Here is a 458,272-nt window from a genome sequence, read left to right on the forward strand (position 1 = left end):
ATGTACCTAACCTGACTATCGGGCCGATGGTACTGAAATCGCTACGCAAATATGGGATTACCGCCCCTATTGATGTGCATCTGATGGTGAAGCCGGTTGACCGTATTATCCCGGACTTCGCTGCCGCTGGCGCCAGCATCATTACTTTTCACCCGGAAGCCTCCGAACACGTCGATCGCACCTTACAGCTGATCAAAGAGAATGGCTGTAAAGCGGGCCTGGTGTTCAACCCGGCCACGCCGCTGAGCTACCTGGACTACGTTATGGATAAGCTGGATGTGATCCTGCTGATGTCCGTTAACCCCGGTTTTGGCGGGCAATCTTTCATTCCGCAAACGCTGGAAAAACTGCGTGAAGTCCGCCGTCGTATTGATGAGTCTGGCTATGACATTCGCCTGGAAGTTGATGGCGGCGTGAAGGTGAACAATATCGGCGAAATCGCCGCAGCGGGTGCGGATATGTTTGTCGCAGGTTCCGCGATTTTCGACCAACCTGACTACAAAAAAGTCATTGATGAAATGCGCCATGAACTGGCGAAGGTAAGTCATGGATAAATTTCAGGATATTCGGGGCGTAGCTTTTGACCTCGACGGTACGCTGGTTGATAGCGCGCCGGGATTAGCCGCCGCAGTGGATATGGCGCTGTACGCGCTGGAATTACCCACTGCAGGCGAAGAACGTGTGATTACCTGGATTGGTAATGGCGCAGATGTATTGATGGAGCGTGCACTCACCTGGGCTCGCCTTGAGCGCGCTACGCTGCGTAAAACGACGGGCAAACCGCCTATCGATGACGACATTCCTGCCGTTGAGCAGGTGCGTATTTTACGTAAGCTGTTTGACCGCTATTACGGTGATGTTGCCGAAGAAGGGACGTTCTTATTTCCCCACGTTGCCGATACGCTGGGCGCGCTGTATGCGAAAGGCCTGCCGTTAGGTCTGGTGACCAACAAGCCGACACCGTTTGTGGCACCGCTGCTTAACGCACTGGATATCGCCAAGTATTTTAGTGTGGTCATCGGCGGTGACGACGTGAAAAATAAAAAACCGCATCCCGATCCGCTGCTGTTAGTGGCCTCACGTATGGGGATTGCGCCTGAAAAATTGCTCTTTGTGGGTGATTCGCGCAATGATATTCAGGCGGCAAAAGCCGCTGGCTGTCCTTCGGTTGGTCTTACGTATGGGTATAACTACGGTGAAGGGATCGACCTCAGCCAGCCGGATGTAATATATGACAGCATTAATGACCTTCTGCCCGCACTCGGGCTTCCGCATAGCGAAAATCAGGAATTGAAAAATGACTAAGCCCATCGTTTTTAGTGGCGCACAGCCCTCAGGTGAATTGACCATTGGCAACTATATGGGTGCGCTGCGTCAATGGGTAAACATGCAGGATGATTACCACTGCATCTACTGTATCGTGGACCAGCATGCTATCACCGTCCGCCAGGACGCGCAGAAGCTGCGTAATGCTACGCTGAATACGCTGGCGCTGTATCTGGCGTGTGGTATCGATCCTGAGAAAAGCACCATTTTCGTTCAGTCCCACGTGCCGGAACATGCACAGTTAGGCTGGGCGCTGAACTGCTACACCTATTTTGGTGAACTGAGCCGCATGACCCAGTTCAAAGATAAATCTTCCCGTTACGCTGAAAACATCAATGCCGGTCTGTTCGACTACCCGGTACTGATGGCAGCCGATATTCTGCTGTACCAGACCAATCTGGTACCGGTAGGGGAAGATCAGAAACAGCACCTGGAACTGAGCCGTGACATCGCCCAGCGTTTTAACGCACTGTATGGTGACATCTTCAAAGTGCCTGAGCCGTTTATTCCGAAATCCGGTGCGCGCGTGATGTCCCTGCTGGAGCCGACGAAGAAAATGTCTAAGTCGGATGACAACCGCAACAACGTGATCGGCCTGTTGGAAGATCCGAAATCTGTGGTGAAGAAAATCAAACGCGCCATGACGGATTCCGATGAGCCGCCAGTTGTTCGTTACGATGTGCAGAATAAAGCGGGTGTTGCCAACTTGCTGGATATTCTCTCTGCCGTAACGGGTAAGAGCATCCCGGAACTGGAGCAGCACTTTGAAGGCAAGATGTATGGCCACCTGAAGGGTGAAGTTGCCGATGCCGTTTCCGGTATGTTGACTGAGCTTCAGGAACGTTACCACCGTTTCCGTAACGATGAAGCCTTCTTGCAGCAAGTGATGAAAGATGGTGCAGAAAAAGCCAGTGCGCGCGCAGCAGAAACACTGAAAGCGGTGTATGAAGCAATTGGATTTGTTGCGAAGCCGTAATGTAACGTACGGCTAAAATAAAAGCCGGATTATCTCCCATACTGTTTAATATTATAACGGCATGGGAGATAACCCGGCTTTATATATTTATACGGAATATAAATAATTACAGCGCAGTGTCACCGCAGCCGCCAATGATTTTAGAAATAGAAATGGCTGGGTGCAGAAAATAATCGTAATCACAGGTCTTGTTTTTGTTCTGAACGCTACCGGTGCAGGCAGTCAATGTGGAGAGAGCCAGCAGTACTGCAGCAGCTTTAAGCATGTTTTTCATTTAATAATCCCTATCAATCAATAAAATATCAGTATGCCAATTCCATATGCTTCGAAAAACACGTAGTGAATTAAGCTTGCTATATATAACGTGACCAGGAAGTTATTACTTGTTCTTTTAACTTAATAGTAGATTTAAGAATTTTTAAAAAATAATAATTGATGATGATTAAAGATGAAGGATAATGACTGGAAGGGTAATCAAAAAACGGCGCTATGCAGAAAACATAGCGCCTGAATATTAATGGTTTGAGAACCAGTTCAGCTTATCGCGCAGGCCAACCACGCGACCAACAATGATCAGCGCCGGGCTTTCCACCTGTAGCGCCAGTTCACCGAGTTGCGTCAGTACACCATTGACAACGCGCTGTTTCACGGAGGTCCCGTTTTCGACCAGCGCAACCGGCATGTCTGCTGGCATCCCAAACGCGATCAATTTTTCCTGGATAGTGGCCGCCTGATTCAGCCCCATATAGAACACCAGCGTCTGTTTTTCTGCTGCCAGGTTTTCCCAGTCCAGCTCGCCGCCGGTCTTCAGGTGTCCGGTGACCAGGCGTACGCTCTGGGCGTAATCTCGATGCGTCAGCGGAATGCCGGAATAGGCAGAACAGCCGGACGCCGCGGTAATACCGGGAACAACAGAGAACGGGATACCTTCGTGGCACAGGGTTTCCAGCTCTTCGCCACCGCGACCAAAGATGAACGGGTCGCCGCCTTTCAGGCGCACTACGCGTTTGCCCTGTTTCGCCTGGTTCAGCAGGATCTGGTTGATCTCTTCCTGCGGTACGCAGTGATAACCCGCACGCTTGCCGACGAAAATACGATCGGCATCGCGACGAACAAGGTTCATGATGTCATCGGAAACCAGGCGGTCATACACCACGACATCGGCCTGCTGGATCTGTTGTAGCCCTTTCAGCGTCAGCAGCCCGGCATCGCCTGGACCGGCACCAACCAGCACTACTTCGCCACGATGGTCCAGCGGTTCGCTGAGCATCTGCTCGGTCGTTTCTTCTATTGCCTGCCGATCGTCGTTTGCCAGAGACTGCGCCAGCCTGTCGTTAACAAACAGCTTTTCCCAGAAGCGGCGACGTTCACCCATACTGGCGAACTGCTTTTTCACCCGGGAACGCAGCTGTCCTGCATACTGCGCGACCTGGCCCAGATGCTGTGGCAACACGGATTCGAGCCTTTCACGCAGCAGTCGCGCCAGAACAGGAGAGGTGCCGCCAGAGGAGACCGCCACCATCAGTGGTGAACGGTCAATAATGGAGGGCATGATGAAACTGGCCGCTTTTGGGGCGTCGACCACGTTACAGAAGATGCGACGTGATTCAGCGGCGTTGCTGACGCGAAGGTTGACGGCATCGTCATCGGTGGCGGCGATCGCCAGCCAGCAGGAGTCGAGCAGGGCTTCGTCAAACGGCCCCTCAACCAGCGTCAGCATGCCTTCATTTGCCCATACGGTGAACTGTGGAATAAACGCTAGCGCATTAACCGTTAAACGGGCGCCTGCTTCCAGCAGTAACCGCGCTTTGCGTTCTGCGACATCACCACCGCCGACGATCAAGCAGTCGCGGTCACGTAGTTGACAAAATATAGGCAAATGATCCACGACATTACCCCTTAATTATTGGCAGCAGCCTCAGTTTGGTTGATTTTTGCCGGAACGGGACGCTCCGATTTTGGCGTAGCATACCAATAACCCAACCCCATGAATACGACACCGGACAAAGTATTACCGAGTGTCACCCACAGCAGGTTATGGCCAATTCCGGACAAGGTATAGGCATCGCTGTGATGACCGAACCAGGAGAGCGCAAATAGCGTCATGTTGGCAACGGAGTGTTCATAGCCAGAAGCGATAAACGCCAGCAGGCACCACCAGATGGCGAGGAACTTCGCCGCACCTTCAGTACGGATCGCCATCCAGATTGCCAGGCAAACCAACCAGTTACACAACGCACCTTTAAAGAACAGTACGCTGGCAGGGGCTGTGGTTTTCGCCAGGGCAACGCTATGTACGATGCTGGTATCGACCGGCAGCAGGCTACCGCCACCCCAGCTGTACAGCAGGGCGACGAACACGGAACCGAGCAGATTTCCCAGCCAGGTTTGCGGCAGAATGGCCCACATCTGACCGTGGCTGATAGTGCCCGCTTTGACGCCAAGCGTCAGGAACATGGTGTGCCCGGTAAACAGCTCTGAACCGGCAATAATCACCAGCGTTAAGGCAATACCAAAGGTTGCACCCATCACCAGCGGACGTACGGATGGATCAAGCAGATTGCCGAGAGTGAAAATAAGAATGATGCCGAGACCGACATAAGCGCCCGCCATGGCGGAACTGACCCAGAAACCGAATGGGTTGTTGGCCGACAGGCGTGCAATGCGCGCAGCGTTAGCCGCACACTTATTGATAGTGTCTGTAAACATGTGTTTGATTATCCTTGAAGAAAAAAAAGTAAAATAAAATCGTAACCGTAGGCCGGATAAGGCAGTTATGCCGCCATCCGGCAATGTGCCTGATGGCGCTACGCTTATCAGGCCTACTAAAAAGGCCTACCAATACGTCTAAAAAGGGAGGCATTGCGCCTCCCAATAATTTACTAACCGCGCAACTGCACCATGCCGTCTTTCACCCGGGCTTCGTAGTGCGCCACGGAATGACTTTCGTCCTCCATGCACAGACCGTCGCTGAGGCGGAAGCGCTGTTTTTTCAGCGGGCTGGCAACCCATAGCTCGCCCTGGTGCTCAGCAATAATCCCGCGTGAAAGTACGCTGGACTGGAAGAACGGGTCGATGTTGCTGATCGCAAACACCTGGTCGCTGTGATAAGGACGGAAAATCGCGACTTGCTCTTTACCTAACAGGGCGCAGACGCCTGTTGCAGGCAGAATGTCATCGATTTTGCAGATGTTTTTCCACTGGCTCATGCGTTTTCCTCCACCAGAGTGACCGGGATACGCTCATACGGCGTGGCCGGGCGATGTTGTTCACGTTCAGGCACAACCTGGACATTCGGATCGCGTTTATCGCTGTTGATAAAGTGCTTGAAGCGAACCTGCGCGGACGGCGTGTTGACGGTTTCTGTCCACTCGCATACGACGGCTTCACGCAGACGCGCCATCTCTTCTTCCAGATGCTCGTTCAGGCCCAGCTTGTCGTCGATGATGACAGACTTCAGATACTCGATGCCGCCTTCCAGGTTATCTAACCACGGTGCGGTACGGGTCAGTTTGTCCGCAGTACGGATGTAGAACATCATGAAGCGGTCAAGGTATTTCATCAGCGTTTCACGGTCGAGATCCGCTGCCAGTAGATCCGCATGGCGTGGTTTCATCCCGCCGTTACCACAGACGTACAGGTTCCAGCCTTTTTCAGTAGCGATGATACCCACGTCTTTACCTTGGGCTTCTGCGCACTCACGGGTACAGCCAGAGACGCCAAACTTCATTTTGTGCGGGGTACGAATGCCCTTGTAGCGGTTTTCAAGCTCAACGCCGAAGCCTACGCTATCGCCGACACCATAACGGCACCAGGTGCTACCCACGCAGGTTTTCGCCATACGCAGCGCTTTAGCATACGCATGACCGGTTTCGAAGCCCGCTTCAATCAACTGACGCCAGATTTCCGGCAGGTCATCTTTTTGCGCGCCGAACAGACCAATACGCTGAGAACCGGTGATCTTGGTGTACAGATTGAACTCACGAGCGATACGGCCCACGGCAACCAGACCTTCCGGGGTAATTTCGCCACCGGCAGAGCGTGGGATAACGGAGTAGGTACCGTCTTTCTGGATGTTGGCCAGGAAGTTGTCGTTGGTATCCTGCAGCGGCGTGTGCTGCGGCTTGAGGATGTATTCATTCCAGCAGGAGGCCAGCAGGGAACCGACGGTTGGTTTACATACTTCGCAGCCGTAACCTTTACCGTGTTTCGCCAGCAATTCCTCGAAGGTTTTAATGCCTTCCACGCGGATGAGATGGAACAGTTCCTGACGTGAGTACGGGAAGTGATCGCACAGGTTGTTGTTGACTTCGATGCCCTGTTTCGCCAGTTCGGCATTCAGCACCTGGGTAACCAGCGGAATACAACCACCGCAGCCAGTACCGGCTTTGGTTTCGGCTTTCAGCGCTGCAACGGTGTGGCAGCCTTTGTTAATGGCGGCAACCAGCATGCCTTTGGTGACGTCGAAGCAGGAACAAATCTGCGCGCTGTCCGGCAGTTTATCCACGCCGATGGACGGCTTACCGCTGCCTGAGTGTGCTGGCAGGATCAGTGAGTCCGGGTTTTCCGGCAGTTCGATGGCGTTCAGCACCAGCTGCAGCAGGTTGCCGTAATCGCTGGTGTCACCCACCAGAACCGCGCCCAGCAGCGTTTTGTTATCTTCGCTGACGATCAGGCGTTTGTAGACTTCTTTACTTTCGTCGAGGTAAACGTAGCTACGGGCGCCCGGTGTACGCGCATGTGCGTCGCCGATACCGCCGACATCTACGCCCAGCAGTTTCAGCTTGGCGCTCAGGTCTGCGCCTTCGAACGCGTTTTTGCTACCGAGAATATGGTCAACGGCGACCTGCGCCATTTTGTACCCCGGTGCGACCAGGCCATAAACGCGGTCGTTCCAGCTGGCGCATTCGCCGATAGCGTAGATATCCGGGTCAGAGGTCTGGCAGGCGTCGTTGATCACGATACCACCACGCTGTGCCACATCAAGGCCGCACTGGGTTGCCAGTTTGTCGCGCGGGCGAATACCGGTGGAGAAGACAATGAAGTCGACTTCCAGTTCGCTGCCGTCGGCAAAGCGCATGGTTTTACGCGCTTCAGTGCCTTGCTGGACGATCTCTTTGGTATTTTTGCTGGTGTGCACACGCACGCCCATGCTTTCAATTTTGCGACGTAACTGCTCGCCACCCATCTGATCCAGCTGTTCAGCCATCAGCATCGGGGCGAATTCAATCACGTGGGTTTCAACGCCTAAGCTTTTCAGGGCACCTGCGGCTTCCAGACCCAGCAGGCCACCACCGACAACGGCGCCGCGTTTACTGCGACGAGCGCAAGACTCAATGGCGTTGAGGTCTTCAATGGTACGGTAAACGAAACAGTCCTGCGTTTCCGAACCTTTAATTGGCGGGATCCACGGGTAGGAGCCGGTTGCCATGATCAGTTTATCGTAATAAACCGTACGACCAGCGCTGGAGTGGATCACCTTCTCCTGGCGGTTGATGGTAATCGCGCGTTCGCCGACTAATACCTTCACGCCGTGCTTCTCGTAGAAGCCTTCACGCACCAGAGACAGCTCTTCAGCAGTGTGGTGAGAGAAGTAAGAAGACAGGTGTACGCGGTCGTATGCTTTGCGGGGTTCTTCACAGAAGACGGTAATATCAAACTTGTCCGCATCGGATTTATCAAGAAGATCCTCAATAAAGCGATGGCCGACCATACCATTACCGATAATAGCGAGTCTGACTTTGCTCATTTTTGCCTCGATTTCTTTTCTATTACTGCCTACCTTAACGATTCAGCAACCCCGCTTATTGATACAAATCAATTTCGCCCTTATATACTCCTTAAGAGGTATATAACTGATTTGTCAGCGTTTTTATAAGTCACGGAATTGACAGGCTTTTCATGTTTGTATGATTAGCGTACAAATTAAGGGGTTTTAGTGTGAATAGGTCAGGATCCTAAGGGTTAGAAAGGGGAGTGATAAATGCCGGATAATCAGAGCCGCTATCCGGCATTCAGGTTTACTGCACAGCCGGTGCGTTATGCTGGCGATGACGCGTGACAAACCCAAGGATAAAGCACATCACGAATACCACGGCATACAGGCCATTCGCGGTTTGTAGTGCGGCCAGAGGACCGCTGTGGGCAACGATCGGACCGGTCACCACGAAGGTTAACATGGTCCCAATGGTGCCGCAGGTCAGGACGAAGTTAACCAGCTTCGGTGAGGCCACTTTAGTCTGCTGGGAGCCGAGGGTGATAATGGTGGTATAGATGGCGCTGGAGAAGAAGCCCAGCGTCAGGATGAACCACGGCATGTGCTCTGGCGTACCGGTGATGAAGAGATACATCAATACGGTTGCCAGTCCTGCCAGCACGGTCAGGATACGCTGCAAATCAAAGAAGCGCAGGATAAAGCTAAACGCCCACATACCCACCATGTAGGACATCCAGAAATCGCTGACCAGTTTACCTGCATCGTTCAGGCTCATGCCGAGGCTTTTGGCGTATTCCGGCACCCAGGAGATAAAACCCAACTGACCGAGGATGTAGCACAGCGCGGCGATGGACAAAAACAGCACACCGATGCCCCACTTCTCTTTCGCCACCGGTGTTTCCGGTTGCTGCGCGTGTTTACCCAGCGCCGGGAACTCACAGCCAAAGGTCAGCAGGAAAATGGCGACGTACACCAGGCCGATACAGGCGTAGACCCAGTACCATTCGATGCTACGCGCCAGCAGGTACGCGGCAACCATCGGGAAAATCATGCCCGCCATGCTGAAGAAGGAATCTGTAAACAGCAGGCGAGATCCACGCTGGCGACCTTCATACATCTGGGTGACCAGGAAAGTACCAATCGACATGGTGATCCCGCTGACGACCCCCAGCACAAACATGGCGGCGGAGAACAGCGCCAGGCTATGCGTGAGCATCAGTCCGGCGACAGCCAGCAGCATCAGAATAAAGCCAAAACGTAGTTGCGTTTTCAACGGGACAATTTCCATCAACCACGCATTCAGAAAAATAGAGATCAGAATACCGGCATTCAGAAAGGTGAAGGTGTTACTCATACTGGAAACGGGCAAATGGAAATAGTCTGCGATGTTTCCCATCACCATCCCGGTGACAATAACCAACGCGCCTGTCAGGGCGTAGGAGAGAAAGCTGATCCATGTGAGCTTGATACGATTGCTGTTAGTCATGACTGGCCTGTATAGAAGTGTAAGGCGCATTGAAGGCGCCGTGAGCGGGCGGATTTTAGGCGTTTTGTTGATGTATTTAAATATTTTTTAGCAACTGCTGTTTCTATTACATATTTCAATGTGATCATGATCACATTGATGCGCGTTGCAAAGTATTTACATTTGTTTCAGATTCGTAAAATTAAGTAAAGGGATGGCCTTGTCATGGAAGGCTCTTTAGAATCAATTCACTTGCTTCATTTCTGCTCTTGTAAAGGAATTCTCATGCTCAAATCGACTCTGGCGGCTGTTGCAGCTGTTCTCGCTCTTTCTGCCCTCTCTCCCGCAGCACTGGCAGCGAAAGGTGACCCACGTGTACTGCTGACGACCTCTGCTGGTAACATTGAGCTGGAGCTGAACAGCCAAAAGGCCCCGGTTTCAGTGCAAAACTTTGTCGATTATGTAAATAGTGGTTTCTATAACAACACCACGTTTCACCGTGTGATCCCTGGGTTTATGGTACAGGGCGGCGGTTTTACCGAGCAGATGCAGCAGAAGAAACCTAACCCGCCTATCAAAAATGAAGCCGATAACGGGCTGCGCAATACCCGTGGCACCATTGCCATGGCGCGGACCGCAGACAAAGACAGCGCGACCAGCCAGTTCTTTATCAACATTGCGGACAACGCTTTCCTCGATCACGGCCAGCGTGACTTCGGCTATGCCGTTTTTGGTAAAGTGGTGAAGGGGATGGATGTCGCGGATAAGATAGCTCAGGTACCGACCCACGACGTCGGCCCTTACCAGAACGTTCCGTCCAAACCGATTGTTATCCTGTCTGCGAAAGTCCTGCCGTAATCGTATTTTTGCGCGGGCGGTTCCTGCCCGCGTTCTCTCCCTTCTCTGCGTAACCCGAAATTGCTGCTTATACTTGTGGCAAGTGCTGGCTCATTCAGGGAGGTCACGTGAAAAAACTCACCGATAAACAAAAGTCCTGTCTTTGGGAGCAACTGCGAAACGGCAATTTCCAGGCTAGCCGACGTCTGGAAGGCGTGGAGATTCCACGGGTTACGCTGAGCGCTGAAGATGCCCTGGCGCGCCTTGAAGAATTGAGGAGGCACTATGAGCGATAAATTCGGTGATGGGCGAGATCCCTATTTGTATCCGGGCCTGAACGTGATGCGTAATCGTCTCGGGGTCCATCAGGCCCAGCGTCTGGCGCAGGCGGCCTACGAATTGACGGCGCTGCGGGCGGCGACGATTGGGCTGGGCCCGCTAAAACGCGGTCTGCCGCATCTGTGCGCTATTCATCGCCAGCTCTATCAGGATATTTTTGACTGGGCGGGCCATCTACGCGAGGTCGATATTTACCAGGGCGATACCCGCTTCTGCCACTTTGCTTACATCGAGAAAGAGGGTAACGCGCTGATGCAGGACCTGGAAGACGAGTCCTGGCTGGTGGGGCTGTCGGCGGATAAGTTTATCGACCGACTTGCGCATTATTATTGCGAAATTAATGTGCTACACCCATTTCGTATTGGCAGCGGTCTGGCCCAACGTATTTTCTTCGAACAGTTAGCGGTTCATGCCGGGTATATGCTCAGTTGGGAGGGTATCCCGGTCGAAGAGTGGAATCAGGCCAACCAGAGTGGTGCGATGGGCGACCTGTCGGCGCTGCGGGCGATATTTCGTAAAGTGGTAAGCGAAGCCCGAGAAACTGGGTAGAATAGCGCGGTTTTTCTGTACCGGAGCCGCCATGATCCTGCTTATCGATAACTACGATTCTTTTACCTGGAACCTGTATCAATATTTCTGCGAACTGGGCGCAGAGGTCCTTGTCAGGCGCAACGACGAGCTGACGCTGGCGCAAATTGATGCGTTAAGTCCGCAAAAAATCGTTATTTCCCCCGGTCCCTGCACGCCGGATGATGCCGGGATTTCGCTGGATGTCATCCGTCACTATGCGGGAATAACCCCGATGCTGGGCGTCTGTCTGGGCCACCAGGCGATGGCGCAGGCGTTTGGTGCCAGCGTCGTGCGGGCGGCGAAAGTCATGCACGGTAAGACCTCCCCGATTACGCATACCGGGCAGGGCGTTTTTCAGGGGCTGGCGAACCCGCTAACGGTGACGCGCTACCACTCTCTGGTGGTTGCACCTGAGACGCTGCCGGCCTGCTTTGAGGTAACGGCCTGGAGTGAAACGCAGGAGATTATGGGCATTCGCCACCGCGAGTGGGATTTGGAAGGCGTGCAGTTTCACCCGGAGAGTATCCTCAGTGAGCAGGGGCATCAGCTGCTGGCTAATTTCCTCAATCGGTGATTTGTAGTTGCTATTCAGTGACTTTTTATTCATATTTTGTGATTATAATTTCACTAGCATTTCTGCTTAACTGGGTGGTAATGACATGGCAACTGAACAAACTGCAATTACGCGCGCGACATTCGATGAAGTGATTCTGCCGATTTATGCACCGGCAGAGTTTATTCCGGTCAAAGGGAAAGGAAGTCGAGTCTGGGATCAACAGGGTAAAGAGTATGTTGATTTCGCGGGTGGTATTGCAGTTACCGCGTTAGGGCATTGCCATCCGGCCCTGGTCGAAACGTTAAAAACGCAGGGCGAAACCCTGTGGCACACCAGTAACGTTTTCACCAATGAGCCTGCACTGCGCTTAGGCCGCAAAATCATTGATGCGACCTTTGCTGAACGCGTGCTGTTCATGAACTCTGGCACTGAAGCCAACGAAACCGCCTTTAAGCTGGCACGCCATTATGCCTGCGTCCGCCATAGTCCGTTCAAAACCAAAATTATCGCCTTCCATAATGCGTTTCATGGCCGCTCGCTGTTTACCGTTTCCGTCGGTGGGCAGCCAAAATATTCTGACGGCTTTGGGCCAAAACCGGCGGACATTATCCATGTACCGTTTAACGACCTGCATGCGGTAAAAGCGGTGATGGACGATCACACCTGCGCGGTGGTGGTCGAGCCAATTCAGGGCGAAGGGGGTGTTATGGCCGCCACGCCGGAATTCCTGCAGGGCCTGCGCGAACTGTGCGATCAGCATCAGGCATTGCTGGTGTTTGATGAAGTGCAGTGTGGTATGGGGCGTACCGGCGACCTGTTTGCCTATATGCACTACGGCGTGACGCCGGATATCCTGACCAGCGCCAAAGCCCTCGGCGGCGGTTTCCCGGTGAGCGCGATGTTGACCACTCAGGAAATCGCTTCTGCGTTCCATGTCGGTTCGCACGGTTCAACCTACGGCGGTAACCCGCTGGCCTGTGCGGTTGCAGAGACGGCGTTCGATATTATCAACACGCCGGACGTGCTGGACGGTATTCAGGTCAAACGTCAGGCATTTGTTGCGCATTTACAGAAAATAGATGCTCAGTATGACATTTTTAGCGATATTCGCGGTATGGGACTGCTGATTGGCGCGGAGCTGAAACCGCAGTTCAAAGGTCGGGCGCGTGATTTCCTCTACGCCGCTGCTCATGAAGGCGTTATGGTACTGAACGCGGGGCCGGATGTGATGCGTTTTGCGCCATCGCTGGTGGTGGAAGAGGCGGATATCGATGAAGGGATGCAGCGCTTTGCGCAAGCGGTGGCGAAGGTGGTGGGCTGATTGGTTGATTGCCGGATGGCGGCGTAAACGCCTTATCCGGCCTACAGGGTAAGGTGTGATTCGTAGGCCGGATAAGCGTAGCGCATCCGGCAGTCGATCTTAACCTTTCATATCCCGCAACCGGCGGCTCAGCCAGATACCGTGGTGCGGGCGTTGACGCCATGCCACCGACGAAATGGTGTGCATGGTATTCAGATGCCCCAGTATACGTTGCAGATGCTGCTCCAGGGTACTTAATGGACCGTGGGACAGCATCTCCGACGACTCGAGAATATTCACATCACCGGAGCTCCCCGGCCCGTCATATTCCAGCCGCTGCTGACAACGCTGAATCGCAATTTCACAGGACTGCAGATACCGCTGCGCCAAATCCGGCGTCAACATGGTGTGTTCCCGGGCCAGCGTGGTCATCGCATTAATATGTTCGACGATGAACTGGCTGTGCGTGACCCACAGTTTCATATCGGCCAGGTAATGTGAGTTAAATCCTGGCTCCTGCATCGCCTGGTTCAGTGAGTTAAACAGCGTGTTATGCGCCTGGTTGACCCGCATACGCTGATACGCCAGCGGTGTGGCCTGTGGATCGTTGCTGAGGATCAGGCGAATAGCTTCCTGGTCAGCTTCCAGAGCGTCGTGGGCGTTTTTGCGCAGCAGGCCGCTTTGCCACTGTGGCCACAGCCAGAGCGTGCCGCCAAAGGCAATCAAACAGCCCAGCACCGTATCGACAAAGCGCGGCACAATAAACTGTTCTCCGTTCAGCGTCAGCAACTGCAGGGTATACACCGCCGTAACCGTAAACCCGACGGTGGCCCAGCCGTAGTTTTTGCGCATGATCAGATAGCTGACGAGGGTGATGACCAGCATGGCAGCCAGCGTAAACCCTTCCGGAATATGAAAGTGCAGCGTGACGCCGGCAATCACCAGCCCGACAAGCGTACCCAGCGAACGATGCAGAATGCGTACCCGCGTGGCACCGTAGCCATTTTGCGTGACGAACAGGACCGTCATCAGGATCCAATAAGGTTTGGGCAGGTGTAAGGCGCTGCCCATCAGGCTGGCGATGCTCAGCATGACGCTGATACGCCCGGCATTACGCAACGCGGGAGATTTCAGCGACAGATAGTTTTTCAGGGCCGGGAGTAACGGCAGGCGGCGCTGTTTGTCGGCCATTAAATCTCGGGCATACAGCGGACGCTGGGTGCGTAGCACGCGGGCAATGCGGCTAAAGTGCCAGTAGCAAAACTGCCCGACCGGGTTTTCCGGGTGCTGGTTGGCAATTTTCTCCAGCGTGCCAATCTGTTTTTCCATCGAAAAGCGTGTTGGTAAGCGGTGATACAGAATGTCATCTGCCAGTACGCGTAACCGGTCGGCGACGGTGCGCGCATTCCAGCGAATCACCTGTTCTGCATGACTGCGTTCGACCAGCTTCTGCACCTCTTCTGGTTGATGCAGGCTGACGGAAATATGCTCCTGCAAATCCAGCGCCTCCTGAAAGGCCCGTAGCAGGCGTTTGTACTCGTTGTTGTGATGCGCCGACAGCATATGCATTTGCTGATAGCACTGGGTGATCAGATCCACCGCTTTTTGCTGGCGAACCAGCAGCGGGGGCAGCGCTTTTTCGGGATCGACGTGCTGGGTTAGCAGGCTGTATTTCGCTTCACAGTAATCGGCCAGTTCGCGATATAACAGGCTGAGCGATTCGCGCAGCGGCTGCTCACGCCACAGCCAGAACCAGAACCAGTTGAACGCGCCGTACCACAAAGTTCCCAGCGCATAGATCAGCAGCGGTTCCCAGACCGGCATGTTGCCAGCCAGGCTTAGCGTGAAAATTGCCGCAATCAGTGAGGCGGGCAGCAGTCGTGCATGCAGCGGGCTTAACTCGGCGGTCACGCCGAGAACCAGCGTCAGGCCGGTAAGGATCAGCGGGAGCGCAATGCTTTCTGCCAGCAATAGCTGCATGATCAGGCTACATCCGGCAAACAGTGACGCGCCAATAACTAAGCGTTTAAAAAATCGCTTATGCGGGGTATCAAGACCGGCAATGTTGCAGCAGGCGGGGACGAGGGAGAATAGCAGTCCCAGATGAAGCTGACCGATGATAAGACCGACAGCCACGGGTAAACACAGCACCAGCGTTTGTCGTAGTGCGTAGTTGATCTCGGGGTGATAAATCAGTCTTCGCCACATCGGTGCAAACAAAAATGGCGCATTACCAGGTAACGCGCCATTTCGACGAGGTTAACGCGTGCCGTAGACGACGATGGTCTTACCGTGCGCGGAGATCAGGTTCTGATCTTCCAGCATTTTCAGGATACGACCAACGGTTTCACGGGAGCAGCCAACGATCTGGCCAATTTCCTGACGGGTGATTTTGATCTGCATGCCGTCCGGGTGGGTCATCGCGTCAGGTTGTTTCGCCAGGTTCAACAGGGTCTGGGCGATACGACCGGTGACATCCAGGAAGGCCAGGTTGCCTACTTTTTCGGACGTTACCTGCAGGCGACGAGCCATCTGAGAAGACAGGCGCATCAGAATATCCGGGTTAACCTGGATTAATTGACGAAATTTTTTGTATGAAATTTCAGCAACTTCACATGCGGTTTTGGCACGTACCCAGGCGCTACGTTCCTGGCCTTCTTCAAACAGGCCTAATTCACCAATGAAATCGCCCTGATTCAGATAAGAGAGGATCATTTCTTTCCCTTCTTCATCTTTGATCAGCACTGCCACTGAGCCTTTAACGATGTAATACAACGTTTCCGCTTTTTCACCCTGGTGAATCAGCGTGCTCTTCGATGGGTACTTATGAATATGGCAATGAGACAAGAACCATTCGAGAGTCGGGTCTGTTTGCGGTTTGCCAAGCACCATGCGCGGTTATCCTCTGTTATAAGCTGTCTCCAGAGTCAGAACACGACGCTGCCTCTGGGGTTGCAAAAATATGCTTCCCGCTACCTGGGAAAGGGGCTGCTAAAAAGTGAACTGCAGCCTGTAATGTGATGTCCTCTGCATACATGCAGTACGTCAATGTATTACTGTAGCATCCTGACTGTTTTAGCATAGCTTTCGCCGTGTGTCTCCTGGTGTCTCGCTTCAGCATGACTCAGGTCGCCTTCCGTTGCGAGAATTGTTATGTACGCGTAATCTGTCAGGAAAATTGAAACATTGGAGTTACGAAATATGCAAGCGCGTGTAAAGTGGGTTGAGGGGTTAACCTTCCTCGGTGAGTCCGCCTCAGGCCACCAAATCTTGATGGACGGTAACTCCGGTGATAAAGCGCCGAGCCCGATGGAAATGGTACTCATGGCTGCGGGTGGCTGTAGCGCCATTGATGTGGTGTCGATCCTGCAAAAGGGTCGTCAGGATGTGACCAACTGCGAAGTGAAGCTCACTTCCGAGCGTCGTGAAGAAGCGCCGCGTCTGTTTACCCATATTAATCTGCATTTCATCGTTACCGGCAACGATCTGAAAGACGCTTCGGTGTCTCGCGCCGTCGATCTCTCCGCGGAAAAATACTGCTCCGTGGCGCTGATGCTGGAAAAAGCGGTGAATATTACCCATTCCTATGAAGTGATTGCCGCGTAATCCCTGATGCCGGATGGATGATGTTGATTTGTAGGCCCGATAAGCGTAACGCCATCGGGCACTTCCCACGCTTTACTCGATTTTTTTGCCTTCCATCAGTCGCTGGACCAGCGGCAGCATAATCAATTCCATCGCCAGCCCCATCTTGCCGCCCGGCACCACTAATGTATTGATATGGGAAATGAATGAGCCCTGCAGCATCGCCAGCAGCCACGGGAAGTCGATGCCTTCCAGATTACGAAAATGAATCACTACAAAGCTTTCATCCAGTGACGGAATGCTTTTGGCGGCAAAAGGATTGGAGGTGTCGACGGTCGGTACACGCTGGAAGTTAATATGCGTACGGGAAAACTGCGGGGTGATGTAATTAATGTAGTCGTCCATTGAACGTACCACCGAATCCATTACCGCCTCGCGGGAGTGACCGCGCTCGCTGGTGTCGCGGGTCAGCTTCTGGATCCACTCCAGATTGACGATCGGTACCACGCCGACCAGCAGATCAACATGCCGCGCCACGTTTTGCTGCGGCGTCACCACGCCACCGTGCAGGCCTTCATAGAATAAGACGTCTGTGGGTTCAGGCAGCGGCTGCCACGGGGTAAACGTTCCCGGAACCTGATTCCACGGTACGGCTTCATCGTAGGTGTGCAGATATTTTCGTGACTGGCCTTTGCCGGTCTGGCCGTATTCGCTGAAGGTTTGTTCCAGCAGGCCGAAGTCGTTGGCTTCGGGGCCGAAGTAACTGATGTGTCGCCCGGCGTCGCGCGCTTTGCGGATCGCCATGTCCATCTCCGGACGGGTATAGCGGTGAAAACTGTCGCCTTCCACCTCGGCGGCGCGCAGATTTAACTGGGCGAAAATTTTACGAAACGCGAGGCTGGTGGTGGTGGTCCCCGCGCCGCTGGATCCTGTTACCGCAATCACCGGATGTTTGGCAGACATAATAACTCCATGGATAGGTTAGTTTTTATTATAGTCAGCCGCCGGCTGCGGGTTATTCGCGAAACTGTTTTCGCGGCATAATGTTGACCGTTTCATGCAGTTCTGACCATACCAGTACAGCTTCGCCAGATTGTAACTGGCGTCGGACGTCGGCGACTTTTTGTTCGAGCGAACGTTCATGTTCACCATAATCGGTGCCTTCGCGCAAGACAAAGCTTTCAATCAGATTGTCCAGCGCTTCAGGGGATAAGTCCTGCCAGGGGATCTGCATGATTATGCCTCCAGATACGTTGTCAGCCAGTCGGGGATACGGGATTCCAGCCACATCTCAGGATGGCGCAGCGTGCCGCTAATAAACCCGACGTGTCCACCGTGCTCGGTTAACTGATATTCCACCTGTGAGGGCAGATTTTCCGGTTTGGGGATCACGTGGTGATCCATAAAAGGATCGTCCTTGGCGTGAATAATCAGCGTCGGTTTGGCGATCAGGTTGAGTAGTGGCATGGCGCTACACTGACGATAATAGTCTATCGCATCGGCAAAACCGTGGATTTTGGCGGTGATCAGATCGTCAAAGTCACGAATGCGGCGCAGGGACTTCAGCTGTGCCAGGCTTACCGGCAGCGAGCCAGGATAAGCTTCGAGCTTACGCGAGGCATTGGCTTTTAACAGATTAAGCAGATAGCGCTGGTAAACGCGGGAGAACCCTTTTTCCATATGATAACTACAGGCTTCCAGCACGAAGGGGGCGGAGACAATAACCGCGGCATCAATCGGGATAGCGTTCCCTTCTTTGGCCAACAGGCAGGCCAGCATGTTGCCACCGAGCGAGTAGCCGACCGCTGCGGTTGGCACGCGGCCGAACTCGCGCTCCAGCCAGCGTAAAAACCAGGTACCGTCCTCGGTCTCACCGGAGTGATAAATGCGGTTCAGGCGATTCGGCTCGCCGCTGCAGCCGCGAAAATGCATCACCACGCCTAACCAGCCGCGTTTTTGCGCCGCCTCAATCAGACCGTGGGCGTACGGGCTGTTCAGGCTACCTTCCAGACCGTGAAAAACCACCAGACGCGGTTTGTGCTTCGCCTGATGCGGATCTTCACTCCATGCCAGATCGACAAAGTCGCCGTCGGGTAATTCCAGACGCTGCCAGTGGGCGTCGAACTTCACCTTACGGCGAATTAAACGCGGCAGCATGGTCTGCAGATGGCGATTACTGATCCCGCGCATCGGGCGGAATTCTCGCGAATCATCGGCAGGGAGATTCATTTCTGTTGGAGTGATTTCAACCATAACACCAGAGCAATTAATCATCGAAAACAGCAACTATACCGCGCACAGAGCCTGCGGGTTAGCCAATATGTGATTTTGTACTTATTCAGCCAGCAGGTTACGTGAGAAAAGATGAAAATCCACACCCGGTTTACGTCGCCACAGGCGGGCTTTCCGCGTGCCGGTGGCCATGCTTTCACCGGTATCTTCAAACATATCTGAGGCCTCAAAGCGGCGGATCAGGCTTTTGCGCTGAATCGGCTGGCCGAGGATAACCTCTGTGGCTTCCTGTAGCTGACCATGGGTAAAGGTATCCGGCAAACAATAAACGGGCAGTAAAGAATACTTCGTTTTTTGCCGCAGCCGGTTCAGGGCGGCATCAATGATCGCCTGGTGGTCGAAGGCCAGCGGATAGTCGGCAAGCTTATCAACCGGGACCCAGCGGGCATCGCTGACGCTGGCAATATGCGGTTCGCAGTCCACCCAGGCTATCAGCGCAAACCAGGTGACCGTCAGGCTCCAGCCACGCGGGTCACGATCTGGCCCGGAAAATGTGTCCAGCTGTTCCAGCCACGAAGGTGAAACGCCAGTTTTTTCAGTGAGTTTACGCAGCGCTGTGGCGCGAGTGGAATCATCGTGTGCCATATCAATAAAGCCGCCTGGTAATCCCCAACGTCCTTTCTGCGGCTGGTTTGCCCGTTCGACCAGCAGCACGCACAGCGCCTGTTGATGCACGGTAAACAACACGCTATCCACCGTTACCAGTGGGGAGGGAAAGCGGCGGGCATCGTACTGATTCAGGTAGTCGGCTTCGGTGGTCATAAGATACTCACGATGATGTGCAACGCTGCCAAGTGTACCAGCCCGGTATCGGTGGGCAAGGTGCGTTTTTTTTCCATTGATTATCAGTTGATTAGCGCACGTTCAAAAATACTTTATTTTATGCTTGCTTAATAATTGTCTTAGAGACATTATTAATTGTGTCGAAGGGACACAATTTAAAGGGGAAGCGAGATGAGCGTAAAATTAACCTTAACGCTGGATGACCAGGCTTACGCTATTGTCAGCGGTATTTTCCCTGATGGGGCCGTCTGGTTGAAAGTCACCGACGCGTTGCCATGCTTCGCTCACCAGATGCGCATTCGTGCCACGGCGATGCGCGATATGAACGACTTTATGCTATTGGCGCAGTTGGTCGACGCGGTGCGCCATCAGACCGATGTACGGGTCAGCCATCTTGAACTTCCCTGGCTGCCGTGGGCGCGCCAGGACCGACATATGGTTGCGGGCGACAGCTTTGCGCTGAAGGTTTTTGCCCGTCAGCTCAATACGTTGCAGTTCGACAAGGTGAAGGTACTTGATCCACACAGCGACGCGGCGGCAGCGGCTATCGATAATTTCATCACTCTTCCCCAGGAGGTCTGTCTGCTGCAAAGCGCGACCTTGCAGCGCCAGTTCCAGCAAAATGCGCTGATGCTGGTGGCTCCTGATGCCGGAGCATTAAAGAAAATTGATGCTGTCGCCAGAGCCGCAGGGACTGCTGAGTACGCCATTTTGAGCAAAAAACGCGATGTCGCCAGCGGCAACCTGACGGGTTTCGCGTTGGTTGCCGGGGATGTTAAAGACCGGGATGTGCTGATTGTCGACGACCTGTGCGACGCTGGCGGCACCTTCATTGGCTCTGCCCAGGTTTTACGCGATGCCGGCGCGCGCAGCGTCAGCCTGTACGTCACCCACGGGATCTTTTCTAAGGGCGTTGAGCACCTGTTTGCCAACGGCATTGACGCCGTTTACACCACCACATCGTTAGCGTCCTCTACGCTGGCCCATCCGCAGCTTGAACTTATCGACATTGACGCGATTTACCGCGCCTGAGGGAGACACCTGTTATGAAAATGAATCCAATCTTGGCTATTGATGGCTACAAAGTGTCTCACCGCGTGCAGTATCCGCAGGGCACCAGCCGGGTCTATTCCAACTTTACCCCGCGCAGCGATCGCTTTTTCTCGTCGCCGTTGCCGGATGGCAAGCTGGTGTTCTTCGGTCTGCAGGGCTTTTTGCAGTGGTTTTTGGTTGATTTGTTTAACGAGGCGTTCTTTGCCCGACCGCAGGAAGAGGTGGTCAGTGAATACAAGCAGGTGATGGACGGGTATCTGGGAAAAGATGCCGTGCCGGTTGATCACATTCGTGCGCTGCACCAACTGGGCTATCTGCCGTTGCACATTAAAGCACTGGATGAAGGCAGCAAAGTCCCGATGGCGGTGCCGGTATTAACCATCATCAATACTCAACCTGAGTTTTTCTGGCTGGTGAATTACCTCGAGACGGTACTGTCGGCGGAGCTGTGGAAAGCGTCAACCAATGCCACCATCGCACACCACTACCGCAAAATCTGTGCGCATTGGGCAGAAAAAACCTGTAGCGATATGACGCACCTTGACTTCCAGTGCCATGACTTTTCGTTTCGCGGTATGTCAGGATTGCAGGACACCATGCAGGCGGGCGGCGGGCATCTGCTGAGCTTTAAAGGCACTGACAGTATTCCGTCGCTGCTGTATGCCCGTGATTACTACACCGACGGCGAGGCGTATTTCATCGGCGCCAGCATTCCAGCCACCGAGCACAGCGTGATGTGCATGGGCGAGCGCGAACACGAGATCGAAACCTTCCGTCGTCTGATTGCCGATCTGTACCCGCAGGGATTTGTGTCGATAGTCTCCGATACCTGGGACTACTGGCAGGTGCTGACGGAGTATACCCGGGAACTGAAGCACATCATTCTGGCGCGTGAGGGGCGGGTGGTGTTCCGCCCGGACAGCGGTAACCCGGTCGATATTCTGTGTGGCACTGGGTTAGATGACGATAACCGTGCCGAACGTACGCCAGAGGAAAAAGGTTCCGTGGAGGTGCTGTGGGAGATTTTTGGCGGTACGGTAAACGCCAAAGGGTATAAGGTGCTCGACCCGCATGTAGGGCTGATTTATGGCGACTCCATTACGCTGGAGCGGGCGAATGAAATCTTGCGTCGCCTCGAGGCTAAAGGCTTTGCCAGCTCAAACGTGGTGTTCGGGGTGGGATCGTTTACCTATCAGTACAACACGCGAGATACCTTTGGCTTTGCGATGAAAGCGACCTGGGGAGAAGTGAACGGTAAAGGCCGGACCATCTTTAAGGAGCCGAAAACCGACAATGGTCTGAAACGCTCTGCCCGCGGGCTGCTGCGCGTTGCACGTGATGAGCAGGGCGAGTTACGACTGCATGATGAACAACGTTGGCAACAGGAGCAGGAAGGCGAGCTGAAAACCCGCTTCCTCGACGGTAAGCTTTATCACCGTCAACATTTCGACGATATCCGCCAGCGCCTGGCGGCGCAAAAATAATTTCCTGCAAGCGGGTAGCGATACCCGCTTTACTTACCCCGCTTAAATTGATCCTCATCACAAATCGTTACTTCAATTATTACTCTCAAGCTAATGATTCACGCCTACGCTTAATTGATGACTTTCTCACCAGAGCGCACACTCATTCCAGTGTTAAGCAATCAAAAATGATTCGCTGAATCAGGAGGTTAATAATGTTATCTGGGCAAACGCCAGCTCGAGTCTGGAACACCCGCCGCACAGAAAAACAGCGGCGTCTGGCTTCCGTTCCGGTGCAGGGCAAGGTTCTGCCGACCGCAGACCTGACCGCGATGCTGGAATTACTTATCGCGCCGGGTGACCGCGTGGTATTAGAAGGGAATAACCAAAAGCAGGCAGATTTCTTATCTCGCATGCTGGCTGAAGTTAACCCGCAAAAAGTGCACGACCTGCACATGATTATGCCCAGCGTCGGACGCAGCGAGCATCTGGATATCTTCGAAAAAGGTATCGCTCGCAAGCTGGACTTCTCTTTCTCCGGTACCCAAAGCCTGCGTATTTCGCAGCTACTGGAAGATGGTCAGCTGGAAATTGGCGCCATCCACACCTACATCGAACTTTACTCCCGTCTGTATGTTGACCTGTCACCAAACGTGGCGCTGATTGCCGGTTTTAAAGCCGACCGCAAAGGTAACCTCTACACCGGGGCGAGTACCGAAGATACCCCGGCGCTGGTTGAAGCCGCCGCATTCCATGACGGTATCGTCATCGCGCAGGTTAACGAACTGGTCGACGATGAATGCGACCTGCCGCGCGTTGATATTCCGGGCTCATGGATTGATTACGTGGTCGTCGCCGATAAGCCGTTCTTCATTGAACCGCTGTTCACCCGTGACCCGCGCCTGATCAAACAAGAACATATCCTGATGGCGATGATGGCCATTAAAGGTATCTACGCAGAGCACCAGGTCCAGTCGCTCAACCACGGTATCGGCTTTAACACTGCGGCAATCGAGCTGCTGTTGCCGACCTACGGCGAACAGCTGGGTCTGAAAGGCAAAATCTGTAAACACTGGACGCTGAACCCACATCCAACGCTGATTCCTGCTATCGAAAGCGGCTGGGTTGAAAGCGTGCACTGCTTCGGCGGTGAATTAGGGATGGAAGAGTACATCCGTGCCCGCCCAGATGTGTTCTTCACCGGTGCCGATGGTTCAATGCGTTCTAACCGTGCTTTCTGTCAGTTGGCGGGTCAGTACGCGGTCGATATGTTTATCGGTTCCACTTTGCAGGTTGATGGCTATGCCAACTCCTCAACGGTCACCCGTGGACGCCTGTCTGGTTTCGGCGGCGCACCAAATATGGGCCATGACCCGCACGGCCGTCGTCATGCAACACCTGCATGGCTGAATATGATTACCGAACCTGACCCAATGCTGCGCGGTAAAAAACTGGTTGTTCAGATGGTTGAAACCTTCCAGGCCGGTGTGAAACCGACCTTCGTCGAGAAACTTGATGCGGTTGAAGTCGCCAAAACCTCCGGGATGCCGCTGGCACCGGTGATGATTTATGGCGATGACGTTACACACGTTCTGACCGAAGAAGGGATCGCTTACCTCTACCGTGCAAAAGATCTTGAAGAGCGCCGGGCGATGGTGGCTGCGGTTGCCGGGATCACCGACATCGGTCTGGGCGTTGATGCGAAACGCGTCGCTGAGCTGCGTCAGAGTGGCAAGGTGGTGTATCCAGAAGATATGGGCATTCGTCGTACCGACGCGACCCGTTCTCTGCTGGCCGCCGGTAGCGTGTCCGATCTCGTTGAATGGTCTGGCGGTCTTTACAACCCACCTGCGAAATTCCGGAGCTGGTAATGAAACTTCTGTCCCCGATTCAGGTTGAAGGCGGTGCCGAATGGCTGGCGCGAACCGCCACGCAGTGTCTGATTGACGAAGCGCGACTCAGCCCGAAACCCGGTCTGGTGGACAGTCGGGGGAATGGCGCGCATCACGACTTGTCGCTTGCGTTAATGGAGCGCTCTGCGCACAGCCTGACCTCTACATTTCAGTCGTTAGCGCAACAAAGCTGGCAGCGTCCAGCGGATATTGCGCTCAGACAAACCATAGGGCGACTCGGTCGCGAAGGCGAGCAACAGATGATGGCGGCCACGGACGGTGTGAACACCCACCGTGGCGCGATTTGGGCACTGGGATTGTTGGTGAGCGCGGTGGCAATGCACGGTGGCACCGCGAGTGCACAGCAGGTCGCGGCGACTGCCGCCGAGCTGGCAAAACTGCCGGATGCCGCCGCACCCAAAGTGTTCAGCAAAGGGCTGCGTGCGACGCACCGTTATCAGGTGCCGGGTGCACGTGAAGAGGCACAGCAGGCTTTTCCGCATGTGATGCAACGTGCGCTGCCGCAACTGCGTTTAAGCCGGTTTAACGGCAGCAGTGAAACGCACGCCAGGCTCGACGCGCTGATGGCGATCATGACCTCGCTGACCGATACCTGCGTGCTGTCTCGCGCAGGCATGGAAGGGCTGGATGCCATGCAGGACGGCGCCCGTGCGGTGCTGAATGCTGGCGGCAGCGCTCATCCAGCAGGTCAGGCGGCATTGGCCGAACTCGATAGCCATATGCTGGCGCTGAACGCCTCGCCGGGCGGGGCAGCAGATTTACTCGCCGCCACCTTGTTCATCGACCGCATCGATTCGCCCTATACACGAAGTATTAAGAGGATGTTATGGAACACATTACGTTAACCGTACCGGCAAGCCGCACCTTAAGCGGTAAAGCGCTGGCAGGCGTCGTGGGCTCCGGGGATATGGAGGTGTTATTCACCGCCGACCAGAGCCAGACGTTAACCATTGATATCACCACTTCTGTCGATAACAGCCGTAGTCGCTGGGAAGCGTTGTTGAACCGTCTGCAAACGGTCAGCAGCCTGCCTGCAGGAAAACTGACGATCCACGACTTTGGCGCAACCCCAGGTGTTGCACGTATTCGTATCGAACAGGTATTTGAAGAGGTGAGCCATGCGTGATGACAGCAGTTTTATCGAATTAAAAGCACGTCAGCGTGCCCACGCGCTGCTTGATGAAGGCAGCTACCGCGAACTGCTCGACCCGTTTGATGGCGTGATGTCGCCTTGGCTTGGCGCGCAGGGCATCGTTCCGCAGTCGGATGACGGCATGGTCGTTGCTAAAGGCACCATCAACGGCAAACCGGCAGTGGTGGTGGCGATTGAAGGCGCATTCCAGGGTGGCAGCATGGGTGAAGTGTCCGGTGCCAAAATGGCAGCGGCGCTGGAGTTGGCGGCGGAAGATAACCGCAACGGCATCCCAACTCAGGCTGTCCTGAGCCTGGAAACCGGTGGCGTGCGTTTGCAGGAGGCCAACCTTGGCCTGGCGGCGATTGCCGATATTCATGCGGCGATTGTTGACCTGCGTCGTTACACCCCGGTAGTCGGCATTGTCGCCGGTACCGTGGGCTGCTTTGGCGGGATGTCTATCGCTGCGGCACTGTGTAGCTACCTGATTGTGACCCGTGAAGCGCGTCTGGGGCTAAATGGCCCGCAGGTTATCGAGCAGGAAGCGGGGATTGAAGAGTATGACTCCCGTGACCGTCCGTTTATCTGGAGCATGACCGGTGGTGAAATTCGCTACCAAAGCGGGCTGGTGGAAGCGCTGGTCGGCGATGGCGTGAACGCCGTGAAAGCGGCAATGAACGACGCGCTGGCAAAAGGCGTACCGGCAAAACACCGCACCGATAACTACGACTGGTATCTCGACCGTTTAACGAATTTCGACACCCGTAAACAGGCCGATACCGAACAGATTCATGCGCTTTTCGCCCGGGAGGTGAAATGATGAGTAACTCAATAAGCCGTGGCGAATTATGGCTGGAAACCCTCGTACCGAACGCTAAACGTATTGCCGGGCTGTGCCCGTCCGTACAGGCCGCTGATGGTGAACTGAACGGTGAAACGGTGCGCTTTATTGCCGTTGTTCCGGATGCCAATAACCATTACCCACGTGCTGCTGGCGGTGAAGTCGGTCTGCTGGAAGGATGGACACTGGCGAAAGTGGTGAGCGAAACCATCGCAGCCGACGCCAATAACGCGGTGAAACGTCCGATTGTGGCGGTGATTGATGTGCCAAGCCAGGCATACGGCCGTCGTGAAGAAGGCTTCGGTATTCACCAGGCGCTGGCCGGTGCTGCGGCGGCGTATGCCAATGCGCGTCTGGCGGGCCACCCGGTCATTGGCCTGATTGTCGGTAAAGCCATGTCCGGTGCCTTCCTGGCACACGGTTACCAGGCAAACCGTCTGATTGCGTTCAACGACAAAGGTGTGCTGATTCATGCGATGGGTAAAGAATCTGCCGCGCGTATCACGCTGCGTTCCGTTGAGGCGCTGGAAAAACTGGCGGCAACCATTCCGCCAATGGCGTACGACATCAGCAACTACGCCACGCTGGGGCTGCTGGAAAATCTGCTGGATATCAGCAACCCAGATGCGCCATCTGCAAACGATCTGACGCAGGTTAAAAACACCCTGCAGCAGGCCATCAATGACGCTCGTCAGGATCCAACGCTGAAAAGCCGTCTGGGCGCTGACAATCGCCGCAGCTCTGCCCTCGTACGCGAACGTATGCGAGCAAGCTGGTAAGTAAAAAGAGACCTGCCAGATATAAGGCTCCGTGGGCGCTTTCGTGCGCTCATGCGGGCCGCTGCATCTGAAAAATTATAATCATCGCGACAGTGCTAACTTTTTAAATTACAGGTGAAATATGACTTACGTAATTGTTCATGCTCTTGCTCCGATTTTCGTCATCATGCTACTAGGATTCTGGGCCGGGAAGGCCAAAATGGTGGACAACAAAAACGTCTCCCTGCTCAATATCTTCGTGATGGACTTTGCATTACCCGCTGCGCTGTTTAGCGCGACGGTACAAACCCCATGGGCCGGTATTGTTGCGCAGTCGCCGCTGATTGTGGTGCTGACGTTGGCAATGTGGATTACCTATGCTGTCATCTACTTTATGGCGACCAAAGTCTTCAAAAAATCTCCGCAGGATGCCGCCGTGCTGACGTTGACCGTCGCGCTGCCAAACTACGCGGCGCTTGGCTTGCCGATTCTTGGTAGCGTGCTCGGTGAAGCGTCATCAACGTCACTTTCGGTTGCCGTGTCTATTGCCTGCGGTTCCGTGCTGATGACGCCGTTCTGCCTGCTGATTCTGGAGCGTGAAAAAGCGCTGGCAGCAGGTGGAAATACCGGCTCCACACTGTCAATGCTGCCGGTATTGATGTGGCGCTCTATCAAGAAACCTATCGTGATGGGCCCGCTGTTGGGGGTTATTCTCTCGGCGATCGGCATCAAAATGCCGGAACTGGTACTGGCGGCCATTAAACCGCTGGGCCTGTCTGCAACCGCCGCCGCGCTGTTCCTGACCGGGGTTATCTTGTCTGCCCGTAAACTGCAGATCAATACCGTGGTCATTACGTCGACTATTACCAAGCTGCTGATTCAGCCTGCAATTGCCTGGGGCATCGTGCTTATCTTCGGTCTGCATGGCTCCGTAGCCATTACCGCTATTCTGATGATTGCGCTGTCTGCCGGTTTCTTCGGTGTGGTGTTCGGTAACCGCTTTGGCGTGCAGTCACCGGATGCAGAAGCCGTGCTGCTGTTGAGCTCAGTCCTGTGTATCCTGTCGCTGCCGCTGTTTATCTCGCTGACTTCAGGAATGTAAATCATGACCTCAACATTACGCCCACACGATCTTATCTGGCTGAATGCGCGTGACGCGCTGGAAGGGACCACGGAATCCTGGGTGGATGACGTTTGGCATACCGGCCTGCCGGTGGTTGTGCGGCGTGATGTTGACGAGGTGGGGCGTATCCCCGTCGGTGTGCGCGGCATGAAGCGCGATCAGCGGGCGGCGGGTTGGGTTAACCCTGATGCCGTCACCCGCGTCTGTACCCCGGAGTCGCTGGTTGGCCCGCAGGCGATGCTGCGTTCACCGTTTATCTCTCAGCCACCGGTTCAGGTGGCTTTGTTGCTGTCACAGCAAGCGTGGCAGTGGACATGGGGTATTACCGGCAGCACCGGTTATGCGCTGGCGACCGGGATCCCGGTGATTCATGCCAGTAGCGATTTGGATTTGCTGATCCGTGCCCCGCAGGCGCTATCACGCGAGGTGCTGGAAAAATGGCAGCAACAGCTCACGGACGGCCTGTGCCGCGCGGACACTCAGGTAGAAACGCCGTATGGCGCGTTTGCCCTAAACGAATGGCTGCGCGACGGCAGGGCACTGTTAAAAACATCACAGGGGCCGCGGTTGGTGAGCGACCCGTGGAGCAGGGAGGAGTAAATGAAAATTCTGTTCACCTTTCCGGGACAGGGAACCCAGCATCCAGAGATGCTGCATAACCTGCCGGGAACGGAATTGGCGCTGGCACGTGAAGTGCTGGGTGCAGAAGCGGATACGCTGGATTCCCCTGACGCATTGCAACACACCCGAGCGGTACAGTTAGCGCTGTTGATTGCCGGGGTTGCCTGGGCGCGCGAGCTGGAACGTCGCGGCGTTTCACCAGACATTGTGAGCGGGCTGTCGATTGGTGCATATCCGGCAGCGGTGGTGGCCGGGGCGCTCGACTTTACCGACGCGCTTAAATTGGTGGCGTTGCGCGGTGATTTGATGGAGCAGGCCTATCCACATGGCTACGGCCTGACGGCGATCATGGGGCTGACGTTATCGCAGGTGGAATCGCTGGTGGCGGGTAGCGGAACGTATATCGCCAACCTCAATGCCGAAACGCAGATTGTGATTGCCGGGACTGATGAGGCAATGGCTGGAGTGGCAAAACGGGCGTTGGAGAAAGGGGCGAGCAAAGCACATCGTCTGGCGGTTAGCGTACCGTCACACTGCGAACTCCTGGCAGAACCTGCGCAAAAATTGGCAGAGGCGTTTAGCCAGGTGACACTTTCTCGTCCTCGCTACGCTTATCTCAGCGGCAGCACTGGACGCGTGCTGTGGCAGCCGGAGCGCATTGCTGACGATTTGGCGATGAATATGGCGCGCACCGTGCGCTGGCAGGAGGCGGTTGTCTCCGCCAATGAGCGTGAAGCCCGGCTGGCGATTGAAATGCCACCCGGCGGTGTGCTGACCTGCCTGACGCGTCAGGCGGCGTGGGAAGGGGAGTCAATTTCGCTGGAACGCAGCGGCGTGGATGTTGCTGTACATTTGGCGAAACGGCTGCGTGCATAGTGGTATTGCCTGATGGTGCTGCGCTTATCGGGCCTACAAAATCGGTAGGCCGGATAAAACGCGTTAGCGTTGCCATCCGGCAATCAGGCTCCGCTCTTCAAACTCCGCGCATACATCCGCCCTTCGGCAGCTAACGCCAGCAAACTCGGGTCGCGCTCGCGGTTGCGGGCAAAGACAATCGCGATAAGCTGCTGCATTTGATAGGGCTCGGACAGCTTTTGCAGCTTCACGGTATTCTCATACATCTTCTTCATTCGCCCTGGCATCAAACAGAATCCAACCCCTGCCTGCACCAGACTGAGCATCGAGAAAATATCGTTCACGCGAGTGACGATTGAAGGCTCAAACCCGGCGACATGAAACGCTTCCTGGAAGCCCGCATAGGTGGCAAAGCCTTCCGCCAACGAGACGAACTTCTCATTGCGATAATTGCGAAGATCCGCTGTTTTGCTGGGATCCAGCGCTGCCGTGATCGGTGCAGCAAGGTAGATGTCATCGTGGAACAGCGGCAACACTTCCAGACTGTTACGGTCGATCTCGCTTTCAGAGATCGAGATCAGAATCGCATCCAGGGTACCGCTCTCCAGCATATTCAGCAGGGCTTCGTTTGATCCCATAGTCAGATCCATTTCCAGATCCGGACGACGTAGCTTCATACCCATAATCAGGCGTGGCACTGTTTCCAGCGTTAACGAGTAGAGCGTGCCGACACGCAGACGGCCCTGACCGACGCCCGCCGTTTTGCGCGTCTCTTCCAGCCCACGCTCCATTAACTGGGTCACTTCCTGACAGTACTCCAGCAGCGTCCACGCAGCCGGTTGCGCAATCAGGTTACGCCCTTTGTGTACAAACAGCGGACAACGAACGTTCTCCTCCAGCGTATGCAGCGCCCGATGCACGCTCACGCCGCTGATATCCAGCGCCTCGGCGGTACGGGCGATGTTGCCCTTCTCCATAAAGGTCATGAAGATGGTCAGTTTACGGAAGGTAATATCGTCGGTGATTGATAAGTTCATCGTCCGCCTTTTGTGGTTAGTCGTTCTGCAGCATCTGCTCAAGTTGCTCTTGCGCGTCCAGCCAGGCCATTTCACACTCTTCCAGCCCCGATTTAGCGCTGGCTTGCTGTTGTAAACATGCGGTCAGTTCGGCCTTGCGGCTTTGGTCGTACAGCTCGCTGTCACCGAGTTTTTCTTCCGCTTGTGCCAGCTGTGCCTGCAGCTTCTCCATCTCTTTTTCGAGACGGGTAATCTCTTTACGCAGCGGCTGGGTCAGGGTGCGCAGTTCGGCTTCACGGCGCTTCTGGTCTTTACGTGCCTGGGCGCTGTTGACGCTCTCTTTTGCCGGTTCATCGCTCTGACTTTCCTGCTTTTGTACGTCGCTCAGCCACTGTTGATAATCTTCCAGATCACCGTCGAACGGCTCAACTTTTTTATCATGAACCAGATAGAGATCGTCGGTGGTGGAGCGAATCAGATGACGGTCGTGCGACACCACCACCAGTGCGCCTTCAAAATCGATCAACGCTTCGGTCAGTGCCTGGCGCATGTCGAGATCCAGGTGGTTAGTCGGTTCATCGAGCAGCAGCAGGTTCGGACGCTGCCAAACGATAAGCGCCAGTACCAGTCGTGCCTTTTCACCCCCCGAGAAGCGAGCGGTCTGTTCGGTGACTTTATCGCCCTGGAAGCCGAAGCCGCCGAGGTAATCACGCAGCTTCTGTTCTAACTCCTGTGGCGCCATGCGGGCCAGATGCTGAATGGGCGATTCATCCGCGCGTAAAAACTCCAGCTGATGCTGGGCGAAGTAACCGAGCTTAATACCTTTCGCCAGACCGATTTCACCGCTAATAGGTGCCAGTTCTCCTGCCAACAGTTTAATCAGTGTGGATTTACCCGCGCCGTTACGGCCTAACAGGCCGATGCGTGACCCTGGCACCAGGTTCAGCTTGATGGAGTCGAGAATAATGTTCTCGCCATAACCTGCGCTGACCTTCTCCATTTTCAGCAGTGGGTTAGGCAGGCTTTCGGGTATGCGGAAGCTGAAGTGGAACGGGTTATCAACATGGGCTGGGGCAATCAGCTCCATGCGTTCCAGCATCTTGATACGGCTCTGCGCCTGTTTGGCTTTGGTGGCCTGCGCCCGGAAGCGGTCGATATAGCTTTGCAGATGCGCCACGCGCTCCTGCTGGCTTTCGTACATCGCCTGTTGCTGTGCGAGGCGAGTGGAACGCTGTACTTCAAACGCGCTGTAGTTCCCGGTGTACTCGAACAGGGTTTGCTGTTCGATATGAATAATCTTATCCACCACCGGATCGAGGAAGTCACGGTCGTGGGAGATCAGGATCAGCGTACCCTGATAGCTTTTCAGCCATCTTTCCAGCCAGATTACGGCGTCGAGATCGAGGTGGTTGGTCGGTTCATCAAGCAGCAGCAAGTCAGAACGGCAAATCAGCGCCTGAGCCAGGTTAAGACGCATACGCCAGCCACCGGAGAAATCGCTGACCGGGCGTTCAAGTTGTTCGTTAGAAAAACCGAGGCCGTGCAGCAGGCTGGCGGCACGCGAGCGCACGGTCCAGGCGTCGATGGCGTCCAGTTTGCCGTGCACGGTGGCAATCGCATGCCCGTCGTTACGTTCGTTGGCCTCGTTCAACTGTGCTTCCAGTTGACGATACTCGCGGTCGCCGTCAATGACGTATTCCAGCGCAGGCTGAGCAAGCGCGGGCGTTTCCTGATTTACCCAGGCGAGCTGCCAGTTACCTGGGTATGTAAACCCGCCAGCGTCGGCGCTGATTTCATTTTTCAGCAATGCCAGCAGGGTAGATTTACCGCAGCCATTCTTACCCACCAGGCCCACTTTCTGACCTGGATTAATGGTGGCCGTGGCATTTTCCAGCAGGACGCGCACGCCGCGACGAATTTGTAACGAGGAGAAAACAATCATAAGGCGCCGTATGTTCAGACTATGTTAATTTATCATTATGATAATGTAATGTGTGGGCGGTTTGCCGCACCGAGGCGCAATGGTAGCCCAAAACGCCGAAAATAGACAAAGACATAACCGGGAGGGGGATGATGTTCCAGCCAGCGAAAGTTTTGCTGCTGTATGCCCATCCGGAATCTCAGGACTCGGTCGCGAACCGGGTGCTGCTTAAACCGGCCATGCAGCTCAGTAACGTTACCGTGCACGATCTTTATGCGCACTATCCTGATTTTTTTATCGACATCCCGCATGAGCAGGCGCTGCTGCGTGACCATGATGTGATTGTTTTTCAGCATCCGCTGTATACCTATAGCTGTCCAGCGCTGCTCAAAGAGTGGTTTGACCGTGTGCTGAGTCGTGGGTTTGCCAGTGGGCTGGGAGGAAATCAGCTGGCGGGAAAGTACTGGCGGAGCGTCATCACCACCGGTGAACCCGAAAGTGCGTACCGTTATGACGCGCTGAACCGCTATCCAATGAGCGATGTGCTGCGCCCCTTTGAGCTGACAGCCGGTATGTGTCGAATGCACTGGATGAGCCCCATCATCGTTTACTGGGCCAGACGGCAAACGAAGCAGGAACTGGACAGCCATGCCAAAGCGTATGGTGAATGGCTGGCAAATCCAATCCCTGCGGGAGGCCGCTGATGGAAGGTTCTGATTTATTGACTGCGGGAGTGCTGTTCCTCTTCGCGGCGGTAGCGGCGGTGCCGCTGGCGTCAAAACTGGGTATCGGCCCGGTGTTAGGGTATTTGCTGGCAGGGATGGCGATTGGGCCGTGGGGATTAGGATTCATCAGCGATGTGGATGAAATTCTCCATTTCGCCGAGCTGGGCGTGGTCTTTCTGATGTTCATTATTGGGCTGGAGCTTAACCCGGCCAAACTGTGGCAACTGCGGCGCTCTATCTTTGGCGTCGGAGCCGCGCAGGTGATGCTCAGCGCGGTGATTTTGGCCGGGCTGCTGATGCTGACCCACTTCTCCTGGCAAGCAGCCGTGGTGGGGGGGATTGGTCTGGCGATGTCGTCCACTGCGATGGCGCTCCAGTTGATGCGAGAAAAGGGGATGAACCGCAGCGAATCCGGACAGCTGGGCTTTTCGGTACTGCTGTTTCAGGATCTGGCGGTGATCCCGGCATTGGCGCTGGTGCCGTTATTGGCGGGCTCTGCCGATGAGCATTTTGACTGGATCAAAGTGGGCATGAAGGTGCTGGCTTTTGCTGGCATGTTGATTGGTGGACGCTATTTGCTGCGCCCCGTTTTCCGCTTTATTGCGGATTCCGGCGTGCGGGAAGTGTTTACTGCCGCCACGCTGTTGTTGGTGCTCGGTTCTGCTTTATTCATGGACGCGCTGGGGCTGTCGATGGCGCTGGGGACGTTTATCGCCGGCGTGTTGCTGGCGGAAAGCGAATACCGACACGAGCTGGAAACGGCTATCGATCCCTTCAAGGGGCTGCTGTTGGGGCTGTTCTTTATTTCTGTGGGGATGTCGCTCAATCTTGGCGTGCTGTATACCCATATCCTGTGGGTGGCGGTAAGCGTTATTGTGCTGGTGGTGGTTAAAGCGCTGGTACTGTATGTGCTGGCGCGCCTGAATGGCATGAGAAGTTCGGAACGGATGCAGTTTGCCGGGGTATTAAGCCAGGGGGGCGAGTTCGCGTTCGTACTGTTTTCAACCGCGTCCTCGCAACGACTGTTTCAGGGCGATCAAATGGCGCTGCTGCTGGTGGCCGTCACGCTATCGATGATGACCACGCCGCTATTGATGAAGCTGATTGATAAATGGCTCTCCCGCCAGATTAACGGCCCGGATGAAGAAGATGAAAAACCCTGGGTGGAAGACGATAAGCCGCAGGTGATTGTGGTGGGATTTGGCCGCTTTGGTCAGGTAATTGGGCGTTTGCTGATGGCGAACAAAATGCGTATTACCGTGCTGGAGCGGGATATCAGCGCGGTGAACCTGATGCGTAAATACGGTTATAAGGTGTATTACGGCGATGCCACGCAGGTGGAATTGTTACGTTCTGCTGGTGCAGAAGCGGCACAATCGATCGTCATTACCTGTAACGAACCCGAAGATACGATGAAGTTAGTGGAATTGTGCCAACAGCATTTTCCACATTTGCATATTCTTGCGCGCGCGCGCGGACGTGTAGAGGCGCATGAGTTAATACAGGCTGGTGTGACACAGTTTTCCCGCGAAACCTTCTCCAGCGCACTGGAGTTGGGGCGAAAAACGCTGGTGTCATTGGGGATGCACCCGCATCAGGCGCAGCGTGCCCAGCTGCATTTTCGTCGGCTGGACATGAGCATGTTGCGGGAGTTGATCCCTATCCACACAGATACGGTACAAATCTCTCGAGCCCGAGAAGCCAGGCGCGAACTGGAAGAGATTTTCCAGCGTGAAATGCAGCGAGAGCGACGTCAGCCGGACGGCTGGGATGAATTTGAGTAGAGGATAACCATGGCAATTCGTAAACGTTTTATTGCAGGTGCAAAATGCCCATCCTGCCAGGCGCAGGATTCACTGGCGATGTGGCGCGAAAATAATATCGATATTGTTGAGTGTGTTAAGTGTGGTCACCAGATGCGGGAAGCGGATAAAGAAGCCCGCGAGCACGTTCGCAAAGAAGAGCAAGTGATAGGGATTTTTCATCCGGACTAGCGATATGCCGCAGCTTTTTTTAAGCTAGAGGGTACACAGGTGCAGAATTCCGCTACAATCTGCGCCACTATTCTTTCCATGCTCAGGAGATATCATGAAAGTAGCAAAGGACCTGGTGGTCAGCCTGGCCTATCAGGTACGTACAGAAGACGGTGTGTTGGTTGATGAGTCTCCGGTGAGTGCACCGCTGGACTACCTGCATGGTCACGGTTCCCTGATTTCTGGCCTGGAAACAGCGCTGGACGGTCACGAAGTTGGCGATAAATTTGATGTTGCTGTTGGCGCAAACGACGCTTACGGTCAGTATGATGAAAACCTGGTGCAGCGCGTGCCGAAAGACGTCTTCATGGGCGTTGACGAACTGCAGGTTGGCATGCGTTTCCTGGCGGAAACTGACCAGGGTCCAGTACCGGTAGAAATTACCGAAGTGGAAGATGACCACGTCGTGGTTGACGGTAACCACATGCTGGCTGGCCAGAATCTGAAATTCAACGTAGAAGTTATCGCTATCCGTGAAGCAACCGAAGAAGAACTGGCTCACGGCCACGTTCACGGTGCAAACGGCCATGACCACGATCACGAACATGGTCACGATGGTTGCTGCGGCGGTCACGGCCATGACCACGATCATGGTCATGAGCACGGCGGCGAAGGCTGCTGCGGTGGCGGCGGTAAAGGCAAAGGCGGCGGCTGCGGTTGCCACTAATCGGTATGATTGCCTGATGGCGCTACGCTTATCAGGCCTACCGTAGGACGGATAAGACGTTTACGTCGTCATCCGGCACAAAAAAAGCGGGGAAACCCCGCTTTTTTTACGTCTTAATAATGCGGTGGTGGCGTCTCTTCAGACTGCGACGCAATATGGGATGGCTGCGTTGCTTTAAGCTTCTCCGTCAATAGACGCAGATGATCGCGCAGTTTAGCCATTTCCAGTTCGTGAGCGGTGACCGTCACGTTGAGTTCTTCAATGGTGATTTCCTGAAATGCCAGGCGACTTTCCAGCTCAGCCAGGCGGGTTTCCATCGTTGTATCCTGCATGATTCACCTCTTCTGTTATTTCCGGCAGATCGCGGACTGCGGCGAATTTTACTCAACTTTGTCTGTTTGCACAGCACTCATTCCTTCGCAACGAAACTAATTTAAACAAAAAGAGTCTGAAAAGTGGTGATAATAGGGCGTGCCCGTATGTTGATTTGTTCTGCAACGCTTTATAGTACATTTTTGTGTTAGTTAACCCTGGGGTGAGATGCCCCGGCCCTGGAGAGATGGATGAAATCACTGTTTAAAGTAACGCTGCTGGCGACCACGATGGCCGTAGCTCTACATGCCCCGATCACCTTCGCCGCCGATGCTGCGAAACCAGCCGCTACTGCTGACAGCAAAGCCGCATTCAAAAATGACGACCAAAAATCTGCTTACGCGCTGGGCGCGTCTCTGGGTCGTTACATGGAAAATTCCCTGAAAGAACAGGAAAAACTGGGCATCAAACTGGATAAAGACCAGCTGATCGCTGGTGTTCAGGACGCGTTTGCTGATAAGAGCAAGCTGTCCGACCAGGAAATCGAGCAAACCCTGCAGGCGTTCGAAGCGCGCGTGAAGTCTTCCGCTCAGGCGAAAATGGAAAAAGACGCGGCTGATAACGAAGCCAAAGGTAAAGTGTACCGCGAGAAGTTTGCTAAAGAGAAAGGCGTTAAAACCTCTTCTACTGGCCTGGTCTACAAAGTAGAGAAAGCAGGTACTGGTGAAGCACCGAAAGACAGCGATACCGTTGTAGTGAACTACAAAGGCACACTGATCGATGGTAAAGAGTTTGATAACTCTTACACGCGTGGTGAGCCGCTCTCTTTCCGTCTTGACGGTGTTATCCCAGGATGGACCGAAGGTCTGAAAAACATCAAGAAAGGCGGTAAAATCCAGCTGGTTATTCCACCGGATCTGGCATATGGCAAAACCGGCGTTCCGGGTATCCCGGCAAACTCCACGTTGGTGTTTGATGTTGAGCTGCTGGACATCAAACCGGCCCCGAAAGCCGACGCTAAACCAGATGCTGCCCCGGCTGAAAAAGCTGCAGACAGCAGCAAAAAATAAGTTACCTAAAACCGCCGCCCACAGGGCGGCGGTTTTTTATTATCGACAGGATATAATTAATACTGGAAAGCGCCTCGTGCGCTGTATTACTTTAGATGCCCCTAATAGTGATGAGCCTGCCCTGACAACATAACGACAGGCTCCTGAAAAGGAGTGCTTTTTTTCATGTCCAGGTCGCTTTTAACCAACGAAACCAGTGAGCTAGATTTGCTGGATCAACGTCCTTTCGATCAAACCGACTTCGATATCCTTAAATCCTACGAAGCGGTAGTGGACGGGTTGGCGATGCTCATTGGTTCCCATTGTGAAATCGTATTGCACTCTTTGCAGGATTTGAAATGCTCGGCTATTCGCATTGCTAACGGTGAACATACGGGTCGTAAAATTGGCTCACCGATTACCGATCTGGCGTTGCGCATGCTGCATGATATGACGGGTGCGGATAGCAGCGTGTCGAAGTGTTACTTCACACGTGCGAAAAGCGGTGTCTTGATGAAGTCGGTGACGATTGCCATTCGCAACCGTGAGCATCGCGTAATTGGTCTGCTGTGTATCAATATGAACCTTGATGTTCCTTTCTCGCAGATAATGAATACCTTTATTCCACCGGAAACCCCAGAAGTGGGTTCTGCCGTGAACTTCGCCTCATCAGTGGAAGATCTGGTTACCCAGACGCTGGAGTTCACGATTGAAGAAGTGAATGCCGATCGTAACGTCTCCAACAATGCGAAGAATCGTCAGATTGTCCTGAACTTGTATGAGAAAGGTATCTTCGATATCAAAGATGCTATTAACCAAGTTGCTGACCGCCTGAACATCTCCAAGCACACGGTTTATCTTTATATTCGCCAGTTCAAGAGCGGTGATTTCCAGGGGCAAGACAAGTAATGCGCTTTGCTATCGTCGTGACTGGACCTGCTTATGGTACGCAGCAGGCGAGCAGCGCATTGCAATTTGCTCACGCATTGATTGAAGAAGGTCATGAGTTAAGCCGTGTCTTTTTCTATCGTGAAGGCGTGTATAACGCCAATCTGCTGACGTCGCCCGCCAGTGATGAATTTGATCTGGTTCGCGCCTGGCAACAGCTTAATCAACAGCATGGCGTAGAGCTAAATATCTGCGTGGCAGCGGCGCTACGCCGCGGCGTTGTTGATGAAACTGAAGCAGAGAGGTTGGCGTTGGCTGGGGCTAATTTACAAGCGGGTTTTAACCTTAGTGGGCTGGGTTCGCTCGCTGAGGCATCCCTGACGTGCGATCGCGTGGTGCAGTTCTAATGAATCGAATCGCTTTTGTATTTTCCACCGTGCCTCACGGGAGCGCATCGGGCCGTGAAGGTCTGGATGCACTACTGGCGACATCAGCACTAACAGAAGATCTCGGCGTCTTTTTTATCGGGGACGGCGTCTTCCAAATCCTGCCAGAGCAAAAACCTGATCTCATTCTGGCACGGGACTATATTGCGACCTTCAAATTGTTGGGGCTGTACGATATAGAACAATGTTGGCTGTGCGCTGCCTCATTGCGCGAACGTGGCCTTGATACGGACATGAAATTCGTTGTCGATGCGACGGTACTTGAACCTGAAGAACTGCGCCGTGAACTGGGCAACTATGACGTCATTATGAGGTTCTAAACGCGCATGCTGCATACTCTACATCGCTCACCGTGGCTGACTGACTTCTCCTCCCTGCTGCGTCTTGTTGGCGCAGACGATGAGCTTTTATTGCTTCAGGACGGCGTGACTGCAGCCATAGAAGGCAGCCGTTTCCTTGAAACGCTGCAAAATGCCTCCATTAAGGTTTATGTACTGGAAGAAGACATTAAGGCTCGCGGGTTGGGTGGTCAAATTTCAGACAGTGTCGTCAGGGTTAGCTATACTGACTTCGTCAGACTTACGGTGAAGCATCCCAACCAGATTGCCTGGTAATTGCGGGATCGTTGTATATTTCTTGACACCTTTTCGACACCGACCTAAAATTCTGCGTCCTCATATTGTATGAGGTCGTTTTATTACGTGTTTACGAAGCAAAAGCTAAAACCAGGAGCTATTTAATGGCAACAGTTAACCAGCTGGTACGCAAACCACGCGCACGCAAAGTTGCAAAGAGCAACGTGCCTGCGCTGGAAGCCTGCCCGCAGAAACGTGGTGTATGTACCCGTGTATATACCACCACTCCTAAAAAACCAAACTCCGCACTGCGTAAAGTATGCCGTGTGCGTTTGACTAACGGTTTTGAAGTGACTTCCTACATCGGTGGTGAAGGTCACAACCTGCAGGAACACTCCGTGATCCTGATCCGTGGCGGTCGTGTAAAAGACCTTCCGGGTGTTCGTTACCACACCGTTCGTGGTGCGCTTGACTGCTCCGGCGTTAAAGACCGTAAGCAATCACGTTCCAAGTATGGCGTGAAACGTCCTAAGGCTTAATGGTTCTCCGTTAAGTAAGGCCAAACGTTTTATATTAATGTCAAACTAAACTCTTAGAGTTTTGGACAATCCTGAATTAACAACGGAGTATTCCCATGCCACGTCGTCGCGTCATTGGTCAGCGTAAAATTCTGCCGGATCCTAAGTTCGGATCAGAGCTGCTGGCTAAATTTGTAAACATCCTGATGGTAGATGGTAAAAAATCTACTGCAGAAACCATCGTATACAGCGCCCTGGAGACCCTGGCTCAGCGCTCTGGTAAAGATGGCCTGGAAGCCTTTGAAGTAGCCCTCGAAAACGTGCGCCCGACTGTCGAAGTTAAGTCTCGCCGCGTTGGTGGTTCTACTTATCAGGTACCAGTTGAAGTCCGTCCGGTTCGTCGTAATGCTCTGGCAATGCGTTGGATCGTTGAAGCTGCTCGTAAACGCGGTGATAAATCCATGGCTCTGCGCCTGGCGAACGAACTTTCTGATGCTGCAGAAAACAAAGGTACTGCAGTTAAGAAACGTGAAGACGTTCACCGTATGGCAGAAGCCAACAAGGCGTTCGCACACTACCGTTGGTAATCCCTTCGGAGTAATAGTCACCAGGCGGGCGCTTCCTGTAAGCAGCCCGCTTTGGGCTACTTAAATTGAACGCCTAAAAGATAAACGAGGAATCAAATGGCTCGTACAACACCCATCGCGCGCTACCGTAACATCGGTATCAGTGCGCACATCGACGCCGGTAAAACCACTACTACCGAACGTATTCTGTTCTACACCGGTGTAAACCATAAAATCGGTGAAGTTCATGACGGCGCAGCCACCATGGACTGGATGGAACAGGAGCAGGAGCGTGGTATTACTATCACCTCCGCAGCGACTACTGCATTCTGGTCTGGTATGGCCAAGCAGTATGAACCGCATCGCGTAAACATCATCGACACCCCGGGGCACGTTGACTTCACAATCGAAGTAGAACGTTCCATGCGTGTGCTTGATGGTGCAGTAATGGTTTACTGCGCAGTTGGTGGTGTTCAGCCGCAGTCTGAAACCGTATGGCGTCAGGCTAACAAATATAAAGTTCCACGCATTGCGTTCGTTAACAAAATGGACCGTATGGGTGCGAACTTCCTGAAAGTTGTTGGTCAGATCAAAACCCGTCTGGGCGCGAACCCTGTTCCGCTGCAGTTGGCTATTGGTGCTGAAGAACATTTCACCGGTGTTGTTGACCTGGTGAAAATGAAAGCCATCAACTGGAACGAAGAAGACGCAGGCGTAACCTTCACTTATGAAGATATTCCGGCAGACATGCAGGAACTGGCTGAAGAATGGCACCAGAACCTGATCGAGTCCGCTGCAGAAGCTTCAGAAGAGCTGATGGAGAAATACCTCGGTGGTGAAGAACTGACTGAAGAAGAGATCAAGACTGCTCTGCGTCAGCGCGTTCTGAACAACGAAATCATCCTGGTAACCTGTGGTTCTGCGTTCAAGAACAAAGGTGTTCAGGCGATGCTGGATGCGGTAATTGATTACCTGCCATCCCCAATCGACGTACCTGCGATCAACGGTATTCTGGACGACGGTAAAGATACTCCGGCTGAGCGTCACGCTAGCGATGAAGAGCCGTTTGCTGCTCTGGCATTCAAAATCGCTACCGACCCGTTCGTGGGTAACCTGACCTTCTTCCGCGTGTACTCTGGCGTGGTTAACTCCGGTGATACTGTTTACAACCCAGTGAAATCGGCTCGTGAACGTTTTGGTCGTATCGTACAGATGCACGCCAACAAGCGTGAAGAGATCAAAGAAGTTCGCGCGGGCGATATCGCGGCTGCGATCGGTCTGAAAGATGTGACAACTGGTGACACCATTTGTGATCCAGACCACGTGATCATTCTGGAGCGTATGGAATTCCCTGAGCCGGTAATCTCCATCGCGGTAGAACCGAAAACCAAAGCTGACCAGGAAAAAATGGGTCTGGCTCTGGGCCGTCTGGCTAAAGAAGACCCGTCTTTCCGCGTATGGACTGACGAAGAATCTAACCAGACCATTATCGCCGGTATGGGTGAGCTGCACCTCGACATCATCGTTGACCGCATGAAGCGTGAATTCAACGTTGAAGCGAACGTCGGTAAACCTCAGGTTGCTTACCGTGAAGCGATTCGCGCGAAAGTTACCGATATCGAAGGTAAACACGCTAAGCAGTCTGGTGGTCGCGGTCAGTACGGTCATGTTGTTATCGACATGTACCCGCTGGAGCCGGGTTCAAACCCGAAAGGCTACGAGTTCATCAACGACATCAAAGGTGGTGTAATTCCTGGCGAATACATCCCGGCCGTTGATAAAGGCATCCAGGAACAGCTGAAATCTGGCCCGCTGGCTGGCTATCCGGTTGTTGATCTGGGCGTGCGTCTGCACTTCGGTTCTTACCATGACGTTGACTCCTCTGAGCTGGCGTTTAAACTGGCTGCTTCTATCGCCTTCAAAGATGGCTTTAAGAAAGCGAAACCTGTTCTGCTTGAGCCGATCATGAAGGTTGAAGTAGAAACGCCGGAAGAGAACACTGGTGACGTCATCGGTGACCTTAGCCGTCGTCGTGGTCAGTTGAAAGGTCAGGAATCTAACGCTACTGGTGTTCAGATTCATGCTGAAGTTCCGCTGTCTGAAATGTTCGGATATGCAACTCAGCTGCGTTCTCTGACCAAAGGTCGTGCATCTTACTCTATGGAATTCCTGAAGTATGATGATGCGCCGAACAACGTTGCTCAGGCCGTAATCGAAGCCCGCGGTAAATAAGCCGCAGGTTAAAAACCAAAATCCCGTGCTCTCTCTATAAGGGGAGAGCACTATAGTAAGGAATATAGCCGTGTCTAAAGAAAAATTTGAACGTACAAAACCGCACGTTAACGTCGGCACCATCGGCCACGTTGACCACGGTAAAACTACTCTGACCGCTGCAATCACCACCGTACTGGCTAAAACCTACGGCGGTTCTGCTCGTGCATTCGATCAGATCGATAACGCACCGGAAGAAAAAGCACGTGGTATCACCATCAACACTTCTCACGTTGAATATGACACCCCGTCTCGCCACTACGCACACGTAGACTGCCCGGGCCACGCCGACTATGTTAAAAACATGATCACCGGTGCTGCGCAGATGGACGGCGCGATCCTGGTTGTTGCTGCGACTGACGGCCCGATGCCGCAGACTCGTGAGCACATCCTGCTGGGTCGTCAGGTTGGCGTTCCGTACATCATCGTGTTCCTGAACAAATGCGACATGGTTGATGACGAAGAGCTGCTGGAACTGGTAGAAATGGAAGTTCGTGAACTTCTGTCTCAGTACGATTTCCCGGGCGACGATACTCCGATCGTTCGTGGTTCTGCTCTGAAAGCGCTGGAAGGCGAAGCTGAGTGGGAAGCTAAAATCGTTGAACTGGCTGGCTACCTGGATTCTTACATCCCGGAACCAGAGCGTGCGATTGACAAGCCGTTCCTGCTGCCTATCGAAGACGTATTCTCCATCTCCGGCCGTGGTACTGTTGTTACCGGTCGTGTAGAGCGCGGTATCGTTAAAGTTGGCGAAGAAGTTGAAATCGTTGGTATCAAAGAGACTGCTAAGTCTACCTGTACTGGCGTTGAAATGTTCCGCAAACTGCTGGACGAAGGCCGTGCTGGTGAGAACGTTGGTGTTCTGCTGCGTGGTATCAAACGTGAAGAAATCGAACGTGGTCAGGTACTGGCTAAGCCGGGCTCTATCAAGCCGCACACCAAGTTCGAATCTGAAGTTTATATCCTGTCCAAAGACGAAGGCGGCCGTCATACTCCGTTCTTCAAAGGCTACCGTCCGCAGTTCTACTTCCGTACTACTGACGTGACGGGTACCATCGAACTGCCGGAAGGCGTAGAGATGGTAATGCCGGGCGACAACATCAAAATGGTTGTTACCCTGATCCACCCGATCGCGATGGACGACGGTCTGCGTTTCGCAATCCGTGAAGGCGGCCGTACTGTTGGTGCGGGCGTTGTTGCTAAAGTTCTGAGCTAATTACTCGTTAATTAGTTTTGAATTGAAAAGGGCGCTTAGGCGCCCTTTTTGCTGCCTGATATTTGACACCTGTAATATTTATTCGCATTTTTCGCAAGCCGCGTCGGCATACAAACAGTATTGTGCTATTGTAATCATAACTATTCTCATTTACACTTTGCGCATAAATTGAACGGGAGCGATCATGTACGTTTGTTTGTGTAATGCGATAAGTGATAAAAAAATTCGTCAGGCTGTTCGCCAGTTTCATCCGCAATCTTTTCAACAATTACGAAAATTTATTCCTGTTGGAAATCAATGTGGTAAATGCATTCGCGCTGCGCGTGAAGTGATGCAAGATGAATTAACACAAATGCCAGAATTTAAAGAGATCGCCTAAGTCACACTCTTTTTTTTGACATCCCTGTAGCCCCATCTACGCTCTAAGAGTGGAAGCGGAGGGACTATAAAATGAAAGGTGATGTTAAAATCATAAGTTATCTCAATAAACTATTGGGAAATGAGCTTGTCGCGATCAACCAGTATTTTCTTCATGCCCGAATGTTTAAAAACTGGGGGCTGACTCGGCTCAATGATGTTGAGTACCATGAATCTATTGATGAGATGAAACACGCCGATAAATACATCGAGCGTATTTTGTTTTTAGAAGGGCTCCCAAATTTACAGGACTTGGGTAAGTTGGGGATTGGCGAAGACGTTGAGGAGATGCTTCAGTCAGATCTTCGACTTGAGCTGGATGGCGCAAAAGATTTACGTGAAGCCATTGCCTATGCCGATAGCGTTCATGACTATGTCAGTCGGGATATGATGATAGAGATCCTCACCGACGAAGAAGGGCATATCGACTGGCTCGAAACGGAGCTGGATCTGATTGGAAAACTGGGATTGCAAAATTACCTGCAGTCGCAAATTAAAGTCAGTGACTAAAAGCCCCGTACCAGATTTACCCCGCCAATAATAAAACCCGCAGCCGCCAGATAGGGTCCAAAAGGCAGCGGGTTTTTTAGTCCTTTTTTTCCGTATCTTACATAATCAGCTCCCATCATGCAGCACGCTAAACAAGCCGCAAGGAAGACCAATAGTGGTAATGATTCCCACCGATGCCAGGCACCCAATGCGGCGAGGAATTTTACATCACCATAGCCTAATCCCTCATACCGCCGCACCAGGCGATAGCTCCAGTAGATCAGCGAAAATGCGCTATAGCCTGCTATGGCTCCCCAAAGTGCGTCGGATAACAGTGCCGGTTTACAGCACTGGTAGTAAATAAGACCGCACCAGAGCAGAGGGCAGGTCAACTTGTCGGGTAATAACCCGGTACGTAAATCCTGGGCCCAAAGTAGCCCGCATAATGAAATGTAGAAAAACAGAAAGGGGAGGTCGGCGTACATGCGCGAATCCTTTGTGGAAATAGATGCCACCTTCAAGAAATCGTGCTGACCATACAAGGCTTGATTGCTCATTCTGTTGGCTTCCTTCCGGAGAAATTACGATGAACAAAAACCTCTGCATTCAGAGCGGAATCGGGCTCGCATTACTGGTTGAGTGATTAATATCTACACGGCACTTGCGTAAGGCTGAGATTTACGTATAATGCGCGGGCTTGTCTAATATTGACAGCGGTTCGATATGAGCCACCGGTACTGCGAAAGCGATACCAGACAATGTTCCCAATCGGGGAACTCTGTAAGAACGGTTACACTCTCCCATCAATCGTAATGGGTTTGAGGAGTAACTATTTCGTCTATAAAATAATTGGAGCTCTGGTCTCATGCAGAACCAAAGAATCCGTATCCGTTTGAAAGCGTTTGATCATCGTCTGATCGATCAATCAACCGCGGAAATCGTCGAGACTGCCAAGCGCACTGGTGCGCAGGTTCGTGGTCCGATCCCGCTGCCGACCCGCAAAGAGCGCTTTACCGTTCTGATCTCTCCGCACGTTAACAAAGACGCGCGTGATCAGTACGAAATTCGCACTCACAAGCGTCTGGTTGACATCGTTGAGCCAACTGAAAAAACCGTTGATGCTCTGATGCGTCTGGACCTGGCTGCCGGTGTAGACGTGCAGATCAGCCTGGGTTAATCAGGTCATCGAGCGATTGAGAGGTTGATACAATGATTGGTTTAGTCGGTAAAAAAGTGGGTATGACCCGCATCTTCACTGAAGATGGCGTATCTATCCCAGTAACCGTTATCGAAGTTGAAGCAAACCGCGTTACTCAGATCAAAGATCTGGCTAACGATGGCTATCGCGCTGTTCAGGTTACCACTGGTGCTAAAAAAGCTAACCGTGTAACCAAGCCGGAAGCTGGTCACTTTGCTAAAGCTGGCGTAGAAGCTGGCCGCGGCCTGTGGGAGTTCCGTCTGGCAGATGGTGAAGAATACACCGTTGGTCAGAACATTAGCGTTGAACTGTTTGCTGACGTTAAAAAAGTTGACGTAACCGGTACCTCTAAAGGTAAAGGTTTCGCTGGTACCGTTAAGCGCTGGAACTTCCGTACCCAGGACGCGACTCACGGTAACTCCTTGTCTCACCGCGTTCCGGGTTCTATCGGTCAGAACCAGACTCCGGGCAAAGTGTTCAAAGGCAAGAAAATGGCAGGTCAGATGGGTAACGAGCGTGTCACCGTTCAGAGCCTTGACGTAGTACGCGTTGACGCTGAGCGCAACCTGCTGCTGGTTAAAGGTGGTGTTCCGGGTGCGACCGGTTGCGACCTGATCGTTAAACCAGCTGTGAAGGCGTAAGGGGATAGCAATGGAATTAGTATTGAAAGACGCGCAGAGCGCGCTGACTGTTTCCGAAACTACCTTCGGTCGTGATTTCAACGAAGCGCTGGTTCACCAGGTTGTTGTTGCTTATGCAGCTGGTGCTCGTCAGGGTACTCGTGCTCAGAAGACTCGTGCTGAAGTAACTGGTTCAGGCAAAAAGCCGTGGCGCCAGAAAGGTACCGGCCGTGCGCGTTCAGGTTCTATCAAGAGCCCGATCTGGCGTTCCGGTGGCGTAACCTTCGCTGCTCGCCCGCAGGACCACAGTCAAAAAGTTAACAAAAAGATGTACCGCGGCGCGCTGAAAAGCATTCTGTCCGAACTGGTACGTCAGGATCGTCTGATCGTTGTCGAATCATTCTCTGTAGAAGCGCCTAAAACTAAGCTGCTGGCACAGAAACTGAAAGACATGGCTCTGGAAGATGTGCTGATCATCACCGGTGAGCTGGACGAAAACCTGTTCCTGGCTGCGCGCAACCTGCACAAGGTTGACGTACGCGATGCAACTGGTATCGACCCGGTTAGCCTGATCGCCTTCGACAAAGTCGTAATGACTGCTGATGCTGTTAAGCAAGTTGAGGAGATGCTGGCATGATTCGTGAAGAACGTTTGCTGAAGGTGCTGCGCGCACCGCACGTTTCTGAAAAAGCGTCTGCTGCGATGGAAAAAACCAATACCATCGTTCTCAAAGTTGCTAAAGACGCGACCAAAGCAGAAATCAAAGCTGCTGTGCAGAAACTGTTTGAAGTCGAAGTCGAAGTCGTTAACACCCTGGTTGTTAAAGGGAAAGTTAAACGTCACGGACAGCGTATCGGTCGTCGTAGCGACTGGAAAAAAGCTTACGTCACCCTGAAGGAAGGCCAGAATCTGGACTTCGTCGGCGGCGCTGAGTAAGTCGGAGGAGTAATACAATGGCAGTTGTTAAATGTAAACCGACATCTCCGGGTCGTCGCCACGTTGTTAAAGTGGTCAACCCAGAGCTGCACAAGGGCAAACCTTTTGCTCCGCTGGTTGAAAAAAACAGCAAATCCGGTGGTCGTAACAACAATGGCCGTATCACCACTCGTCACATCGGTGGTGGTCACAAGCAGGCTTATCGTATCGTTGACTTCAAACGCAACAAAGACGGTATCCCGGCAATTGTTGAACGTCTTGAGTACGATCCGAACCGTTCCGCGAACATCGCGCTGGTTCTGTACAAAGACGGCGAACGTCGTTACATCCTGGCCCCTAAAGGCCTGAAAGCTGGCGACCAGGTTCAATCTGGCGTTGATGCTGCAATCAAAGCAGGTAACACCCTGCCGATGCGCAATATCCCGGTTGGTTCTACCGTTCATAACGTAGAAATGAAACCAGGTAAAGGCGGTCAGCTGGCACGTTCCGCTGGTACTTACGTTCAGATCGTTGCTCGTGATGGTGCTTATGTCACCCTGCGTCTGCGTTCTGGTGAAATGCGTAAAGTCGAAGCAGACTGCCGTGCAACTCTGGGCGAAGTTGGCAATGCTGAGCATATGCTGCGCGTTCTGGGTAAAGCAGGTGCTGCACGCTGGCGTGGTGTTCGTCCTACCGTTCGCGGTACTGCGATGAACCCAGTCGATCACCCACATGGTGGTGGTGAAGGTCGTAACTTTGGTAAGCACCCGGTAACTCCGTGGGGCGTTCAGACCAAAGGTAAGAAGACCCGCAGCAACAAGCGTACTGATAAATTCATCGTACGTCGCCGTAGCAAATAATTTTAGAGGATAAGCCATGCCACGTTCTCTCAAGAAAGGTCCTTTTATTGACCTGCACTTGCTGAAGAAGGTAGAGAAAGCGGTGGAAAGCGGAGACAAGAAGCCCCTGCGCACTTGGTCCCGTCGTTCAACGATCTTTCCTAACATGATCGGTTTGACCATCGCTGTCCATAATGGTCGTCAGCACGTTCCGGTATTTGTTTCCGACGAAATGGTCGGTCACAAACTGGGTGAATTCGCACCGACTCGTACTTATCGCGGCCATGCTGCTGATAAAAAAGCGAAGAAGAAATAAGGTAGGAGGAAGAGATGGAAACTTTAGCTCAACATCGCCATGCTCGTTCTTCTGCTCAGAAGGTTCGCCTTGTTGCAGACCTGATTCGCGGTAAGAAAGTGTCGCAGGCTCTGGATATTCTGACCTACACCAATAAGAAAGCGGCTGTACTGGTTAAGAAAGTCCTGGAATCTGCCATTGCTAACGCTGAACACAACGATGGCGCTGACATTGACGATCTGAAAGTTACGAAAATTTTCGTAGACGAAGGCCCTAGCATGAAGCGCATTATGCCGCGTGCAAAAGGTCGTGCAGATCGCATCCTGAAGCGCACCAGCCACATTACTGTGGTTGTGTCCGATCGCTGAGACTCTGGAGACTAGCAATGGGTCAGAAAGTACATCCTAATGGTATTCGCCTGGGTATTGTAAAACCATGGAACTCAACCTGGTTTGCGAACACCAAAGAATTCGCTGACAACCTGGACAGCGATTTTAAAGTACGTCAGTACCTGACTAAGGAACTGGCTAAAGCGTCTGTATCTCGTATCGTTATCGAGCGTCCGGCTAAGAGCATCCGTGTGACCATTCACACCGCTCGCCCGGGTATCGTTATCGGTAAGAAAGGCGAAGACGTAGAAAAACTGCGCAAAGTCGTAGCTGATATTGCTGGCGTTCCTGCCCAGATCAATATCGCCGAAGTGCGTAAGCCTGAACTGGACGCAAAATTAGTTGCTGACAGCATCACTTCTCAGCTGGAACGTCGTGTTATGTTCCGTCGTGCTATGAAGCGTGCTGTACAGAACGCAATGCGTCTGGGCGCTAAAGGTATTAAAGTTGAAGTTAGCGGCCGTCTGGGCGGCGCGGAAATCGCACGTACCGAATGGTACCGCGAAGGTCGCGTACCGCTGCACACTCTGCGTGCTGACATCGACTACAACACCTCTGAAGCGCACACCACTTACGGTGTAATCGGCGTTAAGGTATGGATCTTCAAAGGCGAGATCCTGGGTGGTATGGCTGCTGTTGAACAACCGGAACCGGCTGCTCAACCTAAAAAGCAGCAGCGTAAAGGCCGTAAATAAGGAGCGTCGCTGATGTTACAACCAAAGCGTACAAAATTCCGTAAAATGCACAAAGGCCGTAACCGCGGTCTGGCGCAGGGTACGGATGTTAGCTTCGGCAGCTTCGGTCTGAAAGCTGTTGGCCGTGGTCGTCTGACTGCCCGTCAGATCGAAGCAGCACGTCGTGCTATGACCCGTGCAGTTAAGCGTCAAGGTAAGATCTGGATCCGTGTATTCCCGGACAAACCGATCACTGAAAAGCCGCTGGCAGTGCGTATGGGTAAAGGTAAAGGTAACGTGGAGTATTGGGTTGCCTTGATTCAGCCGGGTAAAGTCCTGTATGAAATGGACGGTGTACCGGAAGAGCTGGCCCGTGAAGCATTCAAGCTGGCAGCAGCGAAACTGCCGATTAAAACCACCTTTGTAACTAAGACGGTGATGTAATGAAAGCAAAAGAGCTGCGTGAGAAGAGTGTTGAAGAGCTGAACACCGAGCTGCTGAATCTGCTGCGTGAGCAGTTCAACCTGCGTATGCAGGCTGCAAGTGGCCAGCTGCAACAGTCTCACCTGTTGAAGCAAGTGCGTCGTGATGTCGCACGCGTTAAGACTTTACTGACTGAGAAGGCGGGTGCGTAATGACCGATAAAATCCGTACTCTGCAAGGTCGCGTTGTTAGCGACAAAATGGAGAAATCCATTGTTGTTGCTATCGAACGTTTTGTGAAACACCCGATCTACGGTAAATTCATCAAGCGTACGACCAAACTGCACGTACATGACGAGAACAACGAATGCGGTACTGGTGACGTGGTTGAAATCCGCGAATGCCGTCCGCTGTCCAAGACTAAGTCCTGGACGCTGGTTCGCGTTGTAGAGAAAGCTATTCTGTAATAGAGTATGCATTCTCAACGAATAAACGGCTCAGCGATGAGCCGTTTATTTTTTCTACCCATATCGTTGAAGCGGTGTTATAATGCCGCGCCCCCGATATGGGGCTTTTTAACGACCTGATTTTCGGGTCTCAGTAGTAGTTGACATTAGCGGAGCACTAAAATGATCCAAGAACAGACTATGCTGAACGTCGCCGACAACTCCGGTGCACGTCGCGTAATGTGTATCAAGGTTCTGGGTGGCTCGCACCGTCGCTACGCAGGCGTAGGCGACATCATCAAGATCACCATCAAGGAAGCAATTCCGCGTGGTAAGGTCAAAAAAGGTGATGTGCTGAAGGCGGTAGTGGTGCGCACCAAGAAGGGTGTTCGTCGCCCGGACGGTTCTGTCATTCGCTTCGATGGTAATGCATGCGTTATTTTAAACAATAACAGTGAGCAACCTATCGGTACGCGTATTTTTGGGCCGGTAACTCGTGAACTTCGTAACGAGAAGTTCATGAAAATTATCTCTCTGGCACCAGAAGTACTCTAAGGAGCGAATCATGGCAGCGAAGATCCGTCGTGATGACGAAGTTATCGTGTTAACCGGTAAAGATAAAGGTAAACGCGGTAAAGTAAAAAATGTCCTGTCTTCCGGCAAGGTCATTGTTGAAGGTATCAACCTGGTTAAGAAACATCAGAAGCCGGTTCCGGCCCTGAACCAACCAGGCGGCATTGTAGAGAAAGAAGCAGCTATTCAGATCTCTAACCTTGCTATCTTCAACGCGGCAACCGGCAAGGCTGACCGTGTAGGCTTTAGATTCGAAGATGGCAAAAAAGTCCGTTTCTTCAAGTCTAACAGCGAAACTATCAAGTAATTTGGAGTAGTACGATGGCGAAACTGCATGATTACTACAAAGACGAAGTAGTCGCTAAACTCATGACTGAGTTTAACTACAATTCTGTCATGCAAGTCCCTCGGGTCGAGAAGATCACCCTGAACATGGGTGTTGGTGAAGCGATCGCTGACAAGAAACTGCTGGATAACGCAGCAGCTGATCTGACAGCAATCTCCGGTCAAAAGCCGTTGATCACCAAAGCACGCAAATCTGTTGCAGGCTTCAAAATCCGTCAGGGCTATCCGATCGGCTGTAAAGTAACTCTGCGTGGCGAACGCATGTGGGAGTTCTTTGAGCGCCTGATCACTATTGCTGTTCCACGTATCCGTGACTTCCGTGGCTTGTCCGCTAAGTCTTTCGACGGTCGTGGTAACTACAGCATGGGTGTCCGTGAGCAGATCATCTTCCCAGAAATCGACTACGATAAAGTCGACCGCGTGCGTGGTTTGGATATTACCATTACCACTACTGCGAAATCTGATGAAGAAGGCCGTGCTCTGCTGGCTGCCTTTGACTTCCCGTTCCGCAAGTAAGGTAGGGTTACTGAATGGCTAAGCAATCAATGAAAGCACGCGAAGTAAAGCGCGTAGCTTTAGCTGATAAGTACTTCGCAAAACGCGCTGAACTGAAGGCTATTATCTCTGATGTGAACGCGACCGACGAAGATCGTTGGAACGCAGTTCTGAAGCTGCAGTCTCTGCCGCGTGATTCCAGCCCGTCTCGTCAGCGTAACCGCTGCCGTCAAACAGGTCGTCCGCATGGCTATGTGGGCAAGTTCGGGTTGAGCCGTATTAAGCTTCGTGAAGCCGCTATGCGCGGTGAAGTACCGGGCTTGAAAAAGGCTAGCTGGTAATTACCAATTGAATCACGGGAGTAAAGACAGATGAGCATGCAAGATCCGATCGCGGATATGCTGACCCGTATCCGTAACGGTCAGGCCGCGAATAAAGCTGCGGTCACCATGCCTTCCTCCAAGCTGAAAGTGGCAATTGCCAACGTGCTGAAGGAAGAAGGTTTTATTGAAGATTTTAAAGTTGAAGGCGACACCAAGCCGGAACTGGAACTTACTCTTAAGTATTTCCAGGGTAAAGCTGTTGTAGAAAGCATTCAGCGTGTCAGTCGCCCAGGTCTGCGCATTTATAAGCGTAAAGACGAGCTGCCAAAAGTTATGGCTGGCATGGGTATCGCAGTTGTTTCTACCTCTAAAGGTGTTATGACTGATCGTGCAGCGCGCCAAGCTGGTCTTGGTGGCGAAATTATCTGCTACGTAGCCTAATCGGAGGAAAAAATGTCTCGTGTTGCTAAAGCACCGGTCGTTATTCCTGCCGGCGTTGATGTAAAAATCAGCGGTCAGGTTATTACGATCAAAGGTAAGAACGGCGAGCTGACTCGTACTCTCAACGATGCTGTTGAAGTTAATCATGCAGATAATGCACTGACCTTCGGTCCGCGTGATGGTTACGTAGATGGTTGGGCTCAGGCTGGTACCGCGCGTGCCCTGCTGAACTCAATGGTTGTCGGTGTTACCGAAGGCTTCACTAAGAAGCTGCAGCTGGTTGGTGTAGGTTACCGCGCAGCGGTCAAAGGGAATGTAGTAAACCTGGCTTTAGGTTTCTCTCATCCTGTTGATCATGAGCTGCCGGCAGGTATTACTGCAGAATGTCCGACCCAGACTGAAATCGTGCTGAAAGGCGCTGATAAACAGCTGATCGGTCAGGTTGCAGCAGATCTGCGCGCCTACCGTCGTCCTGAGCCATATAAAGGCAAGGGTGTTCGTTACGCCGACGAAGTCGTGCGTACCAAAGAGGCTAAGAAGAAGTAAGGTAACACTATGGATAAGAAATCTGCTCGTATCCGTCGTGCGACCCGCGCACGCCGCAAGCTCCAGGAGCTGGGTGCAACTCGCCTGGTGGTACATCGTACCCCGCGTCATATTTACGCACAGGTAATTGCACCGAACGGTTCTGAAGTTCTGGTAGCTGCTTCTACTGTAGAAAAAGCTATCGCTGAACAATTGAAGTACACCGGTAACAAAGACGCTGCTGCAGCTGTAGGTAAAGCTGTTGCTGAACGCGCTCTGGAAAAAGGCATCAAAGATGTATCCTTTGACCGTTCCGGGTTCCAATATCATGGTCGTGTCCAGGCACTGGCAGATGCTGCCCGTGAAGCTGGCCTTCAGTTCTAAGGTAGAGGTGTAAGATGGCTCACATCGAAAAACAAGCTGGCGAACTGCAGGAAAAGCTGATCGCGGTTAACCGCGTATCTAAAACCGTTAAAGGTGGTCGTATTTTCTCCTTCACAGCTCTGACTGTAGTTGGCGATGGTAACGGTCGCGTTGGTTTTGGTTACGGTAAAGCGCGTGAAGTTCCAGCAGCGATCCAGAAAGCGATGGAAAAAGCCCGTCGCAATATGATTAACGTCGCGCTGAACCACGGCACCCTGCAGCACCCGGTTAAGGGTACTCACACGGGTTCTCGTGTCTTCATGCAGCCGGCTTCCGAAGGTACCGGTATCATCGCCGGTGGTGCAATGCGCGCCGTTCTGGAAGTCGCTGGAGTTCGTAACGTTCTGGCTAAAGCGTATGGTTCCACCAACCCGATTAACGTGGTTCGTGCAACTATCGATGGTTTGGAAAATATGAAATCTCCGGAAATGGTCGCTGCCAAGCGTGGTAAATCCGTTGAAGAAATTCTGGGGAAATAAACCATGGCAAAGACTATTAAAATTACTCAAACCCGCAGTGCAATCGGTCGTCTGCCGAAACACAAGGCAACGCTGCTTGGCCTGGGTCTGCGTCGTATTGGTCACACCGTAGAACGCGAGGATACTCCTGCTGTTCGTGGTATGGTCAACGCGGTTTCCTTCATGGTTAAAGTTGAGGAGTAAGAGATGCGTTTAAATACTCTGTCTCCGGCCGAAGGCTCTAAAAAAGCGGCTCGCCGCCTGGGTCGTGGTATCGGTTCTGGCCTCGGTAAAACCGGTGGTCGTGGTCACAAAGGTCAGAAGTCTCGTTCTGGCGGTGGCGTACGTCGCGGGTTCGAAGGTGGTCAGATGCCTCTGTACCGTCGTCTGCCGAAATTCGGCTTCACTTCACGTAAATCAGCGATCACAGCCGAAGTTCGTCTGTCTGACCTGGCTAAAGTTGAAGGCGGTGTTGTAGACCTGAATACGCTGAAAGCAGCAAACATTATCGGTATCCAGATCGAGTTCGCGAAAGTGATCCTGGCTGGTGAAGTCACTACTCCGGTAACTGTTCGTGGCCTGCGTGTTACTAAAGGCGCTCGTGCTGCTATCGAAGCTGCTGGCGGTAAAATCGAGGAATAAGTAGCAGATGGCTAAACAACCGGGATTAGATTTTCAAAGTGCCAAAGGTGGCTTAGGCGAGCTGAAACGCAGACTGCTGTTTGTTATCGGCGCGCTGATTGTGTTCCGTATTGGCTCTTTCATTCCGATCCCTGGTATTGATGCCGCTGTACTTGCCAAACTGCTTGAGCAACAGCGAGGCACTATCATTGAAATGTTCAACATGTTCTCTGGTGGTGCTCTCAGCCGTGCTTCTATCTTTGCTCTGGGGATCATGCCGTATATTTCGGCGTCGATCATTATCCAGTTGCTGACGGTGGTTCATCCAACGTTGGCGGAAATTAAGAAAGAAGGGGAGTCTGGTCGTCGTAAGATCAGCCAGTACACCCGCTACGGTACTCTGGTGCTGGCGATATTCCAGTCGATCGGTATTGCTACCGGTCTGCCGAATATGCCTGGTATGCAAGGCCTGGTGATGAATCCAGGTTTTGCATTCTATTTCACCGCTGTTGTAAGTCTGGTTACAGGGACAATGTTCCTGATGTGGTTGGGTGAACAGATTACTGAACGTGGTATCGGCAACGGTATCTCAATCATTATCTTCGCCGGTATCGTCGCGGGACTCCCGCCAGCCATTGCCCATACTATCGAGCAAGCGCGTCAAGGCGACCTGCACTTCCTCGTGTTGCTGTTGGTTGCAGTATTAGTATTTGCAGTGACGTTCTTTGTTGTATTTGTTGAACGTGGTCAACGCCGCATTGTGGTAAACTACGCGAAACGTCAGCAAGGTCGTCGTGTCTATGCTGCACAGAGCACACATTTACCGCTGAAAGTGAATATGGCCGGGGTTATCCCAGCAATCTTCGCTTCCAGTATTATTCTGTTCCCGGCGACCATCGCGTCATGGTTCGGGGGCGGTACTGGTTGGAACTGGCTGACAACAATTTCGCTGTATTTGCAGCCTGGGCAACCGCTTTATGTGTTACTCTATGCGTCTGCAATCATCTTCTTCTGTTTCTTTTACACGGCGTTGGTTTTCAACCCGCGTGAAACAGCAGATAACCTGAAGAAGTCCGGTGCATTTGTACCAGGAATTCGTCCGGGAGAGCAAACGGCGAAGTATATCGATAAAGTAATGACCCGCCTGACCTTGGTTGGTGCGCTTTACATTACCTTTATCTGCCTGATCCCGGAGTTCATGCGTGATGCAATGAAAGTACCGTTCTACTTCGGTGGAACCTCACTGCTTATCGTTGTTGTCGTGATTATGGACTTTATGGCTCAAGTGCAAACTCTGATGATGTCAAGTCAGTATGAGTCTGCATTGAAGAAGGCGAATCTGAAAGGCTACGGCCGTTAACAGTCGCCCGAGAAGTTACGGAGAGTAAAAATGAAAGTTCGTGCTTCCGTCAAGAAATTATGCCGTAACTGCAAAATCGTTAAGCGTGATGGTGTCATCCGTGTGATTTGCAGTGCCGAGCCAAAGCATAAACAGCGCCAAGGCTGATTTATTCGCATATTTTTCTTGCAAAGTTGGGTTGAGCTGGCTAGATTAGCCAGCCAATCTTTTGTATGTCTGTGCGTTTCCATTTGAGTATCCTGAAAACGGGCTTTTCAGCATGGTGCGTACATATTAAATAGTAGGAGTGCATAGTGGCCCGTATAGCAGGCATTAACATTCCTGATCAGAAACATGCTGTGATCGCATTAACTTCGATCTACGGCGTCGGCAAGACCCGTTCTAAGGCCATTCTGGCTGCAGCGGGTATCGCTGAAGATGTTAAGATCAGTGAGCTGTCTGAAGAACAAATCGACACGCTGCGTGACGAAGTTGCCAAATTTGTCGTTGAAGGTGATCTGCGCCGTGAAGTTAGCATGAGCATCAAGCGCCTTATGGACCTTGGTTGCTATCGCGGTTTGCGTCATCGTCGTGGTCTCCCGGTTCGCGGTCAGCGTACCAAGACCAACGCACGTACCCGTAAGGGTCCGCGCAAACCGATCAAGAAATAATCGGGGTGATTGAATAATGGCAAAGGCACCAATTCGTGCACGTAAACGTGTAAGAAAACAAGTCTCTGACGGCGTGGCTCATATCCATGCTTCTTTTAACAACACCATCGTTACCATTACTGATCGTCAGGGTAACGCGCTGGGTTGGGCAACAGCCGGTGGTTCCGGTTTCCGTGGTTCTCGCAAATCCACTCCGTTTGCAGCTCAGGTTGCAGCAGAGCGTTGCGCTGAAGCCGTAAAAGAATACGGTATCAAGAATCTGGAAGTTATGGTCAAAGGACCGGGTCCAGGTCGCGAATCTACTGTTCGTGCTCTGAACGCCGCTGGTTTCCGCATCACTAATATTACTGATGTGACTCCGATCCCTCATAACGGTTGTCGTCCGCCGAAAAAACGTCGCGTATAACGCCTCGTTTCTAGGATTGTTGGAGAAAGAAAATGGCAAGATATTTGGGTCCTAAGCTCAAGCTGAGCCGTCGTGAGGGCACTGACTTATTCCTTAAGTCTGGCGTTCGCGCGATCGATACCAAGTGTAAAATTGAACAAGCTCCTGGCCAGCACGGTGCGCGTAAACCGCGTCTGTCTGACTATGGTGTGCAGTTGCGTGAAAAGCAAAAAGTTCGCCGTATCTACGGTGTGCTGGAGCGTCAGTTCCGTAACTACTACAAAGAAGCAGCACGTCTGAAAGGCAACACCGGTGAAAACCTGTTGGGTCTGCTGGAAGGTCGTCTGGACAACGTTGTATACCGTATGGGCTTCGGTGCCACTCGTGCAGAAGCACGTCAGCTGGTCAGCCATAAAGCAATTATGGTAAACGGTCGTGTTGTTAACATCGCTTCTTATCAGGTTAGTCCGAATGACGTTGTTAGCATTCGTGAGAAAGCGAAGAAGCAGTCTCGCGTGAAAGCCGCTCTGGAGCTGGCTGAGCAGCGTGAAAAGCCAACCTGGCTGGAAGTTGATGCTGGCAAGATGGAAGGTACGTTCAAGCGTAAGCCGGAGCGTTCTGATCTGTCTGCGGACATTAACGAACACCTGATCGTCGAGCTTTACTCCAAGTAAAGCTTAGTACCAAAGAGAGGACACAATGCAGGGTTCTGTGACAGAGTTTCTAAAACCGCGCCTGGTAGATATCGAGCAACTGAGTTCGACGCACGCCAAGGTGACCCTTGAGCCTTTAGAGCGTGGCTTTGGCCATACTTTGGGTAACGCACTGCGCCGTATTCTGCTCTCATCGATGCCGGGTTGTGCGGTGACCGAGGTTGAGATTGATGGTGTACTACATGAGTACAGCACCAAAGAAGGCGTTCAGGAAGATATCCTGGAAATCCTGCTCAACCTGAAAGGGCTGGCGGTGAGAGTTCAGGGTAAAGATGACGTTATTCTTACCTTGAATAAATCTGGCATTGGCCCTGTGACTGCAGCCGATATCACCCATGATGGTGATGTCGAAATCGTCAAGCCACAGCACGTGATCTGCCACCTGACCGATGAGAACGCATCTATTAGCATGCGTATCAAAGTTCAGCGCGGTCGTGGTTATGTGCCGGCTTCTACCCGAATTCATTCGGAAGAAGATGAGCGCCCAATCGGCCGTCTGCTGGTCGACGCCTGCTACAGCCCTGTAGAGCGTATTGCCTACAATGTTGAAGCTGCGCGTGTAGAACAGCGTACCGACCTGGACAAGCTGGTCATCGAAATGGAAACCAACGGCACAATCGATCCTGAAGAGGCGATTCGTCGTGCGGCAACCATTCTGGCAGAACAACTTGAAGCTTTCGTTGATTTACGTGATGTACGTCAGCCGGAAGTTAAAGAAGAGAAACCAGAGTTCGATCCGATCCTGCTGCGCCCTGTTGACGATCTGGAATTGACTGTCCGCTCTGCTAACTGCCTCAAAGCAGAAGCTATCCACTATATCGGTGATCTGGTACAGCGTACTGAGGTTGAGCTTCTTAAGACGCCTAACCTTGGTAAAAAATCTCTTACTGAGATTAAAGACGTGCTGGCTTCCCGTGGACTGTCTCTGGGCATGCGCCTGGAAAACTGGCCACCGGCAAGCATCGCTGACGAGTAACCGGATCACAGGTTAAGGTTTTACTGAGAAGGATAAGGTCATGCGCCATCGTAAGAGTGGTCGTCAACTGAACCGCAACAGCAGCCATCGCCAGGCTATGTTCCGCAATATGGCAGGTTCACTGGTTCGTCATGAGATCATCAAGACGACCCTGCCTAAAGCGAAAGAGCTGCGCCGCGTAGTTGAGCCGCTGATTACTCTTGCCAAGACTGATAGCGTAGCTAATCGTCGTCTGGCATTCGCCCGTACTCGTGATAACGAGATCGTGGCAAAACTGTTTAACGAGCTGGGCCCGCGTTTCGCGAGCCGCGCCGGTGGTTACACTCGCATTCTGAAGTGTGGCTTCCGTGCAGGCGACAATGCGCCGATGGCATACATCGAGCTGGTTGATCGCTCTGAATCGCAAGCAGAAGCTGCTGCAGAGTAATCTGTAGTAACGTAAAAAAACCCGCCCCGGCGGGTTTTTTTATATCCGAAGCACCCCAACCTATCTATACGAACTGTACTTTTTTTGTTCACCCCCTGGAGCACTGTATGTGGTTACTGGACCAGTGGGCAGAGCGCCATATTAATGACGCGCAGGCCAAAGGCGAGTTTGATGATTTACCGGGTTCCGGTGAGCCGCTTGCTCTGGATGATGATTCTCATATTCCACCGGAACTGCGAGCCGGCTACAGGTTATTAAAAAATTCGGGTTGCCTTTCTCCCGAACTTGAGCTGCGCAGAGAAGCAATTCGTCTGCTTGATATCCTTGCAGGAATTCGTAAAGATGAGGTTCAGTATGAGGAGGTAAGTCGACGTCTTTCGCTCCTTGAACTTAAACTTCGACAGGCTGGACTCAGCACCGAGTTTTTGCGTGGGGAATATGCAGAAAAACTTCTGCATCGGATTAGTGATGATTAGCGGAGGTACCATGTATCGTATTGGCGAATTAGCTAAACTGGCTGAAGTCACGCCAGATACCATCCGCTACTATGAAAAGCAGCAAATGATGGAGCATGAAGTACGCACTGAAGGTGGATTTCGACTCTATACCGAAAGCGATCTTCAACGTCTTAAATTTATTCGTTATGCCCGACAGCTTGGTTTTACTCTGGAGTCGATCCGCGAGTTACTCTCGATCCGTATCGATCCTGAGCACCATACTTGCCAGGAGTCTAAGGGAATTGTTCAGGAAAGATTAAAAGAGGTTGAAGCCCGAATTGCTGAGCTTCAGACAATGCAGCGCTCGCTACAGCGATTGAACGATGCATGCTGCGGCATGGCGCATAGCAGCGTTTACTGCTCTATTCTCGAGGCACTTGAGCAAGGCGCTAGCGGAACAAAATCAGGCTGTTGATTTATTGAACGGTCAGGTCTACACTCGCGGCGTAAATTATTACACACTGGAGAGATTATGAGTCATTATCAGCACACCAAAGGGCAGATAAAGGACAACGCCATTGAAGCACTATTACATGACCCGCTATTCAGACAGCGGGTTGAGAAAAATAAGAAAGGAAAAGGAAGTTATCAGCGTAAAGGTAAACAAGGAAATCGGGGTAACTGGGAGGCCAGTGGCAAGAAAGTGAATCACTTTTTTACCACTGGCCTTCTTGTTTCAGTGAGTGCTTAAGAACGGTTATTTTGTTCTTTCAGCAGGTCACGTATTTCACTCAGCAACACCTCTTCTTTTGATGGGGCTGGCGGTGCTGTTGGCTCTTCAGCCTTTTTGCGATTCAGTCTGTTGATTAACTTGATGGCCATAAAGATAGCAAAGGCAACAATAATGAAATCAAACACATTCTGAATAAACACACCGTAGTGCATCACGACCGCCGGGATATCTCCCTGCGCGTCGCGTAACGTTAAGGCAAACTGTTTAAAATCAATCCCACCAATTAACAAGCCCAGTGGTGGCATGATGATGTCGGCAACCAGTGACGAAACAATCTTACCGAATGCCGCACCAATAATGACACCCACTGCTAAATCTACAACATTCCCGCGCATCGCGAATTCGCGAAATTCTTTAATAATGCTCATTTTATTCTCCCTATGCAGCTGACGTTTATAAGTCTAACAAATGTTAAGACAATTTCCATTTATGTATTGCTGACAGGGGGATTTATTAGACCATGAAAAATAAGGGGAAATAAAAAGGGCGCTGTACTAGCACCCTCATAATTACAGAAAGAAGGGACTTGGCTGGAATAAACGTTCGACATCGGTAATAAATTTTTTATCGGTCAGGAACATAATGACGTGATCACCCTGCTCAATACGCAAGTTGTCATTAGCGATCATTACGTCATTACCCCGAACAACGGCGCCAATGATTGTTCCTGGCGGCAGCTTAATCTCGTCAATTGCACGGCCGACAACCCGGGATGTAGTTTCATCTCCGTGCGCGACAGCTTCGATGGCTTCTGCCACACCACGGCGCAACGAAGAAACGCCGACGATATCTGCTTTACGGACGTGGCTGAGCAATGCAGAGATCGTTGCTTGCTGTGGTGAAATGGCAATATCAATCACGCTGCCCTGCACCAGATCAACGTACGCCTTACGTTGAATCAGCACCATTACTTTCTTGGCGCCCATACGTTTAGCCAGCATTGCCGACATGATGTTAGCTTCGTCATCGTTAGTGACGGCAATAAACAGATCAACCTGATCAATATGCTCTTCGGCGAGCAGTTCTTGATCCGAAGCATCGCCAAAAAAGACGATCGTATTTTGTAACTTTTCAGCAAGCTCTGAAGCTCGTTGCTGATCGCGCTCGATCAACTTAACGCTGTAATCCTTTTCCAGCCGCCGAGCGAGTCCGGCACCGATATTACCGCCGCCTACAAGCATGATGCGCTTGTAGGGTTTTTCCAGACGCTGCAGTTCGCTCATCACTGCGCGAATATGTTGTGACGCTGCAATAAAGAATACTTCGTCACCCGCTTCCACGATGGTAGAGCCCTGCGGGCGAATAGGTCTGTCATGGCGGAAAATTGCCGCAACGCGGGTATCGATATGCGGCATATGCTCGCGCATAGTCGACAGTGCGTTACCGATCAGTGGACCGCCATAATAGGCTTTAACCACTGCGAGACTGACTTTACCTTCGGCAAAATTCACCACCTGCAGGGCACCAGGATATTCAATCAGCCGGTAGATGCTGTCGATAACCAGTTGCTCTGGGGCAATGAGGTGATCGATAGGTACCGCTTCGGAGTGGAAGAGTTTATCGGCATCGCGCACATAATCCGGTGACCGAATACGTGCGATACGATTAGGCGTATTGAAGAGCGAATAAGCGACCTGACAGGCGACCATATTGGTCTCATCAGAGCTGGTCACGGCGACCAGCATATCGGCGTCGTCGGCGCCAGCTTCGCGCAGTACGCGGGGATGAGAGCCATGCCCCTGCACAACGCGGAGGTCGAACTTGTCCTGCAGGCTGCGCAAGCGTTCACCGTTGGTATCGACTACCGTGATATCGTTGTTCTCGCCGACCAGGTTTTCAGCCAACGTACCACCAACTTGCCCTGCGCCCAGAATGATAATTTTCATCAGTCGCGACCCGTTATCTCATCACTTTTTGATTAGCTTAGCGTAAAAGAAGCCATCACCTTCTTCTGCACTCGGTAAATTCTGGCGGCCTGGTTGCTCAGGTGTGCCGGTTTCGCTTAATACCGCGTTTGGCGTACGCGTCAGGAAGGCCGCAATCTGCTGCTGGTTCTCTTCAGGCAGAATAGAACATGTTGCATAAACCAGCGTGCCGCCCGGCTTCAGATGCGCCCAAGTCGCATTCAGGATCTCTGCTTGTAGTTGGGCAAGCTCGGTGATATCCCGATCACGGCGCAGCCATTTAATATCCGGATGGCGACGAATGACCCCAGTGGCTGAGCATGGAGCATCCAGCAGAATACGATCGAACTGCTGTTCCCCACACCATTGTTGTGGAAAACGACCATCGCCCTGCTTGACGGTAGCCTTCATGCCCAAACGCTTCAGGTTGTCGTAGACGCGAGACAGACGTTTTTCGTCTACGTCGACCGCCATTACATTTGCATTCGGAGCAACCTCCAGAATATGTGTCGTCTTTCCACCTGGCGCTGCACATAAATCGAGGATCTGTTCACCGTTCTTCGGCTGCAGATAGCTTACGCATCCTTGAGCGGAAGCGTCCTGGACGGTTACCCATCCCTGCTCGAAGCCGGGCAATGCCAGAACTGACACTGGGGTTTCCAGACGCACAGCATCCGGGTAATCCGGGTGTGGGAAGCCGGTAAGACCACTTTCCGCCAGCAATGCTAGCCACGCGTCGCGCGAGTGGTGGTTACGGTTAACGCGTAGCCACATTGGCGGACGCTGGTTATTAGCCGCAAGAATGGTTTCCCACTGCTGTGGATAAGCATTCTTAATGCGTTTTACTAACCAGGATGGGTGTAAGAAGCGCAGTTCGCTTTGTGCAAACTCGGTTAACAGTTCGTCCTGGCGGCGCTGAAACTGGCGTAGTACGCCGTTAATCAGGCCTTTCAACTGCTGGCGTTTGATCACGACCGCGCCTTCCACTGTTTCAGCTAATGCAGCATGAGGAGGGATACGGGTATGCAGTAGTTGGTAGAAACCGACCATGATCAGGTAGTGGACCGTGCGCTGTTTACCCGTCATCGGGCGTTCCATCAGCTGTTTGATCATCCACTCAAGTTGGGAGAGGGTGCGCAATACGCCGAAGCAAAGTTCCTGTAACAGCGCCTTATCTTTATCGGCAACTTTCTGCTGCATGGCAGGTAGCACATTGCTTAGCGACTGCCCCTTTTCGACAACCTGTTCGACGGCCTGCGCCGCCATACTGCGTAAATTTAGATTTTTTTTCATAACCGCAAAAATAAAAATGCCCGGAGATGCCGGGCTTTAAGAGATGAACCGTCAGAGCAGACGGTTTCCAGGAACGAACCATTCCCGGCGTGAATTCAACAGGTCCTGCGCGCTCATGGCTTTTTTACCGGCTGGCTGCAAAGAGATGAGATTCAGGATGCCATCGCCTGTCGCAATCTGAATACCCTGGCGGGTTGCTTCCAGAATCGTTCCTGGTTCGGCACCTGCAGGTTTATCAATCACCGTGGCCTGCCAGATTTTGACCGGCTGCTCATCAATGACGATGTAACTCATCGGCCATGGATTAAAGGCGCGAATGCAGCGCTCCAGCTGAACGGCACTAAGCGTCCAGTCCATGCGGGCTTCTTCTTTACTTAGCTTCTCGGCATAGCTCACCAGCGATTCATCCTGGACTTCAGGTTTCGCGGTGCCCGTTGCCAACAGGTGCAGTGTGTGCAGCAGTCCCTGTGGGCCGAGTTCGGCTAACTTATTGTAGAGGCTGGCGCTGGTGTCTTCAGTGGTGATTGGGCAAGAGAGTTTGTGTAGCATATCGCCGGTATCCAGACCGACATCCATCTGCATGATGGTGACGCCGGTTTCGGTATCGCCAGCCCACAGTGAACGTTGGATGGGTGCCGCGCCGCGCCAGCGAGGAAGCAGGGAACCATGGACGTTGATGCATCCCAAGCGCGGCATGTCCAGCACGGCTTTTGGCAGAATAAGGCCATATGCCACTACCACCATTACATCTGCGTGCAGGTCAGCAACTAACTGCTGGTTTTCCTGAGGACGAAGAGAGACGGGCTGAAAAACCGGTAACCCTTTTTCTTCGGCCAGCACTTTTACCGGGCTGGGCATCAGCTTTTTACCACGTCCTGCTGGGCGATCCGGTTGGGTAAATACGCCGACGACGTTATGTCCAGAAGACAGCAGCGCGTCGAGATGACGCGCTGCAAAGTCAGGTGTACCCGCAAAAATAATACGTAGTGAGTCTGACACGTTGATTCTTGTCCTTAAGGTCGGGCGTTCAGGCGGTCAAGTTTTTCAACTTTCTGACGAATGCGTTGTTGTTTCAACGGCGACAGATAATCAATAAACAATTTACCGACCAGGTGATCCATTTCGTGTTGAATGCAGATCGCTAACAGGCCATCGGCTTCCAGTTCAAAGGGGTTACCCTCACGATCGAGTGCGCGAATTTTTACTTTCTCAGCGCGCGGTACTAATGCTCGCTGTTCGGGAATAGACAGGCAACCTTCTTCAATGCCGGTTTCACCGTCTTTTTCCAGTAGCTCAGGGTTGATCAACACCAGGCGCTCATCGCGATTTTCAGAGATATCAATAACAATGATGCGCTGATGAATATCAACCTGCGTTGCCGCCAGGCCAATACCTTCTTCGGCGTACATCGTCTCGAACATATCATCGACGATACGCTGAATTTCTGCATTCACTTCTTCAACCGGTTTTGCGATTTTGCGAAGGCGCTCGTCCGGGATATGTAACACTTGCAAAACTGACATAGTTATCCAGAGTTGTGTTCAGGAGTTGGAAAGATTATTACCTCTATTCTAGACAAAACCCCTTCTGATTGACAGCATCAGTGACCAATCGCAAAGATTGCTATGACTGCTTGTGGCAGGGGGAAAAGGGATGACCCACACAGAGATTTGGTTACGTTTAGCACGAGTATGTGAACTTTATGGTGATGAGATGGTGCGCATTGCTCACTGGCTTATTGCTCAACCGTGTATTAACAAAACGATACTCCAGTATGCAGGATTCTCTCCCCGCCAGGCCGCACGTTTTTTAAGCTTTTCCGACATTGAATTGGAAAAAACGCTGCGCTGGCTGGAGTTACCGCATCACCATGTCGTTTTTGCCGATAGCGAACGTTATCCGCCACAGCTTCGCGCCACTGAAGATTACCCGGGACTCCTCTTTATTGTTGGCGATCCCGATTGTTTACACTCTTTTCAGGTCGCTGTTGTGGGGAGCCGGCAACATTCCTGGTATGGAGAACGCTGGGGGCGATTATTCTGTGAGAAGCTTGCCGCTTGCGGTGTGACAATCACCAGCGGGCTGGCACGGGGGATCGATGGCGTCGCGCACAACGCGGCGGTAAATATGAATAGAACCAGTATCGCCGTGCTGGGGAACGGCCTGGAAACCATTCATCCACGGCGACACGCGCATCTTGCCGAACGTCTGATTGAGGCCGGAGGCGCGCTGGTGTCTGAGTTCCCTTTGGATATGCTTCCTCTACCGCGCAATTTTCCGCGACGAAATCGTATTATCAGTGGCTTAAGCAAAGGCGTACTGGTGATTGAGGCCGCTCAGCGTAGCGGTTCGCTGGTGACTGCGCGTTGTGCCCTGGAGCAAGGACGGGACGTTTTTGCGTTACCAGGGCCAATAGGGAACCCAGGTTGTGAGGGGCCACATTGGCTCATTAAGCAAGGAGCGACGTTGGTTACGGCTCCAGAAGATATTCTGGAGAATTTGCAATACGGTTTACATTGGGTGCCAGATGAACCTGAAAATTCAATTTATTCACCAGATCACGAAGAGGTGGCATTGCCATTTCCTGAGCTCCTGGCTAACGTAGGAGATGAGGTAACACCTGTTGACGTCGTCGCTGAACGTGCCGGCCAACCTGTGCCAGAGGTAGTGGCTCAGCTACTCGAACTGGAGTTAGCAGGATGGATCGCAGCTGTACCCGGCGGCTATGTCCGATTGAGGAGGGCATGCCATGTTCGACGTACTAATGTATTTGTTTGAGACATATATCCATAACGAAGCGGAGCTGCGTGTGGATCAGGACAAACTGGAACGGGATCTTACCGACGCTGGTTTTGATCGTGAAGACATCTACAACGCGTTACTGTGGCTGGAAAAACTGGCTGATTATCAGGATGGCCTTGCCGAACCTATGCAGCTTGCATCTGACCCTCTGTCTATTCGTATTTATACGGCGGAAGAGTGCGATCGCCTGGATGCGAGTTGTCGGGGGTTCTTATTATTCCTGGAGCAGATCCAGGTGCTAAACCTCGAAACGCGAGAAATGGTGATTGAGCGTGTACTCGCGCTGGATACAGCAGAATTCGATCTGGAAGACCTGAAGTGGGTGATCCTGATGGTTTTATTCAACATTCCCGGTTGTGAAAATGCGTATCAGCAAATGGAAGAATTACTCTTTGAAGTGAATGAAGGTATGCTGCATTAATCAATCTTCATTCAGTATGAGTTGTTATGGCTAAATCAGCACTGTTTGCGGTGCGTAAAAACGAGCCCTGCCCACAATGCGGGGCTGAACTGGTTATTCGCTCTGGGAAACATGGCCCGTTTCTCGGTTGTTCACAGTATCCGGAATGCGACTATGTCCGTCCGCTAAAATCCTCTGCGGACGGACATATTGTCAAAGTTCTGGAGGGTAAGTTTTGTCCTGAGTGCGGTGCTGAGCTGGTGCTGAGGCAGGGACGATTCGGTATGTTTATTGGGTGTAGCGATTACCCGGCATGTGACCATACTGAACTTATCGACAAACCAGATGAAACGGCGATTGTTTGCCCTCAATGCCGGACAGGCCAGTTGGTCCAGCGGCGTTCCCGTTATGGCAAAACTTTTTACTCCTGCGATCGCTATCCTGAGTGTCAGTTTGTCATCAACTTCAAACCTCTGGCTGGAGAGTGTCCTGAGTGTCACTATCCACTTCTCATCGAAAAGAAAACCGCACAGGGTGTGAAACACTTTTGTGCCAGTAAACAATGTGGAAAGCCGGTCTCGGCGGAATAAAAAAGTGAATAATAACCTGCCCACAGATCCCATCGCTGCTGCGATAGCGGTTCTGAAACAAGATAAAGTCATCGCTTATCCAACAGAAGCTGTTTTCGGCGTCGGCTGTGACCCAGATAGCGAAACGGCTGTTACTCGTCTGTTGGAACTAAAACAACGACCAATTGATAAAGGCTTGATTTTAATTGCGGCAAATTTTGACCAACTCAAGCCGTATATTGATGACAGCATGCTCACTGATGCCCAACGTGATGCTATTTTCGCGTGCTGGCCAGGTCCCGTTACCTTTGTGTTTCCGGCAGCGATAACGACACCACGTTGGTTAACCGGCCGTTTTGATTCGCTGGCCGTGCGCGTCACGGATCATCCGCTGGTGGTTGCGTTGTGCCAGGCTTATGGTAAACCGTTAGTTTCTACCAGTGCTAATTTGAGTGGTCTACCCCCTTGCAGAACGGTAGAGGAAGTACGCGTGCAGTTTGGTATAGATTTCCCCGTTGTCGAAGGTGATACCGGGGGGCGTTTAAATCCTTCGGAAATCCGTGATGCCTTGACGGGTGAACAATTTCGACAGGGGTAATATGAAAGAAGCCTATGCTGTTTTTGGCAATCCAATCGCGCACAGCAAATCGCCTTTTATTCATCAGCAATTTGCAGAGCAGCTGAATATCGATCACACCTATGGACGGGTGCTGGCGCCAATCAATAATTTTGTGAATACGCTGAACACCTTCTTTGCAGAGGGCGGTAAAGGGGCGAATATTACGGTTCCTTTTAAAGAAGAGGCATTTGCGCGGGCTGATGAATTAACAGAACGGGCATCGCTTGCCGGGGCGGTTAACACGCTTAAGCGTTTGGAAGATGGACGCTTACTTGGGGATAACACCGATGGTATTGGTTTATTAAGCGATCTTGAACGTTTAGCTTTTATTCGTCCCGGATCGCGTATTTTACTTATTGGGGCTGGTGGGGCATCCCGCGGGGTATTGCTCCCTCTTCTTTCTATGGATTGTGCGGTGGCCATCGTAAACCGTACCGCTTCGCGTGCAGAAGAACTGGCTCAGATCTTTTCCCATACCGGTAGCATTCAGGCCGTGGGATTTGATGAGCTTGAGAATAACACCTTCGATCTCATTATTAATGCGACCTCCAGTGGGATTAGTGGGGATGTTCCGGCTATCCCTGCATCACTGATCAACGCTTCTGTTTATTGCTACGACATGTTTTATCAGAAAGGGAATACGCCGTTCTTGTCCTGGTGCGCATTACAGGGAGCAAAACATTGTGCTGATGGGTTGGGAATGTTGGTAGGGCAGGCAGCGCATGCCGTTTTACTCTGGCATGGCGTATTGCCGAAGACGGAACCCGTCATTAAACAGCTGCAACTGGAACTGTCCGAGTGAACCAGGCTATCCAGTTTCCCGATAGAGAAGAATGGAAGTCAGATATAGATGCTGTCGTTTTCCCGGCGATGGTTCAGGGTATGCAGCTAACATGCGCCATCAACGGAGAGGTATTGGCGCGTCGCTTTGGCGGCAACACGCCTGAACAGTGGATGGAAATTTTTCGGGAGCATCGCTGGGATCTGGAAGATGAAGCCGAAGCATTGATCCAGGCTCAGCAAGAAGATGCTCACGGTTGGGTTTGGTTATCCTGACTCAAATACTCGTCTTTCCATTTCACATAGTTGTTAGCTGAATACTGCAGGCCCGCTTTTTCTTCATCGCTGAGTGGGCGGATCTGTTTAACCGGGCTGCCCAGGTACAGATACCCGCTCTCCAGGCGTTTGTTTTGCGGAACCAAACTTCCCGCGCCAATCATTACGTCATCTTCTACTACGACACCGTCCAGCAGGATCGATCCCATACCGACCAAAACGCGGTTGCCAATGACGCAGCCGTGCAGCATGACTTTATGGCCCACGGTGACATCCTCACCCACGATCAGTGGATTGCCTTGCGGGTTAGATGCTGATTTATGCGTGACATGTAACACGCTACCGTCCTGAATGTTTGTGCGGGCGCCGATTTGTACGTAGTTCACGTCACCACGGATCGCGACCAGAGGCCAGATCCCAACATTATCAGCCAGACGAACATCACCAATGATGACGCTGCTGGTGTCGATCATCACGCGTTTCCCGATCTGCGGGAAAAGATCCTTATAAGGACGCAGTACATCAGACATGTTTACCTCAATAAAATAGAGCAGTAATGAAGACTTTGGTTTGATTATCGAGACTGTGCAAGCGATTTAGTTATCAAAAATCAGGCATATTGTGCAGGAATGTAGCGAAAGGGGTAAAAAACAGCCACTCAGCAAAAAAGATCTAAAAAACACTTGTGCTAAAAAATGGGATCCCTATAATGCGCCTCCATCGACACGGCGGATGTGAATCACTTCACACAAACAGCCGGTTCGGTTGAAGAGAAAAACCTGAAAATAAACGGTTGACTCTGAAAGAGGAAAGCGTAATATACGCCACCTCGCAACAGTGAGCGAAAGCCGTGTTGCACTGCTCTTTAACAATTTATCAGACAATCTGTGTGGGCACTCGAAGATACGGATTCTTAACGTCGCAAGACGAAAAATGAATACCAAGTCTCTGAGTGAACATACGTAATTCATTACGAAGTTTAATTCACGAGCATCAAACTTAAATTGAAGAGTTTGATCATGGCTCAGATTGAACGCTGGCGGCAGGCCTAACACATGCAAGTCGAACGGTAGCACAGAGGAGCTTGCTCCTTGGGTGACGAGTGGCGGACGGGTGAGTAATGTCTGGGAAACTGCCCGATGGAGGGGGATAACTACTGGAAACGGTAGCTAATACCGCATAACGTCGCAAGACCAAAGAGGGGGACCTTCGGGCCTCTTGCCATCGGATGTGCCCAGATGGGATTAGCTAGTAGGTGGGGTAACGGCTCACCTAGGCGACGATCCCTAGCTGGTCTGAGAGGATGACCAGCCACACTGGAACTGAGACACGGTCCAGACTCCTACGGGAGGCAGCAGTGGGGAATATTGCACAATGGGCGCAAGCCTGATGCAGCCATGCCGCGTGTATGAAGAAGGCCTTCGGGTTGTAAAGTACTTTCAGCGAGGAGGAAGGGGATGTGGTTAATAACCGCATTCATTGACGTTACTCGCAGAAGAAGCACCGGCTAACTCCGTGCCAGCAGCCGCGGTAATACGGAGGGTGCAAGCGTTAATCGGAATTACTGGGCGTAAAGCGCACGCAGGCGGTCTGTCAAGTCGGATGTGAAATCCCCGGGCTCAACCTGGGAACTGCATCCGAAACTGGCAGGCTAGAGTCTTGTAGAGGGGGGTAGAATTCCAGGTGTAGCGGTGAAATGCGTAGAGATCTGGAGGAATACCGGTGGCGAAGGCGGCCCCCTGGACAAAGACTGACGCTCAGGTGCGAAAGCGTGGGGAGCAAACAGGATTAGATACCCTGGTAGTCCACGCCGTAAACGATGTCGACTTGGAGGTTGTTCCCTTGAGGAGTGGCTTCCGGAGCTAACGCGTTAAGTCGACCGCCTGGGGAGTACGGCCGCAAGGTTAAAACTCAAATGAATTGACGGGGGCCCGCACAAGCGGTGGAGCATGTGGTTTAATTCGATGCAACGCGAAGAACCTTACCTACTCTTGACATCCACGGAATTTAGCAGAGATGCTTTAGTGCCTTCGGGAACCGTGAGACAGGTGCTGCATGGCTGTCGTCAGCTCGTGTTGTGAAATGTTGGGTTAAGTCCCGCAACGAGCGCAACCCTTATCCTTTGTTGCCAGCGGTTCGGCCGGGAACTCAAAGGAGACTGCCAGTGATAAACTGGAGGAAGGTGGGGATGACGTCAAGTCATCATGGCCCTTACGAGTAGGGCTACACACGTGCTACAATGGCATATACAAAGAGAAGCGACCTCGCGAGAGCAAGCGGACCTCATAAAGTATGTCGTAGTCCGGATTGGAGTCTGCAACTCGACTCCATGAAGTCGGAATCGCTAGTAATCGTAGATCAGAATGCTACGGTGAATACGTTCCCGGGCCTTGTACACACCGCCCGTCACACCATGGGAGTGGGTTGCAAAAGAAGTAGGTAGCTTAACCTTCGGGAGGGCGCTTACCACTTTGTGATTCATGACTGGGGTGAAGTCGTAACAAGGTAACCGTAGGGGAACCTGCGGTTGGATCACCTCCTTACCTTAAAGAAACGTTCTTTGCAGTGTCCACACAGATTGTCTGATGAAAAATTAGCAGTAAAAATCTCTGCAGGCTTGTAGCTCAGGTGGTTAGAGCGCACCCCTGATAAGGGTGAGGTCGGTGGTTCAAGTCCACTCAGGCCTACCAAATTTGCCCTGATACTGTGTTGTGAAACGACTCGCATACTTCAGTATGCTTCGTCATTCCACGCCTTGTCTCAGGACAAATTATCGGTACAGAGATGAAGTATTACGATGGGGTTATAGCTCAGCTGGGAGAGCGCCTGCCTTGCACGCAGGAGGTCTGCGGTTCGATCCCGCATAGCTCCACCATCCTTTACTGCAAAAACACAAGAAAACTTCAGAGTGTACCTGAAAAGGTTCACTGCGAAGTTTTGCTCTTTAAAAATCTGGATCAAGCTGAAAATTGAAACGACACACTGTGTCTGTTCTCCGTAATAAGAACAGATAAGCGGTGTGTTCGAGTCTCTCAAATTTTCGCAACACGATGTGTTTTACGAAACATCTTCGGGTTGTGAGGTTAAGCGACTAAGCGTACACGGTGGATGCCCTGGCAGTCAGAGGCGATGAAGGACGTGCTAATCTGCGATAAGCGTCGGTAAGGTGATATGAACCGTTATAGCCGGCGATTTCCGAATGGGGAAACCCAGTGTGTTTCGACACACTATCATTACGTGAATACATAGCGTAATGAAGCGAACCGGGGGAACTGAAACATCTAAGTACCCCGAGGAAAAGAAATCAACCGAGATTCCCCCAGTAGCGGCGAGCGAACGGGGAGCAGCCCAGAGTCTGAATCAGCATGTGTGGTAGTGGAACGGTCTGGAAAGTCCGACGGTACAGGGTGATAGTCCCGTACACAAAATCGCATGTGTTGTGAACTCGAAGAGTAGGGCGGGACACGTGGTATCCTGTCTGAATATGGGGGGACCATCCTCCAAGGCTAAATACTCCTGACTGACCGATAGTGAACCAGTACCGTGAGGGAAAGGCGAAAAGAACCCCGGCGAGGGGAGTGAAAAAGAACCTGAAACCGTGTACGTACAAGCAGTGGGAGCCCTGATTTATCAGGGTGACTGCGTACCTTTTGTATAATGGGTCAGCGACTTATATTCTGTAGCAAGGTTAACCGTATAGGGGAGCCGAAGGGAAACCGAGTCTTAACTGGGCGTTAAGTTGCAGGGTATAGACCCGAAACCCGGTGATCTAGCCATGGGCAGGTTGAAGGTTGGGTAACACTAACTGGAGGACCGAACCGACTAATGTTGAAAAATTAGCGGATGACTTGTGGCTGGGGGTGAAAGGCCAATCAAACCGGGAGATAGCTGGTTCTCCCCGAAAGCTATTTAGGTAGCGCCTCGTGAACTCATCTTCGGGGGTAGAGCACTGTTTCGGCTAGGGGGTCATCCCGACTTACCAACCCGATGCAAACTACGAATACCGAAGAATGTTATCACGGGAGACACACGGCGGGTGCTAACGTCCGTCGTGAAGAGGGAAACAACCCAGACCGCCAGCTAAGGTCCCAAAGTCACAGTTAAGTGGGAAACGATGTGGGAAGGCACAGACAGCCAGGATGTTGGCTTAGAAGCAGCCATCATTTAAAGAAAGCGTAATAGCTCACTGGTCGAGTCGGCCTGCGCGGAAGATGTAACGGGGCTAAACTGTGCACCGAAGCTGCGGCAGCGACACTATGTGTTGTTGGGTAGGGGAGCGTTCTGTAAGCCGTTGAAGGTGTCCTGTGAGGGGTGCTGGAGGTATCAGAAGTGCGAATGCTGACATAAGTAACGATAATGCGGGTGAAAAACCCGCACGCCGGAAGACCAAGGGTTCCTGTCCAACGTTAATCGGGGCAGGGTGAGTCGACCCCTAAGGCGAGGCCGAAAGGCGTAGTCGATGGGAAACAGGTTAATATTCCTGTACTTGGTGTTACTGCGAAGGGGGGACGGAGAAGGCTATGTTAGCCGGGCGACGGTTGTCCCGGTTTAAGCATGTAGGCGGGAAGTTTAGGTAAATCCGGACTTCTGTATAACGCTGAGGTGTGATGACGAGGCACTACGGTGCTGAAGTAACAAATGCCCTGCTTCCAGGAAAAGCCTCTAAGCATCAGGTAACACGAAATCGTACCCCAAACCGACACAGGTGGTCAGGTAGAGAATACCAAGGCGCTTGAGAGAACTCGGGTGAAGGAACTAGGCAAAATGGTGCCGTAACTTCGGGAGAAGGCACGCTGATGGTAGGTGAAGCGACTTGCTCGTGGAGCTGAAATCAGTCGAAGATACCAGCTGGCTGCAACTGTTTATTAAAAACACAGCACTGTGCAAACACGAAAGTGGACGTATACGGTGTGACGCCTGCCCGGTGCCGGAAGGTTAATTGATGGGGTTATCCGTAAGGAGAAGCTCTTGATCGAAGCCCCGGTAAACGGCGGCCGTAACTATAACGGTCCTAAGGTAGCGAAATTCCTTGTCGGGTAAGTTCCGACCTGCACGAATGGCGTAATGATGGCCAGGCTGTCTCCACCCGAGACTCAGTGAAATTGAACTCGCTGTGAAGATGCAGTGTACCCGCGGCAAGACGGAAAGACCCCGTGAACCTTTACTATAGCTTGACACTGAACACTGGTCCTTGATGTGTAGGATAGGTGGGAGGCTTTGAAGTGTGGACGCCAGTCTGCATGGAGCCAACCTTGAAATACCACCCTTTAATGGCTGGTGTTCTAACGTAGACCCGTAATCCGGGTTGCGGACAGTGTCTGGTGGGTAGTTTGACTGGGGCGGTCTCCTCCTAAAGAGTAACGGAGGAGCACGAAGGTTAGCTAATCCTGGTCGGACATCAGGAGGTTAGTGCAAAGGCATAAGCTAGCTTGACTGCGAGAGTGACGGCTCGAGCAGGTGCGAAAGCAGGTCTTAGTGATCCGGTGGTTCTGAATGGAAGGGCCATCGCTCAACGGATAAAAGGTACTCCGGGGATAACAGGCTGATACCGCCCAAGAGTTCATATCGACGGCGGTGTTTGGCACCTCGATGTCGGCTCATCACATCCTGGGGCTGAAGTAGGTCCCAAGGGTATGGCTGTTCGCCATTTAAAGTGGTACGCGAGCTGGGTTTAGAACGTCGTGAGACAGTTCGGTCCCTATCTGCCGTGGGCGCTGGAGAATTGAGGGGGGCTGCTCCTAGTACGAGAGGACCGGAGTGGACGCATCACTGGTGTTCGGGTTGTCATGCCAATGGCATTGCCCGGTAGCTAAATGCGGAAGAGATAAGTGCTGAAAGCATCTAAGCACGAAACTTGCCCCGAGATGAGTTCTCCCTGACTCCTTGAGAGTCCTGAAGGAACGTTGAAGACTACGACGTTGATAGGTCGGGTGTGTAAGTGTAGCGATACATTGAGCTAACCGATACTAATGAACCGTGAGGCTTAACCTTACAACGCCAAAGATGTTTTGGCGAAAGAGACATCAAATTCAGCTTGATACAGATAAAATCAGAACGCAAAAGCGGTCTGATAACAGAATTTGCCTGGCGGCTGTAGCGCGGTGGTCCCACCTGACCCCATGCCGAACTCAGAAGTGAAACGCCGTAGCGCCGATGGTAGTGTGGGGTCTCCCCATGCGAGAGTAGGGAACTGCCAGGCATCAAATTTAGTGTGCTGATATGGCTCAGTTGGTAGAGCGCACCCTTGGTAAGGGTGAGGTCCCCAGTTCGACTCTGGGTATCAGCACCAGTTTTTAGGTTAATGTTCGGCACGTAGAAAAGAATTTGTCTGGCGGCTGTAGCGCGGTGGTCCCACCTGACCCCATGCCGAACTCAGAAGTGAAACGCCGTAGCGCCGATGGTAGTGTGGGGTCTCCCCATGCGAGAGTAGGGAACTGCCAGACATCAAATAAGTGAAAAGGCCATCCGAAAGGATGGCCTTTTTGCGTTATGTGTACTCAGAAAAGGCCAGATGACGGTGTCAACGCCCTATCCGACCTTTAGGATTGGTACCATTATTGGTCTGATAAATGTAGTGCCGTTATATGCAAGTGGATGATAATATTAATGTATTACCTGCGATAAAAACGCTCGCGTACGTTCAGAACGTGGATTGGCAAAAAACTCATCCGGGGGTGCCTGTTCCACTATTTCACCTAGATCCATAAAAATCACTCTGTCGGCTACCGTGCGTGCAAAGCCCATTTCATGGGTGACACACAACATCGTCATTCCTGATTGCGCCAGGCCAATCATAGTATCCAGTACTTCTTTCACCATTTCAGGATCCAGCGCCGAGGTGGGTTCGTCAAACAACATAATTTTGGGTTTCATACACAGCGAGCGCGCAATAGCCACACGCTGCTGCTGTCCTCCGGAGATTTGTCCCGGGAATTTATGCGCATGTTCCGCAATACGAACCCGTTCAAGATAGTGCATGGCCAGAACCTCAGCCTCTTTCTTTGGCATCTTGTGGACCCAAATAGGGGCCAATGTGCAGTTTTGCAAGACCGTCAAATGCGGAAAGAGATTAAAGTGCTGAAAGACCATACCGACTTCTTGCCTGACACGCTCAATATTGCGGATGTCTTCGTTGAGTTCAATCCCATCCACCACAATGCGTCCTTGCTGATGCTCTTCCAGATGATTAATACAGCGGATGGTTGTCGATTTACCAGAGCCAGAAGGCCCACATAATACGATGCGCTCCCCCTGTTTTACCTTCAGGTTAATATTCTTAAGAACATGAAACTGCCCATACCACTTGTTGACGTTTTCCAGCGTAATCATCGCGTCGGTAGACGGCATTAATAATTGGCTCATAAATTCCTCAGTGCGGTGTACGCCCGGTGTTAAAACGTTTTTCCAGATGTTGGCTGTAACGAGACATGCTGAAACAGAAAATCCAGTAAATCAGTGCGGCAAAAACGTAGCCTTCTGTCGACATCCCCAGCCAGGCGGGATCGACGGTTGCTTGTTGTACGCTACTAAAAAGATCAAACAGACCTATGATGATGACCAGGCTGGTATCTTTGAACAGCGCGATAATCGTGTTGACCAGGCCGGGAATAACCAACTTAAGCGCTTGGGGAAGAATAACCAGTCCCTGCGTCTTCCAGTATCCTAGTGCCAGTGACTCGGCGGCTTCATACTGCCCCTTTGGCAAGGCTTGTAATCCTCCGCGCACCACCTCCGCGACATAGGCAGACTGGAAAAGGATCACCCCAACCAGCGCGCGAATTAGTTTGTCGATGCTGGTACCTTCCGACATAAACAATGGCAGCATCACTGAGGACATAAACAGCACGGTGATCAACGGTACTCCACGCCAGAACTCAATGAAAATAACGGATAAAATCCGCACGACGGGCATATGAGAACGACGACCTAATGCCAGTAAAATTCCCCATGGAAGTGCACCGGCAATACCGACGGAGGCGATAATCAAGGTTAGCGTTAATCCTCCCCACTGCCGGGTTTCGACACGTTCGAGACCGAAAAAACCACCGTACATCAGCCACCAGACCACAATGGGGTAAACCACTGCCCAGACGGCGATATAGCGACCACGGTGGGACATGGTTTTCCAGAACATCGGGGCGATAGAAAGCAGACCGATAACCAGGGCCAGATTTACTCGCCAACGTTGATCGTGTGGATAGAGTCCATACATAAATTGGCCAAAGCGTTCATGGATGAACACCCAGCAGGCTCCTGCTTTCGTACAATCTGCCCGGGTAGATCCTACCCAGTTCGCCTGTAGAAATGCCCAGTTCAATAGAGGGGGAATAAACGCCCACATTAACCACACGCACAACAGCGTGAGCAGGCTATTTGACCAACTAGAGAACAGGTTCTTGCGTACCCACAAAATAACGCGTCCTGCGTGATTACTGTTCTGGCGCGTGGGGTGAGACAGCAGTGCTTTTGTCATCATGGCTCCTTAGCGCTCAATCAGTGCTATCCGACGGTTATAAATATTCATCAACAGAGAAATGCTCAGGCTGATGATCAGATACACCGACATGGTAATGGCAATGGTTTCAATGGCCTGTCCTGTTTGGTTAAGTACGGTCCCTGCAAACAGTGAAACCATATCCGGGTAGCCGATGGCTGCAGCCAGAGAGGAGTTTTTTACGATATTCAGGTACTGACTGGTCAGTGGGGGAATGATGACGCGCAGCGCCTGCGGGATAATAACCTGGCGAAGGGTTACCGGATTTGGCAGCCCCAGTGAGCGTGCGGCCTCGTGCTGACCATAAGGCACGGCCTGAATGCCCGCGCGAATAATTTCTGCAATAAATGCGGAGGTATACACCGAAAGTGCCAGCGTCAGCGCAGCCAGTTCTGGGATAAGCACCATGCCGCCACGGAAGTTAAAGCCGCGTAGTTCAGGCACATCCCAGTGTAGCGCTGTGCCAAAAATCCACTGTGAAAGCATCGGTAAAAAAGCGAACAGCGCCAGGGCCGTAGGCCAGGTCCGTCGTAACTGACCTGTTTTAGTCTGATGCATTTTATTAAAGCGAAATAACCCAATAGAGATGATGGCAGCAATCAGGGCGGCAGCGCAAAAGGCAGCAAGACCCTCTGCCATTTGTGGTGCCGGAATATAGAGCCCGCGGTTGCTCAGGAATGCGATATCCAATGCGTTAACAGCCTGGCGTGGGCCAGGTAAATTACGTAACACAGCAAAATACCAGAAGAAGATTTGCAGCAGCGGGGGAATATTGCGGAACGTTTCGATATAAATCGTTGAGAGCTTGCGCAGTAACCAGTTATCCGACAACCGCGCCAGTCCGAGAAAAAAACCGAGAAATGACGCGAAAACAATGCACAGCGCGGAGACTAACAGTGTATTAAGCAGACCGACCAGAAAGACGCGGCCATAGGTATCGCCCTGCTCGTAATCAATCAGATGCTGAACAATGCCAAATCCGGCACTGCGATCGAGAAAAGAAAACCCCGAGGTAATACCGCGGCTGCTCAGGTTATTAATCGTGTTATGAATGAGGTAGACCGCAATGCTGACGACCGCAATGACGGCGAGTATTTGAAATAACCAGGCGCGGACCGCAGGGTTAGAAAAGGAGAATGATCCTTTTACGCTTGAGCGGCGATGGGGCATAAGAAAACCTCGGTAACTGTGACTCTGGGCTGAGCGCCGCAGCTGCGGCGCCCGTTACATCGCTACGGATTAACGCACCGGCGGTGCGTATTGGATGCCGCCGTTATTCCAGAGGTTGTTCTGTCCGCGTTTGATCTTCAGCGGGCTTTCCGATCCCACGTTACGTTCAAAGATCTCCGCGTAATTTCCTACCTGCTTAATAATATGGTAAGCCCATTTGTTATCGAGCTTCAGATCTTTGCCGTAGTCACCTTCTTTGCCTAGCAGGTGAGCCATATCCGGTGTTGCCGGGTTAGCTGCTTTTTCATCAACGTTTTTCGAGTTAACACCCATCTCTTCAGCGTTCAGCATGGCGAACAGGGTCCAGCGAACAATGGAAAACCACTCGTCATCTCCACGGCGGACGACAGGTCCCAGCGGCTCTTTGGAGATAACTTCAGGCAGGACGATCCATTCTGCAGGATTGCTTAGCTTGATTCGCAGGGCATACAGCTGAGACTGGTCGGAGGCAAGCGTATCGCAGCGACCAGATTCCAGTGCCTTGGCGGATTCGTCCGATCGGTCAAAGGTGACGGGGGTGTACTTCATGTTGTTGGCCTTAAAGTAATCGGCCACGTTCAGTTCGGTATCTGTACCTGCCTGAATACACACCGTTGCGCCATCCAGTTCTTTAGCGCTCTTCAGACCAGCTTTATTGTGGGTGAGAAAACCAATGCCATCGTAATACGTTACACCAGTAAAGGACATGCCCATACCAGCATCACGAGAAGAGGTCCAGGTGGTGTTACGTGAGAGAAGATCGACTTCGCCGGACTGTAACGCTGTGAAGCGTTCTTTGGCGGTGAGTGGGGTATATTTTACTTTTGTATCATCACCGAATACGGCAGAGGCAACACCGCGGCAAACATCGACATCAATACCCGAAAATTTACCGTTCGCATCGGCGTAAGAAAAACCAGGCAAACCATCACTGATACCACATTGTACAAATCCTTTTTTCTTTACGGCATCAAGCGTTGCGCCGGCATGTGCCTGATTTGCAATCGCAAGCATCACGCCGGCCGCAGCCAGGCTGGCTATTATCATCTTTTTCATAGAGCATCCTGTGTGGAGGAATTATTGTTATGGAGACGTTTTGAAAACGTCTTTTACCTGTCTGTGGCTTTGGCCATACTCTTCTAAGCAAAGGTAGTGCCAGTTTTTTGCGACCGAATATTCGACGCAATATGCAGAGTGTAGACAGGAAAAAATAAATGCAGCGCCCTGAAGTGGTGCAAAATTGAAACGTAAGCCACATTTCGGCGCAAAAAATTTAAAATTCAGACAGGACGCAGGATAACGATTTCGGGCGGTAATATTGATGACGTGAGAATAACGATAGGAGGACATGTTGTTACGAAGAATACAAAAAATGCTAATTTCACATCGCGGATATGTGAGTGGAATCTATAATAATCTTATTCTATGATTGATGTCTTACACCAACCTTTTGTCTTATATGATAATTATCATTCTGATTAAAAGCGCGGCAGGTACCGCGCTTTTAAGAGGATTCATTTGGTTAGGGCAACGATCCCAAGTGTTAGGCCGGCAATGGCAGCAGCACCACCGGCGATTGCACCTGCTGTTTCCCAGTTATCCTGCGTGGTGCCTTTCATACAGGTATTGGTATGAACCAGGCGGCCCTGATCGTCATAGACAGGTACGCAAGGAGAATCGTGTGCACAGCCTGCCAGTAATGCTGTCAGCAATGCAACGGAAATTAATCTTTTCATGGTGTTACCTCTAAAATAAACGTTTCGCTAATAAAGCAAAGACAAACGCAAAGCCATCTGCGAAATCGAAAGCTATTTTACCACCTCTTAAAAAAAGACTGACATGAGGAATAATCTCAATTCGTGTGGTTTGTAAACATAATGAATAAAGCACATAGCAATAAATGCTTTTTTTCTGAGGGGTGGGAAAAAATAAATGGCTATCTTATTAATAAATAAAGATCTCAATATCCGGTAAAAAGGCGTCCGTAGACGCCTTTATTTTACAAATTAATCATTGTGTCGACTAAAACGTCGTCTAACGACAACAAAGAAGACAGGAACGAAGAAGATAGCGAGCAATGTGGCGGTGAGCATTCCCCCCATCACACCGGTACCAACCGCATTTTGTGCGCCACTACCTGCGCCGCGACTGATTACCAACGGCATAACCCCCAGAATAAAGGCCAGCGAAGTCATCAGGATTGGGCGAAGACGCATTCGGGAGGCTTCCAGCGTCGCTTCAATCAAGCCTTTACCCTCTTTATCCATCAGGTCTTTGGCAAATTCCACAATCAGTATGGCGTTTTTGGCAGAGAGACCGATGGTGGTAAGCAGGCCGACCTGGAAGTACACATCGTTATTCATTCCGCGTAGCGACGCGGCCAGTAGCGCGCCCACAACACCCAGTGGAACCACGAGCATGACGGAGAAGGGGATCGACCAACTCTCATACAATGCGGCAAGGCAAAGGAAGACAACGATTAACGAGATGGCATACAACGCAGGTGCCTGGTTACCTGACAGGCGTTCCTGGTAAGACATACCGGTCCAGTCATGACCGATACCGGTTGGCAGTTTTTCTGCCAGGCTTTCCATCATCGCCATGGCTTCACCGGTACTTCTACCCGGTGCGGCTTCTCCCAGTAGCTCCATTGATGGCATACCGTTGTAACGTTCCAGCCGCGGTGAACCATAGACCCATTGAGAAGAGCTAAATGTTGAGAATGGCACCATTTCGCCATTGGCGCTGCGGACATACAGATTATTGATGTCTTCCGGCAACATACGGAATTTTGCATCAGCCTGGACGTACACTTTTTTCACGCGGCCGCGGTCAATGAAGTCATTGACGTAGTAGCCGCCCAGTGCAGCGGAAATGGTTTCGTTAATATCAGATAGCGAAACACCCAGCGCCTGCGCTTTTTCCTGATCGACATCCAGCTTGAACTGTGCGGTATCTTCCAGGCCATTAGGGCGTACACGAACCAGCAGGTCCGGGTGTTGGGCGACCATCCCCATCAACTGATTACGTGCCTGGGTTAACGCCGTGTGTCCCAGTCCTCCCTGGTCAATCAGCTCAAAGTCAAAGCCAGTTGCCGTGCCCAATTCAACAATGGCGGGCATGTTGAAGGGGAATACCAGGCCATCACGAATCTGGCTAAAGGCGCGGGTCGCACGGGCAATAATCGATTCAACGTTATTTTCCGTTCCGCTACGCTCTTCCCAGGGCTTGAGGCTGACAAACGCCATCCCTGAGTTTTGCCCTTGTCCGCTGAAGCTAAAGCCGTTAACCGTAAAGACGCTTTCAACGTTGGCTTTCTCCGTGTTCAGGTAGTAGTGGGTGACCTGATCCAGCACCTTTTGGGTACGTTCTTGTGTTGCGCCAGCCGGAAGTTGAATCATGGTCAGGAATACACCCTGATCTTCTTCCGGCAGGAAGGAGGTGGGTAGGCGCATAAACAGCACCGCCATTCCCACAACGATGATCAGATAGACGACCAGATAACGTCCAGTTTTACGAATAATGCCACTGACGCTATTGGTATAGTGGTTGACGCTGTGATCGAATTTGGCATTAAACCAGCCGAAGAAGCCGCTCTTTTTCTCGTGGTGCTCTGCTGACACCGGTTTGAGCAATGTGGCACAGAGCGCAGGGGTCAAAATCAATGCGACCAGTACCGAAAGTGCCATGGCAGAAACGATGGTGATTGAGAACTGGCGGTAAATTGCCCCGGTGGAACCACCAAAGAAGGCCATCGGGATAAACACCGCAGACAGCACCATGGCGATACCCACCAACGCCCCCTGAATCTGCGACATGGATTTCTCCGTCGCCTCTTTGGGGGGGAGATTTTCTTCTATCATCACGCGTTCAACGTTCTCGACCACCACTATCGCATCATCGACCAACAGGCCGATGGCGAGTACCATCCCGAACATCGTCAGGGTGTTTATCGAGTAGCCAAACGCTGCCAGTACGGCAAAGGTACCCAGTAATACGACGGGCACGGCGATGGTTGGAATGAGCGTGGCGCGGATGTTTTGCAGAAACAGGTACATCACGAGGAACACCAACACGATCGCTTCGAACAGTGTTTTCACTACCTCATGAATAGAGATGGTGACGAACGGCGTGGTGTCATATGGGTAAACAACCTTCATTCCCTGCGGGAAGAACGGTTGCAGTTCGACTAGTTTAGCTTTAATTGCGTTGGCGGTATCCAGCGCGTTAGCACCGGTAGCCAGCTTGATACCAAGGCCGGATGCCGGTTTACCGTTAATACGGGCAACGACGTTGTAGTTTTCTCCACCTAACTCAATGCGCGCCACATCCTTCAAGTGAACAACAGAGCCATCACTGTTCACGCGTAATGTCACTTTGCCGAACTCTTGTGGATCTTTCAGGCGTGTTTGCGCAATTATCGAAGCGTTAAGCTGCTGATTAGGTAATGCAGGTGTCCCGCCTAACTGGCCTGCGGCTATCTGATCGTTTTGCACCTTCAACTGATTAATGACATCAACCGGTGTGAGCTGGTATTTGTTCAATAAATTCGCATCCAGCCAGATACGCATGGCGTATTGTGCACCAAACAGCTGCACGTCGCCCACGCCGTTTAAACGACTGATGGAGTCTTTAATGTTTGAGGCGACATAGTCCGAGATGTCATCTTGCGTGGTCTGTGGATTGTCAGAAACAAAGCCCGCGACCATCAAAAAGCTGCTGCTTGATTTCTCAACGCCGATACCCTGCTGCTGGACTTCCTGTGGCAGTAATGGGGTCGCGAGCTGCAGTTTGTTTTGTACCTGTACCTGAGCAATATCAGGATCGGTGCCGGACTGGAACGTCAGCGTGATAGTCACGCTGCCAGCTGAGTCGCTGGTGGATGACATATACATCAGGTTATCGATACCGTTCATGTTTTGTTCGATAACCTGTGTGACCGTGTCCTGCACGGTTTGCGCATCCGCACCTGGGTAGGTTGCGGAAATCGCAACGGCAGGAGGGGCAATAGTAGGATATTGCGCCACGGGCAGCTGCATGATTGCCAGCGCACCCGCCATCATCAAAATGATGGCCAGTACCCAGGCAAAGATAGGACGCCTAATAAAAAAGTTTGCCATGTCCTGTTACCTTATTGCGCCGCAGTCGCTGCAGGGACATCGGTGGTGGCTTTAACCTGCACGCCAGGGCGCGCTTTCTGTAAACCACTTACGATGACTTTGTCACCCGACTGTAAGCCTTCGCTAATCAGCCACTTGTCGCCAATAGCTTGCACGGCGACGACTGGACGAGTTTCAGCCTGGCTCTTGTCGTTAACGACCATCACGGTGGCATCGCCGCGCGGCGTACGCGTCACGCCCTGCTGTGGAACGAGGATGGCATTGGGTTGAACGCCTTCATCAACACGTGCGCGCACAAACATACCGGGTAGCAGAGTGTGCTGCGGGTTAGGGAATACGGCTCGGAGAGTGATTGACCCAGTGCTTTCATCAACCGTCACGTCAGAAAATTGCAACGTGCCTTTCAGCGGGTATGACTGGCCATTTTCCATCACCAGTTCGACGGTGCTGCTGGTGTTGTCTTTATGCAGACTGCCTTGTGCAATAGACTGTTTGAGGCGCATAAAGTCGTTACTGGACTGCGTCACATCGACGTAAATCGGATCGAGCTGTTGCACGGTAGCGAGCGCTGTAGCCTGACCATTAGTGACCAGCGCGCCCTCGGTGACGCTAGATTTACCGATGCGTCCGCTAATCGGTGATGTCACTTTGGTGTAGGCAAGGTTAATACGCGCGCTTTCGACAGCCGCTTTGGCGGCAATAACGGAGGCATCGGCCTGACGTGCGTCAGCAATGGCCTGATCGTATTCTTGCTGGCTGATATATTTTGTTCCGACCAGTGGAACATAGCGTTTTACCGTTAAGTGCGCGATTGCTGCCGCGGCTTCGCTTTTTGCCAGTTCACCTTTAGCGCTGTCATAGTCAGCCTGATAGGTCGCGGGATCGATCTGGTAAAGCGACTGGCCAGCTTCAACATCACTGCCTTCGGTGAAATTCCGTTTAAGTACAATCCCGCTGACCTGAGGGCGTACTTCTGCAATGCGAAATGCGCTTGTACGCCCCGGTAATTCGGTCGTCACGGCTAAGGGGGCTGACTCAACAACATGGACTGTCACCTGTGGCTCGGTGGGATGTGCCTGTGTTTCTCCTTGATCGTTACAGCCGGCGAGTAATGCAGCGGAGATGATGATGAATGAGGGCAGGAGCGAGAACCTGGCAGTTTTCGTCATTTCTATTCCTTAAAGAACCGAAGGCTCGTTATTTACCGGAGTAATGGCAGGTGATAACGCGCACAAATAAAAAATAATAGTTAGCTATCCTACAAATAATTAGCTTGCGATGTAAGCAATACTTATTTTGCGGCGTAATCCACGGCACATAAAAACAAAAAAAGAAGAAACAACTGCCCTTTCATTAAGCGAAGATTAGTCATGTTATGACTTGCATTAACACATATAGAAATAGGTATTGCATTGGTGAATGTATTTTTTCATTTTATTCACATTGTTTATTTGTGCTGAGTGTATGTAATGAAATGTTTTAGAACTCGTCTAAATAAAGGCTAAGTGATACATTAATTCCGTACAGTAAATATTAGATAAGAAAGTTTATCATTCCCTACTCTGTCTCAGGCATTCGAACCATGGCGAGAAAAACGAAAGCTGATGCCCTCAAAACGCGCCAGCACCTGATTGAAACGGCGATTGTACAGTTTGCGGCACGGGGTGTCGGCAATACAACGCTTAATGACATAGCGGATGCCGCTAACGTGACGCGAGGTGCAATCTATTGGCATTTCGACAATAAGAGTCAACTGTTTAATGAGCTTTGGCTGCAGCAACCTCCCTTGCGCGATCTTATTCAGGACCAACTCATCGGACGTTGGGGTGACAATCCGCTACAGAGGCTACGGGAGAAATTAGTCGTGGGTTTGCAATATATTGCAAAAATCCCCCGCCAGCAGGCATTAATGCAAATTTTATATCATAAATGTGAATTCCATAACGATATGATATCGGAACAGGATATTCGCGATAAAATAGGCCTTTGCCATCAAAGAATACGTGATTCATTACAGAAATGTATGGATGAAAATCTTATCGCCACCAGTCTGGATTTAGACGTTATCCTGATTATTTTACACGGAAGCTTTAGTGGGATAATAAAAAACTGGTTAATGAATCCAGTCAGTTATGATCTTTATGAACAGGCGCCAGTATTAGTCGATAACGTATTAAAAATGCTAAGTCCCGATGGCTGTGTGATGCAATTTGTTGAGCGTGAAAATCAGGTAGGGTAGATTCGGCTGATCGCAGTCAGCCGCCATGGCATGACGGCTGGAAACGCGCGTTAGCGGATGGGTTATTCAAGGTCGATGCAGTTGACCAGCTTGAGGGGATTCACCGAGTTCATATTCCGGCACTTATCATGCTCTGTTGTCATTAACTCAATCCACTGTATGAGTAGGGCATCAAAAAGAAAAACAAAGACAGCAAAAACAACCAGCCACCAATACTTGCGAATCATTACCAAATCCTGTGTATTCATACCCAAGCGTGCAGGGAATATACACGAAATCTCTATGCTGAAAAGCAGACTTACAATGCTTTTACTTTGTTGAAATTACGTTGTTCTTTTCAGCTAATCGGCTCTTTTTAGACAGGTTTTTTGTCTTTCGCTTTTTGACCTTTGCAAGGTCATTTTCTGAAAAGTGGGAGCTAATGCTCAGTCTTCTAAGCCCCATTTTTACGTATTCATCATTGACTTCGATACCGATAAATCTGCGATTCAACGCCACTGCCGTCGCGCCCGTGGTGAAGCTTCCTGCGAACGGATCTAACACAATCTCACCCGGGTTGGAGGACGCGAGAATAATGCGTTCTAACAGCGCCTGAGGTTTTTGGGTCGGATGGTTTTCGTACTCATCCATCAGATAGCGTACGCGGGGAAAATCCCAGACGTTACCGGGCACCTTTTGATGATTGTACGGCTGAGGTGGGTTCTTTCGGTAATCGATTAGCGCGCGCTTGGCGCCCGTTTTAGCCTCAACCAGAACGTCATCACGATTAAAGGTATAGCTTTTCGAGTCTTTGACCATCATCAAGATAGGCTCATACATTGAGCCAAAGAAGTTTTTGGCCTGGACTCCCGAGCTATCATAGGACCACACGATGCGGCTTTTGATGGTGAAAAGCTGGCGACATTTGAGGTCGATATACGGCATGTTCTCCGTACTGTTCATGATGTACATGGTACCCTGCGGCGTGAGTATTCGATGGCATTCATCAATACACTCAAACAACCATGCCAGAAAGGTCTCTTCGTCCCAGGATTCTACGAGCCCGTCAAAATCTTTGCCGATGTTATAAGGTGGGTCAGCAAAAATGAGGTCGACGCTTGTAGACGGCAGTTTTTTCAGTTCGGTCAGCGCATCACCGTGGATTATCTTTTTCGATTCATCGCCAAAATAGACGGGTTCACATCCTGCGTTCATCGTCAAAGCCTCCTTATGATGCTTATAAAAAAGGCGCTTCCCCATGCCGAGTAGCGCCTTTTAAAACAAACATTTAACTGATTAGTATCAGTTCATGCCGTATTTTTTCAGTTTTTTACGCAGCGTACCACGGTTGATGCCCATCATCAGGGCAGCACGGGTCTGGTTACCGCGGGTGTATTGCATCACCATGTCCAACAGGGGCTGTTCTACTTCAGCCAGTACCAGCTCATAGAGATCATTAACATCCTGACCATTCAGTTGAGCAAAATAGTTCTTCAGTGCCTGTTTAACCGAGTCACGCAGGGGTTTTTGAGTTACCTGATCCTGAGAGTTAACGGTAGAAACGGTCAGTACGTCAGAATTTACGCGTTGTTCGAACATAGTTCTGTCAGCTCTTTATTTCTGTTTACGCAAAATTTTCGAAGTATGCCTCCAACGCCGCCAGCTGTTCGCTGGAATCTTCAATGGCGTTGAATGTGCGCCGAAACTGGTCATTTGGAGCGTGTTCCTGGAGATACCAGGATACGTGTTTACGCGCAATTCGGTACCCTTTTGCCTGACCATAAAAGTCGTGCAGTTCCCGAACGTGCGCACAAAGCAAGCGCTTCACCTCTGCCAGAGGCAGGGGGGGTAGCAGCTCCCCAGTGTCCAGATAATGCTGGATTTCCCGAAAGATCCAGGGTCTTCCCTGAGCTGCACGGCCTATCATCAGGGCATCAGCCCCCGTATAGTCGAACACAGCTCTGGCTTTATGCGGGTCAGTAATGTCGCCATTCGCGATAATCGGAATGGAAACTTTCTGCTTAACTGCCCGAATACTGTCGTACTCAGCATCTCCATTGAACAAACAGGCGCGGGTGCGTCCATGAATGGTCAGAGCCTGAATGCCACAGTCTTCAGCCAGTTGGGCAATCTCTACGCAGTTACGGTGTTCCGGAGCCCAGCCGGTGCGAATCTTGAGAGTGACAGGAACGTCCACTGCATTGATGACCTCGGTTAGTATCGATTTCACTAAATCCGGGTACTGCAAGAGGGCTGAACCTGCAAGCTTGCGATTCACTTTTTTAGCCGGACACCCCATATTGATATCAATAATTTGGGCGCCGCTTTCCACGTTAATACGTGCGGCATCGGCCATTTCAACAGGGTCGCTACCGGCAATTTGCACCGTGCGAATTCCTGGTTCATCAACGTGCACCATCCGTAAACGAGACTTATCACTTTCCCAAACCTGCGGGTTAGAAGACATCATCTCGGATACCGTCAATCCTGCTCCCATCTCATAGCACAGCGTCCTGAATGGTCTGTCAGTGATGCCAGCCATAGGTGCTGCGATCAGGCGATTTCTGAGCTGATATTGTCCGATACGCATGAGTTAAGAAATGACCATACTGTGACTGCAAGGCGGCGTATATTACGCATTTTTTGCACGAGATGAAAGGCCAAACTTTGACCAATCCACTGAGGTGGATCAATGAATTGCCGTAAATGTGAACGGATGAAAATAATTAATTATATAAATCATTGGATTATAAAAGTGTGTCTGTTTTATATACGCATATAATTTTGCGTAACTTCTCATTTTTTCTTCATCGCCTGGAGATACTGGCAAGATAATCTGCTGAATTAATCAGCAAATTATCGGGGCATTGTGTGATCGTCACCTCATTTTAGTACAGGATCTCGGTGTTGCCTGATTGGCTGTCCTCAACCTCGCGACCATTCAGTGGTTGCAGTGGACGGTTGTTCATATGTCCTACGATGTACCTGAAATTTTCAAGCTGTTCGGTTGAGAGGGACATTGGCGTTTTCAGGACAATCCAGATAACGTTTTCACTACATGGCGGAATCGTCAATGAGCCACTGTAGCGCCAGTAGGCTTTATTGTCGGGCAAAAGTTGGTTGATGTTGACCGGTGAGAAGATGGGCATGTTGCTACCTTCCATGGTTGGAAAGGATTCCCACAAGTTTTGAATGGCTTGATTCGGTTCGTCAACATCAAACATGACAGCCACAATAACGGTATCACCTTGCTGATTTTTGTGGAGCAGCTGGAGCTCCATCGCGTAGTTTTTCCCCTCGATGGTGTGTTCACTCGGTGCGTGAAAATCCAATTGCTTTAAATAGTAAAGCTGATTGTCAATGTTGAGGGTATCAGGGGTATAGCTGTTCATCGTCGCCTGAAGCGTATGATTGATGCTCTGGAACCTTACTGGGCTATCGGTGTACTGCATGGTGAGTATAGGGAGCCCAAGTTTGCTGGTATCGCTGGGCTGAATATTGATAGGGGATTGATTTACCCCGGTCTGGCAACTTTTATACTCGTTGTTGATTTCCCCCCAATGTTCAGGGGAGGTATCTCCGATGCTATATCCCCATGACGATGCCTGCACTGAAAAGGACATGATGCATGCCAGCAGCAGCGTTGTTCTAACACGGATTAGATACATATATTCACCCGGTAAATGTCTGTGTTTAAAAACAAATAAAATCAAATGACTATGTTGAGTATTTTAGCGTTGGGGTGGGGGATTACTGGCTGGTGTATTGTCTGAAAATGGCGCAGCCAGAGAACCACGCCGTAAAGATTTTTTTTGACCGGTAATGCGGCACCACTCTTCTTTTTCGAGCACCAGATAGAGTGTAAAGAGATCGGCGTAGTCTTCGCAGACGCCTTCTGAGCGGGTTCTGAGGATTACTCCACGATCACGCGGCCATTGAGCGGTTGTTCTGGCCGGTTGTTGATGAGCGTGGCCGGTCCATCGGTATAGTGAATGGTTAGTGTTTATTTGTTTTTAACTTCAATGAGTTAAACAAATATTCTAGCGCAGGGACGTTGTGCGGGATGTACAAAAAACGGGAAAGACGTGGCCTGCGAAGAGGCCACGAGGGGAGTTTATTTTTTCCTGCCAGTAATGCGGCACCACTCTTCTTTCTCGATCACCGGATCGAGCGTAAAGAGATCGGCGTAGGCTTCGCAGACGCTGTCCGCTTGGCTGGCAAGAATACCGGAAAGGCCCAGTAAGCCGCCCTCAACTGGCAACACGCTGATTAACGGTGCCAGTTCACGCAATGGGCCAGCAAGGATGTTGGCAACCACCACGTCGGCTTTCATGGCTTCTGGCTGATCCTGTGGCAGGTACAGTTCCAGGCGGTCAGAAACGCCATTACGCTGTGCATTATCGCGGCTTGCCTGAATGGCTTGCGGATCGATGTCTACACCAATGGCTTTTGCTGCACCCAATTTGAGCGCTGCAATAGCCAGAATGCCGGAACCGCAACCAAAGTCGATTACCGTCTTTCCGTTCAGGTCGAGGCCATCCAGCCATTGCAGACACAAAGAGGTGGTTGGGTGGGTGCCGGTACCAAACGCCAGACCTGGATCCAGCATCACGTTGACGGCGTTCTCATCCGGCACATCGCGCCAGCTTGGGCAAATCCACAGACGTTCGCCAAAGCGCATTGGGTGGAAGTTATCCATCCATTCGCGCTCCCAGTCTTTATCTTCCAGTTGTTCAATTTTATGCACAAACCCCGCACCGAGCAGCGGATGCTGTTCCAGAAGGGCAACCACTTCTTTCATGTCGGTTTCTGCATCGAACAGACCCGTTACATCGGTGTCACCCCAAAGACGGGTTTCGCCCGGCAGTGGTTCAAACACCGGCGTATCATGCGTGTCCTGGAAGGTGATAGAAACGGCACCCGCTTCCATCAGCGCATCGCTCAACTCTTCTGCATTAGCACCGGTGGTGTTCAGTTTCAGTTGGATCCATGGCATGGCAAAACTCTTTATTTATCAGTAGTCAATATGGCGGCTTGCGGGGCGGCAGAACCAAAACGGTTTCCGACCAGGAAAGCCAGCAAACTTAGCAGCAACGAGGGCACAATTGGATGGAAGCCCAGGTACTGAATGTTAAAGGTAGCGAGTATGGCATACAGCACACCGCCGACAATCATGGCGCTCAGTGCGCCCGCTGCGTTCGCTCGCTCCCAGTACAGGCCCAGCACCAGCGGCCACAGGAATACCGCTTCCAGCCCGCCAAACGCCAGCAGGTTGAGCCAGATGATCATCTCTGGTGGTTTCCACGCGGCCAGCAACAACAACGCCCCCAATAACAGGGTGATCACCGCCGACATGCGCTTCAGGCGGGTTTCATTTTTCAGCTGTTCCGGGCGCAGATTCAGGTAGAGATCTTTAATGATCGTAGCGGAACTTTGCAGCAATTGGGCGTTGATCGTCGACATGATCGCCGCCATCGGTGCGGCAAGGAAGATCCCCGCAGCAATCGGTGGTAGGACTTTTACCATCAAGGTGGGGATAACCAGATCCGGTACCGTCAGGTCAGGGAGCACCGCGCGTCCTAATGCACCCGCCAGGTGCATACCAAACATCAGGATCGCCACCACAATAGTGCCGATAATCATCCCACGATGGACCGCTTTACTGTCCTTATAAGAGATACAGCGCACGGCGGTATGCGGCAGGCCAATCACGCCAAAGCACACCAGAACCCAGAACGAAGTCATAAAGGTTGGGGACAGAATGTCATCAGCGCCTTGTGGGGTCACCAGTTTCGGATCGATCGTTTGCAGCGTCTCCACCGCGTTGCTGAGGCCGCCCGCTGCGTGGACCACACCCACAAGCAGAACAATGGTCCCAACTAGCATCACCATACCCTGCATGGTGTCATTGAGCACGCTGGCACGAAATCCACCGAATGCGGTGTATAACGCAATACTGATACCAAAGATCAGCAGACCTGTTTCGTATGGAATACCCGCAGCGGTTTCCAGCAAACGTGCGCCGCCGATGAATTGCACTGTCATCGCGCCAACGAAAGCTACCAACAGGCTGAGGCTCGCCAGCCAGACCAGCAAACGGCTCTGATAGCGGGCAAACAGCATATCGTTAAGGGTGACGGCGTTGTAGCGTCGCGCCAGAATCGCAAATTTCTTGCCAAGAATACCCAGCGACAACCAGACGGCCGGCAGTTGTATCATCGCCAACAGCACCCATCCCAGCCCGTATTTATACGCGGCCCCCGGGCCACCAATAAATGAGCTTGCGCTGATGTACGTCGCGGTCAGCGTCATGGCTAAAACGACCCCGCCCATTGAGCGGCTGCCGAGGAAATATTCATTCAGGAACGTGCCGGTTGTTCTCTTTCTCATCGCGTACACAGAGAGACCAAACACCACTACCAGATAGGCGACAAGCGGCAAAATCACTTCAAGCTGCATCGTCATCCTCCAGAGGAATATCGCGATAGATAAATTTCACCATCGCCCAACACAGAACAATGAAAACCAGCGGGGTTAGCAAGCAGGCCATTTCGAACCAGTGTGGTAAGCCAGTAAAGCCCAGCGTGGAGTCTGGTAAGTAAGCGGCTACTAACCATGTGGCAAGATAGAAAAGGGTCAGCCACAGCGCCCAGCGCGCCTCTTTATGGGCCTGAACAAAACGAGCGTCCATTTTTTGTCCCTTGTGGATAAAGAAAGCGGGGATTGTACCTTATGGGACGTGCCGGAGGGGAGAAAAACAAAAGGCCGGAGGATCCGGCCTTTGCAGTTAATGCGTACTTACTTTTCCTGAAGTCCGAGTTTCTTCTCCAGGTAGTGGATATTGGAACCACCACGCTGGAAGTGCTCGTCATTCATGATGCGGATCTGCAGATCGACGTTGGTTTTGATCCCGTCGATGATCAGTTCCTGCAAGGCGTTTTTCATGCGGGCAATCGCCACGTCACGGTTTTCGCCATAACAAATAAGTTTGCCGATCATGGAGTCATAGTAAGGCGGTACGGTGTAACCCGCGTAAATATGAGACTCCCAGCGTACACCAAAACCACCCGGCGCGTGGAAACGCGTGATTTTACCCGGGCTTGGCAGGAAGGTGTTCGGGTCTTCGGCGTTGATACGGCATTCTACCGCATGGCCTTTAACCACAACTTCATCCTGCGTAATGGACAGCGGCTGACCCGCAGCGATACGCAGCTGCTCTTTGATCAGATCAACGCCGGTGATCATTTCGGTAACTGGATGCTCTACCTGGATACGGGTGTTCATTTCAATGAAATAGAACTCGCCGTTTTCGAACAGGAACTCGAAAGTACCCGCTCCACGGTAGCCGATATCCACACAGGCTTTGGAGCAACGTTCGCCGATGTAACGACGCAGTTCCGGGGTAATGCCCGGTGCTGGTGCTTCTTCGACCACTTTCTGGTGACGGCGCTGCATGGAGCAGTCACGTTCTGCCAGATAGATTGCGTTACCCTGACCGTCAGCCAACACCTGAATTTCGATGTGGCGTGGGTTCTCCAGGTATTTTTCCATGTAAACCATGTCATTGTTGAAAGCGGCTTTCGCTTCAGCTTTGGTCATGGAAATGGATTGAGCCAGTTCAGCATCGCCGCGTACAACACGCATACCGCGACCGCCGCCACCGCCGGAGGCTTTGATGATGACCGGATAGCCGATGCGCTTGGCATGGGCGCGGTTTGCGTCCATATCGTCGCCCAGTGGGCCGTCAGAACCTGGAACGGTCGGTACACCTGCTTTCTTCATGGCAGTAATTGCAGACACTTTGTCGCCCATCAGGCGGATGGTGTCGGCTTTCGGGCCGATGAAGATAAAGCCAGAGCGTTCTACCTGCTCAGCAAAGTTGGCGTTTTCAGACAGGAAGCCGTAACCCGGGTGAATAGCGACCGCGCCAGTGATTTCAGCGGCGCTGATGATTGCCGGGATATTCAGATAGCTTTTAACAGACGGAGCCGGGCCAATACAGACCGTTTCATCTGCCAGTAATACGTGTTTTAGATCGCGATCCGCGCTTGAGTGTACAGCGACGGTCTTGATGCCCAGTTCTTTACAGGCACGAAGAATACGCAGGGCAATCTCGCCACGGTTGGCGATAACGATTTTATCCAACATGTTCGCCTCGTTACTCGATGACGACCAGCGGCTCGTCAAATTCTACCGGTTGACCACTTTCTACCAGAATCGCTTTTACCACGCCGGATTTATCGGCTTCGATCTGGTTCATCATTTTCATGGCTTCAACGATGCAAAGGGTATCGCCCGCATTCACTTTCTGGCCCACTTCGATAAACGGTTTAGCGTCAGGGCCCGGGGTGCGGTAGAAAGTACCAACCATCGGGGAACGTACGATGTGACCACTGATTTCCGCTGCAGCAGGGGCTTCCATGCTTGGCGCTGCAGTTTGCGCAACAGCGTTAGACAGAGCAGGTTGTTGCATCATTGGTGCAGCATAAGCCTGTTGCATCATCGGGAAACCTGCATTTGGCGCTGCGCGGCTGATGCGTACAGACTCTTCGCCTTCAGAAATTTCCAGTTCGGAGATGCCTGATTCTTCAACCAGCTCGATCAGTTTTTTAATCTTACGAATATCCATGAGTGGGTTCCGTACTCTTTGTTTAGTGAAATTGTGACAGGCGTTTTATCGCCGTCTGTATAGCATTTGAATAACTGTTGGTGACAAGATGTCACCCCTCTCTGGCGTTGCACTGCGTGCTGCAGCCATTAAACGAGATATCAAAACTTACCAGTCATTGTGTGGCTATCTTCTGCCATTTTCGGGTAAAAGACAAAATATACCTTCAATACCCGATTGTCACCCTTTCCGCGCTGTAAAAACGCCTCCAGGGAAAGCAAGGTCGCACATTATAACCATTTCGTAGCAATTGGCAGCTAAATACTGGTCTTATCAGGGAAGATAATCAACCGCCTGCATGTAAAGAACGTGGGTTCGTCTGTGTTTTGCAACGCACTGCACATATCCCGAAACTACCGCCACCACTGGCGGAACTTCTTATAACGGCAGGCTAAAAGCACGACGGCGAGCGCGGCATAAATGATTGGTTGCGGGGATAAAATCTTCACCGACCACAGGTAATGCACGGGGGCCAGGATCGCCACAAGATAGACGAAGTTGTGTAAAAGTTGCCAGCGTTTTCCCAGTTTCCGCTGCGCAGCCTGGGTGGAGGTGAGTGTGAGGGCAAATAACAGAGTCCAACTGATAATTCCCAGCATCAGATAAGGCCGTGTCGTTAGCTCTCGACCCAACAGACTCAGGTTGTTAATGCCCAGCTCCAGCAGCGCATAACTGGTTAAATGCAAGGTGGCCCAGGCAAAACACCAGAGTCCTAACAGGCGGCGAGTGCGTATTAAGAGTGGCTGCTTAGCGTAGCGCGCCAGCGGCGAGACCAGCAAGGTTGCCAACAAGAATTTCAGAGCCGTCCTACCGGTAAAGTGTTGAATGTCCTTGACCGGATCGGCGCTTAAGACGCCATTATTAATGGCCCAAAAGAGCCAGACAAAAGGTAAAAAGCCGGCAAGATGCAGGCAAACTTTCAGCCAGGTGATGTGTTTTGCCGTCAGACGCACTTAAAAATTCTCCCTCAAGTTAAGGCCGTGATACAGCGAAGCGACCTCATCGGCATAGCCGTTAAACAGCAGCGTAGGTTGACGCTGTACGTCGAGGATACCGCCTGCGCCAATAAAACGTTCTGTGGCTTGTGACCAGCGGGGGTGATCGACGCCGGGGTTAACATTGGCATAAAACCCATATTCATTAGGCGCCGCCATATTCCAGGTGGTCGGCGGGCGATCGCGCGTCAGCTTAATGCTGACTATCGACTTAATTCCTTTAAAACCGTATTTCCACGGTACGGTTAATCGAATAGGGGCGCCATTCTGCGGGGGAAGCGCTTTGCCATAAACGCCCACGGTGAGCAGAGTGAGCGGGTGCATGGCTTCATCAAGGCGTAAACCTTCAACGTAGGGGTATTTCAGCCCTCCGCCAATAAAGCGATCTTTCTGCCCCGGCATATCATCCGGTGCGTAGAGCGTTTCGAACGCCACATATTTCGCATTGCTGGTGGGTTCAACCAGTGCCAGCAGCTTATGTAAAGGAAAGCCAATCCACGGCACGACCATGGACCAGGCTTCTACACAGCGCATGCGATAAATGCGTTCCTCCAGCGGGAAGCGGGTGGTCAACGCATCGTGATCGAGGGTTAATGGCTTTGCCACTTCGCCACTAATTTTCAGCGTCCACGGATTGGTTTTTAAACTGCCCGCGTTGGCCGCCGGGTCTGCTTTATCGAGACCGAACTCATAGAAGTTGTTGTAGCCGGTGACTTTATCTTCCGGCGTTAACGGTAATGTATTTTGCCAGGCGGCAGGTTTCGTGAAATCAAGCGGTTTTCCGGCGGGTGCGGGTGGTCGGTCATTACCTTTAAACCAACTTAGCAGATCGGCCTGGGCGTTGGGAGATAGGGAAAGGGCTGTCGCACTGATACCCAGCGCTTTCAATACCTGGCGACGTTGCAGCATAAAAACAGATTCTGCCGTTACGTCGGTTTCCGTCAGTTTTTTGGATTTCATATCATCCTCCGTCATGCGTTTTGCTAAGCATGACGGAGGCAAAGGCTTATCGCGAATTTATCACGAAAAATTGCAGATTAGGCGATTTTCACCAGCGTGCGGCCCTGCACCTGATTATTAATGATGGCGTCAGCAAGCTTCGGCGCGTCGGCGAGCGTAATTTCAGTTGCGGCCTGAGCGTAGAAAGATTCCGGCAGGTCAGTGACCAGACGTTGCCAGGCCTGAGCACGGCGCGCGGCTGGCGTCATAACGGAATCAACACCTTGTAGGCGCACATTGCGCAAAATGAATGGCATCACCGTGGTGGGCAGTGCAAAACCACCTGCCAGACCACAGGCAGCAACGCAGCCACCATAGTTCATCTGTGCGAGGACTTTTGCCAGTACTTTGTCGCCAACGGTATCAATGGCGCCAGCCCACAGCTGTTTTTCCAGCGGGCGAGTTTCAGCAAATTCATCACGACCGAGGATTCGGTTGGCGCCCAGACTACGCAGATAGTCGTGCGTGCTTTCGCGACCCGATACTGCTGCAACCTGATACCCCAGCTTGTGCAGTAACGCAACGGCAGTGCTACCCACGCCGCCGCTGGCACCGGTGACAACAATCTCACCGTCTTGCGGGCGAATACCGGCATCTTCAAGCGCCATCACACACAGCATGGCGGTAAAACCGGCAGTGCCGATGATCATCGCGTTGCGGCTACTCAGTCCATTTGGTAGCGCAACCAGCCAGTCACCTTTTACACGAGCCCGTTCGGACAGTCCGCCCCAATGGTTTTCGCCCACGCCCCAACCGGTCAGCAACACCTCCTGACCAGCGTGAAAACGGGGATCTTCACTGTGGCGAACGGTACCGGCGAAATCGATACCAGGAATCATCGGAAAATTACGGATAATTTTTCCCTTGCCGGTGATGGCCAGGGCATCTTTATAGTTCAGGCTCGACCAGTGAACATCCACCGTCACATCGCCTTCCGGTAGCTGATTTTCGTCGAGGGGTTGAACGGATGCGAGGGTTTTACCGTCCTGCTGTTCTAAGATCAAAGCCTGCATAACCTGTCCTCAATTCATATAGTGGATTGGAAAATGAATGATGAAGACTATACTCGTTAATCAAAACATGATGCCGATTCTGCGCAATAAATTGCCAGATATACCTGATTTGGTAGTATGCCCACACTATTTATGTAAATTGACGGATTTCGCGTTCATTTTTGCATTTTCGTGTCGCTTTTCCATTTTCATGCCTAATTCATAACTGTCGGAGTTAACACAAGGATGCGATTAACGACGAAATTTTCAGCTTTTGTGACTTTGCTCACAGGGTTAACGATCTTCGTGACGCTGATCGGCTGCTCGCTGAGTTTCTACAATGCGATCCAATATAAGTTCACTAGTCGTGTCCAGGCCGTCGCGACGGCGATCGACACGCACCTGGTCTCTAAAGATTTTGTCACCTTAACGCCGCAAATAGACGAGCTGATGGTGTCGGTTGATATCGTTCGCGTTGAGCTGCTGCAGGGGGAAAGCAAGGTTTATAGCCATTCCCGCACCAGCAGTTATCGCCCGGCGGGAACAAACAATCTGTACCGTGAGATCACTGTCCCTTTGCTCAAGCATCCGGGAATGTCGCTGCGCCTGGTGTATCAGGATCCGATGGGCAATTATTTCCATTCGCTGATGACCACCGCACCGCTCACGCTATCGATTGGTTTTATTATCCTGATGTTATTTTTGTCGGTGCGCTGGCTACAGCGCCAGCTTTCCGGGCAGGAACTGTTGGAGATTCGTTCCACGCGGATCCTTAACGGTGAACGTGGGCCGAACGTGCGGGGAACCGTGTATGAATGGCCGGCGCGCACCAGCAGTGCGCTCGATATGCTGCTCACCGAAATTCAAAGCGCTCGCGAGCAGCGCAGCAGGCTGGATACGCTTATCCGATCGTATGTGGCGCAGGATACAAAAACCGGGCTCAGCAATCGTCTGTTTTTTGACAATCAACTGGCGACGCTGCTGGAAGATCAGGAGAAAGTGGGCGCCCACGGCGTGGTAATGATGGTGCGTTTGCCGGACTTTACGCTTTTGCGCGACAGCTGGGGGGGGGATCTTGCGGAAGAACAAATCTCGGCGCTGGTCAATTTATTATCGACCTTTATTGCGCGTTATCCTGGGGCGCTGTTGGCGCGTTACCACCGTAGCGATTTTGCCATCCTGCTGCCGCACCGCACCTTGAAAGAGGCGGAAAGCATCGCTGGGCAGTTGTTAAAAGCGGTCGATGCCCTTCCGACTAATAAAAAAATTGATCGTGCCGATATGATTCATATTGGCATTTGCGTCTGTCGCAGCGGCCAGTCCGCTGAACAGGTGATGGAGCACGCTGAAGCGGCAACCCGGAACTCGGTATTACAGGGTGGGAACAGTTGGTCAGTTTATGATGACTCGCTGCCGGAAAAAGGTCGGGGTAATGTACGCTGGCGCACGCTCATTGAGCAGATGCTCAGTCGGGGCGGTCCAAGGCTCTATCAGAAACCCGCGGTCACCCATGAAGGACGAGTACACCATCGGGAATTAATGTGCCGCATTTTTGATGGCAGTGAAGAGGTTATCTCGGCGGAATATATGCCGATGGTGCTGCAATTTGGCCTGGCGGAAGAATATGACCGTTTGCAGATTAGCCGTCTGATCTTGTTATTGGGATATTGGCCGCAGGAAAGTTTGGCGATCCAGACGACGGTTGAGTCACTTATTCGACCGCGTTTTCAGCGTTGGCTGCGTGATACCTTGATGCAGTGCGAAAAATCGCTGCGAAAACGCATAATTATTGAACTTGCTGAGGCAGATGTTTGTCAACACATCAGCCGGTTACAGCCCGTTATTCGTTTGATGGATGCGCTGGGTGTTCGCATTGCCGTGACGCAGGCGGGGTTGACGCTGGTGAGTACCAGTTGGATTAAAGAACTCAATGTCGAGCTCTTGAAGCTTCATCCAAGTCTGGTGAGAAACATTGATAAACGTACGGAGAACCAGCTGTTGGTTCAGAGCCTGGTGGAGGCCTGCTCAGGCACGCCAACGCAGGTGTATGCCACTGGCGTTCGTTCGCGTAGTGAGTGGCGTACGCTGACAGAACGTGGAGTCGCGGGTGGGCAAGGGGATTTTTTTGCCGCATCACAGCCACTTGACACAAACGTGAAAAAATATTCGCAAAGATACTCGGTTTAACCTGCCGTTTAATTTGTTTTCACGTAGAATAATGCGCGTTGTGCCTTCTGGGGGTGTGCTTGTCTGCTCGCCAGAATGTAACAGCAAACATGCAGGTGAATGACCTTTGACAGGTTGCAAACAAAAGCGAGGAGTGCTGCTGATTTTTTCAGCCCTGATGGACTCAGGCCGGTTTTGTAACAAAGGAAACGAACTGCACTAATTTTCACCGTAGCAGATGATTTTTCCGCCTTGTCGCTGCTGCGTGTGGTTGGTAAAGTAAGCGGATTTTGTTTTCCGCCCCAGCTTTCAGGATTATCCCTTAGTATGTTGAAAAAATTTCGTGGCATGTTTTCCAATGACCTGTCCATTGACCTGGGTACCGCGAATACCCTTATTTATGTAAAAGGACAAGGCATCGTATTGAATGAGCCTTCTGTTGTGGCCATTCGACAGGATCGTGCCGGTTCGCCGAAAAGCGTGGCAGCAGTAGGTCATGATGCGAAGCAGATGCTGGGTCGTACGCCGGGCAACATTGCTGCAATTCGCCCAATGAAAGACGGCGTTATCGCTGACTTCTTCGTGACTGAAAAAATGCTTCAGCACTTTATCAAACAAGTGCACAGCAATAGCTTTATGCGCCCAAGCCCGCGCGTGCTGGTGTGTGTTCCGGTTGGCGCAACTCAGGTTGAACGTCGTGCCATTCGTGAGTCTGCTCAGGGTGCCGGTGCGCGTGAAGTATTCCTGATTGAAGAGCCGATGGCGGCAGCGATCGGTGCAGGTCTGCCTGTTTCCGAAGCAACCGGTTCTATGGTTGTGGATATCGGTGGTGGTACCACTGAAGTTGCCGTTATCTCCCTGAACGGCGTCGTTTACTCCTCCTCCGTACGTATCGGTGGTGACCGTTTCGATGAAGCCATCATTAATTATGTGCGTCGTAACTATGGTTCCCTGATCGGCGAAGCGACCGCTGAACGTATCAAACATGAAATCGGATCGGCTTATCCGGGCGACGAAGTGCTTGAGATCGAAGTTCGCGGCCGTAACCTGGCTGAAGGCGTTCCACGTGGCTTTACCCTGAACTCTAACGAGATTCTGGAAGCGCTGCAGGAACCGCTGACCGGTATCGTCAGCGCGGTCATGGTTGCCCTGGAACAATGTCCGCCAGAACTGGCGTCTGACATCTCCGAGCGCGGTATGGTGTTAACCGGCGGTGGTGCACTGCTGCGTAACCTTGACCGTCTGTTAATGGAAGAGACCGGTATTCCAGTCGTTGTTGCTGAAGATCCGCTGACCTGTGTGGCGCGCGGCGGCGGCAAGGCGCTGGAAATGATCGATATGCACGGCGGCGACCTGTTCAGCGAAGAGTAATCGGATACCGGCAGGGTTAACATCCGATTGCCCTGCCGAATCTGATACGAGAATACGCAAACTTATGAAGCCAATTTTTAGCCGTGGCCCGTCGCTACAGATTCGCCTTATTCTGGCGGTGCTGGTGGCGCTCGGCGTTATTATTGCCGACAGCCGCCTGGGTATGTTTAGTCAAATCCGAACATACATGGATACCGCCGTCAGTCCTTTCTACTTTATTTCTAATGGTCCCCGTGAATTACTCGATGGCGTGTCGCAAACGCTGGCCTCGCGTGACCAACTTGAACTTGAAAACCGGGCGCTGCGTCAGGAACTGCTGCTGAAAAACAGTGAACTGCTGATGCTGGGGCAATATAAACAGGAGAACGCGCGCTTGCGCGAGCTGCTGGGATCGCCGCTGCGCCAGGATGAACAAAAGATGGTGACTCAGGTCATCTCAACGGTTAATGACCCTTACAGCGATCAGGTAGTTATCGACAAGGGTAGCGTGAACGGTGTCTATGAAGGGCAGCCGGTCATCAGCGACAAAGGCGTTGTGGGCCAGGTTGTTGCCGTGGCGAAACTGACCAGTCGCGTGCTGCTGATTTGTGATGCCACCCATGCGCTGCCAATCCAGGTATTGCGTAACGATATCCGCGTGATTGCTGCCGGTAACGGTTGTACGGACGATCTGCAACTCGAGCATCTGCCGGCTAATACCGACATTCGCGTTGGCGACGTGCTGGTAACCTCCGGTCTGGGCGGCCGCTTCCCTGAAGGCTATCCGGTTGCCGTGGTCTCTTCCGTTAAACTGGACACTCAGCGTGCTTACACCGTGATTCAGGCGCGTCCGACGGCAGGGTTACAGCGTCTGCGTTATCTGCTGCTGTTGTGGGGGGCGGATCGTAATGGTGCCAATCCGATGACGCCGGAAGAAGTGCATCGCGTAGCCAATGAGCGTCTGATGCAAATGATGCCGCAGGTTCTGCCTGCACCGGACGCGATGGGCCCGCCTGCGCCCGTTCCTGCACCAGCGACTGGCGTGACGCCAACGCCTGCAACGACAACGCCGCCAGCACCTTCTCCGCGTAAGCCGGGAGGGCAGTAAGTGGCAAGCTATCGTAGTCAGGGGCGTTGGGTTATTTGGCTCTCGTTCCTTATCGCACTTTTACTGCAAGTCATGCCCTGGCCGGACGACATTCTTGTTTACCGGCCAAACTGGGTGCTGCTCATCTTGTTGTATTGGATCCTGGCGCTGCCGCATCGCGTAAATGTGGGCACAGGATTTGTGGTGGGTGCCATACTGGATCTCATTAGCGGCTCCACACTTGGCGTGCGGGCTTTGTCGATGAGTATCATTGCCTACCTGGTTGCGCTGAAATTCCAGCTATTCCGTAACCTGGCGCTCTGGCAACAGGCGCTGGTGGTTATGTTGTTATCACTGGTCGTGGACATTATTGTTTTCTGGGCCGAGTTTTTAGTGATCAACGTCTCTTTCAGACCTGAAGTGTTCTGGAGTAGTGTAGTAAATGGTGTGCTTTGGCCATGGCTATTTTTACTGATGCGTAAAGTCCGCCAGCAGTTTGCGGTGCAATAAGGTTGATATGAATACTCTGTATCTGGCTTCAGGTTCCCCACGCCGTCAGGAATTATTGACCCAACTTGGCGTCACCTTTGAACGGCTGGTTCCAGGGATTGAGGAACAGCGTCATCCGCAAGAGAGCGCGCAGCAGTATGTTGTTCGCCTGGCGCGTGAGAAGGCGCAGGCTGGTGTTGCGCTGGCTGCGCGAGATTTACCGGTGCTGGGGGCTGATACCATTGTCATCCTGAATGGCGAAGTGCTGGAAAAACCGCACGACGCCGCGCATGCGGCCGCAATGCTGCATAAGCTGTCAGGCAAAACACATCAGGTGATGACGGCGGTGGCATTAGCCGATCGTCAGCACAGTCTGGACTGCCTGGTGGTTACGGACGTCACGTTCAGAGCACTAACAGATGAGGACATCGCGGGCTATGTTGCCAGCGGTGAACCGATGGATAAAGCAGGTGCATACGGTATTCAAGGGTTGGGTGGTTGTTTTGTCAGGAAGATAAATGGCAGCTATCACGCCGTGGTCGGCTTACCGCTGGTAGAAACGTATGAGTTGCTGAGCAATTTTAACGCACTGCGTGAAAAAAGGGATAAACATGACGGCTGAATTGTTGGTAAACGTAACGCCCTCGGAAACACGCGTGGCGTACATTGATGGCGGTATTCTGCAGGAAATTCATATTGAACGTGAGGCGCGACGCGGAATCGTAGGCAATATCTACAAAGGTCGTGTAAGTCGTGTACTTCCGGGTATGCAGGCGGCTTTTGTAGATATTGGGCTGGATAAAGCCGCTTTTCTTCACGCTTCAGACATCATGCCGCACACCGAATGCGTGGCGGGTGAAGAACAGAAGCAGTTCACCGTGCGCGACATCTCCGAACTGGTTCGTCAGGGCCAGGACCTGATGGTACAGGTGGTCAAAGATCCGCTGGGCACCAAGGGCGCTCGCCTGACGACAGACATCACGCTGCCTTCCCGTTACCTGGTCTTTATGCCTGGTGCTTCGCACGTTGGGGTTTCCCAGCGTATCGAAAGCGAAACCGAGCGTGAACGCCTGAAAAAAGTGGTGGCGGATTACTGCGATGAGCAGGGTGGATTTATTATTCGCACGGCTGCAGAAGGCGTGTGCGAGGACGATCTGGCCTCAGATGCGGCGTATCTCAAGCGTGTCTGGACCAAAGTCATGGAGCGCAAAAAGCGCCCGCAAACCCGTTACCAAATGTACGGCGAGCTGGCGCTGGCGCAGCGCGTGTTGCGTGATTTTGCTGATGCTCAGCTCGACAGGATCCGCGTGGACTCCCGTCTGACCTACGAAGCGTTACTGGAGTTTACAGCAGAATACATCCCTGAGATGACCAGCAAGCTGGAACATTACAGTGGACGACAGCCCATTTTCGACCTCTTTGATGTGGAAAATGAAATTCAGCGTGCGCTGGAACGCAAGGTTGAGCTGAAATCCGGTGGCTATTTGATTATCGATCAAACCGAAGCCATGACCACCGTGGATATCAATACCGGTGCGTTCGTTGGGCATCGTAATCTCGATGACACCATCTTTAATACCAATATTGAAGCTACGCAGGCGATTGCGCGTCAGCTGCGTCTGCGTAACCTGGGCGGCATTATCATTATCGATTTTATCGACATGAGTAATGAGGATCACCGCCGCCGGGTGCTGCACTCTCTGGAGCAGGCGCTGAGTAAAGATCGCGTTAAAACCAGCATTAACGGCTTTTCACAGCTGGGGCTGGTGGAGATGACGCGTAAGCGCACGCGTGAAAGCGTCGAGCATGTGCTATGCAACGAGTGCCCGACCTGCCACGGACGCGGTACGGTCAAAACGGTCGAAACCGTATGCTATGAAATTATGCGGGAGATCGTGCGTGTCCATCATGCTTACGACTCCGATCGTTTCCTGGTCTATGCTTCTCCGGCCGTGGCGGAAGCCCTGAAAGGTGAAGAGTCACACGCGCTGGCGGAAGTGGAAATTTTTGTCGGTAAGCAGGTTAAAGTACAAATTGAACCGCTCTATAACCAGGAGCAGTTCGACGTCGTTATGATGTAGTTAACCACCTGATGGCGATACCTTGTAGGCCGGATAAGGCGTTCACGCCGCCATCCGGCAAAACGATTTTGTGAGTCACATTTTTTGGCAGACAAGGAGAGATGCGTGAGGCGATTGCCGGGGATTTTACTGCTCACTGGAGCCGCGCTCGTCGTCATCGCAGCGCTACTGGTCAGTGGCCTGCGCCTTGCGTTGCCGCATCTCGATAGCTGGCGGCCTGCGATCCTCAGTAAAATTGAGTCGGCCACCGGTATGACCGTTTCTGCCAGCCAGCTCTCCGCCAACTGGCAGAATTTTGGCCCCACCCTTGAAGCCCGCGATATCCACACTCAGCTTAGCGACGGCGGCGAATTCTCGGTCAAACGCGTCACGCTGGCGCTGGATGTCTGGCAAAGCTTGCTGCACATGCGCTGGCAGTTTCGCGATCTCACCTTCTGGCAACTGCATTTACGCACTAATACGCCTATCCAGCGCAGCAACAATGACGATGGAGTCGAACCCGGCCGCGTTAGCGATCTGTTTTTACGCCAGTTCGATCACTTCGATCTCCGCGACAGCCAAATCAGTTTCTTGACCCTCTCTGGTCAGCGTGCAGAACTGGCGATCCCGCAGCTTACCTGGCTGAACGGAAAAAACAGACACCGCGCCGAAGGCCAGGTCAGCCTCTCCAGCCTGACCGGGCAGCACGGTATCATGCAGGTACGGATGGATCTGCGTGATGATGAAGGGCTGCTGAACAATGGCCGGGTCTGGCTACAGGCCGATGACATCGACGTCAAACCGTGGCTGGGGAAATGGATGCAGGATAACGTCGCGCTGCAAACGGCACGCTTTAGCCTGGAAGGGTGGATGACGCTCAGCAAAGGCGAAATTTCCAGTGGCGATGTCTGGCTGAAGAAAGGCGGGGCAAGCTGGAAAGGTGACAACAACACGCACACGCTGTCCGTTGATAACCTGACCGCGCATATTAGCCGCGAGCAGCCCGGCTGGGTGTTCGCGATCCCGGATACGCGCATTACGATGGATAACAAGCCCTGGCCGAGTGGCGCGCTCACCCTGGCCTGGATCCCCGAGCAGGAAGTGGGGGGCGAGAATAACAAACGCAGCGATGAGCTGCGCATTCGAGCCAGTAACCTCGAGCTGGCTGGCCTGGAAGGGTTGCGCCCCATGGCGGCAAAGCTCTCTCCGGCGTTAGGTGACATCTGGCGCGCCACGCAGCCGAGCGGCAAGATAGATACGCTGGCGCTGGATATCCCGTTACAGGCGACAGAAAAAACGCGCTTCCAGTCCTCGTGGACCGATCTGGCCTGGAAGCAGTGGAAGCTGTTACCGGGCGCCGAGCATTTCTCCGGTACGCTTGCCGGTAGCGTAGAAAATGGTGCGCTCACCGTTTCGATGAAGCAGGCGAAAATGCCGTATGAAACCGTCTTCCGCGCGCCGCTGGAAATCGAAGACGGGGTGGCGACGCTAAGTTGGCTGAAGAATGACAAAGGTTTTCAGCTGGATGGGCGAAATATTGATGTTAAAGCGAAAGCCGTCCATGCGCGCGGCGGCTTTCGCTATCTGCAGCCGACAGGTGATGAGCCGTGGCTGGGCATTCTGGCGGGTATCAGCACCGACGATGGTTCTCAGGCCTGGCGTTATTTCCCGGAAAACCTGATGGGTAAAGACCTGGTCGACTACCTGAGCGGTGCGATTCAGGGCGGTGAGGCGGATAACGCCACGTTGGTGTACGGCGGTAACCCGCGCCTGTTCCCGTATCCACATAACGAAGGTCAGTTCCAGGTACTGGTGCCGCTGCGCAATGCTAAGTTTGCTTTCCAGCCTGACTGGCCAGCGCTTACCAATCTCAACATTGAGCTGAACTTCATGAATAACGGTCTGTGGATGAAGACCGACGGCGTCAATTTAGGTGGGGTGAGAGCCAGCAACCTGACAGCTGATATTCCCGACTACGCGAAAGAAAAGCTGCTAATTGATGCCGACATTAATGGTCCGGGCAAGGCAGTTGGACCGTATTTTGATGAGACGCCGTTGAAGGATTCACTGGGCGCCACGCTGGAGCAGCTCCAGATTGACGGCGATGTGAATGCTCGCTTACATCTGGATATCCCCTTTGATGGCTCGCTGGTGACGGCCAAAGGTGATGTTAACCTGCGTAATAACAGCCTGTTTATTAAGCCACTCGACAGTACATTAAAGAACCTGAACGGCAAATTTAGCTTTATCAACGGCTCACTTCAAAGCGAGCCGATGACGGCCAACTGGTTTAATCAGCCGCTGAACGTCGACTTTTCCACCACCGAGGGTGCTAAAGCCTATCAGGTTGCGGTAAATCTGAACGGTGACTGGCAGCCTACCCGCATGGGCATCCTGCCAACGCAGGTGAACGAGGCCTTAGGCGGCAGCGTAGCGTGGAATGGCAAAGTGGGTATCGATCTTCCTTACCATGCCGGGGCGACCTACAGCATTGAGCTTAAAGGTGACCTGAAGAATGTAAGCAGTCACTTACCTGCGCCGCTGAATAAAGCGGCCGGCGAGTCTCTGCCATTAAACGTGAAGGCCGACGGCAACCTGCGCAGCTTCGATTTGACGGGCAACGCGGGGCCTAAAAATCACTTTAACAGCCACTGGCTGTTGAATCAGAAACTGACCCTTGATCGTGCTATCTGGGCTTCTGAAAGCCGCACTGTGCCTGACCTGCCCGAGCAGCAAGGTATTGAGCTCAATTTGCCGCCAATGGATGGTGCGCAATGGTTGGCACTGTTTAACAAAGGCGCGGCGGACAGCGTGGGCACCAATGCGGACTTCCCGCAGCGTATAACGGTGCGCACGCCGTCGCTATCGTTGGGCGGTCAGCAGTGGAATAATCTCAGTATTGTATCTGAGCCTTCACTGAATGGCAGTAAAGTGCAGGCGCAGGGGCGTGAGATCAACGCGACGTTGGCGATGCGCAATAACGCACCATGGCTGGCAAACGTGAAGTATCTCTATTACAACCCGAGCGCCGCGAAACCCGCACCGAACGCCACTCCGGCCTCACCGTTTTCCGCGATCAATAACGTCAGCTTCCGTGGCTGGCCTGACGTTCAACTGCGCTGCGAAGAGTGCTGGATGTGGGGGCAGAAATACGGGCGCATCGATGCTGACGTCGCGATTAAGGGTGATACGTTGACCCTGGATAACGGACTGCTGGATACGGGCTTTGCCAGACTGACCCTCGACGGTGAATGGGTTAACGCGCCGGGTAATGTGCGTACGTCGCTTAAAGGAAAACTGAACGGTAATAAAATTGATTCTGCGGCCGGTTTCTTTGGTGTATCGACCCCGATCCGCAACTCCTCATTCAACGTCGAGTACGATTTGCACTGGCGTAACCCGCCCTGGGATCCGGATGAAGCGTCGCTGAATGGTATTTTGCGGACCCGTCTGGGCAAAGGTGAGATTACTGAACTCAGCACCGGGCATGCGGGGCAGTTGCTGCGCCTACTGAGCTTTGATGCGTTGCTGCGTAAACTGCGTTTCGATTTTAGCGATACGTTTAACGAAGGCTTTTATTTTGACTCCATTCGCAGTACGGCGTGGATCAAAGATGGCGTGATGCATACCGACGATACGCTGGTGGATGGTCTGGAAGCCGATATCGCCATGAAAGGCTCGGTCAATCTGGTGCGCCGTGAGCTGAATATGGAAGCCGTGGTCGCGCCGGAAATTTCTGCCACCGTGGGGGTTGCCGCCGCATTTGCCGTTAACCCGATTGTCGGCGCGGCGGTGTTTGCCGCCAGTAAAGTTCTGGGGCCGCTGTGGAGCAAAGTCTCGATTCTGCGCTATCGCATTACTGGTCCGGTCGATAAACCGCAGATTAACGAAGTTCTGCGCCAGCCGCGTAAAGAAAGCCAGCAATGATTTGACGGGGGCGAGTAATTGCCCCAATCTCAGTAAATATGATCTTCTTACCGCTGTTTTACGGCGGCAACTAATGAGTAGCAAAACGATGAGTCTGAACCTGGTAAGTGAACAATTGCTAGCGGCGAATGGCCTGAAACATCAGGACCTGTTTGCCATTCTGGGCCAACTGGCCGAACGCCGTCTTGATTACGGCGATCTCTATTTTCAGTCGAGCTATCACGAATCCTGGGTTTTAGAAGACCGCATCATTAAAGATGGTTCTTACAATATCGATCAGGGCGTTGGTGTGCGTGCCATCAGCGGCGAAAAAACCGGGTTTGCCTATGCGGACCAGATAAGTCTGCTGGCGCTGGAGCAAAGTGCTCTTGCTGCCCGTACTATTGTGCGCGACAACGGTGATGGCAAAGTGAAAACGCTGGGTGCAGTAGAGCATCAGGCGCTTTATACCTCACTTGATCCGTTGCAGAGCATGAGCCGTGAAGAGAAGCTGGATATTCTGCGTCGCGTTGATAAGGTCGCGCGTGCCGCCGACAAACGTGTGCAGGAAGTGACCGCTAGCTTGACCGGCGTTTATGAGCTGATTCTGGTTGCGGCGACTGACGGTACGTTGGCGGCTGATGTTCGTCCTCTGGTGCGCCTGTCCGTTAGCGTGCAGGTTGAAGATGACGGTAAGCGTGAACGTGGCGCTAGCGGCGGTGGTGGTCGTTTTGGCTATGACTATTTCCTCGCCTCCCTTGACGGCGAAGTCCGTGCCGATGCATGGGCGAAAGAAGCCGTGCGCATGGCGCTGGTGAATCTCTCCGCGGTAGCCGCGCCAGCAGGCGCACTGCCGGTCGTGCTGGGTGCAGGCTGGCCGGGCGTGCTGCTGCACGAAGCGGTCGGTCATGGCCTTGAAGGTGACTTCAATCGTCGTGGGACATCAGTCTTTAGCGGCCACATGGGTGAGCTGGTGGCATCTGAGCTGTGCACCATCGTGGATGACGGCACGATGGCGGATCGCCGTGGTTCAGTGGCTATTGATGATGAAGGTACGCCTGGCCAGTACAATGTCCTGATTGAAAACGGTATTCTGAAAGGCTATATGCAGGACAAGCTGAACGCGCGTCTGATGGGTGTAGCGCCGACCGGCAACGGACGTCGTGAATCTTACGCACATTTGCCAATGCCGCGCATGACCAATACCTATATGCTGCCGGGTAAATCTACGCCGCAGGAAATTATTGAGTCCGTTGAATACGGTATTTATGCTCCGAACTTCGGCGGCGGTCAGGTGGACATCACGTCCGGGAAGTTTGTGTTCTCAACGTCTGAAGCGTATCTGATTGAAAACGGTAAAGTGACCAAGCCTGTGAAAGGTGCGACGCTGATCGGCTCCGGCATCGAAGCGATGCAGCAGGTTTCGATGGTGGGTAATGACCTTAAACTGGATAACGGCGTCGGCGTTTGCGGTAAAGAAGGGCAGAGTCTGCCAGTGGGCGTGGGTCAGCCGACGTTGAAGGTAGATAGCCTTACCGTAGGCGGTACCGCGTAACTGTACATGCCGGATGGCAACGCTTCGCGTTTTATCCGGCCTACATATCTGCACCGACCGTAGGCCCGGTAAGCGAAGCGCCACCGGGCATTTTTATTTATCTTTACCCCTGCCGTACATCCCCTGAAACAACTGCGCCACATCGACAAAATAATCTGTGAGAGAGTTAATCACGACCTGCACCTTGAGCGGCAGCTTGTCTTTTTCCGTATACAGCGCGTAAACCGGACGCGGATCTGACTGGTAGCGGGGCAGCAGGATCTCCAATTCACCACGATTGATCTCATTGATCACCCACATCAGTGGGACATAGGCAATCCCCGCGCCTGCGGCCAGCCAACGCACCAGCGTCATGGGATCGTTGGTTACGAAGCGTCCCTGCGGGATCAGTCGGGTTGAAATCCCTTCCGGGGCAATAAGCTCAAATTCATTATCTGGACGCACGCTGTATTCCAGCCATGAATGGTTGCTGAGATCGGCGGGCTTTTCCGGGATGCCAAACTGGGCGAGATAGCTTTTAGCGGCACAGACCACCATTGGCATCGTCCCCAGACGACGTGAAAAAAGACTGGAGTCCTGGAGAGCGCCCACACGGATAACCACGTCCAGACCGTCAGCAATTAAGTCCGGGGCCGGGATGCCGGTGACCAGATTGACCGCCAGTCCGGGGTACTCTTTCAGCATTTTCGCGGTCAGTCCGGCGAGGACATTTTGTGCCATGGTTGAAGAACAGCCGATCCGCAGTGTACCGATCGGCGTGTTGTTAAACGCATAGAGCTGCTCATGAACGTCCTGCACTTCGTGCAGCATGCGACGGCAGCCCTGATAATAAATTTTTCCGGCCTCTGTCAACCCAATGCTGCGTGTACTGCGGTTTAGCAGCTTAACCTGCAGTTCATCTTCCAGTTTTGATACCGTCTGGCTTATTGATGAAACGCTCATTTGCAGTTGTCTGGCAGCGGCGGTGAAGGAGCCAAACTCGACGACTTTGGCGAACACCGACATACGTTTTAATCGTTCCATTGTTCACTCTGGCTTAAAAGTGATTTAGATCACATAATATAGATAACAGCATAACAGTTACGTTAATATATTATTATTCAAATAACAGCTATGTCGCTCTCGCCTGGCTCATCCTTGCCCTTCTCTGCGGTGACATACGCTCAATAAACGATCGCCTGCACTCTCTTAAGCTACCAAGGTCAACATGAGTCTGTTTCCCGTTATCGTGGTGTTTGGTCTTTCCTTCCCACCGATTTTTTTCGAGTTACTTTTGTCACTGGCGATTTTCTGGCTGGTGCGCCGGGTGCTGGTTCCAACTGGCATCTATGATTTTGTCTGGCATCCGGCCCTGTTTAACACCGCGCTGTATTGCTGTCTGTTCTATCTAATAACGCGCCTGTTCGTTTGAGGTTGAAGTGAAAACACTAACAAGAAAACTCTCCCGTACGGCCATGACTCTCGTACTGGTCATTCTGGCTTTTATCGCTATTTTCCGCGCATGGGTCTATTACACCGAGTCGCCGTGGACGCGTGATGCGCGTTTTAGTGCCGAGGTTGTTGCTATCGCCCCGGACGTCGCGGGCCTGATTACTCACGTTAACGTGCATGATAACCAGCTGGTGAAAAAGGATCAGGTCCTGTTCACCATCGACCAACCGCGCTATAAAAAAGCCCTCGAACAAGCCGAAGCGGACGTCGCCTATTATCAAGTCCTGGCGCAGGAAAAACGCCAGGAAGCGGGGCGTCGTAACCGTCTTGGCGTTCAGGCCATGTCCCGCGAAGAGATTGACCAGTCGAATAACGTGCTGCAAACCGTATTACATCAGCTGGCGAAGGCGCAGGCGACCCGTGATCTGGCAAAACTCGATCTTGAACGTACGGTTATCCGTGCGCCAGCCGACGGCTGGGTGACGAATCTTAACGTCTATTCCGGTGAGTTTATTACCCGTGGTTCGACGGCGGTGGCGCTGGTCAAACAGCACTCTTTCTACGTGCTGGCTTATATGGAAGAGACCAAGCTGGAAGGTGTGCGTCCGGGGTACCGCGCTGAAATTACGCCGCTTGGCAGCAACAAGGTTTTGAAAGGTACCGTTGATAGCGTGGCGGCGGGCGTGACGAATGCCAGCAGTACGCAGGATGCGAAAGGCATGGCGACCATTGACTCCAACCTTGAATGGGTGCGACTGGCTCAGCGTGTGCCAGTACGCGTCCGTCTTGATGACCAGCAGGGAACGTTGTGGCCAGCCGGGACCACGGCGACTGTGGTCATTACCGGGAAGCAGGATCGCGATGCCAGCCAGGAGTCCTTCTTCCGTAAAATGGCGCACCGTCTGCGCGAGTTTGGTTAATTGCGATGGGCATTTTCTCCATTGCCAATCAGCATATCCGCTTTGCGTTAAAACTGGCATGCGCCATTGTGCTGGCGCTGTTCGTTGGCTTTCATTTTCAGCTTGAGACCCCGCGCTGGGCGGTGTTGACCGCAGCGATTGTGGCAGCAGGCCCCGCTTTTGCGGCGGGCGGAGAACCTTATTCGGGTGCGATCCGCTATCGTGGGATGCTGCGTATTATCGGGACGTTTATCGGCTGTATTGCGGCACTGGTGATTATCATCAGCATGATCCGTGCGCCGCTGCTGATGATCCTCGTGTGCTGTGTCTGGGCCGGTTTTTGTACCTGGATCTCTTCGCTGGTGAAGATCGAGAACTCCTATGCCTGGGGGCTTTCGGGTTATACGGCGCTGATTATCGTCATTACTATCCAGGCTGAGCCTCTGCTGACACCGCAATTTGCCCTCGAGCGCTGCAGCGAGATTGTGATCGGTATTGTCTGCGCAATTGTTGCTGATCTGCTCTTTTCTCCCCGCTCGGTGAAACAAGAAATTGACGTTGAACTGGACAGCCTTCTGGTGGCGCAGTATCGGCTTATGCAACTGTGTATTAAGCATGGTGACAGTGAAGAAGTGGACAAAGCCTGGGGCGATTTAGTTCGTCGGACTGCGGCGCTGGAAGGCATGCGCAGTAACCTGAATATGGAGTCCTCACGCTGGGGGCGCGCCAACCGCAGGCTCAAAGCGCTGAACACGCTGTCACTGACGTTGATTACCCAATCCTGTGAAACCTATCTTATCCAGAACACGCGTCCGGAACTGATTACGGATACCTTCCGTGAGCTGTTCGATACGCCGGTAGAAACCGTGCAGGATGTGCATAAACAACTGAAGCGCATGCGCCGGGTGATGGTCTGGACCGGCGAGCGCGAAACGCCGGTGACCCTTTATAGTTGGGCCAGTGCGGCAACCCGTTACCTGCTGCTGAAACGTGGGGTGGTTAGCAACACGAAAATCAGCGCTACGGAAGAAGAGATCCTGCAGGGTGAGCCGGTGGTGAAAGTGGAATCCGCCGAACGCCACCATGCGATGGTCAACTTCTGGCGCACCACGCTGTCCTGCGTGCTGGGCACCTTGTTCTGGCTGTGGACTGGCTGGACGTCAGGTAGCGGCGCAATGGTGATGATTGCGGTGGTGACCTCACTGGCGATGCGTTTACCCAACCCGCGGATGGTGGCAATCGACTTTATTTACGGCACGCTGGCGGCGTTACCGCTGGGTGCGCTCTACTTTCTGGTTATCATCCCCAATACGCAGCAAAGTATGTTGTTACTGTGCCTGAGCCTGGCAGTGCTGGGGTTCTTTCTGGGCATCGAGGTTCAGAAGCGACGTCTGGGCTCAATGGGCGCGCTGGCCAGTACCATTAACATCATCGTGCTGGATAACCCGATGACCTTCCACTTTAGTCAGTTCCTCGACAGTGCGCTTGGGCAGATTGTCGGATGCGTGTTGGCGTTTCTGGTGATCTTACTGGTGCGTGATAACTCGCGTGACAGAACTGGTCGCGTGCTGCTTAATCAGTTCGTGTCGGCGGCGGTTTCAGCGATGACCACCAATGTGGTTCGCCGCAAAGAAAACCATCTCCCGGCGCTTTACCAGCAGCTCTTTTTGCTGATGAACAAATTCCCCGGTGACCTGGCGAAGTTTCGTCTGGCGCTGACGATGATCATCGCACACCAGCGTCTGCGCGATGCACCAGTACCGGTAAACGAGGATTTATCCGCCTTTCACCGTCAGCTGCGACGTACTGCCGATCACATCATATCCGCAGGGAACGACGACAAACGCCGACGCTACTTTAGCCAATTGCTGGAGGAGCTTGATGTCTATCAGGAGAAGTTAACCCTCTGGCAAGCGCCGCCTCAGGTGACGGAGCCGGTGAAGCGACTCACCGGTATGCTCCACAAATACCAGCATGCACTGACCAGCAGTTAAGACTGATAAACCGACGCCAGAAGCGTCGGTTTTTTTATGGCTATACTTACCTGATGTGTGGGAATCCCTGCATAGAGAGAGCCTGTAGAGCGACTGGCGTTGGGATGGTAGCTATAGATGAACATCTATACATTTGATTTTGACGAGATTGAAGAACAGGGTGATTTCTACCGCGAGTTTACGCGGGCATTCGGCCTTGCTCGGGAAAAGGTAAGCGATCTCGATTCGCTGTGGGAGGTGGTGATGGGCGACGTTCTACCTCTGCCGCTGGAGATTGAGTTTGTCCATTTACCGGACAAACAACGCCGACGCTACGGAGCGCTGATTTTGCTGTTTGATGAAGCAGAAGAAGAGCTGGAAGGGCAATTACGCTTTAACGTCCGTCATTCAATGTAAGGCATAAAAAAGCCCCCGACAGGCGGGGGCAAGTCGTCTCGGACCAGACGACGAGGGTTTATTTGTACAGTTCAGCGGTTGCGTGCCAATGTGCGCCTTCACGCAGTTCGGTCACGCGGTAGCTGCTGGCGCCTGCTTTTTCAGCTTTGGCGACGATTTCCTGACGCATATCCATCGGTGAGCTGCCAATCTGAGAAACAGAGATGGTACCCATGGATTGCAAATTCTGTGCTTCTTGTGTGTTCACCTGATTAACCGCCGCACTGGCGCCAAAAGAGAGAACGGAAAGAAGGCTTAAGGTTGCAACAGTCGTTTTGATTTTCATGATATTTACCTCGTCGAATTCTTTTATTGGGGTCTTCGTTTCGTGACCCTCATCACAAAATCAAGTATACACTAATCACTCGATAAATTAATACCACGCTAATGGTTTCTGCTGTAATTAAGTGTTAAGAACTGTGGTTTTAATAACTTATTGGAATTAAAAACGCATAATTGAACTCATTATTTTAAAAAAATACAGTAAATTCATGGTGATATTTAATTTCGCAATTTGTGCGTTTATAATTCGAGGTATTCACTGTGTGAATGTTTTTGGATAGTGAAACGCACTATTTGTTAAATGGCAGGCAGAGGAAAAGAGTGGTCAGGAGTCAGAAAGAAAGGTTTTTCCCCGCCACGCGATGCGACGGGGAGGGGATCACAGCTCTTGTTCGAACAGTTCCAGAATAGCTTCGTACAGATCTTTTACCGAGAACCCCATCGCCGGAGTGGTGAAGATAGTATCGTCGCCCGCAATAGTGCCGAGGATACCTTCTGCTTTACCCAGTGAATCCAGCATACGTGCGATCAACTGTGCGGCGCCTGGGCTGGTATGAATGACCACCACGGCATCGTTGTAATCAATGTCCAGCACCAGATTTTTCAGTGGGCTGGAGGTTGTCGGTACCCCCAACTCTGCCGGAAGGCAGTACACCATTTCCATTTTGGCATTGCGGGTACGCACGGCGCCAAACTTGGTCAGCATGCGTGAAACCTTGGACTGGTTGATATTATCAAAGCCCTGATCCTGCAATGCGAGGACGATTTCGCCCTGAGAGCTGAATTTCTCTTCCTTGAGAAGCGCTTTAAACGCCTTTACTAATTCTTCTTGTTTTGCCGAGCTTCGCATAAGTCACCCGTAATATGGCGGTAGAAACAACATTATTGTGCATACAGATGAATTTTTATGCAAACGGTCTGCCTCATTCAAGGCTGAAATAATGTTATGAAAGAGCGGAATTTTATCAAATTTCGTTATCAAGAAACATGCCTATGTCACGGCATGCAAATAAGCTTAAAAGTAAATCAATTGTTATCAAATTGATGTTGTTTTGGGAGGGCAGTTAGGTATATTGTCAGCACCTGTTGGAAAGTTGCTCTACTGTGCGAGTCGTATTGAATTACGTAACTTAGCTTTTAATTTACGTAAGTTAAATGCATAAAAGCCAAATTTGCGTAACTACGCATTCTTGACGCGTGGTTGTTGTGTTCATCGGATTTGTGAATTATGGTCGCCGCCGCGGAGCAACAGACACTTTGCTTATCAATATAATAAGGAGTTTAGGATGAAAGTTGCAGTCCTCGGCGCTGCTGGTGGAATCGGTCAGGCGCTAGCATTACTGTTAAAAACCCAACTGCCTTCAGGTTCAGAACTCTCCCTGTACGACATCGCTCCAGTAACGCCTGGTGTGGCCGTTGATTTGAGCCATATCCCTACTGCTGTGAAAATCAAAGGTTTCAGCGGCGAAGATGCGACCCCGGCACTGGAAGGTGCTGACGTGGTACTGATCTCAGCAGGCGTCGCGCGTAAACCGGGTATGGACCGTTCCGACCTGTTTAACGTCAACGCAGGTATCGTGAAGAATCTGGTTCAGCAGGTTGCGACCACCTGCCCGAAAGCATGCATCGGTATCATCACTAACCCGGTGAACACCACCGTTGCAATCGCTGCAGAAGTGCTGAAAAAAGCAGGCGTTTACGACAAGAACAAACTGTTTGGCGTGACCACGCTGGACATCATCCGCTCCAACACCTTTGTGGCGGAACTGAAAGGCAAGCAGCCGACCGACGTTGAAGTTCCGGTTATCGGCGGACACTCTGGCGTGACTATTCTGCCACTGCTGTCACAGATCCCTGGCGTAAGCTTCACCGAGCAAGAAGCTGCTGAGCTGACCAAACGTATCCAGAATGCGGGTACTGAAGTCGTCGAGGCTAAAGCCGGTGGCGGTTCCGCAACCCTGTCTATGGGCCAGGCCGCAGCACGTTTCGGTCTGTCGCTGGTTCGCGCACTGAACGGCGAAAAAGGCGTGGTGGAATGTGCATACGTTGAAGGTGACGGCCAGTACGCTCGCTTCTTCTCTCAGCCGCTGCTGCTGGGCAAAAACGGCGTAGAAGAGCGTCAGTCTATCGGCAAGCTGAGCGCGTTTGAACAGAGCTCGCTGGAAGGCATGCTGGACACGCTGAAGAAAGATATCACCCTGGGCGAAGAGTTCGTTAAGTAACGCGACAAGGGGCCGGATGCAAATACCTTATCCGGCCTACGGTCAGCGTGTATTTGTAGGCCTGATAAGCGTAGCGCCATCAGGCATTACGTGCTAAGTCCCTACGATATCGCCTAATAAAAACCGGAGCTAATTCAAATTGCTCCGGTTTTTTATGGTTATGGTAAGTGGGAGGCGTGATGTTAATTGGTGGCCGGGTATTCCTGAATGGTGACCTGCAACGTTAACTGTTTATCATCACGCATCACGACGACGGAGATCACTGAGCCTGGGCGAATTTCCGCTACCTGATCCATGGTCTCCAGCGCAGAGACGGCCGGTTTATTATTGACCGAGATAATCAGATCGTTAACCTGAATGCCTGCTTGTGCCGCCGGGCCATCCGGGGAGACTTCGTTAACCACTATCCCCTGAATTTGATCCATTCCGCCGCCCTGCGCGTGCAGTGGCGCAATCTCGCGACCGCTAATCCCGATATACCCGCGAATGACGCGACCATCACGAATCAGCTTATCCATAATCTTGGTTGCTAACTGGAACGGAATAGCAAAGCCGATCCCTTCCGGCGTTTCGCCATCGTTGCTCTTATCAAACGACAGGGTGTTAATGCCCATCAGCTCACCCAGCGAGTTGACCAGCGCACCGCCGGAGTTGCCGTGGTTGATAGAGGCGTCCGTTTGCAGAAAGTTTTGCCGTCCCGTGGGGTTCAGGCCAATGCGACCGGTAGCACTGATGATCCCCTGAGTAATGGTTTGCCCGAGGTTGTACGGGTTCCCGATAGCAAGAACGACGTCGCCAATGTGCGGTATCCGTTTGTTGTTGATAGGGATTGTGGGCAGCCCACCAGAGGCGTTGATTTTCAGCACCGCCAGGTCAGTCAGGGTATCGGAGCCGACCAGCAGCGCTTCAAACACGCGTCCATCCTGCAGAGCGACGATGATTTGGTCGGCATCATTAATCACGTGTTTGTTGGTGATGATATAGCCGCGCTGATCCATGATAACGCCGGAGCCGAGCGTGCGGATCTCTAGCTGGTTATGCGTCGTGCTGTTCATACTGCGGTTATACACGTTAACAACGGCGGGGGCGGCACGACGAACCGCCGGGTTATAGCTGGCAGGCGTTTCATCAGCACTGTCAAACTGGGGTGCTGTAAGCGTATTAATTTTGCGCAGAGAGGGCATCGCGGCCAGCAGAATGGCGCCGACGATTAAACCAATCGCGACCGAACGTAAAAGCTTCACAAACATGATAGCGGCGTCATTAAAAAGGGGAACGGCAGCAGCATATCACGAGTTTACCGGACATCACACGGTGGGCTGATGTCCGGTCTACCAGCTTAACGCAGGAGCAGATAAATATTCTCGTTACCGCGTACCACCTGCAACGCGATGATCGACGGTTTCGCTTCCAGCACCTTGCGCATTTCGGCAATAGAGTTCACGCGATCGCGGTTTACACCGATGATAACGTCATCTTTGTGCAGACCGGCTTGCGCGGCTGGGCTGCTTTTTTCGACGTTATCAATCTTGATGCCTTTAGTGCCGTCTTTTAACTGACCGTCGCTAAGCGTTGCACCTTGTAACGCCGGGGCGATCATTTCCGCACTGGCGGACGACGACGTGCTGGTATCCAGCGTGACCTCCACCTCCAGCGGCTTACCGTTACGTAGCAGACCCAGTTTAACCTTGGTGCCCGGTTCAGTGGTGGCAATACGCGAACGTAACTCGGCAAAACTGTTCAGCGGCTTGCCGTTGAGGCTGGTAATGACGTCACCGGATTTCACGCCCGCCTTCGCGGAGCCGGAGTTCGGCAGCACTTCGCTAACAAACGCGCCGCGTTGTACATCCAGCTTGAACGCTTTGGCGATGTCGGCGGTCATTTCCGTCCCTTTAATACCCAACAGGCCGCGTTTGATTTCGCCAAACTGCATTAACTGCTGCGCCAGCGTGCGCGCCATGTTGCTGGGAATGGCAAAGCCAATGCCGATACTGCCGCCGCCCGGTGCCAGAATGGCGGTGTTAATACCGATCAATTCACCATTCAGATTAAGCAGCGCGCCACCGGAGTTACCCCTGTTAATGGACGCATCGGTCTGAATAAAGTTTTCCAGACCTTCCAGATTCAGGCCGCTGCGACCCAATGCCGAGACGATGCCGGAGGTTGCCGTTTGCCCCAGCCCGAACGGGTTACCGACGGCGACGGCAAAATCACCCACGCGGAGTTTGTCGGAGTCGGCGATGGCAATTTGTGTCAGGTTGCTAGGGTGCTGGATTTGCAGCAGGGCGATATCGCTCTGATCGTCGCTACCAATCAGCTTGGCGTCAAACTCGCGACCGTCGTTGAGCTGGATACTGATCTTCTGTGCCTGATTAATAACGTGGTTATTGGTTAGCACGTAGCCTTTGGCGGCGTCGATGATGACTCCTGAACCCAGGCCTTCGAACGGTTGTGACGGCTGATCGGGTAGGTCATCGCCAAAAAATTTTTTGAATTCTTCCGGGACTTTCTGCCCCTGCGCGGCGGTACCTTCGACCCTCACGCTCACGACCGCAGGTAACACTTTCTCCAGCATTGGTGCGAGGCTGGGGAGTGCGGCTTGACCGGGAACCTGGCCGGGTATCGACGCAATGGCCTGAAACGGCGCCGAGAGAGTTAACCCGACACTTAACGCTAATGCACTCAACAGCTGGGTTTGTTTTTTCATTGATCCTGCTCTCGTACCTTGAGTAAACGGAAGATGATTCAAAACAGTTTGATGTTATTGAATTTTCGGTTTGGTCACAATGCGGCTAACGACTAAATAATAGCTGGGACGGGAAGAGAAGCGGAGGGCGCAATTGCTGCGCCCAATAAATTTCTTAACGATGTGCAGTTAGTCGCGCTTTGCGCCACTACGCAGCAGGCCGGAGGCCCCTTCGGAATAGTCGCGTGGCATCTGAACCGGTGCCTGATCGTTGCCTGCTTCAGACTCTGCCAGACGGTTACGGAACGGGTTGGATTCTGGCGACATACCCGGCAGCAGGTTGCTGGAACTTTTTGCCATATGTTGGTAGATCTGACGATAGTCGTCGGCCATGTTATCCAGTAGCTCAGCGCTGCGGGCAAAGTGGCTTACCAGCTCTTCACGATACTCTTCCAGCTCAGCTTTGTTTTTTTCCAGTTCGTACTGCAATGCCTGCTGTTGGCGTAATTTACGATTACCAAAACGCATGGCTACGGCACCAATAATGATACCGACGACTAACCCAATTAGCGCATATTCCCAGGTCATGAACATCTCCCGTTGTCTTGTGTTTCCGTAGGGTGTTGGCTTTAGGCTCCATGCCTGCGCCTGATTATGCCACTATAACCGCTAATCCCGTAGAAGTGGAATCCCGACTTTATATCGCGTAGTGTAGAACGGCCTTTTTTTCGTCAACCGTGAGCGACGGCACATCGATTCTCAAGGAATAACAATAACATCATGCAAAGCTTTTCCCCGACATCGCGTTACCTGCAGGCCCTCAACGACGGCAGTCATCAACCCGACAACGTACAGCAAGAGGCAGTGAATCGACTGGATATTATTTTCCAGGAACTGACTGCCCCAGCCCGTCCTGCGTTGCAGGAAAGTGGGCTGATTGCTCGCTTTAGCAAATTTTTGGGTAAACGTGAACCGACGGAGAGCACGCCGGTGCGTGGTCTGTATATGTGGGGGGGCGTGGGGCGCGGGAAAACCTGGCTGATGGACCTTTTCTACCATAGCCTGCCGGGCACGCGTAAACAGCGTTTGCACTTTCACCGCTTTATGCTGCGCGTACATGAAGAGTTGACCGCCCTGCAAGGGCAAAGCGACCCGCTGGAAGTGATTGCCGACCGCTTTAAGGCAGAAACCGACGTGCTGTGCTTTGATGAGTTTTTTGTCTCGGATATCACCGATGCGATGCTGCTCGGTGGATTAATGAAAGCGCTGTTCGCCCGCGGCATCACGCTCGTGGCGACATCCAATATTCCGCCTGATGACCTGTACCGCAATGGTCTGCAACGTGCCCGCTTTCTTCCGGCGATTGAGGCTATTAAACAGTACTGCGACATCATGAATGTGGATGCCGGAGTTGATTACCGTCTGCGTACGTTAACCCAGGCGCATTTATGGTTATCGCCGCTGAATGATGAAACCCAACGGCAGATGGATAAGCTGTGGCTGGCGTTAGCGGGAAGCAAAAGTGAACATGCACCGACGCTTGAGATAAATCATCGCCCGATGCAGACACTGGCCGTCGAAAACCAAACGCTGGCCGTCTCGTTTACTACCCTGTGCGTCGATGCCCGCAGTCAGCACGACTATATTGCGCTATCGCGCCTGTTTCACACCGTGTTGCTCTCTGACGTCCCAGTGATGACGTCGTTGATGGAGAGCGAAGCACGCCGCTTTATCGCGCTGGTAGATGAGTTCTACGAACGTCACGTCAAGCTGGTGGTGAGTGCGGCAGTTCCTTTATATGAGATCTACCGGGGAGAGCGCCTAAAGTTTGAATTCCAGCGCTGTTTGTCGCGTTTGCAGGAGATGCAAAGCGAAGAGTATCTGAAGCGCGAACATTTAGCCGGTTAAACCCACCGCAAATCACATAAAGGGGTCGATCTTTGACCCTGACTTCTCTATAATCTTGCGACCCCACGTTACGAGAGAGTTTTTTTCCCAAAACTTTCTATGTGCCGGCATAGGCTATTCGAAGGGGTAGGTTTGCTGGACAATGTCGTGTGAACCTCAACTGACAAAACGTTTGGGTGTTCACCAACGTGTAACTAATTTATTTGGGTAAGCTTTTAATGAAAACTTTTACAGCTAAACCAGAAACCGTAAAACGCGACTGGTATGTTGTTGACGCGACCGGTAAAACTCTGGGCCGTCTGGCTTCCGAACTGGCTCTGCGCCTGCGCGGTAAGCACAAAGCGGAATACACTCCGCACGTAGATACCGGTGATTACATCATCGTTCTGAACGCTGACAAAGTTGCGGTAACTGGCAACAAGCGTACTGACAAAATGTACTACCGTCACAGTGGCTACGTCGGTGGTCTTAAAGAAGCGACCTTTGAAGAGATGATTGCTCGCCATCCTGAGCGTGTGATTGAAATCGCGGTTAAAGGCATGCTGCCAAAAGGCCCGCTGGGTCGTGCAATGTACCGTAAACTGAAAGTTTACGCGGGCAATGAGCACAACCACGCGGCACAGCAACCGCAAGTTCTTGACATCTAATCGGGATTATAGGCAATGGCTGAAAATCAATACTACGGCACTGGTCGCCGCAAAAGTTCTGCAGCTCGCGTTTTCATCAAACCGGGCAGTGGTAAAATCGTTATCAATCAACGTTCTCTGGAACAGTACTTCGGTCGTGAAACTGCCCGCATGGTAGTTCGTCAGCCGCTGGAACTGGTCGACATGATTGGTAAACTGGACCTGTACATCACCGTTAAAGGTGGTGGTATTTCTGGTCAAGCTGGTGCGATCCGTCACGGTATCACCCGCGCACTGATGGAATATGACGAGTCACTGCGTGGCGAACTGCGTAAAGCAGGCTTCGTTACTCGTGATGCTCGTGAAGTTGAACGTAAGAAAGTCGGCCTGCGTAAAGCACGTCGTCGTCCTCAGTTCTCCAAGCGTTAATTGGTTTCTGCTTCGGCAGATTGCAATTTGCGAAAAAACCCGCCTCGGCGGGTTTTTTTATGGATTTTTACCCGCGAATAAGCACGGTAATCTGCTGATTGCCACCTCTTTTTTCCCATTTCCAGAATCGACTCACCACAAAGGTCACAAAATCTGGTAAACTATCATCCAATTTTCTGCCCAAATGTGCGGTATTGTTCATTTTTTGTTTGTATTTTGAACAGCAATGGCTTTCCGAATCTGGGTGACATCACTTCTGGCTGGCCACCTGGTGGCTGGTAGCAGTAAAATTCTTAATATACCTGGAGGTTTTCATGGCTGTCGCTGCCAACAAACGTTCGGTAATGACGCTGTTTTCTGGTCCTACTGACATCTATAGCCATCAGGTCCGCATTGTACTGGCGGAGAAAGGTGTTAGTTTCGAGATTGAGCATGTGGAGAAAGACAATCCACCTCAGGATCTGATCGACCTCAACCCGAATCAGAGCGTACCGACACTGGTGGATCGTGAGCTGACCCTATGGGAATCTCGCATCATTATGGAATACCTGGATGAGCGTTTCCCGCATCCGCCGCTGATGCCGGTTTACCCGGTTGCGCGTGGTGAAAGCCGCCTGTACATGCAGCGTATTGAAAAAGACTGGTATACGCTGATGAACGTCATCGTAAACGGTTCTGCTTCTGAAGCGGACGTCGCGCGTAAGCGACTGCGCGAAGAGCTGCTGGCAATTGCGCCAGTGTTTAGTCAGAAACCGTATTTCCTGAGCGATGAGTTCAGCCTGGTAGACTGCTACCTGGCGCCGCTGCTGTGGCGTTTACCGCAGCTGGGTATTGAATTCAGCGGTGCTGGTTCGAAAGAGCTGAAAGGGTATATGACCCGCGTATTTGAACGTGACTCTTTCCTGGCTTCTCTGACTGAGCCTGAACGTGAAATGCGTCTGGGCCGGGGTTAATCTGTATGGATTTGCCACAGCTATCACCGCGCCGTCCGTATCTGCTGCGCGCATTCTATGAGTGGTTGTTAGACAACCAGCTTACGCCGCACCTGGTGGTGGATGTGACGCTTCCGGATGTGCAGGTTCCTATGGAATATGCGCGTGACGGGCAAATTGTTCTGAATATTGCTCCACGTGCAGTGGGCAACCTGGAACTGGCAAACGACGAAGTGCGTTTTAACGCGCGCTTTGGCGGTATACCGCGTCAGGTTTCCGTGCCGCTGGCTGCTGTTCTGGCTATCTATGCCCGTGAAAACGGTGCAGGTACCATGTTCGAGCCAGAAGCGGCCTACGACGAAGATGTCGCCAGCTTAAATGATGACGACAACGACACGTCCGGCTTTGAAAGCGAAACGGTCATGTCCGTCATTGATGGCGATAAGCCCGATCACGGTGATGACAACGACCCGGATGATACGCCGCCACCTCCGCGTGGTGGGCGTCCGGCGCTACGCGTAGTGAAGTAAAATCAAACAGGCCCTTGCGGGCCTGTTTTGCTTTCTGTGCCAGCCATCAATAAAACAGCACAATCGTGGCTATCATATTCACCACAAATCCTACCGCCATTGGGATCGCCGTGCGTTTAACCACCTCAAAAGGCGATACACCCGCAATACCGGAAGTTACTACAATGACCGCAGTAATGGGTGAAACCGCGCGGGCCAGGGTAGTGGCAAAGTGCATTGGCATAATCATTACCACCGCCGGAATATGCAGCCCTGCGGCGATGTCCGGGATCAGGCTGGCGAAAGACATAAACGGCGCGTTACCGGAACCCATGACAATGGCGCAGGCGGCGATGACCACCGCCATGATGATCATCACGCCGATACCGCCAAGCCCGGAATGTTCCGCCCCCCTAATCACCGCGTCGACAGTGCCGATGGTGGTTAAGCCTTTGGCAAAGATCTCACCGGCGACGACCAGCGTAACGACGTTGGCAAACTGGGTGCCCATGCCATCAAAAAACGCCTGCACATCATCCATGGTTTCGCGCAGATTATGGGTGCGAAAGAATTCGACAAGCATGGTGACTGTCATGCTCATCAGCATCACCACCACCAGATTCAGCTCTGTTTTCATGAGTCCACTATGTGCAAGGAACAGCGAGCCTAGCATCAGGATCAGTGGCATCACCGGTAAAATGGCGTAATAGAGCGGCGGAACATCTTCCAGCACCTTTTGTTCGGTAAAGCCGATGTTTTCTGGTGCCGCTTTTTTATCAAACTGGCGCTGCACAAAAAAGTGCGCAATAGCAACGGCGATAATCACGCACGAGGCCACGGGTAACTGGTAGTGGAAGAAGTAGGTGGCGATTTTCATTCCCGCTACCTGAGCGGCAAAAATCGAGTTTGTTTCCAGAATACCCCATTCAATCGACATTGACGTGGCAATGACCGCCACTGCCGACAAACGGCTTACGCCAAGGCTGACCAGCGTCGGGAAGAGGGTGACCATCAGCAACATCCCTAACCCGGAGGCGCTGGTAATGAACTGCGCCATGATCTGACCGATCACATAGGTGGCGGCAAGCACGATATACGGTGATCGGATAAGCTTTAGCGGACGGCTCAGCAGGCTCACCATCGCCCGACTGGCTCCCATCCTGTCCATATAGCGGGCATAGCCACCGACGGCCATAATCGACAGCCCCAGGCCTGCTGCACGACTGGAGAGCATGCGCAGAATTTCGTTATAAATATCAACCAGCAGGTAGCCGCTGCTTTTTTCGGGTGCAACCAGCGCACCGTACCCCAGCCAGACGCCGCAGATCATTAGGAAGATCCCAGCAGCCGCAAGGACCACCTGGGGTTTGTAGTTTTTGAGGATCAGGTAACCCATCGTTAATAAAACGATGACAGAAAGTATGATGCCGAACATTTTTTCACTCCATGCAGGAAAGAAGATAAATCCGGTAATAGCGCTGTTATAAAAGCGGATGTTATATTTTTTTTACCGTTTTTTATGGAGTGAATATCGTATTTTTAAAATCGAGATTAAATTATTTTTCGTTTTAAAATAGTAGGTTATGATAATTTTTCACGATCATATTCGCAGATTTCATAAATTCGATGTCATACTCAGAAATTAAAATTCATCATATTGTTTTTGAGTGAAAATATATTTGTATTTCATATGTTATCAATAAGCGGGCTAACCCGATTGACCTCCATTTCACCCCGCTTTCGATCCTGTGTTACGATGAACCCGCTGTTGTTTTTCACCAATGACTTAGCTGAATGGACCCTATGAACGCATTTGATTCGCAAGCTGAAGACTCTCCATCCACCATTGGCCGTAGTTTACGTAACCGCCCGCTGGCGCGTAAAAAGCTGTCTGAAATGGTTGAAGAAGAACTGGAACAGATGATTCGTCGTCGGGAGTTTGGCGAGGGTGAACAGTTGCCGTCCGAGCGGGAGCTGATGGCCTTCTTTAACGTCGGTCGTCCCTCGGTACGAGAAGCCCTGGCGGCGTTAAAACGTAAAGGCCTGGTGCAAATCAACAACGGCGAACGTGCCCGCGTTTCGCGTCCATCTGCGGACACCATCATTGGTGAACTGTCGGGGATGGCGAAAGATTTTCTCTCGCATCCCGGCGGCATCGCCCACTTTGAACAGTTGCGACTGTTCTTTGAGTCAAGCCTGGTGCGTTACGCCGCAGAGCATGCAACCGACGAGCAAATTGACAGATTGGCGAAAGCGCTGGAGATTAACAGCCAGTCGCTGGATGACAACGCGCTGTTCATTCGTTCGGACGTGGATTTTCACCGTGTGCTGGCGGAGATCCCTGGTAATCCTATCTTTATGGCGATCCATGTCGCGCTGCTGGACTGGCTGATCGCCGCACGTCCGACCGTCGCTGACCGCGAATTATACGAGCACAATAGCGTAAGTTATCAACAGCATATTGCTATTGTCGACGCCATTCGTCAGCACGATCCTGATGAAGCAGACCGCGCATTACAAGACCATCTCAACAGCGTTTCCGCTACCTGGCACGCCTTCGGTAAAAATAAAAAATTGCGTAAATAATCCCGATCCTGACGATCGTTTAAACACAGAGGCGACTTGCAGGATGAAGTGTTTAGTGAGGCAGATCGCAATATAAGCGTTCTGTATTGTATTGCTGCTTATTTGATCTGGTATAACAGGTATAAAGGTACGCAGTTAGACAACACTAATCATCGACAGAGGTAGTTATGGCAAGAGATTTAAGAGGCGTAATGCCAGCGTTGTTAACCCCATTCGACAACCAACAGCGACTGGACATTGAGAGCCTACGTCGTCTGGTACGTTTCAACATTGGGCAGGGTGTTGATGGCCTGTACGTCGGTGGCTCAACGGGTGAAGCGTTTGTCCAGAACCGGGCTGAAAGAGAGCAGGTACTGGAGATCGTGGCGGAAGAAGCGAAGGGTAAAGTCACGCTTATCGCACATGTGGGCACGGTGAGCACCGAAGAGAGCCAGCAGTTGGCGAGCGCAGCCCATCGCTACGGCTTTGATGCTGTCTCTGCCGTCACGCCGTTTTACTATCCGTTCAGTTTTGAAGAGCACTGCGATCACTACCGTGCAATTATTGATTCCTCTGATGGCTTGCCAATGGTGGTCTATAACATCCCGGCGCTGAGCGGCGTAAAACTGACGCTGGATCAGATCAACACGCTGGTCACGTTGCCGGGTGTTGGCGCGTTGAAGCAGACCTCTGGCGATCTCTATCAAATGGAGCAGATCCGTCGCGCCCATCCGGATCTGGTGCTGTACAACGGCTATGACGAAATTTTCGCGTCAGGCCTGCTGGCTGGGGCAGACGGTGGTATCGGCAGTACCTACAACATTATGGGCTGGCGCTATCAGGGAATCGTGAAAGCACTCAAAGAAGGCGACATCCAGACGGCACAAAAGCTGCAAACCGAGTGCAATAAGGTTATCGATTTACTGATTAAAGTCGGCGTGTTCCGTGGACTGAAAACGGTTCTGCACTATATGGACGTGGTTTCCGTCCCACTGTGCCGTAAGCCGTTTGCCCCTGTTGACGAAAAGTACCTGCCAGAACTGAAAGCGCTGGCTGACCAACTGCTGGCAGAAAAGGCGTAACAGCGGATTGCCGGGGGCTCTTTGCTTGCCCGGCCTACACAGGCAGACCGTAGGCCGGATGAGACACAGTCGCCCACCAGTACAACAATGAAAATCGTCGGGAGAGTCACATGAGTACTTCTACCCAGAGCATTCCGTGGTACCGCCATCTCAACCGGGCACAATGGCGTGCGTTCTCTGCCGCTTGGCTGGGATATTTGCTGGATGGTTTTGATTTTGTCTTAATTGCCCTTGTGCTGACGGAAGTACAAGGTGAATTCGGGTTGACGACGGTGCAGGCTGCCAGCCTGATCTCGGCCGCCTTTATTTCTCGTTGGTTTGGCGGGCTGATGCTGGGGGCGATGGGCGATCGCTACGGGCGTCGCCTGGCGATGGTCACCAGCATTATTCTGTTCTCGCTAGGGACGCTGGCTTGCGGTTTTGCACCGGGCTACACCACCATGTTTATCGCCCGCCTGGTCATCGGCATGGGGATGGCAGGTGAGTATGGTTCAAGTGCGACCTATGTGATTGAAAGCTGGCCTAAACAGTTGCGCAATAAAGCCAGTGGTTTCCTGATTTCTGGCTTCTCCGTGGGGGCCGTGATCGCCGCTCAGGTCTACAGTCTGGTGGTACCGGTGTGGGGGTGGCGCGCGCTGTTTTTCATCGGCATTGTACCGATTATCTTCGCCCTCTGGCTGCGTAAAAATATTCCGGAAGCCGAAGACTGGAAGGAAAAACACGAAGGCAAAGCGCCGGTGCGCACGATGGTGGATACCCTCTATCGGGGTGAACATCGGGTCATTAATATTCTGATGACGCTCGCCGCCGCAACCGCGCTGTGGTTCTGTTTTGCCGGTAACCTGCAAAACGCGGCTATCGTGGCGATCCTCGGTCTGGTCTGCGCGTTTATCTTCATTAGCTTTATGGTGCAAAGCAGCGGTAAACGCTGGCCGACGGGCGTAATGCTGATGGTAGTGGTGCTGTTCGCCTTCCTCTACTCGTGGCCAATTCAGGCGCTGCTGCCGACCTACCTGAAAACTGAATTGATGTATGACCCGTCGACGGTCGCCAGGGTGCTGTTCTTCAGCGGCTTTGGGGCGGCGGTAGGCTGTTGTGTCGGTGGTTTTCTGGGTGATTGGCTGGGTACGCGCAAAGCCTATGTCTACAGCCTGCTGGCCTCACAGTTGCTGATTATTCCCGTGTTTGCGATTGGCGGTGCCAACGTCTGGGTACTGGGTCTGCTGCTGTTTTTCCAGCAAATGCTCGGGCAGGGGATCTCCGGGATCTTACCCAAACTGATCGGCGGTTATTTCGATACTGACCAACGTGCGGCGGGTCTGGGCTTTACCTACAACGTGGGTGCGCTGGGTGGGGCACTGGCGCCGATCATCGGTGCGCTGATTGCACAGCGTCTGGATCTGGGTACGGCGCTGGGATCGCTGTCGTTTAGCCTGACTTTCGTGGTGATCCTGCTGATTGGCCTTGATATGCCGTCCCGCGTGCAGCGCTGGCTGCGCCCGGAAGCGCTGCGTACCCATGATGCCATTGATGGTAAACCGTTTAGCGGAGCCGTGCCGTTTGGTAGCGATAAAAGCGCGCTGGTGAAATCAAAAAGTTAATCCGATTGCCCGGTCCTGCACCGGGCTATTTTGGTAAGGGAGTAAGTATGTCGTTACTTGAGCTACTGACGCTGAAAAAGGTCGTGCTATGACAACGCTGGCGATTGATATTGGCGGCACCAAACTGGCCGCTGCACGGGTAGACCGTGATTTACAGATCCGCGAACGCCGTGAACTGCCGACACCTGCCAGCAAAACGCCGGATGCCCTGCGGGCCGCGTTACAGACGCTCATTGAGCCGCTGCAGGCGCAAGCAGAGCGCGTTGCCATTGCCTCCACCGGTATTATCCGCGAGGGCACACTACTGGCGATTAATCCGCTCAATCTTGGCGGGCTGATGCACTTCCCGCTGGTACAAACCTTAAGAGAGTTGACCGGCTTGCCGACCATGGCGGTCAATGATGCGCAGGCGGCGGCCTGGGCGGAATACCACGTAATGGCTGACGAGATAAGCGATATGGTATTTATCACCGTGTCGACCGGTGTGGGCGGCGGCGTGGTCAGCAACGGCAAGTTACTCACCGGGGCTGGTGGTCTGGCGGGGCATTTAGGGCATACGTTGGCAGACCCTAATGGACCAGTCTGTGGCTGCGGTCGTACCGGCTGCGTGGAGGCTATTGCATCTGGTCGCGGAATTGCCGCTGCCGCACAGGGCGACCTTGCCGGTTGCGATGCCAGAACGGTGTTTACGTGTGCGGTGCAAGGGCATGAACAGGCCGCGCGGTTGATTGCACATTCTGCACAGGTGCTGGCGCGACTGATTGCCGACGTCAAAGCGTCTACCGACTGCCAGTGCGTAGTTGTGGGTGGCAGCGTTGGGCTGGCGCAAGGATATCTGACGCAGGTCCGCACGCTGCTGGCGCAGGAACCCTCGGTGTATCACGTCCCACTGCGCACAGCACATTACCGACATGACGCCGGGTTGCTGGGCGCAGCATTGTTAGCACAAGGAGAGTTATCATGATATTAGGCGAGTTACAGTCGCTATCCGCTGCGGGATTACCCCCTGTTCTGCTTGATGCGCTGACCCTTGCGCTGGCGGTAGACGTGCAGAATAACGCGCCGGGACACTATGTACTGAAAGGCGACGATCTGTTTATGAACGTGATGCAGTTCGCCACGCAACCGCCACAAGAAAAAAAGGCGGAGCTGCATGAATGTTATATTGATATCCAATTGCTGCTGGCAGGTGAAGAGCGTATTTTTTTCGGTTTGGCAGGTTCCGCACGTCAGTGCGAAGACGTGCATGTTGAAGAGGATTATCAACTGTGCAGCGAGATTGCCGATGAACAAGTTGTTACCCTGAAACCGGGGATGTTCGCGGTGTTTATGCCTGGCGAGCCACATAAACCGGGCTGCGTGGTGAGTGCACCTGGAGAAATTAAGAAGGTGGTGGTGAAGATCCGAGCCAGCTTGCTACACGCCTGATAGGAATGCACCAACATGGTAATTGCCGCAGCTGCGTGTCTGCGGCAATTATTCAAAAGACAATCTACCGCTTAAATGTCACTGTTTCTGGCTGCGACAGATGCAACGTTGTTTGACTCGGTACGGTCTCGGCGATGACCCGCCCGTGGCGAATGGAATAACGGGCAGGTGTTTGGCGACGAACCGCGTCAAACCCATTTTCTGCCGGTAAAATTACCAGGTTAGCGGAATTTCCAACGCTCAGGCCGTAGTCTTGCAAGTGCAGGGTTTTTGCGCTGTGAGTGGTTATCAGGTTCAGCCCATCATTAATCTGCCCGTATCCCATCAGTTGGCACACGTGTAATCCCATATGCAGCACCTGCAGCATATTCGCGGTGCCCAGCGGATACCACGGATCAAAGACATCATCATGGCCAAAGCAGACGTTGATCTCTGCCTCCAGCATCTCTTTGACGCGGGTGACACCGCGACGCTTGGGATAGGTGTCAAAACGTCCCTGCAGGTGAATGTTCACCAGAGGATTCGCAACAAAGTTAATACCTGACATTTTCAGCAGACGGAAAAGACGGGAAGCATACGCGCCGTTGTAGGAATGCATCGCTGTGGTATGGCTGGCAGTAACGCGCCCGCCCATTCCGTCGCGATGCGCCAGTGCTGCAACGGTTTCAACAAAGCGTGATTGTTCATCATCAATTTCGTCACAGTGCACATCGATAAGGCGGTCGTACTTCTGGGCCAGGGCGAAAATTTTATGCAGCGACTCCACGCCATATTCACGCGTAAATTCAAAGTGGGGAATCGCACCAATCACGTCGGCGCCCAGGCGTACCGCTTCCTCTAACAGTGCCTCACCGTTGGGGTAAGATAGAATCCCCTCTTGTGGGAATGCCACAATTTGCAGCTCCACCCACGGTGCGACCTCTTGCTTCACTTCCAGCATCGCTTTCAGTGCCGTTAGTGTGGGATCGGAAACGTCAACGTGCGTACGAACATACTGGATGCCGTTGGCCATCTGCCATTTCAGGGTTTGCATGGCACGCGTCTTCACGTCTTCGTGAGTCAGCATCGCTTTACGTTCAGCCCAGCGCTCAATACCCTCAAACAGCGTACCCGACTGATTCCAGTTTGGCTCGCCTGCCGTTTGCGTGGTGTCCAGATGGATATGCGGCTCGACGAATGGCGGGATGGCGAGTCCACCTTCAGCGTCCAGGACCTCACCTTGCGGTAAAGATGCGGCTTCCTGGGATTCAATACGGCTAAAACGCCCGTTTTCAATTGTAAGTTGCCATAACCCTTCGCGTCCCTGTAAACGTGCCTGACGAATGGTGAGGGTATTAGTCTGCATGGCTGACCTCCGTGGACTGAGCAAGACTGCGATTAAAAAGTGGATTCAGCAGGATATAGCTGACTACACCGCCGAGTACGGCGTTGACGGGCACAATACCGGGAATATAGTGGCCGGCAGCGATGCCCAGTGCAACGGACAGAATGGCTATCCAATTCACCGGCGTAAATTGTGCGTTGTTGAAATCGGCGTATCGGCGGTGGTTTAACAGATAGTCGGCAATAATCACCCCGCCAATCGGAGGGATCGCGGCCGACAGAAATGTCAGCCAGCCGACAAAGTTATTGTACAGCCACAGCGCGCACAGCGTGCCAATAATACCGTTAACCACCGACAATGTACGGCTGGAAAAACCGGTAATATTGGCAAAGCCCAGACCCGACGCATACAGCGCGTTGTCGTTGGTTGTCCAGATATTCAGGCCGAGAACGACAATCGCTGGTAGCAGGAGCCCCTGGGCAATCATCACGTCGGAGATGTCCGCCTGTCCTACAGCGGCAGCGCCAGCAGCACCGAAGATAAACATCAGGGAGTTGCCGAGGAAAAAAGCCACCATGGCAATCAGCACCGCAGCTTTGGCATTACGGCCAAAGCGGACGAAGTCGGCCGTCAAGGTACCTGCGCTGACAAACGATCCTACCACCAGCGCCAGCGCGGTTGAAAAATTCAGCGGCGTCTGTGGCACAATCGTTTTTAAATGATCTAAGCCGCCCACGTCGGATACTGCCAGCCAGACGGAGTAACTACCAAGAATAACGATAGCGGGTACGGCGATAATCGATAAAACCGTCAGCGCCGAAATGCCAAAAAAGATGGTCATGGTCATCAACAGGCCAGATACAGCAATCAGGATATTAACGTCGATTCCCGTCGCTTTGCTGACTGGGATAGCAAACATCGCCACACCAACACCAAACCAGCCCACCTGCGTGCCGCCTAACAGCATTGAGGGAAGCCATGAACCTTTTACGCCAAATGAGTAACGCGCCAGGAGATGGGTAGAGAGTCCGGTTTTTGCGCCGATGAAACCCAGAAAGGCAGTGTAAATACCGAGGAGAAGATTACCGAAGAGAACTGCCAGGAAGAAATCATTATAGGAAAGACCGGTACCGAGTGTGCCCCCGGTCCACATACTGGCGGAAAAAAACGTTAATCCCAACATTACAAATGTCAGTGGAACTACGCCTTTCCGCGCGGCCAGAGGGACGGGGCCCTGGCTATAATTGTTATCTTGCGACACAACACCTCCATGAATTTTGCCCAAAAAATCCGCCGCATAATATACACTTTTCAGAAGAATGCAAACGTTTACGTACTGGATTTTTAAGCTGGTTGGTCGCGAATTTATGCTATGTAGCAACTACGTATTTTGAGAAGAGAAGACGGATATCCGGCATCTCATCCATATGTGCGGACGAGATGCCAGAAAAGATGTGTTTATACTTCCAGGTAACTCAGGATCCCGTCAGCGGCTTTACGGCCTTCGGCAATTGCCGTCACCACCAGATCCGAACCGCGCACGCTGTCGCCATTGGCTCAGTCGCTCCGTGAATGATCTCATTGAGACGCTAATCGAGTTTGTGAACGGGCAAGTTCATCCGCCAGTAATTTCTCGTCAGGCAACTGCATTTTGTATTCGCTGGTAAGCACTTTATGAGGTAAACCGGTTAGGGCATAGTGAGCTTCGCCAGCACCTTTTTCCGCGCACAGGATTAAGCCTACGGGCGGATTCTCTCCAGGCATTGTCCAGTGCTCTTGGGCATAATTCAGGTACATATTCATTTGCCCTGCATCGGCGTAGCTGAATTTCCCTACCTTGAGGTCAACGATGAGCAGGCAGCGTAAGCGTCGGTGGAAGAACAGCAGATCGATGCGAAACCAACTATCGTCAATGCGTAAGCGACGCTGGCGACCCACAAAGGAAAAATCATCACCGAGTTCCAGCATAAAATCCATCAGGTGGTTTATCAGCGCTTCTTCAAGGTCAGATTCAGAATATTCGTCCTTTAAATCTAGGAATTCAAGAATGAACGGGTCACGTATTGCTTGTTCTGGCGTAACGTCAGCGACGGTGGGGGCGACCTGCTGTAACATGGCGGTTTTGTCGTGGGACAATAATGTTCTTTCGTAAAATTGGGTGGTGATTTGCCTGTCGAGTTGCCGTACTGACCAGCCGTTACGTAGCGTCTCTTTCTCGTAAAAGATGCGGGCATCAGGATTTTTAACCGATAGCAGGCGGACATAGGCTGACCAGGGAAGCGGGAAAATTTTGGCGAGTTGTGCCAGACGGGAAGATTCACCAGACACTGTCTGCTGAATTTCAATATTTTGAAAATAAAGATAAAACGCTCGTATTTGTCGCAAGTTTCCCGTGGAAAACCCACGTTTGTACCGCTGGTTTAAATCGACGGACAAACGTTCAATCAGTTGAGTACCGTAAGCCGCTCGCGCTTCACCGCCTTGTTCAAATTCGACAATTCGATGGCCAATCTCCCAATAGGTTGCCGTCATAATTGCGTTGATGCTGCGGACCGTTTCTGTCCTGGCGTTATCCAATAAATGGATTATTCCGTCATGGATTTGCTGATAATCCTCAGCATGGTGTGTCGAGGTGAGTGTATTCATGTCTTCCCTGGCGTGATAGTTGCGAAATGAAAATATATCGTTATCAATACGCTCGAGGTCTAATGCCGTCAATCCATGACGATTGCATTACATGGACCTGCATCAGCATTTGCGAGTCGCTTTCCAGGAATGACGTGAATGTGTGAGGCAGAAGAAAACTGGCCCCCATCCAGCAATGTGAATTTTGGCAGGGGGCCAGCAGAGAGGCTTTTTATACTTCCAGGTAATTCAGGATCCCGTCAGCGGCTTTACGGCCTTCGGCAATCGCCGTCACCACCAGATCCGAACCGCGCACGATGTCGCCACCGGCGAAGATTTTCGGGTTGCTGGTCTGGAACGCGTTGTCGCTGCGTTCCGGGGCGATAATGCGGCCCTGTGAATCCAGCTCGACGCTGTGCTTTGCCAGCCATTCCATGCTGTGCGGACGGAAACCGAATGCCATCACCACGGCATCGGCGGGTACCACGTGTTCAGAACCGGGCACGATCTCCGCACGGCGGCGGCCTTGTGCGTCCGGTGCACCCATTTCAGTATGCGCCATTTTTACACCGCACACTTTGCCGTTGGCGTTAATTTCCACGCCCAGCGGCTGCACGTTGAACTGGAATTCTACACCTTCTTCACGCGCGTTTTTTACTTCGCGTTTCGAGCCAGGCATGTTTTCTTCGTCGCGACGATAGGCGCAAATCACGTGTGACGCGTTCTGACGAACGGAAGTACGTACGCAGTCCATCGCAGTATCACCGCCGCCCAGCACCACCACGCGTTTGCCTTCCATACTGATGTACGGCTCGTCGCTGCTTTCGCCAAAGCCCATCAACTGCTTGGTATTGGCAATCAGGAATGGCAGGGCATCGAATACGCCATCGGCATCTTCGTTTTCCAGCCCACCGCGCATCGACTGATAGGTTCCGACGCCGAGAAACACAGCGTCATAATCTTTCAGTAGATCGTCGAGCTGCACGTCACGACCCACTTCTACATTGAGTTTGAACTCAATGCCCATACCGGTGAAGATTTCACGACGACGGGTCATCACCTCTTTTTCCAGCTTGAAGGCTGGAATACCGAAGGTCAGCAGGCCGCCAATCTCCGGATGACGGTCAAACACCACCGCCTTTACGCCGTTACGGGTGAGTACGTCGGCACAGGCCAGCCCTGCCGGACCGGCACCGATAATGGCGACGCGTTTATCGGTCTGGCGTACGCCGGTCATATCCGGGCGCCAGCCCATTTCAAACGCTTTATCGTTGATATAGCGCTCAATGTTGCCGATGGTTACCGCGCCGAACTCATCGTTCAGCGTGCAAGAACCCTCACACAGACGGTCCTGCGGACACACGCGACCGCAGACTTCCGGTAGCGTGTTGGTCTGGTGTGACAGCTCGGCTGCTTCAAAAATACGTCCTTCGTTAGCCAGCTTCAGCCAGTTCGGGATGTAGTTGTGCACCGGGCATTTCCACTCGCAGTACGGGTTGCCGCAGGACAGGCAGCGGTCTGCCTGCGCCTTAGCCTGGCCTTCGGAAAACGGCTCGTAGATTTCGATAAACTCGATCTTGCGGATCTTCAGCGGTTTCTTCGGCGGATCAACGCGCTGCAGGTCGATAAATTGGTATACGTTCTGGCTCATTGCTGCTACCCCTTACTGCGCCTGCACGCGCAGCTCAGCTGCGCTACGACTACGGTGACCCAACAGTGCTTTCACATCACTGGACTTCGGTTTAACCAGCGCGAATTTCGCCGAGAATGCCGGCCAGTTGGCTAGGATCTCTTCTCCGCGTGACGAACCAGTATGCTGTACATGCTCGGTGATCAGTCCACGCAAATGCTCTTCGTGGATAGCCAGCGAGTCCACGCTCAGGACTTCGACCAGTTCCGGATTCACGCGTTTGCGGAATTCGCCGTCTTCGTCCAGCACGTAGGCGAACCCGCCCGTCATGCCTGCGCCGAAGTTGACGCCCGTTTTACCGAGAATACAGACGATGCCGCCGGTCATGTATTCACAGCCGTTGTCACCGATGCCTTCGACCACGGTGATGGCACCTGAGTTACGTACCCCAAAGCGTTCACCCGCGCGACCTGCGGCAAACAGACGACCGCCGGTTGCGCCGTACAGGCAGGTGTTGCCGATGATGCTCGCTTCATGGCTGCGGAAGGCAGAACCGACCGGAGGACGTACCGCCAGCAGGCCGCCCGACATGCCTTTACCGACATAGTCGTTGGCATCGCCGGTCAGATACAGCTCCACGCCGCCCGCGTTCCACACGCCAAAGCTCTGGCCTGCGGTACCGCTGAAATGCGCCTTGATCGGGTCGGAAGCCAACCCCTGATCGCCGTGCGTCTGAGCGATATAGCCCGACAGTGATGCGCCGACAGAACGGTCGGTGTTGCGGATGTCGAACCAGAAAGTTTTACTCTGGCGCTCATCAACAAATGGTTTGGCCTGTTGCAGCAACTGCGCGTTGAGCACGCCGTTGTCGAACGGTGGGTTGTTCTCAGTACAGTACACCGCTTTGCCTGGGTGAGGTTGTGCGGTTTCCAGCAGGTGAGACAGCTCCAGTTTCTGTTGCTTGGCGGTATACCCGTCCAGCTCTTTGAGCAGATCGGTACGGCCAATCAGATCCACCAGGCGTGTTACGCCAAGCGATGCCATCAGCTCGCGGGTTTCACGGGCGACAAACTCAAAGTAGTTGGTCACTTTGAACGGCAGACCGTGGTAGTGGTTCTTACGCAGTTTTTCGTCCTGGGTTGCTACACCGGTTGCACAGTTGTTCAGGTGGCAAATACGCAGGTATTTACAGCCCAGCGCGACCATCGGCCCGGTACCAAAGCCGAAGCTTTCCGCGCCGAGAATGGCTGCTTTGATGATGTCGACGCCGGTTTTCAGACCGCCATCAACTTGTAAACGGATCTTATGGCGCAGACCGTTAGCCACCAGTGCCTGCTGAGTTTCTACCAGCCCCAGTTCCCACGGACAACCTGCGTATTTCACCGAAGAGAGCGGGCTGGCACCGGTGCCGCCGTCGTAACCGGCAATGGTTATCAGATCCGCGTAGGCTTTTGCCACGCCGGTGGCGATGGTGCCGACGCCCGGTTCGGAAACCAGCTTCACAGAGATCATCGCCTTCGGGTTAACCTGTTTTAAGTCGAAAATCAGCTGCGCCAGGTCCTCGATAGAGTAGATATCGTGGTGTGGCGGCGGGGAGATCAGCGTCACGCCCGGCACCGAATAACGCAGTTTGGCGATGTACGGAGTAACTTTATCTCCCGGTAACTGACCGCCTTCGCCGGGCTTCGCGCCTTGTGCGACCTTAATCTGAATGACGTCAGCGTTGACCAGATACGCCGGGGTTACACCGAAGCGACCAGAAGCCACCTGCTTGATGCGTGACACCTTGTTGGTGCCATAGCGTGCTGGGTCCTCACCGCCTTCGCCGGAGTTGGAATTGCCGCCGATGCTGTTCATCGCTTCGGCCAGCGCTTCGTGCGCTTCCGGGCTTAACGCGCCGATGGACATGGCTGCGGTATCAAAACGTTTAAACAACTCGGTTGCGGGTTCGACGTCGTCAATACTTACTGCTTCATTGCCAGGTGCGATAGCCAGCAGATCGCGCAGCGTTGCTGCCGGACGCTCGTTAACCAACTTAGCGTATTGCTGGTAGTCGCTGTATTCGCCGCTTTGTACTGCCTGTTGCAGGGTGCGTACTACGTCCGGGTTGTAGGCGTGGTATTCGCCACCGTGAACGTACTTCAGCAGGCCGCCCTGGCTAATCGGTTTGCGCGCCAGCCAGGCATGTTTGGAGAGGTTCAGCAGATCCTGCTGGAAGTCGGCAAAGCCTGCGCCGTTGATGCGACTGACCACGCCCTGGAAGCACAGTGCCACCACGTCGTCATGCAGACCGACGGCTTCAAACAGCTTCGAACAGCGGTAGGAGGCGATGGTCGAAATGCCCATTTTGGACATGATTTTGTACAGACCTTTGTTGATGCCGTTACGGTAGTTCAGCATCACGGTCCGGTAATCTTTGGCAATAGCGTGAGTGTCAATCAGACGCCCCAGCGTTTCATAGGCCAGATACGGATAGATTGCTGTGGCACCAAAGCCGAGGAGTACCGCGAAGTGATGTGGATCGCGGGTACTGGCAGTTTCGACGATGATGTTAGCGTCGCAGCGCAGGTTTTGTTCCACCAGACGCGTTTGCACCGCACCAACTGCCATCGGTGCCGGGACCGGCAGGCGATTTTTGGCGATGTTACGGTCAGAGAGCACCAGCAATACCGTGCCGTTACGCACCATCTGTTCGGCTTTATCGCACAGCGCCTTGACGGTCTCTTCCAGCGTGGTTTCACTCACGTCGAAGGTGATATCGAGCCGGTCAGCGCGATAATGTTCCTCTTTCATGGTGGTGAGCTGGGTGAAATCAGAGTACAGCAAGATCGGCGATTTAAAGCTCAGGCGATGCGCCTGGCCTTCGGCTTCACAGAAGACGTTCATCTCACGACCAATGCTGGTGGCCAGCGACATCACGTGCGCTTCACGCAGCGGATCGATTGGCGGGTTGGTCACCTGCGCGAACTGTTGACGGAAGTAGTCATAAATGATGCGCGGCTGGCTGGAAAGCACGGCAAACGGGGTGTCATCGCCCATTGAACCGACCGCTTCCTGGCCGTTTTCACCCAACACGCGAATCACGGAATCCAGTTCTTCGGCGCTGTAGTTAAACTGTTTTTGGTAGCTGGCAAGGGTGTCGTCGTCCAGCTCACGGCTGCCGACTTGATCGTCAGCCAGGTCTTCAAACGGTACCAGACGGCGGACGTTCTTTTCCATCCACTCTTTGTACGGATGGCGACTTTTCAGGTCATCATCGGTTTCCGCCGAGTGCAGAATGCGACCCGAGCGGGTGTCGATCACCATCAGTTCGCCGGGACCGACGCGGCCTTTCTCGACGACTTCATCGGGCTGATAATCCCAGATACCCACTTCGGAGGCGCAGGTGATGAGCTTGTCTTTGGTGATGACGTAGCGCGCCGGGCGCAGGCCGTTACGGTCAAGGTTACAGGCGGCAAAGCGACCGTCAGACATGACAATGCCTGCCGGGCCGTCCCACGGCTCCATGTGCATGGAGTTAAAGTCAAAGAATGCGCGCAGCTCCGGGTCCATATCTGGGTTGTTCTGCCAGGCTGGTGGCACCAGCAGGCGCATCGCGCGGATGATGTCCATCCCGCCTGCCAGCAGCAGTTCGAGCATGTTATCCATTGAGCTGGAGTCGGAGCCGGTTTCGTTGACGAACGGCGCGGCATCGTGGAGATCCGGGATCAGCGGGGTCTGGAACTTATAAGTACGGGCGCGCGCCCACTGGCGGTTACCGGTAATGGTATTGATTTCGCCGTTGTGCGCCAGGTAGCGGAACGGTTGGGCCAGCGGCCAGCGCGGTACGGTGTTGGTGGAAAAGCGCTGGTGGAACAGGCAGATGGCCGATTCCAGACGCAGGTCCGCGAGGTCCAGGTAAAAGCGCGGCAGATCCGCCGGCATACACAGACCTTTATAGATATTGACCAGATTGGACAAGCTACAGACGTAGAAGTCTTTATCGTCCTGTAAACGTTTCTCGATGCGGCGACGCGCGATGAACAGACGGCGCTCCATATCGCGTGGACGCCAGCCCGCAGGGGCGTTAACAAAAATTTGCTCAATACGGGGCAGGGAGGAGAGGGCAATTTCACCGAGAACACCGTCGTTGGTCGGCACGTCGCGCCAGCCCACAATCGACAGGGTTTCCTGCTGTAACTCTTCTTCAACGATGCGACGAGACGCCGCCGCCAGTTCAGCGTCTTTATTTAAAAAGATCATGCCGACCGCGTAGTTTTTGGCTAAACGCCAGCCGCGCTCTTGCGCAACAATGCGGAAAAAGCGATCGGGTTTTTGTAATAACAGGCCACAGCCGTCGCCGGTTTTACCGTCCGCGAGGATGGCTCCACGGTGCTGCATACGGGCCAGTGCGTGTATGGCGGTACGCACTACCTTGTGGCTAGGTTCGCCTTCTATGTGGGCGATCAGGCCGAAACCACAGTTATCCTTCTCAAGGGATTTATCGTACAACATATCAGTGAACCTCCCCAGGCTCTGCGGGACGCCTCTCCGATACCGTTTGCGCACAGGCACACCAAGAGCATGGCGACGGGGGTTGCGCGTTATACGCTCACCTCGCATTCGCCCTCTTTAATCCTTTTCGCATAGGTCAAACAAGTTTGAGGACTTGCTTCAGAGGGAATCTCAATTACTGCATAAATATGATGAGCAGGCTGCTCATCCAGAAAGCTTCCAGCGGATTTCCACGTTATCGGGAATCCACACACAGGTCAAATGGCAATCTTATTTATGCAAAAATGTGCTATAGGTCGATTAACGATATGAATATATTGAAATTAATGGCATTTTTACATTGATTTAACGCACAGTGGATGGCGAGGGAAGTGTGATCTGTCTCACTGTCAGAAAGGTCCGTTATCGCTTGTCCTCCCTTTGTTTATCGCGATGTTTGGCATTTTATGCTGGTTTATAGAGTTTACGCGTCTTAAAGATACTGTTTTTATCCGTTGGCCGTCGGAAGATAAAAAAAATCATCGGATATAAGGAAAAGTAATCACATTTTGATTGAATGAAATTTCATTTATTTTGCTTGAATATGCAATGAATAAAAGCACGCCGGGGCGATTGATCCAGGTCATCGCCGACGGGGGCTAAAAATGGCAGGCTTTGGCCTCTTTTCAAGGCGCGGTCTATCAGATTATGCAGTTACAGAAATTAGTCAATATGTTTGGTGGGGATCTTTCTCGTCGTTATGGGCAAAAGGTTCATAAACTCACGCTGCACGGCGGGTTTAGCTGCCCAAATCGCGATGGCACCATTGGACGTGGCGGGTGCACCTTCTGTAATGTCGCCTCCTTTGCCGATGAGGCACAGCAGCATCATTCGATTGCTGAGCAGCTCGAACATCAGGCTCAACTGGTGAATCGCGCCAAGCGCTACCTGGCCTATTTTCAGGCTTATACCAGCACGTTTGCCGAAGTGCAGGTGCTGCGTTCGATGTACCAGCAGGCGGTCACTCAGGCCAATATTGTCGGGCTGTGCGTCGGGACACGCCCTGACTGCGTGCCAGAGGCGGTGCTCGATCTGCTGTGCGAATATAAAGATCAGGGCTACGAGGTGTGGTTGGAACTGGGGCTGCAAACGGCCCATGATAAAACGCTGCACCGTATTAACCGTGGGCATGACTTTGCCTGCTATCAACGCACCACGCAGTTGGCGCGTGAGCGTGGGTTGAAAGTGTGCTCACATCTGATTGTCGGCCTGCCGGGAGAAGGGCAAGCGGAATGTCTGCAAACGCTGGCGCGCGTGGTGGAGACCGGCGTTGATGGCATTAAGCTGCATCCGCTGCATATCGTGAAGGGCAGCATTATGGCGAAGGCCTGGGAAGCAGGGCGTCTGAGCGGTATTGAGCTGGCCGATTACACCGTGACGGCGGGCGAGATGATTCGCCATACGCCGCCAGAGGTTATTTATCATCGTATTTCTGCCAGCGCCCGTCGCCCGACGTTACTGGCGCCGCTGTGGTGTGAAAATCGCTGGACCGGGATGGTCGAACTGGACCGTTATCTCAATGAGCATGGTGTACAAGGCTCCGCTCTTGGAACGCCGTGGGCTCAGCCGGGGAGCTAACCCTCTGTAGGCCGGATAAGGCAAAGCCGACCTCCGGCAATCTGCGCCTGCTTGCCTGATGGCGCTTCGCTTATCAGGTCTACGATGACCTCTCCTCAGTCATTTCACCGATAGCCTCCGCATTTATTGCACAATCTCAAACGTCACGCCGAGAATTGAGTATTATTGTGCCAAGTTGTCGTGAAGGAACCCTCTATGAAGCAAATTCGAATGCTGGCGCAGTATTATGTCGACCTGATGATGAAATTAGGTCTGGTGCGCTTTTCGCTGCTATTGGCGCTGGCTCTGGTGGTGTTGGCCATAGTGGTGCAAATGGCCGTCACCATGGTGCTGCATGGCCAGGTAGAAAGTATTGATGTAATACGTTCCATCTTTTTTGGCCTGTTAATTACCCCCTGGGCGGTCTATTTCCTGTCAGTGGTCGTGGAGCAACTGGAGGAGTCCCGGCAACGCCTGTCACGACTGGTGCAGAAGCTGGAAGAGATGCGCGAACGCGATCTCAAGCTTAACGTGCAGTTAAAGGACAATATTGCGCAGCTTAACCAGGAGATTGTCGAACGTGAAAAGGCGGAAGCGGAGCGCCAGGAAACGTTTGAACAACTCAAAGTCGAAATTAAAGAGCGTGAAGAAGCGCAGATCCAACTGGAACAACAATCCTCTTTTCTGCGTTCTTTTCTCGATGCTTCACCGGATCTGGTTTTTTATCGCAATGAAGATAAAGAGTTCTCCGGCTGTAACCGCGCCATGGAATTGCTGACAGGCAAGAGCGAAAAGCAGCTGGTGAATTTAAAACCGATTGAAGTTTACTCGCCAGAAGCGGCTGAAAAAGTTATCGAAACCGACGAGAAAGTGTTCCGCCATAATGTCTCGTTGACCTATGAACAATGGCTGGATTACCCGGACGGACGTAAAGCCTGCTTTGAAATTCGTAAAGTGCCTTATTACGACCGCGTCGGTAAACGACACGGCCTGATGGGCTTTGGCCGCGATATTACCGAGCGCAAGCGCTACCAGGATGCACTTGAACGTGCCAGCCGTGACAAGACGACCTTTATTTCCACCATCAGCCACGAACTGCGTACGCCGCTGAACGGTATTGTCGGTTTGAGTCGGATCCTGCTGGATACGGATCTGACCGCTGAGCAGGAAAAATACCTGAAAACTATCCATGTTTCTGCCGTTACGCTTGGGAATATTTTCAACGATATTATCGACATGGATAAGATGGAGCGGCGTAAAGTTCAGCTCGATAACCAGCCGATAGATTTCACCAGTTTTATGGCAGATCTGGAAAACCTCTCCGGCCTGCAGGCGCAGCAAAAAGGGCTGCGCTTTGTACTTGATCCGACCTTGCCGCTGCCGCATAAGGTCATTACCGACGGGACGCGTCTGCGTCAAATCCTGTGGAATCTGATCAGCAACGCCGTGAAGTTTACCCAGAAAGGGCAGGTCACCGTGCGGGCGCGCTATGACAAAGGCAACATGCTGCATTTTGAAGTGGAAGATTCTGGTATCGGTATTCCGCAGGATGAGCAGGATAAAATCTTCGCCATGTATTATCAGGTGAAGGACAGCAATGGCGGTAAACCGGCCACCGGGACCGGGATTGGTCTGGCAGTGTCTCGTCGTCTGGCGAAAAACATGGGCGGCGATATTACGGTTTCCAGCCAGCCGGGGAAAGGTTCCGTCTTTACCCTTACCGTTCATGCCCCAGCCGTTGCGGAAGAGATTGAAGACGCCTTTGAAGAAGACGACATGCCGTTGCCTGCCCTGAATGTGCTGCTGGTTGAGGACATTGAACTGAACGTGATTGTCGCCCGTTCGGTGCTGGAAAAACTGGGTAACAGCGTGGACGTCGCCATGACCGGGAAAGCCGCGCTGGAAATGTTCAAACCGGGTGAGTACGACCTGGTGCTGTTGGATATTCAGTTGCCGGATATGACGGGTCTGGATATCTCCAGAGAGTTAACGCAAAAGTACACGCGGGAAGATCTGCCGCCGCTGGTGGCGCTCACCGCTAACGTTCTGAAAGACAAAAAAGAATATCTGGAAGCGGGTATGGATGACGTGCTGAGCAAGCCGCTGTCGGTACCGGCGTTAACCGCCATGATTAAAAAATACTGGGATACCCGAAACAAAGAGGAGAGCACTGTGACATCTGAAGAAAGCAGTAAATCGCAAGCGCTGTTAGATATTCCCATGTTGGAACAATACCTCGAGCTGGTGGGACCGAAGTTAATTACCGACGGATTGGCGGTATTTGAGAAGATGATGCCGGGTTATTTAAGTGTGCTGGAGTCCAACCTGACCGCGCGTGATAAAAAAGGCGTTGTTGAGGAAGGCCATAAAATCAAAGGTGCCGCGGGGTCAGTGGGACTGCGCCATCTGCAACAGCTGGGTCAGCAAATTCAATCCCCGGACCTTCCTGCCTGGGAGGACAACGTGGGGGAATGGATTGAAGAGATGAAGCAGGAGTGGCAGCACGACGTGGCGGTATTAAGAGCCTGGGTGGCGAGTGTTGAAAAAAAATGACCCCGGCTTAGCCGGGGTGCGCGAATACTGCGCCAACACCAGGGAAATCGTGGCTGCGCCGTAAATTATTATCATTGTTTACAAGGGCGCAGCCCTAATTTTCAGGCCGCACGCAGTTAAGATAGCAAATCTTAAATAATTTGTTACATGAATCAGTTAAATGTGTGAAGCGTAGCATTTTAATAAGAATTATTAATATGCTACAGCCAGTTGCGAAAGGAGTATCACGATGAAGAAAATTGGCGTAGTGCTCGGTGGATGCGGCGTGTATGACGGCTCGGAGATCCATGAAGCCGTGTTAACGCTGCTGGCTATTGCCCGCAACGGGGCTCAGGCCATCTGCTTTGCGCCGGATAAACAACAAGCAGATGTGATTAATCATCTGACGGGCGAACCCATGCAGGAGACCCGCAATGTCCTGATTGAGGCTGCACGTATAACCCGTGGTGATATTCGCCCGCTTGCCCAGGCGGTCTCTGCTGAACTGGATGCGCTGATTGTCCCTGGTGGATTCGGTGCAGCGAAGAACCTGAGCAATTTCGCCAGCCAGGGAAGCGAATGCCGGGTGGATAGCGACTTAGCCGCGCTGGCAGTCGCCATGCATCAATCCGGTAAGCCGTTGGGGTTCATGTGTATTGCCCCAGCGATGCTGCCTAAAATATTCGATTTTCCGCTGCGTCTGACGATTGGCACCGATATCGATACTGCGGAAGTGCTGGAGGATATGGGGGCAGAGCATGTGCCGTGTCCGGTCGATGATATTGTGGTTGATGAAGACCACAAAATCGTCACCACGCCGGCTTATATGCTGGCACAGGATATTGCCCAGGCGGCGAGCGGTATCGACAAGCTGGTCTCGCGTGTGCTGGTGCTGACTGAATGAAAAAAGGGGTGACCGCCAGTTTGCGGCGACTCTTTCTGCGGGCGGTCATTGTCCTCGCCGTGTTCTGGGGCGGGGGCATCGCCCTCTTCAGCGTGCTGCCCGTGCCCTTTTCAGCGGTGATGGCTGAACGACAAATTAGCGCCTGGTTGCACGGTGATTTCGGCTATGTGGCGCATTCTGACTGGGTCAGTATGGATGAGATCTCACCGTGGATGGGGCTGGCGGTTATTGCCGCAGAAGACCAAAAATTTCCGCAGCACTGGGGATTTGATGTCTCTGCGATAGAAAAGGCGCTAGCGCATAATGAGCGCAATGAAAGCCGCATTCGTGGAGCATCGACGCTCTCGCAGCAGACAGCAAAAAATCTCTTTCTGTGGGATGGACGCAGTTGGGTGCGTAAAGGTCTTGAGGCCGGACTCACACTGGGCATGGAAACAGTGTGGAGTAAGAAACGTATTCTGACGGTTTATCTGAATATCGCCGAGTTTGGCGACGGTGTATTCGGCGTAGAAGCGGCAGCACAACGTTATTTCCATAAACCGGCCAGCCGCCTGAGTCAGTCTGAAGCAGCGCTGCTGGCGGCGGTGCTGCCAAATCCTCTGCGTTTTAAGGCGAATGCCCCGTCAGGCTATGTACGTAACCGGCAGGCATGGATCATGCGGCAAATGCGCCAGTTAGGCGGTGAGTCGTTTATGCGGGAAAATAAGCTGTATTAGTCGATGCTGACGCTGTTTTTGTAGGCCTGATAAGCGCAGCGCATCAGGCAGAATACGACACAACGACATTGCCGGATGTGGCGTAAACGCCTTATCCGACCTACTCGCTACGTGCTGAAATGGTAGCTCTGTACTGACTAATCCTCGTCAAATCCCGAATTAAACAGCGCAATCACCGCTGCCAGGGCTTCTACTTCCTGTGGGCCAGAGGCTTCAACCTCTATCTGGCGACCTTTGGCGGAATCCAGCATCAGCAGGGCGATGACGCTGTTCGCTTCCGCCTCTGTACCTTCATCGTTACGCAACAGCACTTCCGCCTCAAAACCTTGCATTAATTCAAACAGCTTCATCGCAGGCCGGGCGTGCATGCCCAGCTTATTGGTGATTTCGACAGTCTGTTTTACGGTCATGATTTGCGTTTTTCCAGGGTGCGATGGCGTGACTGCACGTTTTTACCGCGAGAGCGGAAGTAGTCAGCCAGTTGCTCTGCAATATACACCGATCGGTGTTTCCCGCCGGTACAGCCGATGGCTACGGTGAGGTAGCTGCGGTTGTTAGTCTCCAGCATGGGTAACCATAGCTCAAGATAGCTGCGAGTCTGGTAGATAAAATTGTGTACTTCTGTGTGGCGGTCGAGAAACGCGGCAACGGGCCTGTCCAGACCGGTCATCGGACGCAGTTTAGGGTCCCAGTGTGGGTTTGGCAGGAAGCGCACGTCAAAGACGTAATCCGCATCAATCGGGATGCCGTGCTTGAAGCCAAAGGACTCGAATACCATGGTCAGTTCACGTTCACGTTTGCCCAGCAGTCGGGTACGCAACATTTCTGCCAGCTCGTGCACGGACATTTCAGAGGTATCGACGATCAGGTCCGCGCGAGAACGCAGTGGCTCCAGTAAGTCACTTTCCTTATCGATAGCACTTTCCAGTGACAGATTTTTGCTGGAGAGTGGGTGCAGTCGACGGGTATCACTGTAGCGACGGATCAGCGTGTTACGATCAGCATCGAGGAACAGCAGCTGCGGCGAGAAACCTTCAGGCAGGTTATTCATTGCCTGCTCGAAAATTTCTGGTGACTCAGGCATATTGCGCACATCAATGCTGACGGCCGCAGATATTTGGCTATCGGCCAGGGTGCGGGCCAGATCGGGCAACAGCACTACGGGAAGGTTATCCACGCAGTAAAAACCCATATCTTCCAGCGCTCGCAGGGCAACAGATTTGCCTGACCCTGAACGACCGCTGACGATCATCAGTACCATGTACTGTTTCTCCTCACAACGACAAAAAAGGGTGCCATTGGGTTGTTATGCTTCATCCTGTACACCTTCGGTGTCCGTGATGATTTGATACAGCTCCTGATCGCTCTGCGCGGAACGCAGGCGGCGACAGATGGTTTTATCCGCCAGACGTTTTGCAACCAGTGACAAGGTGTGCAAATGCGTCTTGGTTTGGTCTGCGGGAACCAGCAGGGCGAACAACAGATCGACCGGTTGATTATCAATGGCGTCGAATGCGATAGGCGTTTCGAGCTGCACAAACACGCCGACCGCGCGCATCGTGTCTTCTTCCAGCTTTCCGTGCGGAATGGCAATACCATTGCCGATGCCGGTACTGCCCATTTTTTCACGCGTCAGAATGGCTTCAAATACCACCTGAGAAGGCAAGCTGAGCTGCTTTGCTGCCAGTTCGCTGATGATTTCCAGAGCGCGTTTTTTGCTTTGGCAGTGAACACCAGAGCGCGTACATTCCTGGTTAAGAACAGTACTCAGTTGTAGAGTCGTATCGTTATTTGTCATAATTTCACCTAAGCGCTAACTGTACAAATGGCCCGTTGTGCTGCACAACAGGCCGTCCTGCACCCGCTAACTGCCCGGACAAGTTAGTGCTGTTTCAGTTTATCTTTATGTTTTGTTAACTGCCGAGCCAGTTTATCAATTAAACCGTCAATGGCGGCGTACATATCCTGACCTTCCGCGCTGGCATGAATTTCGCCACCGTTCACATGCAGTGTTGCATCCGAGATGTGTGTCACCTTCTCCACCTTCAACACAATATAGACCTGATTAATCCGGTCGAAATATTGCTCAAGTTTGGCGAACTTTGTGTTCACAAAGTCACGCAGTGCTTCAGTGATTTCGACGTTGTTTCCAGTGATGTTGAGCTGCATAGTGTCTTCCTTATCGGTTGGGTCAGACCAGCTGTTTGCGCTGGTTAGACGGCGGAATGGATAAAGACTCTCGGTACTTCGCAACGGTGCGGCGTGCCACCATGATACCCTGTTCTGACAGCATAGAGGTTAACTTGCTGTCACTCAGCGGTTTCGCAGGGTTCTCCGCAGCAATTAATTTCTTCACCAGTGCGCGTATCGCTGTAGAAGAGGCTTCGCCCCCGCCCTCAGTGTTGACGTGGCTGGAAAAGAAATACTTGAGTTCAAAAATGCCGCGTGGACTGTGCAGATACTTTTGCGTGGTCACTCGGGAAATGGTTGATTCGTGCATCTCGACGGCTTGGGCGATATCCGCCAGCACCATCGGCTTCATAAATTCTTCGCCTTTCTCAAAGAAGGCTTGCTGTTGCTCAACGATACATCGACTGACGCGCAACAGCGTGTCGTTACGGCTTTCCAGACTTTTAATCAGCCACTTTGCATCCTGGAGATTGGTGCGAATAAACTGGCTGTCGGCATCGTTGCGCGCGCCATTGCACATGGCGGCATAGTGCTGATTAATCTGTAGACGCGGAATGCTGTCGCTGTTCAGTTCGACGACCCAACGATCGTTATGTTTGCGCACCAGTACATCTGGGATCACGTACTCTGGCTCACCGGTTTGGATCGACTGCCCGGGTCTCGGATCCAGCGACTGGATCAGGTTGACGGCTTCTTTCAGCACATCTTCTTTCAACCGGGTAACGCGCATGAGCGAGCGGAAATCGTGATTGGCTAACAGATCGAGGTGATCGCTGATGATCAGGCGGGCTTCTTCCAGCCATGCTGTGGCTTTGTCAAACTGCGACAGTTGAATCAACAGGCAGTCGCGGAGATCTTTCGCCGCCACGCCAACTGGATCAAAACGTTGAACGCGTTTTAGCACGGCTTCGACTTCATCGAGACCAATGTCGTCATCACCCATGCTCTCGAGAATATCATCCAGAGAAACGGTGAGATATCCGGTGTCATCAACCGCATCGACAATTGACGTCGCAATGGCGCGATCGGTATCCGAGAACGGGGTCAATCCCACTTGCCACATCAGGTAATCTTGTAATGATTGCGTGGTTTCACCCTGATAAACAGGCAGTTCGTCGTCGATGTAATCCCCACTGGTGCCCGACGGTGTGCCTGCGGTGTAAATTTCATCCCAACTGGCATCCAGCGGCAGTTCTTCCGGCATCTCTTTTTGTTCGAGAGCATCTGCGGTATCGAGGGAATCGCTGTCCTGTTTTTCCTGGGTATCAATTTCGTCGTGAAGATCGGTTTGCTCGAGCAGTGGGTTACTTTCCAGCGCTTGCTGAAGTTCTTGCTGAAGTTCCAGCGTAGACAACTGCAACAGACGGATAGCCTGTTGTAGCTGAGGCGTCATTGCCAGTTGTTGGCTAAGCCTGAGTTGCAAACCTTGCTTCATGTTCAGAGTGGTTTTCTCCTGCAGTAACGTGACGTCTTCTACCCTATCAGAGTCTGAAGTCTTCCCCAAGGTATACGCGCTTAACGTGTTCGTCTTGCAGTATTTCGGTTGGCGTGCCGTGTGCTATCAGATGTCCCTGACTCACAATATAGGCGCGTTCACAGACCGCCAGCGTTTCACGCACGTTATGGTCGGTGATCAGCACGCCCAGTCCGCTGTCGCGCAGGTGTTCAATGATACGTTTGATATCAATAACGGAGATCGGGTCAACGCCCGCAAATGGTTCATCCAGCAGGATAAATTTCGGATTTGCAGCCAATGCACGAGCGATTTCCACACGGCGACGTTCCCCCCCGGATAGCGACTGTCCCAGGCTGTCCCGCAGGTGTTCGATATGGAACTCTTCCATCAATTCGTTAGCACGATCTTCGCGCTGTTCGCTGGAGAGATCGTCACGAATTTGCAGTACCGCCATCAGGTTATCAAACACGCTCAGACGACGAAAAATAGAGGCTTCCTGCGGTAAATAACCGATGCCGCGACGGGCGCGTGCATGCAGCGGCAGCAGGCTGATGTCTTCGTCATCGATGATGATGTTGCCCGCATCGCGCGGCACAATGCCCACCACCATGTAAAAGGTCGTTGTTTTGCCCGCACCGTTAGGGCCGAGCAGACCGACGATCTCCCCGGAGTTGACGGTCAGACTGACGTCTTCCACCACACGGCGGCCTTTATAGGCTTTTGCAAGGTTCTTTGCAGTTAATGTTGCCATAACGAATCAGTTACCTTTTTTCTCTGCCGGAGCTTTGGTTTTGTTTTTATCCTGCAGCTGTGACGGCACCAGAACGGTAGTGACGCGTTTGCCTTTATCGCTGAAGGCCTGCATTTTCTGCTCTTTTACCAGATAGGTAATTTTGTCGCCGGTGATGTTGCTGTCCACCTGCTCCAGATAGGCTTTACCCGTCAGCACAACGAAATCTTTTGCCAGTTCATAGTGCATCTGTAAGGCATGGCCGTTAACGGGTTTACCGTTATCCTGCATCTGGTAAAACGTTGCCGGATTGCCGTAGCCATCGATCACTTCTTTACCGTCTTCACCGCCCGGACGGGTCACGACAACCTTATCGGCATTAATTTTGATGGTGCCCTGCGTCACGATAACATTACCGGTAAATGTCACCACGTTACCCTGCATATCCAGGGACTGCTGATCCGATTCAATGTGAATCGGCTGCTCGGTATCGCCGGTGACGGCAAATGCCGGAATGCTGGCGGCCAGAAGGGAGCTGGCAAGCACAAGATTAAGGCTGAGTTTGTTTGTTTTGGATTTCATATGAGGTTCTAACCTTTTCAATCAGCTCGGCGTTCTTGCTGCGTAAATTGCCGCGCATCTTCAGTCCGCTGGAGTTAAATGTTGTTCCATACAACGTGACCAGATCGTTTGAGGTGACATCTTGCGTCACCAGGTTAATCTGCGCGTTATCGGTCGTAATTCTGCGTAGTTGAGAGTCTGCCACCAGGGCGTTGACTTCAACATGGCCATACAGATACAGCATCCGATCCTCAGTCAATTTGGCTTTATCAGCCTTGATAGACCAGGTCGGCACTTTATCCTTATCAAACGTGGTTAATACCGGTTGAGTAAACCACGAAACAGCCTGATCGGAATAATATTCAACGTGTTGAGCGATAAGTCGATAGCTCAGTGCGCCTTCCGGGCTATACACGACGCTGTCGGTATGTTCGCTCTTATAGGTCGGCTCGTTGTTATTGATTACCACCTGAGTGGTGTCGTCTTTGTCTGCCAGGTTAATACCGATCAGCACAAGGACGGCCAGCGACAGTAGAATGATAACCCAACGTCTGGTTTTGCTCATATCGATTGACCTTTGGCCTCGTCCAGTTTGCCCTGCGCCAGGAGTAATAAATCGCAGACCTCACGTACCGCGCCGCGCCCTCCATCAATGCGCGTGACATAGTCGGCACGGGGGATCAGCAGCGGGTGGGCATCCGCTACCGCCACGCTTAATCCGACTTTCGCCATCACCGGCCAGTCGATCAGATCGTCGCCGACGTATGCCACCTGTTCCGGCGCGATCGCCAGCTTGTTGAGCAGATCGTCGAAGGCGACCAGTTTGTCCGACTGTCCCTGGTACAGATGGGTAATCCCCAACGTGTTACAGCGGTCTTCTACAAGTTTAGCCTTTCGTCCGGTAATAATAGCAACCTCGATACCGGAAGTGAGCGCACAACGAATTCCGTAGCCATCACGGACGTTAAACGCCTTGAGCTCTTCGCCGTTGTTGCCCATATAAATCAGGCCATCAGACAGTACGCCATCCACATCAAGGATCAGCAGACGAATATTCTCTGCCCTGGTGATGACTTCAGCGCTGACGGGTCCATAACAGGTCGCAAGCGACGCACCTGCGTTACTCATTTCTTTTATCCTTGCGTTTCTACTCTACTTTTTACACTACGCCTGCACGCAGGAGATCATGCATATGTAACACACCGAGTAAACGGTCGCCATCAGCAACCATCACCGAGGTAATATGGCGGGATTGCATTAAATTCAGGGCGTCCACGGCAAGAATGCCCGGACGCACGCGAATGCCCCCGGGGGTCATCACGTCGGCAATCCCCAACTGACGAACGTCAACGCCCATATCAAAGACGCGGCGTAAGTCACCATCCGTGAAGATGCCGTCGATCTTCATGGTGTCATCGCAAATGACGGTCATGCCGAGATTTTTACGCGTAATCTCAAGTAACGCATCGCGCAGGCTGGCGTTTTTATTCACATGCGGGATCTCGTCGCCCGTATGCATAATATCGTTAACGCGCAGCAAAAGCTTACGCCCCAGTGCGCCACCGGGGTGCGACAACGCAAAATCTTCCGCAGTAAAGCCGCGGGCTTTCAATAATGCCACGGCGAGCGCATCGCCCATCACCAGCGTCGCGGTTGTGCTGCTGGTCGGCGCCAGACCTAATGGGCAGGCTTCCTTGGGTACTTTAACACACAGATGCACATCTGCTGCACGCGCCATGCTGCTTTCCGGACGACCGGTCATGCAGATAAGCGGGACGTGAAGGCGTTTGAGCACCGGAATTAATGCGGCAATCTCATTGGATTCACCGGAATTAGAAATGGCGATCACCACGTCCTGCGGCGATACCATGCCCAGATCGCCGTGTGCGGCTTCACCAGGATGTACGAAAAAGGACGGCGTACCGGTACTGGCAAACGTGGCGGCCATTTTGCGCCCGATATGCCCGGATTTCCCCATTCCCATCACCACAACTTTACCCGCGCAGTTGACGATTTTCTCACAGGCGAGGGTAAAGTTCAGGTCGATGTACTGATCAAGCTCCGCCAGGCCTTCACGTTCAATAGCCAGGACTTCCTTGCCTGCTTGCTGAAAGTCAAAACCCGGTTGCAACTCTAAGTGCGACATAATGCGTTTCCAGTTATCCAACGAGAAGTGGCGATACCCAATACAGCATCGCCAGCCATATGATAAAACCGCCGGTCAGCAGCGCACCCGCGCCGCGACCAATCTGGCGCGGACGTCGCCAGCAGAGTAATGCAAAAATAACACTTACCAGTAGCATCACACTGTAGTCACGGACGAAGGCCATCGGATTGACCTCGCCCGGTGTGATCAGTGCGGGGAGTCCGAGAACGATAACAATATTAAAAATGTTGGCCCCGATGATGTTGCCGACAGCAATATCATTTTCACCCTTACGCAGGCCCGCGATAGCCGTTGCCAGCTCTGGCAGGCTGGTGCCAATCGCCACCACCGTTAATCCGATGGTGAGTTCGCTCATGGCAAAGTAATTCGCCAGTACGGTGGCGTTATCGACCACCATTCGCGTTGCCATTGGCATAATAATCAGCGCAATGCCCAGCCACAGAAAGGCGACAGGTAGTCCTCCTTCGCGCGGCAGTTCTGCCACTTGCTCCCGGGTCAGGCTGTCATTGCCTTCCCGTTCCGCCAACCGCGCGATTTTAACAATGAATAGCAGCCATAGCACGGCCAGAAGCAGAAGAAAAAAACCATCGCTGCGGCTTAGTTCCCCGTCGTACAGCACGGATGCGGCCAGAATACTGACCAGCAACATTAGCGGTAATTCGCGACGCAGAACATCAGAATGCACGGTAAAAGGGTGAATCAGCGCTGACAGGCCTAAAATCAGGAGAATATTGGTGATGTTTGAGCCGAGCGCGGTGCCGACGGCTAAATCGAGCTGCCCATTCATAGAGGCGGCAACGGAGACAATAATTTCAGGTAACGATGTGCCTATGCTGACGACGGTCATCCCAATGATGATGGGGGGAATGCCGAAGGTGCGGCATAAAATAGAGGCGGCAAATACCAGACGGTCGGCACCGTAGACCACCAGAAGTAAACCAATTATTAACAGCGCCGTCGCTAAAAGCATCTAAAGTCCTTTCTTCAGGTATACTCGCCGGTCCACGTGAAGGATCTTCTGGAAGCCGTAACGAAGTCTTAATTTTGACTTTATGCGGCTAAAAAGTAAAACAAATGCCAGCTTTCGCTAACCAGAGCGGGTAATAATCTGTAAATATGTTGGGTTCATGGCTAAATTGAGCGCCAAACTCTTCGATCAACGAGGCAATAGTAAAGGATGAATCAATGGGTCAGTCTGTGGCGAATCTAGTCGATATGCACGATGTCAGCTTTTCCCGAGGCGACCGCTGCATTTTTGATAATATTTCCCTGACGGTGCCGCGCGGCAAGATAACGGCGATCATGGGGCCATCAGGCATCGGCAAAACGACGCTGTTGCGTCTGATTGGCGGACAAATTCCCCCGGATAAGGGTGAGATCCTGTTTGATGGCGAGAACGTCCCGGCCATGTCTCGTTCGCGGTTATACACCGTGCGTAAACGTATGAGTATGCTGTTTCAATCGGGTGCGCTGTTTACCGATATGAACGTGTTCGACAACGTTGCCTATCCGCTACGTGAGCATACGACGCTACCCGCGCCGTTGCTGAAAAGCACGGTGATGATGAAGCTTGAGGCCGTTGGCCTGCGCGGTGCAGCAAAATTAATGCCTTCTGAATTATCTGGTGGGATGGCGCGACGTGCCGCACTTGCACGCGCCATTGCGCTGGAACCAGACCTGATCATGTTTGATGAGCCGTTTGTCGGTCAGGACCCCATCACCATGGGCGTGCTGGTGAAGCTGATCTCTGAACTGAACAGCACGCTGGGTGTCACCTGTGTGGTGGTGTCTCATGATGTGCCGGAGGTTCTGAGTATTGCGGATTACGCCTATATAATGGCGGATAAAAAAATTGTGGCCTACGGTAGTGCTCAGGCACTGCAAGAAAATGCCGATCCGCGTGTACGTCAGTTCCTCGATGGCATTGCTGATGGGCCGGTTCCGTTCCGCTACCCGGCGGGTGATTACCACTCCGATTTACTTAAAACAGGGAGTTAAGCCATCCATGTTGTTAAATGCGCTGGCCTCACTCGGACATCGAGGGATTAAAACCCTCAGGACGTTCGGGCGTGCCGGATTAATGTTGTTCAATGCGGTAGTCGGCAAGCCGGAGTTTCGCAAACATGCGCCGCTTCTGATCCGTCAACTCTATAATGTCGGCGTCTTATCGATGCTGATTATTATCGTTTCTGGCGTGTTCATCGGTATGGTGTTGGGGCTGCAGGGATACCTGGTTCTGACGACCTACAGTGCGGAAACCAGTCTTGGTATGCTGGTGGCGCTTTCGCTGCTGCGTGAACTGGGACCGGTTGTGGCGGCGCTGCTGTTCGCCGGGCGAGCCGGGTCGGCCTTAACCGCAGAAATTGGTCTGATGCGGGCAACCGAACAGCTTTCCAGTATGGAAATGATGGCGGTTGATCCCCTGCGTCGGGTGATATCCCCACGCTTTTGGGCGGGGGTGATTTCACTGCCGCTGCTGACGATTATTTTTGTCGCGGTAGGTATCTGGGGCGGTTCACTGGTCGGCGTAAGCTGGAAAGGTATTGATGCAGGCTTTTTCTGGTCTGCGATGCAAAATGCCGTCGACTGGCGCCTGGACCTGGTCAACTGTTTAATTAAGAGCGTGGTGTTCGCCATTACGGTCACATGGATTGCATTGTTCAATGGTTATGATGCAATCCCGACCTCTGCCGGGATTAGCCGGGCAACGACACGTACCGTTGTGCACGCCTCTCTTGCCGTTCTGGGGCTGGATTTTGTGCTGACCGCACTGATGTTTGGGAATTGAGTTCATGCAAACGAAAAAAAATGAAATTTGGGTCGGGTTATTCCTGTTGGTTGCGCTGCTGGCGGCGCTGTTCGTCTGCCTGAAAGCAGCTAACGTCACTTCTATGCGTACTGAGCCGACCTACACGATTTATGCGACCTTTGATAACATTGGCGGCTTGAGAGAACGCTCTCCGGTGCGGATTGGCGGGGTAGTTGTTGGACGCGTGTCGGACATTTCGTTGGATCCGAAATCGTACCTGCCGCGTGTGACGCTGGAGATTGAATCGCGCTTTAACCAGATTCCAGATACCAGTTCGCTGAGTATCCGCACTTCCGGTCTGCTGGGTGAGCAATATCTGGCATTGAACGTCGGTTTTGAGGATCCTGAACTGGGAACCGCTATTCTCAAGGATGGTGATACGATCCAGGACACCAAATCGGCGATGGTGCTGGAAGATATGATTGGTCAGTTCCTTTACAACAGTAACAGTAAAGGCGATGACAATAAGAATTCTGGCGATGCGCCGACTGCGGCTCAGGGTAATAATGAAGCCACCACGCCTGCGGGCGCGACGAAATAATCTCAGGAGAATCGACATATGTTTAAACGATTGATGATGGTGGCTATGCTGGTCATTGCTCCACTTAGCGCAGCAACGGCAGCGGATCAAGCCAACCCTTACAAACAGATGGATGAGGCGGCGCAGAAAACCTTCGACCGTCTGAAGAACGAACAGCCGAAAATCCGTTCTAACCCGGATTACCTGCGTGATATCGTCGATCAGGAGCTGTTGCCGTACGTGCAGGTGAAATATGCCGGCGCGCTGGTGCTGGGTCGTTATTACAAAGAAGCGACGCCTGCACAACGTGACGCGTATTTTGCTGCGTTTCGTGAGTACCTGAAACAGGCCTACGGCCAGGCGCTGGCGATGTACCATGGCCAGACTTATCAGATTGCCCCGGAACAACCGCTGGGTGACGCGACCATCGTGCCGATCCGTGTCACCATTATCGATCCGAATGGCCGTCCTCCGGTACGTCTGGATTTCCAGTGGCGTAAAAACTCCCAGACCGGTCACTGGCAGGCGTATGACATGATCGCCGAAGGCGTCAGCATGATCACCACCAAACAAAATGAGTGGAGTGACCTGCTGCGGACCAAAGGTATTGATGGCCTGACGGCGCAACTGAAATCTATTTCTCAGCAGAAAATCACCCTGGAAGAGAAAAAATAATGACGCAGTCACTCGCCTGGGCGCGTGAAGGTGACAAGTTGTTGCTGGTGGGGGAACTGGATCAGGACGTGTTAAACCCATTATGGGATGCGCGTGTTGAAGCGATGAAAGGGGTTACCTGCATCGATCTGAGCCAGGTTTCCCGGGTTGATACCGGTGGACTGGCACTGCTGGTCCATCTTATTGACCAGGGCAAGAGGCAGGGGAACCGTGTTGTACTCAGCGGTGTGAACGATAAGGTTTATACGCTGGCAAAGCTTTACAATCTGCCTGACGATGTCCTTCCGCGTTAATTTTTTGTAGGCCGGATAAGGTCTTGTGCCGCCATCCGGCAAACCCCCTGAGGGGGTAGCAGCCACCAAAGCCTTGTCTGATTTATCGGCGAGGCTTTTTGCTTATTTATGACAGCGCAACTTTGCTCTAAGATGTTGGGCTGTTTTCACTATCTGACGAATGAAGAGCCCATGGAAAATAATGAAATTCAGAGCGTGCTGATGAACGCACTCTCCCTCCAGGAAGTCCACGTCTCTGGCGATGGCAGTCACTTTCAGGTTATTGCCGTGGGTGAGATGTTTGACGGCATGAGCCGGGTCAAGAAGCAGCAATCGGTCTATGGCCCATTGATGGAGTACATTGCGGACAACCGCATTCATGCCGTGTCGATCAAAGCATTTACCCCAGCGGAATGGGCACGCGATCGCAAACTTAACGGTTTTTGAGCTACGGGTGATGCGCCGGTAGCGAATATGAATTCTTAACAGAGAACAGAATAATGGATAAGTTTCGTGTACAGGGGCCGACTAAGCTCCAGGGCGAAGTCACAATTTCAGGCGCTAAAAACGCCGCACTGCCAATCCTGTTTGCGGCATTGCTGGCAGAAGAACCTGTCGAAATCCAAAACGTCCCGAAACTGAAGGACGTTGATACCTCGATGAAGCTGCTGAGTCAGCTGGGCGCAAAGGTTGAACGTAACGGTTCCGTGCACATTGATGCTCGCGACGTTAACGTCTTCTGCGCGCCATACGACCTGGTAAAAACCATGCGTGCGTCTATCTGGGCGCTGGGGCCGCTGGTGGCTCGCTTTGGTCAGGGCCAGGTATCACTGCCGGGCGGCTGCACAATTGGCGCGCGTCCGGTTGACCTGCACATTACCGGTCTGGAGCAGTTAGGGGCGACCATCAAGCTGGAAGAAGGCTATGTGAAGGCGTCCGTTGATGGCCGTCTGAAAGGCGCGCACATCGTGATGGATAAAGTGAGCGTCGGCGCGACGGTCACTATCATGTGTGCGGCTACGCTTGCCGAAGGTACGACCATCATCGAGAACGCCGCGCGCGAGCCGGAAATCGTTGATACCGCGAACTTCCTGATTGCACTGGGTGCGAAGATCACCGGTCAGGGCACCGATCGTATCACCATCGAGGGCGTTGAGCGTCTCGGTGGCGGCGTGTATCGCGTTCTGCCAGACCGTATTGAAACCGGGACGTTCCTGGTGGCAGCGGCGATTTCTCGCGGCAAAATCATCTGCCATAACGCACAACCGGACACGCTGGATGCCGTTCTGGCGAAACTGCGTGATGCAGGTGCGGATATTGAAGTCGGGGCAGACTGGATTAGCCTCGACATGCACGGCAAGCGTCCGAAAGCGGTCAATGTGCGCACTGCTCCGCATCCGGCGTTCCCGACTGACATGCAGGCACAGTTCACGCTGCTGAATCTGGTGGCAGAAGGCACCGGCTTCATCACGGAGACCGTGTTTGAAAACCGCTTCATGCACGTGCCTGAACTTAGCCGTATGGGCGCTCACGCAGAGATTGAAAGCAATACCGTGATTTGTCACGGCGTTGAAACGCTCTCCGGCGCGCAGGTGATGGCAACGGATCTGCGTGCATCAGCAAGCCTGGTACTGGCAGGCTGTATTGCAGAAGGCACCACGGTAGTTGATCGCATTTATCACATCGATCGTGGCTATGAGCGCATCGAAGATAAGCTGCGTGCGCTGGGCGCAAATATCGAGCGCGTGAAAGGCGAGTAATAGCCAACGTGTCTAGTGACCCCTTGGTTTTTGCTCAGGGGTCACTGTTCAGCACTTCACTCGAGGGGCATTTTCTCTTTACGCACTCTCATCATCCGTGTTCTGTCGATGAATTCATGCGTCTTTGCGTCGTGATATCGTGACGGCCAAATTACCCAGGGTTCCGTGCCTAGCGCTTTCGCGATAATGACTTCTCCTTTTGGCCATGGACGAGTTAACGCATTTGCCAGCGTTGATGAACTCAACCCATTTCTCCGCGACTCTGCGGCCATTGAGGTCCCTTTCTTGCGCAGTCCTGCGATGATATCAGCTGGATGCCAGTCAATGAGTTTGCTTTCCATACGTCCCTTTCTCCTTTGGTTCACCACTTATGGTTTAACAATTAGCCAGTAGTGACACTATACTCGCGGAGAACGAATGTTCTAAAATGTTCGAGTAAAGGATTTATATATTCAGAATAAACCAAGATTTTTTCTAGTGTTATGTAAAATCGTTGTGTTTATTGGAATTTACTGGAATATAAAAAATCCCGTGCAGTGCACGGGATGATGTTATACGAAGAAAGGTGAGGAAAGGATTAACGGTCGCGCTGTACGGCGATATGTGCCAGGCCAATCAGGGCTTCTTTCCATTGCGTTTCAGGGAGTACCTGAAGCGCGGCGATGGCCTTGTCGGCCTCTTCTTCTGCACGCTGGCGGGTCCATTCCAGCGAGCCGCAGGCGTTCATGGCCTCCAGAACCGGCTCCAGAAGATGACGCCCGTTTCCTTGCTCGATAGCCTGACGAATCATTTGCGCCTGTTCTGGGGTACCGTGGCGCATCGCATGCAGCAGCGGCAGCGTCGGTTTCCCTTCGTTGAGATCGTCGCCCACGTTTTTACCCAGTTGCTCGCCGTCTGCGCTGTAATCGAGTAAGTCGTCGATTAACTGGAAAGCTGTGCCAAGATAGCGGCCATAATCCTGCAAGCCTTTCTCTTGTTCTTCGCTGCAGCCGGCAAGAATACCAGAGCACTGTGCCGCCGCTTCAAACAGGCGCGCTGTCTTGCTGTAGATGACGCGCATGTAGTTTTCTTCGGTAATGTCAGGGTCGTTGACGTTCATCAATTGCAGAACTTCACCCTCAGCAATGACGTTCACTGCCTTAGACATCACTTCCAGCACTTTCAGTGAGCCAAGGCTGGTCATCATCTGAAAGGCGCGGGTATAGATAAAATCGCCGACCAGTACGCTGGCTGCATTACCAAACGCTGCGTTTGCCGTTGCTTTCCCACGGCGCATGTCGGATTCATCCACCACATCGTCATGAAGCAGGGTTGCGGTGTGGATAAACTCGATTAGGGCCGCGATCGTAACGTGGGCGTTTTCCTGATAGCCAACGGCGCGAGCAGCAAGTACGGCGATCATTGGGCGAATGCGTTTTCCGCCGCCGCTGATGATGTAGTACCCCAACTGATTGATCAACTGGACGTCGGAATTGAGCTGTTCAAGGATTGTCGCATTGACACCCGCCATATCTTGCGCGGTTAACTCATTGATTTTTTCTAAATTCATCGCAAAAGCCGGGCTTCTCGCCCCGATTACCTCACTGTATGGCAAGGTAACTACGGGTTTAGGGTTAGAAATATATGCTGATTGTACTGAAAAAACGCCACAGATAAACGTTACCATACACGTTGTGTTTTTTTTCTGCATGTATTGACGGTAGCACTTGTCAAAGGCTCGCGTTTTGCGTAATATTCGCGCCCTATTGTGAATATTTATAGCGCACTCTGAATCATCAAAAAGGTGTGCGCGGAAGCGGAGTTTTTTATGTACGCGGTTTTCCAAAGTGGTGGTAAACAACACCGAGTAAGCGAAGGTCAGACCGTTCGCCTGGAAAAGCTGGACATCGCAACTGGCGAATCTGTTGAATTCGCAGAAGTTCTGATGATCGCAAACGGTGAAGAAGTCAAAATCGGCGTTCCTTTCGTTGATGGCGGCGTTATCAAAGCTGAAGTTGTTGCTCACGGTCGTGGCGAGAAAGTTAAAATTGTTAAGTTTCGTCGTCGTAAACACTACCGTAAGCAGCAGGGCCATCGTCAGTGGTTCACTGATGTGAAAATCACTGGCATCAGCGCTTAAGTTAAGAGGAGCAGATTAAATGGCACATAAAAAGGCTGGCGGCTCGACTCGTAACGGTCGCGATTCAGAAGCTAAACGTCTGGGCGTAAAACGCTTTGGCGGCGAAACAGTTCTGGCAGGTAGCATCATCGTTCGTCAACGTGGTACTCAGTTCCACGCTGGCTCTAACGTAGGCTGCGGCAAAGACCACACTCTGTTTGCTAAAGCAGACGGTAAAGTGAAATTCGAAGTGAAAGGCCCGAAAAACCGTCGTTTCATCAGCATTGTTGCTGAATAAGTTTTTCGCGTCCCGGTAACGGATGAAAGCCCCGCAACGTGTTGCGGGGCTTTTTACATTCGATGGCCGGTAAATATGCTCGTCTCGCCGTGACAACCCGGAAACGAGCTCTTGCAGGGAATACGGCATGAAGCAGCAGGCAGGTATTGGTATTCTTTTAGCGCTGACGACGGCAGTCTGTTGGGGCGCTTTACCAATAGCGATGAAGCAAGTGCTGGAGGTGATGGAGCCTCCTACGGTAGTGTTCTACCGTTTTTTAATGGCAAGTATTGGCCTTGGGGCGATTCTTGCGGTTAAAAAAAAGCTCCCGCCATTGCGTATTTTTCGCAAAGCGCGTTGGTTGGTACTGTTGGCAATCGCCACCGGTGGGCTGTTTGGTAACTTCATTCTGTTTAGTTCATCTTTGCAATATTTGAGCCCAACGACTTCGCAGGTTATCGGACAATTGTCACCGGTTGGCATGATGGTCGCCAGCGTCTTTATCCTGAAGGAAAAGATGCGCGGTACGCAGATTATTGGCGCCATAATGCTGCTGAGTGGACTGGTGATGTTTTTTAATACCAGTCTGATCGAGATTTTTACCAAACTCACTGATTACACCTGGGGTGTGATCTTTGGTGTGGGTGCGGCGACGGTCTGGGTGAGCTATGGGGTTGCGCAAAAGGTGTTATTGCGTCGCCTGGCATCACAGCAGATCCTGTTTTTACTGTACACTTTATGTACGCTCGCGTTGTTGCCGCTGGCTAAACCCGGTGTGATAACGCAGCTCAGCGACTGGCAGCTGGCTTGCCTGATATTCTGCGGCCTGAATACGCTGGTAGGATACGGCGCACTTGCGGAAGCAATGGCGCGCTGGCAGGCGGCTCAGGTGAGCGCCATTATTACGCTCACACCGCTGTTTACGTTATTATTTTCAGATTTATTATCACTGGCCTGGCCCGATTTCTTCGCCAGACCGATGCTAAACCTTTTAGGTTATCTCGGTGCGTTTATCGTGGTTGCGGGCGCGATGTATTCCGCCATTGGTCATCGTATTTGGGGCGGTTTACGTAAGCATGAAACGGTGGTTTCGCAACCCCGCTCAGGCGAATGATTTACGGAGAGTAAAATGAAGTTTGTTGATGAAGCATCGATTCTGGTCGTTGCAGGTGATGGTGGTAATGGTTGCGTCAGCTTCCGCCGCGAAAAGTACATCCCGAGAGGCGGTCCGGACGGCGGTGATGGTGGTGATGGTGGTGACGTCTGGCTGGAAGCCGACGAAAACCTGAACACGCTGATCGATTACCGCTTCGAAAAATCGTTCCGTGCGGAACGTGGTCAGAATGGCGCGAGCCGTGATTGCACCGGTAAGCGTGGTAAAGACGTTACGATTAAAGTGCCTGTCGGTACGCGTGTGATCGATCAGGGCACGGGCGAAACCATGGGCGACATGACCAAGCACGGTCAGCGTCTGATGGTCGCTAAAGGCGGCTGGCACGGTCTGGGTAACACCCGTTTCAAATCCTCGGTCAACCGTACTCCACGTCAGAAAACAATGGGTACGCCGGGCGATAAACGCGATCTGATGCTGGAGCTGATGCTGTTAGCGGATGTCGGTATGCTGGGTATGCCAAACGCCGGTAAATCAACGTTTATCCGTGCGGTCTCTGCAGCGAAACCGAAAGTGGCGGATTATCCGTTCACCACGCTGGTGCCGAGTCTGGGCGTTGTGCGTATGGACAACGAAAAGAGCTTTGTGGTTGCTGACATCCCGGGTCTGATTGAAGGCGCTGCGGAAGGCGCGGGTCTGGGGATCCGATTCCTGAAGCACCTGGAGCGTTGCCGCGTCCTGCTGCACCTCATCGATATCGATCCGATTGACGGTTCAGATCCGGTAGAAAACGCCCGTATTATTATTGGCGAACTGGAGAAATACAGTCAGGATCTGGCCTCCAAGCCGCGTTGGTTAGTGTTCAACAAAATTGATTTGATGGACAAAGACGAAGCGGAAGAGAAAGCGAAAGCGATCGCTGAAGCGCTGGGCTGGGAAGGTAAATATTACCTGATCTCTGCTGCCAGTCAGCTGGGCGTGAAGGATCTTTGCTGGGATGTGATGACGTTTATCATTGAGAACCCAATTGTTCAGGCTGAAGAAGCGAAGCAGCCAGAGAAAGTGGAGTTCATGTGGGACGATTATCACCGTCAGCAGCTCGCTGAAGTCGAAGACGAAGCGGAAGATGACTGGGATGAAGATTGGGACGAAGACGACGAAGAAGGCGTTGAGTTCATCTACAAGCGTTAATCCTGGTGCCGGATGGCGACGCGATTGCGTCTTATCCGGCCAACAATATCAACGGGCCGCAAATGCGGCCCGTTTTGTTATGTGCGCTGTAGGTCGGATACGCGCAAGCGCTATCCGACAGCATCACCGTCAGTTGTTCTGATAAATATCTTTGTACAACCGGCTTTCAAAGCGTACCAGCGGGATACGGCGGTTACGCTGGTCAGCGGGTTCTACCGCATAGCCAGACAGATACTGTACAAACGCCATGCGTTGCCCGCTTGCCGTGGTAATGAATCCTGCTAGGTTATACACCCCCTGTAACGAGCCGGTCTTCGCGGAGACTTTGCCATCCACGCCAGCCTGATGCAGACCCGCACGGTATTGCAGAGAGCCGTCATGGCCTGCCAGCGGCAGCATCGTAATAAAGTTCAGCTCGTTGTCATGCTGTGCGATGTACTGCAGCACCTGCATCATGGTGGCAGGCGCAATCAGGTTGTGGCGAGAGAGGCCGGATCCGTCGGCAATGATCGTGTTACCAATATCGACACCCGCCTGCTGGCGCAGGATCTGGCGTACGGCATCGGAACCTGCGCGCCAGGTGCCAGGGACATTAAATCGCGCGTGGCCGATCATACGAAAAACGGTGTCAGCAATCATGTTGTCCGACTTTTTCAGCATAATCTTAAGCAGGTCATGTAAAGGTGCTGACTGCTTGCTGGCGACAACGGTACCCGGCTCGTTGACTTGCGTCTGGCGCAGCAGCGTACCGCTGTAGGCGATACCCGCTTGTTTCAGCTCATCTTTAATAATTGCCCCGGCATAGCTGGCGCCGTCCTGAATGGCAAACGCCAGCGGCAGTGGGTCGGTGCGCTGGGGCAGACAACCGGTTAGCGTGAAGCGGTTTAAATCGCCAGGAACGACATCCAGTTCACAATATTGCGCTTCTGCAGAACCACGTGCGAGGGTGCGAACCTGGCTGAACATGGTTACCGGGTAGTATGATGCCACGCGAATAAAGGCGAGATCGTTAGGTTTTTGCGCACTGTAAAGCGACACCGAGAAGCAGTTACGATCAACAATCGCTGCCGCAGGCGGTGCGCTAAAACACTGCGTCATGTCGTTCCAGGGCCAGCCAGGTGCTTTATCATGACTGGCGAAAATGGACGTGTCGATGAGGACATTTCCGGCAATTTGCGTCACGCCTGATTTTTTCAGGGTTGCTACCATATTGCGAATATCCTGACGTTTTAGCGTCGGATCGGCACCAAATCGCGCCACCAAGTCACCTTTCAATACCCCGCCTTCCACGCGACCTTTGGTTTCTAGCGTAGTAGTAAAACGGAAGTCCGGCCCAAGCTGGATCAAGGCCGCCAGGGCGGTGATGACTTTTTGGGTGCTGGCGGGTAGGGCCATTTGTTGGCTATGGTAATCAATAGCAGGCGTCGGAGCCCCAACCTTCTGTACCATAAGGGCGAGGTTGGCCCCGGCAGGGAGCTGGTTGATATACTCGTCAACATTCGCAGCCTGAACGCTGAACGCCGCAATACTGGCAGTCAATCCGATGGTAAATCTGGGAAATCGCATAATCTCGCGCTAACAACCTGGAAACAGGCCGTCATACTACGGCGCAACGCCCCAAAAAGTAAACGATGACCCATAGGGAACTCCAGGGTAAAATGATCATCAAATAGAGAATTGTAGCTGACCTGGGTCCTCGGGCCCGGGTCGGTATTTTTTTGCTTCTGACTCTGGCATCGCGTTTGCCAGGGTGGGCTTAGCAGCCGGGGTGAGGACAACCGCCCCCTACAGGAATGTTCAAGAGGTATAACAAATGCAAGCTATCCCGATGACCTTACGTGGTGCTGAAAAACTGCGTGAAGAGCTGGATTTTCTGAAATCTGTGCGCCGCCCTGAAATCATTGCCGCGATCGCCGATGCGCGTGAACACGGTGACTTGAAAGAGAACGCGGAGTACCACGCGGCCCGTGAACAGCAGGGATTCTGCGAAGGACGCATTAAAGATATCGAAGCTAAGCTGTCTAACGCGCAGGTTATCGACGTCACTAAAATGCCGAACAATGGCCGTGTCGTTTTCGGTGCAACGGTGACCGTTCTGAATCTTGATAACGATGAAGAACAGACCTGGCGCATCGTAGGTGATGACGAAGCCGATTTTAAACAGAACCTGATTTCAGTTAACTCGCCTATTGCTCGTGGCCTGATTGGCAAAGAGCAGGATGACGTGGTGGTTATCAAAACGCCGGGCGGTGAAGTGGAATATGAAGTGGTGAAAGTAGAATACCTGTAATTCGCATCTTGGTTAAGATGTTGATACATTGTAAAGAAAGGAAAAAGGCCGCATAGCGGCCTTTTATCAACGAAGAGAGCGTGGCATTTTGCTCTCCTGCTAGCGGAAATTCCCGCGTTTTACACAAACTACGTGTTCAACTTTGGGATATTCTTAGCGTGGCAGCGAGATTTTACGTTCTTTAGTCGGGCGATACAGTACCAGCGTTTTGCCGATGACCTGTACGTTACAGGCGCCGGTTTCGCGTACGATAGCTTCCACGATCAAGGTTTTGTTATCGCGATCTTCCGAGGCGATTTTCACCTTGATAAGTTCATGGTGCTCTAGCGCTTGTTCAATCTCGGCCAGTACCCCTTCGGTCAAACCATTATTGCCAAGCATGACTACAGGCTTGAGCGGATGTGCCAGACCTTTCAGGTGCTGTTTTTGTTTAGTACTCAGATTCATCGTATATTTTTGCTTAGGTTGGGATTGAAAACGGGTCATTCTACCGCCATCTCCCATATATCACCAAATAGCAGTGTAGAAATTTACACCATTGGTTACGATGAACTGCCCGATGGGAAAGTAAAATGACAGGTAAAAAGCGTTCTGCCAGCTCAAGCCGCTGGCTTCAGGAACACTTTAGCGATAAATATGTTCAGCAGGCACAGAAAAAGGGGTTACGTTCCCGTGCCTGGTTTAAACTTGATGAAATACAGCAAAGTGACAAAATTTTTAAACCGGGGATGACGATAGTTGACCTCGGCGCTGCACCCGGTGGCTGGTCGCAATACGCGGTTACGCAGATCGGAAACAGCGGCCGCATTATCGCTTGCGATCTTTTACCTATGGATCCAATCGTTGGTGTGGACTTCCTTCAGGGCGACTTTCGTGATGAATTAGTCCTGAAAGCGTTACTTGAGCGCGTAGGTGACAGTAAAGTACAAGTTGTCATGTCCGATATGGCACCAAATATGTGTGGAACACCGGCGGTGGACATTCCCCGGGCCATGTATTTGGTAGAGCTGGCGCTTGGAATGGCTCGTGATGTATTAGCGCCAGGTGGTAGTTTTGTAGTTAAGGTGTTCCAGGGCGAAGGCTTCGATGAGTATCTAAGAGAGATTCGCTCCCTGTTTACGAAGGTCAAAGTTCGTAAGCCGGACTCTTCCCGCGCTCGTTCGCGTGAAGTGTACATTGTAGCGACCGGGCGTAAACCATAACCGGCAGATTTTAAACGAAAGTTTGAAAGACGCTGGATATAGAGTATCCTGACGCTGTTTTTAACACAGTTGTAATAAGAGGTTAATCCCTTGAGTGACATGGCGAAAAACCTAATACTCTGGCTGGTCATTGCCGTTGTGCTGATGTCAGTATTCCAGAGCTTTGGGCCCAGCGAGTCTAATGGCCGTAAGGTGGATTACTCTACCTTCCTGCAAGAGGTCAATCAGGACCAGGTTCGTGAAGCGCGTATCAACGGACGTGAGATTAACGTTACCAAGAAAGACAGTAACCGTTACACGACCTACATCCCGGTTAACGATCCGAAGCTGCTTGATAACCTGCTGACCAAAAACGTCAAGGTTGTTGGCGAGCCGCCTGAAGAGCCGAGCCTGCTGGCTTCTATCTTCATTTCCTGGTTCCCAATGCTGCTGCTGATTGGTGTCTGGATCTTCTTCATGCGTCAAATGCAGGGCGGGGGTGGCAAAGGCGCCATGTCGTTCGGTAAGAGTAAAGCGCGCATGCTGACGGAAGATCAGATCAAAACCACTTTTGCCGACGTTGCAGGTTGTGACGAAGCGAAAGAAGAGGTGGCTGAGCTGGTTGAGTACCTGCGCGAACCGAGCCGTTTCCAGAAGCTGGGCGGTAAGATCCCGAAAGGCGTCCTGATGGTCGGCCCTCCGGGTACCGGTAAAACCCTGTTGGCAAAAGCCATCGCGGGTGAAGCGAAGGTTCCATTCTTCACAATTTCCGGTTCTGACTTCGTAGAAATGTTCGTTGGTGTGGGCGCATCTCGTGTGCGTGACATGTTCGAACAGGCCAAGAAAGCAGCACCGTGCATCATCTTTATCGATGAAATCGACGCCGTCGGCCGCCAACGTGGCGCGGGTCTGGGCGGTGGTCACGATGAACGTGAGCAGACGCTGAACCAGATGCTGGTTGAGATGGATGGCTTCGAAGGTAACGAAGGTATCATCGTTATCGCGGCAACTAACCGTCCGGACGTTCTTGACCCTGCGCTGTTGCGTCCAGGTCGCTTTGACCGTCAGGTGGTTGTAGGTCTGCCGGACGTTCGTGGTCGTGAGCAGATTCTGAAAGTGCATATGCGTCGCGTACCGCTGTCTCCGGACATCGATGCGGCAATTATTGCCCGCGGTACGCCTGGTTTCTCCGGTGCAGACCTGGCGAACCTGGTGAACGAAGCAGCGTTGTTCGCTGCCCGTGGTAACAAGCGCGTTGTATCGATGGTTGAGTTCGAGAAAGCGAAAGACAAAATCATGATGGGTGCGGAACGTCGCTCCATGGTGATGACGGAAGCGCAGAAAGAATCTACCGCGTACCACGAAGCAGGCCACGCGATTATCGGTCGCCTGGTACCGGAACACGATCCGGTGCACAAAGTAACGATTATTCCACGCGGTCGTGCGTTGGGTGTGACCTTCTTCCTGCCGGAAGGCGATGCAATCAGCGCTAGCCGTCAGAAACTGGAAAGTCAGATCTCTACGCTGTACGGCGGTCGTTTGGCTGAAGAGATTATCTACGGTGCTGAACATGTTTCTACCGGCGCGTCGAACGACATTAAAGTCGCGACTAACCTGGCACGTAATATGGTGACGCAGTGGGGCTTCTCTGAAAAGCTGGGTCCGTTGCTGTACGCGGAAGAAGAAGGCGAAGTGTTCCTCGGTCGTTCTGTTGCTAAAGCAAAACATATGTCCGATGAAACCGCGCGCATTATCGATCAGGAAGTTAAATTGCTGATTGAACGTAACTACGAGCGTGCTCGTCGTCTTCTGAACGATAACCTGGACATTCTGCACTCGATGAAAGATGCACTCATGAAATATGAGACCATCGATGCACCGCAGATTGACGATCTGATGGCTCGCCGTGATGTGCGTCCGCCAGCAGGTTGGGAAGAGTCAGGTACGTCTAACAACTCTGGCAATAATGGCACCCCAAGTGCGCCGCGTCCGGTTGATGAACCGACCTCGCCGAATCCGGGTAACATGTCAGAGCAGTTAGGTGACAAATAAGTTATCGTTGCTGATGACCGTGCTTTAATTGAAAACCCTGGGGCTTGCTCCGGGGTTTTTTTATTTATCAACTTATACCCAATGAATTTCGAGTTGCATCAAGGCGGCGACGCAGGGAATCCCCAGGAGCGTACATCAGTACGTGACTGGGGTGAGCGAGGACAAACCGGCTATGCCGGTTTGAACAGCGCTTGCGCTGGCCCCGAAGGGGTGAGGCCGAAGGCCGAATAAAGCTAACGCAGATGCAGCTTGAAAGACGATGGGTATATACCAGGGATAACACTATGAAACTCTTTGCTCAGGGTTCTTCGCTGGATCTCAGCCATCCCCACGTCATGGGGATTTTAAACGTCACGCCGGACTCTTTTTCCGATGGCGGCGCGCACAACACCTTGGTTGAGGCGGTGAAACACGCCAATCTGATGATTAACGCCGGGGCGACTATCATTGATGTGGGTGGCGAATCCACGCGGCCGGGGGCGGCAGACGTCAGCGTAGAAGAAGAACTGGAACGGGTGATCCCGGTCGTTGAGGCCATTGCCCAACGCTTTGAGGTGTGGATCTCGGTGGATACCTCAAAACCGGAGGTGATTCGTGAATGTGCCCGAGTTGGTGCGCATATCATTAATGATATTCGCTCCCTGACAGAACCAGGCGCACTGGAAGCTGCGGCGGAAACTGGATTACCCGTGTGTCTGATGCATATGCAGGGGCAGCCGAAGACCATGCAGGAAGCGCCAAAGTACGAAGATGTTTTTGCTGAGGTAAATCGCTACTTTGTTGAGCAAATAGCACGTTGTGAAAGGGCTGGGATCGCAAAAGATAAATTGTTGCTCGACCCGGGATTCGGTTTCGGTAAAAATCTTACCCACAACTACACATTACTGGCACGCCTGGCGGAGTTTCATCATTTTAATCTGCCGCTGCTGGTCGGGATGTCACGAAAATCAATGATTGGTCAGTTACTGAACGTGGGGCCATCTGAACGTTTGAGCGGAAGCCTGGCATGTGCGGTGATTGCTGCCATGCAGGGCGCGCAGATTATTCGTGTCCATGACGTCAAAGAAACCGTAGAAGCGATGCGTGTGGTGGAAGCCACATTGTCTGCAAAGGAAAAAAAACGCTATGAGTAATCGTAAATATTTTGGCACTGACGGTATCCGCGGTCGCGTTGGCGATACCCCAATTACGCCTGATTTTGTGCTTAAACTGGGCTGGGCGGCAGGAAAAGTGCTGGCACGTCATGGTTCACGTAAAATTATTATCGGTAAAGATACGCGTATTTCTGGCTATATGCTGGAGTCAGCGCTGGAGGCTGGTTTGGCCGCAGCGGGCCTGTCTGCTTCATTCACCGGGCCAATGCCAACCCCCGCGGTTGCGTATCTGACGCGCGCTTTCCGCGCCGAAGCAGGGATTGTCATCTCTGCCTCGCACAACCCGTTTTATGATAACGGAATTAAGTTCTTCTCCATCGACGGGACTAAATTGCCTGACTCCGTTGAAGAAGCTATCGAAGCCGAGATGGAAAAGCCGCTCACCTGTGTGGACTCTGCTGAACTGGGGAAAGCCAGCCGTATTGTCGATGCTGCGGGCCGCTATATCGAATTTTGCAAAGGTACGTTCCCGAACGAGCTGAGCCTGAACGAGCTAAAAATCGTGGTGGATTGTGCGAACGGCGCGACGTATCACATTGCGCCAAATGTACTCCGTGAACTGGGCGCAAATGTCATTGCGATTGGCTGTGAGCCGGATGGCGTCAACATCAATGAAGAAGTGGGTGCGACCGACGTTCGTGCGCTGCAGGCGCGCGTGATTGCAGAAAAAGCCGATCTGGGTATTGCGCTGGATGGTGATGGCGACCGCGTGATCATGGTGGACCACGAAGGTAATAAGGTCGATGGCGATCAGATCATGTATATCATTGCCCGTGAAGCGTTACGTCAGGGGCAACTGCGTGGTGGTGCTGTCGGTACGCTGATGAGCAACATGGGTCTCGAGCTGGCGCTGAAGCAGCTGGGTATTCCCTTTGCTCGGGCGAAAGTGGGTGACCGCTACGTGCTGGAAAAAATGCAGGAAAAAGGCTGGCGCATCGGGGCTGAAAACTCAGGGCACGTGATCCTGCTGGATAAAACCACCACCGGTGACGGTATTGTGGCGGGTCTGCAGGTGCTGGCAGCAATGGTACGTAACCATATGAGTTTGCACGACCTGTGCAGCGGTATGAAAATGTTCCCACAACTGCTGGTTAACGTTCGCTTTACCGCCGGTAGCGGCGATCCGCTGGAACATGAAACCGTGAAAGCGGTGATGGCGGACGTTGAAGCGGCGTTGGGTAACCGAGGTCGTGTTCTGCTGCGTAAATCAGGTACTGAGCCGTTAATCCGTGTGATGGTTGAAGGCGAAGATGAAGCGCAGGTTACTGAGTTCGCGCACCGTATTGCAGATGCGGTGAAAGCCGTATAACTCCTGAAGTTTGAGAGCCGGAGTCCGAGACTCCGGCTTTTTTTTATCCTACTGAAAGTGCCTGTTTGCGTCGATGCTGCCAGAAGTAGCCCCCGGCCATCATCAGCACAAGAGCAGCCAGCCACGGCAGGACCGCCAGCAAATGCCCTGAACGGGCAAATGTCAGGGCAATCATCAGCAACCACCCTCCCAGCATTGGAATTGCGGTACGTTTAACAATATCCACTGGTGATACGCCTGCGATCCCGGCAATGGCAATGATCACGCCAGCGATCGGCGATAACGTCCGGCCAATACCCGCCGAAATCTGAATAGGTAGCATCATCACGGCGATGTCGCTGCCGATATGGCGGCTGATATCCGGCACCATGGGGGCGAAGGAGAAGAACGCGGCATTCCCCGACCCCATCAACGCAGAAATCGCAAAGGTGATCAGCGTCATCAGCAGGATTATCGAGGCGGCACTGAGACCAAATTCACCGGAGAGTGAGAGCAGCGCGTCGACTGCACCAATGGCTTTTAGCCCGGCTGAAAAAACTTCACCCGCGATAATCAACGTTACGACGGTGGCAAACACGCTGCCCATGCTGTCGAAAACTTTTTGCACGCCAGCCATCACTTCACGTGCCTTGCGATGACGCCAATACTCGCAAATCAGCGTAATGGCCAGGCTAATCAGAACGGCGGTATCCAGCGTAATTTTGAGCGAGCTAAACAGTAAATCACTGCACAGTAGCATCAATACCAACGGTAGCATCGGCAGAAACAGCCAGGCGATCGGGGCGTGGGTTTCTTCTGTGGCGGTCAACGTTTGCATCTTCTGGGTTACATCGCCGCCGCTTTCCCGGCGATCGAAAAAGCGTTGGACGACAATATGGAGCAGGGCGATGAAAAGAATGACCGGCACGACGATGGGAAGCTGATCGTGAACAAAATAGTTCACCACTTCGATACCCGCTGTTTTGGCGGCAAGAACCGAGTTACCGGAACCGGGTCCGAATTCAACCGCACAGGTACTGGCGATAACGGCGGCAACGGCGGCACGGCTGCAGCCAAGACGGGTGAGCAGCGGGTAAAGCGTTGCCATCAGCAGCAAACCCAACCCCGTGGCGCTGCTGATAAACAGCGACAAAAATTGCCCCAGCAGCAACGCCAGCCCCAGCAGGAGATACGGTGAGTTCAGACGCTGTAATGGACGCGAAGTCACCCGAACCAGCACCTGACTGGCGCCAATGGCTGACATATAGGTGGCAAAGCCGCCAATCAACATAATTTGCAGACCCAGGCCACCCAGGCGCACGCTCAGGGTATCGCGGATAAACTCAAACGCATCAAAGGGGCCAAACCCGGTGCTTTTCTTCACCAGGCTACTGAGCGTGGTCATTCCGCTAAAATGGGCGATGAGTAGCAATACAATCCCGGTGAGCAGCAGCACGGACTGGGGATGGTACTTTTTCAGGATCAGCCGTCCGGCAAAGACAATGGCGACTAGCGCCAGCAATAAAGACATTCTTTCATCCTCACTCAAAGTTGCCGTTGACCAAACACTCTCCATCGCGCAGTAACAGCCTACCCGCGGCGAACAGATGCGCCAGCGACAGGTCATCATTGAGGACGCAAATATCGGCGCGTTCTCCGGCACAAAGCTTGCCGCCGGAAATTCCCAGCGAGCATGCAACGTTTGCCGTCATCATGGCCACGGCCTGTGCGATCGGAATGCCCGCATCAATCAGGCGAGGGAGCAGTGCAAGGTTACCGCCTACCGGCGCGGCCGTGAGTCCTTCAACCATACCCTGAGCATTAAAGCGCGGCACGCTGCCATTGCCATCTGAGCTGATGGTGATGCGATCGGCTGGAACCTGAGCCTCCAGCGCGTGGAGAATGGCCTGTTCCTGGGGCATAAAACGGCTACCGCCAGACGTCACGTCAATATGGCCGCCGCGATGGGCGAAAGCGATCGCCTGGTTGAACAGGGCTTCGGTTCTGGCCACGTGAGTCGGTGAAATATGGTGGATCGGAATACCGGCATCGCAAAGCGCGATAAGTTGCGACATGCCTTCCGGCAGGTTGCCCAGGTGCACATGCAGCAGCCCTTTTTTCCCCGCCAGCAGTGAGGCCACGCGGATATCGCTGACGATTCTCAACAGCTCCTGGAAAGAGGGATATGAACCCCGATGATCGGCGAGGGCGATTTTAACGCCGAGAATGGCCGGGATAAAGGTTATGTCATCGCGAATGGATTGCGTAATCGTCGGGCTGGGTACCGCGTAAGCCCCAGTGTGCATAAACGCGCGCACGCCCTCCAGATTCAGTGACTGCATTTTGGCGTACAGATCTTTGGGCGAGCGAGAAATGGCATCGGTGCCCAGCACGCCGACGACCGTCGTAATGCCAGCTTGAAGCAGATCGCGCAGTTTTACGGCAGGCGTTCGGCTGGCAAATCCTGCTTCACCACCGCCGCCGGTCAGATGGACATGCTGGTCGATAATCCCCGGAATTACCCATTTACCCCGGCAATCGATGACCTCGTTGACGCCATCGAAACGTGAAATATCGTTGCCTACCGCCACAATACGATCGGCATATATGAGCAGAGAGCAGAGGCCTAAATCCTCCGGGGAAAAGACACGGGCATTAGTCAGTAAAGTAAACATATTAGTCCTGTCAAACGTCAAGGGGAGGGAGACTCGGCAGGTGAAACAGAATATTGTTGTTATGCGGTCCACACTAAAGCCATTACTATAACTGTGACTATTTCCGATTTGTTATCGGAGGATACGGATATGGAATGGTGGAGAATGCGACGTGGATAGTAAGTGGTTAGATGATTTCCTGGCTTTAAGTCAGCATGGGAATTACTCCCAGGCCGCCATACAGCGGCATATTACTCAGCCTGCGCTAAGTCGGCGTATTAAAGCGCTGGAAGAGACGTTAGGCGTCCCGCTATTTGATCGTACCACGACACCCGTTACGTTAACCCGTTATGGTGAACGGTTTGAACCCTATGCCCGGCATGTCCTCAGTACGCTGACGGAGGCGCGTCATGAGCTGGCCGCCATGATGCCGGCTACGGAAAATACGCTGGTGATGGTCAGTCTTCACACGCTGTCGGTGAATATCCTGCCTGACATGATCAATTACCTGCGCCAAAGCGAACCGCAATTAAGTTTTACGGTAAACGCCAGCATCCAGGGAATTGATAATCACTTTAACGCGCTGATAAACCGGCAAATTGATTTTCTGGTAACCTACGATTTGCCGTCTTCGCAGCCGGGGCTGGAGATTGTCGGGGGGCTAAAACGCTCATTGTGGCGATATGAGCGGTTCATCCCGGTGATTTCAGCCCAACTGGCGGACAAGCTTGATTCTCCAGATGCTCCGATTCCCTGGCTTTGCTACAGCGACTATACCTTTGTCAGACGCATTATCGATCCGCTAGAGCAACAGGTTCACCCACGACTGAAAAAGGTCTTTGAGAGTGGGTTAAGCGAAACAATCCGGGAAATGGTGCTGCGCCATATGGGAATGGCATGGTTGCCCGAGTCGATGGTGGCTGAAGAATTAGTGAATAATGAAATTATCCACTGTTGGCCAGATAATTCAGATCTGATAGGTGAAATCCCGGTCGTTGTTTGGGCAAACCTTGACGATCAGCGACCCGTGATGCAGCGATGCTGGGATAAATTGCTGCGTTTTTGATTGATGTGGCGATTTTTTCTTCAGTTGATACAATACACTTAAATTGCCCTTGCGAAGGTTATTCGCATTGGTTAGTATTCACACCCGCTTCAGTGGGAAACAGTTAAACATTCCCGCTTTAATGGTCGAAGCATTGGTACGCGGCAACTCCGCAAGGAACAGGTTGATTATGCACGAAGCTCTTTTAGTAGTTTTCCTTATTGTAGCAATTGGCCTGGTAGGCTTGATCATGCTGCAGCAAGGCAAAGGCGCTGATATGGGAGCCTCTTTTGGCGCAGGCGCTTCTGGTACACTGTTTGGTTCAAGTGGTTCTGGTAACTTCATGACCCGAATGACAGCTGTATTGGGAACCTTGTTCTTCATTATCAGTCTGGTGCTGGGTAACATGAACAGCAATAAGACCAATAAAGGAAGTGAGTGGGAAAATCTGAGTGCACCGGCGAAAACCGAGCAAACTCAGCCAGCTGCTCCGGCTCAGCCGACCAGCGATATCCCGCGCTAATAGTAGTATCTGTGCTGAGGTGGTGGAATTGGTAGACACGCTACCTTGAGGTGGTAGTGCCCTAACGGGCTTGTGGGTTCGAGTCCCATCCTCAGTACCAATATTCCGAAAGAAAGACGCTGAAAAGCGTCTTTTTTTTCGTCTGTATGTTGTGATCCGTAGGTGTGCGTAGTAGCACGTAGGCCTGATAAGCGATAGCGCCATCAGGCATGTCCTGCAAATTGTCGGATGGCGGCTACACGCCTTAAATTCCGCGCATAAAAAAGCCGCTTGCGCGGCTTTTGTCATTTCTGTTGGCGATTACTTCGCTTTGTTTTCCAGATTCTCTACCTGCGGCAGACCGGTGGCGGAAGAGGCGGTCAGCAGGCCCGACTGGGCGTAGCCGAACAGCTTCTCGCGGGTATCGGTAATATCCAGGTTACGCATAGTCAGCTGACCGATACGATCGTCCGGTGAGAAGACGGAATCCCCTTTCTCCATGGTCAGACGTTCTGGCTTGTAGGTCAGGTTGTCGGAGACGGTATTCATAATGGAATAGTCGTTACCGCGACGCAGCTCCAGCGTAACTTCGCCGGTGATTTGGCTCGCAACCCAACGTTGCAGACCGTCACGCAGCATTAGCGCCTGGGAGTCAAACCAGCGACCCTGGTACAGCAGACGACCCAGTTGGCGGCCGTGAGCGTGATACTGCTCAATGGTATCTTCATTGTGAATACCGGTCAGCAGACGCTCGTAAGCGATATGCAGCAGCGCCATCCCCGGGGCTTCGTAAATACCACGGCTTTTCGCCTCGATAATACGGTTTTCAATTTGATCGCTCATGCCCAGACCATGACGGCCGCCAATGCGGTTGGCTTCCATCATCATCTCAACATCGTCGCTAAAGGTTTTGCCGTTCAGCGCAACTGGATGTCCCTGCTCAAAACGTACGGTTACTTCTTCCGCCGGGATCTTCACGTTTTCATCCCAGAACTTGACGCCCATAATTGGGTTAACGATCTTCAGGCTGGAGTTAAGGAATTCCAGATCTTTCGCTTCGTGCGTAGCGCCGAGCATGTTGGAGTCAGTGGAATACGCTTTTTCGACAGACATTTTGTAGTCGAAACCGCAGGCGATCATAAATTCAGACATCTCATGGCGACCGCCGAGTTCGTCAATGAAGTCAGTGTCCAGCCATGGTTTGTAAATCTGCAGTTCGGCATTGGTCAGCAGACCGTAACGATAGAAACGCTCAATATCGTTGCCTTTATAGGTACTGCCGTCACCCCAGATATTCACACCGTCATCTTTCATGGCGGCCACCAACATGGTGCCGGTCACCGCGCGGCCTAGTGGCGTGGTGTTGAAATAGGTCAGTCCGCCGGTGGTATTATGGAATGCACCACATTGAATCGCTGCGATCCCTTCGGCAACCAGTTGCTTGCGGCAATCAACCAGGCGAGCGTTCTCAGCACCATATTCCATTGCACGGCGAGGGATGGCGTCATAGTCATCCTCATCCGGTTGTCCCAAATTCGCAGTATATGCATATGGGACAGCCCCTTTTTGTCGCATCCACAGCAGTGCAGCACTGGTGTCCAGGCCGCCAGAAAAAGCGATACCAATACGTTGACCTACCGGGAGATGCTTGAGAATCGTCGTCATAAAATAAAACCCTGCTTGATAGACTGGTGAAGAGGTCGGTTTTTTATGTTAAGTGCATTTTTATGCAAAATAAATGAGTTTTCATTTAATCACCTTTTAACGGTGACAGGAAGAGTTTAGTGATAATTTCGTTAAATAACGGCGTTGAAGGCAGATTTATCTTTGTTGTACTTTGCTAAATTTGCGCAGGCTGGCATTCATTCATTTGCATAGTAGTAACAAGGTTGACATAAGGGATAGAAAATCAATATACTGTGCGCAGATTTTACGTCCCGTCCTCGGTACCAAATCCCAGCAGTATTTGCATTTTTTACCCAAAGCGAGTAAAATTTGCCACGTTTCAGGCGCGGGGTGGAGCAGCCTGGTAGCTCGTCGGGCTCATAACCCGAAGGTCGTCGGTTCAAATCCGGCCCCCGCAACCACTTTCCCTTAGAGTTCTTTTTCAAATATACTGTGAAGACTTAGGCCTTCGTAGCTGGATTTGAAAAAAAATTCTTTCGGAAGGTTCTCCGAACCGCAGGTGCGGTTATAGGGTTCAGTTATCTAAAGCCCCGATTTATCGGGGTTTTTTGTTATCTGATTACAGAATAACTGGGCTTTAGGCCCTTTTTTTATGTCTTGGGGGTGGGCTTGTCCACATTAGAGCAAAAATTAACAGAGATGATTAAAGCACCAGTTGAAGCCTTGGGCTACGAGCTGGTCGGCATCGAATTTATTCGTGGTCGCACATCCACACTGCGCATCTATATTGATAGTGAAGATGGCATCAATGTTGATGATTGTGCTGATGTGAGCCACCAGGTTAGCGCCGTGATGGACGTTGAAGATCCGATCACCGTTGCTTATAACCTGGAAGTCTCCTCACCGGGTCTCGACCGTCCTATGTTCACGGCTGAACACTACGTGCGTTTCCTGGGTGAAGAAGTCACGCTGGTTCTTCGTATGGCGGTACAAAATCGCCGTAAATGGCAGGGCGTTATCAAAGCGGTGGATGGTGAGATGATCACTGTCACAGTCGACGGTAAAGATGAAGTGTTCGCGCTGAGTAATATCCAGAAGGCGAACCTGGTTCCCCACTTTTAACAGTCTGGATTGAGGTGAAAAGCCCGCGATGAACAAAGAAATTTTGGCTGTTGTTGAAGCCGTATCCAATGAAAAATCGCTGCCACGCGAGAAAATTTTTGAAGCGCTAGAAAGTGCGCTGGCCACAGCAACAAAGAAAAAATACGAACAAGAGATCGACGTTCGCGTAGAAATCGATCGTAAAAGCGGTGATTTCGATACCTTCCGCCGTTGGGTAATTGTGGAAGAAGTCACTCAGCCAACCAAAGAAATTACTCTGGAAGCCGCACGTTACGAAGACGAGAGTCTGAACGTGGGTGAATACGTTGAAGACCAGATTGAATCAGTCACCTTTGACCGTATCACCACCCAGACGGCGAAACAGGTTATCGTACAGAAAGTACGTGAAGCTGAACGTGCGATGGTTGTTGATCAATTCCGCGAGCACGAAGGTGAGATCGTCACCGGTGTGGTGAAGAAAGTTAACCGTGACAACATTGCGCTGGACCTCGGCAGTAATGCTGAAGCCGTGATCCTGCGTGAAGACATGCTGCCGCGTGAAAACTTCCGCCCGGGTGACCGTATCCGTGGTGTTCTGTACTCCGTTCGCCCGGAAGCACGCGGCGCGCAACTGTTTGTGACGCGTTCCAAACCGGAAATGCTGATTGAACTGTTCCGCATTGAAGTGCCAGAAATTGGCGAAGAAGTGATTGAAATTAAAGCGGCGGCTCGCGATCCGGGTTCTCGTGCGAAAATCGCGGTGAAAACCAACGATAAGCGTATCGATCCGGTGGGTGCTTGCGTAGGTATGCGCGGTGCACGCGTTCAGGCGGTTTCTACCGAACTGGGCGGCGAACGTATCGATATCGTCCTGTGGGATGATAACCCGGCACAGTTCGTGATCAACGCAATGGCGCCTGCAGACGTCGCGTCTATCGTGGTGGATGAAGATAAACACACCATGGATATCGCGGTTGAAGCCGGTAACCTGGCTCAGGCGATTGGACGTAATGGTCAGAACGTCCGCCTGGCTTCACAATTGAGCGGTTGGGAACTCAACGTAATGACCGTTGATGACCTGCAGGCTAAGCATCAGGCTGAAGCGCATGCTGCTATTGATACCTTCACCAAATATCTCGATATCGATGAAGATTTCGCGACGGTTCTGGTAGAAGAAGGTTTTGCTACGCTGGAAGAGTTGGCCTACGTGCCAATGAAAGAGCTTCTGGCAATCGACGGCCTGGATGAAGCAACCGTTGAAGCGCTGCGCGAGCGTGCTAAAAACGCACTGACCACTCTGGCACTGGCCCAGGAAGAAAGCCTCGGTGATAACAAACCGGCTGACGATCTGCTGAATCTGGAAGGATTAGATCGTGATATGGCCTTCAAACTGGCTGCCCGTGGTGTTTGTACGCTGGAAGATCTCGCTGAACAGGGCATTGATGATCTGGCTGATATCGAAGGGTTGACCGACGAAAAAGCCGGTGAGCTGATTATGGCTGCCCGTAATATTTGCTGGTTCGGCGACGAAGCGTAATAAACTGTAGCAGGAAGGAACAGTATGACAGATGTAACCGTAAAAACGCTGGCTGCAGAGATACAGACCTCCGTGGATCGCCTGGTACAGCAATTTGCTGATGCAGGTATCCCGAAGTCTGCTGACGACTCTGTGTCCGCACAAGAGAAACAAACCTTACTGGCGCACCTGAACCGTGAGAACGGCTCTGCACCAGATAAGTTGACATTGCAGCGTAAAACGCGCAGTACTCTCAATATTCCTGGTACCGGTGGAAAAAGTAAATCGGTACAAATCGAAGTCCGCAAGACACGCACCTTTGTGAAACGCGATCCGCAAGAGGCAGAACGCCTTGCCGCGGAAGAGCAGGCGCAGCGTGAAGCGGAAGAGCAAGCCCGTCGTGAGGCAGAAGAAACTGCTAAACGCGAGGCGCAACAAAAAGCCGAACGTGAGGCCGCAGAACAAGCTAAACGTGAAGCCGCTGATAAAGCGAAACGTGAAGCTGCGGAAAAAGACAAAGTGAGCAATCAACAGACCGACGATATGACTAAAACCGCCCAGGCCGAAAAAGCCCGCCGTGAAAATGAAGCCGCAGAACTGAAGCGTAAAGCGGAAGAAGAAGCGCGTCGCAAGCTTGAAGAAGAAGCTCGCCGTGTGGCTGAAGAAGCCCGTCGTATGGCGGAAGAAAATGCCGGTGTTTGGGCAGAGCAAGAGAAAGCAAAAGGTGAAGAGGATAAGACCGATTATCACGTCACCACTTCTCAGCATGCTCGCCAGGCAGAAGACGAAAACGATCGCGAAGTAGAAGGCGGCCGTGGCCGTACGCGTACTGCGACGAAAGCTGCTCGTCCTCAGAAGAAAGGCAATAAGCACGCTGAATCTAAAGCCGATCGCGAAGAAGCACGTGCTGCTGGTCGCGGTGGTAAAGGCGGCAAGCGTAAAGGTTCTTCCCTGCAGCAAGGCTTCCAGAAGCCAGCTCAGGCCGTTAACCGTGACGTAGTGATTGGCGAAACCATCACCGTTGGCGACTTAGCGAACAAGATGGCGGTTAAAGGTTCTCAGGTCATCAAAGCGATGATGAAGCTGGGTGCGATGGCCACCATCAACCAGGTCATCGATCAGGAAACCGCACAGTTGGTTGCTGAAGAGATGGGCCACAAAGTTATCCTGCGTCGTGAAAACGAGCTGGAAGAAGCGGTAATGAGCGACCGTGACACTGGCGCAGCGGCTGAACCGCGTGCACCGGTTGTGACTATCATGGGTCACGTTGACCACGGTAAAACCTCTCTGCTGGACTACATTCGTTCAACGAAAGTCGCCTCTGGCGAAGCGGGCGGCATTACCCAGCACATTGGTGCATACCACGTTGAAACTGACAACGGTATGATCACCTTCCTGGATACCCCGGGGCACGCCGCGTTTACCTCTATGCGTGCTCGTGGTGCACAGGCAACAGATATCGTTGTTCTGGTTGTTGCAGCAGATGATGGCGTGATGCCTCAGACCATTGAAGCTATCCAGCATGCGAAAGCAGCGCAGGTGCCGATGGTTGTTGCAGTCAACAAAATCGATAAGCCAGAAGCCGATATGGATCGCGTTAAGAACGAACTGTCTCAGTACGGCGTTATGCCGGAAGAGTGGGGCGGCGAATCTCAGTTCATCCCTGTTTCTGCGAAAGCAGGTACCGGTATTGATGACCTGTTGAACGCTATCCTGCTGCAGGCTGAAGTTCTGGAGCTGAAAGCGATTCGTAAAGGTATGGCAAGCGGTGCGGTAATCGAATCCTTCCTGGACAAAGGTCGTGGCCCAGTTGCTACCGTCCTGGTTCGTGAAGGTACCCTGAATAAGGGCGATATCGTACTGTGTGGCTTCGAGTATGGCCGCGTTCGTGCAATGCGTAACGAACTGGGTCAGGAAGTCCTGGAAGCAGGTCCGTCTATTCCAGTTGAAATCCTGGGTCTGTCCGGCGTTCCGGCTGCGGGTGACGAAGTTACCGTCGTACGTGACGAGAAAAAAGCGCGTGAAGTTGCACTGTATCGTCAGGGCAAATTCCGTGAAGTTAAACTGGCTCGCCAGCAGAAATCTAAACTCGAGAACATGTTCGCCAACATGACCGAAGGCGAAGTTCACGAAGTGAACGTTGTCCTGAAAGCTGACGTTCAGGGTTCTGTCGAAGCGATCTCCGACTCCTTGCTGAAACTGTCTACCGACGAAGTGAAAGTGAAGATCATCGGTTCCGGCGTAGGTGGTATCACCGAAACCGACGCCACGCTGGCTGCGGCATCCAACGCGATTCTGGTTGGCTTCAACGTTCGTGCTGATGCCTCTGCACGTAAAGTGATTGAATCTGAAAGCCTGGATCTGCGTTACTACTCCGTCATCTATCACCTGATCGACGAAGTGAAAGCTGCGATGAGCGGCATGCTGTCTCCGGAACTGAAACAGCAGATCATCGGTCTGGCTGAAGTACGTGACGTGTTCAAATCACCGAAATTTGGCGCCATCGCAGGTTGTATGGTTACCGAAGGTACGATTAAACGTCACAACCCAATCCGCGTTCTGCGTGACAACGTGGTTATCTATGAAGGCGAGCTGGAATCCCTGCGCCGCTTCAAAGATGACGTTAACGAAGTCCGTAACGGCATGGAATGTGGTATCGGCGTTAAGAACTACAACGACGTTCGCGTTGGCGATATGATCGAAGTGTTCGAAATCATCGAGATCAAACGTACCATCGCATAATTTTCGTCGTCTTTTGGGCTGCCGCTGTGTTGGTAGTTCAAGGCATAGAAGCTTATTTGAGGTAGGCCGGGTAAGCGAAGCGCCACCCGGCAATGAAATTTAAAAAGGGGCTTATGGCCCCTTTTTTGTCTTTATTCTGGAGAATTTATTATGGCGAAAGAATTTGGTCGCCCGCAGCGCGTGGCCCAGGAGATGCAAAAAGAGATCGCACTCATCCTGCAACGCGAAATCAAAGATCCGCGCGTCGGCGTGATGACTACCGTGTCCGGCGTTGAGATGTCTCGTGACCTGGCGTATGCCAAAGTGTTCGTGACGTTCCTGAATGACCAGGACGAAGCTGCCGTGAAGAACGGTATTAAAGCCTTGCAGGAAGCCTCTGGCTTCATCCGCTCTCTGCTGGGTAAAGCCATGCGCCTGCGTATCGTGCCGGAACTGACTTTCTTCTACGACAACTCGTTGGTCGAAGGGATGCGCATGTCTAACCTGGTGACCAGCGTGGTGAAGCATGACGATGAACGTCGTGTGAATCCTGCGGACGACAGCAAGGAGGACTAATGAGTCGTCCTCGTCGTCGTGGTCGCGACATTCATGGCGTCCTGTTGCTGGATAAGCCGCAAGGCATGTCCAGCAATGACGTGCTGCAAAAAGTAAAACGCCTCTACAATGCTAACCGTGCCGGTCATACCGGTGCGCTGGATCCGCTGGCGACAGGCATGCTGCCTATCTGCCTGGGAGAGGCGACCAAGTTTTCGCAGTACCTGCTGGACTCTGACAAACGCTATCGCGTGGTGGCCCGCCTGGGACAGCGTACTGATACCTCTGATGCCGATGGGCAAATTGTGCAGGAGCGTCCGGTGACGTTTACCCCGGAACAGCTTGCCAGCGCGCTGGAGACGTTTCGCGGTGACATCCAACAGATCCCGTCGATGTACTCAGCGCTGAAGTATCAGGGTAAAAAGCTGTACGAGTACGCGCGTCAGGGTATTGAGGTCCCGCGTGAATCCAGACCGATTACCGTGTACGAACTGCTGTTTATTCGCCACGAAGGTAATGAACTGGAGCTGGAAGTCCATTGCTCCAAAGGCACGTACATTCGCACGATTGTTGACGATCTGGGCGAGAAGCTCGGATGCGGCGCGCACGTGACGTATCTGCGTCGTCTGACGGTCAGCAAGTATCCGGTAGACCGTATGGTCACGCTGGAACATTTGCACAGCCTAGTTGAACAGGCTGAACAGCAGAACATTCCGGCGGCAGAATTACTTGATCCGCTGCTGATGCCAATGGACAGTCCGGCATCGGACTATCCCATTGTTAATCTGCCTTTAACATCATCGGTTTACTTTAAAAATGGTAATCCGGTACGTACGTCGGGCGTGCCGCAGGAAGGGCTGGTTCGCGTGACGGAAGGCGATGATGGCAAATTTATCGGCATGGGGGAGATCGACGATGAAGGTCGTGTCGCCCCTCGTCGACTGGTGGTTGAGTATCCTGCATAGCGCTCTCTGTCTTGCGATAAGAAGGCGCTGCGAGTAGAATACCGCCGCTTAACGTCGCGTAAATTATTTAACAGTTCGCGCGGCGTGTACACAAAATCATTCGAGCTGCATCAAGGCGGCAAGTCTGAGAATCCTCAGGAGCTTACTGAAGTAAGTGACTGAGGTGAGCGGACGCAGCCAACGCAGAGGCAGTTTGAAGGATGAAGTGTATACACTGGGATCGCTGAATTAGAGATCGGCGTCCTTACATTCTTAACACTTTGGAGTTTTAAAATGTCTCTAAGTACTGAAGCTACAGCTAAAATTGTTTCTGAGTTTGGTCGTGATGCAAACGACACCGGTTCTACCGATGTTCAGGTTGCTCTGTTAACTGCACAGATTAACCACCTGCAGGGTCACTTCTCTGAACACAAAAAAGATCACCACAGCCGTCGTGGTCTGCTGCGTATGGTTTCTCAGCGTCGTAAACTGCTCGACTACCTGAAGCGTAAAGATGTTGCACGTTACACTGCGCTGATCGAGCGTCTGGGTCTGCGTCGCTAAGTCTTTCGAGTTTCAGAAAGAGGGGGCCTTCATGGCCCCTTTTTTCCAGCAGATGGCAGCAATTCGCTGGAAACTAATGTATTGTTGCTATGAATGATCTTCCGTCGCAGAGGTTCGCGCGGCTAATGAGAGGCTTTACCCAATACGCGTGGGTTAGGGTTGTCATTAGTCGCGAGGATGCGCAGAAGGTCGGGTATTAACGATGGCGTGTATAAATACGCCGTTAAAAAAAGAGAAAGGATATTATTTTGCTTAATCCGATCGTTCGTAAATTCCAGTACGGCCAACATACCGTAACGCTGGAAACCGGCATGATGGCACGTCAGGCTACTGCTGCTGTTATGGTTAGCATGGATGACACCGCGGTATTTGTGACCGTTGTTGGTCAGAAAAAGACCAAGCCAGGCCAGGATTTCTTCCCGCTGACCGTTAACTATCAGGAGCGTACCTACGCTGCTGGCCGTATCCCGGGTAGCTTCTTCCGTCGTGAAGGCCGTCCGAGTGAAGGCGAAACCCTGATCGCGCGTCTGATTGACCGCCCGGTTCGTCCGCTGTTCCCGGAAGGTTTCATCAACGAAGTTCAGGTTATTGCGACCGTTGTCTCCGTTAACCCGCAGGTTAACCCAGATATCGTGGCAATGATCGGCGCATCCGCTGCGCTGTCCCTGTCTGGGCTGCCGTTCAACGGCCCGATCGGTTCTGCTCGTGTTGGTTATATCAATGACCAGTATGTACTGAACCCGACTCAAGACGAACTGAAAGAAAGCAAGCTGGACCTGGTTGTTGCCGGTACTGAAGCTGCCGTACTGATGGTTGAATCCGAAGCTGAACTGCTGAGCGAAGACCAGATGCTGGGCGCTGTCGTATTCGGTCACGAACAGCAGCAGATTGTTATCAAAGAAATCAACGAGCTGGTTAAAGTCGCTGGCAAGCCGCGTTGGGACTGGCAGCCAGAAGCTGTCAACGAAGCGCTGAATGCACGCGTTGCCGCGCTGGCAGAAACGCGTTTGAGCGATGCTTACCGTATCACCGACAAACAAGAGCGTTATGCTCAGGTTGACGTGATCAAATCTGAAACCATCGCTCAACTGGTTGCAGAAGACGAAACCCTGGACGCTAACGAACTGGGTGAAATCCTGCACGCTATCGAGAAAAACGTCGTTCGTAGCCGCGTACTGGCAGGCGAGCCGCGCATCGATGGCCGCGAAAAAGACATGATCCGTGGTCTGGACGTGCGTACTGGCGTACTGCCGCGTACTCACGGTTCCGCACTGTTCACCCGTGGCGAAACTCAGGCGCTGGTTACTGCGACCCTGGGCACCACCCGTGATGCGCAGAACCTCGACGAACTGATGGGCGAGCGTACTGACAACTTCCTGTTCCACTACAACTTCCCTCCGTACTGCGTAGGCGAAACCGGTATGGTCGGTTCTCCGAAGCGTCGTGAGATTGGTCACGGCCGTCTGGCGAAACGCGGCGTGCTGGCAGTGATGCCGGAACTGGACAAATTCCCGTACACCGTACGTGTTGTGTCTGAAATCACCGAATCCAACGGTTCTTCTTCCATGGCTTCCGTGTGCGGTGCTTCTCTGGCACTGATGGACGCAGGCGTGCCGATCAAAGCCGCTGTTGCGGGTATCGCGATGGGTCTGGTGAAAGAAGGCGATAACTTTGTGGTTCTGTCTGACATTCTGGGTGACGAAGATCACCTGGGCGACATGGACTTTAAAGTGGCGGGTTCCCGCGATGGTATCTCTGCACTGCAGATGGATATCAAAATCGAAGGTATCACCAAAGAGATCATGCAGGTTGCTCTGAACCAGGCTAAAGGTGCGCGTCTGCACATCCTGGGCGTGATGGAACAGGCGATCAATGCGCCGCGCGGCGACATCTCTCAGTTCGCTCCGCGTATCCACACCATTAAGATCAGCCCGGACAAAATCAAAGACGTTATCGGTAAAGGCGGTTCTGTTATCCGTGCTCTGACCGAAGAAACCGGCACCACCATCGAAATCGAAGATGATGGTACTGTGAAGATCGCGGCGACCGACGGTGAAAAAGCGAAATATGCTATCCGTCGTATCGAAGAGATTACTGCAGAAATCGAAGTTGGCCGTATCTACAATGGTAAAGTGACCCGTATCGTTGACTTTGGCGCATTCGTTGCCATCGGTGGCGGTAAAGAAGGTCTGGTACACATCTCTCAGATCGCTGACAAGCGCGTAGAGAAAGTGACCGATTACCTGCAGATGGGTCAGGAAGTACCGGTTAAAGTTCTGGAAGTTGATCGCCAGGGCCGCGTACGTCTGAGCATTAAAGAAGCAACTGAGCAGTCTCAGCCAGCAGCTGCGCCGGAAGCACCGGCAAGCCTCGGCGAGTAAGGTTGCCATTGCCCTCCGCGTGAGCGGGGGGCCTTTAACCCGGCAGGAAGCCTTGTTAGCAACCGGGGAACAGGACGTTCATTCAATCGTTGTCTTCGGGAGTGGGAAATGAAGCCTTTTTTGCGCTGGTGTTTCGTTGCGACAGCACTCACGCTGGCTGGATGCAGTAATTCCGCCTGGCGTAAGAGTGAAGTCCTCGCAGTACCACTGCAACCGACTTTACAGCAGGAAGTGATTCTGGCACGTATGGAACAAATTCTTGCCAGTCGGGCTTTAACCGATGACGAACGCGCACAGCTTTTATATGAGCGCGGAGTGTTGTATGATAGTCTCGGTCTGAGGGCACTAGCGCGAAATGATTTTTCACAAGCGTTGGCAATCCGACCAGATATGCCTGAAGTATTCAATTACTTAGGTATATATTTAACGCAGGCAGGCAATTTTGATGCTGCCTATGAAGCGTTTGATTCTGTACTTGAGCTTGATCCAACTTACAACTACGCGCACTTAAATCGCGGTATCGCATTGTATTACGGCGGTCGCGACAAGTTAGCGCAAGATGATCTGCTAGCGTTTTATCAAGACGATCCCAATGATCCATTCCGCAGTCTGTGGCTGTATCTCGCCGAGCAGAAGCTCGATGAGAAGCAGGCTAAAGAAGCGTTAATACAACGCTTCGAGAAATCGGATAAAGAGCAATGGGGATGGAACATTGTCGAGTTCTACCTGGGCAACATTAGCGAAGCAACGCTGATGGAGCGCCTGAAGGCGGACGCAACGGATAACACCTCGCTCGCTGAGCATCTCAGTGAAACCAACTTCTATTTAGGTAAGTACTACCTAAGTCTGGGGGATTTGGACAACGCTACGGCATTGTTCAAACTGGCGGTGGCTAACAACGTTCATAACTTTGTTGAGCACCGATACGCATTGTTGGAATTATCGCTCCTGGGCCAGGACCAAGATGACCTGGCAGAATCGGACCAGCAATAGCTGACGTACACATCAGCCCGTAATCTTTTTTGATTGCCATCACCTTCACCGGTGAGGGCGTTGTTGTTCGTTAATACACCTACTTTGAGCCGGTTCACACTTTTCAATGAAAATTGCAGATCAATTTCATGATGAGTTATGTAGACTGGCCGCCATTAATTTTGAGGCACACGTACTACATGGCTGAATTCGAAACCACTTTTGCAGATCTGGGCCTGAAGGCTCCTATCCTTGAAGCCCTTACCGATCTGGGTTACGAAAAACCATCTCCAATCCAGGCAGAGTGCATTCCGCATCTGCTGGGCGGTCGCGATGTTCTGGGTATGGCCCAGACCGGTAGCGGCAAAACTGCAGCGTTCTCCTTACCGCTGCTCAACAATCTTGATCCTGAGCTGAAGGCACCTCAGATTCTGGTGCTGGCACCGACCCGCGAACTGGCGGTTCAGGTTGCAGAAGCCATGACGGATTTCTCTAAACATATGCACGGCGTGAACGTGGTAGCCCTTTACGGCGGCCAGCGTTATGACGTGCAGTTACGTGCCCTGCGTCAGGGCCCGCAGATCGTCGTCGGTACGCCGGGTCGTCTGCTGGATCACCTGAAGCGCGGTACCCTGAACCTCTCTAAACTGAGCGGTTTAGTGCTGGACGAAGCCGATGAAATGCTGCGTATGGGCTTCATCGAAGACGTTGAAACGATTATGGCGCAGATCCCGGAAGGTCATCAGACCGCTCTGTTCTCTGCAACCATGCCGGAAGCGATTCGCCGTATTACCCGCCGCTTTATGAAAGAGCCGCAGGAAGTACGCATTCAGTCCAGCGTCACCACGCGTCCTGACATCAGCCAGAGCTACTGGACTGTCTGGGGCATGCGTAAAAATGAAGCGCTGGTGCGTTTCCTGGAAGCAGAAGATTTTGATGCGGCGATTATCTTCGTTCGTACCAAAAATGCGACCCTGGAAGTGGCAGAAGCGCTGGAGCGTAGCGGCTATAGCAGCGCTGCACTGAACGGCGACATGAACCAGTCCCTGCGTGAGCAGACTCTGGAACGTCTGAAAGACGGCCGTCTGGATATTTTGATTGCAACCGACGTTGCGGCCCGTGGCCTGGACGTTGAGCGTATCAGCCTGGTTGTTAACTATGACATCCCGATGGACTCCGAGTCTTACGTTCACCGTATCGGCCGTACCGGTCGTGCGGGTCGTGCTGGCCGTGCGCTGCTGTTCGTTGAGAACCGTGAGCGTCGTCTGCTGCGTAACATCGAACGCACCATGAAGCTGACCATTCCGGAAGTTGAACTGCCGAACGCAGATCTGCTGGGCAAACGCCGTCTGGAAAAATTCGCCGCGAAAGTACAGCAGCAGCTGGAAAGCAGCGATCTGGATCAGTACCGTGCTCTGCTGGCGAAAATGCAGCCGGAAGAAGAGCTGGATATCGAAACGCTGGCCGCAGCACTGCTGAAAATGGCACAGGGTGAACGTCCGCTGATCGTGCCACCAGATGCACCGATGCGTCCTAAGCGCGAATTCCGCGACCGTGATGAACGTGCTCCACGTGGCGATCGTAATGATCGTAACGATCGTGGCCCGCGTGGTGACCGTCCGGAACGCGGTGGTGAAGACCGTCCGCGTCGTGAACGTCGTGACGTTGGCGATATGCAGCTGTACCGCATTGAAGTGGGTCGTGATGACGGTGTTGAAGTACGTCATATCGTTGGCGCGATCGCTAACGAAGGTGACATCAGCAGCCGTTACATCGGTAACATCAAGCTGTTCGGTACGCACTCCACCATCGAACTGCCGAAAGGTATGCCGGGCGACGTGCTGCAGCACTTTACCCGTACTCGCATCCTGAACAAGCCGATGAACATGCAGCTGGTTGGCGATGCAGTACCGCACACTGGTGGTGAGCGTCGTGGCGGCGGCGGTGGTCGTTTCAGCGGCGAACGTCGTGAAGGTGGTCGTGGCGAAAACCGTGGTAACAGCACTGAGCGTCGTGAAGGTGGCCGTGGTGATGGTCGTCGTTTCAGTGGCGAACGTCGTGAAGGCAGCCGTGCTCCACGTCGTGACGATGCTTCCGCTCCGCGTCGTGATGACTCCGCAGGTCGTCGTCGTTTCGGCGGTGACGCATAAGCCTCTTGGCTTCATAGCTGTAAAGTAAAATATACAGCCCCGATCTTAACGGTCGGGGCTTTTTTTATTTCTTTTGTACTCATGTACTGGTACAGTGCAGCGCATTGAACTGTATTAGCTAATTTTAACCCTAAATAATTCGAGTTGTAGGAAGGCGGCAAACGAGGACATTCCAGGAGCTTGCTCAAGTAAGTGACTGGGATGGCGGAGTGCAGCCAAGGCATCTACAGCTTGAAGTATGACGGGTAAATACACTGGAGATCAGGCTAAATGGCAACACTAACCACCACCCAAACGTCACCATCGCTGCTTGGCGGCGTGGTGATTATCGGCGGCACCATTATTGGCGCGGGGATGTTTTCTCTGCCCGTGGTCATGTCCGGGGCGTGGTTCTTCTGGTCAATGGCGGCACTGATCTTTACCTGGTTCTGCATGCTGCATTCCGGGCTGATGATCCTCGAGGCTAACCTCAATTATCGTATTGGTTCGAGCTTCGATACCATCACCAAAGATCTGCTAGGCAAAGGCTGGAACGTTGTCAACGGCATCTCGATTGCGTTCGTACTGTATATCCTGACCTATGCGTATATCTCGGCGAGCGGCTCGATTCTGCACCATACCTTTGCCGAGATGTCGCTGAACGTCCCGGCGCGAGCGGCAGGGTTTGGCTTCGCGCTACTGGTGGCGTTTGTGGTGTGGTTGAGTACCAAAGCGGTGAGCCGCATGACGGCCATCGTGCTGGGTGCGAAGGTGATCACCTTCTTCCTGACCTTCGGCAGCCTGATGGGACATGTATCCCCAACCACGCTGTTTAACGTCGCGGAAAGCAATGCGTCGTACACACCGTATCTGCTGATGACGCTACCGTTCTGTCTGGCATCCTTTGGTTATCACGGTAACGTACCGAGTCTGATGAAGTATTACGGTAAAGATCCGAAGACCATCGTGAAGTGCCTGGTGTACGGCACGTTGCTGGCGCTGGTGCTATACACCGTATGGTTGCTGGGGACGATGGGCAATATTCCACGCCCAGAATTCATTGGCATTGCTAAGCAGGGCGGTAACATTGATGTACTGGTACAGGCGCTGAGTGGGGTGCTGAACAGCCGCAGTCTGGACCTGCTGCTGGTGGTGTTCTCCAACTTTGCCGTGGCGAGTTCGTTCCTTGGCGTGACGCTGGGCCTGTTCGACTATCTGGCGGATCTGTTTGGTTTTGATGACTCAGCAATGGGGCGTTTGAAAACCGCTTTACTGACCTTTGTCCCACCGATTGTCGGTGGCCTGCTGTGGCCGAACGGCTTCCTGTACGCCATTGGCTATGCAGGGCTCGCAGCCACTATTTGGGCGGCCATTGTGCCGGCGCTGCTGGCACGTAAATCCCGCAAGCGGTTTGGTAGCCCGAAATTCCGCGTCTGGGGCGGCAAGCCGATGATTGCGCTGATTCTGGTGTTCGGTGTCGGCAACGCGGTTATCCATATCCTGTCGAGCGTTAATTTGTTGCCGGTGTATCAGTAAGTAGCGTGCCGGATGGCGGCTACGCCTTATCCGGCCTACTCGAACCCGTAGGCCCGGTAAGCGTAGCGCCACCGGGCAACCCAAACCTACCCAACCAACTCCTCTTTCACCTGCATCGCCAACTCAAACGAATGCAGGCGTGCCTGATGGTCAAAAATCTGCCCGTTAACCATAATCTCATCGGCCTGGGTTTCACGTAGGATTGACTCCAGCCCGTGACGCACTTTCGCTTTGTCCCCCACCAGCGACATGCTTAATGCCTGCTGTACGCCATATTGCTCGGATGCGGACCACAGCTGATGCATATTCTCCACCGGCGGTGGGAGTTGTCCGGTTTCACCCCGACGCAGTTTCATAAACGCCTGCTGCATAGAGGTGAAGAGAAACTCAGCGTCGCGATTGCTGTCGGCAGCGATGATGTTGATGCACACCATCGCATACGGTGTTGCCAGACGCGTGGAGGGTTTGAACTGAGTGCGATAAAGATGCAGCGCCTGGTGCAGCATATTCGGGGCGAAGTGGGAGGCGAAGGCAAACGGCAGGCCAAGCTGAGCGGCCAGCTGTGCGCTATACAGACTGGAGCCTAACAGCCAGACCGGGATTTGCTCTCCGTAGCCGGGAACCGGACGCACGTGGGGATTCGGGTCACGTGCGTCAAACCAGTCCACCAGTTCTGTTACGTCGCGGGGAAAGTTATCGATATCACCACTCATATGGCGGCGCAGCGCGCGCATGGTTGGTTGATCGCTGCCCGGCGCTCGACCCAGACCGAGGTCAATACGTCCCGGATACAGCGTATTCAGCGTGCCGAACTGTTCGGCAATCACTAGCGGGGAATGGTTGGGTAACATCACGCCGCCAGAACCCAGATGCAGGGTTGTGGTATTGGCCGCCAGATAACCGATGAGCACCGAGGTTGCCGCACTGGCGATGCCGGTCATATTGTGATGTTCAGCCAGCCAGTAGCGATGGTAGCCGCGCTTTTCCGCCAGTTGGGCGAGATCACGAGAGTGCGAGAAGGCCTGCTTTGCGTTGGATCCTTCAGGGATCGGCGCCAGATCGAGCACCGAGAACGGAATGGTTTTGTCAGTCATAACGGCTCACTTTGTTACCGGTTAATCTTTTAATATTGCATTAAAGACTAGCGATTGTTGTTAACAAAGTGAGCTATTAATCACATCTGCAGTTCCAGGCCTGCCAGTCGTTTCCAGTAGCCGTTGCAGTCACTGTGGGTGGCAAGCGGTAACGGGGCACCACCATTCTCGTTGGCACGGAAGGCATCCAGCATGGCGAATGTCTCGGTTCCCAACGGGGACAGGCGCACAATATCAACCAGCCCCTGCATGGACGCCAGCTCATTACCGAGGTTGTAGACGTAGCCGCTCATGGTCTGAATACCGTTGAGGACAAACACTTGCTGATTCTCCTGCGACAGGACATCACGCCCGTTGGGATACTTGATGCAGCAGGTTTCGCACTCGTCTTTAGGCTTATCTTCGGAGCGTGCGGTGAAGCAGCGGGCAGAGTAGGCCAGCGGCAAATGCCCGTAGCTCAGTACTTCGGTTTCAAACTGGTCGCGAATACCCAGTTCGTCACACTGGTTAAGCAGGTTCACCAGCCAATCACGTGACAGCTCAACCGGCATACACCAGCGCACCATGCCCTGCTTGAGCAGAATACGCAGCGTTACGGCGTTGTAGCAGTTGAGTGCGTGCCCGGCCACGAACGGCAGCTTACGTTCGGCGCACATATTGACCACGCCGAGATCGCTGGCTTCCAGCAGGAAGTCACCGTTTTCTACATAGCGTTTCAACTCACCCAACTCAGATGACGCCTGCACCAGTGCCAGCGTGGACAGGACCACCTGCTTACCGCTCCCGGCGAGGGACTTCGCCATGTCGATCCAGTCACCCACTTTGGTCGCCCGGCGCTTGCTGCACACTGCTTCGCCAAGATAGATAACGTCGGCATGGCTGGTGGCTGCCTGCTGATAAAAGTCTTCCAGCGTCTCTTTCGACCAGTAGTAGAGCACCGGTCCTAAGGAATATTTCATTGCTTTTCTCACTGCCATTTACGGTGATACGCGCCAAGTGTGGTCTGCGTGCCTTCGGACATAGAGCCGAGCGTTTCCATCCAGGCGCTTTGCGGAACGAAGTTTTGCGGATCTGCTTTGCAGCGGTCGATCGCCTGACGCCACACTTTCGCCACCTGGCTGACATAGGCCGGGCTACGCTGACGCCCCTCGATTTTCACCGAGGCAATATTGGCGGCCAGCAGGTCAGGTAGCAGTTCTAAGGTATTGAGGCTGGTGGGCTCCTCCAGCGCATGATAGCGCTCGCCATCCACCAAATAACGCCCTTTACACAGCGTGGGATATCCGGCGTTTTCACCATCCTGGTAACGGTCAATCAGCACTTCGTTCAGGCGAGATTCCAGCCCCTGCGCGGTCTGCTGCCAGCGTACAAAGCGGGCAGGGGAACACGCGCCGACGGTATTGGGGGATTCGCCCGTCAGATAAGACGAAAGATAGCAGCGGCCTTCCGCCATAATGCACAGGCTGCCGAAGGCAAACACTTCCAAAGGAACCGGTGTTACGCGCGCGAGTTGTTTCACCTGATGAATCGACAGCACGCGCGGCAGCACCACACGCGCGACGTCAAAGTTACGGTGATAGAAATTTACCGCTTCTTCATTGGTTGCCGATGCCTGAACAGAGACATGGCGCTCAATATGCGGGTAGCGTTCTGCGGCATACTCAAGCATGGCGAGATCGGCGAGGATCAGTGCATCCGCGCCCAGTTGTGCCGCCATATCCACGGCACGCTGCCAGCGAGCGTACCCATCCGGGTGGGCAAAGGTGTTAATCGCGATGTGCAGCTTACGGCGATGTTGATGGACGAAACTCACCGCTTCCTGCAATTTTTTCTCGGTAAAATTAAGGCCGGCGAAATGACGGGCGTTGGTATCATCTTTTAGCCCGATGTACACAGCATCAGCGCCGTTCTCGATGGCCGCCTTAAGCGCCGGGAGATTTCCGGCAGGGCACAGCAGCTCCATAATTTATCCTGAAAGTTACGCCGCCTGGGCGCAAAAATGTTAACGAAGAGGGATTTTAGTTAACCTTGCTGAGACAATTTTTGATTTGAGGCAGTTAAAGTCGTATTGGTATCACCAATAAAGAGGTAACAATTTCGTATCGAATTGTTGATTTATGCCGCTATGTCGTTTATTTGATATGGCAAAATAGCCGGACTATAGAAACAGGGAGTAAAGCTCGTGTTGGATAAACTGCGTTCACGCTTAGTACATTTTGGTCCTTCTCTGATGAGTGTACCGGTTAAACTGACGCCCTTTACGCTCAAGCGCCAGGTACTGGAACAGGTTCTGAGCTGGCAATTTCGCCAGGCGCTGGCCGACGGGGAACTGGAGTTTCTCGACGGTCGCTGGTTGAGCATAAATGTTCGTGATATTGGCCTCAGATGGTATACCTCTGTTGAGAACGACAAACTTATCGTCAGTCAGAACGCAGACGCTGATGTGAGTTTTAGCGCAGACGCCAGCGATTTATTGATGATTGCGGCGCGTAAGCAGGATCCGGATACGCTTTTCTTCCAGCGTCGCCTGGTGATTGAAGGCGATACAGAATTAGGGCTACATGTGAAAAATCTGATGGACGCCATTGAACTGGAGCAGATGCCGAAAGCATTACGCGTTATGCTGCTGCAACTGGCGGACTTTGTTGAGGCGGGTATGAAACATTCGCCAGAAACCAAACAGACCTCGGTAGGTGAACCATGCTGATTCGAGTTGAAATTCCCATTGATGCCCCAGGTATTGATGCGCTGCTGCGTCGTTCCTTTGAAAGCGATGCGGAAGCGAAGTTAGTGCACGACCTGCGTGAAGACGGTTTTCTGACGCTGGGCCTGGTTGCCACCGACGACGAAGGTCAGGTGGTCGGCTACGTCGCGTTCAGTCCTGTTGATGTGCAAGGTGAAGATCTGCAATGGGTCGGTATGGCTCCGCTAGCGGTAGATGAAAACTACCGTGGGCAGGGCCTGGCACGTCAGCTGGTCTATGAGGGACTGGATTCACTGAACGAGTTTGGGTACGCCGCGGTGGTCACGCTGGGCGATCCGGCACTGTACAGTCGCTTTGGCTTTGAGCTGGCAGCCCACCACGATCTACACTGCCGCTGGCCGGGAACCGAAAGCGCGTTCCAGGTGCATCGCCTGGCAGAAGATGCGCTGGAGGGCGTGTCTGGTCTGGTGGAATACCACGACCACTTCAATCGCTTTTAAGCACCGGGGCTTGTAGGCTATTCAGCAATGCCTCAAGCCCTTCACCTTCTACAAGGCGTTCTTTCTGACGCTTTGTGAGCTGTTTGACTCGATATTCCAGACGCAGGGCCAGCGAACGATCGCCGACCTGCGCGGCAAATGCCAGAGTTAACTCTCGCTTCCCACGCAAGGCTTTCGCGCCTTTTCCGCTTTGATGTTGCTTATAGCGGCGCTGCACATCGGTGGTTATACCGGTGTACAGGGCGTTGTCTGCGGTACGGATCAGGTACAGATACCAGGGTGTCATTGTCACCATCGACGTGATAATTTTCAGGCCTATAGTATAAAAGAGAACAGAAATGGAAACACTGACTGCGGTGACGCGCTGGCTGGCAAAGCAGCACGTCGTGACCTGGTGTGTGCATCATGACGGTGAACTGTGGTGCGCCAATGCGTTTTATCTGTTTGATGCGCAGAAGGTTGCCTTCTATGTGCTCACCGAAGATAAAACTCGCCATGCCCAGATGTCCGGCCCATGCGCGTCCGTTGCCGGGACGGTAAACGGTCAACCCAAAACGGTCGCGCTGATCCGTGGCGTCCAGTTTAAAGGCGAAATCAGGCGTCTGGAGGGGCAGGAGAGCGACGACGCGCGTAAAGCGTATAATCGTCGCTTCCCCGTCGCCAGAATGCTGTCTGCACCCGTGTGGGAGATTCGTCTTGATGAAATCAAGTTCACTGACAACACGCTGGGCTTTGGTAAAAAGCTGCTCTGGCTACGTGATCTATAGTTAGAGGAATGATTGAAGGGAAAGGATAAGCGATGAGCCAGGTGTTAATAACCGGAGCCACGGGTCTGGTGGGCGGACATTTATTGCGGATGCTACTGAACGAGCCCCGGGTCCATGCGATTACGGCTCCAACGCGCCGCCCGCTCGCCGATACGGTTGGCGTCTTTAACCCTCACGATCCGCAGTTGACCGATGCGCTGGCACAGGTCACCGATCCAGTCGACATCGTTTTTTGCTGTCTGGGAACCACCCGACGTGAAGCGGGCAGTAAAGAGGCCTTTATCCACGCTGATTATACGCTGGTGGTAGATACCGCCCTGACGGGGCGTCGTCTGGGGGCTCAGCATATGCTGGTAGTGAGTTCGATGGGGGCCAATGCGCACTCGCCATTTTTCTACAATCGGGTTAAAGGTGAGATGGAGGAGGCGCTGATTGCGCAGAAATGGCCCCGGCTGACGATTGTACGGCCTTCGATGTTGCTGGGTGACAGGGAACAACAGCGAGCGAATGAAAAGCTCTTTGCGCCATTATTCAAGTTGCTACCGGGGAACTGGAAATCTATTGAGGCACGTGATGTCGCACGGGCAATGCTGGTGGAGGCACTTGCGCCAGGACATGAAGGGGTTTCGATCCTGACCTCGTCCGAGCTGCGCGAAAGGGCTAAATAAAATGCCGGATGGCGCTGACGCTTATTCGGCCTACAAACGATGAAGTCCTGTAGGCCGGATAAGACGCCCGGGCGTCGCCATCCGGCATCTGTAGCAGTATTACTTAATAAATGTAAACGCGGTCGTGACGCGTTTCACGCCGCTGACCCGGCTGGCGATATCCGCCGCAGCCTTCGCTTCACGGTCGGTAACCAGACCCAACAGGAAGACTTCCCCGTTCTCGGTGGTCACTTTAACGTTGGATGATTTTACCTGATCGCTGGTGAGCAACTGGGAGCGCACTTTGGTGGTGATCCAGGTATCGTTGGAGGCTTCACCCAGACCGATTGGCTGACCCTGACGGACCTCGTTAAACACTTCCGTCGTCCCTTCTACGCCCACCGCAATCTGTTTTGCACGCGCAGACAACTCGCTGTTAGGAGACTGCCCCACCAGTAGCACTTTACCCTGATAGGCGCTGACGTTGATGCGCGCTTCTTTCTTGATCTGGGCATCTTTTGATAACGCGGTACTGACGCGTAATTCCAGGGTTCCATCATCTACCTGGGTGCCGACGCTGCGAGGGTCAGTTGCGGCTTTCGTTCCGACAGCTGCCGTTCCGACAACGGCGGCAGCGACACAGCCTTGCAACAGCAGCGCAGAAAGAACCACTGCGAGCGGCGAAAATGCCTTCATGTGTACTCCTTAATCATCCTGGTGAGGGAAAAGCGTGTTATCGATAAGATCGCAAAGGCAGTTCACCGTCAGCATATGCATTTCCTGAATGCGTGCGCTGTGGTGTGAGGGAATGCGGATTTCGACATCCTGCGGCCCTAATAATCCGGCCAGCTCTCCCCCGTCATAACCGGTCAGAGCGACGATCGTCATGTCGCGGGTGACGGCAGCTTCAACGGCTTTAACGATATCGCGACTGTTGCCACGCGTAGAAATTGCCAACAGAACATCACCTGCATGTCCCAGCGCACGGACTTGTTTTGCATAAACTTCGTCGTGCAGGCGATCGTTGGCAATCGCAGTTAAGACCACATTATCAGTATTTAGTGCAATAGCAGGTAAACTGGGCCGTTCTGTTTCAAAACGGTTGATCATACTGGCAGCAAAATGCTGTGCGTTGGCAGCGGATGTCCCATTACCACAACAGAGAATTTTGTTGCCATTGAGCAGGGATTGAACCAGCGTCATGGCTGCACGGGAAATCGCATCCGGGAGCGCTTCAGCCGCAGCAATCTGAGTTTGAATGCTTTCTGTAAAGCAGACTTTAATTCTGTCTAACACGCTAATCCTTAAATCTTCAATTATGAGTGGTCATTAAAGGCATCCTTTAACCACTCAACATCATTTCCGGTGAAGGCTAACACATCGAACCGACAATCCACAGTATCAAAACTCCCATTGTGGCGCGCAAGCCACAAGCGGGCGGTGTGTAATAATTTCTGTTGTTTGCTGCGGGTCACACTCGCCGCCGCCCCGCCAAAAAGAGCGGAACGACGAAAACGGACTTCAACAAAGACGGTGGTCTTGCCTTCACGCATTATCAGGTCGATTTCGCCGCCGCGTTCGCGCACGTTGGCGGCGATAAAACGCAGTCCTTTGCCCTCCAGCCAGCAACGCGCGGTGGCTTCCCACGCGTCACCGGTCTGTTTACTCGTTAACTGGCGGGGACGACCTGTCCTTGCTGGTATTTGAGCCATGATAACTTCCTGTTAATCACACAATCCGGCGTGGCGGTTAATGCGCCAGTGTTGCCGTTAATTTCAAAGCCCTGCACCTGACGCATTTGCGTGAAGTGGTTAGCCAGCGACCACGCATCGACCCCCATGGCGTACATGCGTGCCAGCGAGTAATCGTTGCGCACGGCACTAAGCGCCTGCTGCATGAGCGGTTCGTTGCCGCCGGCCAGCATCGGAATTTCACTGTACTGCAAGCCTTCCATTTCCAGGCGGAAGTCAGGACCGGCAGTACCCTGCGCGCTACGGGAGCTGGCATACAGCGTGGCACCGCTCTGGCTGCCGTTACGCATGGCGATCATCGGCTTAATAAAGGCGATCTCTTCCGGCGTGGCCAGAATATACACGGCGTCAACACGACCGCTGCCACCGGTGATTTGCGCATCGGTCGGCGGAGCCGGGATGGTGAGTCCACCAATCGTGACGCCAGGCTGTGCTGGCGCAGAGGAGACGACCGGGCTGCCCGTCAGGGCAATCCCTGCACCACCGTTGACGCCCATTCTCAGTTCTGCTGTAGAGCCGAATTTCTGTTGCAACACCACGCCGCCGCCAAGTTTTTGCCATTCCTGTGCAAAGGCGTTGGCCACGCGATCGCCTAACGCGCTACGCGGCGTTAACAGCAGCGGGGTTTGTTTTCCCTGATCGCGGATGTGACGTGCGGCATCGCGCGCTTCATCTTCCGGTGACAGCGCGAAGTAGCACACATTCGCCAGGTTCTGCACGGCTTCAGGCTGATTAAGCGCCAGTACGTTCAGCGGTGTGCTGCTCTTCATCAGTTCTTCAACATTGTTCTTCAACAGAGGGCCGACAACAATGCTGGCACCATCCTGCTGCACCTGGGCCAGGATCTGATTCAGCGGCTGTGACGAGGTGTCATAAATTTTCAGCTCTGCGGAAGGATTCGCCGGGGCGCTGGCCGTCGTTGGCTGAGTTGGTGCTGTTTGCGGCGCGCTAACCGGTGTGGCTGGCTGTGCTGGCGCATCGTTGGTCAGATCGCTCACCGAGGCCTGGGAAGGGCTGGCCACGCCGTCGACGGACTGCGGTTGTGCAACGGGCGTGGTGGCGTCCGTGACGGCTGCAGGGGCTGCGGCGACAGGGGTTGATACTGGTTGCGTGCCATTGTTTTTCGCTGCTTCAAAACCCTGCTGAATAGTGCGACCAAAAACAGCGGCCTGACCGTTCAGCGGCAGTAGTAGGGCTATCTTGCTGGTGGACGCTGGCTTATAGCTCTGGACGTTAACCAACTGCGTGGGCAGTAATTTTGCCCCCGGGTTTTGCGGATAGCGTTTTTGCCAGTCGGCAATGCCGGCCTTCATCATGTCGGCATCGCTACGGTTATCAAACCAGACGCGCTGGAGATCCAGCCAGCCTTGCAGAACATTTTCATCAGCGTTGATGACCAGCGCCTGCGCCTGCTCTGGTGTCATTGACGAGAGTGTCTGCCAGGTCGCATCGATGTTTTTCTGCTTATCGTTGGCGGCCAACAGCGGCTCTTGAGCGATTAGCGCACGCAGCAGCGTTAACGATGGACGCCCCTGGCTGGCATCAATTTGTGCCTGCCAGTAACGCGCCTGTTGGTTCTGATCGAAATCGGCTGGTTTTAGCTTCTCCAGCAGGGCCTGCGCGCCCGCGACATCTTTCTGCGCAAGTTTGATCTCAACGGCCAGCAGGGATTGTTCACGACGCTGGGCATCGTTCAGGTTCTGCGGCAATTGGTTGAACAGATCGACAGCCTGCTGGCTCTTACCTTCTTTCAGCAGTGCACGAATGGCGAGTAATTGCCAGTTGGTCTTGCTATCATCTGAGCTTTGCTGCATCTGTTGCAGATAAAAGCCGGAATCAGCTTGTGCTGTGCCCTGCATATGGGCTGCACTCTGGTCTGGCGCCTGGGTGCCACAACCGGCGAAAATCAATGCTGCCAGAATGACTGGCAGAGCGCGCGCGGCTTTCATACGAGAAAATGTTGAGGGTACCATACTGTATCCAGTGATATTTTTTACGCAATGCTCAATATTAAATCGGCAATACGGACGACACAATGAAACAACACGAATCGGCGGATAATTCTCAAGGCCAACTCTTTATTGTACCTACTCCTATCGGAAATTTGGCTGATATTACCCAACGAGCGCTCGAAGTTTTACAAGCCGTTGATTTAATTGCCGCTGAAGACACCCGTCATACCGGATTATTATTACAACACTTCGCGATTAGCGCCCGTATGTTTGCGTTACACGATCACAATGAGCAACAAAAAGCCCAAATGCTGGTGGCGAAGCTCAAGGAGGGCCAGAACATCGCGCTGGTTTCCGATGCCGGAACGCCGCTGATTAACGATCCTGGCTATCACCTGGTGCGTACCTGTCGTGAGGCGGGTATTCGAGTTGTGCCGCTACCGGGTCCTTGCGCGGCCATCGCCGCATTAAGTGCTGCAGGCCTGCCATCAGACCGTTTTTGCTACGAAGGCTTTTTGCCCGCCAAATCCAAAGGCCGTCGCGATGCAATGAAGGCCATTGAAGCGGAACCTCGTACACTGATTTTTTATGAGTCCACCCACCGTCTGCTCGACAGCCTGGAAGACATGGTCGCCGTATGGGGAGAGTCGCGTTATGTGGTGCTGGCGCGCGAGCTGACTAAAACCTGGGAAACCATTCACGGCGCCCCGGTCGGCGAATTGCTGGCGTGGGTAAAAGAAGATGAAAACCGCCGTAAAGGCGAAATGGTGCTGATTGTTGAGGGCCATAAAGCGCAGGACGACGATCTCCCGGCCGATGCCTTGCGGACGCTGGCGCTGTTACAGGCAGAACTGCCGCTGAAAAAGGCCGCCGCACTGGCTGCCGAAATCCACGGCGTGAAAAAGAATGCGCTGTATAAGTACGCCCTGGAACAGCAGGGAGAGTAAGCGTGAGTGGCTACCAACCTCCCTTTGCCATCACCCCATTGATACTCAATCAGGTCATTGAGATTGGTGAGCTTATGGGATATTGGGCGGTTGTGGCTGGCAGGGCATCTCCTCTTTTGCGCAAAGAGAACCGCATCCGTACTATTCAGGCCTCTTTAGCGATTGAGCATAATTCGTTGAGTGCAGATCAGGTCACTGCCCTGATGGATGGCAAGCGAATACTGGCTCCGGCAAAAGATATACAGGAAGTCAGGAATGCGATTCTGGCATATGAAAAAATGTCAGAATGGAAGAGTCATCAGTTATCCGATCTTCTCCGGGCCCATGAGATTCTTATGATGGGACTGGTCGATAACCCCGGGCGGTTGCGCTCCGGGAATGTCGGTGTTTACAGAGAAAAAAAGCTCATCCATATGGCCCCCCCGGCATCACAAATTTCGCGTTTGATAGATGAGCTACTGGGCTGGTTAAAAACAACCGAGCTCCATCCCCTGATAGCCGGGGCTATTTTCCATTATGAGTTTGAGTTTATTCATCCTTTTGCCGATGGTAATGGTCGGATGGGACGGCTGTGGCAGACATTGATTCTGAGTGAATGGCGAGCAGAACTGGCGTGGCTACCGGTGGAAACGCTGATCCACTTCCAGCAGGAGCGTTATTACCAAGTGTTAGGGCTGTGCGATCGGCAAAGTAGTTGCACGCCATTTATAGAATTTATTCTGGAAAATATTATCTCTGCTTTGCAAGACGGGTTGGGAAAATCATCAGCCCTGTCGGAAGACATGTCGGAAGAAATGTCGGAAGAAATGTCGCCTGATTTACTGGATATAGAAAAACGCATACTGCATATTTTGTCGCGTCAGCCTGCACGAACTGCCAAAAGCCTTGCCGATGAGTGTGAAATCTCAGCCCGAACCATTGAACGCTATCTGAAAGCGTTGCAGCAGAAAGGCAAACTGCAACGCGTTGGTGCGAAGAAGGGAGGTTTCTGGCGGGTTTGTACGCTGTGATTTATTTGATGCAAGCGCTATCTGAAGTTAATCAGACCGCGCTTTTGAATCATTCACTAAAAAGAGATGAATGTTATGATAATTCGCGGGCAGGCATTAATCTGTTTGCCGATCCGCAGACATTAATTTTACTGCGTACCACTTCTTTCATGGCATCCATACCGACACGCATGTAGTAACGGGGATCGTTACCCTGTGGATTTTCTGCAAACCAGGCTTTGACCGCATCGGCAAAGGCGATTTTCAGTTCGGTGGCGACGTTGACCTTACACACCCCCAGCTCAATGGTGCGGCGGACATATTCATCAGGTACATCGCTTGCGCCATGCAATACCAGTGGGATATCGACCACTTCACGAATTTCTGCCAGACGCTGGAAATCAATTTTCGGGGTTTTGGTATAGAGACCGTGCGCGGTGCCGATAGCGACGGCGAGACTGTCTACACCAGTACGTTCGACAAAACGTTTTGCTTCCTGAGGATCTGTCAGGAAAGCGCTTTCTGCATCCACGCTCATGTCATCTTCAACGCCACCCAGACGACCCAATTCAGCTTCAACGCTGCAATCTTTGGCGTGGCAAAAATCCACAACGGATTTCACCAGCTTCACGTTTTCTTCGAACGGGAAGTGGCTGCCGTCAATCATCGCGCTACGCACTCCAGCGTTCACCTTACGACGGATATCGTCCAGCGATTCGTGATGGTCAAGATGCAGTGCCAGAGGCATGTCATAGGTTGCGGAGTAGGCGTTGCATAGCGCGTAGATCTCTTCTAACGCAATATGCTTAAAGGTGCCTGGTGTTCCGGCGAGGATCACCGGCGATCGCATTTCATTACAGACTTCGAGGATAGCCTGGATCGTTTCGGCATTGTGGATGTTAAACGCAGGTACGGCATAGCCCTTTGCCTGGGCATCCTGCAGGAGGTATTTCGTAGAAATAATGCTCATGATGCGATCCTTTTAGCCGTTCCAGGAATGAATAACAACGCCCTGAACGACGCGGTTGACTGTACCGCTGGCAGAAGGCGTATCCGGTGTATTGCCGATACTGATGGATTGCGTCAGTGCGAACACCTGGGCATACATCAGGAAGCAGAAAGCGAGCTCCATATCGATAAAAGTGCGTAAAGGTGGCAATAGAATATGTGGACCGGCTTCAATAATGGCATCGGTCTCTGCGGCAATGGCCACAACGCGCAGTGCCTGTTGATCACGACGTAACTCTGCCAGCAGATCGAGATCGTACTGACGTGTATAGGGATGGCTGGAGACAAACACCACGACCAGTGTTTCGTTATCGACCAGTGATTTAGGACCATGGCGAAAACCGGTTGGTGAGTCATAGAATGCGGCCAGTTTACCCGCCGTGAGTTCCAAAACTTTCAACGCTGATTCACGTGCGGCACCTTGTAATCCACCGCTGCCGAGGTAAACGATCCGTTTCCACGGTTCGTTACCAAACACGCCGTGGCTAAAATCGCCCAGTGACATCAGGATCGCCTGACAGCGATCGGCCACGTCGCGGAATGTCTGGCTGTTGATTTTCTCTGGAACAAATACCGCCAGACAACTGGCCATCATAGTGGTGATACTGCTGGTCATCGCGAAACCGCGATCGTGCGTTTCTGCAGGCATGAGTAGTGCAAACGCGTTATCGCTATCGGCCGCGTTTTGGTACAGGCTGCCCGCTTCGTTACAGGTGATTGAGAGGTGATAGCATTCAGGGACAAACTGATTCGCCAGCTCAACTGCTGCAACACTTTCCGGGCTGTTACCCGACCGTGCAAAAGAGACCAACAGCAGCGGATGCGCTGGTGCCAAATAATCCATTGGATTGGTGACCAGATCGGTTGTCGGGATGGCGCTGATGTTCTTTCCGGTGTGGCTGGCGAGCCATGGGGCAATAATGTCACCGATAAACGCGGAGGTTCCCGCTCCCGTCAGTACGATCCGCAGATCGCTTTTACGCAACAAGGGTGCGAGAAAACTGTCGATGGAGGATCGGATTTTTTCGATATTGCTGAGTGAGCGGATCCAACTGGCGGGCTGCTGGCGAATTTCTTCTTCTGTCCAGGTGCCCGTTATCGCGCGAACAGGGGTGTAGGTTTCTGGCATAACTCAGTCCTTAGTCGTGTGAATTCCACATCAGACGCTGGCAAACTTGTCGCTATCTTTCGTTTCGTTTCACTTGTACATGTAATCAGTTGAATTAAATGTATAGAAAAGAAATTGAAAGTTCAAATGAATAAAAGGAAATAAAACGAAAATTGTGATCGTGCAAGAGTATGGTTTTATTATCTTATTGATATATAAGATTTAAATTTGGAATCGTAGCGTATGGCGTTTGTTACTTCGAAAGGAAAAGAAAGGCCTTGCGGTGTTTAAGCGAAGGCCAATAGCATACACAGTGAAAGGTCTAGAGTGGGAACGTGCGGCCCTGGATCCAGATTTGTTGTAAATGCAGAGCGCTATCAAGGGCAATAATGCTGGCACGCTTGCCCGTTTTTAATGATCCTAGCTGGTGATCAATACCTAACAAGCGAGCAGGATGCAGTGAAGCCATATGGATAGCATCTTCTGGCGTACTTCCGGTGAATTCGACCATATTGCGAACGGCCGCATCAACGGACAGTGTACTGCCGGCCAGACCGCCAGAAGCGGTCCGTACGATACCGCCGCGCATGTCTACCGTTTCGCCACACAGCGTATAGCGCCCATCGGGCATACCGGCGGCCTGCATTGCATCGGTGATTAGCACTATCCGATCTTTTGCACAATTGCAGCACAGCGTCATGGCTGCCGGGTGGACGTGGTGTCCGTCGGCAATAAGCTCCAGCCATGCGCGCGGATCGGTTAACCCCGCGCCGACCATACCGGGTTCCCGATGATGCAGCCCTGTCATGCCGTTGTAGCAGTGCACTAACCCATTTGCACCGGCGTCAAAGGCGGCTCGGGTTTGTTCCCAGGTTGCAGCACTATGACCCAGCATCACCCTGACATCCTGTTGCCTGAGGTGCCGAATAGCCTGCAATGAGCCTGGTTTCTCTGGTGCCAGCGCCACCACGCGCAAAGTTTGCCGGGAAATTGCAATCAGCTCATCCAGCTCGTTAAGTTCCAGCTCCCGAAATAACTCAGGCGGGTGCGCGCCTTTATTCTGTGGCGTGAAATACGGTCCCTCCAGATAGCTGCCCAGCACTTGCGCACCGGGGCCACCTGAATGATAGCGATGGGCAATTCGTTGCAGTGCCCCGTGAATATCCTGCAATGGGGCGGTGACGGTAGTGGGCAGCCAGCTGGCTACCCCTTCACGTGCTTTGTGCATCGCCAGCTTGTCGAGTGAGTCTGCCGCTTCATCCATAACATCGACGCCACCCCCTCCGTGGACATGGGTGTCGATGTAAGCAGGGCACAGCAGGTCGGCATCACGCCCCATCACGCCAGAGGGGATAGGCTCAATCGTCGTGATAGTGCCTTCTTCTATACGTAATTGATGATCGTCCAACCAGCCCTGTTCAGTCAGCAGACGTCTGGCGCGCAGCAGTTGTGTCATATCCCTTCCTCAACGGGGTGTTCCTCGCGACACCGTCCCAGCTCATCGACCAGGCTGGTCAGGCCGCGATGCCCGCACTCCAGTGCTTGTAGACGAAATTCTTCGCTGCTCAAGCCTTCACGCTCCAGCACCATCTCCAGCAGAAGCTGCAGATTGGTACCGGTGATCACTTCACTTCCTTGTTTTTGCATCGCCAGGGTAGACGCGACACGAAACGGAGTGCCACCCAGCAGGTCAGTCAGAAAAATGATATTTTCCTTAGCGTCCAGTTCACTCACCGCTTGTTCAAGTTGCGAAGTGAGCAAGGCGGTGGTTGAGGTTTCTGGAAAGTCGATGGCGATAAACTGAGACTGTTCCCCCAGAATCTGTTTCATCGCCTTTTCCATTCCGCTGGCAAACCCGCCATGACCCGTCAAAATAATACCTAACATCTACAGCCCCTTGTATTTACAGGAAATGACAGAATTTGCCGACTACGCCGAGCACCACAGTAATGGCGATAAGACGCAGAGGACTCCAGCCACGACGAACCAACCAGAACATGGTTAATGTGTAGACCAGTGGCAGGAAAGCCGGCATCAGTTTGTCAATAACATCCGTCTGCAGTTTTACCACCGCATCACCTGCGGTAATTTCCAACGTGGTGTTAAGGCGAACGTAAGTTGCAACCAGGGCGCCAATCACCGTCATCCCAACGATGGATGCCGCATGCCCAACCTTCTTGGTATTGGCCTTAATCAGTGGGATGGCCGCGACGCCCATCCGATACGCGTAGTGTGCCAGGCCAAAACGCAAACCAAGATGGACAACGTTGAACATAACAATAAACACGACTGCGCCAAGAATAGACCCCTGTAGCGCCAGGCTGGCTCCGATCCCTCCGCAAATGGGCAGCAGCGTTAACCAGAACATCGCATCCCCGATGCCCCCGAGCGGTGCGCCTACGGCAATCTTGGTACTTTGAATACTGTTCACGTCCTGCTTGGAGCGTTCCATCGCGAGGATGATGCCAATAACAAACGTCACCAGAAACGGATGGGTATTAAAGAACCCCATATGGCCTTTCATTGAACGCGCAAGATCGCGTTTATTGGTGTGAATCTTTTTCAGTGCGGGCAACAGACCGTACAGCCATCCTGATGCCTGCATACGTTCGTAGTTAAAAGATGCCTGTAGCAGCATGGAACGCCAGGCTACGCGGTTGATGTCTTTTTTTGTCAGCTCCGCCCCAATGTTCTGATCTTCATAGATGTTTTCATTGGTGCCGGTAAGCAGCGTATCTTCGGTATCGGAAACGTTCGGCAGAGCCGTTTGGTTAGATTCCATCTTCGAATTCCTCTTTTTGTGCTACCGGGGCTGTAGGTTCAGGTGATTTACGCAGAAAATCGATCAGCGCCATTGCCAGTGCGGCGGCGGCGATAGCCAGTACCGGGAGCTTGAGCCAGGCAGCGGCAACAAAACCCAGAATAAAATAGGGGATATAGACGTTCTTCATCATGATTTTCAGCAGTACGGCAAAACCGATTGCTGGCATGATGCCGCCGGCGACGCCGAGGCCGTCAATCAGGCGTGTGGGTAGCACATCAATGGCGGTTTTGGCATGTTCCGCGCCAAAGTAAATCGGCAGGAAGGCGCATAAGAAGTAGAACGTCCCCAATGCCAGTAATGCCAGATAGTTCACCCGCTCAATTCCGGCTGTATCGGCATTCGCTGCCATCCGATCGCAGCGAGCCATAACACCCGACATCACGGAGAACAGGAAGGTAATCCCCATTTGAACCGCTACGGCGAATGGCACAGCCACACCAACGGCAACCTCTGGTTTTACGCCGGTCGTAATAGCAAATGTTGTTCCGACAATGGTCCCGATGATGACGTTTGGTGGCTGAGCACCCGCCAGTGGGGCCAGGCCCATCCACACCAGTTCCAGCGTACCACCGGTTAAAATACCGGTATGCAGATCGCCCAGTATCAGCCCGACCAGCGGTCCAAGAACCACCGGGCGGTGCATATGCGTTAACCCGTTGAACATATCCAGGCCTGCGATAAAGGCGAGAATACCCAACGCAAAAGCCTGCAACAGACTAATTTCCATTGTGAATTCCTCAGAGAAGTTTGAAGAGGTCCTGGGCGGGTTCGGTTGGTACGCCCTGAACGAAGCATTCCACGTCGGCGGCTTTCAGCCCGTTAAATGCCGTAATATCTGTAGCGTCTACAGAAACGGTTTTGGCGATTTGCTGCTTGCCGTTGGCGTAGTGCATATTGCCAACGTTGATGCGGTTAACCGGAACGCCGCCTTCAACCAGCCGTAAGAAGTCTGCGGGGGTTCTGCAGACCAGCAGAATTTTCTGACGATCGGCAGCACGGTGGATATTGTCGATCACTTTTTGCAGTGACCAGAAGCGCACGGCAATCCCTTCCGCGAGCACCATTTCCATCAGGTTTTGCTGAACCTGATCTTCAGCGACCTCATCATTGGCAACCAGAACCAGATTTGCCCCCGCAAATCCGACCCACTGCACACCGACCTGACCGTGAATTAAACGTTCATCAATGCGACTTAATACAATGTTTGGCATAGTGTTTTTCTCTTTCTTTTTATGCGTTATGGGATGATGCGCCCTGGCAGGCACGGTGGTATTGCTGCAGTATGTCCTGAATATGGTTAATGATGAGTTCTCGTGGTGTGGCGTTGAGATCTCCCTCGCGCACTTTTACGTACTGCAACGGTAAATATTGGCTGATGAGCGGCAGCGGAATTGGCTCGTCTGCCAGGTTGCGTACCAGTCGGTCGAAGGCGTCATCAATCTGGCTGTCTGGCCAATAGTAACGAACCCGATCGGAGTAACTGTAACCTCGTGCCAGTCGACGTGCGTTGCCATCTCCGTGGTAATGGCTCTGCCAATATTCCGGGCGATCGAGCATCACGCTTTCCAGAACATGGCGTAGACCTGAGCAGGCCTTTGCTGGCAGTAATTCTTCTTCAATAGCGGCCAGTGAGAACAACGCTTCACGCAGGGCGAAGGTCAGGGCTGGGCCAACTTTCAGGATCGCAAAGTGATCTTTGACCAACTGGCGCAGTGACTGTGGTGTTTGATAATCGGTGGAATGCGCTTCAAAGACCAATGTGTCGTAGGCTTCTACCATCTTGCTTAAAGCAACGGCTTTTTGCGGCTGATAATCAATAATATGTGTGTGGTCAAATTCAACGCCGGGTTGCACCACCAGCGCGATAATGCGTGGCCAGATGGCGTCCAGACCCTGTTTTTCAAACGCATGATGATGAGCTTCCAGCGTGGCACGTGCCGCGTCAGGTGTAGTAACTTCCAGCTCCGTTAACGTTTCGTGGGCACCGCCGGGAACCGGAACCTCCGTGCCGATCACGTAAACCAGATCGGACTCGCCAAAATGTGCCTTACAGGTTTCTTCGGCAACCTTCGCCAGGCGTGCCGCGCGTTCAGCGACGATGGCATCCGTTAATGGAACAGGATCGCCCTGGCAGGACATGCTGCAATCCAGGTGGATTTTTTTAAATCCTGCAGCCACGTAGCTTTTAATGAGGTCGTCAGCATTGGCCATTGCCTGCTCTGCGGGTAGGTTTTGCCAACGGTTTGGTCCGAGATGGTCCCCACCCAGAATTAGCATTTCCTGAGGAAAGTCAAAAGATTCTGCCAGGCGACAGACAAAACTGCGAAAATCGGCTGGCGTCATACCGGTATAGCCGCCAAACTGGTCAACCTGATTGGACGTTGCTTCTATCAGCAACGGTGTATGGTTTGCATGGGCGTAGCGTATTGCTGATTCCAGTACCAATGGATGCGCGGAACAAACGGCATAAATCCCGTTTGCTTTCCCCCGTTTATGCTGCTCCACCATTTTAGTTAGATGTTTCACTTTCCTCTCCAGGTCAGATTACTGCGACATCAATCTTTCGTTTTGTTTCATTTGATACTGATCCAAGTTGCCATAAAAATAAAACGAAAGATTATTGTTTTCCGATCTGTTTCACAAAAGAAACATAATGAAAGGTTTCAGCGGCGATTCTATCGCTATCTGAGCCGGTTGTAGTGCTTGCAATCCGGTAAAAGAAAGGCGTTAATAGGCAAAACGAAATGAAACGAAAGAATTAACTAAAGGATCTCTTATGAGCAATACCGATTCTGCAAGTAAGCGGGTAACAGGTACCAGCGAGCGGCGCGAGCAGATTATCCAGCGGTTGCGACAGCAAGGAAGCGTGCAGGTGAACGATCTTTCTGTTTTATTTGGCGTCTCTACGGTGACGATCCGCAACGATCTGGCGTTTCTGGAAAAGCAGGGTATTGCCGTTCGTGCCTATGGTGGGGCGCTGATCTGTGACAGCAATACGCCGGGCGTGGAGCCTTCTGTTGAAGATAAGAGCTCGCTGAATACGGCGGTTAAACGCAGTATCGCCAAGGCTGCCGCTGAAATGATCAAACCAGGGCATCGCGTGATCCTGGATTCCGGCACTACGACCTATGAAATTGCCCGTCTGATGCGCCAGCATACCGATGTGATTGCGATGACCAATGGGATGAATGTCGCCAGTGCCTTGTTGGAAGCTGAAGGTGTCGAGCTGCTGATGACCGGTGGACATCTGCGTCGTCAGTCGCTGTCTTTTTATGGCGATCAGGCCGAGCAGTCTCTGCAAAATTACCACTTCGACATGCTGTTTCTTGGTGTTGATGCTATTGATTTAGAACGCGGTGTGAGTACGCACAATGAAGACGAAGCCCGGCTTAACCGTCGGATGTGCGAAGTGGCTGAGCGGATTATCGTGGTGACTGATTCCAGCAAATTCAATCGCTCCAGCCTGCATAAAATCATTGATACACAACGTATTCATACCATCATTGTGGATGAAGGTATTCCAGCGGAATGTCTACAAGAATTACACCGTAGCGGCGTCGAAGTGATCATTGTTCAGTGATGGCAGGGACAAATTCAGCAGTAGTGATGCCTATTCAGTTACAGACACAGGGCTGCTAATCGTTGAAATGCCGGATAGCAGCGCTAAAGCGCCTTATCCGGCCTACGGGACAGGGCGCTTATAGGCCGGAAAAATGCTCAGCCAGAGAAAATCAGGTCACCGGTGCCGGGTTAAACACCGCCAGCTGGTTGTGCAGTCCCCACTGATCCGAGAAGGTTTTCTTACGTCCGCTCGCCACGTCGAGAATGAACTCGAACAGCTTCAGACCGACATCTTCAATGGTTTCCTCACCGGTAGCGATGGTTCCGGCATTGATATCCATCAGATCAAACCAACGGTTGGCCAGTTCGGTGCGTGTTGCCATTTTAATCACTGGAACTGCCATCAGACCGTACGGTGTACCGCGACCGGTGGTGAACACCTGCACGGTGATCCCGGACGCGACCTGCTGCGTGCCGCATACAAAGTCGCTGGCAGGCGTTGCCGCGTAAATCAGGCCGCGTTTGGTCGGACGCTGGCCCGGCGATAACACTTCCACAATGGCGCTCTTACCCGATTTGGCAATCGAGCCCAGCGCTTTTTCGACCACGTTAGCCAGACCGCCTTTCTTGTTGCCCGGAGAGGGGTTAGCGCTGCGGTCGGTTTGTCCCAAATCCAGGTAGTTATCGTACCAGGCCATCTCTTCGAGCAGGCGCTTGCCCACTTCTTCATTGATGGCGCGCGGCGTTAACAGGTGGATGGCGTCACGCACTTCAGTCACTTCCGAAAACATCACGGTGGCACCGCAGCGCACCAACAGATCGGACGCGTAGCCCACTGCCGGGTTAGCGGTGACGCCAGAAAACGCATCGCTGCCGCCGCACTGCATGCCGACCACCAGTTCAGAGGCCGGGCAGGTTTCTCGCTGACGCTGGTTGAGTTTTACCAGATGGCGCTCGGCAACCTGCAAAATGTCTTCCACCATCGATTTAAAGCCCACGTGTTTTTCATCCTGCAGGCTGACAATGCTGGCGCTGTCTACCGGGATGCTTTTCACATCGTGCGTGCCTTCTAACAGGCGTTCCGGCTGGAGTTTTTCGCAGCCGAGTCCGATAACCATCACTTCGCCACCGAAGTTGGGGTTCAGGGCAATGTTATGGATGGTACGAATTGGCACGATAGCGGCCGGTGCATTGATGGCTACACCGCAACCGTACAGATGGTTCAGCCCCACCACGCCGTCAACGTTCGGGTATTTGGGCAGCAGATCGCGCTCAATGATTTTCACCACATAATCCACCACGCCCGCCACGCAGTGTACGCTGGTGGAGATGCCGAGCAGGTTCTTGGTGCCCACGCTGCCGTCGGCATTACGGTAGCCTTCGAAGGTGTAGCCTTCAAGAGGAGGAAGCGGCTCCGGCACTTTGGTTGCCAGCGGCAGCGTCTCCAGCGGCGGGGCTTTGGGCAGCTCAACCATTGACTCATCAATCCAGCTACCGCGTGCGATGTCGCGAACGGCGTAACCGATCACTTCACCATAGCGCACGATTTCGCCGTGAACAGCAATATCCGTTAGTGCCACTTTATGACCCTGGGGAATATGTTCAATCAGCGCCAGTCCGTCCGGGAAACGTGTCCCGGCTTTCAGACCATTGTCATTGACAATAATCGCCACATTATCAGTGTCGTGTACTTTAATATAAAACGCCGTGGGCGATTCTTGTCTAATTTCGATGTCGGCCATTGTCCAGTATTCTCCAGCCAGGTGGTGATAATAGATATATATCGAATCTAATTATAAGTAATAAAGACTCAGTGTCGTGGAATAAGAATGTCAGGAGTTTTAATTTAAGAATGTGAGCGAGATCACTTAAACTTAGAAACGCCGCGCCACCAAGGGTATCAATACGTAAATGTGTGCATCAGCGCCCATGGTTATGTGCATATGCATAAAATAATATTTTAATATTATGCTTTTAATGAGCGTTTGCACAATGATTAACGACGCTGCGCTGATTATACTGAATCACGGTTTAATAGCGACTGATAAATAAAAGCGTATTTTATCTTACGGTAATTTATCAGCGTAAACATCCTTCAAAATAATAATAAAAATCTTTTTGTACCTGAGGTAAATAGAATGATACTGGATACGGTTGTAGAGAAAAGGAAAGGTACGCACACCCGATATTTAATACTGCTGATAATATTTATTGTCACTGCCGTAAACTATGCAGACCGCGCGACGTTGTCTATTGCCGGTACTGAAGTGGCCAAAGAGTTGCAGCTCAGCGCCATATCAATGGGTTACATTTTCTCCGCCTTCGGCTGGGCCTATTTGCTGATGCAAATTCCCGGCGGCTGGCTGCTCGACAAGTTTGGTTCGAAGAAAGTCTATACCTACAGTCTTTTCTTCTGGTCGCTGTTTACCTTCCTGCAGGGTTTTGTCGATATGTTCCCGCTGGCCTGGGCGGGGATCTCCATGTTTATCATGCGGTTTATGCTGGGCTTCTCGGAAGCGCCTTCCTTCCCGGCTAACGCCCGTATTGTTGCGGCCTGGTTCCCGACCAAAGAGCGTGGCACGGCCTCTGCGATTTTTAACTCCGCGCAGTATTTCTCACTGGCGCTGTTTTCACCGTTGCTGGGCTGGCTGACCTTCGCCTGGGGCTGGGAACACGTCTTTACCGTGATGGGCGTGATTGGCTTTGTGCTGACCGGACTGTGGGTAAAACTGATCCATAACCCTACCGATCACCCACGGATGTCGCAGGAAGAGCTGAAGTTTATCTCGGATAACGGCGCGGTAGTGGATATGGACCACAAGAAGCCGGGTGGTGCTGCGGCGAGCGGTCCGAAACTGCATTACATCAAGCAACTGCTGACAAACCGCATGATGCTGGGGGTGTTCTTTGGACAGTATTTTATCAACACCATCACCTGGTTCTTCCTGACCTGGTTCCCTATCTACCTGGTGCAGGAAAAAGGTATGTCGATCCTGAAAGTCGGCCTGGTCGCGTCTATTCCGGCACTGTGTGGATTTGCCGGTGGTGTACTGGGCGGCGTGTTCTCAGATTATCTGATTAAACGCGGCGCCAGCATCACCCTGGCGCGTAAGCTGCCGATCGTGCTCGGAATGCTGCTCGCCTCAACCATTATCCTGTGCAATTACACGGATAATACCACCTTCGTAGTGGCGCTGATGGCGCTGGCGTTCTTCGGTAAAGGTTTTGGCGCGCTGGGTTGGCCGGTGATTTCCGATACCGCCCCGAAAGAGATTGTGGGTCTGTGCGGTGGCGTATTTAACGTATTTGGTAACGTGGCTTCTATCGTAACCCCGCTGGTGATTGGTTACCTGGTGAGCGAGCTGCACTCATTTAATGCTGCGCTGGTATTTGTAGGGTGCTCGGCGCTGATGGCGATGGTTTGCTACCTGTTTATTGTCGGTGACATTAAACGTATGGAATTGCAGAAATAAACAAAGGTATAGGCGATGAATAACACGATTTTCCCAAACAAATTTAAAGCGGCACTTGCGGCGCATCAGGTTCAGATTGGCTGCTGGTCCGCGCTGGCAAGCCCGATCAGTACCGAAGTATTAGGCCTGGCCGGTTTTGACTGGCTGGTGCTGGACGGTGAACATGCGCCAAACGATATCTCGACGTTTATCCCACAACTGATGGCGCTGAAAGGCAGTTCCAGCGCGCCGGTTGTACGTGTGCCGACCAACGAGCCGGTGATCATCAAGCGTCTGCTGGATATTGGTTTCTATAACTTCCTGATTCCGTTTGTTGAGACCGAAGAAGATGCGGTGAACGCCGTGGCATCTACCCGCTATCCGCCGGAAGGTATTCGCGGCGTATCGGTTTCTCACCGCGCCAATATGTTTGGCACCGTGCCGGACTACTTCGCACAGTCGAACAAAAACATCACCATCATCGTGCAGATCGAAAGTCAGCAGGGTGTTGATAACGTGGATGCGATTGCCGCAACCGAAGGCGTGGACGGTATTTTCGTCGGCCCAAGCGACCTGGCCGCCGCGTTAGGCCACTTGGGCAATGCCTCCCATCCGGAAGTGCAAAAGGCGATTCAGCACATCTTTGCGGTCGCGAAAAAGCACGGTAAGCCAAGCGGCATTCTGGCACCGGTTGATGCAGATGCCCGTCGCTATCTGGACTGGGGCGCGACGTTTGTTGCCGTCGGTAGCGATCTCGGCGTGTTCCGTTCAGCGACGCAAAAACTGGCTGATTCTTTTAAGAAATAACCACCATCGACAGTATAGAGAGATAAAGACATGACAATGAAAGTAGGTTTTATTGGCCTCGGTATTATGGGTAAACCAATGAGTAAAAACCTCCTCAAGGCAGGTTACTCGCTGGTGGTTGCTGACCGTAACCCAGAAGCGATTGCGGAAGTCATCGCCGCAGGCGCAGAAACCGCTACCACGGCGAAAGCCATTGCTGAACAGTGCGATGTGATTATCACCATGCTGCCGAATTCCCCACACGTAAAAGAAGTGGCGTTGGGCGAAGGCGGTATCATCGAAGGCGCGAAGCCGGGCACCGTTCTGATCGACATGAGTTCAATCGCCCCGTTAGCCAGTCGTGAAATCAGCGATGCGCTGAAAGCGAAAGGCGTGGATATGCTGGATGCACCGGTGAGTGGCGGCGAACCGAAGGCGATTGATGGCACGTTGTCGGTGATGGTCGGTGGTGATAAAGCGATTTTCGACAAGTACTACGATCTGCTGAAAGCGATGGCGGGTTCTGTGGTGCATACCGGCGACATTGGCGCGGGTAACGTCACTAAGCTGGCAAACCAGGTGATCGTGGCGCTGAATATTGCGGCGATGTCTGAAGCGCTGACCCTGGCGACCAAAGCGGGTGTGAACCCGGATCTGGTGTATCAGGCTATTCGCGGCGGACTGGCGGGCAGCACCGTGCTGGATGCCAAAGCGCCGATGGTGATGGACCGTAACTTTAAACCGGGTTTCCGTATTGACCTGCACATCAAAGATCTGGCGAATGCGCTGGATACCTCACACGGCGTGGGTGCACAGCTGCCGCTGACTGCAGCGGTAATGGAAATGATGCAGGCGCTGCGCGCTGATGGGCTGGGAACGGCTGACCACAGTGCGTTGGCATGCTACTACGAAAAACTGGCGAAAGTGGAAGTCACTCGCTAACAAGAAGGGCGCGACTGCGCGCCCTGTAATTCTTGCCTCGCGCGGCACTGTCAGGCTACATAACTATGAAAATCGTAATTGCCCCAGACTCTTATAAAGAAAGCCTTTCTGCCACCGAGGTAGCGCAGGCGATAGAAAAAGGATTTCGGGAAATTTTTCCCGATGCGCACTATGTTTCTGTTCCGGTCGCCGATGGCGGCGAAGGGACCGTTGAAGCGATGATTGCCGCCACGCAGGGAACGGAACATTTCGCGTGGGTAACGGGACCGTTGGGCGAAAAAGTGAATGCCAGCTGGGGCATGTCCGGAGACGGTAACACCGCGTTTATCGAAATGGCGGCAGCCAGTGGGCTGGCGCTGGTCCCTCCAGAAAAACGCAACCCCTTAGTCACCACGTCGCGTGGTACCGGGGAGTTGATTCTCAAGGCGCTGGAAAGCGGCGCGCAAAATATCATTATTGGTATTGGCGGCAGTGCGACCAACGACGGTGGTGCGGGTATGGTACAGGCGCTGGGGGCAAAACTCTGTGACGCCAACGGTACTGACATTGGCTATGGCGGCGGTTGCCTGAATAGCCTGAATACCATTGATATCTCGGGTCTGGATCCGCGCTTAAAAACCTGTTCGATTCGTGTTGCCTGTGATGTGACGAATCCATTGACCGGCGAAAACGGTGCATCCCGCATTTTTGGTCCGCAGAAGGGCGCGACTGAAGAACGCATTATCGAGCTGGATCGTAATTTGTCTCACTTTGCCGACATCATAAAAAAATCGTTGCGCGTTGATGTGAAAAATGTGCCCGGAGCCGGAGCCGCTGGCGGTATGGGGGCGGCATTAATGGCATTTTTAGGTGCAGAACTGCGTAGCGGGATAGAGATTGTGACCCAGGCGCTGAATCTGGAAGAGCATATTCACGACTGTACGCTGGTGGTTACCGGTGAAGGACGCCTCGACAGCCAGAGTATTCACGGCAAAGTGCCTGTCGGCGTGGCAAGTGTGGCGAAGAAATACCACAAGCCGGTGATTGGTATTGCGGGCAGCCTGACACGCGATGTGGGCGTGGTGCATCAATATGGTATCGATGCCGTGTTTAGCGTATTGACCAGCATAGGTACGCTGGAAGAGGCCTTCCGGGGAGCATTTGATAATATTTATCGGTCATCCAGAAACATCGCCGCTACGCTGGCGATAGGAATGCGCAGTGCGGGGTGACATTGGCCCGCAAACCCTCTATACTTCGCGCCGAAGCTGACCAGACAGTCGCCGCTTCGTCGTCGTCCTCTTCGGGGGAGACGGGCGGAGGGGAGGAAAGTCCGGGCTCCATAGGGCAGGGTGCCAGGTAACGCCTGGGGGGGAAACCCACGACCAGTGCAACAGAGAGCAAACCGCCGATGGCCCACGCAAGTGGGATCAGGTAAGGGTGAAAGGGTGCGGTAAGAGCGCACCGCGCGGCTGGTAACAGTCCGTGGCACGGTAAACTCCACCCGGAGCAAGGCCAAATAGGGGTTCACAAGGTACGGCCCGTACTGAACCCGGGTAGGCTGCTTGAGCCAGTGAGCGATTGCTGGCCTAGATGAATGACTGTCCACGACAGAACCCGGCTTATCGGTCAGCTTCACTCTTTATAGAACCCCGCTTCGGCGGGGTTTTTGCTTTACGGCAGGCAACAAGATGAATGACTGTCCACGACGCTATGCTCAAAAGAACGCGGCTTATCGGTCAGCTTCACTCTTTATAGAACCCCGCTTCGGCGGGGTTTTTGCTTTACGGCAGGCAACAAGATGAATGGCTGTCCACGACGCTATGCTCAAAAGAACGCGGCTTATCGGTCAGCGTCAACTATTAAGGAAATCCTCTTCAGAAATGGCGAGGGTTTTTGCTTTTATGGCGTGTTTTTTATGCCTACTGGTCCCGATTTTTTTGTAGGCCGGATAAGGTGCTTGCACCGCCATCCGGCAAATTTGCGGTAAATCTCATTTTTATTTTCCCGTTATTTATTCGAAAACGTCTTTTTCAGCGGCAAAGGGGTTGCTGAAAATTTCCAGTTTTGTGACAGCTAACACAAAACGCTTATCGATACGTTTCGCTATAGAAAAAACACACGCAATCGATCGAAATCACAAAATTACTTGCTGTGAAAACATCAAAAACCAGCGTTAATTTATTGTTGCATTTGATAATTTATTGTTTGTTTTGTTTTGAATAATGATAAATGCAATGTTTCTTTACAAACAAATAAGGCAAAATAGTGTGATGCATGGCGTTATTTAACCACGATAATAATTAAATTATAATTTTATTTGATAAATTGCTCATTAAATTTAAACGTTATCCCGACCGATAATTACTCTGTAATTGCTTGAATTATCATCTTTCAACCGTCGGTTAAATAACCGTTAACGTGCATGTGTTATCGCCATAAATTTTCGTTATCCCCCCATCTTTTTTTGATTAAAGTCAGGTTAAAGTGAGATCGTTTTTCTTCATTGCATTGATAAATAACGATTTTATTGGTTTATAATAATCTTACAAAATGTAAGTGAAGGGGATTTGTGAGTGGTCGCACATATCCGTGAACGTTTAATTTGGTACACTTCCTGCCGTCAACAAAGTAATTAGAGCAGGCCGATATGAATACTATTTCTCTCCCTAAAACACAGCACTTAGTGGTCTTTCAGGAAGTCATTAGAAGTGGTTCTATCGGCTCAGCTGCAAAAGAATTAGGTTTAACTCAACCCGCAGTAAGCAAAATCATTAATGATGTTGAGGCTTATTTTGGTATTGAGTTGGTGGTGCGTAAAAATACAGGCGTCACATTGACCCAAGCCGGTCAGGTGATGCTCTCATGGTCTGAATCTATTACCCGTGAAATGAAAAACATGGTTGATGAGATGAATAGCATGACGAGCAATGCGGTTGTTGATGTGTCGTTCGGTTTCCCCTCACTGATCGCCTTTACCATCATGTCCGGCATGATTAAGAAGTTTAAAGAGGTGTTCCCGAACGCGCAGGTTTCCATGTATGAAGCCCAGCTTTCCTCTTTCTTACCAGCGGTTCGTGATGGGCGTCTGGACTTTGCAATCGGCACGTTAAGCGATGAGATGAAATTGCACGACCTGCATGTGGAGCCGCTGTTCGAGTCAGAGTTTGTTCTGGTTGCCAGTAAGTCCCGAACACGCACCGGCATCACTACGCTGAGCGCATTGCAAAATGAACAGTGGGTGTTGCCGCAAACGAATATGGGTTACTACAGCGAGCTTCTTACTACGTTACAAAAAAATGGCATCAGCAGTGAAAACATCGTTAAAACAGACTCGGTCGTCACAATTTATAATCTTGTTCTCAATGCTGATTTCTTAACAGTAATTCCCTGCGATATGACCACTCCATTTGGTTCAAACCAGTTTATTACTATTCCGGTAGAAGAGGCCTTACCGGTCGCGCGTTACGCCGCCGTCTGGTCTAAAAATTATCGAATTAAAAAAGCAGCATCAATTTTGGTGGAATTAGCCAAAGAATATTCATCATATAATTGCCAGCGACGAAAGCAATTAATTGAAGTTGATTAAAGATTAAACTCGATTTAATACGGAATTAATGCCATCGGTCTATATCAGACGTTGGTCACGGCTATCTATTTACTTTAATACCCAGGTAAGAGGTTCTAATGCACATTACATACGATCTCCCAGTTGCAATTGAAGATATCCTCGAAGCGAAAAAAAGACTGGCGGGGAAAATTTATAAAACGGGAATGCCTCGCTCTAACTATTTTAGTGAACGTTGCAAAGGGGAAATTTTCCTTAAGTTTGAGAACATGCAGCGTACTGGTTCATTTAAAATTCGCGGCGCCTTTAACAAGCTCAGTTCTTTAACTGAAGCGGAAAGATGTAAAGGCGTGGTGGCCTGCTCTGCAGGTAACCATGCGCAAGGGGTTTCCCTCTCTTGTGCGATGCTCGGTATTGACGGCAAAGTGGTGATGCCAAAAGGCGCACCGAAGTCTAAAGTGGCTGCTACCTGCGACTACTCCGCAGAAGTTGTGCTGCACGGTGACAACTTCAACGACACGATCGCTAAAGTGAGTGAGATTGTTGAAACTGAAGGCCGCATCTTTATTCCGCCTTATGATGATCCGAAAGTGATTGCCGGCCAGGGGACTATCGGTCTGGAAATTCTGGAAGATCTGTATGATGTCGATAACGTGATTGTGCCAATTGGTGGCGGCGGACTGATTGCCGGTATTGCGATAGCCATTAAATCCATCAACCCGACCATAAAAATTATTGGCGTACAGTCTGAAAACGTTCACGGCATGGCGGCTTCTTTCCACGCTGGAGAAATAACCACACACCGAACGACCGGCACCCTGGCGGATGGTTGTGACGTCTCCCGCCCGGGTACTTTGACCTATGAAATCGTTCGTGAGTTAGTGGATGACATTGTCCTGGTCAGCGAAGATGAAATTCGCAACAGTATGGTGGCATTAATTCAGCGAAATAAAGTTGTGACAGAAGGCGCAGGTGCGCTGGCATGTGCTGCATTATTAAGCGGGAAATTAGATAGCTACATCCAGAATAGAAAAACAGTCAGCATTATTTCTGGCGGTAATATCGACCTTTCTCGTGTATCCCAAATTACTGGTTTAGTTGACGCTTAATATATTTCGTTGAGGATAGGATATGAGTACTACTGATAGCATTGTATCCAGCCAGACAAAACAATCGTCCTGGCGCAAATCGGACACCACCTGGACACTGGGTTTATTTGGTACAGCCATCGGCGCCGGGGTGTTGTTCTTCCCTATCCGCGCAGGCTTTGGCGGGCTGATCCCCATTCTGTTAATGCTGGTGTTAGCGTACCCCATCGCGTTCTATTGCCACCGTGCACTGGCGCGCCTGTGTCTTTCCGGTTCTAACCCTTCCGGCAACATCACAGAAACGGTTGAAGAGCATTTTGGTAAAACGGGCGGCGTGGTCATCACGTTCCTCTACTTCTTTGCGATTTGCCCACTGCTGTGGATTTATGGCGTCACCATTACCAACACCTTTATGACCTTCTGGGAAAACCAGTTGCAGATGCCAGCGCTTAATCGTGGCTTCGTCGCGCTGTTCCTGCTGCTGTTGATGGCATTCGTCATCTACTTCGGTAAAGATCTGATGGTTAAAGTGATGAGCTTCCTGGTATGGCCATTCATTGCCAGCCTGGTACTTATCTCTCTGTCCCTGATCCCTTACTGGAACTCAGCGGTTATCCAGCAGGTGGATCTCAGCAATATAGCGTTGACCGGGCATGACGGTATTCTGGTCACCGTATGGCTGGGTATTTCCATCATGGTGTTCTCCTTCAACTTCTCGCCAATTGTTTCCTCTTTCGTGGTGTCTAAACGCGAAGAGTATGAAAAAGATTATGGCCGCGAATTTACCGAGCAGAAATGTTCCAAGATCATCTCCCGCGCCAGTATGCTGATGGTTGCAGTGGTCATGTTCTTCGCCTTTAGCTGCCTGTTCACGCTGTCTCCGGCAAATATGGCCGAAGCCAAAGCGCAGAACATTCCGGTACTGTCATACCTGGCGAACCACTTTGCTTCACTGTCCGGCACCAAGTCGACCTTCGCGACCGTTCTGGAATACGGTGCTTCTATCATCGCACTGGTCGCTATCTTCAAATCTTTCTTCGGCCACTATCTGGGCACGCTGGAAGGTCTGAACGGTCTGGTCCTGAAGTTTGGTTATAAAGGTGATAAGAACAAAGTCTCTGTTGGCAAACTTAACACCATCAGCATGATCTTCATCATGGGTTCCACCTGGGTTGTGGCTTACGCCAACCCGAACATCCTGGACCTGATTGAAGCGATGGGCGCGCCAATTATCGCCTCACTGCTCTGCTTGCTGCCGATGTATGCCATCCGTAAAGCGCCGTCTCTGGCGAAATACCGTGGCCGTCTGGATAACGTGTTTGTTACTGCGATTGGTCTGCTGACTATCCTGAACATCGTCTACAAACTGTTTTAATCCTTAAGCTCAGGATGAGCGGAGTAGTGAAATGAATGAGTTTCCGGTAGTACTGGTTATTAATTGTGGTTCATCTTCCATTAAATTCTCAGTGCTGGATGCAGCCAACTGTGATGTTTTAATGGCGGGAATTGCAGACGGTATTAACTCTGAAAATGCGTTCATAGCAATTAATGGTGGGGAGCCGGCTAAGCTGGCTCACCACAGCTACGAAGACGCATTAAAGGCTATTGCCGCTGAACTGGAACAACGTAATTTAATGGATAGCGTGGCCTTAATTGGCCACCGCATTGCCCACGGTGGAAGTATCTTTACGGAATCAGCGATAATTACAGATGACGTTATCGACAATATTCGTCGGGTATCTCCTTTAGCACCATTACATAATTATGCGAACCTGAGCGGGATTGAATCCGCACAGCATCTTTTCCCGGGTGTACAGCAGGTGGCGGTATTTGATACCAGCTTCCACCAGACGATGGCACCTGAAGCCTATCTGTACGGTTTACCGTGGAAATATTACGAGGAGCTGGGTGTTCGTCGTTATGGCTTCCACGGCACGTCGCACCGCTATGTTTCTCAGCGAGCGCACGAGCTTCTCGACCTCCAGGATGATGATTCTGGCCTGGTTGTCGCGCACCTGGGTAACGGCGCGTCCATCTGTGCGGTCCGTAACGGACAAAGCGTGGATACCTCAATGGGTATGACGCCGCTGGAAGGACTGATGATGGGCACGCGTAGCGGTGATGTGGACTTTGGCGCAATGGCGTGGATCGCCAGTGAAACCAATCAGACGCTGAGCGACCTTGAGCGTGTCGTCAATAAAGAGTCTGGCCTGCTGGGTATTTCCGGTTTGTCCTCTGACTTACGTACGCTGGAAAAAGCCTGGCACGAAGGACACGAGCGTGCGCAGCTGGCGATTAAAACCTTTGTGCATCGTATTGCACGCCATATCGCCGGACATGCTGCATCGTTACATCGTCTTGATGGGATTATTTTCACCGGCGGCATTGGTGAAAACTCAGTCTTAATTCGCCGTCTGGTGATTGAACATCTGGCCGTATTAGGTGTGAATATCGACAGCGAAATGAATAGTCTGCCAAATTCTCATGGCGAGAGAATTATCTCTGCTAATGATGCTCGAGTTATTTGTGCAGTTATTCCGACGAATGAAGAGAAAATGATTGCTCGTGATGCCATTCATTTAGGCAGAATTAACACACCAGTAGAATTTGCATAATTAATTTTCTGTAGAGAGATTATTTTTCATGAAGGTAAATATCGATACCAGCGATATGCTGTATGCCGACGCGTGGCTTGGCTTTAAAGGTACGGACTGGAAAGAAGAAATTAATGTCCGTGATTTTATTCAGCATAACTACACGCCTTATGAAGGGGATGAATCTTTCCTCGCCGAAGCGACGCCGGCAACCACCGCATTGTGGGAAAAAGTCATGGCGGGCATCCGTATTGAAAACTCGACGCATGCGCCGGTAGATTTCGATACCAATATTGCCACTACGATCACCGCGCACGATGCCGGTTATATTGAACAAGAACTGGAAAAGATCGTCGGTCTGCAAACGGATAAGCCGCTGAAGCGTGCGCTGCATCCGTTCGGCGGCATCAACATGATCAAAAGCTCTTTTGATGCTTACGGTCGTGAAATGGATGCTGATTTTGAGTACCAGTATACCGAACTGCGTAAAACCCATAACCAGGGCGTGTTCGACGCGTATTCCCCGGATATGCTGCGCTGCCGTAAGTCCGGCGTATTAACCGGTCTGCCGGATGGCTATGGCCGTGGTCGTATCATTGGCGATTACCGCCGTGTTGCGTTGTACGGTATTCGCTACCTGGTGCGTGAACGCGAGCAGCAGTTTGCCGATCTCCAGTCAAATCTGGAGTGGGGGCAGAATCTGGAGGCGACGATTCGCCTGCGTGAAGAGCTGTCTGAGCACCGTCGTGCGCTGCTGCAAATGCAGGAAATGGCGGCGAAGTACGGTTGCGATATTTCCCGTCCGGCGCGTAACGCACAGGAAGCCGTACAGTGGGTGTATTTTGCTTATCTGGCCGCGGTGAAATCGCAGAACGGCGGCGCGATGTCGCTGGGCCGTACTGCATCGTTCCTCGACATTTACATTGAGCGCGACTTCAAAGCCGGTATCTTAAACGAGCAGCAGGCGCAGGAGTTGATCGACCACTTCATCATGAAGATCCGCATGGTGCGCTTCCTGCGTACCCCGGAATTCGACACCCTGTTCTCCGGCGATCCTATCTGGGCGACCGAAGTTATTGGTGGGATGGGGCTGGACGGCCGCACGCTGGTCACCAAAAACTCGTTCCGCTACCTGCATACGCTGCACACCATGGGACCGGCACCTGAGCCGAACCTGACGGTGCTGTGGTCTGAAGGCTTACCGATTGCCTTCAAAAAATATGCCGCACAAGTGTCTATCGTCACGTCGTCTTTACAGTATGAAAACGACGATCTGATGCGCGCTGACTTTGAAAGCGATGACTATGCCATTGCCTGCTGCGTCAGCCCGATGGTCATCGGCAAACAAATGCAGTTCTTTGGTGCGCGTGCCAACCTCGCCAAAACATTGCTGTACGCAATCAACGGCGGTGTGGATGAGAAGCTGAAAATCCAGGTCGGGCCGAAAACTGCGCCGCTGATGGATGACGTGCTGGATTACGACACGGTGATGGAGAGCCTGGACCACTTTATGGACTGGCTGGCCGTGCAGTACATCAGTGCGCTGAACATCATTCACTATATGCACGACAAGTACAGCTACGAAGCCTCGCTGATGGCGCTGCACGATCGTGATGTTTATCGCACCATGGCATGCGGTATGGCGGGTCTGTCCGTTGCTGCGGACTCCCTGTCGGCTATCAAGTACGCTCGCGTCAAACCGATCCGTGATGAAAACGGCCTGGCGGTCGACTTCGAAATTGAAGGTGACTATCCGCAGTACGGTAACAACGATGAGCGCGTAGACAGCATTGCCTGCGACCTGGTTGAACGCTTTATGAAGAAAATTAAAGTGTTGCCAACCTATCGCAACGCGGTGCCGACGCAGTCCATTCTGACCATCACCTCTAACGTGGTGTACGGCCAGAAAACCGGGAATACCCCGGACGGGCGTCGCGCAGGTACGCCGTTTGCGCCAGGTGCGAACCCGATGCACGGCCGCGATCGCAAAGGTGCCGTCGCCTCGTTGACCTCGGTGGCTAAACTGCCGTTTACCTATGCCAAAGATGGTATCTCGTACACCTTCTCGATTGTGCCGGCTGCACTGGGCAAAGAAGATAGCGTGCGTAAAACCAACCTGGTCGGTCTGCTGGACGGTTATTTCCATCATGAAGCGCATGTCGAAGGCGGTCAGCACCTGAACGTCAACGTCATGAACCGCGAAATGCTGATGGATGCTATTGAGCACCCGGAAAACTATCCGAACCTGACGATCCGCGTGTCTGGCTATGCGGTGCGCTTTAACGCGCTAACCCGCGAACAGCAGCAGGACGTTATTTCACGCACTTTCACCCAGGCGCTTTAACGCCGGAGGGTTTATGAGAAAAGTTATTGCAACCGACTGTGCGCCAGGGGCGATTGGGCCTTACGTACAGGGCGTGGATCTGGGCAGCATGGTGTTGACCTCAGGTCAAATCCCGGTATGTCCGCAGACCGGTGAAGTTGCCGAACACGTGACCGATCAGGCGCGTCAGAGTCTGGAAAACGTGAAAGCGATCGTTGAGTCCGCCGGTTTGAAAGTGAACGATATCGTGAAGACCACCGTTTTCGTGGCCGATCTGAACGACTTCGCCACCATTAATCAGGTGTATCAGCAGTTCTTTGATGAGCACGAGGCTATCTATCCGGCACGCAGCTGTGTGCAGGTTGCTCGCTTGCCGAAGGATGTGAAGCTGGAGATTGAAGCCATCGCCGTACGCGGCGACACGGTGTAACTCCCCGCGGGGCGATCGTCAGGATCGCCCCGATCCCGTTAATGAGTGTGAAACCTGGTCTTCACTGAACGGCAATCCGAGGGTGTGGATATGATTAGCGCATTCGATATTTTTAAGATTGGCATTGGACCTTCCAGCTCCCATACCGTGGGGCCAATGAACGCAGGTAAAAGCTTTATCGACCAACTGGTCAGTAGCGGAGAATTGCACCAGACCACGCGCATTGTGGTCGATCTTTATGGTTCACTCTCCCTGACCGGAAAAGGTCATGCGACCGATGTCGCCATCATGATGGGCCTCGCAGGTAACAGTCCGCAAAACGTGCAGATTGATACCATTGCGGGTTTTACCCAGGATGTGGCCCGTACCGGACGTCTCCCGGTGGCAGAGGGCACGCATATCGTTGATTTCCCTCCTGCTGAGAACATTCTCTTCCATAGTGAAACGCTCCCGCGCCATGAAAATGGTATGCGCATCACCGCGTGGAACAGCAACGAGACGCTATTAAGCAAAACCTATTACTCCGTTGGCGGTGGTTTTATCGTTGAGGAGGATCACTTTGGTCAGGCGCACGACGTTGAAGCGCATGTGCCGTACAATTTCCATTCTGCCAGCGAGCTGCTGAAACTGTGTGAGCGAAACGGGCTTTCCGTTTCCGGCCTGATGATGCAAAACGAGCTGGCGATGCGCAGTAAAGATGAGATTGACGCGGGTTTTGCGGCAATCTGGGATGTCATGCACGCAGGTATCGAGCGCGGTATGAACACCGAAGGCGTCCTGCCCGGTCCGCTTAACGTTCCGCGTCGCGCCGTGGCATTACGTCGGTTGCTGGTTTCCAGCGACAATCTGTCCAGTGACCCAATGAACGTCATCGACTGGATTAACATGTTCGCACTGGCCGTGAGCGAAGAGAACGCCGCCGGGTGCCGGGTTGTTACCGCCCCGACAAACGGTGCGTGTGGCATTATCCCCGCCGTGCTGGCCTATTACGACAAGTTCCGCCGCCCGGTGAATGCGAACTCCATCGCCCGTTATTTACTGGCTGCGGGGGCGATAGGCGCGCTGTATAAGATGAATGCGTCTATCTCTGGGGCCGAAGTGGGCTGCCAGGGTGAGATTGGTGTGGCCTGTTCCATGGCTGCCGCCGGACTGACAGAACTGCTTGGCGGGAGCCCGGCGCAGGTCTGTATTGCCGCTGAAATCGCCATGGAGCATAACCTGGGGTTAACCTGCGATCCGGTCGCCGGACAGGTGCAAATTCCGTGCATTGAACGTAATGCGATCAACGCAGTAAAAGCGGTTAACGCCGCGCGTATGGCGCTGCGCCGCACGTCAGAACCTCGGGTGTCGCTCGATAAAGTTATCGAGACGATGTATGAAACTGGCAAAGACATGAACGATAAATACCGCGAAACCTCGCGCGGCGGTCTGGCGATCAAAGTAGTGTGTATGTGAGTTAATCAAAATAGCATGACCAAAAAGGTGCACAGAAGTGCACCTTTTTTTGTTGTGATCTGCTTCAAAAACAGAAATCGATCCCACCTTTGATGTTTTCAAGAGAAAATCTTTCTTTACCTGTAGGGATTATAGGGTTTTGTTTGTGAAGTTTTTCTCTGACCCTGAGCGTATGATTTTCTTCATTCTAAGAGCTCACCTGCATCTTATGAATTGCGTATCGCCTTGACGCAATACGAAAAAAATAAAAAAACCTCTACCTACACATTAAGCGGGAAATTATGGAAACGGCTACGAATAACAGCGTAATACTCGACGCATCCGCTCCGGCGCGCCGGGCGGGAATGACCGAAAGTGAATGGCAGGAAGCCATTAAATTCGACAGCATGGACACCGGTTGGGTCATTATGAGTATCGGTATGGCGATTGGCGCGGGGATTGTTTTTCTTCCCGTCCAGGTGGGTCTGATGGGGTTGTGGGTATTCCTGCTGTCCTCGATTATCGGCTATCCCGCGATGTATTTGTTCCAGCGTCTGTTCATCAACACGCTGGCTGAGTCTCCTGAGTGCAAAGATTACCCAAGCGTCATTAGCGGTTATTTAGGCAAAAACTGGGGCATCCTGTTAGGGGCGTTGTATTTTGTGATGTTGGTTATCTGGATGTTTGTTTATTCCACCGCCATCACTAACGACAGCGCTTCGTATCTGCATACATTTGGCGTGACCGAAGGGTTACTGTCCGACAGCCCGTTCTATGGCCTGGTGCTGATTTGCATCCTGGTGGCTATCTCGTCACGCGGTGAAAAATTACTGTTTAAAATCTCCACCGGCATGGTGTTGACCAAGCTGCTGGTCGTTGCCGCCCTTGGCGTGTCGATGGTCGGGATGTGGCATTTGCATAACGCTGGCTCGCTGCCGCCGATGGGGCTGCTGATCAAGAATGCGATTATTACGCTGCCCTTTACGCTGACCTCGATTCTGTTTATTCAAACCTTAAGCCCGATGGTTATCTCGTACCGTTCTCGCGCAAAATCCATTGAGGTCGCGCGTCATAAAGCGCTGCGCGCCATGAACATCGCGTTTGGCATACTGTTTGTCACCGTCTTCTTCTACGCCGTCTCTTTCACCCTGGCAATGGGCCATGATGAAGCGGTGAAAGCCTACGAGCAGAACATTTCCGCCCTGGCGATTGCCGCACAGTTTATTAGCGGTGACGGCGCGGGTTGGGTGAAAATCGTCAGCGTTATTCTGAACATCTTTGCCGTGATGACCGCCTTCTTCGGTGTGTACTTAGGCTTCCGTGAAGCGACTCAAGGCATTGTGATGAATGTGCTGCGTCGCTACATGCCTGCTGAGAAGATCAACGAAATCTTCGTTCAGCGCGGCATCATGGTCTTCGCTATTTTACTGGCCTGGAGTGCAATTGTGCTCAATGCGCCGGTACTGAGCTTCACCTCTATTTGTAGCCCAATCTTCGGCATGGTGGGCTGTTTGATCCCGGCCTGGCTGGTCTACAAAGTTCCTGCACTGCACAAATATAAAGGCGCTTCCCTGTACCTGATCATCATCACAGGCCTGCTGTTGTGCGTTTCTCCGTTCCTGGCATTTTCTTGAGTTATCTGAGTGAAGGTCGTTGCTATGTTTGAGACTACATTGAATCCATTATGGGACTGTTTTATCCGCGCGGTGCAGGAAGAAGTCAAACCTGCCCTGGGCTGCACCGAACCTATCTCTCTGGCTTTGGCAGCGGCAGTCGCATCCGCTGAGCTGAACGGCGCGGTTGAACGCATTGATGCGTGGGTCTCACCCAACCTGATGAAAAACGGCATGGGCGTGACCGTACCGGGCACCGGAATGGTAGGGTTGCCCGTCGCCGCTGCGCTGGGTGCGCTGGGTGGCAATGCCCACGCGGGTTTAGAAGTGCTGAAGGATGCGTCCGCAGAGGCCATAGCCGACGCCAAAGCCATGCTGGCTGCCGGAAACGTGGCGGTGATGCTGCAGCAACCTTGCGAAGATATTCTCTTCTCACGCGCTAAGGTGTACAGCCGTGACGGGTGGGCGTGCGTCACGATTGTTGGCGGTCATACCAACATTGTGCACATCGAAACCCATAATGGTGTGGTGTTCAGTAAAGAAGAACAGACGCAGGATGAAGAGCTGGATTCGCCGCTGGCGGTGTTATCCCACACCTCGCTGGAAGAGATTCTGGCGTTTGTGAATGCGGTGCCGTTTGAGTCCATCCGCTTTATTCTGCAGGCGGCAAAACTAAACGGGGCGCTGTCTCAGGAAGGGTTACGCGGGACATGGGGATTACATATCGGTGCTACGCTGGAGAAGCAGTGTGCCCGTGGCATGCTGGCAAACGATCTTTCAACCGCCATTCTGATCCGTACCAGTGCGGCGTCGGATGCGAGAATGGGTGGCGCGACGCTGCCGGCGATGAGTAACTCCGGTTCCGGGAACCAGGGGATCACCGCCACGGTTCCGGTGATGGTGGTGGCCGAGCACTTCGGTGCGGATGATGAAAAACTGGCGCGTGCGCTGATGTTGTCACACCTGAGTGCAATCTATATCCATCATCAGCTTCCTCGCTTGTCGGCTCTGTGTGCGGCAACGACGGCGGCGATGGGCGCGGCGGCGGGGATGGCATGGCTGGTGGATGGGCGCTATAACACCATCGCTATGGCGATCAGTAGCATGATTGGCGATGTGAGTGGGATGATTTGCGATGGCGCGTCAAACAGCTGTGCGATGAAAGTGTCTACCAGCGCGTCGGCGGCATGGAAGGCGGTACTCATGGCGCTGGACGATACGGCAGTGACCGGTAACGAAGGGATTGTGGCGCATAATGTCGAGCAATCTATTGCGAATCTGTGTGCGCTGGCATGTCGTTCGATGCAGGAAACCGACAAGCAGATCATTGAGATCATGGCCAGCAAAGCGCATTAATCTGTAGGCCGGGTAAGGCGTAACCGCCACCCGGCGTCAGTCTGAGCCGCCTTATCAGGCGGCGTCTTCTTCTTCCTGCCTTTGCTCGGCATCGGCAACAATCGCTTCCAGTTCCGTCAGCATATCTTCATAGCCAAAGGTTTTGGTCTGGACGACCGTGTCCTGAATTTTGGCTTTGACCGCCGGCTTACGCTTTTTTGACGCTTTCTTGCTCATTGTCGTACTCCCTTGTTTTTCCTGACTATACGGGCAAATCTATCAGCAAAGCGCGCAAAGGCGTATCGGCAACTAATGTTATGTTAGCTTCGTCACGAATAAATGCGCCGTCACCACAGGTCAGCGCTTCTTTTTCTGCTCCAGCCGTTAGCGCATGGAACGTGCCGTGGATCGACTGCAGATAGGCGCGGGGGCCGTGTAATTGAAAACTCAGTGATTCACCTTGCTTCAATTCGACATGGTGTATCCACACCTGCTGGCGAAGATGCAGGCTGCCTTGTTCTCCGTCCGGGGAGGCGATCAGTTGATACTTGCCGGTCGCCAGCGTGGCTTTCTGTACACAGGCATTTTCCCGCTGCGGGCAGGCGTCCAGCCATAATTGCATGCGGGTTAATGGCTTATCCTTGTTAAGGTTGTGCTCGCTGTAGCTAATCCCAGGCTGCGTGGCGAGCAGTAAAACCTCACCGGCTTTTGCCCGGACATGGTTGCCTTCGCTGTCGCGATATTCCGCTTCCCCTTCAAGGATCAGGTTGACGATATCCACCTTCGGATAGGTACGCGGCTGGAAAGAGGCCCCCGGTGCCAGAACTTCCTGGTTCAGAACACGCAGCGAGGCGTAACCCAGCAGCTTAGGATCAAAATAGTGTCCAAAGGAGAAGGTATAACGGGCTTGCAGCCAGCCGTAGTCTGCCTGTCCGCACTGTTTTGCTGTTCGGGTAGTAATCATCTTTCTTGACCTCTCTTTACTTCCTTTTATGTTAAATGGCTGGACGCTGTATTGTTAGCCAGATATTCTGCCCGGTATGTTCAAATTTCCTGAATGAGAACGACATGGCCAAAGAAAGGGCATTAACGCTTGAAGCGTTACGCGTAATGGATGCAATCGACAGACGTGGCAGCTTTGCCGCTGCGGCGGACGAACTGGGGCGCGTTCCTTCCGCTCTCAGCTATACCATGCAAAAGCTGGAAGAAGAGCTGGATGTGGTGTTGTTTGACCGCTCAGGCCATCGCACAAAATTTACTAACGTTGGACGCATGCTACTGGAACGTGGACGCGTGCTGCTCGAGGCGGCTGATAAGCTGACCACCGATGCCGAAGCGCTGGCCCGCGGCTGGGAAACGCATCTGACGATCGTCACCGAAGCGCTGGTACCCACGGCAGCGTTCTTTCCGCTCATCGACCGGCTCGCCGTGAAGGCCAATACTCAGCTTTCAGTGATCACTGAGGTGCTGGCTGGGGCATGGGAACGCCTGGAGCAGGGAAGGGCGGATATCGTGATCGCCCCGGATATGCATTTTCGTTCATCGTCAGAAATTAATTCCCGCAAGCTGTATACGCTGATGAACGTCTACGTGGCTGCGCCGGATCATCCTATCCATCAGGAGCCGGAGCCGTTGTCGGAAGTGACCCGAGTGAAATACCGGGGCATTGCGGTGGCGGATACCGCCCGTGAGCGCCCGGTGCTGACCGTCCAGTTACTGGATAAACAGCCGCGCCTGACGGTGAGTTCAATCGAAGATAAGCGCCAGGCGCTGTTGGCCGGGCTGGGTGTGGCGACCATGCCGTATCCGCTGGTGGAAGAGGATATTGCCGCAGGTCGTTTGCGCGTGGTGAGCCCGGAGTCCACCAACGAAATTGATATCATCATGGCCTGGCGACGGGACAGTATGGGTGAGGCCAAATCCTGGTGTCTGCGGGAAATTCCGAAGCTGTTTGCGGGGAAATAAGGTGGGGTTAAGCCGGATGCGGTGCAAGCACCTTATCCGGCCTACAAAACGGAGTAGGTTGTAGGCCTGATAAGCGCAGCGCCATCAGGCATCTCTACGTGCTACGTCAGGACAGTTGTTTAGGGTCTGCACCGAAGCGGTTGCTACCCGGCGTGCCGTTCTGACAGTTGAAAATAATGATAACTAACCAGCCAATAATGGGGATCAACAGGATCAGCAGCCACCATGCAGAACGGTCGGTGTCATGCAAACGACGGAACTGCACTGCCCACCACGGTATAAATACCAGCACACCATAAATCGTCGTTAATACGCCTTCTCCCCCGGCGCGTTGCCAGCCAAGCATGTTGTCCAGGATGCTGAGTACGAAAGAAAAGATGATGTTGACCAGAACAAACATCCAGTACTCTTTGCGCCGAGCCCGGCCGCCAAAACCAAAATAGTTCTTAAGAACGTTTAGATACCAATCCATTTGCGCCTCATTTTGCGTTCAATCACTTGTTTTTAAAGTAATCAAATTAAGAATAGCTGCGAATGAAATGGTGGTAAATATTTGTCGTATTAATTATTTGGTCCCCTGATGGGTAATACTTATCAGTGAACGCCTCAGTTTCAGAAAGTATCAACCTGTGTTGGCGGAAGTAATGAATATACGCTCTCAGAGAAAGGGTTCCGTTCACCTTATGTTCATCGCTTCTCTTAAGTATTGGTTCATGTGAACGTGTAAAGGGCGTTCTCCGCCACGCCCTTTACAATCCCGGCTCCCGGCGGGAAAATTGCCACTTCGTGGTTCCCTCCGCTTTTTCCTTCAGGCTTTCGGGCCGGGCGCGATGTAACGTCCCTGTAAAGCGCGCCCTGAACCCGCATCCCTGCGGGTTCTCCCGGCCTTACGGAAACACGTCGGCAATTTTCAGCCGGACCAGCCACGCCTGACTACCGGTATTTTTATTTGAATATATCTGAACAGCATAAGAGATTTAACTGAAAGTCAGAGAGTTGAAGCGATGACCCATGTCCGGCTGAAAATCGATGAGTCGTTGACGGCTGACCGGGTCTGCCCGCAGGGATGCGGGCAGAGGGGACGGCCTGCAAGGATGCAGGCTCGGCCCCGACCCGACAGGCAGACGGCATAAGACGAATAACAAAATTGCCGGGAGCAATTTTGAACAGCGCTTGCGCTGGCCCCGAAGGGTGAGCCCCAGGGATGGGGCGAATAAATCGCGTAGCGACGATTTTCCCGCCGGGAGCCTGGGTTGCAAGGGAGGCGGCGGTGAGCCTCCCTTGCACGTTCACGGGTAACGGCGTTTCAGAGAAATGACACAGCTGAGGTGAACGGAACCCTGAGCAAAAATCACATGTTCGCCATACATGCTTAACTAATCGGCATTACCCCAAAGGGACCAGTGTAAATCATGCGAAACGGCTGTCTCGTCCATGTGGCTCGTTGAGATCCTGCCATGGCCCGATTGAAATAATACCGGTCGGATTGATGTTTTTGTGGCTACGGAAGTAGTGATGACGGATATGGTCAAAATTGATGGTCTCCGCAATGCCCGGCATCTGGTAAATATCGCGCAGGAAACCGTACAGATTCAGGTAGTCACTGATGCGGTGCTTATCGCACTTGAAGTGGGTAACATACACCGGATCAAAGCGTACCAGCGTGGTCCACAGGCGAATATCTGCCTCGGTCAACTGGTCACCGGTCAGATAGCGATGCTGACCCAGAATCTGCTCCAGTCGCGCCAGTGAGTGAAACACTTTATCAACCGCCTCATCATATGCCTCCTGACTGGTGGCAAAACCGGCTTTATAGACGCCATTATTGACGTTGTCATAAATCCAGCTGTTCAGCTCGTCAATTTTACTTTGCAGGGCAGGCGGGTAGTAATCACCGGCTTTGGCGCCCAGTGCATCAAACGCCGTGTTAAACATGCGGATGATCTCCGCCGATTCATTACTGACGATGGTGTGATTCTTTTTATCCCACAGCACCGGTACGGTGACGCGGCCGCTGTACTGCGGGTCGGCGTGCAAATAGAGCTGATAGAGAAACTCGTGCTGGTAGAGCGTATCTCCCGTGGCGGCCGGGAAATTATCATCAAACGTCCAGCCGTTCTCTAGCATCAGCGGATGCACAACGGAAACGGAGATAAATGGCTCCAGACCTTTGAGCGTGCGTAGAATCAGCGTGCGATGCGCCCACGGACAGGCGAGGGAAACGTACAGGTGGTAACGGTCTTTTTCGGCGGCAAAACCGCCTGTGCCGGTCGGGCCAGGTTCGCCATCCGCGGTGAGCCAGTTACGGAAAGCCGATGCAGAACGTTGAAATTTTCCCCCGGTAGATTTTGTGTCATACCAGGTGTCATGCCAGACGCCGTCAATAAGTTGTCCCATGGTTTTGCCTCCTCAGATAGCAAAAGCGAGGAGATGTCTCCTCGCTTTTTGATGCGTTTAGTATAGCTTGCTTACCACTTTTTATTCAGTACGCGGTCAATGCTGAATGCGCCTGGACCGGTGATAGCCAGCAGCAGGAAACCGCCTGCGATGGTTAAGTTTTTCATGAACATCAGCGAGTTCATCCCTTCCGCAAAGTTGCTGTGGAAGATGAACGCGGTCAGCACCGTGAAGCCTGCGGTAAACAGCGCGGTAGTACGGGTCAGGAAGCCGAACAGAATGGCCAGGCCGCCGCCGAACTCAAGCAGAATAACCAGCGGTAACATGAACCCCGGAACGCCCATGGCTTCCATATATTGTTGGGTACCCGCATATCCGCTGATTTTTCCCCAGCCTGCAGAAATAAACAGGATTGGCATCAGAATGCGTGCTACCAGTACACCAACATCTTCTAATTTTTTCATCGTACTCTCCAGGAAACCACTCAGGCGGCTGATTTTGTTTTTTGTTGCATTAACGCTGTATAGGGCGTTGTTGCTGTCGATGGAGAGAATCATAAACGTGACGAATGACAATTGTTAGCAAGGAAAACTGTCAGTATTTTTCAAAAATTTTGAGTGAAGGGGGGTGATAGAATGAAGTAGGCCTTGCTATCAGGCCTACGTGGGGAGAACAGAAGAGATTAACCGCGCAGTTGCTGCTGTCTGATGGTCGCTTTGACCAGTCGCCAGGCGCTCCAGACGCTAAAGCCGCGTTTGGCCCAACGGACGAGCATATTTGGGTGGCGAATAGTACGAACGGCTATGATGCTGCTGCCAACCAGTATCCACGAGCGCAGGTTCAACAGCGTGTTCCAGCCGCGATCGTATGCAGCAGTGACCTCCAGCCAGTCGCGGCGGGTGGCGGTCAGATCCAGCCGTTGCTGCTGGATCTGACTAAGCAGCAGCGCCTTACGTTTTTCGCGTTCGACTTTACTGCTCATTATGCATCATCCTCCAGGGCCTGCCTGTCGTTAGCAAGTTCATGGCGGGTATGACGTAACAGCGTTGACTTACGGGCTTTACGTAGCGTCCATATCCCGCCAATGAGCGCCAGAAGCAACAGCACAACGGTGGTGGCTATCATCGCGTTGAGACGGTACTGAGGGTCAATGGCCCAGATGATAAGCACCATCAGGCTCATCAGGCCAAATGCTGCGAACAGCATGGTTAGCCCCAGCATCAGCAGCAGCTGAAAGAGGTTGGCTTTTTCCTCTTCCAGTTCAACAACGGCCAGACGTAACCGGGTCTCAACTATCTCGACGAGGATCGTGATGATCCGTTGTCCGATACCCAGTACGTTTTTGCCTGGACCTTGTGCGTGATCGGAGTCCGCCATTGTTAGCGGCGCGACAGCAGTACGCCAAGCACCACGCCGACCGCAGCGCCAATACCGACGCCTGTCCATGGATTTTCGCGTACGTAGTTGTCGGCTTTTGCCGCGGCTTCGCGAGTTTGCTTAGCAATCACATCGCTGGTTTCACCTAGGCGATTGCGGCTCTCTTTCAGCGCGCGTTCTGCTTTACTGCGAATTTTACTCAACTCTTCTTTCGACTTATCGCCAGAGGAGCTCAGTACCTCTTCAAGCGTATCCGCAAGGGATTTCAGCTCAGCGCGCAGGTGTTCCGTAGCATTATCTTTTGACATAGTTTTCTCCAGGTGAGTGGGTCGTTACCGTACTTAGTAATCGCGTGACTCGAGTTCTTTCAGTTCAGTCTGAGCTTCGGCAAGCTTGCGCTCGCGTTTGGTGATTTTATCTGTATCGCCTTTTTGTTTCGCCTCGGCGAGATCACGTTTACGCTCGGCGATCTCATCTTTCTGTTCTGCAATTTTTTTCTGATGCTCGGCACGTAGCTTGCTGTCAGAACAATTGGCCCGGACTTCGCTCAGGGCCTTGTTCAGGCCGTTGATACGACTCTGATTGTTGTGCTTTTCGGCATAGCTAATCTCCCGCTGAATATCGTGTTCTTTTTCCTGACAGAGGGTGTTGGCGTAGCTGCTGGCACTGAGAGCGAAAAGGGTAACAGCCAAAGCGATGCGGTATTTCATACTTGAACCTTCCATTGTGATTCGACCCGGTAACGCGAGGGTCGTTGCTCCAGATAAAAAAGCGTGGGCCATAAACCCAGCTTATTAATCATAGGCACTAAACGGCGAAATCACCAAAGTGGGTGAAATAATTCAGATTCCTGGAAGTTAACCAAAACGGTGTGGGTTATCACGCAAACGTGATAACCACTGCACCGCCTGATTATCATCATCCTGTTGGGCGATGACGAAGCCGTGCGGTAACGTTCTGTCGAGAACGACCTTCGCGGCTGCGCTTTGCGCGCTGGAATCAAAGGTGATCAGCAGCGCATCATTTTGCGGGGTAATGCTTTTAAAGCGAATGCCGTTGGCATCCAGATGATGCCAGATAGAAAAACCATCTGGCATGCTGGCGCCCTGGTTAACGGCGCGAATGGCTAGCGTCGACTCCTGCTGACGAATGGCAGACCAGGTCAGGATAAGCGCGCCTAAAAACAGGATAAAGGTGGTTGTCCAGGCCAATCGTCGGAGCGTTATGCGTGGTAGCAGCATAATTTATCCCCGGTTCCCGTATTTCTTTTTCCATAAAACAACCAGTGAACCGGCGAGGCCAAACACCAGTAAAACAACGGGAAGCAGCATCAGGCACGACATTAACTGATCTTCGTACTTGAGGAACACCGGCGTTTTGCCCAGCAGATAACCGAGTGACGTCAGGATCAAGACCCACAGCAGTCCGCTCATCCAGTTGAAGAACTGAAAGCGCGCATTGTTCAGGCCGGAGAGTCCTGCAATGGTCGGCAGCAGCGTTCTGACGAAGGCAATGAATCGCCCGACCAGCAACGCAGACAGGCCATGTTTATGGAACAGATGGTGCGCGCGCTGATGATAATGCGCGGGAAGATGAGAAAGCCAGTTTTGCACGATGCGGGTATTCCCCAGCCATCGTCCCTGGATGTAGCTGACCCAACAGCCGAGGCTGGCCGCGGTGGTGAGGAGCAGCACCGTTTGTGGAAAGCCCATTGCGCCTTTAGCAATAAGCACGCCGACCAGCACCAGTAAGCTGTCACCAGGTAAAAAGGCCGCAGGAAGCAGCCCGTTTTCCAGAAACAAAATGGTAAACAGGACAAAATACAGCATGCCAATCATCGACGGATTGGCCAGAGTTTCAAAATCCTGAGCCCACAAGGCATTCAGTAATTGAGTCAGTAGTTCCATTCAGTATTCCTGGAGAAATCGGTTGTCGTCATGCCGGTTTTCTGGAGTTTGTAACGCCGCAATATTATTGATCTTTTTTTGCATGTATCGCGGTCTGACACAAATTCACGGCCTGAACTGTTCCCTGTTAAGTTGCAAAGTAAGCAAGCACTGATACACAAAAATTCAAAACGCATGTAATTGTAACAAAGGTCAACGTAGTCCGTTATAGAAATTACGGTCGCTGAACCGTGATTTTGCTTATCGCAAAGGAGGGTGGCGAGAGGATTTACACAGGCTGACACTTTATACCTAATGCTTACCGAGCGTCAGAAACAGGCGCCCTGGCGCGCCTGTGAATATGAGAACGCTTATTTTGCCCCGTTAGCGGCCGTATCCAGATGAACCACCGGATTATCGGTAAAAAGATAACGGTCGGCGTTGAACTCAAAATCATCGCTGGTTTCGTTAAACAGCATCTGTTTGGTGTTCTCAAGGTGCTGCCACATCGCCAGTTTGGCAGCATGGGGATCTTTACGGATTAATGCCCGTAGGATCTGGTCATGGTCATCGCACCAGTTATCTACCGTGCGCAGGTCGATGTGATCGTGCAATTTCTTCCAGTACGGGTTGTGAACACGCTGAGTCCACATTTTTTCAACAATCGCCGCCAGTGCGGTATTTTGCGTTGCCAGCGCCACTTGCACATGGAACTGGAGATCCCACTCGGAGTCACGGAAGCTTTTTTCGTTGCGCGACTTCTCCTGGATTTCCATCAGTTTCATGATGTCCTGTTTAGTCACCTGGGTGGCGGCAAACTCGGCAATATTGCTCTCTATAAGCTGGCGTGCCTGCAGCAGTTCAAATGGACCGTAGCTGGCAAACTCAAGATTGGCATCTGGCGCGACGTAGTGTTTTGGCTGGTTAGAGATGACGTGGATCCCGGATCCTTTACGCACCTCAACGTAGCCCTCAACCTCGAGCATGATAATGGCTTCACGGACCACGGTACGGCTGACGTTCTTTTCATCGGCGATAAAGCGCTCGGCGGGAAGTTTTTCACCCACCAGGTAAACACCCTGCTCAATGCGCGCCTTCAGATCGGCAGCAAGTTGTTGGTACAAACGTCGTGGTTCGGTGATTTCCATATGCGCTCCAGGCATGATACGGCAGACTCTATTTGTTATACCACTTTTGCGAATTTGGCTCCACTTGTGACGATAAAAAAGCCGCCAGAACGCTGGCGGCTTTGAACGTATTTCGTTGGTGATTGAGTCAGGTCAACTTTGTGGTGCGGGATCGCCGGTTTGCGGTCCCGAGTCGACCTCGCTGGCCGGTTTGTTTTGCAGCACCGTCCAGATGACTAACGCACCGAGCAGGTCGAATACTGCCAGTACCGCAAACAGTGGGCTAAAGCCGATAGTGTCAGCCAGGGCGCCCACGACCAGCGCAAACAGGGTACTTGCCAGCCAGGCAGACATCCCGGTCAGACCGTTCGCTGTAGCCACTTCATTACGACCAAAGACGTCAGAAGAGAGGGTGATCAACGCACCGGACAGGGCCTGGTGAGCAAAGCCCCCGACGCACAGCAGCGCGATGGCAATATACGGGCTGGTAAACAGACCAATCATGCCCGGGCCAATCATCAGGAATGCGCCCATGGTGACGACCATTTTACGTGACACAATCAGGTTGACGCCGAACCAGCGCTGGAACAGCGGCGGCAGATACCCACCAACGATACAGCCGAGGTCAGCAAACAGCATGGGCATCCAGGCGAACATGGCAATTTCTTTCAGGTTAAAGCCGTAAACTTTAAACATGAACAGCGGGATCCAGGCGTTAAAGGTACCCCAGGCCGGCTCTGCCAGGAAACGCGGCAGTGCAATGCCCCAGAACTGGCGGTTACGCAGGATCTGCGCGACGGACATTTTCTTCGCCGTGCCGTTTTTATGCTGTGATTCCTGGCCGTTGAGAATGTAATCACGTTCTTCGTCGGACAGTTTTTTCTGATCGCGTGGGTGTTTGTAAAACACAAGCCAGCACATGGCCCAGATGAAGCTCAGGACACCAGAGATAATGAACGCCATCTGCCAGCTGTGCATCACGATGGCCCAGACTACCAGCGGCGGTGCAATCATCGCGCCAATAGAGGAACCGACGTTAAAGTAACCGACGGCAATGGAGCGCTCTTTGGCCGGGAACCACTCCGAGCTGGCTTTCAGGCCCGCTGGGATCATCGCCGCTTCAGCTGCACCGACCGCGCCTCGCGCCAGCGCCAGTCCACCCCAGCTTCCAGCCAGTGCAGTCGCGCCACAGAAGACGGCCCACAGAACGGCGAACATCGCGTAACCTATTTTTGTTCCCAGCACGTCCAGAACGTAGCCAGCAACGGGTTGCATAACGGTGTAAGCAGCAGAGTACGCTGCGATGATATAGGAATACTGTTGAGTGGAGATGTGTAACTCTTCCATCAGCGTTGGCGCAGCTGCCGCCACAGTGTTACGCGTCAGGTAACCCAGCACGGTGCCAAGCGTCACCAGTGCGATCATATACCAACGTAACCCTTTAATTTTACGCATGTAAAACCTCATCGTTTTGTTATTTCCGCGAACGAGCGGTCATCTTCCTGTGTAGGGCGGAGGATGTTCTTTTTACGAAAGGGGTGACCGAAAAAAACCGGTACTCCCCGAACTTTGCCATTTCAAGAATCGTGCTAATTCGGTTTCCGTACCGGTCAATCCGATGGTGGACCATCGGTAATTTGCATTCCGTCGGCTTATGTATTGCGACGGCAAAAAGATAACTTGTCATACAGCTTTAAAAGGTGAGTGCCATCACAAAAGTGTGAATCTTCGTGTGGTCATTATTTCGATTCAGCAAAGCCAGTGCTGGCGCTGGCTGGCGTAAGATTTACCTCTTTGAGAGTAATTTTTTTGTCGCCATTTGTTGATCTAACTCACGAAAATATCTTCAGTCTGTGGAAATTGGTGTGATAACTTTGTCAGCATCAAAACATAAGCAATCTGACGCACTCGCTGAGAGGAAGACGATAATGACCCCGTTTATGACTGAAGATTTTCTGCTGGATACCGAATTTGCCCGCCGTCTGTATCATGATTACGCCAAAGATCAGCCAATCTTCGATTACCACTGCCATCTGCCGCCGCAGCAAATCGCGGACAACTACCGTTTTAACAACCTGTATGACATCTGGCTGAAAGGCGATCACTACAAATGGCGCGCTATGCGTACTAACGGTGTTGCTGAGCGCCTGTGCACCGGCGATGCGTCCGATCGTGAGAAGTTTGACGCCTGGGCCGCGACGGTTCCGCACACTATTGGCAACCCGCTTTACCACTGGACGCATCTTGAACTGCGTCGCCCGTTTGGTATTACAGGTAAGCTGCTGTCGCCTGCGACGGCGGATGAAATCTGGAATCAGTGCAACGAACTGCTGGCGCAGGAACAATTTTCCGCGCGCGGCATCATGCAGCAGATGAACGTGAAAATGGTCGGTACCACTGACGATCCGATTGATTCACTGGAACATCACGCCTCGGTCGCCAAGGACAGCACCTTTGCCGTCAAAGTGCTGCCGAGCTGGCGCCCGGATAAAGCCTTCAATATTGAGCAGGCAACCTTTAACGACTACATGACGAAGCTGGGTGAGGTGTCCGACACCGATATCCGTCGCTTCACCGATCTGCAAACCGCGTTGACCAAACGCCTGGATCACTTCGCTGCACACGGCTGTAAAGTGTCTGACCATGCGCTGGATGTGGTGCTGTTTGCTGAATCTAATGAATCTGAACTCGACAACATCCTGACGCGTCGTCTGGCCGGTGAAACGCTGAGCGAGCATGAAGTGGCGCAGTTTAAAACGGCCGTGCTGGTGTTCCTTGGTGCGGAATATGCCCGTCGTGGTTGGGTCCAGCAGTACCATATTGGCGCACTGCGTAATAACAACCTGCGTCAGTTCAAACTGTTAGGGCCGGATGTGGGCTTCGATTCGATCAACGATCGTCCGGTTGCGGAAGAACTCTCCAAACTGCTGAGCAAGCAGAACGAAGAAAACCTGCTGCCAAAAACCATCCTGTACTGCCTGAACCCGCGCGACAACGAAGTGCTGGGCACCATGATCGGCAACTTCCAGGGCGAAGGTATGCCGGGAAAAATGCAGTTCGGGTCCGGCTGGTGGTTCAACGATCAGAAAGACGGAATGGAACGCCAAATGACGCAGTTGGCGCAGCTCGGTCTGCTGAGCCGTTTTGTCGGCATGCTGACCGACAGCCGTAGCTTCCTGTCATATACGCGCCATGAATATTTCCGCCGCATTCTGTGCCAGATGATTGGCCGCTGGGTTGCCGCGGGTGAAGCCCCGGCAGATATCCAGTTGCTGGGTGAAATGGTGAGAAATATCTGCTTCAACAATGCGCGCGATTATTTTGCCATTGAACTGAACTAAGGTCCGGGTTGATATGCAATACATCAAGATCCATACGCTGGATAACGTTGCGGTTGCGCTGGCCGATCTGGCGCAAGGCACGCAGGTTAGTGTAGATAGCCATACCGTAACGCTACGACAGGACGTTGTACGTGGACACAAATTTGCCTTGAGCGATATTGCTCAGGGTGAGAACGTCATTAAATATGGCCTGCCGATTGGCCATGCTCTGGCGGATATTGCGGCGGGTGAACATATCCATGCTCACAATACGCGCACCAATCTGAGCGATCTGGATGAATATAGCTATCAACCCGACTTTCAGGAACCTGAGGTACAACCGGCAGATCGCGATGTGCAGATCTACCGTCGTGCCAACGGCGATGTCGGGGTGCGTAACGAACTGTGGATCCTGCCGACGGTCGGCTGCGTCAATGCCATGGCGCGACAGATGCAGACCCGCTTCCTGAAAGAGACCAACGATGCTGAAGGCATCGATGGCGTTCATCTTTTCAGCCACACCTACGGCTGCTCGCAGCTGGGTGACGATCACATCAACACCCGCACCATGCTGCAAAACATGGTGCGTCACCCGAACGCGGGGGCGGTGCTGGTGGTGGGGCTTGGTTGTGAAAACAACCAGGTGGATGCCTTCCGCGAAACGTTGGGCGAGTTCGATCCTGAACGCGTGCACTTCATGGTCTGCCAACATCAGGAAGACGAAGTGGAGGCGGGGATCGAACATCTCCATCAGTTGTACAACGTGATGCGCCACGATAAGCGTGAGCCGGGTAAACTGGGCGAGCTGAAGTTTGGTCTGGAATGCGGCGGGTCTGACGGCCTGTCCGGCATCACGGCTAACCCGATGCTGGGACGTTTCTCCGACTATGTGATTGCCAACGGTGGCACCACCGTGCTGACCGAAGTTCCGGAAATGTTTGGCGCTGAGCAACTGCTGATGAGCCATTGCCGTGACGAAGAGACGTTTGGTAAGCTGGTGACGATGGTCAATGACTTCAAGCAGTACTTCATTGCCCACGACCAGCCGATTTATGAGAACCCGTCACCGGGTAACAAGGCGGGGGGCATCACCACGCTGGAAGATAAATCACTGGGCTGCACGCAGAAAGCGGGTTCCAGCCAGGTTGTCGATGTATTGGGTTACGGCGAACGGCTAAAAACGCACGGTCTGAATCTGTTAAGCGCACCGGGGAACGACGCCGTTGCCACCAGCGCGCTGGCGGGTGCTGGCTGCCATATGGTGCTATTCAGTACCGGTCGCGGCACGCCTTACGGCGGCTTTGTACCGACGGTGAAAATTGCCACGAACAGCGAGCTGGCGGCGAAGAAAAAGCACTGGATCGATTTTGATGCGGGACAGCTGATCCACGGTAAAGCCATGCCTCAACTGCTGAATGAGTTTGTCGATACCATCGTCGAGTTTGCTAATGGTAAACCGACCTGTAACGAACGTAATGACTTCCGTGAGCTGGCTATTTTCAAAAGTGGCGTAACGTTGTAATAATTGTACAGGCCTACGCGATCAGTAGGCCTGATAAGCGTAGCGCCATCAGGCATAAACCGTTGCCGGATGGCGGCGTAAACGCCTTATCCGGCCTACATGCTTGCCGCCTTGCTGTCGCACGAAATCTATTGGGTAATCGAAATAGAGTAGATTTTAAAAACGGTGTTTCATAATATGGAACGCCGTTTGTTTTTGCATTTCCTCACAAGGATTTTTCATGACCGCGTATTGGCTGGCCCAGGGCGTAGGTGTCATCGCCTTTCTGATCGGGATTACCACCTTTTTCAACCGCGATGAGCGCCGCTTCCGGCTGCAGCTTGCCGTCTATAGTGCCACTATCGGGGTACACTTCTTTTTGATGGGGGCCTGGCCCGCGGGGATGAGTGCGGAGCTAAACACCATCCGAACCCTGGTCTCGATGCGCACCCGCAAACTGTGGGTGATGACCGTTTTTATCGTTCTCACGCTGGTTCTTGGGTTGGCGAAACTACAGCATGCGATGGAGTTACTCCCCATTATTGGCACGCTGGCCAGCACTTGGGCGCTGTTTCGCTGTAAAGGATTAACCGTCCGCTGTGTGATGTGGTGCGCGACTGCCTGCTGGGTGGTGCATAATTTCTGGTTGGGATCGATTGGCGGCACGATGATTGAAGGCAGTTTTCTGGTGATGAACGGCCTGAATATTATTCGTTTCAGACGCATGCAAAAACGGGGGATAGATCCCTTCAAAATTGAAAAAAGCGTACAGAAAGAAAACCCCTCCGCACCATGACGGAGGGGGAAAAGTGATTAGCCGCGCAGGGCGTTGTTTGCCAGACGTTCGTCTTCAGCCTGGCAGGCTGCAGCGGTAAACAATACGTCGGTTGAGGAGTTCAGTGCGGTTTCACAGGAGTCCTGCAACACGCCGATAATAAAGCCGACGGCAACTACCTGCATGGCGATATCATTCGGGATACCGAACATATTACACGCCAGTGGGATCAGCAGCAGAGAGCCACCCGCCACGCCAGATGCGCCACAGGCACAAAGCGATGCCACGACGCTCAACAGCAGCGCAGTCGGTAAATCAACCGGGATCCCCAGTGTATTCACCGCTGCCAGCGTTAGCACGGTAATGGTGATTGCCGCGCCAGCCATGTTGATGGTTGCACCCAGTGGGATAGAAACCGAGTAGGTATCGCGGTCCAGATTCAGCTTCTCACACAGCGCCATATTCACCGGAATGTTGGCGGCAGAGCTGCGGGTAAAGAAGGCATACACGCCGCTTTCACGCAGGCAAGCCAGCACCAGCGGATACGGGTTGCGACGAATTTTCCAGAACACCAGCAGCGGGTTGACCACGAACGCCACCAACAGCATACAACCTACCAGCACTGCCAACAGCTGCGCATAGCCCCACAATGTAGCAAAACCCGTGGTGGCAAGCGTGGAGGAGACCAGGCCGAAAATACCGATAGGGGCGAAACGAATCACCAGTTTCACCATAAAGGTGACGGCGTTGGACATATCGTTGACCAGATTCTTGGTCGTTTCATTCCCGTGGCGCAGGGCAAAGCCCAGGCCGACGGCCCATACCAGAATGCCGATATAGTTCGCGTTAAGCAGGGCATCAATCGGGTTCGACACCATACTCATCAACAGCCCACGCATCACTTCGACAATGCCCGATGGTGGCACAATATCGTTAGCGCTGCTGGCAAGATGCAGCGTCGAGGGGAAGGCAAAGCTGAACACCACTGCCGCTAATGCCGCGGAGAAGGTACCGAGCAGGTAGAGGAACAGAATCGGACGGATATTGGTTTTTTGCCCATGCTGATGGTTCGCAATAGAGGCCATTACCAGCATCAGAACCAGGATGGGAGCGACGGCTTTTAATGCGCCGACGAACAGGGTGCCCAGCAAACCAGCGGCTTCTGCAGCCGGTTTTGAGATCAGTGCCAGCGCAATCCCCAGTACTAAACCTATCAAAATTTGCTTAACAAGGCTCCCTTGCGCCAAACGCGAGATCAGCCCCGACGAACGTTGCGTAGTCATTTCGTAATCCTTTTATTGTGTTGTCGCCTGACCCTTGTGCGTTCTATAGACGCATCTTTCAGAGTGAGGCAAATGTTTGCATGGCTGAGTATAAGGAAAGAACACGCTTCGGGAAGCGAAATATCCTGGATTTTACGCTGAGATCATATTTTATAACTTTAAATTAACATTGTGATGACATGTTAAACAAAAAGCCCGACGCACACACAGTGGGCGTCGGGCTTTGTAGGCTAGTGGATGAGTGTTACTGCGTTTGCTGCTTTTTATCGTGCTGGTGGTTGACCCACGCATTCACAATCAGCGTCACAAACAGGATCCCGAACACCACGCCTAACGAGATAGCGATAGGGATATGGTAGAAGTCGACAATCAGCATCTTGATGCCGATAAACACCAGAATGATCGACAGGCCGTACTTCAGCATCGAGAAACGCTCCGCCACGCCGGCCAGCAGGAAGTACATCGCACGCAGACCAAGGATGGCAAACAGGTTAGAGGTCAGTACGATGAACGGGTCGGTGGTCACGGCAAAGATTGCCGGAATGCTGTCGACGGCAAAGATAACATCGCTCAACTCAACCAGAATCAGCACCAGCATCAGCGGCGTAACGAACAGCAGACCGTTTTTACGCACGAAGAAATGCTCGTTCTCGATGGTGTCGGTCATACGCAGATGACCGCGCAGCCAGCGCACTAACGGCCTGTCGCCAATGCCGGAAGCATCTTCTTTTGCCAGCGCCATCTTCACGCCGGTAAACAGCAGGAACGCGCCGAACACGTACAGCAGCCATTCGAACTGGGTGATAAGCCAGCTGCCCGCGAAGATCATGATAGTACGCAGAACAATCGCCCCCAGCACGCCATACACCAGCACTCGACGCTGCAACGCTGGCGGCACCGAGAAGTAGCTAAACAGCATCAGCCAGACAAAGACGTTATCCACCGCCAATGATTTCTCGATCAAATAGCCGGTGAGGAACGCCAACGCCTGCGGGTCTGCGACCGCACGCCCCTGGGTTTCTGCCAGATACCACCAGAATACGGCGTTAAACAGTAACGACAAGGTGACCCAGACGATTGACCAGGCGGCCGCCTGCTTCATTGACATCGTATGCGCGCCGCGACGACCCTGCAACAGCAGGTCGATGGCCAGCATAATCACCACTACAACAGCGAAGCCACCCCATAACAACGGTGTGCCGACAGTATTCATTATATTTCCCCATGCATAAAAAAACGGCCAACGCCGAATGACGTTAGCCGCTGCTTTTCATGCATAGACCTTGCCATTCGGCAAGGTCTCACTTACAACAACAAAGGAATACGTTGACGTATTCCTTTGTTATCGCCCGGCGACCGGATGTGGTTTTTCACACATCGTAATGACGATCAACCGACAACGAAGTTACTCCCCTTTGCGGGTAACAAAGTATTACAGGCCACGCTTTCAGTCAATGGCCTGCAACATTTGTTTTACACAGTTTTACGCAATCAGCGACGTATTCGCGCTATCTGCTGGGAAAACGACCCCGGTCTGGCGGCGAATTTCCGTTTGCAGCTTAGCGGTAATGCGACTGACAGCCAGTGCCGGGTGATCCACTTCGCCGGATTCAACCAGATGAGCAAAGCGCTCTGCCTCATACAGCATAGTATTGATGTGCTGAGGCACCGTCAGATCCTGCGTTTTTCCACCACGCGGAACAAAACAGACTTTCTGGCATTCGGAGATTTTCTCAATGACCAGTGACCCTGATTCGCCCTGAATCTCGCTGGCCAGCACCGAGTCGCTCACTTTGGAATGCTGTAATGTGACGCTGAAATCACCGTAGTTCAGCACCACAACGCCGTGGGCATCAACACCGCTTGCCAGCAGGCTGGCGCTGGCCTGTACGCTCTGCGGTTCGCCCCACAGCGCAACCGCCGAAGCCAGGCAGTAAAAGCCGATATCCATAATCGAGCCATTTGAGAACGCCGGATTAAAGGTATTCGGATTTTCACCGTTCAGATAACGCTGGTAGCGTGAAGAGTACTGGCAGTAATTGATAAACGCCTTTCTGACATTTCCTACCTTGGGCAGAGATTGCTGCAGCAGCAGGAAATTGGGCAGGCAGGCGGTTTTAAACGCCTCAAACAGCACCACCTGATTTTCCCGAGCGCAGGCGATAGCGGCATCGACTTCTGCCAGGTTTGATGCCAGCGGTTTCTCACAAATGACGTGCTTTTTATGGCGTAAGAACAGCTCGGTCTGCGGGAAGTGCAGAGAGTTTGGGCTGGCGATATACACTGCATCAATAGCGTCACTCTGCGCCATTGCATCCAGCGAAGTAAACAAATGCTCGACGAGATAATCGTTAGCGAAGCTTTGCGCCTGTTCAAGGCTGCGGGAATAGACTGCGGTTAACTTATATTTGCCGGTTTCATGGGCGGCATCCACAAACTGGCGGGTGATCCAGTTTGTGCCAATCACTGCGAAACGTATCATAAAGGCCTTCAGGCTGCGAAAAGGGATCCTTGCGCCAATTTAGCATGCCTTGCTGACAAAGCCAGTGCGCTACTGCGCAGTTTGCTTTAGCGATTGTTGCGTTAACCACAGGCGGGTGTCGAACTCCAGTTGGTGATACTGAGGTTCCATATGGCAGCACAGCTGGTAAAACGCTTTGTCGTGTTCTTTTTCTTTCAGATGCGCCAGTTCATGAACCACGATCATGCGTAAAAAAGGTTCCGGGGCGTTGCGAAATACGGTGGCGACGCGAATTTCCGCTTTTGCTTTCAGCTTGCCGCCCTGCACGCGAGAGACGGCAGTATGCAGTCCAAGCGCATTCTTCAACACGTGGATCTTACTGTCATACATCACTTTATTGAGCGGTGGGGCATTGCGCAGAAACTGACTTTTCAGATCCTGGGTATATTGCCAGAGCGCCTTATCGGTCGCGAAGTCATGCGTACCCGGATAACGCTTTTCCAGGACCGCGCCCAGATGTTGCTCGCTGATCAAGGTTCGAACCTGATCAAGTAAATGCTCCGGGTAGCCCTGCAGATAGGTCAACTGACTCATTTGTGCCCCATATAAAGTATAAAAAGTGTATACTCACGCACCCTTTTCAGGGATACGCCGAAATTTTACCATTCAGGAGGGCCGATGAGCCACATAGACAACGGTTTCCGTTCGCTGTCACTTAAACGTTTCCCGGAAACGGATGACGTTAACCCGCTGCTGGCGTGGGAAGCTGCAGATGAATATCTGCTGCAACAGCTGGACGATACCGAGATTAGCGGCCCGGTGCTGCTCCTGAATGATACCTTCGGTGCGCTGGGCTGTGCGCTGGCGGAACATTCGCCGTACAGCATTGGCGACTCTTATTTAAGCGAACTGGCAACGCGTGAAAACCTGCGTCATAACGACATTGCCGAATCCAGCGTCCAGTTCCTCGACAGCACGGTCGATTACCCACAGGCGCCGGGCGTGGTACTGATTAAGCTGCCAAAAACCATGGCGCTGCTGGAACAGCAGTTGCGTGCGTTACGCCTGGTCGTCACGCCGCAAACGCGTATTATCGCCGGGGCGAAGGCGCGCGATGTGCATACCTCGACGCTTGAGCTGTTTGAAAAGGTGCTGGGCCCAACCACCACCACGCTGGCATGGAAAAAAGCCCGTCTGATCAACTGTACGTTCAGCAATCCTGAACTGGCTGACGCCTCACAAACGCTGAGCTGGAAGCTGGAAGGCACCGACTGGACGATCCACAATCACGCTAACGTCTTCTCCCGTACCGGGCTGGATATTGGCGCACGTTTCTTTATCGAACATCTGCCGGACAATCTGGAAGGTGAGATTGTCGATCTCGGTTGCGGTAATGGCGTAGTGGGTCTGACGTTGCTGGAGAAGAACCCGCAAGCGAGCGTGGTGTTTGTGGATGAATCGCCGATGGCGGTGGCGTCCAGCCGCCTGAACGTGGAAACCAACATGCCAGACGCGCTGGACCGCTGCGAGTTTATGATCAACAACGCGCTGTCTGGCGTGGAACCGTTCCGCTATAACGCTGTGCTGTGTAACCCGCCGTTCCATCAGAAGCACGCACTGACTGATAACATTGCGTGGGAGATGTTCCACCACGCCCGCCGTTGCCTGAAGATTAACGGCGAGCTGTATATCGTGGCGAACCGTCATCTCGACTACTTCCACAAGCTGAAGAAGATTTTCGGTAACTGCGAAACCATCGCCACCAACAACAAATTTGTGGTGCTGAAAGCGGTGAAATTAGGGCGTCGCCGCTAATCGCTGATGCCGGATGGTGGTTAACACCTTATCAGGCCTACAACGAACTGCCTCGTAGGCCTGATAAGCGTAGCGCCATCAGGCAATGATGTGTGTAATTACCTTATCCGGCCAACGAAAGACATAACGTTAAATTTCCAGCGCCAGTCGGGTGCCTTGCGCGATGGCGCGTCGGGCATCCAGTTCTAACGCCACATCACACCCGCCGATCAGATGTACTGTTTTACCGGCCGCATGCAGCGGATCGACCAGTCCACGACGAGGTTCCTGACCTGCACAAATTACCACATGATCCACGTTCAGGAGCTGAGGCTCGCCGTTGATCAACACGTGCAGTCCATCATCATCGATCTTCTGATAGCTCACCGCCGGGATCATTTTCACTCCACGAGACAGCAGGGCGGCGCGATGGATCCAGCCCGTGGTTTTACCTAACCCTTGTCCCGGTTTACTGGCTTTACGCTGCAACATGACTATCTGGCGCGGGCTACGGGATAGCTGTGGCCCTTCCGGGCGTAAACCACCTGCTTGCTGGAGGCTGGTATCGATTCCCCATTCCACGCAGAATTCTGCAATGTTTTGGCTGGTGGGCTCGCCGGGCTGGCTCAGATACATGGCGGTATCAAAGCCGATCCCGCCGCTGCCGATAATCGCCACGCGTTGACCTACCGGCGTTTTATCACGTAAGACATCAAGATAGGTCAGTACCTTAGGATGATCGATGCCGACGATCAGCGGCGTGCGTGGTTCGATCCCGCTGGCGAGGATCACTTCATCAAACGAGAGCAGATCGTCTGCGGTGACAAAATGATTCAGCTTCAGCGTCACGCCGGTGACGTCGATCATCCGGCGGTAATAGCGCAATGTTTCGTAAAATTCTTCTTTGCCGGGGATCTGTTTGGCGATATTGAACTGTCCGCCGATCTCCGCGTTGGCATCAAACAACGTGACCTGATGACCGCGTGAAGCGGCGTTGATGGCAAAGGCGAGCCCCGCAGGACCGGCACCGACTACCGCCAGATTCTTCAGATGTGTCGCCGCTACGATCGGCATTTTGGTTTCATGACAGGCGCGGGGATTCACCAGGCAGGACGTCACTTTGCCGACGAAGATCTGATCCAGACAGGCCTGATTACAGCCTATGCAGGTGTTGATCTCATCCGCTCGCCCGCTTTGCGCTTTTGACAGCAGCTCGGCATCGGCGAGGAACGGGCGTGCCATCGACACCATATCAGCATCACCACGGGCCAGAATAGCGTCGGCAACGCCCGGATCATTAATGCGGTTAGTGGTGACCAGTGGTACCGTTACGTGACCTTTCAGCTTGCGCGTCACCCAGCTAAACGCCCCGCGCGGCACCGGCGTGGCGATGGTCGGGATCCGTGCTTCGTGCCAGCCGATCCCGGTGTTGATGATCGTAGCACCTGCCGCCTCAATGGATTTCGCCAGCTGGACGGTTTCGTCAAACGTGCCGCCATTTTCCACCAGGTCGAGCATCGACAGACGAAAGATAATAATAAAGTCGTTACCGGCACGTTGACGAACGGCCCGTACCACCTCGACGGCAAATCGCATGCGGTTGGCGTAATCGCCGCCCCATTGGTCAGTCCGCTGGTTGGTGCGCAGGGTGAGAAATTCGTTGATCAGATAGCCTTCCGAGCCCATGACCTCTACGCCGTCGTAGCCTGCTTCCCGCGCCAGCTGTGCGCAATGGGCAAAATCCTCAATCAGTTGCAGGACTTCATCGTGGGTCAGCTCATGCGGGGTAAAGCGGTTGATCGGCGCCTGAATAGCGGAGGGCGCGACGAGGTGCGGCTGATAGCTATAACGTCCGGTATGCAGAATTTGCAGCGCGATTTTGCCGCCTTCGTCATGCACCGCGTCGGTAATTACGCGGTGATGTGGTAACTGGCTGGCATCGTTTAACATCGCGCCGCCTTCCATACCCACGCCGGAAAGCGCAGGGGCAATACCGCCGCTCACAATCAGAGCGACGCCGTGACGGGCGCGCTCGGCGTAGAACGCGGCCAGCCGTTCTGCGCCATCGGGATACTCTTCCAGACCGGTATGCATTGAACCCATCAACACGCGGTTTTTAAGCGTGGTGAATCCCAGATCGAGCGGGGCGAACAGCGACGGATAGCTCATAATGGTGTCCAGTATGTAAAATTATTGTTATGTGGTCGGATGAGTTACTAATTTAGCCGTCGCGGCGCAAAAGGGAAAAGGGGAATGCCGTGATTGTGATGGGATTCAAAAAAGGAGTGGGGCCAGAGAAAGAATTTGCCGGATGTCGGTGCAAGCACTTTATCCGGCAATAGGTCACAGCTTACTGTTTTTTAAGAAAATCATTATACAACATGTACAGATGCGCCGCGCTCCAGGAGAAGTTGGGGGCACCCTGTTGCGCGCCGGTCAGCGGGTTATAGTTTTCCTGAATTGGGCCGTCCGCAGTGAGTCCTTTGGCATGGTTGAAGAACGTATCCGCCATTTTCAGCGCTTCATCGCGGTAGCCGTAGCGCGCCATGCCTTTTAAGCCAAACCAGAACTGATCCACCCACACGCGCCCACGCCAGTAAATATCCGGGCCGAAAGCCGGGTTGGTGAGCGCCGCGGTGCCCAGCGGCACAAAGGTGTTGAACTCTTTCGGGTCGAGCATCACCTTCACCACCGCGTCAGCATGAGACTGCGTGGCCGCGCCGTTAAACAGCGGTGACCAGCCTTCCGGCCCTTTCCCACGTTCGACAATCGGTTTTCCGGCACAGCCGTTTGCCAGCGGCTTATCTTCAATGCGAACGTCATAGAAATACTGCGTATTCGCATCGAACATACAGGTATTGATGTAATCCGTCAGTTTCGTCGCCAGCGCCTGATAGCGTTTCGCCTCCTGCGTTTTCCCGAGCAGGGTCGCCATTTCCGCCAGGTAATGGTTATCGCTGACCATGTAGCTGGCCTGATCGACCGACTCCTGGAGTAGCGAATAGCCCAGTAATTTTCCGTCGTGGCTGCGATTTTCAGCGAATTTCACCACCCAGTCGCTGCGTTTGCCACCGTTAGCGACGTACTTATCCAGTTGTTCTTTGTCGATAAAACCAAACACCGCGGCGTCGTCACGTCCGGATTCCCACGAGGCGGCGACCTGCGCCGGGATCTCCAGGCTGTCATACTGGCCGTTGCGGGTAACAGCGGCATAGTTTTGCAGCCCTGACAGGGTTTCTTCTTTGTCACCCTTTTTCACCGTGAACAGCATCTCGCCGCTGGCGGTGTTGTGCGCTTTATCGCGAGTGGCGCCGTACTCTGGAACGCCGTTGCCGTTATGATCGCGGTTACGCAGCCACCAGTCGTGGTATGCCACCAGTTTCGGGTACATTTCTTCGAGCCAGGATTTGTCTTTGGTGACGTTGTAGACTTCCATCACCGACCATGCCGCCAGGCTGGGCTTGGTATTGCGCTCGTTCCAGTTACCGCCATCACCACCGCGTTCCGGGCTGAGGTTCCAGGCAATCAGATCGGGAATAAATCCCGCGTCCTGTGGGCGCACCGGATCGCCGGGTTTAACCTGCCACGAGAAAACAGCGCGAATATTTTCTTTCGCGATATCCGGGTTAAAGTGCGCCATTGCAAACGCCTGCTTCCAGGTGTCCCACGGCCAGGTCTGGTTGCCAGAGAACCAGCGGCCCGTTACCGACGGCGTCACGGTATTGTAGTTAACCGCACCACCCGGTGAGCGCCAGTTACCGTTCAGCGTTTCGATAGCCTTCACCGCCACGCGGGTTTGTTCTGGGGTGGCATCCGGGTTGTTTAAACCTTTTTTGAGATAGGATTCCCAGCGCTGCTGTGAGGCGAGCATGTAAGAAGACGGGCGCGCCAGAATATCGCGGATCTGCGCCTGTTCTTTGCTGACCTCCTGCGCGGTCAACAGATGTGAATAGGTGGTGTAAAGCGTGGTAGAGCCATTGATATGCGCTTTACTGGTAAATCGGTGGCCATCAACAGTGGTGTTCATGGCAAGTGATTTGTGTACCTGATACTCCGACTCGCCGGAGGTCAGCAGATCCCAGGTTGATCGCACTTTACCGAAGGTGACCTTCAGGCCGTCGCGCGTAGCGATTATTTTTCGCTGGTAGTCCGGATACTCGTCATCAATGGTTTTATCGGAGAGGGGTTTTCCCTCTTTCGCTTCCAGCTTTTCCAGTAACTCTCCGTCCCACACCAGATCCAGCGGCGTATTGCTAGTGATTTTGGTTTCCAGTAGTGAGGTATGTGAACTGGCAAAGCGCAGCGTCATCTCGATCTGCACCGCAGTGGATGACAGTTTCTGTACCAGTGCGCCGGGCAGGCTGTAAGCCTCGAGAGTGAAATCGACCTTTTTACCGTTCTGGTACACCGTCAGCCGGTCAAAATTTGTGGCCATAAAGTTGATGTACTCTTCCGTCAGTAGCGCCACGCCAGGGAAGCCGCCCATTGTTGCAGGGCCATCCGGCAACAGGTGTCCGTGCCATGCGCCGAGGTCGAAAAAGGGATTAAAACGCTGATGGTCGTCATAATCGTAGTCGTGCATATAACCTGGCGCGCCGGTGCGATTGATGACGTTTTTAACGCTGTCTACGTTAGCTGCCAGTGAGGAAAAACTCATCAGCAGCCCACACGCCAGCGGCGTAAGAATAGGTGTCATGTTCATGGTATTCCGGTCCTTGTTACCAATAGAAATATTGCATCAGGAAGATCTGGTCGCTCGGGTCGCCAGATGCATTTTGCATATAGAACCGGCTGTCGAAGGCGGTGGCGAAACGACCGCTGCCGTATTCATACCAGATACCGAACTGCATAAAAGAGGTGGTTTCATCCTCGGCGTTGTCTGGCCGATGTTTGGCATAGCTGTAGGCGGTGGAGAGGTAGACGCCTTTGAGCGCTTCATACATGGCACTGACCATATAGCCGGTCTCTGTACCCCATTCATCCAGGCCGTCGGCGCGTCCGGTGTGATGCCAGGCGCGCGCAGCAAAGTTAGGCGAGAGAAGGCCGGTCAGGAACAGTTGTCCGGTGCCGTCGGTGATCTCCAGACCGTTCATCCAGGTTACGCCTTCGGTCAGGTCGTACTGGATGTAGCCATTCATCATGGCCGGATAGGTATACTTATCGTCGTAGCGATCGTATTTGCCGAAGTGCAGCCAGGCCTTGCTTTCATCATGATGTCCGGCAGGCGTGGCGGTCACGCTATAACGCAGCGGGCCGGTCAGGTTTTGCACCTTAATGGCGGTCATGATGTCGCGCGTGTTGGGGATGACGTAGCCCAGATCCGGCGTGAAGTCTCCCCACCATTGCAGGTCATCGAGCGATGAGTCCTGGCGCAGGCTGAGCATTAGCTCCGTGCCGTCATCGGTGCGGTAACCGCCGTAAAATCGGTTAATTCCGCCTTCAAACCCGCCCCAGCTATGATCGGGCACCCAGGCGTTTCCCTGGTGATCCGCCTGTACGGTCCAGCCTTCGCCATAGATCAGACCAAACCACGAGCCGTGTTTAATTTCCAGGCCCCCTTCGATATAGGTTCCGTCACTGTATTTATGTTTATCCTGTCCCTCTAAATCCATATATCCCCCCATTCCCAGTTCGCCATAAAAACGAAATGAGGGAGAGGATATTGCGGGCGTTTTTGTGTCGTCGTGTTCTGCCGGTCGCACTTCTTCTGCACCCAGAGAGGAGACACAGAAAAAGGGCAGGGCAATAAATACCCTGCAACAATGGCTATTGATTTTCATGCTTCTATCCTAAGCAAAATAAAATAATGTTTTTATTGTTATAGCCTTGGCGAATATTGTTTATTGTTATTATGTTTTATGAATTAATGACTGTCTGAAGCTGGTGCGGCTTCAATGGCTTTTTCTTCTTTGGTTAGTCCTTTGATGTATTTACTGTATTTCCACCAGGCAAAACCGAGGAAAATAACAATACCACCGACGTTATAGAAAATAATGGTGATAATGTTGCCGCCGGTTGGGAACGTTGAAGCGATAAATCCAATGGTGAACAGGGCAATCAGCATCGATACCACGATAATCCCGGTTTTTTGCGATCCCATGCGGAAGTCGCGCGGTAAGTGGTCCAGCTTGGCGCGCAGATTCAAATAGGCCAGCATAATAAACAGCGGAGGCAGCATGGATGCCGCAGCGGTCATGTTAATGATGGTATTCATTAAATCCTGCACGGTATTCGAACCGAGCGTGGGGATAATCATCAGCGGTATCACGATCAAAAACTGGATCCAGGCTGCGCGAGCGGGAACGCCGTTTTCATTCAGTTCGACGGTTTTCTTGCCAAAAATACCTTCCGGGATTTCGGAGAAGAAAATTTTAACCGGCGTTGCGGTCCACATCAGCAGTGACCCAAACATTGCGGTAAAGGACACCAGACCGACAAAGCGGTTAACCACCAGCTCAGGTAAGCCGAAGTATGCGGCCAGACCGTGGAATACCTGCACCGAGCCACCGGTAAACTTCAGCTCTTTGCTGCTGACAAAAACGTTGATCAGTACTGAGGAGATTGAGTAAAGCACACCGATAAAAATCCCGGCGATAATAATCACTTTCACAAATGATTTTGAGCCACCCTTCACGTCGTTGACGTACACCGCCACGGACTCCGCGCCGCCTGCCGCCATAAAAATCCAGGTCGTAATACCGAGGAAGGCCCAGTTAAAATTCGGGATCATGGCATCCACGGTGATGGGATCGGCAGGCTGTACGCCGCCAACCAACGCAGTCCCCGCCAGTAAAATATAAGACAGCGTCAACAGCAGCATCAGCGTGGAAGTGACGGAGGTAATCGGCCCGAGCATTTTTGCGCCGTTGGTCGAAACCCAGGTTGAGAAGGCAAACAGCACCATACTTAACACGGTGGTAGCGAACGGCGTCAAAATGTATTCGTAGCCTAAAAATGCATAGGAGGCATAGGCGATTACGCGCGGAAGTAACGAGGTAAAAAAGAACAGGTTAACGAACCAGTAGGTGTAGGCGGTAATAAATGCCCAGCGCCCGCCCAGTGAGCTTTTTACCCATGCGTAAACACCGGCTTCGGAGTTTTTGTTCAGTGAAACAAATTCGGCAATGATTAAGCAGAACGGAATAAAGTAGAAAATCGTGGCGAGGAAAAACATCGGTGCAGATGCCAGACCAAGCTCAATATTATTATTGATTACGTTGTTAAAACTATAAACGGCGGCAAAGGTCAGCGACAGTAAGCCGAACTTGCCGATGGTATTACGCTTGGTATCAGACATAGCACATCTCCGATTCCTGATTATTGTAGGGTACTGGCGGCACAACTTCTGTGCCGCCTGTCTTTTTATTTATTATGAAAATAACCATCTTCGATGGTGACTTTGAGTACGACTTTCTTCACCGCGCTATTACAGATAAAGCGGTAGGCTTCGTGGTTGTCGCAAATAACCAGCTGCCCTTCGTGTACTTCTACCGTTTTTCCGCATCCCTTCAGGTATTCGCGATCGGTTTCATCGCGATAGTATTCAACCACCTGTAAATCCTCTTTGGCGGCATACTCAATTTTTTGCTGCCCTTGCAGGTAGTAATGCACCTCAAAGTAACGGCGATGACCGGTAAACAGCGCATCGGTAGCGGAGTCGGTCTCCACGCGGTAAGTGAGCGAATCACCGATGGAATGGGCGACGCCGGGCTGAATGTTGTCGATATTTTCAATCGCCTCAACGCAGCGCTGCCACTTCCGACCTGAAGCGTAGAGTTGTCGGAACTGCTCTAAGTTATCGATGATCCTCATTTTGTATTCTCGCTGTGCAAATTCGTGGAAAAGAACTCCGTGCCAAAGGCGCGATTAGCAGTGGTCTGAACGGTGGCCTCGGTGCCGGAAATGGGCAGCAACGTAAAGCCGTAGTTGAACTCGCGGAACCAGACGCGCCAGGAGTCGAGCACCTCGCTTCCCCAGGAGTTGGAACCCAGGCCCAGTAGCTGATGGTCCAGATTCAGAGTGATGTCATCGCTGCGCTGGAGTTCATTGCAGTGCTGTGCGGCAAAGAGATTTTCGGGCGTATAGCGCCAGGCACTTAAATTGACAGGACGTTGCGGGACGACCAGCAGACCGTTGCCATGGCGGTTGGTCAGCGCTGCCCAGCGCACATCCTGGCGATTGCCGTTGTTTTGGGGGAACGGGTAGTTCTCGAACATCGCATCCACGGTCGAACGCCAGATATCGATAATGTTGGCCTGCTGGCTGTCGGCGTAATTCTCGCCCGGACCACGTCCGTAATACGCGACTTGCCCCAAATCACCGTTGATGCCCATGGTGAAGCCAATGCACGGAATAATGTGCGGATACTCGCCGTAAGGCTGACCGGAAAGCTCAACATTCAGCTGACCGTCGACCGTTACCCGCCAGCGGTAGGTGCAACGCATACCGAAATCAAATACCGGCGGGGCGATGATCGTCTGACTGGTAATCACCACCGCATTGTCAGTGTGTTCGAGGGCAAAATCCCGCAGATGCTCCTGCATAATCTGTAAATGATTTGGCTGCCAGAGACCTTCGAACTCCTGTTTGTGGTTATCAATCGTCGGCTTGAAGAAATTTATCTTCGGCTCGCGGGTAATGAGCTCTTCGCCATTCACGTTCCAGCTGATCGGCTTCCCGTTCAGCTTTGAGAAGGTTATCGCGAAGTTATAGCCGCGAACGGTGCAGCGCAGGCGATCGTCTTCCAGCGTCAGGGCGCTGGCGTTTTGCTGACTAAACGGCACTGGCGTAGCGGTTCTGGCCTTCAGCGGGAACTGGTAAGTGGCAATATGGTGCCCGGCGTCGCTGTAGGACGTGCGGGAGTCTTTGCTGACGATGACATTGAGAAAGGCTTCCCTCTCATCCAGCGTCGGCAGCGTGCAGTGCAGCAGTGCGTCGCTGTTGGGGGCCACGTCGTGAAGTTTAATCCGCTGCGTGGAGAGCGTTTCTCCTTCGGCCCGCACTTCAATTTGCAGGGTGTAGTCGTCAAGCGTGGTGAACCACAGCTTATTGGCGACACGCAGTTCACCGCGCGTCAGGTCCTTCGCGTAGACCTTCACTGGGGCGATCACCTGCTTATACTCTTTCAGACCCGGTCCCGGTGTTTGATCGGGGTAAATCAGGCCGTCGAGGCAGAAGTTGTAGTTATTCGGGTAGTCGCCGTAGTCACCGCCAAATTTATACCAGACGTTGCCGTTATCATCTTTTGCCTGAATGCCATGGTCGCACCATTCCCAGACATAGTGTCCTTGAATGCAATCGTGCTGGTAAAAAACGTTTTGATATTCCGTCAGCCCGCCGGGGCCGTTACCCATGGCGTGGGCGTATTCGCAGATGATGCGTGGTTTTGGATGCGGATATTCACCAAACTCATTCATCAGCGGCACGCGGGTATACATGGTGGAAATAATGTCCACCACTTCGGCGTCGCGATCTTCTTCGTAATGCACCAGACGCGTGTTATCCAGCGCTTTCGCAGCGTGGTACATGGCACGAATATTACAGCCGTACCCGGATTCGTTGCCCAGTGACCAGATGACGATCGACGGATGGTTTTTCTGTGCGTGGATGTGGCGCACGATGCGCTCAACGTATACCGGTTCCCAGGTCGGATCGTCGGTGATGCGACTGATATCGCCGACGTTGGCGAAGCCGTGGGATTCGACGTCGGTCTCGGCCATCACAAACAGGCCGTAGATATCGCACAGCTCATAGAAGCGCGGATCGTTCGGGTAATGCGCGGTACGCACCGAGTTAATGTTGTGCTGCTTCATCAGCAGCAGATCTTTTTCGACCCGATCCATTCCGACCGCGCGGCCTTTCAGATGATCGTTATCGTGGCGGTTAACACCGTGCAGCATTACGTAGTGGTTGTTGATGTAAAACAGCCCGTCGCGGATCGTAATGTCGCGGAATCCGACGCGCTGCGGAACCACCTCAATAATATTGCCGCTGGCATCTTTTAACGTCATCACTAAATGATAAAGATACGGCGACTCAGCCGACCACTGCTGTGGCGCACTAACCTCGAAATCAAAGGCAGTACGGGTGAGCTTATCGAGAGTCAGATGACTGATAACACCGCTGTGCAGCACCCGCTCGCCGTCAAATAAGGTGTATTCCAGCGAGGTCTGTGCCGGTGAATCGGCAAGGTTTTCCAGCACAATGTCGCAGGAGAGAGTGGCATCACGGTAGTTATCATCGAACTCGGTACGAACGGTAAAATCCTGAATATGGGTCGCCTGCTTGCCCACCAGATAGACGTCGCGGAAGATCCCCGCAGACCACCACATATCCTGGTCTTCAACGTAGGTAGAGTCTGCCCACTGCATCACGCGCACACACAGCAGGTTGTCACCGGTGTGCACCATTGCGCTGATATCAAATTCGGCCGTCAGACGACTGCCCTTGCTGAAGCCCACGTACTGGCCGTTGACGTACACTTCGAAGTAGGTTTCAACGCCGTCGAACTTAATCAGCGTTTGTTTTCCCTGCCAGCCTTCGCTGAGGGTAAACATCCGCTGATATGCACCGGTCGGGTTATCGGTGGGGACGTAGGGCACATCAATCGGGAACGGGAAACCTTCGTCGGTATATTGCAGCTTGCCGTGTCCTTCCATCTGCCACATGCCGGGGACGGTGATGCTGCCCCAGTCGTGCATATACTGCGACGTAAAGGCTTCTGGCACCTGCAGCGGATGCTCAAAGAACTGAAAATTCCACTGACCGCTTAGCAGTTGAAAAAGGCTGCTGGTTTCACGGGCAAACGAGCGAGCCTGCGCAACCGAGTCATAAGAGAAAAAGTATGCGCGTGGCGCCAGTCGATTTTCGTGGGTGAGCTGAATGTTTTCCCAGCGATTCATAAGGCCTCCCGGTGGAGAGAAATCGGAACCATTCAAAGTGATGGTGAGTAAGTGGTATTGCAGGTGATTTTAGTAAAAGTTTTACTAAAATATAGCGGGTAAGATGATTTACTTTAACTTGATCACGAAAATAACCCGTGCAGAGAAAAACAAGGCATGACAACGCATGCCCGGTATCAGAAGAAACCGGGCGCGAAAAAAGGGAGGTTAGCGGGTGGTGCCGCGCAGTTTCAGCTTGCTGGGCACGAAAACCAGCAGCGGCAGCGCGCGTCCGTCACGGGCTTTTTCAAACAGCAGGTTAACGCCCTGACTGCCCATCATTTCTGAATGGATACGCACGGTGGACAGTGGAGGGAAGGTGAATCGTGCCGTCGGAATGTCATTGACGCTAATCAGCGAAATATCCTGTGGAATCGCCAGGCCACGTTCGTGAATTGCGCGCAGAACGCCAATGGCGATTGAGTCTGAGGCGACAAACAGGGCGCTGGGATAATCTTCTTTGGCCAGCATTTTTTTCGCCAACTCATAACCTGACGAGCTGGAGAATCCGCCACGATAGATATCGTGTTCCGAGACCACCTGCTGCAGGCGACCGTATTCGACAAACGCGGCCTCGCGGATATCCGCTTTGCCCGGCTCGTCTTCACCGCCGATGAAGCCAATGCGGGTCACGCCCTGGGCGATGAAAAAATCGATACTCTCTTTGCTGATGCGGGTCAGATCGATATCGACGGCATCATAGTCGCTACCGGGTTCATGAAAGTCGATAAAGCAGATGTTGTCGGTCAGCGCGGTTGCTGCAGCGCGCTGGGCAGGAGATGGCTTACCAACGATGAGAATGCCGGTAATATTTTTATGGTCGGGCAACCCGCTGTGTTCATAGCAGTTGGTTAGTTCGATCCCCAGCTTTTCACATTGCGTTTCAATCCCGTGTCGTATAGCGAGATAGTAAGGATCGTTGATTTCCAAATCCTGCTGGTAGCTGTAGAGCGCCAGAATATGCTGGGGGCCGACCGTACTGGTCTGGTGTTTACGCGCGCTGCTGGTTTTGTACTCCAGCTTTTCCGCGATCTCCAGAATGCGACGCTTGGTTTCTTCTTTTACGTTTAGCGTCGGATCATCATTTAACACCCGGGACACTGTCGCCAGGGATACACGAGCTTCGATTGCGATGTCTTTAAGTGTTGCCATGTTTACCTTTTCCCTGAGTTACCCCCGCATTGTAAATGAAGTGCTTATCTATTCACCTGTTTTCAGTAAAAAAAGTACCTCTAATTGACATATTCACGGTAAAACCCCGCTTTCAGAGTGTGATGGGCACATCATTTTACGGCTTTTGAGAACAATGCCAGGACGGTTTTTTGCTAACATTTAGTAAAATTTTACCAAAGGAGAAAAGAATGGACACGATCGCATTTACGGATTTCGCCCGAATGGATATTCGCGTGGGAAAAATTACCCAGGTAAAGCGTCATGACAATGCCGATAAACTCTACATCGTTCAGGTCGATGTCGGCGAACGAACGCTGCAAACCGTGACCAGCCTGGTGCCTTACTACCGCGAAGATGAGCTGATGGGGAAAACGGTGGTGGTGTTGTGTAATCTGCAAAAAGCAAAAATGCGCGGCGAAACGTCAGAATGCATGCTGTTGTGTGCGGAAACGGACGATGGCAGTGAAAGCGTGCTGTTGACGCCAGAGCGCGTGATGCCCGCAGGCGTGCGGATTGTGTAAGCGTGTTATGCTGCCGGATGGCGGCTACGCCCTATCCGGCCTACATGTGATCCCGTAGGCCGGAAAAGTGCAGCGCCATCCGGCGTCTGTCACACTTGCTCCACGCTGACGCGTAATGCGGCCAGCGCTTTACGCGTTGAGCGTAATACCAACTCACATTGTTCGATGGTTAACGTGAGCGGCGGTTCGATGCGGATCGTCTTCGCGTTGTTCAGCGTTCCGGCAACCAACACCCTCTGGCGGAACATCTCGCTGGCAAAGTTGTAGCCGATCTCATTATCAACAAATTCGATCGCCATCAGCATGCCTTTACCGCGTACGTCCTGCACCAGATCCGGGTATTCCCGCGCCAGATGTCGGAAGCCATCCAGCAACATATCGCCTTTTTGTTCTGCCTGAGCCGGTAAATTCTGCTCCAGCAGGACATTGATGGTTGCGAGTGCCGCCGCACAGGAAAGCGGGTTGCCGCCAAAGGTGGTGGTGTGCAGGAATGGGTTATCGAACAGTACGGAGAACACCTCTTCGGTAGCGATGGTCGCACCGATAGGCATTACGCCGCCGCCTAGCGCTTTCGCCAGACACATAATGTCGGGCTGCACGTTTTCGTGCTCGCAGGCGAACATCTTGCCAGTACGACCCATGCCGGTTTGCACTTCATCAAGGATCATCAGCGCGCCAAACTCGTCGCACAGTTTGCGCACGGCGGTCAGGTATCCCTGCGGTGGCAGGATCACGCCACCTTCACCCTGAATCGGCTCGAGGATCACGGCAGCTACATCATCACCGGTCTTTTTACACTCGCTGAGCATGGTACGCATCGCGTCAATGTCACCAAACGGAACATGACGGAAGCCCGGCAGCAATGGCATAAACGGTTTACGGAACGTGGATTTGGCCGTCGCGGACAGTGCGCCCAGCGATTTACCGTGGAACGCGCCGCTGGTGGCAATAAACGTAAATTTGCCGCGTGGCGATTGATAGGCTTTCGCCAGCTTCAGCGCCGCTTCAACCGACTCGGTTCCGCTGTTGCAAAAGAAGCTGTATTTCAGCTTGCCGGGCGCCAGTGCGGCGAGCGTTTTCGCCAACATGGCCCGCAAGGGGTCAAGTAATTCCTGGCTGTGCAGAGGTTGTTTAGCGAGTTGATTCTGTACGGCGGAGACCACTACTGGATTACGGTGCCCCACGTTGAAAATTCCAAAACCGCCCAGGCAGTCAACAAATTCCTGTCCCTGGGTGTCGACAAGCGTATTCAGGCTTCCCGCTTGCCACTCTACGGCTCCGTAATCCCCGCCGGCAGTTACAGATTTTCGATACTCTAAGAACCCCGGATTGACATGCTCTTTGAAGTATTCAATGACCTCTCGGTTAAGTGCTTTCATTTCCTCATGATCAAGCGTTCGCTTTTCGATGAGGTTCAGTGCGTGTGCGCTGCAGGCCAGGGCCGATGCGCTGGAAGGTAACCTGTTCAAAATATGCTCCCGGAGTTCGCGTATCACATGATACTGAATTAAGTATTGCAGGGATTACGCCATCCCGGCGCGCTTAACGAAAATCGGGATAAACACCAGGATACATTTCATTTGCGAAACATTTAATGCCAAAAGTTAACATTTGGCGGTATTTTGCCCAGGTTGACTCTCTGAAAACAGGTGAGATACGCGATCTTCTGCGCCAAAAACAGGCAGAAGTTGCACTGTGACGGTGCGCAGAGTGAAGCCTGATTGAATAGTTACAGGATGAAAGTATTTTAAATCAATGAATTAGAAAACATACAAATTCTGAGGTTTAATCGCAAATTGCGATCTAAATCAAATTTAACAACTAAAGATAAAAAAATTATCGCCGAAATAACATATGCCGAAAAAGTTAACAACCAGATAACCTGCATAGGACGCAACCATGTCTTCTGATCCCTACGTTAGTCAGCAGCATACTCCGCTGGATGATGATATTACCCTCATGTCGACTACCGATTTACAAAGCTACATCACTCATGCGAATGACACGTTTGTCCAGGTTAGCGGCTATCAGCTGAGCGAGCTGCTCGGCAAGCCGCATAATCAGGTTCGTCACCCGGACATGCCCAAGGCGGCATTTGCTGATATGTGGTACACGCTGCAACAGGGGGAGCCATGGAGCGGCATTGTAAAAAATCGCTGTAAAAACGGCGATCACTACTGGGTGCGAGCCAATGCGGTGCCGATGGTACGTGAAGGGCGAATGACCGGGTATATGTCGATTCGAACCCGGGCGACGCAGGAGGAGATTGCGGCGGTCGAGCCGTTGTATCAGGCGCTAAATGAAGGACGTTGCAACAAACGCATCCATAAGGGACTCGTGGTGCGTAAAAGTTGGCTGGGAAAGCTGCCGGCGCTGCCGGTTCGCTGGCGGGTGCGCAGCGTGATGACACTGATGTTTGCCGTGCTGGCGGCAGCGTTGCAGCAAATGGGCGCGGCGTGGCCGCTGCTGCTGGTGAGTGCGCTGGTGATGCTGGCGGGTACGGCGATTTTCGAATGGCAAATTGTACGCCCGATAGAAAATGTCGCCCGCCAGGCGCTGAAAGTGGCGACCGGCGAGCGCAACAGCGTGACGCACCTGAACCGCAGCGATGAGTTGGGCCTGATGCTGCGGGCGGTGGGGCAACTGGGATTAATGTGCCGCTGGCTTATTCACGACGTTTCAAGCCAGGTTTCCTGCGTGCGTAACGACAGCGATACGCTGGCAAAAGGTAGCGATGATTTAAACAAGCACACCCAGCAAACGGTTGAAAACGTGCAGGAAACGGTGACGACGATGAACCAGATGGCGGCGTCGGTGAAGCAAAACTCGGCGACAGCATCTGCGGCTGACAAACTCTCGATTGCCGCCAGCAGTGCGGCAACGCAGGGAGGCGAGGCGATGGAGACGGTGATCAAAACGATGGACGATATCGCCAGCAGCACCCAGCGTATCGGCACCATCACCACGCTGATTAACGATATTGCTTTCCAGACCAATATCCTGGCATTGAATGCGGCGGTTGAAGCGGCGCGAGCGGGCGAGCAGGGGAAAGGGTTTGCCGTCGTGGCAGGGGAAGTACGCCATCTTGCCAGCCGGAGCGCCAGTGCGGCGAATGACATCCGCAAGCTGATTGATGCCAGTGCCGACAAGGTGCAGTCCGGATCCAGCCAGGTTCACGCCGCTGGCCGCACGATGGACGACATTGTGGCGCAGGTACAGAACGTCACCCAACTGATCGCACAAATCAGCCATTCGACGCTGGAACAGGCAGACGGGCTGACCAGCCTGACTCGCGCGGTGAATGAGTTGAGCAACATTACGCAGAAAAATGCCGAACTGGTTGAAGAGAGCGCGCAAATTTCAGTGCGGGTGAAACATCGCGCCGGGCGCCTGGAAGATGCGGTGACGGTGTTGCATTAAGCACCGCTATTCGGGCGGAACAACGGGTTCCGCCCGATGACCCGATTAATCCAGCTGAGCGATATCCAGCGCTGCGCGATCGATAATACCGATGATTTTTTTGATCTGTGCATCGCTGGTGTCACCGTGATTGACCCGCAGATCCAGCACGGCTTTAAAGTTTTCCAGCGCGCGTTTCATCTGCGGATTTTTACGTAATTCAAAGCCAACGCAGCGTGCTTTAACGCGTTCATGAATAAGCGCCAGATGCTCGCGATTTTCCTCCAGCCACTGCAGGCCTTGCGCCGTGATCGTGATCTGTTTACGCCCACCTTCCTCTTCGCTGATGACAATCAGCTCTTGATCCTGCAAGAAATCCAGCGTCGGATAAATCACCCCTGGACTCGGCGTGTAGTGGCCCTGGGTCAGCGTTTCGATGGCTTTGATCAGCTCATAGCCGTGGCTGGCATCGCGGGTCAAAATATCCAGAATCACCAGGCGTAATTCGCCGTGACCGAAGAAACGCTGACGACGCCCGCCGCCACCGCGACCATGGCGATGCCCGCAGCCGTGCTCGTGGTGATGTCCTTCACTGTTGCAGCCTTCGTGGCGATGTTCTTCGCCTTTGCAGCAACCTTCGTGTGGGTGATCTGCATGTTTGCAGCAACCGTCATGGTGGTTTTGCATAGTAGTCTCCAGATGTTATTTCGATATATCTAATTTATATCTAAAGGTTATGATTTTGCAAGTGCGTGATAGGCTGGTGTTTTAATTGATTGATTTTTATGTCAATTATTATCAATGGTGAGAAGGGGATTTACGCCGTGGCGTGTATCAAAAAAATGCTTGCAATCTTTGTTATTAGCAATCATTATCATTTGAATGTTAATTTAGATATATCGTATTATCCTCACGAAGGCGAAAAATGACAAAAAACACCTCACGCTACCCCCAGCGCGTTCGTAATGAACTGCGCTTCCGTGAACTTACCGTCCTGCGCGTTGAGCGTATCAGCGCAGGTTTTCAGCGCATCGTGCTGGGCGGGGAGGCGCTGGACGGCTTCAGCTCACGCGGCTTTGATGACCACGCCAAAGTTTTCTTTCCTGAGCCAGGCAGCCATTTTGTGCCGCCGGTGGTTACCGATGAGGGCATCGTCTGGGCTGACGGTGTGCGCCCTGCGTCCCGGGATTACACGCCGCTATACGATGATGCGCGTCATGAACTGGCGCTGGATTTTTATATTCACGACGGTGGAGTGGCGAGTACGTGGGCGATGCATGCCCGTGCAGGGGATACACTGACGATTGGCGGACCGCGCGGCTCGCTGGTGGTACCGGAAGAGTATGCGTATCAGGTTTATGTGTGCGATGAATCGGGAATGCCTGCATTGCGCCGTCGCCTGGAAGCGCTCTGTCGTTTAGCGCGACGCCCGAACGTCACGGCGCTGGTGAGCGTGCAGGATGCGGCGTATCAGGACTACCTTGCCCATCTGGATGGGTTTGCTATCCAGTGGTTTGTCGGGCATGACGAACAGGCGGTGGATGACGCGCTGGCTCGGCTGACGGTGCCTGCAGACGATTATTTCATCTGGGTAACCGGCGAAGGGAAAGTGGTAAAAAATTTGAGCGCCCGCTTTGAAACCGAGGTGTTTGACCCGCAGCGGGTGCGTGCGGCAGCCTACTGGCATCAGCGGAAAGCGGCTGATTAATAATTTGACGGCGGAACGCCAAATGCCTGGCGGAACGCGTAGCTAAACGCCGCGGTGCTCGAATACCCCACGTCGAGCGCCACGGCGGTAACGCTTTTATTTTTCTTCAGCATTAACACCGATTCCAGAATACGCATCTTTTGCTTCCAGACGCTGAACGGTAACCCGGTTTCTTTTTTGAAATGACGCGAGAAAGTCCGGGCGGACATGCCAAGATGATTAGCCCAGTACTCCACCGAGTGTTCCCGTGCGGGAGATTCCTGTATTGTCCGGCACACTTTTGTTAATTCTGCATCCTGCGGCCAGGGTAATACAAAGGCGACTTCCGGTAATTGCAAAATAATATCGACCAGCACGCTCACCAGTTTTCCTTCTTTTGACTGGCTATCATAATGGCCTGAAATGACGTTGGTGGCGTAATGAATAAACTCTCTGGCGAAATCACTGATCGCCACCACTTTACACTCGTCGATGCGCTTCTCAAGAAAGCCTGGCTTAATATCCAGATTCTCTAAATACACGTCATCCAGCGCCCATACCGCATGCTCAATATTATTCGGGATCCAGATACCGTAATGTGCGGGAATTATCCAGCATTTACCGGCGACATCAATGCGCATGCTGCCCTTGCGGGCGAAATGAAACTGGGTAAATGCGTGTGAATGCGGTGGAACATGGTTATTCGCTTCAAGGACATAAGAACGAAAGTACACGTCCTGCGGCAGTTCCGCCATTGAATCATCCGGGAAAGAACTCCACTGTTTTTGCCTGAGGGTGTCCATAAAAAATACCTGATACTTCCGGTGATGTGGCTTCTGTTCGATAGATCTTGTCCGCAAATCATAATACATACACCCTGTTTTCCATAATAATCTTGCGTAAGAATTATTCGTCCACCTTTGGTAAATACCATGAATTCGCTGTGTTCTGATGCTGTCATCGTCAATGAAACAAATGATAACTGGACCCGAATGGGGAAAGACCTGCTCCAGCAGGCTGATATCCAGATTAATGGTTCGCGCGCCTGGGACATTCAACTTCACCATGCCGGTTTCTTTAAACGGGTGCTGCAACAAGGCTCGTTAGGGCTGGGTGAAAGCTATATGGAAGGCTGGTGGGATTGCGAGCGGCTCGATATTCTGTTCTGCAAAATCCTTAAAGCAAAACTCGACCAAAAAATGCCGGGCAATCTGAAAGATATTTTACGCATTGCCAGCGCGCGTTTGTTTAATCTGCAATCACGCAGCCGTGCCTGGATTGTCGGCAAAGAACACTACGATATAGGTAACGATCTTTTCGCCCTGATGCTTGATCCCCACATGCAATATTCCTGCGGCTACTGGAAAGACGCGACAACATTAGACGACGCGCAGAATGCCAAATTAAAAATGATTTGCGAGAAGCTGCAATTGCAACCGGGCATGCGTTTGCTGGATATCGGTTGCGGCTGGGGCGGGCTGGCTGAATATGCCGCACGCCATTATGGCGTAGCGGTAGACGGGGTTACCATCTCGAAAGAACAGCAGAAAATGGCGCAGCAGCGCTGTGACGGGCTGGATGTCACTATTCTGCTGCAGGATTATCGCGACCTCGATAAACACTATGATCGTATTGTCTCCGTGGGGATGTTTGAACACGTGGGCCCGAAAAACTACGACACCTATTTCAGTATTGCCGACCGCTGCTTAAAACCCGATGGACTGTTCCTGCTGCATACCATTGGCAGCAATAAAAAAGGGATGAGTGTGGATCCGTGGATCAATAAATATATCTTCCCAAACGGCTGTTTACCGGCGATTTCCCACATTGCCGAGGCCAGCGAATCGCGGTTTGTGATGGAGGACTGGCATAACTTCGGCAGCGACTACGATAAAACGCTGATGGCCTGGCATGAACGGTTTAACCAGGCATGGCCGACGCTGTCGTCGCGTTATTCCGCGACCTTCAAAAGGATGTTTAATTACTATTTATGCGCGTGTGCTGGGGCATTCCGTGCCAGAGATATCGAGCTTTGGCAGGTGCTGTTTAGCCGGGGCGTAGAGGGCGGACTTCGCGTTTATCGTTAATGTTTTGCCGGAGTGCGTACTTCGTAGGCCGGATAAGCGAAGCGCAACAGCCTTTCTTCGCCGGATGGCGGCGCAAACGCCTTATCCGGCCTACAAAAGTGAGCAAATCGTAGGCCTGATAAGCGAAGCGCCATCAGGCATTTCTTCGCCGGATATCAGCGCAAGCGCCTTATCCGGCCTACAAAAGCGAGCAAACCGCAGGCCTGATAAGCGTAGCGCCATCAGGCATTGATAACCCGTAGAACGAAGAACTTAGCCCAACTCACTCTCTGCCAGCGCTTTAAACACCATTGCCACCGCGTGTGCGCCGGGGTCCATATTACCAAGCAGGCTCTCACTGCTGAGATACGACGCGCGCCCGGCGTTGGCTTTGCTCGACAGGCAGGTCCTTTCTGCGCCTGCCAGCGCAGCGTCATAGGCGGCTTGCAGGTTATGTGGTTGTGCCAGTAGTGATGTTAGCGCGGGCTGCAGCGCATCAATCATCGTACGATCGCCTTCATCTGCACCACCGTAGAACTTCATCTGGGCGAGCCCCGTATTTAGCGCATCGGCGACCCCGGCACCCTGCTCCAGCTTTTGTCCGGCGGCGGTAAAGAAAATTGACATCAATACGCCGCTGGAGCCACCCATGACCACGGTCAGGCGCTCGCCAATCAGTGCAAACAACGTGGCAAGGTTAGCCAGCGGAAGCTGCTGGTGATGTAGCAGGTCGGCAATTTCACGCGCACCTGCGGCAAAGGTTGACCCGGTATCGCCGTCGCCGACTTTCGCATCCAGCGCATTGAGGTGTGCTTCAAGATTGGCGAGCGTTGCGGTGACTTGCTCAATAATCCCGGCAACCTGTTCGTTAGCCGAAGGCTGAAATTCCACGCGTGCACTGCGCTGAGATGACGGCACGGTCGTGATGTCACGTGGGGGCACGGGCGTTGACCAGTTACTGGTTTCCACTTCGGTCAACAGCGCTTTTTCGATGCTTTCTTCCAGCACCATGGCGGTCAGCGAGAAGCCTTTCATATCCAGCGCGGTGACCAGCGAGGCCGGGCCAATCAGCCAGTCGATACGTTCGTGCAGCGGGCTGTTGGCCAGTTCGCGGGTAATGATGGCCATTTCGGTAACGGAAACGCCGCCGAGGTTATTGATCATCACTGCCAGACGGCCGGTTTCCGGCAGGGCGGCCATCAGCTTCTCTACCATCAGATTAACCACCTGCGCGCTGTTTTGCGTGTCAATCACCGACGCACCCGGCTCGCCGTGAATGCCCATGCCCAGCTCTGCATGGCCCGGATGGTGACGCGGAGCCTCGTCGGTCTCCTGTGGCAAATGACAGCTGGAGAGTGCGACGCCCAGGCTGAAGGTGTTGTTCGCCGCATACTGCGCTTCACGCAGCACGGTAGCGAGGTTGTAGCCACGTTCGGCGAAATAGCCGGCAACTTTGTGCACCAGGATGGTGCCAGCGATCCCGCGTGGGTGCTTGTTATCCGGTAGCGAAATGTCGTCGCCGACGATCAGCATTTCGACGTTATAACCGAGCCGACGCGCTTTCTCGGCGGCCAGACCAAAATTTAGGCGATCGCCGGTGTAGTTCTTCACGATCAGCAGGCAGCCTGCCTCACCGGTCACCGCCTGAATGGCGGTCAGTACCGCATCGACGCTCGGGGAGGCAAACACGTCACCGCAAACCGCGGCGGTTAACATGCCTTTACCGATAAATCCAACGTGGGCGGGTTCGTGACCTGAGCCACCGCCGGAGATCACCGCGACGTTCTCCTTGTTGAGATCGCGACGCACCACGATGCGGATGGCCGGATCGCTCTCCAGGCGTGCCAGGTTATTCCACGGACTGGCGATAATCGTACCGTCGATGACATCGTTAACGAGATGGGTACGCTGGTTAAAAAAGAATTGAGACATAACGGCTCCGGCAGGTTGAGTATTAAACAAACCCCCGAATGCATGGTCATGGTAGCGGAGGCGATGGAGAGATTCTGGCCGAGTCAGCGCGGAAAAAAACTCAAGTAAAATGAGTTTCATTTCGGAACGTAAAAACTGTTTTTTGTTCCTAAATGGAACGTAATGACGAGTGGAAATGGCTAAATGCGAACCCACGCGGCTTTTTTCACCGGCCGTCAGGGCGGGCTGTTCGGGACAGAGCGCTTTTTTTTGCCGGTTATTCTGGCGTTAGATAACAAAAAGGCGAAACCGGGCCTCTTTGCGTGACAGAAATATGGGCTAAAGGAACGGATCGGGATCGCAAACCTTATCTTTTTTAGGGTTAATTGTTTCAATATGGAACGTATTTTCCTTTTATCCGTTTCATATCAGAACAAAAAGACGAATGATTTTTTTGTACTCGCCTCGCCATACAGTGATTGCATCGCTCCGGTAGCGCTTTGTTTTCGCCGTTAGCATCAGGCTAAACAGGTCAATGCCAGGGCTCATCATGTCAAAACATGTACTTATTTGAGGATGAAAGGAATGCTAAACGTTATTCAATCTCCAGCCAAATATCTCCAGGGCCCTGATGCATCTATCTTATTTGGTCAATATGCTAAAAATCTGGCGGACAGCTTTTTTGTGATTGCGGATGATTTCGTGATGAATCTGGCGGGAGAGAAAGTGCTCAATGGCCTGCATAATCACGATATTAGCTGCCATGCGGAACGCTTTAACGGCGAATGCAGCCATGTGGAAATTAATCGTTTGATTGCCATTCTGAAGCAACACGGTTGCCGTGGCGTGGTCGGGATCGGCGGCGGCAAAACGCTGGATACCGCCAAAGCGATTGGCTATTACCAGAAGCTGCCGGTGGTGGTGATCCCGACCATCGCCTCGACCGATGCGCCAACCAGCGCGCTGTCGGTCATTTATACCGAAGCCGGTGAGTTTGAAGAGTATCTGATCTACCCGAAAAACCCGGATATGGTGGTGATGGATACCGCGATTATCGCCAAAGCACCGGTGCGTTTGTTGGTTGCCGGGATGGGCGATGCGCTCTCTACCTGGTTTGAAGCGAAGGCCTGTTATGACGCCCGCGCGACCAGCATGGCGGGTGGACAGTCCACCGTGGCAGCATTGAGCCTGGCGCGCCTGTGTTATGATACGTTGCTGGCAGAAGGCGAAAAAGCCCGCTGCGCGGCGCAGGCAGGCGTCGTAACCGATGCGCTGGAGCGCATTGTGGAAGCGAACACCTATCTTAGCGGTATTGGTTTTGAAAGCAGCGGCCTCGCGGGGGCGCATGCGATTCATAACGGCTTCACGATTCTGGAAGAGTGCCACCATTTGTACCATGGCGAAAAAGTCGCGTTTGGTACGCTGGCGCAGCTGGTGTTGCAGAACAGCCCGATGGAAGAGATCGAAACCGTGCTGGCGTTCTGTCAAAAAGTCGGCCTGCCGGTCACCCTGGCGCAAATGGGCGTGAAAGACGGCATTGACGACAAAATTCATGCTGTTGCCAAAGCCACCTGCGCAGAAGGTGAAACCATTCACAACATGCCGTTCCCGGTGACGCCTGAAAGCGTGCATGCCGCTATTCTGACGGCAGACCTGTTGGGACAGCAGTGGCTGGCGCGTTAATCAGACATCAGTAACGCTCTGCGCCGGCATTTTCTCCCCTCTGACCGTCTCTGTCGGAGGGGGTGTCCAGGGTAAAACAGCGGAAAGGAATATGACGGCGCACACTCAGAACATTGGAAAGGACGTCTCTTCGGTTATTGCCCAGTCATGGCACCGTTGCAGTAAGTTTATGCAGCGGGAAACCTGGCAGGCGCCGCATCAGGCGCAAGGGCTGACGTTTGCCTCGATTTGCCGCCGCAAGACTGCGCTGGTGACGATTGCTCAGGCCGCACTGGAAGACGCCTGGGAGTTTATGGATGGTCGTCCCTGTGCACTGTTTATCCTCGATGAGTCCGCCTGTATTCTCAGCCGCTGCGGCGATCCACAGACGGTGGAACAGCTGGCGGAGCTGGGTTTTCTCGACGGCAGCTACTGTGCGGAGAGTATTATTGGTAGCTGTGCGCTGTCGCTGGCGACTATGCCGGGGCAGCCAACAAAAACTTCAGGCGATCAGCACTTTAAAAAAGCGCTACATCCGTGGTCGTTCTGCTCAACGCCGGTATTTGATAACCACGGGCGACTGTTTGGCTCCATCTCGCTGTGCTGCCTGGTGGAACATGAGTCCGTTTCCGATCTCTCCCTGACGCTGGCGATTGCCAGAGAGGTAGGCAATTCGTTGCTGACCGACAGCCTGTTGGCTGAATCTAATCGCCATCTGAATCAGATGTACGGGCTGCTGGAGAGCATGGATGATGGCGTGATGGCATGGAATGAACAGGGCGTGCTGCAGTTCCTCAATGCGCGTGCCGCCATGCTGTTGCATCTGGATGTGCAGGCCAGTCAGGGGAAAAATCTTCATGACCTGGTGAATATGCCGATGCTGCTGCGCCGGGCAATCAAACATGCTCGTGGCCTCAATCACGTCGAAGTCACCTTTGAGAGCCAGCACCAGTTTGTTGATGCGGTGATCACTTTAAAGCCGATTGTGGAAGAGCAGGGCAACAGCTTTATTCTGCTGCTGCATCCGGTCGAGCAAATGCGCCAGCTGATGACCAGTCAGTTGGGCAAAGTAAGCCATACTTTTGAGCAGATGTCGGTGGACGATCCGGAAACCCGACGGCTGATCCATTTTGGCCGCCAGGCGGCGAGGGGAAGTTTTCCGATCCTGCTGTGCGGCGAAGAGGGCGTTGGTAAAGAGCTGCTCAGTCAGGCGATCCACAATGAAAGTGAACGGGCCAGCGGCCCGTATATCGCCGTTAACTGTCAGCTGTATGCCAACAGCGTGCTGGGACAGGATTTTATGGGCAGCGCGCCAACCGATGATGAAAACGGCCGACTGAGCCGCCTTGAACTGGCGAACGGCGGTACGCTGTTTCTGGAAAAAATCGAATATTTGGCACCGGAGTTACAGTCTGCATTATTGCAGGTGATCAAGCAGGGGGTGCTGACCCGTCTCGACGCTCGACGCCTGATCCCGGTGGATGTGAAAGTGATCGCCACCACCACGGTCGATCTTGCCAATCTGGTGGAACAAAACCGCTTTAGTCGTCAGCTGTATTACGCGCTGCACTCGTTTGAAATCGTTATTCCGCCGCTGCGCGCGCGGCGCAACAGCATTCCGGCTCTGATTTATACTCGCCTGAACAGCCTGAAAAAACGCTTTTCATCCAGCCTGAAGGTGGATGATGACGCGCTGGCGCAGCTGGTGGCTTATTCGTGGCCGGGTAATGATTTCGAGCTGAACAGCATTATCGAGAACATCGCCATCAGCAGCGAGAATGGCCATATTCGCCTGAGCAACCTGCCAGATTATCTGTTTGCCGAACGACCGGGTATGGATACGACATCTTCGCTGCTGCCTGCCAGCCTGACGTTTACCGCCATCGAAAAAGAGGCGATTATCCACGCCGCCCGCGTCACCAGCGGGCGTGTGCAGGAGATGTCGCAGCTGCTGAACATTGGGCGCACCACGCTGTGGCGCAAGATGAAGCAGTACGACATCGACGCCAGCCAGTTTAAGCGCAAACATCTGGAGTAGTTTCTTCGATTCTGGCCATCGAAAAGAGCGCGTCGGACAAGCGATTGATGTACCGCTTAAGTTCGTCGCGCACGGCGAGCGTTCTGTCCATCGCCGTGAGAATACGCTCCAGTCGACGTGCCAGCGTGCGCGCTACGTGTAGTTGTGCAGAAGCGAGGTTTTTCCCCGGAATGACAAACTCTTTCAGCGGGCCGCTGTGCGCCATATTGCGGTCAATCAGCCGCTCCAGTCTCTGAATATCTTCATCGCTAATCGTCTGCTTCAGGCGAATGATCCCTTTATCGTCGCTGGCGAGTTCCGCACCCAGCACAAACAGCGTCTTCTGGACGGTATGCAAATCCTCGCGTAGCTCGGTCTGGTGGGTTGTGGCATAGCACACGCCCAGTTGGGAAATCAGTTCATCTACCGTGCCATAGGCGTTAACGCGGATGTCGTCTTTGTCGATGCGGCTGCCGCCAAATAGCGCGGTGGTGCCTTTATCGCCGGTTCGGGTATAGATGCGATACATTTATGTTATCTCACTGAAGGGAAGCACGTTGACCAGTTGGCCTGCGTTGGCGCCGAGCGTGCGGATCTGCTCGATCCCGGCGGCGATATGCCCGCAGATCAGCGCCCGATCCTCGGGCAACTGGGCATGCGTTAAGGCAATCTCGCCGTTCACGCTGAGGCCGAGACCTACGCGCAGCGCCGAGCTTTTTGCTGCCCGTCTGCTGAGCGCCAGCGCGTTGCCGCTGTCGTCGCAGCTGATGGCCCGGCACGGGACGCCTTGCTCTTCCAGCCCCCAGCATAGTTCATCAAGCACGCGGGAATCCTGCCAGCATGGGTGATAAAACAGGTTTACGCTCGGTGATGAAAGTGGCATCGCGTCCCCTTTGTTGTCAGAAAGCCTGATGGAAGAGCGCGGCAATTTCTTTCTCGTTACCTTTACGTGGGTTCGAGAATGCGTTGCCGTCCTTCAGGGCCATCTCTGCCATATACGGGAAATCGGCCTCTTTTACGCCCAGTTCGCGCAGATGCTGTGGAATGCCGATATCAGCAGACAGGCGGGCAATAGCGTGAATCGCCAACTCGGCGGCGTCCATGGTAGACAGGCCGTCGGTGTTCTCGCCCATAAACTCGGCGATATCGGCAAATTTTTCCGGATTAGCGATCAGGTTATAACGTGCCACGTGCGGTAGCAGTACGGCATTCGCCACGCCGTGCGGCATGTCATACAGGCCGCCAAGCTGGTGCGCCATGGCGTGTACGTAGCCGAGGTTGGCGTTGTTAAAGGCCATCCCCGCCAGCAGTGAAGCGTAGGCCATGTTCTCGCGAGCTTTCAGGTTGCTGCCCAGCGCTACGGCCTGGCGTAAGTTACGGGCGATCAGGCGGATTGCCTGAATAGCGGCGGCATCGGTGACCGGATTTGCATCTTTGGAAATGTAGGCTTCCACGGCGTGGGTCAAGGCATCCATCCCGGTGGCCGCGGTCAGAGGCGCAGGTTTGCCAAGCATCAGCAGCGGATCGTTAATCGATACTGACGGCAGGTTGCGCCAGCTGACAATGACATATTTCACTTTTGTTTTGGTGTTGGTCAGTACGCAGTGACGGGTCACTTCACTGGCGGTACCTGCGGTGGTGTTGACCGCAATGATAGGCGGCAGCGGGTGGGTCAGGGTTTCAATTCCGGCATAGCTGTAGAGATCGCCTTCGTGAGTGGCCGCGATACCAATACCTTTACCGCAGTCATGTGGGCTACCGCCGCCGACGGTGACAATAATATCGCATTGCTCCTGACGAAACACCGCCAGGCCATCGCGTACGTTGGTGTCTTTGGGGTTTGGCTCGACGCCGTCAAATATTGCTACTTCAATACCGGCTTCACGCAAATGCGCGAGCGTTTTATCTACCGCACCGTCTTTAATTGCCCGCAGGCCTTTATCGGTCACCAGCAGGGCTTTTTTCCCACCCAGTAGTTTGCAGCGTTCACCCACTACGGAAACAGCATTGGGGCCAAAAAAGTTCACATTTGGCACCAGATAATCAAACATACGATAGCTCATAATATACCTTCTTACGTTTATTTTATAATTCAGAGAAGCAATATAGTGCGGTTTCAGCTAATAGCTGGTCCTGTTCGACGGTGCCACCACTCACGCCGACGGCGCCAATTATTTTTCCATTTAATATAACTGGAAGCCCTCCGCCGAAAATAATAATGCGCTGTTGGTTGGTGAGCTGCAGGCCATAAAGCGATGCACCGGGTTGCACCGCATCGGTAATTTCGTGAGTACCCTGTCGCAGGCAGCAGGCGGTCCAGGCCTTATTGAGTGAAATATCGCAGCTGGTGACAAACGCCTCATCCATACGCTGGATCAGCAGCGTGTTTCCGCCGTGGTCAACAACGGAAAAGACGACCGGGACGTTGATTTCAAGCGCTTTAGCCTCAACGGCGACCGCCATTTTCTGTGCGGCCGCCAGCGTGATGGTGGCGATGGGTTGGCTCTTATTCACGGTATCTCCTGTTAATTGTGTAGGGCTGAGGTCACGAAAAATATCGCGCGCAGCTATTTTTTATCATTGGGTTTTCTTTATTTTCGCGCAGCACGTTATTAAGTCAATACAGTAAAAAATTCTAAAATAGCAAGTGAGTGATCTTCCTTTGGCGTTTATTGATAATGATCATTTAACCTCGTCACAATTCTCTATGGATATTCCAAATACGCGTTTCAATATGAAACGATGCGTTTTAATTGCGTGCCAAATTGGAACGTAATTAATTTTATTTTTTTATTATTCTGCTCATTTAAAGTTCGGCTATTGCTGATAAAGGCGATTGCTGGGACGGTAAACCACCAGCGATACGGCCCGGCGTCCTTATTATTTACTTTTTGAGTCACGCGCTATGAGAAGATCAAAACGATTCGAAGTTCTTGCCCAGCGGCCTGTCAATCAGGATGGGCTGATTGGCGAATGGCCGGAAGAGGGGCTGATCGCCATGGAAAGCCCCTACGATCCTGCGTCGTCGGTGAAGGTGGAAAATGGCCGTATTGTGGAACTGGACGGTAAAGATCGTGCACAGTTCGACATGATTGACCGTTTTATTGCTGACTACGCGATTAACGTCGCGGAAACCGAACGGGCAATGCAACTCGACGCGCTGGACATCGCCAGAATGCTGGTGGATATCCACGTCAGTCGGGAAGAGATTATTGCCATTACCACCGCCATCACCCCGGCGAAAGCGGTGGAGGTGATGGCAAAAATGAACGTGGTGGAAATGATGATGGCGCTGCAAAAAATGCGCGCCAGACGCACACCCTCTAACCAGTGTCACGTCACCAACCTGAAAGATAACCCGGTGCAAATTGCCGCCGATGCCGCCGAGGCGGGGATCCGTGGTTTTTCCGAGCAAGAAACGACCGTAGGCATCGCCCGCTATGCGCCGTTTAACGCGCTGGCGCTGCTGGTTGGTTCGCAGTGCGGCCGTCCTGGCGTGCTTACCCAATGTTCCGTTGAAGAAGCCACCGAACTGGAACTGGGTATGCGCGGCTTAACCAGCTACGCCGAAACGGTGTCGGTATACGGTACAGAGTCAGTGTTTACTGACGGCGATGACACGCCGTGGTCAAAATCCTTTCTCGCCTCGGCCTACGCTTCCCGCGGGCTGAAGATGCGCTACACCTCTGGCACTGGCTCGGAGGCGCTGATGGGGTACTCAGAAAGCAAATCAATGCTGTATCTGGAGTCGCGCTGCATTTTTATCACTAAGGGCGCGGGCGTTCAGGGGCTGCAAAACGGCGCGGTCAGCTGTATTGGTATGACCGGGGCTGTACCGTCGGGGATCCGTGCTGTGCTGGCGGAAAACCTGATTGCCTCGATGCTCGACCTTGAAGTGGCGTCGGCGAATGACCAGACCTTCTCGCACTCCGATATTCGCCGCACCGCCCGCACATTGATGCAGATGCTGCCCGGTACCGACTTTATCTTTTCCGGCTACAGCGCGGTACCGAACTACGACAACATGTTTGCTGGGTCGAACTTCGATGCCGAGGACTTTGATGATTACAACATTCTGCAACGTGATCTGATGGTTGATGGCGGTCTGCGTCCGGTAACGGAAGAGGAAACTATCGCTATTCGCAATCAGGCGGCTCGCGCTATTCAGGCGGTGTTTCGCGAGCTGGGCCTGCCGCTGATTAGCGATGAAGAGGTCGACGCCGCCACCTATGCTCACGGCAGCAAAGATATGCCCGCGCGTAATGTGGTAGAGGATTTGGCCGCGGTGGAAGAAATGATGAAGCGCAATATCACCGGGCTGGATGTTGTTGGCGCGCTGAGTGCCAGCGGTTTTGACGATATCGCCAGCAACATTCTCAACATGTTGAGGCAGCGTGTGACCGGCGATTATCTGCAAACATCCGCCATTCTGGATCGCCAGTTCGAGGTGGTCAGCGCCGTTAACGACATCAATGATTATCAGGGACCCGGCACCGGCTATCGCATCTCAGCCGAACGCTGGGCGGAAATTAAAAATATTGCGGGTGTGGTTCAGCCTGGCAGCATTGAATAAGGCGGTATGCGGTGGAATGTACAACTGAACGTAAGCCGGTTTTCACCTTGCAGGTTAGCGAAGGTAAGGCGGCAAAAGCGGACGATCGCGCGGATGAAGTGGTGATTGGCGTCGGGCCGGCCTTTGATAAATACCAGCATAAGACCCTGATTGATATGCCGCACAAGGCGATCCTGAAAGAGCTGGTGGCCGGAATTGAAGAAGAGGGATTACATGCGCGGGTGGTCAGAGTTTTGCGCACTTCGGATGTCTCCTTTATGGCCTGGGATGCAGCAAATCTGAGCGGCTCCGGCATCGGCATTGGTATTCAGTCGAAAGGAACCACGGTGATTCATCAGCGTGATTTGCTGCCGCTGAGCAACCTGGAGCTTTTTTCTCAGGCCCCGCTGCTGACGCTGGAAACCTATCGCCAGATTGGTAAGAACGCCGCGCGTTACGCACGCAAAGAGTCGCCCTCGCCGGTACCGGTCGTTAATGACCAGATGGTGCGACCGAAATTTATGGCCAAGGCTGCGCTGTTCCACATTAAAGAAACCAAACACGTGGTGCAGGATGCCGCGCCTGTCACGCTGCATATTGCCTTAGTAAGGGAATGACGATGAACGAAAACATCATGACCGCGCAGGATTATCCGTTAGCGACTCGCTGCCCGGAGAAAATCCTCACGCCCACCGGAAAGCCGTTAACTGATATTACTCTTGAGAATGTACTGGCAGGGCGTGTGGGGCCACAGGATGTGCGTATTTCTCAGCAAACGCTGGAGTATCAGGCGCAGATCGCCGAGCAGATGCAGCGTCACGCCGTGGCGCGTAATTTCCGCCGTGCGGCGGAACTGATTGCCATCCCGGATGCTCGCATTCTGGAAATCTACAATGCGCTGCGCCCATTTCGTTCTTCATTTACGGAGTTACAGGCCATTGCCGATGAACTGGAGCACACCTGGCATGCCACGGTGAACGCCGGGTTTGTCCGCGAGTCGGCAGACGTGTACCAGCAGAGAAACAAGCTGCGTAAAGGCAGTCAGTGACGGAGGCGGTATGCCGTTAATTGCAGGGATTGATATCGGCAACGCCACCACGGAAGTGGCGCTGGCGCAGGATGGCCGGTTTGTTGCCAGCGGGATCGTCGCGACCACGGGCATGAAAGGCACGCGGGATAACATTGCCGGGGTAGTGGCCTCCCTGCAGCAGGCGCTGGAAAAAACATCGTCGTCGCTTCAGGACGTGACGAAAATCTGCATCAACGAGGCCGCGCCGGTCATTGGTGATGTGGCGATGGAGACGATCACCGAAACCATCATCACTGAATCGACAATGATTGGTCATAACCCGCAAACGCCAGGCGGTGTTGGCGTAGGGATGGGTACCACGATCGCCGTGGAGAAACTGGCATCGTTGAGCCTCGATCGGTTTGCGCAGGGCTGGATCCCGCTGGTGGGCGCAGAGATGGATTTTCTCGAGGCGGTGTGGCTTATCAATGCGGCGCTGGATCGCGGCGTCGACGTGGTGGCGGCGATCCTGAAAAGGGACGATGGCGTACTGGTCAATAATCGTCTGCGACGAACGCTGCCGGTGATTGATGAAGTCACGCTGCTGGAGAAGGTCCCGGAAGGGGTGCTGGCGGCGGTAGAAGTGGCGGCAGCAGGACAGGTGGTTCGGGTACTGTCGAATCCTTATGGCATCGCCACTTTCTTTGCCCTGACGCCGGAGGAAACAAAAACGATCGTCCCGATCGCCAGGGCACTGATCGGCAACCGATCCGCTGTGGTGCTGAAAACCCCGCAGGGCGAAGTGCAATCACGGGTGATCCCGGCGGGCAAGATCTTTATCAGTGGTGAAAAGCGCGGCGGAGAAGCCGATGTGGCCCAAGGCGCTCAGGCAATTATGCAAGCGATGAACGCCTGTGCGCCGGTCTGCGACATTCGCGGTGAGGCTGGTACTCACGCGGGTGGCATGCTGGAGCGCGTGCGTAAGGTGATGGCCTCGCTGAGCGGGCACGATATGAATTCAGTACATATTCAGGATCTGCTGGCGGTCGATACGTTTATTCCCCGTAAAGTCCAGGGCGGTGTTGCCGGGGAATATTCAATGGAAAACGCGGTTGGCATTGCGGCGATGGTGAAATCCGATCGGCTACAGATGCAGACGATCGCCCGTGAGCTGAGTGTGCGGCTGAATACGCCGGTTGAAGTGGGGGGCGTGGAGGCCAATATGGCGGTGGCCGGGGCATTGACGACGCCAGGATGCGCCGCGCCGTTGGCGATCCTCGACTTAGGTGCCGGATCCACCGATGCCGCGATTATCCATAACGATGGCACCGTTAAGGCGATACATCTGGCGGGAGCAGGGAACATGGTCAGCTTGCTTATCAAAACGGAACTCGGCTTGAGCGATCCTTTTCTGGCAGAGGAGATAAAAAAATATCCGCTGGCGAAAGTGGAGAGTCTGTTCAGTATTCGCCACGAGAACGGCGCGGTGGAGTTCTTTCGTGAACCGCTCAGCCCGTCGGTGTTTGCCAAAGTGGTGTATCTGAAAGCGGGCAAAGCCATCCCCATTGAGAACCAGACGTCGCTGGAGAAAATTCGGCTGGTACGTCGTCAGGCCAAGGAGAAGGTCTTTGTGACGAACTGCCTGCGCGCATTGCGGCAGGTCTCACCCGGCGGCTCAATTCGCAACATCTCTTTTGTGGTGCTGGTGGGCGGTTCATCGCTGGATTTTGAAATCCCGCAGATGATCACCGACGCGCTGGCGCATTACGGCGTTGTTGCCGGTCAGGGCAATATTCGGGGAACCGAAGGGCCACGAAATGCGGTGGCAACCGGGCTGGTTTTGGCTGGTGATGCGAAAAAATAGTGCAGAAAACCACCACCGCAAGCGTTTAGCTGCGGCATAAATCAAATAAAGGCAACGTTCTCTTTGATATCCCGGCTGACTTGGGTACATAGTATAAAGGTGTTTAATACGCGGTTAATTTTAAGGATAAGAGCATGCCAACAGCAATTGAGAAAGCATTGGATTTTATTGGTGGTATGAACACATCGGCGCCAGTACCCCATTCCATGGATGAAAGTACGGCCAAGGGAATTTTAAAATATTTGCATGATTTAGGTGTGCCAGTGAGCGCAGCAGATGTGATGGCACGCGGTGAGCAAGAGGGATGGAATCCTGAGTTCACAAAAAAAGTCGCTGGATGGGCTGAAAAAGTCGCCTCCGGTAACCGTATCCTTATCAAGAACCCTGAGTACTTTTCGACCTATATGCAGGAGCAGCTCAAAGAACTCGTGTGAGCTGACTATCGAATAACACGCTAACGGACGTTTCCACTTTCAAGGTGGTGGCGTCCAAAAGAGTTGCCCTCAACCAGCCAGACAGTGCCGATTTTTTTGCGTTGGTGCAGATGGACACATTGTGTACCGCTCCGCTTAATTGAACGTGTTGAATCCTCTAATTTAACTTCAGCATTAACATTATTAGATTAACACTGGACGGTGGGGGTGCTTTTACGCTGCCCGGAATGTGCGTGGTTACCCTATTGAAACTAATTTTTAATACTTTGCTAAACGACGGTTAAGACTTTTCTCGAATTTATTTATTTATGAAACCTAACTGATAAATCGACATTTCTTTTTTTTTGCCAACCATTTTTCGACGACTAATGTAAGTTTTAAGAATAGAAAACTCTTAAATAACATGGGCTTTAATAGAGTTTGGTTTCTTATTTTATTATTGATAGTATCTCAAATAATAAAACTTATTAAATCATTGAGTAATATTTAACTATTTCATTTTTTAATGTTTTCGGAATTTAACTCTATCTGCTTTGATTTATCTGATTTTTTTCACTTTCTTATTAAAAATGTATGAAATAATCATCTTTGTTTTTGCTTTTATTAATTGTTTTTACCTAATGTTTTTATTTTTGCATGGTTATTGCACCTTTGAAAAGAAAAGTATATTTTGGTAAAAAGTTATTGAGGCGTTTAATATGGATTTAATTAATTATGACTCTAGGCTTCGTCATCTTATGGATGTGGATTTTAGGTCCATACTAACGTTTATCGTTTTTGTTGACACGGGCAGTTTGTATGGTGCCTCACTGGTACTTGGTTGTTCTGCATCATCTATTAGCCTGCACTTGAAAAGAGTCAGAAGTTACTTTAATGACACCCTTTTCATACGTGAAGGTCGCAATCTCAATCCTACTGAATATGCTGTGGAATTAAGTCATCAACTTAAACTTGCATTTTATAATCTTGATACTGTCTGTCATGGGGAAAGTGCTGTTGCCGATTGTGAATTAGCTATCGGTGAAAATAAAAATTAATGAAACATAACCATTGGTTATGTTAAATAGTGCTTTTAAAATGTATTCGACAAAAAATAGAGCATAATATGGAAAATTTAAATTTTTCCTACGAGCGGGTATTGGTTATGGACACTATCTATTATAGTGCCCTTGGGCTATGTGCCTTTATTGATAGCCTGGCAGGTCGCTCAATTAGTCTAAGAGTAATGACGCTTTCCGCATTGCAGAAACAAGTGTCAGCCCGTCATGGGGAACCAGGGCGGGTACTCGTTATTACCGAGTTAACGAGCGAAAGTGAGACGCTGGCGGAAGGATTAGCATTCTTAAAGTTTGCAAAGGACGAGTGGCCTGCAGACCAATATAGTATTATTGTTTTTACCCGTTTACGTGACCCTCTGTTGCTGGCAGCAGTCGCAAATCTTCAACCTATGGGCATTGTTCATCGCGCGGAGGCGATTAATATCTTATCTAAACTCATATTTTTCTCCGCTGACGCATCATCAGGCACGATCATGAGTCCGTTGATCACCAGGAAAGTCGGCCAGGTCGGCGGAGTTCGATTACCACAAAGGGAATTGCAGTGGTTTGTCCTGCAGACAGAAAAAATAGGACTGAACGAAACAGCGAGGCGAATGGGGATTAGCTATAAAACTGCTGCTACCTATCGGAAAAGAATATCAGTCCGTCTTCAATTAAGTTTACGTGAAATTAATGAAAGAGTGTCACGATTATAAGTGAGAGAGATAATATTGCCATATCCCGCTGTACGGATTGCCGACAGCAATGTAGTCGTGATTTTATTATTAAAGCGATTGTCAGTTTACCTCAGCATGCACAATTTAGGGTTCTCGTTGTGAATAACTATGTGCTTGCCACGAGGTTTATGAAATCTGCTCTACGGCAGTTGAGGAAATGTCAGTGCTGGACGTCATTGCATATAAGAGATTCCTTATTGCAGGGCTAATGCCGTTATACAGCAATTGTGCCTCTTCTGTTGGTATTAAACAACGGCCCTCTCTGCTGAATAGTTTTTCGGGAAAACAAGTACAAAATTTTTTCAACGAAAGGCTCACTGCAGACGGTGAACAGTTCATATAGTATGAAGCAGAAACTATCCCTCCTGTATTCATGACTGCGGCAAAAACAAGAATGTTGTTAATCGAAATATTCAGGTTTTTGAATTTTGAAAAATCAGATTGTGTAAGCAATGAATTATCCTTTTGAATTAATTTTCTTAAAAGAATATAAACATATAAGAAAATCAAAACAAACAATATAATAGATATATCTAAATATACGTTTTGATATAATGTAATGAAAATAGAGGGTTAGCCACCCTTTCTGATTTTTCCCTTCAATTCAATGTCGGCGTAAGAGGGCTTTTCCTGACATCGCCATCACCAAGGATGTAGTGTTCAAGAAGACATACCTGAGAATGGATGGGGATCATAGCCGTATTGCATGTTGGGGAAGCGGACCCAAATTGCATCCAAAGAAAAAGGAGTCAGACGATCTCTCATCTAACTCCTTGTTTTGTTTGGTGGCCCCTGCTGGACTTGAACCAGCGACCAAGCGATTATGAGTCGCCTGCTCTAACCACTGAGCTAAGGGGCCGTGGCGGTGGATTATAAAGTAACTCTGCGTTGCAATCCAGCCATAAGCGTACGGATGCTGTTTTTATAAACAATGTGTTTTCAGTCCGTTATACTGGTTGCCTGATGTATTGTGCGGAGTGATTATGGTTAAGGACATACTGGCGCCGGGGCTGCGGGTGGTTTTTTGCGGCATCAATCCGGGGCTCTCTTCGGCGGGTACAGGTTTTCCCTTTGCGCATCCTGCTAACCGCTTTTGGAAGGTCATCCATCAGGCGGGATTTACCGATCGCCTGCTAAAGCCAGAAGAGGCACAACACCTGCTGGATTTTCGCTGTGGCGTCACCAAATTTGTCGACAGGCCGACGGTGCAGGCCAATGAAGTGAAGCTCGAGGAGATGCGTAGCGGTGGTCGTCAGCTCGTTGAGAAGATTGAAGACTATCAGCCAGCGGCGCTCGCTATTTTGGGAAAACAGGCATTTGAGCAAGGCTTTAGCCAGCGTGGTGCACAGTGGGGGAAACAGACGCTGACGATTGGCGCGACGCAGATCTGGGTGTTGCCGAACCCGAGTGGGTTAAGCCGGATTACGCTGGATAAGTTAGTGGCGGCGTATCGGGAATTAGATGACGCGCTGGTTATGCGTGGGATGTGAAAAAAAACGCCACCTTGCGGTGGCGTTGATGTTTATACGGCGAGATTAATCGTCGAGGAAGCTACGCAGCACTTCAGAACGGCTCGGGTGGCGCAGTTTACGCAGCGCCTTCGCTTCGATCTGACGGATACGTTCGCGGGTAACGTCGAACTGTTTCCCGACTTCTTCCAGCGTGTGGTCGGTGTTCATATCGATACCGAAACGCATACGCAGAACTTTTGCTTCACGCGCTGTCAGGCCAGCCAGAACGTCGTGCGTTGCGGCACGCAGGCTCTCGGTAGTGGCAGAGTCCAGCGGCAGCTCGAGGGTGGTATCCTCGATGAAATCACCCAGATGCGAATCTTCATCGTCGCCGATCGGCGTTTCCATGGAGATAGGCTCTTTGGCAATCTTCAGCACTTTACGGATCTTGTCTTCCGGCATTAGCATGCGTTCAGCCAGCTCTTCCGGCGTTGGCTCGCGGCCCATCTCTTGCAGCATCTGGCGGGAGATACGGTTGAGCTTGTTAATGGTCTCAATCATATGCACCGGAATACGAATGGTACGCGCCTGATCTGCGATAGAGCGGGTGATCGCCTGACGGATCCACCAGGTTGCATAGGTGGAGAACTTATAACCACGACGGTATTCAAACTTATCTACCGCTTTCATCAGACCGATGTTGCCTTCCTGAATCAGATCGAGGAATTGCAGACCACGGTTGGTGTATTTCTTAGCGATAGAGATAACCAGACGCAAGTTCGCTTCAACCATCTCTTTTTTCGCACGGCGGGCTTTCGCTTCACCGATGGACATACGACGGTTGATGTCTTTAACCTGCTCGATGGTCAGGCCGGTTTCTTCTTCAATTTGACGCAGTTTCTGCAGGCCGCGGTGGACATCATCTGCCACGTCGTGCAGTTTTTCAGACCACGGTTTGTTCATCGCGATAGCCGCGTTGAACCAGGTTTCGCTGGTTTCGTTGCCGGTGAACAGGGTGATGAAGTTTTTCTTCGGCATTTTGCACTGCTCAACGCAGAGCTTCATGATCAGACGTTCCTGAGTACGCACGCGGTCCATCATGACGCGCATGCTGTTTACCAGGTAGTCGAACTGCTTCGGCACCAGGCGGAACTGTTTGAACACTTCAGACAGCTTCTGAATTTCTTCCTGCGCGGCAGCATGGCTGCGGCCTTTCGCTTTGATAGTGTCGCGGGTGATTTCGTACTGAGTACGCAGTTCACCGAATTTCTCGCGCGCTAATTCAGGGTCGATGCTGTTGTCGTCATCGCTGCTGTCGTCGTCTTCTTCTTCATCTTCGTCTTCGTCGTCATCCATCTCTTCCTGAGAGAGTTCAGACCCGACGTGCGTCGCCGTTGGTGCCATGTCTTCTTCCGCGTTCGGATCGACAAAGCCGGTGATCAGGTCGGAAAGACGCGCTTCTTCAGCTTCTACGCGATCGTACTGCTCGAGCAGATAGGTGATGGCTTCCGGGTATTCTGCAACGGAGCATTGAACCTGGTTAATCCCGTCTTCGATACGTTTAGCGATGTCAATTTCGCCTTCACGGGTTAACAGTTCAACGGTACCCATTTCACGCATGTACATGCGCACCGGGTCAGTTGTACGACCGATTTCGGACTCAACGCTGGACAGAACCTGGGCAGCCGCTTCTTCCGCGTCTTCATCGGTGCTGTTGGAGGTTTCAGCAAGCAGCAGATCATCGGCATCCGGTGCTTCTTCCATCACCTGAATACCCATGTCATTGATCATTTGGATGATGTCTTCGATTTGATCTGAATCGACGATATCTTCCGGCAGATGGTCATTGACCTCGGCATAGGTCAGATAGCCTTGCTCCTTACCACGTTGGACAAGTAGCTTCAGCTGTGACTGCGGGTTTTGCTCCATAAGACGGTATCCACACTTAATTCGTTTGATTGGTGTTGGGCGGTAAAACCGCCAACGGCAAAACGAGGGCATACTTATATTTTGCCGCTGCCTCTCCGTGCGGCTGTCGGGGGCTTCCCGATCGATATTCGGCAGTTAAGCCGTTAAATACTTCATCTTTCACGTTGTCTCTGCGTTAGCTGCGTTCTCTCTTCCTGGTCATGTACTTATGTACACTCCCAGGCGTTCGTTCACTTGCTGCCTTGATACAACGCGAATGATTTTGTCTTTGTTTTGTCTTTCTCTTATTTCTTGGCCAGTTCCTGGTTCAGCGTCCAGAGTTCCCGGCGTTCTTCGTTGCTTAAACCATGTGTGCGCTCACGAGCTATCAACTCTTCCTGGCGCAGTTCAAGCATCGAATCAAACATATGGTTGAGTGAGTCGGTGAAGGTTTTTTCCGCGATATCTTTATCTGCTATATCGTCCCACATCGACAGTTTTTCAAGGGTGGCCGCATCATTTGTGCCACGATAGTGTTCTAACAGTTGTCCGGTGGTCAGACCTGGCTGGGCCAGACAAGTGTTGACCAGTTCTCTGAATAAGCCAAGGCCGGGCAACTTATTTTGATCCAGAGCGCCTAACGGCGGCACCAGCGGGGCTAAACCTGGGTTCTGTACCAGTAACCCTATAAGTATACGCATGGTCGTACGTTTTAGCTGTGGAACAGGGCGGGAAGCTCCATTTTCTGCCAGTTTTGGCATTAAACGTTCAAGCTGGCTGTCATCCAGAATGCCGAGCTTGTTTCCCAACTCCTGCCGCAGATAAATGCGCAACGTTTCGCCCGGGACCTGCGTGATCAGCGGCAAGGCCAGCGTACTGAGCTGTGCTCGTCCGTCCGGGGTACTCAAATCTACCTGTGGTAACAGGCTGTTAAACAGAAACGCGGAGAGCGGTAAGGCTTGCTCCATCCGGGCTTCAAAGGCTTCTTTCCCTTCTTTACGCACCAGCGTATCGGGATCTTCACCGTCAGGTAGAAACATAAAGCGCAGCTGGCGTCCGTCCGTCATATACGGCAGTGCAGTTTCCAGCGCGCGCCATGCGGCATCGCGTCCGGCCCGGTCACCGTCGTAACAACAAATCACTTGGTTCGTCGCACGGAACAACAGCTGGATGTGATCGGCAGTGGTTGACGTCCCGAGGGAGGCCACGGCGTAGTTAATGCCGTATTGGGCCAACGCCACCACATCCATATAGCCTTCAACCACTAACAGGCGCTGCGGATCGGCGTTATCCTGCTGGGCTTCATAAAGGCCATACAGCTGGCGACCTTTATGGAAAATATCGGTTTCCGGGGAGTTCAGGTACTTCGGCAGGGCATCGCCCAGCACGCGTCCACCAAAACCAATGACCCGACCGCGTTTGTCGCGGATAGGGAACATCACTCGCTCACGGAAGCGATCGTAACTGCGTCCCTGATCGTTGGTCACCAACATACCCGCGTCAATCAATGCCTGGCGATTCTCAGGATTGCCGCCAAACCGTTTCAGGACGTTGTCCCAACCGGGGGGGGCAAAACCAATAGCAAAACGATCGATCACGTCGCTACTGAGTCCTCGCTTTTCCAGGTACTGGCGCGCAGGGGTAGCGGCGGGTTGTATCAGAGACTGTTGATAAAAAGTGTTCAGGCCGTCCATCAATTGATAGAGGCTTTGCCGTTGATGGCGCTCTATCTGACTGGGGCCGTTGCCTGCTTCATAAGGCACTTCAAGGTTGTGCATTGCGGCCAGTTCTTCGACGGTTTCCACAAACTCGAGCTTGTCGTAGTTCATGAGAAAGTCGACGGCGTTGCCGTGCGCGCCACACCCAAAGCAGTGATAAAACTGTTTTTCACCGTTTACGGTGAAAGAGGGGGTTTTCTCGTTATGGAACGGACAACACGCATGATAATTTTTGCCCTGCTTTTTCAGCTTAACTCGTGCATCGATGAGATCGACGATGTCGGTTCTTGCCAGCAGGTCATTAATGAATACACGTGGGATTCGTCCAGCCATATGCCCCGTTATTACACTTCATCCTTCAAACTGTCTCTGCGTTGGCTGCGCTCGCTCACCCCTGTCACTTACTTAAGTAAGCTCCGGGGATTCACTCACTTGCCGTCTTGATACAGTGTGAATGATTTTGTGTAGTTACTGATGTATAAACGAAAATAAGCCGCGCATTCCTTCCGGAAGCACGGCCTTACAACTACAACTCAGTCTGAATTGAGAGCCTTAGCTCCCAATAGATTAGTACAGACGAGTGCGGCGTGCGTTTTCGCGAGCCAGTTTCTTCGCGTGACGTTTCACAGCAGAAGCTTTAGCGCGCTTACGTTCGGTAGTCGGTTTTTCATAGAACTCACGACGACGAACTTCCGCCAGAACACCTGCTTTCTCGCAGGAACGCTTGAAGCGACGCAGTGCTACGTCGAACGGCTCGTTTTCACGTACTTTAATTACCGGCATGTAACTCTCACCTTTATAAATTCGGTTTGCCGCTGGCATCTACGCCAGCTTATTTCAAAATGGTGCGGAATTTTACTGCAATTGCTGCTGCTTTGTAAAGCACCGACGCGATTTTGAAAGGGACTTTTATAAGGGTGAGGAGTATACACGAGGGTTCTTCCTTGGGCGAACAAAGTTTTACATCAACCCGCATTCGACCTACACTGCGCGGTATTAGAGCGAGGTAAAACAAGTCATGCGTGTACTGGGAATTGAAACATCCTGCGATGAAACCGGCATCGCCATTTACGACGATGAAAAAGGTCTTTTAGCCAACCAATTGTATAGTCAGGTGAAATTGCACGCTGACTACGGTGGAGTAGTGCCTGAATTGGCTTCGCGCGATCACGTGCGTAAAACCGTACCGTTGATTCAGGCGGCGCTGATTGAAGCAGGGTTAACGGCAAAAGATATTGATGCGGTGGCCTATACCGCAGGACCGGGTCTGGTCGGTGCGCTGCTGGTGGGGGCGACCGTAGGGCGTTCTCTGGCGTTCGCCTGGAATGTTCCGGCCATTCCTGTACACCATATGGAAGGCCATTTGCTGGCACCGATGCTGGAAGATAATCCGCCGGAATATCCTTTTGTAGCGCTGCTGGTTTCTGGCGGACACACGCAGCTGATTAGCGTCACCGGTATTGGACAGTATGAGTTGCTGGGCGAATCGATTGACGATGCGGCCGGTGAAGCGTTCGATAAAACGGCCAAACTGCTGGGGCTGGATTATCCAGGTGGCCCGATGCTGTCTAAGCTGGCGTCTCAGGGCGTGGAAAAGCGTTTTGTCTTCCCGCGCCCGATGACCGATCGTCCGGGGCTGGATTTCAGCTTCTCAGGCCTGAAAACGTTCGCCGCGAATACCATTCGTAATAACGAAAACGACGATCAGACCCGTGCGGATATCGCCCGTGCATTTGAAGATGCGGTGGTCGATACGCTGATGATCAAGTGCAAACGCGCGCTGGATCAAACCGGTTTTAAGCGTCTGGTGATGGCGGGGGGCGTGAGCGCTAACCGTACCCTGCGGGCCGCACTTGCGGAAATGATGCAAAAACGCCGTGGCGAAGTGTTCTATGCGCGCCCGGAATTTTGTACCGATAACGGGGCGATGATCGCCTATGCGGGCATGGTGCGTTTTAAATCCGGAGCAACGGCAGACCTTGGTGTCACCGTGCGTCCACGCTGGTCGTTGGCGGAGTTACCGGCGGCGTAAGCGCACCGGGAGCGGACTGGTGAGATGCGTAGGGAAAGGGGGCGACGCTACGCCGCCCCGGCGGGATTTACAGTAAAACCAGAGGCATCCACAGCAGGCCGGTTATCACCAGCAGGACGAGGAATATCAGGCCGAAGATGGCGCCCAGTCGCCAGTAATCGGCCGTCGGCAAGTAGCCGCTGCCGTAGTAGATCGGGCTTGGTCCGGTAGCGTACGGGGTCAAAATACTGCCCAGACCAATGGCGGCACCGACCATCAGGCAGAATACCGGCAGCGGGATATCCGGCATCGCCAACGCGGCTGCAATCATCATTGGCGCGAGGGCAGAGGTATAGGCCGTGGCGCTGGCAAAGAAATAACGCAACAGATAGAACACCACGATCAACGCCACCATTACCATTATCGGCGAGTAGCCGCTGAGTCCGTTTGCCAGCAGTTTGCCGAACCAGGAGATAAAGCCAGTATTGTTCAGCCCGGTGGCAAGGGTAATCAGCGAAGCCAGCCAGAAAAAGACGTTCCATGCCGCTTTATTACTGACAATGTCATCCCAGCAAATGATGCGCAGTACCAGCATCAACGCCACCACGCTGTAGCCGACCATTGCGGCATCAATATAGTCACCGCCAAAGATCCACAGCACCAGCGCTCCCACCATCAATACCAGCATCTTTTTCTCACGCGCGCACAGTGGCCCCATCGCCTTCAGCTCGGTTTCCGCCCAGCGCGGGACCTGATCGCCAGATTTCTGCACCGGTGGGTACAGCACGTAGGCCAGCCAGGGCACGATCAACACCAGTAAAATGCTCAGCGGCAGCATGCCTAAGAACCAGTCACCCCAGCTTAACGCTGTATGGGAAGCACCTTTCATCAGGCCAATTAACAGCAGATTTGGTGCCATCGCCGTTAAAAAAATAGCGCTGGTGACGCAGTCGGCGACGATCCCCATCCACATAATGTAAGAGCCAATGGAGCGGGCGCTGGGATCGTTGGGTTGAGAGTGGTACAGCGGCGGCAGGTTACGAATGATTGGGTAGATAATGCCTGCGCCGCGTGCGGAATTAGACGGTGTCACGGGGGCAAGGATCAGTTCGGAGAACATCACCGCATAGCCGAGAAACAGCGTGCGATGCCCCATCTTCTTTACCAGCATCAGCGCGATACGCCGACCCAGACCCGTTTTCTCGTAACCGGTACCGAACATAAAGGCGGCGAAAATCAGCCAGATAACCGAGTTAGAAAACCCCGACACAGCCCATGATAACGATTTGGCGGTAAATTTAAATCCGTCCTGGGCGAGTTGCTCAGGGCTGAACAACAGCCACGGCGACAGCACGGCAATGATAGAAATACCAATCATCGCCACTACCGCACCGGGAACAGGTTCCAGGATAAGTCCGACGATGACCCCGGTAAAGACGGCAAAATAGAGCCAGGTGTGGCTTTCAAGACCGCCAGGAACGGGCAAAACAGCAATAATGGCGATGACCACCAGCGGAGCCAGGTATCGCCACCAACCAGCTAAAGGTGCCATTGTTGTATCCCTGCGAAAGGGGGAGAGGTATGCGCCTCTCCGGGAGGGTTATTTGATGTAGTGCACGTGCTCGCAGATTTCTTCGACGATCGGGTCGCGACGTTCAGCGAACAGCTTTTTGTTTTCGGCGATCAGGTTGTTGCCATGGGTATCGATGGAAACAATCAGCGGGCCGAACTCTTTAACCCGGCACACCCACAGGGATTCCGGCATGCCCAATTCCGTCCAGTGCACTTCTTCAATTTCTTCAACCTGCGTGGCGGCAACAACCGCGCAGCCAGCAGGGAAGATCACGTGCAGTGCTTTGAATTGCTTACACCCTTCTTCGGTCAACGGTCCCATGCCGCCTTTGCCGACCACCAGTTTGACGCCGGTTTGCTCGATGAACTCTTTCTCAAAGGCTTCCATACGCATGCTGGTGGTTGGGCCGACGGAGACCATCTCCCATTTTTCCCCGTTCTTACGCACGATCGGGCCAGCGTGAAAAATGGCTTTACCGTTCAGATCGTACGGGATCGGGCGCTTGAGTTCGATCAAACGGCGGTGACACACGTCGCGACAGGTCACCAGCGTACCGGTCAGGTAAATGACATCGCCGACGCGAATGTCTGCCAGATCTTCGGCTTTGATCGGGGTTGTCAGGATCTTTTTCATAACGCGCTCCGGGTGTGAGACAAATTTTCGAAGGAGAGATCGGCATGAACCCGCAGCGTGCCGCGACGGTGCGCCCAGCAGCCGGTAGAAACGGCCACGCCGATAGTCGACGGGTGGCGTGCGGCCGATTCGATATGTACGCCCATCACGGAGCTGTTACCCGTTAGCCCCTGTGGGCCAATACCCAGACGGTTAAGTCCTTCCTCGAGACGCAGTTCCAGCTCGGCAGCTTTGGGATTGGGATGGCGTGAGCCAATCGGGCGCAGTACGGCTTTGCGTGACAGCACGGCGGCGGTTTCAACGGAGGTCGCAATACCTACGCCGACCAGCACCGGTGGGCAGGCGTTTACTGCTAGCGTGGAGATATTCTCAAAAACAAACTTCACGACACCTTCGTAGCCTTCGGAAGGCATTAACACTTTGGAACGCCCCGGCAGCGTACAGCCGCCGCCAGCCATATAGACTTCAATTTCTGCGTCGTCAGCGTCGGGGATGATGTCCCAGGTGACCCATGGCACGCCGGTACCGGTATTTTTGCCGGTGTTTACCTCGTCAAAAATCTCTACCGCATTGTGGCGTAGCGGCGCTTTCACGGTGGCGTCTTCAACGGCCTGCTTAAGGATGCTTTGCAGTTCGCCCAGCAGTGGAAAACGGGAACCGACCTTCACAAAGAACATGATTTCACCGGTGTCCTGACACGCCGGGCGATTCAGGTCGATCGCCTTCTGCATGTTGTCAAACATGGTGTGGTAGATAATTTTACCCATCGGCGAGGTTTCGCCTTCGCGTAGCTGTTTTAATTTATCTACGACATCGTCGGGCATACGGGTAGAAATCATGGCGGTAAAATCAGCGACAATGTTAGTCAGCGTATTTATCGCATGTTGGTTATTTTGATGGCTCATCATGTCAACTCCAGTTCTTTTATTTATCTGGAAATAAATTCTCCCGGACAAACTACCACTAAAAATGTGGTTTTATATTTTTTAGCGCTGTGAATAACCAATTAACAGTTCGTGAATGATGTCCGCTTAAGATAATAAAAATTGCGCAAAGGCAGGGTTTATTATGTCCAGGGGAATTACACTGCGATTCACACCCTCACGGATATCCTGAACATGCTGAACACCTATCCCCTGGCGAAAGACCTGCAGGTGCTGGTTGAAATTGTGCATAGCGGCAGCTTTAGCGCGGCGGCAGCGACCCTTGGGCAGACGCCAGCGTTTGTGACAAAACGCATTCAGATTCTGGAGTCTACGCTAGGGGCCACGCTGCTTAACCGCTCCGCACGCGGTGTGGCGTTAACGGAAAGCGGTCAGCGGTGCTATGAACATGCGCAGGAGATCCTCGCCCGCTATCAGCATCTGGTGGATGACGTCACGCAAATCAAAACGCGTCCGGAAGGGATGATCCGTATTGGTTGTAGCTTTGGGTTTGGGCGCAGTTATATCGCCCCAGCGATTACCGAATTGATGCATAGCTATCCTGAATTACAGGTGCATTTTGAACTGTACGATCGGCAAATTGATTTAGCGCAGGATAATATCGATCTGGATATTCGTATTAATGATGAAATTCCCGATTATTATATTGCGCATTTGTTAACGAAAAATAAAAGAATATTGTGTGCTGCACCGACATATTTACGCGAATACGGGGATCCAAAGACGTTACAGGAATTAAGTCGCCATGATTGCCTGGTTACCAAAGAGCGCGATATGACGCACGGGGTTTGGGAACTTGATAATGGGCATGAGAAAAAATCGGTTAAGGTGGCGGGGCATCTTTCTTCTAACAGCGGCGAGATTGTGTTGCAGTGGGCGTTACAGGGAAAAGGGATCATGCTGCGTTCTGAGTGGGACGTACAGCCGTTTCTGCTCAGCGGTGAACTGGTTCGCGTGCTGCCAGAATATGCGCAGAGCGCCAATATCTGGGCGGTGTATCAGGAGCCATTGTATCGCAGCGTAAAGCTACGGGTGTGCGTAGAGTTTCTGGCAACGTGGTGCCAGCAGCGGTTGGGTAAGCCGGTTGACGGGTATCAGATCCTGTAAGCCGGATAAGACACCGTCGCGTCATTATCCGGCAGTATCGTCACTCGGGATCTTTTTCGCGCTTTTTCTTCAGCTTGGTCCAGATCTTCGGCTCCTGTCGACGCCACAGACGTTGGATGTTGTCATGATGGCGCAGCAGAATTAAGCACGACAGCATGGATACCGGGAAGGTGAACTGGGGTTTGAACCACCAGACATAGAATGGGGCTATCAGGGCGCTGACGATGGCCCCTAATGAGGAATAACCGCTCAGCAAGATGGTCAGCAACCAGGTGCCCGCCATGACGCCGGTTAAATCCCAGCCAATCGGCGCAATGGCGCCAAAGGCGGTGGCGACGCCTTTCCCACCTTTAAAACCGAAGAACACCGGCCAGATGTGTCCCAGGCAGGCGGCGATAGCAATCAACCCCAACCAGAAAGGACTAACGCCTAGCGCGTATGCACCCCACACGGGTAACATACCCTTCAGGACGTCAAAAATCAGCACGGCGACGGCGGCTCCTTTGCCACCAATTCGCAATACGTTTGTCGCGCCCGGATTTCCAGAACCGCTATCACGTGGGTCCGGCAATCCAGCGAGGCGGCATACCAGAATAGCACTGGAAATTGAGCCGCAGAGGTACGCGAAGATAATCATTCCAGGCGCGATTGCACTCATAAGCTGTTCCGTTTTGAAAATGTCGTGTAAAACACTACTTCCGTGGATAATACGCATATTTCGCCGGAAGTGGTATCCGGGTTAGCCAAAAAGCAGGCAGGTCGTGATGGATATTGTATTTATAGAGCAACTTTCGGTAATCACCACTATTGGTGTTTATGACTGGGAACAGACTATCGAACAAAAACTGGTGTTCGATATCGAAATGGCATGGGATAACCGCAAATCAGCGAAAAGCGACGATGTTGCCGATTGCCTGAGCTATGCTGATATCGCACAAACGGTGGTCAGCCATGTGGAAGGCGGACGTTTTGCGCTGGTTGAACGCGTGGCTGAAGAGGTGGCAGACCTCCTGCTTAGCCGTTTTAATTCCCCATGGGTACGCATCAAGCTCAGCAAGCCGGGGGCGGTGGCGAGAGCGGCAAACGTCGGCGTTATCATTGAGCGTGGCAATAATCTGAAAGAACGTAATTAAATTAATAATATCTAAACCTAACAGGTATAAAAGAGTCCTAACGTTGGCTCTTTTTTGCCGTGGTTTTCTATCTAGGGGTTAATTGATGAGTGATATGCACTCGCTGCTGGTGGCGGCAATTTTGGGTGTGGTCGAGGGATTGACGGAGTTTTTGCCTGTATCCAGCACCGGCCATATGATTATTGTTGGCCATCTGCTGGGGTTTGAAGGCGCTACCGCAAAGACATTTGAAGTGGTTATTCAACTGGGTTCCATTTTGGCTGTTGTGGTGATGTTCTGGCGCCGCTTGTTTGGCCTGATTGGCATTCACTTTGGTAAAGCCCCGCACGAAGGAACCGGCAAGGGACGACTAACGCTGGGGCATATCCTGTTAGGGATGATCCCGGCCGTGGTACTGGGACTGATTTTCCACGATACCATCAAATCATTGTTTAACCCGATCAACGTGATGTATGCGCTGGTGGTGGGGGGCGTGCTGCTGATAGCCGCAGAATGCCTGAAGCCGAAAGAGCCGCGCGCGCCGGGTCTGGATGATATGACTTATCGCCAGGCGTTTATGATTGGCTGCTTCCAGTGCCTGGCGCTGTGGCCGGGATTTTCCCGCTCCGGAGCGACCATTTCAGGCGGTATGCTGATGGGCGTGAGCCGCTATGCCGCATCGGAATTCTCATTCCTGCTGGCGGTACCAATGATGATGGGTGCCACGGCGTTAGATCTCTACAAAAGCTGGTCGTTCCTGAGCGCGTCAGACATTCCAATGTTTGCTGTGGGCTTCGTGACGGCATTTGTCGTGGCGCTGGTGGCGATCAAAACCTTCCTGCAGCTGATTAAACGTATCTCGTTTATTCCATTTGCGATTTATCGTTTTGTGGTCGCCGCCGCTGTTTACATGGTGTTCTTCTAACTTTTGTGTGCCCGGTGGCGCTTATGCTTACCGGGCCTACGGAACGAGATGTTGACCCCGTAGGCCGGATAAGCGCAGCGCATCCGGCAACATACTGCCTACGTTTTTGGGCAACGCTGTTCCTTCCAACTGGCCACCGCCGCAATGCGACGTCGTGTCAGCTCCTCGCGAATGTCCGGCCCTTTGAATCCTGCCTCAACGACCTCTTTCGTCGGCACAGTCTGTGCGACTTGCCAGGCCTCCCGCAGCAGCCTACCTTGCGGGTAATCTGCTGCTTCAAAACCGGTGCGACCCCGGACGTCGGCCTCACTGGTCAGGGCAATTTGTTCCACACGCTGCGGTTTACGCCAGGCATCGATGGAATCAAACAACTTCACGATAGTTTTCGGCTGCAGGATCGGGAACGTATGAATGAGATCGTGGAATTCCGCCACCAGTTTGGCTAAATCGCGGATGTCATTGGGCACCCGCAGACGCTGACATAACTGCTCTACCAGTTTGACACCCGCCGGGCCGTGACCATGATGACGTGGCCATAGCGCTTTTGGCGTCAGAGCCTTGCCAAGATCGTGGCACAGCGTGGCAAAACGTATATCTACGTTTGGGCTCAACATGGCCGCCATCGACAGTGTCATCAGCGTGTGAATACCGGTGTCGATTTCCGGATGCCATTGAGCCGGCGCCGGGACGCCAAACAGAGCGTCTATTTCCGGGAACAGAACGCGCAGTGCGCCGCAGTCGCGCAGGACCTGGAAAAAGACCTGTGGATTACGGGTAGTTAACGCATTTTCCGTTTCTTTCCAGACTCGTTCCGGCGTCAAATGTGCCAGTTCTCCGGCAGCGGTCATCTCGCGCATTAAGGCCAGGGTTTCATCGGCGATACGGAAGCTGAGGTGTGCATAACGCGCGGCAAAGCGCGCCACGCGCAGTACGCGCAGCGGATCTTCGCTAAAAGCAGGGGAAACATGGCGCAGTAGACGATTTTCCAGATCGCGACGCCCGTTATACGGGTCGATAATCTCGCCGTCATCATCGCGGGCCAGCGCGTTGATCGTCAGGTCGCGGCGCTGGAGATCGGCTTCCAGCGTTACGTCTGCTGCGGCATAGCAGGTAAATCCGGTGTAGCCTGAACCTGATTTTCGTTCGGTTCGCGCCAGCGCATATTCTTCGCGTGTTTGCGGATGGAGAAAAACAGGAAAATCGCGGCCTACCTGCTGGTAGCCCGCGTCGAGCATCTCTTGCGGCGTGGCGCCGACGACAACCCAATCTTTATCTTTAACCGGTAGCCCTAATAACGCATCCCGAACAGCCCCACCGACCAGATAAATCTTCACGCCACTTTCCTTTTGAAAAAAATCATCCCTTAATCATATGTCAGTGTGGCGGAGAAGGCGATTCAGTTCATCCAGCGATCTTTGCGTTTACGGGTTGGGATCATGTGTGGCAGAACCAGACCGAGCAACAGACCCAGACCCAGTACGCCGCCGCCATACATAAACCACTGCATGATGATGGTGCGCTGCTTGTCATCAAGCTGCAAATTCGCGGCACTGACCTTTTTCTGCGCCACAATCAGCTCGTTTTTTAGCTTCTGGTTTTCTTCTTTCAACCCATTGATCACACTGTCGCTTTGCGCCACTTTTTGCTGCATATCGGCGGTACGCTGGTTCCAGGTGGTATCAATATTATTGAGCTTATCGGTCAGTGTTTTTACCTGGTTTTCCAGGTCCGGAACGCGGGTACGCAGGCTTGGCGTGCTGTTCAGCTCTTTCAGCGGGATCCAGGCCGTACGTCCGGTACTGTCTTTTACCTGGGCGTAGTTGGTGCTGGCATCGGTCTGTAACAGAATGACTTCCTCGCCGGCGTTAACCGTACCCACGAGGCGATAATTATCTCCCGGACCGCTGCGGACCCAGGTGTTCAGTTCATCAGAGACATAGCGCTTTTCTTCTGCATGGGTGACGGCAGTGGCGCTAAGTGCGAGTAAAGTTAATCCAATCAGGCGTAATTTTGGCATCAGGCTGTCGTTATTGTCATAGAAAGTGGAACGATAGTAGTGGCATCAGTGTCTCTACGCAAAGCATTCAACATCAATCGGAATCATCTGTGTCCTTTTTGCCACCACTCGAAACTTTTACGCCCGTCAAATTGCTCGTTGCATGGCAATTTGGCGCAAAATACTATCTACTGACAATCAAGAACGCACTTAGTTCGCAGTCTGTTTTCTCAACTGTGACATAACCCATAAGTACAAGATCATGACCCAGGAAATCGAATTAAAATTTATCGTCAATAATGATGCTGTTGATGCATTACGCGAACGTCTGAATACGCTGGGGGGAGAGCATCATGCGCCCAGCCAGTTGCTGAATATTTACTATGAAACGCCGGATGGGTGGTTGCGTAGCCATGATATGGGGCTGCGTATTCGCGGTGAGAACGGTCGTTATGAAATGACCCTGAAAATTGCCGGACGGGTCACGGGGGGATTGCATCAGCGACCAGAGTATAATGTTGCGTTGAGCGAGCCAGAACTGGATCTTGCGCTGCTTCCAGCCGAAGTCTGGCCAAATGGCGAACTGCCAGCCGATCTCGCCTCTCAGCTACAACCGCTGTTCAGCACTGATTTTAACCGTGAGAAATGGCTGCTTGAGGTTGACGGTAGCCAGATTGAACTCGCCCTCGATCTGGGTGAAGTGAAGGCCGGAGAGTTCGCTGAACCGCTCTGTGAGCTTGAACTGGAACTGGTCAGCGGCGATACCTGTGCGGTGTTGAAGTTGGCAAATCAGCTGGTTGCCGAGGAGGGTTTACGCCTGGGTAGCCTGAGTAAGGCGGCACGGGGTTATCATCTGGCGCAGGGGAATGCCCTACGCGAGCTGAAGCCGACGCGTATTCTGAAAGTCCCGGCCAAGGCCAGCATTGAGCAGGGGCTTGAAGCCGCGCTGGAACTGGCATTGTCGCAATGGCAGTACCATGAGGAGTTATGGGTTCGCGGCGTAAAAGGCGCCAAATCGGAAGTGTTGGCGGCGATGGGGCTGGTACGCCACATCCTGATGCTGTTTGGCGGAAATGTTCCACGTAAAGCGAGCGCTCACTTACGTGATTTGCTGACCCAGTCGGAAGCGATTATTGCCGCTGAAACTTCTGCGGTATCTGCGGTTTACAACCCGCAAACGGCAATGGCAAAACTGGCACTCACCGAGTGGTTGGTGACTAAAGGGTGGCAACCGTTCCTCGATGCGAAAGCGCAGGCCAAAATCGCCGACTCCTTCAAGCGTTTCTCTGATACCCATCTTTCACGTCATGCGGCTGAACTGAAAACGGTGTTTGGTCAGCCATTGGGCGATCAATATGCCGACCAAATCCCGCGCCTGACGCGAAACATTGACAGTATTCTGATGCTGGCAGGCTATTACGATGAGAAGGTGGCATCGGAATGGATTGCGACCTGGCAGGGTTTACGTCATGCCATCATGACTCGCCAACATATTGAAATTGAACATTATCGTAATGAAGCGATCTCTGAGGAGCCGTTCTGGCTGCACAGCGGTAAACGATAATCAGGACCGAGATCAGGATGCCTTTATCAGGCCTACGCGATGGGCTTAAATGTCTTGTAGGCCGGATAAGGCGAAACGCCACTATCCGGCATCATTTAAAGGATAACCCGTAAATGCAGCAGCTCTCTTCACCGTTACAACAGTACTGGCCGACCGTTGTTGATCGGCTGCCAGCAGCAATACCTGAAGCGTCGCTTAGCCTGCAGGCGAAGTCAGTGCTCACATTCAGTGATTTTGTTCGCGACAGCGTGATCGCGCATCCCGAGTGGCTGGCAGAGCTGGAAAGCGAACCGCCGCTGGCGGATGAATGGCAGCACTATGGCGTCTGGTTGCAGCAAGCATTAGCTGACGTCGGTGATGAAGCGGCGCTGATGCGTGAGCTGCGCCTGTTTCGCCGTCGCATCATGGTGCGAATTGCCTGGGCGCAGACGCTGTCGCTGGTGACGGAAGAGAGCATTTTGCAGCAGTTAAGCCATCTGGCTGAAACGCTGATTATCGCTGCACGAGACTGGCTATATGACGCCTGCTGTCGTGAGTGGGGAACGCCGTGCAATCCTGACGGTGTCCCGCAGCCGCTGCTGATTTTAGGGATGGGAAAACTGGGCGGCGGCGAGCTTAACTTTTCCTCCGACATCGACCTGATTTTTGCCTGGCCAGAACACGGATCGACGCAGGGCGGACGGCGTGAGCTGGATAACGCGCAGTTCTTTACGCGTATGGGCCAACGGCTGATTAAAGTGTTGGATCAGCCGACTATGGATGGATTTGTCTATCGGGTGGATATGCGTTTACGCCCGTTTGGTGACAGCGGTCCGCTGGTGCTGAGCTTCTCGGCGCTGGAGGATTATTACCAGGAGCAAGGGCGTGACTGGGAACGCTACGCGATGGTTAAGGCGCGTATTATGGGGGATGCTGACGGTACTTACGTCGCTGAACTGCGCGCCATGCTGCGGCCTTTTGTTTTTCGTCGTTATATCGATTTCAGCGTGATCCAGTCGCTGCGTAACATGAAAGGGATGATTGCCCGTGAAGTCCGCCGCCGTGGTCTGAAAGACAATATCAAGTTGGGGGCGGGCGGTATTCGTGAAATCGAATTTATCGTTCAGGTCTTCCAACTGATTCGCGGCGGGCGTGAGCCATCGCTACAATCCCGCGCGCTGTTACCTACGCTCAGCGCCATCAACGCGCTGCATCTACTGTCTGATACCGATGCGGAGCATTTACGAAGTGCCTATCTCTTTTTACGTCGTCTGGAAAACCTGCTGCAGAGCATCAACGATGAACAGACCCAGACGCTGCCGGGCGATGAGCTAAATCGCGCGCGTCTGGCATGGGCCATGGGTGCGGATGACTGGTCGCAGTTGACGGCTGTCCTGAACGTTCACATGGGCAACGTGCGTCGGGTGTTCAATGAGTTAATCGGTGATGATGAAACCGAAACCCAGGAAGAGTCTTTGTCGGAACAGTGGCGCGAACTGTGGCAGGATGCTTTGCAGGAAGATGACACCACGCCAGTGCTGGCGCATCTTGCGGAAGACGATCAGCGCCGCGTGCTGACTCTGATCGCCGATTTTCGTAAAGAGCTGGATAAGCGCACCATCGGCCCACGTGGACGCCAGGTGCTGGATCATTTGATGCCGCACTTGCTGAGCGATGTTTGCTCCCGCGCTGATGCCTCGGTGCCGCTGTCGCGTATTACTCCGCTGCTGGTGGGCATTGTCACCCGTACGACCTATCTGGAGCTGTTGAGTGAATTCCCAGGCGCGCTGAAGCACCTGATTTCGCTGTGCGCCGCCTCGCCGATGGTCGCCAGCCAGTTGGCGCGCTATCCGCTGCTGCTGGACGAGTTGCTGGATCCGAACACCCTGTATCAGCCCACCGCAACCGATGCCTACCGTGATGAGCTACGTCAGTATCTGCTGCGTGTGCCGGAGGATGACGAAGAACAGCAACTGGAAGCGTTGCGTCAGTTCAAGCAAACTCAATTGCTGCGTATTGCGGCGGCCGATATCGCCGGGACGCTGCCAGTGATGAAGGTGAGCGACCACTTAACCTGGCTGGCCGAAGCCATTATCGATGCCGTGGTTCAGCAGGCGTGGACGCAAATGGTCGCCCGCTACGGGCAGCCAACGCACCTTGGCGATCGCGAGGGCCGCGGTTTCGCCGTTGTCGGTTACGGCAAGCTGGGCGGTTGGGAGCTGGGCTACAGCTCCGATCTTGATTTGATCTTCCTGCACGATTGTCCGATGGACGTGATGACTGACGGCGAACGTGAAATTGACGGGCGGCAGTTCTATCTGCGTCTGTCACAGCGCATCATGCACCTTTTCAGTACCCGCACGTCTTCCGGCATTTTATATGAGGTGGATGCGCGGCTGCGCCCATCCGGTGCCGCAGGCATGCTGGTGACATCAACCGAGGCTTTCGCCGATTACCAGCGCAACGAAGCCTGGACATGGGAGCATCAGGCGCTGGTGCGTGCTCGGGTGGTGTATGGCGACCCGCAGCTGACCTCTCAGTTTGACGCGGTGCGTCGCGATATCATGACGCTCGCTCGTGACGGAAAAACGTTGCAGACCGACGTGCGTGAAATGCGCGAGAAAATGCGTGCTCATTTGGGTAATAAGCATCGCGATCGCTTTGATATCAAAGCAGATGAAGGCGGGATCACCGACATTGAGTTTATTACTCAATATCTGGTGCTGCGCTATGCCCATGAAAAACCGAAACTGACGCGCTGGTCAGATAACGTGCGCATTCTGGAATTACTGGCACAAAACGACATTATGGAAGAGCAAGAAGCCCTGGCGCTGACCCGCGCCTATACCACGCTGCGTGATGAACTTCATCATCTTGCTTTGCAGGAACTTCCGGGCCATGTGGCGCCGGAGTGCTTCAGCGCTGAGCGCGCGCTGGTGCGTGACAGCTGGCAGAAGTGGCTGGTTGCCGAGTGAAGTGTGCTATGATCGCGCGCAAATTTTAAGACCCTCAGAGAATCTCTCAGGAGACAGGAATGAAAGTAACGCTGCCAGAGTTTGAACGTGCAGGAGTCATGGTTGTCGGTGATGTGATGCTGGATCGCTACTGGTACGGGCCTACTAGCCGTATTTCACCAGAAGCCCCAGTTCCGGTAGTCAAAGTGGATACCATTGAAGAACGTCCCGGCGGCGCGGCAAACGTGGCGATGAACATTGCCTCTCTGGGCGCAAATTCCCGTCTGGTGGGGTTGACTGGTATTGATGACGCGGCACGTGCGCTGAGTAAAACGCTGGCGGACGTGAATGTGAAATGTGACTTCGTTTCGGTGCCGACGCACCCGACGATCACCAAACTGCGCGTACTCTCCCGCAACCAGCAGCTGATCCGTCTGGACTTCGAGGAAGGTTTCGAAGGCGTAGATCCACAGCCGCTGCACGATCGTATTAACCAGGCGCTGGGTTCTATCGGTGCTCTGGTACTGTCTGACTACGCCAAAGGCGCGCTGGCCAGCGTGCAGCAGATGATTGCGCTGGCACGAAAGGCTGGCGTACCGGTGCTTATCGATCCGAAAGGCACTGATTTTGAACGCTATCGCGGTGCGACGCTGCTGACACCAAATCTTTCCGAGTTTGAAGCGGTTGCCGGTAAGTGCAAAAGCGAAGAGGAACTGGTTGAACGCGGCATGAAGGTGATTGCGGATTTCGACCTTTCCGCGCTGTTGATCACCCGTTCCGAGCAGGGCATGACGCTGCTGCAGCCGGGCAAAGCACCGCTGCACATGCCGACCCAGGCGCAGGAAGTGTATGACGTGACCGGTGCTGGCGATACGGTTATTGGCGTGCTGGCGGCAACGCTGGCGGCGGGTAACTCACTGGAAGAAGCGTGTTATTTTGCTAACGCTGCGGCGGGCGTGGTAGTGGGTAAGCTGGGGACGTCCACCGTTTCGCCTATCGAACTGGAAAACGCTGTGCGCGGTCGTGCGGATACCGGTTTTGGTGTGATGACAGAAGCCGAGCTGAAACAAGCCGTGGCCAGCGCGCGCAAGCGCGGTGAGAAGGTGGTCATGACCAATGGTGTTTTCGACATCCTGCACGCGGGCCACGTCTCTTATCTGGCGAATGCGCGCAAGCTGGGCGATCGTCTGATCGTGGCGGTAAACAGCGACGCATCCACCAAACGTCTGAAAGGTGAAACGCGCCCGGTCAACCCTCTCGAGCAGCGTATGATCGTACTGGGTGCGCTGGAATCCGTCGACTGGGTGGTCTCTTTTGAAGAAGATACCCCACAGCGACTGATCGCAGGTGTTCTGCCGGATCTGCTGGTAAAAGGTGGTGACTACAAGCCGGAACAAATTGCGGGTAGCGAAGAGGTATGGGCGAACGGCGGTGAAGTGCTGGTGCTGAACTTCGAAGACGGCTGCTCAACGACCAATATCATCAAAAAGATCCAGAAAGACAGCGATAAGTCATAGTCTGGTCGATTGCCGGATAGCGGTATAAACACCTTATCCGGCATTTCTGTCTCTTATGCTTCAGTTTTCTCCACAGGCTGTGGGCTGTTTTTCAGCGGCTCAGCCAGGGCGTGAAGCGAACCGCCGGACAAACCAATCTCATTTAACAGCGAATCAATCAGCGGAGCCTGAAGTTCTGCAGGTTCCTTACATCCGAAAAAAGACATCTCCCCCTCTCAGATTTCGTAGGAAAATGTGAAGCATAGCTCTCAATTTGCGCACATTATGTACAGAACAACTTCGCGTATAGGGAAATACTGGAATCAGAAAAAGCATATGGCCTTAACAGATATTCAATAACTGGAGGGTATGCTCATGAACAGCAATATGTATTCACTGAACAATTTCGATTTCCTGGCCCGGAGTTTTGCCAGGATGCAGGCTGAGGGGCACCCTGTTGATATTCAGGCCGTAACCGGCAACATGGATGAGGAGCACCGCAGTTGGTTTTGCAAACGCTACGCGCTGTATTGCCAGCAGGCAACTGAGGCGAAAAAATTAGAGCTGGAACACTAACAGATAAACGGGCCTTGCGGCCCGTTGTCGTTTTTACGCTTGCGGATCGACGGGCGGGATAGCAGGCGCAGGCTTCACTTCAGCCGGTTTCTCGCGCGCTTCCAACTCGGTCAGGCGTTGCTCAAGCAGCGCGAGCTTTTCGCGGGTGCGCAGCAAAACCTGGGTTTGTACATCAAACTCTTCGCGGCTTACCAGATCCAGGCGCGTCAGCTGTGACTGCAGCGTTTGGCGAATCTTTTTCTCGACGTCTTCCCCAAACTCGCGGATCCCTTTCGGCATCGACTCGTGGACCTGACGAGCAATCTGCTCAATTTTTTTCGGGTCAATCATGGTGGTTTCCCTGAACTGGTACGTGTTGCTGCCTATTGTAGTGCGAACTGGCAGCGGCATAAACCAGAATTGTGTGAAGTGAAGTCAAGCAAAGGCGTTGATGAAGGTAATCAATAGCGTTATAGTTAACTCGCTTATTCTCAGGGCGGGGCGAAATTCCCCACCGGCGGTAAATCAACTGATGTTGAAAGCCCGCGAGCGCTTTTCGTTAACGCGAAAAGGTCAGCAGATCCGGTGTAATTCCGGGGCCGACGGTTAGAGTCCGGATGGGAGAGAGTAACGATCCAGTCGGGCATGGACCCGCTCACGTTATTTTTTTGCCGCTTAGACGGTACTCCTAAGACTGCCCTGATTCTGGTAACCATAATTTTAGTGAGGTTTTTTTACCATGAATCAGACGCTACTTTCCTCTTTTGGTACGCCTTTCGAACGTGTTGAACTTGCGCTGTCTGCGCTGCGTGAAGGACGCGGTGTGATGGTGCTTGACGACGAAGATCGTGAAAACGAAGGCGATATGGTTTTCCCGGCAGAAACCATGACCGTTGAACAGATGGCACTTACCATCCGTCACGGTAGCGGTATTGTTTGCCTGTGCATCACTGAAGATCGACGCAAGCAGCTCGATCTGCCAATGATGGTGGAAAATAACACCAGCGCTTACGGCACGGGCTTTACCGTGACCATTGAGGCCGCTGAAGGCGTAACTACCGGTGTTTCTGCTGCTGACCGTGTTACCACGGTTCGCGCGGCAGTTAAAGACGGTGCTAAACCTTCCGATCTGAACCGTCCGGGACACGTTTTCCCGCTACGTGCTCAGGCTGGCGGCGTGTTGACCCGCGGTGGTCATACTGAAGCTACCATCGATCTGATGACGCTGGCAGGTTTTAAACCGGCTGGTGTACTGTGTGAGCTGACCAATGATGATGGCACCATGGCGCGCGCGTCAGCGTGCATCGAATTTGCAGGCAAGCATAATATGGCTGTGGTCACGATCGAAGATTTAGTCGCTTACCGTCAGGCGCACGAACGTAAAGCCAGCTGATAGCACACGCTTTACCACGCCAGTTGCGGTGGCAATAAAAAACCGAAGTCAGTTTTCTGGCTTCGGTTTTTTGTTATTACGGCCCGCCTATTTAGCTTTGCCCGGACGAACGGTATCCTTTAACGAGGATATACTGCTTTATATTTTATCGACATATAATATATTCCGCATGCGCTATTTTTGTATTTTTTACTATATAAGAATATGGCTAAATCTTTGTGATAAGTAAATGTGTTTATTGTTTTAGATGTGTTTGTTATCAAGCCCTAGTGTGTTGATTTAATTAAATAAAGTAAGTTTGGAATGTACTTATTATAATTAATTTTATTTATAGATGCTTGCAGGTTCTGTATTGTTTTATTTTGAATGCACGTTTTTCAATTGGCTCTATCCGCTGGTTTATATGATCGAAATCATCTATTTGTTTCTGTAATGTGCCACTATAGTGGTAGGTTGAAATAAGGATATGTGAAATTTTAACGTTAAATGTTTAATGATGTTAAATTTTAAGGGTAAAAGAATGTTTATTGCCTGGTATTGGATGGTATTAATTGCACTCGTTGCTATTGGTTATTATTGTCATATGAAGCGTTATTGCCGCGCGTTTCGACAAGACCGAGATGCGTTGCTTGAGGCGCGTAACAAACTCTTCCGCCGTACGAACGAAGAGGCTGGCACGGTCAGGGAGCATGAATAATCCCTGTCGCTTTGCTGTTGTAGAGGCGGATGGCCTGCAGGGCAGGACAGCATCCGCCGTCTGTATTAGCCGATGCCCATTGATTGCAGGATGACAAGGCTGAGTCCCATCACCGACATTCCGCAGAGTACACCATAGCCGGGGTTATTATTTGGGTCGATTTCTTTTGCCAGCGGCATCAGTTCATCGACGGACAGTGCGACCATAATTCCGGCAACAGCCGCCATAATTGCCGCCATGACCACCGGTGAAATTAAACTCCCCAGAATTAACCACGCCAGTACGCCGCCGAGTATTTCCGCCATACCGGAGATCCCAGCCCAAAATATCGCGGTACGTTTCGAACCGGTTGCTGCGTACACGGGTCCGGCAACGGCCAAACCTTCAGGAATATTATGCAATGCCACGGCGAGGGCGATACCAAAACCCAGCTCGAGGTTGCTGCTGGCAGTCACAAACGTCGCGACCCCTTCCGGGAAATTGTGCAGACTAATGCCAAGCGTGAGCAAAATGGCGGTGCGTTTAATAGAACCGGGTAAAGGTTGTGTTGTTTTTTGCACGAGATCCTGAGGATGGGCGTGCGGCAGCAAACGATCCAGACCAAAATAGCCCAGTAAGCCTACGATAAACATCCCGTAGCCAAGTACGGGTGACATTCCTTTTGCAGCCAGTGCGGCGGGTAGCATCTCCATCAGGGAGATAAGCAGCATAATGCCCGCGGCAAAACCCAGAGAAAAGGCGAGCACGCGGTTTGAGGGCTTTTGTCCCAGCACGCCAAGAAAGGCGCCAATAAAGGTGGCGGCACCCGCCAGTAAAGTCAGAAGTAAAGGTACTGACATCGACAAATCCAACTCCTTATCCATCAGCTGTCCGGGCCAGACCGTCAAAATAACTGATGATCTTCATCATGGTTATCTGAGTTCTTCATCAACCGAAAAAGCGTATTGTGATGATATCAAAATGACTCCCTCAGTAAGGATATCATCATGTCTTCAACTCGTATGCCAGCATTGTTTTTGGGGCACGGCAGCCCGATGAATGTTCTGGAAGATAACGTTTATACCCGTGCCTGGCAGCAACTGGGGGAAACGTTGCCGCGCCCGAAAGCCATAGTCGTGGTTTCGGCGCACTGGTTTACCCGTGGCACTGGCGTAACTGCCATGGAAGCACCGAAAACGATTCATGATTTTGGTGGTTTTCCGCAGGCTCTGTATGACACACATTATCCGGCGCCGGGCTCGCCAGAACTGGCGCAGCATCTGGTGGATTTGCTGTCTCCCGTCCCTGTCGCCTTAGACAAAGAAGCCTGGGGTTTTGACCACGGGTCGTGGGGCGTGTTGATCAAGATGTACCCGAATGCCGACATCCCGATGGTGCAATTAAGCATTGATAGCACGAAGCCGGCCGCCTGGCATTTTGAAATGGGTCGTAAGCTGGCGGCGCTGCGCGACGAAGGTATTATGCTGGTGGCCAGTGGTAACGTGGTACATAACCTGCGCACGGCACGCTGGCACGGTGAAAATACGCCATACCCGTGGGCGTCCTCATTCAACGATTATGTGAAGGCCAACCTGACATGGCAGGGACCGGTTGAACAACATCCGCTGGTCAACTATCTGGATCATGAAGGCGGATCGTTGTCGAATCCAACGGCGGATCACTATCTGCCGCTGCTTTACGTATTAGGCGCGTGGGATGGAAAAGAACCCGTGACAATTCCTGTGGACGGCATTGAGATGGGTAGTCTGAGTATGCTGTCGGCGCAGGTTGGATGATTAATGCCCGATGGCGCTGCGCTTATCGGGCCTACAGTTCGTGTCGTAGGCCGGGTAAGGCAGAGCCGCCACCCGGCACTTTCATTCATTCGACAAAAATATGCGGATAGAAGCGGGAAAGATCTTGAGTGATCAGCGCTCTGTCTTCGCGAATGCCAATCCCGGCTGGCTGATCGTTAATCAGCCAACTGCCGATCAGCACGTAGCTATCGCCAAACTTCGGTAGCTGATGGAACTGCTGTACGATCATACCTTCTTCACCGTACGGGCCTTCCACCGATTCGATCGTTTTACCGTTCTCAACGATCGAGACGTTAGCGCCTTCACGCGAGAAGATCGGTTTCACGACGAATTTTTCCATCTGTGGATAGTCGTCTTCGGCGAAATACGCAGGCAGCAGGTTCGGATGGTTCGGGAACATGTCCCACAGCAGTGGTAACAGCGCTTTGTTGGAGATGATGCTCTTCCAGGCCGGTTCCAGCCAGCGAACGCCGGCATCTTCCAGCTTGGTAGAGAACATCTCGCGCAGCATAAATTCCCACGGATAGAGCTTAAACAGGTTGGCAATCACCTGATCTTCTAAGTCCGTGAACTGACCTTTCTCACCGAGGCCGATATCTTCGACATAGAGGAATTCGGTGGCGATTTCCGCTTCGGCCGCGCAATCCTGCAAATACTGGATGGTCCCGCGATCTTCGACGGTGTCACGACAGCAGGTCAGGTGCAGTAGCTGAAAACCATACTGTTCGCGCAGCGCGGTGAAGCGTTCAATCAGCTTTTCCTGCAGGCTGTTGAACTGATCGCTGCCTTCCGGCAGGTTCCCGGCATTGAGCTGATCTTCTAACCAGATCCACTGGAAGAATGCAGCTTCGTACAGCGAGGTTGGCGTATCGGCGTTGTTTTCCAGCAGCTTAGGTTCACCGATTCCATCCCATGCCAGATCGAGGCGGGAATAGAGCGACGGCTGCTGAGTCAGCCATGACTGGCGGACAAATCCCCAGGTGTGTTTGGGAATACGAAACTTGGTCATCAGCTCGTCGCTGGCGATGACCTTTTCAACCACCTTGAGGCACATTTGGTGCAGTTCAGCGGTGACGTCTTCCAGCTTTTCGACCTGTGCAAGCGTGAGCTTGTAGTAGGCGTCTTCACACCAGTACGGTTCGCCGTACATGGTGTGAAAGTTAAAACCGTATTCGGTGGCTTTTTCGCGCCAGTCCGGGCGCTCAACAATACTGACTCTTTCCATGTGGATCAGCCGCCCATTGAACGCGTGGTGGTACCGCTGGCGCTACGTTGCATGGTGCTTTGTTTGGCGACAGATTCACCAAAGCCGCCGCGCGTGACGGTTGATGTGGTTGCCGGTTTCGGCGCCATGGCGGTTTTCGGTACGGTCATGCTACGGCCCGGCGTTGCTGCGCCGTAGTTTTTGCCGCCAGCATCGGTATATTTGCCGTAGGCCGGGCTGGCCGGATTTTTCGAGCTGAACAGCGGCTGCTGAGCGCCCATACCGCCGCCCATCATGCGGCCCATCATGTAGCCTGCCATCAGCGGCATCCAGAAGCTGCCGCTGCTTTGATTCTGTGCCTGAGCCTGGCCTTCACCCGTTGGTGCCATACCGGCCTGTGCAGGTGCCTGCTGGCACTGACCTTCGCCGAATTCAGCGATACAGTCTTCGCGGGTGGCGTACTTCGGCGCCGTGCGCTCAGCTTCTTTCAGCGCGTTGTTGAATGCGGTTGTACATTCAGCGCTTTTACCCGGATTCGCCGTCGAGCAGTCGTCCGCATTTTGGTAAAGCGATACTGTTTCGTCGCTCTGCTCACAGCCCGCCAGCATAATAACGGCGGTAACAGCCAGGGCAACAGGAGTCAGGTGGCGTGCGCTCCAGCTTTTGCGGAACGACGCGTGATGTATAGATTTTGTCCGTTTCATTTATGTCTTCCAGGACCCAGTGGTAAATACTGCTCAGAATAGAGGATGACTGGTCGAAATTGAAGCGGGAAGAGGCGAGAATGCGGAAGAAGGGGCGGATCTTTACGTTGTCTTACGTTCAGACGGGGCCGAAGCCCCGTCATCACCATCAGTTACGGAACGGATTGTTGCCGGTGCTGCTGGTTGAACGTGCTGCTGTCGGCTGAGCGACTGCCGCGTTGTTGCTCGCGGTATAGCCGTCTGCTGCAGCGTCTTGCTGTGTGTTTTCCGGCGCGACGGTGTCAGGCGCGGTCGGAATCGGTTTGCCCAGCGTATTGTTCAGCGCCACCAGATCCTGTTCGTTCAGCGTACCGAGCGCAGATTTGATGTTTAACTGGTTAATCAGATAGGTATAACGTGCGTTAGCCAACTGCTGTTTGGCGTTGTACAGCGTGGTGGTGGCATCCAACACATCCACGATGGTACGTGTACCAACGGAATAACCGGCTTCCATCGCGTCCAAAGAGCTTTGTGCAGAGACAACCGCTTGTTTGTACGCGTTAATGCTACTGATGGACGCATTAATGTTATTGAAGGATGAACGTACGGTCTGTACCACGCTGCGGTGCGCACTTTCCAGCTGTTCGCTCGCGCCCACAAAGTTGTACTGTGCTTGTTTCACCTGCGAGTTAACCATGCCACCCTGGTACAGCGGCAGCGAGAAATTCAGGCCAATTTTGTTCTGACCCATATTGCTGTCGTCATACTGAGTACCGGTTGCCGCGCGGGTTTTAGAGCCGCTGTAAGAGGTATCAGAAACACCGGTAGAGGCGGTTAAATCCAGCGTCGGCAGGTGACCGTCCTGCGCCAGACGAATTTGTTCACGCGCCAGGTCCTGGCTTAAACGCGCCTGCAGCAAGGTCAGGTTGCGATTTTCGGCTTCTTTCAGCAGTGCATTCACCGCCTGCGGCTTGTTGGTTTTAAAGCCGTCAACGTTCAACGAGGCCAGTTCCGGGTAGTAGTTGCCGGTAACCTGGCGCAGCTCTTCCACCGCGTTGTCCAGATCGTTACGTGCGGTAACTTCATTTGCCAGCACGGTATCGTATTGTGAACGGGCGTTCTGTACGTCAGTAATGGCGACCAGGCCGACGTTAAAACGCTGGGTAGTCTGATCCAACTGACGGTAAACTGCGTCTTTCTGTGCCTGGGTGTATGACAGCACATCAATCGCGTTCAATACTTTAAAATAGGCCGTGGCGGTATTCAGGATCAGCGTTTGCTGATCGGTCTGATAGGTCACATCCTGGATGCCCGCTGATTTTTCTTGCAGCGTCAGGGCACGCCATTTCGACATATCAAACAGAGACTGAGTCAGGGTTAACGAAGCAGAGGTGGCGTTGGAATTCACGCCGTTTGCATCACGGTAGCCATTGCTGTAGGTGTAATCGGCACCTAAGCCCAGCTGAGGCAGTAACGGACTACGCGCTTCGTTAATTTTTTCGAATGCAGCATCGCGATCGGCGGCGGATTTACGCAATTCCGGGTTGCTCAGGCGTGCTTGCTGATAAACCTGCATCAGGTTCTCTGCCTGGCTCAAAGTACTGAACCCCGACAGGCTCAGGCCGATAAGGATGGGGAGCAATTTCTTCATTTGCATTCCTTGTTGTGAAGCAGTATTTAGCGCTGATCAAATGGTAAAAATAATTGTTGATTCTAGCAGAATCCACCACTTCAAAAAGTTGGCGTTACGTGCCATACGGCGTTAATTTGCATCAATTTAACACAAGGGCGCCCAAACAGCAGTCATACGACCTTGAAATTCACATTTTAATCACTATTGGTATCAGGACAGCACAATGCGTAAACCAGACAGCTTGCCAATGACTTTCACGAAAAATGATGTAGAAATTATTGCACGAGAAACGCTATACCGCGGTTTTTTTTCACTGGATCTTTATCGGTTCCGCCATCGCCTGTTTAACGGTGGAATGAGTGAGGAAGTCACGCGCGAAATTTTTGAGCGCGGACACGCGGCGGTCTTGCTACCCTTTGACCCTGAGCGGGACGAAGTTGTGCTGGTTGAGCAGATTCGTATTGCGGCATTTGATACCAGCGAAAGCCCGTGGCTGCTGGAAATGGTCGCCGGGATGATCGAAGAAGGTGAAACCGTTGAGGACGTTGCCCGCCGTGAAGCGATGGAAGAAGCCGGACTGGACGTAAAACGAACCAAACCTGTGCTGAGCTATCTGGCAAGCCCCGGCGGCACGAGCGAGCGCCTGTCCATTTTGGTCGGCGAAGTGGACGCCACGACCGCAAGCGGGATCCACGGTCTGGCGGATGAAAACGAAGATATTCGCGTTCATGTGGTAAGCCGGGAACAGGCTTATCAGTGGGTGGAAGAGGGAAAAATCGACAACGCGGCTTCTGTCATCGCCTTGCAATGGTTGCAGCTGCACTATCAAGAGTTAAAAACTGAGTGGAAAAAATGAAGCGTTATACACCTGATTTCCCTGAAATGATGCGCCTGTGCGAAACCAACTTTTCGCAACTGCGCCGTCTGTTGCCGCGAAATGATGTGGTCGGCGAAACAGTGAGCTATCAGGTGGCAAACGCACAATATCGGTTAACGATTGTTGAATCGACCCGATACACTACGCTGGTTGCGATCGAACAGACGGCGCCTGCTGTCACTTACTGGAGCCTGCCATCGCTTACCGTCCGCCTGTATCATGATGCGAGGGTGGCTGAAGTGTGTTCAAGTCAGCAGATCTTTCGCTTCAAAGCGCGGTATGATTACCCAAATAAAAAGTTGCATCAACGCGACGAAAAGCATCAAATTAATCAGTTCCTGGCCGACTGGTTACGGTACTGTTTAGCACATGGAGCGATGGCGATTCCGGTTTATTAGCGTCGTGAAACCTAAGGACACCATTTGGAAAGCCTGTTAACCCTTCCTTTGGCTGGTGAGGCCAGAGTCAGGATCTTGCAAATTACAGACACTCACCTGTTTGCCGAAAAGCATGAAACGCTGCTGGGAGTGAACACCTGGGACAGCTATCTGTGCGTATTGGACGCTATACATGCTGAGTCGACCGACTTCGATCTGATCGTGGCGACAGGCGATTTAGCGCAGGATCAATCCGCTGCGGCGTATCAGCATTTTGCTGAGGGTATCGCAAGCTTTCGTGCGCCTTGCGTCTGGTTACCTGGCAATCATGATTTTCAGCCAGCCATGTACAGCGCCCTGCAGGACGCCGGAATTTCGCCTGCGAAACGCGTCTTCATTGGTGAACAGTGGCAAATTTTGCTGCTCGATAGCCAGGTTTTTGGCGTTCCCCACGGAGAATTAAGTGAGTTCCAGCTTGAATGGCTGGAGCGAAAACTTGCCGATGCGCCTGAACGGAATACCTTGCTGCTTTTGCATCACCACCCACTGCCTTCGGGCTGTAGCTGGCTCGATCAGCACAGCCTGCGCAATGCTGCTGAGCTGGACAACGTGCTGGTGAACTATCCGCGCGTGAAGTATCTGCTGTGTGGACATATTCATCAGGAGTTGGATCTCGACTGGAACGGTCGCCGCCTGCTGGCTACGCCGTCGACATGCGTGCAGTTCAAGCCGCATTGTGCCAACTTTACGTTAGATACCATTAGTCCCGGCTGGCGTACGCTGGAACTTTTTGCTGATGGTTCGCTGCACACTCAGGTGTGCCGTCTGCCGGGAATTCGGTTCCACCCTGATACCGCTTCAGAAGGCTACTGATGTCTACGCTTCTCTATCTACACGGATTTAATAGCTCTCCTCGCTCGGCGAAGGCGTGTCTGCTGAAAAGCTGGCTGGCAGAGCACCACCCGCACGTTGAGATGATCGTACCGCAGCTGCCACCGTATCCTGCCCAAGCGGCAGAGATGCTGGAATCAATAGTCCTTGAGCATGGCGGAGAGTCGCTGGGGATTGTTGGCTCCTCTTTAGGAGGTTATTACGCCACCTGGCTGTCGCAATGTTTTATGTTGCCTGCGGTGGTGGTGAACCCTGCGGTGCGGCCTTACGAACTGCTGGTCGACTACCTTGGCCAAAACGAGAACCCCTACACGGGCCAGCAATATGTGCTAGAGTCTCGCCATATTTACGATCTTAAAGTCATGCAGATTGACCCGCTGGAGGCGCCGGATTTGCTCTGGCTGCTACAACAAACGGGCGATGAAGTGTTGGACTACCGCCAGGCGGTGGCGTATTACGCCTCCTGCCGTCAAACTGTTATTGAGGGCGGAAACCACGCATTCACAGGCTTCGAAGATTATTTCAACCAGATTGTCGATTTCCTTGGACTGCACAGTTTTTGACGATCAATTCGAATTGCTAATTTAAACCATGACGCAAACTTATAACGCTGATGCCATTGAGGTACTCACTGGGCTTGAGCCGGTTCGCCGCCGCCCGGGGATGTACACAGATACGACTCGTCCTAACCATATGGGGCAGGAAGTTATTGATAACAGTGTGGATGAAGCGCTGGCCGGGCACGCGAAACGTGTCGAGGTTATCCTTCATGCCGATCAATCACTGGAAGTCATTGATGACGGACGTGGCATGCCCGTCGATATCCACCCGGAAGAGGGCGTCCCGGCCATTGAATTGATCCTTTGCCGTTTGCACGCAGGGGGTAAGTTTTCTAACAAAAACTACCAGTTCTCCGGTGGCCTGCACGGCGTGGGGATTTCGGTGGTTAACGCCTTGTCAAAACGTGTTGAAGTGGCCGTTCGTCGTGATGGTCAGATTCACAGTATCGCCTTTGAACACGGTGAAAAGGTCGAAGACCTGCACGTTTCCGGCACCTGTGGAAAGCGCAATACCGGGACCAGCGTGCACTTCTGGCCGGATGAAAGCTTCTTTGACAGCCCACGTTTCTCCGCTTCTCGCCTGAGCCATCTGCTGAAAGCCAAAGCGGTACTCTGCCCGGGCGTGGAGATCATCTTCAAGGATAAGGTCAACGATACCGAACAGACCTGGCGCTACGCCGATGGCCTGACCGATTACCTGAGCGAAGCGGTGAACGGCCTGCCGTTGCTGCCGGAAAAACCCTTTGTCGGGACGTTCTCCGGTGATACGGAAGCGGTGGACTGGGCGCTGCTGTGGCTGCCGGAAGGCGGTGAATTGCTGACCGAAAGCTACGTTAACCTGATCCCAACCATGCAGGGCGGGACGCACGTCAATGGCCTGCGTCAGGGTCTGCTGGATGCGATGCGTGAATTCTGTGAATACCGCAATATCCTGCCGCGCGGCGTGAAGCTGTCGGCGGAGGATATCTGGGATCGCTGCGCCTACGTGCTGTCCGTGAAGATGCAGGATCCACAGTTTGCCGGTCAGACCAAAGAGCGTCTCTCTTCGCGCCAGTGCGCGGCGTTCGTTTCTGGGGTGGTAAAAGATGCCTTTAGCCTGTGGCTGAACCAGAACGTGCAGTCAGCAGAGCTGCTGGCGGAAATGGCGATTTCCAGCGCTCAGCGTCGTCTGCGTGCAGCGAAAAAAGTGGTGCGTAAAAAACTCACCAGCGGTCCGGCACTGCCGGGTAAGCTGGCGGACTGCACCGCGCAGGATCTTAACCGCACCGAGCTGTTCCTGGTGGAAGGTGACTCGGCGGGCGGATCGGCCAAGCAGGCGCGCGATCGTGAGTATCAGGCGATCATGCCGCTGAAGGGTAAGATCCTGAACACCTGGGAAGTCTCTTCTGATGAAGTGCTGGCCTCCCAGGAAGTTCACGATATCTCGGTAGCGATCGGTATCGATCCGGACAGCGACGATCTCAGCCAGTTGCGCTACGGCAAGGTGTGTATCCTCGCGGATGCGGACTCCGATGGTCTGCACATTGCTACGCTGCTGTGCGCATTGTTTGTGAAGCACTTCCGCACGTTGGTCAAACACGGACACGTCTACGTAGCGCTGCCGCCGCTGTACCGTATCGACCTCGGGAAAGAAGTGTATTACGCGCTCACGGAAGAAGAGAAAGCGGGCGTACTGGAGCAGCTGAAGCGTAAGAAAGGCAAGCCGAACGTCCAGCGCTTTAAAGGTCTGGGTGAAATGAACCCGATGCAGCTGCGCGAAACCACGCTGGATCCAAATACCCGTCGCCTGGTGCAGCTCATCATTGATGATGAAGACGATCAGCGCACCAACGCCATGATGGATATGCTGCTGGCGAAGAAGCGCTCAGAAGATCGCCGTAACTGGCTGCAGGAGAAAGGCGACCTGGCGGATCTCGAAGGGTAAGCATGATGTTGTGAATGCCGGATAGCGCTTCGCTTATCCGGCCTACATTCGCATTGTGCCCGTAGGCCTGATAAGACGCGTTAGCGTCGCCATCAGGCGTTACGGCTTATGCCGCTTCCTGTACTGTAACGGCGTCTCGCCAATGCCTTTTCCGAAGGCGCTGATAAAATAAGTCACATCAGAAAACCCCACTTTTTGCGCAATCTCTCTGACGCTTGCCTCACTGTGTAACAGCGCCTCGCAGGCTTTTCTCAACCTCAGCGTGTTGAGATACCCGAGGATGCTCTCGCCTGTTTCTACCTGAAAACGCCGAGAAACATAACTTTTTGATTTTCCTAACGCTTGTGCCAGCGTCACCAGGCTAAATTTATGCATGTAGTGCTCATCAAGCCAGAACATCACCTGGCTGGCCATCCCCGTATCACTATCATGCATATTGACGTTATCTTCGGGTAACAGGCTGAATAAATTCAATAACAGGCAGGTAACGTGCTCAGTGTTAAGCGGTTTCTGCGCGGCTAGTTTTGCATAGCGGTTGAACAGAAAATCAATGTGCGTATGGACGTCTGCGGCGTCGATGACCCACGCCTCGCTCCCGCGTACACTCAGGTGTTGTAGACGCTGTTGATGAAGTGGAAAGTCGCGTAACACCTTCAGCACCGCGTGCTGATCGAGATGAATAATGGTCCGCCGATAACGGTCCCGCACCTGCTCGTCGACAAAAATTTTATGCAGCGTAAACGGCGGGAAAAAGAACATCCGCCCTGGACGCATGGTGTATTGCTTATGATCGACCGTCACCACGCCAAACCCTTCTTCCACGTACAACACTTCCAGACATTGATGCCAATGGTGATAACGAACCGTATTGGCAAATAAACGACTGAACGACACCACCGCGTCGTTGAGGGCAATCAGCTCCAGGTACTCTTGAGGGGAAGATAAGTTCATAGTGCAATAAATTTAAACTTTTGCCGGCGAATTCCTGTTTATAAACCCTATTTTTAAATTTCTTCAATCACTGTTTTATTTTAATGTTTGTGGTGTGATTGAAGTAACATTTCTGCTTGTCTGCCATTCACTATTCTTTAGCCACTTAATTCAGAGGGGCAGAGTATGTGGTCGGCAACTGAAGAAAAATCAAATCCATTGTCATCCCGCGAAGACGTTACGCGTGCCGTTAATACCCTTTTACGGGCACTCGACAAGCAATTCCCAGCGGGACAGGCTCAGTTTTCTCTCGGTGATACCTGCGCGCATTACAGCGTGGATATTGCCTGCATGGAAGGGCTTTCCCGAGCGCTGTGGGGGCTATTTCCGCTGATGGCCGGCGGGGCGGATGTGCCGTTTGCCGACAAATATATTCAGGCGATAAAACTCGGCACCGATCCCCACAGCTCGCACTATTGGGGGGATACCGGTCCTTACGATCAGCGTCTGGTCGAGATGGCGGCGTATGGTCTGGGCCTGGCGTTATTGCAGACGCGTTTAACCGGGATGTTCAGCGCAATGGAGCAGGACAATCTGCACCGCTGGCTGAATCAAATTACCGATGCTCAGATGCCGGACAGCAACTGGAACTATTTCGCCATTATCGTGCAGCTTGGCTTTAAACGTGCAGGATTACCGTTTGACCAACAGGCTATCGATCGGCGATTTGAGATGATGGACGCCTACTACCTCGGCGATGGCTGGTATTCCGACGGTCCCGGGCGACCTAAAGATTATTACATCTCCATGGCCTTTCATTTTTATGGTCTGTTGTATGCCACTCTCAGCCCGGAAGACACCCGTCGCGCCGCTACGTTGCGTGAACGTTCCCGGCTGTTTGCCGCGGATTTTATCTTTATGTCTGCCGCCGACGGGGCATCGGTGCCGTTTGGTCGCAGCCTGACCTACCGCTTTGCCATGGTCGCCTTCTGGAGTGCGGTGGCCTTTGCTGAACTAGATGTGTTCTCTCCTGGGGTTATCAAAGGGGTGATCCTGCGCCATCTGCGCTGGTGGCAACAGCAGCCGATTTTTGATCGAGACGGCATCCTGACGTTGGGCTTTGCCTATCCAAACCTGGCAATGTGTGAAGACTACAATTCGCCGGGATCGCCGTACTGGGCACTGAAAGTCTTTTTGATCCTCGCGTTAACGGACGATCACGCGTTCTGGCAGGCTGAAGAGTTGCCGCTCCCGGTGCTTGACGAAAAACGGGTGATTGCCCATGCCGGGCAGATCCTGCAACACAGCGAAGATTCTGCGCATGTCACGATGCTGGCGTCAGGCCAGCTTGAGCTGAACAACTATGTGAATACCGAGGCCAAGTACACCAAATTTGCCTACTCCAGCCGTTTTGGCTTAACCATTGAGCGCGGGCGCTACGGCATCAAACATGCGGCGTGCGATTCCATGCTGCTGCTGGCAGATGGCGATAATTACTTCCGTGGACGTCGTCAGTGCGATGACGTTCGCGTTGATGAAAATTATCTCTGGTCCCGTTGGTCGCCGTGGCATGACGTCAGTATTGAGACCTGGCTGGTGCCGTTTGGCGAGTGGCATATTCGTTTGCACCGCATTCACAGTGCGAGAACGCTGCAAACGGTAGAAGGGGGCTTTGCAGTGATGAAGACAGAGCCGCAGCTCAGCGCACGGGGATGTCTGCTGGCAGCGCGTAACGGGACCAGTGCGATTGTGGATCTGTCACCTGTCATCATCCGCCAGCCGGACAATGTGGTCACGCCGCCTAACAGCAGCATTATGTTTGCCGAGTGCGCGGCTATTCCGACGCTGACCACCGAGATCCTGCCGGGCGAGAGCTGGCTGTGCTGCGCCGTGAATGCCAGCGGCAAGCAAAAAAACGTGCTCACGGTCCCACTGCTGCAAATTAACCGTAACCAGGTCGTTATTCGCGAACCTGACGGTGCACGTCAGTTGTCGTTCTTTTTATAGCGAGGATGGTATGAAAAAGAGTTCAGCGAGTAACAGAACAGAATATTATAAAATTAGTAGCTTTATTTTTCTTTATTTCTTTACCTGGTCGGCCAGTATTGGTTTGCTGGCCATTTGGTTGGGGCAGAAAGCGCAGTTAAGTGGGACGGTTATCGGTACCGTATTTGCAGTGAACGGTATTTTCTCGGTGATACTGAAGCCGATTTATGGCTATATCCTCGACAGAATCGGTATGAGTAAATACCTGCTCTATTTTGTCGTGATTATGTCGGCATTAATGGCACCGTTTTTTATTTATGTATATCAGCCGCTATTAATCTCCAATACCCTGCTGGGTATTATTGTCGGCGCAATTTACTTAAGCTTTGCGTGGTACGCCGGTGTGGCCGCCTGCGAATCCTATTCTGACCGCTACAGTCGTTTAAACGGCATGGAGTTTGGGCAAATCCGCATGTGGGGATCGCTCGGTTGGGCAGTCGCGTCGTCGTTCTCGGGGCTGCTGTTTAACCTCTCTCCGGCGTATAACTTTATGTTAGGTAGCGTGGCGTCGGTGGTAATGCTGATTGTCCTGCTAAGCCTGAAAGTGAACGTAAATTCAGCCAATGCCTCAGAGGTACTGACCAAAGATAAAATCTCTCCTGCGGATGTTTACGCGCTGCTGCGTAACCGCAAGTTTTGGGCGTTTTGCCTGTATGTCGCGGGCGTGGCGTGGATGATGTTTATCGCCGAACAGCAATTCTCGCGTTATTTTGTCACCTTCTTTGCTGATGTACAGAAAGGCAATGCGGTATTCGGATATCTGGGCACCGTGCAGTCAGGTATGGAATTTATCATGTATATGGTGATCCCGCTGTTCGTTAACTACATCGGCGCGAAGCGGGGATTGCTGATTGTCGGGGCACTGGTCGGCGCGCGTCTGGTTATCTCCGGACTGTGCGACTCGCATCTGTTAATTTCAGTGCTAAAACCGTTGTATGGCCTGGAAATCTGTTTATTGCTGGTTTCTGTCTTTAAATACATTGCCGAACATTTTGATAAACGCGTCAACGCAACCATGTATTTACTGGGTTATCAGGCGATGCTGTATGTTGGCAACGTGGTGGTGTCTTCACCTGCCGGATTAATGTATGACCGAATTGGTTTTGAAAAGACCTATATCATTATGGGTATTATTGCGCTGACCTTTACGCTGATTTCGGCATTTACGTTATCCGCCTGCCAAAGTAAACGTCGTAATAATACCGCGCTCGATATCGCCGAAAATAACGCGACAAGATAATCTACGTAATAAGGAACCAAAATATGTTAAAGCATATCGTTGAGGAAACGTTGCGCGCTTTTCCTGGTAGCCCGCTTAATACCGCAGCCTTTCAGGAACAAATGAATGGCGCCAGGGAACATGTCCTCGAGCTGCTTAGCCGTCATTTAACGGAATTCGGTGAAGACTTTCCTGCCGAAACCTGCGTCAACGGTTATTACCCGCTGACGGATAATGTGGAATGGACCACCAGTTTCTGGACTGGGCAACTGTGGCTGGCGTGGGAAATGAGCGGTGAAGCGACATTTCGTGAAATGGCCGAAAAGCACGTGCGCTCATTTGGTTTGCGTATTGCCGGGCGTCATGACACCAACACCCACGACCTGGGCTTCCTGTACACGCTCTCCTGTGTGGCGGCCTGGCGGTTGACGGGCAATCGCGATGCGCGCGGTTTTTCGCTGATGGCGGCAGAAGCGCTGCTCGAACGTTTTCACGAGAAGGCGCAGATCATTCAGGCATGGGGCGATCTCCGCGATCCCGAGCAGGCCGGTCGGATGATCATTGACTGCAATATGAACCTGCCGCTGCTGTACTGGGCCAGTGAACAGACGGGCGATCCGCGCTTTGCCAATGCGGCAAAAGCGCACGTGGCGCAGGCGGCGGAATATCTGATCCGTGAAGATGCCTCGACGTTCCATACCTACTACATGGACGTGCAAACCGGCGCGCCGCGCTACGGTAATACCCAGCAGGGTTACGCTGATGATTCATGCTGGTCGCGTGGGCAGGCGTGGGGGATTTATGGTTTTCTGTTGAGCTATATCTATACCGGCGATCGCGAGATGGTGCAGCTGTCGAAAAAACTGGCCAACTACTTTCTCAATCGCCTGCCGGATGATGCCGTTTGTCACTGGGATCTGGCGCTGGTGGGCACCGATGCGCTGCGTGATTCTTCTTCGGCGGCCATTGCGGTATGTGGCCTGCTGGAGTTGATTAAACACCTGCCGGTGACCGATCCAGATCGTGAACGTTATCAACAGTGGGCGATGGGGATCATGTCATCGCTGACGCAGCATTATCTGATGGGCAAAGATGAGAAGGGCAACGGGCTACTGAAACACTCTGTTTACCATCTTGCGAGCAATAAAGGGGTCGATGAGTGCGCAAGCTGGGGAGATTACTTTTACGTTGAGGCGTTAACCCGTTTTACGCAGTGCTGGAAGTTGTACTGGTAAGTTTATTGGCCCGGTTGCACTGTGCTTACCGGGCTTACAGATCGTGTGTAGACCGGATACGTCGCGGGCGACGTCATCCGGTACATCAACAACCTTAAATACCTGATTCCAGAATACGAATGCTCATGTCCAGCACATCACCTTTCACGGCTTCGCTGTAAGCTTTCATATGCGGGGTTTGCAAATGCGCTTCAAGGTGCGCAATGCTTTCCCACTGTTCAATCATCACGATTGAATCCGGCGCTGTGGTTTGAAAACTCACACCTGCGGCGTGATCGACCATCGGCGCGTAGCCATGACAGCCTTCTTCCTTCAGGACGGTTGGAACGATTTTAGCAAACTGATCCAGCACCGCCTGGCGGTGGTGTTGACCTGGACGTGTACGGATTTCTGCAATAACGGTAAGCATGGTTAACTCCTTCTAATTCCAGGTAACTAGTTAACCAAAAATCTCGGTCAGATGCTTGCGATATTCTGCGATATAACGCGGGACATCCGGCATTTTAATCACATCATTGGTGATAAAAGTCGGCAGCGCTTCCATACCTAAAAACTGGTTTGCTTTATGGAACGGCAGATAAACGCCATCAACGCCGACGCCGTGGAAGAACTGATCTTTGTCAGTAAAGGCTTCCATCGGTGCATTCCAGGTCAGGGACAACATGTATTTTTTGCCCTGAATCAGGCCGCCAGAACCGTATTTTTTAGTGGCATCAGAACGTGTGCGACCATCGCTGGCGTACAGCGTACCGTGCCCTGCAGTGAACACATCATCGATGTATTTTTTCACTGTCCACGGTGCACCCATCCACCAGCCCGGCATTTGCCAAATAACGGCGTCAGCCCAGACAAAGTTCTGCACTTCTGTTTGTACGTCGTAATCGCTGTCTGCGCGCACGACTCTAACATCATGTCCGAGGTCGCGCAGGATACCGTCCGCGACCTCGGTCAGGGTGTCATTCAACTGACCATTGGAATGGCCGAATTTTTTAGCGCCATTGATAATCAGAATGTTGCTCATGTTGTGTCCTCAAAGAATTACGTTTGAGAGCGATTTTACGCCGATGATCGGTGCGGTGAAATTAGCAAAATGTGCAAAGTCTTTTGCTGGTAGCGCAATAATTCAACGCTACCAGCTGATTTTGGCTTCAAATCCACCTTCCGCGGCGTTGGCGAATGACACGGACATACCGTGCAACGTCGCAATACGTCGGACGATTGACAGGCCCAGCCCACTGCCGGTCGCGTTTTGTCCCGGTGGACGATAGAAACGCTCACCAATGTGCAGTAATACCTCTGGCGCAACGCCCGGACCGTTATCTTTGACGCTGAAACAGTGGTTATTGAGCGTCACGTCCACGACGCTACCCTGCGGGCTGTAGCGGATTGCATTATCCAGCAGATTGCGGACCATCAGGCTAAGCAACAGCGGTTGGCCGGTGCGTTTAACGTCGTGAGCGTTAATCTGCAAGCGCACGTCGATGTGGGCCTGCTGTGCCGGGTGGTAGATATCCATGACGGCGGATTGCAGTAACTCTTCGAGTGAGATATCGGCGACATCCTGAAGATTGTTGAGCGAATCGAGACGCGAAAGCGTCAGCAGCTGATCGACCAGGCGAGTGGCGCGGTCAATTCCCGTCTGCATCTGCATTAGCGCTTTTTGTCGTGACTGCGGGTCATCGTCAGACAGTTGCGCCACTTCGGTTTGAACCTTGAGCGCCGTCAGCGGGCTACGCAGTTCGTGCGCGGCATCTGAGGTAAAGCGCCGCTCGCGTACCATGGTGGTGTGAATACGGGTAAACAGCTGATTGAGCGACTCAACCAGTGGGCGAACCTCGCCGGGAATGCCTTTCAGGCTCAGCGGTTCTTCAGATTCCGGATCGCGCAAACGTAAAGCCTGCGCCAGCTTTTTCAGCGGCTTAAGTTCAAGACTTAACAGTACAATCAGGATCAGCAGCATCAACGGCAGGGCGACCAGCCACGGCACCAGCTGGGCCGTCACAATCGCCAGCGCCATATCTTCGCGGTATTCCCACTCCTGACCGACCACGACCCGGTACTTTTTATCTGCTGAAGTCAGCCAGATAAAGCGCCATTTATCGTTGTCACCGTTCAGATAGCCGTCGTCAAACCCTTCCCGGCGATAGCTATAGGGAATGTACTGACCATTGTCGCCGTCGTGCAGAACCATTTTTCCGTCCGGGGTGTAGACCGCAAAGGTCAGCACATCGTCGTCAATATGGCCGTGTTTGAATTTCTTTGGCGTTTGGGCAAAGCGCTCAGAGGCTTTTAGTTCGTCAAGATCCAGCGTGACCAGCCGTTTGGCAAACAGCATCAGCTGTGTGTCAAACATCTCGTCGACGTTGTCGGTGGTTTGCTTCCAGGCGACAAAACTGGAAATCAGCCAGGTCACCAGCACCAAAATGGTGAAGATAAGCGTTAGCCTGACGCGCAGGCTGAGGCGTTGTGTGAATTTCATGCATCACCCAGGGTGTAACCAATGCCGTGCACGGTGCGGATAAAATCACTGCCGAGCTTACGGCGTAAGTGATGGACGTGCACTTCAACCGCATTGCTGGAGACGTTTTCGTCCCAGTTATACAGTTTTTCTTCAATGTGTTTACGGGGCAGGACGCGCCCTTTATTACGCATCAGCAGTTCCAACAGTGCGAACTCCTTCGGCTTGAGCGACAATGGCTCGCCTGCGAACGTGGCGACCAGTGCGCCGGGATTAAGCGTCACCTGACCGTGGCGTAGTTCGCTGGTAGCCTGACCGCTGGCGCGACGTACCAGCGCTTCCAGTCGGGCGGCCACTTCAATCAGTGCAAAGGGTTTACACAGGTAGTCATCCGCACCGAGGCGCAGACCTTCCACACGTTCTGCCAGCGCGTCGCGGGCCGTTAAAATCAGCACCGGCTCCTGTTTTCCTTTTGTGCGCCATTCGCGCAGGATATCGCGGCCGTCAATACCCGGCAGCGTCAGGTCGAGGATCACCGCGTCATAAGGCGCACTGTAAAGCGCCTCTTTACCCTGACGACCTTCGGTAAACCAGTCGATGGTGAACCCCATTTTACTCAGACCCGTTTTCAGACCGTCGCCAATCAACGCGTCATCTTCTACCAGTAAAATACGCATATGTTCTTCCCTGCGCTCACTCAGTTGGCTGCCAGTAAACCTTGTGTCAACCGGGGATGTACAGCAAAAAAAGAATCTTTTTTTGCCTTAAGAAGTTGTTAAGGATTAACTTATTAAATAGTCGTGAAACAACATGATAAGGGAGACATGAAGATGAAAAAATTAGCTGCAATGGTTGCCGTGATGGCACTGTGTTCCGCACCTGTTCTGGCAGCGCAGCAGGGCGGATTCTCTGGCCCAACGGCGACGCAAAGCCAGGCGGGCGGATTTGTGGGTCCGAATGGCAGCAGTACGACGGTAGAAAGTGCAAAATCGCTGCGTGATGATACCTGGGTCACGCTGCGCGGTAACATCGTTGAGCGTATCTCCGACGATCTGTACCTGTTTAAAGATGCATCTGGCACGGTGAACGTGGATATCGACCACAAGCGCTGGAACGGTTTAACCGTCACGCCGCAGGATGTCGTAGAAATCCAGGGCGAAGTGGATAAAGACTGGAACTCCGTTGAAATCGACGTAAAACAGATTACCAAAGTCACCAAATAATCCCCATCAGGGCCGCGTTCGCGGCCCTTTTCTTTGTGACTCAACTCGCCAGATAGGGTAGTATCTGCGGCAATATTGCCTGACGAATACCGGGTATTGTTCGGGCTAACAGTTGAGGAACCACGATTAATGAGCGATATGGCAGAGCGCCTTGCGCTGCATGAATTCACGGAAAACGCCTATCTGAACTATTCCATGTACGTCATCATGGACAGGGCGTTGCCGTTTATTGGTGATGGTCTGAAACCCGTTCAGCGACGCATCGTTTACGCGATGTCCGAACTGGGGCTGAATGCCAGCGCCAAATTTAAAAAATCCGCCCGTACCGTCGGCGACGTACTGGGTAAATACCACCCACACGGCGACAGCGCCTGCTATGAAGCGATGGTGCTGATGGCGCAGCCGTTCTCTTACCGTTATCCGCTGGTTGACGGGCAGGGGAACTGGGGGGCACCGGACGATCCGAAATCGTTCGCGGCGATGCGTTATACCGAATCTCGACTGTCTAAATATGCGGAACTGCTGCTGGGGGAACTCGGCCAGGGGACGTCGGACTGGGTGCCAAACTTCGACGGCACCATGCAGGAGCCGAAGATGCTGCCTGCGCGTTTGCCGAATATTCTGCTGAACGGCACCACCGGTATTGCGGTCGGCATGGCAACGGACATTCCGCCACATAACCTGCGTGAAGTGGCAAAAGCGGCGATTACGCTGATTGAGCAGCCGAAAACGACGCTGGATCAGCTGCTGGATATCGTCCAGGGACCGGATTACCCGACTGAAGCAGAAATCATTACCCCGCGTGCAGAAATTCGTAAGATTTACGAAAACGGACGTGGCTCCGTGCGTATGCGTGCGGTCTGGACCAAAGAAGATGGCGCGGTGGTGATTTCCGCGCTGCCACATCAGGTTTCCGGTGCCAAAGTGCTGGAACAGATTGCCGCCCAGATGCGCAATAAAAAGCTGCCGATGGTGGACGATCTGCGCGATGAGTCGGATCACGAAAACCCGACCCGTCTGGTGATCGTGCCGCGCTCCAACCGTGTGGATATGGAGCAGGTGATGAACCACCTGTTTGCCACCACCGATCTGGAAAAAAGCTACCGCATCAACCTGAACATGATTGGCCTCGACGGTCGCCCGGCGGTGAAAAACCTGCTGGAGATCCTCACCGAATGGCTGGCGTTCCGCCGCGATACCGTGCGTCGTCGTCTGAACTATCGTCTGGAAAAAGTCCTCAAGCGCCTGCACATCCTCGAAGGTTTGCTGGTGGCGTTCCTCAACATTGACGAAGTGATTGAAATTATTCGTCATGAAGATGAACCGAAGCCTGAGCTGATGTCGCGGTTTGGCATTTCTGAAACCCAGGCTGAAGCCATCCTCGAACTGAAGTTGCGTCATCTTGCCAAACTTGAAGAGATCAAAATTCGTGGCGAGCAGGACGAGCTGGCGAAAGAACGCGATCAGCTGCAGGGCATTCTGGCCTCTGAGCGCAAGATGAGTAACCTGCTGAAGAAAGAGCTGCAGGCAGACTCAGATGCCTATGGCGACGATCGCCGTTCTCCGCTGAAAGAGCGCGAAGAAGCGAAGGCGATGAGCGAGCACGACATGCTGCCGTCTGAGCCGGTCACCATTGTACTGTCGCAAAGCGGCTGGGTGCGTAGCGCCAAAGGCCATGACATTGATGCGCCGGGCTTAAGCTATAAGGCGGGTGACAGCTACAAGGCGGCGGTGAAGGGCAAGAGCAACCAGCCGGTGGTGTTCGTGGATTCAACCGGGCGCAGCTATGCCATCGACCCGATTACGCTGCCGTCGGCACGTGGTCAGGGTGAACCGCTGACCGGTAAGCTGACGCTACCGCCGGGAGCGACGGTTGAGCATATGCTGATGGAAAGTGATGACCAGAAACTGCTGATGGCCTCCGATGCTGGCTACGGTTTCGTCTGCACCTTCAATGACTTAGTGGCGCGCAACCGTGCGGGTAAGGCATTGATTACATTACCGGAGAATGCGCATGTGATGCCGCCAGTGGTGCTTGAAGATGAAAGCGACATGCTGCTGGCGATCACCCATGCCGGGCGTATGCTGATGTTCCCGGTCAGTGATCTGCCGCAATTGTCGAAAGGGAAAGGGAACAAGATCATCAACATTCCGTCTGCAGAAGCGGCGAAAGGGGATGATGGGCTGGCGCACCTCTACGTGTTGCCGCCGCAAAGTACGCTGACCATTCACGTTGGTAAACGCAAAATTAAACTGCGTCCTGAAGAACTGCAGAAGGTGACCGGCGAGCGTGGGCGTCGCGGTACGCTGATGCGCGGTTTACAGCGCATCGACCGTATCGAAATTGACTCACCACGACGTGCCGGTCAGGGCGACAGCGAAGAATAACGCTGTCGTCTGACTCTCCCTGCTTTTACGCAGGGAGAGTCAACATTAAAAATTCCCGTGAAACCGTTGTTTATTCGTGCATTGCGATTAACAATACGCTTTTCCAGAGAGCCGCTCTTAACAAAGCCCTAACCTGACGCAGGGTTCTGCATCTGGTGACGTAAAATGCCAGGCTCTTAGGCCTTAGAGGTTGTTATGCTATATATTTTTCGTTTATTCATTACCGTAATTTACTGCATTCTGGTCTGTGTTTTTGGTTGTATATATTGTCTGTTCAGCCCACGAAATCCTAAACACGTCTCAACGTTTGGCCATATGTTTGGTCGACTGGCCCCCTTGTACGGCCTGAAGGTGGAATGCCGCATGCCGCCGGACGCAAAGGACTACGGCAACGCTATCTATATTTGTAACCACCAGAATAACTATGACATGGTTACCGCCGCGAAGATCGTGCAACCACCGACGGTTACGGTCGGTAAAAAAAGCCTGCTGTGGATCCCGTTCTTCGGCCTGCTGTACTGGCTCACCGGTAACCTGTTGATCGACAGAAACAATCGCGCCAAAGCGCACAGCACCATTGCGACGGTCGTTAATCATTTTAAAAAACGTCGTATCTCTATCTGGATGTTCCCGGAAGGTACGCGTAGCCGTGGTCGTGGTCTGCTGCCGTTTAAAACTGGCGCGTTTCATGCGGCAATTGCCGCGGGTGTTCCGGTGATCCCGGTGTGCGTCTCAACGACCTCAAATAAGATTAAACTTAACCGATTAAATAATGGTCTGGCGATCGTCGAGATGTTACCGCCAGTAGATATCAGCCACTATGGTAAGGATCAGGTTCGTGAACTGGCCGCGCATTGCCGCACGTTAATGGAACAAAAAATCGCCGAACTCGACAAAGAAGTTGCCGAGCGTGAAGCTACCGGTAAGGTGTGATTCGCGCCATCCGAGTTTGTTACAGGAAATACTTTCCTGCGTGTTAATCGCCAGTTTTACATGGAGCTTATATGTCACTCAGTCGGCGTCAGTTCATTCAGACATCGGGGATCGCACTGTGTGCAGGTGCTATTCCGCTGAAGGCTAATGCTGCCGGTCAGCAACAACCGTTACCTGTTCCACCGCTGCTGGAGTCTCGCCGTGGACAGCCGCTATTTATGACCCTGCAACGCGCTCACTGGTCCTTTACGCAAGGCACCCGCGCGCCGGTCTGGGGGATTAACGGGCGTTACCTGGGGCCGACCATCCGCGTCTGGAAAGGGGATGACGTCAAGCTTATTTACAGCAACCGTCTTACCGAGAATGTTTCAATGACCGTCGCCGGGCTGCAGGTTCCTGGCCCACTGATGGGCGGGCCGGCACGCATGATGTCACCGAATGCGGACTGGGCGCCGGTATTGCCCATTCGCCAGGACGCCGCCACGTTGTGGTATCACGCCAATACGCCGAACCGTACCGCGCAGCAGGTCTATAACGGTCTGGCTGGTATGTGGCTGATTGAAGATGAAGTCAGTAAGTCGCTGCCAATTCCCAACCATTATGGCGTGGATGATTTTCCGGTCATTATTCAGGACAAGCGCCTGGATAACTTCGGCACGCCTGAATACAGCGAGCCGGGTAGCGGCGGGTTTGTTGGTGATACGCTATTGGTTAACGGGGCACAAAGCCCGTATGTGGAAGTGTCTCGCGGCTGGGTGCGTTTGCGTTTACTCAATGCGTCGAACTCGCGTCGTTACCAGCTGCAAATGAGTGACGGTCGTGCGCTGCATGTGATTTCCGGCGATCAGGGCTTTTTACCCGCGCCGGTTTCGGTGAAGCAACTCTCGCTGGCCCCGGGTGAACGTCGTGAGATTTTGGTGGACATGACCAACGGCGATGAAGTGTCGATCACCTGTGGTGAGGCGGCCAGCATTGTCGACCGGATCCGCGGCTTCTTCGAGCCCTCCAGTATTCTGATTTCCACGCTGGTACTGACCCTGCGCCCGACCGGGCTGCTGCCGCTGGTGACCGACAATCTGCCGATGCGTTTGTTGCCTACGGAAATTTTAAGCGGCTCACCGATTCGCAGTCGTGAGATCAGCCTTGATGACGATCCCGGCATTAATGGGCAGTTGTGGGATGTAAACCGCATGGACATTACCGCTCAGCAGGGCTCCTGGGAGCGCTGGACGGTGCGGGCGGATATGCCGCAGTCTTTCCATATCGAAGGCGTCTCTTTCCTGATCCGCAATGTGAACGGCGCGATGCCGTTCCCGGAAGACCGGGGCTGGAAAGATACCGTTTGGGTGGATGGTCAGGTTGAGCTGCTGGTGTATTACGGACAGCCTTCCTGGGCGCATTTCCCGTTCTACTTTAACAGCCAGACGCTGGAAATGGCCGATCGTGGCTCGATCGGACAGATGTTGGTGAACCCGGCGCCATAATGTGCCGGGCAGGCTATTACGCCCGCCAGAACATGCGCGAGAAAAGGATCAAAATGGGGTAGATTTCCAGACGCCCCATGATCATGGCCGCGCACATCAACAGCTTTGCCTCTTCGTTTAAAGTACCAAACGTGACCGCCGTGACGCCAAATCCCAGCCCCATATTATTGATACAGGCCGCGGCGGTGGCGAACGAGGAAAAGAGATCGTAGCCCATCAGATTAAGCGCCCAGACGAAAAAACTGGTAAACAAAGCATAGAGAAAAAAGAAGCTCCACACTGAGCGGATCACGCGCTCGTTAACCACGCTATTACCCACTTTGATATTCAGCAATGCACGAGGATGGGCCAGTTGGTGTAATTCCTGTCGGCACTGCTTGAACATAATTAAAAAACGCAGCGCCTTAATACCCCCGCAGGTCGAACCGATACACCCCCCGAAGAAACTGGCGATGAGAAGCATGAAGATAGTATGTGAAGGCCACTGGGCGTAATCCGCCGTCGACAGGCCGTTGTCTGTGAGCATTGAGCTTGCCAGAAAAAAAGCATGCACCAGACTGTCCGTTAAATTGTACATACCTGCCCTCCAGACCTGCCAGGTGGCTATCAGGGTGATCACCAGCGCAATGATCAGAAACAGCTGCAGTTCGGCATTACGGCGAAAGGGCTTGAAGGTCCGTTTGACGATGGCGACGTACCAGAGGGTGAAGTTAAAGGCAGATAGCAGCGAAAACAGCCCGGCGACAAGCTCAATGGCGTGGCTGTTATAAAAACCGATACTTTCGCTTCGGGTGGAGAACCCACCGAGGGAGACTGTCGAAAGCCCATGGCATAACGCATCGAAAAACGACATGCCGGCAATCCAGTAGGCCAGCGTACAAACAAACCCCAGGGTGACATAGGTTAGCCACAGCGTACGTGCGGTATCGGCAAGTCGTGGGGTCAGGCGTTCTTCTTTAAACGGCCCTGGCATTTCAGACTGATACAGCTTCATGCCGCCGATCCCCAGCAGCGGCAGGACGGCAACGGCGAGGACGATAACGCCAAGACCGCCGATGAAATTAAGCTGCGCCCGATAATACAGATAAGATCTGGGCATCGCGCCGACATCGTCAATGACCGTCGCCCCGGTGGTGGTAATACCGGAGACGCCTTCAAACAGGGCGTCGGCAAAGGAGAGATTTAACCCGTCTTCCATCCACATCGGCATGGCGCTGATGAATGAAAAAAGTAGCCAAAAAAGAACGATAATGACGAACCCATCGCGGGTTCGTAGCTGAATGCCCGCACGTTTTGTCGCCAGCCAGGCACCGCCGCCGAGGGAAAAAAAAACGGCAAAGGTGCTCAAAAAAGCAAAATAACTCCGTTCTTTGTTCAGCAAGGCGATGGCCATCGGCGGCAGCATAGAGAAGCTGTACAGGAGAACCAGAAATCCGCACAGGTGAAGAACAACCCGCAGCTGGGAAATATTAAGTGATTCGTTGCGATGCAATGGAAAATCCCCCGCCAAAAAGACCTGGTACGGCTGGCAAGACATGATGTCAATTATGATATACCCGTCATACTTCAAGTAGCATGTGCGTTAGCTATGTTCGTTCACCCCAGTCACATAGTTATCTATGCTCCTGGAGATTAATGAGGGACATCCATGTCCCTCACCGGAGGCCAGCCTTTGGCTGTTCAAATTCTTTCCTGACGAATTTGTCACTCACTTGCCGCCTTCATGCAACTCGAATTATTTTGGGTATAGATAAAAGTAGGCGTAGTAAAATTTAACAATTTATTTAACTTTCTACTCGTCTGGCTCAGACTCCGCTTCATTTCTGGCGGACATACAGCGTATAATCCCCGGCCTTTGATTATTTTTTTACCATTTTTGGAAGCATTATGAGCGCAATATCCCTGATCCAACCGGACAGAGACCTTTTCTCCTGGCCGCAGTACTGGGCCGCCTGTTTTGGCCCCGCGCCGTTTCTGCCAATGTCGCGAGAAGAGATGGACCAACTTGGCTGGGATAGCTGCGACATTATTCTGGTTACCGGTGATGCCTATGTTGATCACCCGAGTTTCGGTATGGCCATTTGTGGCCGTATGCTGGAAGCCCAGGGTTTTCGCGTCGGGATTATCGCCCAGCCGGACTGGAACAGTAAAGACGACTTTATGCGTCTGGGTAAACCGAATCTGTTCTTCGGCGTAACCGCCGGTAACATGGACTCGATGATCAACCGCTATACTGCCGATCGTCGCCTGCGCCATGATGATGCCTATACGCCGGACAACGTCGCCGGTAAGCGCCCGGACCGCGCCATACTGGTTTATACCCAACGTTGTCGTGAAGCATGGAAAGACGTGCCGGTGATCCTTGGTGGAATTGAAGCCAGCCTGCGTCGTACCGCGCATTACGATTACTGGTCTGATACCGTGCGCCGCTCGGTGCTGGTGGATTCCAAAGCGGATATGCTGATGTTCGGCAACGGTGAACGTCCGCTGGTTGAGGTTGCGCACCGCCTGGCGATGGGTGAAACCATCGACCAAATCCGCGACGTGCGTAACACCGCGATTATGGTTAAAGAAGCGCTGCCCGGCTGGAGCGGTGTGGATTCCACGAGTCTGGATATGCCGGGGAGAATTGACCCTATCCCGCATCCGTACGGTGAAGATTTACCGTGTGCAGATAACAAGCCAGTAGCGCCTAAAAAGCAGGAAGCAAAAGCGGTGACCGTTCAGCCTGCGCGTCCGAAGCCGTGGGAAAAAACCTACGTGCTGCTGCCGTCTTATGAGAAGGTGAAAGGCGACAAAGTGTTGTACGCTCACGCCTCACGTATTCTGCACCACGAAACCAACCCTGGCTGCGCGCGCGCCCTGATGCAAAAACACGGCGACCGCTACATTTGGGTTAACCCTCCGGCGATCCCGCTGTCGACCGAAGAGATGGATAGCGTCTTCGCGCTGCCGTATAAACGTGTCCCGCACCCGGCATATGGCAACAGCCGTATTCCGGCCTACGAGATGATCCGTTTTTCCATCAACATTATGCGCGGCTGCTTTGGCGGCTGTTCTTTCTGTTCGATCACCGAGCATGAAGGACGCATCATCCAGAGCCGTTCTGAAGATTCGATCATCAACGAGATCGAGGCGATTCGCGATACCGTACCGGGCTTCACCGGCGTGATTTCCGATCTGGGTGGCCCAACGGCCAACATGTACATGCTGCGCTGTAAGTCGCCACGTGCGGAACAGACCTGCCGTCGTCTGTCGTGCGTTTATCCGGACATCTGCCCGCATATGGACACCAACCACGAACCGACGATTAACCTCTATCGTCGCGCGCGTGATTTGAAAGGCATCAAAAAGATTTTGATTGCGTCCGGCGTGCGCTACGACATCGCCGTGGAAGATCCGCGCTACATCAAAGAGCTGGCGACCCACCACGTTGGTGGCTATCTGAAGATTGCACCGGAACATACCGAAGAAGGCCCGCTGTCGAAGATGATGAAGCCGGGCATGGGTAGCTACGACCGCTTTAAAGAGCTGTTCGACACCTACTCGAAGCAGGCCGGTAAAGAGCAGTATCTGATCCCTTACTTTATCTCTGCGCACCCGGGTACGCGTGACGAAGATATGGTGAATCTGGCGTTGTGGTTGAAGCAGCGTCGTTTCCGCCTTGATCAGGTACAGAACTTCTACCCATCACCGCTGGCGAACTCGACAACCATGTATTACACCGGGAAAAACCCGCTGGGTAAAATTGGCTATAAGAGTGAAGATGTGGTGGTGCCGAAAGGCGATAAGCAGCGTCGTTTACATAAAGCGCTGCTGCGTTACCACGATCCGGCTAACTGGCCGTTAATCCGTCAGGCGCTGGAAGATATGGGTAAAAAGCACCTGATTGGCGGTCGTCGTGAATGTCTGGTTCCGTCGCCTACGCTGGAAGAAATGCGTGAAGCGCGTCGCCAGAATCGTCATACTCGCCCGGCACTGACCAAGCACACACCTGTTGCACACCAGCGCCAGACGCCCGCCGCGAATAAAAAACGTGGCAAAGTAGCAGGGCGTTAATCCTGAAGCCCGGTAGCGCTCTGCTTACTGGGCCACTGCTTTGAAAGCCGGATGAGGTGCTTGCACCGCCATCCGGCACATCTGTTTTAGTACAGCCCCAACACCTTCCACCACATCAGACCTACGGTAATAAAGACTGCCTGGTTAAACAGGCTGACGATAAACCCTGTTCGCCACCAGACGCCCGTCGGCACATACCCCGCACCAAACAGGATCGGACCACGCGCATGTGTGTACTGGGTGAGAGAGCAGTACAGGCTGCTGGTGAAAGCCAGCATCAACGCGGTCGGGGCTGCCGGGATATTCAGATGCAGGCCGACGCCAAGGAATACCGCGTACAATGCGGCGATCTGCGCATTTCCGCTCGCAAAAAAGTAGTGGGTGTAGAAGTAGGCGGCGTTAAGCAGCAGCAGGACGACCACCCAACTGGTGCCATGCATGGTACTGCTGAGGCTATCGCCAATCAGATTACCAAACCAGGTGGTGAAACCGAGCTTCTTCAATTGGTTTGCCATCATCAGCAGTGCGGCAAACCAAATCAGCGTGTCCCACGCACCTTTTTCGCTTTTGACGTCTTCCCAGCTCAGCACACCGCTGAGCAGTAAAATTGAGAGTCCCACGAACGACGCGGTGGTGGCATCGACGCCTAGCGTATCGCCAAAAATCCACAGCACCAGCAGGACGCCAACGGTACCCAGCATCAACCACTCACCGCGTGACATGCTGCCCATTTCCGCCAGTTCCTGACGGGCCAGGTTCGGGGCATCCGGCGTGTGTTTAATTTCCGGACGCACTAGCCAGTACACCAGCAGCGGAACCAACAGCAAAGACACCATGCAAGGCAGCAGCGCCGCCATAAACCAGCTTCCCCAGGTTAGCGTGACCCCGGCGTTGGCCGCCAGTTTTACTGCCAGTAGGTTGCCGGTATAGCCGGTCATAAACAGTGCGGCGGTGACGTCGTTGACGTTGCCAATGCAGGTAATGAGGAAGGTGCCGATTTTGCTGCGCGATTCATCTTCCGGATTGGAATGAAAACTGCGCGCCAGTGAGTCGGCAATCGGATAGATGACACCGCCGCAGCGTGCCGTATTGCTGGGCATCGCCGGAGAGAGGATCAGATCGGCAAACGCCAGGCCGTAGGCAAGTCCGAGCGTGCGCTTGCCGAGCAGGCGGATCATCTGCAGGGCGATACGTCGACCAAGGCCGGTTTTGATAAACCCGCGGGCAATCATAAAGGCAACGACGATCAGCCAGATGAGTGAACTGTTCAGTTCGCTCAGAGCGGTGGTAATCGCACCGCTGGCGGTTTTATCCCCGGCGGCATAGGCGAGGGCAAAGACGGTTATGCCAATAATACCGACTGCGCCAATGGGCAGAACTTTTGCCACGATAGAGGCGATAGTGGCCACGAAAATAATTGCCGAATGCCAGGCGGAAGCGCTTAACCCCGTTGGTGGGGTAAGTTGCCAGAGCCCGGCTGAAATCAAAATTATTAGAATTAATGGGAGCCATTTAACTCCCTGTGCTTTTTTTTCAGCCACGGTCATGCACCTATATACATTGTGAATATATTCACCGTATGAATATATTTAGTGAATAATTAGTAGGTTATGTGGCGCAATGCTGCTCCAGCGACTGAAATAAATACATCAATAAATGTAAGTGAATTGTTTCTTGATATTTCCATGCAGGAAGAGCCCGACTGGGATGCCGGGCTGGAGAGAAGGGATTAGCCGCCGAACTGGTCCGGGTCCGGCCCCAGACGTTTGCCCTGGTCGAGTTTGGCCATTTCGCCTAGTTCATCTTTGTCCAGGCGGAAGTCCCAGACATCAAAGTTCTCCGCGATACGCGCAGGAGTGACTGATTTAGGGATCACCACCAGGCCGCTATCCAGATGCCAGCGAATGACAATTTGTGCCGGTGATTTACCGTATTTTTCGGCGAGATCGCGAACTATCTTTTGATCGAACACATCTTTGCCGCCTTGTGCCAGCGGGCTCCAGGATTCAGTCTGGATTTTATGCGTGGCGTTCCAGGCATGAAGCTGCCGCTGCTGTAAAAGCGGGTGCAGCTCGATTTGGTTAATCACTGGCGCAACGCCCGTTTCATCCATCAGGCGCTGGAGATGGTTGATCTGGAAGTTGCACACGCCAATGCTTTTAATGAGTCCCTGTTTTTGCAGGTCGATCATGTTTTCCCATGCTTCAACGTAATGGTCGATTGCCGGGACGGGCCAGTGCATGAGGTAAAGATCGAGGTAATCGAGCTGGAGTTTCTCCATGCTTTCGAGCAACGCTTCTCGGGGACGTTTCTGGTCGTCATTCCACAGTTTAGTGGTGATGAATAACTCCTCCCGGGGCACGCCGCTGTCGCGTAATGCTTTACCGACACCGTCTTCATTTTTATACGCGGCAGCGGTATCAATAGAGCGATAACCGACTTCCAGCGCTTTATGGATCGCGGAGATGACTTCCTCATTACTTGCCTTCCAGACCCCCAGGCCCAGTTGAGGCATGACGTTACCATCCTGTAGCTTGATAATGGTCGGACTGGTCATAATTCCCCCCTACACTGAATCCTTCAGGCTGCCTCTTTGTTGGCTGCTTGCGTTTACCCCGGTCACGTACTTATGTACGCTCCCGGGGATTCACTCAATTGCCGCCTCGATGCATCATGAATGATTGGGTGTAAATTGAGTTCACCGGAGCAGCCCCGGTGAGGTTTGTGTGACTTAAGCCTGGTATAAATACCCAAAAACGAAAGTCAGAGGTCAAAAAACCTAGCGTGCCGCTTCGTAAATGCGGCGGCTGACGTCCAGCGTAATGTCCTGATGTTCGCCCAGTTTCGTCCCACCGTGCGCTGCCAGTTTTTCCAGCAACGCCGGGATGGAACTGCCATCCAGACCGTAGTCGGACATGCGTGTTGGGACGCCCATCTGCTCGAAGAATTGACGCGTCGCGGCAATGGCGGCATCGATACGCTGGTCATCACTCCCTTCGGTGATATTCCAGACGCGCTCCGCGTATTGCAGCAGTTTGGCGCGCTTAGTGTCGCGTTTTTCATTCCACAGTGCCGGCAGAACGATGGCCAGTGTTTGTGCGTGATCGAGACCGTGCATCGCGGTCAGTTCGTGACCGAGCATATGGGTAGCCCAATCCTGCGGTACGCCTGCGCCAATCAGGCCGTTCAGCGCCTGGGTCGCTGCCCACATGACGTTGGCGCGGACATCGTAGTTTTCTGGCTCCTGCAACGCTTTCGGGCCCTCTTCTATCAATGTGAGCAAAATACCTTCGGCAAAGCGGTCCTGTATTTTGCCGTTGACCGGGTATGTTACGTATTGCTCTACGGTGTGAACAAACGCGTCCACTACGCCGTTTGCGACCTGACGCGGCGGCAGAGTGTAGGTGTAAACCGGATCCAGCACGGCAAAGACTGGCTGCACAAACGGTGTCATAAAGGCCAGCTTATCGCCGGTGGTTTTGCGGGAAATTACCGCGCCGGAGTTTGATTCAGAGCCGGTTGCCGGCAGGGTCAAAACGGAGCCCATCGGGATGGCGCTTTTTACGTCGTTGCCGTGAGTTTCCAGGATGCGCCACGGATCTACACCTTCAGCGTAATGGGCCGCTGCGGCGATGAATTTAGTGCCATCGAGAACAGAGCCGCCGCCGACGGCCAGCAGGAATGTCACCTTCTCATCACGCACGATGTTGACCGCATTCATCAGCGTTTCATAAGACGGGTTCGGCTCAATACCGCCAAACTCCAGTACATCCAGACCTTTCAGGGCATCCTGAACCTGTGCCAGTACGCCGGTTTTTTTCACGCTGCCGCCGCCGTAGGTAATCAGCACGCGAGCATCCTGAGGGATTTGATCGCGCAGTTCAGCGATAGCGCCTTTACCGAACAAAATGCGGGTTGGGGTATGGAGGTTAAAGTTATTCATTGCTCGTTACCTTGTGTGGGTAAAAAAAGAGGGCAGGTGAGTGTCTGCCTGATGGTGAACATTGTGGTCGTCAGACGCATTCCTCTCAATGCTCATTTCTGCCAATGTCTTGCCTATTTCTACAGACTACTGGAGAAAACGGATAAAAATACGCACACTGTGGAGGTTACAATTCGATGACGAAAGGGTGCTCCATGAACCGTGATGATGTCTGCCTTCTGCTGACGAAAAAAATTAAGCAGCTGAAAAATAATGAAAATAAACTCAATAAATTGCTGCCTGATGTGCGTTTACTGTATGGCATGGAGCCTGGGCTTCGCACCCCTGTGATGTATGAACCTGGCATTATATTTCTCTTCTCTGGTCATAAAATTGGTTACATCAATGAGCGTGTATTTCGTTATGACGCCAACGAATACCTGCTGCTCACCGTACCTTTACCCTTTGAATGTGAAACGTATGCGACACCGGAGATTCCACTGGCCGGTCTGCGGCTGAATGTCGATATCCTGCAATTGCAGGAACTCCTGATGGACATTGGCGAAGATGAACTGTTCCAGCCTGCAATGGCGGCGAGCGGAATAAACTCGGCCACGCTTTCTGATGAGATTCTTTGCGCGGCCGAGCGTTTGCTGGATGTGATGGAGCGACCGCTGGACGCGCGAATTCTGGGAAAACAGATCATCCGTGAGATTTTGTACCATGTGCTGACCGGTCCACGCGGTGGCGCGCTGCTTGCGTTGGTCAGTCGTCAGACGCATTTCAGTTTGATCAGTCGCGTGCTGAAGCGCATCGAAAACAAGTACACCGAGAACCTCAACGTTGAGCAACTGGCGGCAGAAGCCAACATGAGCGTGTCGGCGTTTCATCATAATTTTAAATCGGTGACCAGCACTTCACCGCTGCAGTATCTGAAGAGTTATCGCCTGCATAAGGCTCGGATGATGATCATTCACGACGGCATGAAGGCCAGCGCGGCAGCAATGCGGGTTGGCTATGAGAGCGCGTCGCAATTTAGCCGCGAGTTTAAACGGTACTTTGGCGTAACGCCGGGGGAGGATGCGGCAAGAATTCGGACGATGCAGGGAAGTTAATGATGTTCACCGTTGGCCTGATTAGCAAAGCGGCATCAGGCGAAAATGCCGGGTGATTTTACCCGGCCAACGATGACGACTCAGGCGCTACAGCATTTTTTTTTAATCACCACGAACAAGGTACCTAGCAGACCAGCAGTTAACAGCGCGATGGGTAGGATCATCAGAAAGGTCATCACCTGATCTTCATGGCGTTTAACGAATGGGATCATGCTGAGAGCATAGCCAAAGCTGGTGACCACGGTGACCCACAGCAGGCCGCTCAGCCAGTTAAAGAACTGAAACCGGCGGTTAGGCAGACCTGAAATCCCCGCCATTGTTGGCAGCAGGGTGCGAACAAATGCCAGGAAACGTCCCGCGAGCAGCGCCATCAGACCGTGTTGGTCAAACATACAGGTGGCACGCTGATGATATTTTTCAGGTAATTGCGCCAGCCAGCTTTTCACCGTCCGCGTATTGCCCAACCAGCGCCCTTGAATATAGCTCAGCCAACAGCCCAGACTGGCTGCGGCAGTCAGAATAGCAATTGTCGGGAGAAAGCTCATCACGTCCTGCGCGATCAGCGCTCCGGCCAGTAACAGCAGGCTGTCTCCGGGTAAAAAGGAAGCAGGCAGCAGACCATTTTCTAAAAACAACGTGGCAAACATGACGAAGTACACCACACTCACAACGTGCGGATCTGCCAGCGCGGCAAAATCGTGTTGCCAGAGCGCGGAGATAATATCTTGAATGACTACCATGGACTTTCCTGTGGAACAGCATTTATGAGTGGATTGTACTCCTGAATTGTCCGGGATGCCTTGATCCCGGACGCAACAATTGCAGACTTTTCCACCAGAAGTGTCTGCATATATGTCCAACTGCGGCAATGTTACTCGATTCGGGCGAATCCGGCGGCTAAATCCGCAATCAGATCGTCAACATTTTCTAAACCGATGTGTAAACGGATGAGCGTTCCGCTGAAGTCCACGTTGCCTTCAGGACGGATGGCGGCAATGTGTTCGGGTTGATTGGCCAGAATCAGTGATTCAAACCCGCCCCAGGAGTAGGCCATGCTGAACAGCGTAAAGTGATCCAAATACGCTGATAGCTCGTCATTGTTCAGCTTCTTATTCAACACAAACGAGAACAGACCGCTGCTGCCGGTAAAATCACGTTTCCAGAATTCGTGCCCTTTGCTGCCGGGAAGCGCGGGGTGGTTGACGCGGGCGACCTGCGGATGATCGGCCAGCCATTCGGCAACCTTCAGGCTGCTTTCGTGATGCTGGCGCAGACGAACGCCCAGAGTCCGCAGTCCGCGGCTGGTCATATAGGCGGTATCGGCATCCAGCATTTGCCCCATTAAATAGGCGTTTTCGCGCAGTTGGTCCCAGCAGCGGGCATTTGATACCGCCGTACCGACCATTGCATCGGAATGGCCAATCAGGTATTTGGTGCCCGCCTGAATTGAGATGTCGATTCCAAAATCCAGCGCGTTGAACAGCACCCCGGCAGCCCAGGTGTTATCGATCATAATGATGGTGTCCGGCGCTACGCTTCTGACGGCGGCGACAATCGCCGGAACATCATGCACTTCCATAGTGACGGAGCCGGGAGATTCCAGAAATACCACTTTGGTGTTCGGCTGAATGTGCTTCACAATATCGGCACCGACTAACGGATCGAACCAGCCGGTGGTTACGCCGAGCTTGCCGAGGATTTTCGTGCAAAAATCTTGGCTCGGCTCATAGGCCGTGTTGGTCATTAGCACGTGGTCGCCGTGTTCAACAAAGGCCAAAATCGTGTTGGCAACGGCTGCGGCGCCGCAGGGAAACAGGGCGCAACCCGCGCCGCCTTCCAGCTCACACATGGCTTCCTGCAGGGAGAAATGTGTCAGCGTGCCGCGGCGTCCGTAAAAAAGTGCGCCGTTAGCGCGGTTGTGGGTGGCCTGTTTTTTAGCCTCAACGGATTCGAATACCAGTGAAGAGGCGCGTTGGATCACGCTGTTGACGGAACCCTGCGTGTACTTTTTACTGCGTCCTGCCTGAACGAGTTTGGTCTCAAGATGCTTGTCTGCCATGTTGGGTTACCTGTTTTTATACGTCTGGATGTCTAAACTAGCATGGATCTTCGGCGACGCATCCTGCAGAAGGGCCATAAAGTAGAAAATAGTCCCAAAATGTGTCTGCTGACTTTTTTACTGCGTAAGCGCAAGGAAAAGAAACCAAAGGTGCGGCACTATGTAAATAGTAATGAGAACGACTATCAATTCGACGTCTTTTTGATATCATTACGCTCAGATTTTGTGATTTGCGTCCTGGAGATACAGAGTGGGTAATAATTTGATGCAGACGGACCTTTCCGTCTGGGGTATGTATCAGCACGCCGATATCGTGGTTAAGTGCGTGATGATTGGGCTAATTTTGGCGTCCGTGGTCACCTGGGCTATCTTCTTCAGTAAGAGCCTTGAGTTCTTTACGCAGAAGCGTCGTCTTAAGCGCGAACAGCAACTGCTGGCAGATGCCCGCTCTTTAGACCAGGCAAGTGAGATTGCCGCTGGATTCGATGCCAAAAGCCTGGGCGCAATGTTAATTAACGAAGCGCAGAACGAGCTGGAACTGTCAGAAGGCAGCGATGACAACGAAGGGATTAAAGAGCGTACCGGGTTCCGTCTGGAACGTCGCGTTGCAGCTGTAGGGCGTCATATGGGGCGGGGTAATGGATACCTGGCGACTATTGGGGCTATCTCTCCCTTTGTGGGTCTGTTCGGTACAGTATGGGGCATCATGAATAGCTTCATCGGTATTGCACAAACGCAAACGACGAACCTGGCCGTGGTTGCGCCGGGGATTGCAGAAGCGCTGTTAGCCACCGCGATTGGTTTGGTTGCCGCTATACCTGCTGTTGTTATCTACAACATCTTCGCCCGTCAGATTGGCAGCTACAAAGCCATGCTGGGTGATGTTGCGGCACAGGTGCTGTTATTGCAAAGTCGCGATCTTGACCTGAGTGCAAGCGCTGCGGCGCATCCGGTACGCGCTGCGCAGAAATTACGTGTAGGATAATGTTCCATGGCAATGAGTTTTAATGAAAACCTGGACGATAACGGTGAAATGCACGACATCAACGTCACGCCGTTTATCGATGTTATGTTGGTGTTGTTGATCATTTTTATGGTGGCCGCGCCGCTGGCAACGGTGGATGTGAAGGTGAATCTACCGGCTTCGACCAGCACGCCGCAACCGCGTCCTGAAAAACCGGTTTATCTGTCAGTGAAAGCGGATAACACGATGTTTATCGGCAACGATCAGGTGACCGATGAAACCATGATTAACGCGCTAAACACGCTGACAGAAGGCAAGAAAGACACCACTATCTTCTTCCGGGCTGATAAAACTGTCGACTATGAAACCATGATGAAAGTGATGGATACGCTGCATCAGGCAGGTTTCCTGAAGATTGGTTTGGTTGGTGAAGAGACCGTGAAAGCGAAGTAATCTCTGTTGCCGGGTGAAGGGTTTCGCCTTACCCGGCCTCCTCTTTCGGCTTCCTCCATCCCCTCATTTCTTTTCGTCCAGCGCGACGGTAGTGACTCTGGTCGCGGCATAACTCCCTTCAGATAGCTTACGCGTCAGGCGCAATGTCGCCGTTTCTCGCGCGAGTAAATGCTGGTACGCGCTTTCCAGACGGGCCATGATTTTGTCCCGCAGCGCCGGCTGTTGGGCAATAATGGCTTCAATGGTGGCACCGTAGATCTCTTCTTTGGCTTGCAGAGCATAGATTTCCCGGCGGTTTTGCCACTTCATGCGTACCAGGGCTGCGGGTATTGATACCATTTCCTGAGCCACGCTCTCCAGCGTGGCATTTTTATTGGCAATTAAGATATCCAGATTCTGCTTTAAGACAAATTCGTCACTTTTATGGTTGTCTAAAGCCAAATAAACGTTGTTATCCTCAACATCTTTCATTTTATTTCTCTTCCAGAGAATAAAAAATCGGATCGCTGGTTTCGCGAGTCAGTAAATTAAGCCAAATTTTATTGCCCTGCTCATTTATTAACGCAGTGTTTTTCGCCAAAATTTTACTTAATTCTTGTGCGTTAATGTCACCTTCTGCTTGCAGTGAATTAAGCAGACGGGTGAATGATTCGATTTTTGCTGCGCGAAACAGTCGCTCTTTTAAATGGCGGTCACATTCTTCAAATAACATGTTACGGGTCTGACCGGTAGCGGTGGCGCTAATTAAAATATCCGCTTCAAACTCGCTTAAGGTTGTCTTTCCCTGAGTCAAATTTTCACTATTTTCTACGGTATCAGTATTGGTTGGGGATGTAGATAAATGAAAACGAGAGGGAACAAGATGCTCGGGAAGCATGTTGAAATATCCTTTACTGCCAGTGAGGTAAGTTTTTTTAATAAGACAGGCTGCGTTGACAATAGCATGGGGTAATTTTAAAATCAAAAAAAATGGAGCCTGTATATGAACAGTATATTTTATTCTGTTATTACCCTGCTATTGCTTACCTGCGGGGTTCTTGTGCTGATGCGCGGTGCAAATAAAAATCGATCGAATGAGGAACTTACCTCTTATCCCAAACTGGAAACGCTTAGCAAAGAAGAGGGGGAAGATCATTTCTCAGCATTGATGAATTCGATTACGCCGGTATGGTATTGGCGGGTCAATCATGAATATATTGATTTTATCCACTCGACAATAAAGCGTATGACCATGGTGGAGTTAAATGAAACGCCAGGGCTATTTGATGCACAGCGGCGCTGCAGCGATCTCAATTCAGCGGTCTACAAATATTACGACAACATCAAAAAACGCTGCCTGAGCGGAGAGAAAGTCCCGCACGCCGATTTAGATGTGCTCAATTTGCGTCAATGTTTCAGGGAGTTCAGCCTGGAAGCCTATCCTGCACTCGTCGCACTGGTGTGGCCAGAGCTCCAGCGCCCGCCCATTAATGCCGAAGAGGTTTGAGGCGTATGTTGTTTCGATGTTGCACAATTGCGATATACTACTGCCCGGTTTAGTTACAAGACAGGATCATATGGAACGTTTTCTGGAAAACGCAATGTACGCGTCCCGCTGGCTGCTTGCTCCCGTGTATTTTGGCCTTTCTCTTGCTTTGGTTGCCCTGGCGCTGAAATTCTTTCAGGAGATCTTTCACGTTCTGCCCAATATCTTTTCGATGGCAGAAGCCGATCTCATTCTGGTACTACTGTCGCTGGTCGATATGACCCTGGTCGGTGGGTTACTGGTCATGGTGATGTTCTCCGGCTACGAGAATTTTGTCTCACAACTGGATATTACTGAAGGCAAAGAGAAGCTGAGCTGGCTGGGTAAGATGGATGCCACGTCACTGAAGAATAAGGTTGCGGCGTCTATCGTGGCCATTTCTTCCATCCATTTATTGCGTATTTTTATGGATGCTAAAAATGTCCCTGATAACAAGCTGATGTGGTACGTCATTATCCACCTGACCTTTGTGCTCTCAGCCTTTGTGATGGGGTATCTGGATCGACTGACGCGCCACAATCACTAAATCAGTACGGCCGGGTCGGCAATTTTACCGCCCCCCGGCATACTGTTTAGACGATTATTTATCTGATGAGGCCTGCCACAGATTGAGCTTGCCGTCGGTGATGTGCTTATCTATCTGCGCCAGTTCTTCAGCGCTGAATGCCAGGTTATTCAACGCCTGAACGTTTTCTTCTAACTGTTCGGGACGGCTGGCGCCAATTAACACTGACGTCACGCGGTTATCTTTGAGTAACCAGCTCAATGCCATTTGCGCCATCGACTGTCCACGCCGTTGCGCCATCTCGTTCAGCAACCGCAGGCTGTTAAGATTTTCTTCCGTCAGCATATTTTCCGTCAGGCCACGGGCTTTTTTCCCTTCACGCTGCATACGCGAACCTTCTGGAATACCGTTCAGGTATTTCCCCGTCAGCAACCCCTGAGCCAGCGGGGTAAAGGCGATGCAACCAATACCGTTTGTGTCCAGCGTATCCAGCAGGCCACTGCTGTCGACCCAGCGATTAAGCAGGTTGTAGGACGGTTGGTGGATCAGCAGCGGAATTTTCCATTCCCGCAGCAGGTCGGCCATTATTTGCGTGCGCTCCGGGGAATAAGATGAAATACCAACATACAACGCTTTGCCACTTTGCACGGCGTGAGCCAGCGCCGCAGCGGTCTCTTCCATTGGCGTGCTTTCGTCAACGCGGTGAGAATAGAAAATGTCGACGTAATCGAGGCCCATGCGTGTCAGGCTCTGGTCGAGGCTGGCAAGCAGATACTTACGCGAGCCGCCAGAACCGTACGGTCCCGGCCACATGTCGTAGCCAGCCTTGGTAGAGATGATTAATTCGTCACGGTACTGCGCGAAATCCTCACGCAATAATCGGCCGAAGTTTTCTTCAGCGCTGCCCGGCGGCGGCCCGTAGTTATTGGCTAAATCGAAATGCGTGATGCCTAAATCAAATGCTTTACGCAGCAGGGCACGCTGTGAATCCAGTGCTTGGACGTGTCCAAAACTGTGCCATAAACCCAGCGACAGTGCAGGCAAGCGCAAACCGCTGCGACCACAGTAGCGATAGAGCATTTGCTCATAACGTTCAGGGTTGGCAAACCAGGCCATGAGATCTCCTTAGTGCAGGTTAATCGTGCAGGTGAATTTCGAAACGACGTTTCTATTCTAGCTGTTTCACGATGATTATCCCGTTCACCAGGTCACATTGAGATGAAAAACTGAGAGTTGTGTTTCGTGTTGAAAGTAACCCTCAGGCGTCGGGCCAGATAGGTACGCACTTAATTAACGTATGGATTTGATTTCCCAGGTAATAATAATTGCTGGTTTTATTAGCCTTCATATCGATATAACGGGGAGGAACAGGAAGAGTCGATGTGCTTAAAAAAGTAAAAAAATAAACAACGCATTATATCTTCTTCGTGACCTGCCGATAACAAGGATAAGTCTCGCCTGATGGCGAAAATCCTCATCTACGGCAAGGAAACTATTATGCGTTTGCTGCAAAACTTCACTATTCGTATTGTCATGCTGGCAATACTGGGACTATTTTGCCTGCTCTGGTCGGGCGTGGGGTTATTTAGTCTCCATTCGTTATCTAAAATATCAGAAGGCAATGAGATTGATCGTCATCTCGTACAGCAGATGACGGTTCTTAGTCAGGGGAACGATCAGTACTTTCGCTTTGTCACGCGGCTAAGCCGAGCTGTGGATGTCAAAATCGGCGGCGGAACGCCTGACTTTGGTCCGGCTCAGCAATCTCTGGATGGCATGCGTAAAAAACTTGAGCAGATGAAAACGCTGTCGCCGGGGCCGATGGATGCGGAAATTGCCACCGCGGTGCTGACGACGTGGCAAGCGCTGCTGGAGAAAGGTGTGATCCCGCAGATGCAACTGGCGCAGCAGGGATCGCTTACCGCCTGGTCAGAGCATGCCAGCACCGTTACACCGGCGCTAAGCCGCGATTTTGGTGCCAGCGCCGAGCTGTTTAATACCGCCGCCGGTAAGCGACTGGATGCGACGCGCATTATGGTCGACGGTAAAACATCGATTATCCGCACCTTGATTATCACCGCCGTTATCCTCGGTATTGCCATTCTTATCTTTACCGACCGCTATCTTGTGGCAATGATGGTGAAGCCGCTGGCACGTATTCGCCAGCAGTTCCGCCAGATTGCCCACGGCGACCTTAGCCATCCGATTGAAGAATTTGGTCGTAACTGCGTAGGGCAACTGGTGCCTTTACTCAGTGCGATGCAGGACAGCCTGCGTGAAGCCGTCAGTACGATTCGCTCTGGTAGCGACAACATCTGGCGCGGCGCGACGGAGATTTCCAGCGGCAATAACGATCTCTCTTCGCGTACGGAAGAGCAGGCCGCAGCGCTGGAAGAGACCGCCGCCAGCATGGAGCAACTCACCGCCACGGTGAAACTGAATGCTGAGAATGCGCGCGAGGCCAGCCAGCTTGCCGATACGGCATCAGAAACGGCGGGCAAAGGCAGCACGCTGGTTTCGCAGGTAGTGGATACCATGGACGGGATTGCTGCCAGTTCTAAGCAGATCGCCGAAATTACCTCAGTTATTAACAGCATCGCATTCCAGACCAACATCCTGGCGCTCAACGCCGCCGTCGAAGCGGCCCGAGCGGGCGAACAGGGCCGTGGTTTTGCGGTGGTTGCCGGTGAGGTGCGAAATCTTGCCAGCCGCAGCGCAGGCGCGGCGAAAGAGATTGAGACGTTGATTGGCGAGTCGGCGCGCCGTGTCGATCAGGGCGCGCGTCTGGTCAAGGAGACCGGCTTGACGATGGACGCTATTCTGCGCGGAGCAACCGAAGTGACGGCAATTATGAAACAAATTGCCTCCGCCTCTGAAGAGCAGAATAAAGGCATCTCACAGGTGAGCGTCGCGATCACACAAATGGACAGCGTGACCCAACAAAACGCCGCGCTGGTGGAGCAGGTATCGGCGGCGGCAGTGGCGTTGGAGCGACAAACCGAAGACCTGCAGCGTGCCGTTCAGCAGTTCCGGCTTTCCGCAAGTGACGTGCAGCATGCACCAACCAACACCGTTTTACCCGCCGAAGAAAGCGCTGCGCCTAAAGCATCTAAACCGGATGAATGGGTGGCCTTTTAATCTGGCACAAAAAAGTGCGTGATACCTCTGGCCTTTGCTTAAAAAATCGCTATATAATTTATTATATAGCGATTGGAGGTAATGCATGGATAACCATTTTGGAAAAGGCCTGATGGCAGGATTAAACGCCTCAAGTGCAGATAGTGCGCGAACGGTGGCGAATTTTTGTGCTGACTATAAGCGTGGCTTTGTGCTGGGCTTTTCACATCGGATGTTTGAACGAACGGGCGATCGGCAACTGAGTGCGTGGGAGGCGGGGATCCTCACGCGCCGCTACGGGCTGGATAAAGAAATGGTGATGGATTTCTTCAAGGAGAACCAGTCCAGTACAACAATTCGCTTTTTCATGGCCGGTTATCGGCTCGAAGCTTGATCCGAAAGGGGTATTATCTTGCTTTAATTAATTACACTATTGACCTACACCTTCGTTTTGTTGCCCTGCCGAAGTATTATAACGCACATAACCATATAAAAAGTGTGGTAATGGCGCGCCGATCGCAATAAGCAACATGCGAATGGTGCAAAATAAAAGCCAGGTCTTCGCAACGGAATAACAATAAAATGACTGGAGATAACTCTCTCATCAATTCGAACGGCATCAATCGCCGTGATTTCATGAAGCTTTGTGCAGCATTGGCCGCTACCATGGGGCTGAGTAGCAAAGCCGCCGCAGAAATGGCGGAATCAGTATCCCGCCCTCAGCGCCCGCCGGTTATCTGGATAGGTGCTCAGGAGTGTACGGGCTGTACTGAATCGCTACTTCGTGCGACACACCCTACCGTGGAAAACCTCGTCCTGGAGACGATCTCTCTGGAATACCATGAGGTGCTTTCCGCCGCCTTCGGCCACCAGGTCGAAGAGAACAAACATAACGCTCTGGAGAAGTACAAAGGGCAGTATGTTCTGGTCGTAGATGGTTCTATCCCACTGAAAGATAACGGTGTTTACTGCATGGTTGCCGGTGAGCCTATTGTGGATCATATCCGCAAGGCGGCCGAAGGCGCTGCGGCGATCATTGCTATCGGCTCATGTGCCGCATGGGGTGGTGTTGCTGCCGCTGGCGTTAACCCAACGGGGGCAGTTGGCTTGCAGGAAGTCCTGCCAGGCAAAACCATCATCAATATTCCAGGCTGTCCGCCGAACCCGCATAACTTCCTCGCAACGGTCGCGCACATCATCACCTACGGTAAGCCACCGAAGCTGGATGCGAAAAACCGTCCAACGTTTGCCTACGGTCGTCTGATCCACGAACACTGCGAGCGTCGTCCGCACTTTGATGCGGGTCGTTTTGCTAAAGAGTTCGGCGATGAAGGCCATCGTGAAGGCTGGTGCCTCTACCATCTGGGCTGTAAAGGGCCAGAAACCTACGGCAACTGCTCAACGTTACAGTTCTGTGATGTTGGCGGCGTGTGGCCAGTGGCGATCGGTCACCCTTGCTACGGCTGTAACGAAGAAGGCGTCGGTTTCCATAAAGGCATTCACCAACTCGCTTCTGTGGAAAACCAAACTCCGCGTTCAGAGAAGCCGGATGTCAACCTGAAAGAAGGTGGCAACATTTCTGCTGGGGCTATTGGGCTGCTGGGTGGCGTAGTAGGACTGGTGGCCGGCGTCAGCGTGATGGCGGTACGTGAACTGGGACGTCAGCAAAAGAAAGATAACGCTGACTCACGGGGAGAATAACCGTGAACAGACGTAACTTTATTAAAGCAGCTTCTGGCGGAGCATTGCTGTTGGGCGCTGCGCCGTCCGTCAGCCATGCGGCTGCAGAAAACCGTCCGCCGATCCCGGGTTCCCTTGGGATGCTGTATGACTCGACGCTGTGTGTCGGCTGTCAGGCCTGTGTCACCAAGTGTCAGGACATCAACTTCCCAGCGCGCAACCCTGAGGGGGAGCAAACCTGGTCGAACAACGACAAACTGTCACCGTACACCAATAACATCATTCAGGTGTGGCGTAGTGGAACAGGCGTTAACAAAGACCAGGAGCAGAACGGCTACGCGTACATCAAGAAACAGTGTATGCACTGCGTCGATCCGAACTGCGTTTCTGTTTGTCCGGTCTCCGCGCTGAAAAAAGATCCGAAAACCGGCATCGTCCACTATGACAAAGATGTCTGTACCGGTTGCCGTTACTGCATGGTCGCTTGCCCGTACAACGTGCCTAAATACGACTACAACAACCCGTTTGGTGCACTCCATAAGTGCGAGCTGTGTAACCAGAAAGGTGTAGAGCGCCTGGATAAAGGTGGTTTACCGGGCTGTGTTGAAGTGTGTCCTGCCGGTGCGGTGATATTTGGTACGCGCGAAGAGCTGATGGCTGAGGCGAAAAAACGACTGGCGCTGAAGCCTGGCAGCGAATACCACTATCCGCGTCAGACGGTGAAAGACAGCGATACCTATCTGCACACGGTGCCGAAATATTACCCGCACCTGTACGGCGAGAAAGAAGGCGGCGGTACGCAGGTATTGGTACTGACGGGCGTTCCTTATGAAAATCTGGATCTCCCACAGCTGGCTGATCTGTCAACCGGTGCGCGTTCTGAGCATGTTCAACATTCCCTGTATAAGGGCATGATTTTACCCCTGGCAGCGCTGGCGGGCATAACCGTGCTGGTTCGTCGTAATATGAAAAACGACCATCACGATGGAGGAGACGATCATGAGTCATGATCCTAAACCGCTGGGCGGAAGAATAATCAGCAAGCCGGTCATTATTTTTGGGCCGTTAATCGTCCTGTGTATGCTCCTGATCGTAAAACGTCTGGTCTTCGGGTTGGGCTCAGTCTCCGATCTGAACGGTGGATTCCCGTGGGGTGTATGGATCGCGTTTGACCTGTTGATCGGCACCGGTTTTGCCTGTGGCGGTTGGGCACTGGCATGGGCGGTCTATGTTTTCAACAAAGGGGAATATCACCCGCTGGTGCGCCCAGCCTTGTTGGCGAGCCTGTTTGGTTATTCTCTGGGTGGCCTGTCGATCACCATCGACGTCGGTCGTTACTGGAACCTGCCGTACTTCTACATTCCGGGCCACTTTAACGTGAACTCGGTGCTGTTCGAAACGGCAGTCTGTATGACCATTTATATCGGCATCATGGCGCTGGAATTTGCGCCGGCCTTGTTTGAACGCCTGGGGTGGAAAGTTTCGCTCAAGCGTCTGAACAAAGTGATGTTCTTTATTATCGCCCTCGGCGCACTGCTGCCGACAATGCACCAGTCTTCAATGGGTTCATTGATGATTTCTGCCGGTAATAAGGTGCATCCACTGTGGCAAGCCTATGAAATGCTGCCGCTATTCTCGGTGCTTACCGCCTTTATAATGGGCTTCTCGATCGTCATCTTTGAAGGTTCGCTGGTACAAAGCGGCCTGAAAGGTAATGGGCCGGACGAGAAGAGTTTGTTCATCAAACTGACGAATACGATTAGCGTCCTGCTGGCGATCTTCGTAGTTCTACGCTTTGGTGAACTGATCTATCGGGACAAGTTGTCGTATGCGTTTGCAGGCGATTTCTACTCAGCCATGTTCTGGCTTGAGGTTGTGCTGATGGTCTTCCCGCTGGTGGTACTGCGTATCGCGAAACTGCGAAATGACTCGCGCATGCTGTACCTGTCTGCGCTGAGCGCATTGCTGGGTTGTGCAACATGGCGTCTGTCCTATTCGCTGGTGGCGTTCAATCCTGGTGGTGGCTACCACTACTTCCCGACCTGGGAAGAACTGTTGATTTCTATTGGTTTTGTGGCTATTGAGATTTGTGCATACATCGTACTCATTCGTCTACTGCCGATACTTCCTCCTTTAAAACAAAACGATCAAAATCGTCATGAGGCGAGCAAAGCATGAGCCAGAGAATTACTATTGATCCGGTAACCCGTATTGAAGGCCATTTACGCATCGACTGCGAAATCGAAAATGGCGTGGTATCAAAAGCATGGGCGTCCGGTACCATGTGGCGCGGCATGGAAGAGATCGTGAAGAATCGCGATCCGCGTGATGCGTGGATGATTGTGCAGCGTATTTGTGGTGTGTGTACCACCACGCACGCTATCTCTTCCGTGCGCGCTGCTGAAAGCGCACTGAACATTGATGTTCCCGTGAACGCGCAGTACATCCGTAACATCATTCTGGCAGCGCACACCACGCATGACCATATCGTGCACTTCTATCAGTTGTCTGCGCTGGACTGGGTGGATATCACCTCCGCACTGAAAGCCGATCCAGCAAAAGCCTCGGCGATGCTGAACGGCGTGTCGACCTGGCACCTGAACAGCGCGGAAGAGTTCACTAAGGTTCAGAACAAGATCAAGGACCTGGTTGCCAGCGGTCAGTTAGGTATTTTTGCCAACGGCTGCTGGGGTCACCCGGCAATGAAACTGCCACCGGAAGTGAACCTGATTGCAGTTGCACACTACCTGCAGGCGCTGGAATGCCAGCGTGATGCCAACCGCGTCGTGGCGCTGCTGGGCGGTAAAACACCGCACATCCAGAACCTGGCGGTCGGTGGGGTGGCGAACCCAATCAACCTCGACGGTCTTGGCGTGCTGAACCTTGAACGCCTGATGTACATCAAGTCCTTCATTGATAAGCTGAGCGACTTTGTTGAGCAGGTGTACAAAGTGGATACCGCGGTTATTGCCGCATTCTATCCGGAGTGGCTGGAACGCGGCCAGGGTGCGGTAAACTACCTGAGCGCGCCGGAATTCCCGACTGACGGCAAAAACGGCAGCTTCCTGTTCCCAGGTGGTTACATTACCGATGCAGACCTGTCGACCTATCGTCCGATCACCTCTCATTCTGATGAATACCTGATCAAAGGGATTCAGGAGAGTGCGAAACATGCGTGGTACAAAGACGAAGCGCCGCAGGCGCCGTGGGAAGGAACAACGGTTCCGGATTACACCGGCTGGTCTGACGATGGCAAATACTCCTGGGTTAAAGCGCCAACCTTCTACGGCAAAACGGTGGAAGTGGGCCCGCTGGCTAACATGCTGTGTAAACTGGCGGCAAAACGCGAGTCTACCCATGCCAAGCTGAATGAGATCATTGCGATTTACACCAAGCTGACCGGTAAAACCATCGAAGTGGCACAGCTGCATTCGACGCTGGGTCGTATCATTGGTCGTACCGTTCACTGCTGTGAACTGCAGAACGTTCTGCAAAATCAGTATAACGCGCTGATCGTAAACATCGGCAAAGGCGACCACACCACCTTCGTGAAACCGAATATCCCGGCCACTGGCGAGTTCAAAGGTGTCGGCTTCCTCGAAGCACCACGCGGTATGCTTTCTCACTGGATGGTGATTAAAGACGGCATTATCAGCAACTATCAGGCGGTTGTACCTTCAACCTGGAACTCTGGCCCGCGTAACTTTAATGACGAAGTGGGACCGTATGAGCGTTCACTGGTAGGCACGCCGATCGCCGATCCGAACAAACCGCTGGAAGTGGTGCGTACTATTCACTCCTTCGACCCTTGTATGTCATGTGCGGTGCATGTGGTGGACGTTGACGGGAACGAAGTCGTCTCAGTTAAGGTTCTGTAATGCGGATATTAGTCTTAGGGGTCGGCAATATTTTGCTGACTGACGAAGCCATCGGGGTACGTATCGTTGAGGCATTAGAGCAACGGTACATCCTGCCTGATTTCGTTGACGTTCTGGATGGCGGTACAGCAGGGATGGAGCTGCTCGGCGATATGGCGGACAGAGATCATCTGATCATTGCTGACGCCATTGTGTCGAGAAAAAGCACGCCGGGAACCATGATGGTCCTGCGGGATGAAGAGATCCCGGCGCTGTTTACCAATAAAATCTCGCCGCACCAGCTTGGCCTGGCCGACGTGTTGTCGGCCCTGCGTTTTACCGGCGAGTTTCCGAAGAAGCTGACTCTGGTCGGCGTTATTCCGGAATCGCTGGAGCCGCATATCGGGCTAACGCCGACGGTTGAAGCCATGATTGAACCTGCGCTTGAGCAGGTTCTCGCCGCGCTGCGCGAATCGGGTGTGGAAGCCATCCCTCGGGAGGCGGCCCATGTCTGAAGAGTTTTTAGGCTTTCAGACAGCCCCAAAAGCGCAGATTCAGGCCGCGTTTGAAGAGGTAGCCCGCCGTTCGATGCACGATCTCTCGTTCCTGCATCCGAATATGCCGGTGTATGTCTCTGATTTTACGCTGTTTGAAGGCCAGTGGACGGGGTGTGTGATCACGCCCTGGATGCTGAGCGCGCTGATTTTTCCTGGGCCAGATCAGATCTGGCCCCTGCGAAAAGTCAGCGAGAAAATGGGGCTGCGTTTACCGTATGGTGAGATGACATTTACCGTAGGCGAGCTAGATGGAGTATCGCAATACCTGTCCTGTTCGTTAATGTCGCCGCTTTCGCACAGCATGTCGGCACAAGAGGGTGTCCGCCTGACTGACGATTGTGCAAAAATGTTGTTATCGCTGCCGGTGAGCGATCCGAACGCACCGCAACTTGGTCGTCGCGCGTTGCTGTTGGGCCGTCGGAGCTGTGAAAATGCATGAGTTGTCGCTTTGCCAGAGCGCCGTTGAGATTATTCAGCAGCAGGCAGAGCAGCACGATGTTAAACGTGTTACCGGCGTTTGGCTGGAAATTGGCGCGCTCTCCTGCGTTGAGGAGAGCGCCGTTCGTTTCAGTTTTGACATCGTCTGTCAGGGCACGGTCGCGCAGGGATGTGCATTGCACATTGAATACAAACCCGCTCAGGCCTGGTGCTGGGATTGCAGTCAGGTTGTGGAAATTACCCAGCATGATGCGCAATGTCCACGTTGTCAGGGCGATCGTTTGCGGGTTGAAAGCGGCGATTCACTGAAAGTGAAAAGTATTGAAGTCGAATAGCCCATAGGTTGCTATGGGACGGAGTCAGATATGTGTATTGGAGTCCCGGGTCAGGTTCTGACCGTCGGTGAAGATATTCACCAGCTTGCGCAGGTTGAAGTTTGCGGTATCAAGCGCGATGTCAACATTGCCCTGATTTGTGAAGGCGATCCGGCTGAGCTGGTCGGGCAATGGGTACTGGTGCACGTAGGATTCGCTATGAGCATCATCGATGAAGATGAAGCCAAAGCCACGTTAGACGCGTTACGCCGCATGGATTACGACGTCACCAGCGCGTGACGACTTCGCTTATCAGGCCTACGCCTTATATGTAGGCCGGATAAGGCATCTTGCGTTAGCCCTGGCGTTTGTCTTCGGTATTGGTATCGAAGTCACTGGCGTCATGGCGTTCATGAAGCTGTTCATCCAGCGGCCCGTTAGTGCGGTTCACAATCCGTCCACGCTTAACCGCCGGACGCGCTGCAACCTCTTTGGCCCAACGTTGAACGTGTTTGTAGCTCCCCGCATCAAGGAATTCTGCCGCGTCATAGACGTTGCCCAGCACCACATTGCCAAACCACGGCCAAATGGCCATATCGGCAATGGTATATTCATCCCCCGCCACAAACTGATGCTGCGCCAGTTGCTTATCCAGAACGTCGAGTAAACGCTTGGCTTCCATAGTGAAGCGATTGATCGCGTACTCAATTTTTACCGGCGCATAGTTGTAGAAGTGGCCGAAACCACCGCCGAGGAAGGGCGCTGCGCCCTGTAACCAGAATAGCCAGTTCAGTGTTTCAGTGCGTTTTGGCAAATCCTGAGGCAGGAAATAACCATATTTCTCCGCCAGATAAAGCAGGATAGCGCCAGACTCAAACACGCGTACCGGTGGGTTTTGCGAATGGTCGCGCAGTGCCGGGATCTTCGAGTTTGGGTTCACCTCAACAAAGCCGCTGGAAAACTGGTCACCATCGCCAATACGGATGATCCAGGCATCATATTCCGCGCCGGTCACGCCCTGCGCCAGCAGCTCTTCCAGCATAATCGTCACTTTCTGACCGTTTGGCGTACCCAGCGAATAGAGCTGCAGCGGATGCTTGCCGACCGGTAGCGTTTTCTCGTGGGTGGCACCGGAAACCGGACGGTTGATGTTGGCGAATGCGCCGCCATTGGATTTATCCCACGTCCAGACTTTCGCGGGCTGATAAGTATTGTCTGACATAGTGACCTGCCTTCTGAGTGGTTGTGTTGAAGCAGTGTAGCAGTTAGGGAAAACTCAATTTAACAGATTGGGACTTTATGTCGTGTTGTGCTGAAAGGGGAAGATAAATCTAACCCGTTCATTGTACGCAGACCGTACTCCATGAAGAGGAAATCAATGTTGGACGGAAATTGCTACCGTACTACCCTCAATAATTGGCGGTGAAAAAGCAGTAACAATGAAAAATGGTGTTCCAGGAGTAAGCGGTTATCAGGGCCCGGCGGGTGGGTGGGGCGCGGTAAAAGCCGTCACTGCTTCGGTGTTTTCGCAAAAGGCCGTCGCGCGCGACATTATCGCGATGTTCAAAATGAACCAAGTGAAAGGGTTCGATTGCCCGGGGTGTGCGTGGCCCGATCCGAGCCATCGTGCGCCGATGGAACTGTGCGAAAACGGCGTAAAAGCAGTGTCCTGGGAAACCACCAGTAAGAAAGCCTCACCTGCATTTTTCAGCCGCCACCCGGTATCGGCACTCTGGCAGTACAGTGATTATGCGCTGGAAAATATAGGCCGTTTGACGCACCCGATGAAATACGATGCCGTGACGGATACCTGGCAGGCCGTGGCGTGGGACATTGCGTTTCAGGAAATCGGCGAGCGACTGCGCAGCTATGACTCTGCACAGCAGGTTGAGTTTTACACCTCCGGTAGAACCTCAAATGAGGCGGCGTTCCTGTATCAACTGTTTGCCCGCGAATACGGCAGCAGCAACTTCCCGGACTGTTCAAACATGTGTCATGGCCCAACCAGTGCCGGGCTGACGCGGGCCATTGGTCTTGGGAAAGGGACCGTGGAGCTTGATGATTTTGAACAGTGTGAGCTGGTGATTTGCATCGGACATAATCCTGGTACCAACCATCCGCGCATGCTGACCACGTTACGCGACGTTGCCAAACGCGGGGCTAAAATTATCTCAATTAACCCGCTTACCGAGCGCGGACTTGAGCGCTTTAGCTTCCCACAAAGCCCGAAAGAGATGTTCACCGGCCAGACGACAGCACTTAGCAGCGATTACTACCAGGTCAAAATGGGCGGTGATGCCTCGCTGCTCAAAGGCATCATGAAGGCGTTGATCGAAATGGATGAAGCGCGGATCTTGCTGGGTCAGCAACCGACGCTCGATCATGCATTTATCGATGGACATACCGCGGGTTATTCGGCGTTGTATGACGATTTACGCCAATGTTGCTGGGCTGAACTGGAGCAGGACTCTGGCCTGACGCGCAGCCAGATGGAAGATCTGGCACACAGCTATAACAAATCTCGCGCGACGATCATTTGTTATGGACTGGGTATCACCCAGCATAAAAACGGTACCGAGAACGTCCAGCAACTGGTGAATCTGCTGTTGTTGAAAGGCAATATGGGCAAACCGGGGGCGGGGATCTGCCCACTGCGCGGGCATTCCAACGTGCAGGGCGACCGTTCCGTAGGGATTAACGAGGCGGCATCAGAAGACTTCCTGCAGCGCCTGGAAGCGCATTTTTCTATCAACGTTTCGCGTCAGCATGGTCGCTCCAGCGTGGAAAGTATTCGGGCGATAGAGCGCGGTGAGGCGAAGGCATTGATTTGCATGGGCGGGAATCTGGCGGTGGCGATGCCTCAGCCGCAGCGTACCTTCGAGGCGATGAAAAAGCTGGATATGCAGGTTCACATTGCGACCAAGCTCAATCGTTCGCATTTGCTGCTGGCAAAACACAACTATCTGCTACCCGCGCTGGGCAGAACCGAACGCGATATGCAGGCAACGGGTATTCAGTCAGTAACTGTCGAGGATTCTATGTCGATGGTCCACGCTTCCTGCGGTGCGCTAAAACCGGCCTCTCAATGGCTAAAATCGGAACCGGCGATTGTGGCGGGGCTGGCTCGCGCCACGCTTCCCCACTCGCCGGTAAACTGGGAAGCGCTGACCGGGAACTATGCGTTGATTCGCGACGCCATCGAGGCCGTTATTCCGGCGTTTCGCGATTATAACGCGCGTATTGCCGAGCCCGGTGGATTTCGTATGGATACGCCGGCTTCGCGGCGTGAATGGCACACCGCAAACGGTAAAGCTAATTTTGTCGTCAGTCGTCAGCGTGCAGTCGAGCGGGAAAACCAGCCTGCTGAGGCGCTGGTGCTGGCCACACTGCGTAGCCACGATCAGTACAACACTACTATTTATGGCATGAACGATCGCTATCGCGGCATTAGCGGGCGACGTGATGTGGTGTTTTTAAGCGCCGTGGAAGCAACGGCCCGCGGGCTGAATCAGGGCGATGTCGTTAACGTCCAAGCGTTGGATGACCACGGTAAGCCTTGCGTGGATCGTATGATGCACGGGCTAACGGTCGTCATTTACGATATGGCGGCGGGTTCGATCGGCGCGTATCTGCCGGAAGCGAATGTGCTGCTGTCGCTCGATGCGGTCGATACTGAAAGTCTGACCCCGGCGTATAAAAGCGTGCCGGTTATCCTCAGTAAAGCGTAGCTCCTGCTACGAATTTTTCGCCTCTGAGCGCCAGCCGCTGCGTTGAGGTGTATGATAAGTCGACCTCTGTCCGGTTAGTGTCGCAGAGCAGGCAATCAGAGCGAAAAATTCACGCCACCCTGCTCAGGCTGTATTGTTTTGAGGTAAGGTGCATGAGCAAAGGAACGACCAGTCAGGATGCCCCATTCGGGACATTATTGGGCTACGCCCCCGGCGGCGTAGCAATCTACTCTTCAGATTACAGCTCCCTTGACCCACGGGACTACGACGATGATGCTGCGTTTCGCAGCTATATCGACGACGAATACATGGGCCACAAATGGCAGTGCGTCGAGTTCGCGCGCCGTTTTCTCTTTCTCAACTATGGCGTAGTCTTCACCGATGTGGGTATGGCCTGGGAGATCTTCTCCTTGCGTTTCCTGCGCGAAGTGGTGAATGACAATATTCTGCCGTTACAAGCATTCCCTAATGGCTCACCCCGCGCGCCGGTAGCAGGCGCTCTACTTATCTGGCAAAAAGGCGGTGAGTTCAACGAAACGGGCCATGTGGCGGTCGTCACCCAGTTGCTGGAAAATAAAATCCGCATTGCTGAACAGAACGTGATCCACACGCCGCTGCCTCCCGGACAGCAGTGGACCCGCGAGCTGGAGATGGTGGTTGAAAATGGTCACTACACCCTGCGTGATACCTTTGATGACACCACGATCCTCGGCTGGATGATCCAAACTGACGATACCCGCTACAGTCTGCCGCAGCCAGAGATCGACAATGACGCCCTGAAGATTGGCGGCGCGAGACTGGAAGATAGCGGACAGTTTGATGGTAAGTGGCTGAACGAGCAGGATCCGTTGCAAAAAGCCTACGTATTGGCAAATGGTCATGTGATCAATCGGGATCCGCATCAGTACTTCACCATTACTGAAAGCGCGGAGCAGGAGCTAATTAAAGCGACCAACGAACTGCATCTAATGTATCTGCACGCCACCGACAAAGTGCTGAAAGACGATAACCTGCTGGCGCTGTTCGATATTCCAAAAATTCTCTGGCCGCGTCTGCGCCTCTCATGGCAGCGTCGTCGGCACCATATGATCACCGGTCGTATGGATTTTTGTATGGATGAGCGCGGGCTGAAGGTGTACGAGTACAACGCCGATTCCGCATCGTGCCATACCGAAGCAGGCCTGATCCTTGAACGCTGGGCTGAGCAAGGCTACCGTGGGCGCGGGCACAATCCTGCAGAAGGGCTGATCAACGAACTGGCCGGCGCCTGGAAGCACAGTCGCGCACGTCCTTTCGTTCACATCATGCAGGACAAGGACATTGAAGAGAACTACCATGCGCAGTTTATGCAGCAGGCGCTGCATCAGGCCGGGTTTGACAGCAAAATCCTCCGCGGACTGGACGAATTACGCTGGGATGATGCCGGCCAGTTGATTGACGGCGACGGTCGTTTGGTGAATTGCGTCTGGAAAACCTGGGCATGGGAAACCGCGATCGAGCAAGTGCGTGAGGTGAGCGAAACCGAATACGCTGCCGTGCCAATTCGTACCGGACATACTCACCAGGAAGTACGACTGATTGATGTTCTGCTGCGCCCGGAAGTGCTGGTCTTCGAGCCGTTGTGGACTGTTATTCCCGGCAACAAGGCAATCTTACCGATCCTGTGGCAACTGTTCCCTCATCATCGCTATCTGCTTGATACTGACTTCACTGTTAACGACGAGCTGGCGAGAACCGGTTATGCCGTGAAACCTATTGCAGGACGTTGTGGCAGCAACATCGATCTGGTCAGTCACGAGGAAGAACTGCTCGATAAGACCAGCGGTAAGTTTGCTGAACAGAAGAACATTTATCAGCAGCTTTGGTGTCTGCCCAACGTTGCCGGTAAATATATTCAGGTTTGCACGTTCACCGTGGGCGGTAACTACGGCGGCACCTGTCTGCGCGGTGACGATTCGCTGGTGATTAAAAAAGAGAGTGATATCGAACCGCTGATTGTAGTGAAAGGGGCGTAACCTTTCAGGTCTGTTTCTGATTGCGCTAAAGAAGTCGGGGTATGTCTCCGGCTTTTTTATTTGTTTTTACAAAAGGCTGTGATTATATTAAGTCTGGTTGTGGCGGGTATATTAAATCATTCATATATCCATGGTATGAAGTGGTTCTATTTGTTTTTATGTCAACTCAGTGAATGCTCTGGATATATTATCAGTTCAACTCAAATATTATTTCTGGAAAACAAATGACAAGGAATAATAAATATTTAATCATATTATCGAACCCTTGCATTATATTTCCTTGGCAGGGTATAATTATAATTTATCTCTTTGTTAAGTTCAACTATATCATATATCCCAAAAACAGAATTTGACGGCGAGTCGTACGTTTCTGGCATGTAAAAACCGACTAATCCTTTTGACGTGTCGATTTTCAACATAAAATTAAGTGAATTATTTTGATGTTCACCCAACACTATGATTTCATCTGTTTTGCTATCTGTTCCATAAACAAATGCTACGTGTCCTTGTTTTTGCGAAGAGCGCCACCATATAGCCAAACTACCGAAAGCTGGTTCTTTTATTTTTTTGAAATTACTATCATCAACGAAAGAATTTGATCCTCTTGGATTATTTTATTTTGGATAAGCTACCTTCTGAAAACAATAGTTTACAAATGATGCGCACCACGGAACAGTCGACATTTTCGCAGTGGCTTTGTCATTTATTAATATATGGTAATTATGTGGTTTTTCCGGTTCCTCCGGTTTTTCTAGGAGTTTCTCATTTTTTCCTCCATAAATTTTCGGCTTCTTGCCATGCAAAAAAACATCCATGGAGCTTCTTTTTGTTCATGTCTTGTTATTGCCACTGGATTCCCACTGTTTTTACTTCCCTCGGACGGTAATTTTTTGTAGCTCCTGAGGCTGTACTCTGTGTTCCTGATGATTTTGGCTTGTTTGACGCAGCTTTTGTTTGAGGCGAATCAGGTATCCATCCTCCTGGTGATAAAGGTCCATCCACTGCATTACCTATATCACCCGTACCGGTTCTGGCGGCAGGCGGGCCGTCAATAAATACCGTGGGGAACCCGGTGTAATAACGGTTTCGTGATAACCGTCATGCTGGGTACCTTTATCGTTAAATCTGGCTGCTGTGGGCATAGGGATCCTTTATAATATTTAGTCAGAGTAAGAGCTTGAATTAAATTTATGTTTATGAATAATTTCAATTTTGGAATTTATTGCTTTTGCATGAGTTTAGGAAGATTATCATTTGTGATCCAAGTGGTCTTCATTATTGATGCTGTGAGTAAAGACAATATTTGGATGTTTGCAATGCTGCCGAATTTTTAACAATATAAGTTTGTAATGATTTTATAAATTATGTTCTTTTTTTGAATTAAACATGCTTTATGTGGCAATTACCGGAGATGGTTCGTCATTTATGAAATCGGCAAATCCTTTTCCCGGGATATCTCTACACTTATGATTAATTGAATATACAATTACTCAAGAACAATACATTGCAAGTTTGGAGTAGTGTCACTTAGCAGAGAGAATAGCACTATTCGACTCGGTTATTCGGCTTTTATTGAAAATACCATCGATAGTTTCATTCTCTGTCATATTTGTTATTTTGTTTCTTTTAAAATCAAATTATTTAAAAGCACGTCCAGTTCTCTTGAGTGATAAAAATCAACACAATCATATATAACCATATTTAGCTGGGCCAGATCGCCTTCAGTTTGCCTAGGTTTATGAAAATTATCTGTTTTAATTTTTATAAACATATCAAGAGCATTGTTCTTATCACTACTAAAAGCTAATCCTTCCTCGATGTCAATAAATCCCATTGTATAATCTTTCAAGGGTGGGTTATTAAAGTTCAATCCCATTTTTTCATAATTATTAGTAATACACCGAGCAAGAGAGTACGTTTTGTAATTATCTAGAAGATGCTCATGGGTATTGAGAGTATTTCCATTTGAACAAGTTGCATATCCGGAAGCAAGAAATAAAGAAAAGACTAAGTTGAGCCTGTTTGTCATTATTTCAACTCCCAGAAATATATTGCGGCAGTATAATCTGCGATATAGTAATGATCGGCTATTACTCTATTTCCAGTCCATAATGTTGCATGCCCTGATGCGTTAAAATCCCTGGGGGATTTAGGGATCATTATATAAATGCCTTTCTTGCCATCTAGTTTTGAACTTACATCACTCAGGTTAGTCGGATAATTTACAACTATGTCAGCCTTTCCCCACTTGCCTTCGAGAATACTCTTTAGTTTTTCAGCGCCAGGTTCTATTTGCTGGCCATGAAATTTATTATTTTTATTTGTTATTTTTATCCCTCTGTTCCCAACTTGCCTCATTCCACCAGCAAGCAAGGCTAGGGAAACTCTTGTCCCACAAGCATTGTAATATATTGCCTTATCATAGTTTGCACCAAAAACATCAGTAAAAACGGTGTCAAAATTCTCATCATCTTCCGATAAAGTACCATCATTAACTTTAGGGTATCCATTATAAACACCACTCCATGAAGGTCTTCTTGCCGTCAAAGAGGACTTTTGTCCCCCCGCGCTTGCGTAAGCTTTACCCATTACTATCTCCTTATTGCACGCTCATTAGCACACCACCAAAAACATTGCATATGCAAGTGTTTCCTGTGTTGTCAACAATACCAGTAACAGTTATTGTTTGTTTAATATCAGCTATATCATTATATGCTATATCACAATAAACACTTTCACCGGGGTTATAATTTTCCGTCTTAATATGAATATTCAGATCAACATAATGTCTCGATATATCACTAAGCTCTATTTTATCCTCACCATAAGACCAACTAATCGAGGTGATTTTCTTCTCTTTATCATCTACATCTACCGAATCAGTCTCCGGGTTGCTTGAGTCATTCGAATTATCGGCTCCTCTTGAATTTTCTCCTGTTCCGTCATCTGATAAGGCTGTCAGAACAGTTGGTTGTCGTGTCCCCACCGGTGCTCCCGGACTCCCCCCGCTGTTGAGATTTATCTTCGGCCCCATAATGTCCACCCCAGCCGAATGGATGACAATAAACGAACCACTCACTTTCAGACTGATTTTGCTGCTGCTCTCCAGCACGATGTCGCCCCGGACCTTTACCCAGGGCCACGGTAGTGACGATGCCGCAGATATAGCGCTGTGGAGTGTTCCCCTGCCAGATGGTCAGTACGACATTTTTTTCCAGGAAATCAGGAGCAGTCAGTCTGAAGAGGGTGCTGGTCACATTCACGTCCATCACAAACGGACAGGAGTATTGCTGGTAAAGGGTGAAATCCACCACGGCCAGCGCTGTCTCTGCCTGACCGTCGATACTTAGTGTAAAATGCAGTCCTTTTTGTGACATAACCTTTCCCTTGTATATCAGCCGATATTGACGGTACCGCTGCCGATAACCACGCCACCGCAGTCAATGGCATCACCGGTTCTGGCGGCAGGCAGGCCGTCGATAAATACGGTGCCTGAACCACTGGCTATTTTTCGGGGGTGGGGAGGATGTTTGGGTTTATCGTGAGGCGTCAGTGGGTCACCCATACGGGCAGCGGGTAATCCGTCGATAAATACCGTGGGGGAATCCGACCAGATGGTTGCTTTTGTCGCGGCGTCGTTCCTGCCGGTTTGTAGTGTATCCCAGTAAACAATAACGGCTTTCTGTTGCCCTTTTGCCGCAATATAACGCAGCGCCTGCATATAGTTCATATTTTCGCTGGCGACGGCATTCCCTTCTTCCATTTTGACTTTGTTGCAGGAAAGGGGCTTCTGCCTGTCCGGAATACCGGAGAATGTTGATACTTGGTAGTACTTTCCCATCTCCTGCTGCATGGTCATTTCCGGCGCACGACTGCCGGACTGAACCAGAATGACGGCAGAGTTCAGCGGTACACTGAATTTCCCGCCATCGAGTGCAGCCTGAATATCCTCTTCTGAAACCGCCAGCGTGGTTTCATTGCCAAAAATATCTTTATCCGTGAGCTTCGTTGTTGCATCTTTACTAATGCTGTCCTCTGTCCGGGGAACGCTGGTTTTTTTCGCATCAATGGGGGAGTGTACGCAACCGTTTAATAAAAATGTTGCCATACATAAAAATATCGTTAACGTGATGTTCATAAATGATCGTCTCTCATGAATACTGACTGTTTACTCTGATTGTTTCAGTCTGGCATGTTTTTTAATTATATGCTTTTTGCAATGTTTATGAAAATTAAGTTTTATATTTGCATCCTCAATAAAACATTTCATTCTATAAGTAATGATATTTCTTTTGCGTTTTTTGAATGATCTCTGAAATGTGCATGCAGTTTTTTGTGGTTTTTTAATGTTAACTTGCAATGATATTGCGTACTTCTAGAGGATAGTAATAAAAATTTGATATGAATGCTGTGCCTTATTACAGTAACAATTTTCCCATGCTGGCTTGGGTAATAATTGGTGAGGCCGTTGATATTATAAGAAGAAAGCGAGCGGGTGATAAAAATAAATTATTTTTAACGAGAGGACGCGACGTTCTGGTCAGCAAAATCTGTTATCTGAGTCCTGAATGTTTTCTTAAAAATGATAACTGGAGGATAAGAACAGAAGGTGAATATATTATACTTCTCTGTCAATGTTATTGATACTCAGCTACGGGGGCATATGTGGTGCTGCAAAAAATTTTTGCGTGCTCTCTTAATTTATCCTATCCGAAAATGGAGCAATATAATATTATTTTCGGTATGCTGGTATGTGATGAGGATAATGATCCTACCACATGAAATGTCTCTAAGCGCGGTAGTGTTTTGCACATATCTGAATCAAGCGATGATACTTTCCTACCCCAGACCGGACAAAGACCGGATTCTGCCTTGCTGTGATGAATCCACCAGATAGGCATACAAGGTGGAAATAGTGTTTATTGGCAGTTTGAAGCCGAATAGAGAACAACACTGTGACCGGAAGGGCAGGGAGTAGCTAAAGGGAAATGCTCGGGTTGGAGGGAAGAGGCCGAGTGATGGTTACTGTGGCTAAGATGACCAGAAATCTACCGGAGCCCCAGAAAGCAAAAAACCAGCCCGTAGGCTGGTTTTTCTAAATAGTGGTGCCCGGACTCGGAATCGAACCAAGGACACGGGGATTTTCAATCCCCTGCTCTACCGACTGAGCTATCCGGGCAACGAGGCGCATTAAAACCGATTCGCTTCTTTTCGTCAACGAAATTTCTTCAAATCAATGCAGACTGCACAATCTATCACCACATTGCTGGTATTGCACGCATTCTCAGGCAAAAAATGCCGTCCACGCGGCGGAAAGCGGCATGGCCAATAGCAGGGCAGGTAGCATGTTCACGACGGCAAACATTTTAATTCCGCAGATACGCAAGCCGGTTGCCAGCAACAGCAAGCCACCTACGGCGCTAAAGTCAGCCATCATGGCAGGCGTCGTCAAAGGCAAGATCAGCGCGGCGCAGGCAGCGAGCGTCAGCTGGATTGCCAGCATCGGCACACAAATGGCGGATACCGCAATCCCCAGCGAACAGGCGAAGATGATAGCGGTGAAGAAATCGAGAAACGACTTCGCGATTAAAATATTCGGATCGCCGGTCATTCCTTCATGTATCGCCCCAAAGATCCCTGTGCCGCTGGCACAAAACAGCACAATGATGGCGACAAAGCTTTGAATAAACGATTCGTGCGTTGCATTGGCATCTGACTTTGAGAAAAGCTGCTGCGCTTTGGCGACCGCCGCATTAATCCCTTTTTCCAGATGGCACAACTCGCCAATCAGTGCGCCGACCAGCGTTGCCAGCACCATAACCGGCAGGTTGGCGCATTTGATTACCAGCAAGATACCAATGCCCAGAGAAGCCAGTCCGAAAATAGAGGTCATTGAGACCCGAATGCGTTCGGGTAAATGCTGGCTGAGCAGCGTACCGAGAACGCCACCAAGTAAAATAGCGCTGGCATTAATAAAAGGTCCGATTACCACATGAGCTCCTGCATACCCGTTATCGTCTTGATGATGAAGGCAATTTTCGGGGTATATTTATGTTTTCAGATTGCATTATTATGACGCTATTGTCCGGCAAAATGCTTGTTTATCTGTGGGGATAAGCATAGGATTTTGTCTTGCGCCTGGTAGTGAAAGGTGCCATGATTGCGCGAATTTTCTCCTGTCTGAATGGGGTTGCCTGGGATGAATCAATTCCCCCTACATCACCTTCAACATCGCCTTTTTGCGCGACGTTCTCCCCTTTCTACGACACATCCTCATTCTCCCTCCATGCGGTGACGGCGGCGTACGCTCACTGCAGGATAACAGTAAGATCAGAGGCTATCTGCTTTTACTGATGTCTGGCGGTCGGGGCTGGTAACCAGTTTGACCAAACATTTCGTGGGATAACGCCGTGTGGCATTGTCCGGGACTTTGACTTTCCCGAAACGGGTTTTTGCGCTTATGAAATCAATGAAAATTGCCGCCAGTGGTGAACTGGTCTCTTGTCTGTCTACCCATCGTCAGGTGGTGTCACTGGACGGTACCGATTTTACTGATGTTGCGGCAGTCGTCATTACCGTTGCGGACAGCCGCAGCGGGATCCTCGCGTTGCTTAAACGCACAGGTTTTCATTTACCGGTGTTTATTTTCTCAGAGGTTACTGTCGAATTACCTGCGGGTGCAGAGGCGGTTATTGGCGGTAACGCACAGGACTGGCTGGAGCTGGAGTCCGCCGCATGTCGTTATGAGGACGATCTGTTGCCACCATTTTATGACACGCTGACGCAGTATGTCGAAATGGGCAACAGTACCTTTGCCTGCCCAGGCCATCAGCACGGTGAATTTTTTAAGAAACATCCTGCCGGACGGCATTTTTATGAGTTCTTTGGCGAGAATTTGTTTCGCGCGGATATGTGCAATGCTGACGTCAAGTTGGGCGATTTGCTCATTCATGAGGGGTCGGCAAAGCATGCGCAGAAGTTTGCGGCAAAAGTGTTTAATGCAGATAAAACATACTTTGTGCTGAACGGCACCTCTGCTGCCAATAAAGTCGTGACCAACGCGTTGCTGACGCGTGGCGATCTGGTGCTGTTTGACCGTAACAATCATAAATCAAACCACCATGGTGCGCTGATCCAGGCCGGCGCTACACCAGTCTATCTGGAGGCGGTGCGTAACCCGTTTGGCTTTATTGGCGGCATTGATGAGCACTGCTTTAATGAAGCGTATCTGCGCGGGCAGATACGCGACGTCTCACCACATAAAGCCGACCAGCCGCGCCCGTTCCGTCTGGCGATTATCCAGTTGGGAACCTATGATGGGACCATTTATAACGCGCGACAGGTGATCGACAAGATCGGCAGTTTGTGCGATTACATTTTGTTTGACTCTGCCTGGGTTGGTTACGAACAATTTATCCCGATGATGGCGGATGGCTCGCCATTGCTACTGGATCTCAAACCCAATGATCCCGGGATTTTTGTCACCCAGTCGGTGCACAAACAGCAGGCCGGGTTCTCACAAACCTCGCAGATCCACAAAAAAGATAACCATATTCGCGGCCAGGCGCGTTTTTGCCCGCATAAACGGTTGAACAATGCTTTTATGCTGCACGCCTCCACCAGCCCGTTTTACCCGCTATTTGCCGCGCTGGACGTTAACGCAAAAATCCATGAAGGTGAGAGCGGACGCCGGTTATGGGCGGAATGCGTGGCGTTAGGAATTGAGGCACGTAAAGCCATTATCGATCGCTGTAAGCTGATTCAGCCCTTTATTCCCCCGATGGTGGGGGGGAAGCCCTGGCAGACATACCCGACGCAGGTTATTGCCAGCGAGCGTCGCTTCTTTAGCTTTGAGCCGGGAGCGAAATGGCATGGTTTTGACGGCTATGCGAGCGATCAGTATTTTGTCGATCCGTGCAAACTGCTGCTGACCACGCCGGGCATTGATGCGCAAACTGGGCAGTATACTGACTTTGGTATACCAGCGACGATCCTCGCACACTACCTGCGAGAGAATGGTATTGTGCCGGAAAAATGCGACCTCAATTCAATCCTGTTCCTGCTGACGCCAGCAGAAAGCGCAGAGAAAATGGCGCAGCTGGTGGCGATGCTGGCTCAGTTTGAACAGCACATTGAGAACGATACGCCGCTGGCAGATGTGCTGCCCACAATCTTCAACAAATACCCGATGCGCTATCGAGATTACACGCTGCGTGAACTGTGTCAGGAAATGCATGACCTGTACGTGAGCTTTGATGTGAAGGATCTGCAAAAAGCGATGTTCCGTCAGGAGAGCTTACCCGCTGTTGCCATGAACCCGCAGGATGCCAACAGTGCTTATATCCGGGGAGATGTTGAGCTGGTGCGCATTAGTGATGCTGCCGGTCGTATCGCGGCAGAAGGTGCGTTGCCTTATCCTCCCGGCGTGTTGTGCGTAGTACCCGGTGAAGTGTGGGGCGGAGCGGTACAGCGTTACTTCCTGGCGCTGGAAGAGGGCGTTAATCTGCTGCCGGGCTTCTCACCTGAACTGCAAGGGGTTTACAGTGAAACGGACGCCGACGGCATTAAGCGTCTGTACGGATATGTTCTGAAATAAAAAACGGATCGCGCGGCCGATACATTTCCGGCAAAAAAAGGGTCACCGTCAGGTGACCCTTTTTAATCAATGAAGATTAGTGTGCGATAGTCTGTGTGCCAGCCGGAGTGCGAACGTGTTTGTACTTAAACAGTGCGACGAAGGCAAAGGCCAGGAACAGTGAGTAGCCCGCGAAGATCAGCCATACGCTCTGCCAGTCAGTAATGCCGTTCAGTGTGAAGTGTTCCACCACTTTACCGCTCACCAGACCACCCAGAATACAGCCAAAGCCGTTGGTCATCATCAGGAACATACCCTGTGCACTGGCGCGAATTTCCGGACGAACTTCTTTTTCCACGAACACCGAACCGGAGATGTTGAAGAAATCGAAGGCGCAGCCGTAAACAATCATCGACAGAACCAGCAGCACGGTACCGAACGGAGTCGGGTCGCCGTACGCAAACAGACCAAAACGCAGCATCCACGCCACAATACTGATCAGCATAACGTTCTTAATACCGTAACGGCTTAAGAAGAACGGGATGGTCAGGATAAACAGGGTTTCTGAAATCTGCGAGATGGACATCATGACTGACGCATGCTCGACGATGAAGCTACCAGAGAACAGCGGGTTATTATCGAAGCTGTGCAGGAAGGTATTACCGAACATGTTGGTAATTTGCAGTTCTGCGCCCAGCATCATCGAGAAGATGAAGAAAATTGCCATACGCTTGTTTTTAAACAGGGCGAAGGCATCCAAACCCATCATTGACGTCCAGCTCTGATTTTTCTGCTGATTAGCAACCGGAATATGCGGCAGCGTCAGGGTGAACAGTGCCAGTACCACGGACAGAATTGCGCCGATATACAGCTGCATATGGCTCAGTTCAAAGCCTGAGAAGCTTACCGCCCACATGGCCAGAATAAACCCGATGGTGCCCCAGATACGGATTGGCGGGAAGTCGGTGACAATATCCATCCCGGCAGACTGCAGGCGATAGTAAGAAATAGTGTTGATTAACCCCAGCGTTGGCATATAGGCCAGGGAGTTAAGCAGGATCACAAAGAACATGGCTCCAGGCGTGGTGACCTCGGCGGCAGCGAACAGCGTACCCGCACCCACCAGGTGGCAAAGAGCATAAACCCACTTGGCACTGATCCATTTGTCGGCGACGATACCTAACAGCGTAGGCATAAATACGGCGGCAATCCCCAGCGAGCTATAGACTGCGCCAATAGAGGCACCGTCGAATTTAAGGGTGACAAACATATAAGAGCCGAGGGTCGTGAGCCAACTACCCCACAGGCAGAACTGCAGAAAGGAAAGGACTTTCAGCTGCAGCTTAAGATTCATGTTAATTTCCTCACATCGTAATGCGGATGGATGTTTTAAAAAGCACATTTGCCGTTTCAATATGATGTGATTCTATCAATGAGAAGGGGTGTTTTTTTGTTAGCTGTGACAAATATTTGCAAACAATTTCCAATTGCAAAGCAAAATAGTGACGGAGTTAACACTTTTACCCTCTTCTGCCGCCAGCTTCACGCGGCCGAAGAGGGTAAACATTACCGACGTCGATAGGATTTTTGTGCAGAATTGACCTTATAAAGGTAGCGGCGTGATTCCGCCGACGGATGTCGGGTGGTTAATGTTTGATAAACGTCTCCCGGCGACATGCTGTTGATGATATTTGCTGCCTGAATTTTATCGCTGGAGAACACACGCAGCACGCTGCCTGCCCCACCGTTATACGCGGTAATGACGGCGTAACGACGTGAGGTTGGGTTATCGATTCCGCCCAGGTAGACATTGTTGAGCATCGCCAGATAGGCGGTACCGGTATCAATGTTGTTGGCCGGGTCAAACAAGAAGCTACGGCTTGGCGTACCGGAACGGCCCTGTGAGCGGAATACATCCTTCCCGGCGCTGTGCTGCACGACCTGCATCAGGCCCAGTGCATCAGCATGGCTGACCGCATACGGGTTAAAGGAGGACTCGGTTTGCATGATGGCGAGGATCAGCGCCTCGTCGACGCCATACTTACGCGATGCCTGACGAACCATGCCGATATACTTATGCGCACGCTTATCAAGGTGGTTTGGCACCAGGTTAATTGTCACGCTGTAGATAATGCGCAGGCCGTTACTCCGGCTCTTCAGTCGCGTTTGCAGCAGGTAGTTGGCGAAGTTTGTCGCGCGTCCCTCCCAGCGAATAGGCTGACCGGTATTATCAACGACCTGCCCGTAGAGGAACGGCTCTTTGGAAATCTTGATATCATCGACATCGGAATAGAGATCGATGGAACCCGGATCGTCTCCCATCAGCAAGGTCTTGATTATTGCCCGTCGTAAATGCCCGGCAGGATCTGTCCCGGCGATGGTCTCCACGGTTATGGTACCGTCATCAAAGTTGATGTGGCTGCGGGTTTGATACTGATCGGTATACTTGACGTAGTCCTTCGGACCCGCGATCAGCACTTCTTTAAATCCCCACAAATTCTCAATGTTATGGGCAAACTGCCCCATCAGAATATCAAAACCGTTGGTATCCTTGACCCAGGCTTCGTTATAGGAATCGCCTTTTTTGGTCGAACTGGAACAGGAGATGAGCAACGGCGCAATAACGGCAAGCGCGAGAAATTTTTTCATCATTCCGGGGGTGCGTGTTGTGTTGGTTATTTGCAAGGACCAGATTAAATCGTCGGCCGGATAAGCGCAGCGCCATCCGGCAACGGTTCTTATGACTCTGGCGTATAGCCTTCAATGTGCACGTCCTTGCCTTCAAACAGGAAGTTGATCATCTCCTGTTCCAACAGCTTGCGGTGCTCGACGTTCATCATGTTGAGTTTCTTCTCGTTAATCAGCATGGTTTGCTTGTGCTGCCACTGTGCCCATGCTTCTTTCGAAATCTCGTTATAAATGCGTTTTCCCAGATCGCCTGGGTACAGCTGAAAATCCTGACCTTCTGCTTCACGTTGCAGGAAAGTACAAAAAATCGTTCTGCTCATAAAAAATCCTCTTTATCGACCGGCACGTTAAACCTGCGCACCGACGCGTAATTGCTGTAACAAACGCTCCACAGGAGCCGCCAGTCCGACCGACGGCGGTTGCGCTAAGTTATACCAGAGCGCGTTGCCTTCATCCATGCAGGTGGTGAATGAGGACACGGGAAGCCACATAGGCACAATATCTAAGTGGAAATGACTAAAGGTATGGCGAAATGCAGTAAGCTGGGTCAGATTATCTGCGTTAATTTGCCGTTGCGCCAGCCACTGATGCAGTCCATCTTCATCTTCAAACTGCGGAAAACAGTATAATCCGCCCCATAAGCCGCTGGGTGGACGCTGCGCGAGTAACACCTCATCGTTATGCTGCATCAGTAAAAAATAGCCTGTGCGCTCCGGTAACGTCTGCTTGGGCTTTTTACCCGGGTATTGTGCCCAACTTGCATTGGCGGTAGCCACACAGCCATTTTGTAATGGGCACAGGGCGCACTTAGGTTTTGAACGCGTACAGACTAGCGCGCCTAAATCCATCATCGCCTGATTAAATCGTTCAACGCCGTGGGCGGGTGTAACCTGCTCACTCAACGCCCACAGTTTTTTCTCGACCTCTTTTTTCCCCGGCCAGCCGCTGACAGCATAACAGCGTGCCAGCACGCGTTTGACGTTGCCGTCGAGAATCGGAAAATGCTGACCCAAAGAGAGCGAAAGGATCGCGCCTGCGGTAGAGCGTCCAACGCCGGGCAGGGCGGCAACTTCATCAAAGGTTTGCGGGAAGGTGCCGCCATGCAGCGTCGCCACCTGCTGAGCGGCTTTATGCAGATTGCGCGCACGCGCGTAATACCCCAGCCCGGTCCACAAATGCAGGACTTCATCAAGCGGGGCATGGGCTAAATCGGTTATCGTTGGAAAGCGCGCCATAAAGCGTTCAAAATAAGGAATAACGGTCGCAACCTGAGTTTGTTGCAGCATGACTTCAGAAAGCCATACTTTGTAAGGCGTCTTGTCAATTTGCCAGGGCAGCGTTTTCCGCCCGTATTTGTCGTACCAGCTCAACACCTGAGCTGAAAATTGAGACGCTTGCATGATTACCGTTTCATTATTGCTGGGGGCAAGATTGCAGCACAGAGGTCGAAGGGTGTAAACCGGAACTTTCCGCAGCTGACTCTCTTCCTTTACTTGCATCCGGCAACTAACTTTGGATAATGCCCGTTTTCAGAACTCAAACACAGCAGACTAAACTTTTATGAAGAACGACGTCATTTCACCGGAATTTGATGAAAACGGTCGCCCGCTGCGCCGGATTCGTAGTTTTGTTCGTCGCCAGGGGCGACTGACTAAAGGGCAGGAACACGCACTGGAAAACTACTGGCCGGTGATGGGCGTTGAGTTCAGCGAAGCGCCGGTCGATTTTGCTGCGCTGTTTGGCCGTGACGCACCGGTGACGCTTGAAATAGGTTTCGGTATGGGCGCTTCGCTGGTGGCGATGGCCAAAGCGCGTCCGGAACAAAACTTCCTCGGTATTGAGGTTCACTCTCCGGGCGTTGGTGCCTGCCTGGCTTCGGCGCATGAAGAGGGCGTCGAAAACCTGCGCGTGATGTGTCATGACGCCGTTGAAGTGCTGCACAAAATGATTCCTGACAATTCTTTATCGATGGTTCAGCTCTTTTTCCCTGACCCGTGGCATAAAGCACGTCATAATAAACGCCGTATCGTTCAGGTACCGTTTGCTGAGCTGGTGAAGAGTAAGCTGAAGTTGGGCGGTGTTTTCCACATGGCTACCGACTGGGAAGCTTATGCGGAGCACATGCTTGAAGTGATGTCCTCCATTGACGGGTATAAAAACCAGTCTGAGAGTAACGATTATGTACCGCGCCCACCATCGCGCCCGGTAACCAAATTTGAACAACGTGGCCATCGTCTTGGCCACGGCGTATGGGACTTAATGTTCGAGAGGGTGAAATAATGGCAAAGAACCGTAGCCGTCGTCTGCGTAAAAAAATGCATATCGACGAATTCCAGGAAGTCGGATTTTCGGTTGCATGGCGTTTTCCGGAAGGCACATCTGAAGAGCAGGTCGATAAAATCGTTGATGACTTTATCAATGAGGTTATTGAGCCGAACAAGCTGGCCTATGACGGCAGTGGCTATCTGGCCTGGGAAGGTCTGATCTGCCTGCAGGAAATCGGCAAATGCACTGAAGAACATCAGGCAATCGTGCGTAAGTGGCTGGAAGAGCACAAACTTGAAGATGTGCGCACCAGCGAACTTTTCGATATTTGGTGGGACTAAGTAGCACAGGGTCGGCAAATGCCGGCCCGATTTGTATTGAGGGATAGATATGATGCGTAAAACGCTGCTGGCGGCAGTTCTGACGTTCACGGCGATGGCCGCACATGCTGATTATAAGTGCAGCGTCACCCCGCGTGACGATGTGATTGTGACTCCGCAAACGGTGCAGGTGAAGGGTGAAAACGGCGATCTGGTGATCACGCCAGCCGGGAATGTTACCTTCAACGGTAAGCAGTACACCTTAAGCGCCGCACAGCGTGAGCAGGCGAAAGATTATCAGGCGGCGTTGCGTAGCAGCCTGCCGTGGATTGACGACGGCGCCAGAGCGCGCGTCGAGAAAGGTCGCATCGCGCTGGACAAAATTATCGCCAAAGAAGTCGGTGAAAGCAGCAACATGCGCGGTCGTTTAACCAAGCTTGACGCCCAATTGAAAGAGCAGATGAACCGGATCATCGAGCATCGTACTGACGGTCTGACCTTCCATTATAAGGCAATTGATCAGGTCCGTGCTGACGGGCAGCAGCTGGTGAATCAGGCGATGGGCGGCATTCTGCAGGACAGCATCAACGAAATGGGTGCCAAAGCGGTGCTCAAAGGTGGCGGTAACCCACTGCAGGGTGTGCTCGGTAGCCTCGGCGGTTTGCAAACCTCCATCCAGAATGAATGGAAGAACCAGGAGAAAGACTTCCAGCAGTTTGGCAAAGATGTTTGCGCGCGCGTCGTGACGCTGGAAGATGACCGTAAGGCATTGGTTAACGGTCTAAAATAGCATTTACCTCTCTTTAACGGCACAGAAACATTCTGTGCCGTTTTGCTTTGCATTTTCCTTGTTTTTTGATATCCATCTCTAAAAATAACAAATTTATAAATATATAAGTCTGGTTAATTGGAAGAGGTCACATTATTCATCTGTCAGGTTGACATAATGCGGCAAATTCAAATAACCGGAGTAATAACATGGATTTTTTCAGAAAAACGGCACTGGCAGCACTGGTTATGGGGTTCAGCGGCGCAGCGCTCGCATTACCCAATATCACCATTCTGGCTACCGGCGGGACGATTGCTGGTGGCGGTGATTCCGCAACAAAATCCAACTACACGGCGGGTAAAGTTGGCGTAGAAAATCTGGTCGATGCGGTGCCGCAACTGAAAGATATTGCCGTCGTTAAAGGCGAGCAGGTGGTGAATATTGGCTCGCAGGACATGAATGACGACGTCTGGTTAACGCTGGCGAAGAAGATCAACACCGAATGTGATAAAACCGACGGCTTCGTGGTGACCCATGGTACGGATACTATGGAAGAAACCGCGTATTTCCTCGATCTGACCGTCAAGTGCAACAAGCCAGTGGTGTTGGTCGGCGCAATGCGTCCGTCTACGGGTATGAGCGCCGATGGCCCGTTCAACCTGTATAACGCCGTGGTGACCGCGGCGGATAAAGCGTCTGCTAACCGCGGTGTGCTGGTGGTGATGAACGACACTGTCCTGGATGGCCGTGATGTGACCAAGACCAACACCACAGATGTCGCGACCTTCAAAGCCGTCAACTATGGTCCGCTGGGCTATATCCATAACGGTAAAATTGATTACCAGCGTACGCCTGCGCGCAAGCATACTTCCGCAACGCCATTCGATGTCTCTAAGCTGACCGAGCTGCCGAAGGTGGGCATTATCTATAACTACGCTAACGCCTCCGATCTGCCGGCAAAAGCGCTGGTCGATGCCGGATACGCCGGGATTGTGAGTGCTGGTGTGGGTAATGGTAACTTGTATAAAACCATTTTCGATACGCTGGCAACCGCTGCGCACAAAGGCACCGTGGTCGTGCGTTCTTCCCGCGTACCTACTGGCTCCACCACGCAGGATGCTGAAATCGATGATGCGAAGTACGGATTTGTGGCGTCTGGCTCGCTGAACCCACAAAAAGCTCGCGTGCTGCTGCAATTGGCGCTGACACAGACCAAAGATCCTAAACAGATCCAGGAAATGTTTAATCAGTACTAATCGATGAAGGTGGCTGCGCTTATCGACCTAACCCTGTAGGCCTGATAAGCGCAGCGCCATCAGGCAATTTGCCGAATGGTGGCTCAAAGCCTTATCAGGCCAACATTCATTACGGTTTTCCGCGTTACTCCGCCAGAAACAGCTCCAGCAGTGAGTTTAAAAACAGCTTACCGTGCTGGGTAATCTGCCAGTACTCATCGCTCTGCGTCAGATATCCCTGGGCGATAGCCTCATCAATCTGTGCCCGAATCACCTCTTCGGCAAGCCCAGTATAGTGGGTGAATTCCACACGCGGTGCGGCCTCCAGCAAGCGGAAGCGGTTCATAAAGAACTCAAATGGCTTATCAGCCTCGGCGACATCACGCTCGCTTTCGAGATAACGTCCCTGCATGTAACCGCGCGGATGTCGGGTTTTGGTGGTGCGCAGGATACGTCCGTCCGGGAAGGTGATCTTGCCGTGAGCCCCGCAGCCAATGCCAAGATAGTCGCCAAAACGCCAGTAGTTCAGGTTGTGCTGGCACTGATATCCCGGTTTTGCATAGGCCGAGGTTTCATATTGCTGATACCCGGCGGCGGTCAGCAACCGGTGGCCTTGCTCAAAAATATCCCACAGGGCGTCATCATCCGGTAGCACCGGCGGGCGCGAACCAAACAACGTGTTGGGCTCAATAGTGAGCTGATACCAGGAGAGATGCGGGGGGTTAAGCTCAATGGCCTGCTGTAAATCGTCCAGCGCTTCTTCCAGTGTTTGATCCGGCAGGCCGTGCATCAAATCGAGGTTAAAGCTGCGCAATCCCAGACCGTCAGCCAGATTCGCCGCGCGTTTGGCTTCTTCTGGCCCGTGAATACGCCCCAGTCGCTCAAGCTTGGCGGCGCTAAAACTTTGCACGCCAATCGAGATGCGGTTAACTCCAGCGCGTTGATAATCGACAAACCGATCGGCTTCCACCGTACCGGGATTGGCTTCCATCGTGATTTCGGCATCCGCCGCCAGATTTAGACGCGCACGCACGCCATCCAGCAGCGTTTGCATTGCCGGGCCAGAGAGCAGGCTCGGCGTACCGCCACCAATAAAAATGGTCTTTACTTCGCGTCCCTGCGCGTAGGCGACGTTGGCATCCAGATCGCTCAGCAGATGCCCAACGTAATCGTCATGGGGAACTTCGCCCTTTAACGCATGCGAGTTGAAGTCGCAGTAGGGGCATTTCTGCACGCACCACGGGATGTGGATATAAAGACTCAGCGGTGGCAACTTAACCATTACGCAGCGCATCCAGCAGCAGTTTTAGTGCCTGTCCACGGTGGGAAATAGCACTCTTTTCTTCCCGGGTCAGTTCGGCTGCGGTTTTACCCTCAGACGGTACAAAGAAGATAGGGTCGTAGCCAAAACCACCGTCTCCGGCAGGCTCACGAGCGATCACGCCCGGCCAGCGTCCGTGACATACAACAGGGGTTGGGTCATCTGCGTGGCGCATATACACCAGTACACAATGGAACTGTGCCTGACGTTTTTCGTCCGGGATATCCTGCAGGGTGTGCAGCAGTTTTTCCAGGTTTTGTCTGTCAGTCGCATCTTCACCAGAATAGCGAGCAGAATAAATCCCCGGAGCCCCGCCGAGGGCGTCAACGGCCAGGCCGGAATCATCGGCAATGGCAGGCAGACCGGTGATTTGCGCGGCATGACGCGCCTTCAGAATGGCGTTTTCAATAAACGTCAGGCCGGTTTCTTCTGCGGAATCAACGCCCAGATCCGTTTGGGCAACGACATCAAGCCCGAAGTCGCTCAGGAGAGAGGCGAGTTCACGCACTTTACCGGCATTGCCGGTCGCGAGGACAACTTTTTGCATGGGATACCTAATCAGTTAGCGCCGCAATTTCTGGCGGGATCTGTTGCGGATGAATGATTTTAACCTGTTTGTGGCGGCCAAGCTCGCCCTTCTCAATAACGACCTGGCTTTTCGCCACACGGAACTGTTTACCGAGAAACTTCACCAGATGGCTGTTGGCTTGCCCATCGACCGGTGGGGCGGTAATGGCGACTTTTACTTCGTCGCCATGTAAACCCACAATACTGTCACGGCTGGCTTTAGGCTGAATGTAGAGCCGTAAAACCAGACCGTCATCGCAGAGTGTTACGGCACTCATAGCGCCATCCACAGCCCCGGCAGCAGCATGTTGCCTGTCGCTTGTAACACTTCTGCGATCCCCATGTTGATGACATAGAGCAGCAGCACCAGGATCATCGGGGAGAAGTCGATCCCGCCCATTCCTGGTAGGATACGACGAATAGGACGCAGCAGCGGATCCGCCAGTTGAATCAGTACGTATTCTACAGGGCTGCGGCCCTGGCTGACCCAGCTCATGATGGCCATCACCAGCAGTACCCAGAAAATCAGCAGCCCGATAGTCTTCAGGACGATCAGTACGGCGGCGATCCAGATAATGGGTTGGAACGTGACCACTTTGAACAGCACAATAGCTTTGATAAAGCTGAGCACTAACGCGACCAGTAACGATGCGCTATCAATCGGCCCCATCGGGGGAATAATTCGGCGTAACGGCCCAATAATAGGCTGAGTGATTTTTACAATGAACTGCGAAAACGGATTGTAAAAATCGCAGCGAGACCACTGCATCCACACGCGCAATAACAGCGCCATGGTATACAGCTCAATTACCGTTGAGAGCAGGAAGGTCAACGTATTCATGGTGTTCCTCAGTTTTCCTTAATTTTTTGTGTAATCACGAGCACCAAAAATGGCAGTGCCAATGCGCACCATCGTGCTACCCGCCGCGATGGCGGCATCCATATCATCAGACATTCCCAACGAGAGCGTATCGACTGTCGGGTAGCGTGTTTTCAACCCGGCAAATGCTACAGCCATTTGCTGTGCAACTTCAAACTGCCTTACATAATCTGACTCAGGCGCCGGGATTGCCATCAGTCCACGCAGGGTAATGCGCGGCAGAGCGGCGACGTCTGCGGCCAGGGCATCAAGCTCTGCCAGCGGAATACCTGACTTGCTGTTCTCATCGCTGATGTTTATTTGAATCAGCACATTTAGCGGCGGTAGGTCTGCCGGGCGCTGTTCGCTGAGTCGGGTGGCGATGCGCAAACGGTCTATCGTGTGGCACCAGTCAAAATGTTCAGCCACCAGACGGCTTTTGTTGGACTGCAACGGGCCGATAAAGTGCCACTGCAGTCCAGTCACGCCGTTTTCGCTGAAGTAGCGGATTTTATCCACGCCTTCCTGAACATAGTTTTCCCCAAAGGCATGCTGCCCGGCAGCAATGGCTTCTTCGATGGCGCTCGCAGGTTTGGTTTTGCTCACTGCAAGCAACGTAACGTCTTCTGAAGACCGCCCGCAACGCGTCGCGGCGGCTGAGATTTTCTCCCTGACATGTGCCAGGTTATGCGCGATATCGTTCATTTTCCGAGGATGTTCATATGAATATGGAAGAAATAGTGGCCCTTAGTGTAAAGCATAACGTGTCGGATCTACACCTGTGCAATGCATGGCCTGCGCGCTGGCGCATATGTGGAAGGGTAGAAATTGCCCCGTTTACCGCGCCTGACGTGGAGAAGCTGCTGATGTTATGGCTCAGTGAGCAACAACAGGTACAGTGGCGGGAAAAGGGTCAGGTTGATTTTGCTATCGCACTGGCGGATTCCCGGCGTTTACGGGCCAGCGCATTTACGCATCAGCAGGGAACGTCACTGGCGCTGAGACTGCTGCCGCTTGATTGCCCGTGCCTGGATGATCTCCAGACGCCCGCTGCGTTGCCAGAACTGCTGCACAGCGAAAACGGGTTGATTCTGGTGACCGGGGCGACGGGCAGCGGTAAGTCGACGACGCTGGCGGCGATGGTGGACTCTCTCAATCAGCACGTTGACGGGCATATTCTGACCCTGGAAGACCCGATTGAATTCCGCTATACCAGCCAGCGTTGTCTGATCCAACAGCGTGAGATTGGCGTGCACTGCCTTTCTTTTGCTGCCGGCCTGCGGGCGGCATTGCGTGAAGATCCTGACGTGATTTTACTGGGGGAACTGCGCGACAGCGAGACGATTCGTCTGGCACTGACGGCGGCGGAAACGGGGCATCTGGTGCTGGCAACGCTGCATACGCGCGGTGCGGCGCAGGCGGTGGAGCGGCTGGTGGATACGTTCCCTGCACAGGAAAAAGACCCGGTGCGTAATCAACTGGCGGGTAGTTTGCGGGCGGTGCTCGCACAAAAACTGGAAGCCGACAGGCAGGGTGGGCGGGTGGCGTTATTTGAACTGCTGGTCAATACGTCGGCTGTGAGTAATCTGATCCGTGAAGGGAAAACCCACCAGCTACCCGGCGTGATACAAACCGGGCAACAGGCGGGTATGCAAACATTTGCCCAGAGCCTGCAGCAGCGTCAGGCGCAAGGCAGGCTGTAAATATGAGCCTTAGTAACCTTGTTCGAAATAGCTTTCGAGAATAACGACGGCAGACGCGGAGTCTACTTTGCCTTTATTCAGCGCGCGGTACCCGCCTTGCTCAAACAGGCCGGAACGTGCTTCGACGGTGCTCAGGCGTTCGTCGTGCAGCGTGACCGTGACGCCAAAGCGGCCATGAATACGGTTGGCAAACTTGCGCGCGCGCGCAGTAAGCGGCTGCTCGGTGCCGTCCATATTGAGCGGCAGACCGACAATGATTTCATCCGGTTGCCACTCTTTTAGCAGGCGTTCAATCACGTTCCAGTCTGGCGTGCCGTCCTGCGCTTTGATGGCAGGCAGCGGTCTGGCAGTACCTGTAATGCGCTGACCAATCGCCACGCCAATACTTTTGGTCCCAAAATCAAAGGAGAGTAATGTTTCGCTCATTATGCGTGTCCCGCCACGCCAGGCATGGTCAGGATATCGATCCCGATAAGTCTGGCCGCGTCGCGCCAGCGGTCGGCAATCGGCGTTTTAAACAGAATATTGAGATCCGCGGGGGCGGTGAGCCAGGCGTTATCCAGCAACTCTTGCTCCAGTTGGCCTTTTTCCCATGATGAATACCCCAGGGCGACCAGTACCTCGGAAGGTTGTTCCTGAGTGCCTAAGGTTTCCAGTACATCGCGGGAAGTGGTGATAATGGTGTTGTCCGAAATACGAATGCTGGAGGCAAAGCGTGAAGGAGGGGTATGCAAAATAAACCCACGCTCTTCTGCTAACGGGCCTCCGAGCATCACGGCTTTATCCAGGCGAATCGTCGGATCGCGTGTCTCAGGGGTAATCTTCAGCTTTTCCAGAATCCCTGCAATCTGTAAGTTTTCCAGGGGTTTATTGACGATAATCCCCATTGCGCCATTTTCATTATGTTCGCAAATGTAGACCACGGAACGGCGGAAAATCGGATCCTGGAGAGCAGGCATGGCAATAAGAAAGTGATGCTGTAAATTCATTGTCAGAGGTTCTGTTTCCTGGTTCAAAAAAGCAACAACGGTCAGTATGCGAGGAAAGCGTTAAGTTGTCACCCTCTGAAAATAACATTGCCGGATATCGGCTTCGCCTTATCCGGCCAACGGGGTGCAATTGTAGGCCGGATAAGACACCGTGGCGTCGTCATCCGGTGCAGGTTTACTTGGCTAAGCGAGCTTCAATGGCATCCATCAGCATACCGGTAATGGACACCGGGAACTCCGCCTCAATTTCGCGAATACAGGTTGGGCTGGTGACGTTAATTTCCGTCAGGCGATCGCCGATGATATCCAGACCGACAAAAATCAGTCCTTTGGCTTTCAGCGTTGGTCCGATACGACGTGCAATTTCCCAGTCGCTGTCGGTCAGCGGACGAGGTTCGCCACGGCCACCGGCCGCCAGATTACCACGGGTTTCACCGCCCTGTGGAATGCGTGCCAGGCAGTAGGGAACGGGTTCGCCATCGACCACCAGTACGCGTTTGTCGCCGTCTTTAATTGCCGGCAGGTAGTTCTGCGCCATGCAGTAGCGGGTACCGTGTTCGGTCAGCGTTTCGGCAATTACACCGAGGTTCGGATCGCCTTCCTTCACGCGGAAGATCGATGCACCGCCCATGCCGTCCAGCGGCTTGAGAATGATATCGCTGTGTTTTTGCCAGAAGGCTTTCAGCTGCGCTTTGTTACGCGTGACCAGCGTTTCTGGCGTCAGGTCCGCGAACCAGGCGGTGAACAGCTTTTCGTTACAATCGCGCAGGCTCTGCGGTTTGTTCACGATCAGCGTCCCTTGCTCTTCTGCACGTTCCAGAATATAGGTGGCGTAGATGAATTCGGTATCAAACGGCGGATCCTTACGCATCAGAATGACGTCCAGGTCAGCCAGTGGTAGATCTTGTTCGCTGTTGAACTCATACCATTTGTCGTAGTTCTGCTCTACGCTCAGGGTACGCGTGCGGGCGCGGGCTTCACCGTTAATCAGATAAAGATCGGCCATCTCCATATAGTGAAGTTCGTAACCACGACGTTGTGCTTCCAGCAGCATAGCAAAGCTGGAATCTTTCTTGATGTTGATGCTTGCGATGGGATCCATCACGATGCCGAGCTTGATCATTGTTCTTCTCCGTTAGCCCAGATCGCCAAATCGCACCTGTAGCGCGGTAATGGCGGTGAGCGCAGTTGTCTCAGTACGCAGAACGCGAGGTCCTAACAGAATATCAGTAAACTGATAGCGTGCAGTCATGGCAATTTCATCTGCCGACAGCCCGCCTTCAGGTCCAATCAGCAGCCGGATGCGCTCTACCGGCAGCGGAAGCGTGTTAATACTGGCGCTGGCACGCGGGTGCAGGTTCAGTTTTAGCCCCTCGTCCTGCTCGGCACACCAGGCTTCCAGCTCCATTGCCGGGCGAATTTCAGGCACCCGGTTACGACCGCATTGCTCGCAGGCGGCAATCGCAATTTTCTGCCACTGCTGGAGCTTCTTGTTCAAGCGTTCACTGTCCAGTTTAACGCCGCAGCGCTCAGAAAAAAGTGGCGTAATGAGGCTTACACCCAGTTCAATCGATTTCTGGATAGTAAATTCCATTTTTTCACCGCGCGACATCACCTGCCCAAGATGAATATGCAAGGGAGATTCGCGATCGTCGAGTTCGGCGCTCAGTATCTTCACATCCACGCTTTTCTTGCTGGCGTGGGTGATCTCGGCGTCAAACACCTGGTTGCTGCCGTCAAATAGTTGAAGAGCCTGGCTCGGTCCCATGCGCAGCACGCGACCGATATGGTTGGCGGCATCTTCACACAGTGAAATTTGACTGCCTGCCGTGAGTGGTTCAGGGTGATAAATGCGAGGAATGCGCATAGTTAACCATCCGCGTCATGGCCCTGGCCGACAAAACGGCAGGGCATGGGTTAAAATATTGACGCTAGTGTAGGTTAGCTCTTTTGCGCCTGGCAAGCGCGTTGCACGTATGGGTTATGGTTGCCCTGTACCTTCGCAATACGTTCGTCGCGTTCGCACTCCCAGTCGGTCACTGGATACTGTTTATTCCAGGCGTTAAAAAGCTGGGTTTGCTGACGGGAAAGCGTCAGGTTGTACTGGTCGCGCATGTAAAAATAGGTGCGCGCGATGGCGCCGCGAGCGCGCGCAGGCGGCTCAGCCACTTTTTCTTTGAAATCGACCTTCATGTCACACTGCCCATACTGGCCTTCGCCGCCGTTCCACTGGCTGTACATAAAGTTCGCGCGATCGCCATTTACTTCACCCACTGCCGGTTGCAGGTTGTGCATATCGCTTTCCATCTTGCGATAGACCGGATCTTTGGCGCAATTTTTACGTCCACCGTCCTGCCAGCACTGGCGTTGATGACCAAATTGCCAGGCCGGAACCACGTGTTCCCATTCAATACGGCTGGCACGGTTTTCGTTTTTCCGCACTTTATAGCCGCAGGACTCGAGATCCACGACCCCTTTTTTGCCCTGCCAGTTAATTTTACAGCCGCAGTAGAAATCGCCGGGCGCATCGACATTAACTTTTACACCAGCGGCTTTCGCCTGGGAGAAACTGTTGATACCTTCGGCGAATGCCGGGCCAGAGAGTGCAGTAGCCAATAACGCCACTGCCATAGAAAGATTACGGTACATCACACACTCCGTGTCAAAACGAGCCCGCAACGTAACGAAAGCGTCGGGCAGATGCAATCAGCTAAATCATATAAGTTCCAGAAATTACTTTTGAGTAACAAGGCGCTATCGGCGGATTATTGTTTGCTTGTTTAGCGCGCCTGCTCATACAGTAGCGTGTCACGAGCGCGAACCAGGGCGTTGCGCAGATTGCCCAGATAACAGCCGTTTTTATCGAATTAATGACCGGGAAAAAAGATGAAGAAAGGGGTGAGCGCGTTTCCGCTTACGCCGCTGAGGGCGGGTGAGATTGATGAAAATACATGGCTTTCTCTGATTGAGAATATTGCCGGTGCCGGCGTTGATTCCATCGGTGTGCTGGGTTCTACCGGGAGCTATGCCTACCTGACGCGTGAACAGCGCCTACGCGTTACCCGGCTTGCGCTTGAGGCGGCATCTGATATCCCCGTTATTACCAGCATTGGCAGCGTACGAGTCGAAGAAATTCTGCATCTTATGGATGATGCGCAGCAGGCGGGTGTCAGCGGCGTTTTGATGGCCCCGGTCTCTTACCAGCGGCTGAACGTGGATGAAGTTTTTGATCTGTACGATCGAGTCACTCGCGAGCTGTCGGTGCCGCTATGTATTTATGATAATCCCGCCACCACCGGGTTTGAATTTAGCGATGACCTGCTTATCGCGCTGTCAAATTTACCGGCTATTGGTTCGATTAAACTGGCTTCATTCACCTCTGAACGGATCACCAGGCTAAAAAACAGTCTTCCGGCAGGCGTCTCTATTGGTGTCAGTGGCGACGGTCAGGCTGCCTCAGGGCTGTTAGCCGGAGGCGATGTCTGGTATTCCGTCCTGGCAGGCTTGTTCCCGCATTATTCACGTGCTTTAGCCAATGCCGCGTTGACGGGAGATCACGTCAAAACCCGGCAACTGGATAGCGCGCTCCAGCCTCTGTGGGCCTTTTATCAACGGCACGGTAGCCTGAGGGTGATCGCGACGGTGGCAGAAATGATGGGGAAAGTGTCTGCGCCTTGTCTCCCCTTTCCGCTGTAAACGCTGAAGGGGGAGGAAAGGCTCTTATTGCAGGAAACGTTGAGTTCATTATCTTTTTTGGATTGATGAACGAGGATGTCAGGCCTTCGCCGGGTTTTCCTGCGGCCCGGGAATCAACGGTTCGCCACAGTGGACGCAGCGGTAGGTGGCCTCACCACGCACAATGCGGTTATGTCGGCGGACGGTCAACTGATGCTCCTGGCACTTGCAGCGGTAAGTAAAGGTATTGCGCTGCACGGATTGCAGTTCGAACTGATGCGTACGCCGGGCCGGAACGCCCAGCACGCTTTCCATCATCCATTTCCACTCTTTTCCGTGAGGCGGTACGCGGCCAAAGTGCTTCCACACCAGCAAATGTGCCAGTTCATGCGGTACGACCTCGTTGATAAACGCCTCGATGTTTTCCATCAGCAGCACCGGGTTGAGGCGAATTTCATTGCTTTGCAGCCACGCTGTACCCGCAGCAGTGCCGCGCTGTTGGTACACAAGCTTAGGTTCCGGATAATTGCGTTCGAGCTTGAGATTGGCGAGGGCAAGTTTTTCCCGCAGGCTGCGCATAACGGCTTGCTGGATGGCGATGGGGAGACGAGAGGTTTTCATAACGCCAGAGGATAGTGCGACAGGAAAAGGACTGCAAGAGGCAGGCTTCCCCCCGCGAGGGGAGGAAGCCGCAGGTGATTAGTCGTGTGCGCCAATTTCGCGCAGTTTACGGCCTTTCATCAGGTTACGTTCAATGTGTTCCAGGGAGACGTTTTTGGTTTCCGGAATCAGCCACAGGGTCAGGAAGATGAACAGGACGTTCAGGCCGCCGTAGACCCAGAAGGTGTTGGCGCTGCCCAGCGAGTTCAGCATCGTCAGGAAGGTTGCGCCGACGATCATGTTGGCAATCCAGTTGGTTGCGGTAGAGCAGGTGATACCGAAATCGCGGCCTTTCAGCGGCTGGATTTCAGAGCACAGTACCCAAATCAGCGGACCGGCACTCATCGCGAAGCCAACGATAAACATCAGCAGCATCAGTACGGCAAAGTACTGGGCGGCAGCGGAGTGGATACCAATGTGCATCATTGTGCCCAGCACGCCCATACCGATAGCCATCACGATAAAGCCGAGGATCAGCGTCGGTTTACGGCCCCAGCGGTCAACCAGGCCAATGGCGATAAAGGTCGCCAGCACGTTGGTCAAACCCACGATAACGGTGCCCCACATCTGCTCAGTGGTGTTGGTATAACCCGCCAGTTCAAAGATTTTTGGTGCGTAGTACATGATGACGTTCATCCCGGTGAACTGCTGCATCACCTGTAACAGTACGCCAAGGAATACCGCGCGGCGGAAGTTGCTGTTTTCTTTAAACAGCGCCCAGCCACTCTGTTTTACCTGCAGGCTTTCACGAATTTCATCCAGCTCGCGTTTCGCTTCTGCACTGGTATCACGCAGACGCAACAGCACGCGTTCGGCATCGACGAAGCGACGTTTAGCGGCGAACCAGCGCGGGCTGTCCGGTAGGAAGAACACGCCAACCAGCAGCAGCAGGGCAGGAATGATGATCACGCCCAGCATCCAGCGCCATGCACCGCTATAGCTAAAGGCGGTATCGGATAGATAGGCCCCGAGGATCCCGATGGTAATCATCAGCTGATACATGGAAATCATACTGCCACGAATTTTTTCCGGTGCAATTTCAGATAGATACAGTGGCGCAGTGTAAGACGCAACGCCCACGGCCAGACCCAGCAGGATACGGGAGAGAAGCAGTACTTCTACGTTAGGCGCCGCGGCGGAGAACAGCGAGCCGGCGACAAACAGGATCGCGCCGATCATCAGGCTTTTTTTACGTCCAAGCTTGAAGGAGAGCCAGCCGCTGCCGACAGCACCTACAGCTGCGCCAAACATCATGGAGCTGACCACCCATTCCTGAGTGTGCGGGGTAATTTGAAACTCGTCGGTGATGAACGGTAATGCACCGGCAATCACGCCGATATCCAGGCCAAAAAGTAATCCTGCCAGGGCGGCAAGAAAGCAGACAAAAAATGTCATGGCTTTGTTGGAACGCCCCTGTTTTTTATTCCCAGGCATGATGCCCTCCAGGTTGGGTAACTTATTTTTGTTGATGTTAAGGGTAGGTGAGTACGGGGTGAAAAAATGAGATTAATATCACATTAGTGTAATCGCTTACACTGGCATTCACGGCTGTTATAAGTTAATTATTTGAAAAATATGCAATTTCATAAAAATGAAAAATGAGTGATTGCCTGGAATTAAGACGATACTGAAAAGTAATGTAACAATAATGAAAATGCAGAAATTAAGGGATGTAAAATCAATTCATTATGATAATGACTGGATGTAATCGCTTTCATTTGCATTGAAAGTCAGGGAGGAGAGGGATGTTAAGGTACAGCTAAAAAAAAGACCAGCCTTAAGGCTGGTCCTGGTAAGCGGGGGTATTCAGTAAATTACTTCAGTCCGGCAGCTTCGCGCAGCTGTTGCGCTTTGTCGGTTTTTTCCCATGGGAAATGTTCGCGACCAAAGTGGCCGTAGGCTGCGGTTTCTTTATAGATCGGGTGCAGCAGATCCAGCATCTGGATCAGGCCGTATGGACGCAGGTCGAAGAACTCACGCACCAGCAGGGTCAGCTGTTCAGTTGGCACTTTCTCGGTACCGAAGGTTTCGACCATGATAGAGGTAGGTTCTGCCACGCCAATAGCGTAGGAAACCTGAATCTCACAGCGGTCAGCCAGACCGGCAGCCACGATATTTTTCGCAACATAGCGGGCTGCGTAGGCTGCAGAACGGTCAACTTTAGACGGATCTTTACCTGAGAATGCGCCGCCACCGTGACGCGCCATGCCGCCGTAGGTATCAACGATAATCTTACGACCGGTCAGACCGCAGTCACCCATTGGGCCACCGATAACGAAACGGCCGGTTGGGTTGATGAAGAATTTGGTCGATGCGCTCAACCACTCGGTCGGCAGTACCGGCTTGATGATCTCTTCCATCACTGCTTCTTGCAGTGTTTTCTGGTCAACATCTTGAGAGTGCTGAGTAGACAGAACCACCGCATCAATACCGACAATTTTGCCATCGTCATACTGGAAGGTGACCTGGCTTTTCGCATCTGGGCGCAGCCACGACAGGGTGCCGTTTTTACGCACTTCAGCCTGACGTTGTACCAGACGGTGAGCGTAAGTGATTGGTGCCGGCATCAACACGTCGGTTTCGTTGGTGGCATAACCAAACATCAGACCCTGATCGCCCGCGCCCTGTTCCAGCGGATCGGCCCGGTCAACGCCCTGGTTGATATCCGGGGACTGTTTACCGATAGCGCTCAGTACTGCGCAAGAGTTAGCGTCAAAGCCCATGTCGGAATGCACATAGCCAATTTCGCGAACCGTATTACGCGTGATCTCTTCGATGTCGACCCATGCGCTGGTGGTGATTTCACCGCCAACTAAAACCATACCGGTTTTGACATAGGTTTCGCAGGCGACGCGTGCTTTCGGATCCTGTTCGAGGATTGCATCCAGCACGGCATCAGAGATTTGGTCAGCGATTTTGTCAGGATGCCCTTCTGATACGGACTCGGACGTAAAAAGGTGTTTTGCCATATTTAATTTCACCTAAGGAGAATTTGGTTAGCTCAAACTGTCGAGTGGAATAGCCATGTGTAGAAGATTCTACCATGAGTCTGCAGATTTCGGACACTGGCAGTCTGAGTGTTAATCGGTATAGATGGATTAACATCTGGACGGCTATTTTAGGACAGTTCTTCGCCCGATTTCCAGCTTTTTTTGACTACGGTCGCATTGTACCGAAAATGTAACTGGAAATTTTTCCTGACGGTGCTGGCAATGCGCGCATTTATCTTTTGCTTTTTCGTACTCTTATCGGTATAAAACGCGGCGCGCGGCTTATACAAAAAGCACACGACGTTTTCATCGTGTCGCCACTTCCAGCCGGGTTAACACTTTAGCTTTGGCTTGTGGGTTCGTTCCGTCTGGAGCGACCGTGGAGGTGATACGAGATAATGAACCGTTGTATTCTGCTGAATCTGCCACACCGTTCAGGTGTGCATATGTCCCCCGCAATCTGCATCTCTGCTTTGCATACCTGTCGATGTTATATACATAAAATCATTCATGCTGCGTCGAGGCTGCATGAAGGATGAAGTGTATACCCATCCCGGCGTATCTCAGGACTCAAGAGCCGGTAACGGTCACTAAGGACTGAACAAGGGCGCTCTTGGTAAACAAGAGTTTTCTCGTGGTTTCGCCGAACTGTCAGTATTACGTTCGGTAACGTGTTTACAATGAAATGATAAAGAAACCGGTCGCACAGTCGGAGCGTCAGCACTATCTGCTGGAAAATCTGCCTGTTTATGGGTTGTTATCGCTTCTTCGGATTGCGATAGTAGTCAACTGTTTTACACTTGTTAATAAAATTTGAGGTTCGCTATGTCTGACGACATTTCTATGGGTTCGCCTTCGTCAGCAGGCGGACAGGGTGTACTACGCTCCATGCAGGAGGTTGCAATGAGTTCCCAGGAAGCCAGCAAGATGCTGCGTACCTACAATATTGCCTGGTGGGGTAATAACTACTACGACGTCAACGAACTCGGTCACATTAGCGTGTGTCCGGACCCTGACGTCCCGGAAGCACGTGTTGATCTTGCCGAGCTGGTAAAAGCTCGCGAAGCGCAGGGGCAACGTCTGCCTGCGCTGTTCTGTTTCCCACAGATCCTGCAACACCGTCTGCGTTCGATTAACGCCGCATTCAAACGCGCCCGCGAATCTTACGGCTACAAGGGTGATTATTTCCTCGTTTATCCGATCAAGGTTAATCAGCACCGTCGTGTGATTGAATCGCTGATTCACTCCGGTGAGCCGCTGGGACTGGAAGCCGGTTCTAAGGCCGAACTGATGGCGGTTTTGGCGCATGCGGGCATGACCCGCAGCGTGATTGTCTGTAATGGTTACAAAGACCGCGAATACATTCGTCTGGCGCTGATTGGCGAGAAGATGGGCCACAAGGTCTATCTGGTCATTGAGAAGATGTCTGAAATCGCGATCGTGCTGGATGAAGCCGAACGGCTGAATGTGGTCCCGCGTCTGGGCGTGCGTGCGCGTCTGGCCTCGCAAGGTTCTGGTAAATGGCAGTCCTCCGGTGGTGAAAAATCCAAGTTCGGCCTGGCGGCGAACCAGGTACTGCAACTGGTGGAAATTCTGCGCGAACGCGGTCGTCTGGACAGCATTCAATTGCTGCACTTCCATCTCGGTTCACAGATGGCGAACATTCGCGATATCGCCACCGGCGTACGTGAATCTGCGCGTTTCTACGTTGAGCTGCACAAACTGGGCGTAAACATCCAGTGCTTCGATGTGGGTGGTGGCCTCGGCGTGGACTATGAAGGGACACGCTCGCAGTCTGACTGTTCGGTCAACTACGGTCTGAACGAATACGCCAACAATATTATCTGGGCGATTGGCGATGCCTGTGAAGAACACGGCCTGCCGCATCCGACGGTAATTACCGAGTCCGGCCGTGCGGTAACCGCGCACCATACCGTGCTGGTGTCTAACATCATCGGCGTTGAGCGTAGCGAACACACCGAAGCTACGCCTCCGGCTGACGATGCGCCGCGTGCCCTGCAAAGCATGTGGGAAACCTGGCAGGAGATGCACGAACCGGGCACCCGCCGTTCGCTGCGTGAATGGCTGCACGACAGTCAGATGGATTTGCACGATGTTCACATTGGCTATTCATCCGGAACCTTCAGCCTGCAGGAGCGCGCGTGGGCAGAGCAGCTGTATCTGAACATGTGCCATGACGTGCAGAAACAGCTCGACCCGAGCAACCGCGCGCACCGTCCGATCATCGACGAACTGCAGGAGCGTATGGCGGATAAGATTTACGTCAACTTCTCACTGTTCCAGTCGATGCCGGATGCGTGGGGGATCGATCAGCTGTTCCCGGTCATGCCGCTGGAAGGACTGAACCAGGTCCCTGAGCGCCGTGCGGTGCTGCTGGATATTACCTGCGACTCTGACGGTGCTATTGACCATTATGTTGACGGCGATGGTATTGCTACCACCATGCCGATGCCGGAGTACGATCCTGAGAACCCGCCGATGCTGGGCTTCTTTATGGTTGGCGCGTACCAGGAAATCCTTGGCAACATGCACAACCTGTTCGGCGATACCGAAGCGGTCGACGTATTTGTCTTCCCGGATGGTAGCGTTGAAGTTGAGCTGTCTGATGAAGGGGATACCGTCGCGGACATGTTGCAGTACGTGCAGCTGGATCCAAAAACGTTGCTGACCCACTTCCGCGATCAGGTTAAACAGACCGATCTGGACGATGCGCTGCAACAGCAGTTCCTCGAAGAGTTCGAGGCTGGATTGTACGGTTACACCTATCTCGAAGACGAGTAAGGTTGTTCTGGGTCGCTTGAACCTGGACAAATTAGCGGCGATAATTCGCCCATACACGTAGTCACGTAAATCAATCCCTTCCTCGTCGGGCTTAACGACGCGGAGGGGATTTTTTTTAACCGATTTTATAAGAGGTCAGTACATGAGCACCTTAGGTCATCAATACGACAACTCCCTGGTTTCTAACGCCTTTGGTTTTTTACGTCTGCCGATGAATTTCCAGCCCTACGACAGCGATGCCGACTGGGTTATTACCGGCGTACCGTTTGATATGGCGACGTCTGGTCGTGCGGGTGGGCGTCATGGTCCGGCAGCGATCCGTCAGGTGTCGACCAATCTGGCCTGGGAGCACAACCGCTTCCCGTGGAATTTTGACATGCGTGAACGCCTGAACGTCGTGGACTGCGGCGATCTGGTGTATGCGTTTGGCGATGCGCGTGAAATGAGTGAAAAATTGCAGGCGCATGCTGAAAAGCTGCTTTCTGCCGGCAAGCGCATGCTCTCCTTCGGCGGTGACCACTTCGTCACGCTGCCGCTGCTGCGCGCGCACGCTAAGCACTTTGGTAAAATGGCGCTGGTGCACTTTGATGCCCACACCGACACCTATGCTAACGGCTGTGAATTTGACCACGGCACCATGTTCTATACCGCGCCGAACGAAGGCCTGATCGATCCGAACCATTCCGTGCAGATCGGTATTCGGACCGAGTTTGACAAAGACAACGGCTTTACCGTACTGGATGCCTGCCAGGTGAACGATCGCAGCGTGGATGACATCATTGCGCAGGTGAAGCAGATTGTCGGTGACATGCCGGTTTACCTGACCTTTGATATCGACTGCCTGGATCCGGCGTTTGCTCCGGGTACGGGTACGCCAGTGATCGGCGGTCTGACGTCGGATCGTGCGATCAAACTGGTGCGTGGCCTGAAGGATCTGAACATTGTCGGGATGGATGTAGTCGAAGTGGCCCCGGCCTACGATCAGTCTGAGATCACCGCGCTGGCAGCAGCAACGCTGGCACTGGAGATGTTGTATATCCAGGCGGCGAAGAAAGGCGAATAACGGATTTCGGACAATTTTGCCGGATGTCGCTGACGCTAATCCGGCCTACATTGTTGTTGAATCTGTAGGCCGGATAGGCGTTTACGCAGCCATCCGGCACTGTTTGAAGATTACTTAATTCCGTCTGCGCTCATGCGGTCGCGAATATGTTGCGCACGTTCGGCGGAGGCTGGATGGTCGTCAAACATTGAGCTTTGACGACCGGCTTCCAGTTTTGCCAGTTTCTCAAAGCTGGTGGCTAAGCCTGCCGGATTAATACCGCGTTTGCGCAACAAATCATACGAGTAATCATCCGCTTCGGATTCCTGACGTTGGGAGAACTGCGAGTTCACCAGTTTTTCTCCCAGATCGCCAAGCTGAGACTGCGACAAGCTGCCGACGATGCCGCCCGCAGAGGCCGCTGCGGCACGCACGGCGTTGGTTCCCAGCGCAACTTGCATTCCTTTCTTCACGTGACCCAGCGCAACGTGGCCCATTTCGTGACCAATAACCGCCTCAACTTCGTTATCGGTCATCATATCCATCAGGCCGCTGTACACGCGGATGCAGCCATTTGCCATCGCAAACGCGTTGACGTCTTTCGCCACATAGACTTTGTAATTCACCGGCTGTCCGTTGATGTTATCGCCTAGCGCAGCGGCGATTTTGCTCAGTCGTTTGGTATATTCACTGCTGGCAGGAGCAATGGTCGCTTTGCTGTCCATATCCTGGCAGGCTTGGTTGCTCAGCGCGATGACCTGAGCATCGCTCAGACTGTAGGCCTGGAAAGCACCTGCGCCAGATGAAAGTAGTCCGTTGGAGTCCATATTCTGGCAGCCGGTCAATGCCGTTGCCATGCTCATAGCAAGCAGTAAAGCGCGAATTTTCATTTTTTCTCTTCCGCACGAAGTCAGGATTATTCTAAAAAATGCGTCGTTTGCAGGTAATGCGACGCTCAACCTAAGTATAAAGAAAAGAACAACAAGCGGGCGAGAAGATTGCGCAACATGCGTGCAGGATCCAGAGATTTCTGAAGCGGTAAAAGGATGCTCCATGTACATGGCACGCGGCTTGGGTTACATTGTTGGCACTTTTTTCCGGCGTAGCCCAAAACGCTCTGTCGTCAAGTCGTTCCGGGCACAGCCTTCATTATCCGATCTGGAGTCAAAATGTCCTCACGTAAAGAGCTTGCCAATGCTATTCGTGCGCTGAGCATGGACGCAGTACAGAAAGCCAAATCCGGTCATCCGGGTGCCCCGATGGGTATGGCTGACATTGCCGAAGTCCTGTGGCGTGATTTCCTGAACCACAACCCAAATAACCCGTCCTGGGCTGACCGTGACCGCTTCGTGTTGTCAAACGGTCACGGCTCAATGCTGATTTATAGTTTGCTGCACCTCTCCGGCTACGACCTGCCGATGTCTGAGCTGCAGAACTTCCGTCAGCTGCACTCCAAAACGCCGGGTCACCCGGAAGTGGGTTATACCGCGGGTGTGGAAACGACTACCGGTCCGCTGGGTCAGGGCATCGCTAACGCGGTGGGTATGGCTATCGCTGAAAAAACGCTGGCGGCGCAGTTTAACCGTCCAGGTCACGACATTGTTGACCACTTCACCTACGCCTTCATGGGCGACGGCTGCATGATGGAAGGTATCTCTCACGAGGTATGTTCTCTGGCTGGTACGCTGAAGCTGGGCAAACTGATTGCGTTCTACGATGACAACGGTATTTCTATCGATGGTCACGTTGAAGGCTGGTTCACTGATGACACCGCGAAGCGTTTCGAAGCTTACGGCTGGCACGTGGTGCGTGGCGTTGATGGCCATGATGCTGATGCGATTAAGCGCGCAGTAGAAGAAGCCCGCGCAGTGACCGACAAACCGTCCCTGCTGATGTGCAAAACCATCATCGGTTTCGGTTCCCCGAACAAAGCTGGCACCCACGACTCTCACGGTGCACCGCTGGGCGACGCAGAAATTGCACTGACCCGCGAGCAGCTGGGCTGGAAATACGCGCCGTTTGAAATCCCGTCTGAAATCTACGCACAGTGGGATGCGAAAGAAGCAGGTCAGGTTAAAGAAGCGGCGTGGAACGAGAAATTCGCTGCTTATGCGAAAGCCTTCCCGCAGGAAGCCGCTGAATTCACCCGTCGTATGAAAGGTGAAATGCCATCTGACTTCGATGCGAAAGCGAATGAGTTCATTGCTAAACTGCAGGCTAATCCGTCCAAAATCGCCAGCCGTAAAGCATCCCAGAACGCTATTGAAGCGTTTGGTCCTTTACTGCCAGAATTCCTCGGTGGTTCCGCTGACCTCGCCCCATCTAACCTGACTATCTGGTCTGGTTCTAAAGCCATTAACGAAGACGCTGCTGGTAACTACATCCATTACGGTGTTCGTGAATTTGGTATGACCGCTATCGCTAACGGTATCGCGCTGCACGGTGGTTTCCTGCCGTACACCTCTACCTTCCTGATGTTCGTTGAATATGCCCGTAATGCGGTGCGTATGGCGGCACTCATGAAACAGCGTCAAGTGATGGTCTATACCCACGATTCCATCGGTTTGGGCGAAGATGGCCCGACTCACCAGCCGGTAGAGCAGGTTGCTTCTCTGCGCGTGACCCCGAACATGAGCACATGGCGTCCATGTGACCAGGTTGAATCTGCGGTAGCGTGGAAATACGGCGTTGAGCGTCAGGACGGTCCGACCGCGCTGATCCTCTCCCGTCAGAACCTGGCACAGCAGGAACGTACTGAAGAGCAGCTGGCAAACATCGCACGCGGTGGTTATGTGCTGAAAGATTGCGCCGGCCAGCCTGAGCTGATCTTCATTGCTACCGGTTCTGAAGTTGAACTGGCGGTGGCTGCATGGGACAAACTGACGGCGGAAGGCGTTAAAGCGCGCGTGGTCTCCATGCCGTCTACCGATGCATTCGACAAGCAGGATGCCGCTTATCGCGAATCCGTGCTGCCGAAAGCTGTCTCTGCTCGCGTGGCAATTGAAGCGGGTATCGCGGACTACTGGTTCAAATACGTGGGCCTGAACGGCGCTATCATCGGTATGACCACCTTTGGAGAGTCTGCTCCGGCTGAGCTGCTGTTTGAAGAGTTTGGCTTCACCGTAGACAACGTGGTTGCGAAAGCCAAAGAACTGCTGTAATTACGATTACAACGGTATAACGGGTCGCTCAGGCGGCCCGTTTTTTTTGTGCGTCAGATTTTTTCTTGGCGTAGCTGACCCGTTTCAAGGCGCACTACGCGAGAAAAATGGCGCTGCGTAAATGCAACGTCATGGCTGATCGCGACCACGCTAGAGCCTCGTGCGCGGCACACCGCGAGCCAGTTCTCAAATATCGCCAGCCAGTGTGCGTCAAAATCCCGGCTCGGTTCATCAAGCAGGAGAAGGGCCGGTGCCATGGCTTCAAGGCTGGCGACGGCGACCATACGTCGTTGCGCGGTGTGCAGATCCAGCGGATGAGCGTCGGCGACGTCCGCTAACTGACATAACTGCAGGGCTGCTGCAGTGCGTTGCGCAATCTCCGCGGCGGGGCGCTTTTGCAGTCGCAATCCAAAGGCGACTTCCTCTATGACCTTGCTGTGAAAAATTTGGTTTTCGGCTTCCTGAAACAATACGCCGAGCATCTTAGCTCTTTCGCGGTTTTTCAGTTGCGCAATCGACCTGTCACTCAAGGTTATCGTGCCAGATGAGGGGGGCAGAAGGCCCGCCATGATGCGCAGCAGCGTGGATTTTCCCGCGCCATTATCGCCCGTCAGCGCCAGCCATTCACCGGCGTTAAGATTAAGCGAGATGTTGTGCAGGCAGTTATAAGAGGCATTCGGCCAGCGATACGTCACCTTGTTAAGCGTTAGCATTGTGGGGATAGCGCTCCGTCACGTAGTTGCCATGCCTGCTGACAATGGCTGATAAAAGGGGGGTGGTCGCGTTCGAAAAGCACAATCAACGCCTGTTGTTCCTGCGCCCATTGATGCAACCGATCCAGCAACATACTGGTGGCCTGCGCCGTCAGACGACTGAATGCTTCATCCAGAATCAATATTCTGGGTTGCATGGCTAGCGCGCTGGCAATGACCACCCGCTGTGTTTCTCCGCCGGAAAGCGTTCCTGGATGGCGATGGCGCAACGACTGGCATTCCGTCAGTGTGAGTGCCGCGTCAATTCGACGCATAATTTCAGCCTCCTGCAGGCAGAGGTTCTCCGGGCCGAATGCCACTTCTTCCTCCACGCTGAATGTGCAGCCAGAAAGCTGCAGATAAGGCGATTGCTGCACCAGTTGGATGGTACACGACTGCTCGACGAGTGACAGTTGTCCGACAGGATTTCCCAGCAACTTTCCTTTCCCTTCAATCTCTCCGGGAAGAAAATCGGGGTACCAGCCTGCCATCAGCTGTGCCAGCGTACTTTTTCCGCTGCCGTTATCACCGAAAATTGCCACCATTCCGGGTTCTGCATAGTGGAAGTCAAAGCAGGCTGGTGGGCGCGTGGCGTGCGTCGGGAGATAGCGAAACTGCTCTAGCGTAACCATATCCACACTCCTGTTTCGACCAGCATGGCGAGTACCATCGTGTAGCGGGCAATGCGTTGTAAGGTGCTGTCCTCCGGTGCCCATAACGTTGTGCGTCTGCGATGCAAACGAAAGGCCCGCATGTCCAGTGCCGCCCCGCGAACCACCAGATCGTTAAGCGCATTATGCGTGAGTGGCACGATCAGCGCCGGCGTGGCGCGCAGCCGTTGATACCAGTGCTCGTCCAACGGCACGCCGCGCGCGCGCTGGGCTTCGTGAATAATCGCCAACTGGCGTTTGAGTTGCTCAACAACCAGCAGCGGGCCTGCAAACAGGTAGGCAACGCCGGGTGGCAGGCGGGAGGCAAACAGGGCGCGAATAAACCGCGATACCGGCACGTACTGCATCCACAGCTGTGACGTTGACACAATTGCCAGGATCCGCAGCCACAGCGTGATGGCATCGGCCCACCGTTGTGGCGTGCGCGGTTGTCCGCTTATCCATTCGGTCAACCAGCCACCGTGGACCAGCCACAATCCAACGCCCAGGGGCACCATCAACCAGACGACATATTTCGCCCGGGGACGCGTGGCTGGCATACAGAGTAAGAACAGGAACACGACCGTGCTGTAAACGGTAAGCGGTATTCCCGCGGGTAGCAGCAATGTGGAACATGCGGCCAGCGCCCACAGGGTTAACGAGGTAAACGGGTGCATTTAGCGCACAGCAGACATCGTTGGAAAATGACGTGTGGTGCGCAATGGAAGCTGGCGCAACAGTACCCAAACAATCACGGCGGTGAGAATTTTATCTACCAGATTGGCGCCAATCACCGTGACAGCCACCGACTCAACCAGACCCTCGCCAACCGAGTGCATCCAGGCAACAAATAAATCAGCGCCGCTGCCGGTCACGCCGCCAAACAAGGTGGTGCGGATAGGCACGGCAACGACAGTGACGGCCAGGGTAATGATCACGCCGCTGAACACCACTTTCGGTAAGGTACGAAACCATCCTGCTCGTGCCAGCCATCCTGCGACCAGCCCGATAACCATGGCTACCGGCGCGAAGGCGGCAGCGATCGGATCGGTGAGTAACCCCCACAGCAGGTTGGTGAGTAATCCCGTTAACATTCCCACAATCGGGCCTAATAGCACCGCGCTGATAATGGTGCCGATGGAGTCGAGAAAAATAGGCAGTTTCACCATGCTGATGAGCTGTCCACCGACCATATTGATGGCAATGGCAATAACAATCAGTACCAGTGACTGGCTGGAAAATTGGCGACGCGCCATAGAAAACCTCTTTAAAGTGAAGCGTTAACGGGATGTGATAACCAGTTCGTCATAGCCGGAAACGACACAAGGTTGGCGGCTAAACGCCAGCTCTGTGAGTTCGCCAATCACCAGTTCCAGCGTGGTGCGCACGGTACAGCCTGGCATCATGTGGCCTCCCAACATCGCGCCCTGTGGGTCAGAAACCGCAAGATGCAGGTGCTCGCCGGTCAGTTCCAGCGTGCCGTTCAGGGAGATAATTTCCCAGGTGCCGGTGAGCAATGTGGTTTCTTCCTGACCCGCGAAGCGTAAGGCAACGTGGGTTAAACTTCCGGTACAACCGGCAATCCAGGCGGCATGTAATTGATGCTGTTGGATAAAATCGTGCAGTCGGGAAAAGACTTCCTGGCCAGGGAGTAAACGCAGCGCATGAAAGCGAGCTGCAGAGGCGTGAGGAGAGTATGTGACCATAGGTTGAGGGACTCCGAGACTCGGACGTAACGCTGATAATATAGACGCTGGCTAGGGTGCTTTCTGATATAAATCAGGATTTGTGACACGGCAACGAAATAATCTTGCTACGCTTATTCGCAATTCAGGAATATGGAATAAATTTAGCGGGGCAGAGCGTTAAAATGTGATGTAAGTCAGATAACGGTGTTCTGTTGCTGGACAATCATTCCTTTTATTCCTTGTTTCGCTTATTCTAGCTGAAGCGTTTCAGTCGATTAAATGTTCGACAATTAATCAAACAGTCGCAGTTTGCGACAGGTAAGGTTTCCCTGAGCGATTTGCTGCATTACTCTGTCAGCCACATCGTTTCTGAGAAATCCTTGCAGGAGACCTATGACCGTACGCGTAGCGATTAATGGTTTCGGTCGCATCGGGCGCAACGTGGTTCGTGCTTTGTATGAATCCGGGCGTCGGGCGGAAATCACCGTGGTGGCCATCAACGAATTGGCGAGTGCTGAAGGCATGGCGCATTTGTTGAAATATGACACCAGCCATGGACGTTTTGCCTGGGATGTTCGCCAGGAACGCGACCAGCTCATTGTTGGCGACGACGCGATTCGCATTCTGCATGAGCGAACACTCGATGCGCTTCCGTGGCGCGAACTGGGTGTTGACGTCGTGCTGGACTGTACGGGGGTCTTCGGTAGCCGCGAACACGGCGAAGCGCATATTGCCGCAGGTGCAAAAAAAGTGCTCTTTTCACATCCTGGTAGTCACGACATCGACGCAACCGTTGTGTTTGGCGTTAATCAGGATCAGCTGCGCGCTGAAGACCGGATCGTTTCCAACGCCTCCTGCACCACGAATTGCATTATTCCCGTTATTAAATTGTTGGATGATGCTTACGGCATCGAGTCCGGCACCGTTACGACGATCCACTCCGCGATGCACGATCAACAGGTTATTGATGCCTATCATCCCGACCTGCGTCGTACGCGAGCAGCCAGTCAGTCGATTATTCCCGTTGATACCAAACTGGCGGCGGGGATCACACGAATTTTTCCACAATTTAACGATCGTTTTGAAGCGATTGCGGTGCGTGTACCGACCATAAATGTGACGGCGATCGACTTAAGCGTGACGGTGAAAAAACCAGTAAAAGCGAGTGAAGTCAACCAGTTGCTGCAAAAAGCAGCACAAGGTGCATTTCATGGTATAGTTGACTATACGGAATTACCGTTGGTCTCTGTAGATTTTAACCACGACCCGCACAGCGCCATCGTTGATGGTACGCAAACGCGCGTAAGTGGTGCTCACCTGATCAAAACATTGGTCTGGTGCGATAATGAATGGGGCTTTGCTAACCGCATGCTCGACACAACGTTAGCGATGGCTGCTATTGGTTTCAGGTAAGGCGCGTGAGCGCTTGCAAAACTTTAAGAATCAACGAGAGGATTCACCATGTCTGTAATTAAGATGACCGATCTGGATCTTGCTGGTAAACGTGTTTTTATCCGTGCGGATCTGAACGTACCAGTTAAAGAAGGGAAAGTAACCAGCGATGCGCGTATCCGTGCGTCTCTGCCGACCATCGAACTGGCCCTGAAACAGGGTGCAAAAGTGATGGTAACTTCCCACCTGGGTCGTCCTACCGAAGGCGAGTACAACGAAGAATTCTCTCTGCTGCCGGTTGTTAACTACCTGAAAGACAAACTGTCTAACCCGGTTCGTCTGGTAAAAGATTACCTCGACGGCGTTGACGTTGCAGCCGGTGAACTGGTGGTTCTGGAAAACGTTCGCTTTAACAAAGGCGAGAAGAAAGACGACGAAGCACTGTCTAAAAAATACGCTGCACTGTGCGATGTATTCGTCATGGATGCTTTCGGTACGGCTCACCGTGCGCAGGCTTCTACTCACGGTATCGCGAAATTCGCTGACGTTGCTTGCGCGGGTCCGCTGCTGGCCGCTGAGCTGGACGCACTGGGTAAAGCTCTGAAAGAACCGGCTCGTCCGATGGTTGCTATCGTTGGTGGTTCTAAAGTTTCTACCAAACTGACCGTTCTGGACTCTCTGTCTAAAATTGCTGACCAGCTGATCGTCGGCGGTGGTATCGCCAACACCTTCGTTGCCGCGCAAGGCCACAACGTGGGTAAATCCCTGTACGAAGCAGACCTGGTTGATGAAGCTAAGCGCCTGCTGACTCTCTGCGACATCCCGGTACCGGCTGACGTTCGCGTAGCAACTGAGTTCTCTGAAACTGCGCCTGCAACGCTGAAATCTGTTAACGACGTGAAAGAAGACGAGCAGATCCTGGATATCGGTGACGCATCTGCACAGCAGCTGGCTGAAATCCTGAAGAATGCAAAAACCATTCTGTGGAACGGCCCGGTTGGCGTGTTTGAATTCCCGAACTTCCGCAAAGGGACTGAAATCGTGGCTAACGCCATTGCCGACAGCGAAGCATTCTCTATCGCTGGCGGCGGCGACACCCTGGCGGCTATCGACCTGTTCGGCATCGCTGACAAAATCTCCTACATCTCCACTGGTGGCGGCGCATTCCTCGAGTTCGTGGAAGGCAAAGTTCTGCCAGCAGTAGCCATGCTCGAAGAGCGTGCTAAGAAGTAATTCAGTTCAGGCGGGGTGACCCGCCTGTTTTTCAGCGCGCTTAAACGCTCGCGAACCTTCTTCAACGGTCGAAGATACAGATACAGGACTACGTAACATGTCTAAAATTTTTGATTTCGTAAAACCGGGCGTCATCACTGGCGACGACGTACAGAAAGTTTTCCAGGTAGCAAAAGAAAACAACTTTGCACTGCCAGCTGTTAACTGCGTCGGTACCGACTCCATCAACGCCGTTCTGGAAACCGCTGCAAAAGTTAAAGCACCGGTAATCGTTCAGTTCTCCAACGGTGGCGCTGCATTCATCGCGGGTAAAGGCGTGAAGTCTGACGTTCCTCAGGGCGCGGCAATCCTCGGTGCTATCTCTGGTGCGCATCACGTTCACCAGATGGCTGAACACTACGGTGTTCCGGTTATCCTGCACACTGACCACTGCGCGAAGAAACTGCTGCCGTGGATCGACGGTCTGTTGGACGCGGGTGAAAAACACTTCGCAGCAACCGGCAAACCGCTGTTCTCTTCTCACATGATCGACCTGTCTGAAGAGTCTCTGGAAGAGAACATCGAAATCTGCTCCAAATACCTGGCGCGCATGTCCAAAATGGACATGACTCTGGAAATCGAACTGGGTTGCACCGGTGGTGAAGAAGACGGCGTGGACAACAGCCACATGGACGCTTCTGCACTGTACACCCAGCCAGAAGACGTTGATTACGCGTTCACCGAGCTGAGCAAAATCAGCCCGCGTTTCACTATCGCGGCATCCTTCGGTAACGTACACGGCGTGTACAAACCAGGTAACGTGGTTCTGACCCCGACTATCCTGCGTGACTCTCAGGACTATGTTTCTAAGAAACATAACCTGCCGCACAACAGCCTGAACTTCGTCTTCCACGGCGGTTCCGGTTCTACTGCTCAGGAAATCAAAGACTCCGTAAGCTACGGCGTAGTGAAAATGAACATCGATACCGATACCCAATGGGCGACCTGGGAAGGTGTTCTGAACTACTACAAAGCAAACGAAGCTTACCTGCAGGGTCAGTTGGGTAACCCGAAAGGCGAAGATCAGCCGAACAAGAAATACTACGATCCGCGCGTATGGCTGCGTGCTGGTCAGGCAACCATGATCACCCGTCTGGAACAGGCTTTCAAAGAACTGAACGCGGTTGACGTTCTGTAATTTACGCCGTTCAACATGACATCAGGCCCGCAAATGCGGGCCTTTTTTATTGTCATTTCTCGCGGTAGTCGACAGAGAATTATGTGATCTATTTGGCAAAAATGGCGTTTATTGTTTACCCTTGTCAAATTGCCCGTCCCGGTGGGGCGGCTTTCTTTCTCCCGTTTGGGTAAGCAAAAAAGGAATAGTGAATGGAAGATTTGAATGTTGTCGACAGCATAAACGGTGCGGGTACCTGGCTGGTGCGTAACCAGGAGCTGCTGTTGAGCTATGCCGTCAACATCGTTGCGGCTATCGCTATTGTCATCATCGGGATGATTGTGGCTCGGGTTGTGTCCAACACCATTAACCGTGTGATGGTGGCGCGTCAAATTGATGCGACCGTGGCTGATTTTCTCTCTGCGCTGGTGCGTTACGGTATTATTGCCTTTACGTTGATTGCTGCGCTGGGCCGCGTGGGCGTGCAGACAGCCTCTGTTATCGCCGTGCTCGGTGCCGCCGGTTTAGCTGTCGGTCTGGCGTTGCAAGGCTCGCTGTCTAACCTCGCCGCAGGCGTTCTGCTGGTGATGTTCCGTCCGTTCCGCGCAGGCGAATATGTCGATCTTGGCGGCGTAGCGGGTACCGTGCTCAATGTGCAGATTTTCTCTACCACCATGCGTACCGTAGACGGAAAAATTGTGGTGATCCCCAACGGGAAAATCATTGCCGGTAATATCATTAACTTCTCTCGTGAACCGGTTCGTCGCAACGAATTTATTATTGGGGTGGCGTATGACTCTGATATCGACCAGGTTAAACAAATCCTCACCGATATCATTCAGTCTGACGAGCGTATCCTGAAAGACCGTGAAATGACGGTGCGCCTGAATGAGCTCGGGGCGTCCTCGATTAATTTCGTGGTGCGCGTCTGGAGCAACAGCAGCGATCTGCAAAGCGTCTACTGGGACGTACTGGAACGCATTAAGCGTGAGTTTGATGCTCACGGCATCAGCTTCCCGTATCCGCAAATGGATGTGAATTTCAAGCGCGTGAAAGCAAACGCGGCAGAATAATCGCGCGCCCGGTGGCGCTACCGCTTACCGGGCCTACAAAACCTGTAGGCCGGATAAGGCGTCAGCCGCCATCCGGCGTTTTCTCTCCGGGTATTAATTCCTCTTATACCTGATTAATATTATCAATTTCCGCTAATGATTATCCCGCGTTATAGTCTGCGCTTAAGAGAAACAGTTCGGGATATTCAACGTGTTATCATATTATTTTCAAGGGCTTGCGCTTGGCGCAGCGATGATACTTCCGCTCGGCCCGCAAAATGCTTTCGTGATGAATCAGGGTATTCGTCGGCAGTATCACATTATGATCGCCTTACTTTGTGCCATCAGCGATTTACTGCTGATCTGCGCGGGGATCTTTGGCGGCAGCGCCTTGCTGATGCAATCGCCATGGCTGATGGCGCTGGTAACCTGGGGCGGCGTGGCTTTCTTACTCTGGTACGGTTTCGGCGCGCTAAAAACGGCGATGAGCAGTAATCTGGAGCTGGCCAGTGCCGAGGTGATGAAGCAGGGGCGCTGGAAAATTATCGCTACGATGCTGGCGGTGACGTGGCTTAACCCGCATGTCTATCTCGATACCTTCGTGGTGCTGGGCAGCCTTGGCGGTCAACTGGACGTCGAGCCGAAGCGCTGGTTTGCTCTGGGTACTGTTAGCGCATCGTTCCTGTGGTTCTTTGGCCTGGCGCTGCTGGCGGCCTGGCTGGCGCCTCGTCTACGCACCGCCAAAGCACAACGAATCATCAATACGCTGGTGGGACTCGTGATGTGGTTTATTGCTTTTCAACTGGCAAAAGAAGGCGTTGCGCACGTAGATGCGCTGTTCAACTAAGTGTTGTCTGATGGACAACAGGCTGAGATCCGCTAAGCTTGCCTGCATGCGCCCTGAGTTTCGGGGTAAATAATGAAACATGGAGGAACGACAGTGAAGTTCAAAATAATGGCCCTGGCGGCATTAGTCGGATTCAGTGCACTTACAGTACAGGCAAATGAATTGCCGAATGGACCGCACATCGTGACTTCCGGAACGGCAAGCGTGGACGCGACACCTGATATTGCGACGCTGGCAATTGAAGTCAACGTGGCGGCAAAGGATGCGGCCTCAGCAAAGAAACAGGCTGACGAACGCGTCGCGCAATACCTTTCCTTCCTGGAACAAAACCAGATAGCGAAAAAAGACATCAGCTCTGCAAACCTGCGTACCCAGCCGGATTACGATTACCAGAATGGTAAAAGCGTACTCAAAGGCTATCGTGCGGTGCGCACCGTTGAGGTGACTCTGCGTCAACTGGACAAACTCAACGCGCTGCTGGATGGCGCGCTGAAAGCGGGTCTGAACGAGATTCGTTCAGTGTCGCTGGGTGTTGCCCAGCCGGATGCCTACAAAGATAAAGCGCGTAAAGCGGCCATTGATGATGCGATTCATCAGGCTGAACAACTGGCGGCGGGCTTTAGCAGCAAACTCGGCCCGGTTTACAGCGTGCGCTACCACGTGTCGAATTATCAGCCAAGCCCAATGGTACGGATGATGAAAGCCGACGCAGCGCCTGCAGCATCGGCGCAGGAAACCTACGAGCAGCCGGTCATTCAGTTTGACGATCAGGTCGATGTGGTCTTCCAGATAGAGCCTGCGGCAAGTCAGCCAGCGACAACACCTGCCAAAACGCAGTAATCTTTTCAGACCCGGCTTTTCAGCCGGGTTTTTTATGTGATCAACTGTAAAAATGCGACCGCGTCGTGCGTCTTTTTTGGGGCTGCATGAGGATATGCCATAGTGATTTTATGAGGTGACTATGGATATTTTTATCTCGAAAAAGATGCGTAATTTTATTCTGCTGGCGCAAACCAATAATATCGCCAGAGCAGCAGAAAAAATCCACATGACCGCATCGCCCTTTGGCAAAAGCATTGCTGCACTGGAAGATCAAATCGGCTATACGCTGTTTACCCGTAAAGATAACAACATCAGTCTCAACAAAGCCGGGCAGGAGCTGTATCAGAAACTGTTTCCCGTCTATCAGCGTTTGTCCGCCATTGATAACGAAATCCATACTTCCTCGCGTCGTTCGCGTGAAATCGTTATCGGCATCGACAATACCTATCCGACCATCATTTTCGACCAGTTGATTAGCCTTGGTGATAAATATGAAGGCGTGACGGCTCAGGCCGTTGAATTCAGTGAGAATGGGGTGATTGATAATCTGTTCGACCGACAGCTGGATTTTATTATTTCGCCGCAGCATGTTTCTTCGCGCGTTCAGGAGCTGGAAAATCTGGCGGTGAGCGAACTGCCTCCCCTGCGCCTGGGGTTCCTGGTGTCCCGTCGTTACGAAGAAAAGCAGCCTCAGGATCTGCTGCGGGAATTACCCTGGCTGCAAATGCGCTTCCAGAACCGCGCTAATTTTGAAGCCATGCTGGATGCCTACATGCGGCCCAGTGGGATCAATCCAACCATTATCTATCGTCCATATAGCTTTATGGCTAAGGTGAGTGCGGTGGAGCGCGGACATTTTCTGACGGTGATCCCCCATTTTGCCTGGCGGCTGGTGAATCCGGCAACGCTGAAATATTTTGATGCGCCCGGCAGCCCGATGTTCATGCAGGAATTTCTCTATTCGCTGAAAAATCATCGTTATACCGCCACGATGCTCCAGCATATTGCTGAAGATCGTGACGGTACGGCAGATTAACCCAGCATTGATCCTGTTTCGAGCAGGTTGCGGTGCAGATCAAATGCGTGGCTGAGATCGTGATGAATATGCCCGCCGGGTGCCTGTTCCAGATAGCGATGCAGGTAGTCGCGGTACAGCGGGTGCGCGCAGTTGTCGATGATGGTGTGCGCTCGTTGCAGCGGCGATAACCCACGCAGATCGGCAATCCCTTGTTCGGTAACGATCACTTTGACGCTGTGTTCGCTGTGATCGACGTGGCTGCACATCGGGACGATCGTCGAGATTTTCCCGTCTTTGGCAATCGACGGGGCCATAAAAATAGACAGATAGGCGTTGCGCTCAAAATCCCCGCTGCCGCCGATGCCGTTCATCAGGTTTACCCCTGCAACGTGCGTGGAGTTGGCATGGCCATAGATATCAAACTCCAGGCCGACATTCAGCGCAATCACCCCCAGCCGGCGGATGATCTCCGGGTTATTGGAGATCTCCTGCGGGCGCAGCACAATGCGGCTGGCGAAGAAATCCATATTGGCATAAATCTTCTGCAGTGAGGCGGCAGAAATCGTCAGGCTGGAGGCGCTGGCACCGGTAATCTTGCCCGTTTCCAGCAGATTTACGACCGACTCCTGCAGTACCTCGGAGTACATCATAAAGGGGGGAATTTCCGGATTCTCGCCCAGTCGCGCCATCACCGCGTTATTAATATTGCCGACGCCGCTTTGCAAGGGAAGAAACTCAGGTGGAATACGTTTGTGCGCCATTTCCGCCAGCAGAAAGCTCACCACGTTATCGGCAATTTGCTGGCAGAGCGGATTGGTTTTATCCGACGCACTGCCGGCATCGGGCAGGTTCGTTTCCACCAGAGCGACGATTTTTTTCGGGTCTATCTGGACGCACTGGCTGCCGATGCGATCCATGGTATGAAAAATGGGGACGCTGTTACGACGCGGCGGCGCGCCTGGTATCACAATGTCGGCCAGTTCCGCTACGCGTGGATTGTGATAATGATTCAGCTCAATAATGACTTTTTTCGCCCGTAGCAGCCAGGTTGGCGCATTGCCGATCCCGCTGGTCAGCCAGATCCTGCCGTCCGGTGCAATGGCTGAGGCCTCTATAACAGCAACATCAATCTCGCCAAAGAAGCCGTAATTAACCATCTGTGCGACTTCACTGAGATGGAGATCGACAAACCTCACCTGGCCTTGATTAATTTTCTGACGCAGGCCAGATGAGGTTTGATAAGGCGCGCGCCAGGAAACGGCATCCGCCTCAGAGAGCGCGTCATCTGCGGCAGCGCTAATTGACGCGCCGGTCAGCAGGCGGATCTGAAAAGGCTGCCCTACCTGATGCAGTTCGCTGGCTTGCCGGGCAATCGCTGCGGGCAACGCCTTTGGTGAACCCGCAGGTGTAAAGCCGCTGAACGCCACCATATCATCATGCTGAATAATTTCTGCCGCCTGTTCGGCGCTCATCCGTTTCATGGCTTTTCCTTTAGCTGACCGCGATTAATGGCCGACGAAATTCGGTTTCCGTTTTTCTAAAAACGCATTCATCCCTTCCTGATAGTCATTGCTGTCGTAAACCGCGCGGCGCATGCCCTGGATGCGTTCAAATTCATCGGAATTCATGGTGTGCGCTTCGCCCAGCACGCGCAGTTCTTCTTTGATCACGGCAATCGCCAGCGGCGCTTTTTCTGAGATGTGATGCGCCATTTGCAGAGTAAAATCTTCCAGCTCGTCGACGGCGACCACATGGTTGAGAATACCTACCGCCAGCGCGCGCTGGGCGGTAATCGGTAGGGCGGTGAAAATCAGCTCTTTGACGATATGAAAACCCGCATCACGGGTCAGGTTGTGAATACCCACCAGGTTATATGGCACGCCGAGATTGACCGGCGTCATCGAGAACGTCGAGGTCTCGGCAGAGATGATGAGATCGGAACTCATGATCATCTCGAATGCACCGCCCCAGACGCTGCCTTCAACCATCGAGATAATAGGTTTCGGGTACTTTTGGATCATGCGGGTGATCTGGCGCAGCGGATCGTCATAGGACAGCGGATCGCGACGTCCGGTAGGGAGTTCATGAATATCATGTCCAGCAGAGAACACTTTGGCCCCGCTCGGTGCGCGCAGAATAATACAGCGAATTTCTGGACGATTGAGATCGTTCAGCGCCAGCATAAGATCGTCAATAAACACTTTGCTCAGGGCGTTAAGCTTGCGGGCATAGTTGAATTCAATGACCGCGACTTTCTGGATGATGACGACGTTGACGTATTGATAGGACATAATGTTCTCTTTAATCAAAGTAATGATGTTGGATAAATTCGCTGATGTGTCGCAGGCCGGTACGTGGCGAAAGGTCATTGTTCCTGACCGAGCGCAGCGTTTGCTGGAAATAGCGATCGAAATCAGTGCGGGAAAATAACAGGTGCAGCGCCTCTTCTTCGGCCTGTTTCTGTAACCAGTCCACCGCCTGCTGCTGGCGGACTTTTTCCAGCCGCCCGCTGGCTATAAGGCATGTTTTAAAATCGATGATGGCCTGCCAGATTTCTTCAATGCCGCGTTTTTCCAGCGCGCTGCAGGCCAGAGCCTGCGGCTGCCACTCGTCATACTTGCGGCGGAGAATGTGCAGGGCGGAATCATACATATGGCGGGTGATGGCGACGTTGGCGCGGTTGTCCCCGTCATCCTTGTTGATGATGACCAGATCCGCCATCTCCATGATGCCTTTTTTGATACCCTGCAGATCGTCACCGCCGCCGGCTATTTGCAGCGAGAGAAAGCAATCAACCATGCTGGCGACTTCTGTTTCGGACTGCCCAACGCCGACGGTTTCGACGATCACTACGTCGAAGCCTGCCGCTTCGCACAGCAGCATTAATTCCCGGGCGCGCTGGCTGGCACCGCCCAAATGCCCGCTGGAAGGAACCGGTCGAATAAACGCGGCATCCGCACGCGCCAGTTCCGTCATACGGGTTTTATCGCCCAGAATGCTACCGCCGCTGACCGGACTGCTGGGATCGACAGCGATCACCGCCACCCGCAATCCCTTACGGATCAGTAGCATGCCAAAGGCTTCCAGAAAGGTGCTTTTCCCCGCGCCCGGCGTGCCGGTAATGCCCAGACGCAGGGCGTTACCGGTGAACGGTATAATGGCGTCCAGCAGCTGTGTGCTGAGTAGCTGATGACGCGGATGCTGGCTCTCGACCAGCGTCATGGCCTGGGCGAGCGTGGCGCGCTCCCCCAGACGTAGACGCTGGATGCTATCAGCCAGCGTGGCGCTGCTAATCATGGTGCTGACCAATGCGGGTTAATACATCGCGTACGCTGTCGAGCATCGGCGTACCGGGACCATAAATAGCGGCGACACCGCGCGCTTGCAGGAAGGCGTAATCCTGCGGTGGGATGACGCCGCCGGCTACCACGCAAATGTCCTCGCGCCCCCAGCTTTTGAGCGCCGCCACCAGTTCGGGGATCAACGTTTTATGACCCGCCGCCAGTGAAGAGGCGCCAACCACGTGTACATCGTTTTCTACCGCCAGGCGAGCGATCTCTTCCGGCGTGGAGAACATCGGGCTGAGGTCAACATCGAAACCGAGATCGGAATAGGCGCTGGCGATCACTTTGGCGCCGCGATCGTGACCGTCCTGACCCATCTTAGCGACCAGAATGCGCGGGCGGCGGCCGTTATCGGCGAGAAATTTTTCAGTTTGCGCAACAATGGCGTCAAACTCGTCGGCGGATTTTTCAGACTGGTGGTAGCTTTGCGCAATCACTCCGGTAACACACTGGCTTGGTACCAGGTAACGGTCAAAAGCGGACTCCAGTGCGTCAGAGATTTCACCCAGCGTGGCGCGAACGCGCGCGGCATCTATTGCGGCGGCGAGCAGGTTTTCATTGTGCCGCGCTGCGTGGGTCAAAGCTTTCAGCGTGGCTTTCACCGCAATATCGTCACGGGTCGCGCGGATGTGTTGCAGCGAGGCAATCTGCTCGTTGCGCACCTTGACGTTGTCGATTTCCAATACCGACGTGGCGTCTTCTTTATCCAGCTTGTATTTGTTCACGCCAACGATAACGCGCTGGCCCTGGTCGATGAGTGATTGTTCGCGGGCGGAAGCTTCTTCGATCATCCGTTTTGGTAAACCCGCTTCTATCGCTTTCGCCATTCCACCCGCTTCATCGATCTGTTCGATGATCGCCCGTGCTTGCTTAACGATCTGATCGGTCAGCGACTCCACATAATACGATCCGGCCAGCGGATCGACGGTGCGGCAGATCTCCGACTCCTCCTGAATGATGATCTGCGTATTGCGCGCGATGCGGGCGGAAAAGTCAGTTGGCAGGCCGAGCGCTTCATCAAAGGCGTTGGTGTGCAAAGACTGAGTACCGCCCAGGGTTGCACCCAGCGCCTCGATGGTGGTGCGCACCACGTTGTTGTACGGATCCTGCTCGGTCAGGCTCCAGCCGGAGGTCTGACAGTGGGTACGTAGCGCCAGGGATTTTGGGTTGGTGGCGCCAAAACCGCTGACCGCCTCGCTCCACAGATAACGCGCGGCGCGCAGCATGGCGACATTCATAAACAGATCCATGCCAATGCCGAAGAAGAATGACAGTCGTGGGGCGAAATCATCAATTTTCAGTCCGGCGGACAGCGCGGCTTTGATGTACTCAATCCCGTCGGCCAGGGTAAACGCCACCTGCTGCACGCAGTTGGCACCCGCTTCACCCATGTGATATCCGCTGATGCTGATGGTATTAAAGCGCGGCATATTGTCAGAACACCAGGCAATGATGTCAGCGATAATGCGCATAGAGGGCTTGGGCGGGTAAATATAGGTGTTGCGGCATAGGTACTCTTTCAGAATATCGTTTTGTATCGTGCCAGTGAGCAGCTCTGGCGCGACGCCTTGCTCCTGCGCTGCCACGATATAAAACGCCATCACCGGGAGTACCGCGCCGTTCATGGTCATGGATACCGACATCTTATCCAGTGGGATCTGGTCGAACAGTACCTTCATATCTTCGACGGTATCTATAGCCACGCCCGCTTTGCCGACGTCGCCTGCCACGCGCGGGTTATCTGAGTCGTAGCCGCGATGAGTGGCGAGGTCAAAGGCGACGGAAAGCCCTTTTTGTCCGGCGGCGAGATTACGGCGATAAAACGCGTTAGATTCTTTGGCGGTAGAGAACCCGGCGTACTGGCGAATAGTCCACGGCTGCGCGGTATACATGGTGGCGCGTGGGCCACGAACGTAAGGCGCCAGGCCGGGGAGGGTGCCCGTCACTTCCAGGTTGTCGAGATCAGCCTCGGTGTACAGCGGCTTAATGGCAATCCCTTCTGCCGTCTGTTTTACCAGCGAGTCGACGGTTTTTTCCCGTCGGCTGAGTTCCTTGTTGGCGAGCGTTTGCCACGCCTGCATATTGGCCATTTTTTGCTCCGTATTACGCAATAAGTTGAATCTTTGCGGATACGGTGAGCTTTTTCAGCTGGCTTGTCGCCAGCAAAAAATAGCCAATAAGACGTCGTTTTTTGCCGCGTGGCGTGTTTTATTTTGTGATGGATTTCAAAGACGTGGCGGGAATAGCATGAAAAGAGGGTATAAGGTTGTAGGCCGGATAAGGCGTTACGCCGCCATCCGGCACTCAGGGGCAATAAATGCTTTAATCCTGACGCAGCACATTGTGTCCGTAGGCCAGCAGCGCATCGGTGACGTTGCGCATCATGCGGCTTTCCGGTGCAAAGCGATGCCAATAGAGCATCCGACGCTGGAACAGGCCTGGCGTTAAGTCGATAAGCTCGCCGCTTTCCAGCTCTTTCTCGATCTGCAGGTGTGGGATCATGCAGCAGGTTGTCCCCTGGCGCGCCAGCTGCACAAAGGCTTCCGACGAGTTAACGATGTGGCACGGCACGCTGCCCGGTGGCAGATCGAAGTTTTGTTGCAGAAAAGCCTGATGCATGTCGTCGAGATGGTCAAACGCAACCGCCGGCGCTTTTAGCAGGGCAGAACGGGTGACGCCATTCGGAAAGTAGCGCTCGGCAAAAGGTTTTGAGCCGACAAACAGGTAGTCCAGCGCGCCGAGTTTATCCACCAGACAGCTTGGTAGCGCCTGATGTTGAATACTCACCGCGCCCACCACTTCACCGCGGCGCAGGCGTTCCTGAGTGCGTGTTTCATCTTCAACCTGCAGGTTCAGACGAATCGGTGAGTTTGCCAGCACAGGGGCCAGCGCCGGGAGTAGCCAGGTGGCCAGACTGTCGGCGTTGACGGCCAGGGAGAGCAGCAGCGGCGTCGAGCCGGTTTGTTCATCTCCCAGCCACTCGTCTTCCAGCAGTTCAACCTGACGCAACAGTGCCAGCAACTTTTGCCCTTGCTCGGTTGGGCGAGGCGGTACGGTACGCACCAGCAGCGGTTGTCCGAACATATTCTCAAGCTGTTTTATGCGTTGTGAAACCGCGGATTGTGTGATGCATAGCTTTTGCGCAGCGCGCTCAAATCCCCGTTCACGAATAACCGCATCCAGTGCTTGTAGTGTTCTGTAGTCCGGACGTTTCATTGCTCTGACGTACTCCTGATATTTTTGCGTGTTCTGCACTATGACACAATTTTAGGTTGGGTACAGACGAAATCCGCCGTCTGCGAGCGGGTGTGGGGACATTTTTCTACGCAATGTTCTATAATGCGCGTGAATTTCCACACCACATTCACACCACAGGCGAAACGATCATGACGCAGGATGAACTGAAAAAAGCAGTAGGATGGGCGGCACTTCAGTATGTACAGCCCGGCACCATTGTGGGCGTAGGTACCGGTTCAACAGCCGCACACTTTATTGATGCGCTGGGCACCATGAAAGGTCAGATTGAAGGCGCAGTGTCCAGTTCGGACGCTTCCACTGAAAAACTCAAAATCCTCGGTATCCACGTGTTCGATCTTAACGAAGTGGACAGCCTTGGCGTGTACGTTGATGGCGCGGACGAAATCAACGGTCACATGCAAATGATCAAAGGCGGCGGCGCAGCGCTGACCCGCGAAAAGATCATTGCCTCCGTCGCTAAGAAATTTATCTGCATCGCCGACGCGTCCAAAGAAGTCGATATTCTGGGTAACTTCCCGCTGCCGGTAGAAGTGATCCCGATGGCGCGTAGTGCGGTTGCTCGTCAGTTGGTGAAGCTGGGCGGTCGTCCTGAATACCGTCAGGGTGTGGTTACTGATAACGGCAACGTCATCCTTGACGTGCACGGTCTGGAGATCCTTGACGCTGTGGCGATGGAAAACGCCATCAACGCAATCCCGGGCGTTGTGACCGTGGGTCTGTTTGCCAACCGTGGGGCGGACGTTGCGCTGATCGGCACAGCAGATGGCGTGAAAACTATCGTAAAATGATCTGACGACCGGGATCTTCTGTCGTTAAAAAAATTTTGGCAGGGCAAATTTGGTGACTTGTGTCACGTTTACAATATTGTCCTGCCGATCCCTCCAAAGAAAAAGTTATCACCAGAATTTTACTCTGACATTTCCCGCTGAATGACACTTCTTCAGCACGACGACGCAAACGTTCATATTGCCGCAATATTTTTTTTTGATATGTTGAAGAGGCGGATGAAAATCCCACACACAACACATCAGATTGAACTAAAAAAAGACAGGGTCGGGGAAATGGCAAAGGTATCACTGGAGAAAGAAAAGATTAAGTTTCTGCTGGTTGAAGGTGTGCATCAAAAAGCACTGGAAAGCCTTCGTGCGGCAGGTTACACCAACATCGAGTTTCACAAAGGCGCTCTGGACACTGAACAGCTGAAAGAGTCCATCCGTGATGCCCATTTTATTGGCCTGCGATCCCGTACTCATCTGACTGAAGATGTGATTGACGCCGCAGAGAAACTGGTCGCGATAGGCTGCTTCTGTATCGGCACCAATCAGGTTGATCTGGGTGCGGCGGCAAAACGCGGGATCCCCGTGTTTAACGCACCATTCTCTAACACCCGCTCCGTTGCCGAACTGGTAATTGGCGAACTGTTGCTGCTGCTGCGCGGCGTGCCGGAAGCGAACGCTAAGGCGCACCGTGGAGTGTGGAACAAACTGGCTACCGGCTCTTTTGAAGCGCGTGGCAAAAAACTGGGGATTATTGGTTACGGCCACATTGGTACCCAGTTGGGCATTCTGGCGGAATCGCTGGGGATGCACGTCTATTTCTATGATATTGAAAACAAACTCCCGCTGGGTAACGCCACCCAGGTACAGCATCTTTCCGACCTGCTCAATATGAGCGATGTGGTCAGCCTTCACGTGCCGGAAAATGCCTCCACCAAGAATATGATGGGCGCACAAGAGATTGCCCTGATGAAGCCGGGTGCGCTGCTGATCAACGCCGCGCGCGGCACGGTTGTTGATATTCCTGCGCTGTGCGATGCGTTAGCCACTAAGCATCTGGCTGGCGCAGCAATCGACGTCTTCCCGACGGAGCCGGCGAGCAACAGCGATCCGTTTACATCTCCGCTGTGTGATTTTGACAACGTGATCCTGACGCCGCACATCGGCGGTTCAACGCTGGAAGCGCAGGAAAACATTGGTCTGGAAGTGGCAGGTAAGCTGACGAAGTATTCCGATAACGGCTCTACGCTGTCGGCGGTTAACTTCCCGGAAGTGTCGCTGCCGCTGCACGGTGGTCGTCGTCTGATGCACATTCACGAAAACCGACCAGGCGTGCTGACCGCGCTGAACCAAATCTTTGCCGAGCAGGGCGTTAACATTGCCGCGCAGTATCTGCAAACTTCCGCGCAGGTGGGGTATGTGGTTATTGATATCGAGGCAGATGAGGATGTGGCGGAGAAAGCGCTGCTGGCGATGAAAGCCATTCCGGGAACGATTCGCGCGCGTATGCTGTACTAATTATTGGTACATCGTGCCGGGTGGCGACTGCGTCTTAACCGACCTACGAGATGATTCGCAGGTCTGATAAGCGTAGCGCCATCTGGCAATTCAAGGCTACCATTCCCATACTTTTGACGGTGTTACCACCGCGGGCAGCGGAATATCCCACTCTTCGACCGGTAACTTCTCCACTCGCTGGCAATCATGTGCGTAGCCCACCGGCTGGATCTGATGCTGCTGCCAGTTTTGTAACGTGCGATCGTAAAAACCACCGCCCATGCCTAAGCGCTGTCCGTCTTCATCAAACGCCACGAGCGGCGTAATCAATACATCCAGCTTTGATAACGGCAAAACGTCGCGCACATCGAGTCGCGGCTCCTGGATTTTGAGTCGGTTAGTTACCAGATCACTGTGCGGATGATAGTGCAGAAACAGTAAATTACCGCGGCTAAACGGATGTAGAACCGGGAGATAGACACGCTTGCCCGCACGCCACAGTTGTTCGATCAGCGGTTGAGTATCAAGTTCGCCATCAAAAGAGAGAAATACCGCCACGGTGTGGGCGAGTACAACAGGGGGGAAGCTCAGCATTCTGCTCGCGGCCTGCTGACCGAAATGGCGTTGTTGCTCAGGCGTTAGCGCACGGCGACGTTGCCGAATCAGTTGACGAATTTCTTGCCGGGATAAAGGAAGTTCAAAAAGTAGTGTCATGGCTGTTGCCAGGTAGAAGGGAATCTCCGAGATGCCGCCGCAGGCTGTAACCCTTGAACCCTTGGTTCAAGGTGAATGTGTCGTCACAGTTTTAAGGCTTCTCGGACGAACCGAGCATGCTCACCAACCGTGGAGCGCCACATTCTTGTGGTATGAAATATCGGCTCAGGGGACTGGCCCGCTTGCAAACATCTCAGAGAAATTTTGTCTTCACGGTCACTCTACCACAGTAAACCGAAAAGTGTTATTCAAAGTTTTGGCCCGTTTTTTCGGTTATGCGACCCTGATCAAGCAACGCCTGTTCAATGGTTTGTTGTAGCATCCGAATACGTTGTTCCATGCTCGCCGCGTAGTCACGCGTCTTCGCTTTTTCCTGAGTTAATTCATAGCTGATGTTCAACGCGGCGATGAAAACCAGCTGCTCAGTATTTGTGACTCTAGTGCGAACTTTCAGATCTTGCAATCGCTGATTCAGATCGTCCGCAGCCTGATTCAACGCATCTTGTTGTTCAGGCGGGCAATTCACTCGCAGTGAACGGCCAAAAATTTGGATATCGACGGGTTGTGCAGACATGCCACCTTCCTGCTGATTGACTGCGCTGCCTTCGTCTCCAGACCTTGGGTCCGCGAAGGGGCGACACTATAGCTACCCTGGTATGAACATACAAGCCCTTTTCTGGTCCACCAGGGCCCAAAGTGGTAGCATAACATGAATATCCTCCCTTTGATGACGAATGCTTATGTCCATACAGAACGAAATGCCTGGTTACACCGATGTTAGCCAGTTTTTGAACCAACAAGGGGCTGGATTAACCCCGGCCGAAATGCACGGTTTGATCAGCGGGATGATTTGCGGCGGCAACAACGACAGCTCATGGCAGCCGCTGTTGCACGACCTGACCAATGAAGGTTTGGCCTTTGGCCATGAGCTGGCTCAGGCACTGATCAAAATGCACGCGGCGACCAGCGACGCCCTGGAAGACGACGGCTTCCTTTTTCAGCTTTATCTGCCTGAAGGCGACGGCGTCAGCGTGTTCGATCGTGCCGACGCGCTGGCGGGCTGGGTCAATCACTTTTTGCTGGGCCTCGGGGTTACGCAGCCCAAGCTCGACAAAGTGACCGGTGAAACCGGCGAAGCGATTGACGACCTGCGCAATATCGCCCAGTTGGGATATGACGAAGACGAAGATCAGGAAGAGCTGGAAATGTCGCTTGAAGAGATCATCGAGTACGTGCGTGTTGCTGCGCTGTTGTGCCATGACACGTTTACGCGTCAGCAACCGACCGCGCCGGAAGTACGTAAACCGACACTGCACTAAGTAACGAGAACGCCAGGGAGAGTGTTATGACTCAGCAAGAATACTTACGCCGTCGCCAGGCATTACTGGCGCACATGCAGCCAGGCAGCGCTGCGCTGATTTTCGCGGCCCCAGAAGCGACGCGCAGTGCGGACAGTGAATATCCGTACCGCCAGAGCAGCGACTTTTGGTACTTCACCGGTTTTAACGAACCTGAAGCCGTGCTGGTGCTGATTAAAAGTAATGACACTCATAACCATAGCGTTTTGTTCAACCGGGTACGTGACCTGACGGCGGAGATCTGGTTTGGTCGCCGTCTGGGACAAGATGCTGCCCCCGAGAAACTGGGTGTTGATCGGGCGTTAGCGTTCAGCGAAATCAACCAACAGCTGCATCAGTTGCTTAACGGTCTGGACACGGTGTACCACGCCCAGGGCGAATATGCCTGGGCGGATGAGATTGTGTTTACGGCGATGGATAAGCTGCGCAAAGGCGCCAGACAAAATATGAAAGCCCCTGCGGCGATTATCGACTGGCGTCCGATGGTGCACGAGATGCGCCTGTTCAAATCGCCGGAAGAGATAGCAATCATGCGTCGTGCCGGTGAAATCAGCGCGCTGGCGCATACCCGCGCGATGGAAAAATGTCGTCCGGGAATGTTCGAGTATCAGTTGGAAGGGGAGATCCATCATGAGTTTACCCGTCATGGTGCGCGTTATCCTTCCTATAACACCATTGTCGGCAGCGGTGTAAACGGCTGCATCCTGCATTACACCGAAAACGAAAGTGAAATGCGCGATGGCGATTTGGTGCTGATTGACGCCGGATGCGAATACAAAGGTTACGCTGGTGACATTACCCGCACCTTCCCGGTCAACGGGAAGTTCACTCCCGCCCAGCGCGAGATCTATGACATCGTGCTGGAGTCACTGGAAGCCAGCCTGCGTTTGTATCGTCCGGGGACGTCCATCCAGGAGGTGACGGGAGAGGTGGTGCGCATCATGATTACCGGTCTGGTTAAACTGGGTATTCTGCACGGCGATGTCGATCAACTGATTGCCGACAACGCGCAGCGTCCTTTCTTTATGCATGGCCTGAGCCATTGGCTGGGGCTGGATGTCCATGACGTTGGCGTTTATGGCCAGGATCGCTCGCGTATCCTCGAACCGGGGATGGTGCTTACCGTCGAGCCAGGACTGTATATCGCGCCGGACGCCGACGTACCACCGGCTTATCGCGGAATTGGCATTCGTATTGAAGATGACATCCTGATTACCGAAGACGGTAATGAAAACCTCACCGCCAGCGTAGTGAAAAAGGCGGATGATATTGAAGCCCTGATGGCTGCGGCGCGACTGAAATGAGCGTGATTATTGTCGGTGGTGGTATGGTTGGAGCGACTCTGGCGCTGGCTATTTCAGAGCTGAGTCATGGGACGCTGCCGGTCCATCTTATTGAAGCGAGCGAGCCGGATACTGACCGCCATCCGGGATTTGACGCTCGGGCGATTGCGTTGGCCGCAGGCACCTGCCAGCAGCTGGCGCGAATTGGCGTCTGGCAGGCCATTGCCGATTGCGCAACCCCGATCAACACGGTGCACGTCAGCGACCGTGGACATGCCGGGTGTGTGACGCTTGATGCACAGGAATACCGTATTCCTGCGCTGGGTCAGGTGGTGGAACTGCATGACGTCGGGCTGCGTCTGTTTGCGCTGTTGCGCAAAGCGCGCGGCGTCACGCTACATTGCCCTGACCGGGTGGCCAGCGTGTCGCGCACCCAGCAGCACGTTGATGTCACGCTGGAGAATAGCGAGGTGATTACCGGTCGTGTACTGGTAGCCGCTGACGGCACTCGCTCTGCGCTGGCGACCGCCTGCGGCGTTGACTGGCAGCAGCAGCCTTACGAACAACTGGCGGTGATTGCCAACGTTACCACCTCCGTCCCGCATAACGGACGAGCGTTTGAACGTTTCACGCAGCATGGCCCGCTGGCCATGTTACCGATGTCAGAAGGGCGCTGCTCGCTGGTGTGGTGTCATCCGCTGGAAAAGCGAGATGAGATCATGGCCTGGTCCGACGAACAGTTTTGTCGCGAACTGCAAACGACGTTTGGCTGGCGGCTTGGGCGCATTACGCAAGCTGGTAAACGTAGCGCCTATCCGCTGTCTTTAACCACCGCGGTGAAGGCGATTAGCCATCGCACCGTGCTGGTGGGCAATGCGGCGCAGACCCTGCATCCTATTGCCGGCCAAGGTTTTAATCTCGGCCTGCGCGATGTCATGAGCCTTGCCGAAACGTTGACGCAGGCACAGTTTGCAGCCGAAGACGTGGGTGATTATGCGGTGCTGTCGCGCTATCAGCAGCGTCGTGAGACCGATCGCGAAACAACGATTGGCGTGACCAACAGCCTGGTGTATCTGTTTGCCAATCGCTGGGCACCGCTGGTTGTTGGACGTAACGTGGGTCTTATGGCGATGGAATTATTGACGCCAGCCCGCGATGCGTTGGCGGAGCGGACCCTGGGCTGGGTCGCGCGATAAATATAGCCAGTAGGCCTGATAAGCGTAGCGCCATCAGGAAAATGCAATGGCAATCATGCCGGATGGCGGCTTCGCCTGATCCGGCCTACGGTATTTGATAGTCCCGTTTTCAGGAGCAAACAGTGCAAAGTGTTGATGTAGCAATTGTTGGTGGCGGCATGGTGGGACTGGCGGTTGCCTGCGGCTTGCAGGGCAGCGGGTTACGCGTTGCCGTATTAGAACAACATGTTCCGCAGCCTCTGGCGGCGGATGCACCTCCTCAGCTTCGCGTGTCGGCCATTAACGCCGCCAGCGAAAAACTACTGACCCGTCTTGGCGTATGGTCAGACATTGTCGCCCGTCGGGCTTGCTGTTACCACGGGATGGAAGTCTGGGACAAAGACAGCTTTGGGCGCATCGAATTTGATGACCAAAGCATGGGCTATAGCCATTTAGGACATATCGTTGAAAATTCGGTGGTCCACTACGCGCTGTGGCAAAAGGCGCAGCAGTCGGCGGATATTACGCTAATGGCTCCGGCAGAACTTCAGCAAGTGGCCTGGGGGGAGAACGAAGCTTTTCTGACCCTGAAGGATGGCTCGATGCTGACTGCGCGCCTGGTCATTGGCGCGGACGGCGCAAACTCCTGGTTGCGTAACAAAGCGGATATCCCGCTGACCTTCTGGGATTATCGCCATCATGCGCTGGTGGCAACCATTCGCACCGAGGACGCGCACGGTGCAGTTGCCCGCCAGGCGTTCCATGGCGAAGGCATTCTGGCGTTCTTACCGCTCAGCGATCCGCATTTGTGCTCTATCGTCTGGTCACTCTCGCCGCAGGAAGCAGAGCGCATGCAACTGGCAAGTGTTGACGCGTTTAATCAGGCGCTGAATATCGCCTTTGATAATCGGCTGGGACTATGTCGCGTTGAGAGCGAACGTCAGGTGTTTCCGCTAACGGGGCGCTATGCCCGCCAGTTTGCCGCGCACCGCTTGGCACTGGTCGGTGATGCGGCACATACCATCCATCCGCTGGCAGGACAGGGGGTTAACCTCGGTTTTATGGATGCTGCGGAGCTGATTGATGAGCTAAAACGTCTGCAACGCCAGGGGAAAGACATCGGTCAGTACCTTTATCTGCGTCGCTACGAGCGTAGCCGTAAGCACAGTGCAGCGGTGATGCTGGCCGGTATGCAGGGGTTCCGTGAACTGTTTGCTGGCGCGAACCCAGCGAAGAAACTGCTGCGTGATATTGGTCTGAAACTGGCCGATACCCTGCCAGGCGTAAAACCACAACTCATCCGTCAGGCGATGGGATTAAACGATCTTCCTGAGTGGTTGCGCTAACGTCCGTCAGGACAATTTTAAGAGTTTGAGACCCGTCACACTTTCCTCTCCCGGCCTGCGCGCCGGGATGCTTCTCTCATTTGAAATAATCTAATTTCACGCTTCTTTTCGCATTAGTTTTTTTAATATTACTATTTTCTCATAACGCCATTTTTGACATTTTTTCCACATTTAATATGGATTGATGACGATTTGTTTCGTTTTATCTATCTGTTGCTCTGATTTTATGGCGGTTAACTGGTTTTTTATTCTGCCGTCGATCTGGGCATTTTTAGCCATAAGCTAATGTGATGGTTAATTTTGACTTATGGTTTAGCGTCTGTTTCAGTGGTAAGTTCAAGACAAAGAGAACGTTTGCGTCGCAGCCCCCGGAGCGGCTGCGGTGCTGGGTTTCGTGGTGAACATTTCACCGCGAAAGAGTTGATAGCCCCGCTTATTCAACGAGGAAAAGATGGCTCAACAGACTCCTTTGTACGAACAACACACGCTATGCGGCGCGCGCATGGTTGATTTCCATGGCTGGATGATGCCTCTGCATTACGGTTCTCAGCTCGACGAGCACCACGCTGTTCGCACCGATGCCGGTATGTTTGATGTGTCGCACATGACCATCGTCGACCTGCGCGGCAGTCGCACCCGGGAGTTCTTGCGTTATCTGCTGGCAAACGACGTCGCGAAGCTAACGAAAACCGGTAAAGCCCTTTACTCCGGTATGCTCAATGCGTCGGGCGGTGTGATTGATGACCTGATCGTCTACTACTTCACTGAAGATTTCTTCCGCCTCGTTGTTAACTCCGCCACCCGCGAAAAAGACCTCTCCTGGATAACCCAACACGCTGAACCTTACGCTATCGACATCACCGTTCGTGATGACTTGTCGATGATTGCGGTGCAGGGACCGAATGCTCAGGCTAAAGCCGCCACGCTGTTTACTGAAGAACAGCGCCATGCGGTAGAAGGCATGAAGCCGTTCTTTGGCGTGCAGGCGGGTGATTTGTTTATCGCCACCACTGGCTATACCGGCGAAGCAGGCTATGAAATTGCCCTGCCGAATGAAAAAGCCGCGGATTTCTGGCGTGCGCTGGTCGACGCAGGCGTACAGCCATGTGGTCTGGGCGCGCGCGATACGCTGCGTCTGGAAGCCGGTATGAACCTGTACAGCCAGGAAATGGACGAGGGTATTTCTCCGCTGGCCGCCAACATGGGCTGGACCATCGCGTGGGAACCGGCTGACCGCGACTTCATTGGTCGCGAAGCGCTGGAAATGCAACGTGAAAAAGGTCACCAGCAGCTGGTTGGCCTGGTAATGACCGAGAAAGGCGTACTGCGTAATGAACTGCCGGTGCGTTTCACCGATGCGGCGGGCAATGCGCATGAAGGCATTATCACCAGTGGTACGTTCTCTCCGACGCTGGGCTACAGCATTGCACTGGCGCGCGTACCTGCGGGTATTGGCGAGACGGCAATCGTGCAGATCCGTAACCGTGAAATGCCGGTAAAAGTGACTAAACCTGTTTTTGTGCGTAACGGCAAAGCCGTCGCGTGATTCATCCTTTTTGGAGATTGATTGATGAGCAACGTACCAGCAGAACTGAAATACAGTAAAGAACACGAATGGCTGCGCAAAGAAGCAGACGGCTCTTACACCGTAGGGATCACCGAACATGCTCAGGAACTGCTGGGTGACATGGTGTTCGTTGACCTGCCAGAAGTGGGTGCCACTGTCAGCGCGGGCGACGACTGCGCGGTTGCGGAATCCGTAAAAGCAGCTTCCGATATCTATGCGCCGGTGGGCGGTGAGATTGTGGCGGTGAATGACGCGCTCAGCGACTCCCCGGAACTGGTGAACAGCGAGCCGTACACCGGCGGCTGGATCTTCAAGATCAAAGCCAGCGACGAAAGCGAAATCGAATCACTGCTGGATGCCACTGCGTACGAGGCATTACTGGAAGACGAATAAGATTGTGCCGGATGGCACTGCGTTTATCCGGCCTACGGTTTTATGTAGGCCCGGTAAGCGTCAGCGCCACCGGGCAATTGAGTTAGAGACAATCACGATTCACTGCACGTTTCAGGAACCATCGCCCATGACACAGACGTTAAGCCAGCTTGAAAACAGCGGCGCTTTCATTGAACGCCACATCGGACCGGACGCCGCGCAGCAGCAAGAAATGCTGAATGCGGTTGGCGCCGAGTCGTTAAACGCGCTGATCGGCCAGATTGTGCCGAAAGACATTCAGCTCGCAACCCCGCCACAGGTGGGCGAGGCGGCGACCGAATACGCTGCGCTGGCAGAGTTAAAAGCCATCGCCGGGCGTAACAAGCGCTTCACGTCCTACATTGGCATGGGTTATACCGCCGTGCAGTTACCGCCGGTTATCCTGCGTAATATGCTGGAAAACCCGGGTTGGTACACCGCATATACGCCGTATCAACCAGAAGTCTCCCAGGGCCGTCTGGAAGCACTGCTTAACTTCCAGCAGGTGACGCTGGATCTGACCGGTCTGGATATGGCTTCCGCTTCTCTGCTGGATGAAGCCACCGCGGCTGCCGAAGCCATGGCGATGGCAAAACGCGTCAGTAAACTGAAAAACGCCAACCGCTTCTTTGTGGCGTCTGATGTTCATCCGCAAACGCTGGATGTTGTCCGTACCCGTGCGGAAACCTTCGGCTTTGATGTCATCGTTGACGACGCAGCAAAAGCGCTGGATCACCAGGATGTCTTCGGGGTGCTGCTGCAACAAGTGGGCACTACCGGTGAAGTTCACGACTACAGCGCGCTGATTGCTGAACTGAAAGCGCGTAAAGTGGTGGTCAGCGTAGCGGCCGATTTTATGGCGCTGGTTCTGCTGACTGCGCCGGGCAAACAGGGCGCGGACATTGTTTTCGGCTCCGCTCAGCGCTTTGGCGTACCGATGGGTTACGGCGGCCCACACGCGGCATTCTTTGCAGCCAAAGACGAATTCAAACGCTCCATGCCAGGCCGTATTATCGGCGTCTCCAAAGATGCCGCAGGTAATACCGCTCTGCGCATGGCGATGCAGACTCGCGAGCAGCATATCCGCCGTGAGAAAGCGAACTCCAATATTTGTACCTCGCAGGTACTGCTGGCAAACATCGCCAGCCTGTATGCCGTTTACCACGGTCCAGTCGGACTGAAGCGCATTGCGAACCGCATCCACCGCCTGACCGATATTCTGGCCGCGGGTCTGCAACAGAAAGGGTTGAAGCTGCGTCATGCGCACTACTTTGACACCCTGTGTGTCGAAGTCGCTGATAAAGCGGCCGTGCTGGCGCGTGCCGAAGCGGCAGAAATCAACCTGCGCAGCGATATTCATAACGCCGTAGGCATTACGCTCGACGAAACCACCACCCGTGAAAATGTGGTGCAGTTGTTTAATGTTCTGCTGGGCGACAGCCACGGCCTGAACATCGATACGCTGGATAAAGACGTGGCGCTCGACAGCCGTTCTATTCAGGACAGCATGCTGCGTGATGATGCGATCCTGAGTCATCCGGTGTTCAATCGCTACCACAGCGAAACCGAGATGATGCGCTACATGCACTCGCTGGAACGTAAAGATCTGGCGCTGAATCAGGCAATGATCCCACTGGGTTCCTGCACCATGAAGCTGAACGCGGCCGCCGAGATGATCCCTATCACCTGGCCTGAATTTGCTGAACTGCACCCGTTCTGCCCACCTGAGCAGGCGGAAGGGTATCAGCAGATGATTGGTCAGCTTTCTGAGTGGCTGGTAAAACTGACCGGTTATGACGCCGTCTGCATGCAGCCGAACTCCGGCGCACAGGGTGAATATGCGGGCCTGCTGGCGATTCGTCACTATCACGAAAGCCGTAACGAAGGTCATCGCGATATCTGCCTGATCCCGGCCTCTGCTCACGGTACTAACCCAGCTTCCGCCCAGATGGCGGGAATGCAGGTGGTAGTGGTGGCCTGTGATAAAAACGGCAACATCGATCTTGGCGATCTGCGCGAAAAAGCGGCGCAGGCGGGTGAAAACCTGTCCTGCATTATGGTGACCTATCCATCCACCCACGGCGTGTACGAAGAAACGATCCGTGAAGTATGCGAAGTCGTGCATCAGTTTGGCGGCCAGGTTTACCTCGATGGCGCGAACATGAACGCTCAGGTCGGTATCACCACGCCAGGCTTTATCGGCGCGGATGTTTCACACCTCAATCTGCATAAAACCTTCTGCATTCCGCACGGCGGCGGCGGCCCGGGTATGGGGCCGATCGGCGTTAAATCGCATCTCGCACCGTTTGTGCCGGGTCACAGTGTGGTACAGATTGAAGGCATGCTCACCCGTCAGGGCGCGGTATCTGCCGCACCGTTCGGTAGCGCCTCCATTCTGCCAATCAGCTGGATGTACATCCGCATGATGGGCGCTGAAGGTCTGAAGCAGGCAAGCCAGGTGGCAATTCTTAATGCCAACTACATTGCCAGCCGTCTGAAAGATGCCTACCCGGTTCTGTATACCGGTCGCGATGGCCGTGTGGCGCACGAGTGTATTCTCGACATTCGTCCACTGAAAGAAGAGACCGGCATCAGCGAGCTGGATATTGCCAAGCGCCTGATCGACTACGGTTTCCATGCGCCAACCATGTCGTTCCCGGTAGCGGGTACGCTGATGGTGGAGCCGACGGAATCTGAAGGTAAAGTGGAATTAGATCGCTTTATTGATGCGATGCTGGCAATCCGCACAGAGATCGATCGTGTGAAAGCAGGCGAGTGGCCACTGGAAGATAACCCGCTGGTTAACGCGCCACACACCCAGAACGAGCTGGTGGCGGAGTGGAATCACGGTTACAGCCGTGAAATCGCGGTGTTCCCGGCTGGCGTGGCAAATAAATACTGGCCAACGGTGAAACGTCTTGATGACGTTTACGGTGACCGTAATCTATTCTGCTCCTGCGTGCCGATGAGCGAATATCAGTAACTTTTCCGCGTAGTAAAGTAGTGTATAGGCCGGGTAAGGCGAAGCCGCCTCCCGGCTTTTTCATATCTGGAGGTATCCATGGGAATCGCACTTGTTACTGGCGGAAGTCGCGGTATTGGGCGCGCAACCGCGCTACAGCTGGCAGAAGAGGGTTACACCGTTGCGGTTAACTTCCATCACAATATTCGTGCCGCAACCGAGGTGGTGAATCACATTGCGTCGGCAGGCGGCAAAGCATTTGCCCTGCGGGCGGATATCAGCGATGAAAGCCAGGTTGTGGCAATGTTTGAGGCGATCGACCGAGAAGGTGAACCACTGGCTGCGCTGGTGAACAATGCCGGGATTTTGTTCGAGCAGAGCACGGTAGAAAACTTTACTGCCGAACGCATCAACCGCGTAATGGCAACCAACGTTACCGGCTATTTCCTGTGTTGTCGGGAAGCGGTTAAGCGGATGTCGTTGAAGCATGGCGGTAAGGGCGGGGCGATTGTTAACGTCTCGTCAGCAGCATCAAGGCTGGGCGCTCCATTTGAATATATCGACTATGCAGCGTCGAAAGGGGCGGTAGATACGTTGACGACGGGGTTAGCGCTGGAGGTGGCGGCGCAGGGTATCCGTGTGAACGGCGTGCGTCCTGGCCTAATCTACACCGACATGCATGCGTCTGGTGGGGAGCCCGGACGGGTTGATCGCGTAAAGTCGATGTTACCGATGCAGCGTGGCGGACAACCGGAAGAAGTGGCGCAGGCTATCACCTGGCTACTGAGTGAGAAGGCGTCTTACGTAACGGGCAGTTTTCTGGAGCTGGCGGGTGGGAAGTAGCGCGTTGATTGCCGGATGGCGCATCGCTTATCGGCCTACGGGAAATTAACGTGTAGGCCGGATAAGGCGTTTACGCCGCCATCCGGCAAAAATTACAGATTTTCGCCGTTGCTGGCGATCACCTCTTTGTACCAGTTGAAGCTTTTCTTGCGTGAACGCGACATATCTCCGGTGCCATCGTCGTGCTTGTTCACGTAAATAAAGCCGTAGCGTTTACTGTACTGACCGGTTGTGAACGACACGCAGTCAATGCAGCCCCACGGTGTGTAGCCCATCAAATCTACGCCATCGTACGTTACTGCTTTCATCATCTCTTCAACGTGGGCGCGTAGATAGTCGATGCGATAGTCATCGTTGATGCTGCCATCTTCTTCTACTTTGTCGTACGCACCAAAGCCGTTTTCAACGATAAACAGCGGCTTCTGATAGCGTTCGTACAGCTCACATAAGGCATAGCGCAGGCCGACGGGATCTATCTGCCAGCCCCAGTCGGAGGCTTTAACGTGTGGGTTGGGGACGCTGCCTTCGAAGCCGGAAATCGCGTCACCGCTGCCACCTTCCGCTTTTACGGCGTTGGTCATGTAGTAGCTGAATCCGAGATAGTCGCAGGTGCCTTCACGCAGGATCTGTTTGTCGCCTGCTTCCATTTTGATATTGAATTCACGACGCTCCCATTCGTTCAGCACATAAGAGGGGTAATAACCGCGTAGCTGGACGTCGGTGAAGACGTAGCGTTCACGCATCGACTCCTGCGCAAACATCATATCCTCGGGTTTACAGGAGAAGGGGTACAGCGGCACCATCGCCAGCATGCAGCCGACTTTCATTTCAGGATTAATGCGCCGTGCCGCCTTCACCGCCAGCGCGCTGGCAACAAACTGGTGGTGCAGCACCTGATACAGCGTTTCTTCCGGGTTCTCATGCTCGGTGTACACCACGCCGGAACAGCAATAGCCAAACAGCGGCGCACGCCAGTTACGCTGGTTGTTGATCTCATTAAAGGTCATCCAATATTTGACCTTGTGCTTGTAGCGCTCAAAGACCACTTCGGCAAAACGAACGAAGAAATCGACCACTTTGCGGTTGGTCCAGCTACCGTACTGCTGTACCAGATGTAGCGGCATTTCGAAGTGGGAGAGGGTAATAACCGGCTCAATGTTGTACTTGAGCAGCTCGTCGAACATGTCGTCGTAAAACTTCAGCCCTTCTTCATTTGGCTGAGTTTCGTCACCTCGCGGGAAGATTCGGGTCCAGGCAATAGACGTACGGAAGCATTTGAAGCCCATTTCAGCAAACAGCTTTATGTCTTCTTTGTAATGACTGTAAAAATCGACGGCTTCGTGGTTTGGATAGTACTTGCCTGGAATGACGCTCTGGGTGATTTCGCGTGGAACACCGTGCGCGCCGCCGGTCAGCACGTCACAAATGCTTGGCCCTTTGCCGCCTTTGTTCCAGCCGCCTTCAACCTGATGCGCCGCAACCGCGCCACCCCATAAAAAATCTTTCGGTAAAGTCAGTTTTTTCATTTGCGCTCAGTCTCAAATTAATACCATTTGATTTTGAGTCTAACAAAGGAAAGATAAATGTCACGATATAACAAAATAGGCTTAATGTGATTTGTTACATCAAAAAAACAGTTTGTTTTTTTATGCCAATTTTTTCGCCAGTTTGCGACCCAGTGACTCCAGAATATAAATTACGGGGATTTGTGTGGTTATATCATAGACCCCCGCAATGCGGGTTTGCGGCACATGCCAGGAGAGGTTAAAGTCGGCCAGTTTCGCCAGGCGTGAGTGCTCGTGGCTGGTAACCGACAACACTTTGCAGTTGTGGAGGCTAAACTGGCTGGCGAAACGCAGGATCTCCTCGGTTTCGCCGGAGACGGATAGGACAATTGCCAACGCGTTTCGGGCCATATCATTGGTCACCGGGAAATAGGGATCGTCAATATGGTTGCTGAATTTCCCGACATTTGAGAAAAATCGCGCACCATATTTAGCTAAGGCGCCGGATGTTCCCGCGCCAACGAATATAATACGCTCGGAGGACAATATAATATCAACAGCCTGATCGAGTAATGTGTCGAATTCGTCGTTATTCACGCCCTTAAAGAAGCTGATTATTTCGCTGGCACCGAAATTAGCCTGTTGCGGTTCATTCTGCTCTAAATATAATTTAAAGCGTACGCGAAACTCAGAGTAGCCCTCACAGTTAAGTTTGCGGCAAAAGCGCAGAACGGTGGTGGTTGAAACCCCTACGGCATCAGCCAGTTCGCGAATGGTCATGTACATGACTTTGTCACGGTTCTTGATGACATAGTTGTAGACCAACATCTCAAGATTATTGAGACTGGCGATGGCGGCGTGGGAGAACATACTCACAATGGCAATACTCACTCATCAGACTTCATCTACAGGGAATAATAACATGCAGCCAAATGACATCACTTTTTTTCAGCGTTTCCAGGATGACATTCTGGCCGGACGCAAGACTATCACTATTCGCGATGAGTCTGAGTCCCACTTCAAAACCGGAGACATTCTGCGGGTTGGACGCTTCGAAGATGACGGTTACTTCTGCACTATAGAAGTGGTAAGCACCTCGACCGTGACGTTGGATACGCTGAGTGAAAAACATGCTCAGCAGGAAAATATGACCCTTGATGAGCTTAAACGTGTGATTACAGAGATCTATCCAAATCAGACGCAGTTTTATGTGATTGATTTTAAATGCGTTTAATTTAAAGAATACACTTGTTAGCTGAAAAGTAAAATGTAAATAATTGATTTTTATATGTTATTTATTGGTTGATATTTATTTTAGCTAACATGTGTTCACTGGAACCATTCTCAGTTACGCTAGAAGCGCAATCACGAAAGTGTTCGTTTTTTGGGAGTAAGCTATGGTTCAGAAGCCATTAATTGCGCAGGGGTATTCTCTGGCAGAGGAAATCGCCAATAGCATCAGCCACGGAATTGGGCTGGTGTTTGGGATTATCGGACTGGTGCTGTTGCTGGTTCAGGCAGTAGATACCAATGCCAGTGCTATGGCCATTACCAGCTATAGCCTGTACGGCGGCAGCATGATTTTGCTGTTCCTGGCTTCAACCCTGTATCACGCGATACCCCATCAGCGAGCGAAACTCTGGCTGAAGAAATTCGACCATTGCGCTATTTATCTGCTGATTGCCGGAACCTATACGCCATTTCTGCTGGTGGGGCTGGACTCACCGTTGGCGCGTGGCCTGATGGTGGTGATCTGGAGCCTGGCGCTGCTCGGTATTCTGTTCAAATTGACCATTGCCCATCGCTTTAAAATTTTGTCGCTGGTGACCTACCTGACCATGGGCTGGCTGTCATTGATTGTGGTGTATCAACTGGCGGTTAAACTGGCTGCTGGGGGCGTAACGCTGCTGGCGGTAGGTGGCGTGGTCTATTCACTGGGCGTCATTTTCTACGTCTGCAAGCGTATTCCTTACAACCATGCAATCTGGCATGGATTCGTGCTGGGTGGCAGCGTGTGCCATTTCCTGGCCATCTATCTGTACGTGGGGCAGGCGTAATCATCATTGCCCGGTGGCGCTGCGCTTACCGGGCCTACAAAACCCTCGACCCGGTAAGGTGAAGTCGCTACCTGGCGATTTACTCTTCCAGCGAATACGGCAGCGGTACTATATGCAGCGTTTTCGCGTCGTCGCGCACGCGGAATACGCTGTCGGCTTCCATGTCGTTATTCATCACCACCTGCACCAGTACCTGACCGTCCGCCAGTTGTACTGCAGCAAGTACGGTGCCGGTTCGGCGCCAGTTCTCTCCCATTTTCAGTTCCAGGTCTTCACCCGCTTCCGGCACCCGGCTGGCTGAACCTGCCAGTGTCCACAGCGCTCGTTTGTTAGCGCCGCGGAATTTCGCCCGTGCGACCATTTCCTGACCGGTATAGCAGCCTTTTTTGAAGCTGATCCCACCTAAGGCCTGCAGGTTGGTGGCCTGTGGAATGAACTGCCCGCTGTTGGCGGTATCAATTACTGCGATACCGGCTTCGATATCCAGTGCCAGCCACTGTTGGCTGTTGTTCAATTCTGCTTCACCACGCAGTTTTTCTACCAGCGTTTCCGCCGTGGCTGCATCGGTAATCAGCAGGAAGCGTTCGGCCGGGTGTTCAAACCACAATATCGTGGAAGAGCCTTCGGTAATCACCTGCTTATCGCGGGTTGGCAGTTCGCTAAAGAGATTGTCCAGCGCGGCGCGCGCCTGGAATCCGGCAACGCCCAGCAGCACGCGTTCGTCGTCCGGTGCAATCACCACTTTTGAGAAGACGGCATATTTTTTCAGTTCGGTAAGCTGAGCATCGCGCAGGCTACGGCGCTCAAGCCACGCGAAGCCTTCACCCAGGCGGAAGAGGCGCAGGTTGCTCCACATTTTGCCTTTGGCATCACAGTGGGCAGCCAGCACATGCTGATGTTCGGTCAGCTGACTGACATCAGCAGTAACCTGGCCCTGAATATACTTCTCACTGTCGGTGCCGGTAATGGTCGCGAGTGCCCAGTCATCAAGCGTCATCAGCGTCAGAGGCAAACGTGTTGACGCACAAGGCTGACGAGGAGGAAAAGATGTAAAAGCCATAATAATGTCCTGATTTGCTTAACGCAGTAATAATGACTAATGGTAAAAGAGCTATGGCCCATTGCAAGCGGTTTAAACATCCTATTTGTGCCATATTTTAAGCTTTGCGAGGAGACATCCATAATTGATGAACCCTTTGACTTAATGTGGTTTTATTTAGCGATCGTGCTTCCGTTTACTGATATTCCCGTAAAAGAGCGTGAAAAACACGTTACAATAGCCGGGTACTTCGTTTTCGCGAGACAGGAAGAAGAACATGGATATTAACAACAAAGCACGTATTCATTGGGCATGCCGTCGCGGTATGCGTGAGCTGGACATTTCGATCATGCCGTTTTTCGAACATGAGTATGACAACTTAAGTGATGACGAAAAGCGCATTTTTATCCGTTTGCTGGAATGTGATGACCCCGATTTATTTAACTGGTTGATGAATCACGGGAAGCCGGCTGATGCACAGCTGGAGCAAATGGTACGGCTTATCCAGACACGGAATCGGGAACGTGGTCCAGTGGCAATCTGATTTACGCGTCTCCTGGCGCGCACAGTGGATTTCGTTGCTCATTCATGGGCTAGTGGCGGTGCTTATTTTATTGATGCCATGGCCACTGAGTTACACCCCTTTATGGTTGATTTTGCTCTCTCTGGTGGTGTTCGATTGCGTGCGCAGTCAGCGCCGTATCAACGCTTGTCAGGGAGAGATTAGACTATTGATGGATGGCCGCCTGCGTTGGCAAGGGCAAGAGTGGTCGATTGTTAGCGCACCCTGGATGATAAAAACGGGCATGATGTTGCGTTTGCGGTCAAGTACAGGAAAGCGTCAGCATCTGTGGCTGGCGGCGGACAGTATGGATGATGCCGAATGGCGGGATTTGCGTCGGTTGATATTACAACCGTCAATGCAGAAATAGCGCTGACGGTAAGGTTACAGACCTTCACCGTCAGTCAGCAGACGCTCAGGACCAGTGTTCGGCCATTTCGCCAAGAATTTGCTCACACCATGCCTGGATGCGTTCATCGCTAAGATCGTACTGGTTGGTTTCATCCAGGGCAAGGCCGACAAACAGTTGCCCATCGGCAATAACAGGTTTATCGCTGGTAAATTCGTAGCCTTCTGTTGGCCAGTAACCGACAAACTTCACCCCTTTCGTGACTAGCTTGTCGTGCAGCATTCCCAGCGCATCCAGGAACCATTCACCGTAACCCAACTGATCGCCCATGCCGTAGAGAGCAACAATTTTGCCTTCCAGGTTGAGGTCATCCAACTGATCCCAGACGGCTTCCCAGTCCTCCTGGATTTCGCCGAAATCCCAGGTCGGGATACCTAAAATGAGCACGTCGTACTGCTCCATTAAGGTCGGAGAATCATCCTTGAGGTTGTGTAATGTCACCAGCTCGGGACCAAGAATATCGCGGATTTTCTCTGCTGCCATCTCGGTGTAGCACGTGCTGGAACCGTAAAAAAGACCCATGTTCATTACTAAACGTCTCAATTCTGCTGTAGCGTTGCGCGTAGTGTATCAGAATCGCCGCAATCACGGCACAATGAGGCATAATGCATCAAAAATGAGAATGAAATAAGGGGCGCGAGTGGAACAAGATCTGGCGCGCATCGAGCAATTTCTTGATGCCCTGTGGCTGGAACGCAATCTGGCGGAAAACACATTAAGTGCGTATCGTCGCGATCTAACCATGCTTGTTGAATGGCTACACCATCGCGGTGTTTCTCTGACGACGGTACAGAGCGATGACCTGCAAGCACTGCTGGCAGAGCGAATGGAGGGGGGGTATAAAGCCACCAGTTCCGCGCGTTTGTTAAGTGCTATGCGGCGATTTTTTCAACATCTCTATCGCGAGAAATTCCGCGATGATGATCCCAGCGCTTCGCTGGCTTCACCTAAGCTACCACAGCGTTTGCCAAAAGATCTCAGTGAGGCGCAGGTCGAGCGACTGCTGCAGACCCCGCTGATTGACCAGCCGCTGGAACTCCGAGACAAAGCCATGCTCGAAGTCTTATATGCCACCGGTTTGCGCGTTTCTGAGCTGGTGGGGCTGACGATGAGTGATGTCAGCCTGCGTCAGGGCGTTGTGCGGGTCATTGGTAAAGGTAATAAAGAGCGGCTGGTACCGTTGGGTGAAGAGGCTGTGTATTGGCTGGAAACCTATCTGGAGCACGGACGACCATGGTTGCTCAATGGCGTCTCCATTGATGTGCTGTTTCCCAGCCAGCGTGCGCAGCAGATGACACGCCAGACCTTCTGGCATCGAATTAAACACTATGCTGTGTTAGCGGGAATAGACAGCGAGAAGCTGTCGCCGCACGTACTGCGGCATGCTTTTGCCACGCATTTGCTTAACCATGGCGCTGATTTGCGCGTGGTGCAGATGCTGCTTGGTCATAGCGATCTCTCTACCACACAAATTTATACCCATGTCGCAACGGAGCGCTTGCGTCAATTACATCAACAGCATCACCCGCGTGCGTGAGTGCTGACAGGAAAGGATAGGTTATGAAAAAAAGTTTTATGATGCTCACCCTGCTGGCGACGGCGTTTTCAGGCATGGTGCAGGCAGACGACGCGGCGATTCGTCAGTCATTAACGAAGCTGGGTGTACAAAGCACAGAAATTCAACCTGCTCCGATTGCGGGAATGAAAACTGTACTGACCAACAGCGGCGTGTTGTACGTCACCGAAGACGGCAAGCACATTATTCAGGGACCGATGTATGACGTGAGCGGTGCAAGTCCGGTTAACGTCACCAATCAACTGCTGATGAAGCAGCTGAACGCGCTGGAAAAAGAGATGATCATCTATAAAGCGCCGCAGGAAAAACACGTTATTACCATTTTCACCGACATCACCTGCGGCTATTGCCACAAGCTGCATGAAGAGATGAAAGACTACAACGCACTGGGAATTACCGTGCGTTATCTGGCCTTCCCTCGCCAGGGACTGGAAAGCCAGGCCGAGCAGGACATGAAATCCATCTGGTGTGCGTCAGATAAAAACAAAGCGTTTGATGATGCCATGGCGGGTAAAAGCGTGAAGCCAGCAACTTGTAATGTGGATATTGCTGACCATTACGCGCTGGGTGTGCAGTTTGGTGTAAGCGGCACGCCGGCGATCGTTCTGAGCAATGGCTATGTTGTTCCTGGCTATCAGGGACCGAAAGAGATGAAAGCGTTCCTCGACGCGCACCAAAAACAGACCAGCGGTAAATAATTCGCGTGAAACAACAGATACAACTTCGTCGTCGTGAAGCCGACGAGACTAGCGACCTGCCTGCCGATCTGCCGCCGCTGTTGCGTCGTTTGTACGCCAGTCGCGGTGTGCGTAGCGCGCAGGAGCTTGAGCGTAGCGTCAAAGGCATGTTGCCGTGGCAGCAATTGAGCGGTGTCGAAAAGGCGGTGGAGATCCTCTATAACGCTTTTCGTGAAGGCACCCGCATTATCGTGGTGGGGGATTTTGACGCCGATGGTGCAACCAGCACGGCGCTGAGCATTCTGGCGATGCGAGCATTGGGATGTAGCAACATTGACTACCTGGTGCCCAACCGTTTTGAAGACGGTTATGGTTTGAGCCCGGAGGTGGTGGATCAGGCACATGCCCGCGGCGCTCAGCTGATCGTCACCGTCGACAACGGCATCTCTTCCCATACCGGCGTTGAGCATGCCAGAACGCTGGGGATCCCGGTAGTGGTTACCGATCACCACCTGCCCGGCGATACTCTGCCGGGCGCAGTGGCGATTATTAATCCTAACCTGCACGACTGTACGTTCCCGTCGAAATCACTGGCGGGCGTCGGCGTGGCTTTTTATCTGATGCTGGCTCTGCGTACTTTTCTTCGTGATAAGGGCTGGTTTGATGAGCAAGGTATCACCCCGCCAAACCTCGCAGATCTGCTTGATCTGGTTGCGCTAGGTACGGTGGCCGATGTTGTCCCGCTTGACGCTAATAACCGCATCCTGACGTGGCAAGGCTTGAGCCGTATTCGCGCAGGGAAATGTCGTCCTGGCATTAAAGCGCTGCTTGAGATTTCAAATCGCGACCCGCAGAAATTGGCTGCCAGCGATTTAGGCTTTGCGCTGGGGCCACGCCTGAATGCGGCAGGCCGCCTGGATGATATGTCTGTTGGCGTGGCGCTGTTGCTGTGCGACAACATTGGCGACGCGCGGGTGCTTGCCAGTGAACTGGACGCGCTCAACCAGACGCGGAAAGAGATAGAGCAGGGCATGCAGACGGAAGCGCTGACCCTGTGCGAGAAGCTTGAGCGCAGCAGAGAGACGCTGCCTGGCGGGCTGGCGATGTATCACCCCGAGTGGCATCAGGGCGTAGTAGGGATCCTGGCGTCACGCATTAAAGAGCGTTTTCACCGTCCGGTGATCGCCTTTGCACCAGCTGGAGACGGCACCCTTAAAGGGTCGGGGCGCTCGATTCAGGGCCTGCACATGCGAGATGCACTGGAGCGACTGGATACCCATTACCCGGGCATGATCCTTAAGTTCGGCGGCCACGCCATGGCGGCAGGATTATCGCTGGAAGAAGCACAGTTTGAGTGCTTCCAGCAGCGTTTTGGCGAGCTGGTGACCGAGTGGCTCGATCCCGCCTTACTGCAGGGCGAAGTGGTCTCCGATGGCCCGCTAAGCGCGGCGGAGATGACCATGGAAGTCGCACAAATGCTGCGTGATGCAGGACCGTGGGGGCAAATGTTCCCGGAGCCGCTGTTTGACGGGCGCTTTCGCCTGCTTCAGCAGCGTCTGGTTGGCGAGCGTCATCTGAAGGTGATGGTTGAGCCCGTCGACGGCGGACCGCTGCTGGACGGTATTGCGTTTAATGTTGATACCGCTATCTGGCCGGATAACGGCGTTCGTGAAGTCACGCTGGCCTATAAGCTGGATATTAACGAGTTTCGCGGCAACCGCTCATTGCAAATTATTATCGATAATATCTGGCCACTTTAGCGTCACTATATCTATAAAAAAGAGCGTGGATTGGTTACAATCCCGCTCTTATAACCGCATTTTGACTCGTCCAATAAAAGAAAACAGACCATGTTTGAAATTAATCCGGTAAATAACCGCATTCAGGACCTCACGGAACGCTCTGACGTTCTTAGGGGGTATCTTTGACTATGATGCCAAGAAAGAGCGTCTGGAAGAAGTAAACGCCGAGCTGGAACAGCCGGATGTCTGGAACGAACCCGAACGCGCGCAGGCGCTGGGCAAAGAACGTTCTTCCCTTGAGGCCATTGTCGACACGCTCGACCAAATGAGCCAGGGCCTGGAAGATGTCTCCGGCCTGTTAGAACTGGCTATAGAAGCCGACGACGAAGAAACCTTTAACGAAGCCGTTGCCGAACTCGATACGCTGGAAGAAAAGCTGGCGCAGCTGGAGTTCCGTCGTATGTTCTCCGGTGAATATGACAGCGCAGATTGCTATCTCGATATTCAGGCCGGTTCTGGCGGCACCGAAGCGCAGGACTGGGCTAGCATGCTGATGCGCATGTATCTGCGTTGGGCTGAAGCACGCGGCTTTAAGACTGAAATTATTGAAGAATCTGAAGGTGAAGTGGCGGGTATTAAATCCGTGACCATCAGAATCGCTGGCGAATATGCTTACGGCTGGCTGCGTACTGAAACCGGCGTACACCGCCTGGTACGTAAGAGTCCGTTTGACTCCGGCGGTCGCCGCCATACGTCGTTCAGCTCTGCATTTGTCTACCCGGAAGTTGACGATGACATTGATATCGAAATCAACCCGGCAGACCTGCGCATCGATGTTTACCGCGCTTCAGGTGCGGGTGGTCAGCACGTTAACCGTACAGAATCTGCGGTGCGTATTACCCACATCCCGACCGGGATTGTGACACAGTGCCAGAACGACCGTTCCCAGCACAAGAACAAAGACCAGGCCATGAAGCAGATGAAAGCGAAGCTTTATGAACTGGAAATGCAGAAGAAGAATGCCGAGAAGCAGGCGATGGAAGACACCAAGTCCGACATCGGCTGGGGTAGCCAGATTCGTTCTTATGTCCTGGATGACTCCCGCATTAAAGATCTGCGTACCGGGGTTGAAACCCGTAACACGCAGGCGGTGCTGGATGGCAGCCTGGATCAATTTATCGAAGCAAGTTTGAAAGCAGGGTTATGAGGAACCAACATGTCTGAACAACACGCACAGGGCGCTGACGCGGTAGCCGACCTTAACAATGAACTGAAAACGCGCCGTGAGAAGCTGGCTAACCTGCGCGAGCAGGGGATCCCGTTCCCGAACGATTTCCGTCGCGATCACACCTCAGACCAACTGCACGCTGACTTCGACGCGAAAGAAAACGAAGAGCTGGAAGCGCTGAACATTGAGGTATCCGTTGCCGGTCGTATGATGACCCGCCGCATTATGGGGAAAGCCTCATTCGTTACGCTGCAGGACGTTGGTGGCCGCATTCAGCTGTACGTTGCGCGTGACGATCTGCCGGAAGGCATTTACAACGAGCAGTTCAAAAAATGGGATCTGGGCGATATCCTCGGCGCGAAAGGTAAGTTGTTTAAGACTAAAACCGGCGAGCTGTCCATCCATTGCACCGAGCTGCGTCTGCTGACTAAAGCGCTGCGTCCGCTGCCGGACAAATTCCACGGCCTGCAGGATCAGGAAGCGCGTTACCGTCAGCGCTACCTGGATCTCATCTCTAACGATGAATCTCGCAACACCTTTAAAGTGCGCTCACAGATCATGGCGGGTATTCGTCAGTTCATGGTTGGCCGTGGCTTTATGGAAGTGGAAACCCCGATGATGCAGGTGATCCCTGGCGGTGCCGCTGCACGCCCGTTCATCACCCATCATAACGCGCTGGATCTGGACATGTACCTGCGTATTGCGCCGGAACTGTACCTCAAGCGTCTGGTGGTTGGCGGCTTCGAACGTGTGTTCGAAATTAACCGTAACTTCCGTAACGAAGGCATCTCCGTTCGTCATAACCCAGAGTTCACCATGATGGAACTCTATATGGCTTATGCGGACTACAAAGACCTGATCGAACTGACCGAATCGCTGTTCCGCACGCTGGCGCAGGACGTTCTGGGAACCACCGAAGTGCCTTACGGCGAAGAAGTCTTCGACTTTGGTAAACCGTTCGAAAAACTGACCATGCGTGAAGCCATTCAGAAATACCGTCCGGAAACCAACATGGCGGATCTGGACAACTTCGACTCTGCTAAAGCGATTGCTGAATCTATCGGCATCAAGGTTGAGAAGAGCTGGGGTCTGGGTCGTATCGTGACGGAGATCTTTGAAGAAGTGGCGGAAGCGCACCTGATTCAGCCGACCTTCATTACCGAGTACCCGGCAGAGGTTTCTCCGTTGGCTCGTCGTAACGATGACAACCCGGAAATTACTGACCGCTTCGAATTCTTCATTGGTGGACGCGAAATCGGTAACGGTTTCAGCGAGCTGAACGATGCAGAAGATCAGGCGCAGCGTTTCCAGGATCAGGTTAACGCCAAAGATGCGGGCGATGACGAAGCGATGTTCTACGACGAAGACTACGTTACCGCTCTGGAACACGGTCTGCCGCCGACAGCCGGTCTGGGGATTGGTATCGACCGTATGGTTATGCTGTTCACCAACAGCCATACCATCCGTGACGTGATCCTGTTCCCGGCGATGCGTCCGGTTAAATAAGATGTGAAATGCCGGATCGCGCCACGCTTTTCCGGCCTACGATAAGCATGATTTGTAGGCCGGATAAAACGCTTTCGCGTTGCCATCCGGCAATCAATTACGGTTAGCAAACTCGCGTAATAATTCGCGCGCTTTATCGTTAGAGGCCTGCATTACCATCCACGGGCTGAAGGCCCACGGTGTGGCATCCAGCGCACGTAAGACATCCTCAAGTTCACTCCACTGCTCATCCATTACTTCATCCGTGTTCGGCCGTCGCGCACTGATAACTCGTGCGGCATAGACCGGGCAAACTTCGTTTTCCACAATCCCACTGGGGTCTGCAGCGCGGTAACGAAAATCAGGATACACGGGCGTGAGTTCGGCTACCTCCACACCCAGTTCGAAACGAGCGCGACGGATGATGGCGTCTGCAGTAGTTTCACCGGACTGCGGATGGCCGCAGACCGAGTTAGTCCAGACGCCTGGCCAGGCTTTTTTGTGTAGCGAACGCCGGGTCACCAACAGTTGGCCCTGGTCGTTAAAGAGCCAGCAGGAGAAGGCTGAGTGTAGGGGCGTTGTAGCGGTATGCGCCGCATACTTTTCCAGTGTTCCGCAGGGCTGGTCCTGCTCATTCAACAAAATGACATGTTCCTGTCGCATCGCATCCACCATTAATCTTGAGCATCACTATTATATTCCTAATTGTGGCCGATTGATTATCCGTCGGTGTGAAATGCCTGAACGGACGATTCGTGCCGCGATATGATTTGGCATCCGGCATCGGACTGCTATGATAAAGCGTCTTAAAATGTTGCGAGGAATTGTTTTGAGTGCGGGACGCCTGATGAGAAAACGCTTTGTTATCACAATAATGTTGCTGAGCAGCCTGATCGTCGCGGGATGTTCAAGCTCATCTGATTCCGGTTCTGGTTCTACCTATACCGTTAAGCGGGGAGACACGCTGTATGGTATTTCACGTGCGACAGGGACCAGCGTCAAAGAGATCGCGCGCCTGAACAACATTTCTCCCCCCTATACCATAGAAGTTGGGCAAAAGCTTAAGGTCAGCGGTGGCGCGAAAACCAGCACGGCATCGGCGAAAACAAAATCTAAATCGAAATCCTCCACCAAAACGGCAGCAGTCAGACCGTCTTCTTCTGTGCCACAGTCATCCTGGCCACCGGTAGGGCAACGCTGTTGGCAGTGGCCAGCGAGTGGGAAGGTGATATTGCCATACTCCACGGCCGAAGGTGGCAACAAGGGGATTGATATCTCTGCCGCGCGCGGCACGCCTGTTTATGCGGCTGGAGCCGGGAAGGTGGTCTATGTCGGCAATCAGCTGCGCGGCTACGGCAACCTCGTGATGATAAAACATGGCGAAGATTACATTACCGCCTACGCCCATAACGATACGCTGTTGGTTAACAACGGGCAAACAGTGAAAGCCGGGCAGAAAATTGCCACCATGGGCAGCTCTGATGCGGCTTCGGTGCGCCTGCATTTCCAGATCCGTTATCGCGCTACGGCTATCGATCCGCAGCGCTATTTACCGCCGCAGGGCAGCAAGCCAAAATGCTGACGGTGAATTAATCGCCAGTCAGTCGATCAGCCCCTTGCCAGGAAGTGTGTAAGGTTTATAATCCCTTACGCACTTCAATGCGGGCGTAGTTCAATGGTAGAACGAGAGCTTCCCAAGCTCTATACGAGGGTTCGATTCCCTTCGCCCGCTCCATGGCCTTTCTTAAAGTACTCCAACTTACTGAATCCTAAGGGATACAGCTTTAAGCCTTCCGCTAGTTTTACTCACTGTAACCAACACTGTAACTAAATCTGTTGAAATAGTGAGCAGATTTAAGAACTCAGCACATGCTCAACTCAAAAACCTATCTTTATCAGCGCAATGGCGTCTTTTATATCCGCCTCAGGATGAAGACTACTGGTCACCTGACTGCTTCGCTTCCTTCCCACAACCGTTATAAACTAGCGTCAGTATCACTACGAATCAAGGACAGAGGCACTGCTACTGTATTGGCTGAACCTGAAGTCCCTGAACATAAGGCTCTGACCTGGCGTCTCTCATTGAGCAGTATGAGCAGGAGAACGCCCATAACTGGAAGCCAGCGACCCCAAGCGAGAACCGAGCGTCACACTCTACGTTAATCGAGACATTCGACTATCTGACAATTCAGGATGTGGGTAAGGCGACCCGTTCACATATGCTCAGGGTCCGAGACGTCCTCCAACAGTCAGTTGCCTAAGAACCGCAAGCAACGCTTTAAGGATATGCCGCTGTCTGACCTGCTGGACCGAGAGTCTAAGACTGCTACTGATTGTCTGGATGTCGTAACCATCAACAATAAATATCTTATCAATATGGCTGCTGTCATTAATTGGATTGGATATGTTAACGAGTTTAGGCTTGCTGATAATCACCAGCAGGGGGATAGAGACTATGAGTGATATTCATCAATCCTTTGCATGGTATTGGCTAACGTAGAAATGATTATGAATGAATCAGATAATAGGCTTGCAAGCAGCAGTAGCCAGGGTGCTTGCAAAAACACCCCGGCTATCTCTTGTTGCGGGCCGATTAGAAATGATATTTCAGCCCTAACGTTGCCGCGCTGTTGTTGTAACCGTTGTCTCCCATCTGGACGCCCACATTACCCCACAGATTTAAATCTGGTGTAATCTGGCCTTCAACACCCAGTTTAATTTCTCCCAGATTACGCGCACCTTCCTGGCTGACGCTAACGTCATCCATTTTCGTGCTAAAACTGCGCGTATTATGAATCCAGTTAGCCTCAATAAATGGCTGGAATTCACGGCCTTTGCCCTCATCCATTTTATTAACGCTTTTCAGGTAGGCTCTGGCTCCAAGACGGGTTTGAACATTACCGTTGCCGTTCATCTCGATACGCGTTCTGTTAGCCTCTCGATGGTCATCAGATTTGACCCCCATCCAGGTAACCTGCGCCTGCGGCTGAATATACCACTCATTAACGGTTCCCTGGCTACCGGAGAATTCGCCAACGTTAAAGGTATACCCTGTTTCAACAGATGCCGTCAGACCTTTGGATTTATAGGCTTCAGAAGCCAGTCCTTCACCTTTTACATAGTTATCAAACCATCCATATTGCGCCCAGCCGTCGAGGTACAGACCGTTATGATCGACGTTATCGGCATACCATGTGGCGTAAAGGCCCGTGCTATAGCCATTGACGCTACCTCGCGAGGTATAACCCGTGGCTGATGAGCGGGTCTGATTATTATCATGGCCATACCCGGCCATGATCCCGAGACGCCAGCTATCACGCCCGTTAGTTGAGCCCTGCACGATATCGCTGCCGAGCTGCATCACATAGCGATTGCTTTGAGTACGCAGCTGGCTGCTACCGTCATACCAACTATGATGGCCCCCTGTCTGACGCATCCACATAGCGGTGTTTTTTGTCTCTCCGGTTAACATGTCTGTGTACTGCGTTTCTCCCGCTCGATCGTGTAGCCTCATGTTGAACAGGGTATTTACTGCCGCATGGTTCGCGGTATAGGTTCCCCCTTCCGGGCGAAGCGTATGCTCTGTGGGCGAAACCGGTTGTTCGGGATTTTCAGGTTTAATCAACTGGCTGGTCAGAAACCAGTGGCTATTGTTAGCCCCCTGGCCCCGAACCAATGAATAATCATAAGCGCCCGCAGTGATACGCCCGCTCTGAGAAAAATCACCTTCAGAACGGCCATCTACATGAATAAGCTCAATCCCCTCCAGAGTTTGTGAACCTTGGCCCCCTGCATTGGTGATACTTACTTGAGTACTGCCAGTGGTGTCACCTTTTACAATAAGCTTATCGGTGGCCGAACGGTCGTCCCCCAAAACAGTATCAAAATTAATCAGGCCATTATTGCCGTGGTAATTCCCCTCAACAATCAGCTGGTTGCCGGCGGACTGCCCACTATTCCCCAAAGATATCGCACCCTGGTTAGAGAGATTCCCGCCAACAGTAAAGCGACCTGATGCGCCATTTCCGGCAACGAACAATCCGGCATTATGGATACTGCCTGACACTGTTCCCGCGCCTGAGAGCATACCGGCAGAAGAAATATTGACCTGCTGGCTCGCCAGCGTAACCGGCGCATCCTCCTGACCCAGTATCAGCCCCCCTTGTTGAATATCCGTAGTGCCGGTATAGGCGGAATTCGCGGTCAGCGTGATAGTACCCTGGCCCTGCTTGATGACATTACCGCTGCCATCGACTTGGTTTTGCAGGGTCCAGTCATCCATGCTGTTAAGGATCAAGTCACCCTGATTGTGAATGGTTGCTCCCCCGAGATGGCCGGCGGCTGACGCAACTAATTGTGTGTTTTTATCCAGTTTAACGTGACCGCTAAACCCGCGGTTATCCCCCTCGAGAGCGACGTTAGATTCGCTGAATGAAACTTCACCCTTGCCGCTCAGGTTGTTGGACAATTTCCCCTCAACGGTATTCAGGTTGAGATGACCATCGGCAATAATATTCCCGGCCCCCAATCCCTGAACGTTATCTAGTTTGATCTCTGCGCCGGACGCGATGGTCGTTGTTGCGCTTAAGGACGCATTACTGCCATTCACATTAAAGACGCCGTTATCTATGTTGAGATTACCGCTGCCGGCCAATGTCCCTGATGACGTTCCGCCGTTAGAAATCGTCAGGCTACCGCCATTAATATTCAGAACCGATCCTACGGCGCCGGTTAGCTGCCCAATCGTCTGGCTATGCCCATTCATATCCAGAACGGTCTCTTCTGCCATCTGAAGACCTGACGTATGACCCAGTACATTATCATTGAGCATCAGCAGATTACCGCTGCGCAAATCGGTTAGGCCGGTGTAATCATTATTCAGACCAGAAAGTGAAACTGTCTGGCCTTTCTGGCTGTCAAGCGCCAGATCCCCGGAGCCGCTCAGGCGAGAGCTTAATTCCGCAGCCGCCCCGGTTTTTCCGTTGGCGTCCAGCAGTAGTGCATTCTGCCCCTGTCCTTGTAGTTCAATCTGCGTCAGACCGTAGCCTACATAAAGACCATCATGGTTTTTCCCGCTGGTCAGGCGATAGTCGTAAGTTCCTTTGGCTACCACCTGTCCGTTCTGGCTAATGTCATGCTGAACAGCATCTGTTACCGCGTTACCGTTTAGATCCTGCAGTTTCAGGTTTCCGGCGTCACCTGTTACACCGGTTCCTGACTGGGTGGACACCAGTTTAATTTCTGCATTGGCGTCTTCCTGCTCCATTAAAGAGAGACCGGTATCAATATCTTGCGCTATAGCGTCCACTACGCCCACAGGATTCACCTGCACAGCACCAGACCCCGTCAGGTCTAACTCCTCTTTGACATTCACCATTTTATCGGTGTGGTGTATGCCGGGGGTAATGTTACCAAACGCAATGGTTCCGCCAGAAAAGGCCAGGCTTCCAATGGACTGTGTGCCCGTTCCCAGTGAAATTTCACTCCCTTTTCCTGCAATTAGCCCTGCTTTTGCAAGAGCATCGGCGTTGGTTCCCTGCAGGTTGAATGTCGTATTCTGTAACGCCAGAGCACCCGTAAATCCGGATGTCACCGCGCTGTTTTTAAAAGAGAAAGCGTGGTTTCCCGTATCGACCTCCAGGATGCCAGAGCCAGCAATCTGGTGGTTAAACAACCAGTCGCTTGTACTATTGAGCTGCAGCGTCCCGGCAACGGATAACCCGGCAGAACCGAGATTTTTCTGATCAGAAACGCTCGCAACGGCGCCCGATTCAACATTGATCTTTCCTTTAAAGGCGGTGTTATCACCCAATAGCGCCACATTTCCGGTGCCGACGGAGATAATGCCATTCCCCGAAACCTTATTGGTAAACGCCATGTTGTCCTGGGCATTCAGCAAGAGTTTACCGCTATTGCTGATATCCGCGGTTCCCAGGTTCTGCGTAACCCCAAGTGTGGCATCCTTGGCAATTTTTACTTTACCGCTAAATTTTGAGTTATCCCCAGACAGAAACGTTGTGCCGTTAAGTGCATTAATATAACCCAGCCCCTCGCTGCCACTTGATATATCCGCTGATATATTGGCGTTATCGCTGGTGTGGTTCAGGGTGATTTTTTTATTGTCCGTACCCGCCCAAACAAACTCTATTTTCTTGGCGTCAATAATCCCGGCAGCTTTCGCTTTCTCACCTTCCTGAGCGCCTAATGCTAATTCTGAGTTTGTACTTAGGCTAACTTCAGGGGCAGAGATCTTCCCCATGTCGGATACGACCAATGTGGTATTGGAATCTTGATTGTAATACCCGAGACTTAATTTATCACTGGCGTTAACTTCCCCCTTATTATTAACTGACAGGAATTGATCGCCACCGTAGCTTTTGAATACACCCATAAAGAATGTTTGTGTATTGACCTGGCTACCCTCACCGCTAACGTTTCCCCTTTCATAGGTCAGGCGGCTGGTCCCTTTAACATGAATCTTACCGCCATCAGACACGTTAAAATAACCGCCCGTTCGCCAGTTATCTGACGCGCTGTCATATAAGTCGTCAGCGTAGAGTTCACTGCCTGCATTAGAGACGTTAAGGTAACCGGTGCCTTTCAGCAGAATGTTCAGTTCACCGTTGATACGCACTGTTCCCTGGGTAATATCCAGCCCACCTCCTGATGTGAAGGTCAGGCGGGGACGCGAGTCCGGTGCATTGATCACCAGGTTGGCATTGTCTTTTACATTGATATGGTAATTAATGGACTGGTTGCCTGTGCCAAAATCAACGGTGTTATCTGTGCTTACATCAATATCATTAGCCAGGGCCATCGATGAGCATAACGCTACGGCACCAGCTAATAACGCCCTGGACTTTTTTTTCGTATTCTTCCTTCCAAGCTCTGAGCACACACACCAGCAATTACGGACTTTACTCCATTTTATCTGATATATTTTGTTCATAAGCTCTCCGCAAAATAATCATAATAAAAATTTAACATTTTTGGGGTAAAATATTTATCGGGTTACATTTTTGAGAGTGAAAATGTAAGACTCCGAATTGATGATATATGCTATGTGTTATTCATGTTATGCAAACGGCCATGCCGGATAGTAGATTTAAGTCTCCCTGCATAGTTTGTTACGTGATAAATTAATTCTGACAGCGTAGTCTTCAGTCTGTAAATATATTACCTGAGGGTTTATCGCTATTTCCAGCCCCACTTATTATATTGATGGGCGTTTTCAGATCAACAGGGTAAGGGGGCGTCGAGGAGGGATTTGAGCGTGTTAAACCTATTACAGTCCAGAGCCTCAGAGGGCTGAATAAATAGATAAGGGAGATAGCCGCTGAGCCGCGGCTATCTCCGGTGTATATCCCGAATCAGGAATTCGGTTTATGGTTTTCAACTACCCAGACGGTGAGTTCTTTTTCCAGCGTTTTATCTCCCGTCATTGCCTTCACCCTCACCCAACTTTCACCAGCGGTATCCGTTCTCAGCTGTGAGTAGGCATTTCCTAACGTAAAGTTGGTTTTATCCGGCGTCATCGTAAAGGTTCCGCTGCTGGTTTGGGCTTTGCTGCCCGCGCTAAATTCGACACTGCCGTTTAACGGGTTACCGAACTTATCCTGCAATCGGGCCATAAAGCCTACCGGTTCAAGGTTGGCAACGGCATAGCCAGGATCCTGCTCCAGAGTGAGTACCGGATTCTGGGCATCAGCATTCAGCGTCAGCGAAGCATTTGCCGAGACGTTGCTACCGTGTTCAGCCAATGTGGCGGTCAGCGTGTAACGACCCGCCTTATGGCCGTGGACATTCACGGTCGCAGTACCGGAGTTATTGGTGGTGACAAGCGTATTATCAATCTGCAGAGGATCGCGTGACGATGGGCCTGTGGCCGTAATTTTCAGCTTACGGTTGCTGACGTTGTTACCCGATGTATCGCTCAGATGCAGGGTAAACGCCACGTTATCCACATCACTCACTATGGCTGATGTGGTTGACGGTTCGATCGTCAAGACTGCATTTTGCAGATCCGATATCACCTCCACTGCCTTACTCGCCGTAACGCGTTTACCCTCTTTGATGAAGGTTGCCTGCAATTGATAGCGCCCGGCCTCTGCGGCAACAAAGGTTGTTGATGCCATTCCTTTCTCATCCAATGTCAGTTCGGACTGGTCCAGTTTTAATCCACTGGCGGGTTCGCTGGTCAGGCGCACGTCACCGCTAAATGGGTTGTTTTCACCGTCGACAACCTGTACCTGAATTTCGTGCTTAGCTGATGCGTTCGCCGCGATGCTCTCTGCTGGTGCGGTCAAATTCAGCACCGCGCTGTTAATATCAGGTACAAAGCCCAGTTCAACGCTCGAGGACTCAATACTCTGTTGCCCGTCTGTAGCCATGGCTTTCACGGTGTAATTACCCGCCTTAACCGTGGTTAACGTCACCGTTGCGTAACCGTCTTTATTGGTGGTGATTTTGTCCGGGTATACGAGCCCTTGCGGCGTTACGATAAGCTCCACTTTCTGTCCTTCAACCGACGCGGCGGTATTGTTGAGCCTTACCTCAAGCGTGGCGCCATCGCGACCGTTTGCAGCAATATTGGTGATTGCGCCATTGTCTTTGGCTGCCAGAGACAATGTTGCGCCCGTCATTGAAGAGGCAAATGTTACGCGCAGTGATGAGCTGATGTTCCCCGCGCTTAGCGTAATCTCATATGTTCCCGGCGTTGAACTGATCAGTGAGAATGTTGCTTCACCTTTGGCATTGGTCTTCACAACGTTCTCCCCATTCGCGATCTTGACCTGTGGCGGTAACGCCAGGGTAACCGTGTATCCGGACAGCGCGTTGCCATAACGGTCGGTCAGGGTAACGACTGCGACATTACTCTGTTTGCCATCCGCCAGCGCATTGTCCCTGGTCAGGTTAAAAGCCTGAACCACCGGCTGCGTTTTGTCGGCAATCCAGGTGGCTTGTTTTTCCAGTCCGGAGAAATCATGTTTTTGTGATGCCACACCAATGCGTGTCGCCTGAGCCAGTTCAGACGTTGCCTTAGCGCGGTACACGCCGTCTTTCTCTTCTACGGCAGTAAAACGAACCTCGCCGCTGGCTGAAACAGCATAAAAACGTAAGCTGTCGTCGCCGGTAATGGCATTCCCGTCTTTATCTTTTGCCTCTAACGTCAAGCTAATCGGGTGCCCAACGATCTGTTCCATGGGCATTACCGTCAACGTCGATTTTGCCGCCTCGGCGGAAACCGCTTTTAGTTTTACCGTCAGAGTTTCTGTTTTACCCAGGACTTTAGCGGTGATACGTGCCGTACCCGCCGTTAAACCCGGCGTCAACGTCGCGGTATACACCCCGGAACGGGTTTCCTGTACTTCACCGAGCTTGGGTGCCTGTGCCGAACGCTCACGGTTTTGCTGTGCGTCAGGCGTAAATGCCAATGACAACTCAATGTCATGGGCAAGCCCTGTTAACGGTTTACCATTGGCATCTTTTAGCACCAACGTAACCGGATGCTGCGACTGCCCATCAGCCGCGATGATCGGTTGATGCTCGCCGTTTAATGTAAAATCCATTGTGCCGATTGAGGCTGAACTCCCCGTCACTGTCACGTTCATCACCGCATAGTTAGAGACGTTTCCTTTAACATCTCGCGCCGTTGCGCCGATCTGCCAGTGATTGGTACCGCCTGGTGTATACGCTGGCAACGTCAGTTGCCATGACGTGCCGCTACCGGAAATACGCCCGCCAGCGGCGGTAAATGCGCTATCGTTCCACTCTACCGACTGAATGCCCCATTGGGATTTATCCAGCGAAATAGTCACCGGAATAACGGAGCCACCTTCCCCCTGCACGCTTTCAGGCAGGCGGATCTTCAGAACCGATTTTTTGCGGTATTCCAGAACAATGTTGTTATTACGTTCGACAAAATCGTAGCGCCCGTGCTGAACTTCGCGCATCACCGCAACGTTATCGCCGTCCAGTTGCTTCGCCAGCGGGATGCCGGGGCGATAGTTAATTTCAATGCCGAAGCGTGAATCATGAGTATTACTCTGCCCCTGCTTGTGTTCAGCAGAAAGCGTAACCAGCGGAACCGGCGTGTAGCTGATCCCGCCCGTAAAGGCGTATGGATTTTCCTGCAGATGATCGCTGCCAAAGAGGCCGACATTCTTGCCGTAATACTTTTCATATTTAAGCGATGCACCCAGTTGCGGATATGACGGCAACCAACCTTTGGTATAGATATCCCAGCCATCAGCCGGACGTTCCTGATAATCGCCCAGATCGTGGGAATCCTTCCATTTTGACAATCTTAAATAAGCATTCGCGCCTGCATGTAAATAATCTCGCCAGTACTCAACGCCTGCACCCATACGTGCGTGATGCCGACTTAAATCGTAGTCATAAAATAAGTTCGCGCCCAGCATTGAATTATCCGGCGTGAAGTAGCGATAACCCATGCCGATATTGGTTTGGGTTCTGTCATCGGTACGGTGAAGCGATGTCTGGCTAAATAAAACATGCTGCTTTGTATCAACCCACGGATAAAGGAAATCGAACGCAGAATCTTTCAACGAGAATGCGTCATCGACGTTGAGTTGAATACGCGCATTACCGTATTGCTGCAGCCATTCTACCACCTCCTTCGTTGCCTGTGCCGAGACGGTATTGGCAGCAAAACTGCCTGCATGGCCGTTTTCAATGCTTCTGCCAGCCTGTGCGGCGAGGGAAGACAGGCCGCGCAGTTCTTGCTGCTCAGCTGCGGCCTGCGATGCCTTAACGGCTGAAGCATGGCTGATGGTCGGCGTGAAGCTGAGAAGGGCTGGATACAGAGCCTGTAAAGCGATTGTTGACCATGCGACAACCTTATTAACGGAGCCTGTTGCCCCATTGTTCCGCGAAATTTTCTTATTTGACATTCGTAACTCCAATATCAATTAAAAAAATTAAAGGTTATTCCATGTACTGAACGGGATGCGTAATATATGTATTTAGTGGGAAAATTCAAGACCTGTTCATCGCGCAGTTAACTGGATATTTTTACATTATGCAGAGCCGGAGTGGCTATGATGTAGAACGTTTAAATAACGGGTGCTGTAAAAATACTTTTCTTTTTATAGTGGTGAGTTTAATATTGGTGTCTGTATTTGAACCATGAGCGTATACTGCAAATAAAAAATTATCAGGAAATTAATCTGCCTGTTCGTATTCTACCGTCATTCATAATACGCCACGTTGACCTGACCGACGTCGGCGCATTCGTAGGATGTGCATGCTGACCGGTAGAGACATTTCAGAGATCTCTCTGTCTACCGCCCAAGTTAGTTAACAGGCAAACAGTTACGTAACGTTCTTATATTTTTTTGAAATATTATCCGCAATGGCATGGTTTTGCCGCCAAAATTAACCGAAACGCAGTGTTCAATCCCAGGAGTATTAGGAGAACATGGTCTAAAATACTTTTTTTGCTTAAGAGTTTTCCTATCGCGTAGCAACCGTGTTCGCGTAGTGTTAAAATTCATGAGTTTTTGATCTCCTCCTTGTACTAGTGGATGAGGTGCTGGTCGTCAATAAGACGAAAGAATTAAATGGGTTACAACCACATTGCTAAATAAGCGGCACTGTTTCTTTACATGGTCGGCAACCGTCAGGGAGTGACGATAACCTATTGATAACGCTTATTTTTACTCTGGTGTAAGATATAAGGGAAGATATGTTCAGTATGCGTCGACATGCCAAATTCATTACACGCTTTAAGTCTGTAAGCTGTTTATTTACGGCCAGCGTTCTTTTCCCCCTACAAATCTCTGCGGCAGTATCAGATTATGATGCGTTGATTATTGAAGCGCGAGGGGGTAATAGCGCGCCACTATTGCGCTACCTTGAAGATCAGGGAAAGAAAAGCGCGCTCACGCCCAATCAGGTTGCCGACTGGCTGCAAGTCTCCAGTTGGGTTGATAACAACGACAAAACAACAATTGCTATCTGGCAGCAGTATCGCGGGAAGATGGATGTGCCTGCGCGCGGTAAAGTTGCCGCTGCGCGTGCGTATCGCAATCAGAAAAGCTGGAATGATTCCTTAGCTATCTGGGAAAGCGTGTTGCAGGAAGAGCCTGATAACGCGGATGTTCGTACCGGCTGGATAATGACGCTGGCAGATGCCCGTTACAATCAACAAGCCCTGACCGAGGCGAATAAATGGGCGCGAGCGCATCCGGGAGCCGATTCCGATGCCCTGCTTGCCTACGTGTACCATTCGCAGAATAAAAACTGGGATGCATTGCTTGTCGCCAGTCAGGCGGTTGACGTTGATCCGGGTAACAAAAATGCAAAATCAACGCTGTTGTCCGCGCTGGCAGCCAACCGCATAGCCGAACCTGCGTTGGGACTGGCGGAAGAGGTTCCCACATCCGATCCCGTGAAGCGTCGCCTTGCGCTTGATGCCGCGGCCGAAAAGGTGCGCTCTTCGTATACGACCGCGCGCAATGAAGAAGAACGTTTTATCGTGGCGGACAAAGCCCTTGCCCGCTATGACCAACTGCTTGCTGCCTGGAAAGATGATCCCGCAGCCCAGGGCGATGTGCGTCGTGCGAGAATAGACCGTATGGGGGCCTTGCTGGTCCGCAAGCGTACCGCTGACGTTATTACCGAATACGAATCACTGTCAGCCGAAGGCGAAGTCCCCAACTATGCAAAACGTTGGGTGGCTTCCGCGTGGTTAAGTGAACGTCAGCCGGAAAAAACCGAAGCGATGCTGATGAGCATCTACTATCCGAACGGGCCGATACCCGTTACGCCGCTTAGCCCTGAAGATCAACAGGATCTGTTCTACGCGCATATCGATAATGAAAACTTTGTTGATGCCAAAAAACAGGTCGATGCGTTAATCAAAGACAGCCCGTACCTGCGACGGATCTATGGTTCGCCTACGCCGCAGCCTAACGATAACTGGCTGCTTGGTCAGACGCTACTCGCGCAATATCACATTGCCGCTAATGAGCTGCCCGAAGCCGAAAAGCTGACGGAACATTTGGCGCGTACTGGCTCGGGTAACCAGGGGCTACGTATCCTCTATTCTTCCGTACTCGAAGCCCGCGGTTTGCCGCATGCCGCCGAAAAAGAGCTGAAGCTTGCGGAAGTGATCGAGCCAAGCAACCTGGAACTGGAGCGTCAGCAGGCTTATGTGGCGCTGGATCTCCAGGAATGGAAGCAGGCCGATGAACTGACTGATGATGTCATCGCTCGTAGCCCGGATGATGAGGCAACGCTGCGTCTCGCGCGCATTCGCGATGTGCATAAAATGTCTGAACTGCGGATCAGCGGCACGCAGGGGATCTCCTCTGATAGCCCGGTCAGCGGTAAGAATGACTTCAATATCAATACCGCCATTTACAGCCCACCGATCAATGACAACTGGCGACTGTTTACTGGATTCAACTTCGCTACTGGTGAATTTGAAGAAGGTAAGGGCATCAGCCGCGATCTGGCGGCCGGTGCGGAATGGACCTCCCGTGACTACTGGGCTGAAATGGAAGTTTCAGGTCGTAATTATGGCGATGGTCAGAAAATAGG

General features: G+C 52.6%; 438 protein-coding genes, 8 tRNA genes, 4 rRNA genes, 2 other RNA genes, 9 pseudogenes and 1 riboswitch (2 of these 462 only partly in view). Of the genes and pseudogenes, 260 read left to right on the top strand and 201 right to left on the bottom strand.

Features of this window, described 5'->3' with window-relative positions; translation table 11 throughout:
• The 3 genes in view from rpe to trpS are tightly spaced (each overlapping or abutting the next) and all read left to right on the top strand, a layout consistent with a single transcriptional unit that may run on beyond the window.
• A protein-coding gene (gene rpe, locus AC3ITF_RS01615; RefSeq protein WP_096759286.1) for a ribulose-phosphate 3-epimerase crosses the window boundary here: on the top strand, window positions 1-554 show its 3' portion. Its footprint begins 124 nt before the window's first position; the window shows 554 of its 678 coding nt (coding positions 125-678); its start codon lies beyond the left edge, outside the window; it ends in the stop codon at window positions 552-554.
• On the top strand, window positions 547-1,305 hold the full coding sequence (gene gph, locus AC3ITF_RS01620) for a phosphoglycolate phosphatase (protein WP_174361240.1): 759 nt from the start codon (window positions 547-549) through the stop codon (window positions 1,303-1,305). Before rpe ends, gph begins: the two co-directional genes overlap by 8 nt.
• Entirely contained in the window at window positions 1,298-2,302 is a 1,005-nt protein-coding gene (gene trpS / locus AC3ITF_RS01625; RefSeq protein ID WP_137399883.1) for a tryptophan--tRNA ligase, read from the top strand. Before gph ends, trpS begins: the two co-directional genes overlap by 8 nt.
• Window positions 2,303-2,408: 106 nt before the next feature.
• On the opposite strand, the gene AC3ITF_RS01630 is transcribed toward trpS, so the two are convergent.
• From AC3ITF_RS01630 to tsgA, 6 genes are all read right to left on the bottom strand, one after another.
• The gene (locus AC3ITF_RS01630; protein ID WP_096759289.1) at window positions 2,409-2,576 is read right to left on the bottom strand and encodes a DUF4223 family protein; all 168 of its coding nucleotides are present in this window, start codon (window positions 2,574-2,576) and stop codon (window positions 2,409-2,411) included.
• 240 nt (window positions 2,577-2,816) lie between these two features.
• A complete protein-coding gene (cysG, locus tag AC3ITF_RS01635; protein ID WP_181517787.1) occupies window positions 2,817-4,190 on the bottom strand; it encodes a siroheme synthase CysG in 1,374 nt (457 codons plus the stop codon).
• An 11-nt stretch (window positions 4,191-4,201) separates the two neighbouring features.
• On the bottom strand, window positions 4,202-5,011 hold the full coding sequence (nirC, locus tag AC3ITF_RS01640; protein WP_174361239.1) for a nitrite transporter NirC: 810 nt from the start codon (window positions 5,009-5,011) through the stop codon (window positions 4,202-4,204).
• Between the two features lie 173 nt (window positions 5,012-5,184).
• The gene (gene nirD / locus AC3ITF_RS01645) at window positions 5,185-5,511 is read right to left on the bottom strand and encodes a nitrite reductase small subunit NirD (protein WP_115257314.1); all 327 of its coding nucleotides are present in this window, start codon (window positions 5,509-5,511) and stop codon (window positions 5,185-5,187) included.
• Window positions 5,508-8,051 carry an NADPH-nitrite reductase large subunit gene (gene nirB, locus AC3ITF_RS01650; protein WP_096759293.1) on the bottom strand — a complete coding sequence of 848 codons (2,544 nt, stop codon included), beginning with the start codon at window positions 8,049-8,051 and terminating at the stop codon, window positions 5,508-5,510. The genes nirD and nirB overlap by 4 nt, the downstream gene beginning before the upstream one ends.
• A gap of 271 nt (window positions 8,052-8,322) precedes the next feature.
• A complete protein-coding gene (gene tsgA / locus AC3ITF_RS01655; protein ID WP_115257316.1) occupies window positions 8,323-9,504 on the bottom strand; it encodes an MFS transporter TsgA in 1,182 nt (393 codons plus the stop codon).
• A 264-nt stretch (window positions 9,505-9,768) separates the two neighbouring features.
• Between tsgA and ppiA the strand changes: the two genes are divergently transcribed.
• The 5 genes from ppiA (at window position 9,769) to argD (ending at window position 13,106) form a co-directional block, all read left to right on the top strand.
• Entirely contained in the window at window positions 9,769-10,341 is a 573-nt protein-coding gene (gene ppiA, locus AC3ITF_RS01660; RefSeq protein WP_096759295.1) for a peptidylprolyl isomerase A, read from the top strand.
• Window positions 10,342-10,448: 107 nt separating this feature from the next.
• Window positions 10,449-10,616, top strand: coding sequence for a YhfG family protein (locus AC3ITF_RS01665; RefSeq protein ID WP_115257317.1), 168 nt, complete (start codon window positions 10,449-10,451; stop codon window positions 10,614-10,616).
• Window positions 10,606-11,208 carry a putative adenosine monophosphate-protein transferase Fic gene (locus AC3ITF_RS01670; RefSeq protein WP_117342456.1) on the top strand — a complete coding sequence of 201 codons (603 nt, stop codon included), beginning with the start codon at window positions 10,606-10,608 and terminating at the stop codon, window positions 11,206-11,208. Before AC3ITF_RS01665 ends, AC3ITF_RS01670 begins: the two co-directional genes overlap by 11 nt.
• 31 nt (window positions 11,209-11,239) lie before the next feature.
• Entirely contained in the window at window positions 11,240-11,803 is a 564-nt protein-coding gene (gene pabA, locus AC3ITF_RS01675) for an aminodeoxychorismate synthase component 2 (protein WP_137399884.1), read from the top strand.
• Window positions 11,804-11,888: 85 nt separating this feature from the next.
• Window positions 11,889-13,106 carry a bifunctional acetylornithine/succinyldiaminopimelate transaminase gene (gene argD, locus AC3ITF_RS01680; protein ID WP_489176093.1) on the top strand — a complete coding sequence of 406 codons (1,218 nt, stop codon included), beginning with the start codon at window positions 11,889-11,891 and terminating at the stop codon, window positions 13,104-13,106.
• Window positions 13,107-13,205: 99 nt separating this feature from the next.
• On the opposite strand, the gene AC3ITF_RS01685 is transcribed toward argD, so the two are convergent.
• Window positions 13,206-15,293: a YccS/YhfK family putative transporter gene (locus tag AC3ITF_RS01685; protein WP_096759300.1), complete on the bottom strand. Its 2,088-nt coding sequence runs from the start codon at window positions 15,291-15,293 to the stop codon at window positions 13,206-13,208.
• 51 nt (window positions 15,294-15,344) lie between these two features.
• Entirely contained in the window at window positions 15,345-15,977 is a 633-nt protein-coding gene (gene crp, locus AC3ITF_RS01690) for a cAMP-activated global transcriptional regulator CRP (RefSeq protein WP_000242758.1), read from the bottom strand.
• A 309-nt stretch (window positions 15,978-16,286) separates the two neighbouring features.
• On the opposite strand from crp, the gene AC3ITF_RS01695 reads away from it, so the two are divergent.
• Window positions 16,287-16,691 (top strand): OsmC family protein, encoded by a 405-nt coding sequence (locus tag AC3ITF_RS01695; protein WP_096759301.1) that lies wholly within the window; start codon window positions 16,287-16,289, stop codon window positions 16,689-16,691.
• Window positions 16,692-16,763: 72 nt separating this feature from the next.
• On the opposite strand, the gene AC3ITF_RS01700 is transcribed toward AC3ITF_RS01695, so the two are convergent.
• The 4 genes and pseudogenes from AC3ITF_RS01700 to AC3ITF_RS01715 form a co-directional block, all read right to left on the bottom strand.
• Window positions 16,764-17,633 carry a phosphoribulokinase gene (locus tag AC3ITF_RS01700; protein ID WP_096759302.1) on the bottom strand — a complete coding sequence of 290 codons (870 nt, stop codon included), beginning with the start codon at window positions 17,631-17,633 and terminating at the stop codon, window positions 16,764-16,766.
• Window positions 17,634-17,685: 52 nt separating this feature from the next.
• Window positions 17,686-17,904, bottom strand: a complete 219-nt coding sequence (locus AC3ITF_RS01705; protein ID WP_096759303.1) for a YheU family protein — start codon at window positions 17,902-17,904, stop codon at window positions 17,686-17,688.
• Between the two features lie 2 nt (window positions 17,905-17,906).
• Window positions 17,907-18,969: pseudogene (locus AC3ITF_RS01710) on the bottom strand (hydrolase).
• Between the two features lie 35 nt (window positions 18,970-19,004).
• Window positions 19,005-19,724: an NUDIX hydrolase gene (locus AC3ITF_RS01715; RefSeq protein WP_117342452.1), complete on the bottom strand. Its 720-nt coding sequence runs from the start codon at window positions 19,722-19,724 to the stop codon at window positions 19,005-19,007.
• Between the two features lie 192 nt (window positions 19,725-19,916).
• Between AC3ITF_RS01715 and prs the strand changes: the two genes are divergently transcribed.
• The 10 genes from prs (at window position 19,917) to mdcH (ending at window position 29,525) form a co-directional block, all read left to right on the top strand.
• On the top strand, window positions 19,917-20,777 hold the full coding sequence (gene prs, locus AC3ITF_RS01720) for a ribose-phosphate diphosphokinase (RefSeq protein ID WP_489176094.1): 861 nt from the start codon (window positions 19,917-19,919) through the stop codon (window positions 20,775-20,777).
• Between the two features lie 14 nt (window positions 20,778-20,791).
• Complete coding sequence (locus AC3ITF_RS01725; protein ID WP_489176095.1) at window positions 20,792-22,282, top strand: nicotinate phosphoribosyltransferase; 1,491 nt, start codon at window positions 20,792-20,794, stop codon at window positions 22,280-22,282.
• 194 nt (window positions 22,283-22,476) lie between these two features.
• A complete protein-coding gene (gene mdcA / locus AC3ITF_RS01730) occupies window positions 22,477-24,132 on the top strand; it encodes a malonate decarboxylase subunit alpha (RefSeq protein ID WP_489176096.1) in 1,656 nt (551 codons plus the stop codon).
• Window positions 24,132-25,019 carry a triphosphoribosyl-dephospho-CoA synthase gene (locus tag AC3ITF_RS01735; RefSeq protein ID WP_489176097.1) on the top strand — a complete coding sequence of 296 codons (888 nt, stop codon included), beginning with the start codon at window positions 24,132-24,134 and terminating at the stop codon, window positions 25,017-25,019. The genes mdcA and AC3ITF_RS01735 overlap by 1 nt, the downstream gene beginning before the upstream one ends.
• Window positions 25,001-25,300 (top strand): malonate decarboxylase acyl carrier protein, encoded by a 300-nt coding sequence (gene mdcC / locus AC3ITF_RS01740; RefSeq protein WP_062775705.1) that lies wholly within the window; start codon window positions 25,001-25,003, stop codon window positions 25,298-25,300. Before AC3ITF_RS01735 ends, mdcC begins: the two co-directional genes overlap by 19 nt.
• Window positions 25,293-26,126: a biotin-independent malonate decarboxylase subunit beta gene (locus tag AC3ITF_RS01745; protein ID WP_115257326.1), complete on the top strand. Its 834-nt coding sequence runs from the start codon at window positions 25,293-25,295 to the stop codon at window positions 26,124-26,126. The genes mdcC and AC3ITF_RS01745 overlap by 8 nt, the downstream gene beginning before the upstream one ends.
• On the top strand, window positions 26,126-26,926 hold the full coding sequence (mdcE, locus tag AC3ITF_RS01750; protein WP_117342448.1) for a biotin-independent malonate decarboxylase subunit gamma: 801 nt from the start codon (window positions 26,126-26,128) through the stop codon (window positions 26,924-26,926). The genes AC3ITF_RS01745 and mdcE overlap by 1 nt, the downstream gene beginning before the upstream one ends.
• Window positions 26,927-27,047: 121 nt before the next feature.
• Complete coding sequence (locus AC3ITF_RS01755; RefSeq protein WP_115257328.1) at window positions 27,048-28,007, top strand: AEC family transporter; 960 nt, start codon at window positions 27,048-27,050, stop codon at window positions 28,005-28,007.
• A gap of 3 nt (window positions 28,008-28,010) precedes the next feature.
• The gene (locus AC3ITF_RS01760; protein ID WP_489176098.1) at window positions 28,011-28,628 is read left to right on the top strand and encodes a malonate decarboxylase holo-ACP synthase; all 618 of its coding nucleotides are present in this window, start codon (window positions 28,011-28,013) and stop codon (window positions 28,626-28,628) included.
• Window positions 28,629-29,525 (top strand): malonate decarboxylase subunit epsilon, encoded by an 897-nt coding sequence (mdcH, locus tag AC3ITF_RS01765; protein ID WP_137362540.1) that lies wholly within the window; start codon window positions 28,629-28,631, stop codon window positions 29,523-29,525.
• 83 nt (window positions 29,526-29,608) lie between these two features.
• Here the strand turns inward: mdcH and AC3ITF_RS01770 are convergent, their stop codons facing one another.
• Together AC3ITF_RS01770 and AC3ITF_RS01775 are read right to left on the bottom strand one after the other, a co-directional pair.
• The gene (locus AC3ITF_RS01770; RefSeq protein ID WP_117342446.1) at window positions 29,609-30,541 is read right to left on the bottom strand and encodes a LysR family transcriptional regulator; all 933 of its coding nucleotides are present in this window, start codon (window positions 30,539-30,541) and stop codon (window positions 29,609-29,611) included.
• 16 nt (window positions 30,542-30,557) lie between these two features.
• Window positions 30,558-32,462, bottom strand: coding sequence for an ABC transporter ATP-binding protein (locus AC3ITF_RS01775; RefSeq protein ID WP_115257332.1), 1,905 nt, complete (start codon window positions 32,460-32,462; stop codon window positions 30,558-30,560).
• A 131-nt stretch (window positions 32,463-32,593) separates the two neighbouring features.
• Between AC3ITF_RS01775 and kefG the strand changes: the two genes are divergently transcribed.
• The 4 genes from kefG (at window position 32,594) to slyD (ending at window position 35,866) form a co-directional block, all read left to right on the top strand.
• On the top strand, window positions 32,594-33,145 hold the full coding sequence (gene kefG, locus AC3ITF_RS01780) for a glutathione-regulated potassium-efflux system ancillary protein KefG (RefSeq protein WP_135912833.1): 552 nt from the start codon (window positions 32,594-32,596) through the stop codon (window positions 33,143-33,145).
• Window positions 33,145-34,950: a glutathione-regulated potassium-efflux system protein KefB gene (kefB, locus tag AC3ITF_RS01785; RefSeq protein WP_135911301.1), complete on the top strand. Its 1,806-nt coding sequence runs from the start codon at window positions 33,145-33,147 to the stop codon at window positions 34,948-34,950. Before kefG ends, kefB begins: the two co-directional genes overlap by 1 nt.
• 9 nt (window positions 34,951-34,959) lie before the next feature.
• Complete coding sequence (locus AC3ITF_RS01790; protein ID WP_005121675.1) at window positions 34,960-35,160, top strand: YheV family putative zinc ribbon protein; 201 nt, start codon at window positions 34,960-34,962, stop codon at window positions 35,158-35,160.
• Window positions 35,161-35,254: 94 nt separating this feature from the next.
• Window positions 35,255-35,866, top strand: a complete 612-nt coding sequence (gene slyD, locus AC3ITF_RS01795) for a peptidylprolyl isomerase (RefSeq protein WP_181490904.1) — start codon at window positions 35,255-35,257, stop codon at window positions 35,864-35,866.
• A 113-nt stretch (window positions 35,867-35,979) separates the two neighbouring features.
• Here the strand turns inward: slyD and AC3ITF_RS01800 are convergent, their stop codons facing one another.
• Window positions 35,980-36,198: a protein SlyX gene (locus AC3ITF_RS01800; protein WP_003023639.1), complete on the bottom strand. Its 219-nt coding sequence runs from the start codon at window positions 36,196-36,198 to the stop codon at window positions 35,980-35,982.
• Between the two features lie 231 nt (window positions 36,199-36,429).
• Between AC3ITF_RS01800 and fkpA the strand changes: the two genes are divergently transcribed.
• The 11 genes from fkpA to bfr all read left to right on the top strand — a co-directional run bounded on the left by fkpA (window position 36,430) and on the right by bfr (window position 44,634).
• Window positions 36,430-37,248, top strand: coding sequence for an FKBP-type peptidyl-prolyl cis-trans isomerase (gene fkpA, locus AC3ITF_RS01805; RefSeq protein WP_115257336.1), 819 nt, complete (start codon window positions 36,430-36,432; stop codon window positions 37,246-37,248).
• Window positions 37,249-37,413: 165 nt separating this feature from the next.
• Window positions 37,414-38,136 (top strand): helix-turn-helix transcriptional regulator, encoded by a 723-nt coding sequence (locus tag AC3ITF_RS01810; RefSeq protein WP_003023643.1) that lies wholly within the window; start codon window positions 37,414-37,416, stop codon window positions 38,134-38,136.
• Window positions 38,136-38,522, top strand: a complete 387-nt coding sequence (gene tusD / locus AC3ITF_RS01815) for a sulfurtransferase complex subunit TusD (RefSeq protein ID WP_115257337.1) — start codon at window positions 38,136-38,138, stop codon at window positions 38,520-38,522. Before AC3ITF_RS01810 ends, tusD begins: the two co-directional genes overlap by 1 nt.
• Window positions 38,522-38,881 (top strand): sulfurtransferase complex subunit TusC, encoded by a 360-nt coding sequence (gene tusC / locus AC3ITF_RS01820; protein WP_096759313.1) that lies wholly within the window; start codon window positions 38,522-38,524, stop codon window positions 38,879-38,881. The genes tusD and tusC overlap by 1 nt, the downstream gene beginning before the upstream one ends.
• A gap of 6 nt (window positions 38,882-38,887) precedes the next feature.
• Entirely contained in the window at window positions 38,888-39,175 is a 288-nt protein-coding gene (gene tusB, locus AC3ITF_RS01825; RefSeq protein WP_115257339.1) for a sulfurtransferase complex subunit TusB, read from the top strand.
• A 125-nt stretch (window positions 39,176-39,300) separates the two neighbouring features.
• Window positions 39,301-39,675 (top strand): 30S ribosomal protein S12, encoded by a 375-nt coding sequence (rpsL, locus tag AC3ITF_RS01830; RefSeq protein WP_003023654.1) that lies wholly within the window; start codon window positions 39,301-39,303, stop codon window positions 39,673-39,675.
• A gap of 95 nt (window positions 39,676-39,770) precedes the next feature.
• Window positions 39,771-40,241: a 30S ribosomal protein S7 gene (rpsG, locus tag AC3ITF_RS01835; RefSeq protein WP_016154763.1), complete on the top strand. Its 471-nt coding sequence runs from the start codon at window positions 39,771-39,773 to the stop codon at window positions 40,239-40,241.
• Window positions 40,242-40,337: 96 nt separating this feature from the next.
• Window positions 40,338-42,452 (top strand): elongation factor G, encoded by a 2,115-nt coding sequence (fusA, locus tag AC3ITF_RS01840; RefSeq protein ID WP_096759315.1) that lies wholly within the window; start codon window positions 40,338-40,340, stop codon window positions 42,450-42,452.
• A 70-nt stretch (window positions 42,453-42,522) separates the two neighbouring features.
• On the top strand, window positions 42,523-43,707 hold the full coding sequence (gene tuf, locus AC3ITF_RS01845) for an elongation factor Tu (protein ID WP_096759316.1): 1,185 nt from the start codon (window positions 42,523-42,525) through the stop codon (window positions 43,705-43,707).
• A gap of 184 nt (window positions 43,708-43,891) precedes the next feature.
• On the top strand, window positions 43,892-44,086 hold the full coding sequence (bfd, locus tag AC3ITF_RS01850; RefSeq protein ID WP_003031111.1) for a bacterioferritin-associated ferredoxin: 195 nt from the start codon (window positions 43,892-43,894) through the stop codon (window positions 44,084-44,086).
• Window positions 44,087-44,157: 71 nt separating this feature from the next.
• Window positions 44,158-44,634, top strand: coding sequence for a bacterioferritin (gene bfr / locus AC3ITF_RS01855; protein ID WP_115257340.1), 477 nt, complete (start codon window positions 44,158-44,160; stop codon window positions 44,632-44,634).
• Here bfr and AC3ITF_RS01860 read toward each other — a convergent pair.
• A complete protein-coding gene (locus AC3ITF_RS01860) occupies window positions 44,631-45,098 on the bottom strand; it encodes a prepilin peptidase (protein ID WP_181540894.1) in 468 nt (155 codons plus the stop codon). The genes bfr and AC3ITF_RS01860 overlap by 4 nt on opposite strands.
• Before the next feature lie 380 nt (window positions 45,099-45,478).
• On the opposite strand from AC3ITF_RS01860, the gene rpsJ reads away from it, so the two are divergent.
• From rpsJ to arfA, 31 genes are all read left to right on the top strand, one after another.
• Entirely contained in the window at window positions 45,479-45,790 is a 312-nt protein-coding gene (gene rpsJ / locus AC3ITF_RS01865) for a 30S ribosomal protein S10 (RefSeq protein ID WP_001181005.1), read from the top strand.
• Between the two features lie 32 nt (window positions 45,791-45,822).
• On the top strand, window positions 45,823-46,452 hold the full coding sequence (gene rplC, locus AC3ITF_RS01870) for a 50S ribosomal protein L3 (RefSeq protein ID WP_096759318.1): 630 nt from the start codon (window positions 45,823-45,825) through the stop codon (window positions 46,450-46,452).
• Between the two features lie 10 nt (window positions 46,453-46,462).
• Complete coding sequence (rplD, locus tag AC3ITF_RS01875; protein ID WP_003031119.1) at window positions 46,463-47,068, top strand: 50S ribosomal protein L4; 606 nt, start codon at window positions 46,463-46,465, stop codon at window positions 47,066-47,068.
• Window positions 47,065-47,367 carry a 50S ribosomal protein L23 gene (gene rplW, locus AC3ITF_RS01880; protein WP_004868363.1) on the top strand — a complete coding sequence of 101 codons (303 nt, stop codon included), beginning with the start codon at window positions 47,065-47,067 and terminating at the stop codon, window positions 47,365-47,367. The genes rplD and rplW overlap by 4 nt, the downstream gene beginning before the upstream one ends.
• A gap of 17 nt (window positions 47,368-47,384) precedes the next feature.
• Entirely contained in the window at window positions 47,385-48,206 is an 822-nt protein-coding gene (gene rplB / locus AC3ITF_RS01885; protein ID WP_038634702.1) for a 50S ribosomal protein L2, read from the top strand.
• 16 nt (window positions 48,207-48,222) lie between these two features.
• Window positions 48,223-48,501 (top strand): 30S ribosomal protein S19, encoded by a 279-nt coding sequence (gene rpsS / locus AC3ITF_RS01890; protein ID WP_001138115.1) that lies wholly within the window; start codon window positions 48,223-48,225, stop codon window positions 48,499-48,501.
• A 14-nt stretch (window positions 48,502-48,515) separates the two neighbouring features.
• Window positions 48,516-48,848, top strand: coding sequence for a 50S ribosomal protein L22 (gene rplV, locus AC3ITF_RS01895; RefSeq protein WP_000448832.1), 333 nt, complete (start codon window positions 48,516-48,518; stop codon window positions 48,846-48,848).
• 17 nt (window positions 48,849-48,865) lie between these two features.
• Window positions 48,866-49,564 (top strand): 30S ribosomal protein S3, encoded by a 699-nt coding sequence (rpsC, locus tag AC3ITF_RS01900; protein WP_006817277.1) that lies wholly within the window; start codon window positions 48,866-48,868, stop codon window positions 49,562-49,564.
• Between the two features lie 12 nt (window positions 49,565-49,576).
• Window positions 49,577-49,987, top strand: coding sequence for a 50S ribosomal protein L16 (rplP, locus tag AC3ITF_RS01905; protein WP_000941212.1), 411 nt, complete (start codon window positions 49,577-49,579; stop codon window positions 49,985-49,987).
• Entirely contained in the window at window positions 49,987-50,178 is a 192-nt protein-coding gene (gene rpmC, locus AC3ITF_RS01910) for a 50S ribosomal protein L29 (protein WP_000644742.1), read from the top strand. The genes rplP and rpmC overlap by 1 nt, the downstream gene beginning before the upstream one ends.
• Entirely contained in the window at window positions 50,178-50,432 is a 255-nt protein-coding gene (gene rpsQ / locus AC3ITF_RS01915) for a 30S ribosomal protein S17 (protein WP_017460070.1), read from the top strand. Before rpmC ends, rpsQ begins: the two co-directional genes overlap by 1 nt.
• Before the next feature lie 162 nt (window positions 50,433-50,594).
• On the top strand, window positions 50,595-50,966 hold the full coding sequence (gene rplN, locus AC3ITF_RS01920; protein ID WP_000613954.1) for a 50S ribosomal protein L14: 372 nt from the start codon (window positions 50,595-50,597) through the stop codon (window positions 50,964-50,966).
• A gap of 10 nt (window positions 50,967-50,976) precedes the next feature.
• Window positions 50,977-51,291, top strand: a complete 315-nt coding sequence (gene rplX, locus AC3ITF_RS01925; RefSeq protein WP_003031122.1) for a 50S ribosomal protein L24 — start codon at window positions 50,977-50,979, stop codon at window positions 51,289-51,291.
• A gap of 14 nt (window positions 51,292-51,305) precedes the next feature.
• Complete coding sequence (rplE, locus tag AC3ITF_RS01930; protein ID WP_003031123.1) at window positions 51,306-51,845, top strand: 50S ribosomal protein L5; 540 nt, start codon at window positions 51,306-51,308, stop codon at window positions 51,843-51,845.
• A 14-nt stretch (window positions 51,846-51,859) separates the two neighbouring features.
• Window positions 51,860-52,165, top strand: a complete 306-nt coding sequence (gene rpsN / locus AC3ITF_RS01935; protein ID WP_003031125.1) for a 30S ribosomal protein S14 — start codon at window positions 51,860-51,862, stop codon at window positions 52,163-52,165.
• Between the two features lie 30 nt (window positions 52,166-52,195).
• The gene (gene rpsH, locus AC3ITF_RS01940) at window positions 52,196-52,588 is read left to right on the top strand and encodes a 30S ribosomal protein S8 (protein ID WP_003031127.1); all 393 of its coding nucleotides are present in this window, start codon (window positions 52,196-52,198) and stop codon (window positions 52,586-52,588) included.
• A 12-nt stretch (window positions 52,589-52,600) separates the two neighbouring features.
• Window positions 52,601-53,134, top strand: coding sequence for a 50S ribosomal protein L6 (gene rplF, locus AC3ITF_RS01945; RefSeq protein WP_096759319.1), 534 nt, complete (start codon window positions 52,601-52,603; stop codon window positions 53,132-53,134).
• A 9-nt stretch (window positions 53,135-53,143) separates the two neighbouring features.
• Window positions 53,144-53,497 carry a 50S ribosomal protein L18 gene (gene rplR, locus AC3ITF_RS01950; RefSeq protein ID WP_000358960.1) on the top strand — a complete coding sequence of 118 codons (354 nt, stop codon included), beginning with the start codon at window positions 53,144-53,146 and terminating at the stop codon, window positions 53,495-53,497.
• 14 nt (window positions 53,498-53,511) lie between these two features.
• Window positions 53,512-54,015, top strand: a complete 504-nt coding sequence (gene rpsE, locus AC3ITF_RS01955) for a 30S ribosomal protein S5 (RefSeq protein ID WP_003031131.1) — start codon at window positions 53,512-53,514, stop codon at window positions 54,013-54,015.
• 3 nt (window positions 54,016-54,018) lie between these two features.
• The gene (gene rpmD / locus AC3ITF_RS01960) at window positions 54,019-54,198 is read left to right on the top strand and encodes a 50S ribosomal protein L30 (protein ID WP_001140434.1); all 180 of its coding nucleotides are present in this window, start codon (window positions 54,019-54,021) and stop codon (window positions 54,196-54,198) included.
• Between the two features lie 3 nt (window positions 54,199-54,201).
• Window positions 54,202-54,636 (top strand): 50S ribosomal protein L15, encoded by a 435-nt coding sequence (rplO, locus tag AC3ITF_RS01965; protein ID WP_096759320.1) that lies wholly within the window; start codon window positions 54,202-54,204, stop codon window positions 54,634-54,636.
• Window positions 54,637-54,643: 7 nt separating this feature from the next.
• The gene (gene secY, locus AC3ITF_RS01970; RefSeq protein WP_001118864.1) at window positions 54,644-55,975 is read left to right on the top strand and encodes a preprotein translocase subunit SecY; all 1,332 of its coding nucleotides are present in this window, start codon (window positions 54,644-54,646) and stop codon (window positions 55,973-55,975) included.
• Between the two features lie 30 nt (window positions 55,976-56,005).
• Window positions 56,006-56,122, top strand: coding sequence for a 50S ribosomal protein L36 (rpmJ, locus tag AC3ITF_RS01975; RefSeq protein ID WP_000868187.1), 117 nt, complete (start codon window positions 56,006-56,008; stop codon window positions 56,120-56,122).
• Window positions 56,123-56,268: 146 nt separating this feature from the next.
• Complete coding sequence (gene rpsM / locus AC3ITF_RS01980; protein ID WP_003031135.1) at window positions 56,269-56,625, top strand: 30S ribosomal protein S13; 357 nt, start codon at window positions 56,269-56,271, stop codon at window positions 56,623-56,625.
• A gap of 16 nt (window positions 56,626-56,641) precedes the next feature.
• Window positions 56,642-57,031 (top strand): 30S ribosomal protein S11, encoded by a 390-nt coding sequence (rpsK, locus tag AC3ITF_RS01985; protein WP_003031137.1) that lies wholly within the window; start codon window positions 56,642-56,644, stop codon window positions 57,029-57,031.
• Window positions 57,032-57,063: 32 nt separating this feature from the next.
• A complete protein-coding gene (gene rpsD, locus AC3ITF_RS01990) occupies window positions 57,064-57,684 on the top strand; it encodes a 30S ribosomal protein S4 (RefSeq protein WP_003031138.1) in 621 nt (206 codons plus the stop codon).
• A 25-nt stretch (window positions 57,685-57,709) separates the two neighbouring features.
• Entirely contained in the window at window positions 57,710-58,699 is a 990-nt protein-coding gene (locus AC3ITF_RS01995) for a DNA-directed RNA polymerase subunit alpha (protein ID WP_096755434.1), read from the top strand.
• A gap of 40 nt (window positions 58,700-58,739) precedes the next feature.
• On the top strand, window positions 58,740-59,126 hold the full coding sequence (gene rplQ, locus AC3ITF_RS02000; protein ID WP_042395993.1) for a 50S ribosomal protein L17: 387 nt from the start codon (window positions 58,740-58,742) through the stop codon (window positions 59,124-59,126).
• A gap of 107 nt (window positions 59,127-59,233) precedes the next feature.
• Window positions 59,234-59,602, top strand: a complete 369-nt coding sequence (locus AC3ITF_RS02005; protein WP_489176099.1) for a DnaJ family domain-containing protein — start codon at window positions 59,234-59,236, stop codon at window positions 59,600-59,602.
• Between the two features lie 10 nt (window positions 59,603-59,612).
• Window positions 59,613-60,038: a Zn(2+)-responsive transcriptional regulator gene (gene zntR, locus AC3ITF_RS02010; protein WP_045448272.1), complete on the top strand. Its 426-nt coding sequence runs from the start codon at window positions 59,613-59,615 to the stop codon at window positions 60,036-60,038.
• A 57-nt stretch (window positions 60,039-60,095) separates the two neighbouring features.
• On the top strand, window positions 60,096-60,314 hold the full coding sequence (gene arfA, locus AC3ITF_RS02015) for an alternative ribosome-rescue factor ArfA (RefSeq protein WP_117344028.1): 219 nt from the start codon (window positions 60,096-60,098) through the stop codon (window positions 60,312-60,314).
• Here the strand turns inward: arfA and mscL are convergent.
• From mscL to def, 5 genes are all read right to left on the bottom strand, one after another.
• A complete protein-coding gene (gene mscL, locus AC3ITF_RS02020) occupies window positions 60,311-60,724 on the bottom strand; it encodes a large-conductance mechanosensitive channel protein MscL (RefSeq protein WP_096755437.1) in 414 nt (137 codons plus the stop codon). The genes arfA and mscL overlap by 4 nt on opposite strands.
• Window positions 60,725-60,865: 141 nt before the next feature.
• Complete coding sequence (trkA, locus tag AC3ITF_RS02025) at window positions 60,866-62,242, bottom strand: Trk system potassium transporter TrkA (RefSeq protein WP_096755438.1); 1,377 nt, start codon at window positions 62,240-62,242, stop codon at window positions 60,866-60,868.
• Window positions 62,243-62,263: 21 nt separating this feature from the next.
• Window positions 62,264-63,553 (bottom strand): 16S rRNA (cytosine(967)-C(5))-methyltransferase RsmB, encoded by a 1,290-nt coding sequence (gene rsmB, locus AC3ITF_RS02030; RefSeq protein WP_096755439.1) that lies wholly within the window; start codon window positions 63,551-63,553, stop codon window positions 62,264-62,266.
• A 51-nt stretch (window positions 63,554-63,604) separates the two neighbouring features.
• Window positions 63,605-64,552 carry a methionyl-tRNA formyltransferase gene (gene fmt, locus AC3ITF_RS02035; RefSeq protein WP_115257341.1) on the bottom strand — a complete coding sequence of 316 codons (948 nt, stop codon included), beginning with the start codon at window positions 64,550-64,552 and terminating at the stop codon, window positions 63,605-63,607.
• Between the two features lie 14 nt (window positions 64,553-64,566).
• Window positions 64,567-65,076, bottom strand: coding sequence for a peptide deformylase (def, locus tag AC3ITF_RS02040; protein ID WP_096755441.1), 510 nt, complete (start codon window positions 65,074-65,076; stop codon window positions 64,567-64,569).
• A 130-nt stretch (window positions 65,077-65,206) separates the two neighbouring features.
• On the opposite strand from def, the gene dprA reads away from it, so the two are divergent.
• From dprA to AC3ITF_RS02070, 6 genes are read left to right on the top strand one after another with little or no spacing between them, the layout of a single operon-like run.
• Window positions 65,207-66,331 carry a DNA-protecting protein DprA gene (gene dprA / locus AC3ITF_RS02045; RefSeq protein ID WP_135911305.1) on the top strand — a complete coding sequence of 375 codons (1,125 nt, stop codon included), beginning with the start codon at window positions 65,207-65,209 and terminating at the stop codon, window positions 66,329-66,331.
• Window positions 66,303-66,776, top strand: a complete 474-nt coding sequence (gene smg / locus AC3ITF_RS02050) for a DUF494 family protein Smg (RefSeq protein ID WP_003031162.1) — start codon at window positions 66,303-66,305, stop codon at window positions 66,774-66,776. Before dprA ends, smg begins: the two co-directional genes overlap by 29 nt.
• Window positions 66,777-66,802: 26 nt before the next feature.
• Window positions 66,803-67,345 carry a DNA topoisomerase family protein gene (locus AC3ITF_RS02055; RefSeq protein WP_096755443.1) on the top strand — a complete coding sequence of 181 codons (543 nt, stop codon included), beginning with the start codon at window positions 66,803-66,805 and terminating at the stop codon, window positions 67,343-67,345.
• Between the two features lie 4 nt (window positions 67,346-67,349).
• Complete coding sequence (gene tsaC, locus AC3ITF_RS02060; protein ID WP_096755444.1) at window positions 67,350-67,922, top strand: L-threonylcarbamoyladenylate synthase type 1 TsaC; 573 nt, start codon at window positions 67,350-67,352, stop codon at window positions 67,920-67,922.
• Between the two features lies 1 nt (window position 67,923).
• Window positions 67,924-68,745: a shikimate dehydrogenase gene (gene aroE / locus AC3ITF_RS02065; RefSeq protein ID WP_181506476.1), complete on the top strand. Its 822-nt coding sequence runs from the start codon at window positions 67,924-67,926 to the stop codon at window positions 68,743-68,745.
• On the top strand, window positions 68,742-68,999 hold the full coding sequence (locus AC3ITF_RS02070) for a DUF1488 family protein (protein ID WP_117344022.1): 258 nt from the start codon (window positions 68,742-68,744) through the stop codon (window positions 68,997-68,999). The genes aroE and AC3ITF_RS02070 overlap by 4 nt, the downstream gene beginning before the upstream one ends.
• Here the strand turns inward: AC3ITF_RS02070 and AC3ITF_RS02075 are convergent.
• Window positions 68,975-69,529, bottom strand: a complete 555-nt coding sequence (locus AC3ITF_RS02075; protein WP_115257345.1) for a gamma carbonic anhydrase family protein — start codon at window positions 69,527-69,529, stop codon at window positions 68,975-68,977. The genes AC3ITF_RS02070 and AC3ITF_RS02075 overlap by 25 nt on opposite strands.
• Window positions 69,530-70,000: 471 nt before the next feature.
• Between AC3ITF_RS02075 and AC3ITF_RS02080 the strand changes: the two genes are divergently transcribed.
• The 7 genes from AC3ITF_RS02080 to rrf (AC3ITF_RS02110) all read left to right on the top strand — a co-directional run bounded on the left by AC3ITF_RS02080 (window position 70,001) and on the right by rrf (AC3ITF_RS02110) (window position 75,442).
• Window positions 70,001-71,542 (top strand): 16S ribosomal RNA (locus tag AC3ITF_RS02080).
• 70 nt (window positions 71,543-71,612) lie between these two features.
• Window positions 71,613-71,689: transfer RNA gene (locus AC3ITF_RS02085), tRNA-Ile, on the top strand.
• A gap of 109 nt (window positions 71,690-71,798) precedes the next feature.
• Window positions 71,799-71,874, top strand: a tRNA-Ala gene (locus AC3ITF_RS02090).
• Between the two features lie 206 nt (window positions 71,875-72,080).
• Window positions 72,081-74,990 (top strand): 23S ribosomal RNA (locus tag AC3ITF_RS02095).
• A 92-nt stretch (window positions 74,991-75,082) separates the two neighbouring features.
• Window positions 75,083-75,198, top strand: a 5S ribosomal RNA gene (rrf, locus tag AC3ITF_RS02100).
• A 14-nt stretch (window positions 75,199-75,212) separates the two neighbouring features.
• Window positions 75,213-75,288: transfer RNA gene (locus AC3ITF_RS02105), tRNA-Thr, on the top strand.
• Between the two features lie 38 nt (window positions 75,289-75,326).
• Window positions 75,327-75,442: ribosomal RNA gene (gene rrf / locus AC3ITF_RS02110) — 5S ribosomal RNA — on the top strand.
• Together the 16S, 23S and 5S rRNA genes with 3 tRNA genes alongside form the textbook arrangement of a ribosomal RNA operon.
• 160 nt (window positions 75,443-75,602) lie before the next feature.
• Here rrf (AC3ITF_RS02110) and AC3ITF_RS02115 read toward each other — a convergent pair.
• From AC3ITF_RS02115 to AC3ITF_RS02145, 7 genes are all read right to left on the bottom strand, one after another.
• Window positions 75,603-76,361 carry an amino acid ABC transporter ATP-binding protein gene (locus tag AC3ITF_RS02115; protein ID WP_096755448.1) on the bottom strand — a complete coding sequence of 253 codons (759 nt, stop codon included), beginning with the start codon at window positions 76,359-76,361 and terminating at the stop codon, window positions 75,603-75,605.
• Window positions 76,362-76,368: 7 nt separating this feature from the next.
• Window positions 76,369-77,472, bottom strand: a complete 1,104-nt coding sequence (locus AC3ITF_RS02120) for an amino acid ABC transporter permease (protein WP_181491413.1) — start codon at window positions 77,470-77,472, stop codon at window positions 76,369-76,371.
• A 9-nt stretch (window positions 77,473-77,481) separates the two neighbouring features.
• Entirely contained in the window at window positions 77,482-78,663 is a 1,182-nt protein-coding gene (locus AC3ITF_RS02125; RefSeq protein WP_135911306.1) for an amino acid ABC transporter permease, read from the bottom strand.
• Window positions 78,664-78,732: 69 nt separating this feature from the next.
• Complete coding sequence (locus AC3ITF_RS02130; protein ID WP_096755451.1) at window positions 78,733-79,758, bottom strand: amino acid ABC transporter substrate-binding protein; 1,026 nt, start codon at window positions 79,756-79,758, stop codon at window positions 78,733-78,735.
• 458 nt (window positions 79,759-80,216) lie between these two features.
• A complete protein-coding gene (locus AC3ITF_RS02135; RefSeq protein WP_096755452.1) occupies window positions 80,217-80,438 on the bottom strand; it encodes a lipoprotein in 222 nt (73 codons plus the stop codon).
• Between the two features lie 270 nt (window positions 80,439-80,708).
• Window positions 80,709-83,822, bottom strand: a complete 3,114-nt coding sequence (locus AC3ITF_RS02140; protein ID WP_117342760.1) for an efflux RND transporter permease subunit — start codon at window positions 83,820-83,822, stop codon at window positions 80,709-80,711.
• A gap of 11 nt (window positions 83,823-83,833) precedes the next feature.
• Window positions 83,834-84,991 (bottom strand): efflux RND transporter periplasmic adaptor subunit, encoded by a 1,158-nt coding sequence (locus AC3ITF_RS02145; protein ID WP_115257348.1) that lies wholly within the window; start codon window positions 84,989-84,991, stop codon window positions 83,834-83,836.
• Between the two features lie 413 nt (window positions 84,992-85,404).
• On the opposite strand from AC3ITF_RS02145, the gene envR reads away from it, so the two are divergent.
• Window positions 85,405-86,061: an acrEF/envCD operon transcriptional regulator gene (gene envR / locus AC3ITF_RS02150; protein WP_096755455.1), complete on the top strand. Its 657-nt coding sequence runs from the start codon at window positions 85,405-85,407 to the stop codon at window positions 86,059-86,061.
• A 62-nt stretch (window positions 86,062-86,123) separates the two neighbouring features.
• Here the strand turns inward: envR and AC3ITF_RS02155 are convergent, their stop codons facing one another.
• The 14 genes and pseudogenes from AC3ITF_RS02155 to acuI all read right to left on the bottom strand — a co-directional run bounded on the left by AC3ITF_RS02155 (window position 86,124) and on the right by acuI (window position 97,715).
• Window positions 86,124-86,288 (bottom strand): DUF2556 family protein, encoded by a 165-nt coding sequence (locus AC3ITF_RS02155; RefSeq protein ID WP_048213464.1) that lies wholly within the window; start codon window positions 86,286-86,288, stop codon window positions 86,124-86,126.
• A gap of 82 nt (window positions 86,289-86,370) precedes the next feature.
• On the bottom strand, window positions 86,371-87,255 hold the full coding sequence (yhdJ, locus tag AC3ITF_RS02160) for an adenine-specific DNA-methyltransferase (protein WP_135911307.1): 885 nt from the start codon (window positions 87,253-87,255) through the stop codon (window positions 86,371-86,373).
• An 87-nt stretch (window positions 87,256-87,342) separates the two neighbouring features.
• Window positions 87,343-87,639 (bottom strand): DNA-binding transcriptional regulator Fis, encoded by a 297-nt coding sequence (gene fis, locus AC3ITF_RS02165; protein WP_000462905.1) that lies wholly within the window; start codon window positions 87,637-87,639, stop codon window positions 87,343-87,345.
• A 25-nt stretch (window positions 87,640-87,664) separates the two neighbouring features.
• A complete protein-coding gene (gene dusB, locus AC3ITF_RS02170) occupies window positions 87,665-88,630 on the bottom strand; it encodes a tRNA dihydrouridine synthase DusB (RefSeq protein ID WP_489176100.1) in 966 nt (321 codons plus the stop codon).
• A gap of 298 nt (window positions 88,631-88,928) precedes the next feature.
• Window positions 88,929-89,708 carry a carbonic anhydrase gene (locus tag AC3ITF_RS02175; RefSeq protein ID WP_279271513.1) on the bottom strand — a complete coding sequence of 260 codons (780 nt, stop codon included), beginning with the start codon at window positions 89,706-89,708 and terminating at the stop codon, window positions 88,929-88,931.
• Between the two features lie 138 nt (window positions 89,709-89,846).
• Window positions 89,847-89,954 (bottom strand): annotated as a pseudogene (prmA, locus tag AC3ITF_RS02180) (50S ribosomal protein L11 methyltransferase); the annotation flags it as partial.
• Window positions 89,955-90,154: 200 nt separating this feature from the next.
• The gene (prmA, locus tag AC3ITF_RS02185; RefSeq protein WP_096755458.1) at window positions 90,155-91,036 is read right to left on the bottom strand and encodes a 50S ribosomal protein L11 methyltransferase; all 882 of its coding nucleotides are present in this window, start codon (window positions 91,034-91,036) and stop codon (window positions 90,155-90,157) included.
• Window positions 91,037-91,047: 11 nt separating this feature from the next.
• Window positions 91,048-92,499 (bottom strand): sodium/pantothenate symporter, encoded by a 1,452-nt coding sequence (gene panF, locus AC3ITF_RS02190; protein ID WP_115257352.1) that lies wholly within the window; start codon window positions 92,497-92,499, stop codon window positions 91,048-91,050.
• Window positions 92,489-92,731, bottom strand: a complete 243-nt coding sequence (locus AC3ITF_RS02195) for a YhdT family protein (protein ID WP_096755460.1) — start codon at window positions 92,729-92,731, stop codon at window positions 92,489-92,491. Before AC3ITF_RS02195 ends, panF begins: the two co-directional genes overlap by 11 nt.
• Window positions 92,732-92,838: 107 nt before the next feature.
• A complete protein-coding gene (accC, locus tag AC3ITF_RS02200; protein WP_096755461.1) occupies window positions 92,839-94,188 on the bottom strand; it encodes an acetyl-CoA carboxylase biotin carboxylase subunit in 1,350 nt (449 codons plus the stop codon).
• Between the two features lie 10 nt (window positions 94,189-94,198).
• On the bottom strand, window positions 94,199-94,669 hold the full coding sequence (accB, locus tag AC3ITF_RS02205; RefSeq protein ID WP_135324123.1) for an acetyl-CoA carboxylase biotin carboxyl carrier protein: 471 nt from the start codon (window positions 94,667-94,669) through the stop codon (window positions 94,199-94,201).
• A gap of 392 nt (window positions 94,670-95,061) precedes the next feature.
• On the bottom strand, window positions 95,062-95,661 hold the full coding sequence (gene msrQ, locus AC3ITF_RS02210) for a protein-methionine-sulfoxide reductase heme-binding subunit MsrQ (RefSeq protein WP_489176101.1): 600 nt from the start codon (window positions 95,659-95,661) through the stop codon (window positions 95,062-95,064).
• Window positions 95,662-96,663, bottom strand: a complete 1,002-nt coding sequence (msrP, locus tag AC3ITF_RS02215; RefSeq protein ID WP_181596176.1) for a protein-methionine-sulfoxide reductase catalytic subunit MsrP — start codon at window positions 96,661-96,663, stop codon at window positions 95,662-95,664.
• Window positions 96,664-96,740: 77 nt separating this feature from the next.
• Window positions 96,741-97,715, bottom strand: coding sequence for an acrylyl-CoA reductase (NADPH) (acuI, locus tag AC3ITF_RS02220; RefSeq protein WP_117342754.1), 975 nt, complete (start codon window positions 97,713-97,715; stop codon window positions 96,741-96,743).
• A 225-nt stretch (window positions 97,716-97,940) separates the two neighbouring features.
• On the opposite strand from acuI, the gene csrD reads away from it, so the two are divergent.
• Window positions 97,941-99,881, top strand: coding sequence for an RNase E specificity factor CsrD (gene csrD, locus AC3ITF_RS02225; RefSeq protein ID WP_115257356.1), 1,941 nt, complete (start codon window positions 97,941-97,943; stop codon window positions 99,879-99,881).
• Between the two features lie 8 nt (window positions 99,882-99,889).
• Here csrD and AC3ITF_RS02230 read toward each other — a convergent pair whose 3' ends face one another.
• Complete coding sequence (locus AC3ITF_RS02230) at window positions 99,890-100,210, bottom strand: hypothetical protein (protein WP_153880057.1); 321 nt, start codon at window positions 100,208-100,210, stop codon at window positions 99,890-99,892.
• Here AC3ITF_RS02230 and mreB point away from each other — a divergent pair.
• The 7 genes from mreB (at window position 100,188) to tldD (ending at window position 110,307) form a co-directional block, all read left to right on the top strand.
• Complete coding sequence (gene mreB, locus AC3ITF_RS02235; RefSeq protein WP_034498906.1) at window positions 100,188-101,231, top strand: rod shape-determining protein MreB; 1,044 nt, start codon at window positions 100,188-100,190, stop codon at window positions 101,229-101,231. The genes AC3ITF_RS02230 and mreB overlap by 23 nt on opposite strands.
• A gap of 64 nt (window positions 101,232-101,295) precedes the next feature.
• The gene (gene mreC, locus AC3ITF_RS02240) at window positions 101,296-102,318 is read left to right on the top strand and encodes a rod shape-determining protein MreC (protein ID WP_096755467.1); all 1,023 of its coding nucleotides are present in this window, start codon (window positions 101,296-101,298) and stop codon (window positions 102,316-102,318) included.
• Complete coding sequence (gene mreD / locus AC3ITF_RS02245; protein WP_103928680.1) at window positions 102,319-102,807, top strand: rod shape-determining protein MreD; 489 nt, start codon at window positions 102,319-102,321, stop codon at window positions 102,805-102,807.
• 7 nt (window positions 102,808-102,814) lie between these two features.
• Window positions 102,815-103,408: a Maf family protein gene (locus tag AC3ITF_RS02250; RefSeq protein WP_115257357.1), complete on the top strand. Its 594-nt coding sequence runs from the start codon at window positions 102,815-102,817 to the stop codon at window positions 103,406-103,408.
• Window positions 103,398-104,867, top strand: a complete 1,470-nt coding sequence (gene rng, locus AC3ITF_RS02255) for a ribonuclease G (RefSeq protein WP_096755470.1) — start codon at window positions 103,398-103,400, stop codon at window positions 104,865-104,867. Before AC3ITF_RS02250 ends, rng begins: the two co-directional genes overlap by 11 nt.
• A gap of 105 nt (window positions 104,868-104,972) precedes the next feature.
• Complete coding sequence (gene yhdP / locus AC3ITF_RS02260) at window positions 104,973-108,773, top strand: AsmA2 domain-containing protein YhdP (protein WP_181688701.1); 3,801 nt, start codon at window positions 104,973-104,975, stop codon at window positions 108,771-108,773.
• An 88-nt stretch (window positions 108,774-108,861) separates the two neighbouring features.
• The gene (tldD, locus tag AC3ITF_RS02265; protein ID WP_096759323.1) at window positions 108,862-110,307 is read left to right on the top strand and encodes a metalloprotease TldD; all 1,446 of its coding nucleotides are present in this window, start codon (window positions 108,862-108,864) and stop codon (window positions 110,305-110,307) included.
• A gap of 93 nt (window positions 110,308-110,400) precedes the next feature.
• Here the strand turns inward: tldD and aaeR are convergent, their stop codons facing one another.
• Entirely contained in the window at window positions 110,401-111,330 is a 930-nt protein-coding gene (gene aaeR / locus AC3ITF_RS02270; protein WP_117342751.1) for an HTH-type transcriptional activator AaeR, read from the bottom strand.
• 184 nt (window positions 111,331-111,514) lie between these two features.
• Here aaeR and aaeX point away from each other — a divergent pair, with 184 nt between their 5' ends.
• From aaeX to AC3ITF_RS02290, 4 genes are all read left to right on the top strand, one after another.
• A complete protein-coding gene (aaeX, locus tag AC3ITF_RS02275) occupies window positions 111,515-111,718 on the top strand; it encodes a p-hydroxybenzoic acid efflux pump operon protein AaeX (protein WP_003025177.1) in 204 nt (67 codons plus the stop codon).
• Between the two features lie 7 nt (window positions 111,719-111,725).
• Complete coding sequence (aaeA, locus tag AC3ITF_RS02280) at window positions 111,726-112,658, top strand: p-hydroxybenzoic acid efflux pump subunit AaeA (RefSeq protein ID WP_096755473.1); 933 nt, start codon at window positions 111,726-111,728, stop codon at window positions 112,656-112,658.
• A gap of 5 nt (window positions 112,659-112,663) precedes the next feature.
• Window positions 112,664-114,631 (top strand): p-hydroxybenzoic acid efflux pump subunit AaeB, encoded by a 1,968-nt coding sequence (gene aaeB, locus AC3ITF_RS02285; RefSeq protein ID WP_096755474.1) that lies wholly within the window; start codon window positions 112,664-112,666, stop codon window positions 114,629-114,631.
• Window positions 114,632-114,748: 117 nt separating this feature from the next.
• The gene (locus AC3ITF_RS02290; protein ID WP_096755475.1) at window positions 114,749-115,027 is read left to right on the top strand and encodes a barstar family protein; all 279 of its coding nucleotides are present in this window, start codon (window positions 114,749-114,751) and stop codon (window positions 115,025-115,027) included.
• 58 nt (window positions 115,028-115,085) lie between these two features.
• Here AC3ITF_RS02290 and yhcN-B read toward each other — a convergent pair whose 3' ends face one another.
• Window positions 115,086-115,352: a DUF1471 family stress response protein YhcN-B gene (yhcN-B, locus tag AC3ITF_RS02295; RefSeq protein WP_096755476.1), complete on the bottom strand. Its 267-nt coding sequence runs from the start codon at window positions 115,350-115,352 to the stop codon at window positions 115,086-115,088.
• A gap of 375 nt (window positions 115,353-115,727) precedes the next feature.
• Entirely contained in the window at window positions 115,728-116,198 is a 471-nt protein-coding gene (gene argR / locus AC3ITF_RS02300; protein ID WP_115257360.1) for a transcriptional regulator ArgR, read from the bottom strand.
• A 436-nt stretch (window positions 116,199-116,634) separates the two neighbouring features.
• Here argR and mdh point away from each other — a divergent pair, with 436 nt between their 5' ends.
• Window positions 116,635-117,570 (top strand): malate dehydrogenase, encoded by a 936-nt coding sequence (gene mdh, locus AC3ITF_RS02305; RefSeq protein ID WP_115257361.1) that lies wholly within the window; start codon window positions 116,635-116,637, stop codon window positions 117,568-117,570.
• 182 nt (window positions 117,571-117,752) lie between these two features.
• Here mdh and degS read toward each other — a convergent pair whose 3' ends face one another.
• From degS to zapG, 3 genes are all read right to left on the bottom strand, one after another.
• Window positions 117,753-118,820: an outer membrane-stress sensor serine endopeptidase DegS gene (gene degS, locus AC3ITF_RS02310; protein ID WP_115257362.1), complete on the bottom strand. Its 1,068-nt coding sequence runs from the start codon at window positions 118,818-118,820 to the stop codon at window positions 117,753-117,755.
• An 89-nt stretch (window positions 118,821-118,909) separates the two neighbouring features.
• Window positions 118,910-120,277 carry a serine endoprotease DegQ gene (gene degQ / locus AC3ITF_RS02315; protein ID WP_096755480.1) on the bottom strand — a complete coding sequence of 456 codons (1,368 nt, stop codon included), beginning with the start codon at window positions 120,275-120,277 and terminating at the stop codon, window positions 118,910-118,912.
• A 168-nt stretch (window positions 120,278-120,445) separates the two neighbouring features.
• Window positions 120,446-120,844, bottom strand: coding sequence for a Z-ring associated protein ZapG (zapG, locus tag AC3ITF_RS02320; RefSeq protein WP_045448139.1), 399 nt, complete (start codon window positions 120,842-120,844; stop codon window positions 120,446-120,448).
• A 192-nt stretch (window positions 120,845-121,036) separates the two neighbouring features.
• On the opposite strand from zapG, the gene zapE reads away from it, so the two are divergent.
• The 5 genes from zapE (at window position 121,037) to sspB (ending at window position 124,681) form a co-directional block, all read left to right on the top strand.
• Complete coding sequence (gene zapE, locus AC3ITF_RS02325) at window positions 121,037-122,164, top strand: cell division protein ZapE (protein ID WP_137400207.1); 1,128 nt, start codon at window positions 121,037-121,039, stop codon at window positions 122,162-122,164.
• A gap of 218 nt (window positions 122,165-122,382) precedes the next feature.
• Window positions 122,383-122,811 (top strand): 50S ribosomal protein L13, encoded by a 429-nt coding sequence (gene rplM / locus AC3ITF_RS02330; protein ID WP_096755482.1) that lies wholly within the window; start codon window positions 122,383-122,385, stop codon window positions 122,809-122,811.
• A gap of 15 nt (window positions 122,812-122,826) precedes the next feature.
• Window positions 122,827-123,219: a 30S ribosomal protein S9 gene (rpsI, locus tag AC3ITF_RS02335; protein WP_062774136.1), complete on the top strand. Its 393-nt coding sequence runs from the start codon at window positions 122,827-122,829 to the stop codon at window positions 123,217-123,219.
• A 314-nt stretch (window positions 123,220-123,533) separates the two neighbouring features.
• Window positions 123,534-124,172: a stringent starvation protein SspA gene (gene sspA, locus AC3ITF_RS02340; protein WP_096755483.1), complete on the top strand. Its 639-nt coding sequence runs from the start codon at window positions 123,534-123,536 to the stop codon at window positions 124,170-124,172.
• 5 nt (window positions 124,173-124,177) lie between these two features.
• The gene (gene sspB, locus AC3ITF_RS02345) at window positions 124,178-124,681 is read left to right on the top strand and encodes a ClpXP protease specificity-enhancing factor (RefSeq protein WP_096755484.1); all 504 of its coding nucleotides are present in this window, start codon (window positions 124,178-124,180) and stop codon (window positions 124,679-124,681) included.
• 46 nt (window positions 124,682-124,727) lie between these two features.
• On the opposite strand, the gene dcuC (AC3ITF_RS02350) is transcribed toward sspB, so the two are convergent.
• Window positions 124,728-126,095, bottom strand: coding sequence for an anaerobic C4-dicarboxylate transporter DcuC (gene dcuC, locus AC3ITF_RS02350; RefSeq protein ID WP_115257364.1), 1,368 nt, complete (start codon window positions 126,093-126,095; stop codon window positions 124,728-124,730).
• A gap of 359 nt (window positions 126,096-126,454) precedes the next feature.
• Between dcuC (AC3ITF_RS02350) and nanR the strand changes: the two genes are divergently transcribed.
• The 5 genes from nanR (at window position 126,455) to nanQ (ending at window position 131,336) form a co-directional block, all read left to right on the top strand.
• Window positions 126,455-127,246: a transcriptional regulator NanR gene (gene nanR, locus AC3ITF_RS02355; protein ID WP_115257365.1), complete on the top strand. Its 792-nt coding sequence runs from the start codon at window positions 126,455-126,457 to the stop codon at window positions 127,244-127,246.
• A 167-nt stretch (window positions 127,247-127,413) separates the two neighbouring features.
• Complete coding sequence (nanA, locus tag AC3ITF_RS02360; RefSeq protein ID WP_117342748.1) at window positions 127,414-128,307, top strand: N-acetylneuraminate lyase; 894 nt, start codon at window positions 127,414-127,416, stop codon at window positions 128,305-128,307.
• Between the two features lie 110 nt (window positions 128,308-128,417).
• Window positions 128,418-129,908, top strand: coding sequence for a sialic acid transporter NanT (gene nanT / locus AC3ITF_RS02365; protein ID WP_117342747.1), 1,491 nt, complete (start codon window positions 128,418-128,420; stop codon window positions 129,906-129,908).
• An 88-nt stretch (window positions 129,909-129,996) separates the two neighbouring features.
• Window positions 129,997-130,872 (top strand): N-acetylmannosamine kinase, encoded by an 876-nt coding sequence (gene nanK / locus AC3ITF_RS02370; protein WP_489176102.1) that lies wholly within the window; start codon window positions 129,997-129,999, stop codon window positions 130,870-130,872.
• Complete coding sequence (gene nanQ, locus AC3ITF_RS02375; RefSeq protein WP_174361218.1) at window positions 130,869-131,336, top strand: N-acetylneuraminate anomerase; 468 nt, start codon at window positions 130,869-130,871, stop codon at window positions 131,334-131,336. The genes nanK and nanQ overlap by 4 nt, the downstream gene beginning before the upstream one ends.
• Window positions 131,337-131,400: 64 nt before the next feature.
• Here the strand turns inward: nanQ and AC3ITF_RS02380 are convergent, their stop codons facing one another.
• From AC3ITF_RS02380 to gltB, 6 genes and pseudogenes are all read right to left on the bottom strand, one after another.
• Window positions 131,401-132,681: a cytosine deaminase gene (locus tag AC3ITF_RS02380; protein ID WP_117342744.1), complete on the bottom strand. Its 1,281-nt coding sequence runs from the start codon at window positions 132,679-132,681 to the stop codon at window positions 131,401-131,403.
• Window positions 132,671-133,921, bottom strand: a complete 1,251-nt coding sequence (gene codB, locus AC3ITF_RS02385; RefSeq protein WP_181540317.1) for a cytosine permease — start codon at window positions 133,919-133,921, stop codon at window positions 132,671-132,673. The genes AC3ITF_RS02380 and codB overlap by 11 nt, the downstream gene beginning before the upstream one ends.
• Before the next feature lie 197 nt (window positions 133,922-134,118).
• A pseudogene (locus AC3ITF_RS02390) lies at window positions 134,119-134,217 on the bottom strand (FAD-dependent oxidoreductase); the annotation flags it as partial.
• Window positions 134,218-134,238: 21 nt separating this feature from the next.
• Window positions 134,239-135,306 (bottom strand): PDDEXK nuclease domain-containing protein, encoded by a 1,068-nt coding sequence (locus AC3ITF_RS02395; protein ID WP_182038951.1) that lies wholly within the window; start codon window positions 135,304-135,306, stop codon window positions 134,239-134,241.
• Window positions 135,307-135,517: 211 nt separating this feature from the next.
• Window positions 135,518-136,936 carry a glutamate synthase small subunit gene (locus AC3ITF_RS02400; protein ID WP_096755493.1) on the bottom strand — a complete coding sequence of 473 codons (1,419 nt, stop codon included), beginning with the start codon at window positions 136,934-136,936 and terminating at the stop codon, window positions 135,518-135,520.
• Window positions 136,937-136,948: 12 nt separating this feature from the next.
• Window positions 136,949-141,409 carry a glutamate synthase large subunit gene (gene gltB / locus AC3ITF_RS02405; protein ID WP_489176103.1) on the bottom strand — a complete coding sequence of 1,487 codons (4,461 nt, stop codon included), beginning with the start codon at window positions 141,407-141,409 and terminating at the stop codon, window positions 136,949-136,951.
• 687 nt (window positions 141,410-142,096) lie between these two features.
• Here gltB and mnmL point away from each other — a divergent pair.
• The 4 genes from mnmL to mtgA all read left to right on the top strand — a co-directional run bounded on the left by mnmL (window position 142,097) and on the right by mtgA (window position 147,157).
• Window positions 142,097-143,026 carry a tRNA modification radical SAM protein MnmL/YtqA gene (gene mnmL, locus AC3ITF_RS02410; RefSeq protein ID WP_115257371.1) on the top strand — a complete coding sequence of 310 codons (930 nt, stop codon included), beginning with the start codon at window positions 142,097-142,099 and terminating at the stop codon, window positions 143,024-143,026.
• A 195-nt stretch (window positions 143,027-143,221) separates the two neighbouring features.
• On the top strand, window positions 143,222-145,558 hold the full coding sequence (gene arcB, locus AC3ITF_RS02415) for an aerobic respiration two-component sensor histidine kinase ArcB (RefSeq protein ID WP_489176104.1): 2,337 nt from the start codon (window positions 143,222-143,224) through the stop codon (window positions 145,556-145,558).
• Between the two features lie 229 nt (window positions 145,559-145,787).
• Window positions 145,788-146,441 (top strand): isoprenoid biosynthesis glyoxalase ElbB, encoded by a 654-nt coding sequence (gene elbB, locus AC3ITF_RS02420; RefSeq protein ID WP_117342736.1) that lies wholly within the window; start codon window positions 145,788-145,790, stop codon window positions 146,439-146,441.
• Window positions 146,438-147,157, top strand: coding sequence for a monofunctional biosynthetic peptidoglycan transglycosylase (gene mtgA, locus AC3ITF_RS02425; protein ID WP_137400200.1), 720 nt, complete (start codon window positions 146,438-146,440; stop codon window positions 147,155-147,157). Before elbB ends, mtgA begins: the two co-directional genes overlap by 4 nt.
• A 137-nt stretch (window positions 147,158-147,294) precedes the next feature.
• Here mtgA and npr read toward each other — a convergent pair whose 3' ends face one another.
• The 11 genes from npr to AC3ITF_RS02480 form a co-directional block, all read right to left on the bottom strand.
• Window positions 147,295-147,567, bottom strand: a complete 273-nt coding sequence (gene npr, locus AC3ITF_RS02430) for a PTS phosphocarrier protein NPr (protein WP_096755498.1) — start codon at window positions 147,565-147,567, stop codon at window positions 147,295-147,297.
• Window positions 147,564-148,418 carry an RNase adapter RapZ gene (gene rapZ / locus AC3ITF_RS02435; protein ID WP_096755499.1) on the bottom strand — a complete coding sequence of 285 codons (855 nt, stop codon included), beginning with the start codon at window positions 148,416-148,418 and terminating at the stop codon, window positions 147,564-147,566. The genes npr and rapZ overlap by 4 nt, the downstream gene beginning before the upstream one ends.
• A 45-nt stretch (window positions 148,419-148,463) precedes the next feature.
• Entirely contained in the window at window positions 148,464-148,955 is a 492-nt protein-coding gene (gene ptsN / locus AC3ITF_RS02440; protein WP_096755500.1) for a PTS IIA-like nitrogen regulatory protein PtsN, read from the bottom strand.
• Between the two features lie 83 nt (window positions 148,956-149,038).
• Window positions 149,039-149,326: a ribosome hibernation promoting factor gene (gene hpf / locus AC3ITF_RS02445; protein ID WP_003025078.1), complete on the bottom strand. Its 288-nt coding sequence runs from the start codon at window positions 149,324-149,326 to the stop codon at window positions 149,039-149,041.
• 22 nt (window positions 149,327-149,348) lie between these two features.
• Entirely contained in the window at window positions 149,349-150,782 is a 1,434-nt protein-coding gene (gene rpoN / locus AC3ITF_RS02450; protein WP_135911328.1) for an RNA polymerase factor sigma-54, read from the bottom strand.
• A gap of 46 nt (window positions 150,783-150,828) precedes the next feature.
• Complete coding sequence (gene lptB / locus AC3ITF_RS02455; RefSeq protein ID WP_040234138.1) at window positions 150,829-151,554, bottom strand: LPS export ABC transporter ATP-binding protein; 726 nt, start codon at window positions 151,552-151,554, stop codon at window positions 150,829-150,831.
• 6 nt (window positions 151,555-151,560) lie between these two features.
• A complete protein-coding gene (lptA, locus tag AC3ITF_RS02460) occupies window positions 151,561-152,115 on the bottom strand; it encodes a lipopolysaccharide ABC transporter substrate-binding protein LptA (RefSeq protein WP_115257377.1) in 555 nt (184 codons plus the stop codon).
• Window positions 152,084-152,659 carry an LPS export ABC transporter periplasmic protein LptC gene (lptC, locus tag AC3ITF_RS02465; RefSeq protein ID WP_117342734.1) on the bottom strand — a complete coding sequence of 192 codons (576 nt, stop codon included), beginning with the start codon at window positions 152,657-152,659 and terminating at the stop codon, window positions 152,084-152,086. The genes lptA and lptC overlap by 32 nt, the downstream gene beginning before the upstream one ends.
• Complete coding sequence (kdsC, locus tag AC3ITF_RS02470) at window positions 152,656-153,222, bottom strand: 3-deoxy-manno-octulosonate-8-phosphatase KdsC (RefSeq protein ID WP_115257379.1); 567 nt, start codon at window positions 153,220-153,222, stop codon at window positions 152,656-152,658. The genes lptC and kdsC overlap by 4 nt, the downstream gene beginning before the upstream one ends.
• A gap of 31 nt (window positions 153,223-153,253) precedes the next feature.
• Window positions 153,254-154,240 (bottom strand): arabinose-5-phosphate isomerase KdsD, encoded by a 987-nt coding sequence (gene kdsD / locus AC3ITF_RS02475; protein WP_096755505.1) that lies wholly within the window; start codon window positions 154,238-154,240, stop codon window positions 153,254-153,256.
• A 13-nt stretch (window positions 154,241-154,253) separates the two neighbouring features.
• Window positions 154,254-155,231 (bottom strand): calcium/sodium antiporter, encoded by a 978-nt coding sequence (locus AC3ITF_RS02480; protein ID WP_096755506.1) that lies wholly within the window; start codon window positions 155,229-155,231, stop codon window positions 154,254-154,256.
• 215 nt (window positions 155,232-155,446) lie between these two features.
• Between AC3ITF_RS02480 and mlaF the strand changes: the two genes are divergently transcribed.
• The 7 genes from mlaF to murA all read left to right on the top strand — a co-directional run bounded on the left by mlaF (window position 155,447) and on the right by murA (window position 160,297).
• The gene (mlaF, locus tag AC3ITF_RS02485) at window positions 155,447-156,259 is read left to right on the top strand and encodes a phospholipid ABC transporter ATP-binding protein MlaF (RefSeq protein WP_115257381.1); all 813 of its coding nucleotides are present in this window, start codon (window positions 155,447-155,449) and stop codon (window positions 156,257-156,259) included.
• Window positions 156,260-156,266: 7 nt separating this feature from the next.
• Entirely contained in the window at window positions 156,267-157,049 is a 783-nt protein-coding gene (mlaE, locus tag AC3ITF_RS02490; protein ID WP_045448070.1) for a lipid asymmetry maintenance ABC transporter permease subunit MlaE, read from the top strand.
• A gap of 4 nt (window positions 157,050-157,053) precedes the next feature.
• Window positions 157,054-157,611 carry an outer membrane lipid asymmetry maintenance protein MlaD gene (gene mlaD / locus AC3ITF_RS02495; protein ID WP_115259895.1) on the top strand — a complete coding sequence of 186 codons (558 nt, stop codon included), beginning with the start codon at window positions 157,054-157,056 and terminating at the stop codon, window positions 157,609-157,611.
• Between the two features lie 18 nt (window positions 157,612-157,629).
• Window positions 157,630-158,265, top strand: coding sequence for a phospholipid-binding protein MlaC (gene mlaC, locus AC3ITF_RS02500; RefSeq protein ID WP_115257382.1), 636 nt, complete (start codon window positions 157,630-157,632; stop codon window positions 158,263-158,265).
• Window positions 158,265-158,558, top strand: coding sequence for a lipid asymmetry maintenance protein MlaB (gene mlaB / locus AC3ITF_RS02505; RefSeq protein WP_096755509.1), 294 nt, complete (start codon window positions 158,265-158,267; stop codon window positions 158,556-158,558). Before mlaC ends, mlaB begins: the two co-directional genes overlap by 1 nt.
• Window positions 158,559-158,729: 171 nt before the next feature.
• On the top strand, window positions 158,730-158,984 hold the full coding sequence (gene ibaG, locus AC3ITF_RS02510) for a BolA family iron metabolism protein IbaG (protein WP_005121314.1): 255 nt from the start codon (window positions 158,730-158,732) through the stop codon (window positions 158,982-158,984).
• 53 nt (window positions 158,985-159,037) lie between these two features.
• Window positions 159,038-160,297, top strand: a complete 1,260-nt coding sequence (gene murA, locus AC3ITF_RS02515; protein WP_096755510.1) for a UDP-N-acetylglucosamine 1-carboxyvinyltransferase — start codon at window positions 159,038-159,040, stop codon at window positions 160,295-160,297.
• 56 nt (window positions 160,298-160,353) lie between these two features.
• Here the strand turns inward: murA and sfsB are convergent, their stop codons facing one another.
• On the bottom strand, window positions 160,354-160,638 hold the full coding sequence (gene sfsB / locus AC3ITF_RS02520) for a DNA-binding transcriptional regulator SfsB (protein ID WP_115257384.1): 285 nt from the start codon (window positions 160,636-160,638) through the stop codon (window positions 160,354-160,356).
• 236 nt (window positions 160,639-160,874) lie between these two features.
• Complete coding sequence (ispB, locus tag AC3ITF_RS02525; protein ID WP_115257385.1) at window positions 160,875-161,846, bottom strand: octaprenyl diphosphate synthase; 972 nt, start codon at window positions 161,844-161,846, stop codon at window positions 160,875-160,877.
• A gap of 258 nt (window positions 161,847-162,104) precedes the next feature.
• On the opposite strand from ispB, the gene rplU reads away from it, so the two are divergent.
• The 4 genes from rplU to cgtA all read left to right on the top strand — a co-directional run bounded on the left by rplU (window position 162,105) and on the right by cgtA (window position 164,974).
• Window positions 162,105-162,416 (top strand): 50S ribosomal protein L21, encoded by a 312-nt coding sequence (gene rplU, locus AC3ITF_RS02530; protein WP_003025032.1) that lies wholly within the window; start codon window positions 162,105-162,107, stop codon window positions 162,414-162,416.
• A 19-nt stretch (window positions 162,417-162,435) separates the two neighbouring features.
• Entirely contained in the window at window positions 162,436-162,693 is a 258-nt protein-coding gene (gene rpmA / locus AC3ITF_RS02535; protein WP_096755516.1) for a 50S ribosomal protein L27, read from the top strand.
• A 127-nt stretch (window positions 162,694-162,820) separates the two neighbouring features.
• Window positions 162,821-163,786, top strand: coding sequence for a DMT family transporter (locus AC3ITF_RS02540; RefSeq protein ID WP_096755517.1), 966 nt, complete (start codon window positions 162,821-162,823; stop codon window positions 163,784-163,786).
• Window positions 163,787-163,801: 15 nt separating this feature from the next.
• Window positions 163,802-164,974, top strand: coding sequence for an Obg family GTPase CgtA (gene cgtA, locus AC3ITF_RS02545; RefSeq protein WP_096755518.1), 1,173 nt, complete (start codon window positions 163,802-163,804; stop codon window positions 164,972-164,974).
• Between the two features lie 129 nt (window positions 164,975-165,103).
• On the opposite strand, the gene dacB is transcribed toward cgtA, so the two are convergent.
• Window positions 165,104-166,540: a serine-type D-Ala-D-Ala carboxypeptidase gene (dacB, locus tag AC3ITF_RS02550; protein ID WP_135911329.1), complete on the bottom strand. Its 1,437-nt coding sequence runs from the start codon at window positions 166,538-166,540 to the stop codon at window positions 165,104-165,106.
• 247 nt (window positions 166,541-166,787) lie between these two features.
• Here dacB and greA point away from each other — a divergent pair, with 247 nt between their 5' ends.
• Window positions 166,788-167,264: a transcription elongation factor GreA gene (gene greA / locus AC3ITF_RS02555; RefSeq protein ID WP_096755520.1), complete on the top strand. Its 477-nt coding sequence runs from the start codon at window positions 166,788-166,790 to the stop codon at window positions 167,262-167,264.
• A gap of 153 nt (window positions 167,265-167,417) precedes the next feature.
• On the opposite strand, the gene yhbY is transcribed toward greA, so the two are convergent.
• Entirely contained in the window at window positions 167,418-167,711 is a 294-nt protein-coding gene (gene yhbY / locus AC3ITF_RS02560; protein ID WP_096755522.1) for a ribosome assembly RNA-binding protein YhbY, read from the bottom strand.
• 125 nt (window positions 167,712-167,836) lie between these two features.
• Between yhbY and rlmE the strand changes: the two genes are divergently transcribed.
• The 4 genes from rlmE (at window position 167,837) to glmM (ending at window position 172,960) form a co-directional block, all read left to right on the top strand.
• Window positions 167,837-168,466, top strand: a complete 630-nt coding sequence (gene rlmE, locus AC3ITF_RS02565) for a 23S rRNA (uridine(2552)-2'-O)-methyltransferase RlmE (RefSeq protein ID WP_004106110.1) — start codon at window positions 167,837-167,839, stop codon at window positions 168,464-168,466.
• 99 nt (window positions 168,467-168,565) lie between these two features.
• Window positions 168,566-170,497: an ATP-dependent zinc metalloprotease FtsH gene (ftsH, locus tag AC3ITF_RS02570; protein ID WP_115257388.1), complete on the top strand. Its 1,932-nt coding sequence runs from the start codon at window positions 168,566-168,568 to the stop codon at window positions 170,495-170,497.
• A gap of 284 nt (window positions 170,498-170,781) precedes the next feature.
• Window positions 170,782-171,630, top strand: a complete 849-nt coding sequence (gene folP, locus AC3ITF_RS02575) for a dihydropteroate synthase (RefSeq protein ID WP_096755524.1) — start codon at window positions 170,782-170,784, stop codon at window positions 171,628-171,630.
• The gene (glmM, locus tag AC3ITF_RS02580) at window positions 171,623-172,960 is read left to right on the top strand and encodes a phosphoglucosamine mutase (RefSeq protein ID WP_115257390.1); all 1,338 of its coding nucleotides are present in this window, start codon (window positions 171,623-171,625) and stop codon (window positions 172,958-172,960) included. Before folP ends, glmM begins: the two co-directional genes overlap by 8 nt.
• A 43-nt stretch (window positions 172,961-173,003) precedes the next feature.
• Here the strand turns inward: glmM and dcuC (AC3ITF_RS02585) are convergent, their stop codons facing one another.
• Both dcuC (AC3ITF_RS02585) and iadA read right to left on the bottom strand, forming a co-directional pair.
• Window positions 173,004-174,470 (bottom strand): C4-dicarboxylate transporter DcuC, encoded by a 1,467-nt coding sequence (dcuC, locus tag AC3ITF_RS02585; protein ID WP_489176105.1) that lies wholly within the window; start codon window positions 174,468-174,470, stop codon window positions 173,004-173,006.
• 10 nt (window positions 174,471-174,480) lie between these two features.
• The gene (iadA, locus tag AC3ITF_RS02590; RefSeq protein WP_117342733.1) at window positions 174,481-175,614 is read right to left on the bottom strand and encodes a beta-aspartyl-peptidase; all 1,134 of its coding nucleotides are present in this window, start codon (window positions 175,612-175,614) and stop codon (window positions 174,481-174,483) included.
• A 151-nt stretch (window positions 175,615-175,765) separates the two neighbouring features.
• Here iadA and AC3ITF_RS02595 point away from each other — a divergent pair, with 151 nt between their 5' ends.
• The 3 genes from AC3ITF_RS02595 to AC3ITF_RS02605 all read left to right on the top strand — a co-directional run bounded on the left by AC3ITF_RS02595 (window position 175,766) and on the right by AC3ITF_RS02605 (window position 177,261).
• Window positions 175,766-176,659 (top strand): LysR family transcriptional regulator, encoded by an 894-nt coding sequence (locus AC3ITF_RS02595; protein WP_181517811.1) that lies wholly within the window; start codon window positions 175,766-175,768, stop codon window positions 176,657-176,659.
• A 169-nt stretch (window positions 176,660-176,828) separates the two neighbouring features.
• Entirely contained in the window at window positions 176,829-177,161 is a 333-nt protein-coding gene (gene secG / locus AC3ITF_RS02600) for a preprotein translocase subunit SecG (RefSeq protein ID WP_003025000.1), read from the top strand.
• A 13-nt stretch (window positions 177,162-177,174) separates the two neighbouring features.
• Window positions 177,175-177,261 (top strand) — tRNA-Leu (locus AC3ITF_RS02605).
• 200 nt (window positions 177,262-177,461) lie between these two features.
• Here the strand turns inward: AC3ITF_RS02605 and argG are convergent.
• Window positions 177,462-178,805 (bottom strand): argininosuccinate synthase, encoded by a 1,344-nt coding sequence (gene argG / locus AC3ITF_RS02610; RefSeq protein ID WP_182295254.1) that lies wholly within the window; start codon window positions 178,803-178,805, stop codon window positions 177,462-177,464.
• Between the two features lie 345 nt (window positions 178,806-179,150).
• On the opposite strand from argG, the gene AC3ITF_RS02615 reads away from it, so the two are divergent.
• From AC3ITF_RS02615 to mtr, 12 genes are all read left to right on the top strand, one after another.
• Window positions 179,151-179,227, top strand: a tRNA-Met gene (locus AC3ITF_RS02615).
• Between the two features lie 208 nt (window positions 179,228-179,435).
• Window positions 179,436-179,888, top strand: coding sequence for a ribosome maturation factor RimP (gene rimP, locus AC3ITF_RS02620; RefSeq protein ID WP_135911333.1), 453 nt, complete (start codon window positions 179,436-179,438; stop codon window positions 179,886-179,888).
• A 28-nt stretch (window positions 179,889-179,916) separates the two neighbouring features.
• On the top strand, window positions 179,917-181,404 hold the full coding sequence (gene nusA / locus AC3ITF_RS02625; RefSeq protein WP_096755531.1) for a transcription termination factor NusA: 1,488 nt from the start codon (window positions 179,917-179,919) through the stop codon (window positions 181,402-181,404).
• Between the two features lie 24 nt (window positions 181,405-181,428).
• Window positions 181,429-184,125, top strand: coding sequence for a translation initiation factor IF-2 (gene infB, locus AC3ITF_RS02630; protein ID WP_096755532.1), 2,697 nt, complete (start codon window positions 181,429-181,431; stop codon window positions 184,123-184,125).
• Between the two features lie 150 nt (window positions 184,126-184,275).
• Window positions 184,276-184,680, top strand: a complete 405-nt coding sequence (rbfA, locus tag AC3ITF_RS02635) for a 30S ribosome-binding factor RbfA (protein WP_096755533.1) — start codon at window positions 184,276-184,278, stop codon at window positions 184,678-184,680.
• Window positions 184,680-185,624 (top strand): tRNA pseudouridine(55) synthase TruB, encoded by a 945-nt coding sequence (gene truB, locus AC3ITF_RS02640; protein ID WP_137400197.1) that lies wholly within the window; start codon window positions 184,680-184,682, stop codon window positions 185,622-185,624. Before rbfA ends, truB begins: the two co-directional genes overlap by 1 nt.
• Window positions 185,625-185,897: 273 nt before the next feature.
• A complete protein-coding gene (rpsO, locus tag AC3ITF_RS02645) occupies window positions 185,898-186,167 on the top strand; it encodes a 30S ribosomal protein S15 (RefSeq protein WP_096755535.1) in 270 nt (89 codons plus the stop codon).
• Between the two features lie 248 nt (window positions 186,168-186,415).
• Window positions 186,416-188,548 (top strand): polyribonucleotide nucleotidyltransferase, encoded by a 2,133-nt coding sequence (pnp, locus tag AC3ITF_RS02650; protein WP_096755536.1) that lies wholly within the window; start codon window positions 186,416-186,418, stop codon window positions 188,546-188,548.
• A 108-nt stretch (window positions 188,549-188,656) separates the two neighbouring features.
• On the top strand, window positions 188,657-189,541 hold the full coding sequence (gene nlpI, locus AC3ITF_RS02655) for a lipoprotein NlpI (RefSeq protein ID WP_096755537.1): 885 nt from the start codon (window positions 188,657-188,659) through the stop codon (window positions 189,539-189,541).
• A gap of 106 nt (window positions 189,542-189,647) precedes the next feature.
• Window positions 189,648-189,728, top strand: coding sequence for a protein YrbN (gene yrbN, locus AC3ITF_RS02660; protein WP_010723222.1), 81 nt, complete (start codon window positions 189,648-189,650; stop codon window positions 189,726-189,728).
• Window positions 189,721-191,670, top strand: a complete 1,950-nt coding sequence (locus AC3ITF_RS02665; protein ID WP_135911337.1) for a DEAD/DEAH family ATP-dependent RNA helicase — start codon at window positions 189,721-189,723, stop codon at window positions 191,668-191,670. Before yrbN ends, AC3ITF_RS02665 begins: the two co-directional genes overlap by 8 nt.
• A gap of 270 nt (window positions 191,671-191,940) precedes the next feature.
• The gene (gene mtr, locus AC3ITF_RS02670) at window positions 191,941-193,185 is read left to right on the top strand and encodes a tryptophan permease (protein WP_096755539.1); all 1,245 of its coding nucleotides are present in this window, start codon (window positions 191,941-191,943) and stop codon (window positions 193,183-193,185) included.
• 86 nt (window positions 193,186-193,271) lie between these two features.
• Here the strand turns inward: mtr and AC3ITF_RS02675 are convergent, their stop codons facing one another.
• The 3 genes from AC3ITF_RS02675 to ubiU form a co-directional block, all read right to left on the bottom strand.
• Window positions 193,272-194,279: a luciferase-like monooxygenase gene (locus AC3ITF_RS02675; RefSeq protein ID WP_489176106.1), complete on the bottom strand. Its 1,008-nt coding sequence runs from the start codon at window positions 194,277-194,279 to the stop codon at window positions 193,272-193,274.
• 80 nt (window positions 194,280-194,359) lie between these two features.
• Window positions 194,360-195,238 carry a U32 family peptidase gene (locus AC3ITF_RS02680; protein ID WP_137400196.1) on the bottom strand — a complete coding sequence of 293 codons (879 nt, stop codon included), beginning with the start codon at window positions 195,236-195,238 and terminating at the stop codon, window positions 194,360-194,362.
• Window positions 195,239-195,246: 8 nt separating this feature from the next.
• Window positions 195,247-196,242 carry a ubiquinone anaerobic biosynthesis protein UbiU gene (ubiU, locus tag AC3ITF_RS02685; protein ID WP_096755542.1) on the bottom strand — a complete coding sequence of 332 codons (996 nt, stop codon included), beginning with the start codon at window positions 196,240-196,242 and terminating at the stop codon, window positions 195,247-195,249.
• 219 nt (window positions 196,243-196,461) lie between these two features.
• Between ubiU and ubiT the strand changes: the two genes are divergently transcribed.
• Window positions 196,462-196,986: a ubiquinone anaerobic biosynthesis accessory factor UbiT gene (gene ubiT, locus AC3ITF_RS02690; RefSeq protein ID WP_115257401.1), complete on the top strand. Its 525-nt coding sequence runs from the start codon at window positions 196,462-196,464 to the stop codon at window positions 196,984-196,986.
• Window positions 196,980-197,483, top strand: a complete 504-nt coding sequence (locus AC3ITF_RS02695; protein ID WP_096755544.1) for a GNAT family N-acetyltransferase — start codon at window positions 196,980-196,982, stop codon at window positions 197,481-197,483. Before ubiT ends, AC3ITF_RS02695 begins: the two co-directional genes overlap by 7 nt.
• On the opposite strand, the gene AC3ITF_RS02700 is transcribed toward AC3ITF_RS02695, so the two are convergent.
• The gene (locus AC3ITF_RS02700; protein WP_489176107.1) at window positions 197,470-197,778 is read right to left on the bottom strand and encodes a GIY-YIG nuclease family protein; all 309 of its coding nucleotides are present in this window, start codon (window positions 197,776-197,778) and stop codon (window positions 197,470-197,472) included. The genes AC3ITF_RS02695 and AC3ITF_RS02700 overlap by 14 nt on opposite strands.
• Before the next feature lie 43 nt (window positions 197,779-197,821).
• Between AC3ITF_RS02700 and AC3ITF_RS02705 the strand changes: the two genes are divergently transcribed.
• Complete coding sequence (locus AC3ITF_RS02705) at window positions 197,822-198,250, top strand: YhbP family protein (protein WP_115257404.1); 429 nt, start codon at window positions 197,822-197,824, stop codon at window positions 198,248-198,250.
• A gap of 32 nt (window positions 198,251-198,282) precedes the next feature.
• A complete protein-coding gene (locus tag AC3ITF_RS02710) occupies window positions 198,283-198,918 on the top strand; it encodes an NAD(P)H-binding protein (RefSeq protein ID WP_137400195.1) in 636 nt (211 codons plus the stop codon).
• A 99-nt stretch (window positions 198,919-199,017) separates the two neighbouring features.
• On the opposite strand, the gene dolP is transcribed toward AC3ITF_RS02710, so the two are convergent.
• Genes dolP through AC3ITF_RS02730 form a run of 4 tightly spaced genes read right to left on the bottom strand, consistent with a single transcriptional unit; the run spans window position 199,018 to window position 202,621 of the window.
• Window positions 199,018-199,593 carry a division/outer membrane stress-associated lipid-binding lipoprotein gene (gene dolP / locus AC3ITF_RS02715; RefSeq protein WP_489176108.1) on the bottom strand — a complete coding sequence of 192 codons (576 nt, stop codon included), beginning with the start codon at window positions 199,591-199,593 and terminating at the stop codon, window positions 199,018-199,020.
• 9 nt (window positions 199,594-199,602) lie between these two features.
• On the bottom strand, window positions 199,603-200,193 hold the full coding sequence (gene diaA, locus AC3ITF_RS02720; RefSeq protein ID WP_048213380.1) for a DnaA initiator-associating protein DiaA: 591 nt from the start codon (window positions 200,191-200,193) through the stop codon (window positions 199,603-199,605).
• A gap of 20 nt (window positions 200,194-200,213) precedes the next feature.
• Window positions 200,214-200,609: a YraN family protein gene (locus tag AC3ITF_RS02725; protein ID WP_096755549.1), complete on the bottom strand. Its 396-nt coding sequence runs from the start codon at window positions 200,607-200,609 to the stop codon at window positions 200,214-200,216.
• Entirely contained in the window at window positions 200,567-202,621 is a 2,055-nt protein-coding gene (locus AC3ITF_RS02730) for a penicillin-binding protein activator (protein ID WP_153880037.1), read from the bottom strand. Before AC3ITF_RS02730 ends, AC3ITF_RS02725 begins: the two co-directional genes overlap by 43 nt.
• A 62-nt stretch (window positions 202,622-202,683) precedes the next feature.
• On the opposite strand from AC3ITF_RS02730, the gene rsmI reads away from it, so the two are divergent.
• Together rsmI and AC3ITF_RS02740 are read left to right on the top strand one after the other, a co-directional pair.
• A complete protein-coding gene (rsmI, locus tag AC3ITF_RS02735) occupies window positions 202,684-203,547 on the top strand; it encodes a 16S rRNA (cytidine(1402)-2'-O)-methyltransferase (protein WP_115257408.1) in 864 nt (287 codons plus the stop codon).
• Window positions 203,548-203,549: 2 nt separating this feature from the next.
• A complete protein-coding gene (locus tag AC3ITF_RS02740; protein ID WP_489176109.1) occupies window positions 203,550-204,557 on the top strand; it encodes a Fic family protein in 1,008 nt (335 codons plus the stop codon).
• A 73-nt stretch (window positions 204,558-204,630) separates the two neighbouring features.
• On the opposite strand, the gene kbaY is transcribed toward AC3ITF_RS02740, so the two are convergent.
• From kbaY to kbaZ, 8 genes are all read right to left on the bottom strand, one after another.
• Complete coding sequence (gene kbaY / locus AC3ITF_RS02745; RefSeq protein WP_117342724.1) at window positions 204,631-205,506, bottom strand: tagatose-bisphosphate aldolase subunit KbaY; 876 nt, start codon at window positions 205,504-205,506, stop codon at window positions 204,631-204,633.
• A gap of 12 nt (window positions 205,507-205,518) precedes the next feature.
• Window positions 205,519-206,673 carry an AgaS family sugar isomerase gene (locus AC3ITF_RS02750; RefSeq protein ID WP_489176110.1) on the bottom strand — a complete coding sequence of 385 codons (1,155 nt, stop codon included), beginning with the start codon at window positions 206,671-206,673 and terminating at the stop codon, window positions 205,519-205,521.
• A 301-nt stretch (window positions 206,674-206,974) separates the two neighbouring features.
• The gene (nagA, locus tag AC3ITF_RS02755) at window positions 206,975-208,108 is read right to left on the bottom strand and encodes an N-acetylglucosamine-6-phosphate deacetylase (protein WP_115257412.1); all 1,134 of its coding nucleotides are present in this window, start codon (window positions 208,106-208,108) and stop codon (window positions 206,975-206,977) included.
• Window positions 208,105-208,539: a PTS galactosamine/N-acetylgalactosamine transporter subunit IIA gene (gene agaF, locus AC3ITF_RS02760; protein ID WP_115257413.1), complete on the bottom strand. Its 435-nt coding sequence runs from the start codon at window positions 208,537-208,539 to the stop codon at window positions 208,105-208,107. The genes nagA and agaF overlap by 4 nt, the downstream gene beginning before the upstream one ends.
• Before the next feature lie 16 nt (window positions 208,540-208,555).
• Window positions 208,556-209,434, bottom strand: a complete 879-nt coding sequence (gene agaE / locus AC3ITF_RS02765) for a PTS N-acetylgalactosamine transporter subunit IID (protein WP_115257414.1) — start codon at window positions 209,432-209,434, stop codon at window positions 208,556-208,558.
• Window positions 209,424-210,203, bottom strand: coding sequence for a PTS N-acetylgalactosamine transporter subunit IIC (gene agaW / locus AC3ITF_RS02770; RefSeq protein WP_115257415.1), 780 nt, complete (start codon window positions 210,201-210,203; stop codon window positions 209,424-209,426). The genes agaE and agaW overlap by 11 nt, the downstream gene beginning before the upstream one ends.
• Window positions 210,204-210,213: 10 nt before the next feature.
• On the bottom strand, window positions 210,214-210,687 hold the full coding sequence (agaV, locus tag AC3ITF_RS02775) for a PTS N-acetylgalactosamine transporter subunit IIB (protein WP_137400193.1): 474 nt from the start codon (window positions 210,685-210,687) through the stop codon (window positions 210,214-210,216).
• 19 nt (window positions 210,688-210,706) lie between these two features.
• Window positions 210,707-211,984 (bottom strand): tagatose-bisphosphate aldolase subunit KbaZ, encoded by a 1,278-nt coding sequence (gene kbaZ / locus AC3ITF_RS02780; protein WP_242461260.1) that lies wholly within the window; start codon window positions 211,982-211,984, stop codon window positions 210,707-210,709.
• A 268-nt stretch (window positions 211,985-212,252) separates the two neighbouring features.
• On the opposite strand from kbaZ, the gene AC3ITF_RS02785 reads away from it, so the two are divergent.
• Window positions 212,253-213,056 carry a DeoR family transcriptional regulator gene (locus tag AC3ITF_RS02785; protein WP_115257418.1) on the top strand — a complete coding sequence of 268 codons (804 nt, stop codon included), beginning with the start codon at window positions 212,253-212,255 and terminating at the stop codon, window positions 213,054-213,056.
• A 151-nt stretch (window positions 213,057-213,207) separates the two neighbouring features.
• Here AC3ITF_RS02785 and garD read toward each other — a convergent pair whose 3' ends face one another.
• Window positions 213,208-214,779, bottom strand: coding sequence for a galactarate dehydratase (garD, locus tag AC3ITF_RS02790; protein ID WP_096755557.1), 1,572 nt, complete (start codon window positions 214,777-214,779; stop codon window positions 213,208-213,210).
• Between the two features lie 396 nt (window positions 214,780-215,175).
• Here garD and garP point away from each other — a divergent pair, with 396 nt between their 5' ends.
• From garP to AC3ITF_RS02860, 14 genes are all read left to right on the top strand, one after another.
• Window positions 215,176-216,510, top strand: coding sequence for a galactarate/glucarate/glycerate transporter GarP (gene garP, locus AC3ITF_RS02795; protein WP_489176111.1), 1,335 nt, complete (start codon window positions 215,176-215,178; stop codon window positions 216,508-216,510).
• A 15-nt stretch (window positions 216,511-216,525) separates the two neighbouring features.
• The gene (gene garL / locus AC3ITF_RS02800) at window positions 216,526-217,296 is read left to right on the top strand and encodes a 2-dehydro-3-deoxyglucarate aldolase (RefSeq protein ID WP_117342718.1); all 771 of its coding nucleotides are present in this window, start codon (window positions 216,526-216,528) and stop codon (window positions 217,294-217,296) included.
• Window positions 217,297-217,326: 30 nt separating this feature from the next.
• Window positions 217,327-218,217, top strand: a complete 891-nt coding sequence (garR, locus tag AC3ITF_RS02805; protein ID WP_096755560.1) for a 2-hydroxy-3-oxopropionate reductase — start codon at window positions 217,327-217,329, stop codon at window positions 218,215-218,217.
• Window positions 218,218-218,282: 65 nt separating this feature from the next.
• Complete coding sequence (garK, locus tag AC3ITF_RS02810) at window positions 218,283-219,428, top strand: glycerate 2-kinase (RefSeq protein WP_096755561.1); 1,146 nt, start codon at window positions 218,283-218,285, stop codon at window positions 219,426-219,428.
• Window positions 219,429-219,460: 32 nt separating this feature from the next.
• Window positions 219,461-219,837: RNase P RNA component class A (gene rnpB / locus AC3ITF_RS02815), an RNA gene on the top strand.
• 1,009 nt (window positions 219,838-220,846) lie between these two features.
• Window positions 220,847-221,785, top strand: coding sequence for a transcriptional regulator TdcA (gene tdcA / locus AC3ITF_RS02820; protein WP_096755562.1), 939 nt, complete (start codon window positions 220,847-220,849; stop codon window positions 221,783-221,785).
• Window positions 221,786-221,883: 98 nt separating this feature from the next.
• On the top strand, window positions 221,884-222,873 hold the full coding sequence (gene tdcB, locus AC3ITF_RS02825; RefSeq protein ID WP_096755563.1) for a bifunctional threonine ammonia-lyase/L-serine ammonia-lyase TdcB: 990 nt from the start codon (window positions 221,884-221,886) through the stop codon (window positions 222,871-222,873).
• A gap of 22 nt (window positions 222,874-222,895) precedes the next feature.
• On the top strand, window positions 222,896-224,227 hold the full coding sequence (gene tdcC / locus AC3ITF_RS02830; RefSeq protein ID WP_115257422.1) for a threonine/serine transporter TdcC: 1,332 nt from the start codon (window positions 222,896-222,898) through the stop codon (window positions 224,225-224,227).
• Window positions 224,228-224,258: 31 nt separating this feature from the next.
• Window positions 224,259-225,467 carry a propionate kinase gene (gene tdcD, locus AC3ITF_RS02835; protein ID WP_096755565.1) on the top strand — a complete coding sequence of 403 codons (1,209 nt, stop codon included), beginning with the start codon at window positions 224,259-224,261 and terminating at the stop codon, window positions 225,465-225,467.
• A 28-nt stretch (window positions 225,468-225,495) separates the two neighbouring features.
• The gene (gene tdcE / locus AC3ITF_RS02840) at window positions 225,496-227,790 is read left to right on the top strand and encodes a 2-ketobutyrate formate-lyase/pyruvate formate-lyase (RefSeq protein ID WP_096755566.1); all 2,295 of its coding nucleotides are present in this window, start codon (window positions 225,496-225,498) and stop codon (window positions 227,788-227,790) included.
• 13 nt (window positions 227,791-227,803) lie between these two features.
• A complete protein-coding gene (locus tag AC3ITF_RS02845; protein WP_096755567.1) occupies window positions 227,804-228,199 on the top strand; it encodes an enamine/imine deaminase in 396 nt (131 codons plus the stop codon).
• A 90-nt stretch (window positions 228,200-228,289) separates the two neighbouring features.
• On the top strand, window positions 228,290-229,654 hold the full coding sequence (gene tdcG, locus AC3ITF_RS02850) for an L-serine ammonia-lyase (RefSeq protein ID WP_115257423.1): 1,365 nt from the start codon (window positions 228,290-228,292) through the stop codon (window positions 229,652-229,654).
• Between the two features lie 281 nt (window positions 229,655-229,935).
• Complete coding sequence (locus AC3ITF_RS02855) at window positions 229,936-231,267, top strand: SLC5/6 family protein (protein ID WP_096755569.1); 1,332 nt, start codon at window positions 229,936-229,938, stop codon at window positions 231,265-231,267.
• Between the two features lie 24 nt (window positions 231,268-231,291).
• The gene (locus tag AC3ITF_RS02860; protein ID WP_489176112.1) at window positions 231,292-232,602 is read left to right on the top strand and encodes an L-cysteine desulfidase family protein; all 1,311 of its coding nucleotides are present in this window, start codon (window positions 231,292-231,294) and stop codon (window positions 232,600-232,602) included.
• A gap of 54 nt (window positions 232,603-232,656) precedes the next feature.
• On the opposite strand, the gene AC3ITF_RS02865 is transcribed toward AC3ITF_RS02860, so the two are convergent.
• Together AC3ITF_RS02865 and AC3ITF_RS02870 are read right to left on the bottom strand one after the other, a co-directional pair.
• Window positions 232,657-232,818 (bottom strand): hypothetical protein, encoded by a 162-nt coding sequence (locus AC3ITF_RS02865; RefSeq protein ID WP_096755571.1) that lies wholly within the window; start codon window positions 232,816-232,818, stop codon window positions 232,657-232,659.
• 25 nt (window positions 232,819-232,843) lie between these two features.
• Window positions 232,844-233,545: a pirin family protein gene (locus tag AC3ITF_RS02870; protein WP_137363373.1), complete on the bottom strand. Its 702-nt coding sequence runs from the start codon at window positions 233,543-233,545 to the stop codon at window positions 232,844-232,846.
• 104 nt (window positions 233,546-233,649) lie between these two features.
• Here AC3ITF_RS02870 and yhaJ point away from each other — a divergent pair, with 104 nt between their 5' ends.
• Complete coding sequence (yhaJ, locus tag AC3ITF_RS02875; protein WP_115257426.1) at window positions 233,650-234,546, top strand: DNA-binding transcriptional regulator YhaJ; 897 nt, start codon at window positions 233,650-233,652, stop codon at window positions 234,544-234,546.
• A 106-nt stretch (window positions 234,547-234,652) separates the two neighbouring features.
• Here the strand turns inward: yhaJ and AC3ITF_RS02880 are convergent, their stop codons facing one another.
• The 11 genes from AC3ITF_RS02880 to AC3ITF_RS02930 form a co-directional block, all read right to left on the bottom strand.
• Window positions 234,653-235,018, bottom strand: coding sequence for a DUF805 domain-containing protein (locus AC3ITF_RS02880; protein WP_115257427.1), 366 nt, complete (start codon window positions 235,016-235,018; stop codon window positions 234,653-234,655).
• Window positions 235,019-235,956: 938 nt separating this feature from the next.
• On the bottom strand, window positions 235,957-236,943 hold the full coding sequence (locus AC3ITF_RS02885) for a glutathione S-transferase family protein (RefSeq protein ID WP_489176113.1): 987 nt from the start codon (window positions 236,941-236,943) through the stop codon (window positions 235,957-235,959).
• 71 nt (window positions 236,944-237,014) lie between these two features.
• Window positions 237,015-237,407 (bottom strand): DoxX family protein, encoded by a 393-nt coding sequence (locus AC3ITF_RS02890; RefSeq protein ID WP_135324236.1) that lies wholly within the window; start codon window positions 237,405-237,407, stop codon window positions 237,015-237,017.
• Between the two features lie 218 nt (window positions 237,408-237,625).
• The gene (locus AC3ITF_RS02895; protein WP_096755577.1) at window positions 237,626-237,925 is read right to left on the bottom strand and encodes a YqjK-like family protein; all 300 of its coding nucleotides are present in this window, start codon (window positions 237,923-237,925) and stop codon (window positions 237,626-237,628) included.
• Window positions 237,925-238,320 (bottom strand): phage holin family protein, encoded by a 396-nt coding sequence (locus tag AC3ITF_RS02900; protein WP_096755578.1) that lies wholly within the window; start codon window positions 238,318-238,320, stop codon window positions 237,925-237,927. Before AC3ITF_RS02900 ends, AC3ITF_RS02895 begins: the two co-directional genes overlap by 1 nt.
• A gap of 2 nt (window positions 238,321-238,322) precedes the next feature.
• Window positions 238,323-238,628 carry an ElaB/YgaM/YqjD family protein gene (locus AC3ITF_RS02905; protein WP_096755579.1) on the bottom strand — a complete coding sequence of 102 codons (306 nt, stop codon included), beginning with the start codon at window positions 238,626-238,628 and terminating at the stop codon, window positions 238,323-238,325.
• A 33-nt stretch (window positions 238,629-238,661) separates the two neighbouring features.
• Window positions 238,662-239,030, bottom strand: coding sequence for a DUF1090 domain-containing protein (locus AC3ITF_RS02910; RefSeq protein ID WP_096759327.1), 369 nt, complete (start codon window positions 239,028-239,030; stop codon window positions 238,662-238,664).
• A 147-nt stretch (window positions 239,031-239,177) separates the two neighbouring features.
• Window positions 239,178-239,561 carry an EnvZ/OmpR regulon moderator MzrA gene (gene mzrA / locus AC3ITF_RS02915; RefSeq protein ID WP_096755580.1) on the bottom strand — a complete coding sequence of 128 codons (384 nt, stop codon included), beginning with the start codon at window positions 239,559-239,561 and terminating at the stop codon, window positions 239,178-239,180.
• Between the two features lie 3 nt (window positions 239,562-239,564).
• Window positions 239,565-240,227, bottom strand: a complete 663-nt coding sequence (gene yqjA / locus AC3ITF_RS02920) for a DedA family general envelope maintenance protein YqjA (RefSeq protein WP_045447871.1) — start codon at window positions 240,225-240,227, stop codon at window positions 239,565-239,567.
• Window positions 240,228-240,577: 350 nt separating this feature from the next.
• Window positions 240,578-241,354: a transcriptional regulator ExuR gene (gene exuR / locus AC3ITF_RS02925; protein ID WP_096755581.1), complete on the bottom strand. Its 777-nt coding sequence runs from the start codon at window positions 241,352-241,354 to the stop codon at window positions 240,578-240,580.
• 132 nt (window positions 241,355-241,486) lie between these two features.
• Complete coding sequence (locus AC3ITF_RS02930; RefSeq protein WP_096759328.1) at window positions 241,487-242,788, bottom strand: MFS transporter; 1,302 nt, start codon at window positions 242,786-242,788, stop codon at window positions 241,487-241,489.
• A 473-nt stretch (window positions 242,789-243,261) separates the two neighbouring features.
• On the opposite strand from AC3ITF_RS02930, the gene uxaC reads away from it, so the two are divergent.
• The 3 genes from uxaC (at window position 243,262) to AC3ITF_RS02945 (ending at window position 246,950) form a co-directional block, all read left to right on the top strand.
• Window positions 243,262-244,674 (top strand): glucuronate isomerase, encoded by a 1,413-nt coding sequence (gene uxaC, locus AC3ITF_RS02935; protein WP_096755582.1) that lies wholly within the window; start codon window positions 243,262-243,264, stop codon window positions 244,672-244,674.
• A gap of 13 nt (window positions 244,675-244,687) precedes the next feature.
• Complete coding sequence (locus tag AC3ITF_RS02940; RefSeq protein WP_181631843.1) at window positions 244,688-246,175, top strand: UxaA family hydrolase; 1,488 nt, start codon at window positions 244,688-244,690, stop codon at window positions 246,173-246,175.
• A gap of 220 nt (window positions 246,176-246,395) precedes the next feature.
• Window positions 246,396-246,950 (top strand): YgjV family protein, encoded by a 555-nt coding sequence (locus AC3ITF_RS02945; protein ID WP_115257430.1) that lies wholly within the window; start codon window positions 246,396-246,398, stop codon window positions 246,948-246,950.
• 17 nt (window positions 246,951-246,967) lie between these two features.
• On the opposite strand, the gene sstT is transcribed toward AC3ITF_RS02945, so the two are convergent.
• From sstT to AC3ITF_RS02965, 4 genes are all read right to left on the bottom strand, one after another.
• Window positions 246,968-248,212 carry a serine/threonine transporter SstT gene (gene sstT, locus AC3ITF_RS02950; RefSeq protein WP_096755585.1) on the bottom strand — a complete coding sequence of 415 codons (1,245 nt, stop codon included), beginning with the start codon at window positions 248,210-248,212 and terminating at the stop codon, window positions 246,968-246,970.
• A gap of 244 nt (window positions 248,213-248,456) precedes the next feature.
• The gene (locus AC3ITF_RS02955; RefSeq protein ID WP_115257431.1) at window positions 248,457-249,425 is read right to left on the bottom strand and encodes a TerC family protein; all 969 of its coding nucleotides are present in this window, start codon (window positions 249,423-249,425) and stop codon (window positions 248,457-248,459) included.
• A gap of 270 nt (window positions 249,426-249,695) precedes the next feature.
• Window positions 249,696-250,694, bottom strand: a complete 999-nt coding sequence (locus AC3ITF_RS02960) for a Gfo/Idh/MocA family protein (protein ID WP_096755587.1) — start codon at window positions 250,692-250,694, stop codon at window positions 249,696-249,698.
• 69 nt (window positions 250,695-250,763) lie between these two features.
• Window positions 250,764-251,267, bottom strand: coding sequence for a M48 metallopeptidase family protein (locus AC3ITF_RS02965; protein ID WP_489176114.1), 504 nt, complete (start codon window positions 251,265-251,267; stop codon window positions 250,764-250,766).
• A gap of 84 nt (window positions 251,268-251,351) precedes the next feature.
• Here AC3ITF_RS02965 and rlmG point away from each other — a divergent pair, with 84 nt between their 5' ends.
• A complete protein-coding gene (rlmG, locus tag AC3ITF_RS02970; RefSeq protein ID WP_181498642.1) occupies window positions 251,352-252,488 on the top strand; it encodes a 23S rRNA (guanine(1835)-N(2))-methyltransferase RlmG in 1,137 nt (378 codons plus the stop codon).
• A 129-nt stretch (window positions 252,489-252,617) separates the two neighbouring features.
• Here rlmG and AC3ITF_RS02975 read toward each other — a convergent pair whose 3' ends face one another.
• The 7 genes from AC3ITF_RS02975 to ebgR form a co-directional block, all read right to left on the bottom strand.
• The gene (locus AC3ITF_RS02975; RefSeq protein WP_489176115.1) at window positions 252,618-254,636 is read right to left on the bottom strand and encodes an oxidoreductase; all 2,019 of its coding nucleotides are present in this window, start codon (window positions 254,634-254,636) and stop codon (window positions 252,618-252,620) included.
• Between the two features lie 181 nt (window positions 254,637-254,817).
• The gene (ygjK, locus tag AC3ITF_RS02980; protein ID WP_117342708.1) at window positions 254,818-257,169 is read right to left on the bottom strand and encodes an alpha-glucosidase; all 2,352 of its coding nucleotides are present in this window, start codon (window positions 257,167-257,169) and stop codon (window positions 254,818-254,820) included.
• 16 nt (window positions 257,170-257,185) lie between these two features.
• Window positions 257,186-258,247 carry a protein YgjJ gene (gene ygjJ, locus AC3ITF_RS02985; protein WP_115257434.1) on the bottom strand — a complete coding sequence of 354 codons (1,062 nt, stop codon included), beginning with the start codon at window positions 258,245-258,247 and terminating at the stop codon, window positions 257,186-257,188.
• Between the two features lie 83 nt (window positions 258,248-258,330).
• The gene (locus AC3ITF_RS02990) at window positions 258,331-259,764 is read right to left on the bottom strand and encodes an amino acid permease (RefSeq protein ID WP_096755593.1); all 1,434 of its coding nucleotides are present in this window, start codon (window positions 259,762-259,764) and stop codon (window positions 258,331-258,333) included.
• A 65-nt stretch (window positions 259,765-259,829) separates the two neighbouring features.
• A complete protein-coding gene (locus AC3ITF_RS02995; protein WP_115257437.1) occupies window positions 259,830-260,279 on the bottom strand; it encodes a beta-galactosidase subunit beta in 450 nt (149 codons plus the stop codon).
• Window positions 260,276-263,368, bottom strand: coding sequence for a beta-galactosidase subunit alpha (gene ebgA, locus AC3ITF_RS03000; RefSeq protein ID WP_279277616.1), 3,093 nt, complete (start codon window positions 263,366-263,368; stop codon window positions 260,276-260,278). Before ebgA ends, AC3ITF_RS02995 begins: the two co-directional genes overlap by 4 nt.
• 207 nt (window positions 263,369-263,575) lie before the next feature.
• Window positions 263,576-264,559, bottom strand: coding sequence for a transcriptional regulator EbgR (gene ebgR / locus AC3ITF_RS03005; protein ID WP_096755596.1), 984 nt, complete (start codon window positions 264,557-264,559; stop codon window positions 263,576-263,578).
• A gap of 209 nt (window positions 264,560-264,768) precedes the next feature.
• On the opposite strand from ebgR, the gene AC3ITF_RS03010 reads away from it, so the two are divergent.
• Window positions 264,769-265,101, top strand: a complete 333-nt coding sequence (locus AC3ITF_RS03010) for a tRNA-binding protein (protein ID WP_489176116.1) — start codon at window positions 264,769-264,771, stop codon at window positions 265,099-265,101.
• Window positions 265,102-265,190: 89 nt separating this feature from the next.
• Here AC3ITF_RS03010 and ygjG read toward each other — a convergent pair whose 3' ends face one another.
• Entirely contained in the window at window positions 265,191-266,570 is a 1,380-nt protein-coding gene (ygjG, locus tag AC3ITF_RS03015) for a putrescine aminotransferase (RefSeq protein ID WP_168246938.1), read from the bottom strand.
• Window positions 266,571-267,000: 430 nt separating this feature from the next.
• Here ygjG and AC3ITF_RS03020 point away from each other — a divergent pair, with 430 nt between their 5' ends.
• Entirely contained in the window at window positions 267,001-268,521 is a 1,521-nt protein-coding gene (locus AC3ITF_RS03020; RefSeq protein WP_096755599.1) for a methyl-accepting chemotaxis protein, read from the top strand.
• A gap of 45 nt (window positions 268,522-268,566) precedes the next feature.
• Here AC3ITF_RS03020 and AC3ITF_RS03025 read toward each other — a convergent pair whose 3' ends face one another.
• Entirely contained in the window at window positions 268,567-269,187 is a 621-nt protein-coding gene (locus AC3ITF_RS03025) for a PadR family transcriptional regulator (RefSeq protein ID WP_181490940.1), read from the bottom strand.
• 238 nt (window positions 269,188-269,425) lie between these two features.
• Between AC3ITF_RS03025 and AC3ITF_RS03030 the strand changes: the two genes are divergently transcribed.
• Window positions 269,426-270,208 (top strand): siderophore-interacting protein, encoded by a 783-nt coding sequence (locus AC3ITF_RS03030; RefSeq protein WP_489176117.1) that lies wholly within the window; start codon window positions 269,426-269,428, stop codon window positions 270,206-270,208.
• Here the strand turns inward: AC3ITF_RS03030 and AC3ITF_RS03035 are convergent.
• Window positions 270,205-271,052 (bottom strand): annotated as a pseudogene (locus AC3ITF_RS03035) (helix-turn-helix domain-containing protein). The gene AC3ITF_RS03030 and the pseudogene AC3ITF_RS03035 sit on opposite strands and share 4 nt — an antisense overlap.
• Before the next feature lie 67 nt (window positions 271,053-271,119).
• Here AC3ITF_RS03035 and cfa point away from each other — a divergent pair.
• Window positions 271,120-272,274, top strand: coding sequence for a cyclopropane fatty acyl phospholipid synthase (cfa, locus tag AC3ITF_RS03040; protein WP_096755602.1), 1,155 nt, complete (start codon window positions 271,120-271,122; stop codon window positions 272,272-272,274).
• A 252-nt stretch (window positions 272,275-272,526) separates the two neighbouring features.
• Here the strand turns inward: cfa and AC3ITF_RS03045 are convergent, their stop codons facing one another.
• The gene (locus tag AC3ITF_RS03045) at window positions 272,527-274,185 is read right to left on the bottom strand and encodes a glycerone kinase (protein ID WP_135911370.1); all 1,659 of its coding nucleotides are present in this window, start codon (window positions 274,183-274,185) and stop codon (window positions 272,527-272,529) included.
• Window positions 274,186-274,749: 564 nt separating this feature from the next.
• On the opposite strand from AC3ITF_RS03045, the gene AC3ITF_RS03050 reads away from it, so the two are divergent.
• Together AC3ITF_RS03050 and dhaR are read left to right on the top strand one after the other, a co-directional pair.
• Entirely contained in the window at window positions 274,750-275,847 is a 1,098-nt protein-coding gene (locus AC3ITF_RS03050) for a glycerol dehydrogenase (protein ID WP_115257445.1), read from the top strand.
• A gap of 91 nt (window positions 275,848-275,938) precedes the next feature.
• Entirely contained in the window at window positions 275,939-277,864 is a 1,926-nt protein-coding gene (dhaR, locus tag AC3ITF_RS03055; RefSeq protein WP_182270942.1) for a dihydroxyacetone kinase operon transcriptional regulator DhaR, read from the top strand.
• Here dhaR and AC3ITF_RS03060 read toward each other — a convergent pair.
• From AC3ITF_RS03060 to AC3ITF_RS03075, 4 genes are read right to left on the bottom strand one after another with little or no spacing between them, the layout of a single operon-like run.
• Window positions 277,842-278,372: a cob(I)yrinic acid a,c-diamide adenosyltransferase gene (locus AC3ITF_RS03060; RefSeq protein ID WP_096755606.1), complete on the bottom strand. Its 531-nt coding sequence runs from the start codon at window positions 278,370-278,372 to the stop codon at window positions 277,842-277,844. The two genes, dhaR and AC3ITF_RS03060, sit on opposite strands and share 23 nt — an antisense overlap.
• Window positions 278,373-278,726, bottom strand: coding sequence for a glycerol dehydratase reactivase beta/small subunit family protein (locus AC3ITF_RS03065; protein WP_181218217.1), 354 nt, complete (start codon window positions 278,724-278,726; stop codon window positions 278,373-278,375).
• A 16-nt stretch (window positions 278,727-278,742) separates the two neighbouring features.
• A complete protein-coding gene (gene dhaT / locus AC3ITF_RS03070; protein ID WP_489176118.1) occupies window positions 278,743-279,906 on the bottom strand; it encodes a 1,3-propanediol dehydrogenase in 1,164 nt (387 codons plus the stop codon).
• Window positions 279,907-279,928: 22 nt separating this feature from the next.
• Window positions 279,929-280,357, bottom strand: coding sequence for a GlcG/HbpS family heme-binding protein (locus AC3ITF_RS03075; RefSeq protein WP_117342700.1), 429 nt, complete (start codon window positions 280,355-280,357; stop codon window positions 279,929-279,931).
• 391 nt (window positions 280,358-280,748) lie between these two features.
• On the opposite strand from AC3ITF_RS03075, the gene AC3ITF_RS03080 reads away from it, so the two are divergent.
• From AC3ITF_RS03080 to AC3ITF_RS03110, 7 genes are all read left to right on the top strand, one after another.
• Window positions 280,749-282,416, top strand: coding sequence for a propanediol/glycerol family dehydratase large subunit (locus AC3ITF_RS03080; protein WP_096755610.1), 1,668 nt, complete (start codon window positions 280,749-280,751; stop codon window positions 282,414-282,416).
• An 11-nt stretch (window positions 282,417-282,427) separates the two neighbouring features.
• Entirely contained in the window at window positions 282,428-283,012 is a 585-nt protein-coding gene (locus tag AC3ITF_RS03085; RefSeq protein ID WP_181540345.1) for a propanediol/glycerol family dehydratase medium subunit, read from the top strand.
• Between the two features lie 2 nt (window positions 283,013-283,014).
• Window positions 283,015-283,443: a diol dehydratase small subunit gene (locus AC3ITF_RS03090; protein ID WP_071697585.1), complete on the top strand. Its 429-nt coding sequence runs from the start codon at window positions 283,015-283,017 to the stop codon at window positions 283,441-283,443.
• A gap of 10 nt (window positions 283,444-283,453) precedes the next feature.
• Window positions 283,454-285,268 (top strand): diol dehydratase reactivase subunit alpha, encoded by a 1,815-nt coding sequence (locus tag AC3ITF_RS03095; protein WP_489176119.1) that lies wholly within the window; start codon window positions 283,454-283,456, stop codon window positions 285,266-285,268.
• A 134-nt stretch (window positions 285,269-285,402) separates the two neighbouring features.
• Window positions 285,403-285,702 (top strand): DUF1889 family protein, encoded by a 300-nt coding sequence (locus AC3ITF_RS03100; RefSeq protein WP_115257453.1) that lies wholly within the window; start codon window positions 285,403-285,405, stop codon window positions 285,700-285,702.
• Between the two features lie 698 nt (window positions 285,703-286,400).
• Window positions 286,401-286,739, top strand: a complete 339-nt coding sequence (locus AC3ITF_RS03105; RefSeq protein ID WP_135911380.1) for a helix-turn-helix domain-containing protein — start codon at window positions 286,401-286,403, stop codon at window positions 286,737-286,739.
• A gap of 68 nt (window positions 286,740-286,807) precedes the next feature.
• Complete coding sequence (locus tag AC3ITF_RS03110; protein WP_135911382.1) at window positions 286,808-287,455, top strand: response regulator transcription factor; 648 nt, start codon at window positions 286,808-286,810, stop codon at window positions 287,453-287,455.
• Between the two features lie 147 nt (window positions 287,456-287,602).
• Here the strand turns inward: AC3ITF_RS03110 and AC3ITF_RS03115 are convergent, their stop codons facing one another.
• Together AC3ITF_RS03115 and AC3ITF_RS03120 are read right to left on the bottom strand one after the other, a co-directional pair.
• Window positions 287,603-287,851: a hypothetical protein gene (locus AC3ITF_RS03115; protein ID WP_423250624.1), complete on the bottom strand. Its 249-nt coding sequence runs from the start codon at window positions 287,849-287,851 to the stop codon at window positions 287,603-287,605.
• A 408-nt stretch (window positions 287,852-288,259) separates the two neighbouring features.
• Window positions 288,260-288,335 (bottom strand) — tRNA-Ile (locus tag AC3ITF_RS03120).
• A gap of 124 nt (window positions 288,336-288,459) precedes the next feature.
• Between AC3ITF_RS03120 and mug the strand changes: the two genes are divergently transcribed.
• On the top strand, window positions 288,460-288,966 hold the full coding sequence (gene mug / locus AC3ITF_RS03125) for a G/U mismatch-specific DNA glycosylase (protein WP_115257458.1): 507 nt from the start codon (window positions 288,460-288,462) through the stop codon (window positions 288,964-288,966).
• A 45-nt stretch (window positions 288,967-289,011) separates the two neighbouring features.
• Here the strand turns inward: mug and rpoD are convergent, their stop codons facing one another.
• The 3 genes from rpoD to rpsU all read right to left on the bottom strand — a co-directional run bounded on the left by rpoD (window position 289,012) and on the right by rpsU (window position 293,336).
• Entirely contained in the window at window positions 289,012-290,856 is a 1,845-nt protein-coding gene (gene rpoD, locus AC3ITF_RS03130; RefSeq protein WP_096755616.1) for an RNA polymerase sigma factor RpoD, read from the bottom strand.
• Window positions 290,857-291,140: 284 nt separating this feature from the next.
• Entirely contained in the window at window positions 291,141-292,886 is a 1,746-nt protein-coding gene (dnaG, locus tag AC3ITF_RS03135) for a DNA primase (protein ID WP_117342687.1), read from the bottom strand.
• Window positions 292,887-293,120: 234 nt separating this feature from the next.
• The gene (rpsU, locus tag AC3ITF_RS03140) at window positions 293,121-293,336 is read right to left on the bottom strand and encodes a 30S ribosomal protein S21 (protein ID WP_001144069.1); all 216 of its coding nucleotides are present in this window, start codon (window positions 293,334-293,336) and stop codon (window positions 293,121-293,123) included.
• Window positions 293,337-293,571: 235 nt separating this feature from the next.
• Here rpsU and tsaD point away from each other — a divergent pair, with 235 nt between their 5' ends.
• Window positions 293,572-294,585 (top strand): tRNA (adenosine(37)-N6)-threonylcarbamoyltransferase complex transferase subunit TsaD, encoded by a 1,014-nt coding sequence (gene tsaD, locus AC3ITF_RS03145; RefSeq protein ID WP_489176120.1) that lies wholly within the window; start codon window positions 293,572-293,574, stop codon window positions 294,583-294,585.
• 67 nt (window positions 294,586-294,652) lie between these two features.
• Here the strand turns inward: tsaD and AC3ITF_RS03150 are convergent, their stop codons facing one another.
• Genes AC3ITF_RS03150 through ttdA form a run of 3 tightly spaced genes read right to left on the bottom strand, consistent with a single transcriptional unit; the run spans window position 294,653 to window position 297,678 of the window.
• On the bottom strand, window positions 294,653-296,116 hold the full coding sequence (locus tag AC3ITF_RS03150) for an anion permease (RefSeq protein ID WP_115257460.1): 1,464 nt from the start codon (window positions 296,114-296,116) through the stop codon (window positions 294,653-294,655).
• A gap of 48 nt (window positions 296,117-296,164) precedes the next feature.
• Window positions 296,165-296,770, bottom strand: coding sequence for a L(+)-tartrate dehydratase subunit beta (ttdB, locus tag AC3ITF_RS03155; protein WP_115454410.1), 606 nt, complete (start codon window positions 296,768-296,770; stop codon window positions 296,165-296,167).
• Entirely contained in the window at window positions 296,767-297,678 is a 912-nt protein-coding gene (gene ttdA, locus AC3ITF_RS03160) for a L(+)-tartrate dehydratase subunit alpha (RefSeq protein WP_096755621.1), read from the bottom strand. The genes ttdB and ttdA overlap by 4 nt, the downstream gene beginning before the upstream one ends.
• Window positions 297,679-297,888: 210 nt before the next feature.
• Between ttdA and ttdR the strand changes: the two genes are divergently transcribed.
• Window positions 297,889-298,821 (top strand): L-tartrate utilization transcriptional activator TtdR, encoded by a 933-nt coding sequence (gene ttdR / locus AC3ITF_RS03165; protein ID WP_135911392.1) that lies wholly within the window; start codon window positions 297,889-297,891, stop codon window positions 298,819-298,821.
• Between the two features lie 40 nt (window positions 298,822-298,861).
• Here the strand turns inward: ttdR and plsY are convergent, their stop codons facing one another.
• The gene (gene plsY, locus AC3ITF_RS03170; RefSeq protein WP_096759329.1) at window positions 298,862-299,479 is read right to left on the bottom strand and encodes a glycerol-3-phosphate 1-O-acyltransferase PlsY; all 618 of its coding nucleotides are present in this window, start codon (window positions 299,477-299,479) and stop codon (window positions 298,862-298,864) included.
• 106 nt (window positions 299,480-299,585) lie between these two features.
• Between plsY and folB the strand changes: the two genes are divergently transcribed.
• Both folB and bacA read left to right on the top strand, forming a co-directional pair.
• Window positions 299,586-299,954: a bifunctional dihydroneopterin aldolase/7,8-dihydroneopterin epimerase gene (gene folB / locus AC3ITF_RS03175; protein ID WP_181540390.1), complete on the top strand. Its 369-nt coding sequence runs from the start codon at window positions 299,586-299,588 to the stop codon at window positions 299,952-299,954.
• Between the two features lie 85 nt (window positions 299,955-300,039).
• Entirely contained in the window at window positions 300,040-300,858 is an 819-nt protein-coding gene (gene bacA, locus AC3ITF_RS03180) for an undecaprenyl-diphosphate phosphatase (protein WP_489176121.1), read from the top strand.
• Between the two features lie 98 nt (window positions 300,859-300,956).
• On the opposite strand, the gene AC3ITF_RS03185 is transcribed toward bacA, so the two are convergent.
• Both AC3ITF_RS03185 and AC3ITF_RS03190 read right to left on the bottom strand, forming a co-directional pair.
• Complete coding sequence (locus AC3ITF_RS03185) at window positions 300,957-302,192, bottom strand: multifunctional CCA addition/repair protein (RefSeq protein ID WP_489176122.1); 1,236 nt, start codon at window positions 302,190-302,192, stop codon at window positions 300,957-300,959.
• Between the two features lie 62 nt (window positions 302,193-302,254).
• The gene (locus tag AC3ITF_RS03190) at window positions 302,255-302,875 is read right to left on the bottom strand and encodes a TIGR04211 family SH3 domain-containing protein (protein ID WP_096755626.1); all 621 of its coding nucleotides are present in this window, start codon (window positions 302,873-302,875) and stop codon (window positions 302,255-302,257) included.
• 241 nt (window positions 302,876-303,116) lie between these two features.
• On the opposite strand from AC3ITF_RS03190, the gene AC3ITF_RS03195 reads away from it, so the two are divergent.
• The 3 genes from AC3ITF_RS03195 (at window position 303,117) to hldE (ending at window position 308,868) form a co-directional block, all read left to right on the top strand.
• Complete coding sequence (locus AC3ITF_RS03195) at window positions 303,117-304,418, top strand: CYTH domain-containing protein (protein WP_489176123.1); 1,302 nt, start codon at window positions 303,117-303,119, stop codon at window positions 304,416-304,418.
• Window positions 304,419-304,531: 113 nt separating this feature from the next.
• Entirely contained in the window at window positions 304,532-307,372 is a 2,841-nt protein-coding gene (gene glnE, locus AC3ITF_RS03200) for a bifunctional [glutamate--ammonia ligase]-adenylyl-L-tyrosine phosphorylase/[glutamate--ammonia-ligase] adenylyltransferase (RefSeq protein WP_146717981.1), read from the top strand.
• Window positions 307,373-307,431: 59 nt separating this feature from the next.
• Window positions 307,432-308,868: a bifunctional D-glycero-beta-D-manno-heptose-7-phosphate kinase/D-glycero-beta-D-manno-heptose 1-phosphate adenylyltransferase HldE gene (hldE, locus tag AC3ITF_RS03205; RefSeq protein ID WP_115257466.1), complete on the top strand. Its 1,437-nt coding sequence runs from the start codon at window positions 307,432-307,434 to the stop codon at window positions 308,866-308,868.
• A 53-nt stretch (window positions 308,869-308,921) separates the two neighbouring features.
• Here the strand turns inward: hldE and AC3ITF_RS03210 are convergent.
• A pseudogene (locus AC3ITF_RS03210) lies at window positions 308,922-309,038 on the bottom strand (hypothetical protein); the annotation flags it as partial.
• Window positions 309,039-309,216: 178 nt separating this feature from the next.
• On the opposite strand from AC3ITF_RS03210, the gene glgS reads away from it, so the two are divergent.
• Entirely contained in the window at window positions 309,217-309,423 is a 207-nt protein-coding gene (glgS, locus tag AC3ITF_RS03215) for a cell surface composition regulator GlgS (RefSeq protein ID WP_096755633.1), read from the top strand.
• 33 nt (window positions 309,424-309,456) lie between these two features.
• Here the strand turns inward: glgS and ubiK are convergent, their stop codons facing one another.
• Complete coding sequence (gene ubiK / locus AC3ITF_RS03220) at window positions 309,457-309,753, bottom strand: ubiquinone biosynthesis accessory factor UbiK (RefSeq protein ID WP_135953046.1); 297 nt, start codon at window positions 309,751-309,753, stop codon at window positions 309,457-309,459.
• 132 nt (window positions 309,754-309,885) lie between these two features.
• Window positions 309,886-310,035, top strand: a riboswitch (FMN riboswitch).
• Window positions 310,036-310,141: 106 nt separating this feature from the next.
• Between ubiK and ribB the strand changes: the two genes are divergently transcribed.
• Window positions 310,142-310,795, top strand: a complete 654-nt coding sequence (gene ribB / locus AC3ITF_RS03225) for a 3,4-dihydroxy-2-butanone-4-phosphate synthase (protein WP_489176124.1) — start codon at window positions 310,142-310,144, stop codon at window positions 310,793-310,795.
• 520 nt (window positions 310,796-311,315) lie between these two features.
• Window positions 311,316-311,492: a hypothetical protein gene (locus AC3ITF_RS03230; protein WP_115257468.1), complete on the top strand. Its 177-nt coding sequence runs from the start codon at window positions 311,316-311,318 to the stop codon at window positions 311,490-311,492.
• Window positions 311,493-311,557: 65 nt separating this feature from the next.
• Here AC3ITF_RS03230 and zupT read toward each other — a convergent pair whose 3' ends face one another.
• Entirely contained in the window at window positions 311,558-312,331 is a 774-nt protein-coding gene (gene zupT, locus AC3ITF_RS03235) for a zinc transporter ZupT (protein WP_489176426.1), read from the bottom strand.
• A 147-nt stretch (window positions 312,332-312,478) separates the two neighbouring features.
• Between zupT and ygiD the strand changes: the two genes are divergently transcribed.
• Window positions 312,479-313,267, top strand: coding sequence for a 4,5-DOPA-extradiol-dioxygenase (gene ygiD, locus AC3ITF_RS03240; protein WP_489176125.1), 789 nt, complete (start codon window positions 312,479-312,481; stop codon window positions 313,265-313,267).
• Window positions 313,268-313,352: 85 nt separating this feature from the next.
• Here ygiD and AC3ITF_RS03245 read toward each other — a convergent pair whose 3' ends face one another.
• The 3 genes from AC3ITF_RS03245 to tolC form a co-directional block, all read right to left on the bottom strand.
• A complete protein-coding gene (locus AC3ITF_RS03245) occupies window positions 313,353-314,513 on the bottom strand; it encodes a glutathionylspermidine synthase family protein (RefSeq protein ID WP_096755641.1) in 1,161 nt (386 codons plus the stop codon).
• A 5-nt stretch (window positions 314,514-314,518) separates the two neighbouring features.
• Window positions 314,519-315,196 (bottom strand): DUF1190 family protein, encoded by a 678-nt coding sequence (locus AC3ITF_RS03250; protein WP_096755642.1) that lies wholly within the window; start codon window positions 315,194-315,196, stop codon window positions 314,519-314,521.
• Window positions 315,197-315,344: 148 nt separating this feature from the next.
• Window positions 315,345-316,832 carry an outer membrane channel protein TolC gene (tolC, locus tag AC3ITF_RS03255; protein ID WP_137363335.1) on the bottom strand — a complete coding sequence of 496 codons (1,488 nt, stop codon included), beginning with the start codon at window positions 316,830-316,832 and terminating at the stop codon, window positions 315,345-315,347.
• Window positions 316,833-317,031: 199 nt separating this feature from the next.
• Between tolC and nudF the strand changes: the two genes are divergently transcribed.
• Genes nudF through parE form a run of 5 tightly spaced genes read left to right on the top strand, consistent with a single transcriptional unit; the run spans window position 317,032 to window position 321,437 of the window.
• The gene (gene nudF, locus AC3ITF_RS03260; RefSeq protein WP_096755644.1) at window positions 317,032-317,664 is read left to right on the top strand and encodes an ADP-ribose diphosphatase; all 633 of its coding nucleotides are present in this window, start codon (window positions 317,032-317,034) and stop codon (window positions 317,662-317,664) included.
• Window positions 317,661-318,083, top strand: coding sequence for a DUF1249 family protein (locus tag AC3ITF_RS03265; RefSeq protein WP_096755645.1), 423 nt, complete (start codon window positions 317,661-317,663; stop codon window positions 318,081-318,083). Before nudF ends, AC3ITF_RS03265 begins: the two co-directional genes overlap by 4 nt.
• Before the next feature lie 24 nt (window positions 318,084-318,107).
• Window positions 318,108-318,935 carry a 3',5'-cyclic-AMP phosphodiesterase gene (gene cpdA / locus AC3ITF_RS03270; protein WP_489176126.1) on the top strand — a complete coding sequence of 276 codons (828 nt, stop codon included), beginning with the start codon at window positions 318,108-318,110 and terminating at the stop codon, window positions 318,933-318,935.
• Window positions 318,935-319,516 carry an esterase YqiA gene (yqiA, locus tag AC3ITF_RS03275; protein WP_115257472.1) on the top strand — a complete coding sequence of 194 codons (582 nt, stop codon included), beginning with the start codon at window positions 318,935-318,937 and terminating at the stop codon, window positions 319,514-319,516. Before cpdA ends, yqiA begins: the two co-directional genes overlap by 1 nt.
• A 28-nt stretch (window positions 319,517-319,544) precedes the next feature.
• Window positions 319,545-321,437, top strand: a complete 1,893-nt coding sequence (gene parE / locus AC3ITF_RS03280) for a DNA topoisomerase IV subunit B (protein ID WP_096755648.1) — start codon at window positions 319,545-319,547, stop codon at window positions 321,435-321,437.
• A gap of 99 nt (window positions 321,438-321,536) precedes the next feature.
• Here the strand turns inward: parE and AC3ITF_RS03285 are convergent, their stop codons facing one another.
• The gene (locus tag AC3ITF_RS03285) at window positions 321,537-322,388 is read right to left on the bottom strand and encodes a helix-turn-helix transcriptional regulator (RefSeq protein ID WP_181688737.1); all 852 of its coding nucleotides are present in this window, start codon (window positions 322,386-322,388) and stop codon (window positions 321,537-321,539) included.
• A gap of 165 nt (window positions 322,389-322,553) precedes the next feature.
• On the opposite strand from AC3ITF_RS03285, the gene AC3ITF_RS03290 reads away from it, so the two are divergent.
• From AC3ITF_RS03290 to AC3ITF_RS03300, 3 genes are read left to right on the top strand one after another with little or no spacing between them, the layout of a single operon-like run.
• Window positions 322,554-324,374, top strand: coding sequence for a DUF2264 domain-containing protein (locus AC3ITF_RS03290; protein ID WP_489176127.1), 1,821 nt, complete (start codon window positions 322,554-322,556; stop codon window positions 324,372-324,374).
• A gap of 10 nt (window positions 324,375-324,384) precedes the next feature.
• On the top strand, window positions 324,385-325,653 hold the full coding sequence (locus AC3ITF_RS03295; RefSeq protein WP_489176128.1) for an oligosaccharide MFS transporter: 1,269 nt from the start codon (window positions 324,385-324,387) through the stop codon (window positions 325,651-325,653).
• Between the two features lie 23 nt (window positions 325,654-325,676).
• A complete protein-coding gene (locus AC3ITF_RS03300; RefSeq protein ID WP_489176129.1) occupies window positions 325,677-326,867 on the top strand; it encodes a glycoside hydrolase family 88 protein in 1,191 nt (396 codons plus the stop codon).
• A gap of 94 nt (window positions 326,868-326,961) precedes the next feature.
• On the opposite strand, the gene AC3ITF_RS03305 is transcribed toward AC3ITF_RS03300, so the two are convergent.
• The 4 genes from AC3ITF_RS03305 to qseB all read right to left on the bottom strand — a co-directional run bounded on the left by AC3ITF_RS03305 (window position 326,962) and on the right by qseB (window position 330,002).
• Window positions 326,962-327,276: a putative quinol monooxygenase gene (locus AC3ITF_RS03305; protein ID WP_096755653.1), complete on the bottom strand. Its 315-nt coding sequence runs from the start codon at window positions 327,274-327,276 to the stop codon at window positions 326,962-326,964.
• 30 nt (window positions 327,277-327,306) lie between these two features.
• Window positions 327,307-327,888, bottom strand: coding sequence for an NAD(P)H-dependent oxidoreductase (locus AC3ITF_RS03310; protein WP_117342677.1), 582 nt, complete (start codon window positions 327,886-327,888; stop codon window positions 327,307-327,309).
• 108 nt (window positions 327,889-327,996) lie between these two features.
• Window positions 327,997-329,346: a quorum sensing histidine kinase QseC gene (gene qseC / locus AC3ITF_RS03315; protein ID WP_115257478.1), complete on the bottom strand. Its 1,350-nt coding sequence runs from the start codon at window positions 329,344-329,346 to the stop codon at window positions 327,997-327,999.
• Window positions 329,343-330,002, bottom strand: a complete 660-nt coding sequence (gene qseB / locus AC3ITF_RS03320; RefSeq protein ID WP_096755656.1) for a quorum sensing response regulator transcription factor QseB — start codon at window positions 330,000-330,002, stop codon at window positions 329,343-329,345. The genes qseC and qseB overlap by 4 nt, the downstream gene beginning before the upstream one ends.
• Before the next feature lie 153 nt (window positions 330,003-330,155).
• Between qseB and AC3ITF_RS03325 the strand changes: the two genes are divergently transcribed.
• From AC3ITF_RS03325 to ftsP, 4 genes are all read left to right on the top strand, one after another.
• The gene (locus tag AC3ITF_RS03325) at window positions 330,156-330,548 is read left to right on the top strand and encodes a YgiW/YdeI family stress tolerance OB fold protein (protein WP_096755657.1); all 393 of its coding nucleotides are present in this window, start codon (window positions 330,156-330,158) and stop codon (window positions 330,546-330,548) included.
• A 129-nt stretch (window positions 330,549-330,677) separates the two neighbouring features.
• The gene (parC, locus tag AC3ITF_RS03330; protein ID WP_096755658.1) at window positions 330,678-332,936 is read left to right on the top strand and encodes a DNA topoisomerase IV subunit A; all 2,259 of its coding nucleotides are present in this window, start codon (window positions 330,678-330,680) and stop codon (window positions 332,934-332,936) included.
• Between the two features lie 195 nt (window positions 332,937-333,131).
• Window positions 333,132-333,869 carry a 1-acylglycerol-3-phosphate O-acyltransferase gene (gene plsC, locus AC3ITF_RS03335; protein WP_115257480.1) on the top strand — a complete coding sequence of 246 codons (738 nt, stop codon included), beginning with the start codon at window positions 333,132-333,134 and terminating at the stop codon, window positions 333,867-333,869.
• A gap of 71 nt (window positions 333,870-333,940) precedes the next feature.
• Window positions 333,941-335,353, top strand: a complete 1,413-nt coding sequence (ftsP, locus tag AC3ITF_RS03340) for a cell division protein FtsP (RefSeq protein ID WP_115257481.1) — start codon at window positions 333,941-333,943, stop codon at window positions 335,351-335,353.
• A 16-nt stretch (window positions 335,354-335,369) separates the two neighbouring features.
• Here the strand turns inward: ftsP and AC3ITF_RS03345 are convergent, their stop codons facing one another.
• Window positions 335,370-336,845 (bottom strand): TrkH family potassium uptake protein, encoded by a 1,476-nt coding sequence (locus AC3ITF_RS03345; protein WP_115257482.1) that lies wholly within the window; start codon window positions 336,843-336,845, stop codon window positions 335,370-335,372.
• A 395-nt stretch (window positions 336,846-337,240) separates the two neighbouring features.
• Here AC3ITF_RS03345 and AC3ITF_RS03350 point away from each other — a divergent pair, with 395 nt between their 5' ends.
• The gene (locus AC3ITF_RS03350; RefSeq protein WP_489176130.1) at window positions 337,241-339,412 is read left to right on the top strand and encodes a YgiQ family radical SAM protein; all 2,172 of its coding nucleotides are present in this window, start codon (window positions 337,241-337,243) and stop codon (window positions 339,410-339,412) included.
• An 86-nt stretch (window positions 339,413-339,498) separates the two neighbouring features.
• On the opposite strand, the gene AC3ITF_RS03355 is transcribed toward AC3ITF_RS03350, so the two are convergent.
• The 3 genes from AC3ITF_RS03355 to yqhD form a co-directional block, all read right to left on the bottom strand.
• A complete protein-coding gene (locus AC3ITF_RS03355) occupies window positions 339,499-340,959 on the bottom strand; it encodes a DASS family sodium-coupled anion symporter (protein ID WP_170973022.1) in 1,461 nt (486 codons plus the stop codon).
• A 182-nt stretch (window positions 340,960-341,141) separates the two neighbouring features.
• Window positions 341,142-341,969 carry a 2,5-didehydrogluconate reductase DkgA gene (dkgA, locus tag AC3ITF_RS03360; protein ID WP_135911403.1) on the bottom strand — a complete coding sequence of 276 codons (828 nt, stop codon included), beginning with the start codon at window positions 341,967-341,969 and terminating at the stop codon, window positions 341,142-341,144.
• A 222-nt stretch (window positions 341,970-342,191) separates the two neighbouring features.
• Window positions 342,192-343,355, bottom strand: coding sequence for an alcohol dehydrogenase (yqhD, locus tag AC3ITF_RS03365; protein ID WP_115257484.1), 1,164 nt, complete (start codon window positions 343,353-343,355; stop codon window positions 342,192-342,194).
• A 194-nt stretch (window positions 343,356-343,549) separates the two neighbouring features.
• Between yqhD and AC3ITF_RS03370 the strand changes: the two genes are divergently transcribed.
• Window positions 343,550-344,449, top strand: a complete 900-nt coding sequence (locus tag AC3ITF_RS03370; protein WP_137363570.1) for an AraC family transcriptional regulator — start codon at window positions 343,550-343,552, stop codon at window positions 344,447-344,449.
• 80 nt (window positions 344,450-344,529) lie between these two features.
• On the opposite strand, the gene yghB is transcribed toward AC3ITF_RS03370, so the two are convergent.
• Both yghB and metC read right to left on the bottom strand, forming a co-directional pair.
• Window positions 344,530-345,189 (bottom strand): DedA family general envelope maintenance protein YghB, encoded by a 660-nt coding sequence (yghB, locus tag AC3ITF_RS03375; protein ID WP_115257486.1) that lies wholly within the window; start codon window positions 345,187-345,189, stop codon window positions 344,530-344,532.
• 131 nt (window positions 345,190-345,320) lie between these two features.
• A complete protein-coding gene (metC, locus tag AC3ITF_RS03380; protein WP_137399268.1) occupies window positions 345,321-346,508 on the bottom strand; it encodes a cystathionine beta-lyase in 1,188 nt (395 codons plus the stop codon).
• 250 nt (window positions 346,509-346,758) lie between these two features.
• On the opposite strand from metC, the gene exbB reads away from it, so the two are divergent.
• Both exbB and exbD read left to right on the top strand, forming a co-directional pair.
• Window positions 346,759-347,493, top strand: a complete 735-nt coding sequence (gene exbB / locus AC3ITF_RS03385; protein ID WP_096755669.1) for a tol-pal system-associated acyl-CoA thioesterase — start codon at window positions 346,759-346,761, stop codon at window positions 347,491-347,493.
• Window positions 347,494-347,499: 6 nt separating this feature from the next.
• Window positions 347,500-347,925: a TonB system transport protein ExbD gene (gene exbD, locus AC3ITF_RS03390; RefSeq protein ID WP_096755670.1), complete on the top strand. Its 426-nt coding sequence runs from the start codon at window positions 347,500-347,502 to the stop codon at window positions 347,923-347,925.
• Between the two features lie 63 nt (window positions 347,926-347,988).
• Here the strand turns inward: exbD and AC3ITF_RS03395 are convergent, their stop codons facing one another.
• A complete protein-coding gene (locus AC3ITF_RS03395) occupies window positions 347,989-348,396 on the bottom strand; it encodes a cytoplasmic protein (protein WP_115257487.1) in 408 nt (135 codons plus the stop codon).
• 1 nt (window position 348,397) lies between these two features.
• Window positions 348,398-348,802: a hypothetical protein gene (locus tag AC3ITF_RS03400; protein ID WP_137363349.1), complete on the bottom strand. Its 405-nt coding sequence runs from the start codon at window positions 348,800-348,802 to the stop codon at window positions 348,398-348,400.
• A gap of 105 nt (window positions 348,803-348,907) precedes the next feature.
• Here AC3ITF_RS03400 and AC3ITF_RS03405 point away from each other — a divergent pair, with 105 nt between their 5' ends.
• Both AC3ITF_RS03405 and AC3ITF_RS03410 read left to right on the top strand, forming a co-directional pair.
• Window positions 348,908-349,411, top strand: coding sequence for an ESA_00282 family adhesion-associated protein (locus AC3ITF_RS03405; protein ID WP_115257489.1), 504 nt, complete (start codon window positions 348,908-348,910; stop codon window positions 349,409-349,411).
• 70 nt (window positions 349,412-349,481) lie between these two features.
• Window positions 349,482-349,976, top strand: coding sequence for a TIGR00645 family protein (locus tag AC3ITF_RS03410; protein ID WP_115257490.1), 495 nt, complete (start codon window positions 349,482-349,484; stop codon window positions 349,974-349,976).
• A gap of 54 nt (window positions 349,977-350,030) precedes the next feature.
• Here AC3ITF_RS03410 and AC3ITF_RS03415 read toward each other — a convergent pair whose 3' ends face one another.
• Window positions 350,031-351,071 carry an aldo/keto reductase gene (locus AC3ITF_RS03415; protein ID WP_489176131.1) on the bottom strand — a complete coding sequence of 347 codons (1,041 nt, stop codon included), beginning with the start codon at window positions 351,069-351,071 and terminating at the stop codon, window positions 350,031-350,033.
• 381 nt (window positions 351,072-351,452) lie between these two features.
• Here AC3ITF_RS03415 and AC3ITF_RS03420 point away from each other — a divergent pair, with 381 nt between their 5' ends.
• The 10 genes from AC3ITF_RS03420 (at window position 351,453) to hybG (ending at window position 360,218) form a co-directional block, all read left to right on the top strand.
• A complete protein-coding gene (locus tag AC3ITF_RS03420; protein WP_489176132.1) occupies window positions 351,453-353,093 on the top strand; it encodes a methyl-accepting chemotaxis protein in 1,641 nt (546 codons plus the stop codon).
• 85 nt (window positions 353,094-353,178) lie between these two features.
• Window positions 353,179-353,466: a DUF2623 family protein gene (locus AC3ITF_RS03425; RefSeq protein ID WP_096755675.1), complete on the top strand. Its 288-nt coding sequence runs from the start codon at window positions 353,179-353,181 to the stop codon at window positions 353,464-353,466.
• A 188-nt stretch (window positions 353,467-353,654) separates the two neighbouring features.
• Window positions 353,655-354,773 (top strand): hydrogenase 2 small subunit, encoded by a 1,119-nt coding sequence (gene hybO / locus AC3ITF_RS03430; protein ID WP_096755676.1) that lies wholly within the window; start codon window positions 353,655-353,657, stop codon window positions 354,771-354,773.
• 2 nt (window positions 354,774-354,775) lie between these two features.
• Complete coding sequence (gene hybA, locus AC3ITF_RS03435; protein ID WP_096755677.1) at window positions 354,776-355,762, top strand: hydrogenase 2 operon protein HybA; 987 nt, start codon at window positions 354,776-354,778, stop codon at window positions 355,760-355,762.
• Window positions 355,752-356,930 carry a Ni/Fe-hydrogenase cytochrome b subunit gene (gene hybB / locus AC3ITF_RS03440; RefSeq protein ID WP_096755678.1) on the top strand — a complete coding sequence of 393 codons (1,179 nt, stop codon included), beginning with the start codon at window positions 355,752-355,754 and terminating at the stop codon, window positions 356,928-356,930. Before hybA ends, hybB begins: the two co-directional genes overlap by 11 nt.
• Window positions 356,927-358,630: a hydrogenase 2 large subunit gene (gene hybC, locus AC3ITF_RS03445; RefSeq protein WP_115257492.1), complete on the top strand. Its 1,704-nt coding sequence runs from the start codon at window positions 356,927-356,929 to the stop codon at window positions 358,628-358,630. The genes hybB and hybC overlap by 4 nt, the downstream gene beginning before the upstream one ends.
• The gene (locus AC3ITF_RS03450) at window positions 358,630-359,124 is read left to right on the top strand and encodes a HyaD/HybD family hydrogenase maturation endopeptidase (RefSeq protein ID WP_115257493.1); all 495 of its coding nucleotides are present in this window, start codon (window positions 358,630-358,632) and stop codon (window positions 359,122-359,124) included. Before hybC ends, AC3ITF_RS03450 begins: the two co-directional genes overlap by 1 nt.
• Window positions 359,117-359,605 carry a hydrogenase-2 assembly chaperone gene (hybE, locus tag AC3ITF_RS03455; RefSeq protein WP_096755681.1) on the top strand — a complete coding sequence of 163 codons (489 nt, stop codon included), beginning with the start codon at window positions 359,117-359,119 and terminating at the stop codon, window positions 359,603-359,605. Before AC3ITF_RS03450 ends, hybE begins: the two co-directional genes overlap by 8 nt.
• Window positions 359,598-359,939: a hydrogenase maturation nickel metallochaperone HypA gene (gene hypA / locus AC3ITF_RS03460; RefSeq protein WP_096755682.1), complete on the top strand. Its 342-nt coding sequence runs from the start codon at window positions 359,598-359,600 to the stop codon at window positions 359,937-359,939. Before hybE ends, hypA begins: the two co-directional genes overlap by 8 nt.
• Window positions 359,940-359,969: 30 nt before the next feature.
• Window positions 359,970-360,218 carry a hydrogenase maturation factor HybG gene (gene hybG, locus AC3ITF_RS03465; protein WP_096755683.1) on the top strand — a complete coding sequence of 83 codons (249 nt, stop codon included), beginning with the start codon at window positions 359,970-359,972 and terminating at the stop codon, window positions 360,216-360,218.
• Window positions 360,219-360,273: 55 nt separating this feature from the next.
• Here the strand turns inward: hybG and yghU are convergent, their stop codons facing one another.
• On the bottom strand, window positions 360,274-361,140 hold the full coding sequence (yghU, locus tag AC3ITF_RS03470; RefSeq protein ID WP_137363345.1) for a glutathione-dependent disulfide-bond oxidoreductase: 867 nt from the start codon (window positions 361,138-361,140) through the stop codon (window positions 360,274-360,276).
• Window positions 361,141-361,357: 217 nt separating this feature from the next.
• Here yghU and AC3ITF_RS03475 point away from each other — a divergent pair, with 217 nt between their 5' ends.
• Both AC3ITF_RS03475 and gss read left to right on the top strand, forming a co-directional pair.
• Window positions 361,358-363,646 carry an FdhF/YdeP family oxidoreductase gene (locus AC3ITF_RS03475; protein WP_489176133.1) on the top strand — a complete coding sequence of 763 codons (2,289 nt, stop codon included), beginning with the start codon at window positions 361,358-361,360 and terminating at the stop codon, window positions 363,644-363,646.
• A 152-nt stretch (window positions 363,647-363,798) separates the two neighbouring features.
• Entirely contained in the window at window positions 363,799-365,661 is a 1,863-nt protein-coding gene (gene gss, locus AC3ITF_RS03480; protein WP_115257498.1) for a bifunctional glutathionylspermidine amidase/synthase, read from the top strand.
• 1,029 nt (window positions 365,662-366,690) lie between these two features.
• Here the strand turns inward: gss and AC3ITF_RS03485 are convergent.
• The 7 genes and pseudogenes from AC3ITF_RS03485 to AC3ITF_RS03515 form a co-directional block, all read right to left on the bottom strand.
• A pseudogene (locus AC3ITF_RS03485) lies at window positions 366,691-366,803 on the bottom strand (PAAR domain-containing protein); the annotation flags it as partial.
• A 470-nt stretch (window positions 366,804-367,273) separates the two neighbouring features.
• Window positions 367,274-367,690 carry a hypothetical protein gene (locus AC3ITF_RS03490; RefSeq protein ID WP_246864804.1) on the bottom strand — a complete coding sequence of 139 codons (417 nt, stop codon included), beginning with the start codon at window positions 367,688-367,690 and terminating at the stop codon, window positions 367,274-367,276.
• Window positions 367,690-368,250 carry a T6SS effector amidase Tae4 family protein gene (locus AC3ITF_RS03495; protein WP_135911410.1) on the bottom strand — a complete coding sequence of 187 codons (561 nt, stop codon included), beginning with the start codon at window positions 368,248-368,250 and terminating at the stop codon, window positions 367,690-367,692. Before AC3ITF_RS03495 ends, AC3ITF_RS03490 begins: the two co-directional genes overlap by 1 nt.
• A gap of 253 nt (window positions 368,251-368,503) precedes the next feature.
• Window positions 368,504-368,794: pseudogene (locus tag AC3ITF_RS03500) on the bottom strand (hypothetical protein); the annotation flags it as partial.
• Between the two features lie 261 nt (window positions 368,795-369,055).
• On the bottom strand, window positions 369,056-369,799 hold the full coding sequence (locus AC3ITF_RS03505; protein WP_489176134.1) for a type VI secretion system PAAR protein: 744 nt from the start codon (window positions 369,797-369,799) through the stop codon (window positions 369,056-369,058).
• Window positions 369,800-370,764: 965 nt separating this feature from the next.
• Window positions 370,765-370,840, bottom strand: a tRNA-Phe gene (locus tag AC3ITF_RS03510).
• Between the two features lie 105 nt (window positions 370,841-370,945).
• Window positions 370,946-371,653: a DUF554 domain-containing protein gene (locus AC3ITF_RS03515; protein ID WP_096755730.1), complete on the bottom strand. Its 708-nt coding sequence runs from the start codon at window positions 371,651-371,653 to the stop codon at window positions 370,946-370,948.
• 468 nt (window positions 371,654-372,121) lie between these two features.
• Between AC3ITF_RS03515 and AC3ITF_RS03520 the strand changes: the two genes are divergently transcribed.
• A complete protein-coding gene (locus tag AC3ITF_RS03520) occupies window positions 372,122-374,257 on the top strand; it encodes an ornithine decarboxylase (RefSeq protein ID WP_489176135.1) in 2,136 nt (711 codons plus the stop codon).
• A gap of 76 nt (window positions 374,258-374,333) precedes the next feature.
• Here the strand turns inward: AC3ITF_RS03520 and AC3ITF_RS03525 are convergent, their stop codons facing one another.
• From AC3ITF_RS03525 to mutY, 4 genes are all read right to left on the bottom strand, one after another.
• On the bottom strand, window positions 374,334-375,590 hold the full coding sequence (locus AC3ITF_RS03525; RefSeq protein ID WP_096755733.1) for a nucleoside permease: 1,257 nt from the start codon (window positions 375,588-375,590) through the stop codon (window positions 374,334-374,336).
• Window positions 375,591-375,802: 212 nt separating this feature from the next.
• A complete protein-coding gene (mltC, locus tag AC3ITF_RS03530; protein ID WP_135911431.1) occupies window positions 375,803-376,888 on the bottom strand; it encodes a membrane-bound lytic murein transglycosylase MltC in 1,086 nt (361 codons plus the stop codon).
• An 86-nt stretch (window positions 376,889-376,974) separates the two neighbouring features.
• On the bottom strand, window positions 376,975-377,244 hold the full coding sequence (locus tag AC3ITF_RS03535; RefSeq protein WP_003027126.1) for an oxidative damage protection protein: 270 nt from the start codon (window positions 377,242-377,244) through the stop codon (window positions 376,975-376,977).
• Window positions 377,245-377,271: 27 nt separating this feature from the next.
• A complete protein-coding gene (mutY, locus tag AC3ITF_RS03540) occupies window positions 377,272-378,324 on the bottom strand; it encodes an A/G-specific adenine glycosylase (protein ID WP_096755735.1) in 1,053 nt (350 codons plus the stop codon).
• Between the two features lie 160 nt (window positions 378,325-378,484).
• Here mutY and trmB point away from each other — a divergent pair, with 160 nt between their 5' ends.
• The 4 genes from trmB (at window position 378,485) to ansB (ending at window position 381,534) form a co-directional block, all read left to right on the top strand.
• On the top strand, window positions 378,485-379,204 hold the full coding sequence (trmB, locus tag AC3ITF_RS03545) for a tRNA (guanosine(46)-N7)-methyltransferase TrmB (RefSeq protein WP_096755736.1): 720 nt from the start codon (window positions 378,485-378,487) through the stop codon (window positions 379,202-379,204).
• Complete coding sequence (locus tag AC3ITF_RS03550; protein ID WP_096755737.1) at window positions 379,204-379,530, top strand: YggL family protein; 327 nt, start codon at window positions 379,204-379,206, stop codon at window positions 379,528-379,530. Before trmB ends, AC3ITF_RS03550 begins: the two co-directional genes overlap by 1 nt.
• 49 nt (window positions 379,531-379,579) lie before the next feature.
• On the top strand, window positions 379,580-380,299 hold the full coding sequence (locus tag AC3ITF_RS03555; protein WP_096755738.1) for a YggN family protein: 720 nt from the start codon (window positions 379,580-379,582) through the stop codon (window positions 380,297-380,299).
• 188 nt (window positions 380,300-380,487) lie between these two features.
• Window positions 380,488-381,534 carry an L-asparaginase 2 gene (gene ansB / locus AC3ITF_RS03560; protein WP_096755739.1) on the top strand — a complete coding sequence of 349 codons (1,047 nt, stop codon included), beginning with the start codon at window positions 380,488-380,490 and terminating at the stop codon, window positions 381,532-381,534.
• A gap of 124 nt (window positions 381,535-381,658) precedes the next feature.
• On the opposite strand, the gene hemW is transcribed toward ansB, so the two are convergent.
• From hemW to AC3ITF_RS03585, 5 genes are read right to left on the bottom strand one after another with little or no spacing between them, the layout of a single operon-like run.
• Complete coding sequence (gene hemW / locus AC3ITF_RS03565; RefSeq protein WP_117342645.1) at window positions 381,659-382,795, bottom strand: radical SAM family heme chaperone HemW; 1,137 nt, start codon at window positions 382,793-382,795, stop codon at window positions 381,659-381,661.
• The gene (locus AC3ITF_RS03570) at window positions 382,788-383,381 is read right to left on the bottom strand and encodes an XTP/dITP diphosphatase (protein WP_115257510.1); all 594 of its coding nucleotides are present in this window, start codon (window positions 383,379-383,381) and stop codon (window positions 382,788-382,790) included. The genes hemW and AC3ITF_RS03570 overlap by 8 nt, the downstream gene beginning before the upstream one ends.
• 7 nt (window positions 383,382-383,388) lie before the next feature.
• Complete coding sequence (yggU, locus tag AC3ITF_RS03575; protein WP_115257511.1) at window positions 383,389-383,679, bottom strand: DUF167 family protein YggU; 291 nt, start codon at window positions 383,677-383,679, stop codon at window positions 383,389-383,391.
• On the bottom strand, window positions 383,676-384,242 hold the full coding sequence (locus AC3ITF_RS03580; RefSeq protein WP_096755742.1) for a YggT family protein: 567 nt from the start codon (window positions 384,240-384,242) through the stop codon (window positions 383,676-383,678). The genes yggU and AC3ITF_RS03580 overlap by 4 nt, the downstream gene beginning before the upstream one ends.
• A gap of 18 nt (window positions 384,243-384,260) precedes the next feature.
• Window positions 384,261-384,965: a YggS family pyridoxal phosphate-dependent enzyme gene (locus AC3ITF_RS03585; protein ID WP_096755743.1), complete on the bottom strand. Its 705-nt coding sequence runs from the start codon at window positions 384,963-384,965 to the stop codon at window positions 384,261-384,263.
• 17 nt (window positions 384,966-384,982) lie between these two features.
• Between AC3ITF_RS03585 and AC3ITF_RS03590 the strand changes: the two genes are divergently transcribed.
• The gene (locus tag AC3ITF_RS03590) at window positions 384,983-385,963 is read left to right on the top strand and encodes a type IV pilus twitching motility protein PilT (RefSeq protein WP_181506578.1); all 981 of its coding nucleotides are present in this window, start codon (window positions 384,983-384,985) and stop codon (window positions 385,961-385,963) included.
• Window positions 385,964-385,972: 9 nt separating this feature from the next.
• Here the strand turns inward: AC3ITF_RS03590 and ruvX are convergent, their stop codons facing one another.
• The 5 genes from ruvX to endA all read right to left on the bottom strand — a co-directional run bounded on the left by ruvX (window position 385,973) and on the right by endA (window position 389,601).
• Window positions 385,973-386,389, bottom strand: a complete 417-nt coding sequence (gene ruvX / locus AC3ITF_RS03595; protein ID WP_096755745.1) for a Holliday junction resolvase RuvX — start codon at window positions 386,387-386,389, stop codon at window positions 385,973-385,975.
• Window positions 386,389-386,952, bottom strand: a complete 564-nt coding sequence (locus AC3ITF_RS03600) for a YqgE/AlgH family protein (protein ID WP_489176136.1) — start codon at window positions 386,950-386,952, stop codon at window positions 386,389-386,391. Before AC3ITF_RS03600 ends, ruvX begins: the two co-directional genes overlap by 1 nt.
• 175 nt (window positions 386,953-387,127) lie before the next feature.
• Window positions 387,128-388,075 (bottom strand): glutathione synthase, encoded by a 948-nt coding sequence (gene gshB, locus AC3ITF_RS03605; RefSeq protein ID WP_117342642.1) that lies wholly within the window; start codon window positions 388,073-388,075, stop codon window positions 387,128-387,130.
• Window positions 388,076-388,087: 12 nt separating this feature from the next.
• Window positions 388,088-388,819: a 16S rRNA (uracil(1498)-N(3))-methyltransferase gene (gene rsmE, locus AC3ITF_RS03610; protein WP_489176137.1), complete on the bottom strand. Its 732-nt coding sequence runs from the start codon at window positions 388,817-388,819 to the stop codon at window positions 388,088-388,090.
• Window positions 388,820-388,893: 74 nt separating this feature from the next.
• Complete coding sequence (endA, locus tag AC3ITF_RS03615) at window positions 388,894-389,601, bottom strand: deoxyribonuclease I (protein ID WP_115257516.1); 708 nt, start codon at window positions 389,599-389,601, stop codon at window positions 388,894-388,896.
• Between the two features lie 237 nt (window positions 389,602-389,838).
• Here endA and AC3ITF_RS03620 point away from each other — a divergent pair, with 237 nt between their 5' ends.
• Window positions 389,839-390,648: a dihydrodipicolinate synthase family protein gene (locus AC3ITF_RS03620; protein ID WP_489176138.1), complete on the top strand. Its 810-nt coding sequence runs from the start codon at window positions 389,839-389,841 to the stop codon at window positions 390,646-390,648.
• 78 nt (window positions 390,649-390,726) lie between these two features.
• Here the strand turns inward: AC3ITF_RS03620 and AC3ITF_RS03625 are convergent, their stop codons facing one another.
• The 3 genes from AC3ITF_RS03625 to metK form a co-directional block, all read right to left on the bottom strand.
• Window positions 390,727-391,248, bottom strand: a complete 522-nt coding sequence (locus AC3ITF_RS03625; protein WP_489176139.1) for a SprT family zinc-dependent metalloprotease — start codon at window positions 391,246-391,248, stop codon at window positions 390,727-390,729.
• A 78-nt stretch (window positions 391,249-391,326) separates the two neighbouring features.
• Window positions 391,327-392,721: a galactose/proton symporter gene (galP, locus tag AC3ITF_RS03630; protein WP_096755752.1), complete on the bottom strand. Its 1,395-nt coding sequence runs from the start codon at window positions 392,719-392,721 to the stop codon at window positions 391,327-391,329.
• A gap of 380 nt (window positions 392,722-393,101) precedes the next feature.
• Window positions 393,102-394,256, bottom strand: coding sequence for a methionine adenosyltransferase (gene metK, locus AC3ITF_RS03635; RefSeq protein ID WP_115257519.1), 1,155 nt, complete (start codon window positions 394,254-394,256; stop codon window positions 393,102-393,104).
• Window positions 394,257-394,675: 419 nt separating this feature from the next.
• Between metK and AC3ITF_RS03640 the strand changes: the two are divergent.
• The 4 genes and pseudogenes from AC3ITF_RS03640 to speB all read left to right on the top strand — a co-directional run.
• Window positions 394,676-394,777: pseudogene (locus AC3ITF_RS03640) on the top strand (hypothetical protein); the annotation flags it as partial.
• Window positions 394,778-394,962: 185 nt separating this feature from the next.
• Complete coding sequence (gene yqgB, locus AC3ITF_RS03645; RefSeq protein WP_115257520.1) at window positions 394,963-395,094, top strand: acid stress response protein YqgB; 132 nt, start codon at window positions 394,963-394,965, stop codon at window positions 395,092-395,094.
• A gap of 8 nt (window positions 395,095-395,102) precedes the next feature.
• A complete protein-coding gene (gene speA / locus AC3ITF_RS03650) occupies window positions 395,103-397,079 on the top strand; it encodes a biosynthetic arginine decarboxylase (RefSeq protein WP_096755755.1) in 1,977 nt (658 codons plus the stop codon).
• Window positions 397,080-397,221: 142 nt separating this feature from the next.
• Window positions 397,222-398,142 carry an agmatinase gene (gene speB / locus AC3ITF_RS03655; protein ID WP_096755756.1) on the top strand — a complete coding sequence of 307 codons (921 nt, stop codon included), beginning with the start codon at window positions 397,222-397,224 and terminating at the stop codon, window positions 398,140-398,142.
• A gap of 110 nt (window positions 398,143-398,252) precedes the next feature.
• Here speB and loiP read toward each other — a convergent pair whose 3' ends face one another.
• The gene (gene loiP, locus AC3ITF_RS03660) at window positions 398,253-399,011 is read right to left on the bottom strand and encodes a metalloprotease LoiP (protein WP_096755757.1); all 759 of its coding nucleotides are present in this window, start codon (window positions 399,009-399,011) and stop codon (window positions 398,253-398,255) included.
• Between the two features lie 279 nt (window positions 399,012-399,290).
• Here loiP and tkt point away from each other — a divergent pair, with 279 nt between their 5' ends.
• Window positions 399,291-401,282 (top strand): transketolase, encoded by a 1,992-nt coding sequence (gene tkt, locus AC3ITF_RS03665; RefSeq protein ID WP_096755758.1) that lies wholly within the window; start codon window positions 399,291-399,293, stop codon window positions 401,280-401,282.
• 53 nt (window positions 401,283-401,335) lie between these two features.
• On the opposite strand, the gene AC3ITF_RS03670 is transcribed toward tkt, so the two are convergent.
• The 5 genes from AC3ITF_RS03670 to AC3ITF_RS03690 are packed head-to-tail and all read right to left on the bottom strand — an operon-like array spanning window position 401,336 to window position 404,390.
• The gene (locus AC3ITF_RS03670; protein WP_489176140.1) at window positions 401,336-401,995 is read right to left on the bottom strand and encodes an ABC transporter ATP-binding protein; all 660 of its coding nucleotides are present in this window, start codon (window positions 401,993-401,995) and stop codon (window positions 401,336-401,338) included.
• Window positions 401,989-402,666, bottom strand: coding sequence for an ABC transporter ATP-binding protein (locus AC3ITF_RS03675; RefSeq protein ID WP_182038855.1), 678 nt, complete (start codon window positions 402,664-402,666; stop codon window positions 401,989-401,991). The genes AC3ITF_RS03670 and AC3ITF_RS03675 overlap by 7 nt, the downstream gene beginning before the upstream one ends.
• Window positions 402,654-403,361: an energy-coupling factor transporter transmembrane component T gene (locus tag AC3ITF_RS03680; protein WP_137362197.1), complete on the bottom strand. Its 708-nt coding sequence runs from the start codon at window positions 403,359-403,361 to the stop codon at window positions 402,654-402,656. Before AC3ITF_RS03680 ends, AC3ITF_RS03675 begins: the two co-directional genes overlap by 13 nt.
• Entirely contained in the window at window positions 403,362-403,940 is a 579-nt protein-coding gene (locus tag AC3ITF_RS03685) for an ECF transporter S component (RefSeq protein WP_135911441.1), read from the bottom strand.
• Between the two features lie 24 nt (window positions 403,941-403,964).
• Window positions 403,965-404,390, bottom strand: a complete 426-nt coding sequence (locus AC3ITF_RS03690) for a PPC domain-containing DNA-binding protein (protein ID WP_115257526.1) — start codon at window positions 404,388-404,390, stop codon at window positions 403,965-403,967.
• A gap of 375 nt (window positions 404,391-404,765) precedes the next feature.
• Here AC3ITF_RS03690 and epd point away from each other — a divergent pair, with 375 nt between their 5' ends.
• The 7 genes from epd (at window position 404,766) to srsR (ending at window position 411,910) form a co-directional block, all read left to right on the top strand.
• Entirely contained in the window at window positions 404,766-405,785 is a 1,020-nt protein-coding gene (gene epd, locus AC3ITF_RS03695; protein ID WP_096755770.1) for an erythrose-4-phosphate dehydrogenase, read from the top strand.
• A 48-nt stretch (window positions 405,786-405,833) separates the two neighbouring features.
• On the top strand, window positions 405,834-406,997 hold the full coding sequence (gene pgk, locus AC3ITF_RS03700; protein ID WP_096755771.1) for a phosphoglycerate kinase: 1,164 nt from the start codon (window positions 405,834-405,836) through the stop codon (window positions 406,995-406,997).
• A 97-nt stretch (window positions 406,998-407,094) separates the two neighbouring features.
• On the top strand, window positions 407,095-408,174 hold the full coding sequence (gene fbaA, locus AC3ITF_RS03705) for a class II fructose-bisphosphate aldolase (protein ID WP_096755772.1): 1,080 nt from the start codon (window positions 407,095-407,097) through the stop codon (window positions 408,172-408,174).
• Window positions 408,175-408,365: 191 nt separating this feature from the next.
• Window positions 408,366-409,226 (top strand): small-conductance mechanosensitive channel MscS, encoded by an 861-nt coding sequence (locus tag AC3ITF_RS03710; protein ID WP_096755773.1) that lies wholly within the window; start codon window positions 408,366-408,368, stop codon window positions 409,224-409,226.
• Window positions 409,227-409,416: 190 nt separating this feature from the next.
• The gene (gene argO / locus AC3ITF_RS03715; RefSeq protein ID WP_096755774.1) at window positions 409,417-410,052 is read left to right on the top strand and encodes an arginine exporter ArgO; all 636 of its coding nucleotides are present in this window, start codon (window positions 409,417-409,419) and stop codon (window positions 410,050-410,052) included.
• Window positions 410,053-410,145: 93 nt separating this feature from the next.
• Window positions 410,146-410,892, top strand: coding sequence for an oxidative stress defense protein (locus AC3ITF_RS03720; RefSeq protein ID WP_489176141.1), 747 nt, complete (start codon window positions 410,146-410,148; stop codon window positions 410,890-410,892).
• Between the two features lie 121 nt (window positions 410,893-411,013).
• Window positions 411,014-411,910 (top strand): LysR family transcriptional regulator SrsR, encoded by an 897-nt coding sequence (gene srsR, locus AC3ITF_RS03725; protein WP_137362200.1) that lies wholly within the window; start codon window positions 411,014-411,016, stop codon window positions 411,908-411,910.
• Here the strand turns inward: srsR and scpC are convergent.
• The 5 genes from scpC to argP all read right to left on the bottom strand — a co-directional run bounded on the left by scpC (window position 411,907) and on the right by argP (window position 418,452).
• The gene (scpC, locus tag AC3ITF_RS03730; RefSeq protein ID WP_117342632.1) at window positions 411,907-413,373 is read right to left on the bottom strand and encodes a succinyl-CoA:acetate CoA-transferase ScpC; all 1,467 of its coding nucleotides are present in this window, start codon (window positions 413,371-413,373) and stop codon (window positions 411,907-411,909) included. The genes srsR and scpC overlap by 4 nt on opposite strands.
• Before the next feature lie 24 nt (window positions 413,374-413,397).
• Window positions 413,398-414,183: a methylmalonyl-CoA decarboxylase gene (scpB, locus tag AC3ITF_RS03735; RefSeq protein ID WP_096755778.1), complete on the bottom strand. Its 786-nt coding sequence runs from the start codon at window positions 414,181-414,183 to the stop codon at window positions 413,398-413,400.
• Window positions 414,184-414,193: 10 nt separating this feature from the next.
• Window positions 414,194-415,189: a methylmalonyl Co-A mutase-associated GTPase MeaB gene (meaB, locus tag AC3ITF_RS03740; RefSeq protein ID WP_137399029.1), complete on the bottom strand. Its 996-nt coding sequence runs from the start codon at window positions 415,187-415,189 to the stop codon at window positions 414,194-414,196.
• Entirely contained in the window at window positions 415,182-417,326 is a 2,145-nt protein-coding gene (gene scpA / locus AC3ITF_RS03745) for a methylmalonyl-CoA mutase (protein WP_096755780.1), read from the bottom strand. Before scpA ends, meaB begins: the two co-directional genes overlap by 8 nt.
• Window positions 417,327-417,558: 232 nt before the next feature.
• Window positions 417,559-418,452 carry a DNA-binding transcriptional regulator ArgP gene (gene argP, locus AC3ITF_RS03750; RefSeq protein WP_003825477.1) on the bottom strand — a complete coding sequence of 298 codons (894 nt, stop codon included), beginning with the start codon at window positions 418,450-418,452 and terminating at the stop codon, window positions 417,559-417,561.
• 170 nt (window positions 418,453-418,622) lie between these two features.
• On the opposite strand from argP, the gene rpiA reads away from it, so the two are divergent.
• A complete protein-coding gene (rpiA, locus tag AC3ITF_RS03755) occupies window positions 418,623-419,282 on the top strand; it encodes a ribose-5-phosphate isomerase RpiA (protein ID WP_489176142.1) in 660 nt (219 codons plus the stop codon).
• Between the two features lie 273 nt (window positions 419,283-419,555).
• Entirely contained in the window at window positions 419,556-420,788 is a 1,233-nt protein-coding gene (gene serA, locus AC3ITF_RS03760; protein ID WP_096755782.1) for a phosphoglycerate dehydrogenase, read from the top strand.
• A 96-nt stretch (window positions 420,789-420,884) separates the two neighbouring features.
• Here serA and AC3ITF_RS03765 read toward each other — a convergent pair whose 3' ends face one another.
• The 3 genes from AC3ITF_RS03765 to zapA all read right to left on the bottom strand — a co-directional run bounded on the left by AC3ITF_RS03765 (window position 420,885) and on the right by zapA (window position 422,055).
• Entirely contained in the window at window positions 420,885-421,481 is a 597-nt protein-coding gene (locus AC3ITF_RS03765; RefSeq protein WP_489176143.1) for a 5-formyltetrahydrofolate cyclo-ligase, read from the bottom strand.
• Window positions 421,482-421,500: 19 nt separating this feature from the next.
• A non-coding RNA gene (gene ssrS / locus AC3ITF_RS03770) (6S RNA) lies at window positions 421,501-421,684 on the bottom strand.
• A gap of 41 nt (window positions 421,685-421,725) precedes the next feature.
• Window positions 421,726-422,055, bottom strand: a complete 330-nt coding sequence (gene zapA / locus AC3ITF_RS03775; RefSeq protein WP_096755784.1) for a cell division protein ZapA — start codon at window positions 422,053-422,055, stop codon at window positions 421,726-421,728.
• Window positions 422,056-422,221: 166 nt separating this feature from the next.
• On the opposite strand from zapA, the gene AC3ITF_RS03780 reads away from it, so the two are divergent.
• From AC3ITF_RS03780 to AC3ITF_RS03815, 8 genes are all read left to right on the top strand, one after another.
• The gene (locus AC3ITF_RS03780) at window positions 422,222-422,800 is read left to right on the top strand and encodes a YecA/YgfB family protein (RefSeq protein ID WP_135911444.1); all 579 of its coding nucleotides are present in this window, start codon (window positions 422,222-422,224) and stop codon (window positions 422,798-422,800) included.
• A 26-nt stretch (window positions 422,801-422,826) separates the two neighbouring features.
• On the top strand, window positions 422,827-424,143 hold the full coding sequence (gene pepP, locus AC3ITF_RS03785) for a Xaa-Pro aminopeptidase (protein ID WP_181630251.1): 1,317 nt from the start codon (window positions 422,827-422,829) through the stop codon (window positions 424,141-424,143).
• Window positions 424,140-425,318, top strand: a complete 1,179-nt coding sequence (gene ubiH / locus AC3ITF_RS03790; RefSeq protein ID WP_489176144.1) for a 2-octaprenyl-6-methoxyphenyl hydroxylase — start codon at window positions 424,140-424,142, stop codon at window positions 425,316-425,318. The genes pepP and ubiH overlap by 4 nt, the downstream gene beginning before the upstream one ends.
• Window positions 425,319-425,440: 122 nt before the next feature.
• Window positions 425,441-426,643: an FAD-dependent 2-octaprenylphenol hydroxylase gene (gene ubiI, locus AC3ITF_RS03795; RefSeq protein ID WP_096755789.1), complete on the top strand. Its 1,203-nt coding sequence runs from the start codon at window positions 425,441-425,443 to the stop codon at window positions 426,641-426,643.
• A 451-nt stretch (window positions 426,644-427,094) separates the two neighbouring features.
• Window positions 427,095-428,189 (top strand): glycine cleavage system aminomethyltransferase GcvT, encoded by a 1,095-nt coding sequence (gene gcvT / locus AC3ITF_RS03800; protein WP_115257536.1) that lies wholly within the window; start codon window positions 427,095-427,097, stop codon window positions 428,187-428,189.
• Window positions 428,190-428,213: 24 nt separating this feature from the next.
• A complete protein-coding gene (gene gcvH, locus AC3ITF_RS03805; RefSeq protein WP_045447282.1) occupies window positions 428,214-428,603 on the top strand; it encodes a glycine cleavage system protein GcvH in 390 nt (129 codons plus the stop codon).
• A gap of 127 nt (window positions 428,604-428,730) precedes the next feature.
• Window positions 428,731-431,604: an aminomethyl-transferring glycine dehydrogenase gene (gene gcvP / locus AC3ITF_RS03810; protein ID WP_096755792.1), complete on the top strand. Its 2,874-nt coding sequence runs from the start codon at window positions 428,731-428,733 to the stop codon at window positions 431,602-431,604.
• 78 nt (window positions 431,605-431,682) lie between these two features.
• Window positions 431,683-432,426, top strand: coding sequence for an SDR family oxidoreductase (locus tag AC3ITF_RS03815; RefSeq protein WP_117342627.1), 744 nt, complete (start codon window positions 431,683-431,685; stop codon window positions 432,424-432,426).
• A gap of 92 nt (window positions 432,427-432,518) precedes the next feature.
• Here AC3ITF_RS03815 and bglA read toward each other — a convergent pair whose 3' ends face one another.
• Both bglA and AC3ITF_RS03825 read right to left on the bottom strand, forming a co-directional pair.
• On the bottom strand, window positions 432,519-433,952 hold the full coding sequence (gene bglA / locus AC3ITF_RS03820) for a 6-phospho-beta-glucosidase BglA (RefSeq protein WP_115257538.1): 1,434 nt from the start codon (window positions 433,950-433,952) through the stop codon (window positions 432,519-432,521).
• 120 nt (window positions 433,953-434,072) lie between these two features.
• Window positions 434,073-434,801, bottom strand: a complete 729-nt coding sequence (locus AC3ITF_RS03825; RefSeq protein ID WP_115259901.1) for a MurR/RpiR family transcriptional regulator — start codon at window positions 434,799-434,801, stop codon at window positions 434,073-434,075.
• 52 nt (window positions 434,802-434,853) lie between these two features.
• On the opposite strand from AC3ITF_RS03825, the gene yqfB reads away from it, so the two are divergent.
• Together yqfB and trhA are read left to right on the top strand one after the other, a co-directional pair.
• Entirely contained in the window at window positions 434,854-435,165 is a 312-nt protein-coding gene (yqfB, locus tag AC3ITF_RS03830) for a N(4)-acetylcytidine aminohydrolase (protein WP_181624678.1), read from the top strand.
• Between the two features lie 163 nt (window positions 435,166-435,328).
• Window positions 435,329-435,988: a PAQR family membrane homeostasis protein TrhA gene (trhA, locus tag AC3ITF_RS03835; RefSeq protein WP_096755796.1), complete on the top strand. Its 660-nt coding sequence runs from the start codon at window positions 435,329-435,331 to the stop codon at window positions 435,986-435,988.
• A 79-nt stretch (window positions 435,989-436,067) separates the two neighbouring features.
• Here the strand turns inward: trhA and ygfZ are convergent, their stop codons facing one another.
• Entirely contained in the window at window positions 436,068-437,048 is a 981-nt protein-coding gene (ygfZ, locus tag AC3ITF_RS03840; RefSeq protein ID WP_115257540.1) for a tRNA-modifying protein YgfZ, read from the bottom strand.
• 256 nt (window positions 437,049-437,304) lie between these two features.
• Here ygfZ and sdhE point away from each other — a divergent pair, with 256 nt between their 5' ends.
• Window positions 437,305-437,571, top strand: a complete 267-nt coding sequence (gene sdhE / locus AC3ITF_RS03845) for an FAD assembly factor SdhE (protein WP_096755798.1) — start codon at window positions 437,305-437,307, stop codon at window positions 437,569-437,571.
• On the top strand, window positions 437,552-437,959 hold the full coding sequence (locus AC3ITF_RS03850; protein WP_096755799.1) for a protein YgfX: 408 nt from the start codon (window positions 437,552-437,554) through the stop codon (window positions 437,957-437,959). The genes sdhE and AC3ITF_RS03850 overlap by 20 nt, the downstream gene beginning before the upstream one ends.
• A 45-nt stretch (window positions 437,960-438,004) precedes the next feature.
• Here the strand turns inward: AC3ITF_RS03850 and fldB are convergent, their stop codons facing one another.
• Window positions 438,005-438,526, bottom strand: a complete 522-nt coding sequence (gene fldB, locus AC3ITF_RS03855) for a flavodoxin FldB (protein ID WP_096755800.1) — start codon at window positions 438,524-438,526, stop codon at window positions 438,005-438,007.
• Window positions 438,527-438,638: 112 nt separating this feature from the next.
• On the opposite strand from fldB, the gene xerD reads away from it, so the two are divergent.
• The 5 genes from xerD (at window position 438,639) to lysS (ending at window position 444,727) form a co-directional block, all read left to right on the top strand.
• Window positions 438,639-439,535 carry a site-specific tyrosine recombinase XerD gene (xerD, locus tag AC3ITF_RS03860; protein ID WP_096755801.1) on the top strand — a complete coding sequence of 299 codons (897 nt, stop codon included), beginning with the start codon at window positions 438,639-438,641 and terminating at the stop codon, window positions 439,533-439,535.
• Between the two features lie 23 nt (window positions 439,536-439,558).
• Window positions 439,559-440,272 carry a bifunctional protein-disulfide isomerase/oxidoreductase DsbC gene (dsbC, locus tag AC3ITF_RS03865; protein WP_096755802.1) on the top strand — a complete coding sequence of 238 codons (714 nt, stop codon included), beginning with the start codon at window positions 439,559-439,561 and terminating at the stop codon, window positions 440,270-440,272.
• 5 nt (window positions 440,273-440,277) lie between these two features.
• Entirely contained in the window at window positions 440,278-442,011 is a 1,734-nt protein-coding gene (recJ, locus tag AC3ITF_RS03870) for a single-stranded-DNA-specific exonuclease RecJ (protein WP_489176145.1), read from the top strand.
• A gap of 90 nt (window positions 442,012-442,101) precedes the next feature.
• Window positions 442,102-443,200 (top strand): peptide chain release factor 2 gene (gene prfB / locus AC3ITF_RS03875; RefSeq protein ID WP_115257544.1). Its coding sequence is split into 2 segments (ribosomal slippage): window positions 442,102-442,176 and window positions 442,178-443,200, totalling 1,098 coding nucleotides; the frame shifts between segments, so codons are not numbered across the junction.
• Window positions 443,201-443,209: 9 nt separating this feature from the next.
• The gene (lysS, locus tag AC3ITF_RS03880) at window positions 443,210-444,727 is read left to right on the top strand and encodes a lysine--tRNA ligase (RefSeq protein WP_096755805.1); all 1,518 of its coding nucleotides are present in this window, start codon (window positions 443,210-443,212) and stop codon (window positions 444,725-444,727) included.
• Window positions 444,728-444,820: 93 nt separating this feature from the next.
• Here lysS and idi read toward each other — a convergent pair whose 3' ends face one another.
• Window positions 444,821-445,369, bottom strand: coding sequence for an isopentenyl-diphosphate Delta-isomerase (gene idi / locus AC3ITF_RS03885; RefSeq protein ID WP_117342622.1), 549 nt, complete (start codon window positions 445,367-445,369; stop codon window positions 444,821-444,823).
• 160 nt (window positions 445,370-445,529) lie between these two features.
• On the opposite strand from idi, the gene actS reads away from it, so the two are divergent.
• The 3 genes and pseudogenes from actS to AC3ITF_RS03900 all read left to right on the top strand — a co-directional run.
• A complete protein-coding gene (actS, locus tag AC3ITF_RS03890) occupies window positions 445,530-446,288 on the top strand; it encodes an amidase activator ActS (RefSeq protein ID WP_168246980.1) in 759 nt (252 codons plus the stop codon).
• 79 nt (window positions 446,289-446,367) lie between these two features.
• A tRNA-Gly gene (locus tag AC3ITF_RS03895) sits at window positions 446,368-446,441 on the top strand.
• 134 nt (window positions 446,442-446,575) lie between these two features.
• Window positions 446,576-447,103, top strand: a pseudogene (locus AC3ITF_RS03900) (hypothetical protein); the annotation flags it as partial.
• Between the two features lie 196 nt (window positions 447,104-447,299).
• Here the strand turns inward: AC3ITF_RS03900 and AC3ITF_RS03905 are convergent.
• Both AC3ITF_RS03905 and AC3ITF_RS03910 read right to left on the bottom strand, forming a co-directional pair.
• Entirely contained in the window at window positions 447,300-451,655 is a 4,356-nt protein-coding gene (locus AC3ITF_RS03905) for an autotransporter outer membrane beta-barrel domain-containing protein (RefSeq protein WP_489176146.1), read from the bottom strand.
• Window positions 451,656-452,076: 421 nt separating this feature from the next.
• Window positions 452,077-455,619 carry an inverse autotransporter beta domain-containing protein gene (locus AC3ITF_RS03910; protein WP_489176147.1) on the bottom strand — a complete coding sequence of 1,181 codons (3,543 nt, stop codon included), beginning with the start codon at window positions 455,617-455,619 and terminating at the stop codon, window positions 452,077-452,079.
• Between the two features lie 794 nt (window positions 455,620-456,413).
• Here AC3ITF_RS03910 and pgaA point away from each other — a divergent pair.
• Window positions 456,414-458,272 carry the 5' portion of a poly-beta-1,6 N-acetyl-D-glucosamine export porin PgaA gene (pgaA, locus tag AC3ITF_RS03915; RefSeq protein WP_117343806.1) on the top strand. It continues 604 nt past the right edge of the window, so the window shows 1,859 of its 2,463 coding nt (coding positions 1-1,859); the start codon lies at window positions 456,414-456,416; its stop codon lies off the right edge, out of view.

It is taken from the genome of Citrobacter sp. KH_055_1 (assembly GCF_057838705.1).

Excerpts from the sequence above, each read along its gene's own strand:
- gph (WP_174361240.1), top strand. The coding sequence starts at position 547 with ATGGATAAATTTCAGGATATTCGGGGCGTAGCTTTTGACCTCGACGGT.
- trpS (WP_137399883.1), top strand. The coding sequence starts at position 1,298 with ATGACTAAGCCCATCGTTTTTAGTGGCGCACAGCCCTCAGGTGAATTG.
- AC3ITF_RS01630 (WP_096759289.1), bottom strand. The coding sequence starts at position 2,576 with ATGAAAAACATGCTTAAAGCTGCTGCAGTACTGCTGGCTCTCTCCACA.
- nirC (WP_174361239.1), bottom strand. The coding sequence starts at position 5,011 with ATGTTTACAGACACTATCAATAAGTGTGCGGCTAACGCTGCGCGCATT.
- nirD (WP_115257314.1), bottom strand. The coding sequence starts at position 5,511 with ATGAGCCAGTGGAAAAACATCTGCAAAATCGATGACATTCTGCCTGCA.
- nirB (WP_096759293.1), bottom strand. The coding sequence starts at position 8,051 with ATGAGCAAAGTCAGACTCGCTATTATCGGTAATGGTATGGTCGGCCAT.
- tsgA (WP_115257316.1), bottom strand. The coding sequence starts at position 9,504 with ATGACTAACAGCAATCGTATCAAGCTCACATGGATCAGCTTTCTCTCC.
- ppiA (WP_096759295.1), top strand. The coding sequence starts at position 9,769 with ATGCTCAAATCGACTCTGGCGGCTGTTGCAGCTGTTCTCGCTCTTTCT.
- AC3ITF_RS01670 (WP_117342456.1), top strand. The coding sequence starts at position 10,606 with ATGAGCGATAAATTCGGTGATGGGCGAGATCCCTATTTGTATCCGGGC.
- pabA (WP_137399884.1), top strand. The coding sequence starts at position 11,240 with ATGATCCTGCTTATCGATAACTACGATTCTTTTACCTGGAACCTGTAT.
- argD (WP_489176093.1), top strand. The coding sequence starts at position 11,889 with ATGGCAACTGAACAAACTGCAATTACGCGCGCGACATTCGATGAAGTG.
- AC3ITF_RS01685 (WP_096759300.1), bottom strand. The coding sequence starts at position 15,293 with ATGTGGCGAAGACTGATTTATCACCCCGAGATCAACTACGCACTACGA.
- crp (WP_000242758.1), bottom strand. The coding sequence starts at position 15,977 with ATGGTGCTTGGCAAACCGCAAACAGACCCGACTCTCGAATGGTTCTTG.
- AC3ITF_RS01695 (WP_096759301.1), top strand. The coding sequence starts at position 16,287 with ATGCAAGCGCGTGTAAAGTGGGTTGAGGGGTTAACCTTCCTCGGTGAG.
- AC3ITF_RS01700 (WP_096759302.1), bottom strand. The coding sequence starts at position 17,633 with ATGTCTGCCAAACATCCGGTGATTGCGGTAACAGGATCCAGCGGCGCG.
- AC3ITF_RS01705 (WP_096759303.1), bottom strand. The coding sequence starts at position 17,904 with ATGCAGATCCCCTGGCAGGACTTATCCCCTGAAGCGCTGGACAATCTG.
- AC3ITF_RS01715 (WP_117342452.1), bottom strand. The coding sequence starts at position 19,724 with ATGACCACCGAAGCCGACTACCTGAATCAGTACGATGCCCGCCGCTTT.
- prs (WP_489176094.1), top strand. The coding sequence starts at position 19,917 with ATGAGCGTAAAATTAACCTTAACGCTGGATGACCAGGCTTACGCTATT.
- AC3ITF_RS01725 (WP_489176095.1), top strand. The coding sequence starts at position 20,792 with ATGAAAATGAATCCAATCTTGGCTATTGATGGCTACAAAGTGTCTCAC.
- mdcA (WP_489176096.1), top strand. The coding sequence starts at position 22,477 with ATGTTATCTGGGCAAACGCCAGCTCGAGTCTGGAACACCCGCCGCACA.
- AC3ITF_RS01735 (WP_489176097.1), top strand. The coding sequence starts at position 24,132 with ATGAAACTTCTGTCCCCGATTCAGGTTGAAGGCGGTGCCGAATGGCTG.
- mdcC (WP_062775705.1), top strand. The coding sequence starts at position 25,001 with ATGGAACACATTACGTTAACCGTACCGGCAAGCCGCACCTTAAGCGGT.
- AC3ITF_RS01745 (WP_115257326.1), top strand. The coding sequence starts at position 25,293 with ATGCGTGATGACAGCAGTTTTATCGAATTAAAAGCACGTCAGCGTGCC.
- mdcE (WP_117342448.1), top strand. The coding sequence starts at position 26,126 with ATGAGTAACTCAATAAGCCGTGGCGAATTATGGCTGGAAACCCTCGTA.
- AC3ITF_RS01755 (WP_115257328.1), top strand. The coding sequence starts at position 27,048 with ATGACTTACGTAATTGTTCATGCTCTTGCTCCGATTTTCGTCATCATG.
- AC3ITF_RS01760 (WP_489176098.1), top strand. The coding sequence starts at position 28,011 with ATGACCTCAACATTACGCCCACACGATCTTATCTGGCTGAATGCGCGT.
- mdcH (WP_137362540.1), top strand. The coding sequence starts at position 28,629 with ATGAAAATTCTGTTCACCTTTCCGGGACAGGGAACCCAGCATCCAGAG.
- AC3ITF_RS01770 (WP_117342446.1), bottom strand. The coding sequence starts at position 30,541 with ATGAACTTATCAATCACCGACGATATTACCTTCCGTAAACTGACCATC.
- AC3ITF_RS01775 (WP_115257332.1), bottom strand. The coding sequence starts at position 32,462 with ATGATTGTTTTCTCCTCGTTACAAATTCGTCGCGGCGTGCGCGTCCTG.
- kefG (WP_135912833.1), top strand. The coding sequence starts at position 32,594 with ATGTTCCAGCCAGCGAAAGTTTTGCTGCTGTATGCCCATCCGGAATCT.
- kefB (WP_135911301.1), top strand. The coding sequence starts at position 33,145 with ATGGAAGGTTCTGATTTATTGACTGCGGGAGTGCTGTTCCTCTTCGCG.
- AC3ITF_RS01790 (WP_005121675.1), top strand. The coding sequence starts at position 34,960 with ATGGCAATTCGTAAACGTTTTATTGCAGGTGCAAAATGCCCATCCTGC.
- slyD (WP_181490904.1), top strand. The coding sequence starts at position 35,255 with ATGAAAGTAGCAAAGGACCTGGTGGTCAGCCTGGCCTATCAGGTACGT.
- AC3ITF_RS01800 (WP_003023639.1), bottom strand. The coding sequence starts at position 36,198 with ATGCAGGATACAACGATGGAAACCCGCCTGGCTGAGCTGGAAAGTCGC.
- fkpA (WP_115257336.1), top strand. The coding sequence starts at position 36,430 with ATGAAATCACTGTTTAAAGTAACGCTGCTGGCGACCACGATGGCCGTA.
- AC3ITF_RS01810 (WP_003023643.1), top strand. The coding sequence starts at position 37,414 with ATGTCCAGGTCGCTTTTAACCAACGAAACCAGTGAGCTAGATTTGCTG.
- tusD (WP_115257337.1), top strand. The coding sequence starts at position 38,136 with ATGCGCTTTGCTATCGTCGTGACTGGACCTGCTTATGGTACGCAGCAG.
- tusC (WP_096759313.1), top strand. The coding sequence starts at position 38,522 with ATGAATCGAATCGCTTTTGTATTTTCCACCGTGCCTCACGGGAGCGCA.
- tusB (WP_115257339.1), top strand. The coding sequence starts at position 38,888 with ATGCTGCATACTCTACATCGCTCACCGTGGCTGACTGACTTCTCCTCC.
- rpsL (WP_003023654.1), top strand. The coding sequence starts at position 39,301 with ATGGCAACAGTTAACCAGCTGGTACGCAAACCACGCGCACGCAAAGTT.
- rpsG (WP_016154763.1), top strand. The coding sequence starts at position 39,771 with ATGCCACGTCGTCGCGTCATTGGTCAGCGTAAAATTCTGCCGGATCCT.
- fusA (WP_096759315.1), top strand. The coding sequence starts at position 40,338 with ATGGCTCGTACAACACCCATCGCGCGCTACCGTAACATCGGTATCAGT.
- bfd (WP_003031111.1), top strand. The coding sequence starts at position 43,892 with ATGTACGTTTGTTTGTGTAATGCGATAAGTGATAAAAAAATTCGTCAG.
- bfr (WP_115257340.1), top strand. The coding sequence starts at position 44,158 with ATGAAAGGTGATGTTAAAATCATAAGTTATCTCAATAAACTATTGGGA.
- AC3ITF_RS01860 (WP_181540894.1), bottom strand. The coding sequence starts at position 45,098 with ATGTACGCCGACCTCCCCTTTCTGTTTTTCTACATTTCATTATGCGGG.
- rpsJ (WP_001181005.1), top strand. The coding sequence starts at position 45,479 with ATGCAGAACCAAAGAATCCGTATCCGTTTGAAAGCGTTTGATCATCGT.
- rplC (WP_096759318.1), top strand. The coding sequence starts at position 45,823 with ATGATTGGTTTAGTCGGTAAAAAAGTGGGTATGACCCGCATCTTCACT.
- rplD (WP_003031119.1), top strand. The coding sequence starts at position 46,463 with ATGGAATTAGTATTGAAAGACGCGCAGAGCGCGCTGACTGTTTCCGAA.
- rplW (WP_004868363.1), top strand. The coding sequence starts at position 47,065 with ATGATTCGTGAAGAACGTTTGCTGAAGGTGCTGCGCGCACCGCACGTT.
- rplB (WP_038634702.1), top strand. The coding sequence starts at position 47,385 with ATGGCAGTTGTTAAATGTAAACCGACATCTCCGGGTCGTCGCCACGTT.
- rpsS (WP_001138115.1), top strand. The coding sequence starts at position 48,223 with ATGCCACGTTCTCTCAAGAAAGGTCCTTTTATTGACCTGCACTTGCTG.
- rplV (WP_000448832.1), top strand. The coding sequence starts at position 48,516 with ATGGAAACTTTAGCTCAACATCGCCATGCTCGTTCTTCTGCTCAGAAG.
- rpsC (WP_006817277.1), top strand. The coding sequence starts at position 48,866 with ATGGGTCAGAAAGTACATCCTAATGGTATTCGCCTGGGTATTGTAAAA.
- rplP (WP_000941212.1), top strand. The coding sequence starts at position 49,577 with ATGTTACAACCAAAGCGTACAAAATTCCGTAAAATGCACAAAGGCCGT.
- rpmC (WP_000644742.1), top strand. The coding sequence starts at position 49,987 with ATGAAAGCAAAAGAGCTGCGTGAGAAGAGTGTTGAAGAGCTGAACACC.
- rpsQ (WP_017460070.1), top strand. The coding sequence starts at position 50,178 with ATGACCGATAAAATCCGTACTCTGCAAGGTCGCGTTGTTAGCGACAAA.
- rplN (WP_000613954.1), top strand. The coding sequence starts at position 50,595 with ATGATCCAAGAACAGACTATGCTGAACGTCGCCGACAACTCCGGTGCA.
- rplX (WP_003031122.1), top strand. The coding sequence starts at position 50,977 with ATGGCAGCGAAGATCCGTCGTGATGACGAAGTTATCGTGTTAACCGGT.
- rplE (WP_003031123.1), top strand. The coding sequence starts at position 51,306 with ATGGCGAAACTGCATGATTACTACAAAGACGAAGTAGTCGCTAAACTC.
- rpsN (WP_003031125.1), top strand. The coding sequence starts at position 51,860 with ATGGCTAAGCAATCAATGAAAGCACGCGAAGTAAAGCGCGTAGCTTTA.
- rpsH (WP_003031127.1), top strand. The coding sequence starts at position 52,196 with ATGAGCATGCAAGATCCGATCGCGGATATGCTGACCCGTATCCGTAAC.
- rplF (WP_096759319.1), top strand. The coding sequence starts at position 52,601 with ATGTCTCGTGTTGCTAAAGCACCGGTCGTTATTCCTGCCGGCGTTGAT.
- rplR (WP_000358960.1), top strand. The coding sequence starts at position 53,144 with ATGGATAAGAAATCTGCTCGTATCCGTCGTGCGACCCGCGCACGCCGC.
- rpsE (WP_003031131.1), top strand. The coding sequence starts at position 53,512 with ATGGCTCACATCGAAAAACAAGCTGGCGAACTGCAGGAAAAGCTGATC.
- rpmD (WP_001140434.1), top strand. The coding sequence starts at position 54,019 with ATGGCAAAGACTATTAAAATTACTCAAACCCGCAGTGCAATCGGTCGT.
- rplO (WP_096759320.1), top strand. The coding sequence starts at position 54,202 with ATGCGTTTAAATACTCTGTCTCCGGCCGAAGGCTCTAAAAAAGCGGCT.
- secY (WP_001118864.1), top strand. The coding sequence starts at position 54,644 with ATGGCTAAACAACCGGGATTAGATTTTCAAAGTGCCAAAGGTGGCTTA.
- rpmJ (WP_000868187.1), top strand. The coding sequence starts at position 56,006 with ATGAAAGTTCGTGCTTCCGTCAAGAAATTATGCCGTAACTGCAAAATC.
- rpsK (WP_003031137.1), top strand. The coding sequence starts at position 56,642 with ATGGCAAAGGCACCAATTCGTGCACGTAAACGTGTAAGAAAACAAGTC.
- rpsD (WP_003031138.1), top strand. The coding sequence starts at position 57,064 with ATGGCAAGATATTTGGGTCCTAAGCTCAAGCTGAGCCGTCGTGAGGGC.
- AC3ITF_RS01995 (WP_096755434.1), top strand. The coding sequence starts at position 57,710 with ATGCAGGGTTCTGTGACAGAGTTTCTAAAACCGCGCCTGGTAGATATC.
- rplQ (WP_042395993.1), top strand. The coding sequence starts at position 58,740 with ATGCGCCATCGTAAGAGTGGTCGTCAACTGAACCGCAACAGCAGCCAT.
- AC3ITF_RS02005 (WP_489176099.1), top strand. The coding sequence starts at position 59,234 with ATGTGGTTACTGGACCAGTGGGCAGAGCGCCATATTAATGACGCGCAG.
- zntR (WP_045448272.1), top strand. The coding sequence starts at position 59,613 with ATGTATCGTATTGGCGAATTAGCTAAACTGGCTGAAGTCACGCCAGAT.
- arfA (WP_117344028.1), top strand. The coding sequence starts at position 60,096 with ATGAGTCATTATCAGCACACCAAAGGGCAGATAAAGGACAACGCCATT.
- mscL (WP_096755437.1), bottom strand. The coding sequence starts at position 60,724 with ATGAGCATTATTAAAGAATTTCGCGAATTCGCGATGCGCGGGAATGTT.
- trkA (WP_096755438.1), bottom strand. The coding sequence starts at position 62,242 with ATGAAAATTATCATTCTGGGCGCAGGGCAAGTTGGTGGTACGTTGGCT.
- rsmB (WP_096755439.1), bottom strand. The coding sequence starts at position 63,553 with ATGAAAAAAAATCTAAATTTACGCAGTATGGCGGCGCAGGCCGTCGAA.
- def (WP_096755441.1), bottom strand. The coding sequence starts at position 65,076 with ATGTCAGTTTTGCAAGTGTTACATATCCCGGACGAGCGCCTTCGCAAA.
- dprA (WP_135911305.1), top strand. The coding sequence starts at position 65,207 with ATGACCCACACAGAGATTTGGTTACGTTTAGCACGAGTATGTGAACTT.
- smg (WP_003031162.1), top strand. The coding sequence starts at position 66,303 with ATGTTCGACGTACTAATGTATTTGTTTGAGACATATATCCATAACGAA.
- AC3ITF_RS02055 (WP_096755443.1), top strand. The coding sequence starts at position 66,803 with ATGGCTAAATCAGCACTGTTTGCGGTGCGTAAAAACGAGCCCTGCCCA.
- aroE (WP_181506476.1), top strand. The coding sequence starts at position 67,924 with ATGAAAGAAGCCTATGCTGTTTTTGGCAATCCAATCGCGCACAGCAAA.
- AC3ITF_RS02075 (WP_115257345.1), bottom strand. The coding sequence starts at position 69,529 with ATGTCTGATGTACTGCGTCCTTATAAGGATCTTTTCCCGCAGATCGGG.
- AC3ITF_RS02115 (WP_096755448.1), bottom strand. The coding sequence starts at position 76,361 with ATGAGCCAATTATTAATGCCGTCTACCGACGCGATGATTACGCTGGAA.
- AC3ITF_RS02120 (WP_181491413.1), bottom strand. The coding sequence starts at position 77,472 with ATGACAAAAGCACTGCTGTCTCACCCCACGCGCCAGAACAGTAATCAC.
- AC3ITF_RS02125 (WP_135911306.1), bottom strand. The coding sequence starts at position 78,663 with ATGCCCCATCGCCGCTCAAGCGTAAAAGGATCATTCTCCTTTTCTAAC.
- AC3ITF_RS02130 (WP_096755451.1), bottom strand. The coding sequence starts at position 79,758 with ATGAAAAAGATGATAATAGCCAGCCTGGCTGCGGCCGGCGTGATGCTT.
- AC3ITF_RS02135 (WP_096755452.1), bottom strand. The coding sequence starts at position 80,438 with ATGAAAAGATTAATTTCCGTTGCATTGCTGACAGCATTACTGGCAGGC.
- AC3ITF_RS02140 (WP_117342760.1), bottom strand. The coding sequence starts at position 83,822 with ATGGCAAACTTTTTTATTAGGCGTCCTATCTTTGCCTGGGTACTGGCC.
- AC3ITF_RS02145 (WP_115257348.1), bottom strand. The coding sequence starts at position 84,991 with ATGACGAAAACTGCCAGGTTCTCGCTCCTGCCCTCATTCATCATCATC.
- envR (WP_096755455.1), top strand. The coding sequence starts at position 85,405 with ATGGCGAGAAAAACGAAAGCTGATGCCCTCAAAACGCGCCAGCACCTG.
- AC3ITF_RS02155 (WP_048213464.1), bottom strand. The coding sequence starts at position 86,288 with ATGATTCGCAAGTATTGGTGGCTGGTTGTTTTTGCTGTCTTTGTTTTT.
- yhdJ (WP_135911307.1), bottom strand. The coding sequence starts at position 87,255 with ATGAACGCAGGATGTGAACCCGTCTATTTTGGCGATGAATCGAAAAAG.
- fis (WP_000462905.1), bottom strand. The coding sequence starts at position 87,639 with ATGTTCGAACAACGCGTAAATTCTGACGTACTGACCGTTTCTACCGTT.
- dusB (WP_489176100.1), bottom strand. The coding sequence starts at position 88,630 with ATGCGTATCGGACAATATCAGCTCAGAAATCGCCTGATCGCAGCACCT.
- AC3ITF_RS02175 (WP_279271513.1), bottom strand. The coding sequence starts at position 89,708 with ATGTATCTAATCCGTGTTAGAACAACGCTGCTGCTGGCATGCATCATG.
- prmA (WP_096755458.1), bottom strand. The coding sequence starts at position 91,036 with ATGCCATGGATCCAACTGAAACTGAACACCACCGGTGCTAATGCAGAA.
- panF (WP_115257352.1), bottom strand. The coding sequence starts at position 92,499 with ATGCAGCTTGAAGTGATTTTGCCGCTTGTCGCCTATCTGGTAGTGGTG.
- AC3ITF_RS02195 (WP_096755460.1), bottom strand. The coding sequence starts at position 92,731 with ATGGACGCTCGTTTTGTTCAGGCCCATAAAGAGGCGCGCTGGGCGCTG.
- accC (WP_096755461.1), bottom strand. The coding sequence starts at position 94,188 with ATGTTGGATAAAATCGTTATCGCCAACCGTGGCGAGATTGCCCTGCGT.
- accB (WP_135324123.1), bottom strand. The coding sequence starts at position 94,669 with ATGGATATTCGTAAGATTAAAAAACTGATCGAGCTGGTTGAAGAATCA.
- msrP (WP_181596176.1), bottom strand. The coding sequence starts at position 96,663 with ATGAAATCCAAAAAACTGACGGAAACCGACGTAACGGCAGAATCTGTT.
- acuI (WP_117342754.1), bottom strand. The coding sequence starts at position 97,715 with ATGCAGGCTTTGATCTTAGAACAGCAGGACGGTAAAACCCTCGCATCC.
- csrD (WP_115257356.1), top strand. The coding sequence starts at position 97,941 with ATGCGATTAACGACGAAATTTTCAGCTTTTGTGACTTTGCTCACAGGG.
- mreB (WP_034498906.1), top strand. The coding sequence starts at position 100,188 with ATGTTGAAAAAATTTCGTGGCATGTTTTCCAATGACCTGTCCATTGAC.
- AC3ITF_RS02230 (WP_153880057.1), bottom strand. The coding sequence starts at position 100,210 with ATGCCACGAAATTTTTTCAACATACTAAGGGATAATCCTGAAAGCTGG.
- mreC (WP_096755467.1), top strand. The coding sequence starts at position 101,296 with ATGAAGCCAATTTTTAGCCGTGGCCCGTCGCTACAGATTCGCCTTATT.
- AC3ITF_RS02250 (WP_115257357.1), top strand. The coding sequence starts at position 102,815 with ATGAATACTCTGTATCTGGCTTCAGGTTCCCCACGCCGTCAGGAATTA.
- rng (WP_096755470.1), top strand. The coding sequence starts at position 103,398 with ATGACGGCTGAATTGTTGGTAAACGTAACGCCCTCGGAAACACGCGTG.
- tldD (WP_096759323.1), top strand. The coding sequence starts at position 108,862 with ATGAGTCTGAACCTGGTAAGTGAACAATTGCTAGCGGCGAATGGCCTG.
- aaeR (WP_117342751.1), bottom strand. The coding sequence starts at position 111,330 with ATGGAACGATTAAAACGTATGTCGGTGTTCGCCAAAGTCGTCGAGTTT.
- aaeX (WP_003025177.1), top strand. The coding sequence starts at position 111,515 with ATGAGTCTGTTTCCCGTTATCGTGGTGTTTGGTCTTTCCTTCCCACCG.
- aaeB (WP_096755474.1), top strand. The coding sequence starts at position 112,664 with ATGGGCATTTTCTCCATTGCCAATCAGCATATCCGCTTTGCGTTAAAA.
- AC3ITF_RS02290 (WP_096755475.1), top strand. The coding sequence starts at position 114,749 with ATGAACATCTATACATTTGATTTTGACGAGATTGAAGAACAGGGTGAT.
- yhcN-B (WP_096755476.1), bottom strand. The coding sequence starts at position 115,352 with ATGAAAATCAAAACGACTGTTGCAACCTTAAGCCTTCTTTCCGTTCTC.
- argR (WP_115257360.1), bottom strand. The coding sequence starts at position 116,198 with ATGCGAAGCTCGGCAAAACAAGAAGAATTAGTAAAGGCGTTTAAAGCG.
- mdh (WP_115257361.1), top strand. The coding sequence starts at position 116,635 with ATGAAAGTTGCAGTCCTCGGCGCTGCTGGTGGAATCGGTCAGGCGCTA.
- degS (WP_115257362.1), bottom strand. The coding sequence starts at position 118,820 with ATGTTTGTGAAGCTTTTACGTTCGGTCGCGATTGGTTTAATCGTCGGC.
- degQ (WP_096755480.1), bottom strand. The coding sequence starts at position 120,277 with ATGAAAAAACAAACCCAGCTGTTGAGTGCATTAGCGTTAAGTGTCGGG.
- zapG (WP_045448139.1), bottom strand. The coding sequence starts at position 120,844 with ATGACCTGGGAATATGCGCTAATTGGGTTAGTCGTCGGTATCATTATT.
- zapE (WP_137400207.1), top strand. The coding sequence starts at position 121,037 with ATGCAAAGCTTTTCCCCGACATCGCGTTACCTGCAGGCCCTCAACGAC.
- rplM (WP_096755482.1), top strand. The coding sequence starts at position 122,383 with ATGAAAACTTTTACAGCTAAACCAGAAACCGTAAAACGCGACTGGTAT.
- rpsI (WP_062774136.1), top strand. The coding sequence starts at position 122,827 with ATGGCTGAAAATCAATACTACGGCACTGGTCGCCGCAAAAGTTCTGCA.
- sspA (WP_096755483.1), top strand. The coding sequence starts at position 123,534 with ATGGCTGTCGCTGCCAACAAACGTTCGGTAATGACGCTGTTTTCTGGT.
- sspB (WP_096755484.1), top strand. The coding sequence starts at position 124,178 with ATGGATTTGCCACAGCTATCACCGCGCCGTCCGTATCTGCTGCGCGCA.
- dcuC (WP_115257364.1), bottom strand. The coding sequence starts at position 126,095 with ATGTTCGGCATCATACTTTCTGTCATCGTTTTATTAACGATGGGTTAC.
- nanR (WP_115257365.1), top strand. The coding sequence starts at position 126,455 with ATGGACCCTATGAACGCATTTGATTCGCAAGCTGAAGACTCTCCATCC.
- nanA (WP_117342748.1), top strand. The coding sequence starts at position 127,414 with ATGGCAAGAGATTTAAGAGGCGTAATGCCAGCGTTGTTAACCCCATTC.
- nanT (WP_117342747.1), top strand. The coding sequence starts at position 128,418 with ATGAGTACTTCTACCCAGAGCATTCCGTGGTACCGCCATCTCAACCGG.
- nanK (WP_489176102.1), top strand. The coding sequence starts at position 129,997 with ATGACAACGCTGGCGATTGATATTGGCGGCACCAAACTGGCCGCTGCA.
- nanQ (WP_174361218.1), top strand. The coding sequence starts at position 130,869 with ATGATATTAGGCGAGTTACAGTCGCTATCCGCTGCGGGATTACCCCCT.
- AC3ITF_RS02380 (WP_117342744.1), bottom strand. The coding sequence starts at position 132,681 with ATGCAGACTAATACCCTCACCATTCGTCAGGCACGTTTACAGGGACGC.
- AC3ITF_RS02395 (WP_182038951.1), bottom strand. The coding sequence starts at position 135,306 with ATGAATACACTCACCTCGACACACCATGCTGAGGATTATCAGCAAATC.
- AC3ITF_RS02400 (WP_096755493.1), bottom strand. The coding sequence starts at position 136,936 with ATGAGCCAGAACGTATACCAATTTATCGACCTGCAGCGCGTTGATCCG.
- gltB (WP_489176103.1), bottom strand. The coding sequence starts at position 141,409 with ATGTTGTACGATAAATCCCTTGAGAAGGATAACTGTGGTTTCGGCCTG.
- mnmL (WP_115257371.1), top strand. The coding sequence starts at position 142,097 with ATGCAGTTACAGAAATTAGTCAATATGTTTGGTGGGGATCTTTCTCGT.
- arcB (WP_489176104.1), top strand. The coding sequence starts at position 143,222 with ATGAAGCAAATTCGAATGCTGGCGCAGTATTATGTCGACCTGATGATG.
- elbB (WP_117342736.1), top strand. The coding sequence starts at position 145,788 with ATGAAGAAAATTGGCGTAGTGCTCGGTGGATGCGGCGTGTATGACGGC.
- mtgA (WP_137400200.1), top strand. The coding sequence starts at position 146,438 with ATGAAAAAAGGGGTGACCGCCAGTTTGCGGCGACTCTTTCTGCGGGCG.
- npr (WP_096755498.1), bottom strand. The coding sequence starts at position 147,567 with ATGACCGTAAAACAGACTGTCGAAATCACCAATAAGCTGGGCATGCAC.
- rapZ (WP_096755499.1), bottom strand. The coding sequence starts at position 148,418 with ATGGTACTGATGATCGTCAGCGGTCGTTCAGGGTCAGGCAAATCTGTT.
- ptsN (WP_096755500.1), bottom strand. The coding sequence starts at position 148,955 with ATGACAAATAACGATACGACTCTACAACTGAGTACTGTTCTTAACCAG.
- hpf (WP_003025078.1), bottom strand. The coding sequence starts at position 149,326 with ATGCAGCTCAACATCACTGGAAACAACGTCGAAATCACTGAAGCACTG.
- rpoN (WP_135911328.1), bottom strand. The coding sequence starts at position 150,782 with ATGAAGCAAGGTTTGCAACTCAGGCTTAGCCAACAACTGGCAATGACG.
- lptB (WP_040234138.1), bottom strand. The coding sequence starts at position 151,554 with ATGGCAACATTAACTGCAAAGAACCTTGCAAAAGCCTATAAAGGCCGC.
- lptA (WP_115257377.1), bottom strand. The coding sequence starts at position 152,115 with ATGAAATCCAAAACAAACAAACTCAGCCTTAATCTTGTGCTTGCCAGC.
- lptC (WP_117342734.1), bottom strand. The coding sequence starts at position 152,659 with ATGAGCAAAACCAGACGTTGGGTTATCATTCTACTGTCGCTGGCCGTC.
- kdsC (WP_115257379.1), bottom strand. The coding sequence starts at position 153,222 with ATGAGTAACGCAGGTGCGTCGCTTGCGACCTGTTATGGACCCGTCAGC.
- kdsD (WP_096755505.1), bottom strand. The coding sequence starts at position 154,240 with ATGTCGCACTTAGAGTTGCAACCGGGTTTTGACTTTCAGCAAGCAGGC.
- AC3ITF_RS02480 (WP_096755506.1), bottom strand. The coding sequence starts at position 155,231 with ATGCTTTTAGCGACGGCGCTGTTAATAATTGGTTTACTTCTGGTGGTC.
- mlaF (WP_115257381.1), top strand. The coding sequence starts at position 155,447 with ATGGGTCAGTCTGTGGCGAATCTAGTCGATATGCACGATGTCAGCTTT.
- mlaE (WP_045448070.1), top strand. The coding sequence starts at position 156,267 with ATGTTGTTAAATGCGCTGGCCTCACTCGGACATCGAGGGATTAAAACC.
- mlaD (WP_115259895.1), top strand. The coding sequence starts at position 157,054 with ATGCAAACGAAAAAAAATGAAATTTGGGTCGGGTTATTCCTGTTGGTT.
- mlaC (WP_115257382.1), top strand. The coding sequence starts at position 157,630 with ATGTTTAAACGATTGATGATGGTGGCTATGCTGGTCATTGCTCCACTT.
- mlaB (WP_096755509.1), top strand. The coding sequence starts at position 158,265 with ATGACGCAGTCACTCGCCTGGGCGCGTGAAGGTGACAAGTTGTTGCTG.
- ibaG (WP_005121314.1), top strand. The coding sequence starts at position 158,730 with ATGGAAAATAATGAAATTCAGAGCGTGCTGATGAACGCACTCTCCCTC.
- murA (WP_096755510.1), top strand. The coding sequence starts at position 159,038 with ATGGATAAGTTTCGTGTACAGGGGCCGACTAAGCTCCAGGGCGAAGTC.
- sfsB (WP_115257384.1), bottom strand. The coding sequence starts at position 160,638 with ATGGAAAGCAAACTCATTGACTGGCATCCAGCTGATATCATCGCAGGA.
- ispB (WP_115257385.1), bottom strand. The coding sequence starts at position 161,846 with ATGAATTTAGAAAAAATCAATGAGTTAACCGCGCAAGATATGGCGGGT.
- rplU (WP_003025032.1), top strand. The coding sequence starts at position 162,105 with ATGTACGCGGTTTTCCAAAGTGGTGGTAAACAACACCGAGTAAGCGAA.
- rpmA (WP_096755516.1), top strand. The coding sequence starts at position 162,436 with ATGGCACATAAAAAGGCTGGCGGCTCGACTCGTAACGGTCGCGATTCA.
- AC3ITF_RS02540 (WP_096755517.1), top strand. The coding sequence starts at position 162,821 with ATGAAGCAGCAGGCAGGTATTGGTATTCTTTTAGCGCTGACGACGGCA.
- cgtA (WP_096755518.1), top strand. The coding sequence starts at position 163,802 with ATGAAGTTTGTTGATGAAGCATCGATTCTGGTCGTTGCAGGTGATGGT.
- dacB (WP_135911329.1), bottom strand. The coding sequence starts at position 166,540 with ATGCGATTTCCCAGATTTACCATCGGATTGACTGCCAGTATTGCGGCG.
- greA (WP_096755520.1), top strand. The coding sequence starts at position 166,788 with ATGCAAGCTATCCCGATGACCTTACGTGGTGCTGAAAAACTGCGTGAA.
- yhbY (WP_096755522.1), bottom strand. The coding sequence starts at position 167,711 with ATGAATCTGAGTACTAAACAAAAACAGCACCTGAAAGGTCTGGCACAT.
- rlmE (WP_004106110.1), top strand. The coding sequence starts at position 167,837 with ATGACAGGTAAAAAGCGTTCTGCCAGCTCAAGCCGCTGGCTTCAGGAA.
- ftsH (WP_115257388.1), top strand. The coding sequence starts at position 168,566 with ATGGCGAAAAACCTAATACTCTGGCTGGTCATTGCCGTTGTGCTGATG.
- folP (WP_096755524.1), top strand. The coding sequence starts at position 170,782 with ATGAAACTCTTTGCTCAGGGTTCTTCGCTGGATCTCAGCCATCCCCAC.
- glmM (WP_115257390.1), top strand. The coding sequence starts at position 171,623 with ATGAGTAATCGTAAATATTTTGGCACTGACGGTATCCGCGGTCGCGTT.
- dcuC (WP_489176105.1), bottom strand. The coding sequence starts at position 174,470 with ATGTCTTTATTGCTGGCGCTAGTCGCCATTGTCTTTGCCGGACGGCTG.
- iadA (WP_117342733.1), bottom strand. The coding sequence starts at position 175,614 with ATGTTTACTTTACTGACTAATGCCCGTGTCTTTTCCCCGGAGGATTTA.
- secG (WP_003025000.1), top strand. The coding sequence starts at position 176,829 with ATGCACGAAGCTCTTTTAGTAGTTTTCCTTATTGTAGCAATTGGCCTG.
- argG (WP_182295254.1), bottom strand. The coding sequence starts at position 178,805 with ATGACGACGATTCTCAAGCATCTCCCGGTAGGTCAACGTATTGGTATC.
- nusA (WP_096755531.1), top strand. The coding sequence starts at position 179,917 with ATGAACAAAGAAATTTTGGCTGTTGTTGAAGCCGTATCCAATGAAAAA.
- infB (WP_096755532.1), top strand. The coding sequence starts at position 181,429 with ATGACAGATGTAACCGTAAAAACGCTGGCTGCAGAGATACAGACCTCC.
- rbfA (WP_096755533.1), top strand. The coding sequence starts at position 184,276 with ATGGCGAAAGAATTTGGTCGCCCGCAGCGCGTGGCCCAGGAGATGCAA.
- truB (WP_137400197.1), top strand. The coding sequence starts at position 184,680 with ATGAGTCGTCCTCGTCGTCGTGGTCGCGACATTCATGGCGTCCTGTTG.
- rpsO (WP_096755535.1), top strand. The coding sequence starts at position 185,898 with ATGTCTCTAAGTACTGAAGCTACAGCTAAAATTGTTTCTGAGTTTGGT.
- nlpI (WP_096755537.1), top strand. The coding sequence starts at position 188,657 with ATGAAGCCTTTTTTGCGCTGGTGTTTCGTTGCGACAGCACTCACGCTG.
- yrbN (WP_010723222.1), top strand. The coding sequence starts at position 189,648 with ATGAAAATTGCAGATCAATTTCATGATGAGTTATGTAGACTGGCCGCC.
- AC3ITF_RS02665 (WP_135911337.1), top strand. The coding sequence starts at position 189,721 with ATGGCTGAATTCGAAACCACTTTTGCAGATCTGGGCCTGAAGGCTCCT.
- mtr (WP_096755539.1), top strand. The coding sequence starts at position 191,941 with ATGGCAACACTAACCACCACCCAAACGTCACCATCGCTGCTTGGCGGC.
- AC3ITF_RS02675 (WP_489176106.1), bottom strand. The coding sequence starts at position 194,279 with ATGACTGACAAAACCATTCCGTTCTCGGTGCTCGATCTGGCGCCGATC.
- AC3ITF_RS02680 (WP_137400196.1), bottom strand. The coding sequence starts at position 195,238 with ATGAAATATTCCTTAGGACCGGTGCTCTACTACTGGTCGAAAGAGACG.
- ubiU (WP_096755542.1), bottom strand. The coding sequence starts at position 196,242 with ATGGAGCTGCTGTGCCCTGCCGGAAATCTCCCGGCGCTTAAGGCGGCC.
- AC3ITF_RS02695 (WP_096755544.1), top strand. The coding sequence starts at position 196,980 with ATGCTGATTCGAGTTGAAATTCCCATTGATGCCCCAGGTATTGATGCG.
- AC3ITF_RS02700 (WP_489176107.1), bottom strand. The coding sequence starts at position 197,778 with ATGGTGACAATGACACCCTGGTATCTGTACCTGATCCGTACCGCAGAC.
- AC3ITF_RS02705 (WP_115257404.1), top strand. The coding sequence starts at position 197,822 with ATGGAAACACTGACTGCGGTGACGCGCTGGCTGGCAAAGCAGCACGTC.
- AC3ITF_RS02710 (WP_137400195.1), top strand. The coding sequence starts at position 198,283 with ATGAGCCAGGTGTTAATAACCGGAGCCACGGGTCTGGTGGGCGGACAT.
- dolP (WP_489176108.1), bottom strand. The coding sequence starts at position 199,593 with ATGAAGGCATTTTCGCCGCTCGCAGTGGTTCTTTCTGCGCTGCTGTTG.
- AC3ITF_RS02725 (WP_096755549.1), bottom strand. The coding sequence starts at position 200,609 with ATGGCTCAAATACCAGCAAGGACAGGTCGTCCCCGCCAGTTAACGAGT.
- AC3ITF_RS02730 (WP_153880037.1), bottom strand. The coding sequence starts at position 202,621 with ATGGTACCCTCAACATTTTCTCGTATGAAAGCCGCGCGCGCTCTGCCA.
- rsmI (WP_115257408.1), top strand. The coding sequence starts at position 202,684 with ATGAAACAACACGAATCGGCGGATAATTCTCAAGGCCAACTCTTTATT.
- kbaY (WP_117342724.1), bottom strand. The coding sequence starts at position 205,506 with ATGAGCATTATTTCTACGAAATACCTCCTGCAGGATGCCCAGGCAAAG.
- AC3ITF_RS02750 (WP_489176110.1), bottom strand. The coding sequence starts at position 206,673 with ATGCCAGAAACCTACACCCCTGTTCGCGCGATAACGGGCACCTGGACA.
- nagA (WP_115257412.1), bottom strand. The coding sequence starts at position 208,108 with ATGACACAACTGCTGCGCGCCAGACGTCTGCTGACTGAACAGGGCTGG.
- agaF (WP_115257413.1), bottom strand. The coding sequence starts at position 208,539 with ATGTTAGGTATTATTTTGACGGGTCATGGCGGGTTTGCCAGCGGAATG.
- agaE (WP_115257414.1), bottom strand. The coding sequence starts at position 209,434 with ATGGAATCTAACCAAACGGCTCTGCCGAACGTTTCCGATACCGAAGAT.
- agaW (WP_115257415.1), bottom strand. The coding sequence starts at position 210,203 with ATGGAAATTAGTCTGTTGCAGGCTTTTGCGTTGGGTATTCTCGCCTTT.
- agaV (WP_137400193.1), bottom strand. The coding sequence starts at position 210,687 with ATGCCAAACATTGTATTAAGTCGCATTGATGAACGTTTAATTCACGGT.
- kbaZ (WP_242461260.1), bottom strand. The coding sequence starts at position 211,984 with ATGGTGGAGCAGCATAAACGGGGGAAAGCAAACGGGATTTATGCCGTT.
- AC3ITF_RS02785 (WP_115257418.1), top strand. The coding sequence starts at position 212,253 with ATGAGCAATACCGATTCTGCAAGTAAGCGGGTAACAGGTACCAGCGAG.
- garD (WP_096755557.1), bottom strand. The coding sequence starts at position 214,779 with ATGGCCGACATCGAAATTAGACAAGAATCGCCCACGGCGTTTTATATT.
- garP (WP_489176111.1), top strand. The coding sequence starts at position 215,176 with ATGATACTGGATACGGTTGTAGAGAAAAGGAAAGGTACGCACACCCGA.
- garL (WP_117342718.1), top strand. The coding sequence starts at position 216,526 with ATGAATAACACGATTTTCCCAAACAAATTTAAAGCGGCACTTGCGGCG.
- garR (WP_096755560.1), top strand. The coding sequence starts at position 217,327 with ATGACAATGAAAGTAGGTTTTATTGGCCTCGGTATTATGGGTAAACCA.
- garK (WP_096755561.1), top strand. The coding sequence starts at position 218,283 with ATGAAAATCGTAATTGCCCCAGACTCTTATAAAGAAAGCCTTTCTGCC.
- tdcA (WP_096755562.1), top strand. The coding sequence starts at position 220,847 with ATGAATACTATTTCTCTCCCTAAAACACAGCACTTAGTGGTCTTTCAG.
- tdcB (WP_096755563.1), top strand. The coding sequence starts at position 221,884 with ATGCACATTACATACGATCTCCCAGTTGCAATTGAAGATATCCTCGAA.
- tdcC (WP_115257422.1), top strand. The coding sequence starts at position 222,896 with ATGAGTACTACTGATAGCATTGTATCCAGCCAGACAAAACAATCGTCC.
- tdcD (WP_096755565.1), top strand. The coding sequence starts at position 224,259 with ATGAATGAGTTTCCGGTAGTACTGGTTATTAATTGTGGTTCATCTTCC.
- tdcE (WP_096755566.1), top strand. The coding sequence starts at position 225,496 with ATGAAGGTAAATATCGATACCAGCGATATGCTGTATGCCGACGCGTGG.
- AC3ITF_RS02845 (WP_096755567.1), top strand. The coding sequence starts at position 227,804 with ATGAGAAAAGTTATTGCAACCGACTGTGCGCCAGGGGCGATTGGGCCT.
- tdcG (WP_115257423.1), top strand. The coding sequence starts at position 228,290 with ATGATTAGCGCATTCGATATTTTTAAGATTGGCATTGGACCTTCCAGC.
- AC3ITF_RS02855 (WP_096755569.1), top strand. The coding sequence starts at position 229,936 with ATGGAAACGGCTACGAATAACAGCGTAATACTCGACGCATCCGCTCCG.
- AC3ITF_RS02860 (WP_489176112.1), top strand. The coding sequence starts at position 231,292 with ATGTTTGAGACTACATTGAATCCATTATGGGACTGTTTTATCCGCGCG.
- AC3ITF_RS02865 (WP_096755571.1), bottom strand. The coding sequence starts at position 232,818 with ATGAGCAAGAAAGCGTCAAAAAAGCGTAAGCCGGCGGTCAAAGCCAAA.
- AC3ITF_RS02870 (WP_137363373.1), bottom strand. The coding sequence starts at position 233,545 with ATGATTACTACCCGAACAGCAAAACAGTGCGGACAGGCAGACTACGGC.
- yhaJ (WP_115257426.1), top strand. The coding sequence starts at position 233,650 with ATGGCCAAAGAAAGGGCATTAACGCTTGAAGCGTTACGCGTAATGGAT.
- AC3ITF_RS02880 (WP_115257427.1), bottom strand. The coding sequence starts at position 235,018 with ATGGATTGGTATCTAAACGTTCTTAAGAACTATTTTGGTTTTGGCGGC.
- AC3ITF_RS02885 (WP_489176113.1), bottom strand. The coding sequence starts at position 236,943 with ATGGGACAACTTATTGACGGCGTCTGGCATGACACCTGGTATGACACA.
- AC3ITF_RS02890 (WP_135324236.1), bottom strand. The coding sequence starts at position 237,407 with ATGAAAAAATTAGAAGATGTTGGTGTACTGGTAGCACGCATTCTGATG.
- AC3ITF_RS02895 (WP_096755577.1), bottom strand. The coding sequence starts at position 237,925 with ATGAGCAGTAAAGTCGAACGCGAAAAACGTAAGGCGCTGCTGCTTAGT.
- AC3ITF_RS02900 (WP_096755578.1), bottom strand. The coding sequence starts at position 238,320 with ATGGCGGACTCCGATCACGCACAAGGTCCAGGCAAAAACGTACTGGGT.
- AC3ITF_RS02905 (WP_096755579.1), bottom strand. The coding sequence starts at position 238,628 with ATGTCAAAAGATAATGCTACGGAACACCTGCGCGCTGAGCTGAAATCC.
- AC3ITF_RS02910 (WP_096759327.1), bottom strand. The coding sequence starts at position 239,030 with ATGAAATACCGCATCGCTTTGGCTGTTACCCTTTTCGCTCTCAGTGCC.
- mzrA (WP_096755580.1), bottom strand. The coding sequence starts at position 239,561 with ATGCTGCTACCACGCATAACGCTCCGACGATTGGCCTGGACAACCACC.
- yqjA (WP_045447871.1), bottom strand. The coding sequence starts at position 240,227 with ATGGAACTACTGACTCAATTACTGAATGCCTTGTGGGCTCAGGATTTT.
- exuR (WP_096755581.1), bottom strand. The coding sequence starts at position 241,354 with ATGGAAATCACCGAACCACGACGTTTGTACCAACAACTTGCTGCCGAT.
- AC3ITF_RS02930 (WP_096759328.1), bottom strand. The coding sequence starts at position 242,788 with ATGCGTAAAATTAAAGGGTTACGTTGGTATATGATCGCACTGGTGACG.
- uxaC (WP_096755582.1), top strand. The coding sequence starts at position 243,262 with ATGACCCCGTTTATGACTGAAGATTTTCTGCTGGATACCGAATTTGCC.
- AC3ITF_RS02940 (WP_181631843.1), top strand. The coding sequence starts at position 244,688 with ATGCAATACATCAAGATCCATACGCTGGATAACGTTGCGGTTGCGCTG.
- AC3ITF_RS02945 (WP_115257430.1), top strand. The coding sequence starts at position 246,396 with ATGACCGCGTATTGGCTGGCCCAGGGCGTAGGTGTCATCGCCTTTCTG.
- sstT (WP_096755585.1), bottom strand. The coding sequence starts at position 248,212 with ATGACTACGCAACGTTCGTCGGGGCTGATCTCGCGTTTGGCGCAAGGG.
- AC3ITF_RS02955 (WP_115257431.1), bottom strand. The coding sequence starts at position 249,425 with ATGAATACTGTCGGCACACCGTTGTTATGGGGTGGCTTCGCTGTTGTA.
- AC3ITF_RS02960 (WP_096755587.1), bottom strand. The coding sequence starts at position 250,694 with ATGATACGTTTCGCAGTGATTGGCACAAACTGGATCACCCGCCAGTTT.
- AC3ITF_RS02965 (WP_489176114.1), bottom strand. The coding sequence starts at position 251,267 with ATGAGTCAGTTGACCTATCTGCAGGGCTACCCGGAGCATTTACTTGAT.
- rlmG (WP_181498642.1), top strand. The coding sequence starts at position 251,352 with ATGAGCCACATAGACAACGGTTTCCGTTCGCTGTCACTTAAACGTTTC.
- AC3ITF_RS02975 (WP_489176115.1), bottom strand. The coding sequence starts at position 254,636 with ATGAGCTATCCGTCGCTGTTCGCCCCGCTCGATCTGGGATTCACCACG.
- ygjK (WP_117342708.1), bottom strand. The coding sequence starts at position 257,169 with ATGAACATGACACCTATTCTTACGCCGCTGGCGTGTGGGCTGCTGATG.
- ygjJ (WP_115257434.1), bottom strand. The coding sequence starts at position 258,247 with ATGAAAATCAATAGCCATTGTTGCAGGGTATTTATTGCCCTGCCCTTT.
- AC3ITF_RS02990 (WP_096755593.1), bottom strand. The coding sequence starts at position 259,764 with ATGTCTGATACCAAGCGTAATACCATCGGCAAGTTCGGCTTACTGTCG.
- AC3ITF_RS02995 (WP_115257437.1), bottom strand. The coding sequence starts at position 260,279 with ATGAGGATCATCGATAACTTAGAGCAGTTCCGACAACTCTACGCTTCA.
- ebgA (WP_279277616.1), bottom strand. The coding sequence starts at position 263,368 with ATGAATCGCTGGGAAAACATTCAGCTCACCCACGAAAATCGACTGGCG.
- ebgR (WP_096755596.1), bottom strand. The coding sequence starts at position 264,559 with ATGGCAACACTTAAAGACATCGCAATCGAAGCTCGTGTATCCCTGGCG.
- AC3ITF_RS03010 (WP_489176116.1), top strand. The coding sequence starts at position 264,769 with ATGGACACGATCGCATTTACGGATTTCGCCCGAATGGATATTCGCGTG.
- AC3ITF_RS03020 (WP_096755599.1), top strand. The coding sequence starts at position 267,001 with ATGTCTTCTGATCCCTACGTTAGTCAGCAGCATACTCCGCTGGATGAT.
- AC3ITF_RS03025 (WP_181490940.1), bottom strand. The coding sequence starts at position 269,187 with ATGCAAAACCACCATGACGGTTGCTGCAAACATGCAGATCACCCACAC.
- AC3ITF_RS03030 (WP_489176117.1), top strand. The coding sequence starts at position 269,426 with ATGACAAAAAACACCTCACGCTACCCCCAGCGCGTTCGTAATGAACTG.
- cfa (WP_096755602.1), top strand. The coding sequence starts at position 271,120 with ATGAATTCGCTGTGTTCTGATGCTGTCATCGTCAATGAAACAAATGAT.
- AC3ITF_RS03045 (WP_135911370.1), bottom strand. The coding sequence starts at position 274,185 with ATGTCTCAATTCTTTTTTAACCAGCGTACCCATCTCGTTAACGATGTC.
- AC3ITF_RS03050 (WP_115257445.1), top strand. The coding sequence starts at position 274,750 with ATGCTAAACGTTATTCAATCTCCAGCCAAATATCTCCAGGGCCCTGAT.
- dhaR (WP_182270942.1), top strand. The coding sequence starts at position 275,939 with ATGACGGCGCACACTCAGAACATTGGAAAGGACGTCTCTTCGGTTATT.
- AC3ITF_RS03060 (WP_096755606.1), bottom strand. The coding sequence starts at position 278,372 with ATGTATCGCATCTATACCCGAACCGGCGATAAAGGCACCACCGCGCTA.
- AC3ITF_RS03065 (WP_181218217.1), bottom strand. The coding sequence starts at position 278,726 with ATGCCACTTTCATCACCGAGCGTAAACCTGTTTTATCACCCATGCTGG.
- dhaT (WP_489176118.1), bottom strand. The coding sequence starts at position 279,906 with ATGAGCTATCGTATGTTTGATTATCTGGTGCCAAATGTGAACTTTTTT.
- AC3ITF_RS03080 (WP_096755610.1), top strand. The coding sequence starts at position 280,749 with ATGAGAAGATCAAAACGATTCGAAGTTCTTGCCCAGCGGCCTGTCAAT.
- AC3ITF_RS03090 (WP_071697585.1), top strand. The coding sequence starts at position 283,015 with ATGAACGAAAACATCATGACCGCGCAGGATTATCCGTTAGCGACTCGC.
- AC3ITF_RS03095 (WP_489176119.1), top strand. The coding sequence starts at position 283,454 with ATGCCGTTAATTGCAGGGATTGATATCGGCAACGCCACCACGGAAGTG.
- AC3ITF_RS03100 (WP_115257453.1), top strand. The coding sequence starts at position 285,403 with ATGCCAACAGCAATTGAGAAAGCATTGGATTTTATTGGTGGTATGAAC.
- AC3ITF_RS03105 (WP_135911380.1), top strand. The coding sequence starts at position 286,401 with ATGGATTTAATTAATTATGACTCTAGGCTTCGTCATCTTATGGATGTG.
- AC3ITF_RS03110 (WP_135911382.1), top strand. The coding sequence starts at position 286,808 with ATGGAAAATTTAAATTTTTCCTACGAGCGGGTATTGGTTATGGACACT.
- AC3ITF_RS03115 (WP_423250624.1), bottom strand. The coding sequence starts at position 287,851 with ATGAATACAGGAGGGATAGTTTCTGCTTCATACTATATGAACTGTTCA.
- mug (WP_115257458.1), top strand. The coding sequence starts at position 288,460 with ATGGTTAAGGACATACTGGCGCCGGGGCTGCGGGTGGTTTTTTGCGGC.
- rpoD (WP_096755616.1), bottom strand. The coding sequence starts at position 290,856 with ATGGAGCAAAACCCGCAGTCACAGCTGAAGCTACTTGTCCAACGTGGT.
- dnaG (WP_117342687.1), bottom strand. The coding sequence starts at position 292,886 with ATGGCTGGACGAATCCCACGTGTATTCATTAATGACCTGCTGGCAAGA.
- rpsU (WP_001144069.1), bottom strand. The coding sequence starts at position 293,336 with ATGCCGGTAATTAAAGTACGTGAAAACGAGCCGTTCGACGTAGCACTG.
- tsaD (WP_489176120.1), top strand. The coding sequence starts at position 293,572 with ATGCGTGTACTGGGAATTGAAACATCCTGCGATGAAACCGGCATCGCC.
- AC3ITF_RS03150 (WP_115257460.1), bottom strand. The coding sequence starts at position 296,116 with ATGGCACCTTTAGCTGGTTGGTGGCGATACCTGGCTCCGCTGGTGGTC.
- ttdB (WP_115454410.1), bottom strand. The coding sequence starts at position 296,770 with ATGAAAAAGATCCTGACAACCCCGATCAAAGCCGAAGATCTGGCAGAC.
- ttdA (WP_096755621.1), bottom strand. The coding sequence starts at position 297,678 with ATGATGAGCCATCAAAATAACCAACATGCGATAAATACGCTGACTAAC.
- ttdR (WP_135911392.1), top strand. The coding sequence starts at position 297,889 with ATGCTGAACACCTATCCCCTGGCGAAAGACCTGCAGGTGCTGGTTGAA.
- plsY (WP_096759329.1), bottom strand. The coding sequence starts at position 299,479 with ATGAGTGCAATCGCGCCTGGAATGATTATCTTCGCGTACCTCTGCGGC.
- folB (WP_181540390.1), top strand. The coding sequence starts at position 299,586 with ATGGATATTGTATTTATAGAGCAACTTTCGGTAATCACCACTATTGGT.
- bacA (WP_489176121.1), top strand. The coding sequence starts at position 300,040 with ATGAGTGATATGCACTCGCTGCTGGTGGCGGCAATTTTGGGTGTGGTC.
- AC3ITF_RS03190 (WP_096755626.1), bottom strand. The coding sequence starts at position 302,875 with ATGCCAAAATTACGCCTGATTGGATTAACTTTACTCGCACTTAGCGCC.
- AC3ITF_RS03195 (WP_489176123.1), top strand. The coding sequence starts at position 303,117 with ATGACCCAGGAAATCGAATTAAAATTTATCGTCAATAATGATGCTGTT.
- glnE (WP_146717981.1), top strand. The coding sequence starts at position 304,532 with ATGCAGCAGCTCTCTTCACCGTTACAACAGTACTGGCCGACCGTTGTT.
- hldE (WP_115257466.1), top strand. The coding sequence starts at position 307,432 with ATGAAAGTAACGCTGCCAGAGTTTGAACGTGCAGGAGTCATGGTTGTC.
- glgS (WP_096755633.1), top strand. The coding sequence starts at position 309,217 with ATGCTCATGAACAGCAATATGTATTCACTGAACAATTTCGATTTCCTG.
- ubiK (WP_135953046.1), bottom strand. The coding sequence starts at position 309,753 with ATGATTGACCCGAAAAAAATTGAGCAGATTGCTCGTCAGGTCCACGAG.
- ribB (WP_489176124.1), top strand. The coding sequence starts at position 310,142 with ATGAATCAGACGCTACTTTCCTCTTTTGGTACGCCTTTCGAACGTGTT.
- AC3ITF_RS03230 (WP_115257468.1), top strand. The coding sequence starts at position 311,316 with ATGTTTATTGCCTGGTATTGGATGGTATTAATTGCACTCGTTGCTATT.
- zupT (WP_489176426.1), bottom strand. The coding sequence starts at position 312,331 with ATGTCAGTACCTTTACTTCTGACTTTACTGGCGGGTGCCGCCACCTTT.
- ygiD (WP_489176125.1), top strand. The coding sequence starts at position 312,479 with ATGTCTTCAACTCGTATGCCAGCATTGTTTTTGGGGCACGGCAGCCCG.
- AC3ITF_RS03245 (WP_096755641.1), bottom strand. The coding sequence starts at position 314,513 with ATGGAAAGAGTCAGTATTGTTGAGCGCCCGGACTGGCGCGAAAAAGCC.
- AC3ITF_RS03250 (WP_096755642.1), bottom strand. The coding sequence starts at position 315,196 with ATGAAACGGACAAAATCTATACATCACGCGTCGTTCCGCAAAAGCTGG.
- tolC (WP_137363335.1), bottom strand. The coding sequence starts at position 316,832 with ATGCAAATGAAGAAATTGCTCCCCATCCTTATCGGCCTGAGCCTGTCG.
- nudF (WP_096755644.1), top strand. The coding sequence starts at position 317,032 with ATGCGTAAACCAGACAGCTTGCCAATGACTTTCACGAAAAATGATGTA.
- AC3ITF_RS03265 (WP_096755645.1), top strand. The coding sequence starts at position 317,661 with ATGAAGCGTTATACACCTGATTTCCCTGAAATGATGCGCCTGTGCGAA.
- yqiA (WP_115257472.1), top strand. The coding sequence starts at position 318,935 with ATGTCTACGCTTCTCTATCTACACGGATTTAATAGCTCTCCTCGCTCG.
- parE (WP_096755648.1), top strand. The coding sequence starts at position 319,545 with ATGACGCAAACTTATAACGCTGATGCCATTGAGGTACTCACTGGGCTT.
- AC3ITF_RS03285 (WP_181688737.1), bottom strand. The coding sequence starts at position 322,388 with ATGAACTTATCTTCCCCTCAAGAGTACCTGGAGCTGATTGCCCTCAAC.
- AC3ITF_RS03290 (WP_489176127.1), top strand. The coding sequence starts at position 322,554 with ATGTGGTCGGCAACTGAAGAAAAATCAAATCCATTGTCATCCCGCGAA.
- AC3ITF_RS03295 (WP_489176128.1), top strand. The coding sequence starts at position 324,385 with ATGAAAAAGAGTTCAGCGAGTAACAGAACAGAATATTATAAAATTAGT.
- AC3ITF_RS03300 (WP_489176129.1), top strand. The coding sequence starts at position 325,677 with ATGTTAAAGCATATCGTTGAGGAAACGTTGCGCGCTTTTCCTGGTAGC.
- AC3ITF_RS03305 (WP_096755653.1), bottom strand. The coding sequence starts at position 327,276 with ATGCTTACCGTTATTGCAGAAATCCGTACACGTCCAGGTCAACACCAC.
- AC3ITF_RS03310 (WP_117342677.1), bottom strand. The coding sequence starts at position 327,888 with ATGAGCAACATTCTGATTATCAATGGCGCTAAAAAATTCGGCCATTCC.
- qseC (WP_115257478.1), bottom strand. The coding sequence starts at position 329,346 with ATGAAATTCACACAACGCCTCAGCCTGCGCGTCAGGCTAACGCTTATC.
- qseB (WP_096755656.1), bottom strand. The coding sequence starts at position 330,002 with ATGCGTATTTTACTGGTAGAAGATGACGCGTTGATTGGCGACGGTCTG.
- AC3ITF_RS03325 (WP_096755657.1), top strand. The coding sequence starts at position 330,156 with ATGAAAAAATTAGCTGCAATGGTTGCCGTGATGGCACTGTGTTCCGCA.
- parC (WP_096755658.1), top strand. The coding sequence starts at position 330,678 with ATGAGCGATATGGCAGAGCGCCTTGCGCTGCATGAATTCACGGAAAAC.
- plsC (WP_115257480.1), top strand. The coding sequence starts at position 333,132 with ATGCTATATATTTTTCGTTTATTCATTACCGTAATTTACTGCATTCTG.
- ftsP (WP_115257481.1), top strand. The coding sequence starts at position 333,941 with ATGTCACTCAGTCGGCGTCAGTTCATTCAGACATCGGGGATCGCACTG.
- AC3ITF_RS03350 (WP_489176130.1), top strand. The coding sequence starts at position 337,241 with ATGAGCGCAATATCCCTGATCCAACCGGACAGAGACCTTTTCTCCTGG.
- AC3ITF_RS03355 (WP_170973022.1), bottom strand. The coding sequence starts at position 340,959 with ATGACCGTGGCTGAAAAAAAAGCACAGGGAGTTAAATGGCTCCCATTA.
- dkgA (WP_135911403.1), bottom strand. The coding sequence starts at position 341,969 with ATGACCAGTCCGACCATTATCAAGCTACAGGATGGTAACGTCATGCCT.
- yqhD (WP_115257484.1), bottom strand. The coding sequence starts at position 343,355 with ATGAATAACTTTAACCTCCATACCCCAACCCGCATTTTGTTCGGTAAA.
- AC3ITF_RS03370 (WP_137363570.1), top strand. The coding sequence starts at position 343,550 with ATGAACCGTGATGATGTCTGCCTTCTGCTGACGAAAAAAATTAAGCAG.
- yghB (WP_115257486.1), bottom strand. The coding sequence starts at position 345,189 with ATGGTAGTCATTCAAGATATTATCTCCGCGCTCTGGCAACACGATTTT.
- metC (WP_137399268.1), bottom strand. The coding sequence starts at position 346,508 with ATGGCAGACAAGCATCTTGAGACCAAACTCGTTCAGGCAGGACGCAGT.
- exbD (WP_096755670.1), top strand. The coding sequence starts at position 347,500 with ATGGCAATGAGTTTTAATGAAAACCTGGACGATAACGGTGAAATGCAC.
- AC3ITF_RS03395 (WP_115257487.1), bottom strand. The coding sequence starts at position 348,396 with ATGAAAGATGTTGAGGATAACAACGTTTATTTGGCTTTAGACAACCAT.
- AC3ITF_RS03400 (WP_137363349.1), bottom strand. The coding sequence starts at position 348,802 with ATGCTTCCCGAGCATCTTGTTCCCTCTCGTTTTCATTTATCTACATCC.
- AC3ITF_RS03405 (WP_115257489.1), top strand. The coding sequence starts at position 348,908 with ATGAACAGTATATTTTATTCTGTTATTACCCTGCTATTGCTTACCTGC.
- AC3ITF_RS03410 (WP_115257490.1), top strand. The coding sequence starts at position 349,482 with ATGGAACGTTTTCTGGAAAACGCAATGTACGCGTCCCGCTGGCTGCTT.
- AC3ITF_RS03415 (WP_489176131.1), bottom strand. The coding sequence starts at position 351,071 with ATGGCCTGGTTTGCCAACCCTGAACGTTATGAGCAAATGCTCTATCGC.
- AC3ITF_RS03420 (WP_489176132.1), top strand. The coding sequence starts at position 351,453 with ATGCGTTTGCTGCAAAACTTCACTATTCGTATTGTCATGCTGGCAATA.
- AC3ITF_RS03425 (WP_096755675.1), top strand. The coding sequence starts at position 353,179 with ATGGATAACCATTTTGGAAAAGGCCTGATGGCAGGATTAAACGCCTCA.
- hybO (WP_096755676.1), top strand. The coding sequence starts at position 353,655 with ATGACTGGAGATAACTCTCTCATCAATTCGAACGGCATCAATCGCCGT.
- hybB (WP_096755678.1), top strand. The coding sequence starts at position 355,752 with ATGAGTCATGATCCTAAACCGCTGGGCGGAAGAATAATCAGCAAGCCG.
- hybC (WP_115257492.1), top strand. The coding sequence starts at position 356,927 with ATGAGCCAGAGAATTACTATTGATCCGGTAACCCGTATTGAAGGCCAT.
- AC3ITF_RS03450 (WP_115257493.1), top strand. The coding sequence starts at position 358,630 with ATGCGGATATTAGTCTTAGGGGTCGGCAATATTTTGCTGACTGACGAA.
- hybE (WP_096755681.1), top strand. The coding sequence starts at position 359,117 with ATGTCTGAAGAGTTTTTAGGCTTTCAGACAGCCCCAAAAGCGCAGATT.
- hypA (WP_096755682.1), top strand. The coding sequence starts at position 359,598 with ATGCATGAGTTGTCGCTTTGCCAGAGCGCCGTTGAGATTATTCAGCAG.
- hybG (WP_096755683.1), top strand. The coding sequence starts at position 359,970 with ATGTGTATTGGAGTCCCGGGTCAGGTTCTGACCGTCGGTGAAGATATT.
- yghU (WP_137363345.1), bottom strand. The coding sequence starts at position 361,140 with ATGTCAGACAATACTTATCAGCCCGCGAAAGTCTGGACGTGGGATAAA.
- AC3ITF_RS03475 (WP_489176133.1), top strand. The coding sequence starts at position 361,358 with ATGAAAAATGGTGTTCCAGGAGTAAGCGGTTATCAGGGCCCGGCGGGT.
- gss (WP_115257498.1), top strand. The coding sequence starts at position 363,799 with ATGAGCAAAGGAACGACCAGTCAGGATGCCCCATTCGGGACATTATTG.
- AC3ITF_RS03490 (WP_246864804.1), bottom strand. The coding sequence starts at position 367,690 with ATGACAAACAGGCTCAACTTAGTCTTTTCTTTATTTCTTGCTTCCGGA.
- AC3ITF_RS03495 (WP_135911410.1), bottom strand. The coding sequence starts at position 368,250 with ATGGGTAAAGCTTACGCAAGCGCGGGGGGACAAAAGTCCTCTTTGACG.
- AC3ITF_RS03505 (WP_489176134.1), bottom strand. The coding sequence starts at position 369,799 with ATGAACATCACGTTAACGATATTTTTATGTATGGCAACATTTTTATTA.
- AC3ITF_RS03520 (WP_489176135.1), top strand. The coding sequence starts at position 372,122 with ATGAAATCAATGAAAATTGCCGCCAGTGGTGAACTGGTCTCTTGTCTG.
- AC3ITF_RS03525 (WP_096755733.1), bottom strand. The coding sequence starts at position 375,590 with ATGAATCTTAAGCTGCAGCTGAAAGTCCTTTCCTTTCTGCAGTTCTGC.
- mltC (WP_135911431.1), bottom strand. The coding sequence starts at position 376,888 with ATGATGAAAAAATTTCTCGCGCTTGCCGTTATTGCGCCGTTGCTCATC.
- AC3ITF_RS03535 (WP_003027126.1), bottom strand. The coding sequence starts at position 377,244 with ATGAGCAGAACGATTTTTTGTACTTTCCTGCAACGTGAAGCAGAAGGT.
- mutY (WP_096755735.1), bottom strand. The coding sequence starts at position 378,324 with ATGCAAGCGTCTCAATTTTCAGCTCAGGTGTTGAGCTGGTACGACAAA.
- trmB (WP_096755736.1), top strand. The coding sequence starts at position 378,485 with ATGAAGAACGACGTCATTTCACCGGAATTTGATGAAAACGGTCGCCCG.
- AC3ITF_RS03550 (WP_096755737.1), top strand. The coding sequence starts at position 379,204 with ATGGCAAAGAACCGTAGCCGTCGTCTGCGTAAAAAAATGCATATCGAC.
- AC3ITF_RS03555 (WP_096755738.1), top strand. The coding sequence starts at position 379,580 with ATGATGCGTAAAACGCTGCTGGCGGCAGTTCTGACGTTCACGGCGATG.
- ansB (WP_096755739.1), top strand. The coding sequence starts at position 380,488 with ATGGATTTTTTCAGAAAAACGGCACTGGCAGCACTGGTTATGGGGTTC.
- hemW (WP_117342645.1), bottom strand. The coding sequence starts at position 382,795 with ATGGTTAAGTTGCCACCGCTGAGTCTTTATATCCACATCCCGTGGTGC.
- AC3ITF_RS03570 (WP_115257510.1), bottom strand. The coding sequence starts at position 383,381 with ATGCAAAAAGTTGTCCTCGCGACCGGCAATGCCGGTAAAGTGCGTGAA.
- yggU (WP_115257511.1), bottom strand. The coding sequence starts at position 383,679 with ATGAGTGCCGTAACACTCTGCGATGACGGTCTGGTTTTACGGCTCTAC.
- AC3ITF_RS03580 (WP_096755742.1), bottom strand. The coding sequence starts at position 384,242 with ATGAATACGTTGACCTTCCTGCTCTCAACGGTAATTGAGCTGTATACC.
- AC3ITF_RS03585 (WP_096755743.1), bottom strand. The coding sequence starts at position 384,965 with ATGAACGATATCGCGCATAACCTGGCACATGTCAGGGAGAAAATCTCA.
- AC3ITF_RS03590 (WP_181506578.1), top strand. The coding sequence starts at position 384,983 with ATGAATATGGAAGAAATAGTGGCCCTTAGTGTAAAGCATAACGTGTCG.
- ruvX (WP_096755745.1), bottom strand. The coding sequence starts at position 386,389 with ATGAGCGAAACATTACTCTCCTTTGATTTTGGGACCAAAAGTATTGGC.
- AC3ITF_RS03600 (WP_489176136.1), bottom strand. The coding sequence starts at position 386,952 with ATGAATTTACAGCATCACTTTCTTATTGCCATGCCTGCTCTCCAGGAT.
- gshB (WP_117342642.1), bottom strand. The coding sequence starts at position 388,075 with ATGATCAAGCTCGGCATCGTGATGGATCCCATCGCAAGCATCAACATC.
- rsmE (WP_489176137.1), bottom strand. The coding sequence starts at position 388,819 with ATGCGCATTCCTCGCATTTATCACCCTGAACCACTCACGGCAGGCAGT.
- endA (WP_115257516.1), bottom strand. The coding sequence starts at position 389,601 with ATGTACCGTAATCTTTCTATGGCAGTGGCGTTATTGGCTACTGCACTC.
- AC3ITF_RS03620 (WP_489176138.1), top strand. The coding sequence starts at position 389,839 with ATGAAGAAAGGGGTGAGCGCGTTTCCGCTTACGCCGCTGAGGGCGGGT.
- AC3ITF_RS03625 (WP_489176139.1), bottom strand. The coding sequence starts at position 391,248 with ATGAAAACCTCTCGTCTCCCCATCGCCATCCAGCAAGCCGTTATGCGC.
- galP (WP_096755752.1), bottom strand. The coding sequence starts at position 392,721 with ATGCCTGGGAATAAAAAACAGGGGCGTTCCAACAAAGCCATGACATTT.
- metK (WP_115257519.1), bottom strand. The coding sequence starts at position 394,256 with ATGGCAAAACACCTTTTTACGTCCGAGTCCGTATCAGAAGGGCATCCT.
- yqgB (WP_115257520.1), top strand. The coding sequence starts at position 394,963 with ATGATAAAGAAACCGGTCGCACAGTCGGAGCGTCAGCACTATCTGCTG.
- speA (WP_096755755.1), top strand. The coding sequence starts at position 395,103 with ATGTCTGACGACATTTCTATGGGTTCGCCTTCGTCAGCAGGCGGACAG.
- speB (WP_096755756.1), top strand. The coding sequence starts at position 397,222 with ATGAGCACCTTAGGTCATCAATACGACAACTCCCTGGTTTCTAACGCC.
- loiP (WP_096755757.1), bottom strand. The coding sequence starts at position 399,011 with ATGAAAATTCGCGCTTTACTGCTTGCTATGAGCATGGCAACGGCATTG.
- tkt (WP_096755758.1), top strand. The coding sequence starts at position 399,291 with ATGTCCTCACGTAAAGAGCTTGCCAATGCTATTCGTGCGCTGAGCATG.
- AC3ITF_RS03670 (WP_489176140.1), bottom strand. The coding sequence starts at position 401,995 with ATGCTAACGCTTAACAAGGTGACGTATCGCTGGCCGAATGCCTCTTAT.
- AC3ITF_RS03675 (WP_182038855.1), bottom strand. The coding sequence starts at position 402,666 with ATGGTTACGCTAGAGCAGTTTCGCTATCTCCCGACGCACGCCACGCGC.
- AC3ITF_RS03680 (WP_137362197.1), bottom strand. The coding sequence starts at position 403,361 with ATGCACCCGTTTACCTCGTTAACCCTGTGGGCGCTGGCCGCATGTTCC.
- AC3ITF_RS03685 (WP_135911441.1), bottom strand. The coding sequence starts at position 403,940 with ATGGCGCGTCGCCAATTTTCCAGCCAGTCACTGGTACTGATTGTTATT.
- AC3ITF_RS03690 (WP_115257526.1), bottom strand. The coding sequence starts at position 404,390 with ATGGTCACATACTCTCCTCACGCCTCTGCAGCTCGCTTTCATGCGCTG.
- epd (WP_096755770.1), top strand. The coding sequence starts at position 404,766 with ATGACCGTACGCGTAGCGATTAATGGTTTCGGTCGCATCGGGCGCAAC.
- pgk (WP_096755771.1), top strand. The coding sequence starts at position 405,834 with ATGTCTGTAATTAAGATGACCGATCTGGATCTTGCTGGTAAACGTGTT.
- fbaA (WP_096755772.1), top strand. The coding sequence starts at position 407,095 with ATGTCTAAAATTTTTGATTTCGTAAAACCGGGCGTCATCACTGGCGAC.
- AC3ITF_RS03710 (WP_096755773.1), top strand. The coding sequence starts at position 408,366 with ATGGAAGATTTGAATGTTGTCGACAGCATAAACGGTGCGGGTACCTGG.
- srsR (WP_137362200.1), top strand. The coding sequence starts at position 411,014 with ATGGATATTTTTATCTCGAAAAAGATGCGTAATTTTATTCTGCTGGCG.
- scpC (WP_117342632.1), bottom strand. The coding sequence starts at position 413,373 with ATGAAACGGATGAGCGCCGAACAGGCGGCAGAAATTATTCAGCATGAT.
- scpB (WP_096755778.1), bottom strand. The coding sequence starts at position 414,183 with ATGTCCTATCAATACGTCAACGTCGTCATCATCCAGAAAGTCGCGGTC.
- meaB (WP_137399029.1), bottom strand. The coding sequence starts at position 415,189 with ATGATTAGCAGCGCCACGCTGGCTGATAGCATCCAGCGTCTACGTCTG.
- scpA (WP_096755780.1), bottom strand. The coding sequence starts at position 417,326 with ATGGCCAATATGCAGGCGTGGCAAACGCTCGCCAACAAGGAACTCAGC.
- argP (WP_003825477.1), bottom strand. The coding sequence starts at position 418,452 with ATGAAACGTCCGGACTACAGAACACTACAAGCACTGGATGCGGTTATT.
- rpiA (WP_489176142.1), top strand. The coding sequence starts at position 418,623 with ATGACGCAGGATGAACTGAAAAAAGCAGTAGGATGGGCGGCACTTCAG.
- serA (WP_096755782.1), top strand. The coding sequence starts at position 419,556 with ATGGCAAAGGTATCACTGGAGAAAGAAAAGATTAAGTTTCTGCTGGTT.
- AC3ITF_RS03765 (WP_489176143.1), bottom strand. The coding sequence starts at position 421,481 with ATGACACTACTTTTTGAACTTCCTTTATCCCGGCAAGAAATTCGTCAA.
- zapA (WP_096755784.1), bottom strand. The coding sequence starts at position 422,055 with ATGTCTGCACAACCCGTCGATATCCAAATTTTTGGCCGTTCACTGCGA.
- AC3ITF_RS03780 (WP_135911444.1), top strand. The coding sequence starts at position 422,222 with ATGTCCATACAGAACGAAATGCCTGGTTACACCGATGTTAGCCAGTTT.
- pepP (WP_181630251.1), top strand. The coding sequence starts at position 422,827 with ATGACTCAGCAAGAATACTTACGCCGTCGCCAGGCATTACTGGCGCAC.
- ubiH (WP_489176144.1), top strand. The coding sequence starts at position 424,140 with ATGAGCGTGATTATTGTCGGTGGTGGTATGGTTGGAGCGACTCTGGCG.
- gcvT (WP_115257536.1), top strand. The coding sequence starts at position 427,095 with ATGGCTCAACAGACTCCTTTGTACGAACAACACACGCTATGCGGCGCG.
- gcvH (WP_045447282.1), top strand. The coding sequence starts at position 428,214 with ATGAGCAACGTACCAGCAGAACTGAAATACAGTAAAGAACACGAATGG.
- gcvP (WP_096755792.1), top strand. The coding sequence starts at position 428,731 with ATGACACAGACGTTAAGCCAGCTTGAAAACAGCGGCGCTTTCATTGAA.
- AC3ITF_RS03815 (WP_117342627.1), top strand. The coding sequence starts at position 431,683 with ATGGGAATCGCACTTGTTACTGGCGGAAGTCGCGGTATTGGGCGCGCA.
- bglA (WP_115257538.1), bottom strand. The coding sequence starts at position 433,952 with ATGAAAAAACTGACTTTACCGAAAGATTTTTTATGGGGTGGCGCGGTT.
- AC3ITF_RS03825 (WP_115259901.1), bottom strand. The coding sequence starts at position 434,801 with ATGTTCTCCCACGCCGCCATCGCCAGTCTCAATAATCTTGAGATGTTG.
- yqfB (WP_181624678.1), top strand. The coding sequence starts at position 434,854 with ATGCAGCCAAATGACATCACTTTTTTTCAGCGTTTCCAGGATGACATT.
- trhA (WP_096755796.1), top strand. The coding sequence starts at position 435,329 with ATGGTTCAGAAGCCATTAATTGCGCAGGGGTATTCTCTGGCAGAGGAA.
- ygfZ (WP_115257540.1), bottom strand. The coding sequence starts at position 437,048 with ATGGCTTTTACATCTTTTCCTCCTCGTCAGCCTTGTGCGTCAACACGT.
- sdhE (WP_096755798.1), top strand. The coding sequence starts at position 437,305 with ATGGATATTAACAACAAAGCACGTATTCATTGGGCATGCCGTCGCGGT.
- fldB (WP_096755800.1), bottom strand. The coding sequence starts at position 438,526 with ATGAACATGGGTCTTTTTTACGGTTCCAGCACGTGCTACACCGAGATG.
- dsbC (WP_096755802.1), top strand. The coding sequence starts at position 439,559 with ATGAAAAAAAGTTTTATGATGCTCACCCTGCTGGCGACGGCGTTTTCA.
- lysS (WP_096755805.1), top strand. The coding sequence starts at position 443,210 with ATGTCTGAACAACACGCACAGGGCGCTGACGCGGTAGCCGACCTTAAC.
- idi (WP_117342622.1), bottom strand. The coding sequence starts at position 445,369 with ATGCGACAGGAACATGTCATTTTGTTGAATGAGCAGGACCAGCCCTGC.
- AC3ITF_RS03905 (WP_489176146.1), bottom strand. The coding sequence starts at position 451,655 with ATGAACAAAATATATCAGATAAAATGGAGTAAAGTCCGTAATTGCTGG.
- AC3ITF_RS03910 (WP_489176147.1), bottom strand. The coding sequence starts at position 455,619 with ATGTCAAATAAGAAAATTTCGCGGAACAATGGGGCAACAGGCTCCGTT.